Source organism: Mycobacterium sp. 3519A (assembly GCF_900240945.1).
In the GTDB taxonomy this organism is placed as follows: Bacteria; Actinomycetota; Actinomycetes; order Mycobacteriales; family Mycobacteriaceae; genus Mycobacterium.
The window spans coordinates 2453189-2914561 of sequence record NZ_OESG01000014.1 but is presented as its reverse complement, the minus strand read 5'-3'; the positions used below and the strand labels follow the sequence as shown (position 1 = coordinate 2914561).

At 66.8% G+C, this 461373-nt stretch carries 423 protein-coding genes, 1 tRNA gene and 5 pseudogenes (1 of these 429 running past the window's edge); 190 read left to right on the top strand and 239 right to left on the bottom strand.

Features of this window, described 5'->3' with window-relative positions; translation table 11 throughout:
- Positions 1-36 precede the first annotated feature (36 nt).
- From C1A30_RS35235 to rpmE, 5 genes are all read right to left on the bottom strand, one after another.
- On the bottom strand, positions 37-1248 hold the full coding sequence (locus tag C1A30_RS35235) for a glycosyltransferase family 4 protein (RefSeq protein WP_101952767.1): 1212 nt from the start codon (positions 1246-1248) through the stop codon (positions 37-39).
- Between the two features lie 7 nt (positions 1249-1255).
- The gene (locus tag C1A30_RS35230) at positions 1256-1909 is read right to left on the bottom strand and encodes an L-threonylcarbamoyladenylate synthase (RefSeq protein ID WP_101952766.1); all 654 of its coding nucleotides are present in this window, start codon (positions 1907-1909) and stop codon (positions 1256-1258) included.
- Entirely contained in the window at positions 1906-2742 is an 837-nt protein-coding gene (prmC, locus tag C1A30_RS35225) for a peptide chain release factor N(5)-glutamine methyltransferase (RefSeq protein ID WP_101953124.1), read from the bottom strand. Before prmC ends, C1A30_RS35230 begins: the two co-directional genes overlap by 4 nt.
- A 32-nt stretch (positions 2743-2774) precedes the next feature.
- The gene (gene prfA, locus C1A30_RS35220) at positions 2775-3848 is read right to left on the bottom strand and encodes a peptide chain release factor 1 (RefSeq protein ID WP_101952765.1); all 1074 of its coding nucleotides are present in this window, start codon (positions 3846-3848) and stop codon (positions 2775-2777) included.
- A gap of 87 nt (positions 3849-3935) precedes the next feature.
- Entirely contained in the window at positions 3936-4175 is a 240-nt protein-coding gene (gene rpmE / locus C1A30_RS35215; protein WP_101952764.1) for a 50S ribosomal protein L31, read from the bottom strand.
- 159 nt (positions 4176-4334) lie between these two features.
- On the opposite strand from rpmE, the gene C1A30_RS35210 reads away from it, so the two are divergent.
- Complete coding sequence (locus tag C1A30_RS35210; protein ID WP_101952763.1) at positions 4335-4928, top strand: TetR/AcrR family transcriptional regulator; 594 nt, start codon at positions 4335-4337, stop codon at positions 4926-4928.
- Positions 4929-4935: 7 nt separating this feature from the next.
- Here C1A30_RS35210 and rho read toward each other — a convergent pair whose 3' ends face one another.
- From rho to argS, 6 genes are all read right to left on the bottom strand, one after another.
- Positions 4936-6843, bottom strand: coding sequence for a transcription termination factor Rho (rho, locus tag C1A30_RS35205; RefSeq protein WP_101952762.1), 1908 nt, complete (start codon positions 6841-6843; stop codon positions 4936-4938).
- Between the two features lie 290 nt (positions 6844-7133).
- Entirely contained in the window at positions 7134-8075 is a 942-nt protein-coding gene (gene thrB, locus C1A30_RS35200; RefSeq protein WP_101952761.1) for a homoserine kinase, read from the bottom strand.
- A gap of 3 nt (positions 8076-8078) precedes the next feature.
- Positions 8079-9161, bottom strand: coding sequence for a threonine synthase (gene thrC / locus C1A30_RS35195; RefSeq protein ID WP_101952760.1), 1083 nt, complete (start codon positions 9159-9161; stop codon positions 8079-8081).
- Entirely contained in the window at positions 9158-10477 is a 1320-nt protein-coding gene (locus C1A30_RS35190; RefSeq protein ID WP_101952759.1) for a homoserine dehydrogenase, read from the bottom strand. Before C1A30_RS35190 ends, thrC begins: the two co-directional genes overlap by 4 nt.
- Entirely contained in the window at positions 10474-11856 is a 1383-nt protein-coding gene (gene lysA / locus C1A30_RS35185) for a diaminopimelate decarboxylase (RefSeq protein ID WP_235010430.1), read from the bottom strand. The genes C1A30_RS35190 and lysA overlap by 4 nt, the downstream gene beginning before the upstream one ends.
- A 35-nt stretch (positions 11857-11891) precedes the next feature.
- Positions 11892-13544 carry an arginine--tRNA ligase gene (argS, locus tag C1A30_RS35180; RefSeq protein ID WP_101952757.1) on the bottom strand — a complete coding sequence of 551 codons (1653 nt, stop codon included), beginning with the start codon at positions 13542-13544 and terminating at the stop codon, positions 11892-11894.
- Between the two features lie 104 nt (positions 13545-13648).
- On the opposite strand from argS, the gene C1A30_RS35175 reads away from it, so the two are divergent.
- Positions 13649-13724 (top strand) — tRNA-Arg (locus C1A30_RS35175).
- Positions 13725-13853: 129 nt separating this feature from the next.
- Here C1A30_RS35175 and C1A30_RS35170 read toward each other — a convergent pair.
- On the bottom strand, positions 13854-14258 hold the full coding sequence (locus C1A30_RS35170) for a nitroreductase family deazaflavin-dependent oxidoreductase (protein ID WP_101952756.1): 405 nt from the start codon (positions 14256-14258) through the stop codon (positions 13854-13856).
- A gap of 278 nt (positions 14259-14536) precedes the next feature.
- On the opposite strand from C1A30_RS35170, the gene C1A30_RS35165 reads away from it, so the two are divergent.
- The 3 genes from C1A30_RS35165 to C1A30_RS35155 all read left to right on the top strand — a co-directional run bounded on the left by C1A30_RS35165 (position 14537) and on the right by C1A30_RS35155 (position 17317).
- Entirely contained in the window at positions 14537-15343 is an 807-nt protein-coding gene (locus C1A30_RS35165) for an alpha/beta hydrolase (protein ID WP_101952755.1), read from the top strand.
- A gap of 137 nt (positions 15344-15480) precedes the next feature.
- Positions 15481-16194 carry a cutinase family protein gene (locus C1A30_RS35160; protein WP_101952754.1) on the top strand — a complete coding sequence of 238 codons (714 nt, stop codon included), beginning with the start codon at positions 15481-15483 and terminating at the stop codon, positions 16192-16194.
- A 145-nt stretch (positions 16195-16339) separates the two neighbouring features.
- Positions 16340-17317: a helix-turn-helix domain-containing protein gene (locus C1A30_RS35155; RefSeq protein ID WP_101952753.1), complete on the top strand. Its 978-nt coding sequence runs from the start codon at positions 16340-16342 to the stop codon at positions 17315-17317.
- A 5-nt stretch (positions 17318-17322) separates the two neighbouring features.
- On the opposite strand, the gene C1A30_RS35150 is transcribed toward C1A30_RS35155, so the two are convergent.
- From C1A30_RS35150 to C1A30_RS35140, 3 genes are all read right to left on the bottom strand, one after another.
- On the bottom strand, positions 17323-18183 hold the full coding sequence (locus tag C1A30_RS35150) for a hypothetical protein (RefSeq protein ID WP_101952752.1): 861 nt from the start codon (positions 18181-18183) through the stop codon (positions 17323-17325).
- A gap of 151 nt (positions 18184-18334) precedes the next feature.
- Positions 18335-22612, bottom strand: a complete 4278-nt coding sequence (locus tag C1A30_RS35145) for an Ig-like domain-containing protein (protein ID WP_142392711.1) — start codon at positions 22610-22612, stop codon at positions 18335-18337.
- Between the two features lie 182 nt (positions 22613-22794).
- Complete coding sequence (locus tag C1A30_RS35140) at positions 22795-23166, bottom strand: hypothetical protein (RefSeq protein WP_101952750.1); 372 nt, start codon at positions 23164-23166, stop codon at positions 22795-22797.
- 32 nt (positions 23167-23198) lie between these two features.
- Here C1A30_RS35140 and C1A30_RS35135 point away from each other — a divergent pair, with 32 nt between their 5' ends.
- Positions 23199-23537 (top strand): AMP-binding protein, encoded by a 339-nt coding sequence (locus tag C1A30_RS35135; RefSeq protein ID WP_101952749.1) that lies wholly within the window; start codon positions 23199-23201, stop codon positions 23535-23537.
- Between the two features lie 38 nt (positions 23538-23575).
- Here the strand turns inward: C1A30_RS35135 and C1A30_RS35130 are convergent, their stop codons facing one another.
- Positions 23576-23806 carry a hypothetical protein gene (locus C1A30_RS35130; RefSeq protein WP_101952748.1) on the bottom strand — a complete coding sequence of 77 codons (231 nt, stop codon included), beginning with the start codon at positions 23804-23806 and terminating at the stop codon, positions 23576-23578.
- A gap of 440 nt (positions 23807-24246) precedes the next feature.
- Between C1A30_RS35130 and C1A30_RS35125 the strand changes: the two genes are divergently transcribed.
- A complete protein-coding gene (locus C1A30_RS35125; protein ID WP_101952747.1) occupies positions 24247-24618 on the top strand; it encodes a hypothetical protein in 372 nt (123 codons plus the stop codon).
- 32 nt (positions 24619-24650) lie between these two features.
- On the opposite strand, the gene C1A30_RS35120 is transcribed toward C1A30_RS35125, so the two are convergent.
- Positions 24651-25094: a hypothetical protein gene (locus tag C1A30_RS35120; protein WP_101952746.1), complete on the bottom strand. Its 444-nt coding sequence runs from the start codon at positions 25092-25094 to the stop codon at positions 24651-24653.
- Positions 25095-25505: 411 nt separating this feature from the next.
- On the opposite strand from C1A30_RS35120, the gene car reads away from it, so the two are divergent.
- Positions 25506-29021 (top strand): carboxylic acid reductase, encoded by a 3516-nt coding sequence (gene car, locus C1A30_RS35115; protein WP_101952745.1) that lies wholly within the window; start codon positions 25506-25508, stop codon positions 29019-29021.
- Between the two features lie 58 nt (positions 29022-29079).
- Here the strand turns inward: car and C1A30_RS35110 are convergent, their stop codons facing one another.
- Positions 29080-30162 (bottom strand): aldo/keto reductase, encoded by a 1083-nt coding sequence (locus C1A30_RS35110; protein ID WP_101952744.1) that lies wholly within the window; start codon positions 30160-30162, stop codon positions 29080-29082.
- Positions 30163-30274: 112 nt separating this feature from the next.
- Between C1A30_RS35110 and C1A30_RS35105 the strand changes: the two genes are divergently transcribed.
- Positions 30275-31216 carry an AraC family transcriptional regulator gene (locus C1A30_RS35105; RefSeq protein ID WP_235010344.1) on the top strand — a complete coding sequence of 314 codons (942 nt, stop codon included), beginning with the start codon at positions 30275-30277 and terminating at the stop codon, positions 31214-31216.
- Between the two features lie 139 nt (positions 31217-31355).
- Here C1A30_RS35105 and C1A30_RS35100 read toward each other — a convergent pair whose 3' ends face one another.
- Positions 31356-32024 carry a DUF899 domain-containing protein gene (locus C1A30_RS35100; RefSeq protein WP_101952742.1) on the bottom strand — a complete coding sequence of 223 codons (669 nt, stop codon included), beginning with the start codon at positions 32022-32024 and terminating at the stop codon, positions 31356-31358.
- Positions 32025-32071: 47 nt separating this feature from the next.
- On the opposite strand from C1A30_RS35100, the gene C1A30_RS35095 reads away from it, so the two are divergent.
- Positions 32072-32509, top strand: coding sequence for a hypothetical protein (locus C1A30_RS35095; RefSeq protein ID WP_200828513.1), 438 nt, complete (start codon positions 32072-32074; stop codon positions 32507-32509).
- Position 32510: 1 nt separating this feature from the next.
- Here C1A30_RS35095 and C1A30_RS35905 read toward each other — a convergent pair whose 3' ends face one another.
- The 3 genes from C1A30_RS35905 to C1A30_RS35080 form a co-directional block, all read right to left on the bottom strand.
- Positions 32511-33158 carry a hypothetical protein gene (locus C1A30_RS35905; protein ID WP_200828512.1) on the bottom strand — a complete coding sequence of 216 codons (648 nt, stop codon included), beginning with the start codon at positions 33156-33158 and terminating at the stop codon, positions 32511-32513.
- A 24-nt stretch (positions 33159-33182) separates the two neighbouring features.
- On the bottom strand, positions 33183-37430 hold the full coding sequence (locus C1A30_RS35085) for a VCBS domain-containing protein (protein WP_101952741.1): 4248 nt from the start codon (positions 37428-37430) through the stop codon (positions 33183-33185).
- Positions 37431-37605: 175 nt separating this feature from the next.
- Entirely contained in the window at positions 37606-41748 is a 4143-nt protein-coding gene (locus C1A30_RS35080; RefSeq protein WP_160112823.1) for an Ig-like domain-containing protein, read from the bottom strand.
- A gap of 902 nt (positions 41749-42650) precedes the next feature.
- Between C1A30_RS35080 and C1A30_RS35075 the strand changes: the two genes are divergently transcribed.
- Positions 42651-44156, top strand: coding sequence for a hypothetical protein (locus C1A30_RS35075; RefSeq protein ID WP_142392710.1), 1506 nt, complete (start codon positions 42651-42653; stop codon positions 44154-44156).
- 60 nt (positions 44157-44216) lie between these two features.
- On the opposite strand, the gene C1A30_RS35070 is transcribed toward C1A30_RS35075, so the two are convergent.
- The 3 genes from C1A30_RS35070 to C1A30_RS35060 form a co-directional block, all read right to left on the bottom strand.
- On the bottom strand, positions 44217-45101 hold the full coding sequence (locus C1A30_RS35070) for an LLM class flavin-dependent oxidoreductase (protein WP_101952738.1): 885 nt from the start codon (positions 45099-45101) through the stop codon (positions 44217-44219).
- 62 nt (positions 45102-45163) lie between these two features.
- Positions 45164-46009, bottom strand: coding sequence for an SAM-dependent methyltransferase (locus C1A30_RS35065; RefSeq protein WP_101952737.1), 846 nt, complete (start codon positions 46007-46009; stop codon positions 45164-45166).
- Between the two features lie 17 nt (positions 46010-46026).
- A complete protein-coding gene (locus tag C1A30_RS35060; RefSeq protein ID WP_101953122.1) occupies positions 46027-47145 on the bottom strand; it encodes a TDT family transporter in 1119 nt (372 codons plus the stop codon).
- Positions 47146-47237: 92 nt separating this feature from the next.
- Between C1A30_RS35060 and C1A30_RS35055 the strand changes: the two genes are divergently transcribed.
- From C1A30_RS35055 to C1A30_RS35040, 4 genes are all read left to right on the top strand, one after another.
- Entirely contained in the window at positions 47238-48539 is a 1302-nt protein-coding gene (locus C1A30_RS35055; RefSeq protein ID WP_200828511.1) for a sensor histidine kinase, read from the top strand.
- Positions 48527-49171: a response regulator transcription factor gene (locus C1A30_RS35050; RefSeq protein ID WP_101952736.1), complete on the top strand. Its 645-nt coding sequence runs from the start codon at positions 48527-48529 to the stop codon at positions 49169-49171. Before C1A30_RS35055 ends, C1A30_RS35050 begins: the two co-directional genes overlap by 13 nt.
- A gap of 22 nt (positions 49172-49193) precedes the next feature.
- Positions 49194-50075 (top strand): DUF4097 family beta strand repeat-containing protein, encoded by an 882-nt coding sequence (locus C1A30_RS35045; protein WP_101952735.1) that lies wholly within the window; start codon positions 49194-49196, stop codon positions 50073-50075.
- A gap of 112 nt (positions 50076-50187) precedes the next feature.
- Positions 50188-51240 (top strand): methyltransferase domain-containing protein, encoded by a 1053-nt coding sequence (locus tag C1A30_RS35040; RefSeq protein ID WP_101952734.1) that lies wholly within the window; start codon positions 50188-50190, stop codon positions 51238-51240.
- A 6-nt stretch (positions 51241-51246) separates the two neighbouring features.
- Here C1A30_RS35040 and C1A30_RS35035 read toward each other — a convergent pair whose 3' ends face one another.
- Both C1A30_RS35035 and C1A30_RS35030 read right to left on the bottom strand, forming a co-directional pair.
- Positions 51247-52260: a nitronate monooxygenase gene (locus tag C1A30_RS35035; RefSeq protein ID WP_101953120.1), complete on the bottom strand. Its 1014-nt coding sequence runs from the start codon at positions 52258-52260 to the stop codon at positions 51247-51249.
- A 29-nt stretch (positions 52261-52289) separates the two neighbouring features.
- Positions 52290-52820 (bottom strand): GNAT family N-acetyltransferase, encoded by a 531-nt coding sequence (locus tag C1A30_RS35030; protein ID WP_101952733.1) that lies wholly within the window; start codon positions 52818-52820, stop codon positions 52290-52292.
- 19 nt (positions 52821-52839) lie between these two features.
- On the opposite strand from C1A30_RS35030, the gene C1A30_RS35025 reads away from it, so the two are divergent.
- Positions 52840-53232: a VOC family protein gene (locus tag C1A30_RS35025; RefSeq protein WP_101952732.1), complete on the top strand. Its 393-nt coding sequence runs from the start codon at positions 52840-52842 to the stop codon at positions 53230-53232.
- Here the strand turns inward: C1A30_RS35025 and C1A30_RS35020 are convergent.
- A complete protein-coding gene (locus C1A30_RS35020) occupies positions 53201-53860 on the bottom strand; it encodes a maleylpyruvate isomerase family mycothiol-dependent enzyme (protein WP_101952731.1) in 660 nt (219 codons plus the stop codon). The genes C1A30_RS35025 and C1A30_RS35020 overlap by 32 nt on opposite strands.
- Complete coding sequence (locus tag C1A30_RS35015; protein WP_235010341.1) at positions 53847-54764, bottom strand: alpha/beta fold hydrolase; 918 nt, start codon at positions 54762-54764, stop codon at positions 53847-53849. Before C1A30_RS35015 ends, C1A30_RS35020 begins: the two co-directional genes overlap by 14 nt.
- A 63-nt stretch (positions 54765-54827) precedes the next feature.
- Here C1A30_RS35015 and C1A30_RS35010 point away from each other — a divergent pair, with 63 nt between their 5' ends.
- Positions 54828-55466, top strand: coding sequence for a TetR/AcrR family transcriptional regulator (locus C1A30_RS35010; protein WP_101952730.1), 639 nt, complete (start codon positions 54828-54830; stop codon positions 55464-55466).
- On the opposite strand, the gene C1A30_RS35005 is transcribed toward C1A30_RS35010, so the two are convergent.
- From C1A30_RS35005 to C1A30_RS34990, 4 genes are read right to left on the bottom strand one after another with little or no spacing between them, the layout of a single operon-like run.
- Positions 55463-55939, bottom strand: a complete 477-nt coding sequence (locus C1A30_RS35005; protein WP_101952729.1) for an RrF2 family transcriptional regulator — start codon at positions 55937-55939, stop codon at positions 55463-55465. The two genes, C1A30_RS35010 and C1A30_RS35005, sit on opposite strands and share 4 nt — an antisense overlap.
- 10 nt (positions 55940-55949) lie before the next feature.
- Positions 55950-56612 (bottom strand): pyridoxamine 5'-phosphate oxidase family protein, encoded by a 663-nt coding sequence (locus C1A30_RS35000; RefSeq protein ID WP_101952728.1) that lies wholly within the window; start codon positions 56610-56612, stop codon positions 55950-55952.
- A gap of 9 nt (positions 56613-56621) precedes the next feature.
- Positions 56622-57218, bottom strand: a complete 597-nt coding sequence (locus C1A30_RS34995; RefSeq protein WP_101952727.1) for a cysteine hydrolase family protein — start codon at positions 57216-57218, stop codon at positions 56622-56624.
- 18 nt (positions 57219-57236) lie between these two features.
- Positions 57237-58022: a class I SAM-dependent methyltransferase gene (locus C1A30_RS34990; protein ID WP_101952726.1), complete on the bottom strand. Its 786-nt coding sequence runs from the start codon at positions 58020-58022 to the stop codon at positions 57237-57239.
- 85 nt (positions 58023-58107) lie between these two features.
- On the opposite strand from C1A30_RS34990, the gene C1A30_RS34985 reads away from it, so the two are divergent.
- Positions 58108-58776: a helix-turn-helix domain-containing protein gene (locus C1A30_RS34985; protein ID WP_101952725.1), complete on the top strand. Its 669-nt coding sequence runs from the start codon at positions 58108-58110 to the stop codon at positions 58774-58776.
- Here the strand turns inward: C1A30_RS34985 and C1A30_RS34980 are convergent.
- The 3 genes from C1A30_RS34980 to cysD are packed head-to-tail and all read right to left on the bottom strand — an operon-like array spanning position 58763 to position 62288.
- Positions 58763-59524: a 3'(2'),5'-bisphosphate nucleotidase CysQ gene (locus C1A30_RS34980; RefSeq protein ID WP_101952724.1), complete on the bottom strand. Its 762-nt coding sequence runs from the start codon at positions 59522-59524 to the stop codon at positions 58763-58765. The two genes, C1A30_RS34985 and C1A30_RS34980, sit on opposite strands and share 14 nt — an antisense overlap.
- Entirely contained in the window at positions 59521-61365 is a 1845-nt protein-coding gene (cysN, locus tag C1A30_RS34975) for a sulfate adenylyltransferase subunit CysN (protein WP_101952723.1), read from the bottom strand. Before cysN ends, C1A30_RS34980 begins: the two co-directional genes overlap by 4 nt.
- Positions 61365-62288: a sulfate adenylyltransferase subunit CysD gene (cysD, locus tag C1A30_RS34970; protein ID WP_101952722.1), complete on the bottom strand. Its 924-nt coding sequence runs from the start codon at positions 62286-62288 to the stop codon at positions 61365-61367. Before cysD ends, cysN begins: the two co-directional genes overlap by 1 nt.
- A gap of 140 nt (positions 62289-62428) precedes the next feature.
- Between cysD and C1A30_RS34965 the strand changes: the two genes are divergently transcribed.
- Positions 62429-64003: an NAD(P)/FAD-dependent oxidoreductase gene (locus tag C1A30_RS34965; protein ID WP_101952721.1), complete on the top strand. Its 1575-nt coding sequence runs from the start codon at positions 62429-62431 to the stop codon at positions 64001-64003.
- Here C1A30_RS34965 and C1A30_RS34960 read toward each other — a convergent pair.
- From C1A30_RS34960 to C1A30_RS34920, 9 genes are all read right to left on the bottom strand, one after another.
- Positions 63998-65140: an LLM class flavin-dependent oxidoreductase gene (locus C1A30_RS34960; RefSeq protein ID WP_101952720.1), complete on the bottom strand. Its 1143-nt coding sequence runs from the start codon at positions 65138-65140 to the stop codon at positions 63998-64000. The genes C1A30_RS34965 and C1A30_RS34960 overlap by 6 nt on opposite strands.
- A 2-nt stretch (positions 65141-65142) precedes the next feature.
- Positions 65143-66522 carry an NAD(P)/FAD-dependent oxidoreductase gene (locus C1A30_RS34955; protein WP_101952719.1) on the bottom strand — a complete coding sequence of 460 codons (1380 nt, stop codon included), beginning with the start codon at positions 66520-66522 and terminating at the stop codon, positions 65143-65145.
- Positions 66523-66636: 114 nt separating this feature from the next.
- On the bottom strand, positions 66637-68202 hold the full coding sequence (locus C1A30_RS34950; protein WP_235010340.1) for a UbiD family decarboxylase: 1566 nt from the start codon (positions 68200-68202) through the stop codon (positions 66637-66639).
- On the bottom strand, positions 68199-68774 hold the full coding sequence (locus tag C1A30_RS34945) for a UbiX family flavin prenyltransferase (protein ID WP_101952717.1): 576 nt from the start codon (positions 68772-68774) through the stop codon (positions 68199-68201). Before C1A30_RS34945 ends, C1A30_RS34950 begins: the two co-directional genes overlap by 4 nt.
- Positions 68753-69214: a hydrogenase gene (locus tag C1A30_RS34940; protein ID WP_101952716.1), complete on the bottom strand. Its 462-nt coding sequence runs from the start codon at positions 69212-69214 to the stop codon at positions 68753-68755. Before C1A30_RS34940 ends, C1A30_RS34945 begins: the two co-directional genes overlap by 22 nt.
- Before the next feature lie 12 nt (positions 69215-69226).
- Entirely contained in the window at positions 69227-69676 is a 450-nt protein-coding gene (locus C1A30_RS34935; protein WP_101952715.1) for a DNA starvation/stationary phase protection protein, read from the bottom strand.
- Positions 69673-70482, bottom strand: a complete 810-nt coding sequence (locus tag C1A30_RS34930) for an SDR family NAD(P)-dependent oxidoreductase (protein WP_101952714.1) — start codon at positions 70480-70482, stop codon at positions 69673-69675. The genes C1A30_RS34935 and C1A30_RS34930 overlap by 4 nt, the downstream gene beginning before the upstream one ends.
- Positions 70483-70585: 103 nt before the next feature.
- Entirely contained in the window at positions 70586-73354 is a 2769-nt protein-coding gene (locus C1A30_RS34925; protein WP_101952713.1) for an AAA family ATPase, read from the bottom strand.
- Between the two features lie 78 nt (positions 73355-73432).
- On the bottom strand, positions 73433-74248 hold the full coding sequence (locus tag C1A30_RS34920; RefSeq protein ID WP_235010339.1) for a transporter substrate-binding domain-containing protein: 816 nt from the start codon (positions 74246-74248) through the stop codon (positions 73433-73435).
- A 60-nt stretch (positions 74249-74308) separates the two neighbouring features.
- On the opposite strand from C1A30_RS34920, the gene C1A30_RS34915 reads away from it, so the two are divergent.
- Positions 74309-74734 carry a PaaI family thioesterase gene (locus C1A30_RS34915; RefSeq protein ID WP_101952712.1) on the top strand — a complete coding sequence of 142 codons (426 nt, stop codon included), beginning with the start codon at positions 74309-74311 and terminating at the stop codon, positions 74732-74734.
- Here C1A30_RS34915 and C1A30_RS34910 read toward each other — a convergent pair.
- The 7 genes from C1A30_RS34910 to C1A30_RS34880 all read right to left on the bottom strand — a co-directional run bounded on the left by C1A30_RS34910 (position 74731) and on the right by C1A30_RS34880 (position 83075).
- Positions 74731-75222 (bottom strand): carbonic anhydrase, encoded by a 492-nt coding sequence (locus tag C1A30_RS34910; RefSeq protein WP_101952711.1) that lies wholly within the window; start codon positions 75220-75222, stop codon positions 74731-74733. The two genes, C1A30_RS34915 and C1A30_RS34910, sit on opposite strands and share 4 nt — an antisense overlap.
- 133 nt (positions 75223-75355) lie before the next feature.
- Positions 75356-75646 carry a hypothetical protein gene (locus C1A30_RS34905; protein ID WP_101953117.1) on the bottom strand — a complete coding sequence of 97 codons (291 nt, stop codon included), beginning with the start codon at positions 75644-75646 and terminating at the stop codon, positions 75356-75358.
- A gap of 29 nt (positions 75647-75675) precedes the next feature.
- On the bottom strand, positions 75676-77559 hold the full coding sequence (locus C1A30_RS34900) for a glycosyltransferase family 39 protein (RefSeq protein WP_101952710.1): 1884 nt from the start codon (positions 77557-77559) through the stop codon (positions 75676-75678).
- A gap of 28 nt (positions 77560-77587) precedes the next feature.
- Positions 77588-78862, bottom strand: a complete 1275-nt coding sequence (locus C1A30_RS34895) for a bifunctional glycosyltransferase family 2/GtrA family protein (protein ID WP_200828510.1) — start codon at positions 78860-78862, stop codon at positions 77588-77590.
- Between the two features lie 47 nt (positions 78863-78909).
- Positions 78910-80790, bottom strand: coding sequence for a glycosyltransferase family 39 protein (locus tag C1A30_RS34890; RefSeq protein ID WP_369974203.1), 1881 nt, complete (start codon positions 80788-80790; stop codon positions 78910-78912).
- A 22-nt stretch (positions 80791-80812) separates the two neighbouring features.
- A complete protein-coding gene (locus tag C1A30_RS34885) occupies positions 80813-82393 on the bottom strand; it encodes a cell wall metabolism sensor histidine kinase WalK (RefSeq protein ID WP_101952709.1) in 1581 nt (526 codons plus the stop codon).
- Entirely contained in the window at positions 82371-83075 is a 705-nt protein-coding gene (locus tag C1A30_RS34880; protein WP_101953114.1) for a response regulator transcription factor, read from the bottom strand. Before C1A30_RS34880 ends, C1A30_RS34885 begins: the two co-directional genes overlap by 23 nt.
- Before the next feature lie 186 nt (positions 83076-83261).
- On the opposite strand from C1A30_RS34880, the gene C1A30_RS34875 reads away from it, so the two are divergent.
- Positions 83262-83798 (top strand): hypothetical protein, encoded by a 537-nt coding sequence (locus C1A30_RS34875; RefSeq protein WP_235010338.1) that lies wholly within the window; start codon positions 83262-83264, stop codon positions 83796-83798.
- Positions 83799-83804: 6 nt separating this feature from the next.
- Here C1A30_RS34875 and C1A30_RS34870 read toward each other — a convergent pair whose 3' ends face one another.
- Both C1A30_RS34870 and C1A30_RS34865 read right to left on the bottom strand, forming a co-directional pair.
- Entirely contained in the window at positions 83805-84047 is a 243-nt protein-coding gene (locus tag C1A30_RS34870; protein WP_101952708.1) for a hypothetical protein, read from the bottom strand.
- A gap of 20 nt (positions 84048-84067) precedes the next feature.
- Positions 84068-84334 carry a hypothetical protein gene (locus C1A30_RS34865; RefSeq protein ID WP_142392709.1) on the bottom strand — a complete coding sequence of 89 codons (267 nt, stop codon included), beginning with the start codon at positions 84332-84334 and terminating at the stop codon, positions 84068-84070.
- Between the two features lie 223 nt (positions 84335-84557).
- Here C1A30_RS34865 and C1A30_RS34860 point away from each other — a divergent pair, with 223 nt between their 5' ends.
- From C1A30_RS34860 to C1A30_RS34845, 4 genes are read left to right on the top strand one after another with little or no spacing between them, the layout of a single operon-like run.
- Entirely contained in the window at positions 84558-85535 is a 978-nt protein-coding gene (locus C1A30_RS34860; RefSeq protein ID WP_101952706.1) for an ABC transporter permease, read from the top strand.
- The gene (locus tag C1A30_RS34855) at positions 85532-86437 is read left to right on the top strand and encodes an ABC transporter permease (RefSeq protein ID WP_101952705.1); all 906 of its coding nucleotides are present in this window, start codon (positions 85532-85534) and stop codon (positions 86435-86437) included. Before C1A30_RS34860 ends, C1A30_RS34855 begins: the two co-directional genes overlap by 4 nt.
- Entirely contained in the window at positions 86434-88269 is a 1836-nt protein-coding gene (locus C1A30_RS34850; RefSeq protein ID WP_101952704.1) for an ABC transporter ATP-binding protein, read from the top strand. The genes C1A30_RS34855 and C1A30_RS34850 overlap by 4 nt, the downstream gene beginning before the upstream one ends.
- 11 nt (positions 88270-88280) lie before the next feature.
- The gene (locus C1A30_RS34845) at positions 88281-89954 is read left to right on the top strand and encodes an ABC transporter family substrate-binding protein (RefSeq protein ID WP_101952703.1); all 1674 of its coding nucleotides are present in this window, start codon (positions 88281-88283) and stop codon (positions 89952-89954) included.
- On the opposite strand, the gene C1A30_RS34840 is transcribed toward C1A30_RS34845, so the two are convergent.
- Complete coding sequence (locus C1A30_RS34840; protein ID WP_101952702.1) at positions 89941-91197, bottom strand: alpha/beta fold hydrolase; 1257 nt, start codon at positions 91195-91197, stop codon at positions 89941-89943. The genes C1A30_RS34845 and C1A30_RS34840 overlap by 14 nt on opposite strands.
- 91 nt (positions 91198-91288) lie before the next feature.
- Between C1A30_RS34840 and C1A30_RS34835 the strand changes: the two genes are divergently transcribed.
- Positions 91289-92503, top strand: coding sequence for an acyl-CoA dehydrogenase family protein (locus tag C1A30_RS34835; protein ID WP_101952701.1), 1215 nt, complete (start codon positions 91289-91291; stop codon positions 92501-92503).
- Between the two features lie 105 nt (positions 92504-92608).
- Entirely contained in the window at positions 92609-93973 is a 1365-nt protein-coding gene (locus C1A30_RS34830) for a wax ester/triacylglycerol synthase domain-containing protein (protein ID WP_101952700.1), read from the top strand.
- On the opposite strand, the gene C1A30_RS34825 is transcribed toward C1A30_RS34830, so the two are convergent.
- Positions 93970-95481, bottom strand: a complete 1512-nt coding sequence (locus tag C1A30_RS34825; protein ID WP_101952699.1) for a GMC family oxidoreductase — start codon at positions 95479-95481, stop codon at positions 93970-93972. The genes C1A30_RS34830 and C1A30_RS34825 overlap by 4 nt on opposite strands.
- A gap of 132 nt (positions 95482-95613) precedes the next feature.
- On the opposite strand from C1A30_RS34825, the gene C1A30_RS34820 reads away from it, so the two are divergent.
- Complete coding sequence (locus C1A30_RS34820) at positions 95614-95979, top strand: hypothetical protein (protein WP_101952698.1); 366 nt, start codon at positions 95614-95616, stop codon at positions 95977-95979.
- Here the strand turns inward: C1A30_RS34820 and C1A30_RS34815 are convergent.
- Positions 95923-97479, bottom strand: a complete 1557-nt coding sequence (locus C1A30_RS34815) for an MFS transporter (protein WP_101952697.1) — start codon at positions 97477-97479, stop codon at positions 95923-95925. The two genes, C1A30_RS34820 and C1A30_RS34815, sit on opposite strands and share 57 nt — an antisense overlap.
- A 78-nt stretch (positions 97480-97557) precedes the next feature.
- On the opposite strand from C1A30_RS34815, the gene C1A30_RS34810 reads away from it, so the two are divergent.
- The gene (locus tag C1A30_RS34810) at positions 97558-98211 is read left to right on the top strand and encodes a helix-turn-helix domain-containing protein (protein ID WP_101952696.1); all 654 of its coding nucleotides are present in this window, start codon (positions 97558-97560) and stop codon (positions 98209-98211) included.
- A gap of 61 nt (positions 98212-98272) precedes the next feature.
- Here C1A30_RS34810 and C1A30_RS34805 read toward each other — a convergent pair whose 3' ends face one another.
- From C1A30_RS34805 to C1A30_RS34795, 3 genes are all read right to left on the bottom strand, one after another.
- A complete protein-coding gene (locus tag C1A30_RS34805; protein WP_235010427.1) occupies positions 98273-99088 on the bottom strand; it encodes an endonuclease domain-containing protein in 816 nt (271 codons plus the stop codon).
- A 205-nt stretch (positions 99089-99293) separates the two neighbouring features.
- Positions 99294-101918, bottom strand: coding sequence for an AAA family ATPase (locus tag C1A30_RS34800; RefSeq protein WP_101952694.1), 2625 nt, complete (start codon positions 101916-101918; stop codon positions 99294-99296).
- On the bottom strand, positions 101915-103063 hold the full coding sequence (locus C1A30_RS34795; RefSeq protein WP_101952693.1) for an exonuclease SbcCD subunit D: 1149 nt from the start codon (positions 103061-103063) through the stop codon (positions 101915-101917). The genes C1A30_RS34800 and C1A30_RS34795 overlap by 4 nt, the downstream gene beginning before the upstream one ends.
- 199 nt (positions 103064-103262) lie before the next feature.
- Between C1A30_RS34795 and C1A30_RS34790 the strand changes: the two genes are divergently transcribed.
- Positions 103263-103769 (top strand): histidine phosphatase family protein, encoded by a 507-nt coding sequence (locus tag C1A30_RS34790; RefSeq protein ID WP_101952692.1) that lies wholly within the window; start codon positions 103263-103265, stop codon positions 103767-103769.
- Between the two features lie 84 nt (positions 103770-103853).
- Here C1A30_RS34790 and C1A30_RS34785 read toward each other — a convergent pair whose 3' ends face one another.
- Both C1A30_RS34785 and C1A30_RS34780 read right to left on the bottom strand, forming a co-directional pair.
- The gene (locus C1A30_RS34785; RefSeq protein ID WP_101952691.1) at positions 103854-104414 is read right to left on the bottom strand and encodes a DUF3558 domain-containing protein; all 561 of its coding nucleotides are present in this window, start codon (positions 104412-104414) and stop codon (positions 103854-103856) included.
- Complete coding sequence (locus C1A30_RS34780; protein WP_200828594.1) at positions 104411-104944, bottom strand: DUF3558 domain-containing protein; 534 nt, start codon at positions 104942-104944, stop codon at positions 104411-104413. Before C1A30_RS34780 ends, C1A30_RS34785 begins: the two co-directional genes overlap by 4 nt.
- A 172-nt stretch (positions 104945-105116) precedes the next feature.
- Here C1A30_RS34780 and C1A30_RS34775 point away from each other — a divergent pair, with 172 nt between their 5' ends.
- From C1A30_RS34775 to C1A30_RS34765, 3 genes are read left to right on the top strand one after another with little or no spacing between them, the layout of a single operon-like run.
- Positions 105117-106853 (top strand): ABC transporter ATP-binding protein, encoded by a 1737-nt coding sequence (locus tag C1A30_RS34775; RefSeq protein WP_101952690.1) that lies wholly within the window; start codon positions 105117-105119, stop codon positions 106851-106853.
- A complete protein-coding gene (locus C1A30_RS34770) occupies positions 106850-108751 on the top strand; it encodes an ABC transporter ATP-binding protein (RefSeq protein ID WP_200828509.1) in 1902 nt (633 codons plus the stop codon). The genes C1A30_RS34775 and C1A30_RS34770 overlap by 4 nt, the downstream gene beginning before the upstream one ends.
- A gap of 19 nt (positions 108752-108770) precedes the next feature.
- Complete coding sequence (locus C1A30_RS34765) at positions 108771-110936, top strand: molybdopterin-dependent oxidoreductase (protein WP_101952689.1); 2166 nt, start codon at positions 108771-108773, stop codon at positions 110934-110936.
- On the opposite strand, the gene C1A30_RS34760 is transcribed toward C1A30_RS34765, so the two are convergent.
- From C1A30_RS34760 to C1A30_RS34750, 3 genes are read right to left on the bottom strand one after another with little or no spacing between them, the layout of a single operon-like run.
- Positions 110933-111490 (bottom strand): hypothetical protein, encoded by a 558-nt coding sequence (locus C1A30_RS34760; protein ID WP_101952688.1) that lies wholly within the window; start codon positions 111488-111490, stop codon positions 110933-110935. The genes C1A30_RS34765 and C1A30_RS34760 overlap by 4 nt on opposite strands.
- Positions 111491-111531: 41 nt before the next feature.
- Positions 111532-112116, bottom strand: coding sequence for a class I SAM-dependent methyltransferase (locus tag C1A30_RS34755; RefSeq protein WP_101952687.1), 585 nt, complete (start codon positions 112114-112116; stop codon positions 111532-111534).
- Between the two features lie 51 nt (positions 112117-112167).
- Positions 112168-112368 carry a hypothetical protein gene (locus tag C1A30_RS34750; protein WP_101952686.1) on the bottom strand — a complete coding sequence of 67 codons (201 nt, stop codon included), beginning with the start codon at positions 112366-112368 and terminating at the stop codon, positions 112168-112170.
- Between the two features lie 40 nt (positions 112369-112408).
- Between C1A30_RS34750 and C1A30_RS34745 the strand changes: the two genes are divergently transcribed.
- A complete protein-coding gene (locus C1A30_RS34745; RefSeq protein WP_101952685.1) occupies positions 112409-113272 on the top strand; it encodes an AIM24 family protein in 864 nt (287 codons plus the stop codon).
- Here C1A30_RS34745 and dtd read toward each other — a convergent pair.
- Positions 113269-113700 (bottom strand): D-aminoacyl-tRNA deacylase, encoded by a 432-nt coding sequence (dtd, locus tag C1A30_RS34740; protein WP_101952684.1) that lies wholly within the window; start codon positions 113698-113700, stop codon positions 113269-113271. The two genes, C1A30_RS34745 and dtd, sit on opposite strands and share 4 nt — an antisense overlap.
- Before the next feature lie 36 nt (positions 113701-113736).
- Here dtd and C1A30_RS34735 point away from each other — a divergent pair, with 36 nt between their 5' ends.
- The gene (locus tag C1A30_RS34735) at positions 113737-115284 is read left to right on the top strand and encodes a class I adenylate-forming enzyme family protein (protein WP_235010337.1); all 1548 of its coding nucleotides are present in this window, start codon (positions 113737-113739) and stop codon (positions 115282-115284) included.
- A gap of 28 nt (positions 115285-115312) precedes the next feature.
- On the opposite strand, the gene C1A30_RS34730 is transcribed toward C1A30_RS34735, so the two are convergent.
- Positions 115313-115912 carry a DUF305 domain-containing protein gene (locus tag C1A30_RS34730; protein ID WP_101952682.1) on the bottom strand — a complete coding sequence of 200 codons (600 nt, stop codon included), beginning with the start codon at positions 115910-115912 and terminating at the stop codon, positions 115313-115315.
- 51 nt (positions 115913-115963) lie between these two features.
- On the opposite strand from C1A30_RS34730, the gene C1A30_RS34725 reads away from it, so the two are divergent.
- The 4 genes from C1A30_RS34725 (at position 115964) to C1A30_RS34710 (ending at position 120984) form a co-directional block, all read left to right on the top strand.
- Entirely contained in the window at positions 115964-116170 is a 207-nt protein-coding gene (locus tag C1A30_RS34725; RefSeq protein WP_101952681.1) for a heavy-metal-associated domain-containing protein, read from the top strand.
- On the top strand, positions 116170-116991 hold the full coding sequence (locus C1A30_RS34720; protein ID WP_101952680.1) for a hypothetical protein: 822 nt from the start codon (positions 116170-116172) through the stop codon (positions 116989-116991). Before C1A30_RS34725 ends, C1A30_RS34720 begins: the two co-directional genes overlap by 1 nt.
- Complete coding sequence (locus C1A30_RS34715; protein WP_101952679.1) at positions 116988-119177, top strand: cation-translocating P-type ATPase; 2190 nt, start codon at positions 116988-116990, stop codon at positions 119175-119177. Before C1A30_RS34720 ends, C1A30_RS34715 begins: the two co-directional genes overlap by 4 nt.
- A 517-nt stretch (positions 119178-119694) precedes the next feature.
- The gene (locus tag C1A30_RS34710) at positions 119695-120984 is read left to right on the top strand and encodes an alpha/beta hydrolase fold domain-containing protein (protein WP_101952678.1); all 1290 of its coding nucleotides are present in this window, start codon (positions 119695-119697) and stop codon (positions 120982-120984) included.
- Here C1A30_RS34710 and C1A30_RS34705 read toward each other — a convergent pair.
- Positions 120963-122201, bottom strand: a complete 1239-nt coding sequence (locus C1A30_RS34705) for a glycosyltransferase (RefSeq protein ID WP_101953110.1) — start codon at positions 122199-122201, stop codon at positions 120963-120965. The genes C1A30_RS34710 and C1A30_RS34705 overlap by 22 nt on opposite strands.
- Positions 122202-122311: 110 nt before the next feature.
- Positions 122312-123430, bottom strand: coding sequence for an adenylate/guanylate cyclase domain-containing protein (locus C1A30_RS34700; protein ID WP_101953109.1), 1119 nt, complete (start codon positions 123428-123430; stop codon positions 122312-122314).
- Positions 123431-123469: 39 nt separating this feature from the next.
- Between C1A30_RS34700 and C1A30_RS34695 the strand changes: the two genes are divergently transcribed.
- Positions 123470-123961 carry a DNA-deoxyinosine glycosylase gene (locus C1A30_RS34695; protein WP_101952677.1) on the top strand — a complete coding sequence of 164 codons (492 nt, stop codon included), beginning with the start codon at positions 123470-123472 and terminating at the stop codon, positions 123959-123961.
- Here the strand turns inward: C1A30_RS34695 and C1A30_RS34690 are convergent.
- Genes C1A30_RS34690 through C1A30_RS34680 form a run of 3 tightly spaced genes read right to left on the bottom strand, consistent with a single transcriptional unit; the run spans position 123958 to position 126454 of the window.
- Positions 123958-125337 carry an amidase gene (locus C1A30_RS34690; protein ID WP_101952676.1) on the bottom strand — a complete coding sequence of 460 codons (1380 nt, stop codon included), beginning with the start codon at positions 125335-125337 and terminating at the stop codon, positions 123958-123960. The two genes, C1A30_RS34695 and C1A30_RS34690, sit on opposite strands and share 4 nt — an antisense overlap.
- Before the next feature lie 8 nt (positions 125338-125345).
- Entirely contained in the window at positions 125346-126158 is an 813-nt protein-coding gene (locus tag C1A30_RS34685; protein ID WP_101952675.1) for a helix-turn-helix domain-containing protein, read from the bottom strand.
- 17 nt (positions 126159-126175) lie between these two features.
- A complete protein-coding gene (locus C1A30_RS34680) occupies positions 126176-126454 on the bottom strand; it encodes a hypothetical protein (protein WP_235010336.1) in 279 nt (92 codons plus the stop codon).
- 66 nt (positions 126455-126520) lie between these two features.
- Here C1A30_RS34680 and C1A30_RS34675 point away from each other — a divergent pair, with 66 nt between their 5' ends.
- The 4 genes from C1A30_RS34675 to C1A30_RS34660 all read left to right on the top strand — a co-directional run bounded on the left by C1A30_RS34675 (position 126521) and on the right by C1A30_RS34660 (position 129083).
- Positions 126521-126994, top strand: coding sequence for a glyoxalase/bleomycin resistance/extradiol dioxygenase family protein (locus C1A30_RS34675; RefSeq protein ID WP_101953107.1), 474 nt, complete (start codon positions 126521-126523; stop codon positions 126992-126994).
- Positions 126995-127003: 9 nt separating this feature from the next.
- On the top strand, positions 127004-127441 hold the full coding sequence (locus C1A30_RS34670; protein WP_101952674.1) for an HIT family protein: 438 nt from the start codon (positions 127004-127006) through the stop codon (positions 127439-127441).
- A gap of 5 nt (positions 127442-127446) precedes the next feature.
- Entirely contained in the window at positions 127447-127896 is a 450-nt protein-coding gene (locus tag C1A30_RS34665) for a nitroreductase family deazaflavin-dependent oxidoreductase (protein ID WP_369974202.1), read from the top strand.
- A gap of 104 nt (positions 127897-128000) precedes the next feature.
- The gene (locus tag C1A30_RS34660; protein WP_200828214.1) at positions 128001-129083 is read left to right on the top strand and encodes an IS110 family transposase; all 1083 of its coding nucleotides are present in this window, start codon (positions 128001-128003) and stop codon (positions 129081-129083) included.
- A gap of 303 nt (positions 129084-129386) precedes the next feature.
- On the opposite strand, the gene C1A30_RS34655 is transcribed toward C1A30_RS34660, so the two are convergent.
- Both C1A30_RS34655 and C1A30_RS34650 read right to left on the bottom strand, forming a co-directional pair.
- Positions 129387-130436, bottom strand: a complete 1050-nt coding sequence (locus C1A30_RS34655) for an LLM class flavin-dependent oxidoreductase (RefSeq protein WP_101953106.1) — start codon at positions 130434-130436, stop codon at positions 129387-129389.
- 7 nt (positions 130437-130443) lie between these two features.
- Positions 130444-131262, bottom strand: coding sequence for a uracil-DNA glycosylase (locus tag C1A30_RS34650; protein ID WP_304442206.1), 819 nt, complete (start codon positions 131260-131262; stop codon positions 130444-130446).
- Between the two features lie 73 nt (positions 131263-131335).
- Here C1A30_RS34650 and C1A30_RS34645 point away from each other — a divergent pair, with 73 nt between their 5' ends.
- Together C1A30_RS34645 and C1A30_RS34640 are read left to right on the top strand one after the other, a co-directional pair.
- Positions 131336-132562: an MFS transporter gene (locus tag C1A30_RS34645; RefSeq protein WP_101952671.1), complete on the top strand. Its 1227-nt coding sequence runs from the start codon at positions 131336-131338 to the stop codon at positions 132560-132562.
- Between the two features lie 54 nt (positions 132563-132616).
- On the top strand, positions 132617-135223 hold the full coding sequence (locus C1A30_RS34640) for a LuxR C-terminal-related transcriptional regulator (protein ID WP_369974201.1): 2607 nt from the start codon (positions 132617-132619) through the stop codon (positions 135221-135223).
- Here C1A30_RS34640 and C1A30_RS34635 read toward each other — a convergent pair whose 3' ends face one another.
- Positions 135224-138379: an adenylate/guanylate cyclase domain-containing protein gene (locus tag C1A30_RS34635; protein ID WP_101952670.1), complete on the bottom strand. Its 3156-nt coding sequence runs from the start codon at positions 138377-138379 to the stop codon at positions 135224-135226.
- Positions 138380-138451: 72 nt separating this feature from the next.
- Here C1A30_RS34635 and C1A30_RS34630 point away from each other — a divergent pair, with 72 nt between their 5' ends.
- From C1A30_RS34630 to C1A30_RS34620, 3 genes are read left to right on the top strand one after another with little or no spacing between them, the layout of a single operon-like run.
- Positions 138452-139816: an FAD-binding oxidoreductase gene (locus C1A30_RS34630; protein WP_200828508.1), complete on the top strand. Its 1365-nt coding sequence runs from the start codon at positions 138452-138454 to the stop codon at positions 139814-139816.
- A 54-nt stretch (positions 139817-139870) separates the two neighbouring features.
- The gene (locus tag C1A30_RS34625; protein ID WP_101952669.1) at positions 139871-141112 is read left to right on the top strand and encodes a cytochrome P450; all 1242 of its coding nucleotides are present in this window, start codon (positions 139871-139873) and stop codon (positions 141110-141112) included.
- Positions 141112-141693, top strand: coding sequence for a TetR/AcrR family transcriptional regulator (locus C1A30_RS34620; RefSeq protein ID WP_101952668.1), 582 nt, complete (start codon positions 141112-141114; stop codon positions 141691-141693). Before C1A30_RS34625 ends, C1A30_RS34620 begins: the two co-directional genes overlap by 1 nt.
- On the opposite strand, the gene C1A30_RS34615 is transcribed toward C1A30_RS34620, so the two are convergent.
- From C1A30_RS34615 to C1A30_RS34605, 3 genes are read right to left on the bottom strand one after another with little or no spacing between them, the layout of a single operon-like run.
- The gene (locus tag C1A30_RS34615; RefSeq protein WP_101952667.1) at positions 141678-142391 is read right to left on the bottom strand and encodes a siderophore-interacting protein; all 714 of its coding nucleotides are present in this window, start codon (positions 142389-142391) and stop codon (positions 141678-141680) included. The two genes, C1A30_RS34620 and C1A30_RS34615, sit on opposite strands and share 16 nt — an antisense overlap.
- Positions 142392-142441: 50 nt before the next feature.
- Positions 142442-143593: an acyltransferase gene (locus C1A30_RS34610; protein ID WP_101952666.1), complete on the bottom strand. Its 1152-nt coding sequence runs from the start codon at positions 143591-143593 to the stop codon at positions 142442-142444.
- On the bottom strand, positions 143590-145281 hold the full coding sequence (locus C1A30_RS34605; RefSeq protein WP_101952665.1) for a DEAD/DEAH box helicase: 1692 nt from the start codon (positions 145279-145281) through the stop codon (positions 143590-143592). The genes C1A30_RS34610 and C1A30_RS34605 overlap by 4 nt, the downstream gene beginning before the upstream one ends.
- 85 nt (positions 145282-145366) lie before the next feature.
- Between C1A30_RS34605 and C1A30_RS34600 the strand changes: the two genes are divergently transcribed.
- Entirely contained in the window at positions 145367-145930 is a 564-nt protein-coding gene (locus C1A30_RS34600) for an LppP/LprE family lipoprotein (RefSeq protein ID WP_101952664.1), read from the top strand.
- Between the two features lie 58 nt (positions 145931-145988).
- Here the strand turns inward: C1A30_RS34600 and C1A30_RS34595 are convergent, their stop codons facing one another.
- Positions 145989-146912, bottom strand: coding sequence for an endonuclease domain-containing protein (locus C1A30_RS34595; RefSeq protein ID WP_369974200.1), 924 nt, complete (start codon positions 146910-146912; stop codon positions 145989-145991).
- Positions 146913-147114: 202 nt separating this feature from the next.
- Here C1A30_RS34595 and C1A30_RS34590 point away from each other — a divergent pair, with 202 nt between their 5' ends.
- Both C1A30_RS34590 and C1A30_RS34585 read left to right on the top strand, forming a co-directional pair.
- Positions 147115-150534 carry a TM0106 family RecB-like putative nuclease gene (locus C1A30_RS34590; protein ID WP_101952662.1) on the top strand — a complete coding sequence of 1140 codons (3420 nt, stop codon included), beginning with the start codon at positions 147115-147117 and terminating at the stop codon, positions 150532-150534.
- An 87-nt stretch (positions 150535-150621) separates the two neighbouring features.
- Entirely contained in the window at positions 150622-151986 is a 1365-nt protein-coding gene (locus tag C1A30_RS34585; RefSeq protein ID WP_200828593.1) for an FAD-binding oxidoreductase, read from the top strand.
- On the opposite strand, the gene C1A30_RS34580 is transcribed toward C1A30_RS34585, so the two are convergent.
- Both C1A30_RS34580 and C1A30_RS34575 read right to left on the bottom strand, forming a co-directional pair.
- Positions 151983-153890, bottom strand: coding sequence for an MFS transporter (locus C1A30_RS34580; RefSeq protein WP_235010425.1), 1908 nt, complete (start codon positions 153888-153890; stop codon positions 151983-151985). The two genes, C1A30_RS34585 and C1A30_RS34580, sit on opposite strands and share 4 nt — an antisense overlap.
- 196 nt (positions 153891-154086) lie before the next feature.
- Positions 154087-155289, bottom strand: coding sequence for a multidrug effflux MFS transporter (locus C1A30_RS34575; RefSeq protein WP_101953103.1), 1203 nt, complete (start codon positions 155287-155289; stop codon positions 154087-154089).
- Positions 155290-155572: 283 nt separating this feature from the next.
- Here C1A30_RS34575 and C1A30_RS34570 point away from each other — a divergent pair, with 283 nt between their 5' ends.
- The 3 genes from C1A30_RS34570 to C1A30_RS34560 all read left to right on the top strand — a co-directional run bounded on the left by C1A30_RS34570 (position 155573) and on the right by C1A30_RS34560 (position 160638).
- Positions 155573-155860, top strand: coding sequence for a WGxxGxxG family protein (locus C1A30_RS34570; protein WP_101952659.1), 288 nt, complete (start codon positions 155573-155575; stop codon positions 155858-155860).
- Positions 155861-156010: 150 nt separating this feature from the next.
- Positions 156011-156757 (top strand): hypothetical protein, encoded by a 747-nt coding sequence (locus C1A30_RS34565; RefSeq protein ID WP_101952658.1) that lies wholly within the window; start codon positions 156011-156013, stop codon positions 156755-156757.
- A 158-nt stretch (positions 156758-156915) separates the two neighbouring features.
- On the top strand, positions 156916-160638 hold the full coding sequence (locus C1A30_RS34560; RefSeq protein ID WP_101952657.1) for a multifunctional oxoglutarate decarboxylase/oxoglutarate dehydrogenase thiamine pyrophosphate-binding subunit/dihydrolipoyllysine-residue succinyltransferase subunit: 3723 nt from the start codon (positions 156916-156918) through the stop codon (positions 160636-160638).
- Positions 160639-160655: 17 nt separating this feature from the next.
- Here the strand turns inward: C1A30_RS34560 and C1A30_RS34555 are convergent, their stop codons facing one another.
- Positions 160656-162287, bottom strand: a complete 1632-nt coding sequence (locus C1A30_RS34555; protein WP_235010421.1) for a metallophosphoesterase — start codon at positions 162285-162287, stop codon at positions 160656-160658.
- A gap of 236 nt (positions 162288-162523) precedes the next feature.
- Between C1A30_RS34555 and C1A30_RS34550 the strand changes: the two genes are divergently transcribed.
- The 5 genes from C1A30_RS34550 to C1A30_RS34530 are packed head-to-tail and all read left to right on the top strand — an operon-like array spanning position 162524 to position 170680.
- Positions 162524-163957: a gamma-aminobutyraldehyde dehydrogenase gene (locus C1A30_RS34550; RefSeq protein WP_101952655.1), complete on the top strand. Its 1434-nt coding sequence runs from the start codon at positions 162524-162526 to the stop codon at positions 163955-163957.
- A 51-nt stretch (positions 163958-164008) separates the two neighbouring features.
- Complete coding sequence (locus C1A30_RS34545) at positions 164009-164353, top strand: hypothetical protein (protein ID WP_101952654.1); 345 nt, start codon at positions 164009-164011, stop codon at positions 164351-164353.
- Positions 164350-166095 (top strand): NAD(P)/FAD-dependent oxidoreductase, encoded by a 1746-nt coding sequence (locus tag C1A30_RS34540; protein WP_101952653.1) that lies wholly within the window; start codon positions 164350-164352, stop codon positions 166093-166095. The genes C1A30_RS34545 and C1A30_RS34540 overlap by 4 nt, the downstream gene beginning before the upstream one ends.
- A gap of 53 nt (positions 166096-166148) precedes the next feature.
- Entirely contained in the window at positions 166149-167636 is a 1488-nt protein-coding gene (locus tag C1A30_RS34535; protein WP_101952652.1) for an APC family permease, read from the top strand.
- Between the two features lie 44 nt (positions 167637-167680).
- Positions 167681-170680: an aminotransferase class III-fold pyridoxal phosphate-dependent enzyme gene (locus C1A30_RS34530; RefSeq protein ID WP_101952651.1), complete on the top strand. Its 3000-nt coding sequence runs from the start codon at positions 167681-167683 to the stop codon at positions 170678-170680.
- A 20-nt stretch (positions 170681-170700) separates the two neighbouring features.
- On the opposite strand, the gene C1A30_RS34525 is transcribed toward C1A30_RS34530, so the two are convergent.
- Complete coding sequence (locus C1A30_RS34525; RefSeq protein WP_101952650.1) at positions 170701-171375, bottom strand: GntR family transcriptional regulator; 675 nt, start codon at positions 171373-171375, stop codon at positions 170701-170703.
- A 56-nt stretch (positions 171376-171431) separates the two neighbouring features.
- On the opposite strand from C1A30_RS34525, the gene C1A30_RS34520 reads away from it, so the two are divergent.
- The 3 genes from C1A30_RS34520 (at position 171432) to C1A30_RS34510 (ending at position 176767) form a co-directional block, all read left to right on the top strand.
- The gene (locus C1A30_RS34520) at positions 171432-174311 is read left to right on the top strand and encodes an FAD-binding and (Fe-S)-binding domain-containing protein (RefSeq protein WP_101952649.1); all 2880 of its coding nucleotides are present in this window, start codon (positions 171432-171434) and stop codon (positions 174309-174311) included.
- Positions 174308-175801: an NAD-dependent succinate-semialdehyde dehydrogenase gene (locus C1A30_RS34515; RefSeq protein ID WP_101952648.1), complete on the top strand. Its 1494-nt coding sequence runs from the start codon at positions 174308-174310 to the stop codon at positions 175799-175801. Before C1A30_RS34520 ends, C1A30_RS34515 begins: the two co-directional genes overlap by 4 nt.
- A 135-nt stretch (positions 175802-175936) precedes the next feature.
- A complete protein-coding gene (locus C1A30_RS34510; protein WP_101952647.1) occupies positions 175937-176767 on the top strand; it encodes an SDR family oxidoreductase in 831 nt (276 codons plus the stop codon).
- A gap of 9 nt (positions 176768-176776) precedes the next feature.
- On the opposite strand, the gene C1A30_RS34505 is transcribed toward C1A30_RS34510, so the two are convergent.
- From C1A30_RS34505 to C1A30_RS34485, 5 genes are all read right to left on the bottom strand, one after another.
- Complete coding sequence (locus C1A30_RS34505) at positions 176777-178072, bottom strand: nitrate/sulfonate/bicarbonate ABC transporter ATP-binding protein (protein ID WP_101952646.1); 1296 nt, start codon at positions 178070-178072, stop codon at positions 176777-176779.
- 13 nt (positions 178073-178085) lie between these two features.
- Positions 178086-179834 carry an ABC transporter permease subunit gene (locus tag C1A30_RS34500; protein ID WP_235010335.1) on the bottom strand — a complete coding sequence of 583 codons (1749 nt, stop codon included), beginning with the start codon at positions 179832-179834 and terminating at the stop codon, positions 178086-178088.
- Between the two features lie 267 nt (positions 179835-180101).
- Positions 180102-180932, bottom strand: coding sequence for a glycine betaine ABC transporter substrate-binding protein (locus C1A30_RS34495; RefSeq protein ID WP_101952644.1), 831 nt, complete (start codon positions 180930-180932; stop codon positions 180102-180104).
- An 8-nt stretch (positions 180933-180940) separates the two neighbouring features.
- The gene (locus tag C1A30_RS34490) at positions 180941-182125 is read right to left on the bottom strand and encodes an NADP-dependent malic enzyme (protein ID WP_101952643.1); all 1185 of its coding nucleotides are present in this window, start codon (positions 182123-182125) and stop codon (positions 180941-180943) included.
- Between the two features lie 6 nt (positions 182126-182131).
- Complete coding sequence (locus C1A30_RS34485) at positions 182132-183121, bottom strand: malate dehydrogenase (protein ID WP_101953102.1); 990 nt, start codon at positions 183119-183121, stop codon at positions 182132-182134.
- A 147-nt stretch (positions 183122-183268) separates the two neighbouring features.
- Here C1A30_RS34485 and corA point away from each other — a divergent pair, with 147 nt between their 5' ends.
- Complete coding sequence (gene corA, locus C1A30_RS34480; RefSeq protein WP_200828507.1) at positions 183269-184372, top strand: magnesium/cobalt transporter CorA; 1104 nt, start codon at positions 183269-183271, stop codon at positions 184370-184372.
- 74 nt (positions 184373-184446) lie between these two features.
- Here corA and C1A30_RS34475 read toward each other — a convergent pair whose 3' ends face one another.
- The 6 genes from C1A30_RS34475 to C1A30_RS34450 form a co-directional block, all read right to left on the bottom strand.
- Positions 184447-185037: a suppressor of fused domain protein gene (locus C1A30_RS34475; RefSeq protein WP_101952641.1), complete on the bottom strand. Its 591-nt coding sequence runs from the start codon at positions 185035-185037 to the stop codon at positions 184447-184449.
- A complete protein-coding gene (locus C1A30_RS34470) occupies positions 185034-186233 on the bottom strand; it encodes an ABC transporter ATP-binding protein (protein ID WP_101952640.1) in 1200 nt (399 codons plus the stop codon). The genes C1A30_RS34475 and C1A30_RS34470 overlap by 4 nt, the downstream gene beginning before the upstream one ends.
- A gap of 4 nt (positions 186234-186237) precedes the next feature.
- Positions 186238-187080: a carbohydrate ABC transporter permease gene (locus C1A30_RS34465; protein ID WP_101952639.1), complete on the bottom strand. Its 843-nt coding sequence runs from the start codon at positions 187078-187080 to the stop codon at positions 186238-186240.
- Positions 187080-188006 (bottom strand): carbohydrate ABC transporter permease, encoded by a 927-nt coding sequence (locus C1A30_RS34460; protein WP_101952638.1) that lies wholly within the window; start codon positions 188004-188006, stop codon positions 187080-187082. Before C1A30_RS34460 ends, C1A30_RS34465 begins: the two co-directional genes overlap by 1 nt.
- The gene (locus C1A30_RS34455; protein ID WP_200828591.1) at positions 188003-189400 is read right to left on the bottom strand and encodes an ABC transporter substrate-binding protein; all 1398 of its coding nucleotides are present in this window, start codon (positions 189398-189400) and stop codon (positions 188003-188005) included. The genes C1A30_RS34460 and C1A30_RS34455 overlap by 4 nt, the downstream gene beginning before the upstream one ends.
- 201 nt (positions 189401-189601) lie before the next feature.
- Positions 189602-190129: a general stress protein gene (locus C1A30_RS34450; protein WP_101952637.1), complete on the bottom strand. Its 528-nt coding sequence runs from the start codon at positions 190127-190129 to the stop codon at positions 189602-189604.
- Positions 190130-190236: 107 nt separating this feature from the next.
- On the opposite strand from C1A30_RS34450, the gene C1A30_RS34445 reads away from it, so the two are divergent.
- Positions 190237-190935, top strand: coding sequence for a DUF4190 domain-containing protein (locus tag C1A30_RS34445; RefSeq protein WP_101952636.1), 699 nt, complete (start codon positions 190237-190239; stop codon positions 190933-190935).
- 2 nt (positions 190936-190937) lie between these two features.
- On the top strand, positions 190938-191315 hold the full coding sequence (locus C1A30_RS34440; RefSeq protein ID WP_101952635.1) for a DUF4190 domain-containing protein: 378 nt from the start codon (positions 190938-190940) through the stop codon (positions 191313-191315).
- A gap of 4 nt (positions 191316-191319) precedes the next feature.
- Here the strand turns inward: C1A30_RS34440 and C1A30_RS34435 are convergent, their stop codons facing one another.
- On the bottom strand, positions 191320-192276 hold the full coding sequence (locus tag C1A30_RS34435) for a CoA ester lyase (protein ID WP_101952634.1): 957 nt from the start codon (positions 192274-192276) through the stop codon (positions 191320-191322).
- A 26-nt stretch (positions 192277-192302) separates the two neighbouring features.
- Between C1A30_RS34435 and C1A30_RS34430 the strand changes: the two genes are divergently transcribed.
- The 4 genes and pseudogenes from C1A30_RS34430 (at position 192303) to C1A30_RS34415 (ending at position 196770) form a co-directional block, all read left to right on the top strand.
- Positions 192303-193625: a magnesium transporter MgtE N-terminal domain-containing protein gene (locus C1A30_RS34430; RefSeq protein WP_101952633.1), complete on the top strand. Its 1323-nt coding sequence runs from the start codon at positions 192303-192305 to the stop codon at positions 193623-193625.
- Entirely contained in the window at positions 193622-194173 is a 552-nt protein-coding gene (locus tag C1A30_RS34425) for a DUF1003 domain-containing protein (protein WP_101952632.1), read from the top strand. The genes C1A30_RS34430 and C1A30_RS34425 overlap by 4 nt, the downstream gene beginning before the upstream one ends.
- A 144-nt stretch (positions 194174-194317) precedes the next feature.
- Positions 194318-195594 (top strand): annotated as a pseudogene (locus tag C1A30_RS34420) (lytic transglycosylase domain-containing protein).
- 33 nt (positions 195595-195627) lie between these two features.
- Positions 195628-196770 carry an Mrp/NBP35 family ATP-binding protein gene (locus C1A30_RS34415; RefSeq protein WP_200828506.1) on the top strand — a complete coding sequence of 381 codons (1143 nt, stop codon included), beginning with the start codon at positions 195628-195630 and terminating at the stop codon, positions 196768-196770.
- A 10-nt stretch (positions 196771-196780) separates the two neighbouring features.
- On the opposite strand, the gene tatB is transcribed toward C1A30_RS34415, so the two are convergent.
- The 4 genes from tatB to sigE form a co-directional block, all read right to left on the bottom strand.
- Positions 196781-197179 carry a Sec-independent protein translocase protein TatB gene (gene tatB / locus C1A30_RS34410; RefSeq protein ID WP_101952629.1) on the bottom strand — a complete coding sequence of 133 codons (399 nt, stop codon included), beginning with the start codon at positions 197177-197179 and terminating at the stop codon, positions 196781-196783.
- A complete protein-coding gene (locus C1A30_RS34405) occupies positions 197179-198672 on the bottom strand; it encodes a S1C family serine protease (RefSeq protein WP_101952628.1) in 1494 nt (497 codons plus the stop codon). The genes tatB and C1A30_RS34405 overlap by 1 nt, the downstream gene beginning before the upstream one ends.
- 71 nt (positions 198673-198743) lie before the next feature.
- The gene (gene rseA, locus C1A30_RS34400; protein ID WP_101952627.1) at positions 198744-199139 is read right to left on the bottom strand and encodes an anti-sigma E factor RseA; all 396 of its coding nucleotides are present in this window, start codon (positions 199137-199139) and stop codon (positions 198744-198746) included.
- Positions 199140-199227: 88 nt separating this feature from the next.
- A complete protein-coding gene (gene sigE, locus C1A30_RS34395) occupies positions 199228-199989 on the bottom strand; it encodes an RNA polymerase sigma factor SigE (protein ID WP_101952626.1) in 762 nt (253 codons plus the stop codon).
- 179 nt (positions 199990-200168) lie between these two features.
- Between sigE and C1A30_RS34390 the strand changes: the two genes are divergently transcribed.
- A complete protein-coding gene (locus C1A30_RS34390; protein ID WP_101952625.1) occupies positions 200169-200834 on the top strand; it encodes an O-methyltransferase in 666 nt (221 codons plus the stop codon).
- 3 nt (positions 200835-200837) lie between these two features.
- Here the strand turns inward: C1A30_RS34390 and C1A30_RS34385 are convergent, their stop codons facing one another.
- Positions 200838-201518: a GAP family protein gene (locus C1A30_RS34385; protein ID WP_160112822.1), complete on the bottom strand. Its 681-nt coding sequence runs from the start codon at positions 201516-201518 to the stop codon at positions 200838-200840.
- A 145-nt stretch (positions 201519-201663) separates the two neighbouring features.
- On the opposite strand from C1A30_RS34385, the gene C1A30_RS34380 reads away from it, so the two are divergent.
- From C1A30_RS34380 to C1A30_RS34345, 8 genes are all read left to right on the top strand, one after another.
- Positions 201664-202350: a TetR/AcrR family transcriptional regulator gene (locus C1A30_RS34380; protein WP_101952623.1), complete on the top strand. Its 687-nt coding sequence runs from the start codon at positions 201664-201666 to the stop codon at positions 202348-202350.
- Positions 202322-203254 (top strand): ABC transporter ATP-binding protein, encoded by a 933-nt coding sequence (locus tag C1A30_RS34375; RefSeq protein WP_200828505.1) that lies wholly within the window; start codon positions 202322-202324, stop codon positions 203252-203254. Before C1A30_RS34380 ends, C1A30_RS34375 begins: the two co-directional genes overlap by 29 nt.
- Positions 203251-204864: an ABC transporter permease gene (locus C1A30_RS34370; RefSeq protein ID WP_101952622.1), complete on the top strand. Its 1614-nt coding sequence runs from the start codon at positions 203251-203253 to the stop codon at positions 204862-204864. The genes C1A30_RS34375 and C1A30_RS34370 overlap by 4 nt, the downstream gene beginning before the upstream one ends.
- A complete protein-coding gene (locus C1A30_RS34365; RefSeq protein WP_101952621.1) occupies positions 204861-205535 on the top strand; it encodes an isoprenylcysteine carboxylmethyltransferase family protein in 675 nt (224 codons plus the stop codon). The genes C1A30_RS34370 and C1A30_RS34365 overlap by 4 nt, the downstream gene beginning before the upstream one ends.
- A gap of 9 nt (positions 205536-205544) precedes the next feature.
- Positions 205545-206219: an isoprenylcysteine carboxylmethyltransferase family protein gene (locus C1A30_RS34360; protein ID WP_101952620.1), complete on the top strand. Its 675-nt coding sequence runs from the start codon at positions 205545-205547 to the stop codon at positions 206217-206219.
- Between the two features lie 9 nt (positions 206220-206228).
- Complete coding sequence (locus tag C1A30_RS34355; RefSeq protein ID WP_101952619.1) at positions 206229-207077, top strand: sigma-70 family RNA polymerase sigma factor; 849 nt, start codon at positions 206229-206231, stop codon at positions 207075-207077.
- A gap of 88 nt (positions 207078-207165) precedes the next feature.
- Entirely contained in the window at positions 207166-208449 is a 1284-nt protein-coding gene (locus C1A30_RS34350) for a DUF222 domain-containing protein (RefSeq protein WP_101952618.1), read from the top strand.
- Between the two features lie 28 nt (positions 208450-208477).
- Complete coding sequence (locus tag C1A30_RS34345) at positions 208478-209065, top strand: DUF4126 domain-containing protein (protein ID WP_101952617.1); 588 nt, start codon at positions 208478-208480, stop codon at positions 209063-209065.
- Here C1A30_RS34345 and glgC read toward each other — a convergent pair.
- A complete protein-coding gene (glgC, locus tag C1A30_RS34340) occupies positions 209062-210276 on the bottom strand; it encodes a glucose-1-phosphate adenylyltransferase (RefSeq protein ID WP_101952616.1) in 1215 nt (404 codons plus the stop codon). The genes C1A30_RS34345 and glgC overlap by 4 nt on opposite strands.
- A gap of 126 nt (positions 210277-210402) precedes the next feature.
- Here glgC and glgA point away from each other — a divergent pair, with 126 nt between their 5' ends.
- Positions 210403-211566 (top strand): glycogen synthase, encoded by a 1164-nt coding sequence (glgA, locus tag C1A30_RS34335; protein ID WP_101952615.1) that lies wholly within the window; start codon positions 210403-210405, stop codon positions 211564-211566.
- A gap of 13 nt (positions 211567-211579) precedes the next feature.
- Here glgA and C1A30_RS34330 read toward each other — a convergent pair whose 3' ends face one another.
- The 7 genes from C1A30_RS34330 to C1A30_RS34300 all read right to left on the bottom strand — a co-directional run bounded on the left by C1A30_RS34330 (position 211580) and on the right by C1A30_RS34300 (position 217150).
- Complete coding sequence (locus C1A30_RS34330) at positions 211580-211747, bottom strand: DUF3117 domain-containing protein (RefSeq protein WP_003931055.1); 168 nt, start codon at positions 211745-211747, stop codon at positions 211580-211582.
- Between the two features lie 106 nt (positions 211748-211853).
- Entirely contained in the window at positions 211854-212444 is a 591-nt protein-coding gene (locus tag C1A30_RS34325; RefSeq protein ID WP_101952614.1) for a DNA-3-methyladenine glycosylase I, read from the bottom strand.
- The gene (locus C1A30_RS34320) at positions 212441-212824 is read right to left on the bottom strand and encodes a DivIVA domain-containing protein (RefSeq protein ID WP_101952613.1); all 384 of its coding nucleotides are present in this window, start codon (positions 212822-212824) and stop codon (positions 212441-212443) included. Before C1A30_RS34320 ends, C1A30_RS34325 begins: the two co-directional genes overlap by 4 nt.
- A gap of 33 nt (positions 212825-212857) precedes the next feature.
- Positions 212858-213802, bottom strand: a complete 945-nt coding sequence (locus C1A30_RS34315) for a glucosyl-3-phosphoglycerate synthase (protein ID WP_101952612.1) — start codon at positions 213800-213802, stop codon at positions 212858-212860.
- A complete protein-coding gene (gene folP / locus C1A30_RS34310) occupies positions 213799-214623 on the bottom strand; it encodes a dihydropteroate synthase (protein ID WP_235010420.1) in 825 nt (274 codons plus the stop codon). The genes C1A30_RS34315 and folP overlap by 4 nt, the downstream gene beginning before the upstream one ends.
- A gap of 125 nt (positions 214624-214748) precedes the next feature.
- Positions 214749-216530: a long-chain-acyl-CoA synthetase FadD6 gene (gene fadD6, locus C1A30_RS34305; protein ID WP_101952610.1), complete on the bottom strand. Its 1782-nt coding sequence runs from the start codon at positions 216528-216530 to the stop codon at positions 214749-214751.
- 53 nt (positions 216531-216583) lie between these two features.
- Entirely contained in the window at positions 216584-217150 is a 567-nt protein-coding gene (locus C1A30_RS34300; protein WP_101952609.1) for a TIGR00730 family Rossman fold protein, read from the bottom strand.
- Positions 217151-217178: 28 nt separating this feature from the next.
- Here C1A30_RS34300 and C1A30_RS34295 point away from each other — a divergent pair, with 28 nt between their 5' ends.
- Positions 217179-219251 carry an ATP-binding protein gene (locus tag C1A30_RS34295; RefSeq protein WP_101952608.1) on the top strand — a complete coding sequence of 691 codons (2073 nt, stop codon included), beginning with the start codon at positions 217179-217181 and terminating at the stop codon, positions 219249-219251.
- 30 nt (positions 219252-219281) lie between these two features.
- Positions 219282-219959, top strand: a complete 678-nt coding sequence (locus tag C1A30_RS34290; protein ID WP_101952607.1) for an ESX-1 secretion-associated protein — start codon at positions 219282-219284, stop codon at positions 219957-219959.
- Positions 219960-220641: 682 nt separating this feature from the next.
- Here C1A30_RS34290 and C1A30_RS34280 read toward each other — a convergent pair.
- The 3 genes and pseudogenes from C1A30_RS34280 to dapE form a co-directional block, all read right to left on the bottom strand.
- Positions 220642-221778: pseudogene (locus tag C1A30_RS34280) on the bottom strand (hypothetical protein); the annotation flags it as partial.
- Positions 221779-221817: 39 nt separating this feature from the next.
- Positions 221818-223428, bottom strand: a complete 1611-nt coding sequence (locus tag C1A30_RS34275) for an ABC-F family ATP-binding cassette domain-containing protein (protein WP_101952606.1) — start codon at positions 223426-223428, stop codon at positions 221818-221820.
- A gap of 80 nt (positions 223429-223508) precedes the next feature.
- The gene (gene dapE, locus C1A30_RS34270) at positions 223509-224576 is read right to left on the bottom strand and encodes a succinyl-diaminopimelate desuccinylase (protein WP_101952605.1); all 1068 of its coding nucleotides are present in this window, start codon (positions 224574-224576) and stop codon (positions 223509-223511) included.
- A gap of 34 nt (positions 224577-224610) precedes the next feature.
- Between dapE and dapD the strand changes: the two genes are divergently transcribed.
- Entirely contained in the window at positions 224611-225555 is a 945-nt protein-coding gene (gene dapD / locus C1A30_RS34265) for a 2,3,4,5-tetrahydropyridine-2,6-dicarboxylate N-succinyltransferase (protein WP_101952604.1), read from the top strand.
- A gap of 82 nt (positions 225556-225637) precedes the next feature.
- Here the strand turns inward: dapD and C1A30_RS34260 are convergent, their stop codons facing one another.
- A complete protein-coding gene (locus tag C1A30_RS34260; RefSeq protein WP_101952603.1) occupies positions 225638-226825 on the bottom strand; it encodes an ROK family transcriptional regulator in 1188 nt (395 codons plus the stop codon).
- A 52-nt stretch (positions 226826-226877) separates the two neighbouring features.
- Between C1A30_RS34260 and C1A30_RS34255 the strand changes: the two genes are divergently transcribed.
- Positions 226878-228056: an MFS transporter gene (locus C1A30_RS34255; RefSeq protein WP_101952602.1), complete on the top strand. Its 1179-nt coding sequence runs from the start codon at positions 226878-226880 to the stop codon at positions 228054-228056.
- Here the strand turns inward: C1A30_RS34255 and C1A30_RS34250 are convergent.
- From C1A30_RS34250 to C1A30_RS34240, 3 genes are read right to left on the bottom strand one after another with little or no spacing between them, the layout of a single operon-like run.
- On the bottom strand, positions 228053-228625 hold the full coding sequence (locus C1A30_RS34250; protein WP_101952601.1) for a M15 family metallopeptidase: 573 nt from the start codon (positions 228623-228625) through the stop codon (positions 228053-228055). The two genes, C1A30_RS34255 and C1A30_RS34250, sit on opposite strands and share 4 nt — an antisense overlap.
- Positions 228625-228975 carry a VOC family protein gene (locus C1A30_RS34245; protein WP_101952600.1) on the bottom strand — a complete coding sequence of 117 codons (351 nt, stop codon included), beginning with the start codon at positions 228973-228975 and terminating at the stop codon, positions 228625-228627. The genes C1A30_RS34250 and C1A30_RS34245 overlap by 1 nt, the downstream gene beginning before the upstream one ends.
- Positions 228972-230369: an acyl-CoA synthetase gene (locus tag C1A30_RS34240; protein ID WP_101952599.1), complete on the bottom strand. Its 1398-nt coding sequence runs from the start codon at positions 230367-230369 to the stop codon at positions 228972-228974. The genes C1A30_RS34245 and C1A30_RS34240 overlap by 4 nt, the downstream gene beginning before the upstream one ends.
- A gap of 17 nt (positions 230370-230386) precedes the next feature.
- Between C1A30_RS34240 and C1A30_RS34235 the strand changes: the two genes are divergently transcribed.
- Complete coding sequence (locus C1A30_RS34235) at positions 230387-230947, top strand: NUDIX domain-containing protein (protein WP_369974199.1); 561 nt, start codon at positions 230387-230389, stop codon at positions 230945-230947.
- Between the two features lie 119 nt (positions 230948-231066).
- Here C1A30_RS34235 and C1A30_RS34230 read toward each other — a convergent pair whose 3' ends face one another.
- Complete coding sequence (locus tag C1A30_RS34230) at positions 231067-232383, bottom strand: MFS transporter (RefSeq protein WP_101952597.1); 1317 nt, start codon at positions 232381-232383, stop codon at positions 231067-231069.
- A 228-nt stretch (positions 232384-232611) separates the two neighbouring features.
- Between C1A30_RS34230 and C1A30_RS34225 the strand changes: the two genes are divergently transcribed.
- The gene (locus C1A30_RS34225) at positions 232612-233007 is read left to right on the top strand and encodes a nuclear transport factor 2 family protein (protein WP_101952596.1); all 396 of its coding nucleotides are present in this window, start codon (positions 232612-232614) and stop codon (positions 233005-233007) included.
- Here the strand turns inward: C1A30_RS34225 and C1A30_RS34220 are convergent.
- A complete protein-coding gene (locus C1A30_RS34220) occupies positions 233004-233969 on the bottom strand; it encodes a proline dehydrogenase family protein (RefSeq protein WP_101953098.1) in 966 nt (321 codons plus the stop codon). The two genes, C1A30_RS34225 and C1A30_RS34220, sit on opposite strands and share 4 nt — an antisense overlap.
- Complete coding sequence (pruA, locus tag C1A30_RS34215; protein ID WP_101952595.1) at positions 233969-235600, bottom strand: L-glutamate gamma-semialdehyde dehydrogenase; 1632 nt, start codon at positions 235598-235600, stop codon at positions 233969-233971. The genes C1A30_RS34220 and pruA overlap by 1 nt, the downstream gene beginning before the upstream one ends.
- A 94-nt stretch (positions 235601-235694) precedes the next feature.
- Here pruA and C1A30_RS34210 point away from each other — a divergent pair, with 94 nt between their 5' ends.
- Positions 235695-237272, top strand: a complete 1578-nt coding sequence (locus tag C1A30_RS34210; RefSeq protein ID WP_101952594.1) for a CdaR family transcriptional regulator — start codon at positions 235695-235697, stop codon at positions 237270-237272.
- Positions 237273-237791: 519 nt separating this feature from the next.
- Here C1A30_RS34210 and dapC read toward each other — a convergent pair.
- A complete protein-coding gene (gene dapC / locus C1A30_RS34205) occupies positions 237792-238868 on the bottom strand; it encodes a succinyldiaminopimelate transaminase (RefSeq protein ID WP_101952593.1) in 1077 nt (358 codons plus the stop codon).
- 38 nt (positions 238869-238906) lie between these two features.
- Complete coding sequence (gene fdxA, locus C1A30_RS34200; RefSeq protein ID WP_101952592.1) at positions 238907-239233, bottom strand: ferredoxin; 327 nt, start codon at positions 239231-239233, stop codon at positions 238907-238909.
- A gap of 367 nt (positions 239234-239600) precedes the next feature.
- On the opposite strand from fdxA, the gene C1A30_RS34195 reads away from it, so the two are divergent.
- The 3 genes from C1A30_RS34195 (at position 239601) to C1A30_RS34185 (ending at position 242568) form a co-directional block, all read left to right on the top strand.
- Complete coding sequence (locus tag C1A30_RS34195; protein WP_101952591.1) at positions 239601-239813, top strand: hypothetical protein; 213 nt, start codon at positions 239601-239603, stop codon at positions 239811-239813.
- 190 nt (positions 239814-240003) lie between these two features.
- On the top strand, positions 240004-240555 hold the full coding sequence (locus C1A30_RS34190; protein ID WP_101952590.1) for a PadR family transcriptional regulator: 552 nt from the start codon (positions 240004-240006) through the stop codon (positions 240553-240555).
- Positions 240556-240558: 3 nt separating this feature from the next.
- Positions 240559-242568 carry an NADPH-dependent 2,4-dienoyl-CoA reductase gene (locus tag C1A30_RS34185; protein ID WP_101952589.1) on the top strand — a complete coding sequence of 670 codons (2010 nt, stop codon included), beginning with the start codon at positions 240559-240561 and terminating at the stop codon, positions 242566-242568.
- Here the strand turns inward: C1A30_RS34185 and C1A30_RS34180 are convergent.
- Complete coding sequence (locus C1A30_RS34180) at positions 242565-242885, bottom strand: hypothetical protein (protein ID WP_142392708.1); 321 nt, start codon at positions 242883-242885, stop codon at positions 242565-242567. The two genes, C1A30_RS34185 and C1A30_RS34180, sit on opposite strands and share 4 nt — an antisense overlap.
- 166 nt (positions 242886-243051) lie before the next feature.
- Here C1A30_RS34180 and C1A30_RS34175 point away from each other — a divergent pair, with 166 nt between their 5' ends.
- On the top strand, positions 243052-243612 hold the full coding sequence (locus C1A30_RS34175; protein WP_101953097.1) for a YceI family protein: 561 nt from the start codon (positions 243052-243054) through the stop codon (positions 243610-243612).
- Positions 243613-243634: 22 nt separating this feature from the next.
- On the opposite strand, the gene C1A30_RS34170 is transcribed toward C1A30_RS34175, so the two are convergent.
- On the bottom strand, positions 243635-244096 hold the full coding sequence (locus tag C1A30_RS34170; RefSeq protein ID WP_101952587.1) for a DUF2231 domain-containing protein: 462 nt from the start codon (positions 244094-244096) through the stop codon (positions 243635-243637).
- A gap of 71 nt (positions 244097-244167) precedes the next feature.
- Positions 244168-246747, bottom strand: a complete 2580-nt coding sequence (locus C1A30_RS34165; protein WP_101952586.1) for a bifunctional FO biosynthesis protein CofGH — start codon at positions 246745-246747, stop codon at positions 244168-244170.
- A 253-nt stretch (positions 246748-247000) separates the two neighbouring features.
- Here C1A30_RS34165 and C1A30_RS34160 point away from each other — a divergent pair, with 253 nt between their 5' ends.
- Positions 247001-247969, top strand: a complete 969-nt coding sequence (locus C1A30_RS34160; RefSeq protein ID WP_142392707.1) for a hypothetical protein — start codon at positions 247001-247003, stop codon at positions 247967-247969.
- Positions 247970-247972: 3 nt separating this feature from the next.
- Here the strand turns inward: C1A30_RS34160 and C1A30_RS34155 are convergent, their stop codons facing one another.
- Together C1A30_RS34155 and mshB are read right to left on the bottom strand one after the other, a co-directional pair.
- Positions 247973-248386 (bottom strand): hypothetical protein, encoded by a 414-nt coding sequence (locus tag C1A30_RS34155; RefSeq protein ID WP_200828504.1) that lies wholly within the window; start codon positions 248384-248386, stop codon positions 247973-247975.
- 115 nt (positions 248387-248501) lie between these two features.
- Positions 248502-249386 (bottom strand): N-acetyl-1-D-myo-inositol-2-amino-2-deoxy-alpha-D-glucopyranoside deacetylase, encoded by an 885-nt coding sequence (mshB, locus tag C1A30_RS34150; protein WP_101952584.1) that lies wholly within the window; start codon positions 249384-249386, stop codon positions 248502-248504.
- Positions 249387-250119: 733 nt separating this feature from the next.
- On the opposite strand from mshB, the gene C1A30_RS34145 reads away from it, so the two are divergent.
- The 4 genes from C1A30_RS34145 (at position 250120) to C1A30_RS34130 (ending at position 256628) form a co-directional block, all read left to right on the top strand.
- A complete protein-coding gene (locus C1A30_RS34145) occupies positions 250120-251907 on the top strand; it encodes a hypothetical protein (RefSeq protein ID WP_101952583.1) in 1788 nt (595 codons plus the stop codon).
- A gap of 89 nt (positions 251908-251996) precedes the next feature.
- Entirely contained in the window at positions 251997-253232 is a 1236-nt protein-coding gene (locus C1A30_RS34140; RefSeq protein WP_101952582.1) for a chloride channel protein, read from the top strand.
- A 409-nt stretch (positions 253233-253641) separates the two neighbouring features.
- Complete coding sequence (locus C1A30_RS34135) at positions 253642-254943, top strand: hypothetical protein (RefSeq protein ID WP_101952581.1); 1302 nt, start codon at positions 253642-253644, stop codon at positions 254941-254943.
- Positions 254944-255047: 104 nt separating this feature from the next.
- Positions 255048-256628: an LCP family protein gene (locus C1A30_RS34130; RefSeq protein ID WP_101952580.1), complete on the top strand. Its 1581-nt coding sequence runs from the start codon at positions 255048-255050 to the stop codon at positions 256626-256628.
- On the opposite strand, the gene C1A30_RS34125 is transcribed toward C1A30_RS34130, so the two are convergent.
- A complete protein-coding gene (locus C1A30_RS34125) occupies positions 256629-258497 on the bottom strand; it encodes an ABC transporter family substrate-binding protein (protein ID WP_101952579.1) in 1869 nt (622 codons plus the stop codon).
- A 545-nt stretch (positions 258498-259042) separates the two neighbouring features.
- Between C1A30_RS34125 and gjpA the strand changes: the two genes are divergently transcribed.
- Positions 259043-260707 (top strand): outer membrane porin GjpA, encoded by a 1665-nt coding sequence (gene gjpA / locus C1A30_RS34120; protein ID WP_255413280.1) that lies wholly within the window; start codon positions 259043-259045, stop codon positions 260705-260707.
- An 87-nt stretch (positions 260708-260794) separates the two neighbouring features.
- Positions 260795-262624, top strand: a complete 1830-nt coding sequence (locus C1A30_RS34115; protein WP_369974198.1) for a fatty acyl-AMP ligase — start codon at positions 260795-260797, stop codon at positions 262622-262624.
- On the opposite strand, the gene typA is transcribed toward C1A30_RS34115, so the two are convergent.
- Complete coding sequence (gene typA / locus C1A30_RS34110) at positions 262621-264516, bottom strand: translational GTPase TypA (RefSeq protein ID WP_200828590.1); 1896 nt, start codon at positions 264514-264516, stop codon at positions 262621-262623. The two genes, C1A30_RS34115 and typA, sit on opposite strands and share 4 nt — an antisense overlap.
- Before the next feature lie 232 nt (positions 264517-264748).
- Between typA and C1A30_RS34105 the strand changes: the two genes are divergently transcribed.
- Positions 264749-265009 (top strand): hypothetical protein, encoded by a 261-nt coding sequence (locus tag C1A30_RS34105; protein ID WP_101952576.1) that lies wholly within the window; start codon positions 264749-264751, stop codon positions 265007-265009.
- Between the two features lie 5 nt (positions 265010-265014).
- Here the strand turns inward: C1A30_RS34105 and C1A30_RS34100 are convergent, their stop codons facing one another.
- The gene (locus C1A30_RS34100; RefSeq protein WP_101952575.1) at positions 265015-265716 is read right to left on the bottom strand and encodes a GntR family transcriptional regulator; all 702 of its coding nucleotides are present in this window, start codon (positions 265714-265716) and stop codon (positions 265015-265017) included.
- A 148-nt stretch (positions 265717-265864) separates the two neighbouring features.
- On the opposite strand from C1A30_RS34100, the gene C1A30_RS34095 reads away from it, so the two are divergent.
- The 3 genes from C1A30_RS34095 to C1A30_RS34085 are packed head-to-tail and all read left to right on the top strand — an operon-like array spanning position 265865 to position 269583.
- Entirely contained in the window at positions 265865-267403 is a 1539-nt protein-coding gene (locus tag C1A30_RS34095; RefSeq protein WP_101952574.1) for an aldehyde dehydrogenase, read from the top strand.
- 1 nt (position 267404) lies between these two features.
- Positions 267405-268112: an enoyl-CoA hydratase/isomerase family protein gene (locus tag C1A30_RS34090; protein ID WP_235010333.1), complete on the top strand. Its 708-nt coding sequence runs from the start codon at positions 267405-267407 to the stop codon at positions 268110-268112.
- Between the two features lie 43 nt (positions 268113-268155).
- Complete coding sequence (locus tag C1A30_RS34085) at positions 268156-269583, top strand: MFS transporter (protein WP_101952573.1); 1428 nt, start codon at positions 268156-268158, stop codon at positions 269581-269583.
- Here the strand turns inward: C1A30_RS34085 and C1A30_RS36310 are convergent.
- From C1A30_RS36310 to C1A30_RS34070, 4 genes are read right to left on the bottom strand one after another with little or no spacing between them, the layout of a single operon-like run.
- Positions 269508-269681 (bottom strand): hypothetical protein, encoded by a 174-nt coding sequence (locus tag C1A30_RS36310; protein WP_235010332.1) that lies wholly within the window; start codon positions 269679-269681, stop codon positions 269508-269510. The genes C1A30_RS34085 and C1A30_RS36310 overlap by 76 nt on opposite strands.
- A complete protein-coding gene (locus tag C1A30_RS34080) occupies positions 269657-270493 on the bottom strand; it encodes a hypothetical protein (RefSeq protein WP_235010331.1) in 837 nt (278 codons plus the stop codon). The genes C1A30_RS36310 and C1A30_RS34080 overlap by 25 nt, the downstream gene beginning before the upstream one ends.
- A gap of 46 nt (positions 270494-270539) precedes the next feature.
- Entirely contained in the window at positions 270540-270929 is a 390-nt protein-coding gene (locus tag C1A30_RS34075) for a (deoxy)nucleoside triphosphate pyrophosphohydrolase (RefSeq protein WP_101952572.1), read from the bottom strand.
- 22 nt (positions 270930-270951) lie between these two features.
- Entirely contained in the window at positions 270952-271287 is a 336-nt protein-coding gene (locus C1A30_RS34070; protein WP_142392705.1) for a hypothetical protein, read from the bottom strand.
- A gap of 69 nt (positions 271288-271356) precedes the next feature.
- On the opposite strand from C1A30_RS34070, the gene C1A30_RS34065 reads away from it, so the two are divergent.
- Positions 271357-271644, top strand: a complete 288-nt coding sequence (locus C1A30_RS34065) for a 4a-hydroxytetrahydrobiopterin dehydratase (protein WP_101952570.1) — start codon at positions 271357-271359, stop codon at positions 271642-271644.
- Here the strand turns inward: C1A30_RS34065 and C1A30_RS34060 are convergent.
- Positions 271586-272857 carry a mannosyltransferase gene (locus C1A30_RS34060; protein ID WP_101952569.1) on the bottom strand — a complete coding sequence of 424 codons (1272 nt, stop codon included), beginning with the start codon at positions 272855-272857 and terminating at the stop codon, positions 271586-271588. The two genes, C1A30_RS34065 and C1A30_RS34060, sit on opposite strands and share 59 nt — an antisense overlap.
- A gap of 98 nt (positions 272858-272955) precedes the next feature.
- Between C1A30_RS34060 and C1A30_RS34055 the strand changes: the two genes are divergently transcribed.
- Positions 272956-273507 (top strand): hypothetical protein, encoded by a 552-nt coding sequence (locus C1A30_RS34055; RefSeq protein ID WP_101952568.1) that lies wholly within the window; start codon positions 272956-272958, stop codon positions 273505-273507.
- A gap of 44 nt (positions 273508-273551) precedes the next feature.
- The gene (locus C1A30_RS34050) at positions 273552-274523 is read left to right on the top strand and encodes a hypothetical protein (protein ID WP_101952567.1); all 972 of its coding nucleotides are present in this window, start codon (positions 273552-273554) and stop codon (positions 274521-274523) included.
- A gap of 115 nt (positions 274524-274638) precedes the next feature.
- On the opposite strand, the gene C1A30_RS34045 is transcribed toward C1A30_RS34050, so the two are convergent.
- Positions 274639-274785, bottom strand: coding sequence for a DUF1059 domain-containing protein (locus C1A30_RS34045; RefSeq protein ID WP_067802734.1), 147 nt, complete (start codon positions 274783-274785; stop codon positions 274639-274641).
- Positions 274786-274818: 33 nt separating this feature from the next.
- Between C1A30_RS34045 and C1A30_RS34040 the strand changes: the two genes are divergently transcribed.
- Both C1A30_RS34040 and C1A30_RS34035 read left to right on the top strand, forming a co-directional pair.
- Complete coding sequence (locus C1A30_RS34040; protein WP_101953093.1) at positions 274819-275487, top strand: nitroreductase family protein; 669 nt, start codon at positions 274819-274821, stop codon at positions 275485-275487.
- A 75-nt stretch (positions 275488-275562) separates the two neighbouring features.
- Entirely contained in the window at positions 275563-275949 is a 387-nt protein-coding gene (locus C1A30_RS34035; protein WP_101952566.1) for a recombinase family protein, read from the top strand.
- Here the strand turns inward: C1A30_RS34035 and C1A30_RS34030 are convergent.
- Entirely contained in the window at positions 275946-276524 is a 579-nt protein-coding gene (locus C1A30_RS34030; RefSeq protein WP_101952565.1) for an HhH-GPD-type base excision DNA repair protein, read from the bottom strand. The two genes, C1A30_RS34035 and C1A30_RS34030, sit on opposite strands and share 4 nt — an antisense overlap.
- A gap of 115 nt (positions 276525-276639) precedes the next feature.
- Between C1A30_RS34030 and C1A30_RS34025 the strand changes: the two genes are divergently transcribed.
- The 3 genes from C1A30_RS34025 (at position 276640) to C1A30_RS34015 (ending at position 279857) form a co-directional block, all read left to right on the top strand.
- A complete protein-coding gene (locus C1A30_RS34025) occupies positions 276640-276990 on the top strand; it encodes a DUF485 domain-containing protein (protein WP_101953092.1) in 351 nt (116 codons plus the stop codon).
- On the top strand, positions 276987-278618 hold the full coding sequence (locus tag C1A30_RS34020) for a cation acetate symporter (protein WP_101952564.1): 1632 nt from the start codon (positions 276987-276989) through the stop codon (positions 278616-278618). The genes C1A30_RS34025 and C1A30_RS34020 overlap by 4 nt, the downstream gene beginning before the upstream one ends.
- 96 nt (positions 278619-278714) lie before the next feature.
- The gene (locus C1A30_RS34015) at positions 278715-279857 is read left to right on the top strand and encodes an MFS transporter (protein ID WP_101953090.1); all 1143 of its coding nucleotides are present in this window, start codon (positions 278715-278717) and stop codon (positions 279855-279857) included.
- On the opposite strand, the gene C1A30_RS34010 is transcribed toward C1A30_RS34015, so the two are convergent.
- A complete protein-coding gene (locus tag C1A30_RS34010) occupies positions 279838-281001 on the bottom strand; it encodes a sulfotransferase (protein WP_101953091.1) in 1164 nt (387 codons plus the stop codon). The two genes, C1A30_RS34015 and C1A30_RS34010, sit on opposite strands and share 20 nt — an antisense overlap.
- 112 nt (positions 281002-281113) lie before the next feature.
- On the opposite strand from C1A30_RS34010, the gene C1A30_RS34005 reads away from it, so the two are divergent.
- The gene (locus C1A30_RS34005) at positions 281114-281689 is read left to right on the top strand and encodes a TetR/AcrR family transcriptional regulator (RefSeq protein WP_101952563.1); all 576 of its coding nucleotides are present in this window, start codon (positions 281114-281116) and stop codon (positions 281687-281689) included.
- Positions 281686-282789, top strand: a complete 1104-nt coding sequence (locus C1A30_RS34000) for a DUF1214 domain-containing protein (RefSeq protein ID WP_101952562.1) — start codon at positions 281686-281688, stop codon at positions 282787-282789. The genes C1A30_RS34005 and C1A30_RS34000 overlap by 4 nt, the downstream gene beginning before the upstream one ends.
- On the opposite strand, the pseudogene C1A30_RS33995 reads toward C1A30_RS34000, so the two are convergent.
- Positions 282755-283229, bottom strand: a pseudogene (locus C1A30_RS33995) (nitrilase-related carbon-nitrogen hydrolase). The gene C1A30_RS34000 and the pseudogene C1A30_RS33995 overlap by 35 nt on opposite strands.
- 317 nt (positions 283230-283546) lie before the next feature.
- Between C1A30_RS33995 and C1A30_RS33990 the strand changes: the two are divergent.
- Positions 283547-284767, top strand: coding sequence for an MFS transporter (locus C1A30_RS33990; RefSeq protein ID WP_235010330.1), 1221 nt, complete (start codon positions 283547-283549; stop codon positions 284765-284767).
- Between the two features lie 15 nt (positions 284768-284782).
- Here the strand turns inward: C1A30_RS33990 and C1A30_RS33985 are convergent, their stop codons facing one another.
- The gene (locus tag C1A30_RS33985) at positions 284783-286195 is read right to left on the bottom strand and encodes a PLP-dependent aminotransferase family protein (RefSeq protein WP_101952560.1); all 1413 of its coding nucleotides are present in this window, start codon (positions 286193-286195) and stop codon (positions 284783-284785) included.
- Positions 286196-286352: 157 nt separating this feature from the next.
- Between C1A30_RS33985 and C1A30_RS33980 the strand changes: the two genes are divergently transcribed.
- Positions 286353-286859: a carboxymuconolactone decarboxylase family protein gene (locus C1A30_RS33980; RefSeq protein WP_101952559.1), complete on the top strand. Its 507-nt coding sequence runs from the start codon at positions 286353-286355 to the stop codon at positions 286857-286859.
- Positions 286860-286990: 131 nt separating this feature from the next.
- On the top strand, positions 286991-288313 hold the full coding sequence (locus C1A30_RS33975; protein WP_101952558.1) for an acyltransferase: 1323 nt from the start codon (positions 286991-286993) through the stop codon (positions 288311-288313).
- Here the strand turns inward: C1A30_RS33975 and C1A30_RS33970 are convergent.
- The 3 genes from C1A30_RS33970 to C1A30_RS33960 are packed head-to-tail and all read right to left on the bottom strand — an operon-like array spanning position 288271 to position 289580.
- Positions 288271-288882, bottom strand: coding sequence for a LysE family translocator (locus C1A30_RS33970; RefSeq protein ID WP_101952557.1), 612 nt, complete (start codon positions 288880-288882; stop codon positions 288271-288273). The two genes, C1A30_RS33975 and C1A30_RS33970, sit on opposite strands and share 43 nt — an antisense overlap.
- A gap of 8 nt (positions 288883-288890) precedes the next feature.
- Complete coding sequence (locus tag C1A30_RS33965) at positions 288891-289094, bottom strand: DUF5302 domain-containing protein (protein ID WP_101952556.1); 204 nt, start codon at positions 289092-289094, stop codon at positions 288891-288893.
- 42 nt (positions 289095-289136) lie between these two features.
- On the bottom strand, positions 289137-289580 hold the full coding sequence (locus C1A30_RS33960) for a PPOX class F420-dependent oxidoreductase (RefSeq protein WP_101952555.1): 444 nt from the start codon (positions 289578-289580) through the stop codon (positions 289137-289139).
- 111 nt (positions 289581-289691) lie between these two features.
- Between C1A30_RS33960 and C1A30_RS33955 the strand changes: the two genes are divergently transcribed.
- Positions 289692-290213: a DUF1697 domain-containing protein gene (locus C1A30_RS33955; RefSeq protein ID WP_101952554.1), complete on the top strand. Its 522-nt coding sequence runs from the start codon at positions 289692-289694 to the stop codon at positions 290211-290213.
- Complete coding sequence (locus C1A30_RS33950) at positions 290210-291049, top strand: class I SAM-dependent methyltransferase (protein ID WP_101952553.1); 840 nt, start codon at positions 290210-290212, stop codon at positions 291047-291049. Before C1A30_RS33955 ends, C1A30_RS33950 begins: the two co-directional genes overlap by 4 nt.
- On the opposite strand, the gene C1A30_RS33945 is transcribed toward C1A30_RS33950, so the two are convergent.
- On the bottom strand, positions 291050-291415 hold the full coding sequence (locus C1A30_RS33945; protein ID WP_101953089.1) for a GntR family transcriptional regulator: 366 nt from the start codon (positions 291413-291415) through the stop codon (positions 291050-291052). It lies immediately after the preceding gene.
- A gap of 37 nt (positions 291416-291452) precedes the next feature.
- Between C1A30_RS33945 and C1A30_RS33940 the strand changes: the two genes are divergently transcribed.
- Both C1A30_RS33940 and C1A30_RS33935 read left to right on the top strand, forming a co-directional pair.
- On the top strand, positions 291453-292166 hold the full coding sequence (locus C1A30_RS33940; RefSeq protein WP_200828503.1) for an NAD-dependent deacylase: 714 nt from the start codon (positions 291453-291455) through the stop codon (positions 292164-292166).
- 109 nt (positions 292167-292275) lie between these two features.
- Positions 292276-293130 carry a type IV toxin-antitoxin system AbiEi family antitoxin domain-containing protein gene (locus C1A30_RS33935; RefSeq protein WP_101952551.1) on the top strand — a complete coding sequence of 285 codons (855 nt, stop codon included), beginning with the start codon at positions 292276-292278 and terminating at the stop codon, positions 293128-293130.
- A gap of 45 nt (positions 293131-293175) precedes the next feature.
- Here C1A30_RS33935 and C1A30_RS33930 read toward each other — a convergent pair whose 3' ends face one another.
- The 3 genes from C1A30_RS33930 to C1A30_RS33920 are packed head-to-tail and all read right to left on the bottom strand — an operon-like array spanning position 293176 to position 296780.
- Complete coding sequence (locus C1A30_RS33930) at positions 293176-293820, bottom strand: class I SAM-dependent methyltransferase (protein ID WP_101952550.1); 645 nt, start codon at positions 293818-293820, stop codon at positions 293176-293178.
- On the bottom strand, positions 293798-294499 hold the full coding sequence (locus C1A30_RS33925) for a TetR/AcrR family transcriptional regulator (RefSeq protein ID WP_200828502.1): 702 nt from the start codon (positions 294497-294499) through the stop codon (positions 293798-293800). The genes C1A30_RS33930 and C1A30_RS33925 overlap by 23 nt, the downstream gene beginning before the upstream one ends.
- A gap of 1 nt (position 294500) precedes the next feature.
- Positions 294501-296780 (bottom strand): MMPL family transporter, encoded by a 2280-nt coding sequence (locus C1A30_RS33920; protein WP_101952549.1) that lies wholly within the window; start codon positions 296778-296780, stop codon positions 294501-294503.
- A gap of 154 nt (positions 296781-296934) precedes the next feature.
- On the opposite strand from C1A30_RS33920, the gene C1A30_RS33915 reads away from it, so the two are divergent.
- Positions 296935-297474, top strand: a complete 540-nt coding sequence (locus tag C1A30_RS33915) for a DoxX family protein (RefSeq protein ID WP_101953087.1) — start codon at positions 296935-296937, stop codon at positions 297472-297474.
- 82 nt (positions 297475-297556) lie between these two features.
- Positions 297557-297688: a hypothetical protein gene (locus C1A30_RS36395; protein ID WP_101953086.1), complete on the top strand. Its 132-nt coding sequence runs from the start codon at positions 297557-297559 to the stop codon at positions 297686-297688.
- Between the two features lie 76 nt (positions 297689-297764).
- Here C1A30_RS36395 and C1A30_RS33905 read toward each other — a convergent pair whose 3' ends face one another.
- The 3 genes from C1A30_RS33905 to C1A30_RS33895 are packed head-to-tail and all read right to left on the bottom strand — an operon-like array spanning position 297765 to position 300656.
- Positions 297765-298763: a nitronate monooxygenase family protein gene (locus tag C1A30_RS33905; RefSeq protein WP_101953085.1), complete on the bottom strand. Its 999-nt coding sequence runs from the start codon at positions 298761-298763 to the stop codon at positions 297765-297767.
- A gap of 28 nt (positions 298764-298791) precedes the next feature.
- Positions 298792-299544, bottom strand: a complete 753-nt coding sequence (locus C1A30_RS33900) for a 3-hydroxyacyl-CoA dehydrogenase (RefSeq protein WP_101952548.1) — start codon at positions 299542-299544, stop codon at positions 298792-298794.
- A gap of 17 nt (positions 299545-299561) precedes the next feature.
- Positions 299562-300656: a CaiB/BaiF CoA-transferase family protein gene (locus tag C1A30_RS33895; RefSeq protein ID WP_101953084.1), complete on the bottom strand. Its 1095-nt coding sequence runs from the start codon at positions 300654-300656 to the stop codon at positions 299562-299564.
- A gap of 88 nt (positions 300657-300744) precedes the next feature.
- Between C1A30_RS33895 and C1A30_RS33890 the strand changes: the two genes are divergently transcribed.
- Together C1A30_RS33890 and tet(V) are read left to right on the top strand one after the other, a co-directional pair.
- A complete protein-coding gene (locus C1A30_RS33890; RefSeq protein WP_101952547.1) occupies positions 300745-301566 on the top strand; it encodes an enoyl-CoA hydratase in 822 nt (273 codons plus the stop codon).
- A gap of 117 nt (positions 301567-301683) precedes the next feature.
- Positions 301684-302952 (top strand): tetracycline efflux MFS transporter Tet(V), encoded by a 1269-nt coding sequence (tet(V), locus tag C1A30_RS33885; RefSeq protein ID WP_200828588.1) that lies wholly within the window; start codon positions 301684-301686, stop codon positions 302950-302952.
- Here tet(V) and C1A30_RS33880 read toward each other — a convergent pair.
- The 4 genes from C1A30_RS33880 to C1A30_RS33865 all read right to left on the bottom strand — a co-directional run bounded on the left by C1A30_RS33880 (position 302949) and on the right by C1A30_RS33865 (position 306393).
- On the bottom strand, positions 302949-303653 hold the full coding sequence (locus C1A30_RS33880; protein WP_101952546.1) for a CPBP family intramembrane glutamic endopeptidase: 705 nt from the start codon (positions 303651-303653) through the stop codon (positions 302949-302951). The genes tet(V) and C1A30_RS33880 overlap by 4 nt on opposite strands.
- Positions 303654-303655: 2 nt before the next feature.
- Positions 303656-304798: an NAD(P)H-binding protein gene (locus tag C1A30_RS33875; RefSeq protein WP_101952545.1), complete on the bottom strand. Its 1143-nt coding sequence runs from the start codon at positions 304796-304798 to the stop codon at positions 303656-303658.
- An 89-nt stretch (positions 304799-304887) separates the two neighbouring features.
- Positions 304888-305421 (bottom strand): gamma carbonic anhydrase family protein, encoded by a 534-nt coding sequence (locus tag C1A30_RS33870; protein ID WP_101952544.1) that lies wholly within the window; start codon positions 305419-305421, stop codon positions 304888-304890.
- Positions 305422-305436: 15 nt separating this feature from the next.
- Positions 305437-306393, bottom strand: coding sequence for a GlxA family transcriptional regulator (locus C1A30_RS33865; protein WP_101952543.1), 957 nt, complete (start codon positions 306391-306393; stop codon positions 305437-305439).
- Positions 306394-306432: 39 nt separating this feature from the next.
- Here C1A30_RS33865 and C1A30_RS33860 point away from each other — a divergent pair, with 39 nt between their 5' ends.
- Both C1A30_RS33860 and C1A30_RS33855 read left to right on the top strand, forming a co-directional pair.
- Entirely contained in the window at positions 306433-307755 is a 1323-nt protein-coding gene (locus C1A30_RS33860; protein WP_235010329.1) for an MFS transporter, read from the top strand.
- 77 nt (positions 307756-307832) lie between these two features.
- Positions 307833-308549, top strand: a complete 717-nt coding sequence (locus C1A30_RS33855; protein WP_101953081.1) for a fasciclin domain-containing protein — start codon at positions 307833-307835, stop codon at positions 308547-308549.
- 75 nt (positions 308550-308624) lie between these two features.
- Here the strand turns inward: C1A30_RS33855 and C1A30_RS33850 are convergent, their stop codons facing one another.
- Genes C1A30_RS33850 through C1A30_RS33840 form a run of 3 tightly spaced genes read right to left on the bottom strand, consistent with a single transcriptional unit; the run spans position 308625 to position 311707 of the window.
- Positions 308625-309767 (bottom strand): acyl-CoA dehydrogenase family protein, encoded by a 1143-nt coding sequence (locus C1A30_RS33850; RefSeq protein WP_101952542.1) that lies wholly within the window; start codon positions 309765-309767, stop codon positions 308625-308627.
- Positions 309768-310565: a crotonase/enoyl-CoA hydratase family protein gene (locus C1A30_RS33845; protein ID WP_101952541.1), complete on the bottom strand. Its 798-nt coding sequence runs from the start codon at positions 310563-310565 to the stop codon at positions 309768-309770. It lies immediately after the preceding gene.
- A complete protein-coding gene (locus C1A30_RS33840; RefSeq protein WP_101952540.1) occupies positions 310562-311707 on the bottom strand; it encodes a thiolase family protein in 1146 nt (381 codons plus the stop codon). The genes C1A30_RS33845 and C1A30_RS33840 overlap by 4 nt, the downstream gene beginning before the upstream one ends.
- A 168-nt stretch (positions 311708-311875) precedes the next feature.
- Between C1A30_RS33840 and C1A30_RS33835 the strand changes: the two genes are divergently transcribed.
- Positions 311876-312667 carry a FadR/GntR family transcriptional regulator gene (locus C1A30_RS33835; RefSeq protein ID WP_101952539.1) on the top strand — a complete coding sequence of 264 codons (792 nt, stop codon included), beginning with the start codon at positions 311876-311878 and terminating at the stop codon, positions 312665-312667.
- A gap of 89 nt (positions 312668-312756) precedes the next feature.
- Here C1A30_RS33835 and C1A30_RS33830 read toward each other — a convergent pair whose 3' ends face one another.
- Both C1A30_RS33830 and C1A30_RS33825 read right to left on the bottom strand, forming a co-directional pair.
- Entirely contained in the window at positions 312757-313143 is a 387-nt protein-coding gene (locus C1A30_RS33830) for a hypothetical protein (RefSeq protein ID WP_101952538.1), read from the bottom strand.
- On the bottom strand, positions 313127-314902 hold the full coding sequence (locus C1A30_RS33825) for a DUF3556 domain-containing protein (RefSeq protein ID WP_101952537.1): 1776 nt from the start codon (positions 314900-314902) through the stop codon (positions 313127-313129). The genes C1A30_RS33830 and C1A30_RS33825 overlap by 17 nt, the downstream gene beginning before the upstream one ends.
- Positions 314903-315222: 320 nt before the next feature.
- On the opposite strand from C1A30_RS33825, the gene C1A30_RS33820 reads away from it, so the two are divergent.
- The gene (locus C1A30_RS33820) at positions 315223-315570 is read left to right on the top strand and encodes a hypothetical protein (RefSeq protein ID WP_101952536.1); all 348 of its coding nucleotides are present in this window, start codon (positions 315223-315225) and stop codon (positions 315568-315570) included.
- 61 nt (positions 315571-315631) lie between these two features.
- Here C1A30_RS33820 and C1A30_RS33815 read toward each other — a convergent pair whose 3' ends face one another.
- Entirely contained in the window at positions 315632-316162 is a 531-nt protein-coding gene (locus C1A30_RS33815; protein WP_101952535.1) for a DoxX family protein, read from the bottom strand.
- A gap of 22 nt (positions 316163-316184) precedes the next feature.
- On the bottom strand, positions 316185-316949 hold the full coding sequence (locus C1A30_RS33810) for an SDR family NAD(P)-dependent oxidoreductase (protein WP_101952534.1): 765 nt from the start codon (positions 316947-316949) through the stop codon (positions 316185-316187).
- A 24-nt stretch (positions 316950-316973) separates the two neighbouring features.
- Here C1A30_RS33810 and C1A30_RS33805 point away from each other — a divergent pair, with 24 nt between their 5' ends.
- Positions 316974-317603: a TetR/AcrR family transcriptional regulator gene (locus C1A30_RS33805; RefSeq protein ID WP_101952533.1), complete on the top strand. Its 630-nt coding sequence runs from the start codon at positions 316974-316976 to the stop codon at positions 317601-317603.
- Here the strand turns inward: C1A30_RS33805 and C1A30_RS33800 are convergent.
- Positions 317573-318826, bottom strand: coding sequence for a wax ester/triacylglycerol synthase domain-containing protein (locus C1A30_RS33800; protein ID WP_101952532.1), 1254 nt, complete (start codon positions 318824-318826; stop codon positions 317573-317575). The genes C1A30_RS33805 and C1A30_RS33800 overlap by 31 nt on opposite strands.
- Positions 318827-318848: 22 nt before the next feature.
- Between C1A30_RS33800 and C1A30_RS33795 the strand changes: the two genes are divergently transcribed.
- Entirely contained in the window at positions 318849-319649 is an 801-nt protein-coding gene (locus C1A30_RS33795) for an SDR family oxidoreductase (protein WP_101953080.1), read from the top strand.
- On the opposite strand, the gene C1A30_RS33790 is transcribed toward C1A30_RS33795, so the two are convergent.
- From C1A30_RS33790 to C1A30_RS33740, 11 genes are read right to left on the bottom strand one after another with little or no spacing between them, the layout of a single operon-like run.
- A complete protein-coding gene (locus tag C1A30_RS33790; RefSeq protein WP_101952531.1) occupies positions 319646-320545 on the bottom strand; it encodes an alpha/beta fold hydrolase in 900 nt (299 codons plus the stop codon). The two genes, C1A30_RS33795 and C1A30_RS33790, sit on opposite strands and share 4 nt — an antisense overlap.
- 1 nt (position 320546) lies before the next feature.
- On the bottom strand, positions 320547-321188 hold the full coding sequence (locus C1A30_RS33785; protein WP_101952530.1) for a hypothetical protein: 642 nt from the start codon (positions 321186-321188) through the stop codon (positions 320547-320549).
- Entirely contained in the window at positions 321185-321850 is a 666-nt protein-coding gene (locus tag C1A30_RS33780) for an Mce protein (protein WP_101952529.1), read from the bottom strand. The genes C1A30_RS33785 and C1A30_RS33780 overlap by 4 nt, the downstream gene beginning before the upstream one ends.
- Positions 321814-323316, bottom strand: coding sequence for an MCE family protein (locus C1A30_RS33775; protein ID WP_101952528.1), 1503 nt, complete (start codon positions 323314-323316; stop codon positions 321814-321816). The genes C1A30_RS33780 and C1A30_RS33775 overlap by 37 nt, the downstream gene beginning before the upstream one ends.
- A gap of 2 nt (positions 323317-323318) precedes the next feature.
- Positions 323319-324473 carry a virulence factor Mce family protein gene (locus tag C1A30_RS33770; protein ID WP_101952527.1) on the bottom strand — a complete coding sequence of 385 codons (1155 nt, stop codon included), beginning with the start codon at positions 324471-324473 and terminating at the stop codon, positions 323319-323321.
- A complete protein-coding gene (locus tag C1A30_RS33765; RefSeq protein ID WP_101952526.1) occupies positions 324470-325792 on the bottom strand; it encodes an MCE family protein in 1323 nt (440 codons plus the stop codon). Before C1A30_RS33765 ends, C1A30_RS33770 begins: the two co-directional genes overlap by 4 nt.
- Entirely contained in the window at positions 325789-327123 is a 1335-nt protein-coding gene (locus tag C1A30_RS33760) for an MCE family protein (RefSeq protein WP_101953079.1), read from the bottom strand. The genes C1A30_RS33765 and C1A30_RS33760 overlap by 4 nt, the downstream gene beginning before the upstream one ends.
- A complete protein-coding gene (locus tag C1A30_RS33755; protein ID WP_101952525.1) occupies positions 327120-328151 on the bottom strand; it encodes a virulence factor Mce family protein in 1032 nt (343 codons plus the stop codon). The genes C1A30_RS33760 and C1A30_RS33755 overlap by 4 nt, the downstream gene beginning before the upstream one ends.
- Before the next feature lie 35 nt (positions 328152-328186).
- On the bottom strand, positions 328187-329638 hold the full coding sequence (locus C1A30_RS33750; protein ID WP_101952524.1) for an MCE family protein: 1452 nt from the start codon (positions 329636-329638) through the stop codon (positions 328187-328189).
- Positions 329639-329640: 2 nt separating this feature from the next.
- Positions 329641-330495 carry an ABC transporter permease gene (locus tag C1A30_RS33745; protein WP_101952523.1) on the bottom strand — a complete coding sequence of 285 codons (855 nt, stop codon included), beginning with the start codon at positions 330493-330495 and terminating at the stop codon, positions 329641-329643.
- On the bottom strand, positions 330492-331259 hold the full coding sequence (locus C1A30_RS33740; protein ID WP_101952522.1) for an ABC transporter permease: 768 nt from the start codon (positions 331257-331259) through the stop codon (positions 330492-330494). The genes C1A30_RS33745 and C1A30_RS33740 overlap by 4 nt, the downstream gene beginning before the upstream one ends.
- 268 nt (positions 331260-331527) lie before the next feature.
- Between C1A30_RS33740 and C1A30_RS33735 the strand changes: the two genes are divergently transcribed.
- On the top strand, positions 331528-332130 hold the full coding sequence (locus tag C1A30_RS33735; RefSeq protein WP_101952521.1) for a TetR/AcrR family transcriptional regulator: 603 nt from the start codon (positions 331528-331530) through the stop codon (positions 332128-332130).
- On the opposite strand, the gene C1A30_RS33730 is transcribed toward C1A30_RS33735, so the two are convergent.
- Together C1A30_RS33730 and C1A30_RS33725 are read right to left on the bottom strand one after the other, a co-directional pair.
- Entirely contained in the window at positions 332096-332566 is a 471-nt protein-coding gene (locus C1A30_RS33730; protein ID WP_101952520.1) for a VOC family protein, read from the bottom strand. The two genes, C1A30_RS33735 and C1A30_RS33730, sit on opposite strands and share 35 nt — an antisense overlap.
- Before the next feature lie 58 nt (positions 332567-332624).
- On the bottom strand, positions 332625-333239 hold the full coding sequence (locus C1A30_RS33725; RefSeq protein WP_200828501.1) for a TetR/AcrR family transcriptional regulator: 615 nt from the start codon (positions 333237-333239) through the stop codon (positions 332625-332627).
- A gap of 77 nt (positions 333240-333316) precedes the next feature.
- On the opposite strand from C1A30_RS33725, the gene C1A30_RS33720 reads away from it, so the two are divergent.
- The 3 genes from C1A30_RS33720 to C1A30_RS33710 all read left to right on the top strand — a co-directional run bounded on the left by C1A30_RS33720 (position 333317) and on the right by C1A30_RS33710 (position 337611).
- The gene (locus C1A30_RS33720; RefSeq protein ID WP_101952519.1) at positions 333317-334171 is read left to right on the top strand and encodes an alpha/beta fold hydrolase; all 855 of its coding nucleotides are present in this window, start codon (positions 333317-333319) and stop codon (positions 334169-334171) included.
- A complete protein-coding gene (locus C1A30_RS33715) occupies positions 334168-337047 on the top strand; it encodes an aminotransferase (protein ID WP_101952518.1) in 2880 nt (959 codons plus the stop codon). The genes C1A30_RS33720 and C1A30_RS33715 overlap by 4 nt, the downstream gene beginning before the upstream one ends.
- A gap of 153 nt (positions 337048-337200) precedes the next feature.
- On the top strand, positions 337201-337611 hold the full coding sequence (locus C1A30_RS33710) for a hypothetical protein (protein WP_101952517.1): 411 nt from the start codon (positions 337201-337203) through the stop codon (positions 337609-337611).
- A gap of 8 nt (positions 337612-337619) precedes the next feature.
- Here the strand turns inward: C1A30_RS33710 and C1A30_RS33705 are convergent, their stop codons facing one another.
- Entirely contained in the window at positions 337620-338573 is a 954-nt protein-coding gene (locus C1A30_RS33705) for a hypothetical protein (protein WP_200828500.1), read from the bottom strand.
- Positions 338574-338598: 25 nt separating this feature from the next.
- On the opposite strand from C1A30_RS33705, the gene C1A30_RS33700 reads away from it, so the two are divergent.
- Entirely contained in the window at positions 338599-339381 is a 783-nt protein-coding gene (locus C1A30_RS33700; protein WP_200828499.1) for an adenylate/guanylate cyclase domain-containing protein, read from the top strand.
- Here the strand turns inward: C1A30_RS33700 and C1A30_RS33695 are convergent.
- Positions 339378-339539 (bottom strand): hypothetical protein, encoded by a 162-nt coding sequence (locus tag C1A30_RS33695; protein ID WP_101952515.1) that lies wholly within the window; start codon positions 339537-339539, stop codon positions 339378-339380. The two genes, C1A30_RS33700 and C1A30_RS33695, sit on opposite strands and share 4 nt — an antisense overlap.
- A gap of 41 nt (positions 339540-339580) precedes the next feature.
- Between C1A30_RS33695 and C1A30_RS33690 the strand changes: the two genes are divergently transcribed.
- Complete coding sequence (locus C1A30_RS33690) at positions 339581-340258, top strand: guanylate cyclase (RefSeq protein ID WP_101953077.1); 678 nt, start codon at positions 339581-339583, stop codon at positions 340256-340258.
- A gap of 7 nt (positions 340259-340265) precedes the next feature.
- On the opposite strand, the gene C1A30_RS33685 is transcribed toward C1A30_RS33690, so the two are convergent.
- Entirely contained in the window at positions 340266-341027 is a 762-nt protein-coding gene (locus C1A30_RS33685; protein ID WP_101952514.1) for a DUF2993 domain-containing protein, read from the bottom strand.
- 563 nt (positions 341028-341590) lie between these two features.
- Here C1A30_RS33685 and C1A30_RS33680 point away from each other — a divergent pair.
- Positions 341591-341839, top strand: coding sequence for a hypothetical protein (locus tag C1A30_RS33680; protein WP_101952513.1), 249 nt, complete (start codon positions 341591-341593; stop codon positions 341837-341839).
- A gap of 95 nt (positions 341840-341934) precedes the next feature.
- On the opposite strand, the gene C1A30_RS33675 is transcribed toward C1A30_RS33680, so the two are convergent.
- The 7 genes from C1A30_RS33675 to ychF all read right to left on the bottom strand — a co-directional run bounded on the left by C1A30_RS33675 (position 341935) and on the right by ychF (position 347060).
- Positions 341935-343146, bottom strand: a complete 1212-nt coding sequence (locus tag C1A30_RS33675) for a serine hydrolase domain-containing protein (RefSeq protein ID WP_369974197.1) — start codon at positions 343144-343146, stop codon at positions 341935-341937.
- A 52-nt stretch (positions 343147-343198) separates the two neighbouring features.
- On the bottom strand, positions 343199-343555 hold the full coding sequence (locus C1A30_RS33670) for a hypothetical protein (RefSeq protein ID WP_101952511.1): 357 nt from the start codon (positions 343553-343555) through the stop codon (positions 343199-343201).
- Positions 343556-343558: 3 nt separating this feature from the next.
- Positions 343559-344317 carry a class I SAM-dependent methyltransferase gene (locus tag C1A30_RS33665; RefSeq protein WP_101952510.1) on the bottom strand — a complete coding sequence of 253 codons (759 nt, stop codon included), beginning with the start codon at positions 344315-344317 and terminating at the stop codon, positions 343559-343561.
- Positions 344318-344326: 9 nt separating this feature from the next.
- Positions 344327-344629: an ester cyclase gene (locus tag C1A30_RS33660; RefSeq protein ID WP_235010328.1), complete on the bottom strand. Its 303-nt coding sequence runs from the start codon at positions 344627-344629 to the stop codon at positions 344327-344329.
- Positions 344630-344719: 90 nt separating this feature from the next.
- Positions 344720-345118, bottom strand: a complete 399-nt coding sequence (locus C1A30_RS33655; protein WP_101952509.1) for a VOC family protein — start codon at positions 345116-345118, stop codon at positions 344720-344722.
- Positions 345119-345149: 31 nt separating this feature from the next.
- Entirely contained in the window at positions 345150-345896 is a 747-nt protein-coding gene (locus C1A30_RS33650; protein WP_101952508.1) for an alpha/beta fold hydrolase, read from the bottom strand.
- A gap of 90 nt (positions 345897-345986) precedes the next feature.
- On the bottom strand, positions 345987-347060 hold the full coding sequence (gene ychF / locus C1A30_RS33645) for a redox-regulated ATPase YchF (RefSeq protein WP_101952507.1): 1074 nt from the start codon (positions 347058-347060) through the stop codon (positions 345987-345989).
- An 84-nt stretch (positions 347061-347144) separates the two neighbouring features.
- On the opposite strand from ychF, the gene C1A30_RS33640 reads away from it, so the two are divergent.
- The gene (locus C1A30_RS33640; protein ID WP_101952506.1) at positions 347145-348224 is read left to right on the top strand and encodes a DUF6542 domain-containing protein; all 1080 of its coding nucleotides are present in this window, start codon (positions 347145-347147) and stop codon (positions 348222-348224) included.
- Here C1A30_RS33640 and C1A30_RS33635 read toward each other — a convergent pair.
- From C1A30_RS33635 to C1A30_RS33595, 9 genes are all read right to left on the bottom strand, one after another.
- The gene (locus C1A30_RS33635) at positions 348221-348832 is read right to left on the bottom strand and encodes an FHA domain-containing protein (RefSeq protein ID WP_101952505.1); all 612 of its coding nucleotides are present in this window, start codon (positions 348830-348832) and stop codon (positions 348221-348223) included. The genes C1A30_RS33640 and C1A30_RS33635 overlap by 4 nt on opposite strands.
- The gene (locus C1A30_RS33630) at positions 348832-350112 is read right to left on the bottom strand and encodes a VWA domain-containing protein (protein ID WP_101952504.1); all 1281 of its coding nucleotides are present in this window, start codon (positions 350110-350112) and stop codon (positions 348832-348834) included. The genes C1A30_RS33635 and C1A30_RS33630 overlap by 1 nt, the downstream gene beginning before the upstream one ends.
- Positions 350099-351115, bottom strand: a complete 1017-nt coding sequence (locus C1A30_RS33625; protein ID WP_101952503.1) for a PP2C family serine/threonine-protein phosphatase — start codon at positions 351113-351115, stop codon at positions 350099-350101. The genes C1A30_RS33630 and C1A30_RS33625 overlap by 14 nt, the downstream gene beginning before the upstream one ends.
- Entirely contained in the window at positions 351112-353325 is a 2214-nt protein-coding gene (locus tag C1A30_RS33620; RefSeq protein ID WP_101952502.1) for a serine/threonine-protein kinase, read from the bottom strand. The genes C1A30_RS33625 and C1A30_RS33620 overlap by 4 nt, the downstream gene beginning before the upstream one ends.
- Positions 353322-354467 (bottom strand): hypothetical protein, encoded by a 1146-nt coding sequence (locus tag C1A30_RS33615; RefSeq protein ID WP_101952501.1) that lies wholly within the window; start codon positions 354465-354467, stop codon positions 353322-353324. Before C1A30_RS33615 ends, C1A30_RS33620 begins: the two co-directional genes overlap by 4 nt.
- A 2-nt stretch (positions 354468-354469) precedes the next feature.
- Positions 354470-355435 (bottom strand): glutamate ABC transporter substrate-binding protein, encoded by a 966-nt coding sequence (locus C1A30_RS33610; RefSeq protein WP_235010326.1) that lies wholly within the window; start codon positions 355433-355435, stop codon positions 354470-354472.
- The gene (locus C1A30_RS33605) at positions 355432-356652 is read right to left on the bottom strand and encodes a hypothetical protein (RefSeq protein WP_235010324.1); all 1221 of its coding nucleotides are present in this window, start codon (positions 356650-356652) and stop codon (positions 355432-355434) included. Before C1A30_RS33605 ends, C1A30_RS33610 begins: the two co-directional genes overlap by 4 nt.
- Before the next feature lie 122 nt (positions 356653-356774).
- Positions 356775-358538: a penicillin-binding transpeptidase domain-containing protein gene (locus C1A30_RS33600; protein ID WP_101952499.1), complete on the bottom strand. Its 1764-nt coding sequence runs from the start codon at positions 358536-358538 to the stop codon at positions 356775-356777.
- The gene (locus tag C1A30_RS33595) at positions 358538-359539 is read right to left on the bottom strand and encodes a 4-hydroxy-3-methylbut-2-enyl diphosphate reductase (RefSeq protein WP_101952498.1); all 1002 of its coding nucleotides are present in this window, start codon (positions 359537-359539) and stop codon (positions 358538-358540) included. Before C1A30_RS33595 ends, C1A30_RS33600 begins: the two co-directional genes overlap by 1 nt.
- Before the next feature lie 66 nt (positions 359540-359605).
- On the opposite strand from C1A30_RS33595, the gene C1A30_RS33590 reads away from it, so the two are divergent.
- From C1A30_RS33590 to C1A30_RS33575, 4 genes are read left to right on the top strand one after another with little or no spacing between them, the layout of a single operon-like run.
- A complete protein-coding gene (locus C1A30_RS33590) occupies positions 359606-360169 on the top strand; it encodes a lipid droplet-associated protein (RefSeq protein WP_101952497.1) in 564 nt (187 codons plus the stop codon).
- Positions 360166-361389: an exodeoxyribonuclease VII large subunit gene (xseA, locus tag C1A30_RS33585; protein WP_101952496.1), complete on the top strand. Its 1224-nt coding sequence runs from the start codon at positions 360166-360168 to the stop codon at positions 361387-361389. Before C1A30_RS33590 ends, xseA begins: the two co-directional genes overlap by 4 nt.
- Positions 361390-361602, top strand: a complete 213-nt coding sequence (locus C1A30_RS33580) for an exodeoxyribonuclease VII small subunit (RefSeq protein ID WP_101952495.1) — start codon at positions 361390-361392, stop codon at positions 361600-361602.
- Positions 361603-361653: 51 nt separating this feature from the next.
- Positions 361654-362748 (top strand): NAD-dependent epimerase/dehydratase family protein, encoded by a 1095-nt coding sequence (locus tag C1A30_RS33575; protein ID WP_200828498.1) that lies wholly within the window; start codon positions 361654-361656, stop codon positions 362746-362748.
- A gap of 6 nt (positions 362749-362754) precedes the next feature.
- On the opposite strand, the gene C1A30_RS33570 is transcribed toward C1A30_RS33575, so the two are convergent.
- The 4 genes from C1A30_RS33570 to C1A30_RS33555 all read right to left on the bottom strand — a co-directional run bounded on the left by C1A30_RS33570 (position 362755) and on the right by C1A30_RS33555 (position 368081).
- Positions 362755-363990 (bottom strand): glycosyltransferase, encoded by a 1236-nt coding sequence (locus C1A30_RS33570; RefSeq protein ID WP_101952494.1) that lies wholly within the window; start codon positions 363988-363990, stop codon positions 362755-362757.
- Between the two features lie 2 nt (positions 363991-363992).
- Positions 363993-367115: an adenylate/guanylate cyclase domain-containing protein gene (locus tag C1A30_RS33565; protein ID WP_235010322.1), complete on the bottom strand. Its 3123-nt coding sequence runs from the start codon at positions 367113-367115 to the stop codon at positions 363993-363995.
- 165 nt (positions 367116-367280) lie between these two features.
- Positions 367281-367802, bottom strand: coding sequence for a 2'-5' RNA ligase family protein (locus C1A30_RS33560; RefSeq protein WP_101952492.1), 522 nt, complete (start codon positions 367800-367802; stop codon positions 367281-367283).
- A 3-nt stretch (positions 367803-367805) separates the two neighbouring features.
- The gene (locus C1A30_RS33555; protein ID WP_101953073.1) at positions 367806-368081 is read right to left on the bottom strand and encodes a DUF1876 domain-containing protein; all 276 of its coding nucleotides are present in this window, start codon (positions 368079-368081) and stop codon (positions 367806-367808) included.
- Positions 368082-368176: 95 nt separating this feature from the next.
- Between C1A30_RS33555 and C1A30_RS33550 the strand changes: the two genes are divergently transcribed.
- The 4 genes from C1A30_RS33550 to C1A30_RS33535 all read left to right on the top strand — a co-directional run bounded on the left by C1A30_RS33550 (position 368177) and on the right by C1A30_RS33535 (position 372275).
- Positions 368177-368884, top strand: a complete 708-nt coding sequence (locus C1A30_RS33550) for an alpha/beta fold hydrolase (RefSeq protein WP_101952491.1) — start codon at positions 368177-368179, stop codon at positions 368882-368884.
- 81 nt (positions 368885-368965) lie between these two features.
- The gene (locus tag C1A30_RS33545) at positions 368966-370504 is read left to right on the top strand and encodes an arylsulfatase (RefSeq protein WP_101952490.1); all 1539 of its coding nucleotides are present in this window, start codon (positions 368966-368968) and stop codon (positions 370502-370504) included.
- Complete coding sequence (locus C1A30_RS33540; RefSeq protein WP_101952489.1) at positions 370505-371401, top strand: HAD family phosphatase; 897 nt, start codon at positions 370505-370507, stop codon at positions 371399-371401. It abuts the gene before it with no gap.
- On the top strand, positions 371394-372275 hold the full coding sequence (locus C1A30_RS33535; RefSeq protein WP_101952488.1) for a formylglycine-generating enzyme family protein: 882 nt from the start codon (positions 371394-371396) through the stop codon (positions 372273-372275). The genes C1A30_RS33540 and C1A30_RS33535 overlap by 8 nt, the downstream gene beginning before the upstream one ends.
- A gap of 69 nt (positions 372276-372344) precedes the next feature.
- On the opposite strand, the gene C1A30_RS33530 is transcribed toward C1A30_RS33535, so the two are convergent.
- Both C1A30_RS33530 and C1A30_RS33525 read right to left on the bottom strand, forming a co-directional pair.
- Entirely contained in the window at positions 372345-372791 is a 447-nt protein-coding gene (locus C1A30_RS33530; protein WP_200828586.1) for an SRPBCC family protein, read from the bottom strand.
- Positions 372792-373069: 278 nt separating this feature from the next.
- Entirely contained in the window at positions 373070-374221 is a 1152-nt protein-coding gene (locus C1A30_RS33525; protein ID WP_160112821.1) for an erythromycin esterase family protein, read from the bottom strand.
- Between the two features lie 206 nt (positions 374222-374427).
- Between C1A30_RS33525 and C1A30_RS33520 the strand changes: the two genes are divergently transcribed.
- The 7 genes from C1A30_RS33520 to C1A30_RS33485 all read left to right on the top strand — a co-directional run bounded on the left by C1A30_RS33520 (position 374428) and on the right by C1A30_RS33485 (position 382087).
- Complete coding sequence (locus C1A30_RS33520; protein WP_101952485.1) at positions 374428-374661, top strand: hypothetical protein; 234 nt, start codon at positions 374428-374430, stop codon at positions 374659-374661.
- Positions 374662-374724: 63 nt separating this feature from the next.
- The gene (locus C1A30_RS33515; RefSeq protein WP_142392704.1) at positions 374725-375888 is read left to right on the top strand and encodes a lanthionine synthetase LanC family protein; all 1164 of its coding nucleotides are present in this window, start codon (positions 374725-374727) and stop codon (positions 375886-375888) included.
- A gap of 6 nt (positions 375889-375894) precedes the next feature.
- A complete protein-coding gene (locus C1A30_RS33510) occupies positions 375895-376860 on the top strand; it encodes a thiopeptide-type bacteriocin biosynthesis protein (RefSeq protein ID WP_101952483.1) in 966 nt (321 codons plus the stop codon).
- Positions 376853-379243, top strand: coding sequence for a lantibiotic dehydratase (locus C1A30_RS33500; protein ID WP_142392703.1), 2391 nt, complete (start codon positions 376853-376855; stop codon positions 379241-379243). Before C1A30_RS33510 ends, C1A30_RS33500 begins: the two co-directional genes overlap by 8 nt.
- 73 nt (positions 379244-379316) lie before the next feature.
- Positions 379317-380084, top strand: coding sequence for an SDR family NAD(P)-dependent oxidoreductase (locus C1A30_RS33495; RefSeq protein WP_101952480.1), 768 nt, complete (start codon positions 379317-379319; stop codon positions 380082-380084).
- A complete protein-coding gene (locus C1A30_RS33490; RefSeq protein WP_101952479.1) occupies positions 380081-380911 on the top strand; it encodes an SDR family oxidoreductase in 831 nt (276 codons plus the stop codon). The genes C1A30_RS33495 and C1A30_RS33490 overlap by 4 nt, the downstream gene beginning before the upstream one ends.
- 9 nt (positions 380912-380920) lie before the next feature.
- A complete protein-coding gene (locus C1A30_RS33485; RefSeq protein ID WP_101952478.1) occupies positions 380921-382087 on the top strand; it encodes an AI-2E family transporter in 1167 nt (388 codons plus the stop codon).
- Here C1A30_RS33485 and C1A30_RS33480 read toward each other — a convergent pair.
- A complete protein-coding gene (locus C1A30_RS33480) occupies positions 382068-382895 on the bottom strand; it encodes a dienelactone hydrolase family protein (protein ID WP_101952477.1) in 828 nt (275 codons plus the stop codon). The two genes, C1A30_RS33485 and C1A30_RS33480, sit on opposite strands and share 20 nt — an antisense overlap.
- 8 nt (positions 382896-382903) lie before the next feature.
- The gene (locus C1A30_RS33475) at positions 382904-383581 is read right to left on the bottom strand and encodes a DUF4245 domain-containing protein (RefSeq protein ID WP_101952476.1); all 678 of its coding nucleotides are present in this window, start codon (positions 383579-383581) and stop codon (positions 382904-382906) included.
- 56 nt (positions 383582-383637) lie between these two features.
- Between C1A30_RS33475 and glpX the strand changes: the two genes are divergently transcribed.
- From glpX to C1A30_RS33445, 6 genes are all read left to right on the top strand, one after another.
- Entirely contained in the window at positions 383638-384666 is a 1029-nt protein-coding gene (gene glpX / locus C1A30_RS33470) for a class II fructose-bisphosphatase (RefSeq protein ID WP_101952475.1), read from the top strand.
- Positions 384667-384689: 23 nt separating this feature from the next.
- Entirely contained in the window at positions 384690-386114 is a 1425-nt protein-coding gene (locus tag C1A30_RS33465; protein ID WP_101952474.1) for a class II fumarate hydratase, read from the top strand.
- Between the two features lie 52 nt (positions 386115-386166).
- Complete coding sequence (locus C1A30_RS33460; RefSeq protein ID WP_235010320.1) at positions 386167-388911, top strand: AAA family ATPase; 2745 nt, start codon at positions 386167-386169, stop codon at positions 388909-388911.
- 136 nt (positions 388912-389047) lie between these two features.
- Positions 389048-391759, top strand: coding sequence for a LuxR family transcriptional regulator (locus tag C1A30_RS33455; RefSeq protein WP_101952472.1), 2712 nt, complete (start codon positions 389048-389050; stop codon positions 391757-391759).
- 107 nt (positions 391760-391866) lie between these two features.
- Complete coding sequence (locus C1A30_RS33450; protein ID WP_235010319.1) at positions 391867-392079, top strand: hypothetical protein; 213 nt, start codon at positions 391867-391869, stop codon at positions 392077-392079.
- Between the two features lie 60 nt (positions 392080-392139).
- Positions 392140-393834, top strand: a complete 1695-nt coding sequence (locus tag C1A30_RS33445; RefSeq protein WP_101952471.1) for a metallophosphoesterase — start codon at positions 392140-392142, stop codon at positions 393832-393834.
- Here C1A30_RS33445 and C1A30_RS33440 read toward each other — a convergent pair.
- The 7 genes from C1A30_RS33440 to C1A30_RS33410 all read right to left on the bottom strand — a co-directional run bounded on the left by C1A30_RS33440 (position 393809) and on the right by C1A30_RS33410 (position 402504).
- Complete coding sequence (locus C1A30_RS33440; RefSeq protein WP_101952470.1) at positions 393809-395017, bottom strand: cation:proton antiporter; 1209 nt, start codon at positions 395015-395017, stop codon at positions 393809-393811. The genes C1A30_RS33445 and C1A30_RS33440 overlap by 26 nt on opposite strands.
- 12 nt (positions 395018-395029) lie before the next feature.
- Positions 395030-395911, bottom strand: a complete 882-nt coding sequence (locus C1A30_RS33435) for a polysaccharide deacetylase family protein (protein ID WP_101952469.1) — start codon at positions 395909-395911, stop codon at positions 395030-395032.
- 74 nt (positions 395912-395985) lie between these two features.
- Positions 395986-397299 carry a PhoH family protein gene (locus C1A30_RS33430; RefSeq protein ID WP_101952468.1) on the bottom strand — a complete coding sequence of 438 codons (1314 nt, stop codon included), beginning with the start codon at positions 397297-397299 and terminating at the stop codon, positions 395986-395988.
- Positions 397300-397530: 231 nt separating this feature from the next.
- A complete protein-coding gene (locus C1A30_RS33425; protein WP_101952467.1) occupies positions 397531-398352 on the bottom strand; it encodes an acyl-ACP desaturase in 822 nt (273 codons plus the stop codon).
- Positions 398353-398404: 52 nt separating this feature from the next.
- The gene (gene glyA / locus C1A30_RS33420; RefSeq protein WP_101952466.1) at positions 398405-399679 is read right to left on the bottom strand and encodes a serine hydroxymethyltransferase; all 1275 of its coding nucleotides are present in this window, start codon (positions 399677-399679) and stop codon (positions 398405-398407) included.
- Positions 399680-399758: 79 nt separating this feature from the next.
- Positions 399759-401216 carry a glycine hydroxymethyltransferase gene (locus tag C1A30_RS33415; RefSeq protein ID WP_101952465.1) on the bottom strand — a complete coding sequence of 486 codons (1458 nt, stop codon included), beginning with the start codon at positions 401214-401216 and terminating at the stop codon, positions 399759-399761.
- A 97-nt stretch (positions 401217-401313) separates the two neighbouring features.
- Positions 401314-402504, bottom strand: coding sequence for a DUF885 domain-containing protein (locus C1A30_RS33410; protein WP_101952464.1), 1191 nt, complete (start codon positions 402502-402504; stop codon positions 401314-401316).
- Between the two features lie 30 nt (positions 402505-402534).
- Here C1A30_RS33410 and coaA point away from each other — a divergent pair, with 30 nt between their 5' ends.
- Positions 402535-403473, top strand: coding sequence for a type I pantothenate kinase (coaA, locus tag C1A30_RS33405; protein ID WP_067800337.1), 939 nt, complete (start codon positions 402535-402537; stop codon positions 403471-403473).
- A 41-nt stretch (positions 403474-403514) separates the two neighbouring features.
- On the opposite strand, the pseudogene C1A30_RS33400 reads toward coaA, so the two are convergent.
- From C1A30_RS33400 to C1A30_RS33375, 6 genes and pseudogenes are all read right to left on the bottom strand, one after another.
- A pseudogene (locus C1A30_RS33400) lies at positions 403515-403826 on the bottom strand (IS30 family transposase); the annotation flags it as partial.
- Positions 403827-403842: 16 nt separating this feature from the next.
- Positions 403843-405096 (bottom strand): IS30 family transposase, encoded by a 1254-nt coding sequence (locus C1A30_RS33395; RefSeq protein WP_235009817.1) that lies wholly within the window; start codon positions 405094-405096, stop codon positions 403843-403845.
- An 83-nt stretch (positions 405097-405179) separates the two neighbouring features.
- On the bottom strand, positions 405180-405587 hold the full coding sequence (locus tag C1A30_RS33390) for a hypothetical protein (RefSeq protein WP_101952463.1): 408 nt from the start codon (positions 405585-405587) through the stop codon (positions 405180-405182).
- 92 nt (positions 405588-405679) lie between these two features.
- Positions 405680-406111, bottom strand: a complete 432-nt coding sequence (locus tag C1A30_RS33385; RefSeq protein WP_101952462.1) for a hypothetical protein — start codon at positions 406109-406111, stop codon at positions 405680-405682.
- A gap of 125 nt (positions 406112-406236) precedes the next feature.
- Complete coding sequence (locus tag C1A30_RS33380; protein WP_101952461.1) at positions 406237-407589, bottom strand: hypothetical protein; 1353 nt, start codon at positions 407587-407589, stop codon at positions 406237-406239.
- A 14-nt stretch (positions 407590-407603) separates the two neighbouring features.
- Complete coding sequence (locus tag C1A30_RS33375; protein WP_101952460.1) at positions 407604-408395, bottom strand: (2Z,6E)-farnesyl diphosphate synthase; 792 nt, start codon at positions 408393-408395, stop codon at positions 407604-407606.
- Positions 408396-408450: 55 nt separating this feature from the next.
- Between C1A30_RS33375 and C1A30_RS33370 the strand changes: the two genes are divergently transcribed.
- Positions 408451-409188 carry a hemolysin III family protein gene (locus tag C1A30_RS33370; RefSeq protein ID WP_101952459.1) on the top strand — a complete coding sequence of 246 codons (738 nt, stop codon included), beginning with the start codon at positions 408451-408453 and terminating at the stop codon, positions 409186-409188.
- Here the strand turns inward: C1A30_RS33370 and C1A30_RS33365 are convergent.
- A complete protein-coding gene (locus C1A30_RS33365) occupies positions 409185-409544 on the bottom strand; it encodes a nuclear transport factor 2 family protein (RefSeq protein ID WP_101952458.1) in 360 nt (119 codons plus the stop codon). The two genes, C1A30_RS33370 and C1A30_RS33365, sit on opposite strands and share 4 nt — an antisense overlap.
- 10 nt (positions 409545-409554) lie before the next feature.
- Positions 409555-411525, bottom strand: a complete 1971-nt coding sequence (locus C1A30_RS33360) for a thioredoxin domain-containing protein (RefSeq protein WP_101952457.1) — start codon at positions 411523-411525, stop codon at positions 409555-409557.
- Here C1A30_RS33360 and C1A30_RS33355 point away from each other — a divergent pair.
- Positions 411460-411879: pseudogene (locus tag C1A30_RS33355) on the top strand (AAA family ATPase); the annotation flags it as partial. The gene C1A30_RS33360 and the pseudogene C1A30_RS33355 overlap by 66 nt on opposite strands.
- Positions 411880-411925: 46 nt before the next feature.
- Positions 411926-412075 (top strand): hypothetical protein, encoded by a 150-nt coding sequence (locus C1A30_RS35900; protein WP_200828596.1) that lies wholly within the window; start codon positions 411926-411928, stop codon positions 412073-412075.
- An 18-nt stretch (positions 412076-412093) separates the two neighbouring features.
- Here C1A30_RS35900 and C1A30_RS33350 read toward each other — a convergent pair whose 3' ends face one another.
- Both C1A30_RS33350 and mca read right to left on the bottom strand, forming a co-directional pair.
- Positions 412094-412318: a hypothetical protein gene (locus C1A30_RS33350; RefSeq protein ID WP_101952456.1), complete on the bottom strand. Its 225-nt coding sequence runs from the start codon at positions 412316-412318 to the stop codon at positions 412094-412096.
- Positions 412315-413181 carry a mycothiol conjugate amidase Mca gene (mca, locus tag C1A30_RS33345; protein ID WP_101953071.1) on the bottom strand — a complete coding sequence of 289 codons (867 nt, stop codon included), beginning with the start codon at positions 413179-413181 and terminating at the stop codon, positions 412315-412317. Before mca ends, C1A30_RS33350 begins: the two co-directional genes overlap by 4 nt.
- Positions 413182-413291: 110 nt before the next feature.
- Here mca and C1A30_RS33340 point away from each other — a divergent pair, with 110 nt between their 5' ends.
- The 3 genes from C1A30_RS33340 (at position 413292) to C1A30_RS33330 (ending at position 415175) form a co-directional block, all read left to right on the top strand.
- Entirely contained in the window at positions 413292-413714 is a 423-nt protein-coding gene (locus tag C1A30_RS33340) for a DUF4307 domain-containing protein (RefSeq protein ID WP_101953070.1), read from the top strand.
- A 239-nt stretch (positions 413715-413953) separates the two neighbouring features.
- A complete protein-coding gene (gene greA, locus C1A30_RS33335; RefSeq protein WP_101952455.1) occupies positions 413954-414448 on the top strand; it encodes a transcription elongation factor GreA in 495 nt (164 codons plus the stop codon).
- Between the two features lie 64 nt (positions 414449-414512).
- Positions 414513-415175, top strand: a complete 663-nt coding sequence (locus C1A30_RS33330) for a GPP34 family phosphoprotein (RefSeq protein ID WP_101952454.1) — start codon at positions 414513-414515, stop codon at positions 415173-415175.
- Here C1A30_RS33330 and C1A30_RS33325 read toward each other — a convergent pair.
- Together C1A30_RS33325 and C1A30_RS33320 are read right to left on the bottom strand one after the other, a co-directional pair.
- Positions 415172-416476: an APC family permease gene (locus C1A30_RS33325; protein WP_101952453.1), complete on the bottom strand. Its 1305-nt coding sequence runs from the start codon at positions 416474-416476 to the stop codon at positions 415172-415174. The two genes, C1A30_RS33330 and C1A30_RS33325, sit on opposite strands and share 4 nt — an antisense overlap.
- 41 nt (positions 416477-416517) lie before the next feature.
- On the bottom strand, positions 416518-417663 hold the full coding sequence (locus C1A30_RS33320) for a cystathionine gamma-synthase (protein ID WP_101952452.1): 1146 nt from the start codon (positions 417661-417663) through the stop codon (positions 416518-416520).
- Between the two features lie 45 nt (positions 417664-417708).
- Here C1A30_RS33320 and C1A30_RS33315 point away from each other — a divergent pair, with 45 nt between their 5' ends.
- Positions 417709-418554 (top strand): alpha/beta fold hydrolase, encoded by an 846-nt coding sequence (locus C1A30_RS33315; protein ID WP_101952451.1) that lies wholly within the window; start codon positions 417709-417711, stop codon positions 418552-418554.
- Here the strand turns inward: C1A30_RS33315 and C1A30_RS33310 are convergent.
- Positions 418547-420001, bottom strand: a complete 1455-nt coding sequence (locus C1A30_RS33310; protein WP_101952450.1) for an FAD-dependent oxidoreductase — start codon at positions 419999-420001, stop codon at positions 418547-418549. The two genes, C1A30_RS33315 and C1A30_RS33310, sit on opposite strands and share 8 nt — an antisense overlap.
- 120 nt (positions 420002-420121) lie before the next feature.
- Between C1A30_RS33310 and C1A30_RS33305 the strand changes: the two genes are divergently transcribed.
- The gene (locus C1A30_RS33305) at positions 420122-421288 is read left to right on the top strand and encodes an acyl-CoA dehydrogenase family protein (RefSeq protein WP_101952449.1); all 1167 of its coding nucleotides are present in this window, start codon (positions 420122-420124) and stop codon (positions 421286-421288) included.
- On the opposite strand, the gene C1A30_RS33300 is transcribed toward C1A30_RS33305, so the two are convergent.
- From C1A30_RS33300 to C1A30_RS33280, 5 genes are all read right to left on the bottom strand, one after another.
- A complete protein-coding gene (locus C1A30_RS33300; RefSeq protein ID WP_101953069.1) occupies positions 421272-421805 on the bottom strand; it encodes an RDD family protein in 534 nt (177 codons plus the stop codon). The two genes, C1A30_RS33305 and C1A30_RS33300, sit on opposite strands and share 17 nt — an antisense overlap.
- 66 nt (positions 421806-421871) lie before the next feature.
- Positions 421872-422924: a hypothetical protein gene (locus tag C1A30_RS33295; RefSeq protein ID WP_101952448.1), complete on the bottom strand. Its 1053-nt coding sequence runs from the start codon at positions 422922-422924 to the stop codon at positions 421872-421874.
- A gap of 160 nt (positions 422925-423084) precedes the next feature.
- Complete coding sequence (locus tag C1A30_RS33290; RefSeq protein ID WP_101952447.1) at positions 423085-423759, bottom strand: RDD family protein; 675 nt, start codon at positions 423757-423759, stop codon at positions 423085-423087.
- A 101-nt stretch (positions 423760-423860) separates the two neighbouring features.
- Positions 423861-425255 carry a cystathionine beta-synthase gene (locus C1A30_RS33285; RefSeq protein ID WP_101952446.1) on the bottom strand — a complete coding sequence of 465 codons (1395 nt, stop codon included), beginning with the start codon at positions 425253-425255 and terminating at the stop codon, positions 423861-423863.
- A gap of 29 nt (positions 425256-425284) precedes the next feature.
- A complete protein-coding gene (locus C1A30_RS33280; RefSeq protein WP_101953068.1) occupies positions 425285-426346 on the bottom strand; it encodes an alpha/beta hydrolase in 1062 nt (353 codons plus the stop codon).
- A 198-nt stretch (positions 426347-426544) separates the two neighbouring features.
- Here C1A30_RS33280 and C1A30_RS33275 point away from each other — a divergent pair, with 198 nt between their 5' ends.
- Together C1A30_RS33275 and C1A30_RS33270 are read left to right on the top strand one after the other, a co-directional pair.
- Positions 426545-427498, top strand: coding sequence for an SGNH/GDSL hydrolase family protein (locus C1A30_RS33275; protein ID WP_101952445.1), 954 nt, complete (start codon positions 426545-426547; stop codon positions 427496-427498).
- A gap of 35 nt (positions 427499-427533) precedes the next feature.
- Positions 427534-428751, top strand: a complete 1218-nt coding sequence (locus C1A30_RS33270) for an acetyl-CoA C-acetyltransferase (RefSeq protein ID WP_101952444.1) — start codon at positions 427534-427536, stop codon at positions 428749-428751.
- 55 nt (positions 428752-428806) lie between these two features.
- Here the strand turns inward: C1A30_RS33270 and C1A30_RS33265 are convergent, their stop codons facing one another.
- On the bottom strand, positions 428807-429661 hold the full coding sequence (locus C1A30_RS33265) for a hypothetical protein (RefSeq protein WP_101952443.1): 855 nt from the start codon (positions 429659-429661) through the stop codon (positions 428807-428809).
- A 142-nt stretch (positions 429662-429803) separates the two neighbouring features.
- Complete coding sequence (locus C1A30_RS33260) at positions 429804-430652, bottom strand: Bax inhibitor-1/YccA family protein (protein WP_101952442.1); 849 nt, start codon at positions 430650-430652, stop codon at positions 429804-429806.
- 158 nt (positions 430653-430810) lie between these two features.
- On the opposite strand from C1A30_RS33260, the gene C1A30_RS33255 reads away from it, so the two are divergent.
- From C1A30_RS33255 to C1A30_RS33245, 3 genes are read left to right on the top strand one after another with little or no spacing between them, the layout of a single operon-like run.
- A complete protein-coding gene (locus C1A30_RS33255; protein WP_101952441.1) occupies positions 430811-431842 on the top strand; it encodes an enoyl-CoA hydratase/isomerase family protein in 1032 nt (343 codons plus the stop codon).
- Positions 431839-432618 (top strand): enoyl-CoA hydratase, encoded by a 780-nt coding sequence (locus C1A30_RS33250; RefSeq protein ID WP_101952440.1) that lies wholly within the window; start codon positions 431839-431841, stop codon positions 432616-432618. Before C1A30_RS33255 ends, C1A30_RS33250 begins: the two co-directional genes overlap by 4 nt.
- Positions 432619-432628: 10 nt before the next feature.
- Complete coding sequence (locus tag C1A30_RS33245) at positions 432629-434323, top strand: alpha/beta-hydrolase family protein (RefSeq protein WP_101952439.1); 1695 nt, start codon at positions 432629-432631, stop codon at positions 434321-434323.
- Here C1A30_RS33245 and C1A30_RS33240 read toward each other — a convergent pair.
- Together C1A30_RS33240 and C1A30_RS33235 are read right to left on the bottom strand one after the other, a co-directional pair.
- Positions 434320-434691, bottom strand: coding sequence for a rhodanese-like domain-containing protein (locus C1A30_RS33240; RefSeq protein ID WP_200828496.1), 372 nt, complete (start codon positions 434689-434691; stop codon positions 434320-434322). The two genes, C1A30_RS33245 and C1A30_RS33240, sit on opposite strands and share 4 nt — an antisense overlap.
- Positions 434691-435242: a cysteine dioxygenase family protein gene (locus C1A30_RS33235; protein WP_101953067.1), complete on the bottom strand. Its 552-nt coding sequence runs from the start codon at positions 435240-435242 to the stop codon at positions 434691-434693. The genes C1A30_RS33240 and C1A30_RS33235 overlap by 1 nt, the downstream gene beginning before the upstream one ends.
- A gap of 908 nt (positions 435243-436150) precedes the next feature.
- Here C1A30_RS33235 and C1A30_RS33230 point away from each other — a divergent pair.
- From C1A30_RS33230 to C1A30_RS33220, 3 genes are read left to right on the top strand one after another with little or no spacing between them, the layout of a single operon-like run.
- Positions 436151-438019 (top strand): hypothetical protein, encoded by a 1869-nt coding sequence (locus tag C1A30_RS33230; protein ID WP_101952437.1) that lies wholly within the window; start codon positions 436151-436153, stop codon positions 438017-438019.
- Positions 438020-438070: 51 nt separating this feature from the next.
- Positions 438071-438511, top strand: a complete 441-nt coding sequence (locus C1A30_RS33225; protein ID WP_101952436.1) for a lipoprotein LpqV — start codon at positions 438071-438073, stop codon at positions 438509-438511.
- 23 nt (positions 438512-438534) lie between these two features.
- Entirely contained in the window at positions 438535-439476 is a 942-nt protein-coding gene (locus C1A30_RS33220) for a patatin-like phospholipase family protein (RefSeq protein WP_200828495.1), read from the top strand.
- Here C1A30_RS33220 and C1A30_RS33215 read toward each other — a convergent pair.
- Entirely contained in the window at positions 439473-440327 is an 855-nt protein-coding gene (locus tag C1A30_RS33215; protein ID WP_101952434.1) for a patatin-like phospholipase family protein, read from the bottom strand. The two genes, C1A30_RS33220 and C1A30_RS33215, sit on opposite strands and share 4 nt — an antisense overlap.
- A 37-nt stretch (positions 440328-440364) precedes the next feature.
- On the opposite strand from C1A30_RS33215, the gene C1A30_RS33210 reads away from it, so the two are divergent.
- On the top strand, positions 440365-441084 hold the full coding sequence (locus C1A30_RS33210; RefSeq protein ID WP_101952433.1) for an HAD family acid phosphatase: 720 nt from the start codon (positions 440365-440367) through the stop codon (positions 441082-441084).
- A 20-nt stretch (positions 441085-441104) separates the two neighbouring features.
- On the opposite strand, the gene C1A30_RS33205 is transcribed toward C1A30_RS33210, so the two are convergent.
- Positions 441105-441956, bottom strand: coding sequence for a class II glutamine amidotransferase (locus tag C1A30_RS33205; RefSeq protein WP_101953066.1), 852 nt, complete (start codon positions 441954-441956; stop codon positions 441105-441107).
- A 22-nt stretch (positions 441957-441978) separates the two neighbouring features.
- On the opposite strand from C1A30_RS33205, the gene C1A30_RS33200 reads away from it, so the two are divergent.
- The 3 genes from C1A30_RS33200 to C1A30_RS33190 all read left to right on the top strand — a co-directional run bounded on the left by C1A30_RS33200 (position 441979) and on the right by C1A30_RS33190 (position 444912).
- Positions 441979-443022 (top strand): zinc-binding dehydrogenase, encoded by a 1044-nt coding sequence (locus tag C1A30_RS33200; protein ID WP_101952432.1) that lies wholly within the window; start codon positions 441979-441981, stop codon positions 443020-443022.
- Positions 443019-443759 carry an SDR family NAD(P)-dependent oxidoreductase gene (locus tag C1A30_RS33195; protein WP_101952431.1) on the top strand — a complete coding sequence of 247 codons (741 nt, stop codon included), beginning with the start codon at positions 443019-443021 and terminating at the stop codon, positions 443757-443759. The genes C1A30_RS33200 and C1A30_RS33195 overlap by 4 nt, the downstream gene beginning before the upstream one ends.
- A 106-nt stretch (positions 443760-443865) precedes the next feature.
- Positions 443866-444912: a cupin domain-containing protein gene (locus C1A30_RS33190; protein WP_101952430.1), complete on the top strand. Its 1047-nt coding sequence runs from the start codon at positions 443866-443868 to the stop codon at positions 444910-444912.
- Here C1A30_RS33190 and C1A30_RS33185 read toward each other — a convergent pair.
- Positions 444909-445958 (bottom strand): dihydrodipicolinate reductase, encoded by a 1050-nt coding sequence (locus tag C1A30_RS33185; protein WP_101952429.1) that lies wholly within the window; start codon positions 445956-445958, stop codon positions 444909-444911. The two genes, C1A30_RS33190 and C1A30_RS33185, sit on opposite strands and share 4 nt — an antisense overlap.
- 44 nt (positions 445959-446002) lie before the next feature.
- Entirely contained in the window at positions 446003-446866 is an 864-nt protein-coding gene (locus tag C1A30_RS33180; RefSeq protein WP_101952428.1) for a LysR family transcriptional regulator, read from the bottom strand.
- A 108-nt stretch (positions 446867-446974) separates the two neighbouring features.
- On the opposite strand from C1A30_RS33180, the gene C1A30_RS33175 reads away from it, so the two are divergent.
- The 6 genes from C1A30_RS33175 to C1A30_RS33150 all read left to right on the top strand — a co-directional run bounded on the left by C1A30_RS33175 (position 446975) and on the right by C1A30_RS33150 (position 451912).
- A complete protein-coding gene (locus C1A30_RS33175; RefSeq protein WP_101952427.1) occupies positions 446975-447685 on the top strand; it encodes an SDR family oxidoreductase in 711 nt (236 codons plus the stop codon).
- Positions 447682-448551 carry an MBL fold metallo-hydrolase gene (locus tag C1A30_RS33170; protein ID WP_101952426.1) on the top strand — a complete coding sequence of 290 codons (870 nt, stop codon included), beginning with the start codon at positions 447682-447684 and terminating at the stop codon, positions 448549-448551. The genes C1A30_RS33175 and C1A30_RS33170 overlap by 4 nt, the downstream gene beginning before the upstream one ends.
- Before the next feature lie 51 nt (positions 448552-448602).
- Complete coding sequence (locus C1A30_RS33165; protein ID WP_101952425.1) at positions 448603-449730, top strand: BTAD domain-containing putative transcriptional regulator; 1128 nt, start codon at positions 448603-448605, stop codon at positions 449728-449730.
- 105 nt (positions 449731-449835) lie between these two features.
- Positions 449836-450159: a DUF732 domain-containing protein gene (locus C1A30_RS33160; RefSeq protein ID WP_101952424.1), complete on the top strand. Its 324-nt coding sequence runs from the start codon at positions 449836-449838 to the stop codon at positions 450157-450159.
- A 164-nt stretch (positions 450160-450323) separates the two neighbouring features.
- Positions 450324-451514 carry a lipid-transfer protein gene (locus C1A30_RS33155; protein WP_101952423.1) on the top strand — a complete coding sequence of 397 codons (1191 nt, stop codon included), beginning with the start codon at positions 450324-450326 and terminating at the stop codon, positions 451512-451514.
- 92 nt (positions 451515-451606) lie between these two features.
- On the top strand, positions 451607-451912 hold the full coding sequence (locus tag C1A30_RS33150) for a hypothetical protein (RefSeq protein WP_101952422.1): 306 nt from the start codon (positions 451607-451609) through the stop codon (positions 451910-451912).
- Here the strand turns inward: C1A30_RS33150 and C1A30_RS33145 are convergent.
- Positions 451869-452792, bottom strand: coding sequence for an SDR family oxidoreductase (locus C1A30_RS33145; RefSeq protein WP_101952421.1), 924 nt, complete (start codon positions 452790-452792; stop codon positions 451869-451871). The two genes, C1A30_RS33150 and C1A30_RS33145, sit on opposite strands and share 44 nt — an antisense overlap.
- 2 nt (positions 452793-452794) lie before the next feature.
- The gene (locus C1A30_RS33140) at positions 452795-453523 is read right to left on the bottom strand and encodes an SDR family oxidoreductase (protein ID WP_101953065.1); all 729 of its coding nucleotides are present in this window, start codon (positions 453521-453523) and stop codon (positions 452795-452797) included.
- 143 nt (positions 453524-453666) lie between these two features.
- Between C1A30_RS33140 and C1A30_RS33135 the strand changes: the two genes are divergently transcribed.
- Complete coding sequence (locus C1A30_RS33135) at positions 453667-454200, top strand: TetR/AcrR family transcriptional regulator (protein ID WP_101953064.1); 534 nt, start codon at positions 453667-453669, stop codon at positions 454198-454200.
- A gap of 50 nt (positions 454201-454250) precedes the next feature.
- Here C1A30_RS33135 and C1A30_RS33130 read toward each other — a convergent pair whose 3' ends face one another.
- From C1A30_RS33130 to C1A30_RS33120, 3 genes are all read right to left on the bottom strand, one after another.
- Positions 454251-454562, bottom strand: a complete 312-nt coding sequence (locus tag C1A30_RS33130) for a hypothetical protein (RefSeq protein WP_101952420.1) — start codon at positions 454560-454562, stop codon at positions 454251-454253.
- A gap of 182 nt (positions 454563-454744) precedes the next feature.
- Positions 454745-456112: a cation:dicarboxylate symporter family transporter gene (locus C1A30_RS33125; protein ID WP_101952419.1), complete on the bottom strand. Its 1368-nt coding sequence runs from the start codon at positions 456110-456112 to the stop codon at positions 454745-454747.
- Positions 456113-456370: 258 nt separating this feature from the next.
- The gene (locus C1A30_RS33120; protein ID WP_101952418.1) at positions 456371-457339 is read right to left on the bottom strand and encodes a restriction endonuclease; all 969 of its coding nucleotides are present in this window, start codon (positions 457337-457339) and stop codon (positions 456371-456373) included.
- A 623-nt stretch (positions 457340-457962) separates the two neighbouring features.
- Between C1A30_RS33120 and C1A30_RS36305 the strand changes: the two genes are divergently transcribed.
- Both C1A30_RS36305 and C1A30_RS33115 read left to right on the top strand, forming a co-directional pair.
- Positions 457963-458247, top strand: coding sequence for an alpha/beta fold hydrolase (locus tag C1A30_RS36305; RefSeq protein ID WP_235010317.1), 285 nt, complete (start codon positions 457963-457965; stop codon positions 458245-458247).
- Positions 458244-458843 (top strand): alpha/beta fold hydrolase, encoded by a 600-nt coding sequence (locus C1A30_RS33115; protein ID WP_235010316.1) that lies wholly within the window; start codon positions 458244-458246, stop codon positions 458841-458843. The genes C1A30_RS36305 and C1A30_RS33115 overlap by 4 nt, the downstream gene beginning before the upstream one ends.
- Here the strand turns inward: C1A30_RS33115 and C1A30_RS33110 are convergent.
- Positions 458840-459439 (bottom strand): DUF4352 domain-containing protein, encoded by a 600-nt coding sequence (locus C1A30_RS33110; protein ID WP_101953063.1) that lies wholly within the window; start codon positions 459437-459439, stop codon positions 458840-458842. The two genes, C1A30_RS33115 and C1A30_RS33110, sit on opposite strands and share 4 nt — an antisense overlap.
- 67 nt (positions 459440-459506) lie before the next feature.
- Here C1A30_RS33110 and C1A30_RS33105 point away from each other — a divergent pair, with 67 nt between their 5' ends.
- Both C1A30_RS33105 and C1A30_RS33100 read left to right on the top strand, forming a co-directional pair.
- Complete coding sequence (locus C1A30_RS33105) at positions 459507-461057, top strand: sensor histidine kinase (RefSeq protein WP_101952417.1); 1551 nt, start codon at positions 459507-459509, stop codon at positions 461055-461057.
- On the top strand, positions 461054-461373 hold the 5' end (the start) of the coding sequence (locus tag C1A30_RS33100) for a response regulator (protein ID WP_200828494.1). The gene runs 370 nt beyond the window's last position; 320 of the gene's 690 nt are visible here — the first part of the coding sequence; the start codon lies at positions 461054-461056; its stop codon lies off the right edge, out of view. The genes C1A30_RS33105 and C1A30_RS33100 overlap by 4 nt, the downstream gene beginning before the upstream one ends.

Genomic DNA, 461373 nt, shown 5'->3' with positions numbered 1-461373 from the left:
CCCTAACACATGGTTAAGGGCAGATAAGAGGGCCTACTACTTTTCGTCGTACATTTCCCCGACGGGGGCGTCGCGGCGACGAAGAAGCGGAATCAGAGTCACCACGATCGCGACCAGAATCGCGGCCAGCATGACGGCTCCGGTGTAGCGCGGGTCGAAGAAGATCGTGCTCGCCGCGCCCAGCGCGATGATGCCGACCCAGAGGTAGACGAGCAGCACCACCCGTCGATGCGAATGACCGATCTGCAGCAACCGGTGGTGTAGGTGCATCTTGTCGGGCGTGGAGAAGTGAACCCCGGCCCGCGTCCGGCGGATCACGGCGAGCAGCATGTCCAGCGCGGGCACGAACATCACCGCAACCACCAACAGGAACGGCGACAGCAGAGCGAACACGTCGCGGGCGCCGTATGCGGTCTGCGAGATCGGGCCTGCGGCGGTCGTGGAGGCGGCCGCGAGCATCAGCCCGATCAGCATCGACCCCGAGTCGCCCATGAAGATCTTGGCGGGATGGAAGTTGTGCGGCAGGAAGCCCAGGCATGCGCCGGCCAGCACCACCGAGATCACCGCGGGCGGGTAGAACAGGACGTCGCCGCCGTGGTCGCGCAGCAGGCCGACAGAGAAGATGCAGATGGCCGATGCGGTGATCAACCCGAGCCCGGCCGCCAGCCCGTCAAGGCCGTCGACGAAGTTCATCGCGTTCACGATCGCGACCGTCAGCGCCAGTGTGAGCAGGATTGACGACACCTGGTCGAGCACGATGGTGCCGATCCCGCCGATCGGGATGTACAGCACGCTCCATGCCACGCCCATCGTGACCAGCACGCTGGCAGCGGTGATCTGGCCGGCGAACTTGGTCAGCGCGTCGAGTCCCCAGCGGTCATCGATCAGGCCGATCGCCATGATCAAACCGCCTGCGACGACGACGGCCGGCATACCCGACGAGTAGACGAACCCGCGAGTCAGCGCAGGCAGCTGCGATGCCAGCAGTACCGCCGATCCGACGCCGATGTACATCGCGAGCCCGCCCATGCGCGGGATGGGTTGCAGGTGGACGTCGCGTTCACGCGGGTACGCCACCGCGCCGAGTTTCCTGGCCAGCACCCGCACCCAGCCGGTGGCCAGATACGTGATGATCGCCGCGGTCAGCCCGACGAGCGCGAGCTCACGCAACGGCACACCCGCACCCCGGTCGTTGAGCGCTAGCAAGCTGTCAGTCGCGTAGACCACCGTCGCACCGTACTGCTGCACGCTGAGATCAGTCCGTGAGCGACTCGGGTTGCACGCCGAGCACTTTGGCGATGGCGTCCAGCGTGACAGGGCCTTCCCTGAGCACGCGAGGCTCAGCGCCGGTGAGGTCGACGATCGTCGACGCGGCTTGTTGTTCGGCGGGCCCGCCGTCGAGATACACCTCGACGAGGTCGCCGAGTTGGTTGCGTGCTTCGTCGACAGAGACAGCCGAGGGCCTGCCGGAGACGTTGGCGCTGGAGACCGCCATCGGCCCGACCTCGCGCAGCAACTCGATGGCGACCGGGTGCAGCGGCATGCGCAGCATCACCGTGCCGTATGCGTCGCCGAGGTCCCATTGCAGCGACGGCGCCTGGCGCACAACCAGACTCAGCGCGCCGGGCCAGAACGCCTGGATCAACTCGCGCGCGCTATCCGGCACCGAGAACACCAAGCCGTCGATGGTGTGCCAGGAGCCCACCAATACGCCGACGGGCATATCGCGGCCGCGGCCCTTCGCGGCCAGTAGTGCCGCGACGGCGTCGTTGTCGAAGGCGTCCGCACCGATGCCGTACACGGTGTCGGTGGGCATCACGACGAGCCTGCCTCCCTTGACGGCACTGATTGCTGCCGCGATCCCCGCCTCGCGTTGCACCGGATCGCTGCAATCGAATTGTTCCGTCATGCTGTCAGCCTCTCACGCGTCGCGGAGACGAATCGGGGCCGCCCGGTCAGGTCGTATCGCGGTGTCACGTCCACGAATCGGCCTGTGCGGGTGAATGCTTCGACGGTGAGCGCCGATGTGGTGTCGTCGTGCTCGATGGCGCACCGGCCACCGGCACGCAACAGGCGGGCGGCGTGCTCGACGATGCGGTCGATGACCGCCATCCCGTCCGGCCCGCCGAACAGCGCGTGCGTCGGGTCGTGTTCGGCCACTTCGGGTTCCAGCGCGGCGCCGTCGGGGATGTAGGGCGGGTTGCCGACCAGCAGGTCCACCCGGCCGTCGAGTTCTGTCAGCAGTCCTGGGGCGGTGACGTCGGCCCTGATCAGTTCGACGGCGGTTCGGGCGGTATTGCGTCGGGCGTAGCGCAGCGCGTCTTCGGAGTCGTCGACGGCGATGACGCGGGCGTCGGGCCAGCGCTGCGCCAGCGCCAGCGCCAGCGCACCGGAGCCCGTGCACAGGTCGACGATGATCGGCTGGGCCGGAAACGGTTGCGCCGCAGCCCATTCCAGCAGCGACTCGGTCTCCGGCCGCGGGATGAACACGCCGGGCCCGACGTGCACGGTGACGGTACCGAACGCCGCCGTACCGGTGAGGTGTTGCAGTGGGATCCGTCTGGCGCGCTGGGCGACGAGGCTTTCGAAGCGCTGCTGAAAGTCGGGCCCGGCGTCGGTGAACGCCAGCCGACCGCGGTCGGTGCCTGCGACGTGGGCGGCCAGCAGTTCGGCGTCCGCGCGCGGCGACCCGATTCCCGCCTCGGTCAGCGTCGCCTCGGCGGCGTCGATCACCTGGCGCATGTCGGCGCATGCTGGCACCCGGCCGAGCCGGGTCATGTTATTTGCAGCCTGGATTGCTTGTCGGCCGCGGCCAGCGCGTCGAACAACGCGTCGAGGTCGCCGTCGAGCACCTGATCGAGGTTGTGTGCCTTGAAATTGATCCGGTGATCGGCGATCCGGTTCTCCGGGAAGTTGTAGGTGCGGATGCGCTCGCTGCGGTCGACGGTGCGGATCTGGCTGGCCCGGTCGGCCGACGCGTCGGCCTGCGCCTGTTCTTCGGCGAGGGCCTGCAGACGCGCCGCGAGCACCTGCAGGGCGCGGGCCTTGTTCTGCAGCTGGGAACGTTCGTTCTGGCAGGTGACGACGATGCCGGTCGGCAGGTGGGTGATGCGCACCGCGGAGTCGGTGGTGTTGACGCCTTGACCGCCCTTGCCCGACGACCGGTAGACGTCGATGCGCAGATCGGACTCGTCGATCTGGACTTCCTCGACCTCTTCGGGTTCGGGATAGACGAGCACGCCTGCCGCCGAGGTGTGCACGCGGCCCTGCGACTCGGTGACCGGGACGCGCTGTACGCGGTGCACGCCGCCTTCGAATTTCAGCCGGGACCAGACGCCGTCGGCGGAATCGCCCTTGCTCCGGATCGACAGCGTGGCGTCCTTGTAGCCGCCGAGATCCGACGTGGTCTCGTCGAGCACGGTGACGGTCCAGCCGTGCCGTTCGGCGTAGCGGATGTACATGCGGGCAAGGTCGGCGGCGAACAGCGCCGACTCCTCGCCGCCCTCCCCCGACTTCACCTCGAGCACGATGTCGTCGGCGTCGTGCGGGTCACGCGGCGCCAGCAGATCGGTCAGGTGCGTGTCGAGTTCTTCGACAGCGGCTTCCAATTCGGGGATCTCAGCGGCGAACGAATCGTCGTCGGCCGCGAGTTCTCTCGCCGCTTCCAGGTCACCGCGCGCGGCCTCCAGCTTGCGGTACGTCGCGACGATCGGCGACACCTGCGCGAAGCGGCGGCCCACTTTGCGGGCCGCGGCCGGGTCGGCATGCAGGTCGGGCTCGGAGAGTTGCTTCTCCAGGGCGGCATGCTCGGCCAGCAGCGCCTGGATCCGCGGTGCCGTGTCCGTCATGACTGCCTCCTTCCCGTTAACCCTCCGCCAAACGCAAACCGACGCCCGGCCTGCGCATACGCGTCAGATCGGGCGTCGGTCAGGCAGCTATTTGTCGGTCGAAGCAGCCTTGTCGCCAGCCTTGCGCTTGCCGTAGCGCTTCTCGAAGCGGGCCACGCGGCCGCCGCTGTCGAGGATCTTCTGCTTGCCGGTGTAGAAGGGATGGCACTGCGAGCAGACCTCGACGTGAATCTGGCCGCTCTTCTTCGTGCTGCGGGTGGTGAAGGTGTTGCCGCAGCCACAGTGCACCGTGGTCTCGACGTAATCAGGGTGAATACCCGTTTTCATGGTTTCCTCTTCAATCGTGGGCCCGGGTCGCCCCTCCGGAAGTGGAGGTATTCGGCGTGAACCGGAACCGAGGGGTCGACGGTCCATTATGCCAGTTCGACCGCCAGCAGCCTAAACGCGTGCCAGGGAGCCGATATTCCGACATGGCACAATGCGGAGGTGACGAGCCCTACCGCCACCAAAAGCGTCCGCGATCGGCTGATCGACGCCGCGGAAGTGTGTCTGCGCGCCAAGGGCATTCGGTTGACAACGGTGTCTGAAGTGGCCGAAGTCGCCGGGGTGTCGCGGGGCTGGCTGTACCGCCATTTCCCCGACAAGGTGACGCTGCTTGGTGCGGCGCTGGTTCGCCTCAACGACGCCTACTGGTCCGAAGCGCACGCGGTGCTCGAGCAGGTCGAGGGCTTGGACCGGCAGATGGGCGTCGGCATCGCCCGCGCCCGCGGCGCCTACGACGATCCTGGCGCCTTGCTGATGAAGCTGCGGATGGACGAACCCGAGGAGTTCGCGGCGTGCGCGGGCGCCGGCGTGCAGGGTCTGGTCCCCGATCTGGCCGACTTCTGGTCACGGTATCTGGTCGCAGCGCGCGAGCGCGGCGAAACCCACCCCGATATCGACATCGCCGAAGCATCGGAATGGGTTGCGCGCGTGATTCTTTCGCTGTCGACCGTGCCCGGGAACACGCTGGACCCCGGTGACGCCGACGCGGTGGCGGCGTATGTGCGCCGCTACGTCATGCCCGGCCTACAAGCGTGATCGCCAGTTAGTCGGCGTCCATCGAGCCAGGCGCGGTCTTGGAGACCTGCACCAGGAACTCGTAGTTGTTCTTCGTCTTGCGCAACTGGCTCATCAGCAGGTCGATGGCCTGATGCGGGTCGAGACCGCTCAGCACGCGACGCAGCTTGTGCACGATCGCGAACTCGTCCGGGGACAGCAGCAACTCGTCCTTACGGGTGCCGGACGGGTTGACGTCGACGGCCGGGAACACCCGGCGCTCGGAGATCTTGCGGTCGAGCTTGAGCTCGGCGTTGCCGGTGCCCTTGAACTCCTCGAAGATCACCGTGTCACCGGTCGAACCGGTCTCCACCATCGCGGTGGCGATGATCGTCAGCGAGCCGCCCTCTTCGATGTTGCGGGCCGCGCCGAGGAACCGCTTCGGCGGGTACAGCGCGGTCGAGTCGACACCACCGGACAGGATCCGGCCCGACGCCGGCGACGCGTTGTTGTACGCGCGGCCGAGACGGGTGATCGAGTCGAGCAGCACGACGACGTCCTTGCCCTGCTCCACCAGCCGCTTGGCCCGCTCGATCGCGAGTTCAGCGGCCTGGGTGTGGTCTGACGGCGGACGGTCGAAGGTCGAGGCGATGACCTCACCCTTGACCGAGCGCTGCATGTCGGTGACCTCTTCCGGACGCTCATCGACGAGCACCACCATCAGGTGGCATTCCGGGTTGTTCTTCGTGATCGCGTTGGCGATGTCCTGAAGGATGGTCGTCTTACCGGCCTTCGGCGGCGACACGATCAGCGCACGCTGCCCCTTGCCGACCGGCATGATCAGGTCGATCACGCGGGTGGTCAGCTTCTCGGTGGTGGTCTCCAGCCGCAGCCGCTCGTTGGGGTACAGCGGGGTGAGCTTGGTGAAGTCGGGCCGCTTCTTGGCTTCCTCGACAGGCTTGCCGTTGACGGTGTCCAGCCGGACCAGCGGGTTGAACTTCTGCCGCGGGTTCTGACCGCCGCCTTCACCTTCTTTGGGCACCCGCACCGCGCCTGTCACCGCGTCGCCGCGTCGCAGACCGTTCTTACGCACCATGTTCATGGACACGTAGACGTCGTTGGGGCCGGCCAGGTAGCCGGAGGTGCGGACGAACGCGTAGTTGTCGAGCACGTCGAGGATGCCCGCGACTGGCTGAACTACGTCGTCCTCGCGCAGTTCGGTATCGCGGTCACCACCACCGCCGCCGTCGCCGCCGCGCTCCCGGCGCCTGCGGTCGCGGAACCGGCGGCCGCGCCGGCCGCCACGGCCCTCGCCGTCGTCGTCGCTATTCGAGCCGCGGTTCTGGCCGCCCTGATCGCCTTGCTGCTCGCCGTCGGACTTCTCCGACTTGTCGGCCTTGTCGGCCTTGTCGGACTTGTCGGGCTTGGTGTCTTGCTTCTGGGCCCGTTCACCTTCGGCGTCGGGCTTGTTCTCGTCCTTCTTGTCGTCCGCGGCGGGCGCACCGGCACCGCGGGAGGCACCGCGCCGCTCACGACGCGGCGGGGCCTGCTCCTCGGCGGCCTGCTCGGTGGCGGGCTGTTCGGGCGCGGCCTCGGCCGGGGCCTTGACCTCGGCTGGAGCCTTGGCTTCGGCTTCCGCCGACCGGCCGTTCGAGTCGGCGCGGCGTGCGCGGATGGCGGCAACAAGCTCGCTCTTGCGCATGCCGGAGGCGCCTTCGACGCCGATCTGCCTGGCCAGTGCGCGCAGTTCCGGCAGCACCATGCTCGACAGCGCGGCGCCACGATCGCCCGATGCGGCCTGTGCCGTCGGCGCGGTCTCAGCCGTCGATGTGCCGTTCGTCTTGTCCGACCCCGAATCCTCCGGGGTGGATGAAATGTCTGAAGTCACGGTTTGGGTTTCCGGCAGCCCAGGGTTTTCGGCGCTGCCACCAGCCGTGATGAGGTCCGTTTCAGTCACGGATTTCCTTTCTGATCCCCCGCTCGTCAGCGGACGCGGGGGTCCGGGCATTCAGCTGAGGCGCTGAATGCGGAGGTCCCACCATTGCCTCTGCAACGGTGATCGCCGGGATTCGCCGGTATAGGGCGAACCGTCAGTCCACAAGATTGAACACCTAAAGGGGAAGTGGTCGTCCTAGTGTCGGCGCGAGCAGAGACGCTGCGATTGCTGGACAGCAGCGAGAATAACCCGCATCGGAGCTGGAAGCAAGAAACACGCTGATTCGGGTGTGACTCGTGTGAACCGCGACGTTAGCTCCGGACGGCCACGCCGGAGGTCCATCGGACCCCCTCGCCCACGGCCATCTTGCTGACGGTGAACCCGTTGGCGGCGCCGTATTCCAAGGCCTCTGCAGGCAACTCTGGGTGGGGACTCAGTGCGATAACCGCAGGACCAGCCCCGGATAGCACCGCTGCTACACCACAACGCCGAAGAATCCGCAGGTATTCCGCGGAGGCGGGCATCGCGGTCGCTCGTTGCGGCTGATGCAGCACGTCCTCGGTCGCCTCCATCAGCAGATCTGGTCGCTCGGTCAGCGCCAGTACGAGCAGGGCAGCCCGACTGAGGTTGAAGCGCGCGTCGGTGTGGCTGACGTGATCGGGCAGCAGCACCCGGGTCTCCGCGGTCGACGAGCGCACCTGCGGAATCGCCGGAAACAGGTGGATGTCGGGATGCAGGCGCAGCGGCGCCGCCGAATACCTGGGCAGCACGCCCTCATGCTCGGTCCACGACACCACCGCGCCGCCGAGGACGGCGGCGGATGCGTTGTCGGGGTGGCCCTCGAACTCCGACGACAGTTGGATCAGCTCCGACTCGGAAAGCGGCGACGAACCGATCTGTGCCACAAGACCGTTGACGACAGCCAAACCGCCGACGACGGCGGCGGCCGACGAGCCCAGTCCACGGGAGTGCGGAATTTCGTTGCGGCAGTACACTTTCAGCCCGTCGACCGCCACGCCTGCCGCCTGAAGGCCGTGTTCGATGGCCCGCACCACCAGGTGCGTCGAATTTAACGGGACCTGCCCGGCGCCTTCGCCGTCCACCTCGATCGTCAGGCCGGATTCGGTTGTCTCGACGACGATTTCGTCATACAGGCTCAGCGCCAAGCCGAGGCTGTCGAAGCCGGGGCCGAGATTGGCGCTCGAGGCCGCGACGACGGCGGTGGCCGTCAACCCGGCCGGCAACCTATTCACGCGTCAGACCAAACCCAGCTTCTCGACGACGGCGGTCGGGTCAACCGGCACCGGCGTGACGCTCGGCATGCCCTTGAGCGCGGTGTCCGGGTCCTTCAAGCCGTTGCCGGTCACGGTGCACACCACTGTCGACCCCTTGGCGACGAAGCCGTCCTCGATCGACTTGAGCAGTCCGGCGATGCTGGCCGCCGATGCAGGCTCGACGAAGACCCCCTCGGTGCGAGCCACCAGGTGGTAGGCCGCGAGGATCTCCTCGTCGGTGGCGGCGAGGAAACGGCCGTTGGACTGCTGCTGCGCCTCGACGGCGGTGGCCCACGAGGCAGGCGATCCGATCCGGATCGCGGTGGCGATGGTCTCGGGATTGCTCACCGGTTTCCCCAACACCAGCGGTGCGGCGCCCGCGGCCTGCGTGCCCAGCATGCGCGGCAGCCGATCCGATACGCCGTCGCGGTGATACTCCTGGTAGCCCTTCCAGTACGCGGTGATGTTGCCCGCGTTGCCGACGGGCAGGGAGTGCACGTCCGGTGCGGTGCCCAGGGCGTCGACGATTTCGAACGCGGCGGTCTTCTGCCCCTCGATGCGGAATGGGTTGACGGAGTTGACCAGTGACACCGTCGGGTAGTCGGCGGTCAGCTTGCGCGCGAGTTCGAGGCAGTCGTCGAAGTTGCCGTCGATCTGGATGATCTTGGCGCCGTGCATGACCGCCTGGGCGAGCTTGCCCATCGCGATCTTGCCTTGCGGGATCAGCACCGCGCAGGTGATGCCCGCCCGCGCCGCGTATGCCGCGGCCGATGCCGAGGTGTTACCGGTCGACGCGCACAGCACCGCCTTCTGCCCGCGGGCCACCGCCTCGGTGACGGCCATGGTCATGCCGCGGTCCTTGAACGAGCCGGTCGGGTTGAGCCCCTCGACCTTCAGATGCACTGTGCAGCCGGTGTATTCGGACAACCGCGGCGCAGGCACCAGCGGGGTGCCGCCTTCGAGCAGCGTGATGGCGGTCCAGTGGTCCTCGACCGGCAGTCGGTCGCGGTAGGCGGCGATCAGCCCCGGCCAGGGCTGGTGCACCGCAGTACCCGGGGCGGTCATTCGGTGGTTCCTTCCATGCGAAGCACGCTGTTGACGCTCTGCACCACGTCGAGATCGGCCAGCGCCGCAACGGTTTCCGATAGTGCGGCGTCGGTGGCCTGATGGGTGACGACGACGATGCGGGCGCCGCACCGCTGACCGCCCTCGTCGACCATGCCCTCCTGGCGCACCTCGGCGATGCTGACCTCGCGCTTGCCGAATTCGGCTGCCACAGCGGACAACACGCCGGGCCGGTCGGCGACGTTCATGTTCACGTAGTAGCGGGTCGGGATGAAACCGATGGGCGAGATCGGCAGCTTCGCGTACTTGGACTCACGCGGCCCTCGACCCCCCTGCACGCGGTTGCGGGCGGCCATCACCACGTCACCCATCACCGCCGAGGCGGTCGGCGCGCCGCCCGCGCCCTGGCCGTAGAACATCAGCCTGCCCGCGGCTTCGGCCTCCACCACGACCGCGTTGAATGCGCCGTTGACCGCGGCCAGCGGGTGGTCGAGCGGCACCAGCGCCGGGTAGACGCGGGCCGACACCCGTTCCTGCCCTTCGTCATTGGTGAGCCGCTCGCAGATGGCCAGCAGCTTGATGGTGCAGCCAAGGGCTCGTGCCGACGCGAAATCGGCGGCAGTCACCTTGGTGATGCCCTCGCGATAGACGTCGTCGGCGGTCACCCGGGTGTGAAAGGCGATCGAGGCGAGGATCGCGGCCTTGGCGGCGGCGTCGTATCCCTCGACGTCGGCGGTCGGGTCCGCCTCGGCATAGCCAAGGGCGCTGGCGTCGGCCAGCGCGCTGTCGTAATCCGCTCCGGTGCTGTCCATTTCGGACAGGATGTAGTTGGTGGTGCCGTTGACGATGCCCGCGACGCGCAACACCGTGTCGCCGGCCAGCGACTGTGTGAGCGGGCGGATGACGGGGATCGCACCGGCGACCGCGGCCTCGAAGTAGAGGTCGACGTGCGCGTGCTCGGCGGCCTGCGCCAATTCGCCTGTGGAGACCGCCATCAGCGCCTTGTTGGCGGTGACGACGGACTTCTTCTGCTCGAGGGCGCTGAGGATGGCCTTGCGGGCGGGTTCGACGGGGCCCATCAGTTCGACGACGACGTCGACGTCGTCGCGGGACACCAGCTCCTCGATGTTGTCGGTGAGCAGGTCCACCGGCACACCGCGGTCGTCGGCCACCCGGCGCACCCCGATGCCGCGCAACTCCAGCGGCGCCCCGATGCGGGCCGCCAGGTCGCTGGCGCTTTCGTTGATGATGCGCACCACTTCGCTGCCGACGTTGCCGAGTCCCAATACGGCTACCCCGATGGGCTTTTCACTCATTTCGTTACCTCCAGACTGAGCAGATCGTCGACCGTCTCACGGCGCAGAATCAGGCGGGCTCGCCCATCGCGCACGGCCACCACGGCGGGGCGGCCGATCAGGTTGTAGCGGCTCGACATGGAATAGCAGTAGGCGCCGGTAGCGGCGACACCCAACAGGTCGCCCGGCGCGACGTCATCGGGCAGCCACGTGTCCTTCACGACGATGTCGCCGCTCTCGCAATGCTTGCCGACGACCCGAGACAGCACGGCGGGCATCTCGGTGGTGCGGGACAGCAGGCGGACGTCGTACTCGGCGCCGTACAGCGACGTGCGGATGTTGTCGCTCATGCCGCCGTCGACGCTGACATAGCGGCGATGTGCGACGGGGCTGACCGCGACGTCCTTGACCGTGCCGACCTGGTACAGCGTGATGGTGCCGGGACCCGCGATGGCGCGGCCGGGTTCGACCACGAGTCGGGGCGCGGGCAGGCCGACGGCGGCGGATTCGTTGCGGACGATCGCGTCGAGTTTGGCCGCGAGGTCCTGCACCGGTGGCGGATCGTCTTGCGGCAGATAGGAAATGCCGAGTCCGCCGCCGAGGTCGACCGTCTCGAGTTGGGCGGTCTTGTCGACGCCGAACTCGGCGACGACGTCGCGCAGCAGGCCGATCACCCGGTGGGCGGCCAACTCGAAGCCGTCGACGTCGAAGATCTGCGAGCCGATGTGGCTGTGCAGGCCGACCAGGCGCAGGTTGTCGGTCGCGAACACACGCCGCACGGCTTCCATGGCCGCACCGCTGGCCAGCGACAGGCCGAATTTCTGGTCCTCGTGCGCGGTGGAGATGAACTCGTGGGTGTGGGCTTCGACGCCGACCGTGACCCGCACGAGCACGTCCTGCACGACGCCTGCGGCGCCGGCGATCTCGTCGAGGCGGTCGATCTCGATCATCGAGTCGACAACGACGTGGCCGATGCCTGCCTTCACGGCGGTGGTCAGCTCGTCGATGGATTTGTTGTTGCCGTGCAACGCGATTCGCTCGGGCGGGAAGTCAGCGTGCAGGGCGACCGCCAATTCGCCGCCGCTGGCCACGTCGAGGGACAGCCCCTCCTCGTCGACCCAGCGCGCCACCTCGGTGCACAGGAAGGCCTTGGCGGCATAGCGGACGTTGTCCCCGCCTCCGAACGCCGCGGCGATGTCGCGGCACCGCGACCGGAAGTCGTTCTCGTCGATCACGAAGACGGGCGTGCCGAACTCGGCGGCGATGTCGGTGACGGGCACCCCGCCGATCGACACGACACCGTCATCGGCGCGAAAAGCGCTCTGCGGCCAGACATTCGGAGCGAGTTTGAGTACACCGGCGGCCGACTGCGGCCGGGGCGGAGCGCCGGCGTGGTGGATCTCCTCGGCGTGACGGGGACCAGCGGGATGAGCGATCACATGCGCTCCGGTGCAGAGACGCCCAGGATACCGAGGCCGTTGGCGATGACCTGGCGGGTGGCCTCGCACAGGGCAAGTCGGGCGGCATGCAGATCATTGGGCGCCTCGTCGCCTTGCGGCAGCACCCGGCAGGAGTCGTAGAACCGGTGGTAGTCCCCGGCCAGGTCCTCGAGGTAGCGCGAGACGCGGTGCGGTTCCCGAAGGGCCGCAGCGGTTTTCAGCACGCGCGGGAACTCGCCGAGGTTGCGGATCAGCGTGCCCTCCTTGTCGTGCGTGAGGAGGTCGAGGTGCGCGACGCTGGGGCTCAGCCCCAGTTCGGCGGCGTTGCGGGCCAGCGCGGACAACCGGGCGTGCGCGTATTGCACGTAGTAGACCGGGTTCTCGTTGGAGGCCGACGACCACAGCGCAAGATCGATGTCGATGGGGCTGTCCACCGAGGACCGGATCAGTGAGTACCGCGCGGCGTCGACACCGATGGCGTCGACGAGATCATCCAGGGTGATCACGGTGCCTGCGCGTTTGCTCATCCGGACCGGTTGGCCGTCGCGAACCAGGTTGACCATCTGGCCGATCAGCACCTCGACGGTCGCCGGGTTTTCACCGAGCGAGGCGGCGACGGCCTTGAGGCGGGCAATGTAGCCGTGGTGGTCGGCGCCGAGCATGTAGATGCACAGGTCGAATCCACGTTCGCGCTTGTCGAGGTAGTAGGCGATGTCGGCGGCCACGTAGGCGGGGTTGCCGTCGCTCTTGATCACCACGCGGTCTTTGTCGTCGCCGAAGTCGGTGGTGCGCAGCCAGACTGCGCCGTCCTTCTCGTAGATGCTGCCGGCTTCGCGGAGCTTGGCGATGGCCTGCTCGACGCGACCGGAGGTGTGCATCGAATCTTCGTGGGTGTATTCGTCGAAGTCGGTGCCGAAGTCGTGCAGCGACTGTTTGATGTGGGTGAACATCAGGTCGACACCGATGGCGCGGAACGTCTCGCGCATCTCGGCGTCGGGCAGGTTCAGCGCGTCGGGTTCCTTGGCGAGCACCTGGGCGGCGATCTCCTTGATGTAGTCGCCCGCGTAGCCGTCGTCGGGAGTGGGCTCCCCCTTGGCGGCGGCGACCAGCGAGTTGGTGAACCGGTCGATCTGCGCGCCGTGGTCATTGAAGTAGTACTCGCGGGTGACGGCGGCGCCCTGCGTGGACAGCAGGCGGCCGAGCGCGTCGCCGACCGCGGCCCAGCGGGTGCCGCCGATGTGGATGGGCCCGGTCGGGTTGGCGGAAACGAACTCGAGGTTGATGTGCTCGCCGGCGAGGGCGTCGGAGTGGCCATAGGTGGCGCCGGCGTCGATGACGTTCGCCACGATCACGTTCTGGGCGGAGGCGTCCAGGCGCAGGTTGACGAAGCCGGGACCGGCCACGTCGGCGGCGGCGATACCGTCTTGCGCGGCCAACGCCGTCGCCAGCCATTCGGCCAGCTCACGGGGGTTCGCGCCGACCTTCTTGCCCAGCTGAAGGGCAACATTGGTGGCGTAGTCGCCGTGCTCGGGGTTGCGCGGACGCTCGACCGTGACGGTTGCCGGCAGTGCGGAGGTGTCAAGGCCGTGCTCGGCCAGCACCGCGGCGGCGGTGGCCTTGAGCAGTTCGGCAAGGTCGGCAGGTGTCACGAGGGTCCATCCTATGGTCTTGGGTGGTCAGTGCCCGAATCCGTTTCAGCCGTCCGGATGCGTTACGCTGTCGGAGCCCAATTGGCGCAGTTCCATCTCCATGCGCCCCCGTAGCTCAGGGGATAGAGCGTCTGCCTCCGGAGCAGAAGGCCGCAGGTTCGAATCCTGCCGGGGGCACCAGATGACCAGGCGTTTTGTCTAGCACATGCCTTCGTCACGCATCAGACGTCGTACTTCGCGGAAACCAATAACGCCAGGGGTCCGGCGTGATCCGGGTCCCCTGGCGCTGGTAATCGGCCGTCGAGCGAATTACTCGACGACGAAGACGGGAATCTGTCGCGCAGTCTTGGCCTGGTACTCGGCATACGGCGGGTAGGCGGCCACGGCCAGTTTCCACCAGTGGTCGCGCTCGGCGCCTTCGATCTCGCGCGCGGTCCCCTTCGTGATCTTGTCGCCATCCTGCACTGTCACCACGGGGTTCGCTCGTACGTTGAAGTACCAGCTCGGGTGCTTGGGGTCGCCGCCCTTGGACGCCACCATCGCATACTTGCCGTCCTCTTCCACCCGCATGAGCGGTACGTATCGCTCCTTGCCGGACTGCGCGCCGGTGGTCGTGAAGAGGACAACCGCGCGATCGAGGATCTCGACGCCGTCCGTGGTGCCTTGCGCCAAGATGCGCTCTGTCTGTTCGCGTACCCAGTCCGTCGGGCTCATTTCCGGTTGCGTAGTCACGCGAACCCCAACTCACAGGCGGCCTGAGCTATTCCGTGCGGGCTGCTTTCGTCGCGGAGATCTTCCTCACGCGCCCGTTCGGCAGTTCTCGGACGTTTCCGGAAATCCGCCATTCTTTCGGGTTTCGGACCAGTTACGCCGTGCGCCCGTCGCTTTCTGCTTCCTAAGCCACACAATCGCATCGACGCCGGCAGGACCTTGCCGCGTGCGCCGTGCAAGTCGCTGCCTGGCCACTTCTAACGACACCGCAGGAGACAGTTATGACCACGCCTACGAAGGCCAATCCCGTCATCTTCATCCACGGACTGTGGATCCACTCGGCCTCGTGGCAGCCGTGGATCGAGCTTTTCGGCCAGCACGGCTACCACGCGACGGCGCCGGGCTGGCCCGGTGACGCCCCCACCGTTGCGGAGACCCGGGCGAACCCCGACGCGTTGGACGACGTCGACATCGAGATGCTGGTGGATCACTACACGCGCATCATCGGCACTCCCTCGGTCAAGCCCATCGTGATCGGACACTCTTTCGGCGGCCTCATCGCCCAGGAGCTGCTCGCGAACGATGTGGCAACGGCCGCCGTCGGCATCGACCCGGCCCAGATCAAGGGCGTCAAGGCGCTCCCCTTCGCACAAATCCGGTCCGCCTTCCCGGTTCTCGGCAACCCCGCCAACCGGCACCGCACCGTCTCGCTGACCCCGGAGCAGTTCCGCTACGCGTTCGGCAACATGCTGACCGAAGAGGAATCCGACGCTCTTCACGAGAAGTGGACCATTCCCGGCCCCGGCAAGCCGCTCTTCCAGGGTGCTGCGGCGAACTTCTCCCGCCACTCACCCGCGAAGGTCGACACCCAGAAGGCAGACCGTGGCCCACTGCTCCTGACGTCGGGCAGCGACGACCACACCGTCCCGCTCAAGGTGACCGAAGAAGTCTTCGGCCTGTACGAAAAGGGTTCCGGGGACACCGAACTGCACGTCTTTGAAGGACGCGGACACTCACTGACCATCGACCACGGTTGGAGCGACGTGGCCCACGTCGTCCTGAAATGGCTGAACCAGAAGGGCTTCTGAACAGCCGAGACTGGCGAGTTTTATTGCGCCAGTAGTCTTTTCAATTCCAATAGTGGTCCCACGGTGGCCGGCGAACAGCGTTAGTCCGCACACGGGCGTGACCGCCCCGATCCGTCGGCCACCGAAAGGGAACCACCATGTATGACAAGAGCCGACATAGGACACTGCGCGCGGTTGCCGCCGTCATCATTTGCCTCGCAACCGGTATGGGATCACCCGCCATCGCAACGGCGACCGCGGAATCGGATCCATCCTGTCCCTACGCCGAGGTGGTGTTCGCCCGCGGCACCTTCGAAGCGCCAGGTATCGGCGACACCGGACAGGCATTCGTCGACGCGCTCACCTCGCGCCTGGGCGGCAAGCCTGTCGACGTCTACGGAGTGGACTACCCCGCATCGCTGAACTTCAACGACGCCGCCCTTGGCGTCATCGACGCCAGTAACAAGGTCGAATCGATCGCCGCCAGCTGCCCACACACGAAAATCGTGCTCGGCGGCTACTCGCAAGGCGCCGCCGTCGCCGGCTACACCACCACCGACTCTGTACCCCCTGGATACATGCTGCCCGCCGGCATCACCGGGCCCATGCCTGCGGACATCGCCCCACATGTCGCCGCCGTGGCGTTGTTCGGGAAGCCGTCGAACGGCTTTTTGGACCTCGTCGACCACAGCGCGCCACCCATCACCATCGGAGCGCTCTACACGGCTAAGACCATCGAACTGTGTGCACCGGGCGATCCCGTCTGCGGCGATGGGCTCAGCCGGGCGGCACACAGCGCGTACAAGAGCAACGGAATGGCCGATCAGGCTGCCGAGTTCACCGCCCGTGCCCTTTCCTCGTCCCCGATGTAAGACCGCGGTCGACGCGCCTCCCAGGCGATTGCCCGCCTGCTTTCAGGTTCACCGACGCGCCCTGGCTCACAATGGGGGTAGGCGCCAATCAACAGAGGAGGACGTGTAGTCGTCACCGCCGGCGCAAAGCTGCAGGAGGCGAACGGTGACCGACCCAGTGCGCACCAGTACCTTCAGCACCGTCGGACTCCCGCCCGAACGACGAGTGGCCTCTTGGCAGCAATACCTTTCGGATGCGCTGGCCAATCTGAAGTGCCGATCCGTGAAGCCGACGGACTTCCAGGCCGCGACAATCGGCCTACAACTGGCGCATACCCAAATAGCGCGCGTCAAGACTGCCAAGCCGGTGGTGATCGAGCGGCCCCCCAAGATGATTCGGCAAAGCCCAGGAAATGCAATCGTTCTGCAATTCGTGTTGGCCGGAGAAGCGTTCATCTTCCTCGACGATGGAATCCGGACGCTGCGGCCAGGCCAGTTGGTGGTATGCGATGCCGATCGGCCGTACCTCGGCGGGTATTCGGCGGGATACGACGAGTTGCTGCTGAGTGTGTCCAGGCACGCATTCCAGGAGAACAGCGGGCGGACCGATGTCGAAGCGCCGCTGTTCCAGTCCTTTTCGTCCAGACGCGGTGCGGTCGCCGCATCTGTGGCAGAACAGATGAGGCAGGCCCTTCGTCCGGCCGACAAAAAAGCGGTCGAAGAAGGCGAGTTGTTGCGTCTGGTCGGCGCGATGTGCAACCCCGACGCCGAACCGCCTTCGTCGTCGTATTTGGCAGCCGCACGGTCGTTCATTGACAGCAAGCTGAGCGATCCGGCGTTGTGCGCTACCAAGATCGCGCAGGCAGTAGGGATCAGCCCGCGTCATCTGTCACGGATCATGGCCGGCGCGGGGTCGACTGTTCCGCAATATGTGCTCGGCCGCCGTTTGGACGCGGCGCGAAACATGTTGCAGCAGCCGTCATTCGCAGCGATTACCATCGCCGACATCTCGGCCCGGTGCGGATTTCGGTCCAGCGCATACTTTTCCAGCGCATTCACCGCACGCTTCGGACAACGGCCATCCGATATCCGTCGTGCGGCACCCAACTACCGCGCCTCCGGCCAGTTGCATCGAAGCGCATAACACCGTTACGAATCGTCAGCCGCGGCACGGTGGGCTTTCTTCTTCTTCGGGTGCGCCGGTGACGGTGTATTCGACTCGGACCCGGCCGCCGCCGCCGTCTCCTCCCCCCGGGCAGCGGCGGCGGCACGGGTGGTCCGCTTGTCGGCAGTGTCGTGATGGGCACCGCGTATCGGGCCCTGCTCAGGCTTCGAAGACTCGACGACGGCCGGGGACTCGGAGTCGTCAACCGACTTCGGCTCCTTCGCCGCTTTGGTCTCGGCTTTCTTGGCGGTGCCCCGGTGGGTTGGCTTGACGGTCGACGTCACCGGCGCCGGGTCAGCAGGCTCTTCTGTCGTGGTGGCGGCGGCGAGGGTCGGGGTTTCAACGACCGGGGCCTCGGTGGCGGCAGACAACGCGCCCACCGGGCTGACGCCCGGGATTATGTACGAGAGCTCGTTGATTATCGCGCAGATCGGACACAGCAGAATCACTCCGACGATCAGGGGTGCGAAAAGGATGAAAAGGGCGACAAAGCCGAGGAATTGGCTGATCGGACTCGGCAGGTCTGTCACAGCGAGGGTGCTGGCGGCGGCTGTCGGTGTCGGGGTACCGGTGACTCGCAGCTGTGTCGCCGGGTCAGTGCCCTCGTCCGGAGCCACGTTCCCCATCACCCCAGGGCTAGGCGCGCCTCGGTCCGCCATCAGGGTCCGCTGGGTGACGAAACGTGCCAGCGTCGGTATATCTACGGCGGCGGGTAAGGCCGTGGCAGTGAGCCGCACCGGGCGAGTTTCGGTGCGCGTGCTGTCAGCCTGGGGCGGCACCGTCACGACGCTCAACGCCAGCATGGCAGCGCACGCGATGGCGCCGATACTCCTGTAGCACGCCATCGACGTTCCTTCCGCGCAAGGACCTTGCGAAACGACGGTCACCGCTCGGCGCCATGCTCCGCCATCGAATACTCGCGCGCCGCCGCAGGCACGACCTAAGTGGCGGACTACTGCAATACGGGTCGAGTTCGATCCGCGACTACTTAGGCGCCTACAGCACGTTGCTGTCGGCGGCCGCCTCGATCGCGTTGTTCTCCGCGATCACCTGCTTCACGGTGGCGAGCACCGGCTTGGGCGACCAGTCCTGGTGGAACAACCCCATCGAGCCCTGGATCGGATCACTCGACGGATAGTCCGCCAGCGTGTGGATGAACGCGGGCCCGGCGAAGTCGAGATTGCGCCACGTGCGCAGGAAGTCCCCGACGAACGCCGCCTGATTGGCCTCCGACACCTCCGACGACGGCTGACCGTATTCGGTGACCCAGATCTTCTTGTTCCCATCGCCGTTGGCGACCATCACCGCATACATCTGCTCCGCCTGCGTGATCGGCACGCCCGCATGGCCCTCTCCCGCCGAGAACGGTATCGAGTACAGGTACGGATGGAACGACACCGCGTCGAAGTAGCCCGCGGCCCCCGCCGCATACATCTGCGACAGGTAGGTCACCGGGTTGACCGTCGGGCCGCCGGGGGTTTCCGCCGCCGCAGCCACCGACGCCGCAATCACCGTAGCGTTCGGATCCGCCGCCTTGATCGCGGTGTACGCGACCTTCAGCAACTCGGTGTACTGCTTGGCGTCCGGGGTCGGCGACCAGAAAACGTTGTAGTTCGGCTCGTTCCAGATCTCGTAGTCGGCCACCTTGCCCTGATACCGAGTCGCGACCTTGGTGACGAACTCACTGAACTCGTTCAGGTCCGCAGGATGCCCGCTCAGCGGCGGTTGGTCGGGCACCGCCGCCCAGTCCGGCGTCGAATTCAGCACGGCAAGCACCTTGATGCCCTTGGCGTTTGCGCTGTTGACCATTCGGTCCACCGCCGCCCAGTTGTAGGTGTCGTCCGTGGGTTCCACGCCGGCCCAAGGGATCAGGATCCGGATCGTGTCGATGCCGGCATCCTTGAGCAGCCCCATCGCCTTGTCGGTGTCCGTCTGCGAGTAGAAGTACATCTGCTGAGCGGTGACGGCCACCGTCGTCGGACGCTGATCGATCGCCGACGCCGACGGCGGCGCAATCTCGACATTCACTGTGGCCGTGGTGGTTCCGCCGAAGGCGTCGCTGATGTTGACCACGAAGCTGTCGGTGTCGACACCATCCGTCACCAACGCGCGGTACCTGGCGTCGACGTCGGGCGTGTAGGTGAACTTGCCGTCCGCGGTCACCTTCACGGTCCCGAACGCCGGTCCGGACCCCAGGCTGTACGTCAGCTTGTCCCCGTCGGGGTCGTCCGCAGTGACCGTACCGGTCACCGTGCCGATAGCGGTCGACGTCGTGGTGCCCGGCGCCTCATGGCCGTTGGTCGGCGCACCGTTGGTCGTCGGGTTCGGTGCGATCGACACCTTCAGCGAAGTCGTTGTGGTGCCGCCGAATCCGTCGCTCACCGTGATCGTGATGGTCTCGGTCTTCGTGGCGGTCGTCGCACCGGCCTTCGAAGCCGCCAGACGTGCGGCAGCAGTCGGCGTGTAGGTGAACGTGCCGCTGGGACCGAAGACGATCGTGCCCTTGGTCGTCGCACTCGCCTTGAAGCTCAACGGATCTCCGTTTGCGTCGGTGGCGGTGACGGTACCGGTGACGACACCGCTGCGCGGATTGGTGTTCGTCACCGTCGCCACCGCACCCGTCGGTTTGGCGTTGGGTGCACCGATCCTGACGTTCACCGTCACGGGAACGACGCCGCCGTGGCCGTCGTCGACCGTGACGACGAACGTGTCCTTCCTGTCGTCGTAGCCGGCCCCCGGCGCCGTTGCGGCGGCACGCGCCTCCGCAGTCGGCGTATAGGTGAACGAGCCCGTCGAGGTGATCGTCACCGTGCCCTTCGTCGGCCCCGACGTCACCGTGTAGGTCCGCTTGTCGCTATTGCCGTCGGTGGCTGTGACGCTGCCCTTGACCACACCGGTCGTCGTGCTTGGCGTGCCAATGGTCGTCGTGACGGCCGGAACCTTGTTGGCGGGGTCGATCGCGACGATGATCTTGGTGGTCACCGTCCCGTTGCGGCCGTCGGAAACCGTGATGGTGAACGAATCCGTCGTCACGGAATCCGGTGCGCCCGGCACGGCCGCGGCGTGGCGGGTGGTGGAAGTCGGTGTGTACGTGTAGGTCCCGTCGGCTTTGAGCACCAAAGTGCCCTTTGTGGGTTTGGTGTTCACCACGTACGTGAGCGGGTCACCGTCGAAGTCGACGACTCCCACTTTTCCGGTCAGCGCACCGGTCGACGGGTTGGACACGCTGTAGGACGGGTCGCTGGAGAACGGCGACGTGTTCGGGGGCACGAGCGAGACGACGTGGACGCTGTCGGTGTCGTAGTCGGTGACGAACATCTTGGTGCCGTCGGGGCTGAGCACGACGCCGGGTTGCACCGACATCGGGGTGGCCGTACCGCGAACCGTCGTCACGCCCAATGTCGAACCGTCAGTGCTGCTCACTGCCGCCAGCAGACCGGTGTTGCTGACAACCATCACCGTGCTGCTGTCGTTGGTGATGACAATGCCGGACAACGCAACGCCGAGGTTTCGCGTCACTGCGGTGCGTGCCGTCGTGTCGATGACGGTGACCCCGCCCGCAGTGTCGGTGGCGAACAGCCGCGGATAGCTGGCGCTGAGCGCGAGACCCGTTGGCGCACCGGCGGTATCGGTGATCGACGTGACCGTCGTCGCGCTGGATGAGAACACCGAGATGTTGCCGCCGCCGGTCGGCTTGGCGCTCGCAACATAGATCTTGGTGCCGTCGGCACTCACCGCGAGCTCGGTGGGCTGGTAGCCGGTGGGGAGCTTGACCTTGCTACTGGAAACCGTGTTGTAGGTCGTGCTGATCTTGCTGATCGTCGCGCCCGTGCCGCTGGCGACGTACACCGTGCTGCCGCTCGGATTGATCGCGATGGCAGTGGGATTGGCGATCGTGATCGTCTTCTTGGTGGCGCCGGTCGCGGTGTCGATGACTGTGACGGTGTTGTTGGTCGAACTCGACACGTACAGCCGGGTGCCGTCCTTCTTGACCGCGATACCGTCGGGCGCCGCGCCGACCTGATACGTGCCAACGACCGTGTTCTTGACCGTGTCGTACACGGTGACGGTGCCGGTGCTGCGGTTGGTGATGTACGCCCGGGTGTTCGTGACGGCCACCGCGCTGGCGTCGGTGACGTTGGTGAAGTCATTGGCTTTGTAGAACGGCGACGGGCTCACCGGGATGTTGATCGGCACGTCGACCCTGTTGACCCCGTCGTACACGCTGACCGTCATCCCGATGGTGTCCTCGGGATTGGCTGTCGTCGCGGCGACGAAGCGCTGCGCTGTGGTGGGCGTGTAGGTGATCACCTTGGTCGTCGAGTTGTAGGCGAAGGTGCCCGCGCTCGGACCGGACTTCAACGTGACCGTGACCGCCTTGCCTTCGGGGTCGCTCGTGCTCAATTGCCCCAGCACCTTGCCGGTCGTCGCATCGGGTCGACCCCACGTCACCGTCGCGGTCGGCGGTTGGTTGGCCGCCGCCGCGGCGACGGTCTGAGTGGCCGCCAACTGCGCGTCGGCGACCTCGGCGGTGACATCCTCGGTCTGCCCCACCTGGCGTCGGGCCGCCCCCAACAACACCCACGACAGCGGCGATTCCGTGGCCCCGCCGGGGAGCACGCCGAGGAACGCCGACAGCACCGGACGCACCACCACATCGATCAGGGTGCCGATCGCCGCCTGGACCGGGTTGACAACGGCCGGTTTGACCGGCGCCGTCAGGGTTGTCGACAGCTCGGCGGCAGGTTGACGCAGCGCGGCGACCGTCACGGCGGGTGGCGCTTCGGTCTCTGGTTCGTCTTTCGGCGCGCTGTTACTCGTGACTGTGTTCTGGGTGCGCGCCTGGTGAGCCGGCTCGTTTGTGGCCGTGGTGGATTCGGCAACGCGGGTGGACGGTTTGGCGGTCGCCCTTTTCTTCTTCGGCTTCTGCGCGCCACGGTCGTCGCCGGAATGTGCGCCGCCGGAGTTCGAGACGGTGACGCCGGGCGCCACCTCTTCGGAGGTGGCCGATCCGGGTTTCGGGTCGACGGGTTCGGGGGTGGTCTTCGGCTCGTGCGGCGTGACCGGAGTTCCGGTGGCGCCGCCAGCCGTCTGGGGCGCGGTGGGTGCGCCGGTGGGCTCGCTGCCGGTCTCCGCGCCCGTGGGCGAGGAGGTGGTCGCATCGTCTTCAGTCGCCCACGCGATCCCTGCCGGCGCGGCGATTGCCGATCCGATGCCCAGAGCGACGGCAAGCGCGCCCACCCGTCCGACATACCTGCCGTATCGCGAATGCATATCTCCCCTAATTGCCCAGTAAACGTCTGATGCTGAGCGGCAGCGGGTAGCTTAGCTCGGCGAAACGACAGCAAACCGCTGGTTAGTCTAGCGGTTTGATTCGCATTACCGAGATCGACTCTGCGAATTTGCTGAATTTGGCTATCCGCACGAATTTGCCAGGTCGGCGGCGCTGCGGGGCGTTATTCGCCGAGCACCGCGCGGCGGTAGCGGCGCCGGCCCTCCGAGTACTCGGGCCGGTCTCGGTAGACGATGCTCAGCGGGCCCGCCGACTCTCCGTATGGCTGCGTATAGATCCCGAACATGTCTTCGGGCAGCAGTCCGACGATGCCTATGTAGGTCTTCACGAACGCGTTGAGGTCTTTCTTGTAGAGCTTGGCGGGTACGACCTCGATGTAGGGCACGACCGCGGCCGCGGCGAACTGGTCGTCGAACTTCGCGGCCGCTGCCTCGTGCTTTTCGGCGTCGAGCACGATCTGCAGCTCGCGTATCGGTATGTCAGGATTCGCTTCTTTGAGCTCTCGAAGCCGTCGTGCGTCGTCGAGGAATCCCACGCGCGCACCGTAACACCGGGCGTGCAGCCGCCGTGACCCCCGCCGAGGCGGCGCAGTACCGGGCCGCCGGCTGGTGGACGGATACCACCCTCTCTGAGCGGGTGACGCACAATGCCGGGGCGACACCTGACAAGTGGGCCTATGTCGATTGCATCCCCGACGGGCCGGACCGCGTGCTGACGTGGCTCGACTTCGACCGCGCTGCCACCAATCTCGCTCATCGGTTGCGCGCGCTGGGGGTCGCACCCGGTTCCGCGGTGGCGGTCTGGCTTAAGGACACCGCCGAAATCCACACAACGATGAATGTGGTGGTACTCGTCGATGTGACCTCTATCCTGCTGCCCGCTTGTGCTGACCGGTTTCCACCATGAGGCACCGGCCTTGGCAAATCCTAAAGTCGACGAGCGTTCTAGACGTCGGTGATGGTGGACTGCGCTTCCTCGGCGGCGATGATCGCCCTGTTCTCCTCGATGACCTCGAGAGCGGGCTGCGGTGTCCAGTCCGTGTGGTAGACAACGAGAGTCGACTCGTCGTCGTCGGCGTCACCGGTATCGCGGAGGGTGTCGATGAAGGCGGGCCCGACGTAGGGCAGGCTGCGCCAGGTGCGCAGGAAACCAGTCGCAGCGATGCTGTTCAGCAACCCACGCCGGGCTCAGCTACTGGGTGCACTCAACGCTGACGGTGCGCTCGTCTCCGAGGTGGACACCGTCGGGATACTCAACGTGGCGGCGGGGTTGTAGATCGAGGTGTCGACGGGTCCACCGAAATGCTCGGGAACCACGGCGGCCGATTGCACCCGGGGGCCGCCGGAAAACGCGGAAATCACTACCATCCCAGCGAGGGCCGTCGCTCCGACGGCGGCCGCTGCGACTCGAAACATGTGCATACTCACGTCGTTCCAACATGCCACTCGAATCTGCCGTTGAGCTGTTCTGGCAGTGGACTCCCATCGACATCAGAGCGTCACACTATTTGGGAAACGACGTCACAGCACACCTCAAGCGTGCACCGGAGAAACTCTCAAGCACCCGGCATAGCGTCGAATTTCGTTGCAATGCTTGAAATGAGAGGAGTCTTACCATGCTGCGAAGACCATCTTTGCGGACGTTCGCGGTAGCTGCGGCCGGAGCTTCAATCGCTGTCGCACTTGCCGTTCCCCCACTCGCGTCGGCCGCGGAACCGGTTCTGCCCGCCGGATTCGCCACCGACTGGGGCCCTTACGGACACGAGCGGCCCCACCCCGGCGACTGGCATCATCCGGAATGGGGTCCGGGCTGGAACGACGGCTTCCCTGCGCCGGGTTGGGTGCCGCCCGTCGGCTGGGCCCCGCCGCCGGACTGGACACCGCCTGTCGGCTGGTATCCCCCGTCCGGCTGGGCGCCGCCGCCGGGATGGGTCGGCCCCTGTGCCGGACCGTTGTTCGATCTGCTTCACCCGCTGCGCTGCGCGTGATCCACGCTCTGAGCCTGTCCGTGCGGGCAGGCTCAGAGCCGGTCGAAGATCGAGTTGACCAGATCGTCGCCGATTCCGATGCCTGCGCCGGTCACGATCGCCTGGCCGAACCGCCCGCCGAGGAAGCGCTGCAGCGCGCCGCCGCCCTGGACCGGCTGATACTGCGGTTGGCTGTACTGCGCGGGTTGGCTGTACTGCGAAGGTGGTGGGGCGTACGCAGGCGGCGCAGGCGGGACGGCGGCTACGTGGTTGTCGACCAGCGCGTGAATCGCTTGCAGGAGTTCGGTTGTCGAGCTCTGCTCATCACGGATCGCCAGTGCGATCTCCTTGAGATCCAGCGCCCACTCCCTGGCGTTGGGCTCGCCCGCCGCGGCGGCCGTCGAGAGCTTTCCGGCAAGTGCCGCGATCAGTGCGGCGGTCTGCTGCGCCTGTTGTTGCAGCGCGCTGAACTGGCGGTCCACGGTATCGGTGTCCACTGTTGTGGTCCTTTCGCTAGGTCGTCTCGATCGACGTCTACCGCCCTCGGCTCACAGATTCGTGTGAGTCGGCTGTACGAATCCCGATCAAACGCAGCCGTACCGGCTAGCAGGTAACCCGTTCTCCGGCCAGTGGCAATGACACCGCCGTCGCGCCAGGCGCAGATTTGAAGAGGGACTCCACCGTCGATAGAGGAGCTTCTCTTCCGTGACGAACCTCACCGTCCACTCCAGGTGTGACGCCAAACAGGGCATCCGCCAGGCATTTTCGGACTCAGTCGGCGACTCCAGCGCGCGTTTCGCCGGAGGTCACAGCAAGTTGACAGGAATACCTCGCGACCCCACGGCGGATGTACCCAATAAGGGACCGATCGTTCCAAAAGTTGGTTTTTGTCTTTGAAGGAGCCTGCTATGTCAGATTCAGTAAACGAGCGTGAAGCACGCTTGCGGAGTCGTTTCGAGAAGTTGACGTCGACCGATCCGCAGTTGGTCGCGGCGCGTCCGGACCCAGCTGTCGCCGCCGCCCTCGCCGTACCCGACTTGCCGCTGGCCGACGTCATCCGCACCGTGCTCGACGGCTACGCGGACCGGCCCGCGCTCGGTCAGCGCGCCGTGGAGTTCGTCACCGACGGGACCGGCAGGACGGTCGCCGAACTGCAGCCTCGGTTCGACACCCTGACCTATGGCGAGACATGGTCGCGGGTGCGCGCTCTGGCGACGGCGTTGGCGAACAATCCCGTCCGCCCCGGCGACCGGGTGGCGACACTCGGCTTCTCCAGTGCCGACTACGCCGTGGTGGACATGGCGTTGTCGCTGACGGGCGCCATCGCTGTACCTCTGCAGACGAATGCCCCTGTGGCGCAACTGCATCCGATCCTCGTCGAGACCGAACCCGTCGCGATCTTGTCCAGCGTCGACCAACTCGGCGACGCGGTGGAACTGGCGCTCACGGCGTATGCACCCAAGCGGATGGTGGTGTTCGACTATCACCCGCAGATCGACGACCACCGCGAGGCGCTCGCCGACGCCGCCACTCGCCTTGCCCCGCACCAGGTCACCGTTGAGGCGCTCGACGACGTGATCGCAGCGGCCCCTGCGCACGCCGAGGCACCCAACGTCCGTGGTGAGAGCGAGGCGCTGCGCCTGCTGATCTACACCTCCGGCTCGACGGGCACCCCGAAGGGGGCGATGTACACCGACCGCCTGATGGCCGACTGCTTCCGCGGGTGGTACCGCCCCGACTGGGATCCGGACGGCAAGCTGCCCGCGATCAGCCTGACGTTCATGCCGATCAGCCACATCATGGGGCGGGTCATCCTGTATTCCACGCTCGGTGCGGGTGGAACGGCATACTTCGCTGCCCGCAGCGACCTGTCCACTCTGCTGGAAGACATTGCCCTCGTCCGCCCGACGCGCCTCGACTTCGTCCCCCGCATCTGGGAGATGCTGTTCCAGGAGTTGCAGAGCGAGATCGACCGCCGCTGGACCGACGGCGACCGCGAATCCGTCGAGCGTCAGGTGATGGCCGAGCAGCGCGAGAAGCTGATTGGCGGACGGCAATTCACGGCATTGACCGGGTCGGCGCCCATTTCGGCGGAACTGTACGCGTGGGTCGAAGACTTCCTCGACATTCCGCTGACCGAGGTGTACGGCTCGACCGAAGACGGCATCATCCTGCAGGACCGCAAGATCAAGCGCCCGCCGGTGACCGAGTACAAGCTCGTCGACGTCCCCGACCTCGGCTACTTCGGCACCGACCAACCACATCCCCGTGGTGAACTGTGGGTCAAGACACCGAATCTGATCCCCGGCTACTACAAGCGGCCCGAAGTCACCGCCGAACTCTTCGACGCCGACGGTTGGTACCACACCGGCGACGTGATGGCCGAGGTCGGGCCCGACGAGTTGGTCTACGTGGACCGCCGCAACAACGTCCTGAAGCTCTCGCAGGGAGAGTTCGTCACCGTCTCCAAGCTGGAGGCGGCTTACGGCGGCCACCCGTCGGTGCGTCAGATCTTCGTGTACGGCAACAGCGCCCGCTCGTATCTGCTCGCCGTGATCGTCCCGACCGACGACGCGCTGGCGAGCGTCGGCGGAGACGTCACCGCCGTGAAGCCGCTGTTGGCCGAGGCGCTGCAGAGCATCGCGAAGGAGGTCGGTCTGCAGTCGTATGAGATCCCGCGCGATTTCATCGTCGAGACAACGCCTTTCACGCTGGAGAATGGTCTGTTGACCGGGATCCGCAAGCTGGCCCGTCCCAAGCTCAAGGAGCACTACGGCCCCGCGCTGGAGCAGCTCTACAGCGACCTGGCCGACGGCCAGGCCGAGGTGCTGCGCGCACTGCGCAGGGACGGAGCGAATCACCCGACGGTGGAGACGGTCAGCCGTGCCGCAGGCGCCCTGCTCGGTGCGGCCTCTGCCGACGTGTCGCCGGATGCGGCGTTCACCGAGTTGGGCGGGGATTCGCTGTCGGCGTTGACATTCGGGAATCTATTGCGCGAGATCTTCGCGGTGGATGTGCCGGTTGGCGTGATCGTGAGCCCGGCCAGCGACCTCGCGTCGATCGCCGCGTACATCGACTCCCAGCGGGCCGGCACCGCCAAGCGACCCACCTACGACTCCGTGCACGGGCGCGACGCGACCGAGGTGCATGCTCGTGACCTGACGCTGGACAAGTTCCTCAACGATGCCACCCTGGCGGCGGCACCGTCGCTGGCTCCTGCCAGCAGCGAGGTTCGCACCGTACTACTCACCGGCGCAACGGGTTTCCTCGGCCGTTATCTGGCGCTGCAGTGGCTGGAGCGGATGGATCTGGTGGATGGCAAGGTCATCTGCCTGGTCCGCGCCAAGGACGACGAGGCGGCGCGGCAGCGTCTGGACGCGACGTTCGACAGCGGCGACGCGCTGCTGCTGGAGCACTACCGCAACCTTGCGGCCGACCATCTCGAGGTGATCGCCGGCGACAAGGGTGAGGCGAACATCGGGCTCGACGACGCCACCTGGCAGCGGTTGGCGGACACCGTCGACCTCATTGTCGACCCGGCCGCACTGGTCAACCATGTGTTGCCGTACAGCGAGTTGTTCGGACCGAACGTGGTAGGCACCGCCGAATTGATCCGCATCGCGCTGACGACACGGATCAAGCCCTACGTGTACGTCTCGACGATCGGCGTCGGCGACGGCATCGAACCGGGCAAGTTCGTCGAGCAGGTCGACGTCCGGGAGATGAGTGCCACCCGCGAGATCAGCGACCGCTACGCCAACGGCTACGGCAACAGCAAGTGGGGCGGCGAGGTGCTGCTGCGCGAGGCACACGACCTGGCCGGCCTGCCTGTCTCGGTGTTCCGCTGCGACATGATCATGGCCGACACGACGTATGCGGGTCAGCTCAACGTGCCGGACATGTTCACCCGGCTGATGTTGTCTCTGGTCGCCACCGGTATCGCGCCGTATTCGTTCTACGAACTGGACGCCGACGGCGGCAGGCCGCGCGCGCATTTCGACGGTCTGCCAGTGGAGTTCATCGCCGAGGCCATCTCGACACTCGGCGCCAACGTGGTCTCCGGTTTCGAGAGCTACCACGTGATGAACCCCTACGACGACGGCATCAGCAAGGACACGTTCGTCGACTGGCTGATCGATGCGGGCTACCAGATCACCAGTGTTCCGGACTACGCCGAATGGCTGGTGCGGTTCGAGACGGCATTGCGGGCGCTGCCCGACAAGCAACGCCAAGCGTCGCTCCTGCCGCTGTTGCACAGTTACCAGAAGCCCGAGCCGCCGATCAACGGCTCCCTGGCGCCTGCCGACCACTTCCAGAAGGCGGTGCAGGACAACAAGATCGGGCCTGATAAGGACATCCCGCATCTGTCCGCTCCGGTGATCGTCAAGTACATCACCGATCTGAAGCTGCTCGGTCTGCTCTGACCGGGCCAACCGGAGGCCTCCGCGCGGTAGCCCATCCCGCCGCACGGAGGCCTCCCCGTCAGTAACGCACGTCGCTGGCGAGCAGCGGCGGATACACGGTGGAGGACTCGCCGTCGACGGTCGTCCCCGCGAATTGCAGCATCCTGCGCAGCTGGCCGTTCAGCGGCGCCGGATAGCCGAGCCCCGGTGCCGACACCTCGTCGAGCACCCGCAGGTGGTCCGCGCTCAGTTGCACGTCGAGTCCGGCCAGGTTCGCGTCCAGGTGGTCCAACCGGCGAGCCCCGACGATGGGTACGACCGTCTGCGGCCGATTCAACAGCCACGCCAAAGAGACTGCGGCGGGCGTTGTTTCGAGCTCGGCCGCGATACGGGCGACCGTTTCGATGACGTCGAACTCGGCGTCGCTGGGACCGCCGACGTACGCGGCCCGCTCCGAGTCGACGACCTCACCGCCGCGCCGGTACTTCCCGGAAAGGAACCCGCCTTTCAGCGGGCTGTACGGGGTGAGCGCCATGCCCTGTTGCTGGGCCAGCGGCGCGATTTCGCCTTCGACTGTCCGGGCCAGCAGCGAGTATTCGACCTGCAGTGCGATCAACGGGGTCCATCCGCGAAACAGCGCGGCGGCCTGGGCTTGCGCGGTCACCCATGCCGGCACGTTGGAGAAGCCGATGTAGCGGATCTTGCCGGCCCGCACCAGGTCGTCGAGCGTGCGCATGGTTTCCTCGATCGGAGTGTTGCGGTCCCAATTGTGCAGCCAGTACAGGTCGAGGTAGTCGGTCTGCAGCCGACGCAGGGTGTCGTGCAGTTGCGCGGTGATCGCCCCTCGTCCCGCGCCCCCGCCGTTCGGGTCGCCAGGGAACATGTTGCAGAAGAACTTCGATGCGACGACGACGTGCTCGCGCCGTCCTGGGTGGGCGATGAACCAGTCGCCGAGAATCCGCTCCGAGTGCCCGTTGGTGTACAGGTTGGCGGTGTCGACGAAGTTGCCGCCGAGATCGAAATAGGTCTCGAGGATCTTCTCGGCCTCCTCGACGCTGCTACCCGCGGCACCGGGGTCCTCGCCGAAGGTCATCGCACCGAGCGCGAACGGGCTGACCCGCAGCCCGGACCGGCCGAGGGTGAGATAGTGATCGAGTGGCATGAATCTGCTCCTAGTCGTCAGGTTGATGAACCCATCAAATCCCGAACCACCAGCAAGTTGGTAGATCGATCGAGGCCATCTCTTGCACAATCCTGCTAATATTGCGTCAATCGTGTCGGATTCGTGGTTGTCTGATGGCGTGCGCCGGACATCCGAACTTCTCGACGAGATCCGCAACTGCATCGCGGCTCACGCGCGGCCGGATTTGTCGACATCCATCGATGGCCTGCTGCTGTCGAACGTTTCCACCACGCCCGCCACCCCGGAGTACTCGGTGACCCATCCGCTCCTGGTGATCATGGCCGAGGGCGGCAAGCGACTTCTGCTTGGCGATCAGGTGGTCGAATACGGGCGCGGTGACTGCCTGGTCATCACGGCGAATCTGCCAGTCACCGGCCACTGGCTCGACACCGACGGAACCGGACGGGTGCTCGGCATGGGCCTGGTGCTCAGGCCCGCTGCGATAGCGGAACTGCTGTTGAAGGCCCCGGCAAGCCGGTGGCCGCGGGGCGCGCCGGGTGGTCCGGCGATGGCGACCGGGGCGGCCCCACCCGAACTCCTCGACGCCGCCGTCCGGATGCTGCGACTCGTCGACGAACCTGCGGACGCCCCCGTCCTGGCGCCGCTCATCACCCAGGAGATCCTGTGGCGGCTACTCGCGGGCCCGCTCGGCGACACCGTGCGCCAGATCGGCCTTGCCGACAGTGAGCTCACACATGTGAGCCGGGCGATCGCCTGGATCCGTGACAACTACGCCGAGCCGATGCGCGTCGACGATCTGGCGCGGCTGTGCGGGTTGAGCACATCGGCGTTCCATCGGCATTTCCGCGCGGTTACGGCGATGAGCCCCTTGCAATTTCAGAAGCGGATTCGGCTGCAGCAGGCCCGGTCGATTCTGGTCACACGCCCCGGAGACATCGCGGGCGCCGGGCATCTGGTCGGCTACGACAGCCCTTCGCAGTTCACCCGCGAATACCGGCGGCTATTCGGCGCACCCCCCGGTCGGGACGCCGAACGCCTGCGTGCCGACACCCCGATGGTTGCGTCGCTGTGAAGTGCACGGTGATTGTGAAACCAGGCCCGCCTCCCCCAAGCGGGGCCCGGTCCCACGCCTCTAGCTTGGCTCATAGCGCACGCAAAGGAATCGGGTATTTCCCTACGTTCGGACGACAATGGGGTGGGGCACGACTGCGTCAGTAGGAGTCGGCCAGCCGCATCCATTCGTACGGCGGCTGCTGCGGCCAGCCGTCCGGCGAGTCTTCCCACGTCTCCTGCCGCCCGTACGGGGTGAGATCCAGCAGGTCGAAGACCACCATGAAGGGCTCCTCGCCCCGGTTGAACGTCTGCCAGGTGTGGAACACGCGTTCGCCGTCGCGCAGGAACACGCTGACCGAGTGAATCTCCTCGCCGTCGACGGTGACACCGAAGTCGTCGTTGAAGCTCGAGGCGGCCGACGACGCCCAGGGCAGCTTCCAGCCCATGCGCTCGCGGAAGGCAAGCAGCTTGGCTAGCTCGGCACGCGAAACCAGGTAGAACGAGGTGTCTTTCGCATGCAGGTGGGACAGCGGACCGATGTGGTCGGCCATCATCGAACAGCCGTCGCAGCCCTGCTCCCAATCCGGGCCGAACATGAAATGCTGCACGATCAACTGCCTGCGCCCGTCGAACAGATCGAGCAGCGTCGCCGATCCCTGCTCGGTGTCAAACGTGTAATGCTCGCTGATCTCGACCATCGGCAGACGTCGGCGCGCGGCGCTGACCGCGTCCTTCATCCTGCTCAGCTCCTTCTCGCGGACGAGCAACTCCGCGCGCGCCCGCTGCCATTCGGAACGCGTCACGATCGGCGGCATCGGTGTCGGCATGACCGCAGCTTGCCACGCCGTGACGACGCCGCTGCTACGTTCGGCGGGTGCGCACCAAGTTCGAATTCGACTTCGTGACGACGGCGACGCCCGATCAGGTCGTCGAACTGATGACCGACTTCTCCCCCAACCGTGTGCACCGCTGGCCGGCATCGTCGGCGAAGGCGTTCGAGGTGTACCACCTCGGCGAGACCGACGCGGATATCCGTGAGGGCCAAGATTTCCCGAAGGTCTGGGCGACGTGGCACTACGACTGGTCGACACCGGGGACGGTGACGTTGACCGTCACCGAAAGCGCCTCGCTCAAGCCGGGCGGTTACATGAGGTTGACCGCGACGCCGCGCGACGAGGGCGGCAGCGCGGTGCACGGCGAGTGGGAACAGTCGCCTGCCAGCCTGACCGCGGCGGTCGGGGTGATGATGATGCGGTTGGTCGGTCCGCGGTTTCTCGCGTCGTACTACAAGAAGGTCTACGACGCGCTGTGAGCTAGCCGCTTCGCAGCCCGTCGATCACCGTCGTCATCCCGCAACCCGTCGCGACCAGCGCAAGCTTGGTCAACCAGTCCCTGGCGGTATGTGCGACCCGGGCCAGTCGCAGCATGACAAGACCCTGCTTCGTCAACCGAACACCGCCGGCGCGTTCGAACAGCGGCGTACCACCTGCCGTTCGATTGCGGCCACCTGCGCGGCGAAAGTCATCTGCTCTGGGCGGAACGAAACCGTGCTCGCGGATCTGGAGGCCCGGTTTGGCGACCGGATCACGACGGTCAAGCTCACCGGCGACGTCGAATCCGACCGGCGCGCGATGCAGGCGGCATCGTGCGATCCGATCGATGTCGTGCTCGACGTGCTTCCACCCGACGCACCAACGGCAGTCGTGCGCGCGGCGGCGATGACCGTCCGTGAGTACGGACGCATCGTGCTGATGGGCGGTGTGTGCATGCTCGGCGGTGACGATCTGGCGTTGCCCTATCCCTGGCTGATGCGCAACTCTGTGACAGTCCGCGGGCAATGGATGTACCCGAGAATCGCTGTTCCCCAGACGATCCGACTCATCCGGTCCGGGGTGCTCGACATCGGGAATGAGCGTGTCACGACGTTCCCCCTCGAGCAGGCGAACGCTGCGGTCGCGCACCGTACTGCTGCCGCAGAGCCCTACCTAGAGTTCGATCCCGCCGCCGCCGGCCAGGAAGGCTTGGTTCTCGTCGATCACGGCCTCGATCACGGTCACCGCGAGTTTCGGCGTCCAATCCTGCTTGTAAACGCCCATCGTCCCTTGGGCGAGATCGAAGGTGGCGAAGTCGCGCAGGGTGTGGATGTACGCCGGTCCGGCGTAGTCGAGGTCACGCCAGGTGGTCAGGAAGTCGTCGATGTAACTGGCCTGTCCGGCCTCGGTGACCAGATAGGACGGCATGCCGTACTCGGTGGCCCAGATCTTCTTGTTCCCGTCACCGTAGGCGACCATCACGTCGTGGATCTGGTTGGCCATCAGCAGGGGTGATCCGGCGACCGATCCGCCTTCGGAGAACAGCGCCATGGAATACGGATGGAAGGACAACGCGTCGAAATAGCCTGCGGCGCCTGCCTCGTACATCTCGGTCACGAACCGCACCGAATCGATCGCCTGCGTGCCTGCGTCGGGCGCGGCCGCGATGACACCGCCCACCACAACGGCATTCGGGTCCGCGGCCTTGATCGCGGCGTATCCGACTTTCAGCAGCGCCGTGTACGCGGCCGGGTCGGGCGTCGGCTCCCAGAACCGGTAATAGTTCGGCTCGTTCCACACCTCATACGCCGACACCTTCCCGGCATAACGGGCCGCGACCATGCCGACGAACTCCGCGTACTCCGCCGGATCGGCGGGCGGTCCACCGAGCGACGGTGAACCGGGCACCATGGCCCAGTCGGGCGGAGAGTTCAAGATGCCGATCACCGTCATGTTGCGGGCCTTGGCGGAGTTGACCATGCGGTCGACAGCCGACCAGTTCCAGGAGTCGTTCGACGGTTCCACACCGACCCAGGGGATCAGAATCCGGATCGTGTCGACCCCGTCGGCCTTGAGTAGATCGAGCGCCCGATCGGTCTGGGATTGCGTAAAGCCGTACATTTCTTGGACATTCATCCCGACCGTGGTGCCGCGCTGGTCGATGGCCGAAGCCGAGGTCGAGGGCGGCGCAATTGTGACGCTGACGTCGAACGTCGTCGTACCGCCGTAGCCGTCGCTGGCGAGGACGGTGAACCGGTCCATGTCGATTTCGGCGGTGGTCTTTGCGCCCCACCTGGCTTCGACGTTCGGCACGTACGTGAAAGTGCCGTTCGGATCGATGTTCACCACACCCTTGCTGGGGCCGGTTGCCAACGAATACGTCAAGACGTCGCGTTCCTCGTCGTCGGCGACAAGGGTCCCCGTCACCTGTCCGATGGCGGCATTCGGGTCTCCGACCGACGCTCGACCGTTGGTGGGCGCCGAATTGACATGGCCGTACGGCGTGACCGGAAGGTTGACCTTGACGGTTGCGGTGCCGCCGTAGCCGTCCGCCACCGTGATGGTGACCACGTCGGTCTTGGTAGCGGTGGTGGCATTGGGCGCCGACGCGGCTTGACGGGCGGCCTCGGTCGGCGTGTAGGTGAACGCTCCGTTCGGCCCGAACACCAACGCTCCCTTGGCCGGAGTGGTCGAACTGAACGACAGCGGATCGTTGTTCACGTCGACGGCGGTGACCGTGCCCGTGACCCGCCCGCTGTTGAGATCGGTGAACAGGCCACCCACGGTGGCCCCCGTCGGCGCGTAGTTCGTCGGACTCACGGTGACAGTCACCGACACCGGCACGACGGCGCCGTGGCCGTCGTTGATCGTCACGGTGAACGTGTCGACCTTGTCGGCAGCCGTTGCGCCCACCTTCGCGGCGGCGTGCCGCGCCTCCGCCGTGGGGGTGTAGGTGAACGTGGTGGCCGAAGTCGTCGACTTCAGCACGACGGTGCCCTTCGCCGGATCGCTCACGCTGAAGGTCCGCACGTCGAAGTCTCCGTCGGACGCGGTGACCTTGCCGGTGACGACTCCCGATATGGCGCTTGGTGTTCCGACCGTCAACGTGTACGTCGGCACCTTGTTGGCAGGCAGGATGTTGACGGTGGTGGTCGGCGTGACCACACCGCCTCGGCCGTCGGACACCGACACCGTGAAAGAGTCGGTGAGCGCTCCGGGCGGCGGGCTGTCCAGTGCGGCGGTGTGCCGGGCCGTTGCGGTCGGGGTGTAGGTGAACGTGCCGTCCGCCTTGAGCGTGAGCGTGCCCTTGGTCGGCTTCGTGACCACGGTGTACGTCAGCGTGTCGCCGTCGGGATCGTTCACCACCACCTTCCCGGTGAGGGTGCCGGTCGTGGCGCTGGGGGCGTTGAGGATCGGGGTACCGACCGTCGGCGCGGTGTTGGGGGTGACCATGCCGACGACGTAGACCTTGTCGGCGTCGTAGTCGGTGACGAACAGCTTTGTGCCGTCCGGACTCACCGCTGTTCGGGGCACGACGGACATGGCCGTCGTCGAGGTTCTGGTGGCGACGGTGGTCAGCGGCGCTCCGGTGGCAGCGTCGAGGGCGACCACGCGGCCGACCGTGTCGGTGACGAACAGCGTGGTGCCGTCGTTGCTGACGCTCACCGACGAAGGCACACCAGCGACGGTACGGGTGGCGACGACGGCACGCGTCGCGGTGTCGTAGACGGTGACCTTGCCGTCTGCGGAGCTGACATACAGCCGCTTGTTGTCCGGGCTCACCGCCAAACCCGTTGGAGCACTCGGTAAATTGGCGATGGTGGTGACGGTGCTCGAGGTGTAGCCGAACACCGCAACCGTGCCGCCGCCGGTGGCTTTGTTGCTGATCACGTAGAGCTTGGTCTTGTCGGGGCTGACAGTGATGCCGGTGGGCAGTGAGCCCGCGGGCAGTGTGACGGTCCCGCTGACGGCGTTGGTGGCGGTGGTTATCTTGGTCACCGTGCCAGCGTCGCGGCTGGTGACATACAGCACGCTGCCGCTCGAATTGATCGCCATCGCACTGGGTTTGGCGATCGCGATGGTCTTGACCACCGCGGCGGTCTTGGTGTCGACGACCGTGACGGTGTTGTTGTCGAGGCTGGAGACGTACAGTTTCGTGCCGTCGGGTTTGATCGCCAACCCGTCGGGCGTCGGCCCGACGGCGATGGTGCCGATCACGGTGTTCTTGGTGGTGTCGATCACCGTCACGGTGCCGGCGGTCCGGTTGGTGACGTAGGCGCGGGTGGCGGTCGCGACCACCGCGTTGGCGTCGTTGACCCCGCCGACCTCGGCCTGTTTCGCGATCGGCAATGGGGTGACCGGAATGTTCACCACGGCAGGCACGCTGTTCGTGCCGTCCGACACCGTGACCGTGATGGGCGCGGTCACGGTGGCCGAGGTGGCGCCAGCGTTGATCCGCTGTGACGTCGTCGGCGTGTACGTGAATTTGGCGGTGGCGGTGTCGAATACCAGCGTGCCCGCGGTAGGCGGGGTGGTCAGCGCGTAGGTGACCGGCTGCCCCTCGGGATCGGTCCCGACGACTTGGCCGGAGATCGCGCCCGAGGTCGAGACCGGTGTGCCGAAGACGACATCGACTGTCGGGGACTGGTTCTCGACAAGCGCGGTGGTAGTCGCGAACGTGGCCAACCGCGTGGTCTCCGGTTGCGTCTCCCCGATCTGACGACGCGCCGCGGCGGCGAACACCCACGCCAGCGGCGATTCGGAGGGGGTGCGCGGTAGCGCACCGAGTATGGACGACAGGATCGGTGACACCACCCTGCTCAGCACCGCGGTAACGGGAGAGGCCGTCGCCTTCGCGGAAACCGGTCGTGGTGCTGACAGTGTCATCGGCACTGTGGACTCGGCGGCAGCGGAAACCGTGACCGCTTCGGCTGGCTCATCGGGCGGTTGCACCTTGGCGTGCGTGGCCTGTGATGCGTTCGTCTGAGCTGCCACCCGCGCGGCAGCGGTGGTGGTCTTTTTCTTGTCGGGCGTCTTGGTGGCACTCTTCGGTTTGGCCGTCCGCTTACCCGCGCCTTCACCGGAGGTGTGCGCGCCGCCGGAGCTGGACACCGTCACACCCGATGTCACCTCGACGGTGGACGACGACGGCGACGTCTGCTTGCCGCCCGACGTCGCCTGCTCCTTCGGTTCCGACGGTTCGACACCGTTGGCATCCGGTGCCTCGGTCTTGGGTTCGCCCGCCGGTGCCGGTTCGCCGGCTGGGTTGTTCTCCGCGTCCTTGTCCACCGCCTGGCCGGCAGTGGTGGCGGGTTCGTCAGGCGCCGCGGAGGCGATGGCGCCCGGTGCCCCGATCGCGATTCCAACTCCGAGCGCGACGGCCAAGGCGCCGATGCGCCCGACATACCTGCTGTAGCCCATTTCCCCCCACCTTCTTCGCTGAGCTATCACGAAGAAATCCGGGCGCTCGAGCAAACACCCGGACTAGCTGCGCCCCCAGTCGCTCGGAGCCGAGTTCAGCCTATGACTTTGCAGATGGGAGCAATTGACTTTGGTGAAATATCCCATTGGTATTTGCGTCTGCAAGCAAAGTCCGCTAAGCGATGCCGTTTGCTTCCAGATACCCCTTGTTCTCCTCGATCACGGTCTCGAGCACACCAACAGCGGGCTTGGCCGTCCAGTCCTGCCGATAGACCCCGGAGGTGGCCGAGTTGGCCTCCGAGGACGTGTAGTCCCGGAACGTGTGGATGAAGGCCGGGCCCGCATAGTCGATGTCGCGCCAAGCCCTGAGGAAGTCGGCGATGTAGGTGGCCTGATTCGCCTCCGAGACGATCCCCGCCGGCTGCCCGTACTCGGTGGCCCAGATCTTCTTGTTCCCATCGCCATTCGCGACCATCAGGTCATGGATGGCCGCGACCTGGTTGAGGGGCAGCGTCGGGATCGTCCCGCCCTGGGTGAACGGGCGGTAGTAGAAGTACGGGTGATAGGACAGCGCATCGAAATAGCCTGCGGCGCCCGCCTCGTACATCTCCCTGACGAAGCGCACCGACTCGACCGTCCAGCCGTCGTAATCGGTCACCGCGCCGACCGAGCCGGCAACCACCACCGCGTCCGGATCGGCCGCCTTGATCGCCGTATACGCCGCTTTGAGCAGTTCGGTGTATTGCGCCGCAACGGGTTCGGGGTCCCAGAACACCTTCCCGTTCGGCTCGTTCCACACTTCGTACGCCGACACCCTGCCCTGGTAACGGGTCGCGACCATGCCGACGAACTCCGCGTACTCGGCGGAGTCGGCGGGGTGTCCGCTCAGCGCCGGGGTGCCCGGCGTCGCCGCCCACCCTGGCGTCGAGTTCAACACCCCGAGCACCTTCATGTCGTGCGCGTTGGCGCTGTTCACCATGCGGTCGACGGCCGCCCATGACCACGTGTCGTCATAGGGTTCGATCCCGGCCCATGGCATCAGAATGCGTACGGTGTCAACGCCATCGGACTTCAGCAGGTCGAAGGCGCGGTCGGTATCGGCCTGCGAATAGAAGTACATCTGCTGCACGTTCATCGCGACCGTGGTGGCGCGTTGGTCGATCGCCGACGACGACGTTGACGGCGGAGCGATCGTCACGGTGACGTCGACTGTGGTGGAGCCGCCGTAGCCGTCGTTGATCGATACCGTGAAGTGGTCGGTGTCGACGGCGGGCGTGGTCTTCGCACCCCATCTGGCCTCGACGTTCGGCACGTAGGTGAACGTCCCGCTTGCATCGAGTTTGACCTCACCCTTGCCGGGTCCTGACACGACGGCGTAGCTGAAGGCGTCGCGTTCGGCGTCGTCGGCGGTGACGGTGCCCGTGACCGCTCCGATGGCCGAGTTCGGATCTCCCACGGTGGCAACACCGTTCGTCGGGGCGGCGTTGACGTGACCGTTCGGCGCGATCGAGAACTTCAGCGCATACGTCGTGCTGCCGCCGTATCCGTCGGTCACCGTGACCGTGACGCTGTCGGTCTTGGTGGCGGTGGTGGCGCCTGCCGCCGATGCAGCCTGCCGCGCTGTCGCCGTCGGCGTGTACGTGTACGTGCCGTTCGGGTTGAGGACGAGGGTGCCCTTGGCGGGCGCAGTCGCCTTGTACGTCAACGTATCGTTGTCAGCGTCAGCCGCGACAACGGTCCCGGTGACCCGACCGTTGTTCAGATTGGTGAACACGCCGGTCGCCGTGGCCGCGGCGGGTTTGGCGTTGGTGGGGCTGATCGTGACGGTGAGAGCGACGGGGACGACGCCGCCGTGTCCGTCGTCGACAGTGATCGTGAAGGTGTCGGTCTTGTCCGCGGTTGACGCCCCCACCCGTGCCGCGGCGTGCCGCGCCTGCGCCGTCGGCGTATACGTGAACGACCCCGTGGACGTGAGCACCACGGCGCCCTTCGTGGGGGTGCTCGCGGTGTAAGTCAGCGGATCCTTGTCTGCATCACTGCCTTTGACGTAGCCGGTGACGACGCCGGTGCTGCTGCTGGGCGTGCCGACCGACTTCGTGATCGTCGGTACCTTGTTGGTCGGCACGATGTTGACGGTGATGGTCGGCGAGACGACGCCGCCGCGACCGTCGGTGACGGACACAGTGAACGAGTCGGTGGTCAACGCGGTCCCGGCGTTCGCCGTGGCCGCGGCGTGCCTGGCCGCCGCCGTCGGCGTGTAAGTGAACGCGCCGTTGGCGGTCAGCACCAGGCTGCCCTTCGAGGGCGCGCTCGCCACCGTGTATTTCAGAGCGTCCTGATCGACGTCGGTCACCGCGACGGCGCCGGTGATCGCACCCGTTGTCGCGTTGGGCGCGTTGACCGTCGGCGTGCCTGCGGTCGGTGCGTTGTTGGGCGGCACAGTCGAGACGACGTAGACCTTGGCGGAATCGAAGTCGGTGATGTACACCTTCGTCCCGTCGGCGCTTGTTCCCATTCCCGGCGCGACGGACATGGAGGTCGTCGCGGTACGGGTGGCGATCGCGCGCAGGAGCGTGCCCGTGCTCGCGTCGACAGCGGCGACCCGGCCCGCGGTGTCGGTCACCAGCAGCGTGCTGCCGTCCCTACTGACGGCGACGCCGGCGAGGGGGGCCGCCACGATGTGGGTGGCGAGCACGGCGCGCGTGGCGGTGTTGACCACGGTGACACGGCCGTCGGCGGAGGTGACGTACAGCTTCGCGTTGTCCGGGCTGACCGTCAAACCCGTTGGCGTAGCCGGTAAGTCGGTGATCGTGGTGACAGTGCTCGAGGTGTATCCGAACACGGCGACAGTGCCGCCACCGGTGGCTTTTCCGCTGATGATGTAGATCTTGGTCTTGTCGGGGCTGACCGCGATACCCGTGGGCCGCGACCCGGTCGGCAGTTTCACGGTGGACACGGCGTAGGTCGAGGTGCTGATCTTCGACACCGTGCCTGCGTCGAGGTTGGTGACATATACGGTTCCGCCGCTGGCGTTGATCGCGATCGCGCTGGGTTTGGCGACGGCGATGGTCTTGACGATCGCCTTGGTGGTGGTGTCGACGACGGTGACCGTGTTGCTGTCCAGGCTCGTCACGTACAGCTTGGAGCCGTCGGGTTTGATCGCCAACCCATCGGGCTTCGGTCCGACGGCGATGGTGTCGATCACGGTGTTGGTGAGGGTGTCGATGACGGTCACGGTGCCCGCCGTCCGGTTCGTCACGTATGCGCGGGTGGCGGTGGTTGTCACCGCATGCGCCTCGTTCACCGCGCCGATGTCGGCAAGCTTGGCGACCGGCGCGGGGCTGACTTCGATGTTGACGACGGTGGGCACGCTGTTGGTTCCGTCGGACACCGTGACGGTCATGGCGACGGTGTCGCTGACGGGTGTGACACCTGCGCTGATCCGTTGCGAGGTGGTCGGTGTGTAGGTGAATTTAGCTGTCGCACTGTCGAAAACGAGCGTCCCGACGGTCGGCCGCGAGGCCAGCGCATAGGTCACCGCCTTCCCCTCGGGGTCAGTGCCGACGACCTGTCCGCTGACCGCACCGGTGACAGCGACAGGCGCGCCGAAAACCGCGGTGGCTGCCGGGGGCTGATCGGCGACCAGCGCGGCGGTGGTGAAGGCGGGGGCGGCCTCCGCCGTGGTCCGTGACTGCGCCTGGCCGACCTGGCGTCGCGAGGCGGCGAGGAGAACCCAGGAAAGCGGTGACTCCGCCGGAAGGTTTGGGATGACGCCGAGTAATGACGACAGCAGCGGTTGCGCAACGCTTTTGAGCGCGAACTCGACCGCCGACGCCACGCTCTTCTCCGTGACGGGCGCGGTCGCGACCGTCACAGGGACGGTGTCCGCGACGGCGTCTGTGACGGTGTCCGCGGTCGCGCGTCGAACTGTCGGAGCGGTGTCGTTGTCCTGCGTTGCGGTCGTGTTCGTCTGGGCGCTCACCTTGGCTGCGGGAGCATCGGCCTTCTTGGCGGTGCGCTTTCGCGGCTTGGTCGTCTTTTTCGGAATGTCGTCATCGGTCTCAGGTGCCCGCGCACCGCCAGAACTCGAAACCTTGACGTCGGGCGCCGCGTCGACCGACGCGGGTTTCGACGGCTCGTCTGGCTCGTCATTCGACGGCGTCTTGGGCGGGTCGCCGGCCGTCGTATCGTTGGACGGCGCCGAGGCGGAGCCCGAATCAGACGGCGTCCCCCAGGCGACCGGCGAGGCGATGACGGCCCCGACGCCAAGCGCAACGGCAAGGGCACCGATGCGCCCGACGTAGGTGCTGGAGCTCATCCCTGGACCCGCTTTCACTTGCGCAGCAATCATCAAGCGACCAGGTCGAGTGGGGCTAACCAGCGGTTGCTCCGCGAGAACCTCTATGTGTCGCGATCACTTTAACCCATAGCTACAACAGCCACGCTCCTTCCGTATGAGCTTGTGAAATCGTTGTCGAGCCCATAACAGGAGTTTGCTCTGCGGTGATTTTCCGGACAGCGTTGTACGCCAGTTACTCGCGGCACCTGAAGCTCGGATACCTCGGATCGATACCGATTAATCAGATTTGCTGAACTAAGTAACTTTGCAGTTTGTTTCGCTTTGCGGATAGTCGGGTCGCCTTCTTCAAGTCGCAGCGTTTGACGAACCCGTACTGCGTTGCTGACGGGCGAGTGTTCGGCACTGTCCCAAGGGCGGTCCTGTTACCCGGGCGGAAAAGTTTCGGCTGCCTGAATGTGAGGCAAGCGCCACGGCGCCCAGGCCCCAGCGTGTCTCGCAGCGCAGGCCGCCGCGGGACACGACCGGCGCTCGGCAACGAACGAACCGGCCCACGATACCGCGGGAACGCCAGGTCAGCCCACGTGAACCAGCTGGTCACGAGCTACTACGGAGAAGACGGGCTCCGCAGAGTGGGCAAAGATATCTGCTGACACACACATCAGTTCTTACTGCGCTTTGGGAATCATCAGGAAGTATCAGCAAAATGCTAAAAACAGCTAGCGACTGACGCTCGCAATTCATGATCGAAGAGAGAAATTCCGGCCGAGGGAAGGCATTTGTACAAGATCGGACGACACCAGCTAATTGGTCGATAACGACCGGCGGAATACCAAGCCGGTGAATTGGCGAAATTTGCCGGCATTCGTCCAACTTCGGCGTAAATTGTTTGCTATCCAACCACCCAGGCAAAGGGGGCTCACATGGAACTGACAGTTCGCCAACACGTCGCCGCCGGGATAGCCGTAGTCGGAGCCAGTGCACTTGTGGCAAGCCCGATCGCGCCGCCCGCGCCCGACCTCCAAGTGCCGTCGCCACCGTCGATCACCGCCGATACGCAACTTCTGGGGCTGGCCTCCGACGCGGCTGAGGCGCTGGCGTTCCTCGTCACGCAGACCTCGGAGTTGGTCAACTTCGGCCTGATCCAGGTGGCCGACGGCGGGACCTTCGGCGCGGACCAGTTCGCCGATCTGATCGCGTTCGGCGCCGACGGAGTCAGCGCATTGACCACCGCCGCCGCGCAGGCGGGGGTCTTCTTCAACGACTCGCTGGCCGAGCTCATCGTGTTCGGGGTGAGCCAGACCGAGACGGCGGTCAACTTCTTACTCGCGCAGACAGCGGCCGCCATCACCTTCGGGGCAGAGGGCGTCGCCGGCCTCGCCGCCTTTGGTGCACAAGCGTTCTCAGGGCTGGTGACGGCCGCGGCAGACGCCGGGGTCTTCGCGAACACCTCGATAGGTGAACTGGTCACCTTCGCAATCGATTCGGTTCTGCCCGCACCGATCGCCGGTGCGCTGACACCACTCGTCGCGGGGCTGACCGGACTAGTCAACTTCGGCATCACCCAGACCGCGGGCGGACTCAACTTCGGTGCAGACGCGTTCGCCGATCTGGTCGCCGCCGGTGCCGCCACCACCGCCGACTTGGCGACGGGAGCTGCCACCGTGGCATCCTTCGCCACGTCGCAACTGGCCGATCTGGCGTCGTTCGCGGTGACCCAAACCCGCGACCTGGTCGACTTCGGCATCACCCAGGCGACGGGCGCCATTTCCTTTGCGGCACAGGGGCTCGCCGGCCTCACCGCTGCGGGAGCGCAGACGTTCTCGGACCTGATCACCGCGGCGGCCGGCGCCGGGGCGTTCGTCAGCACCGCCGTAGCCGATTTCCTGGTGAACGTCATCACCGGAGTCGGTAATGCGGTGCCGTTCGCGACAGCCACGGCTACGGCCACGGCGACCGCGAAAGTCCCGGGCCCGGAGGCGGTGCCGTCGGCCGAATCTCGGCTGCTTTCGGTGAAGGTCGACAACACTACAGTCGATGCCAAGCAGCCGAAGACGCCGGTTCAGGATTCGAAGGCGAAGAAGGGCGACGACGTCTCGCTGGCTGCTGGATCGGACAGCGGCACAACGGTTGCGGCTAAACAGGATTCAGGTACCACGGTCGACAAGACCGGCGCCGAACCAGTCAAGTCACAACCGGAGGCCGACAAGTCCGGTACCGAGAAGTCGGGCGCCGATACCGACAACGCTTCCGCCGGTGGCGAGACCGCATCGAAGGACGACCAGAAAGTCACCGAGAGCACCAAGAGTGTCACCCACACCAAGGTGTCGAAGAAGAAGACGACCAAGAAGACGTCTACCGCGAAGTCGGATGGCGCCGCCAAGGCGAAGGCAGGCGCCGAGTCCGGAGGTGATTCGGAGCAGAGCTGACCGCAGAGCGGTTCTGGCCCCTCTTCGGCGACCGGGGAGGGGCCCGAATCTTTCAGCGGCTCAGCGGAAGTCGGTGACCACGTCGCCGACCCGGCGCAACTGGTCGATGTCGGAACTCGTCGGGATCAGGTGCACCTCGTCGGTGCCGATGTCGGCGAACTTGCGCAGCACCGCGGCCAGATCGTCGTCGTCGCCCGCCCATCCGGTGGTGGGCGCCATCGCGTCGACGACACTCGACGGGATCCAGTTCATGTACCGCAGCAGATGTCGGTGCACCTGCGCCCTGGCTTCGGTGGCGTCGTCGCCGATCGCGAACCAGAACGACGTCGCAAGATGCGGTTTCGGCTTCCCGGCGTCGGCCCACGACTGCCTGGCCACGTCGAAAAGCTCGTTCTGTTTCTCGGTGTCCAGGTCCAGGGTGGTTCCGGCCAGTCCGTCGGCCCAGGATGCCGCACTGCGCACGGTTTTCGGGCCCATGGTGCCGACCAGCAGGTCGGGTCCGCCTGCCCGGACCGGCGCGGGACCGACCGGGACGACGGACTCGGTGACTCTTTCGCCGGCCCAGATGCGCTTCATCACGGCCACGCTGTCGGCAAGTCCGCGCATCGTCTGCGTCGCCGGGTCGGCGCCCACCGCGCGGTAATCCTCCTGCCTGCCGCCGATGCCGATACCCACGGTCAGTCGGCCGCTGCTGAGCATGTCGCCGGTGGCCAGTTGTTTGGCCAGCATCACCGGGTCGTGCAGTTGCGGCACCACGACCGTCGTCACCAACCGAACCCTGTCAGTCCACGCCGCGAGCGCGCCGAGCAGCGTCAACGCTTCGGGGTTGTCGAACGCGATGCGCTCACCCCAGCACAGCGACGCGAACGGGCCGCCGTCGGTGACTGTCGCCCACGCTTTCAACGTCGCCGCGTCCAGGTTGGGCTCCATCACCGGCATGGTCATCCCGATTCGCACGCGGCGATTCTGGCACGGGCCCGTCGGCGGCCCACCGCAACCCGGAAGAGTCAGGCCTGCGCGAAGCGGACCACACCGCTGTAGGTGTTGTTGCCCGGCTTTCGCGGATCGGGTTGCGGCAGCCACGCCAGCGGGCGCATCCACCGCGGCAGTCGGTTGACGCGGCGCGCCACCGTGAACACCGATTCGATTTCGATGGCCCGCCAGCCGAGGTCCTCGAAGAACGCGACGCCGTTCTCGGGGGCAAATCTGAACGGCGCGCTGTCCAGCAAGCCCCCGCTTCGCTTGTTCAACCGCTTCTGCAGGCCGGGGCCGGAAAAATCGAGCATCCACCAGGCCACCTCGGGCCGCTTCAGCGCCGTCGCCAACGACACCACGTCGCGTTGGTCGAGATACATCAGCAGCCCTTCGGTCAAGACCAGGGCTCGGCTGACGCCTGCCAACTCCTCGGCCAGGAAGGCGTCCCTGGCGGCGGGATCGGCCAGATCGACTGCGTGCCTGGCCAACCGGCAGCGCGGGGTCTGGTCGGCCAACGCCTGCTGCTTCTCGGCGAGCAGGTCGGGCAGGTCCGCCTCCACCCACGGGAAATCGGGTGGCAGCTCCAGCCGGTACGGCCGGGTGTCGAGTCCCGCGGCCAGGTTGAGCACCTTGTCACAACCGTCGCCGATGGCCTCGAGGATGACGTCGTCGATGACCTTGGTGCGGGCCACCAACCACCAGCCGTTGCGAAGTGCGCGTGGCCCTTCGGCCACGATGGCACGACCGCGCTCACCGGCGAGCCTGCCGGCCAGCGGGTCGTCGAAAAGCGCGTCAGGACGGTCCGATTCGATCGCCCGGTAGGTGGCAACCCAGCGCGCCGTATCCGAGACGTGAGAGATCAAGGGTTCGGTCGCCATGCGGCGAGTCTGCCACGCTAGGCAGGCGGGTCCTTCCTGGCCCTGACCGGATCCGGCGAAGGCGGCGCGAAGATGTTGCCCTGCAAGCCTCCTCGCAATGTCCGCACCGCGACCAGACACCACGTGCTCAGCAGCCCCACGTAACCGATGGCGGCGGCGACGCGAAACGACGGCAGTCCGGTGTGCACCGCCAACTGCGTTGTGCCGGTGACGAAGGTACCCACCGGGAAGGTCAGGCTCCACCACGTCAGTGCGAACGGCATACCGCGGCGCAACGTGCGGATCGTCAGTGCCGTCGCCAACGCGATCCACAGCACCGCGAAACCCCACACCGGAACCCCGTAGACGATCGCGAAGACGGCCATGCCGTCGGCCAGGTCCGGATCGACCGCGAGTGCGGCGTTCGTGCCGAGAAGCCCTGCCGCCGTGATGGATTGACCGAGCGGGCCCAGCACTATCCACAATGTCGGCACCCGCGCCGTACCGGAGGTGCCGTAGTGCGCTAGCCGACTCCACACCATCGTGATGATGATCAGCGACGCGACGAGCGACAGCCCGAACATCGCGTAACACCCGTAGAGCATGGTTTGCCTGCCGGTGCCGGGTGCCATGTGCGGGATCAGCAGAGCGCCCGTCGCGGCCGACACCATGGGCGGCACCACCGGCATCAGCCAGCCACCGAAGGCGGCATCGGGTTCCACCCGGTACTGGGTGAACATCAGGTACGGGATGCTGATCGCGGTGAACAGCCCGCCGACCGTCCCCGCCGTCCAAAGCACCCAGTCCAGGTCGACGGCCGCCTGCTCGCCGATCAGATCCCTTCCGACGAGCGTCGCGCCGGCGCCGACGGTCAGCAACGCCATTGGCGCCGCGCCGTAGAAGTGGCCCATCTGCGGGTTGTGGGCGTGGCTGCGCGCCACGGTCGGATGCCGTACCCAGTGCGCGACCACTGCGACGACCAACATCACCAGCCACACCGTCGTCGCCACCCACACCGCCTCGGCGAACGCCCGCAGGCCAGGAATGTGAACCGGCAGGGTCGCACCCGCGGTAGCCACGATGCCGGTGCCCATCACCGAGGCGAACCAGTTGGGGCCCAGGAAGCCGAGGCGTTGCTGCCGGTCCGTCGTCGTCATGGCGTCATCATCGCGCCTGCGGGGGTTTTCCCCCGGCAGGATCTCGGGAAAACGCTGTGTCGCTTCGCGCCTGCGGTCCATAGGTTGAAGGCATGGTCGCACTCACCGACACGAGTCCCGACACCGCGCAGGCACCCGCTGCCGGCGCCACGGTGCGTCACCGCAACATCGGCGTGGTCCCCACCGCGTCGTTGCTCACCGGGGCAGCGGTCGCGACGGTCTGGTTCTGGATCCCGCTGGCGATCCTGATCATCGGCGTCTCCTCGATACCCAGCGGCATCGGTTTCGCCCTTTCGGCGGTGGTGTTCATCTACCTGATGCGCGGCGTCGAACACGTCGAACGGCTGCGCAGCGAGGCGGCGTTCGGTCTCGGCATCGCCGTTCCCCCGCGACGGCTGTCACCGTATGCGGGATTCCAGCGGTGGCTGCACCAACTGTGGCTGGACGTCAGCAGCGGCCGGTTCTGGAAAGCCACCGCCCACCACTACCTGCGGATGGCCTACGACATGCTGGCAGCGGGCGTGGCACTTGCGCTGCTGGCGTTCGCGTTCCTCGGCCCGGCCGCGGCCATCGCCATCAGACACAGCGACGACGACGCCGGACTGTCGTTCCTGTCGCCGCCGCTGGCGTTCCTGCTGGCGGTCCTCGCGGTCGTCGGCGCGGTGGCCATCCTGGTCTTCGCACCGGCCGTCGACGCCGTGATCGACCGCTGGCTGTTGTCCCCTTCGCCGACCGCCGCCCTGCAGCACCAGGTCAGTGCGCTGGCCGATGCACGGCAGGGCGCGGTGTCGTCTGCGCAGACGGAGCGCCACCGAATCGAACGCGATCTGCACGACAGCGTGCAGCCCCGACTGGTGTCGCTGGCCATGACCATCGGGCTGGCCCAGACCAAGCTGGACACCGACCTGCCCGCGGCCAAACAGCTGATCGCAGAGGCCCACGACGATGCCAAGAGTGCGCTCGTCGAGTTGCGCAACGTGGTCCGCGGCATCGCGCCGACGATCCTGTCCGACCGCGGCCTGGACGCCGCGCTGTCGGCAGTGGTGCAACGGTCGGCGGTCCCGACGACGCTGAACGTGTACCTGCCGCGCAGATTGCCGGACGAAGTCGAATCGGTCGCGTATTTCGTCGTCGCGGAGGCGGTGACGAACGTCGCCAAACACGCCAACGCCTCGCAGGCGGTGGTGACCGTGCGACTCGACGAGACCGCCAACCAGCTCTACATATCGGTGTTCGACGACGGCCGCGGAGGCGCCGCGATCACCACCGACGAGAACGCCACCGGCCTGCGCGGCCTGGAGGAACGGGTGCGAGCCGCGCACGGCACCTTCCACGTGTCCAGCCCCAGCACCGGGCCGACCATCGTCACCGCGGTACTGCCATGCGCGTCGTGATCGCCGAGGATTCGGCGCTGCTGCGCGCAGGCATCGAACGGATCCTCATCGACGCCGGCCACGAGGTGGTCGCGGGTGTGCCCGATGCGACGAACCTGCTCCGTCTGGTCAACGAGAAGCGACCCGACCTCGCGATCGTCGACGTGCGAATGCCTCCCACGTTCACCGACGAAGGCATCCGCGCCGCGGCGCTGCTGCGCAGCCAGAACCCGGAGTCCCCGGTGCTGGTGTTGTCGCACTATGTCGAGGAGCGCTATGCCGCTGACCTGATCGCCTCGGACACAAGGGGATTCGGCTATTTGCTCAAGGACCGCGTCGCCGACGTGCCCGCGTTCCTCGACGCCGTCGACGTGGTGGGTGGTGGCGGCACCGTGCTGGATCCGGAGGTGGTATCGCAGATCCTGGTGCGTTCGCACCGCCGCAGCGCGCTCGACGAGTTGACGCCGCGAGAACGCGACGTGCTGCAACTGATGGCAGAAGGCAAGACGAACTCCGCGATCGCCTCGGCACTGCACATCTCGGTCGGGTCCGCCGAGAAACACATCGCGTCGATCTTCACGAAGCTGGATCTGGCACCCGACGAGAGCGAGAACCGCCGCGTGCTCGCGGTGCTGCGCTACCTCGAATCGTGAACCGCTGAAAGGGTTTTGACTGATGACAACCTTCGCTCCCCCACCACCAGCACCGACCAGTGCGCCGCCTCCGCTGTCCCCCGGCGGGCGGACCGCGTTCCGGTTCGTGCTCATCGCCGGCGCGGTGGTGCTGGTGGTGGGGGCCCTTGCCTCGCTCGGCACGGTGGCGTGGGGTATCGCCAGCTTCCGGGTCATCACTGACAGCAAGCCGCTGCCCGCCGGGATGCGGTCAGTGGTGGTCGACACCGCCGACACGCCGGTCGCAATCCGCATCACCGCCGACCGTGACGCCCGTGAGCCGCGGGCCGATCTGCGGATGGTGAATTCGACCAGGGCCGGGGCACATCCGCTGGCGGTCAACGCCGACGGCGACGACACACGGATCACGATCAGTGGCGAATCAACCCCGTTCTTGGATTGGGGCCGGGCGGGCGAGATCACGCTGGTGCTGCCGCCGGAGCTGGCCCGACGATTGTCGGTCACCACCCGGCAGGACAACGGAATAGTGTTCGCACAGGCCGGCATCGATCAACTGATCGCGCATACCGACAACGGTCGGGTCGTGCTCGGCAGCTCCGCCCGGCGCATCGAGGTCTACACCGACAACGGCGATGTGGTCAGCCGTGATCCGATCTCGGTGTCCGACTCATTCACTGCCACAGCCGATAACGGCGATGTCAAGGTGGACTTCGCCGAAGCGGCACCACGCACCATCGACATCACCAGTGACAACGGCGACGTGGTCATCGCGCTGCCTGCGCGCGGCCCCTATGCGGTGAATGCGAGCACCGACAACGGCGACACGGTGGTGCGGGTTCCGCAGGCAACCGCTCGGGAGAAGGCCGCGGCGGTCGTCACCGCGCGCTCGGAGAACGGCGACGTGATCATCGACGACCTGCGCTAGCCTCGTGCCCTCGTGCGCTCACGTGCGCGAACGTTCCTTACCGCTCGAAATTTTTGCGATTTTTCGAGCGGTAACGAACGTTCGGCGTAGGAAGTGGGTGGGGGTGAGTGCAATGGCCATTGACGAGGCAAAGCTCAACGAATTCCTGGGCAAGGCGGTCGCTGATCTCGGTGCGGCTGTCAGCGCGACACTCGTGCTGGTGGGCGATCGCCTCGGGTTGTACAAGGCGCTGGCCGCCGAATCGCTGACGTCGGCCGAGTTGGCGGAGAAGACGGGCACTCATGAGCGATACGTCCGGGAGTGGCTCGGCAATCAGGGCGCCGCCGGCTACGTCGAATACGACCCCGACACGGGCAAGTGGTCGATGTCTGCAGAGCAGGCGGCATGCCTGGCCGATCCCGACGGGCCGGTCGACATGCCCGGTGCTTACAACATCGTCGAGGCGCTGTTCTACGCGCTCGGTCGCACCGTCGATCACTTCAAGACCGGCGAGGGCATGGAATGGGGTGAACACCACCCGTGCCTGTTCGTCGGCACCGAACGCTTCTTCCGGGCCGGTTACAACGCGAACCTGCTCGGGTCGTGGCTGCCGGCACTCGACGGCGCGGTCGAGCGGCTGCAGGCCGGCGCCACAGTCGCCGATGTCGGCTGCGGCCACGGCGCGAGCACCGTGCTGATGGCCAAGGCCTACCCGAATTCGACGTTCATCGGGTACGACTACCACCCAGACTCCATACAGGTGGCGACCACCCGCGCCGCGGCCGCCGGTGTCGAGAATGCGACGTTCGAGGTGGCCGACGCCGTCAGCTACCAGGGCAAGGATCTCGACCTGATCGCGTTCTTCGACTGCCTGCACGATATGGGTGATCCCGTTGGCGCGGCGCGGCACGCGCGTGACGCACTCGCCAGCGACGGCATCGCAATGATCGTGGAGCCCTTCGCAAATGACCGCGTCCAAGACAACCTCAACCCGGTCGGCCGGGTGATGTACGGGGCGTCGTCGCAGGTCTGCGTGCCGGTGTCGTTGGCGCGCAACGGTCCCGCACTCGGTGCGCAGGCGGGCGAACAACGCCTGCGCGAGGTCGTCGTCGACGGCGGCGGCTTCACGCGGTTCCGGCGGGCCACCGAGACACCGTTCAACATCGTCTACGAGGCGCGTCCGTAGCCCGCGCTACGTCAACGACGCGATTATCTCCGCGACGGATCCCGTCCTGGCCTGCCGGTAGCCGGTGCCCGCCCACACGTTGACGGCTTCCGGGTCACCGGCGCGCACCGACGCGGCGCGCAGCGGGCTGGTCAGCCAATGGATCTCCGGGTAACCGTACGTCGCCTCCGCCTCGTGCTCGTCGACGAACCGGTTGCGCAGCCCGCGCGCGTAGCGGCCCGAGAATGCCCGCGTGACAACGGTTTCGGTGAAGCGCGGATCCTGCAGCGCGGCGCGGTGCACCGGGCTGCTACCCGCTTCGTCGGACAGCAGGAACGCGGTGCCCAGTTGGGCCGCGGCCGCGCCGGCCGCCATGACTCTCGCGACGTCCTCGGCCGTCATCAATCCGCCCGCGACGACGACCGGCACGTCGACGGCGGCTTTGAGCTCGGCGAGCAACTCGTCGAGGGGTTGAGTGGCCGGCGGCACGCCCGGGTCGAAGGTGCCGCGATGCCCGCCTGCCGCCGGTCCCTGCGCCGCGACCGCGTCGACACCGTTGGCGACGGCCGTGCGCGCCTCGGCCACCGTCGTCACGGTGCCGACCACAGCGATGCCCGCCTCCCGCAACCGGTGGCACTCGTCGGCGCTCGGCGCGCCGAAGGTGAACGACGCGACCTCCGGTCGCACGTCGAGCAGCACCTCGATCTTGGCCGCCCAGTGGTCGTCGTCGAACCGGGGCTCGCCGAGTTGCGCGCCGTACCGCTCGGCTTCCCCCGCGAGCGCCTTCGCGTACCGGGCGATGTCCTCGCGGGTGCCCGCACTCGGTTGTGGGGCAAACAGATTCGCGCCGATAGGGCCGGACGTGAGGTTGCGGGCCGCGGACAGCCGCTCGGCGAACACCTCCGGTGTCAGATAGCCCGCCGCGACGAAACCGAGGCCGCCTGCGTTGGTGCCCGCCGCGGCGAGTTGTGGCGTCGTCGGCCCACCGGCCATCGGGGCGACGAGGATGGGCACCGAAAGATCAGATAAGTCGAACGCCATCGATCCTTCGTACCACCCGGGCCGCGTCGTCACCGCAGAGCCTTGCCGAACAGCAGGCAGTCCTGCGGCTCGCCGCTGATGTTCGGCAGCACGGCATAGCGGGCCAGCCGGCCTTCGAGCGTCAGGCCGCTGCGTTGCAGCAGCGCGGCGGACCCGGCGTTGTCGACATGGCAGTGCGCGGTGACCCGATACACGGTCGGGTCGCGCTGGGCCTTGTCCAGAAGCAGTTGCACGACTTCGGACATCAGCCCCTGGCGCCACCAGCGCCTGCCCAGGAAATAGCCGAAGTCGATGATGTGCGGTTGCGGCCTGCGCCAGCCGCAGACCCCGACCGGACCGTCGCCGTCGTGGAGTTCGATGATCCACGTGGTCTCGCCGCCGACGTTGAAGATCTCGGTGATCACCCGCCGCGTCTCGGATACATCGGCATGTGTGCGCCACGACATGTATCGGGAAACCTCCGGGTCAGACACCACGCGGTCGAAGAGTGGCTGCGCGTCGTCGATCGTGGGTGCGCGCAATGTCACCCGTGGCCCGGTGAGCGTCTCGACTTCCGACATAGGCCTATCGTGGATGGATATGGCAATAACGTTCAACCACACCATCGTCGCGGCGAAAGACCGCGAGGAGTCAGCCCGGTTTTTCACCGAGTTGTTCGGTCTGCCACGCGCCAGGGAATTCGGCCCGTTTTTGGCCGTCGAACTGAATCACGGCGTCAGCCTCGACTACGCGCAGGTGGGACCGGAGGAGGACATCCGCCCGCAGCACTATGCCTTCCTGGTTTCCGAGGACGAGTTCGACGCGATCTACGGCCGCATCCGCGACCGCGGCATACAGCACTGGGCGGATCCGCACGGCAGCAGACCCGGCGAGATCAACCACAACGACGGCGGCCGCGGCGTGTACTTCCAGGACCCGGGCGGACACTATCTGGAAATCCTCACCCGGCCCTACGGCTCGGGTGCCGGCTGACCCGCGACGCCAGCACATCCACTCCATCCCCGTCGAGGCGGCTCAGCATCGCGGGCCGGTTGCCGAGCACGCTCACCAGTTCGGCGGCGGGGCCGCAGACGAGCGGACCTCGATCGCCGTGGGTCCAGCCGACGTCGGTGGCAACCAGGCGTAACCCGCGGCTGTTGGCGTACGCGGGGACAAACGGATTCGGCACGCGCACTTGGGTTTCCAACACGGCGACGAGCGCATCGGCGGGGATGGCAGGCTCGCGGCCGAGCGCGAACAGCATGTCCAGTTCGTGCGTGATGTGGTCGCCGAGCAGCAGTCGCGGCGGGAAGTAGCGGCCGAGCCCGCGCGGGCGTTGGGTCAGTCGATGGAAGTCATCGAGGAGTTCGGCAGGGGTGCGCGCGGCAGCTAGCGCACACGCCATGGCCGCGTTGGCCCGGTCGAATGACCCTCTGTGGCGCAGCATTTCGGCGGTCACCGCCGCAGCCGACGCGCTGCTGCCGACGACGAGATGGGCGAGCACGTCGTGGTTGGACCAGTGCTCGCACAGGCTGAGCTGCGCCCACTCCGCGGGACTGAAGTCGGCGGCCAGCGCGTGGAGGCGCGCGTCGTTGGCGCGCAGTCGATCACGCGCGGACATCGAGATGCTCCCGCAGAAAAGCTGTTTGGTCGTCCATCACCTGAGCAACCAGCGGTGGGTGGTAGATCGCGAAGTGGTCGGAGTCGTAATGCTTGGCGACGCCACGAGGCGCGCGCCGCGCCACCAACGCCGCGTACCCGGTATCCATCAGGTTCTCCCGGTCACACACGCACACGAGCAATGGCGCCTCGATCCGGCTTGCGTGCCGGGTGGCCGACGTCAGTACCATCGCGACGGCGCCGGCGGCCGCGATCCGGTTGTCGAACCGCCCGCCGGGCGGGACGGTCGATCGCCAACCCGATTCGGCGCCGTCGACCGTCACCATGGCGAAACCCCCTGGCGGTCCGACGATCGGCACGTACCGTCGTTCCCTGCGAAACACTGCACGCAGCACGTCCTGCGCGATGGCGGGCGTCAGCCGCAACGCAGCGAGCAGACCCAACTTCCTGGCCGCCCCGGGCCCGTGCACGATCGGGCATTGCACCACCGCGGCCGCCACGTCAGCGCGCTCGGCGGCGACTCGGACCACGTTCATGCCGCCGAGGCTGGTGCCCCACAGGCCGACTCGCCGGCCGTCGACCTCCGGCCTCGACTTGAGGTGTTCCAGCGCCGCCGCCACGTCGTGACGCTGGTTATGCGTCGAGATGTGTTGGCGCGGTTGGCCGTCCGAGTCACCGGTGTTGCGGTAGTCGAACGCCAGCGTCGCGATTCCCGCGGCGGCGAAGTGCTGTTCGTACTGCGCCAACATCATGTCGTGCGTCGCGCCGAGTCCGTGCACCAGCACGACGGCCGGATGCGGACCAGATCCGACGGGCAGCGTCAGCCATGCCGCGCAGCGCACGCCTCGGCATGAGAAGTCGACCCGTTGGGTCGGAATGGTCGCGGGCATGGGCACCTCCAGCATAAGTACGTTGTACGTGTTGGCTACACTGCTTCACGTACGACGTACTTGTCAAGGGGTCATCAGATGCGCGCACGGTTCACGACCGACGAAATCGCTGCGACGGCGCTCGAGATCGTCGACGCCGAAGGGCTTTCCGCGCTGAGTATGCGATCGCTGGCTGCCGCGTTGGGCACAGGACCGATGACGCTCTACAACTACGTGGCCGACAAGGAAGGGCTCGAGGAGTTGGTCGTCGCCGCGGTGGTCGCGGATGTCCGACTGGCCGCGCCGACAGACGACTGGCAGCACGATGCGTACGCGATCGCCGACGCGATGTGGCGTGGCATCCGCGCACACCCCGCCGCGATTCCACTTGTGCTGACCCGTCGTACGTTGTCGGCGACGGGTTATGCCGCCGCCGACGCGCTGATCGCCGCGCTCGAGCGGGGCGGCCTGCCCGACCACGACCGACTGGCCGCGTTCCACGCCGTGCTCGGCTTCGTCATCGGCGCCGTGCAGACCGAATTGGCAGGCCCGCTGACCCGCGGCCGTGACGCGGCCGATGCCGCCGCGCGGATCGGCACGGTGGCAGGTGACACATTTCCGCACATCGGGTCACTGTCGAAGGTTGCGATGCAAATGTCGCCCGAGGAGGACTTCGACCGTGGGCTGTGCATGCTGCTCGACGGCATCGCCACCCGCAGGCTGCGCAAGCGTCGCTAGCCCACCGAGTGGCCGCGCTGCTGCTCCTGGCCGAGGTAGTCGCCCGCCATCTTCGCGACGTGGTCGGGCAGCGTGCCTGAAGCGACGTCGGCGAGGCTGGTCTCTTCGAGCACCGATCGCATGCTGGCCCGCAGCGCACGCCACACGTCGGTCAGGGCGGCGGTCGGCCCCGAGTACGGCAGATCGCCGAGCCCGATATCCCGCACGCTGGCCAGCGGCCCGTCGATGCAGCGCAGCACGTCGGCGATGCTGATGTCGGCGGCCGCCCTGGCCAGCTCATAGCCGCCGTCGCGGCCGCGGTGGCTGCGGACCAGCCGGTCGGTGCGCAGTTCGGACAGGATGTCGACGAGGAACTGCGGCGGGATGCCCTGCGCCTTGGCCAGGTCGTCGGTCTTGACCAGCACGCCGGCCTCGACGGTGGCGAGCTGGATCATGGCCCGGACGGCATACTCCGCCTTGGCCGACATCCGCATGTTGGCCAGGTTAGTCGGGATTGTCGAAGTTACCGCTCAACGCGCGTACAGATGCGGGCGTCGGCGTGCCGGGCAGGTTGTCGGGGGCGGGCTGCGGCGCGCCGTAGGTGACCGTCATCGGCACCACGCCCGCCCACGCTCCCGACGCGACGTCCTCGGGCGGGTCCTCCGGCCAGCCGTCGCTGACTTTCAGCGACCAGTTCGTCTCGGCGATGGCCAGCCGCAAGGCCTGCGTCGCTGCGATCTCTTTGCGGTTGCTTGCGCGCAATTCGGCGACACGCCCCGGAATGAAGGCCTCCACCAGCGCGTCGAGATAGCGCTCTTTGTCGTCACCGTCGATCACCTCGAACCTCCCGAAGATCGCGGCGCTGCGGTAGCGGAACGAGGACTCAAACCCGCTGCGCGCCACCATCACTCCGTCCAGCGCGGTGACCGACACCGCGGCAGGCGCACCCGCCGCCAGCGCGCGCAGCCACGGCGAACCTGTCGACCCGTGGATGACGAGTTCGTCGTCGAGGCGTGCGAAGCCCGTCGGGAACACGACGGGATGCCCGTCACGCACCAGTGCAACCGTCGCAAGGGGTGTGCTGTCGAGGAGTTCGTCGAGCCGTTGCCGCGACGTGTCCTGCTTCTCGCGGAGCCGGGTGACCTGGGTGGAGGGGGTGGCCGACATGCGCTAAGGCTAATCGGGGATGTCGTAGGCGCCGGGCACGACGACGGCGAACAGGTCGGCCATCGCGGCCAGGCTGGCGGCCTGCATCGCCTCGGCGGAGACCGTCGAGTCACACACTCCTGGCAGCGCCCTCGTCGCGGTGGCGCTGGCGACCACCGTCGGCGCATAGCCCAGGTTGAACGCGCCGCGGGCGGTGGAGTTCACGCACATGTGCGTCATGAAGCCGGCCAGCACCAGATTCGTCGCGTTGGAGGTCTTCAGCACCTGGTCGAGGTCGGTCTGCACGAACGAATTCGGATAGTTCTTCACCACCACCGGTTCACCGTTGCGCGGGGCGACGCGGGGCACGATCGCGCCGCTCTCCCCCTCGATGTCGTAGAGCGAACCGGGACCGTCGTCGTGCTGGATGTGGATGACCGGGATACCCGCCGAGCGCGCCCGGTCGAGCAGCGCAGCGGCCTCGTCGAGCGCCTCTTGGACGCCTTCGAGTTCCATCACGCCGCGCGTGTAGGTGTTCTGGCAGTCGATCAGGATCAGTGTCGATTCCGAAAGGCTGACCGGCTGTTGCGGCAGATCGGCCAGGACGCGCAGGGTCGGGTTGCTCACCCGCCGAGCGTACTGGCATCACGCCACAGCGGTCGCGATGAGTGCGGGCGCCGCGAACCGCACCGACCCGTCACCGGTGACGAAACGCGCGAGCCGCGTCCCGGCCGCCCGCCGCAGCCGCTCGTACTGCTCGTCATCAATGTGCTCGGCGAGCGTCCACCCCCGTATCTCCGTGTACAGCCAGTCGTCGAGCGACGCGAAACGGGCCTCACCTTCCCGGTGGTGCACGGTCACTTCGGCGAACGACCCGCTCAGCACGTCGCGTAGTTGCCCCCGGTCGCCGACGCAGAACGGTGCCCGCAGCGCGTCGGCGGCCCAGTCGCCGATCTCGTCCGCGAGCAGTTCCACCATCGCCGCATACCCCGGTGCCTGCTCGACGGATGCCCATGTGGCCACCGCCACGCATCCTCCCGCGCGGAGCGCACGCCGCATCTCGGCGACCGCACGCTGCCGGTTCTCGAAGAACATCACTGCGAATTGGCATGTCACACAGTCGAACTCCGCATCGGCGACCGGCAGCTGCTCAGCCGATCCACGACGAATGTCCACACCGGGTGCGATGCGTTTGGCGACGGCGAGCATGCCCTCGTTCGGGTCGACGGCGACCACCGACCCGCGCGCACCCACCCGATTCAGTGCTGCCCGCGCCAGCACGCCGGTGCCCGCGCCGACGTCGAGCAGGCGATCGCCGTCGCTCGCGTCCACCGCGTCGAGCATCGGTGCCACGAACTGCCCGAACAGAGCGGGCACAAAGAACTGCTCGTACACCTCCGCTGCCGTCGTGGAGACCTGGCCCGTACTCATGTCCCGATACTGCGCGCCCAACGGCCGTGCGGGAAGTTCCGTTTCAGAACTTCACCGAGGGCCAGCGCGGTGAGACGATCGAGACATGGGCACGTACCGGCAGTACTGCCCGGTCGCTCGGGCGTCGGAGATTCTTGCCGAACGGTGGAATCCGCTGATCGTCCGCAACCTCATGTTCGGGGCAGATACTTTCTCGGCGATCGCCAGGGGCGTGCCGACGATGTCGCGTTCGATGCTGCTCAAACGACTCGACGAACTCGAGCACGCGGGAGTCATCCGGTCCGAGGCCAAAACCGACGGCCACGGCCACACCTATCACCTCACTGACGCGGGTGCCGATCTGGCGGGCATCATCGGCGGCATGGCCGAGTGGGGTGAGCGCTGGCTCGAAATGACGACGGAGCACAGCGATCCCGCTTTCGCGTTGTGGGCATGGGTCCAGGTTCAACTCGATCGATCGGCGCTGCCGACCGACCGCCGGATCGTCGCCATGATCTTCCCCGACGAGCGGCCGACCAATCGGCGGTACTGGCTGCTGATCGATGGCGGCGACGCCGAACTCTGTTACCGCGATCCCGGCGGTCAGCCCGACCTGGTGGTCGAGGCCAGATCGCGGGCCTTCGTGGACTGGCACCGTGGGGCGCGCAGTTGGGCCGACGCAATCCGCTCCGGGGACATCAAGCTCACCGGACCGGCGTGGTTGCGCAGGTCATTCCCGACGTGGAACGCGCACCGGCCGATCAGCGCGAGGTGACCGCCAGTACCGCGTCGGCGAACTCGGGACGGCAGACCACGAGGTCGGGCAGCAACGGGTCGGCCTGGTTGTAGACCAGCGGCGTGCCGTCGATGCGTGACGTGTGCAGGCCAGCCGCGCGGGCGACCGCGACCGGCGCCGCGGAGTCCCATTCGTACTGGCCGCCGGCATGGACGTAGACATCGGAGATGCCCTGGACCACCGACGCGACCTTGGCGCCGGCCGAACCCATTTCGACCAGCGTGCCATCCAGCGCGTCCCGCACCGCAAGCGCGACCGCGGGTGGCCTGGTGCGCGACACCACGATCCGCGGCTTGTCCGCAGCCGGAGCCGCTTGGCCGGCGACATTGAGCCTCGCCGGCGGCGGGCTGACCGTCGGCGTGGCCAGCGTGATGCCTTGTGCGGGAAGGGCCACCGCGCCCGCGACCAGCTCTCCCGCCTGCCACAGCGCGACGTGTACCGCCCAGTCGTCGCGGCCCAGTTCGGAGAACTCGCGGGTGCCGTCCAGCGGATCGACGATCCACACCCGCTCGGCGGACAGCCGCACCGGGTTGTCGGCCCCCTCCTCGGACAGCACCGCGTCACCAGGCCGTTGCGACGCCAGCGCGTCCATCAGGAAGTCGTGAGACCGCTTGTCGCCCGCGGCTTTCCGCTCCGACTCGGTGGCGTCGGCGAGCTCGGCACGCACGTCGAGCAGCAGTTTGCCCGCTGCTGTGGCCAGTTGTGCCGCGACCTCGTGGTCGGTCACCGCTTGCTTTCCAGTAGCTCGATCACCAGGTCTGCCAACTCCTCGGTGCTGCGGTCCGGCGTCAGCCGCAGATCCGGGTTCTTCGGCCGCTGATACGGGCTGTCGATGCCGGTGAAGTGGGTGATTTCGCCGGCCCTGGCCTTGGCGTACAACCCCTTCGGGTCACGACGTTCGCAGTCCTCGATCGGGGTGTCGCAGAACACCTCGAAAAATTCGAGGCCGGCTTCGGTGGTCAACTTGCGCGCCAGCGCGCGATGCTCCTCCAGCGGGCTGATCGCCGGAACGAGCACGACCTGACCCGAGTCGGCCAGGATCGCCGCGATGTGAGCGAGCCTGCGCTGGTTCTCGGCGCGGTCGGCCATCGAGAAACCCAGGTCCGCGTTAAGGCCGTGGCGCAGGTTGTCGCCGTCGAGAACATAAGCCGGAGTGCCTCTTTCGAGCAGCTTCTGTTCGACGAGCATGGCCACCGACGACTTCCCGGAACCGGACAGCCCGGTGAACCAGACCGTGCGGCCCTTCGACAGCCGGTCCTCGGAGGTGCACAGCGATTCATGGCGCACGGTATTCGGGCTGGCGGTGCGCGCCGTCACGTACGGCAGGATCATGCCCGCCGCGACGGTGCCGTTGGTGTTGGGGTCGATCAGGATGAACGACCCGGTCGCCGAGTTGCGGCTGTACTCGTCGAGCAGCAGCGGCACCTGGGTGCGCAGCGAGATGCGGCCCAACTCATTGAGTTTCAGTGCGGTCGCGGATTTGTCGCGGTGCAGGGTGTTGACGTCGAGGCGGTAGTCGAGCGCCGTCACCTTGACCCGCGTCGTGCGCGTCGTGTGCTTGATGATGTAGTCGCGGCCGGGCTCCAGCGACGACCCGTCGGCCATCCAGCACACCGTGGCGTCGAACTCCTGCGCCACCCGCGGCTGGTTGTTCGGCCGCGCGATCAGGTCGCCCCGCGAGATGTCGATGTCGTCGGCGAGGCTGACCGACACGGCCATCGGCGGAAACGCTTCCTGCACAGGCCCGCTCGGGCCTTCGATCGCGGTGATGCGGCTGGACTTCCCGCTGGGCAGCACCACGACCTCGTCGCCGGGACGCATCACGCCGCTGGCGACGGTGCCTGCGTAGCTGCGGTGGTCGAGGTGGTCGTGGGTCTGCGGCCGGATCACGTACTGCACCGGGAACCGCACGTCGACGAGGTTGCGATCGCCTGCGATGTAGACCTCTTCGAGGTGTGACAGCAGCGAGGGCCCGTCGTACCACGGGGTGTTGCTGGACTTGGTCACCACGTTGTCGCCCTGCAGCGCCGACAACGGGATGGTGGTCACATCGTGGATATCGAGGCGAGCCGCGAACTCATGAAAATCATCCCGAGTCGTCTCGAATGTCTTTTGGTCCCAGTCGATCAGGTCCATCTTGTTGACCGCGAGGACGATGTGCCGGATGCCGAGCAGCGACGCCAGGAACGCGTGCCGACGCGACTGCTCCAACAGCCCGTGCCGTGCGTCGACCAACACGATCGCCAATTGCGCGGTGGACGTGCCGGTGACCATGTTGCGGGTGTACTGGATGTGGCCGGGGGTGTCGGCGATGATGAATTTCCGCTTGGCCGTGGCGAAGTAGCGGTAGGCGACGTCGATCGTGATGCCCTGTTCACGCTCGGCGCGCAGGCCGTCGGTGACCAGCGCCAGGTCGGTGTAGTCGTGCCCGCGTTCCTTGGAGGTCCGCTCGACGGCGGCGAGTTGGTCCTCCATGACGGCCTTGGAGTCGAACAGCAGCCGGCCGATCAGCGTGGACTTGCCGTCGTCGACCGAACCCGCGGTCGCGATGCGCAGCAGTGTGGCCATCAGAAATACCCCTCGCGCTTGCGGTCTTCCATGCCGGCTTCGGAGATCCGGTCGTCGGCGCGGGTGGCGCCACGCTCGGTCAACCGTGACACCGCGGTCTCGGCGATCACCTCGGAAACGGTGCCCGCCAACGACTCGACGCAGCCGGTGCAGGTGACGTCGCCGACGGTGCGGAAGCGGACGGTCTTCGTGACGACTTCCTCGTCCTTACGGGGCTGCATGTACTTGTGCACCGCGAGCAGCATGCCGTCGCGCTCGAACACCTTGCGCTCGTGGGCGTAGTAGATCGACGGCAGTTTGATCTTCTCGGCGCCGATGTAGGACCAGATGTCGAATTCGGTCCAGTTCGACAGCGGGAACACCCGGATGTGCTCGCCCTTGCGGTGCCGCCCGTTGTAGATGTTCCACAGTTCGGGTCGTTGGTTCTTCGGATCCCACTGGCCGAACTCGTCGCGGAAGGAGAACACCCGCTCCTTGGCGCGGGCCTTCTCCTCGTCGCGGCGGGCGCCGCCGAACGCCGCGTCGAACTTGTTCTCCCGGATGGCGCGCAGCAGCGTGAAGGTCTGCATCGGGTTGCGCGACGGGATGGTCTCGACCACACGTCCGGCGTCGATATCGTCCTGCACCTTGGCGACGACGAGGCGGACCCCGGACTCGGCGACCAGCTCATCGCGAGCGGCCAGCACCTCGTCGAAGTTGTGGCCGGTGTCGACGTGCATCACCGGGAACGGCAGTCGGCCGGGCCGGAACGCCTTGATCGCCAGGTGCAGCATCACGATGGAGTCCTTGCCGCCGGAGAACAGCAGAACCGGCCGCTCGAACTCCGCGGCGACCTCGCGAATGATGTGGACGGCCTCGGCCTCGAGCGAGCGCAGATGGCTCAGCTCGTAGCGGCCAGGGTTGAGTTCCTGTGCGGCGGTCATCACAACCTCGTTAAGTTGGTAGAAATGACCAGAATAATCTGCATAACCGGATATGAAACCAGCCCCGGCCTGCGCTGTCAACGCGAGCTCCGCGGCGAGCAGAGCGTATTGAATCGGCGGTCAGCGGCGTTTGACGTGATATGTCTGCCGTCGACGCGGTGATCATCGGCTCCGGAATCAACGGAATGGTGGCTGCGGCCGAGCTTGCGCTTGCCGGCTGGACCGTGGCTCTGCTCGAGCGAAATCCCGAGATCGGCGGCTTCGTCGCGAGTGAAGAGTCCGCCGTTCCCGGATGTGTACTGGACACCTATTCGGCCTGGCATCCGCTGTTTGTGTCCGGGCCTGCCTATGGCGTCCTGGGTCAGCATCTGGGGCGACACGGTCTGAGCTACCGCAATACCGATCACATCGTCACCGCCAGTGTGGCCGACGACGGCGCAGTGACTGTGGCGTATCGGGATCCCGCATTGACTGTTGCCGGATTCGACGATCCGGCCGACCGGACGGCATATCTGCAGGCGCTGACCGGATTCGAGCGTAATGCGCTTCTGTTCGGTGAGGCGATGGGCGGGGCGTTGCGGGGTCAGCGCCTATTGAAGCTGGCGTTGAAAGCACTGCGCGTCAACGGCCGTCGCGGTGCCGAGGCGTTGGTGCGCGACGCAGCGACGTCGGGACGCGCATACTGCGCGAGGAACTTCGCAGGCGTCGAAGTCGACCATTTGTGGGTTCCGTGGCTGCTGCACGCAGGCTTGTCCCCCGAACATGCGTACGGCGGGATGATGCTGCCGGTTTTCGCGGCTTTGTTGCATGGCGTCGGGGTTCCCGTGCCCGAGGGCGGGTCCGGGCGCCTGATTGCCGCCTTTCGGGGGCTGTTCGACGAACTCGGTGTGCAGGTGCACACCGACACCTGCGCCGAGCGGATCATCGTCGATTCGGGTCACGCGGTCGGCGTCGAGGCGGGGCCGCATCGATTTTGGGCGCGGCGCGCGATCCTGGCGTCGGTGACACCGTCTGCGCTCTATGGTTCGCTGCTGCCCCCTGAGGAGATCAGCCCCGTGCTGCGCGCGCAGGCTGCGGCGTATCGGTACGGCCGCGGGGCCATGCAGATCCACGTGACATTGTCGGCTCCGCCGCGGTGGCACGACCCCCGCCTTCGTGAGGCGCCTGTCTTCCACGTCAGCGACGGGTCCGCGAGCACCGCGATCGCCTGCGCCGAAGCCGAGGCGGGATTGTTGCCCCGACGACCGACGATCGTTGTGGGACAACAGTTCACATTGGATCCCACGCGGGTACCGCCCGGCGGTGCGGCGTTGTGGCTGCAACTTCAGGAAGTGCCGTTCGATCCGCGCGGTGACGCGTCGGGCCGGCTCGACACCTCCCGCGGCTGGGAAGACGAACTCAAGAACGGTTACGCCGAGCGAGTACTGAACCGGTTGGCCGCACACGCAGCAGGACTGCGGCCGCAGATTCTTGATGTCAAGGTCATTTCTCCGCGGGACCTGTTGGCGTACAACGTGAATGCCGTAAGCGGTGATCCGTACGGTGGTGCTGCAGAACTGGATCAGAGCCTCCGCTGGCGACCGCTGCCGGCATCGGCTCAGCACCGGACGCACATCAAGAGACTTTGGCACATTGGAGCCTCCACCCACCCCGGCGCCGGCCTCGGGGCGGGGTCAGGCCACCACGTCGCGTCCACACTGACCACCCGTTCATAGTTTGCGCAGTGCGCGAACGATTTTGGCGAACGGTGTGCTTGCCGCCAAGCCACGGCTCAGACTGGGCTGCAGTGCGCTGATGTTGCTGAGCACCGGGTACTGCAAACCGTGGTCGCGCCAGTCGGCGATCTGCTCGACGACGTCGTCGGGCGTTCCGGTGAGAAGGAAGTCTTTGAGCAGGGTGAGCGGCACGTCGGCCGTCATGGAGAGGACGGTCTGCTCGTCGAGTACCTGTGCGGTGATGTCCTGCGCGCCGGTGAAGTCGGTTCCGAGCGGATGAGTGCGACCATGCTGAGCCCACCGCTGTGCGGATGCGTTGAGCGTGAATGCCTTCAGCGCCGCTGACTCCAACGCGTCTTCGACCTCGTGTCGACTTCGACCGGTCACGACGAAGAGCAGGCCTGCGGGGGTGATGGTCGCGGGGTCGCGCCCGGCGTCCGACGCAGCGGCGCGGACCGCGTCGAGCCCGAGGGCATAGTCCTTGGGACCGAACATCATCGCCGCGGGAAACCACCCGTCGGCGTAGCGGCCGGCGGCCCGCAACATCCGCGGACCCCTTGCACCGATCCAGATCTCCGGCCACTTGCCGCGGTACGGCGGCAGCTCGAAGGCAGCCTTGTGCAGCGGGAAGAATGGTGAGTCCCTGGTGACCAGTTCACCGCCGGAGTTCCACAACGCGCGAATGGTGGCGATGGCCTCCTCGAACCGTGCCACGGGTTTCGCCCAGTCGACGCCGTAGGGCTCGTTGCTTGTGCGCGCTCCGGTTCCGAATCCCAGGATGGCCCGGCCGCGCGTCAGGAGGTGCACCGTCGCGGCAGCCTGCGCGGTGACCGCGGGGTTGCGACGTCCCGGGTCGGTCACACCGATCCCGAGTCGGCGACGCCTCCAACGGTGTCGGGCGGCCAGGTATCCGAGCATGGTCCACGGGTCGTAATGGGCGTCGGCATTCGGTGCCAGCCGCGCGGTGCCGACGTGTTTCGACGTCATCACAGCCGGCGGAAACAACGAGTTGATGTGGTCGGGTAGCCAGAACGAGTCCACCCCGGTGCTGATGGCGGTGAGGTAACTGGCGCTGACCAACGCTGTCGGCGAGAAGCGGGTGTGTAACGGCTGTTCGATCAGACCGACTTTGAGCATCGCTACGCGCCTCCGGCCGTCGCGGTGTCGGCGGCACGCCGTCTAGAACCCTTGGCCACCCGGAGAATCGTCGAGGGTCGCAGCAGCTGGGATGGCGGATCAATCATGTTGAGTGACCGGATGAACTTTTGAACGACGGCGGGGTCGGTTTCCGCAGCAGTAAGGACCCGTTCCAGGTAAGCGTTCGTCACCCGGATGGACGCCGGTCGCTTGCCTGCGATTTGCGGCAGCGCCAGGTCCGAACTGATCGCCGCCCGCCAGGCCACCCGAATCTCCTTGGCGGCACGGCGGAAGTATCGGCGCGGCAGGTCGTCGTCTCCTTGCCGGAGGCAATCGCGCAGGATCGTCGCTTCGATCGCAGCTATCGACATGCCCTGCCCGTAAAGAGGATTGAAGTTGCACAGTGCGTCACCGATGACCACCAGGCGTCCGGGAGTGTGTGCCAATTTGTCGTACCGTCGCCATCGATTCGATGGAAACCGGTACTGCGTCGTGTCTGCAAGTGGCTCGGCACGGCGTGCGGCGGCCAGCACGTGCGGGGGCGCCATCTCGGCAAGCAACTCGAGCAGAGACGCGCGATCCGCAGGTGCTTTGGCGCCTGCAACCGTTTGAACCGCCAACATGTACGTGTCCTGTTGTCCGGCGAACATCGCGTAGCCATACGGTCGATTGGGTTCCGGGGCGGCGAAGGCCAGATATTCGCGGTAGGTTTCGTCCGGAAGGTACACAGGAAGACCCACATAGGTGACGTGCACTGTCAGCGTGTCTTCGGGTGGGCGGCGGTAACCGAGTTCGTCGAACAACACCGGTGTGCGGGAACCCCGACCCGTGGCGTCGACGACTAGATCGGCCGCGAGGGACGTCTCCTCGCCGGAGGCGCGCTCCGCCAACACCACACCTGTTACCCGGTCATGCGGGTGCGTCGACACCAATCGCACTGCGTCGCGGCCACCCAGGATCTCGATATTCGGTATGGCCTGCACCCTGCGACGCAGACTCCACTCGAGGAAGGGCCGGTGTGCGAAATGCATGGCCATGGAGTCCGGGTCGGGGATCCTGCCGCTGCGAACGAATCGGTGTCCGTTGAACGACAAGTGCAGCCGCGACAGGTCGCCGTCGTTCCACACTCGCGCGCCCCCGGCGACGAGGTCGTCAAGGAGGCCGGGAACGAGTTCGTTCATCAGCTGCACACCGCGCGCCGCAGGGATGTGCGGCATCCCGGCTTGCGGCACCCCGCGGCGAGTCACGGGTCGCTCCGGCAGGATGTCCCGTTCGACGACGATCACGTTCGCGTAGAAGTCGGTCAGCGCTCGAGCGGCGAGCAATCCTGAAATGCTCGCGCCGAGTACCACCGCGGTTTCGCCAAGTTCGGAGCCCGTCATCAATCGCCTTTCAGTCAAGCGCGTAATCTGTTGTGCTGCTTGACTTAACGCCGCTCACCGCCGAATACGTCCAATGGCTGGCGAGATATCTCGTTGCTTGAAAGCAGATTTCGGTTACACGTCCGGCAGGCGCTTGCTCAGTTGCTCCATCGTCATCAGCTCTCGCTGCGCATCGTCAAGGTATGCGATGCCGATCCCGTACTCGTCCCAGCGGGCAGCAACGCGCGCCTCCAACTCTGGCGCGATCTTGTTGACGGGCGGATAGTGACGGCCGCCCCATTCAGGGCGCGGCGCGACGTCCCAGCTCCGTGTGGCGTCGATGAGCATCCGATGCCATTCGCCGGAACCGTATTTGGCCATGTTCGACTTGTCGTGCGGTGTCGACGGATCCAGCGGCGAGCCGAGAGTCGGTCCGTAGATCGTGATGTCGCCGAGACCAGCGTTCACGCGGTAGGCCATCGCCCAGTCCAGCGCTTCCGGATCGTGGATGTCGATATCTTCCTCGACCACCATGACGTTCTTGTAGAACCAGATGGATCCGCTGGTCCCCCACAGCGCCGCGGCGACCTGCTGGGCATGCCCGCGGTAGGACTTGCGGATCTGGACCACGATGTTCGTGCCATTGGATACCTGCGTCATCCACACATCGGTGACACCTCTTACGCCGAGGCTTTCCAACACATTCCAGGCGATCGCCGAGCGCGCGTAGTTGATCATCGAGTCTTCGACCAGAAATCCGGGACGCATGCCCTCCAGAGAGCCACGCAGGACCGGATCGTCGCGGTGGGTGATCCTGGTGACCCGCAGCACCGGCGTCGGCGCGGAGTGGCCGTCGATGTATCCCGGGTACTCCGCGAACGGACCCTCCTCCATGAACGTTTCAACGTCGGGGTCCAGATAGCCCTCGATGACGATCTCCGCGCTGGCGGGAACGTGCAGCGGCACTGTATCGCAGGGCACGAGGTCGATCGGGTGGCCGAGCAAGGCACCCATCATGTCCCATTCGCAGACGTCCTTGGGGAATGGGCTTCCAGCGCAGAATGGCAGTACGTCGTGCCACCCGTACACGACGGCAACGGGCATCGGTTCCGGCCGGTATCCCTCGAGGTGACCGCCCCAACCCTGGATGGGCGCAAGGAGTTTGACAATTTTGTCGCGGTCGCCGATCATGCCGCGATACACCCCGATGTTGTCGCGTCCGGTCACCTTGTCCTCGGTGACGACTCCGCAGAATGTATCCAGGTAACGGCCGCCGTCGGTGCCGTGCCATCGCGGCGCGGGAAACTGCCATAGGTCGATGCCGTCGCCATCGACGATGTTCGCCTTGACCGGGCCGGTGTCCACCACCCGCGGTGGAACAGGTTTGGTGAAGGCTTGTTTGAGGTGATGCACGATGGCCGCGTCGTTTGCAGTCTCCGGCAGGCCCAACATCAGCTGGACCTTGCGGCGGTTGCCGATCCCCGAGGTGAACAACTTGGTGCACAGCGTGTCCCGGTGGTCGACGATGTTTTCGAACAGCAGCGCAGGCCCGCTCAACGCCTGGTTGGCGCGGGTGATCGCGCCGATCTCCTGATCCCAATCCACCAACGCGGTGATGCGTCGCATCTCACCCGCGCGATCGAGAGTGGCCATCCAACTGCGCAAGTCGGGTCCCGACGCTGACTCGCTTGTCGCAGTCAACTTGTGCTCCTCAACCGACCGTCTTTCCACCGGGTGATCAGCTCGTGCTCGATGCCCAGTTGGTCGATGATGCGGCCGGCCATGTAGGTGGTCACATCATCGACCGAGGCCGGCCGCGCGTAGTAGGCCACGGTCGGCGGGAAGATCACCGCGCCGAGACGCGCGAGGTAAACCATGTTCTCCAAGTGGATTTCGGATAGCGGCGCCTCCCTGGCGACCAGCACCAACCTGCGGCGTTCTTTGAGCGTCACATCCGCGGCACGGGTGATCAGGTTGTCGCTGTACCCGATCCGGATGGCGCTGAGCGTCTTCACACTGCATGGACACACCACCATGCCGTCGGTGTGAAATGATCCGCTGGAGATGGCGGCGGCCAGGTCTTGGCTGCCGTGCGCGTGGGTCGCCAGGGCGCGCACGTCCGCGACGCTGAGCGCTGTTTCGAGGTTGATGGTGGCGCGTGCCCAGTCACTGAGAATCAAGTGTGTCTCGACGCCGAGGTCGGCGAGCATCTCCAGCAGCCGGACTCCCAACGCGGCGCCGGTCGCTCCGGTCATCGCCACGACGATGCGCATCGTGGGTCTCCCTTCGCCTCCCGTGGCTCCCGGGTGAGCCCACACAGGATCAAAACAACCGCGGCCAGGATGGAATACGCGATGCTGCGGAACCCGGCCCCGGCAAGCTTCTCCTGCCAGGGTCTGCCCTGATGTCCCTGCGACAGAATCGGATTCGCGGCGGCGGTGCCCATCGCAGCACCCAACGCTGTGAAAAACCAGTTGCCGTAGGTCCCGAACAGGGCGGTCCATCGGGCCGCGCGTTCGACACGCGGCGGCAGCTCGACATGCCCCCATACGGCGCCGAGTGCAATGAGGAACGTGCCGTTCATCACGCCTTCCAGATGCGCTGACAACGCCATGCGCATGTTCTTGAAGCGACGCTCCTGAAGACCTGTGATCAGGCCAATCAAGAAGAGGAATACGCCGTGCCACATCAACTTTCGGTCAACAGGTTTCATTACCGTCACCCTTCACGCGTGCTGCTGGGACTTGAATGTCGAGGCGTGCTCGTCGAACGCACGAATGATGGCGCGTAACAGGTCGCCTGTAGCGGGATCAGCAGCGCCGACGCGGCCGCGGACGTTGTCGATGATTGCCACCACGGTGGCGATGCGCACGGCGATCCTGTCGAACAACTCCGCGGTGCTGCGTTGTCCAGACGGTGTACACGAAGCCGTCAGCGCCGGGCCATGCGACACAGCGTCGAGAATGCGCAGACGTTCGGCAATCGTGCCGGTGGCCTCGCGCACCGTCTCAACGAGACTGTCGAGCAGTGACTGCATTGTCGGCGGAACGTCTGCCGCGCCGAGATGGCCGTAAGCCGTGCTACCGAGGAGATGCAAGTCGCACAAGTGGGCCAGGATCATCCGCAGGTTCTGCCGCGAGCCCTCAGCGTCGAAGGTGGCCAACGAGATGTTCACGAACGGACTCCCGACCCGACGTCGGCACCGTCGATGTGAACATGGAACGGCCGCTTGCCAAATGGGGCGTCGACGACGCCGACAAGAGCCTCGACGACCTTCGGCGCTTGCACAGCCGCCGAGGTTGCGAAGACGCCTCGCACCTGTGCCGCCACCCCGGCGCACAGTCCTTCCTCGTAATCGAGGACCACCGCTCGATCGGTCGGTGTACCCGCCTGTGCGATGTGGTCACCCGTGACAGTCGCTGCGATGATGGAGGTTTCGATGCCCCACCGCGTCAGTTCGCGCGCGTACCCGACGGCCAACGAATCCATCGCCGCCTTGGCCGCGAAATACGGTGCAAGATAAGGCGGAGTGCCCCCGGCCGGGGTGGTGCAGGATACCCACACCAACAGCCCGCATCGCCGTCGCCGCATATGCGGAAGCACCGCCCTGTTCATCCGCTGAGTGCTCACCACGTTGACGTCGTAGTCTTCCGACAACTGGTCGGCTGTAAACGCTTCGGCAGGCCCGAATGACGTGCGGGCGGTGTTTTGCACCACGACATCGATGCGGCCGTTGGCGTTGAAGATCCTGTCGACAGCCGCGTTCACCGAAGCGGTCGACTGCACGTCCATTTCCACAGTTCGTAGCTCGACGCCGTTGTCTTTGGCGAATTGGGCAGCTGTTTCGACGCGCGCTGCGTTGCGGCCAGTGACGTCGCGCAGTGACGCATAAACCGTGTTTCCGGCCAGAGCCAATGCTGCGGCGCTCGCCCATCCGAGGCCGCTCGACGCATCGGCGACCACAATCACTTTGCCGCTCAACGAGGATCTCCCGTCCTTACCCCACTACAGAGTCGAGGTTCGCGTGAACGGGGCCACGCTCGCATCCGCCAACTGGCTAGGCGTGCAGGCTAGCGCGCGTGAATCAGGGGGCTACGTCGTCGGAAAGGACTTGATGTAGCTGGCCGCGTGAGTTGATGTCGAGCTTCGCGAACACCTTGCGAAGGTGATATTGCGCAGTCCGCGCGCTGATGAACATCCGCGCACCGATTTCGGGGTTCGACAGCCCATCCCGCGCCAGCCGAGCGACCTGAGCTTCCTGTGGCGTGAGTTCGTCGTTGCCGGCCGCGACGGTGCGTTTTCGTGCGGTCGCGCCGGTGGCTGCGAGCTCGCGCCTGGCCCGCTCGGCGAACGCCTGCATGCCCATCGCGGTCAGCATGTCGTAGGCGGCACGCAGATGTGCCCGCGCGTCGGTGCGTCTGCGCTCGCGCCGCAGCCATTCACCGTAGAGCAGATGCGTGCGGGCCAGTTCGGCGTGGACACGGCTGGACGCGAGTTGCCCGATGGACTCCTGGTAGAGCCGCTCGGCGGCCTCGCCCTCAGCCAGCAGCGCGTTCGATCGAGCCTCGACGCCGCGCGCCCAACGAGTTCCGCTCGCGCGCGTCATCTCTGCAATCCAGCCAGCGGTTTCGGCGGCCTTCTGCGTCTCACCCGCCCGGGTGGCAGCCTCGACGAGTTCGGCGGCCGCCCAGTTCGCCACGCCGGGATAGCGGACCTCCGGATATTGCTGGTGGTAAAGGGCCTGTTCGGCGGCGGCCATCGCCTCGCGGTACTGGCCGAGCCCGTTGTGAAGCACAGCCCTCGTCCACTCCGCAACCGCGATCGAGATGCCTTCGCCGCGGGCGGGGCCCTCCGCCGACGTGTTCTCGATGAGAGTGTGCGTCTCCGACTGTTGGCCGCGCATCGCGGCCAACAGCATGGCGGCGTAGGGCGCCAGACCGATCCCGGTGGCCTCCGTCACGGTGTGTTGCTCGTCGATCAACGACCTCGCGGTCAGCAGGTCACCGGTGAACATCAGCAGGATGGCGCGCGTGCTGAGGGCGAGCGGCAGCTCGTTCAACGCGCCGACCTCACGCACCAGTTCGAGGTAGCGCCGGGACAGTGAGTCCCATTGCTCGTCATCCCAAAGGTGAAGGGCTGCTTCGTTGATCAGCCACATCCAACGCAGCTCGTCGTCTGCCGACATATCGACTCCGAAGACGTCCAGCGCGGCGCGGAGATCGGGCACGGCCGCTGGGTAGCCCTCGACGAAGTTGGCGGCAAGCCCGTCCAGCAGCAGATCCGGCGATCGGGCTGCGCCTACGGGTCGAGGCGCGGCCGCCGCTGCCGCGGCGACGTGCCGAACATCGCCGCCGGGGCTTGCCAGACGGCCCGCGAACGTGGCGGCGGAGATCGCGTCCAGGTACGACTTCCTGGCCAAGCCCGGCTGAATGGGTTCGAAACGTCGAGCGGCAGCGAGCAGCAACCGCGGCGCGTCTCCCCCGCGGTTCGTCGCGAATGCCAGTTGAGCCCGGATGAGGTCTGCGCGGGCATGTTGAAGTTCGTCGAGCGGGCCACGCTCCGCGATGGCGAGCAGATCCAGCGCAGAGTCGAAAGCCCCGGCTTCGACATTGGCGGATGCGGCCACGAGAGCGCGTTCGGTACGCAGTGCCGGATCGAGGGTCAATGTCGTCGCGCGCTGGTGAAACGCGGCGGCGGCGGCCAGCCCGCCACGCGCCCGGGCCCGCCCGGCCGAGCGCTCCAACTCCTCGGCGACTTCGTCGTCGGGGCCTGGCGCCGCATGCGCGCGGTGCCACGCACGCCGATCCGGATCCAGCCGGGGATCGGTCACCGCCGCGAGCGCCGCATGCGCCCGTTGTCTACTGGCGAGCGGGGCAGAGCGGTATGCGGCCGCCCTGGCCAGCGGATGCCTGAACCGCACTCGCGAGCCGAATTCTGCTAACCCGGCCTCGATCGCGGCGGTGGCCGCGTCGCCATCGATGCCAAGCAGCGCGGCCGCTCGCCACAACAGCGCCGGATCACCCAGCGGCTCCGCTGCAGCAAGAAGCAACAGCCGGCGGGTCTGTTCAGGGACAGCCTCGAGCCCGCGGCGAAACGTGTCTTCCATTGCCGCCGAAAGCGCAACGGCGGCAGGCAGTCCGAACCCTCCGGCGATCTCGCGCGCAGTCAGACCACGCGGCAACTCGAGTAGGGCCAGCGGGTTACCGCGCGTCTCGGCGATGAACCGATCGCGGATTTGCTCATCGAGCGGCGCCGTCAGCACCGTGTCGAGCAACGCGTGCGCGTCAGCGTCCTTGAGACCCTTGACCTCGAGCGTCGGCAACATCCTCATATCGGGGCTCGGGACTCGGGTGGCCACCACCAGGCCCACCGATTCGGCAACAAGCCGACGGGCCACGAACGCGAGGATGTGCGCCGACGCCTGATCGAGCCACTGCAGATCGTCGACCAGGCACACCAGCGGCTTTTCCTCTGCGGCGTCAGAGAACATGCCCAGCACGGCCAGCCCGATCAAAAGCCGGTCCGGCGCAGGCCCCTCGGCCAGACCCAAGGCGGTGCTCAGCGCGGTGCGCTGGGGAGGAGGCAAACCGTCGAGTCGATCGAGCATCGGTGCGCACAGTTGCTGCAGCGCGGCATAGGCGAGTTCCATCTCCGACTCGACGCCGCCGACGCGAATGAGCTGGCAACCGGTGGCTTGTCCGCCGACATAGTCGAGCAACGCGGATTTGCCGACACCTGCCTCACCGTGCACGACAACAACACGGCTCTCGCCGGTGCGGACGCTGTGGAGAAGCTGGTTCAGCGCCTCGCGCTCCGAGCGACGACCGATCAACCCCCCGCTGTCGTGGGGCATTCGCACAGTATCGGCGAAAACGGTCGTCGGCACGCTTGAACTAACGCACGAGCACCCGGTTTCCAGCCACGCCGGCCGTCACGGCCCGAGCACGTCGCCCAGATACTTCTGGCTCAGCCGGGCGTAGGTTCCGTCGTTCTGCGCGATGTTGAGCCATTGGTTCATCCACTGCTGCAGATCCGTTCCGGTTTGCGGCACCAGATAGCCCTTCTGCTCGAACGTGAACGGGTGGTCCAGGCTGACGCCGCACAGTTGCGGATTCTGGTTTGTCTGCCAACGGACTTCGCTGGAGTCGGTGATCATCGCGTCCGCGGCGTTACTGGTGAGTTGGTCGAAGATGGTGTTGTTGTCCGGATAGGTGATGATCTGCGCCTGGTGCAGATGTTCCTGGTCGAAGTCGGCGTTGGTGCCGCCGGGATTGACCACCACGCGCACATCCGGGTGGTCGATATCCGCCAACGTCTGGTACGTCGACGCGTCGGCACACTTCACGATCGCTGCCTTCCCGTCACGCAGGTAGGGGGCGGTGTAGAGCGCCTGCTTGGCGCGGTTCAGCGTGATGCTGATCCCGCCCATCGCGGCGTCGCATTTGCCGTTCAGGTCGTTGACCAGATTCGCCCACGTGGTCGGTTCCACATCCAGTCGAACACCCAGTCGATCGGCCATGTCGTGGGCCATCTCGATGTCCAGTCCACTCCAATTGCCCTGCGGATCGCGATAAGTGAACGGCCGATAGTCGCCGGTACTGCAGACGCGCACTGACCCCCGCTGCATGATCTGCGGTAGGCCGCCAGCCGTCTGCATCGCCGTCGGCGGTGCCGCAGGCATCGGCGTCGAGCTGCAACCGGCCACCGTCACGGCCGCGACAGCGACCAATACAGCCACGCGCATCATCGAGACTCTCCTCGGTTCGCTTACGTCTGGGGTAATTGATCAGATGCAGATACTGATTTCATGTCTACTCCCACTCAACGCCAGACCGGCGCGGACGTCATCGCGCAGTTCCTTCCGTCGTCGCCGTTCGTGACCAAGCTGGGCATCGTCGCCGACGTTCTCGACGCCGACGAAGTGCGCCTGCGGTTGCCGTGGGATCCGACCAACGTCACCATCGCCGACATGGTGCACGGCGGCGCGATCGCAGCGCTGGCGGATGTCGCGGTGATGGCCGCCGCGTGGGCGGGTGCGGAGGTGCCGGACTCGCTGCGCGGCGTGACCACGTCGATGTCGGTGCAGTACTTGGCGCCTGCCCGGGCAACCGACTTGATCGCGATCGGCCGCGTACTGCGGCGCGGCAGGACGTTGGTCAACTGCGACGTCGACGTCGTCACATCCGAGGGTGAGGCGGTCGCAAAGGCGATCGCCACCTACAAGATCGGTTAGAGCGTGACTTCGTCGAGGCGGCCGGTCGCGACGTCGAAGATGAAGCCGCGCAACGATTCGTGCTTGGTGACGAACGGGCTGGCCTCGATACGGCGCAGCGACTGACGAACGTCTTCTGCGATGTCGATGAAGCTCTCGGCGGCCCATTCCGGTTTGATGCCGATTTCGTCCTGGATCTGCTGTTTGAACCCGTCGTCGGTGAACGTCAGCATGCCGCAATCGGTGTGGTGAATCAGGATGATCTCTTTTGTGCCGAGCAGCCGCTGACTGATCGCCAGCGAGCGGATCTCGTCGTCGGTGACGACGCCGCCGGCGTTGCGGATGACGTGCGCCTCGCCGTCGCCGAGGCCGAGGATCCGGTAGACGTCGAGGCGGGCATCCATGCATGCCACCACGGCGACGTGCTTGCTGGGCGGCAGCGGCAGCGGACCGGAAAAGGTGCTCGCGTACGCCTCGTTGTTCTTGAGGTACTCGTCGGTCACAGACATTGGGTCTCCTTGTTCGCCTCGAGGCGACCCTAGCAACGGCGCCACCCGATGCAACGGTGAAAATCACCGCGAATCGATACGACGGCCGCCCTGCCGGGGGCAACAGGGCGGCCGTCTGATCGGGGGGCGGGGGTCAGAGCAACGGAATCCAGACCGGCCCGAGCCAGAAGCCCCATGCCCGGTAGCCGGGGTCGAACACCGGGTTCACCCACTGGCCGCCGTACAGGAAGGGCCGGTGGTCGATGACGGCGCGGTCGTAGGCGGCCCGGTCTTCCCACCGGATGTCCGGCCGGCCCGGGCGCACCCAGCCTGGGCCCGGGCCGTGCCACGGTTCTGCGTTCGCCAAACCGGCGCCCAGCCCGAGCGCCCCTGCTGCGAGGCTGCCCGCGATGACGGTCCCTGCGATCAGTCGCTTGATCAACATGTGCATTCCTTTCCGTGTCTAGTGACGTCTCAATGGGGTTGTTGGTTCAGGTCGTAGACGGTGGTGCCGCCCACATTCATTGCGGTGAAGTGCTGGCTGACCCACTCGCTGATCTGCTGTGCGGGACCGGATTTCCCGTGCATCGGGCCACGGTGGTCGCTGGCGATGAAATAGCGCACCTGATGGTCGGCGACATACGACTGGAACTGGGCCAGTGTCGGTGAGTTGTCCCCACCGCTGAACCCGCCAATCGCCATCAGCGACGCGCCCGACTCCAGCTCGAGGCCGCTCACGCTCATCGAGCCGATACCCGCTGCCGCCCAACGGTTGTCGACGCCCTTCAGTAACTTCACCAGTGCGGTGTTGTCAGCGGCGGGCCTGCCGGGTCCGCCCGGTCCGCCTGGTCCGCCGAAGCCGTGGCCGCCGAACGCCGAGACGCGGCTGGGGCCGGACATCATGCCGGGTCCACCGCTGGTGTGTGTGACGTTGTAGAGCGCGAACGCCGTTGGCGCGGCCAGACCGAAAAGCGCTGCGGCGGTGCCTAACACGATCACTGCGCGGCCCAACCGGTGTGCACCCACGGCCACGACGGCCGCGACGAGCACCGAGCCGACCAGCACGGCCCAGCGCAACGCGGGGAACCAATCCGGTGTGCGGTCCAGCAGGATGAACGCCCAGATGCCGGTGGCTGCGGCCATGGCCGCCAACACAATACGCGGCCACAGGAACTGCTTTCCCCGCCAGAGTTCAACCGTCGAGATACCCACCAGCGCGGCCACCGCGGGCGCCAACGCCACCGTGTAATACGGGTGCACGATCCCGTCCATGAAGCTGAACACGGCACCGGTCACCAGCAGCCAGCCACCCCACAACAGCAGGCCGGCGCGCACGCTTGCGGTGCGTGCGGTGCGCCGGGTGAACCAGATGCCTGCGGCCAGTCCGATCAGCGCAGCGGGCAACAGCCACGACGCCTCGGCGCCCATCGACGGTCCGAACAGTCGGCCGATACCGGCTTCACCGCCGAAGAACAGGTTCGCGCCCCGCGGTCCGCCAAAACCCCCTGGTCCGCCTTCGCCGCCGGCGATACGCTGAATCCCGTTGTAGCCCAATGCCAGTTGCAGCAGGCTGTTGTCGGTGGAGCCGCCGATGTACGGGCGCGAGTCGGCGGGCCAGAGGCTGACCAGCGCGACGTACCAGCCACCGGACACCACCATCGCTGCGGCGCCGACCAGCAACTTGCCGATCCGCTTCCAAAAGCCGACCGGTGCAGCGACCACGAAGGCCAACGCAAGCCCGGGCACGATCAGAAACGCCTGCAGCATCTTCGTCAGGAATGCGAACCCGATGACGACGCCCACCGCAACCATCCAGCGTGTGCTCGCCGTCTCGATGGCCCGCAGCATGCAGTACGCGGCGGCCACCAGCAGCAGCACCAGCAGCGCGTCCGGGTTGTTGAACCGGAACATCAGCGCCGCAACCGGTGTCACGGCCAGCGCTGCACCCGCGATCAGACCGGCGGCGGGTCCGCTGGTGCGACGCACGGCGCCGTACAGCAGTGCGACGGCACCGACGCCCATCAGCGCTTCGGGCAGCAGCATCGTGAACGCGCTGAACCCGAACAGCCTGCCGAACAACCCCATCACCCACAGCGCGGCGGGCGGCTTGTCGACGGTGATCGCGTTGCCCGCGTCCAGCGAGCCGAACAGCCAGGCCTTCAGGTCCTGGGTGGCGGCCTGCGCCGCTGCGGCGTAGTAGTCGTTGGCCCAGCCCGAGGATCCGAGTCCCCACAGGTACAGCGCGGCGGTCCCCACCAGCAGCGCCAGCAGTGCGGGACGGATCCACCGCGGATCGCGTCGTGCCGGCACGTCGGGCGCCGCCGCTGTCTGCGTCGGCGCGTCGGCAGTGATCGTCATCAGAGGTTCCTTTTGTCGTTGGTGGAAATCAGCGGGTCCGGCGGGGGTGAAACACCCAGCCCCGCAACAACACGAAGCGCACAGCGGTGGCCGCCAGGTTGGCGACTACCAGCACGGCGAGTTCGACGAGGTGGTGTGGTTGTGCGACGACGGCGTGCAGCACGGCAAGCGCACCACTGGTGATGGCCAGCGCGATGCCGAACACGACGAGCCCCTCGATGTGGTGGCGTGTCACGTTGGTGCGGCCACCGACCCCGAACGTGAACCGCCGGTTGGCGGCCGTGTTGCCGATCGCGGTGAGCAGCAACGCGATCAGGTTCGCCGCCTGCGCGCCGACCCAGCCTTGGGTCAGCATGAACAACACCACGTACGCCGCGGTGGACGCGACGCCGACGGCTCCGAATCGGACCACCTGGCGCAGCAGAGATCCGGGCGCGGCGGCCTTTCGTGACGAACCGAGTTGCGCGGCAATGGTGTTCACCGGGATCGAACCGTCGGCAAAGCCACGCAGCATCCGGCCGATGCCTTTGAGGTCCGCAGTCGCGGTCGCGACAATGTCGACACGGCTGTCGGGGTCATCCACCCAGTCGACGGGGACCTCGTGGATCCGCAGACCGCTGCGCTCGGCGAGCACCAGCAGCTCGGTGTCGAAGAACCAGCCGGTGTCTGCGACGTGCGGCAGCAGGCGCTCGGCGACATCTGCGCGGATCGCCTTGAAACCGCACTGTGCATCCGAGAACCCCGCGGCCAGCGTCGACTTCAGGATCAGGTTGTAGCAGCGGGAGATGATCTCGCGCTTCGGTCCGCGCACCACGCGGGCGCCGCGGCCCAGCCTGGTCCCGATGGCCAAGTCCGAGTGGCCGGAGATCAGCGGCGCGACGAGCGGGGCGAGTGCGGCGAGGTCGGTGGACAGGTCGACGTCCATGTAGGCCAGCACCGGCGCGTCCGACGTCGACCACACCGCGCGCAGTGCGCGTCCCCGACCCTTCTGCTCGAGCCGAACCACGCGCACGTCGGTCAGCTCGGCCGCGAGTTCGGCGGCGATGCGCGCGGTGGCGTCAATGCTGGCGTTGTCGGCGATCGTGATGCGCACCTCGAACGGGAAGTTTTCCCGCAGGTAGCGGTGCAGCCGGTGGATCGAGTCGGCGAGCGCGGCTTGTTCGTTGTACACCGGCACCACGACGTCGAGCACCGGCACGCCCGCGGCGCGAGCCGCGATGGCGGCGTTCGGCCGCGGTGCGAAGTGGATGCGGTGGGCCAGGCCGGTGTCGGGGTCAAGGGCGATGTCTGTCATGACGTCCATGTTTGGCCAGCAGCGTGTGTGCTCCGTTGGCCGAAGCTATGTGCAAGCTATGAATCGCGCGGCGGCTGGGTGAGGTCGTAGATCAGCACGTCGTCGACGGTCTGCGGCGAATAGTGGGTTTCCACCCACTCGGCGATGTCGGAGGACGCATTGCGACCCGTCGAGAGGCCCCAGTGCCCGATCGTCATCTTGCCGCGGACGAAGTAGTGGATCCGGCCCGCCGCGACGTAGCGTTGGAACTCTTCCAGAGTCGGCGACGGATCGGTGCCGTTGAACCCGCCGATCGCCATCACCGGTGCGCCGCTTGCCAATTGGTATCCCGCCGCGTTGTTGGAGCCGACGGTGGCCGCCGCCCACGTGTACTTGCCTGCGTCCGCGGACAGTGTGGCTGCCAACGCGGGCCCCGGCGTCGGCGAGTCCAATAGACCCCCGGGTCCGGTCCAGCCGCCGAAGCCGTGCCGCGCAGGGCCGACCGACGGGATCGCACCGCTGTGCGGCGCGGCCGCCGTGGCGACGGAATACGCCGCGGGTGCGGCCAGACACGCCGCGATGGCCAGCGCGGCCACCGCCGTTGCGGCGGGCCTGACCAGGCGACCGGCGACCAGCAGCAGCACCGCCGCGCCCACTCCCCCGGCCGCGACCACGGCCCGCAGCCACGGCATCCAATCGGCGTTCCTGGACAACAACACAGCCGCGAGAATGGTGGTCACCAGCACCGTGCCGGACAGTGCCGTCGCGGCGCGGATGTCAGTGCGGTTGCGCCACAACAAGTTTGCGCCGATACCGATCAGTGCTGCGACAGCAGGCGCGAGCGCCACCGTGTAATAGGGATGCAGGATACCGTTGGCGAAGCTGAACGTCACCGCGGTGACCACCAGCCAACCGCCCCACAGGATCAGCGCCGCGCGTGTCGGGTCGGTCCGGGGTGCGCGCCGTGTGATCAGCACGCCGGCGGCGAGGCAGATCACCGCGGCGGGCAGCAGCCATGCGATCGTCGGCCCCATCTGGTTGCCGAACAGCCTGCCCCAGCCGACGTCGAAGTTCATGTTGCCGAGGCCGCCGGGTTCGTCGCCGGTCAACCGGCCGAAACCGTTGTAGCCCAATGCCAATTCGACGATGCTGTCGTGTTGGGAGCCGCCGATGTAGGGCCGCGACGACGCGGGCCACAGTTCGACGAGCAACAAATACCAGCCGCCGGACACGACGACGGCCGCGGCGGCGGCCAGTAGATCGGCGATTCGCCGTCGCATCGGCGGGGCACCCGCCACCAGGTAGGCGGCCGCGAAGCCCGGCAGCACCAGGAAGGCCTGCAGCATCTTGGCGAGGAACCCGAACCCGACGAGTGCGCCCGCCGCGATCAACCACCAGCGGCTGCCGTCTTTCTCACACGCCCTCAGCACGCAGTAGGCGGCGCCGACCAGCAGCAGCACCAGCAGCGCGTCGGGGTTGTTGAAGCGAAAGATCAACGCGGCGACCGGTGTCAGCGCGAACACCGCGCCCGCCAACAGCGCCGCGGCTTCGCCGTTGATGCGCCGCACCGCGGCGTACAACACCGCCACCGCGGCAACACCTTCGAGCGCCTGAGGCACCAGGATGCTCCACGGGTTGAGTCCGAACACCCGCACTGAAATGTCCATGATCCACAGCGCCGCGGGGGTTTTGTCGACGGTGATCGCGTTGGCGGCGTCGCTTGAGCCGAACAGCATGGCTGTCCAGTCGCTGGCGCCGGCCTGCGCGGCCGCCGAGTAGAACGCGTTGGCCCATCCGCTCGCCGAGAGGTTCCACAGGTAGAGCACGCCCGTCGCCGCGAGCAGCACGGCCAGTCGCACGCGCGACCAGACGCAAAGTGTCCGAAAACTGCGGCGTGTCGGGGCACTTTCTGTCTGCTCGCCGGGGCCCAGCTCGCCGGGGAGAACCAGGGTCGTCACCCCAAGAGTTTCCGTGAGTCCGCTAGGCGCCGGTTTTGGCTAGGCTGTGACTGAACTGTGAATTGCCAGGAAACGTCACCACGAACTCGGTCTTGCCCGGCACGCTGTGCACCCCGATGGTGCCGCCGTGGGCACGGACGACGGCGGCGACGATGGCAAGACCCAATCCGGTGCTGCCGCCGCGCCGCGAACGCGACGAGTCGCCGCGGGCGAACCGCTCGAACACCTCGGGCTGCAACCATGCCGGTATCCCTGGGCCGTCGTCGCTGACGGTCAGCACGGCGGCACCGGTGTCGTCGACGGCCAGCGACGTGGTCACCGACGTGCCGGGCGGAGTATGGGTTCTGGCGTTGGCCAGCAGGTTCGCCAGCACCTGGTGTAGCCGCGCCTCGTCACCGCTGACGACGACGGGTTCGTCGGGCAGATCCAGCGACCACTGATGGTCGGGTCCGGCGATGTGGGCGTCGCTGACCGCGTCGACGACCAGACGCGACAAGTCGACCTGTTCCCGCTCCAACGGCCGCCCGGTGTCCAGTCGAGCCAACAGCAGCATGTCCTCGACGAGTTGCGTCATCCGCTCGGTTTCCGATTCGACGCGGCTCATCGCGTGCGCGACGTCGTCGGGTAGCTGGTCTCGTTTGCGTTGCGCCAGTTCGGTATAGCCGCGGATGGCCGCGAGCGGTGTGCGCAGCTCGTGGCTGGCGTCGGCGACGAACTGCCGGACCCGGGTCTCGCTGGCATGCCGGGCTGACAGCGCCCCGGCGATGCGGTCGAGCATCCGGTTCAGCGCTGAGCCGAGTTGGCCGATCTCGGTGTCGGCGCGGGCCGGGTCGACCTTGACGATCGGCGTCGGCAACCGCACCTCGCCGCGGTCCAGTTCCAGGTCGGCCACCTGGCGGGCGGCTTCGGAAGCCCTTGACAGCGGGGCGAGTTGGCGCCGGATGATGACGATGCCTGCAGTGGTGGCGCCGATCAATGCGACCGCCGCCACGATGGCGAAGATGACGAGCACCGAGAGCAGCGTGTCGTCGACGTCGGACGTGGGCAGGCCGGTCACGATCGTCACGCCGGGGCCCCGTGCATGCATCGCGATGACGCGGTAGCGACCCAGCCCGTCGAGGTCCACCGTGATCGGCTTCTCGTTCGGGGTGACGCCTGCGAGTTGTTGTGCTGCCGTCGCGCTGATTGCGTTCTGAGAACCGTCGGCGGTGATGATGCCCGCGTCGACCGGCGCACCGCGGTGAACGACGGCTCCCACCGTTCGCGCGGCTTGTCCTGGCGCGTTGAGGAACGCGGGGCCAGGGCCGAAGTCGTTGCGGATGATGACGCGCCGCCGGAAGTCGGGCATCGGCCCCATGTCGGGTCGCGTTGGCGGAGGGCCGAATTCGAACAGTCCGACGGAGCGGTGACCGGTTTCGCCAAGCCGGTCGTCGAGCTGATTGATCAGAAAGCGTTGCAGCGCAAGCTCGGTGCCCACGCCGACCGCGGCGCACACCAGGGCGAGCAGAACGATCTGGGTAGCCAGCAGCCGGGCCCGCAGCGACCAACTCCGCGGCGCGCGGAAGCGGCCGCGAAGCGCGTCAGCGCGGGGGCTTGAGGACATATCCCGCGCCGCGCAAGGTGTGGATCATCGGCTCGCGCCCGCTGTCGATCTTCTTGCGCAAGTAGGACACGTACAGCTCGACGATGTTGGACCGCCCGCCGAAGTCATAGCTCCACACCCGGTCCAGGATCTGCGCCTTGCTCAGCACGCGTTTGGAGTTGCGCATCATGAACCGAAGCAGTTCGAATTCCGTCGCGGTCAGGGAGATGACGTCACCGCCGCGGGTGACCTCATGGCTGTCCTCGTCGAGCACCAGATCGCCGACGATGATCTTGGCGCCGCCCGTTTCACTGGTCACCCCGGTGCGTCGCAACAACGCACGCAGTCGCAGCACCACTTCTTCGAGGCTGAAGGGTTTGGTCACGTAGTCGTCGCCGCCGGCGGTCAGACCCGCGATGCGGTCCTCCACGGAGTCCTTGGCGGTCAGCAGCAGCAGCGGCAGGCCAGGGATCTGTTCGCGCAGCTTGTGCAGGACGTCCAGGCCGCTCATATCCGGCAGCATCACATCGAGCACCACCACGTCGGGCGGGGTTTCTTTGGCGGCGGCGATGGCCGATGCGCCGTCACCCGCAGTGGCGATCTCCCAGCCCTCGTAACGCAACGCCATCGAGACCAGTTCGGCCAGCACGGGCTCGTCGTCGACAACCAACACGTGGATGGGCTTACCGTCCGCACGTCGCATCACAATGCGTCCGGGATCGTTGTCGTTGACCGTGAAAGCGCTCGAACTGGACACGCGCCCATTATTGGTGCCGGCCATATGTCACGACTGTGCCCTATCTATGTGTCAGCTGTGAAGACGCACAGACATATCCGACGCTGAGACAACACACAGCGAATTCACACCAAACGGCTGCACCGTGGTCGCATGAGCATCGACCAGATCGCCCCGGACACGCCCGTTTGGGGTGCTCCGCAAACCACCCGCGGTTGGGGTTGGCGCGAGAGCGCGGCAGCAGTCGCTGTCGCGGCGGTGATCGCAGCCCTCGGCGGTGCCGCGATCTACGCCGCCACGGCGGGCAGTCCGCACTCCTTCGGCCCCCCTCACCAGGCATTCGGGCCGGGCGGCCCACCCGGCCAGCACAGCTCGATCGGGGGTCCGCACGAGATGGAACCGCAGTCGTTGCACGGCGAGTTCGTCGAACCCGCCGGTCCGGGGTCCTACGTCACGGTCGTCACGCAGACCGGCACGGTGACTGCGATCTCGCCGACCTCAATCTCGGTCCGAAGCGAGGACGGCTACAGCCAGACCTATGTCATTCCCAGCACCGCCGGCAATGCGGGCGCGCCATTCGCCGTCAACGACCAGGTCGTGATCCGGGCGACCCGCGACGGCGGCACCCTGACGGTGACCAACATCGGCAATCCGCAGGGAGTCGTCGGCGGGCCGACGCACCACAGTTAGTAGCTATCAGCCGCCGGGCTCGAAGCCGTCGGGCCGCTCAGCCGTGACAGGCGGTGTGACAAACGTGGTCTCCGGTTCGCTCGGCGCGGTTGTCGACGTCGTCGTCTCGCCAAGCGTGATTTCGGGGCCATCGCTCAGAATGCCCGCGCCGCCCGCACCGCCGGCGAACGTGAGTCCCAGTCCGGCCATCGCGATGGCGGCACCGGCACCGATGCCTGCCGCAGCGGCCTTCACTTGCTTCGAATTCATGGCCCATATCTCCTGGTTGGCTAGTGCTGCTCGGCCGTCGGCGGGTTCTCCGACGGCGTCGTGGTGATCGGCGGCACGCCCGCGGGTGTCTCCGGCGCCTCGGGCGCCACGGTCTCGGTGATGGTCTCCCCTGTGGTGGCCTCCGACGTGGTCACCGGACCGGGCGGTGCCGGCTCCGGCGGCTCTGCGACGCTGACGTCGCTCATCGTGACCGTCAACGCGCCCATCGCCACCACACCAGCGACTCCGGCGGTGGCCGACACGACCTTCAACTGTCTCGAATTCACCTCTGACCACTCCCTTTGGTCTCGGCTCGCACAGTCCTGCACTGTTCGGGTAACCGAAGGCGGCGGAGGCGAAACGTTCGCGCCTGGCGGCAACTCCTTGAAACTGAAAGGACCCCTCAACAGCAGTGCGAATCGGCTAGGCGCGTCCAAACTGCAACAACGGGCTGCCGGGAGGTCCATCTCTTACCCTGTGCGTCATGCACGTAGCGAGGGGACGCAGCCGATGACGCGTTTCCTCGCCCGGCGATTGCTGAACTACGTCGTGCTGTTGGCGGTGGCCTCGTTTCTGACCTTCTCGTTGGCCTCGCTGACGTTTCGTCCGCTGGACAACCTGCTGCAGCGCAATCCGCGACCGCCGCAAGCCGTGATCGACGCCAAGGCCGCCGAGCTCGGCCTCGACAAACCGATTCCGCTCCGCTACGGCCATTGGGTGTCCGGCGTGATGCACGGCGACTTCGGCACCACCATCGGTGGACAGCCCGTGTCAGACGAACTCTGGCGCCGCATCGGCGTCAGCCTCCGGCTGTTGGTAATCGGTTCGGTGGCGGGCACGATCATCGGTGTCGTGGTGGGCGCGTGGGGGGCGATCCGGCAGTACCGGCTGTCCGATCGTGTCATCACGGTGTTGTCGCTGTTGGTGATCAGCACGCCGGTGTTCGTGGTCGCCAACCTGTTGATCCTGGCCGCGTTGCGCGTGAACTCGGTGCTCGGTGTGCAGTTGTTCGAGTACACCGGCGAGACGTCACCGGATGCGGTCGGCGGCGCCTGGAACCAATTCGTCGATCGGGTGCAACACCTTGTGCTGCCGACGTTCACGTTGGCGCTCGGCGCGATCGCGGGTTACAGCCGCTATCAACGCAATGCGATGCTCGACGTGCTGGGCCAAGACTTCATCCGCACCGCGCGCGCCAAGGGACTGACCCGACGACGTGCGTTGTTCAAACACGGACTGCGCACCGCGTTGATTCCGATGGCCACCTTGTTCGCCTACAGCGTCGCGGGCCTGTTCACCGGAGCGGTGTTCACCGAGAAGATCTTCGGCTGGCACGGCATGGGCGAGTGGTTCGTGCAGGGCATCGCGACCCAGGACACCAACATCGTCGTTGCGATCACGCTCTTTTCGGGCGTGACGATCCTGTTGGCGGGGTTGTTGTCCGACGTCATCTACGCGGCTCTCGATCCACGGGTGCGGGTGCGATGAGCGAACCGATCACCGCCAAGTCGGGTGTCGACGTCAAACAGTTCGCCTCGCGAAGCGCGTTGGTACGGCGCCGGTTCCTGCGCAACAAGCCGGGCGTCGTCTCGCTGGCACTGCTGGTGGTGCTGTTCGTCGCGTGCTACGCGTTGCCGCCGCTGTTGCCGTACAGCTACACCGATCTCGATTTCTACGCCCTGCAGCAGCCACCGAGCACCGAGCACTGGTTCGGCACCAACGCGCTGGGCCAGGACCTACTCGCCCAAACCCTGCGCGGCATGCAGAAGTCGATGCTCATAGGTGTCTTCGTGGCATTCATCTCGACCATCATCGCGGCGACGGTGGGAACCGTCGCAGGCTATTTCGGCAAATGGCGGGACCGCACGCTGATGTGGATCGTCGACCTCATGCTGGTGGTGCCGAGCTTCCTGCTGATCACCATCGTCGTGCAACGAACCAAGGGCGACGTGGTGTGGCTGATCATCCTGCTGTCCGCGTTCAGTTGGATGATCAGCTCACGAATAGTGCGGGGCATGACACTGAGCATGCGTGAACGTGAATTCGTCTCCGCCGCACGGTATATGGGCGTGCCCAACTGGCGGATCATCGTGCGCCACATCCTGCCGAACGTCGCATCGATCATCATCATCGACACGGCGCTGAACGTCGGGGTGGCGGTGCTCGCCGAAACTGGGCTGAGCTTCCTGGGTTTCGGTATCCAGCCGCCCGACGTCTCGCTGGGAACGCTGATCGCCGACGGCACCAAATCGGTGACGACCTTCCCATGGGTGTTCCTGTTCCCCGCGGGCGTTCTGGTGCTGATCATCTTGTGCGCCAACCTTGTCGGTGATGCGTTACGCGACGCGCTGGACCCGAGCGCGCGTACGTTGCGGAGGCGCCGCTCGTGAGCCTGCTGACGGTATCCGATCTGCATGTCACCTTCCCGACCGACGCCGAGCGGGTGAATGCGGTGCGCGGCATGAACTTCGACGTGGCCGAGGGTGAGGTCGTGGCGCTCGTCGGCGAATCCGGGTCCGGCAAGTCCGCAACGGCCATGTCGATCATCGGGCTGCTGCCCGAGTACGCCGAGGTGTCCGGCTCGATTCGGCTGCATGGTGATGAGCTGCTCGGCCTGTCCGATACCCAGATGTCGAAGATCCGCGGCAGGCGCATCGGCACGGTCTTCCAGGACCCGATGTCGGCGCTGACGCCTGTCTACACCGTCGGCGACCAGATCGCCGAGGCGCTGCGCGTACACCGTCCGGATATCGGCAAGCGGGAAGCCACAACCCGGGCCGTCGAACTGCTCGAACTCGTTGGCATCGGCCAGCCCGAACGGCGGGCCGCGGCTTTTCCACACGAGCTGTCCGGCGGCGAACGGCAGCGGGTGGTGATCGCGATTGCGATCGCCAACGACCCCGATCTGTTGATCTGCGACGAGCCGACCACGGCCCTCGACGTCACGGTGCAGGCGCAGATCCTCGACGTGCTGCGCACCGCGCGCGACGTCACCGGCGCCGCCGTGCTGATCATCACCCACGATCTGGGGGTGGTCGCGGAGTTCGCCGACCGCGCGCTGGTGATGTACGCCGGGCGGGCCGTCGAGACAGCGCCCGTCGACGTCCTGTACCGCGACCGCCGGATGCCTTACACCGCTGGGCTTCTCGGGTCGGTGCCGCGGCTGGACGCGCCGCAGGGGGCGCGGCTGGTGCCCATACCCGGTGCGCCGCCGTCGATGGCGGCGCTGCCACCGGGTTGTCCGTTCGCGCCGCGCTGCCCGTTGGCCATCGAACAGTGCCGCGCCGCCGAACCGGCGTTGCTCCAGATCGCGGCCGGGCATCGGGCCGCGTGTATCCGCACCGAACACGTGGCGGGACGGACCGCCGCGGACATCTACGGCGTGTCGACCGAGCCGCGCGACACGGTGGTCGACGCCGCTGCGCCGGTGGTGTTGCGTGTCGACGACCTGGTGAAGACCTACAAGCTGACGAAGGGCGTGGTGCTGCGCAGGCAGGTCGGCGAGGTGCGCGCGGTGGACGGCGTCAGCTTCGAACTACAGCAGGGCCGCACGTTGGGCATCGTCGGGGAATCCGGGTCGGGCAAGTCGACGACGCTGCACCAGATCCTGGAGCTGTCCACACCGCAGGGCGGGTCCATCGAGGTACTCGGCCGCGACGTCGCGGCGCTCGACCGGCACGCCAGGCGGGCGCTGCGCGGCGACCTGCAGGTGGTGTTCCAGGATCCGGTCGCATCGTTGGACCCACGGCTTCCGGTGTTCGACGTGCTGGCAGAACCGTTGCAGGCCAACGGTTTCAACAAGAGCCGCACCGATGAGCGGGTGACCGAACTGCTCGACATCGTGGGGTTGCGCCGCGAGGACGCCAGCAGGTACCCCGCTGAATTCTCCGGCGGGCAGAAGCAGCGCATCGGCATCGCGCGGGCGCTGGCGTTGCAACCGAAAATCCTCGCGCTCGACGAACCCGTATCCGCGCTGGACGTTTCGATCCAGGCGGGCATCATCAACCTGCTGCTCGACCTGCAGGACCGGTTCGGCCTTTCGTATCTGTTCGTGTCGCACGACCTGTCGGTGGTCAAGCACCTGGCCCACCGGGTGGCGGTGATGTACAAGGGAAAGGTGGTCGAACAGGGCGACGGTGATGCGGTGTTTGCCAATCCGCAGCAGGAGTACACCCGCCGCCTCCTTGCCGCAGTTCCTCAACCAGACCCGAATCGCAGGTAACCTTCCTCGCCATGAAGATCCGACACTTCGCCGCGCTCGCCGTCAGTGTTTGTCTGGTGCTCGCCGGATGCTCGAGCGGCAAGCAGGAGACGCCGCCGCCGGCGGGCGGGTCCGCGGAGGTCGGCAGCACCAACGACATCAACCCGCAGGACGTTTCCAAGCTGCAGCAGGGCGGCAATTTGCGGTTGGCGCTCACCGCGTTTCCGGAGAACTTCAACTCGCTGCACATCGACGGCAATTCCGCCGACTCCGCGGGCATGCTGAAGGCCAGCATGCCGCGGGCATTTCGGGTCGCCGCCGACGGATCGATGACGCTGAACACCGACTACTTCACCGGCGCCGAACTGACCAGCACCAACCCGCAGGTCGTCACGTGGACCATCAACCCGAAGGCGGTGTGGAGCGACGGCACCCCGATCACCTGGGAGGACATCGCCTCGCAGTTCCACGCCACCAGCGGCAAGGACAAGGCGTTCGCGAGCGCGAGCCCCAACGGCGCCGATCGCGTCGAGTCGGTGACGCGCGGCGTCGACGACCGCCAGGCAGTAGTGAAATTTTCCAAGCCATACGCCGAATGGCGCGGCATGTTGTCCGGCAACACGATGCTGTTACCCAAGAGCATGACGGCGACGCCCGAGGCGTTCAACAAGGGCCAGTTGAACGCGCCGGGGCCGTCGGCGGGGCCGTTCATCATCTCCACCGTCGACCGCACCGCACAGCGAATCGTGCTGACCCGCAACCCGAAATGGTGGGGCACCCCGGCGCTGCTCGACAGCATCACCTACATCGTGCTCGACGATGCCGCGCGAATCCCCGCGCTGCAGAACAACACCATCGACGCGACCGGCACCGCCACGCTCGACGAGTTGACGATCGCACGGGGCACCAAAGGCATCTCGATTCGGCGGGCGCCGGGAAACAGTTGGTATCACTTCACGTTCAACGGTGCGCCGGGCTCCATCCTTGCCGACAAGGCGTTGCGGTTGGCGATCGCCAAGGCCATTGACCGCCAGACGATCGCGAACGTCACCCAGCGCGGGCTGGCCGACAATCCCGTTCCGCTGAACAACCATGTGTACGTCGCCGGCCAGGAGGGCTATCAGGACAACAGCGGGGTCGTCGCGTACGACCCGGAGAAGGCGAAGCAGGAGTTGGACGCGCTGGGCTGGAAACTCAACGGCCAGTTCCGGGAAAAGGACGGGAAGCAACTGGTCATCCGTGACGTGCTCTACGACTCACTGTCCACCCGCCAGTTCGGCCAGATCGCGCAGAACAACCTGGCCCAGGTCGGGGTCAAGCTGGACCTCGACGCCAAGGGCGGCGCCGGGTTCTTCTCCAACCACATCAACGTCGGTGACTTCGACATCGCCCAATTCAGTTGGGTGGGTGACGCTTTCCCGTTGTCGGGGTTGCCGCAGATCTATGCGTCAGACGGCGACAGCAACTTCGGCAAGATCGGCAGCCCGGAGATCGACGCCAAGATCGAACAGACGCTCGAGGAGTTGGACCCGGCCAAGGCACGCGTCCTCGCCAACGAGGTCGACAAGCTGATCTGGGCCGAGGGTTTCAGCCTGCCGCTGACGCAATCGCCTGGAAACGTCGCGGTGCGAAGCAATTTGGCGAATTTCGGTGCGTTCGGTCTTGCCGACGCCGACTACACCAAGATCGGCTTCATGAAGCCGTAACGCGCTGCACGGTGCGCGGGACCGCGGCAGGCACGGCCTTCTCCACGGCGGCGGCCGCGACGATACCCCAGATCAACAGTCGCACCCCGAGACCGCCAGGCGTCGAATCCAGTTCCTTCGCCCTGGCGGGCAGGGAGGAACTGGTGCCGTCATAAACAGCCTTGATGACGTCCAGCGCCGCCCGCTCACGCAGATCGATCGCCGAGTGTCCCGCCGTCGCGAGATCGACGAGGACGGCGTCGGGGACCAGCGAGGCGATCCTGCGCGCCACCACGGGCGGCGTGATCAGGTCGCGACCGCCCGAGATGACCACGGTCGGCCACGTGTACTTCGGCATCTCGGCGACCAGGTCGAACGGTTCCTTCTCGAACTCTGTTGTGCCGATGCCCATCTCGCGGTACACGATCGCCGGGTCCAGCGGTTTTCCGTCGGGGGCGGCGGCATAGTTCAGCTCGCGGTAGCCAATTCGGCCGACCAGGTCCGGCTCATGGCGATACGGCGCTTTGCGTTCGAAAAGAAAATGGGCGCCGCGGTCGAGCACGGACCACAACGCGCGGCGGCCGGCCAGTAGCAGGTCGAGCTGGCGGCGCAGCACCTGTGGGCCCGCGAAACCGTATACGGCTGCCGCGAGCTGGGTGGACGCCGGGCTCAACTTGTCCTGCTGCACCAGTTCGCGCACCTTGGCCGCCAGGTCAGCGGTCTCCGCGCCGTCGCCGTCCCACAGCACCCTGCGGGTTTCCACCCTGACCGCGTCGATGTCGTCGGCCGACAACACCGGCGAGTCGAGGATCATCGCGTGCACCCGCTGCGGGTGACGCACCCCGACCCCGGCGGCCACATACGTGCCGTACGAGGTGCCGTAGATGACCGCCGTGTCCACCTGGGCGTCATCGAGGACGGCGGCCACGTCGTCGACCACCTGGCTGATGGTCAGCGCCTCCTCGGGCAGGTCCGTGCCGCTGTCGTCGTGGCGGGACATCCCGATGCCGCGGTGCTCGACCATGATCACGTCCAGCCCCTCGGCCGCGGCACGCCTGCGAAACCCCCGATAGAGCGCGATCGAGGCGGCGCCGGGACCGCCTGGAATGACGACCAGCGGATGCGCCGATTTGCGGCCGGTGCGCACGTAGAACAGGTCGAAGTGCTCGCCGCCGTCCCCCCGGATCGGCCGCCGCACCGCCCGCACACCCGGCAACGCTGCGAGCTTCTCGTGCGCCCGGCGACGCTTGGCGTTCATCGTCATCACCCGCCATTCTGCCCCTCGTCGAGGGTCCTTAGGTTCCGGATGATCGAAAGCCGTGCACGCCGGGGCGGCGTGTCGGTACAACCGTCCCATGACCTCCGTGGACCGCGTTACCCGCCTGCTGCCCGGCACCTCAGCATGGACCGACCTGCTGGCCCAGATCGCCGCAGGCGCAAAGGATCGAGATCTCAACGACGAGAACCCCTTCGACCAAGTGGCCGCGCTGAAGCGGGCCGGCTTCGGCACACTGCGACTTCCCGAGCACCTCGGCGGCTCGGGATTCACTGTGCCCCAACTATTCTCCGCAGTGATCGAGGTGGCGCAGGCCGATCCCATTGTGGCCCACATCTTTCGGACTCATTTCTGGTTCGTCGAGGAACGGCTGCGCACCGCCGACGATCCCAGTTCGGCGCGCTGGCTGCACAAGGTGGAGGCGGGAAAGGTCTTCGGCAACGCGTTCAGCGAGAAGGGCTCGCTGGCCGTCGGCAGCCTGGTGTTCAACACCCGCCTGCTGCCCGCCGACGGCGGCGGTTACCGGCTGACCGGCGAGAAGTACTACAGCACCGGCACGTTGTTCTCGGACTATCTCACCGTCGCCACCACCACCGACCACGACTCCGTCGCCACGGTCGTGGTGCCCGCCGACCGGGAAGGGGTGCAGCTGATCGACGACTGGGACGGCTTCGGGCAGCGCCGCACCGGGACCGGTACCACGGTGTTCACCGACGTAGCGGTGTCCGAGGACGAGGTGCTGAGCGACACGCCGTACGACGCGGCCCCGGTGCCCACGGTGCAGTACGCGTCGTTGCAGCTGTACATCCACGCGGTGGTGGCAGGCATTCTGGCGAGCGTCGTCGACGACGGTGTTGCACTGCTGCGGTCGCGGGACCGCAGCTTCAGCCATGCGCTGTCCGAACGCCCGACCGATGACCCGCTGTATCAGAAGCAACTAGGTGAACTGGCCGCGACGGCCTACATCGCCAAAGCCGCCGTACTCGACGCGGCCGAGGCGATCGCGGCGGCCACCGCGTCGGAGACCGACGGCGTGCCCGACGCAGACCTCGCCGAGGAAGCCCAGTTGAAGGCGGCCAAGGTCAAGGTGCACCTGGACAACGTCGCACCCGAGGCGGCCACCCGGCTGCTGGAACTCGGCGGGGCCAGCGCAGCCAGCAGGCAGCGCAACCTCGACCGGCACTGGCGCAATATCCGCACCATCACGCTGCACAACCCGGTCGCGTACAAGGCGCGGGTGATCGGGCAGAACCTGTTGCACGGCACACCCGTTCCGGCCAATGCCTACTTCTAGCGATCCGTGACCTCGGTACTGACTTGCGGGGTACAAAGTCCTCAGAACGTCCTACGGGGGTGACGGCTTGCTGTGGTCGTCATAGCGTGTGCGCAGGAGCACACGATGAACGACTTCATGCGCAACACAGACGCTTTCACCTGGGCGATGGAAACCGATCCACGGCTGAGATCGACTGTGGTGACTGTCATCCTGCTCGACAGCACGCCGGACTGGGATGAGGTCCGAGACCGGTTCGCTCTGATCAGCCGCAAACTGCCGATGCTTCGGCAACGGGTGGCCCAATCGACGCCGCCGGCGCCACCACGCTGGGAAGACTGCCAAGATTTCGATCTCGACTTCCACATGCGGCGTGTCACCGCCGCGCATCCCGCCACTTTCGACACCGTGCTGGAAATGGCGCGGCTGGCGCAGATGGAAGACTTCGACCGCGCCAGGCCGATGTGGAAAGCCACCCTGGTCGACGGTTTGGCGGATGGGGGCGCCGCGGTCTTGTGCGCCTTCCACCACGCGTTGACCGACGGGGTCGGCGGAATCCAGATAGGTATGTCGTTGTTCGACCTCGACGCGTCGCCTCGACGCCTCCAAGTAGCGTCCGCGGATCCGGAAGCAACGAAGCGGTCCTGGCTGAGCAGCTACGAAGACACGCTCCGCTACGACGCGGAACTCGCGGCCAAGGCCGTGTCGACTGCGGTGAAGACCGTTCCCAGCCTGCTGTACAACGGCGTGCGTCGTCCGGTGGCGACCATCGGAGCTGCAGCTGCGACGGCGACCTCCGTCTACCGCACCGTTCGCCCCGTGAATCGCACCGGTTCGCCGCTGATGAAGCGGCGCAGTCTCATTCGTCGCCTCGGTGTGCACGAGGTGCCGATGCCGGCGTTACGCGAGGCGGCGCATCGCGGCGGCGGTGCGCTCAACGACGCATTTGTTTCGGCGGTTACCGGCGGCATGCGCCGCTACCACGACAAGCACGGTGTCGCGCTCGGCGATCTGCATCTGACCATGCCGATCAACCTGCGTACCGAGGCCGACGGGATGGGTGGCAACCGCATCACGTTGATGCGCTTCGACGTGCCTGCCGGCTTGGTCGATCCAGCCGACCGGATCGCCGAAATCCACCGCCGCGCAAGCAACGTCCGTCACGAACGGTCGCTGCCCTATACGCAACTGATCGCCGGTGCGCTGAATCTGATGCCGCGCTGGTATATCGGCTCGATCCTGCGTCACGTCGACTTCGTCGCCAGCGACGTGCCCGGCATTCCGGTGCCGGTCTTCCTCGCCGGCGCGCGTGTCCGCGCCCAATACGCCTTCGGGCCTACGATCGGTGCCGCCGTCAATGTGACGCTGCTGACCTACGTCGACGTCTGCCACTTCGGCATCAACGTCGACACGGGAGCGATCCCTGACTACGACGCCTTCCATGCTTGTCTCGTCGAAGGATTCGACGAGGTGCTGGCCTTGGCCGACTAGCAAGCCCCGCGAACTAGATCGGCGGCCTTCTCGCCGATCAGCACGCTAGGTGCGTGGGTGTGGCCGCGGATGATGGTCGGCATCACAGACGCGTCGGCCACCCGCAGCCCGTCCACACCGCGCACCCTGAGCTCGGGGTCGACGACGCTCGCGTCGTCGCTGCCCATCCGGCAGGTGCCGACCGGGTGATAGAGCGTGTGCGACAACGAATTCAGCGCACGCTCGAGAGTCTCGTCGTCGAGTTCCGTGGCGCCAAGCGGTCGCGCCACCTTTCCGATGATGCCTTTCAGCGCCGCGGCCTTGGCGATGTCGGCGCATATCCTGAGCCCGGACATCAACGCAGCACGGTCGGCACCGGCATCGTCGGTCAGATACTTCGGGTCGATGACCGGCTTGTGTCTCGGATCCGCCGACCGCAGCGTGATGGTGCCGCGGCTGTGCGGTTTGAGCAGGATCGGGCCCATCACCACGGCGTGCCGGTCGTACGGGTCGCCTAGACCTTCCTCGAAGAACGGGGCCGGCGCGAAGATCAGTTCCAGGTCCGGCTGGTCCAGGTCGTCGCGGCTCTTGACGAACCCGTACGCCTCGCCGACGTTCGAGGTGAGCATGCCGCGCCTGCGGAGCAGGTAGTTGACCAGTTCCAGCGGCTTCTCGGCGGCGAACAACGTGTCGTCGGGGACGTCGAAGCCCAGTGGAACAACAAGGTGGTCAAGCAGATTGGCGCCGACGTCGGGTGCGTCGGCCACCACGTCGATACCGTGTTCCGCGAGATGGTCGCGCGGGCCGACTCCCGACACCATCAACAGGTGCGGGCTGTTGATCGCACCAGCGCACAACACCACCTCACGTGCGGCCCGCACCACCCGCCGCTGGCCCAGCTGCTCGAATTCCACTCCTGTCGCCCGTGTCCCGTCGAACAGGATGCGGGTGACGACCGCTTCGGTGTGCAGCGTCAGGTTCTTCCGCTGCAGCGCGGGCTTGAGATACGCGTCGGCCGTGCTCCAGCGAGCTCCCCTGCGCTGGGTGACTCGGGTCTCGACGAATCCGTGGTGGCCGCATTCGCGCGCGGCGGCCAGCCACGCGGCGGTCGACTTGCGCGGACTGCGCTGCGCCGACAGGACCAGCGGACCGTTTTCGATGCGCCGGAAGTACTTCTCGACGTTCGCGTAGTTCCATTGTTCGCCGGCGTGTTGCGCCCACTCGTCGTAGTCGGCGGGAAAGCCGCGGACCCACATCATCGCGTTCATCGACGACGACCCGCCGAGCATTTTCCCTCGAGGCCAATAGATTTCGCGTCCGTCGAGTTCCTTTTGCGGTTCGGTCAGGTAGTCCCAGTCCACAGCGCTGCGAAACAACTTCGCGAAGCCGGCGGGGATGTGGATGAACTTGTCCTTGTCCCGCGGGCCCGCCTCGAGCACCACGACGGAAGCGGTCGGATCGGCACTGAGTCTGTCGGCCACGACGGATCCGGCCGAGCCGGTCCCCACCACGATGTAGTCGGCGTCCACCTGCCGCAGTTTAAGAGGCAACGGACAAACCCGACGGGGTTTACCAAGACGACAATATCAGCAACTTTATGTTCGGTGCGAATATTGCCGAACACCTCGTAAAACAACGTGACAAGGCTATGGTTGGCAACCATGCCTTCGAGGAAGAACGCCGCCGTCAAGATCCTCGCGGTTGGGATCGGTGCGCCGCTCGTGGTTCTCATGGTCGGTTCTCCCACCGCATTGGCCAAGCCGTGCAGCGCGTCGTGCAGCGTCGGTGGGGCGGAGGGTGGCAACGGCGCCATCAAGTCGAACAACAAGGCCAAGGGCGGCCAGTTGGTGGGTCCGCGGGGCGGCATCAACGCCGGCACCGCGGCCACCATCTCACCGCCCGTCAGCGCCGGACGCGTCGTCACGGCGCCCGGTTCGCAATTCGGCGCGGGCACGATGAGCGGCAACTTCTCAAAGACGCCGGTGAAGGGCCGTTGCACGGGCGGGTTGGCGTCTTTCTGCAACTGACTGCTGCGCCCGCGCGGGCAGCAGCCAGGCGACGACGATCGCAGCACCGAATGCGATGGCCGCACTGACCAGCGAGCCGGCCTGCATGCCGTCGAGGAACGCGTTGTCCACCGCGGCGTGCACGTCGGGTGCGATACCACTCGGCAGCTGACCGATCACCTGTTGGGCGGCGGCCATTGACCGCTCCATGGTTTCGCGAGCCGGTGCAGGCAACCCGGTGACGACCGAGTTGTCACTTAGCCGGGCGGTGTAGATCGACGCGAACACGCTGCCGACAATCGCGACGCCAAGGGTGCCGCCCAACTCGCGGGTGGTGTCGTTGACCGCCGAGCCGACACCGGCCTTGTCCGCGGACAGCGATCCCATGATGGATTCGGTGGCCGGTGCCGTGGTCAGGCCAAGGCCACCGCCGAGAAGCACCATCTGCAAGGCGATTTCGAGGTAGGGCGTGGTGGCGTCGGCAGTCGACGCCCAGGCGAGCCCGGCGGCGAAGGCCACCAGTCCGCCGGCAACCACCGCGGTGGTGCCGATCCGTTGCACGATGCGGGGTCCGGCGATGCTGGCGACGGCAATCGAGATGGCGACCGGCAGCAAGCGCACTCCGGCCTCAAATGCGGTGTAGCCCTTGATGAATTGAAAGTACTGGGTGATGACGAAGATGAAGCCGAACAACGTCAGGAACCCTGCGGTGACCGCCAGGCTTCCGCCTGAGAACCGCCGGTTGGAGAAGACGGATACGTCGAGCATCGGATGTGGAGTGCGCCGCTCCCACAGGGCGAACAGGGCGAGCACAACGATTGACACCGCGAATCCTGCTGCGGTGTGCGCGCTGCGCCATCCCCAGTTCGGCGCCTCGATGACCGTGTAGACCAGTGCGGTGATGCCGATCGACGACAGGAGCAGGCCGGGCACGTCGACCGGCGGTGCCGCGGGGTCGCGTGACGTCGGGATGAACAGTCGGCCTCCGATGACGGCGAGTACGGCCACCGGCACGTTGACCATGAAAACCGAGCCCCACCAGAAGTGTTCGAGCAGCCAGCCGCCGGTGATCGGGCCCGCGGCCACGCCGACACCGACCATCGCGGCCCACAGTCCGATCGCCTTGGCCCGCTTCACGGGATTGGGGAAAATGTTGGTGATCAACGACAGGGTGGTCGGAAAGATCACCGCGGCCCCGACACCCATCGCCGCCCGGGCGGCAATCAGACCTTCGGCCGAACTCACCTGTGCCGCAACGGCGGATGTGATCGCGAAGAGTGCGAGGCCTGCGTTGAGCCAGCCGCGGCGGCCGAACCGGTCGGACAGGCTGCCCGCCGACAGCATCAGTCCCGCCATCACCAGGGTGTAGGCGTCGACGATCCATTGCAGTTGCGCGGTGTCGGCGTCGAGTTCGCGAGACAGCGTCGGCAGGGCGACGTTGACGACGGTCGCGTCGACGCTGATGACGAAGACGCTGAGGCAGATGAAGGCGAGGGCGGCGATCGGGTGACGACTGGACATGGGCAGAACCGTAAACCTTTCAGACACGTTTTTCAAGCGATATGACTATCTACTTGTCTAACGGGTAGAGTTATTCCCGTGCCGAGGAGCTATCAGCAGAACTGTCCGATCGCCAAGGGCCTCGACGTGCTGGGTGAGCGGTGGACGCTGCTGATCCTGCGCGAGCTGATCGGCGGCGCCCGCCGCTACGGTGACCTGCGCGCGCAACTGCCGGGCATCGCGACGAACCTGCTGGCCGACCGCCTCCGCGAGTTGGAGGACGCAGGTCTGGTGACAAGGGAGGAACTGCCGCCGCCGGTCGCGCGCACGGTGTACACGCTGAGCGAGACGGGCTGGCGCAAGGTGCTGCCCGTGGTGAAGGCGATCGCAACGTTCGGCCTGGACATGGTGGAGGACGACGACAGCGCGCTGACGCCGCTGAACGGTTTCCTCGCGGGCATATTGTTGGCCTTCGAGCCCGGCCGCGGCGATCTGGATGCGTCGTACCGCATCGACATCGACGGCCGCCGATTCGAATTCGCCGTCGATGCCCACGGCCTGAACGCCGCACAGGGCCCGCCGGCAGTCAGCGTCACCGCGACGGCGGCCGACCTGATCGGCGCACGACTCGGCGCGACGGCCGCCGAGCGCAAGGCCGCGTTGCGGCGGGTGGCGTTCGACGGCGATGCCGATGCGGTGGCGGCGATGCGGCGGGCGTTCGCGCTCACCGGCGACCCCGGCCTGCTCACGTGACTAGCGCGAGCAGACGCAAAGTGTCCCGACACGCCGAGAAAATGGCGCACTTTGCGTCTGCTCAGCTGGCTAATTCCGCACGTTCCAAGTGGTAGAAGATCCGCGCCACCAGGTCGGACGGTCGGTGGCGGACGTCGTCGACGACAATCGGCACCACGGTGTACCCACACTCCTGCAGCCGTGCGGTCTTTCGACGGTCGTGCTTCAGCGACTCCGGGTTGGCATGCCATTCCATACTCTCGTACTCGGCGACGACCATCTCGTCGGGCCACGCGTAGTCGACGCGCCACCGGTCACCACAGCGGTCGACGATCTCGTACTGCAGCACCGGCTTTGGTAGGCCACCGTCGATGAACACCAGCCGGCCTTCGCTTTCCATCGGCGACTCGGCGCGGCCGTCGGCGTGCGCCAAGAGCTCGCGCACCTTCACGATGCCACGACGACCTTTCTGTTCACCGATTGCTGCTGCCAACTCACCAGCGGTGCAGGCGCCACTGCGCAGAGCCGCGTCGAGGGTCGCGAGCGCTCGCGGTCGACGAAGTGTCCGTGCGACTTCCACAGCCGTCCACGCCGGCGCGGTCACGAACCTGCCCTCGATTCGCCTCAGCGGAGCGCCAATTCGTTGGTGCACCATCAACGCTGGGTTCGGTCGCATGCGAACTCCCGGATCGAGAATGTGGATACGGGCGTCCAGTTCGGTGTCGAATCCGTACATCCGCGCGGCTGTACCCATACAGGCGACGATCCGCGTGGCGGTCATCAGGTCCAGCCCGGCGAGTCGACTTGCCAGATCGGGTTCACTCAACGCATATATGCCGTGCCACACCCGGATGATCGCGCCTGCCTCGAGATGAGCCTCGAGCGCCTTGCGCGACATCACTGACAGCAGTTGCTCTCTGGTGGCCAGTCCCGTCGCATCGAAGATTTCGTCAATCAGCACACATCGACGATGCGGGCGGCCTCACGGCGCGGGAAGGTAGCGACGCCGATCTGTGGATAACGACGCGCCTGTGCATGGACGAGCAGACGCAAAGTGTCCCGACACGCCGACATAATGGCGCACTTTGCGTCTGCTCGCCCAACTAGGCCGTCAGCTCGATGTGGTGGGCTTCCGTCACGCTGGCGTAGCGCTCCGGGCTGCACGTCAACACGATCACCTGGCCGTCGCCGCCGACGGCGTCGAACACCGCGCCCATCTTGGTCAGCCGATCCGCGTCGGTGAACCCCAGCGCGTCGTCGATGACGACCGGGACACTGTCCTCCTTGGCGACAAGCACCGCGCCGGCCAACCGCGCGACGATGCCCATCTGCTCCTGGGCCCCACCCGACAGCGACTCGTAGGGCACCGTGCGGCCGGCCAGAGTCCGGCTGCAGATCCGCAACGCGCTGTCGATCTCCACCTCGAAGCTGTCGCCGAAGACGATGCGGCCCAACCGTTCCACCTGATTGCGGAACGGGTCGACGTAGCGCTGCCGAGTGGCGTCCCGATGCCGCGCCATCACCGAGCGCAACAACTGCGCGGCCCGAGCGCGGCGATGCATGCGTAGATACTCCGCCTCGGCGTGCTCCCGTTCCGTCTGCGCGGCATCGAGTTGCCCCCTGCGGCCCTCGGTGCCGTAGACCTTGAGTTGCGCCGTCACCTCACGCAGCGCGTCGGAGGCCTCCTGGTGACGGTTGTTCAACGCGTCGGCCCGCCGCGCCGCATCGTTGAGCGCGGCGCTCACCGCATCCGGCGCTCGCTGCGCCAACTCGGCGCCCAGTTCGGCGACAAGGGCGGTGGCCCTGCGCGCCTGCTCGCCGTCGGCCTCCGCCTTCACCGCGAGATCGTCATCGCCGGCGACGGACCGCTGCTGGATCAATCGCTGTTGCGCGTTGGTCAGCTCCGCCTGCGCGGCGGCCAGCTTCTCGCGAGCCACATCGGCGGCTGACGTCCGCTCTCCCATTTTCTTCGCCGCGGCCTCGGCGACCTTGCGATGCGTCTCGCAGTCGGCCACCGCCTGCTTGTGCGCCGTCACCGCGGCGTCGAGGTCGGCGCGCGCCGCCGCCGGATCTCCGTCGTCCCACAGGCCGGGCTCCGTCGGCTCACCGTCGCGCAATTCGGCTAGCCTGCTTCGCAATTCGTCGACGGCGTCGTCGCCGAGTAGCGCCTCGTACGTCGCGCGCAACTGGTCGCGCGATGCGGCCAGCGCGCGACGATGCTCGTTGAGCTGTCGCGCCTGAGCGACATCCTCCGCGGGCGCCTTGACCAACGCTGCGGTGAGAACCTCTTGCGCCGCTTCGAATTTGGCTTGCGAGTCCGACGCAGGTGTGCCCGGCACCACCCGCGCACGCAGCACGCCGGGCAGCTCGAACTCGGTCGGCGAGCCGACACTGGCCGCCCACGCATCGCCGGCCCGGATAGCCACCGTTTCACCGTCGATACGTAGTTCGACATCGGTGACCGCGACGAGTTCGACGTGAGCGGAGGCCAGTTCGGCCAGACCCGCCGCTCGCTCGACGGCGATGGCCGCCGCTTCGATCGCCTGCATGGTGTCGTCGGTCAACGTGATGCCCGCCAGCTCGCGCTGCACCCGGTCGAGTTCCCGTTGCGCCGCATCGAGCTTGGCGAGCCGGGCTTCCAGCCGGTTGGCCTCTTCGCGGTCCGCCGTTCGCTCGACCACGCGGCGGGCGGCGTCGACCCGGCCCTGCGACGCCTCGACCGCGGCGCGCGCCTGCTCCGCCGCGATCCGCGCAGCCTCCTGCACCTCGGTCGCGGTGGCGAGCTCCTCACGGGCTTCGGCCCCCGCGGCCACCAGTTCAGCGATCGCGACGGAACGCTGCTCGATGTCGGCACGTAACCTGCGCCGCTCGGTCAGCGCGGCAACCGACGCGGCGTGGGTGGCATCCGCCGCAGCCGCGACCACCTCCGCCTGCTTCAGCTGTTGGGTCAACGCGGCGACAGCGTCGGCTGCGGCCCGGGCTTCGGTGAGCCGTTTCGCGGCATCGGCCCGTTCGTCCGCGAGCCGCGACAGGTCGTCAGTCAGCGCGGCGTGCCTGCGCACCGCGTCGTCGACCTCGGCCACGGCGGCCGCGCAGCGCGCCACCTCGCCCTCGGCGGCCTGCAACCGCTTCACAGCGGCGGCCCATTCGCCGGTGGGCCTGCCGGTCGGCGTGTAGTACCGCAGGTACTCGGCGTCGATGCGGTCCACCAGCAGCGGCTCGGCACCCGACAGCGTGGCCGCCTCACCCGCAGCCACATCCAACGCCCGCGACAGCGCGTCACACCCCGACAGATCCACAGCGTCGGTGGACGTCGACTGCAGCACCCGCTGCGCTTGCCACAGGTCCATGTCGACGGTCTCGTGCAGCATGGCGAGCACCCGCTCGTGGGCCTCGTCGCCGGTCAGCTGCTCACGGCGCGGCGCCAGCACCGTCAGCTCCGTCTCGGGGCGCTTGTGGAACCGCTTGCGGTAGGTGAATCGGTAAGGGCCGGTGGATATCTCGGCTGTGATCTCCGCGCCGACGTCGGCGTGCGTCGGCTTCACCTGCTTGACGTCCTTCGTCTTCGACCGGTCCTTGGAACGCACCAGCAGGTCGAGCGCCTCGATCATCGACGACTTGCCGATCTCGTTGGCACCGCTGACCACAACCACACCGCGGTCCGGGAACTCGATCTCGCGGTGGGTGATGCCGCGGTAGTTGGTCAGCACAAGGCGGTGCAGTTTCATGCGATGCCTCGATCCGCCAGTCGTAGCAGTAGCGCCAGCGCGGCGCGGGCGTCGTCGGCGTCCTCACCGTCGGCCCGCGCCGTGGTCACCAGTTCGTCGACGGCGGCGGCGGCGAACCCGCCGATACCGAGGTCGTCGAACTCTCCGTCGGCGGGGATCACCGCGACGTCGGTTTCCTTGTCCCACGGCACCAGCGCGGCGAACAGCCTGGCGTACTTGTCCAAGCACGCGTCGAGCGCGGCCTTGTCGGTGACGGTCAGCGAACCGCTCAGCCCGTGCCGCACGACGGTGCGCTCCTTGTCCGGCATCAGGTCGAGGTTGAGGTCGAGGTCGGTGACGTCGCGGCTGCTGTCCACCGTGCGACGCAGCGTGACGAAGCGCCAACGACCGACGCGGCGGGCGTCGACCCGCACTGGCCGCTGCGGATGGTCCTCGTCGATGTCGACAATCAGCACGTGCCCTGGATCGGGTTCGATGTCGTCGTAGTTGGTGACTTCCGGTGAACCGGAGTACCAGATGCGCCCGGTGGCGCCGACCTCCGTGCGGGAGTGCTTGTCCCCCAACGCGATGTAGTGCACAGCGCCGCGGTCGATCGCTGCTTCCAACGCGGCAAGCCGAATGAGCGACGGCTTGTCCTTGTCCGGTTCGAACATGTCGATACCGCCGTGCCCCACCACGATTCGCGTGACGCCGTCGGCTTCGAGGCCGTCGAGCACGTCGGCCACCAGGTCGTGGGTCGGCTTCTTCGAGCGCCACGGCGCCGCGACGATCTCCAGCCCAGGACGCACCTGGTGCACGCCCGCGCGATCCAAAACCGTGACGTTGTCCGGGCATTCGGCGACGAACAGCGCACTGGTGTACACCGACGCCGCGTCGAGCGGATCGTGGTTGCCCGGCAGCAGGAACACCGGAATGCCGATGGCGCGCATGGCTTCCAGCGACAGGCTGACGTCACGCGGCGCGAGCTGATTGTCTTCGAACACATCGCCTGCGACGACGACGAATTCGGCGCCTGCGTCAGCGGCGAGCGGCCCGATACCCGCGACGACGTCGCGGCGGGCGGCCGAATACCGCGGCTGCGCCTCACCGTTGAGGAAATACCGGGTCATGCCGAGCTGCCAGTCGGCGGTGTGCACGAATCGCATACCCGGCTCCCTTCTGATCGGTCCCGTATCTCCTCGGCATCGCGAGTGTAGGTCCGGGCGCCGACAAGTCCTGGGAGGCCGATCGGCATGCCCTGCGGTTGATGGATGGGCGCCGAGACTACGGATTGTGATGAGAACAGGCCCGAAACGCATCAGAAACCGTAGTGTCGGCGCGGGTGCCGGGGCCTACCGTTGATGGATGACCGACCGGTATCGCACGCTGCTGCTGCTCCGACACGCCAAGTCGGACTATCCGTCCGGCGTCGCTGATCACGAGCGGCCGCTGGCACCGCGCGGCGAGCGCGAGGCCGCGCTGGCGGGCGACTGGTTACGCGCCCAAGCGCCCGCGGTGGACGCGGTGCTCTGCTCGACAGCCACCCGCACCCGGCAGACGCTGGCCCGCACCCGCATCAACGCACCCGTGCAGTACGTCGACCGGCTTTACGATGCGACGCCCGGCGCGGTCATCGACGAGATCAACCGGGTCGATCCGGCGGTCGACACGCTGCTGGTGATCGGCCACGAGCCGACGATGTCGTCGCTGTCGCTCGGGTTGGCCACCGCCGACGGCAGCAATAGCGCCGCGGCCGAGCGCATTTCGACGAAGTTCCCGACGTCGGCGATCGCCGTGCTGCGCACCGCCGAACCATGGGACCGGCTGACGCTGAACAGCGCCACCCTGGTCGGCTTCCACGTGGCCCGGTGACGGTTCCGTCGCCGAAATGCACGTTCTGGCGCAGAACTGCGAGTGCCGCCCGACAAAACGTGCATTTCGAGGAGAGCCGGCGCGCTAGCTGCTGGTGGCCAGCGTCAACTCCATCAGCTTGATCGCCATTCCGCACGCGTCGATGCCGGGCGTCTGCGGGTTGATCCACCACCCCACGACACCGCCCGCGTCGCTGGCCACGCCGCACGAGCCGTTGGGATCGTTGGGCTTCATCACGATGGACGGGACGCCCGCGATCGACCGGTTCTCGATCTGGTAGTTCAGGCTCTGGGCGACCTTCTTCTCGTTGTCGAGGCTGCCCTGCTCGTACCAGAACCGGGTGATGTCGATCAGGCCCGCCGGGTTGGCGGCCTGCCACCGGCACACCGCGCCGACGAACGTGCTCTGGATGTCGAGCGGGTCGGCGCCGACCGTCTTGGCGAGGATGTCCTCGGTCAGCACCTCGCATTCCTTCAACAGGTTCGGGTACTGCTTGGCCGAGTCGTCGTTGCGGGGCACGTCGCCGGCACCGGACTTGGCCGCGGTGCCCTCGACGGTCTTGGTGCACCCGGTCAGCAACGTCAGCACGGACACCACGGCGGCCAGCCCGGCCAGCGCCCGACGGCGGTGCGGAGTCCGGCTCATTTCGCGTTCACAATCGATTGGCGGGTCAGTTCCTTGGCCACGTCGCAGGGGTCCGGGAACGGCTGCTGGGAGAAGCTGATCGACCACTCGATGAAGTCGTCCTGAAATTGGATACCGACTTCACACAGGTTGTTGCCGAGCGTGGGGTCCTCGCCGACGGCGATGAACCCGCTGTGGCCCTCGATGTTGATGTCCTCCACGCTGGCCCGCGAGAGTTCCTCGGTCTTGCGCTCGCGCCCGATCGGGCTGCCGCGATACCAGGTGAACGAGAAGTGCGGGCCCAGGATGCCGCCGCCCTGCAGCCACTGGCAGCCCACGGAGTTCTTCGCGGTGTTGACCAGCCCGGTGACGCGGGTCTGCTCGGCGAGCGTCTGATCGGAGATGCCGCCGCATTCCGGGAACATCGGCCCGTGCGACGCGTTCTGGGACGGCCCTGGCGACTCCGGCACGCTGGGCGACGTGGACCCGCCGGATTCGTTCGAGCACGCGGCGAACACGGGCATCATGGCCGCGGCCGCCACGGCCAGCATCTTCGCGGACCGGGTCCTGCCGGCCGCGCACTTGCTGGGGGTCACGCCATGCACTGTAGCGGCAGCCCAAACCCACAACCACCGACATGCCGATTGACCAGCTGATTTAGCGAATTCTCAGGTGGCCCTGCCGAACACAACTTCGGCGGGGGCGGTGTGCGACAGTAACGGGATGCTCTGGGCGTTGCTGCGGCGGTACACGCGTCCGTACCGGTCGCTGCTCGCCACGGTCGCCGGGCTCCAGCTGATCAGCACGCTGGCCTCGCTGTACCTGCCGACCGTCAACGCGGCGATCATCGACGACGGGGTCGCCCAAGGCAACCTGCGCCGCATCGTCGAACTCGGCGGTGTCATGCTCGGCGTCACCGGACTGCAGGTGGTGTGCGCCGTCGGCGCGGTCTACTTCGGTTCCCGCGCGGGCATGGGTGTCGGACGCGATCTGCGCTCGACGATGTTCGGCCACGTGACCAGCTTCTCGGCGGAAGAGACCGCGCGCTTCGGCGCCCCGTCGCTGCTGACCCGCACCACCAACGACGTCCAGCAGATCCAGCAGTTCGTCCAGCTGAGCTGCACCATGCTGATCACGGCGCCGATCATGTCGATCGGCGGCATCTTCATGGCGGTGCATCAGGACGCGGGGCTGTCCTGGCTGCTGCTGATCAGCGTGCCGGTGCTGGCCCTGGCCAACTACCTGATCGTGTCTCGGCTGCTGCCGATCTTCCGTCGCGTGCAGCGTCAAATCGACGGCATCAACCGGGTGATGCGCGAGCAGCTGTCCGGTATCCGGGTGATCCGCGCGTTCGCGCGGGAACCGTTCGAGCGGAACCGATTCGGCGTCGCGAATCAGGCCCTCTCGGATTCCGCTCTGGAAGCAGGCAAGTTGCAGGCCCTGATGCTGCCGGTGACCACGCTGGTGATCAACATCTCCAGTGTCGCGCTGATCTGGTTCGGCGGGTTGCGGATCGACGCCGGCCAGATGCAGGTGGGTTCCCTGATCGCGTTCCTGTCCTACTTCATGCAGATCCTGATGGCGGTGCTGCTGGCCACCTTCCTCCTGGTGCTGTTGCCGCGGGCGTCGGTGTGCGCGGAACGCATCACCGAGGTGCTGTCGACCGCACCCGCCATCGTCAGTCCGCAACAGCCGGTGCGTCCGGACACCATCCGCGGCGAGATCCGGCTTGACCGTGCGACATTCAGCTACGCCGGCGCCGACCGACCGGTGCTGCGAGGTGTCTCCCTGACGGCCGGGGCAGGCGTCACCACCGCTGTCGTCGGGTCCACCGGTTCGGGGAAATCCACGCTGATATCGATGATCTGCCGCCTCTACGACGTGACAGAGGGCGCGGTGTACGTCGACGGCATCGACGTGCGCGACTACGACACCGAGCAGTTGTGGGCGGCCATCGGCCTGGTGCCGCAGCGGGGTTATCTGTTCTCCGGCACCGTCGCCGACAACCTGCGCTACGGCAAGGCCGATGCGACCGACGGACAGATGTGGGAGGCGCTGCGGGTCGCGTCCGCCGACGATTTCGTCCGGGCCCACCCCGAGGGGCTGGCGATGCCCGTCGCGCAGGGTGGGATCAACTTCTCCGGCGGGCAGCGGCAACGTTTGGCCATCGCGCGGGCGGTGATCCGCAGGCCGGCCATCTACCTGTTCGACGACGCGTTCTCCGCCCTCGACGTGCACACCGATGCACGGGTTCGCGCCGCGCTGCGCGAGGTGTCGGCCGATGCGACGGTAGTGATTGTGTCGCAGCGGATTTCGACGGTGGCCGAGGCAGACCAGATCGTCGTGATCGACGACGGTCAGGTGGTGGGCATCGGCACGCACCAGACGCTGCTGGCGGACTGCCCGACCTACGCCGAATTCGCCGATTCGCAGTCGCTCGGCGCCGGAGCACGCGAATGACCGCGGGGCCGATGACACGTCCGATCCGGGGCGTCGTGCAAGCGCCGATGCAGCGGTCACGCGACTTCAAGGGCTCGGCGATCCGATTGGTCAAGCAACTGACCCCGCAACGCGGGTTGACCGCGATGGTGATGCTGCTCGGGATCGGCGGCATCGCGATCGGCGTGATCGGCCCGCGCATCCTCGGTCACGCCACCGACCTGTTGTTCAACGGCGTGATCGGCCGCCAACTGCCCGCCGGACTGACGAAGGAGCAGGCGATCGCGGCGGCACGGGCGCGCGGCGACACCACGTTCGCCGATCTGCTGTCGGGCATGAACGTGGTGCCTGGCCGCGGTGTGGACTTCGGCGCGGTCGGCCGCACGCTGCTGTTGGCGTTGGGCCTGTATCTGATTGCGGCTCTGATGGTTTGGCTGCAGGCACGGCTTCTCAACGTCGCGGTGCAGCGCACCATGGTGTCGTTGCGCGCGGATGTCGAGAACAAGGTGCACCGGATGCCGCTGAGTTATTTCGATTCGCGGCGGCGCGGCGAGGTGCTGAGTCGGGTCACCAACGACGTCGACAACATCCAGCAGTCGTTGTCGATGACGATCTCTCAACTGCTGACGTCGGTGCTGACCGTGGTGGCGGTGCTGGTGATGATGTTGACCATCTCACCGCTGCTGACGCTGCTCACGGTCATCACCGTGCCGCTGTCGCTTCTGGTGACGCGCGCGATCGCCCGCCGGTCACAGAAGCTGTTCGTCGCACAGTGGACGAACACCGGCAAGCTCAATGCCCACATCGAGGAGACCTACAGCGGTTTCACGGTGGTCAAGACGTTCGGCCACCGGGCCAGGGCGCTGGAACAGTTCTCCGAAGCCAACGACGACGTCTACCACGCCAGCTTCGGCGCACAGTTCTTCTCCGGGCTGGTCGGACCTGCCACCACGTTCGTCGGCAACCTCAGCTACGTCGCGGTCGCGGTGGTCGGCGGCGTCCAGGTGGCGACCGGCCAGATCACGCTTGGCAGCATCCAGGCCTTCATCCAGTACGTCCGGCAGTTCAACCAGCCGCTGACCCAGGTGGCCGCGATGTACAACACGCTGCAGTCCGGGATCGCAAGCGCCGAACGGGTTTTCGATCTGCTCGACGCCGAGGAGGAGTCGCAGGACCCCGACGTCACCCTGCCGGCCGTCAACGGCGGTCGAGTCGAGTTCCAGCATGTCGACTTCAGCTACCGGCCAGGCACACCGGTTATCGAGGACCTGTCGCTGGTGGCCGAACCGGGCAGCACCGTGGCGATCGTCGGCCCGACCGGCGCGGGCAAGACGACGCTGGTGAATCTGCTGATGCGGTTCTACGAGGTCGACTCGGGCCGGATTCTGATTGACGGGGTGGACATCTCGACCGTCGACAGGCGGTCGGTGCGCTCGCAGATCGGGATGGTGCTGCAGGACACGTGGCTGCTTGGCGGGTCCATCTACGACAACATCGCCTACGGCAAGCCCGACGCGAGTCAGGACGAGGTGGTCGCCGCGGCCAAGGCCGCCTACGTCGACCGGTTCGTGCACACGCTGCCCGACGGCTACCAGACCGTGGTCAGCGATGACGGCGGCAACATCAGCGCGGGCGAGAAGCAGCTGATCACCATCGCACGGGCCTTCCTGGCCCGTCCTCAGCTGCTGGTGCTCGATGAGGCCACCAGCTCGGTGGACACCCGAACCGAGCTGCTGATCCAGCACGCGATGCGCGAACTGCGCCGCGGCCGCACCAGTTTCATCATCGCCCACCGGCTTTCGACCATCCGCGACGCCGACGTCATCCTGGTGATGGAAGCAGGCAGGATCGTCGAACGCGGCAGCCACGAGGAACTGCTGGCTAAGCATGGCGCTTATTGGGATATGACGCAGGTCTGACCGGGCTAGGGTGCGGTCCATGACTGCCACTACCATGCACACCTTCTGCCGGTACTGCCTGGCGTCGTGCGGTGTGGAAGTGACGGTTGAGGACAACCGCGTCACCAAGATCTCGGCCGACAAACAGAACCCGCACACCTGGCAGGACTTCTGTGCCAAGGGCCGCACCGCCAACCAACTCGTCGAACATCCGCGACGGATCCTGAACCCGATGCGTCGCGTCGGCGACGGTTACGTCGAGTCGACGTGGGACGAGGCGATCACGGACATCGCCACGCGGATGACCGCGCTCATCGACGCCGACGGCCCCGACGCGATCGGGGTCTACTACGGCAACCCGTCGGGTTTCTCGTCGTCGAACATCATCTTCATGAACGCCTGGCTGGACGCGGTCGGCACCCGTAACCGGTACTTCGTCGGGTCGGTCGACCAGAACGCCATGCACGTCGTCGCGGCGGCGATGTACGGGTCAATGCTGATGGCCCCGGTGTCCGACATCGACAACTGCGATTACTTCGTGCTCGTCGGCACCAATCCCGCTGTGAGCGCATGGAATTGGCTGGAAACCGTGCCAGGCGGGTGGCGGCGCGCGCTGAACCGGCAGAAGCAGGGCGCGACCATCGTCGTGGTCGACCCGCTGCGCACCGAGACCGCCGAGAAGGCCGACGTGCATCTGGCCGTGCGCCCCGGACAGGACTGGGCGCTCCTGCTCGCCATGGTGAAGGTGATCCTCGACGAAGGACTCGAACACCGGCAGGACTGCACCGAACTGGCCACCGGAGTCGACGACCTGCGCGGGCTCGTCGCCGACGCCGATCTGGACGACCTTGCGGCGCGCTGCGATATCCCCCGCGTCCAGATCGAAGGAGTGGCACGGGATTTCGCCGCCGCACGCGGTGCGATGGTGGTGACGCGGACCGGGGTGTCGCTGCACGTTGCCGGCACTGTGGCGGAATGGCTCGGCCATGTGCTCAACGTGATCACCGGCCGGATGGACCGGCCGGGCGGGCGCAGGTTCGAGCCCGGTTACGTCGACGCGATCCGGTTGTCGGGCATGGTCAAAGCGGCCGACCACACCAGCAGGGTGGCGGGTCGGCCCATGGTGGCTGGCGCGCATGCGCTCAGCGAATTGCCCGACGAGATAACGACTCCCGGGCCGGGCCAGATCAGGGCGATGTTGATCAACTGCGGCAATCCGGTGGTGTCCGGGCCTGACGGCGCCAAGCTGGACAAGGCGCTGGCGCAACTGGACCTGCTGGTGGCCATCGACTTCGTGCAGCGCGAGAGCCACCGGCACGCGCATTGGTTGCTGCCCGCCGTGCACTGGTTGGAGCGCGACGACCTGCTCGCGTTCACGAGCAACATGCACGACGAACCGTATCTGCAGTACGGGCCGCGGGCCGTCGAACCGCCGCCTGGCGCACGACAGGAATGGCGGATCTTCGTCGACCTCGCGATCGCCATGCGCAAGCCGCTGTTCGGCGCCAAGGGGCTCAACGGATTCATCACGGCGACGCGCACGCTGTCCCGGGTGGCGCGCAAGCCGTCGCTCGAGTTCGGTCCACACTGGATCGACCGTCTGGTGATCGCCACCAGCCGAAAGGTCAACGGCCGCAAGATCAAATGGCGTGACGTGCTGTCACATCCGCACGGTTGGGTGTTGGGCCCGCGGGAGTTCGGCCATTTCCGGAGTGCGCTACGCACCGACGACAAGAAGGTGCACGCGGCGCCGCCGGAATTCGTTGCGCGGGCGCGCGAATTGCTCGCCGAGCCATGCCCCGCGCCGCCCGCCGACTATCCGTTTCAGCTGGCGAACCGGCGTAACCGGCATTCGATGAACTCGTGGCTCAACGAACTGCCGGGCCTGCACCCGTCCGGGAAACGCAACGAGGTGCTGATCCATCCCGACGACGCGGCCGCGATCGGCATCAGCGACGGCGATAAGGTCAGGCTGTTCTCGCAAGTCGGTGCGATCGAACTGGCGGCGACGGTCGACGAGCGGCCAAGGCGCGGCGTGGTTGTCGTCGACCATGGCTGGGGGTCAAGGGTTTTCGATCCGCGCGGCGGGGCGCAGCCGGAATCCTACGGCGCCAACCGCAACCTGCTGGTCGACGGCGGGCCCGTCGATCCGCTGTCGCAGACCGCCGCGCTCAGTTCGTCGTACGTCGGAATCGAACGGGTTTAGAGGCCAGGGCCTTCGGCACGCAGATCGTCGACGTTCTTCATCGCGTCGCGCAGCTTGCCGAGCCATTCATCGGCATGCTCCCCGACCAGGCGGACCGACCAGGCCAGCGCATCCGAGCGCGACCGCGCGACGCCGGCGTCGACCAGCGTGTCGAGCACCTGCCGTTCGGATTGCCGCAGCCGAGTCATCACCGGTACCGCGATGTTGGTGAAGACGATTCGTTCGCCTCCCACCTCGACGCCCCACGCGACCTTGCGGTTGTAACGGGCTTCGGCCTCGTCGGCGATCCGCATCCGTTCACCGCGGGTCTCCTCGCGGAACCGGGCGGCTCTGCCTGAGGCTCTGGCCTCGCTTTCTTCGCCGTCCACCTCGGGGAGGCGGCCGATGACGGTGATCTCGTCGCGGTCGACGACGACCGTCGGGTCGCCGGCGAACCAGCCGTCGGGCAGCCGGCCGGCGAACCAGTCGGCGGCGTCGCTTGCGTCGGGTTGTTCGGCCTGCTGCCAGCCGCCGGGGCGGCCGGGCCGTCGGCCATGAGGATGATGATGTCGCATGATTACATGATTACACCGTTACATCGCAGCTGGTAGGTCTTTCACCGCGAGCGAACGGCCGTGAACACCTCGAGGCTCTTGGTCTGGCCGTGAGTCACCTGCCCGAAGCGCTCGCGCAGCACCTGCTCGATGCGGTCCAGCTTCTCGGGGGGCAGGTGCAACGGTTTGGCGATCCGGTTCGGCGCCGAACCGCCGTGCCAGGCGATCACGACCACGCCGCCGGGGCGGACCACGCGATGCAATTCGGCCACCCCGGCTTCGAGGTCAGGCCATATCGCGACGTTGCGTACCGAGACCACGCGGTCGACGCTGGCGTCGGGCAGACCGCTGCGTTCGGCGGTGCCGAGGTCGAGTCGAACGCGACCGTCGCGCACCGCCTCTCGATTGAGTCGGCGGGCTTGGTCGCGCATCTCAGGCGACGGATCGACCCCTCGAATGCTCGCGGCGTCGGTGCGCTCGGCGAGCAGTTTGATCAGCCCGCCCGGCCCGTAGCCGACCTCGAGTACGTCGTCGTTCGGTTGCACGCCGAGGGCGTCGATCAGATCGTCGTGCTTGTTGGTCCACAGCATGAACCGGCCCGCCAGCCTGCCGAGCCAGCCACTGGGGTTCGCAAACGGGTTGTTCATATCTCGACGCTCGCACGTCAAGCGCTGCGGTACTACGCGTACCGCGGATACCTAGCGCTTTCTGAGCAGCACCGCGGCGCCGCCGACCACCGCCCCGATCAACAGCAGCACGGCCAACGTCGGACTAAGCAGCCACCACACCAAGCCGACGCCGATGAGAACCGGCGAGACGGCGAACAGCACCATGCCCGGATGCTGTTTGATGACCGCGACGGCGCTTTGCGCCCTGACCCGGTCGATTTCCTTTGCCATGTCCTCAGAATGCCACCGCAGGCCGACTAATTTGGACGCCATGACAGGAACTGGACCTGGAAGTTGGCAACCCGACCCCGAGGGTCGCTACGAATACCGATGGTTTGACGGGCAACGCTGGACCGATCAGGTGTCGCACCGCGGACAGGTCAGCCGGGCGCCGATGGGTGGGCCGCGGCAAGGCGGTTCGCCGCAGGCCATGCCACAGCAGGCTGCCCCCGTCGGCGACGGATTCGCCGGTATCACCGGCGATCTGGTCGACGGACGCTTCAGCGAGAAGGAAGCCAAACCGATCGGCAACCAGAACTCGAAGCTGTTGCGGGTGCGCCTGGGCGAACCGTTCATGGCGCGTCAGGGCTCGATGGTCGCCTATCAAGGCAACGTGGACTTCGCGTTCGAGGGCGGCGGCGCCTCGAAGTTCATCAAGAAGGCGCTGACCGGTGAGGGTTTGCCGTTGATGCGGTGCCAGGGCCAGGGCGACGTGTTCCTCGCCGAACGCGCCTACGACGTGCACCTGCTGAACCTCAACAACTCCGGGCTGTCGATCAGCGGCAAGAACGTGCTGGCGTTCTCGTCGAGTCTCGACTGGAACATCGAGCGGGTGCGGGGCGGCAGCATGGTGGCAGGCGGGCTGTTCAACACCACGTTGCGCGGCACCGGTTGGGTGGCGCTGACCACCGACGGGCCGCCGGTCGTGCTGAACGCCGCGGAGGCACCGACGTTCGCCGACACCAACGCGGTGGTGGCATGGTCGGCGAATCTGCAGACGCAGTTGAAGACGAGCTTCAAGGCCGGTGCGCTGATCGGTCGCGGTTCGGGTGAGGCGGTGCAGGTGTCGTTCTACGGCCAGGGCTTCGTCATCGTGCAGCCATCCGAGGGCGCGCCACCGGTCGCGACGGCCTAAGCCTCCAGAAGCACGGTCACCGGGCCGTCGTTGACCAGCGCGACCTGCATGTCCGCGCCGAACACCCCGGTCTCGACATGCGCGCCAAGGCCACGCAGCGCGTCGGCGAAGGCTGTGACAAGCGGCTCGGCGACGGCGCCGGGTGCGGCAGCGTTCCAGGTCGGGCGCCGACCCTTCGCGGTGTTGGCGTAGAGGGTGAACTGGCTGACCACGAGAATCGGCGCACCGACGTCGGATGCCGACTTCTCGCCGTCGAGAATCCTTAGCTGCCAGAGCTTTTCGGCCAACCGCTGTGCCTTCGCCGGATCGTCGTCGTGTGTGACGCCGACCAGGGCCAACAGCCCCTGGCTGTCCGGGTCGATGGCGCCGACGATCTCACCGTCGACCGTCACCGACGCCGATGTCACCCGCTGGACGAGGATGCGCATGACCGCAGATGCTGCCAGACGACTAGCGTGTCGAGCGTGCCAGTGTGGGGTAGCAACGTCGTCGACGGTCACTACGCCGGGCATCCAGGCCTGCTTTACCAACCGCGTCCGACCACATTCGCCGAACTGCTCGACGGCGCACAGCGCTGGAGCGAACGCACCTTCCTGGTCCAGGGGCGACGACGCATCACCTACGCCGCGTTCATTGAAGCGATACGCGCGGCGCGGCGATACCTGCGCGAGTTGGGGATAGCGCGCGGCGACCGGGTGCTCCTGTTCGCCTACAACAGCCCGGAGTGGGCGCTCGCGGTGTGGGCGCTGTGGACCGTCGGCGCCGTCCCGGTGCTCGGCAACCGGTGGTGGAGCGGCAGGGAGATCGAGCACGCCGTCACGCTCCTGACGCCTGCACATGCCATCGGCGACACTGAGCTTGCGCCGATGGCCACCACCGACATCGGCGCGCTGCGGGCTTGCTTCGACGCGGCAGGCCAGGGCGCCGTCGACGAGCTGGACGAGGATTCCGTGGCGGTCATCCTGTTCACCTCCGGCAGTTCGGGGATGCCGAAAGCCGTTGAGCTGTCCCGCCGGGCCGTGATCTGCAACCAGCACAGCATCCTGCTGCGCAGCGGTCGGTTACCGGACCGACTGGACGTGTCCTCGCCTCAGGTGGTGAGTCTCGCGAGTACGCCGATGTTTCACGTCGGCGGGCTCTCGAACCTGATCACACAGTTCCTCACGGGTGGCCGGATCGTGTTGACAGAAGGCCGCTTTGACCCGAAGCAGATTCTCGAGCTGATCCAGACCGAGCAGGTGCAATCGTGGGGCGCGGTCCCGACGATGGCGATCCGGGTGATCGAGCACCCCGACTTCGACGCATACGATTTGTCCAGTCTGCGGTCGTGGCCGCTGGGCGGCGCGCAGGTCACCGCCGCGCTGCTGGACCGGATCCGCGCGAAGATGCCGGGGTTGCGCCGCCGCGGTCTAGCCAACACGTGGGGAATGACCGAAGCGGGCGGCTTTTTGACGATGGCCGTCGGCAGCGACCTGGAGCGCTACCCGGGTACGGTCGGGCGGCCCTATCCCGTGGTGGAACTCAAGATCGACCGACCCGATGCCGACGGTGTCGGCGAAGTGCTGGCCCGCTCCCCCTCGGTCATGCGCGGCTATGCCGGAATCGACGACGGCACAGTCGATTCCGATGGGTGGCTGCACACCGGCGATCTCGGCCACCTCAACGAGGACGGCTATCTGTTCATCGACGGCCGCAGCAAAGACGTCGTGATCCGCGGCGGAGAGAACATCGCGTGCCCACACGTCGAGGCGGCGATAGCCACTCATCCGTCGGTCGTCGAGGTCGCTGCCATCGGACTTCCCCATCCGGACCTCGGCGAGGAGTTGGCCGCCGTCGTCGTGCACAGGCCGGATGCCCGCCCGCCGACCGAGGAGGAACTGCGTCGTCACCTCGACGGAGTGGTGGCCTACTTCGCGATACCGACACGCTGGGAGATCCGCGGCGAACCGTTGCCGACGCTGGCGGGCGAGAAGGTCGACAAGCGGACGCTGGCTGCGCAGTTCCGGACTTAGCTCAATGTTGCACTCAGCGTCGCAGAAACTAGAGGGTGGCCAGCAGGCCTCGCATCGTGTCGATCTCCTTCTGCTGAGTCGTCTCGATGGTCTTCGCCAGGTCTATCGCGGCGGGGTACTGCCCGTCCTTGATCTCGCTCTGCGCCATGGTGATCGCGCCTTCGTGATGCGAGATCATCTGCATCAGAAACAGTTTCGACGCCTCGGCACCTTGCGCGTTCGTCAACGCCGTCATGTCCGCGTCCGACATCATGCCTTGCATGCCCGGCATGTCGTGTCCGGACATCGGCGGCATCGCGGGGCTATCCCATTGTGTCAGCCAGCCCTGCATCTGCTGGATCTCGGGACCCTGGGCGGCCTTGATCTGGTTGGCCAGGTCGATGACGCGCGGATCGATGCCCTGTTTGGCGAGCAGCATGTCGCTCATCTCGATGGCCTGCTGATGGTGCGGGATCATGTGTTGGGCGAACATCACGTCCGCGTCGTTGTGGGCCTCGGCCGCCGCGGTGGCCGACGAAGTGTGCGTGGCCGGATGCTCGGTTTCATTGGAGCCGCCACAGCCGGTCAGAACGGCCAACGCCACCAGGGCGCCGGTTCCGATCAGGGTCGTTCGCTTCCAGATAGCCATGGGTCCTTTCTACACGTTGAATACCCTAGGGGGGTATGGTACACATGACTTATGAGCACAACCACGGTGACCGTCACGGGCATGAATTGCGGCGGCTGCGCGGCCTCGGTGCGTGAGGAGCTCGGCGAGATTCCCGGCGTGCACGCCGTCGACGTCGATCTTGGCACCGGCACAGTGATCATCCAGAGCGAGGGTCCGGTCGCCGACGCCGCGATCAGGAACGCCGTCGAGGAAGCCGGCTACCAGTTGGCGGCCTGATGAACGCCCCGCAGAAGTTGGCGACGTTCGTCGTCGGCCTGGCGGTGGTGTTCGTCGCGGCCGTGTTCGTCGGCAGGGCCATCGGCCCCGAGGTGCGCCAGGCGCCCAGCCACGAGGCGACCCAGGACGCGCACGACGCGACCTACCGTCTCGAGTTGGACAACAACCTGTTTCAGGCCGCGGCCAACGTGGGAATGCAGTTCCGGATTCTCGACGCCGCAGGCACACCGGTCACCCACTACGTGGAAAACCACGAGAAGCTATTGCATTTCATCGTCGTCCGCAGCGACCTGACCAGGTTCGCCCATGTGCATCCAACGCTTGGCGCTGATGGAACATGGCGGGTACCAGTCGATTTCAGCGCTGCGGGCGACTACCGGGTGTTCGCCGACTTCACTCCCGCAGGCGGTGACGGACAGACGCTGGCGGCCAACGTGCACGTCGGCGGCAACTACCAGCCGCTGCCGCTACCGCCGGTCGCGGCGACGTCGGTAGTCGACGGATACACGGTGACGCTGCGCGGGACAACCAGTGCCGACGAGCCGTCGATGCTGACCATGACGGTGACTCGCGACGGCAAACCGGTCACCGATCTGCAGCCATATCTGGGTGCCTACGGTCATCTGGTGGCGTTGCGTGCGGCCGATCTGGAGTATCTGCATGTCCATCCGATGGGCGACGCGTCGGCAGGACCCGACATCGGCTTCCACACCACCTTCCCCAGTGGGGGCAAATACCGACTGTTTCTCGACTTCCAGCATGCGGGCGTGGTCCGCACCGCGGCGTTCACGGTGTCCGTCGACGAGGGTGATCCGTCATGACGTCGGTCGAGTTGTCGATTGACGGCATGACGTGTGCGTCATGTGCCCATCGAATCGAGAAGAAGCTCAACAAAATCGACGGGGTGACCGCGACGGTCAACTTCGCCACCGAGAAGGCGCACGTCGAATACGGCGGCGAGGTGACACCCGCAGAATTGGTGGCGACCGTGGAAGACGCGGGCTATCAAGCGCATCTGCCCGAGGAGCCCGCCGAAGCGATCGCGGATCCGACGGCGTCGGTTCGGCAACGACTGCTGATCTCGGCGGCGTTGACGGTTCCCGTGGTCGCGATGGCGATGGTGCCCGCACTACAGTTCACGTACTGGCAATGGCTGTCGTTGGCGCTCGCGGCGCCGGTGGTGGTGTGGGGGGCGTGGCCGTTCCACAAGGCGGCGTGGACGAACCTGCGGCACGGCACCGCGACCATGGACACGCTGATCTCGATGGGCACGTTGGCCGCGCTGGGTTGGTCGGTGTACGCGCTGTTCTGGGGAACCGCAGGCATGCCGGGGATGAAGCATGCGTTCGAGTTGACGATCGCGCGTACCGACGGCACCGGCAACATCTACCTCGAAGCCGCGGCCGGGGTGACCACGTTCATCCTCGCGGGACGCTATTTCGAAGCGCGGGCCAAACGACGTGCGGGCGCAGCGTTGGAGGCGCTGCTCGAACTCGGCGCCAAGGACGTCGCGGTGCTCAGAGATGGTGTCGAACAACGCATTCCGGTCGAGCAGCTGGCGGTGGGCGACGAGTTCGTGGTGCGCCCGGGCGAGAAGATCGCGACCGACGGTGTGGTGGTCGACGGCGCATCGGCCGTCGACGCCTCGATGCTCACCGGTGAATCGGTGCCAGTCGATGTGCAGCCAGGCGACCGTGTGGTCGGCGCAACCGTCAACGTCGACGGACGGCTTGTGGTGCGGGCCAGCAGGATCGGCTCCGACACGCAGCTGGCCCAGATGGCACGTCTGGTGGAGGAGGCGCAGAACGGTAAGGCCGCGGCGCAGCGGTTGGCCGACAAGATCTCCGGGGTGTTCGTGCCGATCGTCATCGCGCTGTCGGTGGCGACGCTCGGTTTCTGGATCGGCGCGGGCGGCCCGGTCGCGGCGGCCTTCACCGCTGCGGTGGCGGTGCTGATCATCGCGTGCCCGTGCGCGCTGGGGCTGGCCACGCCCACCGCGCTGATGGTCGGCACCGGGCGCGGCGCACAGCTGGGGATTCTGATCAAGGGTCCCGAGGTGCTCGAGTCCACCCGCCGCATCGACACCGTCGTGCTGGACAAGACGGGCACCGTGACCACCGGGACGATGACGCTGCTGGACGTGATCACGCCCGACGGTGAACAACCCGATGAAGTCCTGCGATTGGCTGGGGCGCTGGAGGATTCGTCGGAGCACCCGATTGCCAAGGCGATCGCGTCCGGAGCGCGCGACAAGGTGGGCGACCTGCCGAGCGTGGCCGAGTTCAGGAACCTGGAAGGGCTGGGTGTGCAGGGCCGCGTGGCCGGGCACGACGTGGTGGTCGGGCGACGGCGGCTGTTCGACCTGCCTGAGCCACTCGCGCAGGCGGTACGGGAAGCCGAATCCGAAGGCAAGACCGCGGTGACCGTCGGCTGGGATGGCCGGGCGCGCGGGGTGCTCGTCGTTGCCGATGCGGTGAAGCCGACGTCGGTCGAGGCGATCGCCGAGCTTCGGCAGATGGGCCTCACGCCGATCATGCTGACCGGCGACAACGACGCGGCGGCCCGGGTGATCGCCAGGCAGGTGGGCGTCGACGAGGTCATCGCCGAGGTGCTGCCTCAGGAGAAGGTTGCTGCGGTCAAACGTCTGCAGGGCGAGGGCAGAGTCGTGGCGATGGTCGGCGACGGCGTCGACGATGCCGCGGCGCTGGCGCAGGCGGATCTCGGCCTGGCGATGGGCAGCGGCACCGACGTCGCGATCGAGGCCAGCGACCTCACCTTGGTGCGCGACGATCTGCGCGCGGTCCCCGACGCAATCCGGTTGTCGCGCAGGACATTGACGACGATCAAGGGCAACCTGTTCTGGGCGTTCGCGTACAACGTCGCTGCTCTGCCCCTTGCCGCGGCGGGGCTGCTCAACCCGATGATCGCCGGCGCGGCGATGGCGTTCAGCTCCGTCTTCGTGGTCAGCAACAGCCTGCGGCTGCGCCGGTTCCGCCCGTCACGCTGACCACGGGTCATCTTCTGTCGAGTACCGCTAATTTGCTGGTTTCGCCATCAGATCGCTGGTGATCGCCCTAACCTTTGCCTAACCTTTGCCAAGGAGGCGGTGGGGTATGAGTAGATTCGCCGGCTTACTGATCACAGTTGGCGTCGGAGCGGCGGTACTTTCCAGCCAGGCGGCCGCCGAAGCCAAGCCGGCAGACTCGTCATCCGACCCGTCGTCGGCGGGTCTTAGCGCCGACGCCTCCGGGGCGGGTCCTGCTACCGGCGATTCACCCGGTCGCACCAAGACCCCGACCGCGACGCCAGCGGAGCCTTCGATCCCTGACCTGAGCACTTCGACACCGCCTCGGCACAAACCCAACGGCAGATCGCGTGCCGATAAAAGGGCCACAACTCCTCCGGCGAGAAAAACAACACACATATCCCGCACCACGTCGGAAGACTCGGCACCGTCGAAAGGTGACGACGCGGATCTGAAATCTGAGGCGGCGCCGATCGCAGACGACGCGCCCGTCGCGAGCGTGTCAGCGGCGAAACCTCGCACGCATCAACAGATCTCACCGCGGGCGGATTCCGATCCGGTCGATCCCGCCAAACCCGCCGCCGTGTCCCCCGATGTGGTGGGGCTCGTCACCGGCGCGCTCAGTCCGTCAGCCGCCGACGATGGGCCGGAAGCACCGGCCGGTGCGCCGGCGGCGTGGTCGCTGTTGGCGTTCGCGCGACGCGAATTCGGGACCGCTCTGGCGCCGCGGTCGGTGACCGACGCAAAGGTCAGCCTTCCGACGACGAGCCAGGCGCGCGTCGTTGACCCCTCCGCCACGGAACCGGCCACGGATCTGCAGGCGCAGACCGTGCAGAACTCGTTGACCTATACCGGCCCGCCAAACCTGATCGACAAGCTGATCGTCTCCGGCCTGCGGGTGGCGCGCGATGTCTTCCATTTCTTCGGCCTGGATTTCGGCGGGATCGTCGGCACGTTGCTGTCCAGCCAGGACCCGCCGTTCTTCCTGGCCTTCGGGCTGGACGCGCGGAAGACGCAGTACGAGATTTCGCCAGGAAACGTCTGGAAGGTTTGGACATTCACGCCGCCTGATCCGACGGACAAGGCCGTCATCGCCATCCATGGCGGGGCCTCCATCCTCGAACCGAACATCGAGCACTGGATCGACTACACCCAGATGGCCCGCAACACCGGCGCGACCGTCGTCGTGCCGATATACCCGCTGGCGACCGGCCCCGAGGGTGCCATCCTCAAGGTGCAACCTGTGATGGCGGACTTCATCTCCCAGCAGATCGACAAGTACGGCGCCGAGAACGTCAGCATCTACGCCGACTCGGGTGGAGTGACCCTCGCGTTCGGGGCGGTGCGCGACCTGATCCTGCGCGGCGATCCGGTGCCGGCCAGCATGGTGCTCCTGTCGGGCCAGGCAAATTATTCAGCGAACTACAACCCCGACATCTACCTCATCGACGACCCATTCTTCGATATCAACCACCTGGAATTCTATGTGGACAACAGTCACGCATGGGACGGCATCACCGACGGGGAGGACCCGCGGATCAGTCCGTTGTTCATGGAAACCGAAGTGCTGCAAGCGCTTCCGCCGACGACGATGTATGTCGGAGGGGTCGAGTTCCTATTGCCCGACAATCTGCTGCTGCACCAGCGCGCGGTCGACATCGGCGCACCGATCTCGATGGTGGTGGGCGCCGGATTGCCCCACGACTGGCCGCTCGGCGGCCTGCCTATCTATTCGAAGACCGCGGTGGTGCGTCGCGACATCTACCGTCAGCTCGGCTTGCTGACCTGAGACCCACCGGCTCGGGCGAGCGCAATCAGCCGCTCCGCGGCGACCGTCGCCCCGTCGGTGCGGACCAGACCGGCCACCTCGATTGCCCGCGCGCGGGTCCCGGGCGCCAGCGCCGTCGCGAGCGCCGACGACAGCGAGTCGACCGTCGGCGTCGGGCCGTCGTGGGCGGCACCGATGCCCAGTTCTGCGACCCGGCCTGCCCAGTACGGCTGGTCCGCGAACTGCGGGACGACGACCTGCGGCACACCGGCGCCGGCCGCCGTGGTCGTGGTTCCCGCGCCGCCGTGGTGTACGACGGCGGCCACCCGCCGGAACAGCGCTTGGTGGTTCACCTCGCCGACGGCCAGGCAGTCGTCGCCGTCGTCGGTGAGGTTCCGGTCGGCCCATCCGCGGCCGATCACCACGCGGCGGCCGTGCCTGCGAATCGCCTCGATGGCCACCGAGGCGAGGTCTGCCGGGGCGCGGACGCTACCCAGGCTGACGTATACCGGCGGCTCTCCGGCGTCCAGGAAGCCGGCCAGATCGGCAGGCAGCGGACGATCGTCGGGCAGCATCCACGCGCCGGTCTGCACGACGTCCAGACACGGCGAACCGGGCCACGGCGCCAACACCGGATCGGTCGCCAGCCACGGCTGATCGGTGAAGACATGCTCGCGGACATCGTCGACCGGCGGCAGACCGAGTGCCACGCGATGGGTGTTGAGCGGTTCGCGGTACAACGCATTGACGCGCTCGGCGTCGATCTGCCAGAGCACCCGGTTGTCCGTCTCGCCGGGCGGAAACGGTTTACCGGGCCTCGGTAGCGGCGCGCGATCTGGCGACGGAAACGAACCCGTATGGAAGGCCGCGAGCACATACGGAATTCCCCGCTTCTCGGCGACCGACCGCACGCCAGCAGGCATCAACCCCGTCGCCAGCACCGCGTCACACCCCTCGGCGGCTGGACCCACCGTTTCGAACTGCGCGGCTACCAACGCCGCCGCGACGCGCGGGGCGTCGGCGGGTGTCGACGGTTTCGCCCCGTCCTTTCCGTGCACGAGCGCCCGCACCGACAGGCCCGCAGGCACCATTCCGACACCGACGCGGGCCGCCATCTCCGCGAAGTCCGGAGGTGCGCACAGCAGCGCTTCCGCGCCCAGTTCCTGCAGTCGCACCGCGAGACCCAAGAGTGGTTCGACGTCCCCGCGCGATCCCCACGTCGACAACAACACACGCAATTTCACTGCCCTCATTCCCGAATTTTGGCTTCGGGCAGGCATTTTCAATCACAACCGGGGTCTTGCCGCAAGCCCCCCTATGCGCTATAGATTGAGAGTGGGAGGGGAAATCAATCGCCCGCCCGTCGTGCGCGGAACAGCTTGACCTCCGACTTGATCCCTTTCAGACGCCGCGCTCCGGCAAATGACCACGTGAACCGGTCGTCCTCGCCGATCGCCTCGCGCGCCGATTCCGACGTCAGTACGGATCCGGGCCGCGCTGCCCCGGTGACGCGGCTGGCGAGGTTCACCGAACTACCGAACCAGTCCCCGGCCCTGCTCACCGCCATGCCGGTGGCCATCCCCGCGCGCAGACGGGGCAGATCCTCGTCACCTTCGGTGGCATCGACGAGGCTCAGCACCGCGTCCAGGAGGGCGGCGGGCTCCGGACTCACGAACATCACCTCGTCGCCGATGGTCTTGATGAAGCGCACCGGCGGGACCGCCACCTCGTGCGCCAGATCGGCCAGCCGATGAGCCAGTTGCTCCAGATCCTCCGGCGGCACCGCTTCGCCGAGCCGGGTGAAGCCGACGAGATCCGCGAACGCGATCGTCACGAGGCGGGCGCCGGGAAGACGTTGCCCCTCGGCCCGCTCGCGCGCGGTGACGGCCTCGGTCTCCATCTGGTGACGCAGTTGAAACCGCAGCATCTCCTCGATCATCGGGCCGAGCATGGGGGCGATTTCCCGCAGCAACGCCTCGGAGTTCTTGGCTATCTGGAGTTCCGTCGCCGTGGGGTCCACCAGCGACGCCAGCACGGCGTATCGCATCACCTCGGTGGTGCGCGACAATCCTTCCGCGAGCACCCTGGTGATCTGAACCAGATGGTCAGGACCGATGCCCAGATCGATGGCCTTTTGCGCGAACGAGGCGGCCTGGGCGTCGGCGCGCAGCAGCACGGGCGCATCGGGATCGTCGACGGTCGGCAGTCCCATGGCGCGCTGGATGCGCTCGAGGACGTCGAGGTCGATACCGGTCTTCTCGCTGGCCTCTCTGGCGGAGACATAGACGCCGTCGTCGCCGAGGATGCGACGGGACACCAGCAGTGCCGGCGTGTAGCTGTTCCGGATCTGCTCGACGGTGACGCCCTGCTCGAGCAGCCAGGGGATCAACTCGGCGCGCTCGTCGCGGGCTTTGCCCTCCAGACCGTCGAGCAGCCCGGACGCTTCGATGTCGAAGTCTTCGGCCACGGCCACAACGTATACCGCCGAGGTGGAATATTCGGGACCATGTCCACCGATCTGTACGGCTTCGCGCCGATCGTCGGCGACCGCACCCGAATACTGATCCTCGGCAACATGCCGAGCGTGATGTCGTTGGGCGCGCAGCAGTATTACGCCAATCCGCGCAACGCGTTCTGGCGGATCACCGGCGAGATCTTCGGGTTCGATGCGGGCGCGCCGTATGACGATCGAACGGCGGGCCTGACGGTGCACGGCGTCGCGGTGTGGGATGTGCTGAAGTCCTGTCGACGCGTTGGCAGCCTCGATTCGGCTGTCGAGCCGGACAGCATGGTGGCCAACGACTTTCACGAGTTCTTCGCCGAGCATGCGGACATCGAGGCGGTGTTGTTCAACGGCGCCGCCGCCGAGAGGAACTTCAACCGGCTGGTGCGCGTCGCACCCGACTATCAATACCGGCGGCTGCCGTCGACCAGCCCCGCCCAGACCATGCGCTACGTCGACAAGCTGGCGGCATGGCGGGACGCCATCACGGGCTAAGACACCGGCGGGCGGCGCTGCGCCCACGGCCGGGCCTGCTCGATCTGCGCCCCCAGCGACAGCAACGTCGCCTCGTCAGATGGCCTGCCCACCAGCTGGATTGAGGTCGGCACACCGTCGCCGTCCAGATCCCATGGCACCACCGCGGCGGGTTGGCCTGTCACGTTGAACATGGCCTGGAACGGGACGCGCTGTGCCACGAGCGCCAATGTCGCGATCGCGCCTCGCCGCTGGTACGCCCCGACGCGCGACGGACCTGCCGCCGTACCGGGTGTGACGACCACGTCGACGTCGTCGAAGATCGACAGCACACGTTCGGCCACTTGGCTTTCCGCGCCGCGGATGGCGTTCATCCGCCGATCCGAGATCAACGCGCCGATCCTCGCAAAGGCGCGAGTGCGGCGTTCGAGCCGACCCGGGTGTGGCAGCGTCGCCACGTCGTCGGCCACCCCACGGAAGTACCGCGGCAAACCCTGCCCGTACACCCCCGACGGCGGATAATCGGGATCCCGCGTCACCACCTCGTGACCCAGTTCCCGCAGCAACACGCCCGCCTCCTCGACCGCGGCCCGCTGCGCCTTACCGACGCGCGCGGTCAGCGGCGGAGGAACCTTGGTGCTCAACGCAATCCGCAACCGGCCGGGCGGACGGTTGGCTGCCGCCACGAAGTCGTTGCCCGGCGCCGTCGCGTCGAGAAACAGCGCGGCGTCCTCCACCGTCCGCGCCATCGGCCCGTTGACGCTCAACCCGTTCCACGCGTCGTCGTGCGGCGCCAGCGGCACCCGGTCGCGCTGCGGCTTGATCCCGAACAGCCCGCACCACGTCGACGGAATCCGGATCGACCCCATGCCGTCGGACCCCAGCGCCATCGACGCCAACCCGGCCGCCACCGCCGCGCCGCTGCCACCGCTACTGCCGCCCGCCGTGTAGTCGGTATTCCATGGATTGCGGGTGGCACCATACGTGACGGTCTCGGTGAACGAGTAGATCATCATCTCGGGCACTGCGGTCTTGCCGATGATGACCGCGCCTGCGTCCCGCAGTCGTCGCACCGCCTCGGCATCCTGCCCCACGGCGGGCCCGTGTGCGGCGGTGCCGTAGGTCGTCACTTCACCGGCGACGTCCACGTCGTCCTTGATGGCGATCGGCACGCCGAGCAGCGGCAACCGCTCCCCCGCAACCAACCGGGCCTGCGCGGCGGCGGCCTCCTCTCGAGCACTGTCGGTCAGCACCACGCGGTATGACCTCAGCTCGCGGTCGATCCGGCGGATCCGGTCGAGGTAGACGTCCAGCAGGGCAGGCGCCGTGATGACACCGTCGGCGAGCAGCCGGGCCTGCTGAGCGGCACCGGCGAACGCGAGCTCATTGCTGTCCACGCAGTCTCCTAACTTCCATGGGCCGCAGCGTATTCACCCGGTGTGGTGCCCAGCATGGCGCGGAAGTCGTTGATGAAGTGCGCCTGGTCGTACCAGCCGAGCCGAACCGCCAGGTCGGCATGGTCGATGCCCGGAGTGCTCTCGATCTCGAGTGCGGCCTGCTGCAGCCGGTACCGGCACAGCACCCATTTGACCGGCACACCGACGTAGCGGCGGAACACCCGCTGCGTGGTCCGCGCGCTCCACGGCGAGAACTGCATCACCTGCTCCACCCGGTGCAGCCGGTCGTCGTCGCGGATCCGTTCCACCAACGGGCGCAGCAGCGCGTACGTGTCGTCAAGCGGCGCTTCGGATCCGATCGCGGATTCCATTGCCGCCACACAACTCTCGACGTCCTGCGGGGCATCGGTCAGCAGTTCCTCGGCGCGCTCCACCCGGCCGGTCAACGATGCGGCGTCGCGGCCGTAGCGGGCCGTGAACCCACCGGGGTGGAAGCGGGCCCCGACGACGGTGCCGGTACCGCGGATCGTCGTGCGGAAGACTCGCTCCACCACCCCGTGCAGCAGCACGGCGGGCAGGGCGTGGCCATGCCGCGTCCCGTCATCGCCCCACTCGTTCGTCAGGTGCACCGCGGGGAACGTGATGACCGTGCTGTCGAACGGGTCGTCGAGGTCCCAGTGGACCGACCAGTAGTGCTCGACAAACCGGGCGGCATCGCCCGACGGCGCCCAGCGTTCGAGGTCGAACACCGAGGTGGACGCCGCACGACCGACCACACCGCGTTCGGGTGCGGCGTGTGCCACGACGTTGCGAGCACCCATACAGACCAGGCTACGAACTAGTCGATGCGGATCACGAAGGTTCCGTCTTCGTCGCGCTCGACCTGACGGTCGTTCGCGTTGACCCAGACGAGCGGATCACCCGGTGACCCGACGAATGCGTTGGTCATCCCTCCGCCAGGCGACAGATAGGCGCTCCACTGCTCGCCCGGCGAGAACACGGTCAGTAGTTCCTCGCCGTTTGCCCGGCGGATCGAGAGCGTATGGCCGTTGTCGTCCTCTTCGGTGTCTTCGGTGTCGTCGGTCAATTCGTCTTCGAAGTCGGCATCGTCAAGCACGCCGATCAGCCTAGCCAGTCGCGTTTTTCCAATACCGTCCGAGCGACGCCGCGCGACGATGCCGATATGAGTAGCAACGCAATTCCGGAGGGCTACACCAGCCTGACCCCGTTTCTCTGCGTCGATGGTGCGGCGGCCGCGATCGACTTCTACGTGTCGGTGTTCGGCGCCAAACTGGTCGACCGAATGGACGGCCCCGACGGCACGGTCGCGCACGCCGAACTCGACTTCGGCAACGGCCGCCTGCAACTCGGTGACCCGGCGGAGGCCTATCAGATCGCCGCACCAGACCCGGCGGCACCGGCCACCCACTCGGTGGCCCTCTACTGCGAAGACGTCGACGCAGTCGTCGCCAAGGCCGAGCAGGCGGGAGCGACCATCCGCGAGCCTGCGCAGACCTTCGTCACCGGCGACCGGTTCGCCTCGATCCTCGACCCGTTCGGTCAGCGCTGGACCGTGATGACCCGCGTCGAGGACGTCTCCGCTGACGAACGCGACCGCCGCTTGGCCGAGTGGGCCAAGGAAAACGTCGGTGGCTAACGTGGCGGAATGTCCTGTGTTTTCTGTGCGATCGTCGCCGGCGACGCTCCGGCCATCCGGATCTACGAGGACGACGACTACCTGGCAATCCTCGACATCCGCCCGTTCACCCGCGGTCACACGCTGGTCATCCCCAAACGCCACACCGACGACCTGACGGACACGCCGCCGGACACCGTCGCCGACCTGGTGCGCATCGGTCAGCGGATCGCCCGCGCCGCGCGCCGGTCGGGGCTGCACGCCGACGGCAACAACGTCGTCATCAACGACGGCAAGGCCGCATTCCAGTCGGTGTTTCATATCCACCTGCATGTGCTGCCCCGGCAGAACGGCGACAAGCTGTCGTTCGCCAAGGGCATGCTGCTGCGCAAGGATCCGGATCGCGAAGAGTCCGGGCGGTTGTTGCGCGAGGCCCTAGCGGAACTGGACTCGGCTACGCAAGACTGAGCCACATGAGTGGGATGCCCGCATGGGAGAAGTACATCGGCCTGCCGTTGCTGATGTTGCACGACAAGATCTACAAGGGCACGAACGGCCGGATCGGACACCGCATCCTGCCCGGCACCCCGCCGAACCTGCTGCTGCACACCGTCGGCGCGAAGACCGGGATCCAACGGACGAATTCGCTGACCTACGCCAAGGACGGCGACAACTACCTGGTGGTCGCGTCGAAGGGCGGCGACCCCAAGGCGCCGGGCTGGTATCACAACCTCAAAGCCAATCCCAACATCGAAATCAATGTCGGCCCAAAGCGATTCGCGGGGACCGCGAAGCCGGTACTACCGGAGGACCCGGACTACGCGCGACTGTGGCAGATCGTCAACAAGAACAACGCCAACCGGTATGAGGGGTACCAGAAGCGCACGTCGCGACCGATCCCGGTGGTCGTGCTGCAGCCTTAGCGCCCTAGATCGTATGGGGAGGCTGGGGCCTCACTGCATGTGAACGTGGGTTGCCGACAGGAATCGGGTCCTGGCCGGTAGAGCCACAGATGTAGGAGGCCCCAGTGATACGTGAGCGTACGAGTGTTGGTTTGGATGTGCACGCACGTTCAGTCGTTGCGTGCGGTTTGGATCGGGAAACCGGTGAAGTCGTTGAGCGGCGGCTGACACCGGACCATCGCGGCATCCTCTCGTGGATCGAGGGTTTACCGGGACCGGTGGCGGTGACCTATGAGGCCGGTCCGACCGGATTCTGTCTGGCACGGGCCCTGGAGGCGGCGGGGATCGAGTGTCAGGTCGCGGCGCCCTCGAAACTGATCCGCCCGGCCGGGGATCGAGTCAAGACCGATGCTCGCGATGCCGCGCATCTGGCTCGGCTGTTGCATCTCGGTCAGATCACCGCGGTCACGGTCCCCACCGCTGAGCAGGAAGCGGCCCGCGATCTGGTGCGGGCACGGGAAGACTGCCGCGGCGATCTGATGGCCGCGCGGCACCGGCTGTCGAAACTGCTTCTGCGGCAGGGAATCGTGTATTACGACGGGAAGACCTGGACCGGACGTCATGAGGTGTGGTTGCGCCAGCAACGTTTCGACAGGCCTGCATTGCAGTTGACCTATGACGCTGCGTTTGACGCCATGACGGCGTGTGTGGATCGACGGGAACGGTTGGAGGCAGCGATCGAGGCACTGGCCGCCGATAGCGAGTTCACCCCCGTGGTGCGACGGCTGGGATGTATCCGCGGGATCGCCACGCTGACGGCGTTCGGGTTGGCGACCGAGATCGGGGACTGGCACCGGTTGTCTGGCCGCACCATTGGTGCCTACCTGGGCCTGGTCCCGTCCGAATGCTCTTCCGGTAGCAGTCGAGTACAGGGCGAGGTGACCAAGACCGGCAACAAGCACGTACGACGGCTGCTGGTCGAAGCGGCGTGGCACCACCGCAGCCCGTACCGGCCGGGGCCGATGTTGCGTCGTCGTTGGGATCTGGCGTCCCCGGCGGCACGGGCTCGCGGACAAGCCGCCAACCGACGCCTGCATCAGCGGTGGACCAATTTCGATCAACGCCGGAAACGTTCCGTGGTCGCCAACATCGCGGTGGCCAGAGAACTGGCCGGCTGGTGCTGGTCGCTGGCGGTACTCGACCAGTAGCCAGCCCACGGCGTCCAGATGACGAACTCGGCCGGTGACGGCAAGCGTCTCGGAGTGATCCGCGTCTGTTCTATGAGCAATTGCGTTGCCCAGCAACATGATCACGCTCGACCCTAGATGGCGGCCAACTCCGACTCGAAGTCCCGATCCTGCGGTAACCAACCCGCGCATATCAGACTGACAACGCGTCGACACGACACGCTCGACACCACCGACACACTCATCTGGTCAACGAAGCGGCGGCCGCGGCGACGGTCGCGGCCGCCGCTTCACCCTGCCCATATTGACAATCACCACGCCATATCAGAACAACTCCTTGGCCAGCAGCTCGAGAGTGACGTCGCGCGCCGGCGCCGTCGCGGGATCCGTCCCGCGGTGCGCCGACGCGACCGGGTTGACCATCACCTCGTCGACGTCGAACTGCTCAGCCAGCGCGCGCACCTGCTCGGCCGCCTCCGTCGGAGTGCCAACGACCGCGCGCTGCAGCGCGCCCTCGACCACGCGCTGTGCCTGCGGCGTCATCACCTGACGCTGCGCGTCCTCCACCAGATCCAGCGCGCCGAGCGGTTGACCCGTCCGCAGCCTGCCCATCATCTGCAGATTCGGCAGCAGCAAAGCCATTGCCTCGTCCCGGGTTTCGGCCACCACCGCGTTGACGGTCAGGAATGTCAGCGGTTCGGGCGCCAGGTCGCTCGGCCGGAACTCCGACCGGTAGACCTCCAACGCCTCGGCGGTGCCCTGCCCCGAGAAGTGATGTGCGAACACATACGGCAGGCCCTTGGCCGCGGCCAGGTGCGCGGAGTACATCGACGAGCCAAGCAGCCACAGCTTCGGTTCTGAGGCCGCCGCCGGTGTCGCCTTGAGGATGTAGTTCTCGCGCATCAGGTCCCGCGGTAGCGGCACCCGCACGCCGCGGGTGCCCATCAGCGCGACCACGTCGTCGAGATACTGCGGGAACGCCTCGATGTCCCTGTCGTCGCGGCCCGCCGCGCCGCGCAGCGCCAGCGACGTGACCGGATCGGAGCCCGGCGCCCTGCCGATCCCGAGGTCGATGCGCCCGGGGTGGGCCGCCTCGAGCAGGGCGAACTGCTCCGCGACGGCCAGCGGCGCATGGTTGGGCAGCATCACCCCGCCCGACCCGAGTCGCAGCTGCGACGTCTGCGCGGCCAGGTGCGCGATCAGCACCGGTGGGCTGGTGGCGGCCACCGCAGGCATGTTGTGGTGTTCGGCGATCCAGTAGCGGGTGTAACCGAGGCGGTCGGCCGTCTGTGCGAGGTGCGTGGTCGCAGCCAGGGCATCGGACGTCGTCTGGTCTGTGCGCACCGGCACCAGGTCGAGAACGGAAAGTCGCATGGACATCTCAACGCCTCCGTTGCGCTGCTCGTTCCCGGGCCAGCGCGAAGATGTCGTCGAGCATCTGCGGGGTCAGCCTGCCGGTGAACGTGTTCTGCTGACTCGGGTGGTAGCAGCCGATCAGCGTCACCTCACCGAGCGTGGCCGTCGCGCCGTGCCCGAACTTCGGCGCCGGTGTCGGCGCGCCGCCCACCATCTGCAGCGCGGCCCGCCAACCGAAACCGCCGAGCGCGATGATCACCCGCACCTCGGAGCCGATCAACCGCCACTCGGCGTCCAGCCAGGGTGCGCACGTCACGCGTTCGGCAGGCGTCGGCGCATTGCCCGGCGGGGCGCATCGCACCGCAGCAGCCACCCGAGTGTCGTTGAGCATCAACCCATCTGCAGCATCGACGCTTTCGGCCTGATTCGCCAGACCTGCCCGATGCAGTGCCGCGAACAGGAAGTCACCCGACCTGTCACCGGTGAACACCCTGCCGGTGCGGTTGCCGCCGTGCGCGGCAGGCGCCAGGCCGGTGATCAATATGCGTGGCCGCGACGACCCCCAACCCGGAATCGGGCGACCCCAGTACGGCTGGTCGGCGAACGACTTGCGCTTGACGACGGCCACCTCTTCGCGCCACTCGACCAGGCGCGGGCAGGCGCGGCACACCGAGATCTCCGCGTCCAGCTCATCGACGGTCCTGACCGCGGCCGCCATCGACACGACCTGCGCCTGCGTGCGCGCCACTGCGGTGCGGGCGGTGGCGGGATCACCGGGCCAGCCAGCGCCGGGAGGGACAGGCGAATCGAACAGCGCGCCGGTACGCGGATGGGCCAGTTTCACCCCACCACTGTGCACGCAGACCGGAATCGACGCGGGGCGGGCTGGGTCGCTGTTAGATTCGCGGCGATAACCCATGATGACCGGCAAGCGCGGCCCCCTGTTCGTCATTCTGTTCGCCGCGCTGATGGCCGGCGCCGGAAACGGTATCTCGATCGTGGCGTTCCCCTGGCTTGTGTTGCAGCGCAACGGTTCCGCGCTGAGCGCATCGATCGTGGCGATGGCGGGCACGCTGCCGCTGCTGGCCGCGACGCTGATCGCCGGTGCCGCCGTCGACTATCTCGGCCGCAGGCGGGTGTCGATGATCTCCGATGCCCTCTCGGCGATGTCGGTCGCGGCGGTGCCGGTGCTGGCGCTGACGTTCGGGGCGAATGTGATCAACGTCGGGGTGCTGGCCACGCTGGCGGCGCTCGGCGCACTATTCGACCCGGCCGGGATGACGGCGCGCGAGACGATGCTGCCCGAGGCGTCCGCCCGCGCCGGGTGGACGTTGGACCACGCCAACAGCGTCTACGAAGCGATCTTCAACCTGGCCTACATCGTCGGGCCCGGTATCGGCGGCCTGCTGATCGCCACACTGGGCGGCGTCAACACCATGTGGGTCACCGCGGCGGCGTTCGTGCTGTCGATCGCGGCGATCGCCGGCCTGCGGTTGGAGGGCGCAGGCAAGCCGGACCGTGCGGCGCTGCCGGAAGGGGTGTGGGCAGGCATCGTCGAGGGTTTGAAGTTCGTGTGGCACAACAAGGTGCTGCGCACGCTGGCCATCGTCGACCTGACCGCCACCGGGCTGTACATGCCGATGGAGTCGGTTCTCTTCCCGAAGTACTTCACCGATCGCAACGAACCGGCGCAACTGGGGTGGGTGCTGATGGCGTTGAGCATCGGCGGTCTGGTCGGCGCGCTGGGCTATGCGGTGCTGTCGAAGTACTCGCGCAGGCGGACCGTGATGTTGACCGCGGTCCTGACGCTGGGCGTGGCGATGACGATCATCGCGTTCCTGCCGCCGCTGCCGGTGATCCTGGTGCTGTGTGCGGTGGTCGGGTTGGTGTACGGGCCGATCGCGCCGATCTACAACTACGTCATGCAGACCCGCGCACCCCAGCATCTGCGGGGCCGGGTGGTCGGCGTGATGGGCTCGCTGGCCTACGCCGCGGGGCCGTTGGGCCTGATCGTCGCAGGTCCGCTGGCCGACGCGGCAGGCCTGCATGCCACGTTCCTGGCGTTGTCGCTGCCGATGCTGGTGCTCGGGCTGGCCGCGATCGTCATGCCTGCGTTGCGGGAGCTGGACCGGCAACCGGAGTAGATCGGATCGTCGTGTTTGCGGTGCGGGGCTCGGTCGGCGTTTTAGGCTCTTGATGTGCGGTTGAAGTGGCCATTGATCGGCCGCTCCGAGGAGATGCAGACCATCGTGGCGGCCGTGACGGATCCAGGCCTGGCGGGCATTTTGGTCAGCGGGCCCGCAGGTGTGGGCAAAAGCCGCATCGTGCGCGAGGGGCTGGCGTCGATCGCGGCGCAGGGGTTTGAGCCACGCTGGGCGGTCGGCACGATGTCGGCGCGCAAACTGCCGCTCGGTGCGTTCGCGCCGTGGACCGGTTCGGCCTCCAACGACCGGCTCCAACTGGTGCGCAGCGTCATCGACTCGGTGACGGCCGCGCCGGCGGGCACCAAGGTCGTCCTGGGCGTCGACGACGTCCATTTGCTCGACGAACTGTCGACCTTCGTCCTGCAACAGATCGTGCAGCGCGACGCCGCCAAGGTGGTGCTCACGGTCCGGGAGGGTGAACGCGTCCCCACCGAGATCTACGAGATATGGCGGGGCGGCCAGTTCGACCGCCTGGACTTGCAGCCCCTTTCGGCTGACGACATCAACCAATTGCTGGCCGAAGCGCTCGGCGGACCGGTAGATCCCGACGCGGCGACCAGGCTGTGGAAGCTGACCCGCGGCAATGCGCTGTATTTGCGCAACATCGTCGAGCAGGAGATCGCCGACGGCCGGATCACGCAGCAGAGCGGCTTCTGGCAGTGGATCGGCGAGCCCTGTATGCCAAGGGGCCTCGTCGAGTTGATCGAGTCCCGCTTCAGCGGGCTGTCGCACACCGTCGGTGAGGTCGTCGACGCGCTGGCGGTCGGAGAACCGCTGGGGATGTCGACGCTGCGGCGGATCGCGGATCCCGATGCGATCGAGGAGGCACACGTTCGCGGCCTGATCACGGTCGACGAACTCGACGACGAGCTGGAGGTGCGGCTGGCTCACCCGCTCTACGGTGAGGTGCGACGGGCCCGCTCACCGGAGACCAGGTTGCGACGACTGCGCGGACGGGTCGCGGCGGAACTGGCGGCGACACCGGGCAGCGACGAGATGAGCATGGTCGTGCGCCGGGCCTCGCTGATTCTCGACTCCGATCTGACGCCCGACACCGAGCTGTTGCTGAAGGCGGCTGGCGGCGCGGTCTGGGTTGGGGATCTTCGGTTGGCCGACCGGTTGGCCAAGGCTGCGATCCGCGCCGGCGGCTCTCCGCGGGCGTATTTCCTTCGCGCGCATGCGTTGTCGTGGTTCCCGGCCGGCGCTGAGGCCGAGGCCGTGTTGGCGGAGTTGACTGGGTTGGAGCTGACTGACGACGACCGCGGTCGACTCGCCTACATGCGCGCCCTGAACATGCTGTGGGCGGTCGGCGATGCCACGCGCGCGAAACAGATCATCGACGACGCCGCGCACGGTGCGTGCCCTCGGCTGTGGATCGACGCCTTCCTCACCGTGTACTGGTTTGCTCTCGATCAACCACAGGAAGCGATCGCAGCGTCGAAAAACCTTCTGCTGGAGAACCTCCCGGCGGTCGCGGGCGCCGAGACGGCGTGGGCGCTCGCGGTGGTGCTTGCCGACACCGGAAAGGCTGCCGAAGCGGCGGCCGTCGCGGACACCGGCTACGCCTTGGCCGCACGCTTTTTCGACTCGCCGCAGATGCGGTTCAACATCGCCGACGCGCACGTGAGCGCTCTGCTGTTGACCGGCGAGTTCACGCAGGGACTTGCGGTGGCGCAACGGGTCCGCGAGCAGGGCGCCGAGCTGCCGGGTGCGGCGCAACTCGTGGGCACGGCGATCGCCGGTCGCGCCGCACTGTTCGCGGGCCAATTGGACGAGGCGTGCACCTTGTTGGGGACCGCGGCGCCTGCGCTGTCCGCATCCGGGAACGAGATGGGTTGGGGGTACCGCTACCACGTCCCCTATGCGACCGCACTGGCCATGCGTGGGGCCACCGATCAGGCGGCCGCTGTGCTGGATTCGCTCGCCAAGATTCGTCGCCCGTTCCGCAAGCTGGACTACGAGCAGAGCCTGGCGCGGGCATGGCTGGCGGCGGGCCAGGGCGCGCTGACCGAGGCGGTCACCACCGTGCTGTCGGCCGCGGAAAAGGCGAAGGCGAAGGACCAATTCGGTGCCGAAGTGATGTGCCTGCAGACCGCGGTGCAGTTCGGCGACGCGTCAGCCGCCAGCCGACTGGCCGAGCTGGCCTCGATGGTCGAAGGGCCGCGGGCCCCGCTGGCCGCCCGGTTCGCATCGGCGCTGGCAACGGCTGATGCCGCCGAATTATCGGTTATCTCAGAGGAATTCGAGAAAGCCGGCGACCTCGTCGCGGCGGTGGACGCCGCCGCGCACGCCTGCATCGCCTTCCGCCAAGGCGAACTGCGCGGATCGGCACTTGGCTGTTCGGCGCGGGCCGAGGCATTGGCACGGCGGTGCGGCGGCATCAGTACGCCGGCACTGCGTGAGGTCAGCGAGCCGCTGCCGCTGACGGGACGTGAACGGGAGATCGTGCGACTGCTCGGCTCCGGATATTCGACGAAGGAGGTGGCCGAGCGGTTGTGCGTCTCTGCGCGCACCGTGGAAGGCCACATCTACCGGGCGATGATGAAAACCGGCGCGGCGACCCGCGACGAGCTCGTCAAGATGGTGTTCCCCGACCGGTAGTCACGCCATTTGCGTGGCCATGGCGATGTGGCCCTCGAAGCCAAGCGATGTCGACATGGCGAGGTAACGGTCGCGGTGCTCGCGGTAGGTCGATTCGTCGCCTCGGGCACGAGCAACGAGGGCACGCAACCGCAACAACGAGATCTCGCGTCCTACCGGATCGATATGGCTGGGCAGCGCCGCCATCCGAGCGATCGCGGCCTCTGCCTCAACCAGGTCATCATTGGTGCCCCGCTCCAGTAGCGTCTCCACCAGCAAAGCTGTCGTGAGCACAAACGGCCAGAAGTACTCGGCGGTGTACACGTCATTTGTGACCGCCCGCAGTTGCGCCACCCCAGCGCCGACATCCCCCCGAAGTGCCATTTCGCGCCCGAGTAGCGCGTCGATACCCGGAATCAGATTGATTGCGTAGGAGTGGGATACACAGTCCCTGCGGAGTTCGATCAGCATGTCCACGCCGCGCTGGCGGTCGTCGGCTCCGTCGCGGTGCATCAATGCAACACACAGCGCGAAGCGCAGTAGCACGAATGTGACCTCGTCGCTGGCTCGCTCAGCGATCTGTAACGCCTCCTCGATTTCCTGCACCGCCTTGACGTCGGCCAGCAGCACACCGCGCGGAATCGCGAGGCCGTAGCTGAAGGCGAAAACGACCGCTTGGGCGCTCAGGTCCGTCGACCGGGCCATCCTCACCGCGCGTTCGAAGTCCTCCCGCCACCCCGGCTGGCCCAACGAAAAGCAAGCGGTGCCACGAAAGGCGAGTGCCGCGGAAAGTGGCGATGCGACGAAGAGATTGCCCATCTCCGGATCGCCCGCGGCGAGGTCGATCACTCGTTGCGACCACCGGAGCACATCACCCATTTCGCCCCGCTGGATCTTGGCGATGATGCCCGAGAAGGACAGTCCAACGGTGAGCACGGGATCATCCAGCGATTCGACGAGGCCCATGTACTCGGATGCCAGCTGCGAGGCCTCACGGATTCGGTTGCGTAACACGTAGACCGACACCAGGCCCGCCATGCCAACGGCCAGCGCCGACTTGTCACCCGCAGCGGTGCAGAGATCGCGCAACTCGTCGAAGCCAACGTCGGCGATGCCCGCGGCGGTGCGGTACGCGCTGCCGCACAACAGAGTGCGGGGGCCGATCCGCATCGCCATCCGGTTCGGGTGATCGGCGGGCAACCGGTCGGCCACCTGCCGTGCTCGCTGCCAGGCCGCCCTGGCCGCTGGATAGTCGCGATTGGCCAGCCACGTACCCGCTCGCATGTGGTACTGATACGCGTCGACCAGATCGCCCGCCGCCTCGAGGTGTTCGGCGATCAGCGCCGCGTTCTGGTCGTCCGAGCCGATCATGCCGGCCAGTCGCCGATGCAACTGGGCGCGATCGGATTTCAGCTGTGACTCGTAAGCCACGGCGCGGATCAGCGGATGCCGGAAGGCGTACTCCGGCCGCGTCGTGAACGTCACTTGATCGACCAGTTCCGCCGCGAGTAGCTCATCGAGCGACGGATCGACCTGCTGCAGGGCCGTGAGCAACTCGACGCCGAATCGAGACCCGATGACCGCCGCTGCGCTGAGTGTCCGCTTGGCCATCAGGCTGAGCCGATCGATGCGCGCGGCAATGGTCGCCTGCAGCGTTCCGGGCACGCTGACTTCAGTGGCGGGATCCTCACACACGTAGGCACCCCGGGCGCCCGTCAGCACGCCACGCTCGACCAAGTCACGCACGATCTCCTCGGCGAAGAACGGATTGCCAGCCGCGCGTTTGGAAATCGTTGCCGCAAGCGCGCCGACGGAGGGGTGGTCGCCAAGCAACTCTGAACTCAGCGCCGATATCTGCGAGTCGTCGAGCGGTTCAAGAGCCAAGGTCTGCGATCGTGTGGTGCGGGAGAGCGCCCCGTCGTATTCAGGTCGGTAGGTGATCACCACCAGCCAGTGACTTCTGGGAACCACTGCGAGAAATCCGGCGATCATCGACTCGCTGATCTCGTCGATCCAGTGCACGTCCTCGATCACCAGGACTGCCGGTGTGACACGGGCCAACGCCGCGGCGTTGACCATGGCCGTGAGGCGGCGACGGCGTGCGTCGGGATCTATCTGCGGCGCAGTGGCATCGGGATCGGCGATTCCCAACAGGTCATCGAGCAGGAGCAGATCGTCAGGGTCGGCGTCTGACAACCGCGCGCGCACCTGCCCCCGCGCCGCCGCGCTGTCTAGGTCGTTGAGCGCGATGACGGCACGCAGCACTTCCGTCGCCGCGTGGAACGGCACCTCGCTGGTATGCGATTCGCAGTAGGCGGTGAAGCTGTCCATCCCTCGACGGGTCGCCAGCGCTACCGCTTCGCCGACGATGCGACTTTTGCCGATGCCTGCGGGCCCGACGACGCCGACCACGCTTCCCTTCCCCTTGACCGCCTGGTCCAGAATTCCGCCGAGGGCATTCAGTTCCCATTCGCGGCCAACGAAGGTCGGTTCGACTCGACTCGTGTGTCGATGTGCTGCGACGCCGAGTAGGCAGCGAGCGACGACGGAACCATGGAATCCCTTGATGTCCATCGTTTCTGGTTCGCCCAGCGTGGCGACGTCTTCGACGAGCCGGGCGGTCGAGTCGCTCAGCATCACGCCACCCGCCGGCGCCACCGATTCCATCCGTTGCGCCATGCCGACCTGCTCGCCGATGACGGTGTATGTCGCTGTGCCCGAATCTATTTCACCGGCGATCACCTCGCCTGAATTCAGGCCGACCCGCAGTCGCAACTCGACGCCGTCGCGGTGCTCGACCTCGGCCGCCAAGACCCGCGCGTCGCGCTGAATGTCCAGCGCCGCCAAGCAGGCCCGGATGGCGTGATCCTCGAGCGCTCTCGGAGCACCGAACAACGCCATCACGCCGTCGCCGGTGAACTTGTCGACCGTGCCGCCGTAGCGTTGCACGACCGCGGTTGCCCGCCGAGCCAACTCGCCGACGATCTCCCGGAGCCGTTCTGGGCCCACGGCCGCCGCGAGGTCCATCGATTGAACGACGTCGGCGAACAGGACGGTCACCTGTTTGTACTCGGCACCCGCGTCAGGTGTCGTGATCGACGACCCGCACGCGTGGCAGAACCGGGCGTTTTTGAGCAGGTCGGTACCGCATGCGCTGCACGCCGTCGCTGCGGTCATCCCCCGACCTCCCCGTTCGCTCAGGATAAGCGCTTCTCGGTCTACACAGCTGCGACTCGTAGGATCGGATGCGTGGATTCTGCACTCGCCAGCCTGATCGCTGAATTGCCCGACGGCGTCGTCGTCACCGATCCCGACATCGTGGCGTCCTATCGGCAGGACCGCGCGCTCGACCCGAATGCGGGCACAGCGATGGCCGTCGTGCGACCGCATCGCACCGAAGAGGTGCAGACCGTGATGCGGTGGGCGACGGCCAACAAGGTCGCGGTGGTGCCGCGCGGCGCGGGCACCGGGCTGTCCGGCGGGGCGACCGCGGTGACTGGCGGCATCGTGTTGAGCACCGAGAAGATGCGCGATATCACCGTCGACCCGGTCACGCGCACTGCCGTCGCACAGCCGGGACTGTTGAACGCCGAGGTGAAGAAGACCGTCGCCGAATACGGGCTGTGGTATCCGCCGGACCCGTCGTCGTTCGAGATCTGCAGCATCGGCGGCAACATCGCCACCAACGCGGGCGGGTTGTGCTGCGTGAAGTACGGCGTCACCACCGATTACGTGCTCGGCCTGCAGGTGGTGCTGGCCGACGGCACCGCCGTGCGTCTCGGCGGCCCGCGCTTGAAGGACGTCGCCGGGCTGTCGCTGACCAAGCTGTTCGTCGGCAGCGAGGGCACCCTGGGCATCATCACCGAGGTGACGCTGCGACTGCTGCCGCCGCAACATGTCGCCTGCACGGTGGTCGCGACGTTCGACTCAGTAGAAGCCGCTGCCAACGCCGTCGTCACCATCACCGGGAAGATCCGGCCGTCGATGCTGGAGTTCATGGACGCGGCGGCCATCAATGCGGTCGAGGACAAACTGCGGATGGGGTTGGACCGCAACGCCGCCGCGATGATGGTGGCCGCCACCGACGACCGCGGACCGTCCGGTGTCGAGGACGCCGAGTTCATGTCGACGGTGTTCACCGAACACGGTGCGAAAGAAGTGTTTTCGACGTCGGATCCCGAGGAGGGTGAGGCGTTCGTGGCCGCGCGGCGGTTCGCCATACCCGCTGTCGAGATGAAGGGGTCGCTGCTGCTCGAGGACGTCGGCGTGCCGCTTCCCGCGCTGGCCGATCTGGTCGCCGGGGTCGGCAAGATCGCGGCCAACCACGACCTGATGATCTCGGTCATCGCGCATGCCGGCGACGGCAACACCCATCCGTTGATCGTGTTCGACCCCGCCGACGAGGCGATGGCCGAACGCGCGCAGAAGGCGTTCGGCGAAATCATGGATCTGGCGGTCGGATTGGGCGGCACGATCACCGGCGAACACGGTGTCGGCCGGTTGAAGCGGCCCTGGCTGGCCGGGCAGCTCGGCCCCGAGGCGATGGAGCTCAACCAGCGGATCAAGCGGGCGCTGGACCCCGACGGCATCCTCAACCCGGGCGCCGCCATCTAACTCGTCGCAAAGGGGCTATTGACACGTTCTAGTGGCGTGTCGTACCAATGAGACATGACAGCCACTCTGTCTCAGGGGTCGCCGGTCCAGTTCCGGCTCGCCGACGCCGATACCTGGCCGAACCCGTGGCCGATGTACAAGGCGCTGCGCGACCACGACCCTGTGCACCGCGTCGTGCCGGAGGCCAATCCCGATCACGACTATTACGTGCTGTCCCGGCACGCTGACGCATGGCGGGCCGCCCGCGACAACCAGACGTTCTCCTCAGCGCAGGGGCTGACCGTCAACTACGGCGAGCTGGAACTGATCGGCCTTCAGGACAACCCGCCGTTCGTGATGCAGGACCCGCCGGTGCACACCGAGTTCCGCAAGCTGGTGTCGCGCGGATTCACGCCGAGGCAGGTGGAGGCGGTCGAACCCAAGGTGCGCGAGTTCGTCGTCGAGCGCATCGAGGCGTTGCGCGCCAACGGCGGCGGTGACATCGTCGCCGAGTTGTTCAAACCGCTGCCGTCGATGGTCGTCGCGCATTATCTCGGCGTCCCCGATGCGGACCGCGATCAGTTCGACGGCTGGACCGAAGCGATCGTGGCGGCCAACACCACATCAGGCGGTGTGGCGGGCGCGCTTGGCGGCCTCGGCGACGCGCTCGGCGAGATGATGGCCTACTTCACCGCGCTCATCGAACGCCGCCGCTCCGATCCAGGCGACGACACCGTCTCGCATCTGGTGGCGGCGGGAGTGGGAGCTGACGGCGACATCGCGGGCGTGCTGTCGATCCTGGCGTTCACCTTCACGATGGTGACCGGCGGTAACGACACCACCACCGGAATGCTCGGCGGGACAGCGCAATTGCTCCATCAGCGACCTGATCAGCGACGGCTGCTCGTCGAGCACCCAGATCTGATCGGTGAGGCGATCGACGAGTTCCTGCGGCTGACCTCACCCGTACAGGGGCTGGCCCGCACCACCACTCGCGACGTCACCATCGGCGACACCACCATTCCTGCCGACCGCAAGGTGCTGCTGCTCTACGGCTCCGCCAACCGCGACGAGCGCGAATACGGCGACGACGCAGCTGAACTCGACGTGCAGCGACGGCCGCGAAACATCATGACGTTCAGCCACGGCGCGCATTTCTGCCTCGGCGCCGCCGCAGCCCGCATGCAATCGCGCGTCGCGTTGACCGAACTGCTGGCGCGCTGCCCGGACTTCGAGGTCGACGAAGACGGAATCGTTTGGGCCGGCGGCAGTTACGTCCGCAGGCCGCTATCGGTGCCGATCACGGTGACGTCCTGATGGCGGGGGACTGGCTGGCAGCGCGGCGCACCGAGGTGGCGGCCGACCGAATCCTCGACGCGGCAGGCGAACTGTTCGCCCAGCAGGAGGCGGCGACCGTCGGCATGCACGAAATCGCCTCGGCCGCTGGGTGTTCGCGCGCCACGCTGTACCGCTATTTCGAGAACCGCGACGCCTTGTATACCGCCTACGTGCACCGTGAGGCGTACCGGCTGTATCGCGAGATGACCGAGCAGATCAACTCGGTGACCGATCCCCGCGAACGGCTGATCGAGGGAATGATCGCCTCGATCCGCAATGTGCGTGAAAGCCCCGCGCTGGCTTCGTGGTTCGCGACGACGCAGCGGCCGATCGGCGCGGAGATGGCCGAGCAGTCGGAGGTGATCAGGGCGCTCACCGAGGCCTTCGTGATCTCGCTGGGACCTGACGAGCCCGACGTCGTCGCGCAGCGGGCCCGCTGGTTGGTGCGGGTGATGACGTCGCTGTTCCTGTTCCCCGGCCACGACGAGGCCGACGAGCGGGCGATGCTCGAGGAGTTCGTCGTGCCGATGGTGGTCCCGAAAAGTCAAGCCACCCAATAGGCTTGCGCCTTGATCGACTTGCGCGGGAGCTTGTAGTCGTCGCGGAAGATTTTGGCCACCGCGCGGGTGGTGCGGTTGTCGCAGGCGACCCAACCGAAGTGGTCGGCGGCGTCGAACGCGCCTGAGCGGACCGCCTCGACAAGCGCCTCGCCGCCGTTCTTGCGGTCCACCCACACCACCCCGGTACTGCGCGCCACCGGCAACTGCTTGTCGGCGTCGTGACCGGCCTCCAGGTACACCCGCGCCGGGCTGTCGCCGACGGCCGTCAGCAGGGAGTTGATCGCGGGCAGCGATGCCGTGTCGCCGACGATGACGTAGCCGTTGGGCGCCGGTTCGGGCAGTGTGAAATTGCTGCCCAGCACGGTCACGTCGATGGTGTCGCCCGGTTGCGCATGCTGGGCCCAGTGCGAGGCGATCCCGTCGTGCAACGCGAACTCGATGTCGACGGTGTCGGCGCCCGGATCCGGGTCGACCAGCGTGTAGCCGCGCTGATGCAGCTTGTCGCCGTCGGCGAACCACATCCGGATCCACATCGTCGGATGCAGCGGCCGGTCGGCCAGCATGCCACCCGCATCGAAGCTCAGCCGCAGGTAATGCGGGGTGATCTCGCGCCTGCCGGTGACCGTGAGCCGGTAGTCGCCCGCCCGCAGCAGCTTGAGCACGGCGCCCTGGAAGCCGCGCGATGGTGTATCGGACATGCGTCGCCCCTCGTGTCGCTTACTTAGGGCACCATAACCTAAGTTGTGAGCTAAGGGGTGCGCACGCGGGTGCACCGGTGCAGTACCCACGCCACCGGCACCGTCGCGACGAAGGTGACCAGAAACAGGATCGCCACGTTGCCGGTGTAGATGCGCCAGCGCAGGATCTCCACCATCACCAACTCCATCGTCACCAGGTGGATCAGGAAGATCTCGTAGGAGATCTCGCCGAGGAACACCATCGGCCTGCTGGCGAGGAACTTCGCGTACAGGCCGCGGTCGGCCAGCGCCAGCGGCGCGACCACCAGCGTGGCGATCACCGCGTAGAACGCCGCCTTGAGCAACGCCTCACGCAGTTCGTGCGGTGAGGTGGTGGGTTCGCCTGCAATTGGGGTCGAGGCGATGAAGTAGCAGATCACGGCCAGCGGGACGCACGCGAACGCGTAGGCGCGCACCCCCATCGGTTGCAGCACCGCCAACGTCATACCGCCGAGGAACCACAGCAGATACGTCGGCAGCCACAGTCGGGCGCCGTCGGGCAGAAAGTCGGTGGTGTGCACCAGGATCAGCCAGGCCGGAGTGATCAACGCCAACGCCGCGAGACCGGTCAACAGCAGCGCGGGCCGCCACCGCCCGCGACACAGCACGACCAGCAGCAGGTACGCCAGGAACGGCAACGCGACGTAGAACGCAACCTCGACCGCGAGGCTCCACATCTGGGTAAGGCCTTGGTGCAGATAGGAATACAGATAGTTGTCGGTGTAGATCTGGGTCAGTGTCAGGTTGCGGATCAACCCCACCACCGTGTGGCCGGGGTTGGGTCCCGCTGTGCGCCAGTGATAAACCAGGTACGCGATCAGCACGGTGACGACGTAGGCGGGCATGATGCGTCGCACCCGGTGCCAGGCGTAGCGGCGCACCGACGGCGAATCAGCGCCTGCCGCTGCGGCTTTCACCCACGGGCTGAACAGCAGGAAACCCGACAGCACAAAGAAGATCGGCACCCCGATCTCCATGCGCGAGTACACCAGCCCGACGTACCCATGGGTGTACTTGCCGGTGGTGTAGGCGGCGTGTGTCGCCATCACCAGAAGCGCGGCCACCGCGCGGATGCCCGTCAGCGACGCGACGCGCTCAGCCTTGCCGACCGATTCCAGGCCGCCCTGTGCGACCGGATCTTTCACGCCTTCCGGCGCGGTCATTCGTGTTTCCGCTTCGGCTTACCTGATGCCCGCTTCGGTGCCCGGTCGGGCTGCAAATTGATCAGATTCCCCTGAATGCGAGTCTTTTCAAGGGCTTTCAACGTCTGCTTGGGCAGCTTCGCAGGCAGTTCCACCAGCGAATGGTCCAACCGGATGGTGATGTGGCCGAAGTCGCTGCGATGCAATCCACCTTCGTTGGCGATGGCACCGACGATGGCGCCGGGCATCACCTTGTGCCGCTTGCCGACTGAGATGCGGTAGGTGGCGAGGTCGCTGCGCCGCTCGCGCGGCTTGCGGGGACCGTCCTCGCGCTTCGGCCGGTCTTGTCGTTCCCTGCGCTTCTCCGGAGGTGGTTCGGTCATCAGGAACTCTTCGCCGTCGCGGCTCTGCAGCGCGAGCGCGGCGGCGATATCGGCCATCGGGACGTCGTGGTCGCGTTCGTAACCCTCGATCAGCTTGCGGAACAGGTCGATTCCCGGTGCATTGAGCGCCTCGGTGATCGAATCGCGGAACTTCTCCACTCGCTGGGCGTTGACGTCGTCGACCGACGGCAGTTCGGATTCGACGAGCTTCTGCCGGGTGACCCGCTCGATCGAGTTCAGCAGATGACGTTCGCGCGGCGTCACGAACAACAGCGCGGTGCCTGACCGGCCTGCCCGCCCGGTGCGCCCGATGCGGTGCACGTAGGACTCGGGGTCGTGCGGGATGTCGTAGTTCAGCACGTGTGAGATGCGCTCGACATCCAGGCCGCGGGCCGCCACGTCGGTGGCGATCAGGATGTCGATCGAACCGTCCTTGAGCGCGTTGATCGTTCGCTCGCGCACCGCCTGCGGGATATCGCCGTTGATCGCGGCCGCGGCGAAGCCCCTGGCCTTGAGCCGTTCGGCGACCTCCTCGGTGGCCTGCTTGGTGCGGACGAACACGATCATCGCCTCGAACGGTTCCACCTCGAGCAGTCGCGTCAGCGCGTCCATCTTCCGCGGGCCTGCCACCTGGAGGTAGCGCTGCGAGATGTTCTCGGCGGTTTGCGTTTTCGCTTTGACCGTCACCTCGACGGGGTCGTGCAGGTACTTGCTGGTGATCTTGCGGATCGCGGGCGGCATGGTCGCCGAGAACAGCGCGACCTGCTTGTACTCGGGGGTGTCGGCCAGGATGCGCTCGACGTCCTCGGCGAAGCCCATCTGAAGCATCTCGTCGGCCTCGTCGAGCACCATGTAGTCGAGGTGGCTGACGTCGAGGGTGCCCTTCTCCAGATGGTCGATGACACGGCCCGGTGTGCCGACCACCACCTGGGCGCCGCGCTTGAGGCCTGCCAGTTGCGGGCCGTAGGACGAGCCGCCGTACACCGGCAGCACGTTGACGTTGAGGTGCGCGCCGTAGCGGCTGAACGCCTCCGCGACCTGCAGCGCCAGTTCGCGGGTGGGCGCCAGGACGAGGGCTTGGGTGGTTCTGCTCGACGGGTCGATCTTGGACAGGATCGGGATGGCGAACGCGGCCGTCTTGCCGGTGCCGGTCTGGGCGAGGCCGACGACGTCGGAGCCCTCCATCATCGCGGGTATGGTCGCCGCCTGGATGGCCGATGGCGTCTCGTATCCGACGTCGGCAACGGCCTGCAACACCGACGGGTGTATTTGCAGGTCAGCAAAGTTCAGAGCGGTGCCGGTCTGATCCGGCTCATGCGACGTCATCTCGCAGGAAGTCTAGTGGTTGCCGCGGCGGTTTCCGGCCGCGCCTGTCCGACGGGCGGACGGGTTCGCGGTAGGTTGCCCCTCTGTGAGAAGGGCCGTACTCATTGTGGCGGCGACGGTTGTGGTCGCCGGATGCGGTTCGAGCGACTCGACGGTGTCCAAGACGCCGGAGCCGACGGCCACCTCGCCCGCCCGCGAAACCGCGCGGCCTGCGCCGTCGGCGTTGCCGCCGCCCCCACCCGTCGTCGCGCCCGACGTCACCGCCGCCGACCCGTGCGCGGTCAACAACGCCGCACCCGAGATCGCGAAGGCCGTTTCGGAATTGCCCCGCGACCCCCGTAGCAATCAGGCCTGGAATCCGGAACCGCTGGCAGGCAATTACAACGAATGCGCGCAGTTGTCGGCGGTCATCGTGAAGGCCAACACCAACTCCGACAATCCGAACACCCGCGCGGTGCTGTTCCATCTCGGCAAGTTCATCCCGACCGGCGTGCCCGACACCTACGGGTTCAACGGCATCGACGAGTCGGCGACCACCGGCGACACCATCGCGTTGAAGTTCTCCGGCGGCATCGCCGGCCTCGACAGCGTGGTCAAGTTCCGGTGGAACGGCAACGGGGTCGAGTTGATCGGCAACACGCCCGGCTAGCTTCTGGCTTGGCGCCGAACGTGGGTTACCCGCACGCTTCTCCGCGTCTACACGTGTATCAAGCCCACACTCGGCGGCTCGGGCGCGAATCGAGCCATGAAATGCGTGCGTCCACTCGGACCTTCTCCCAATCGGGCCAACCCGCCGCGCGCGCCGCATCACGTACCCGCGCGAGGAAAACGTGCGGCCGGTAACGCAGGTGATCGCGACTCAACCGGACGATCAGCCAGCCCTCGGCGGCCAGTCGGGCAAGCCGGTCGATGTCACGGGCATGCTGGTCGGGGTCGTCCCAGTGTTGAGGACCGTCGTATTCGACGCCCAGCTTGTATTCCTTCCACCCCATGTCGACGCGTGCCACGAATTCGCCGAACTCGTCGACGACAACAATCTGCGTCTGCGGTTTGGGAAATCCGGCGGCGATCAGCAAGAGCCGGGTCCGGGTCTCTTGCGGCGACTCGGCGCCGCCGTCCATCAGATCCATGACTCGCCGCAGCTGGACGATGCCGCGTGCGCCGCGGTGATCTGCGGCGACGCGCTCGACATCCTCCGGTTTGAGACCTGTCGCGTTCGCTAGCGCATCCACCCGGATGATCGCTGTCTCGAGGCGATCTCGCCGACCGAGATCGAACGCTGTCCGCGCGGGTGTGGTGACCGGCATTCCTCTCACGAGGCAAGTCTCGTCGTCGCGGAGTCGCTCTCGATGGATGACGATCCCGTCGACCGCGCAGGCTTCGCAACGGGTCAGCTCGGCCGGCAGCTCGGGGTCAACCGACTTGGAACCGAGCAACGCCGCGGCGGACAGGCCGGCGATCGTGGCGTTTCGTCTCGACCACAGCCAGGCCGCCACAGCTCGTCTCTCCGGCGTGAGCGGCACACCTTTGCGCTGGTAGACATTTCGATAGATCATGTCGTGCTGGCTGACCAAACTCCGCCTCGTCACCAGGCCGGCCGCCAACGCTTCAGTGCCGACGAACGGCATCATTTCTGCATCCATGCGACCACCGTCGGCCCGGGGTTCCACACGATCCCGTCGTCGCACCCGCGATCGGCCCACCGTGTGGACGATCTCGCGTCTGTGGATGGACGAGTGTGGGCTTGCATCACGCCACGGCGCTGTTTTGTGTGCGGGTAACCCACGTTCGCGCCTAAGTGGAGGTGTCGGTTGGCTCACATAGGCTGGCGGCGTGTTCGTCACCGACGACCGCGTCGTCTACAGCGCATCCGATCTCGCCGCCGCCGCGCGCTGCGAGTACGCGCTGCTGCGTTCGTTCGACGCGCATCTCGGCTGGGGTCCCGCGGTCGCCGTCGAGGACGAACTGCTCGCGCGGACAGCCAAACTCGGCGACGAGCACGAGCAGCGCCACCTCGACCAACTGCGCGGCGACGACACCGTCGCGGTCATCGGCCGCCCGCCCTACACCGTCGACGGACTGACCGCCGCCGCGGACCAGACCATGCGCGCCGTCGAACGCCGCGCACCGCTGATCTATCAGGCCGCCATGTTCGACGGCCGGTTCGCCGGGTTCGCCGACTTCCTGGTGTTGGACGGCGAGCGGTACCGGCTGCGCGACACCAAGCTGGCCCGCTCGGTCAAGGTCGAGGCCCTGCTGCAGTTGGCGGCCTACGCCGACACGCTCGCCGCGGCCGGTGTGCCCGTCGCCGACGAGGTCGAACTGGTGCTCGGTGACGGCGTCACGGCGACCTACCGGGTCGACGAACTGCTGCCGGTGTACCTGCCCCGGCGCGCGGCCCTGCAGCGCCTGCTCGACGACCACGTGGCCGGCGGCAAGGCCGTCGACTGGGCCGACGACGGCGTCCGCGCCTGCTTCCGCTGCCCCGAGTGCGAGATCAAGGTCCGCGAAACCGACGATCTGCTGCTGGTCGCTGGCATGCGGGTGAGCCAGCGCGCCCGGCTCATCGACGCAGGCATCACCACCCTGCATCAGCTGGCCGAGCACACCGGCGCGGTCGAGGAGCTGCCGTCGCGCACCGTCAAGGCGCTGGCCGCGCAGGCCAGACTCCAGATCGCCGCCCGCGTCGACGGCAAGCCGCCCTACCAGGTGGTCGACGCCCAACCGTTGATGGTGCTGCCCGACGCGAACAAGGGCGACCTGTTCTTCGACTTCGAAGGCGATCCGCTGTGGACCGTCGACGGCCGCGAGTGGGGGCTCGAATACCTGTGGGGCGTGCTGACCGTAGCTGGACCGGCCGGCTCGCCGGCCGCCACCGACGAGTTTCACCCGTTCTGGGCGCACGACCGGGCCAGCGAGCGTCAGGCCCTCGTCGATTTCCTCGCGATGGTGCGCAAGCGGTTGCGCCGATACCCCGGCATGCACGTCTACCATTACGCGGCGTACGAGAAGAGCACGCTGCTGCGGCTGGCGGGCCGCTACGGCGTCGGCGAGAACGACGTCGACGATCTGTTGCGCAACGGCATCCTGGTCGACCTGTACCCGTTGGTGCGCAAGAGCATTCGCGTCGGCACCGAGAACTACAGCATCAAATCGCTCGAACCGCTGTACATGGGCAACGAGCTTCGCAGCGGTGAGGTGACGACCGCCGCCGACTCGATCACGCAGTACGCGCGCTACTGCGCGTTGCGCGACGAAGGCCGGCCTGACGAGGCGGCGGCGGTGTTGAAGGAGATCGAGGACTACAACGTCTACGACTGCCGATCGACCCGGCGCCTGCGCGACTGGATGATGGCCCGCGCCATCGAGGCAGGCGTGCCGCCGCGCGGCCCACAGCCCGTAACCGATGGCGGCGCAATCGAAGTCGCCGACGACATCGACCGCAGGCTGGGAAAGTTCGCAGGCGACGGCGTCGAGGAACGCACCGCCGAGCAGCAAGCGGTGGCAATGGTCGCCGCTGCGCGAGGCTTCCACAAGCGTGAGGACAAGCCGTACTGGTGGGCCCATTTCGACCGCGTCAACAACCCGGTCGACGAATGGGCCGACAACAGCGACGTGTTCATCGCGGACCACGGCGAGATCGTCAACGACTGGCACCAACCGCCGAAAGCGCGTAAGCCCCAACGCCATGTCCGCCTGATCGGCAGCATTGCCAACGGCGAACTGAGCAAAGAGATGTACGCGCTCTACGACCCGCCCGCCCCCGTCGGCCTCGCCGACGATCCCGACCGGCGCGGCTTCGGCACGGTGACGGTCGTCGAGTGCGACAACCCCGAGGCGCCCACCCAGGCCGTCGTCGTCGAGAAACAACCCAAGGACGGTGACGTCTTCGACCAGTTGCCGTTCGCGCTGACCCCGGGACCGCCGATCAGCACCAAACCGCTGCAGGAATCCATCGCCGAGACCGCAGCCCTGGTCGCCGCCGGACTTCCCAATCTGCCCGTCGACGCCGTGACAGACGTTCTGCTGCGGCGCAATCCGCGCACCCGCAGCGGCGGACCTCTCCCCCGCAGCGGCGTCATCGCCGACGACATCACCGCCGCGTTGCTCGACCTCGACTCGTCGTACCTTGCGGTGCACGGCCCGCCGGGTACCGGCAAGACGTTCACCTCCGCCGCGGTGATCGCGCGACTCGTCAACGACCATCAGTGGCGGGTTGGCGTCGTCGCCCAGTCGCATGCGGTGGTCGAGAACCTGTTCTGCGACGTGCTCAAGGCCGGTGTCGACGGTGAGCGGATCGGCAAGAAGCTCAACACGGTCAACTTGGGCTGGACCGACCTGACCAACCCCGAGTTCGCCGGTTTCATCGCCGCGCACGACGGTTGCGTCGTCGGCGGGACGGGCTGGGACTTCGCCAATGCCAACAAGATTCCGCGGCAAGCCCTCGACCTACTGGTCGTCGAGGAGGCGGGCCAGTACAGCCTGGCCAATACCATCGCGGTGGCGCCGTCGGCCAGAAACCTGATGCTGCTCGGCGATCCGCAGCAGTTGCCACAGGTCAGCCAGGGCACGCATCCCGAACCGGTGAACGAGTCGGCGCTCGGCTGGCTGGTGGAGGGCCACCACACGCTGCCCGCCGAGCGCGGCTACTTCCTCGACTACTCCTATCGGATGCATCCTGCGGTGTGCGAACCGGTTTCGCGGCTGTCCTACGACGGCCGGTTGCGCTCGCGCGAGGAGGTCAGCGCCGCGCGTCACCTCGATGGCGTGGCGCCCGGTGTGCGGGTGCTGACCGTCGAGCACAACGGCAACTCCACCGACAGCCCGGAGGAAGCCGACGCGATCGTCGCGGAGATCCGCGGCCTGGTGGGCAGACCGTGGACCGACGAACACGGCACCAAGCCACTCGCGGCCGAAGACGTGCTGGTGGTGACGCCGTACAACGCCCAGGTGGTCACCCTGCGACGCAGACTCGACGCCGCCGGGTTCGCCAAGGTCGAGGTGGGCACCGTCGACAAGTTCCAGGGCAGACAAGCGCCGGTGGTGTTCGTCTCGATGGCGGCGTCGTCGGCGGACGACGCCCCGCGAGGGGTTTCGTTCCTGTTCAACAGGAATCGGCTCAACGTCGCGGTCAGCAGGGCGAAGTACACCGCGATCATCGTGCGGTCAGCGCTGCTGACCGACTACCTGCCTGCCACGCCGGACCGCCTGGTTGAGCTGGGAGCGTTCCTGGCACTCGCCGACGGAGGCTGAGCCTGCCCGGCGCAGCCGGAGGATCCGGCGCAGTCGGGCGCCAGCGAAGCCGACAATCGAGGCCTGTGATAGACCCACTGGGTGAGCCTGACCGACACGCTGGCTGGGATCGTCGGCGCCGCGCACGTCATCACCGATCCCGACGTGCTCGACGGCCGCAGCGTCGACCACACCGGCCGCTACCGAGGAAGGGCCAGCGCGTTGGTGCGGCCGGGTTCGGCCGACGAGGTGGCGGCGGTGCTGCGTGCCTGTCGCGACGCGGGCGCATACGTCACCGTGCAGGGCGGCAGGACGTCATTGGTGGCGGGCACGGTGCCCGAGCACGACGACGTGCTGCTGTCGACGGAGCGACTGCGCGACATCGACCACGTCGACACCGTCGAACGTCGGGTGCATGTGGGTGCGGGCGTGACGCTGGCCGAGGTGCAGCGCGCGGCCTCGGCGGCGGGCCTGGTGTTCGGTGTCGACCTGGCCGCGCGGGATTCGGCGACCGTCGGTGGCATGGCGTCCACCAACGCGGGCGGGCTGCGCACGGTGCGCTACGGCAACATGGGCGAACAGGTGCTCGGCATGGACGTGGCGTTGCCCGACGGCTCAGTGGTGCACCGGCACAGTCGAGTTCGCAGCGACAACACCGGCTACGACCTGGCGTCGCTGTTCGTCGGCGCGGAGGGCACACTCGGCGTGATCGCCGCGCTCGATCTGCGGCTGCATCCGACGCCGTCGCAGCGCGTGACCGCGATCTGCGGGTTCGACGATCTCTACGCGCTGGTCGAGACCGGGCGGCGGTTCCGCGATATGGACGGCATCGCGGCCCTTGAGCTAATCGACGCCCGCGCCAGCGCGTTGACCGCCGAACACGTCGGTGTGGCCGCACCCGTCGACGGTGCGTGGCAACTGCTCATCGAATTGGCCGGTGACACAGACCAAACCGAGCGGCTGGCCGATGCGCTGGACGACGCCCGGATGTCGGATGAGCCCGCGGTCGGCGTCGACGTCGCCGCGCAGCAACGGCTGTGGCAGGTCCGCGAATCGGTTGCCGAGGTTCTCGGTGTGTACGGGCCACCGCTGAAATTCGATGTGTCCCTTCCATTGTCGGCGATCGCGGGCTTCGCCGCGGCGTCCGCCGAGCTGGTCGGCGCGCATGCACCCGATGCGATCCCGGTGCTGTTCGGCCACATCGGTGAGGGCAATCTGCACCTGAACGTGGTGCGTTGCGGTCCCGACGCCGAGCGTGGGCTCTACGCGCCGATGATGCAGTTGATCGCCGACCACGGCGGCAATGTCAGCTCCGAACACGGTGTCGGCACCCGCAAGCGCGACTACGTGTCGATGTCACGCACGCAGGCCGATATCGCGGCGATGCGCGCCGTCAAGGCCGCGTTCGACCCGACCGGCTACCTCAACCCCGCGGTGCTGTTCAACCAGACGGCGCGAACGGGAGAAAACTAGTCCCGGCCGGGCGCCGAGTGCCTGCCGTAGCGGGGTGCGTCGTCGGGGTCGTCGCGGGAATGCTTGCCGTTGGACTCGAACCAGAACGGCCGCTTCTGCGGCTGACTCTCCGAACGGTGATGCCGCGGCGGATCCGGCGCGGGCGGCGGCAGCGGCTGGAACCGCTGTTCGTCGTCGACGTGAAAGCCGTTGTGCGCGAACCCGATCGGCTCTGCTTTCGGCTTGACGGGCGGCAGGTCGGAGAGCCACTGGTCGACCATCTCGCGCCAGTCTTCGCGCGGCGGTTCCGCGACCGGCGGCGGTTCGGCGGCGGGCTCGGCATGCAACCGAAGAGGTTCGGTGGCGGGGTCCTCGACGTGCACGGCCGGTTCGGCATGCGTGGGCTCGGCGGCGTCGTCCCAGCGCACTTCGTACTCCAGGTATTCGTCGTCGTCGAGGAACGCCTCGTCGCCGCCGTACTCGACGGCGTAGCCGGCGTCGCGGTCGAGATCGTCGTCGTCGGCCAGCCGTTCCGGATCACCGAAGCCGAGCATGAACACCGCCGCGACCACGCCGACCAACGCGAAGAACGCGGGCAACAGCATCGATTGCGACATCGCCGCGGCGAACGGTTCGTTCAGCCATGTCGGCAGCGCGATCGCCGAACCGTCAGCCCGCATCGCCTGACCCGGCAGCGGCGGCATCTCGGCGTTGATCCGCGACGTCATGAACGCCGCCATGCCCGCGCTGCCCAACACCGAACCCACCTGGCGGGTGGCGTTGTAGACACCGGAACCGGCACCTGCCAACTTGGGCGGCAGATTGCGGGTGGCCGTCGCCGCCAGCGGCGCCCAGATGAACGCCGAACCGACGCCCATCGCGGTGATCGGCAGCACCAACCGCCAGATCGGCGTGCTCGGCGCCATCTCGACCGACAGCCACGTCATCGCGATCGCCAGCACGGAGAACCCGAAGCCGATCACCGGTCGGGGATGTGATCGGTCGACGATCCTGCCGACGAACGGCGCGAGCACACCCGTCGTGACCGCCATCGGCGCGGTGAGCAACGCCGACCGCGTCGGCGAGAGATCGCACACCGCCTGGGCGTAGAACATCAACGGCAGGAACGTGCCCGTCATGACGAAGCCGATGGTCGCGACCCCGACGTTGGACAGCGAGAAGTCCCTGTCGCGGAAGATGATCAGCGGGATCAGCGGTTCGCTGGTGTTGACGTACTGCCAGATCACGAACGCGGCCATGAAGCCGATGCCGCCGGCGATGGTGCCCCAGATCCATGGCGCCCAGTCGTGCGCCTGGCCCTCCTGTAGCGCGAAGACGATCAGGAACATGCCGATGCCGGAGAGCACGACGCCGAGCAGATCGAATTTGCGCGTCGAAGTAGGAAGCGCGGGGATCAGCCAGACAGCCAACGCCAACCCGATGACCCCGATCGGCACATTGACGAAGAAGATCCACTGCCAGCCGAGATAGTCGACCAGCACCCCGCCCGCCAGCGGGCCGACCAGCGTTGCCACCCCGGCGGTCGCCCCCCACACGCTCATCGCCACACCGCGGCGCTCGGCGGGGAAGATCCGGGTGATCGTCGACAACGTCTGCGGCGTCAACAACGCCGCCCCGATGCCCTGCAACACGCGGGCCGCGACCAACATGCCGAGGCTGCCCGCAAGTCCGCACCACAGCGACGCGGCGGTGAACACCGCGAGGCCGATCAGGTACAGGTTCTTCGGCCCGAACCGGTCGCCGAGGCGGCCGGCGACCAACAACGGCACCGCGTACGCGAGCAGGTAGGCGCTGGTGACCCAGATGACCGAGTCGTAGCTGGCGCCGAGCTTGTCCATGATGGACGGGTTGGCGACCGCGACGATGGTCGCGTCGACCAGGATCATGAAGAACCCGACCAGCATGGCCCACAACGCGTTCCACGGATTCTCCACCGCGGTTTCTCCGCCGTCGGCTGGTAACCGCACTCCCCCTCGAGCGCGGTCGTCTTGCCGGTTAGTCAGCGTTGGGTACATCTCGGGTCGACCAGATAAAGAACGATTCAGCCGACGGTACGTACCGGGTTATGCCCCGACAACCCCGGGGTGGACCAGTACGAGGTCAGGCTGCTTCGGCGACGGCGTCGCCGCTGACGTCGTCCTTGGCTTCGGTGGCCGGCACGCCGACCGCCACTAGGGCCAGCAATGCGATCACCATGCCGGCCGTCATCACCAAGGCTAACGCGATCTCGTTGTTGCCGAGCACGCCCACCAAGGGCGCCACCGCGGCGCCGACACCGAACTGGGCCGCACCAAGCAAGGCCGCCGCGGTGCCCGCCGCATCCGGGTGTCGCGACAACGCCACCGCGGGCGCGTTCGGGAGCACCAGGCCCATCGCGGCCAGCACCGCCCACACCGGCACCACGAAACCGACAAGGCCGCCGATGTGTCCGTAGGAGAGCCCGACGAGGACCACGCCGGCCACCACCGCCGCGGTCAGGGCCCACAACGCGATGGTCTGCGGCGCGAACCGCCGCAGCAGCACAACGTTGAACTGCGTCGCGCCGATCAGCGCGACCGCGCCCGCGCCGAACACCAACGCGAACGCCTGCTGGTCGAGGCCGTAATGGGTCTGCAGCACGAACGGTGCGCCCGCGATGTAGGCGAACAGTCCGGACATCCCGAGCGCGGCGACCAACACCAGGATGATGAACCGGGCGTCGCGCAGCAGTTCGACGTACGTCGCCGCGATGCCGCGGACCTTCAGCGGGCGCCGGTGCGAGACCGGCAGCGTTTCCGGCAGCGACAGCGCCGCCAGCAGCAGCAGGCCGCCCGCAAGCACGACCAGCACCGCGAAGACCCAGTGCCATGACGCCGTCAACAGCACCGCAGCGCCCAACGACGGCGCGATCACCGGGGCGACGCCGAGCACCAGCATCAGCCGCGACATCACCGTCGCCGCGACCGAATCGGCGTACAGGTCGCCGACCACCGCGATGGCCACCACCATGGCCGCGGCGGCACCGACACCCTGCAGTCCCCGCGCCACGCCGAGGAGGACGACGTCCGGCGCGAACAGACACAGCAACGACGCGAGCATGTGCAGCACGATGCCCGCCATCATCGGCTTGCGACGGCCGAGTGAGTCCGACAGCGGACCGACGATGAGCTGGCCGAGCGCCAAACCCGCGAGCGGCCCGGTCAACGTGAGCTGCGCGACCGACTCGGACACCGACAGGTCATCGGCAATCTTCGGCAGCGCGGGCAAATACATGTCGATGGTCAACGGACCAAGCGCGACCAACGCGCCGAGCACCGCGATCATCCGGATGCGGCTCGGAGGCGACTCTGTGCTGGTCACGTTCACGTCGCTCGATGTTGCCACGGAAGTGGTTAGCGCCGCTTCCCGATTATTTGTTCCCCGTGAGGGCCGACCGGTGCCGTCAGCGAAGCCGAGTCGTTAGCAGTTCAAAGAAGTTTACCTGGATCGTCGTCGGGTATTTCGGAGCCCGGCATGGGGGGACCCTTCTCTTTGCCGCAGATAGGCGAGCTACAGCCCGTTGGCTCGCGTCTTCGGGGCATTCGCGCCCCCAGATCAAGGAGATCGAATGCGAAACCTATTAGCAACGCTCATCGCTGTCGGCGCCGTGTCGCTGGCAGGTGCGCCAGTGGCGAACGCCACACCGACCCCGGCGCTGCAGACCGGCCCCGCGGTCACGTCGACCAGCACCCTTGCCGCCCAGGACGCCGACGACGACAGCGGCGACAACGGCCTGTGGGGCCTCGCGGGGCTGCTCGGCCTGCTTGGCCTACTCGGATTGAAGCGCCGCAACGACGTCGACCGTCGGGTCGGCACGGGCACCACGACCGCTCGCGGCACCAACCCGGGCGTCTAGTTCCCTCGGTGAGCCCCCGCCCCGCAGCCGCGGGGGCGGGGGTTCATCGCGTCACCGCAACGGTTCCTTGCCAGGGCACTCACCGTGGCTGCCATTCGTTGAGCAACCGTTAGCCTGAAAGCAGCCGCTTCGGAGCAAGGGGGAGCCGATATGAGCGCTCGGTCGAAAGCCAAAAGCCAGTTGCCGGCCGTTCCCGACGAGAATCCCGGCGCCGCGGCCAAGGTGCTCTCTCAGATCATCGAGCGCGGCTCTCGGGTGCAAGGGCCTGCCATCAAGGCCTACGTCGACCGACTGCGCCAGCACAACCCTGATGCGACGCCCGCCGAGGTGGCCACCAAACTCGAGAAGCACTACACGGCCGCGGTGATGGCCAGCGGCGCAGCGGTGGGTTCTGCGGCCGCGTTCCCCGGCATCGGCACACTCGCCGCGCTGTCCGCGGTGGCCGGTGAGACCGTGGTGTTCCTCGAGGCCACCGCCGTCTACGTGCTCGCCCTTGCGGAGGTGTACGGGATCCCGGCCGAGCATCGCGAACGCCGCCGCGCGTTGGTGCTTGCCGTGCTCGTCGGCGATGAGAGCAAACAGGCGGTCACCGACTTGCTCGGTCCCGGCCGCACCAGCGGCGCCTGGCTGTCCGACGGCGCGGCGACGTTGCCGCTACCGGCGGTGTCCCAACTCAATTCGCGACTGCTGCGGTACTTCGTCAAGCGCTACACCCTCAAGCGCGGCGCGATCGCCTTCGGCAAGTTGTTGCCGGTCGGCATCGGCGCGGTGGTCGGCGGAGTGGGAAACCGACTGATGGCGAAGAAGATCATCGCCAACGCCAGGAAGGCGTTCGGCAACGCGCCGTCGCGCTGGCCGTCGTCGCTGCATGTGTTGCCTGCCCCAAGCGAGCGATGAGGAGAACTGCCGTTCGGGTGGTTTGGCCTGCTGGGGATAATCGGGAAGCGTTAGCCTTTAGGCGGCGGTCACACGGGTAATCCCCGTCGACCGCGCGAATATCGGTGGCGAGCGTGAACCGCTTGCCTGAGGCGAAGGAATCGAGGCGAGTAGCTGCCGTGAGCTCACCATCACCATTCGGACAGAACGAGTGGTTGGTCGAGGAGATGTATCGCAAGTTTCGCGAGGATCCCTCGTCGGTAGACCCGAGTTGGCATGAATTTCTAGTCGACTACTCGCCCGAGCCAACTACCGAACCGAAACCGCCGACCGGGAACGGCCAACCGGCCCAGGTGTCCGCCGCCGCACCGGTCGCGCCGCCGGAGCCCGCCCCCGCGCCTCCGCCCAAAGCAGACACCAGCAATGGCGTGGCCGCCGCGCCCGCCAAGGCACCGGAGCCCGCGAAGCCCGCGGCGAAACCGAAGGCCCCCGCCCCTGCGCCCGCCGAAGGCGAGGAGACGCAGGTGCTGCGCGGCGCCGCCGCCGCGGTAGTGAAGAACATGTCGGCGTCGCTCGAGGTGCCGACCGCCACCAGCGTGCGGGCCATCCCGGCCAAGCTGATGATCGACAACCGGATCGTCATCAACAACCACCTCAAGCGCACCCGCGGCGGCAAGATCTCGTTCACCCACCTGATCGGTTACGCGCTGGTGCAGGCGGTCAAGAAGTTCCCGAACATGAACCGCCACTTCGCCGAGGTGGACGGCAAACCGAATGCGGTAACGCCCGAGCACGTCAACCTCGGCCTCGCGATCGACCTGCAGGGCAAGGACGGCAACCGGCAACTCGTCGTCGCTGCCATAAAGGGCTGCGAGACGATGCAATTCGGCCAGTTCATTGCCGGCTACGAGGACATTGTCCGGCGTGCCCGCGACGGCAAGCTGACCGCCGAGGACTTCTCCGGCGTGACGATCTCGCTGACCAACCCTGGCACCATCGGCACGGTGCACTCGGTGCCGCGGTTGATGCGCGGCCAGGGTGCCATCATCGGCGTCGGCGCGATGGAGTACCCCGCGGAATTCCAGGGCGCCAGCGAGGAACGCATCGCCGAACTCGCTGTCGGCAAGCTGGTCACGTTCACGTCGACCTACGACCACCGCATCATCCAGGGTGCGGAGTCGGGCGACTTCCTGCGCACCATCCACGAACTGCTGCTGTCCGACGACTTCTTCGACGAGATCTTCCGCGAGCTCGGCATCCCGTACGAGCCGGTGCGGTGGCGCACGGACAACCCGGACTCGATCGCCGACAAGAACGCGCGCGTCATCGAACTGATCGCGGCGTACCGCAACCGCGGCCACCTGATGGCCGACATCGACCCGCTGCGCCTGGACAAGAGCAGGTTCCGCAGCCACCCCGACCTCGACGTCGCCACCCACGGCCTGACGCTGTGGGACCTCGATCGCGAGTTCAAGGTCGACGGCTTCGCGGGCAAGGACTACAAGAAGCTGCGCGACGTGCTTGGCCTGTTGCGCGATGCGTACTGCCGCCACGTCGGCGTCGAGTACACGCACATCTTGGAGCCCGAGCAACAGAAGTGGCTGCAGGAGCGCATCGAGGTCAAACACGACAAGCCGACCGTCGCGCAGCAGAAGTACATCCTGAGCAAGCTGAATGCCGCCGAGGCCTTCGAGACCTTCCTGCAGACCAAATACGTTGGGCAAAAACGGTTCTCGCTGGAAGGCGCGGAAACCGTCATCCCGATGATGGATGCGGCCATCGACCAGGCCGCCGAGCATGCGCTCGACGAGGTCGTGATCGGCATGCCGCACCGGGGCCGGCTCAACGTGCTGGCCAACATCGTCGGCAAGCCCTACTCGCAGATCTTCAGCGAGTTCGAGGGCAACCTGAACCCGTCGCAGGCGCACGGTTCCGGCGACGTCAAGTACCACTTGGGCGCCACAGGCAACTACATCCAGATGTTCGGCGACAACGACATTCAGGTGTCGCTGGTGGCCAACCCGTCGCACCTGGAGGCCGTCGACCCCGTGCTGGAAGGCCTGGTTCGCGCCAAGCAGGACCTGCTGGACGTCGGCGAGGAGGCCGACGCTTCCGAGAAGTTCTCGGTCGTGCCGATGATGCTGCACGGCGACGCGGCGTTCGCCGGCCAGGGTGTGGTCGCCGAGACGCTGAACCTGGCGCTGCTGCGCGGGTACCGCACCGGCGGCACGATCCACATCATCGTCAACAACCAGATCGGGTTCACCACGTCGCCGAACGACTCGCGGTCGTCGGAGTACTGCACCGACGTCGCGAAAATGATTGGCGCGCCGATCTTCCACGTCAACGGCGACGACCCGGAGGCGTGCGTCTGGGTGGCCCGGCTGGCGGTGGACTTCCGGCAGAAGTTCAAGAAGGACGTCGTCATCGACATGTTGTGCTACCGCCGTCGCGGTCACAACGAGGGCGACGACCCGTCGATGACGCAGCCCTACATGTACGACGTGATCGACACGAAGCGCGGATCGCGTAAGACGTACACCGAAGCACTGATCGGCCGCGGCGACATCTCGATGAAGGAAGCCGAGGACGCGCTGCGCGACTACCAGGGCCAACTGGAGAGGGTCTTCAACGAGGTCCGCGACCTCGAGAAGCATCCGATCGCGCCGAGTTCTTCCGTCGAGTCCGACCAGATGGTGCCCGCGGGAATGAAGACCGCGGTGGACAAGTCGCTGCTGGCCCGCATCGGTGACGCTCATCTGGCGTACCCGGACGACTTCAACGTGCATCCGCGCGTCAAACCGGTGCTCGAGAAGCGTCGCGAGATGGCCTACGAGGGCAAGGTCGACTGGGCGTTCGCCGAGTTGCTGGCGCTGGGCTCATTCCTGGCCGAGGGCAAGACAATTCGGCTGTCGGGCCAGGACACCCGGCGCGGCACGTTCACCCAACGGCATTCGGTGATCATCGACCGTAAGACCGGGCGGGAGTTCACGCCGCTGCAGTTGCTGACCACCAACACCGACGGCACGCCCACTGGCGGCAAGTTCATGGTGTACGACTCCGCGCTCTCGGAGTACGCGGCGGTGGGCTTCGAATACGGGTACTCGGTGGGCAACCCCGACGCACTTGTGTTGTGGGAGGCGCAGTTCGGCGACTTCGTCAACGGGGCGCAGTCGATCATCGACGAGTTCATCAGCTCCGGTGAGGCCAAGTGGGGTCAGCTCTCCGATGTGGTGCTGCTGCTGCCGCACGGACATGAGGGCCAGGGTCCGGACCACACGTCGGCCCGCATCGAGCGGTTCCTGCTGCTGTGGGCCGAGGGCTCGATGACCATCGCGATGCCGTCGACACCGGCGAACTACTTCCACCTGTTGCGCAGGCACGGCTTGGACGGTATTCACCGGCCACTGATCGTGGCGACGCCAAAGTCCATGCTGCGCAACAAGGCTGCGGTCAGCGACCTCAAGGAGTTCACCGAGGGCAAGTTCCGCTCGGTGCTCGAGGAGCCGACGTACGAGGAGGGCACCGGCGACCGCGACGCGGTCAAGCGTCTGCTGCTGACCAGCGGCAAGCTCTACTACGAGTTGGTGGCCCGCAAGGCCAAGGACAACCGCGACGACGTGGCGATCGTCCGCATCGAGCAGTTGGCCCCGCTGCCGCGGCGGCGGCTGAAGGAGACGCTGGATCGGTATCCGAACGTCGAGCAGTACTTCTGGGTGCAGGAGGAGCCTGCGAACCAGGGTGCGTGGCCGACGTTCGGGCTGACGCTTCCCGAGGTGTGCTCGGACCGGTTGTCGGGCATCAAACGGATTTCGCGTCGGGCGATGTCGGCGCCGTCGTCAGGTTCGTCGAAGGTGCACGCGGTCGAGCAGCAGGAGATAATCGACGAGGCGTTCGCCTGATAGCTCGTGTTCGCGAGTCAGGTGCGGACTTGGCGGCGGAACGTGACTTTGTCGAATTCCCTGCCGTATTCGTCGACGGCGACAACGTCCATCTCACTCATCAGCGCGCCTGGGCGGACGTCGACGCGGATATAGGCGTAGTTGGCGAACCGCACCCTCGACCAGTCGACGGATTCGTGTTGCTTCTTGCCGTCGGGTGTCCAGACGTAGCTGTTGGGTACGGCGGTGTCGGGTAGTTCGTGCCCGCGGTAGCTGTCCTCCTCACCCGGCTGGAAGGGATACCGTGGCCGCCCGCCAGACCCGACGGTGTAGTACACCGTGCCGTCGGTTTCGGGGTAGACGGTCGCGTTGTCGCCTGCGACCGAGGTCGGCTTGCCCGCCCGGATGGGGTCCGACCGTTCGTAGACGTGGTTGTGACCCTGCAGGACCAAGTCGACCTGATAGCGATCGAACAGGTGACACCAGGCAGCGCGGACTCCCCCGTCGCTGGCGTGGGTCCCGGTGGTCGAGTATGCGCAATGGTGGAAGAAGCACACGATGAAGTCGATGTTCGGGTTGGCCCGGTGCTTGGCCAATGTCTGGTCCACCCAACGGTTTTGGGCCCCGCCCGAGTAGCCGGTGTTCGCGGTGATCTCGTAGCTGACGTCGTTGGCGTCCAGCGAGAGCACGGCGACGTTGCCATAGACGAAGGAGTACACCGACGGGCAGTGCGCGGGTCCGTTGCCGGGAAAGTCCAGGCGTGCGAGATGGCCGCCGTAGCCGTGCCCCGGGTAGGCGGCTTCCATGTCGTGGTTGCCGGTGGCGAACATCCAGGGCGTCGTCGCCGCGGTCGCCTCGATGGATCCGAAGTACACGTCCCAGACGAACGGGTTGAACTTGTCGAAGCCGTTGGGCGCCTTGCCACCCGACGCCACGAACGTCGGCTTCCTTCCCTCACCGGAGGGGTCCGCGTAGGCGATATCGCCTGCCAGCACGTGAAAGTCGGGCCGGTCCGCGACGATCTGGTTCAGCACATTCGTGGCGTGCGCAACGGTCGGATCGTTGTCCGGTTTGTAGTACATGTCGTCGTAGTCGCCGCGAGCAAGACCCTGCGGAAGCACGGGGGTGTCATCGGTGCCCTGATCACCCATCATCGTGAACCGGAACGGAGCCAACGCATTTCGGGCGTTGGGCATCGCGGTTGCGACGGAGAGAACGTCGCTGACGAACCCGTCGTCGGTACGCCACTGGTAGTACAGCGGCACCCGGCCGGCTAGGCCGTCGACCGGCGCGTGCACGTAGAACTGCTCGGCGGCCAGGACGCCCCCGCGGCTGTCGGGGATCTGCGTGACCAGGTTGCGCACCTCGGCCTGCACCGTCGCGCCGAGTCCCGGGGTCGGGCCGTGATCGAGAAACACCTTGGCGTTGCCGGGGTTTCGGGGCAATTGAGCCGACATCCGCAGTTGGCTGGCCGCGTCGGGGCCATAGCCCACCCGGCGGTTCGCCACGGTCAGCGGTGCGTCCTGCGCATACGCGCGACGACCGAACGGCGACCCGCCGAGTGCGGCGACCGCCGCGACGGCCGCCGATCCACGCAAGAAGTTCCGCCGGGACACCCGATGCCGGCGCAGGTAGGCCTGATGCCACTCGTACTGCTCGGCCATCGTCATGCGTGCGGCGATGGCCGCGGGAATGCCGGTGTCGGGCACGTCTCCTGGCACTGCGTTTCTGGGCACCCGTGGATGCTGCCGCACCGCCCTGGGAATCCCCGTCCGCGCAGTCAAACCGCTGGGAAACATTGGCTGACATCTTCCTGTTGCGGCCCGGACCGCTCTGTGTTTAGCTCTTCATGTCAACTGTTCAACAATTGAACACCTCGACTACCGAACCGACCAGGGAGTGCCGAATGGCCGATACGCAGTTGATGTACGTCGACGGGGAGCACATCGGTGCTGCCGACGGGGCGACGGAGCCTGTGATCGATCCGGCCACCGCGGCGCAAATCGCCACTGTGCCGCTCGGAGGCGCGGCCGACGTCCAGCGCGCCGTCGACGCTGCGGAGAAGGCGTTCGACAGCTGGTCGGAAACCACCCCTGCGCAGCGAGCCGAGCTGCTACTGAAGCTGGCCGACCGGCTCGCCGACCACGCCGAGGAATTCGCCCAGCTGGAATCGGCCAACGTCGGAAAGCCGATCACGGTGGCCCGCGAGGAGATTCCATTCGGCGTCGACAACATGCGTTTCTTCGCCGGTGCGGCGCGCGTGCTCGAGGGCCGTGCCGCCGGTGAGTACTCCCCCACCCACACGAGCATCATTCGTCGAGACCCTCTCGGCGTCATCGGCAGTGTCGCGCCGTGGAATTTCCCACTGCTGATGGCGATCTGGAAGATCTGTCCGGCGCTGATGACCGGCAACACCCTGGTGCTCAAACCCAGCGAGCAGACCCCGCTGACCACCCTGCGGCTCGCCGAACTCGCAGCCGACCTGTTCCCGCCGGGCGTGTTCAACGTGGTGACTGGGCACGGCGACACCGTCGGGCAGGCGCTGGTCTCCCACCCGCGGGTGCGGATGTCCTCCTTGACCGGTGACACCATCACCGGCAAGGTCGTCGCGCGCGCCGGCGCCGAGAACCTCAAGCGCCTGCACCTCGAGTTGGGCGGTAAGGCCCCGGTGCTGGTGTTCGACGACTGCGACGCCGAACTGGCGATCAGCAAGATCTGCGAGGGCGGTTACGGGAACTCGGGACAAGACTGCATGGCCGCATCCCGCGTGTACGTCGCCGACGGCATCTACGACGAGTTCGTCACGGAGCTCACCCGCGCGGTGTCCAAGGTCGCGATGGGCCAGCCGGCGAATGAATCAACGGAAATGGGCCCGGTCATATCGGAGAAGCACCTGCAGCGGGTCACCGGATTCGTCGAACGCGCCACCGCATCGGGACCGGCGTCGCTGACCGTCGGCGGACCAGCGTCCGGCCCCGGCTTCTGGTACAAGCCGTCGCTTGTGGTCGACGCGCCGCAAGATTCCGAGATCGTGCAGAAAGAGGTGTTCGGTCCCGTGGTGACCACGACCCGATTCAGCACCGAAGAGCAGGCCTTCGGTTGGGCCAACGATGTCGAATACGGCCTTGCCGCTTCGGTTTTCACCAAAGACGTGTCGCGAGCCATGAGAGCGGCCCGCAAGCTGCAGTTCGGCACGGTGTGGATCAACGATCATCTCCCGATCGTCGCCGAGATGCCGCACGGCGGCTTCAAGCAGTCCGGCCACGGCAACGACATGTCGATCTACTCACTCGAGGAATACACCGAGATCAAACACGTGATGATCAACCTGGTCGGCTGACACCGAAAAACTTTTCTTCGCAACAACTTCGGACACTCTGGAGACCAACACATGCCACCGCCGGACCGATCGGTGTTCGCGATCAACCTGTTCTCGATGCGACCCGGTGTCGACCCCGCCGAGTTCGAGCACTTCTCCAACACCGTCGATCGCCCGACCTGCCTGGGCCACAGCGACGTGGTCACCGGATTCGACGCCTACCGCGTGGCCGAGGCACCCGACGATGCACCGGCCGACATCCTCGAAGTCATGCACGTCACCGACTGGTCCGCCTGGGTAAAAATCCGCGACAACCACCCGTCAATGGAGCCGGTGATGGAGGGTTTCAACAAGCTCGTCGACCCGGCCTCGGTTCGCACCTATTTCGCCCGCCCGATCACTGGAGACCCGCAATGACCACCACCTTCGACGCCGTCATCATCGGAGCCGGCCACAACGGTTTGATCACCGCAGGCTATCTCGCCAGGGCAGGCAAGAAAGTGTTGGTCGTCGAAGCCCGCGACGTCGTCGGAGGCGCCTGCACCAGCGAGCAGTTGATCCCCGACTCCACGTGGTCGTCCTGTGCGTTCATCGCAAGCCTGCTGCGCCCGGAAATCATCGCCGAGCTCGAATTGGAACGGTACGGGCTGCAGATGTATCAGACCGAGGCCAACGAGGTCAGCATCTTCCCCGACGGCAGCCACCTGTTCATGTGGAAGGACATGGACCGCACCCTGAAGGAGATCGCGAAGTTCTCCAAAACCGACGCGGAGGCATTCCTCGAATTCGGGCTGCGGCTGAAGAAATTCGCGTCCATCCTGACGCCCTTCCTGCTGTCGCCCGCTCCCAGCCGTTCGGAAGTGGTGGCGGCATTCGAAGCCGCCGGGGCCGAGGACCTGTTCAACGAGCTGGTCCTGCTGTCCACCAAGGATCTTCTCGACCGCTACTTCGATTCCGAACACATCAAGGGTTTGTTCACCTTCTTCGGGATGATCTCGATTTGGGGTGGGCCGTCGACGCCCGGCACCGGTTACGTCTACGGCCATCACTCGGTGGGCGAATTCAAAGGCACACTTGGCCAGTGGGGATTCGTCAAGGGTGGGATGGGCGGTATCACTCAGGCGCTGGCCCGCAGCGCCGAGGCCCACGGCGCCGAGATCCGTCTCAACGCCCCGGTGCGAGAGGTAGTGATCCGCGGGGGGAAAGCCACCGGCGTGGTGCTGGAGAGCGGCGAGACGATCTCCGCGCGCACGGTGATCTCCAACGCTGACCCGCAACGCTCGATGCTGACGCTGCTGCCCGCAGGCACGCTCGACGAAAAGCTCACCACCAAACTGCAGAACTACGACGCGCGCGGTTCGATGGCCCGCATCCATCTGCTCATCGACGAACTCCCCGACTACATCGGCTTCCCGGCCGGTGTCGCCGGACCGCAACACCAGGCGCAGGCAATCCTCGGGGCATCGATCGAAAACTTCGAGAAGGCTTGGGAAGCCGAGCGGCGCGGTCAGATCCCCGACGACTTCGTCATCGAGGCCGTCATCCAATCCACTCACGACGAAACGCTCGCGCCACCAGGGAAGCACACCATGACACTTGGCGTGCAACAACTTCCATTCGAGCTGGCCGGAACGGACTGGGACACCATCCGCGATGAATGGGCCGATCGCGTGCTGGAGGTGCTCTTCCGCTACGCACCCAACCTGCGTGAGCACATCCTGGAACGCGTCATCATCACGCCCAAGGACCTCGAACGCGACTACGGCCTGACCGGAGGCAACATCTTCCACGGCGCGATGTTCTTCGACCAATTGTTCTCCAGTAGGCCAACTCCGGAACTCGCCGATTACCGCACCCCGGTCACAGGCTACTACCTCTGTGGTTCCGGCACGCATCCCGGCGGAGGGGTGATGGGCGCCAGTGGGCACAATGCCGCCAAGGTGGTGATCGCCGACCTCAACGGCACCGCCGCGCCGACGCCGCTACGCAGCGTGACAGGCTCCCCGCGGTCCGGGGTGATCGATCGGGTGTTGGACACCGTGATGGACACCAAGGCGGGCAAGAAACTCGGCTACACCGTCGCGACAAAGCCCGCCTTCCGAAAGATCGTCAAGTTCGCCGCGCGCAGCGAGAGCGCCAAGAACGGCCGCGCGCACTGACGCCGCGACAACCCACAACCACCCATCACTCCGGCGTTGCTGAAAGGACCACCATGCTCCACCAGGAAGATCCGCAGAAGTTGGCAGCTGCAAAAGTCTCTCCCGACGGCCATGAGTCATTGGCGCGCAACCAGGTTGGCGTCCTCGGCATCGTGTTCTTCGTGGTGGCTGCGGCCGCCCCGCTGACCGTCGTCGTCGCGCTGTATCCGGTGATCATCGGGTCAGGCAACGGTATCGGCATCGCCGGAACCTTCATTCTGGTCGCCTTGGTGCTCACCGTGTTCGCCGTCGGTTACGTCGCGATGAGCAAGCACATCACCAACACCGGCGCGTTCTACGCGTATGTCACCAAAGGGCTCGGCAGACCATTGGGCCTGGGCTCTGCATCGCTGGCAATCTTCGGCTACAACGCCATCCAGCTCGGCGTCATCGGCGGATTCGGGTTCTACTCGGCAGAGTTCGTGCACTCACACTTCGGTGCCGCCGTGCCCTGGTGGGTCTTCAGCGCGTTCGCGATGGCAGCGGCGTTGTTCCTCGGAGTCCGACAGATCCACGCCGGGGCGCAGGTGCTCGCCGTGCTGCTGACCCTGGAGACGTCGATCATCCTGATCCTCGACATCGGCATCTTGATCGCGGGGCCGACGCCGGTGAGCCACTATTCCTTTGAGCCCTTCGCTCCTTCCGCCGTCTTCGCCGGCGCGATCGGCGTGGCACTGATGTTCGCCCACGCCTCGTTCATCGGTTTCGAAGGGACAGCGATCTACGGCGAGGAAGCCAAGGACCCCAAACGCACCGTGCCGCGCGCCACCTACACAGCGGTCATCTTCATGGGTGTCTTCTACGCGATCACGGCCTGGCTGATCATCAACGCCGTCGGTGTCGACAACGCCGTCAACGTGGCCCAAACCGAATCCGGCGACCTGGTCTTCAAGGTCAGCGACGACGTGCTCGGCCGCGCAGGCACCGAAGCGTTCCAACTGCTGATCATCACCAGCCTGTTCGCCGCGATCCTGACCTTCCACAACAACGTGGCGCGCTATCTGTACTCCCTTGGCCGCCAAGGCCTGCTGTGGTCGCGGCTGGGTCACACCCATCCGACGCGCAAGTCGCCGGTGACCGCCTGCTACGTGCAGACCGCCATGGTTGCGATCGTTGTCGTGATCTTCGCCGTCTTGAACCTGGACCCCTATGCGACGCTGTTCACCTGGTGGACCGGCGTCGGGGCCGCGGCCATCATCATGCTGCAGACCATCGCGAGCATCGCGATCTTCGTGTTCTTCCGCCGGTCGAATGTCGACAAACGGCCGTGGAACACCTTCATCGCGCCCCTACTCGGAATCGCGGGCCTGCTGCCGTTCCTGTACTACGCGCTGACCGGGATGGATGTGTTACTCGGCGCGGGCGGCTGGTTGCAGGTCACGTTCACCGCCATGCTGTTCGCGTCGCTGGCCATCGGCATCGTCGGTGCCTACATCATCAAAGCTCGCTCGCCGCAACGCTATGCACAGCTGGGATCGACGTTGGGCGACCGCGTCGCCTGACGAACTGCGGCCCAAAGCATTGAACTCGAAGGGAAAACACATACATGTCAGCCGACGGCGTCGTCGACGTACGAGAGGCGCGACCACTCGACCACAATGAGGTGCTCCGCTTGGTGCACGCCGAATTCGGGCTCACGGTCACCGACCCGCTGTCACTGGGTGGTGAGTTCGACCAGAACCTGCGCGTGACCGACAACGCGGGCCGCCACTATCTGGTCAAGATCTCCGCACTGTTCGACACCGATGCCGCGACCGCCGCCTGGCACGAGCGAATCCTGCTACACCTCGGCGACACCGCCCCCGACGTTCCGCTGCCGCGGCTGATCCCGGCAACCGATGGCTGTCTGCACGTGATCACACCAACCAGCCAGGGCGAGAGAATGATTCGCGTGATGTCCTGGCTGGCCGGTGCGCCGCTGGCCGAGGCGGAACAACACTCCGACGAACTGCTGACCGAACTCGGCGAGGTCGCTGCCCGCATCTCCGCCGCGCTGGCCTCGATGCCCGCACCCGACGAACACATCACCCACGACTGGGACATGCGCCGGGCCCGCGAGATGATCGACGCCGGCATCGACGCGGTGGCCGACCCGCAACACCGCGCCGATGTCGACGTGGTCATGTCCTGGTTCGACACCATCTCAACACTGCTGGATCGGCTGCCGCGCGGCGTGGCCCACCAGGACCTCAACGATTCCAACGTGCTGGTTGATCGCGATCCGTCTGGCAGGCAGAGCATCAGCGGCGTATTGGACCTCGGCGATGCGCTTTACACGGTGCGCGTTGCCGAACTAGCGGTGGCCACCGGCTACGCCCTGATCCGCAAGGACGATCCGCTGCACGTCGCGAAACTCGTTGTGGCCGGCTTCAACTCGATAACGCCGTTGACCGACGACGAGCTGGCAGCGGTGTTCCCGTTGGCCGCTGCGCGGCTGGCGATGAACGCCGTGACGTGGACCCAGCGCGCCGCTGTCTCCCACAACTCGCACGGCGCCAAGCGGATGCGTCACACCTGGCCGGCGCTGGCCAAAGTGGCGCGCATCGATCCAGACTACGCCGAGGCGGCCCTGCGGTGCGCGTGCGGACGACCCGCCCACCCGGACAGCGCACGCCTCGAGCGGGTGTTGGAATCAATGACACCGGCGCGCTGGTCCACCCAGTCGCGGCAACTGCAGGTGATCGACACGTCGACCGCGAGCGACCTCTTCGACGTCATCGATTGGCATGACCCAGCCGCTGTCGGCAGCGCGGTGGCGTCGATCCTCGGTGACAGAAGCCAAACCGTCGGCGTGATCAGGCATCTGAGGCCGAATCTGCTGTGGTCGGCGCGGCGCGGTGTCGGCGCTGCCGAACCAGCCACCACGACCCTCGGGGTCCAGCTGCTGGTAGGCAAGGACGAGACCTTCGCCAACCCGCTGGACGGCAGGGTGGTGTCCACGCAACCCTGCCTCACCGTGCACCACGCCGTGACCGACTCGGACGGCCCGCTTGACTTCTTCGTGCACTGGCACGGCCTCTCGGGATACACCGACGCGGGATACATCGCCGCCGGCCATTCGCTCGGGAGTGCGGCCGGGGCAGCCGTCGACGGTATGGGAACCGCTGTCGCCGTCAACATCTCGTTGCCGCGGCGGCACCGCAACGGCACCGGCTGGCCGACGCGAATCAGGCCCAGTGAGGCCGATGTGTACGCCGAGTTGTCACCCGATCCCTCGACGCTGCTGGGCCTCCCCGGTGCGCAGCCACCGGCGTTGCGGGTCGCGGATGTACTGAGCATCCGCCGCAACCGACTTGCCAGCTCGCAGCGGGCCTACTACCGCGCACCCATGAATCTGCAACGCGGCCGCGGTGTCTGGTTGTACGACGAAGACGGATTCGCCTACCTCGACTCGCTCAACAACGTCACCCATGTCGGTCACGCCGATCCGCGGGTAGCCGAGGCGTCGCGTCGACAGATGAACAAACTCAACACCAACTCGCGGTTCATCTACGAGGGCATCGCGACCTACGCCGAGAAGCTGGTCGCCACCCTGCCACGGCCGCTGGAGGTCGTCTTCCTCGTCTGCACGGGCAGTGAGGCGAACGATCTGGCTCTGCGCATCGCCCGCCAAGTCACCGGGCGCGAGGACATCGCGATCATCGACGGCGCCTATCATGGCAACACCGGTGTGGTGACGGGGATTTCGCCCAACCGCTACAAGGGCCCCGGAGGCGCGGGGGCTCCGCCGACGACACATGAAACCCCGGTCCCCGACCGCTACCGCGGCCGCTACGGTTACGACGACCCGGACGCCGGCTGGAAATACGGCGCAGACGCGGCACGGGTGATCGAATCGATGGTGGCCGACGGCAGACCGCCTGCCGCGTTCATCGCCGAATCCCTCATGGGCACAGCGGGAAACATCGTTCTGCCCGATAACTACCTGTCCACCGTGTTCACCGCCGCGCGCGATGCCGGTGCCCTGACCATCTCCGACGAAGTGCAGGTCGGTGTCGGGCGGATGGGCGACACCTTCTGGGGATTCGAGCTGTCCGGCGTTGTTCCCGACATCGTGACCATGGGCAAGCCGTTGGGCAACGGCCACCCGTTGGCCGCGGTCGTCACGACGCGTGAGATCGCCGACGCGTTCGACACCGGAATGAAGTACTTCAACACCTTCGGCGGCAATCCGGTGTCATGCGCGATCGGCAGCACGGTGCTCGACATCATCATCGGCGATGGCCTGCAACAGCACGCGGCCGAAGTTGGCGCGTACTTCCGCGACAGCCTGACCCAGGTTCAGCAGCGTCACGAGGTGATCGGCGACGTGCGCGCCCAGGGGCTCTACCTCGGAATCGAACTCGTCCGCGACCGCTTCACCAAGGAGCCCGCCAAGGCCGAGGCCTTCCAAGTCACCGAGCTGATGAAGGACGAAGGCGTCATCGTGTTTCCCAACGGTGTCCACGACAACGTGCTGAAGATCAAGCCGCCCATGATCTTTGGCAAAGAGCACGTCGACATCTACTGCGACGCGCTGGATCGGGTACTGCACCGGCTGCGATGAACCCGACCCCGGCGACTCGTTCAGGAGGCCCGTTCGGCGAAGATGGCCGCCACCCGCCTGCCGCTTTCCGTCAGGATCTCCTCGAGCACCGCCTGCGCCCGTTCGGGATTGCCGGACTCCAGCGCTGCCATGATGGACGTGTGTTCGTCGATCACGCCCTCCTGCGATTCGAACTCGCGGTCCTCCAGCGAAAGCACCTGCAGAAAGAATCGCAGTTCGCGCGCCAGCTGAGCGTAGAAGTCGTCGATTCGCTTGCTGCCCAACATCGAGACGATCGCGGCGTGAAACGCCATGTCCTTCTCGGCGATCACGGCCGGATCGCGCGTCTCGTAGGCCGTCATCAGGTCTTGAAGCGCCGCGCGTACCGGAGCGAGTTCGTCGGCGGTGCGCGGTACCCCGGCGGCAGCCAGTTCGAGCGTCATCCGGGCGCGGTACAGCTCGGTCAGATCCTCCTGGGACGGATCCAGCACCGCCGCGCCGTGGTGCATCGTGTGCCGCACCAGCCCGCTGGCCTCGAGCATGCGCACCGCTTCACGCACCGTGTTGCGCGAGATCCCCAACGACGCGGCGATCGCACTCTCACGGATCGGGGCCCCCGGCGCCATCTCCCCGCGCATGATGGCATCAGCGAGGCCGTCTGCGACCTGCTGGGCGGTGCTCGTGCGACGCAGAGTGAGGTTCTCGACCGGGTTCATAGCCCAACTATAGGCGATTGCGCTCAATCGCAGTACTGCTCTACTGTTGAACAATCATGCCATTAGGAAACACCCTCCGTGAGGCGGTCGAACGCCTCGACGTCGCCGCCGACTTCGGGCAGGGGGCCCGCGCGCAATACGGCTATGACGCCTCGCACTACCGGGTCGCCCCGGTGGGCGTGGCCTATCCGCGCCGGACAGTCGACGTGATCGCGCTGTTGTCGGCATGCCGGGAACACGGCGTGCCGGTGGTCCCCCGCGGCGGCGGCACCAGCATGGCCGGCAACGCCGTCGGACGCGGTCTGGTGCTCGACTTCTCGCGCCACATGAACGCCGTGCTGCACATCGACGTCGACAACCGCACTGCGACGGTGCAACCGGGAGTGGTGCTCGACGACCTGCAGCGCGCGCTACGACCGCACGGGCTCCAATTCGGTCCCGATCCGTCCTCGCACAGCCGCGCGACGCTGGGCGGCATGATCGGCAACGACGCCTGTGGCAATCACTCAGTGCGCCACGGCCGCACGGTCGATCACGTCGTGGAATTGGAGTTGGTGCTCGCCGACGGCAGTCATGTGATCGCCGGCCGCGGCGGGGTGCGCCCCGCGCGGTCCGATGACCCGGCGGCGTTGGCGCGTGCGGCGGCGCTGAACGCCGATCTGCGCTCACTCGCGGCCGAAAACCTCGCACCGATCAGAACGGAACTCGGTCGCATCGCTCGGCAGGTGTCGGGTTATCAACTACAGCATTTGTTGCCGGAGAACGGTTTCGACGTCGCCCGCATGCTGGTCGGTACCGAGGGGACGTGCGCCGTCGTGGTCGGCGCCACCCTCGCCCTGGTTCCGACCGCCCCGGCCGCGCTACTCGTCACTGTCGGCTATCCGGACGTCGTGGCCGCCGCCGACGACGTGCCGACCGTCTTGGAGTTCTCGCCTGCCGCCGTGGAGGGTGTCGATGAGAGCATCGTCGCGACGATGCGGTCACGACGCGGTGAGGACTCCGTGACCGGCCTGCCCGACGGCAGCGCTTGGCTCTTCATCGATCTCGACGGCGCGGACGCGGGCGAGGTCGCCGCGCGGGCCGACGAATTGGTCCTGCGACTGCAACGCAACGGCAAGCTGTCCGACGCACGGATCGTCCCCGATGCCGCTGACCGTGCATCGCTGTGGCGGGTCCGCGAGGACGGCGCGGGACTCGCCGCCCGACGCGCCGACGGCACGCAGACGTGGACAGGTTGGGAGGACGCCGCGGTCGCGGCCACCGAACTGCCGGGCTATCTACGCGACTTTCGCAAGCTGCTCGCCGAACACGGCCTCACCGGGGTGTTGTACGGACATTTCGGTGCCGGCTGCATCCACGTACGTATCGACTTCGACCTCCGCACGCCCACCGGCATCGCGGCGATGGGCCGATTCGCTTGCGCTGCCGCGGAGTTGGTCACCCGCTATGGCGGCACCCTTTCCGGCGAGCACGGCGACGGGCGATCGCGCAGCGAACTGCTTGCGATCATGTACAGCACGCAGATGGTCGACCTGTTCGGGGCGGTGAAGAAAACCTTCGACCCGGCCGGTCTGCTCAACCCGGGCATCATCGTCGATCCGGAACCGGTCACCGGGAACTTGGCGCCGCTGCCGCTCGCCGAAACCACCGGGCCTTTGCGCGGATTCACCTATCCCCATGACCGTGGCGGCTTCGCCGATGCCGTCGAGCGATGCGTGGGAATCGCGCGCTGCCGCAGCGATGTCGGCGGCGTGATGTGCCCGAGTTACCGCGCCACTCACGACGAAAACCACTCCACCCGAGGCAGGGCCAGGGCGCTACAGGAGATGCTGCGCGGCGAGGTGATCACCGACGGCTGGCGGTCATCCGATGTACACGACGCGCTCGATCTGTGCCTGTCGTGCAAGGCGTGTTCCAGCGACTGCCCCGTCGGCGTCGACATGGCCACGTACAAATCCGAATTCCTGTACCAGCACTACCGGGGTCGGATTCGGCCCCGCAGCCACTACTCGCTGGGGTGGCTTCCGGTGTTGGCGCGTCTCGCCGGCCTGATGCCGTCGGTAATCAACCGCGGCGCGCGGATCAAACTGCTGCACAAAGCCGTTGCCGCGGCGGGCGGGGTCACCCCGCAACGATCAGTTCCCGAGTTCTCCCGCGCGCGAGCGGCGAAGCGCGCGGTGCGGCCATACCTGGCCGGGGGCGGGCACCACGACACGGTGTTGTTCTCCGACACGTTCACCTCCGCGTTCCGCCCCGAGCTGCTGGCCGATGCGGCTGCCGTGCTCTCCGACGCCGGCGCCGAGTTGACCAGCGTTCACGGGGCCTGCTGCGGGCTGACGTGGATCACCACCGGGCAGCTGTCGATCGCCAAACGAGTGTTGAAGCGCACCGTGCAGATCCTCGATGCGACAGGGCCGTCGCAGATCGTGGTGCTCGAACCCAGTTGCGCGGCAGCGCTTCACAAGGATCTGCCCGAACTGGTGCCCGGCGATGCCGCCCGTCGGGTCGCTGCCCGCGTCACGACATTTCCAGCGGCGGTCGAAGACCGTCTGGGTCAGGGTTGGCGGCCGCCCCGTCTTCCCGAACAGCTGGTCCTGCAACCGCATTGCCACGAGTACGCGGTGTTCGGCGCGACCGCCCAGCGCCGGTTGCTCGACCGCCTGGGAGTGCGTGCGGTGCAGGAAGCGACGGGCTGCTGCGGGTTGGCGGGCAACTTCGGGTTCGAGCGCGAACACTACGACGTGTCAATGCGCGTCGCCGATCTCGCACTGCGGCCGGCACTGGGACACGAGGCAGCCCGCGTCGCGATCGCGGCCGACGGTTTCAGTTGCCAGACGCAGATCTCACACATCAACCCGGACGGCAATCCGCCACCTCAGCACGTGGCACAACTGCTGGCGCGGGCGCTACGAAACCACAAAGGAGTTCGGCCATGACCGCCACCATCCCGACCGGGGGCTTCACGGAGTTCGCGGCGTCGTTTCCACGGAAGTTGTTCATCGACGGCAGTTGGGTCGACGCGACCGGCGGCGCGACGATGCTGGTGGACAATCCAGCGACGGGCGAGGTACTGACCACGGTCGCCGACGCGTCGCCACTCGACGGTCGACGCGCCCTGGACGCCGCCGTGCGTGCGCAACCCGGCTGGGGGAAGACGGCGCCGCGGCGACGCAGTGAAATCCTCCGTCGCGCTTTTGATTTGGTGTTGGCCCGCGAGGACGACCTCGCGCTGCTCATGACGCTCGAGATGGGAAAGCCGCTCGCCGAGGCACGCGGTGAAGTGCGGTATGCGGCCGAGTTCCTGCGATGGTTCTCGGAGGAGGCGGTGCGCATCGATGGTGGCTATGCGAGGACGCCGGACGGAGCAAAACGCGCGATGGTGGTCGCCAGTCCGGTCGGGCCGTGCTTGTTGATCACGCCATGGAACTTCCCGCTGGCCATGGGGGCCCGCAAGATCGGGCCTGCGATCGCGGCCGGCTGCACGATGGTCCTCAAACCCGCACCACAGACACCGCTGTCGTCGCTGGCGCTCTGCGCGATCTTGACAGAGGCCGGCCTGCCGCCAGGGGTGCTCAACGTGGTCACCACCTCAGCGGCAGGTGAACTGACCGAGCCGCTGCTGCGCAGCGGCGATGTCCGCAAGCTGTCGTTCACCGGTTCCACCGGTGTCGGCAAAATCCTGCTGGCGCAGTGCGGTTCGGCTGTCGTGCGGACGTCGATGGAACTCGGCGGAAACGCACCGTTCATCGTGTTCGACGACGCTGACCTCGACGTCGCGGTCGACGCGGCGATGCAGGCCAAGATGCGCAACATGGGCGAAGCCTGCACCGGCGCCAACCGGTTCTATGTTCACGAGAAGGTGGTCGACGAATTCTCGCAGCGACTCGCGCAACGCATGGGTGCGCTGCGTGTGGGCGAAGGGTGGACCGACGGGACAGAGGTGGGCCCGTTGATCGACGCCACCAGTCGCAACAAGGTCGACCGACTGGTGCAAGACGCGATCGGTCGCGGCGCGAACGTCGTCACCGGCGCCATGGTCCCGTCCGGTGGCGGCTACTTCTATCCACCGACCGTGCTGACGAGCGTCGATCCCGGCAGCGACATGTGCAGCACGGAGATCTTCGGGCCCGTCGCCGCGATCCAAACGTTCACCGACAGCGACGACGTCGTGGCGCGTGCGAACGACACGCCGTGGGGTCTGGTCGGTTACGTCTTCACGCAGGATCTGGACCGCGGCTTGAACGTCAGCGAGGATCTCGCCGTCGGAATGGTCGGCCTGAACGCAGGCATCGTGTCCGACCCCGCCACGCCGTTCGGCGGTGTGAAGGAATCCGGGCTGGGCCGCGAAGGTGGCCGGGTCGGCATCGACGAGTTCCTCGACTACAAACTGATCAGCATGCCGATTCGCCGCCCAGTGGCCACTTGATGGACGCCAATCGCGCCGAACCGTGTCACAACTGGCCACTCGCCGCGACGCCGGGCCACTGCCAGGCCCCCGTACACGGGACCGGCGGTACCGACTAGCCTCGACGCCGAGTCAACCGACACGAGGGAGTGCGTTATGCAGGGCTTCGCCGGGAAAGTCGCGGTGGTCACGGGCGCCGGGTCCGGCATCGGGCAGGCGCTGGCCGTCGAATTGGCCCGTTCGGGCGCCAGCGTGGCGATCAGCGACATCGACACCGAAGGTCTGGCGACTACCGAGGAGCGGCTCAAGGCGATCGGCGCGCCGGTCAAAGCCGATCGCCTCGACGTCACCGAGCGCGAGGCGTTTGCGGTATATGCCGACGCGGTCAACGAGCACTTCGGCAAGGTCAACCAGATCTACAACAACGCGGGCATCGCGTTCGCGGGCGACATCGAGGTCAGCCAGTTCAAGGACATCGAGAAGGTGATGGACGTCGACTTCTGGGGCGTCGTCAACGGCACCAAGGTGTTCCTCCCCCACCTGATCGCATCGGGCGACGGCCACGTCGTCAACGTGTCCAGCATCTTCGGCATCTTCTCGGTGCCGGGACAGGGCGCCTACAACGCGGCGAAGTTCGCGGTCCGCGGCTTCACCGAAGCGTTGCGTCAGGAGATGCAACTGGCCGGCCATCCGGTCAAGGTGACGACCGTGCATCCCGGCGGCATCAAGACCAACATCGTGCGCAACATGACCGCCGTCGACAGTGTCGACAAGACGCAACTGACCGAGACGTTCGACAAGAGGCTGGCCAACACCACACCGGAGAAGGCGGCGCGAATCATTCTCGACGGCGTCCGTAAGAACAAGGCCCGCGTGCTGGTCGGCCCGGACGCCACCGCGCTGGACCTCATCGTCCGGCTCACCGGGTCGGGCTATCAGCGCCTGTTCTCCACGGTGATGGCGCGGATGGTGCCCGAAGCCCGCTAAGCCAGCCCGCTAAGCCCCGGCGTCGACGGTGATCCGGTCGGTATCGGTGTCGTAGTCGAACAGTTCGCCGTAGCGGCCCCAGTCGATCGCGATGTCGAGCTGCCTACGGGCGTCGTCGGCGCCGAACCCGCGGCCGAGCAGGTCGAGGAAGAACTCCGCGCGCATGCTGCCGTCTGCGCTGGCGCCGAGGGCTTTGCAGACCGTGCGGACCAGCGGCGCGCGGCTGCGGGCCTGTCTGGCGAAGATCTGCTTGCTGGCCTGAATGTCGGCCGTGGTGAATTCCGTTCCGACAGACGTCAGCTCGAGATCATTGCTGCGAACGTGCAACAGGTCGAGCATCGCTGCGGCGTCGACAAGAGGGAACAGCACATCGATCTCGAAGTTGAGTTCGTTGGCGATCTCCGGAATGTCAGCGCATCCGCCTCTCGCGTAGACGATTTCGACCAAGCCCGCCAGGCCGCCGACCGTCGCCTTCGGCAGCGGTCGGGTCATCGGCGTCGCGTCCGCGGGGTGCGCGTCGGCGGCGGCGGGTTCCAATCCGGTGAGCAGTTCGTAGATCTTGTCGACGAGCCCGGAGAATGCCGTCGACCGGCGGTCGCGGGGCCGCTCGAGCCCTATGGGAACCTCTGCACGGATGTGGCCGGGATTGGCGCCCAACACGACCACCCGGTCAGCGAGCAGCACCGCCTCCTCGATGTTGTGCGTGACCAGGCAGATCGCCTGCGTCGGAAAGCTCTGCCCTGTCCACAGCGCCATCAGTTCGGTGCGCAGGTTCTCCGCGGTGAGGACGTCGAGCGCGGAGAACGGTTCGTCCATCAGCAGCACGTCGGGTTCGAGCACCAGCGCGCGCGCAAACCCGACCCGTTGCCGCATACCACCCGAAAGCTCCTTGGGATACGCGGATTCGAATCCGTCGAGGCCGATCAGGTCGATGGCCCGCACAGCGCGGCGTCGGCGCTCCGCCGGTGCTACCCCACGCGCCGCGAGACCCAACTCGACGTTGTCCTGCACCGTCAGCCACGGCATCAGCGCGAACGTCTGGAACACCATCGCGGTACCCGGGTTCGCGCCGTTCAACTCCGCGCCGCGATAACGCACGCTGCCACTGGTCGGTGTGATCAGGCCGGCGATGCTGCGCAGCAGCGTCGATTTTCCTGAGCCGGACCTGCCGAGCAGCGCCACCACCTCGCCGTCGCGCAAGTCGAGGCTGATGTCGTCGAGCACCTGCAGGGTGTCGCCCGCCGCGCCGGTGAAGCTCTTGCTGACGTGCTCGACTTTGACCAACACGTTGTCGACAAACGTCATGGTGAAACCTCCATCATGTCAAGGAGAAACGGCGTTCGGCCAATGCGTAGAGCCGACGCCAGAAGAACCGGTTCATCGCGACCACGTAGCAACTCATCACGATCACCCCGACGAGGATGCGGCCCGAATCACCGTCGGCGGTGGCGTTGCTGATGTAGGCGCCTAGGCCGGTCGAGGTTAACGTGGCGCCGTGATAGCTCACCACCTCCGCGACGATCGAGGCGTTCCACGCGCCACCGGCGGCGGTGATACCGCCGGTGACATAGCTCGGGAAGACTCCGGGCAGAATCAGACTGCGCCACAGCAACATTCGTGGTAACCGCAGATTCGCCGCCGCTTCGCGCAGGTCGTTGGGAATCGCGCTGGCCCCCGCGATCACGTTGAACAGGATGTACCACTGCGAGCCCAGCGCCATCAGCACGATTCCGCCAACGTTCAGGCTGACGCCCGTCGCCACCAGCAGTGCGGCGAACATCGGGAACAGAAAGTTCGCCGGAAACGACGCGAGCACCTGCACGACCGGTTGCGCGAGGCGAGAGATCCTGGGATTCATCCCGATCCACACCCCGACCGGGACCCAGATCAGCGTGGCGACGACGAGGACCACGACGACCCGGCCGAAGGTCGCCAGCCCGAGCAGCAGCGCGTGGCCCACCTCGCCGAAACCAACTGTGGAAGCGATGAATTCAGTCGTTCGGTACCCGCCGTAGCCGACGACGACGCCGACCAACGCAGCGAACGCCCAGTCGCCCGTGCGGCGTCGCAGCGCCGACGTGCGCAGTGGCTGTTCCGCCACGCCCAACGGGCGAAACGCGCGGTCGACGGGATACACCAGCTTGCCGAGCACACCGCCGACGGTGCGCGGAATCCGTGAGCGACGCAACAGGTCCAGCGTGAGACTGCGAGGCGCCTCGGCGCCCTCCGTGTCCTCGATGCGAAACCGTTCCGCCCACGCCGTGAGCGGCCGCCAGAACAGCACGTTGACCCCGACGACCATCACGACCATCACGGCGATCGCCAGCAGCACCTTGCCGAGTTGGCCCGCGTCGCTCGCGGCCGCGACATAGGCGCCGATGCCGGGCAGCGCGAACCGATGGTTGTTGACGCTCAACGCCTCCGAGGCCGTCAAGAAGAACCAGCCACCGCCGAAGCTCATCATGCCGTTCCAGACCAGCGGAATCATTCCGCTGGGCGCGTCGATCCGCCAGAACCGCTGCCACCTCGACAGCCGCAACAACCTCGACGCCTCGTCCAGTTCCCGCGGTTGCGATTTCAGCGAGTAGTAGAACGCGAACGTCATGTTCCAGGCCTGCGACGTGAAGATCGCGAAGATCGATGCGCACTCCAAACCCAGTGCAGAACCCGGGAACAGCGCGATGAACCCGGTGATCGTGATCGACAGAAAGCCCAGAATCGGGACCGACTGCAGGATGTCCAGCAGCGGAACCAGCACCTTCCCCGCCCGACGCAACCTGGCGGCCGCGGTCGCGTACACGAAGGTGAAGACCACCGACAGCGCCAACGCCGCGAACATGCGCAGCAACGACCGCGCGGCGTAATACGGCAGATCCGCCGGATCGGTGGACACCGTCGACGGCGCATGCTCGACCGTCCACGGCACGTCCGCACTGCCAAGCAGGCGCACGACCAGCCACAGCAGCACGGCCGCGCCGATGAACACGGCGACGTCGGCGAGCCAGTTCCTGGCGGGTCGGATCACCGCACCCTGAGCAGGAAACGCTCGCATGGCAATTGACGGCATGCCACACTCCCATCCCGGTTGGGATGACGCGTGCACAAACCAGACAGATCAAGCGGTCGCACTGACCGCCAGCGGGAATGGCGCTAGGCCTGGGAACCGATCCGCAAGGGAGAGGCCATTTTCCGCGCGATACTGTCGTCCGGCATGTGCCGCTCACCTCACTCTCAACATGATCAATGCGCCGGACGGCCCGACGCGTCGTCCAGTAAAGGCCGAGAATCTGTCGCCGTCAACCCGATTCGCTGTCAAGAAACTGTCAGGATTGTGCTAGCGACCCAAGGGGTGGGCGTCCAGCCACGCGTCGGCCACCTGACCCGGGTCCTTGCCCGCTGCGACCTGTCGACGCATATCGGTGAACGCCCCGGTGTCCAGCACACCCGCCACCTCGTTGAGCGCCAGCACCTGTCGTTCGTCGAGTTCGTTACGCCGATACAACGCAACGAGATTCTCGGCAGGAATCAGTGCTGTCTTGTCGGACAACACCACCAGTTCCGTCGGGATGTCCGGCGTCGCGTCCGACGTCCATGCGGCGTTGATCTGACCGGCCTGCAGCGCCGCGAACAGCGTTGTGTGGTCCGGGAATTGGCGGGGTTTGGGCAGTGTGCACTGCCCGAGCCGTGCGGGTGACGACGCGTTCTGGAGCACACCTGCGGCCACTTTCGCACAGTTGCGGGCGACGGCGGTGACGTCGCGCCCGCCCCACGCCGCAGCGGTCTGCTCCGTCACCGCGATCGCAGGCTTGTCCTCCGCGGAGGTCGTATAGTCGCTGGCCGCAACACCTTCCGGTAACACGGACAGCAGCGTCCGGTACACCTGTGCATCCGAGCGCGCGGTCGCATCGGGGTCGAACCTGTGCAGCAGTTGACCGGTGAACCCCGGTGCGACCCGAACACCACCCGAATCGAGTTCACCCACCGGATCGGGCACGGATTTCACGTGCGCGGGACTGCCGTAGAACCGCAGCGCCGCCGCGTAGATGTGCGCCACCAATTTCGACTCCGGGTCCGAGGTGGCGCCGACGGCGATCGACGGCGGCCCCGCCTGCGTCCCGCAGCCGACGACGATCAGCGCCAGCAGCGCCACCGCCAGTCGGCGCATCGGGCCGATCAGGATTCGGCGGCCGCCGCGGCCACCGCCGCCGCGACCTCCGGGCCGACGCGCGGATCCAGCGGGCTCGGCACGATCCGGTCCGGCGCGAGGTCCTCGCACGCCACCGCGAAGATCGCCTCGGCGGCAGCCACCTTCATCCGCTCGGTGATCCGCTTGGCGCCCGCATCCAACGCGCCGCGGAACACACCGGGGAATGCCAGCACGTTGTTGATCTGGTTGGGGAAGTCGCTGCGACCCGTCGCCACCACTGACGCGTACCTGGCGGCGACCTCGGGATGGATCTCCGGATCCGGATTGGACAACGCGAACACGATGCCACCGGGTGCCATCGTCGCGACGACCTCCTCATCCACCACACCGCCGGACACGCCGAGGAACACATCGGCGCCCTGCAGCGCGTCGGCGATGCCGCCGGTGAGTCCGTCGGGATTCGTCCGGCCCGCGAGTTCGGCCTTGACCGGGGTCAGCCCGTCGCGGCCGGAGTGCAGGATGCCGCGGGTGTCCACCACGGTGATGTCCGAAACACCGGCGGCCATAAGGATATTCGTGCACGCGACGCCCGCCGCGCCGACACCGGAGACCACCACGCGCAGCGAGGCGATGTCACGGTCGAGCGCCTTGACGGCGCCCATCAGTGCCGCCAACACGACGATCGCAGTGCCGTGCTGGTCGTCGTGCATCACGGGGCAGTCGAGCGCTTCGATGACGCGGCGCTCGATCTCGAAGCACCGCGGCGCGGAGATGTCCTCCAGGTTCACCGCCCCGAACGACGGTCGAAGCCGCACCAGGGTCTCGACGATCTCGTCGGGGTCCTTGGTGTCCAGCACGATCGGGATCGAGTCCAGCCCGCCGAACTCCTTGAACAGCGCGCACTTGCCTTCCATCACCGGCAGCGCGGCCGAAGGGCCGATGTCGCCGAGGCCCAGCACCGCCGTACCGTCGCTGACCACGGCCACCAACCTGTTGGCCCAGGTGTAGCGGGCCGCCAGGCTGCGGTCGGCGGCGATCGCGCGGCTGACCTGGGCTACCCCGGGGGTGTACGCGATGGACAGGGCGCGCTGGGTGTCCAGCGGCGTCTTCAGTTCCGCAGACAGCTTGCCGCCCACGTGAGCTTCGAAGATCTCCTCATCAGTGATGACGATCTGCCCGCTCTGCAGGTTCGACGGCAGCGTTTCGGTCACGGGGACTCAGATCAGTCCCAGCTCGGTAACGGCCTTGCGCTCGTCGGCGAGTTCGGCGGTGGACTTGTCGATCCGGCCGCGGGAGAACTCGTCGATCTCCAGCCCCTGCACGATGCTCCAGTTGCCGTCCTTGGTGGTCACCGGGAACGAGGAGATCAGGCCCTCGGGCACGCCGTAGCTGCCGTCGGAGATGACCGCCATCGACACCCAGTCGCCCTCGGCACTGCCGAGCAGCCAGTCCCGGGCCGCGTCGGTGGTCGCCGAGGCGGCGGAGGCAGCCGACGAGGCGCCCCGCGCGTCGATGATCGCCGCGCCGCGCTTGGCGACGGTGGGGATGAAGTCGTTCTCGATCCAGGCCTGGTCGTTGACCACCTCGGCGGCGTTCTTGCCGCCGACCTCGGCGTGGAAGATGTCCGGGTACTGGGTGGCCGAGTGGTTGCCCCAGATCGTCACCTTCTTGATGTCGGTGACCTTGGCGCCGGTCTTCTTGGCCAACTGGCTGATCGCGCGATTGTGGTCGAGGCGGGTCAGCGCCGAGAACCGCTCCTTGGGGATGTCCGGTGCGTTGCTCATCGCGATCAGGGCGTTGGTGTTGGCCGGGTTACCCGTCACGCCGATACGGATGTCGTCGGCAGCCACCTCGTTGAGCGCCTTGCCCTGGGCGGTGAAGATCGCGCCGTTGGCCTCGAGCAGATCGCTGCGCTCCATGCCAGGACCGCGCGGCCGGGCGCCGACCAGCAGGGCCAGGTTCGCGCCGTCGAAGATCTTGTTGGCATCCGAACCGATCTCGACGCCTGCCAGCAGCGGGAACGCGCAGTCGTCGAGTTCCATCACGACACCCTCGAGCGCCTTGAGCGCCGGCTCGATCTCCAGCAGCCGCAACTCGATCGGACGGTCGGGGCCCAGCAGCGACCCGCTCGCGAGGCGGAACAACAAGCTGTAGCCGATCTGGCCTGCGGCACCGGTGACGGCGACCTTGAGGGGAGTTGTGCTCACGTCGAATGCTCCTTGGGCGAAGTTCGATGCCCGCACCGCGGGCGAAGGTCTGTCCGGGACGAAACTAGCGCACTCGATTCTGCTGGCAATGTGTGGGTACATCGAGGCGCGTAGCATTAATCCGCTGATCAGACAGGGAGATGTGAGATGCCATCGTTTCGCGCATTGCCGTCATCCCTTCGGCCAGTGGCCAAGACCAAACACACCCACCCCGATCCGAAGTCGATTCATGTGCCGGTGGCCCGCGCGATGGTCGATTGCGGCATCTATGTCGACGGCCAGCGGGCGCCGGGCAAGCACACCCACGCGGCCGCGCTGACCAAGGTCCGCGAACTGGAGAGCGAAGGCAGCACCGCGTTCGTCTGGATCGGGCTGCATGAACCCGACGAACACCAGATGCAGGCGGTCGCCGACGTGTTCGGCCTGCACGAGTTGGCGGTCGAGGATGCGGTGCACGCGCATCAGCGGCCCAAGCTGGAGCGCTACGACAACACGTTGTTCCTGGTGCTGAAGACGGTCAAATACGTCGAGCACGCCTCGGTGTCGATCGCGCGGGAGATCGTCGAGACGGGCGAGATCATGATCTTCGTCGGCCCCGACTTCGTGGTGACCGTGCGCCACGGCGAGCACGGCGGGCTGGCCGGGCTGCGCAAGCAACTCGACGCATCACCGGCGACGTTGAAGCTCGGCCCCTACGCCGTCATGCACGCGATCGCCGACCACGTCGTCGACAACTATCTCGACATCACCGACCTCATCGAGACCGACATCGACGCGATGGAAGAAGACATCTTCTCGCCGCTGACGCAGACCAACATCGAGTGCATCTATCTGCTCAAGCGCGAGGTCGTCGAACTGCGCAGGGCGGTCGCGCCGCTGACGCTGGCGCTGCAGCGAATGGGCACCGACCACAACGACCTGATCTCGATCGAGGTGCGCCGCTATCTGCGCGACGTGCTGGACCACAACACGCAGGCCTCCGACCGGATCACCAGCTACGACGAGCTGTTGAGTTCGCTGGTGCAGGCCGCGCTCGGCAAGGTGGCGATGCAGCAGAACGTCGACATGCGCAAGATCTCCGCGTGGGTGGCGATCGCCGCCGTGCCGACGGCGATCGCGGGCATCTACGGCATGAACTTCGACCACATGCCCGAACTGCATTGGGTTTGGGGCTATCCCGCGGTGCTGCTCACGATGGTGATCGTCTGCTCGCTGTTGTACCGGACGTTCCGGCACAACCACTGGCTCTAAGTTTCGCCGAAACTGCATTGCGGCACGCTTCTTCTCGAACTTTCCGTGCTGGAATGCCGTTTCGGCGCTGAAAACTAGCTCGGCTGCGCGGCCCGCCTGGTGGGGTCCAGCACGTCGACGCCGTCCTGCGTCCACGCTTCGCGCATCGCGTCGGCACCTTTCAGCCGCACCCAGGCGGCTTCGGTGGCGGTGATCGGCGTGGCCGCCAGCAGCTTCACCGGCGGCAACGGGTCGGCCAGCGGCACATCGTCGATGTCGCTGGGGCTCAACAAGAATGCGGTGAACGGTGCCGCATCCCACAGCGGCGTCTCCAGGTCGATCAACGCGTCGGGCTCCAGGATCAACCCTTCGACGGCGGGCGCGGCGGCCACGATCGCGATCGAGCGGGCCAGTCCCGTGGGTGACGGGCCCCGCAACGCGACAACGATCTCGGCTCGCGGACCGTGCAGCGCGTCGGTCACCATCTCCGTCGGATCGAACATCGGGTTGCGCGAACAGCCAACCGACACATAGTGACTCACGTCGTCGTCGGGACCGAAGCGCAGCACGTCGATGCGCTCGGTGCCGAGGAAGGTCACGCTCGCCTCGTCGGGTTCCGCGGTGAAGCCGGCGCGGGCGAAGTGCTCGCCGAGGTGCGAGCGGACCTTCGCGATGACGTCGATCACTCGGCGGGTGCGGGTTGCTCCTGCCCGCCCTCGGGCTCGAGCATCAGGTTCGCGCCGGTGTCGGCGTCGAAGACCACGATCTTGGAGGTGTCGAACGCCAACTCCATCGGCTGGCCGGGTGTCACCTTCGATTCAGTGGAAACCCGTGCGACGAACTCGTTTTCAGCGACGCCGGAGTCGGCCGCCAACTCGGCCAGCTGAGCGGCCTGCGCGCCTTCGCCTTCGGTCTTGAAGTGGACGTACTTGTCGGCACCCAGCGACTCGACGAAGTCGACCTTCACGCCGAAGGTCAGCGCGCGGATCCGCGCGTAGGTGTCGATCAGTGCGGCGTCCTCGAGGTGTTCGGGCCGGATCCCGACGATCACGTTGTTGGGCTTCGGGTGTTTGGCGATCCGGTCGTGCACTTCCTGGGTGAGCGTGACCTCGCCGAATGGCAATCGCACACCGATGTCGGTGAGGCTGGCCGGGAAGAAGTTCATGGCCGGTGAGCCGATGAAGCCCGCGACGAACAGGTTGGCCGGGTGGTTGTACAGCTCCTCCGGCGTGCCGATCTGCTGTGCGACGCCCGCGAGCATGACGACCACCCGGTCCCCCAGTGTCATCGCCTCGGTCTGATCGTGGGTGACGTAGACGGTGGTGGTGCCCAACCTGTTCTGCAGCCGCGCGATCTCGGCGCGCATCTGCACCCGCAGCTTGGCGTCGAGGTTCGACAGCGGCTCGTCCATCAGGAAGGCCTTGGGATTGCGCACGATCGCGCGGCCCATCGCCACCCGCTGCCGCTGCCCGCCGGACAGCTGGGCGGGTTTGCGGTCCAGAAGCTCGGTCAGGTCAAGGATTTTCGCGGCCTCGTCGACCTTGCCGGCGATCTCATCCTTGCTCATCTTCGCCAGGGTCAGCGGGAAGGCGATGTTCTGCCGGACCGTCATGTGCGGATACAGCGCGTAGGACTGGAACACCATCGCGATGTCGCGGTCCTTCGGCGCCTTCTCGTTGACCCGCTCGCCGCCGATGCGCAATTCACCCGACGTGATGTCCTCGAGGCCGGCGATCATGTTCAGCGTCGTGGACTTTCCGCATCCGGACGGGCCCACCAGAATGATGAACTCCCCGTCGACGATGGTGATCGACAACTCTTTCACCGCCGTCGCGCCGTTGGGGTAACTCTTGGTCACCCGGTCCAACACAATTTCGGCCATGGAGCTATCCCTTCACCGCACCGGACGTCAGGCCGGCGACGATCCGTCGTTGGAAAATCAGGACAAAGATAACGATCGGGATGGTGATCACCATCGCCCCGGCGGCAATCGAACCGGTCGGCTCCTCGAATTGCGAACTGCCGGTGAAGTTGGCGATCGCCACCGGCGCGGTGATCGCCCGCTGCGTCGCCGTCAGCGACAACGCCAGCAGCAGGTCGTTCCACGCGAAGATGAACACCAGGATCGCGGCGGTGACGATGCCCGGCGCGGCAAGTGGCGCAATCACTTTCCGGAATGCCTGGGCCGGTGTGGCGCCGTCCATCTTCGCGGCCTTCTCCAGATCCCACGGGATCTCGCGGAAGAACGCCGACAGCGTGTAGATGGCCAGCGGCAGCGCGAAGGTGATGTACGGGATGATCAGGCCCGGCCACGTGTCGAACAGCCCGATGCTGCGCCACATGTTGAATATCGGCGTGACCAACGAGATCTGCGGGAACATCGCGATCAGCAGCGCCACCCCGACCAGTAGCCGCTTACCCGGAAACGACAGCCGCGCAACGGCATAGGCTGCCATGCCGCCCACCGTCACCGCGATCACCGTGGTGATCAACCCGATCCCGATGGAATTGATCAGCGCCGAGGTGAAGATGTCGCCTTGGAAGATGCCCTTGTAGTTGTCGAAGGTGATCTGGGTGGGAATCAGCTTGCCGTCTTTGACGGTTGACGTCGGCTTGAGCGACAGGCTGAGGATCCACAGCACCGGAAACAGCGCGTACACCACAACCAGGATGTTGACGACGGTCCAGCCCGTCGCCCGTCCCGCGCCGACCCGTTCAGACGTCGACATCAGCGCCTCTCTTCTTCCGACCCGGGCGCCGCGGCACCGAAGAGCTTGATGTAGATGAACGCGATGAGCGCCACCGACAGGAAGATCAGCACGCTGATCGCCGACCCGAGACCGAGGTTGAACGCCTTGAACAGGTTGTCGTAGCCCAGGATCGACACTGACCCCGTCTCGTTGGCGCCGCCGGTGAGCACATAGATGTTGTCGAAGATCCGGAACGCGTCAAGGGTGCGGAACAGCAGCGCCACCAGGATGGCCGGTTTGATCAGCGGCAGAATCACTTTGACCAACCGCCGCCAGGCACCCGCGCCGTCGACCTGCGCGGCGTTCAGCAGATCCTGCGGCACCAGCGCCAAGCCGGCGAGCAGCAGCAGGGCCATGAACGGCGTCGTCTTCCACACCTCGGCCAGCACCACGATCGCCAGCGACGGAATCTGTTGGGTCAGCGGCGCGCTGCCATCGGGCAGCAGGTTGGCCAGATAGCCGGTGCCCGGTGTCCACGCGTAATACCAGCTGTACGACGCGGCGACGGTGACGATGCCGTACGGGATCAGGATCGCGGTGCGCACCACACCTTTACCGAAGATGGTGCGGTGCATGACCAGTGCCAGCGCCATGCCGAGCACGAACTCGATCGCCACCGACACCACGGTGATCGCCAGCGTCACCACGAACGCCGTCCACCAATACCGGTCGGACAGCACGGTGATGTAGTTGCCCAGCCCGACGAACGCCGTGTCGTCCGGGGTGGCGAGGTTGTAGCGCTGCAGGCTCAGCCACACCGCGTACCCGATCGGATACGCGGTGACCAACAGCATCAGCAGCACCGCCGGAGCGATCAGCAGGTACGCCAGCCGCCGTTCCGACTTCTTGTCGTCGGTGCCGACGGTCGGCGCAGCGGGCGTGGGAGCCGGCGCAACAGCGGTCATGGGATCAGCCCCTTACCGTCGATTGCCTTCTGCACCTGGGTGGTCAGCTCGTCGGCGGTGCGTTCCGGATCGATGGCGGTGATCGGCGCCAGGGTGACCGAGATGCGCGTCGACACCGCCTGGTAGACCGGCGTCGCCGGGCGCACCGCGGCGTCGGTGAGCTGCTCCTTGATGATCGCGTACTGCGGGTACTTGGCCTGGAAGGTGGGGTCGTCGTACAGCGACGCCCGTACCGCGGGCAGGCCGCCTTCGACCGATGTGTACCGCTGATTGTCGACGTTGCGCAGACAGCGGATGGCTTCGAACGCCTCGGTGCGGTGCTGGGATGTCTTGGCGACCGCGAGATTCAGCCCGCCCAGCGTCACCTTGGCGGGCTGACCTGGCTGCACTCCCGGGTAGTTCGCGAATCCGAACACCTTCTTGCTGGCCTCGTACGCCGATTTGAACTGCTCATCGGTGGGCGAGAACGTCCCGACGTCGTTGATGCTGCCCTCCAGGTCGGACTGCTTGTCCAGCGGCAGGAAGCTCACACCACCCTTGACGGCGTTCTCCAGCATCGACGGCAGCACGAACGGCCAGTTCACTTCCAGCGCGGCTTTGCCCTGTTCGAGCGCGAGCCTGGCGGTCCCCTCGTCGGTCTGCGTGATCGACGGATCCGCCCCCGGCGCGGTAGCAACGGCCTTCATGATCTGCAGTGCCTTGACGGTGGCGGCGCGGTGTTCCGGTGTGTCGGTCAGTGTGACGGTTTTCCCGTCGTCGGAAAGCACTTGACCGCCAGCGCTTTCCAGCAAGGTGTTGAACCACACGACCAGACCTTCGTACTGCTTGGCCTGAACGGCGATCCAACTGGGTTTGCCCGCCGCGTGCAGTCGCGTCGCCTCGGCCACCATGTCGTCCCACGTCTTCGGCGGCTCGTCCATCAAATCGGCGCGGTACCAAAGCAATTGGGTATTCGTCGTGACCGGTGCGGCGTAGAGCTTGCCCTGCCAGGTGGCCGTCTGAAGCGGCCCTGGCAGCGTGTCGCTCTTGGCGTCGGTCTCGGCCTTGCCCGCCGGATCGTCGGAAAGCGGCAACGCCCAACCGGCTTCGGCGAACTCGGCGGTCCACACCACGTCGAGCGCCATCACGTCCAGCGTCTTGTCGTTGCCGGTGAGCCGCCGCGCCAACTGCAACCGCTGGTCGTCGGCGCCCTTCGGCAAGCTGATTTGCTGAATCGTGAAGCGGCCGCCGAGTTCGTCGTTGCAGCGCTTGGCCACCGCCGTGAACGTGGCCATCTCGTTAGCCGGGGTGTAGAAATTGATGACGGTTCCGCCGCCGTTGGATGCACACGCGGATACCACCGACGCAGTCGTCAACGCGGCCAATGCCGCAGCACCTAGCCGCCGTGGGCCCACCACTGAAACTCCCGTCTGACGGGACTGTCCCGCGGGCAAACCGTATTGCCAGTCAGGCGTGATACGCAACACTTTCGCTGCGCGCGTCGCACACCGTTACGCAATTGCTGTGGACCCACGCGCAAGCTGGGGACGACCGCAAACTGCCAGCTGCCACCGGCGTGTCGACGTGCAGACGCGGTCGCTCGCGGCTAAAGGTGGTCAGATCGTCAAGCGCGCCAGCAGATCCCGGCCACGCTCGGCGTTCTGCGGATCGCAGAGCACGTCGTAGCGACCGGCGACCAGCTGCATGGTCGAGCTGAAATCTCTTGTGCCGCGCGCCATCGCATAGGGGATGGCGGAGGTGATCAGGCCGAAGAACACGCCGGCGACGAGCCCGGTGGCCAGCGCGCCCCACGGGCTGGGGCTGAAGAAGCCGAGGATCAGGCCGATGAACAGGCCCAGCCACGCGCCGGTGAGCACACCGCCGCCGAGCACCTTCGGCCAGGTCAGCCTGCCGGTGACACGTTCCACCTGCATCAGGTCGACGCCGACGATGGTCACCTGCTGCACCGGGAACTGTTGGTCGGACAGGTAGTCGACCGCGCGCTGAGCCTCGGCGTAGGTCGGGTACGAACCGATGGGCCACCCCTTCGGCGGGGTGGGCAGAGGGGCCGGGCCACCGCGCCCCGCAGTTGCGCTGCCCGGTGTTGCGCCCGGGGCTTGTCCTGGCTGAAACGGGCTGGTCATCGCTGCTCCATCTCCTCTGTGCGCGCCTGTTTTGCGTATCGTTTCTCATCCGGATCAACGCTACGACGGCCGCATTGGTGCCCAGTACTTGCGCTAGGTTGATCAGCATGACAAATCCGGGCGAGGACGCAGGCCAAACGGCATCATCCGACTCCAGCGGCGAGGCGTCGGAGCCGGCGTCCGGCGGCTACGAGGCGCCCTCGATCGAGCAGTCCGGAGAGAACACCGCACAATCCGGCGAGCAGTCCAGCGAACAATCCGGCTACACCCCGCCGCCCGCGTACAGCCCGCCCCCGGTCTACGAGACGCCCAGCTATCCGCAGCAGCCCGGCTACCCGGGTTTCCCGCCGCCCGAACCGCCACAACCTCCGTCATACCCGGCGCCCGACGCCGCCCAACCCGGCTACCCGCCGCCGCCCTACCCCGGCCCCGCCCGCTATGGCGCACCGTCATACCCGCCGCCGCAGTACGGCGCACCGCAGTTCGGCGGCCAGGTGCCCGGCTATCCCCCACCGCCCCCTGGCTACGGGCCGCCGCCGATGGGCTATCCGGCACCCGAGTACTCGCCCTACGGCCCTCCGCAGCCGAAAACCAACTCGCTGGCGATCGCGTCGCTGGTGGCCTCGCTGGTCGGGTTCCTGTGCTGGCTCGGCTCCATCGCGGGCATCGCACTGGGCATCGTCGCGATGAACCAGATCAAGCGGACAGGCGAACAGGGCCACGGCTTCGCGGTCGCCGGTATCGCGATCGGAGCGCTGTCGCTGGTCGTCGGCCTCATCTTCTTCGTGGTGGCGTTCAGTAGCTGACGATGACGGCCAGCGACCCGGATCCCAATCCGCCCGTCGACTATCCGGCGGATTACGGGTTGCCGCCGCCGGTGTACCCGCCGCCGGGTTATCCGGGTTACTACGACCCGTATCGACCGATCAGGCCGCCGGGCATCAACAGCAAGGCGATCGGCTCGCTGGTGACGTCGCTGGCCGGGCTGTTCTGCTGCGGGCTGCCGTCGATCGTCGGCCTGGTGCTGGGCGTGGTGGCCATGCGCGAAACCAAACGCACCGGCCAGGACGGCTACGTGCTGGCGTTGGTGGGCACGATCATCGGCGGCTTAGCCGTCGCGGGCTGGCTGCTCTACGTGCTGTTGTCGATCAGCATCTACGCCAGCGGCTGGCAGTGGGCGCCGTGACGCGCTAGCTCGGCGGCCGGAATGGTTCGGTGGTGCGCTGCATACCCGCGGCGCGGCCCTTGCCCGCGATCACCAACGCCATCTTGCGGCTGGCCTCGTCGATCATCTCGTCGCCGAGCATCGCCGCTCCGCGGGCCCCGCCCGCACGTGACGTGTGCCATTCGTAGGCCTCGAGGATCAACTCGGCGTGGTCGTAGTCCTTCTGCCGCGGGCTGAAAACCTCGTTGCCCGCCGCGATCTGATCCGGGTGCAGCACCCACTTGCCGTCGTAGCCCAATGCCGCCGACCGCCCCGCGACCCGACGGAAACCGCCGACGTCGCGCAGCTTCAGATACGGGCCGTCGATCGCGAGCACACCATGGGTGCGGGCCGCGATCAGAATCCGCATCAGCACATGGTGATGTGCGTCGCCGACGTCGTAACCTTCCGGCTGCTCACCGACTTCCAGCGTGCGCATGTTGAGGCTGGCCGCCATGTCGGCGGGCCCGAGGATCAGCGCCTGCATGCGGGGACCCGCCGCGATGGGGTCAATGTTGGTCAGCCCCTGCGCGTTTTCGATCTGTGCCTCAATTCCAATGCGGCCCAACGGAAGTCCGTGAGTGGTCTCGAGTTGGGTCAGCAGGAGGTCGAGGGCGTGGATGTGTGAAACGTCGGTCACCTTGGGCAGCACGACGATGTCGAGTGACGCGCCCGCGGTCGAAACCACCTCGATGATGTCGGCGTAGGTCCACGGCGTGGTCCAGTCGTTGACCCGCACGCCGCGCAGTTGGCCCGCCCATCCCGGTTCGGCGAGGGCGACGGCCACCTGGGTGCGCGCCTGCGCCTTCGCGTCGGGTGCGACGGCGTCTTCCAGATCGAGGAACACCTCATCGGCGGGCAGGGTCTTTGCCTTGTCGATCATCTTGGGGTTGCTGCCCGGCACCGAAAGACAGGTTCGACGGGGTCGATACGCGTTTTCCACAAGGACACTCTCTACTCTCTACAGACATGGCGGCGGTCAACAGGGTGTACGCGGCACGGCTCGCGGGGATGGTGGTGCTCGGCCCGGACGGCGAGTCCATCGGCCGCGTGCGCGACCTGGTGATCAGCATCGGTGTCGCGGGTCATCAGCCGCGGGTGCTCGGTCTTGTCGTCGAATTGCTCACTCGCCGAAGGATTTTCGTTCCGATACTGCGCGTGACGGCCATCGAGCCCAGCGCCGTCACCCTCGCGACGGGCAATGTCTCGCTGCGCCGGTTCTCCAAACGCCCCAACGAGGTGCTCGTGCTCGGCGAGGTGATCGAGACCCGGGTCCGCGTCGACGACCCCGATCTACCCGAGCTGAGCGGAATCGACGTCGTGGTGGTCGATCTCGGCATCGAGCAGACCCGCACCAGGGACTGGGTGGTGACCAGAGTCGCGGTGCGCCCGCAACGCAGGCTCGGCCGCCGTAGCAACGTTTCCATCGTCGATTGGAACCGGGTGCACGGGCTGACGCCGTCCGGGCTCGCGATGCCCGACCAGGGCGTCGGACAGCTGCTCGAACAGTTCGAGGGCCAGCGCCCCATCGAGGTTGCCGAAGCGCTGCGCGAGCTGCCCGCCAAGCGCCGGTTGGAGGTGGTCAAGGCGCTCGACGACGAGCGGCTGGCCGACGTGCTGCAGGAGTTGCCCGAGGACGAGCAGGCCGACGTGCTGCGCAAGCTGGAGGCCGAGCGCGCCGCCGACGTGCTCGAGGCGATGGATCCCGACGACGCCGCCGACCTGCTCGGCACGATGACGCCTGCCGACGCCGAACAGTTCCTGCGCCGGATGGATCCCGAGGACTCCGAGGACGTGCGACGGCTGCTCAGCCACTCGCCCGACACCGCGGGCGGCCTGATGACGTCCGAGCCGGTGGTGCTCGCACCCGACACCACGGTGGCCGAGGCGCTGGCCCGGGTCCGCGATCCCGATCTGACCCCCGCGGTGGCGTCGCTGGTGTTCGTCACCCGCCCGCCGACGGCTACGCCGACCGGACACTATCTGGGCTGCGTGCACCTGCAGCGGTTATTGCGTGAGCCGCCTGCGGTGCTGGTCAGCGGCATCGTCGACACCGATCTGCCGAGCTTGAGCCCTGCAGACCCGCTCGCAGCGGTGACCCGGTATTTCGCTGCCTACAATCTGGTCTGCGGTCCGGTTGTCGACGAGGAGAACCACCTGCTGGGCGCGGTGTCCGTCGACGACGTCCTCGACCATCTGCTGCCCGACGACTGGCGGGAACGCGAAGAACCTGAACTATCCAGCGCCGGTTCCGATGTCGCCGGCCGAGCGGCTCCGGAAGGATCCTCATGAGCGAGCCCTCGGCGCGTCAGCGGCTGGACACGCCGCGCACGTCGCGTCGCAGCTTCTCGCTCAGCGTCGACGCCGAAGCCGTCGGCCAATTCAGCGAATCGATCGCCCGTTTCCTCGGCACCGGGCGCTTCCTGGCCTGGCAGACCATCATCGTGGTGATCTGGATCAGTCTGAACCTGTTCGCCGTCAGCCTGCGATGGGACCCGTATCCGTTCATCCTGCTCAACCTCGCGTTTTCCACGCAGGCGGCATACGCGGCGCCGTTGATCCTGCTGGCGCAGAACCGCCAGGAGAACCGCGACCGGGTGGCGTTGGAAGAAGACCGGCGGCGCGCCGAACAAACCAAGGCCGACACCGAATATCTGGCCCGCGAACTGGCCGCACTGCGCCTGGCCGTCGGCGAGGTGGCGACCCGCGACTACCTGCGCCGCGAACTCGAAGAATTGCGCGAATTGCTGGCCGATCTACACTCCCCGCACCCGCCTTCGGACGGGGCAGCGACGACCGAATCGGACGGCTCGGATCGGCGGGCCAAACGACCTGGCTGAGCCGGGTATCGCCATTGCTGCAACGGCCGAAACCAGAGTAGGTATGGTGACTTGGTTCACCATTCACCGCACACTTAGGACGGTTGAGTGCACATAGGGGGTCGAGCCGCCGTTGACGCAGCGCGGCGCCGAGCACGGCGACTCGTGGGCAAACCTGCCTTCGGTGTTGTCATCCTCGCCCCGCTGATCCTCGCCGGCGCCGTCGGCGCGTCCGCACCGACACCGATCCGCGACTCCGCGGTGACACCACTGGCCGCCGTCTCGTCTTCGGCGACCCACCACGATGGTGCGTCCGTCGTCGCGGTCAAGAAGAGTCCGACGGCGTTTCACATCGCGGCGACCACGATCTCCGCTCCCCCGCCGTCGGCGGTGGTGAATTCTCCTGGGGCACTTCGCATTCCGGCGGTCGCGCTGTCGGCGTACCGCAACGCGGAGCGGATGATGGCGGCCGCCGACCCCAGGTGTGGCGTGAGCTGGAACCTGTTGGCGGGCATCGGACGCATCGAGTCGCTGCACGCCAACGGCGGGGCCACCGATTCGCGCGGCACCGCCGTGCAGCCCATCTACGGACCCACGCTGGACGGCACGCTGCCCGGCAACGAAGTCATCGTGCAGAGCCGCACCGCCAACCGGGTCACCTACGCGCGGGCGATGGGCCCGATGCAGTTCCTGCCCGGCACGTGGTCGCGCTACGCCAGCGACGGCGACGGTGACGGCAAGGCCGACGTGCAGAACGTCTACGACGCCTCGCTGGCGGCGGCCCGTTACCTGTGCAGCGGCGGGCTGAATCTGCGCGACCCCAGCCAGGTGATGTCGGCGATCCTTCGCTACAACAACTCGATCGCCTATGCCCGCAACGTGCTGGGCTGGGCCGCGGCCTACGCGACCGGTGTGGTGCCGGTGGATCTGCCGCCGATCACCGGGCCGGTGCCGCCGCTCGGCGACGCCCACCTGGACAACTACGAGGGCCTCGGCCCCGGGCTGCCAGCCAACGCGCTGGGCCTGCCCGCCAACGACCCGCTGGCGCTGATCCCGATGATGGGCCGCGGCGACGTCGCTAGCCAACTGTTCCCGGGTCAGGTGCTTGGCCCGCTGCCGGGGCCTGCGCCGCTGGTGGCGCCGCACCAGCCGGAGCCGCAGCAGCCCGCCCCGCCGCCGTGGCTGCCGCCCTGGATGCAGCAGCCGGCTGCGCCGCAGGAACAGCAGCGGCCCGCCGAATGCGCGGTCTTCTGCATCACCCCGGCGGCACCGGCGCCCAGCGTCGCACCGGCACCGGGTGACGCTCAGATGCTGCTACCGCAGGCCCGCCCGCCCCCGGCCCCGCGCCCGGTCCTGCGCCGGGGCCGCCGCCTGCCGAGGCCCCGGTACTACCGCAGGCACCGGGGCCCGCGCCCGGACCCGTGCCGGGACCGGTTGGTTAGGGACGCCCTCCAGTCGGCCTAGACTCGACGGTGATGTCTGCATCTCCCCCAGAGCTTGAAGCGGCGATCCGCGCCGCACTGACCAAGGTGATCGACCCGGAACTGCGTCGGCCGATCACCGAACTCGGCATGGTCAAGAGCGTCACCGTCGAGCCCGACGGAGCGGTTCATGTCGAGGTCTACCTGACCACCGCGGCCTGCCCGAAGAAGACGGAGATCTCCGAGCGGGTCAGCCGGGCGGTCGCCGACGTGCCTGGCACCGGCGCCGTCAAGGTCAGCCTCGACGTGATGAACGACGAGCAGCGCACCGAACTGCGCAAGCAGTTGCGCGGCGACGCCCGCGAACCGGTGATCCCGTTCGCGCAACCGGGCTCACTGACCCGGGTGTACGCCGTGGCGTCGGGCAAGGGCGGTGTCGGCAAGTCCAGCGTCACGGTCAACCTGGCCGCCGCGATGGCCGCGCGCGGATTGTCCGTCGGCGTGCTGGACGCCGACATCTACGGGCATTCGGTGCCGCGGATGATGGGCACCACCGACCGGCCGACACAGGTCGAGTCGATGATCCTCCCGCCGGTCGCCCACGATGTGCGGGTCATCTCGATCGCGATGTTCACCCAGGGCAACACCCCGGTGGTGTGGCGCGGGCCGATGCTGCACCGCGCGCTGCAGCAGTTCCTGGCCGACGTGTACTGGGGCGACCTCGACGTGCTGCTGCTCGACTTGCCGCCCGGTACCGGTGACATCGCGATCTCGGTGGCGCAGCTGATCCCGGGCGCCGACATCCTGGTCGTGACGACCCCGCAGTTGGCGGCCGCCGAGGTGGCCGAACGGGCGGGCGCGATCGCGCTGCAGACCAAACAACGGATCGCCGGCGTGGTCGAGAACATGTCCGGACTGCTGATGCCCGACGGCACGACCATGCAGATCTTCGGCGAGGGCGGCGGCAAGCAGGTGGCCGAGAGTCTGTCCCGGTCGGTCGGCGCGGATGTGCCTCTGCTGGGCCAGGTTCCGCTCGACCCGGCGCTGGTTTCCGCCGGTGATGCCGGGGTGCCGCTGGTGTTGTCGGCGCCGGATTCGGCGGCGGGCAAGGAGCTTCGCAAGATCGCTGACGCGCTGTCCAGCCGCAAGCGTGGGCTGGCAGGCATGTCGCTGGGGCTGGACCCCGCAGGGCGGTAGCGCCTCGAACTTAAGTGGCGTCGGCGTCGAACGGTGTCGTGGCAGGCGGCTCGGGCTTCGCGACCGGCTGAGGCGCGGGCGCCGACAGCGGCTTCTCCGCCGGTGGCTCGGATGCGTCGAACTTACCCGTGAAGATCGAATCATCGCCGTCGAGAAGGTGTTTCGTCAGCGCGGCCCGCGGTGTCATGCCCCGCAGCTTGGAAAGCTCGCTGAGCGGTTCGCGCAGATCCTCGAACTCAGGGCCGAGGTCGTCGCGCAGTTGGCTGGTGGCACCGCTGATGTAGTCGCGGGCCTGCCGCAGCGCGCCCGTCGTCCAGCGGATGGCACCGGGTAGCCGCTCGGGTCCCAGGATCACCAGCCCGGCGATCACCAGGACCAGCATCTCGCCCCAGCCGATGTTCGCGAACATCAGAGCGCCGGGTTGTCGGCGCCGGGCGTCACCATCAGGGTGACATGACGACCGTCGCGCACCACCTCGATGGGCGCCTCCTGACCAATCGTCAACTGGCGCACCGCAACTACGAATTCGTCGGCGTCGGCGACGGTGCGGTTGCCGACCTTGACGACGACGTCGTTCTCCAGGATGCCGCCCTTCTCGGCGGGCCCGCCCGCTTTGACGTTGGCGACCTGCGCGCCCGAGGCGATGTCGTTGCTGACCGAGCGGGCGGTCAGGCCGAGCGTCGGGTGCGAGATCTTGCCGTCCTTGATCAACGCCTCAACGACCTGCTTGACCTCGTTGACCGGGATCGCGAAGCCGAGGCCACTGGCGCTGTCGGACAACGATTTACCCGCGGTGTTGATGCCGATGACTTCGGAATTCATGTTGATCAACGGACCGCCGGAGTTGCCGTGGTTGATCGACGCGTCGGTCTGCACACCGTCGATGACGGTGTCGGTGTCCGAGCCGTCGCCGGACAGCGGGACCGGCCGGTGCAGCGCACTGATGATGCCGTGCGTGACGGTGCTGCGCAGGCCAAGCGGGGCACCCGCGGCGATCACCTCGTCGCCGACGGTCAACTTCTCGGAGTCGCCGAGTTTGGCCACCGACAGGTTGTCGACGTTGTCGACCTTCAGCACCGCCAGGTCAGTCTTCGGATCGCGGCCGACGAGGTTCGCAGGCACTTCCTTACCGTCGTTGAACACCACGGTGGTCTTGTACTGGCTCGGGTTGGCCGCCGCCTCGGAGATGACGTGGTTGTTGGTCACGATGTAGCCGCGCGGGTCGATGACGACGCCGGAGCCCTGCGAACCCTCCGAATCGCTGACGGCTTCGATTGTCACCACCGAATCAGCAATGGCCGCAGCCACTTTCGCGAACTGGCCTTCGGGAGGCGGGCCGTTGTTGCTGGTTTCGAGGCTGACCTTGGACGTGGTGAACGCCTCGACCACTTCGGCGGTCTTGCGGCCGATCCAGCCGCCGCCGAAACCGATCACCAACGCGACGATGGCCAGCACGGCCAGCGCGACGTAGGACACCTTGCCGCCGAACAACACGTCGCGCACGCCGACCTTGCCCATCGCGGCCGTCGACGGCGCGGGCGCGGACTGCGGCAGCGCGGGCGTGCCGAGCGCGGCGGCGGCGCCGGGATTGCGCCACGGGTCGTCCGCCTCGTCGAAGTCCTGGACGTCGCGTTCGGCCTCCAGCGCGCCGGCGTCGGCGGGGTGCCGCTGCAGCGAGTCACCGCCGGGGTGCGGCCTGCCGAACGCCTCGGCGAGCACCGGGTCGGCCTGTTTGTTGGTCGGCGTGTACTCGGCCTGGTCGCGGTAGCGCTCCAGGCCCGCGAAGGAACCGTTGACGCCGTCGGGCCGGCCGAACGCGCGACGCGACGCCGGATCGACGGGTGGACGGGACACAGGGCGCGGTTCGAGGCGCTCGCGCCCCGACTGGTCCAGATTGGTCACCCGTTCATCACCCTCTACTGGAGCGCCCACCCGAAACGTGGAGTCCGGCGCACGTCATTTTGCAAATCACCCTACCGGCGTTTACGCCGATACCGCGGGGTGCCGTCAGCGAACTGAGGCTGGTCTGGCTCCTCCGGCGGCTCGACCGGAGCGTGGTGCGGGATCTGGGACAACATGCCGAGAAGAGAGCTCGGCACGACGATCGACCCCGAGTCACGCAACGCCGCGCGGGCCTGCCGCTGCGCCTCGACCTCGGCTGCGCACTGCTGACACAGCGACAGGTGGTGCGCCGCGCGCAGATGGGCGGTCATCCGAAGCTCGCCGTCGACGAACGCCGCGACGGCCTCGATCGACAGGTGTTCGGTCGACCCGAACTGGCGCGGCCCGACCGGCGCGTCGCTCTGCGACGCGAACTGGGAGGGCAGCCAGGAGAATGCTCTGCGGAACACGTGTCCCGGGTCGACCATCGCCCCAGCTCCTCTCATATGGTCATGCCGCATCAACGGACCTGATTTGAATGTAGCGCGGCAGCCTGTGGGCCACACGTGCCAACGGTCAGGCCGTCTTGGCCGTGTCGGCGGAGTGACTGGCCAGATAGTCGCGCAGCGCCTGACGACCGCGGTGGATCCGGCTGCGCACGGTACCGAGCTTGACGCCCAACGTGGCGCCGATTTCCTCGTAGGACAGACCTTCGATGTCGCACAACACCACCGCGGCGCGGAACTCCGGCGGCAGGGAATCGAGTGCGGCCTGCAGGTCGGGGCCCAGCCGCGAATCGTGGTAGATCTGCTCGGGGTTGGGCTCGTCGGCGGGCACCCGGTCGTAGTCCTCGGGCAGCGCCTCCATGCGGATGCGGCCGCGCCTGCGGACCATGTCCAGGAACAGGTTGGTCGTGATGCGGTGCAACCAGCCTTCGAACGTGCCCGGCTGATAGTTCTGCACCGACCGGAACACCCGGATGAAGGTCTCCTGGGTCAGGTCCTCGGCGTCGTGCTGATTGCCCGACAACCGGTAGGCCAGCCGGTATACCCGGTCGGCGTGCTGACGCACGAGCTCGTCCCAGGACGGCATCGTGGTCTTGTCGCCGGTGGCGTCGAAGACAGCGGTACCGGTCAACTCGTCGGACGGCTCTACCCAATCGCCGTCCGTGTACTGCTCGAGGTGCGCCATGGACACCGGAGCCGCGGGGGCGTTCGAAACGGTGGTCGTCAGATCCTCCTGTTCACAGCCGTCACCGGTCATCGACGGCTCGATGTGCACGGGAACGCGCTCATCGCTGTTCTTATTCCCATAACGCCAGCGTCCGCCGTCTTCCATGCGAGTTACCGTCTCCGACCGGGGTGTGGCTGGCATATGAGCAAACTGAACTTTTCCTGAGAACCTCAGCTACCCATTTTCCCACCAGCGCAAACGAGTTTTCGCAGGCTGTGATTCTGCCGGACGGGCCCGGGCGTGTCGCTGCTGCGGGCCACCTGGCTTCGCTCTACGCTGCGGGCATGGCCGGCATCGACGACGTCATCGGGGGCGGACCGCAAAGCCGGCCCGATTCCATCGTCAGCCACGCCGAGGGCTCGATCTCCGAGGACGCCATCGTCGCCGCGGCCCGGGAGCGGGCCGTCGACATCGGCGCCGGTGCGGTCACCCCCGCGGTCGGCGCGCTGATCTGCGTGCTGGCCAAGCTGACCGGCGCCAAGGCGGTGGTCGAGGTCGGCACCGGCGCCGGCGTCAGCGGCCTGTGGTTGCTCTCAGGTATGCGCGACGACGGCGTGCTCACCACCATCGACGTCGAACCCGAGCACCAACGATTGGCCAAGCAGGCGTTCAGCGAGGCGGGTGTCGGCCCCGGACGCACCCGGTTGATCGTCGGCCGTGCGCAGGAAGTGCTGACCCGGCTGGCCGACGAGTCCTACGACCTGGTGTTCGTCGACGCCGATCCGATCGATCAGCCGCAGTTCGTGGAAGAGGGCGTTCGGTTGCTGCGGCCTGGCGGTGCGATCGTCGTGCATCGGGCGGCCCTTGGTGGACGAGCGGGCGACGCGAACGCCAAGGACGCCGAAGTCGTCGCGGTGCGTGAGGCGGCGCGCCTGATCGCCGAGGACGAGCGGTTGACGCCCGTGCTCATCCCGCTTGGCGACGGTCTGCTGGCCGCCGCCCGCGACTGAGACTCACGCGCCGGCCAGGTCGCGGATTCCGCGGCCGATCAGCATCGCGCCGATGAGCAGGAACAACACCATCATCACGGCTTTCTCGTTGGTCTGCAGCCAGCCCTTGATGCCGACGAGGCGGTCGCGGACCGCCTGCCCGCCCACCAGGTAACCCGCCACCGGAACCGTGATCGTCAGGGTCGACAGGACGACGAACGCGCAGGCCACCAGGACAGCCGTGGAGACGGGCAACCGCGCGGCGGCGATGTCCACCCCGGACAGGAATCCCACCGAGACGCTCGCCGGGTCGATGACGCTCACCAGGAGTCCCAGCCCCACCGAGCCGCTCGGAGTCAGCGCGTCGACCCGGCGTGTCAACGGGCTCGGCTTGGCGGGCTCGTTGCGCTGTCGCCACATCCGGTAGGCGAGCACCATCAGCACCGCGCCGATCACGATCCGGGCCACCGACATCGCGGGACGCGGGTGCTGGTGGTTCGCCAGCGCCGGATCGTCGAGCAACGAGAAGATCACCAGGCCGACGGCCACGATCGCGGCCAGACCGACGATGCGGCCGACGACGAACCCGATGCCTTTGGCCTTCGCGTCGTCGGAAACCAGGATGAGCATGATCGCGATGACCGGCAGCGGTCCCGCCGCCAGTGCCACCGCCAACGGCAGGATTTCCCCGATCGCTCTACCCACTTGGTCGCCGCCCTCCCGTGTTGCCACCTGTGACGTGGAGAAAGTACCCAGCAAAACCGGCCGGAGGCGGCGCGACACGTCTTTACGGATCTTTTACGGCCCTGGTCCTTGACGAGGCACTGAACGCGCGTTTAGCGTACTGAACATGCGTTCAGCACCGGACGATCGCACGGCCGTCGCGAGGATTCGCGATGCGGCGATCGAGCAGTGGGGTGAGCACGGGTTCAACGTGGGGCTTCGCAGCATCGCCGAATCCGCGGGCGTATCCGCCGCGCTGGTGATCCATCACTTCGGCTCCAAGGACGGACTGCGCAAGGCGTGCGACGACTACATCGCCGAGGAGATCCGCACCGGGAAGTCGGCCTCCATGCAGGCCAGCGATCCCGCCGAGTGGTTCAGGCAGATGTCCGAGATCGAGTCGTACGCGCCGATGATGGCCTACCTGGTGCGCAGCATGCAGTCCGGCAGCGACCTGGCGAAGATGATGTGGCAGCGGATGATCGACAACGCTGAGGGGTACCTCGAGGAGGGTGTGCAGAACGGCCTGCTCAAGCCCAGCCGGGACCCGCAGGCCCGCGCCAAGTTCCTCGGCCTGACCAGTGGCGGCGGATTCTTCCTTTTCATCCAGATGCACCCCACCCCAACCGATCTGCGCGCCGTGCTGCGTGACTACGGCGAACAGATGATCCTGCCTGCCCTCGAGATCTACACCGAGGGCCTGATGACCGACTCCACCATGTACGACGCATTCCTCGCGGCACGTGAAAAAGGTATTCCGTTCACATCCAACGAAGGAGAGCAGAATGACGACGGCATCCCTGCAACGGGCTGACATCGCGCGGTCGCAGCCCGCTGTCGAAATCCGGGGACTGTCAAAGTCTTTCGGCCACACCAAGGCTCTCGACGGTCTCGACCTGACGGTGGCACCGGGTGACATCACCGGCTTCCTCGGCCCCAACGGCGCCGGCAAGTCCACCACGATCCGGGTCCTGCTCGGCCTGCTGCGCGCCGACACCGGAACGGTTCGGTTGCTCGGCGGCGACCCCTGGCGTGACGCGGTTGCATTGCACCGACGCATCGCTTACGTGCCAGGCGATGTGACGTTGTGGCCGAATCTGACCGGGCTGCAGGCCATCGATTTCCTTGCCGGTCTGCGCGGCAACGGCGTCGACACCCGGCGCCGCGACCAGCTGATCGAGCGGTTCGAACTCGACCCGCACAAGAAGGCTCGCACCTATTCGAAGGGCAACCGGCAGAAGGTGGCGATCGTCGCCGCGTTTTCCACCAACGCCGAGCTGTACATTCTCGACGAGCCGACGTCAGGCCTGGACCCGTTGATGGAAAAGGCTTTTCAGACCTGCGTCGAGGAGGTCGCCGGCCGCGGCGCTGCCGTGCTGCTCTCCAGCCACATCCTGGCCGAGGTGGAGAAGCTCTGCGACAACGTCACGATCATCCGGTCGGGCCGCGCGGTGAAGTCCGGCACGCTCGCGGAGTTGCGGCACCTGATGCGGACCACCATCACCGTGCGCACCCGCGGTGATGCCCGTGGGCTGCACCAGCTTCCGTACGTGCACGACTTCACCGTCCAGGACGCCGCCGTCCGCTTCTCGGTGGACCGCACCGACCTGGATTTCGTCATGGAGCACCTGACCGAACTCGGCATCGAGGAACTCACGGTGACGCCTGCGTCGCTCGAGGACCTCTTCCTGCGTGAGTATCAGGGAGTGACACGATGACGACCGCAACCGTCGCGGGCCGGCACGAGGCCTTCCGGCCCGGGTCACCGTTCACCGGAGTCGCAGGCCTGCTGCGACTGGCCCTGCGCCGCGACCGGATTCGGCTTTCGGTGTGGATCGCGGCGCTCACGCTGATGATGGTGTACGCCCCGAACACGATCAAACTGGCCTATCCGGAAGAGGCGCAACGACTGGCGCGGGTCAACCTGCTCAAGACGCCCGCGGGAATGATGTTGGGCGGGCCGATGTTCGGCGGCAACGAGACGGACCTCGGCGCGATGATGGCCAACGAACTGATGCTCACGCTGATCGTCGCGGCATCGATTCTGTCGATCACCACGGTCATTCGGCACACCCGTGCGGAGGAAGAGAACGGCATCGCGGAACTGGTGCTGTCGTCGGTGGTGGGCCGCTACGCCCGCACCTACGCCGCGCTGATCCTGGTCGGCGGCGTGAACGCCGTGCTCGCGGTCACCATGACGCTGGCGATGGCGTCGACGGGCTTCCGCGTCGTCGACACCGCAGCGATGTGTCTCGGAATCACCGGGGTGGCCATGGTGTTCGGCGCGGTGGCCGCCGTGACGGCGCAGCTGTGGCGCCAGGCCCGCACCGCAACCGGAGCGGCGATGGGCGCGTTGGCGGTTGCCGCTTTGGTGCGCGGCATCGGGGACGTCATCGACAATTCCGGTTCGGCGTTGAGCTGGTTCTCCCCGATCGCCTGGGCACAGCAGATGCGTCCGTTCGTGGACCTGCGCTGGTGGCCGTTCGCACTGCTGGTGGGGCTCGCGCTGGCGCTGATGGCGCTGGCGGCCTGGCTGGAGGGCGGCAGGCAGTACGACGACGGCGTGATCCCGTCCACCGGCGAGAAGCCCAACGCGCGCCCGGTCACAGGCGTACTGGCGTTGCATCTCACCCTGCAGCGCGGCCAGACGATCGGCTGGACGGTCGGATTGTTCTTGGCGGGTTTGGCTTTCGGCTCGATGACGAAGTCGTTGCTCGACGCCGCCGAGGACAACGAGCTGTTTGCCAGGGTGCTGGCCGCGCAGGGCAACGATGGTGTGTACACGACGATGACGCAGTTCCTGGCGGCCGCCGCGACCGCGTACGTCGTCACCGCCGTGCTCCGGGTGTACACCGACGAGCAGTCCGGGCTCGGGGAGGCGGTGTTGGCCGGTGCCGTATCGCGGTGGCGGTGGCTGCTGACCGCGGTGGCCGCCGCGCTGATCGGGTCGGTGGTGTTGATGTTTTTCGCCGGCCTCGGCAACGGGCTGGGTGCGGGGCTGACGCTCGGCGAACCCGCCACCATCGTGAAGTTGACGCTGGCCGGTCTGGCCTTTGTCCCCGCGATGGCGGTCATCGCAGGCGTCGCGGCTGTCGCCGTGGCCCTTCGGCAGGCCTGGATCGGTTGGCTGGCAGTCACATTCGTCGTCGTGTCGCTGTATCTTGGCGCGCTGCTGCGGCTGCCGCGCTGGCTGATCGACCTGTCGCCGGTGGGCCGCACCACCGCGCCGTCGCACTATCCCGTCGTGGCGCTGGCGGTCATGGTCGTCGTCGCCGCAGCGCTGACAATGAGTGCCTGCTGGATCTACCGCAACCGGGATGCATTATGAGAACTGCATCGCAGGTCACGACGACATCCGTGCTGAGCCTTGCGCTGTTCGCGCTGGCGTTGTTCTGGCCCGCGGGAACATTCGACTACTGGCAGGCGTGGTTGTTCCTCGGCGTCTTCACCGCGCTGTCGGTGGTCTACACGGTGTATGTCGCCCTGACGAACCCGGCGGTGTTGCGTCGCCGGATGAACGCCGGCCCGCGGCACGAATCCAGGCCGGTCCAGAAGGTCGTCAGCGCCGGCGTGGTGCTGGCGTACTTTGCCCTGCTGGTCGTTTCGGCGCTCGATCATCGATTCGGCTGGTCGAACGTGCCGACGCCGCTGGTCCTCATCGGCAACGTGCTGGTGGTGGTCGGACTTGGTATCACCATGCTGGTCGTCATCCAAAACAGCTATGCCGCAGCGAATATCACCGTCGAGGCCGATCAGGCGGTGGTGTCCACCGGGCTGTACGGCCTGGTCCGGCATCCGATGTACTTCGGCGCGCTGGTCATGCTCGTCGGTGTCGCCCTGGCGCTCGGCTCGTACTGGGCACTGCTCGTCGTCGCGCTCGATCTGCTCTTGTTCGTAGTCCGCATCCTCGACGAGGAGACGGCGTTGACGGCGGAACTGACCGGCTACCGCGAGTACACCCGAAACGTGCATTCCCGCTTGGTGCCCTACGTCTGGTGAGGAGAAGTCATGAAGATCGCAGTGCAAACAGTGGCATCGGCGTTGTTCGGCGTCGCCTTCTTCGCCGTGCTGCTGTTCTGGCCCGCCGGCACGCTTGATTATTGGCAGGCATGGGTTTTCATCGCCGTCTTCATCGTGTCGACGATCGTGCCGAGTGTCTATCTGGCGGTGAAGAACCCGGCCGCGTTGCAGCGGCGGATGAAGGCAGGCCCGCTGGCCGAGGGCAGGGCCGTGCAGAAGCTCATCATCACCGCAACGATCGTGGCGGTCGTCGCGACGCTCGTCGTCAGCGCCCTCGACCACCGGTTCGGCTGGTCGACTGTGCCGACCCCGGTCGTGATCCTCGGCGACGTTCTGGTCGCCGTCGGGCTGGTCATGGCGCAGCTGGTGGTGATCCAGAACAGCTACGCGGCGGCGACCATCGCGGTGGAGGCGGACCAGAAGGTCGTCGACACAGGCCTTTACGGCGTTGTCCGCCACCCGATGTACGTCGGGACGCTGATCATGATGATCGGCACTCCGCTGGCGTTGGACTCGTACTGGGGTCTGCTCGCGATCGCCCTGGCGCTGCCGGTGCTCGCGGCCCGCATCGAGGACGAGGAGAAAATGCTCCGGCAGGAACTCGCCGGCTACGACGAGTACACCCGAAAGGTGCACTACCGGCTGGTGCCCGGCGTCTGGTGACGACGGGACATGTCCGAGAAGCTGTTCGAGGAGCACCGTCCACATCTGCGCGCCGTCGCCTACCGGATGCTGGGTTCGCTGACCGAGGCCGACGACGCCGTCCAGGAGGCGTGGCTGCGCTTCGACCGCACCGACGTCAGTGACGTGCGCAATCTGCGTGGCTGGTTGACCACCGTCGTCGCGCACATCTGTCTGGACATGTTGAGGGCACGCAGCGCGCGGTCCGAGGAACCGCTCGACGAGGCGCCGCCCGTCGCAGACGAGTCCGTCGACCCGGAAACCGAAGCGGTGCTTGCCGACTCGATCGGAGTGGCGTTGCTTGTCATCCTGCAGACCCTGAATCCCGCCGAACGGCTGGCGTTCGTGCTGCACGACATGTTCGACCTGCCGTTCGCGGAGATCGCACCGATCGTCGGCCGGACCGAAAGCTCCGCCGCGCAGCTCGCGTCGCGGGCCCGTCGCCGCGTGCGCGGTAAATCTCACGGCGACGCAACGGATTTGGCGAGTCAACGGCGACTCGTCCACGCGTTCTACGCGGCCGCCCGCGACGGTGACTTCGACGCGCTGCTCGGCGTGCTCGACAGCGACGTGGTGCTGCGCGTCGACGCCGCCGCGGCGGGCACCCCGACGACGTTGCGCGGGGCCCGCACCGTCGCAGCGAATGCACAGGCGTTCTCGGCCAACGCGCGGTTCGCCCAACCGGCGTTGGTGGATGACGCCGTCGGCATCGTCGTCGCCCCGAAGGGCAAGTTGGCGTTGGTGCTGTGCTTCACCGTCGTCTGCGAGCGGATCACCGAGATCGACATCGCCGCGGACCCGCAGCGCCTTGGCCGGTTCCGTTTCGCTGTGCTCGACTGATCGCCGGGACGCGAACCCAGGCGATGTGTCACCGATGTCCTGAGACATAAGCCTTGACGGGCCAGCGGAATCAGCTATACTCGAACATGTGTTCGAACTATTTGCGAACGTCGACCCGGACGCCGATGAGGCGGCCCTGGTCGTGGGCATCGCTGAGCTCGAACACATCAAGGCTGTCGCTGCTGCCGGCCAGGCGCGGCTGACTGCAGCACTCGACCTGAAGCGTCGGGCCCGCGAAGAGGTCGAGGGCATACCCGCGGCCAACCGCGGCAAGGGTCTGGCCAGCGAGATCGCACTGGCTCGCCACGACTCCCCTAACCGCGGCAATCGCCATCTCGGCTTCGCCAAGGCTCTGGTTCACGAGATGCCCCACACCCTGGCAGCATTGGAGGCCGGCGCGCTCTCCGAATGGCGGGCCACCCTGATCGTGAAGGAGTCCGCGTGCCTGAGCATCGAGGATCGCGGAAAGCTCGACGTGCGGATGTGCGCAGATCAGTCTGAGCTCGAGGGCAAGGGCGACAAGACAATTGAGGCCGACGCCAAATCCATTGCCTACGAACTCGACCCGCAGGCTGTTGTCGACCGCGCTGTGCGCGCGGAGTCAGAGCGCAGTGTGACCGTGCGTCCGGCACCGAACAACATGTCCTCTGTGACAGTGCTGCTACCGATGGCGCAGGGGGTCGGGATCTATGCCTCGCTCAAGCGCGCCGCCGACACCACCTTCGACGACCGATCCCGTGGTCAGGTCATGGCCGACACGGCTTACGAGAGGATCACTGGTCGCCCCGCGGACGTCCCCGTCCCCGTCGCGATAGACCTGGTGATCTCTGATGAGACGCTGCTCGGCGGCGACACCTCTCCGGCTCGGGTCCAGGGGCACGGGCCGATCCCCGCTGCCATCGCCTGCCACCTGGCGAGCAGAGCTATCGCCGACGAACGCTCCAAGGCCACTCTGCGTCGGCTCTACCGCCATCCTGCCTCGGGTGCGCTGGTGGCTATGGAGTCGCGGGCTCGCTTGTTCCCCAAAGGACTCGCGCAGTTCATCGCATTCAGGGACGACACTTGCCGAACTCCCTACTGCGACGCGCCGATCCGCCACACCGACCATGCGAATTCGCACGCCACAGGTGGCGAGACAAACGACCTCAACGGACGGGGCGCCTGCGAGGCCTGTAACTACGCGAAAGAGGCTCCCGGTTGGCGGATCACCACGAAGCGCGATCGGGACGGCACACACATCTCCGAGGTCACCACGCCCACCGGAGCCCGCCACAAATCGAAGGCACCACCATTGCCGGGCAGGCTGCGATCCCCAGTGAGCAGCATCGAAATCGCGTTCGCCGACGAGATCGCCTGGCGCAACGCCGCCTGACTGACCTCTACACACCCATACTGACTAAATGGAACTGCTGACCGGCTTCGGGCTGGCCACCGCGGCGGGGCTGAACGCCTACATCCCGCTGCTGGCGCTCGGCCTGCTGTCGCGGTTCACCGACCTGGTCACCTTGCCGCACGGCTGGGCCTGGCTGGAGAACGGCTGGGTGATGACGATCGTCGCGGTGCTGCTCGCCGTCGAGGTCGTCGCGGACAAGATTCCCGCCCTCGACAGCGTCAACGATGCGATCCAGACGTTCGTCCGGCCGACAGCGGGCGGCATCGTGTTCGGTTCCGGCACCGCCGCACAAACGCCCGCGGTGACCGATCCCGGCGCGTTCGCGCAGTCGGGTCAATGGGTCCCGGTCGCGATCGGGGTGGTCACCGCGTTGGTGGTGTCGCTGACGAAATCGACGGTGCGGCCCGCCGCCAACGTCGCCACCGCGGGCGTGGCCGCGCCGGTGCTGTCCACGATCGAGGACGTCGCCAGCGTGGGTCTGGTCTTCCTGGCGATCCTGGTACCCGTGCTGGTGTTGATCGCCGTCGTCGCGCTGATATGGGCGGTGGTACGGATCGTGCGTCGTCGACGACGACGCAAAGCCGAAGCTACCTAGATCCAGACGCCCTTACCGACCGCGACCACGCCGCCCGCGCTGATCGCGAACCGCTCGCGGTCCTTCTCCAAGTCGACACCGACCATCTCGCCGGGCCCCACGACGACGTTCTTGTCGAGGATCGCGTGGCGCACCACCGCGCCGCGGCCTATCCGGGTGCCCGGCATGATCACGCTGCCCTCGACGATCGCCCCGTCGTCGACGACAACGTTGGACGACAGCACCGAATTGCGAACGGACGCAGCCGAAATGATGCTGCCCGCGCCGACGACCGACTCCTGCGCCGAACCGCCGTTGACGAACTTGGCGGGCGCGAGCATTTCCGACTCGCCGCGGATCGGCCACCGCTTGTTGTAGAGATTGAACACCGGATGCACCGACACCAGGTCCATGTGGGCGTCGTAGAACGCGTCCAACGTCCCGACGTCGCGCCAGTAGCCGTGGTCGCGTTCGGTGGCGCCGGGCACCTCGTTGTTGTGGAAGTCGTACACCGCGGCCATGCCGTCGGTGACCAGCCGCGGGATGATGTCACCACCCATGTCGTGGTCGGAGTGGTCGTCGTCGGCGTCGGCGCGGATCGCGTCGATCAGCACCTTGGTGGTGAAGATGTAGTTGCCCATCGACACGAACGTCGACTCCGGGTCGTCGGGGGTGCCCGGCGGGTCGGCAGGCTTCTCGACGAACTCGCGGATGCGTCCGGACTCGTCGGCGTCGATGCAGCCGAACGCGCTGGCCTCCGCCCGCGGCACCCGGATGCCCGCGACCGTGGCTCCCGCGCCGCTCTCGATGTGGAATTGGACCATCTGCTCGGGGTCCATCCGGTACACGTGATCGGCGCCGAACACGACGATGTAATCGGGATCCTCGTCGTAGATCAGATTCAGCGACTGATAGATCGCGTCGGCCGAACCGGTGTACCAGCGCGGGCCGAGCCGCTGCTGGGCGGGCACCGGGGTGATGTACTCACCGGCCAACCCGGACAGCCGCCAGTTCTGCGAGATGTGGCGGTCCAGCGAATGCGATTTGTATTGGGTCAGCACGCAGATACGCAGGTATCGCGCGTTCACCAGATTCGACAGCACAAAATCAATCAGCCGGTACGCGCCGCCGAAAGGAACCGCCGGCTTGGCGCGGTCGGCCGTCAGCGGGTACAGCCGCTTGCCTTCCCCGCCGGCCAGGACGATGCCAAGCACGTGTGGCAACTCCCTCATGAATCAAACCTATCCGCAGGTGCACGTGGCTGCCAGCCATTGCGTGCTATTGATCGGTTTTGTCAGTCAAGGTATTTGGCGTATTGGCGGTCGAATAAACCTCCGGCAGCTACTACGGTCGTCACTATGCGGGTGGCGATGATGACTCGGGAGTATCCACCCGAGGTCTACGGCGGGGCAGGCGTCCACGTCACCGAACTCGTCGCGCAACTGCGCCACCTGTGTCAGGTCGACGTGCACTGCATGGGGGCGCCCCGGCCGGGGGCGTTCGTGCACCAACCCGATCCGGCGCTCAAGGGCGCCAATCCGGCGTTGTCGACGCTGTCGGCGGACCTCGACATGGTCAACGGGGCGTCCAACGCCACCGTCGTGCATTCGCACACCTGGTACACCGGGCTGGCCGGCCACCTGGCCGCGCTGCTGTACGGCATCCCGCACGTGCTGACCGCGCATTCGCTCGAGCCGATGCGGCCGTGGAAGGCCGAACAGCTCGGCGGCGGCTACCGGGTGTCGTCGTGGGTGGAGAAGACCGCGGTGGAGGCCGCCGACGCCGTGATCGCGGTCAGCTCTGGCATGCGCGACGACGTGCTCAAGACATATCCGGCGCTCGATCCCAACCGGGTGCACGTGGTGCGCAACGGGATCGACACCGATGTCTGGTATCCGGCCGCCCCGGAGCCGGGCGACTCGGTGCTCGAGCAGCTCGGCGTCGACATGACCCGCCCGATCGTGGCGTTCGTCGGGCGGATCACCCGACAGAAGGGCGTCGCACACCTGATCGCGGCGACGCATCACTTCGCCCCCGAGATCCAGTTGGTGCTGTGTGCGGGCGCCCCTGACACCCCAGAGATCGCTGCCGAGGTGACGTCGGCGGTGCAGGAGTTGGCGCGCGCCCGCAGCGGCGTCTACTGGGTCCGCGAGATGCTTCCCATCGGCAAGATTCGCGAAATACTCTCGGCGGCCACCGTTTTCGTCTGCCCCTCGGTGTATGAACCGTTGGGCATCGTGAACCTGGAGGCGATGGCCTGCGCGACGGCGGTGGTCGCCTCCGATGTCGGCGGCATTCCCGAGGTGGTCGCGGACCGGCAGACGGGTCTGCTGGTGCACTACTCGCCGGACGACCCGGCGCTGTTCGAGCGGCAACTCGCCGAGGCGGTCAACTCGTTGGTGGCCGACCCGCAGCGGGCCCGCCAGTACGGCCAAGCCGGCCGCCAGCGCTGCATCCAGGAATTCTCCTGGGCGCACATCGCCGAACAGACTTTGGAGATCTACCGAAAAGTGTCTTCGTAGGCGGTAGGCGCGCCTAGCTGGTGACGCCCTTGAGTTCGTCGCCGAGGGCGGCCGCTTCTTCGGGGGTCAGTTCGACGACGAGTCGCCCACCGCCCTCCAGTGGTACCCGCATCACGATGCCGCGCCCCTCCTTGGTTGCTTCCAGTGGACCGTCGCCGGTCCGGGGCTTCATCGCCGCCATCGAGTGCTCCCTCCACATGAGCTGGCCCGCTCGGGCTGTTGATCTTCTCCTATTGTTCCCTATCCGCGGGGTTCGGTGTGCAAAGACCCGGCTATGACCGTCGATATCATGCGGCTTTGATGGCCGGGACCCAGCAGTCGGCGGTGTGGTCGTCGACCATTCCGGTGGCTTGCATCAACGCGTAGGCCGTCGTCGGGCCGACGAATTTGAAGCCTCGGCGCTTCAACTCCTTGGCCATCGCGGTCGATTCGGGCGTCACCGCGGGCACCTGGGACAGGTCGGCGGGCCGCGGCCGTGGCGGCGGCGCGAACGACCACAGCAACTCGCCGAGATCAACGTCCAGGTCGGCCAGCGCGCGCGCGTTGGCGATGGTGGCTTCCACCTTCATCCGGTTGCGCACGATCCCGGTGTCGGCCATCAGACGGTCGATGTCGCGTTTGGTGTAGCGGGCGACGCGCTCGGCGTCGAACCCGTGGAACGCGCGTCGGAAGTTCTCCCGCTTGCGCAGGATGATCAACCACGAGAGCCCGCTCTGGAACGCCTCGAGGCTGATCCGTTCGAACAGCGCGGCGGAATCGCGCAGCGGACGGCCCCACTCGGTGTCGTGGTAGTCCCGGTACAGCACGAAATCGTCTGGCGCCAAACGTGATTGGTCGATCCAGCCGCATCGGATGCGCCCGTCGTCGGCGACGGTCACGCGTCGTCCTCGCCGGAGGGCAGTGCGTGGGCGCCCTCGTGCTCGCCGACGTCTTCCATGTCGTCGATGTCGTCGATGTCGTCGTGGATGCCGTTGGCCGCGCGCACCGCGGCGAGTTGACCGCGAAGCAGGTCGAGTTCCTGACCGAGTCGGTCGAGCACCCAGTCCACCTCGCTGGTCTTGTAGCCGCGCACGGTCTGGGTGAACTTGACGGCGTCGACGTCGGCGCTGGTGACGCCCGAGGCGGGCAGCACCGTCGCGGTGGTGGCGCGCGGCAGCGGCGGCAACGACTCACCGCGGCCGAACAGCACGCTGCCGAGGCCGAACAGCACGACGGCCACCAGGATCAGCACGACCAGATAGAGCAGAACCAGGGTCACACGTCGATATTGCCGGATGTCTCCGACAGGTCGCTAACTGCGCAACGTGTTCATCGGCGGCCGGTCCGCCAGCGACACCGCCGAGGTGCGCGGGGTGTAGTCGTCGCCGTCGGCGAAGAACTGGGTCAGCGCCACTCCGGAGTCGGGTACGCCGCAGCGCGACAGCAGGGTCGCGATGACCTGGCGGCTCATCGACGCGAGTTCGGTCAGGGGCCGGTTGCGGTGCGTGCGCACCCCCAGGTTGACCTGGGCGATCGCGTCGAGGCCGAGCCGGTCGTAGGTGTCGATCAGCAGCCCGATCTCGACGCCGTAGCCGGGTGCGAACGGCACCGAGGTGAGCAGCTCACGGGTGCCGGCGTACTCGCCGCCCAGCGGCTGCAGCAGGCAGCTCAGCTCGGGTCGCAGCGACGCCAGCAGCGGACGCGCAACCAGTTCGGTGACGCGGCCGCCGCCGTTGGCGTCCTCGCTGCCGCTGACCTTCAGGGGCCGCCGGTAGAAGCCCTTGACCAGGTGCACCCCGTCGGTGGTCAGCAGCGGGCCGACCAGCTTGGGCACGAACATCGGGTCGGGGTCGATCAGGTCGGAGTCGACGAACACGATGATGTCGCCGGTGGTGGCGGCCAGCGAACGCCACAGCACCTCGCCCTTGCCGGGTTGCGGCTCCACCTCGGGCAGCGCGACCTCGCGGCTGACCACCCTGGCGCCGGCGGCGATCGCGCGGATCTCGGTCTCGTCGGTGGAGCCGGAGTCCAGCACGATCAGTTCGTCGACGAGCCCGCCGAGCAGCGGTGTGATGGTCTCGACGACGCTGCCGACGGTTTCTTCCTCGTTGAGGGCGGGCAGCACCACCGAGATGGTCCGGCCGGCCTTGGCGGCGACCAGTTCGTCGACCGTCCAGGACGGCCGGTTCCAGGTGTGGTCGGCCAACCATCTGCCGGTGACGACGTCCGTCCCCGGCAATTCAGGTGTCAGTGTCATGACAGTCCCCTCACTGTGCGCGCCGGCGGCCGCACGCCCTGAATCGACGCGACCATTTCCAGCACGCGCCGGGTGGGGCCGACTTCGTGCACGCGGAACATGGCAGCCCCTTCCGCCGCGGCCAGAGCGGTCGCGGCCAGGGTGCCCTCCAGGCGCTCGGTCAGTCCCACACCCAGAGTCTCCCCGACGAAATCCTTGTTGCTCAGCGCCATCAGGACGGGCCATCCAGTGTTTACAAGGTCTTTCACATGGCGCAACAAAGTAAGACCGTGGTAAGTGTTCTTGCCGAAATCGTGGGTGGGGTCGATCAACACCGCATCTCTGGCAACGCCGACGGCCACCGCACGCTCGGCTGCGGCGGTCACCTCCGCGATCACGTCGTCGACGACACCACGTTCGGAAATACCGTAGTTGACCCGAAACGGCCGGGTCCGTGGCGTGGCACCCCCGGTGTGCGAGCACACCAACCCGGCGCCGAATTCGGCCGCGACCTCGGCCAGCGCGGGGTCGGCGCCGCCCCAGGTGTCGTTGATCAGGTCGGCACCGGCCGCGCAGGCCTGCTTCGCCACCTCGGCGCGCCAGGTGTCGACGCTGATCACCTGGTCGGGAAACGTGTCGCGCAGCCACTCGATGAACGGAACGACGCGGGCGATCTCCTCGTCGATGCCGACGGTCTCGCCGGGGCCGGCTTTCACACCGCCCACGTCGACCACGTCGGCGCCCTCTTCGACCACCCGGTGCGCGGCCGTCTTGGCGGCCTCGTCGGTGAAGGTGGCGCCGCGGTCGTAGAACGAGTCCGGTGTGCGGTTGACGATCGCCATGATCAAGGCGCGATCGGCGGCCACCGGACGACCGCAGAAGGTGGACAACACGCCTTCCAGGCTACGGGCCTGCGATTTGGGTGTGTTCAGTCGCGGGCAGCGCGACCCAGCACACCGAAATCGCGCTAGTTCTTCGGCCGCTTACCGTCGACGACCTCTTTCGGGTACTCGTCGTAGAACGGCACGTAGCCCTCGTCGCGGCCGGCCAGCACGTAGATCGGATCCTCGACGTCGGAGTCGTAGCCCTCCTTGCGGAGGTCGACCTTCTGGCTCTTGAACGTCGAGGTGTGCGCCAACTCCCCGACGACGCGGACGAACAGCGGCACCGCATACCCGGGCAACCGCTCGTAGCCGGCCTTGGCCAGCGCCTTGCCGTCGAACTCCTCGCCCTCCTTGAGCTGGATCGCGGCCATGCCCGCGCGGCCGCCGGCGCCTTCCACCTCGACACCGAACACCGTGCATTCCTCGACCTGCGGATCGGTGGACAACGCGGCCTCGACCTCGGTGGTGGCCACGTTCTCACCCTTCCAGCGGAACGTGTCGCCGAGCCGGTCGGTGAACGCCGCATGCCCGAAGCCCTGCGAGCGCATCAGGTCGCCCGTGTTGAACCACACGTCGCCGTCGCGAAAAGCGTTGCGCACCAACTTCTTTTCGGACTCTTCCTTATCGGTGTAGCCGTCGAACGGCTGGAAGCTGCTCACCTTCGACAACAGCAGTCCGGGTTCGCCGGGCTTCACCTTGCGGACGCGGCCGTTCTCGTCGCGCACCGGTTCGCCGGTGTCACCGTCGTACTCCACGAAGGCCACCGGCGACGGGCAGATGCCGGTGGTCTTGTCGAGGTTCAACACGTTGACGAACGCGGTGTTGCCTTCCGAGGCGGCGTAGAACTCGCATACCCGCTCGATGCCGAACCGCTGGGTGAAGTCGTCCCAGATGGAGGGCCGCAACCCGTTGCCCGCGATCACCCGCACCTTGTTGTTGCGGTCGGTGTCCTTCGGCGGCTGGTTGAGCAGATACGCGCAGATCTCCCCGATGTAGACGAACGCCGTCGCGTCGTAGCGGACGACCTCGTCCCAGAACTTCGACGCCGAGAACGACTTGCCAAGCGCCAGCGTCGCACCCGAGTTCAGCACCGACGACAACGCGACCGTCAACGCGTTGTTGTGGTACAGCGGCAAGCAGCAGTACAGGGTGTCGTTGCTGGTCAACCGCATGCCAAGGCCGCCGAAGCCGGCCAGCGCGCGCAGCCACCGGTAGTGCGTCATCACGCTGGCCTTCGGCATGCCGGTGGTGCCGGAGGTGAAGATGTAGAACGCCTTGTCCTTGGCCAGCACCGCAGCGGTGGTCGGCGGGTTGTTGGTGGGCGCGGTCGCGGCAAGTCGCTGCAGTTCCTCGACGGTCATCAGGCCGGCGGTGTCGGCGCCGCTTTCGGTGATCGGCTCGATGAAGTCGGTTTCGGCGACGACGGCCTTGGCGCCGAGCAGACCGAAGCTGTGCTTGAGCACATCGCCACGCTGGTGGTAGTTGAGCATCCCGGCGATCGCACCGCATTTGACCGTGGCCAGCATCAGCAGCACCGACTGCGGCGAGTTGCGCAGCATGATGCCGACGACATCGCCGTGCCCGACGCCGCGGGCGGCCAACACGGCGGCGTAGCGGTTGACCGTCTCGTTGGCCTCCCGGTAGCTGAGCTGCTCGTCACCGAACTTGATGAAGATCTTGTCGCCGTAGCGGGCGGCACGGTCCTGGAACACCTTGCCGATCGACGTCTTGGCCGACGGTCGCGCGCCGAAACCGGTGATCACACCGTTCAAGATCGTCGGCAGATCCATCAGGAGCCCCGGCACTTGACTGGCGATGTCCAGCAGCCCGACGCTGCTGCGAGTCCCCGACTTCTCGTCGCTCATTGAAATGCGTTCCCCTCGACTGTTCTGTTGTGGCACACCCTAACCAGGGGTGGTCATGGTCCCGATGCCGGTGCGCAAACCGCCATCGCCGCGTCCACGTCACTGACCACGACCAACCGGTCCAGCGCACGTTCGGTGACATAACCGCTGTCGACCAACCCGTGCAGCCAGGCCAGTAGGCCGTCGTAGTGCCCGATCGGGTCGAGCATGACCACCGGCTTGTCGTGCATACCCAAATAGCCCGCTGTCCAGGCTTCGAAGAACTCCTCGAGGGTGCCGATGCCGCCGGGCAACGCGATGAACGCGTCGGCGCGGTCCTCCATGATCTGCTTGCGCTCACGCATCGTGTCGGTGACGACGAGTTCGTCGGCGTCGGTATCGGCCACCTCCCGGTGCACCAACGCCTTGGGGATGACGCCGACGGTTCGGCCGCCACGCGCCCTGGCCGCGGTGGCGAGCGCCCCCATCGCCGACACGTTGCCGCCGCCGGACACCAGCGTCCAACCGCGCGCGGCGATCGCTTCGCCGACGTCGACGGCCAGGGACAACAGCTCCGGATGTGTTGGGCCGGACGCGCAGTACACGCAGACCGCCCATTCCGCTTTGGGTTCTGGGGACACACGCACAAGGTAGCGATAGTCTCCGGCGGTGCCAGTTGAGTGGGTAACCGCGCCGCCCGAACCGGCACTGGAGTTGGTCGAAGCGGGGCTGCGCGAACAGGCGGGCACAGTGCTCATCGGGTCCGCGGGCGTGGGCAAGACGTGGTTGGCGCGCACGGCGGCCGACCGGTTGGCCGCACGGTTCGACCGTGTCGACTGGGTCTACGGGACGGCGGACGCGGTCCCGTTCTTTGCCTTCGATCACCTGGTCGAGGTGCCCGACACCGGTAAGACGGCCGAGGTGCTGAGCGCCGCGCGGGAGTCGCTGAGCGACGGCAGGCTGCTGATCGTCGACGACGCGCATCTGCTCGACAAACTGTCGGCCGCACTGGTTTATCAACTGGCGGTCAGCGGTGCGGTGCAGCTGGTGGTCACCGTCGACCCGAATACCGTTGTGCCGGATGAGATCTCAGCACTGTGGCGGGACGACCTGCTGGCCAGGGTGGACGTCGACCCGGCCGGCCACGACGACAGCAGGCAAGCCGCACTTGTCGGGGAGTTCGTCGCGGCGCTGCCCGAACCGGCTCGCCGGGTGTTGGAGTATCTGGCGGCCGCCGATCCGTTGTCGCGTGCCGACGTCTCCGCGCTGGTGGGCGACATCAGCGATGCCGAGGCCGCGGGCGCCGTCGTCGTCGACGGGGATCTCGTCCGCCCCGGGCACCCGATGTTCGTCGACGCGGTGCGCGACGCGCTGGGTGGGCCCGAATTGCGGCGGCTGCGGACGGAGTTGGTGACTCGGCTGGCCCCGCCGGTCGGGGTGGTGGCGCGACTGCGGTTCGCGGTGCTGGCGCTCGACAGCGACAGCCCGCAACCGGCGGCCGATCTGGCGGCAGCGGCCGAGGACGCGCTGCGGCTGGGTGATCTGGAGTTCGCCGAGCGGTTGGCCCGCGCCGCGGTCGAGCGGTCTGCGGAGCTCTCCACCCGGCTGACGCTGGCCTACGCACTGGCCTGGCAGGGCCGCGGCCGGGAGGCCGACGACGTGCTCGGCGCCGTGGATCCCGCGACGCTGTCGGAGACCGAGCTGATGGCGTGGGCGCTGCCCCGGGCGGCGAATCAGTTCTGGATGCTCTCCGAGCCGGAGCGCGCGACCGCGTTCCTGCGGACGACGCGGGGGCGGGTGTCGACGCCTGCCGCGCAGACCACGCTGAATGCGCTGTCGGCGACGTTCGCGATGAATGCGGGCAACCCCAACCGCGCCAAGCAGATCGCCGACGAGGTGTTGTCCTCGCCGGATGCCGACGACACCGCGGTCGGGTGGGCGGCGGCCGCGGCGGCGCTGAGTTCGGCGCGGATGGGCCGGTTCGCTGAGGTGGACGCGCTGGCCGAGCGCGCGATCGCGGCGGGACATCCCGGGCTGTTGCGGTTCACCAGCGGCTTCGGTCAGACGACGGCGCTGGTGATGGCGGGCGAATTGGACCGCGCGCAGACGCTGGCGCAGCGACTCACGGACTTCGCGCAGCTGCAGCAGCCCGGGCGCGCGATCGGCGAGGTGCTGGTGGCCGATGTGTTGATCGCCAAGGGTGAGCTCGAGACGGCGGTCTCACTGCTGCGCGGCGCCGCGGCGACCCTCGCGCCGACCGGATATTCGTGGGGTCCGTTGGCGTGGATGTTGTTGGCGCACGCGCTTGGCCAACTGGGTGAGACGGCCGAGGCGGGAAAAGTCTTGTCGCGGGCCGAGTCTCGGCACGGGCTGAAGTCGATGCTGTTCGCGCCGGAGCTTGCGTTGGCGCGCGCGTGGACCCAGTGGGCGCGGCACGACCAGCACGGCGCGGTCGCCGCAGCCCGCGACGCCGCGAAGGCCGCCGAGCGAGGTGGTCAGACCGCGGTGGCGCTGCGCGCGCTGCTCGACGCGACCCGGTTCGGCGACCTCCGTGCGGTCGACGGCATCGCGCGGCTCACCGGCGAAGTCGACTGTGTGCTGGGTCAGTTGGCTCTTGCCCACGCGCGGGCGCTGGTGACCAAGGACGCGGATGCACTCGACGCGGTGTCGACGCGGTACGACGCGATCGGGATGAAGCGCGCCGCCGCCGCAGCGGCCGCGCAGGCCGATTCGGCGCGATGAGGTGCCCTGCGCCGGCCATACAATAACGGCATGAGTGACCCGTTGTACGTACAGCCCGACGGGGTGCGGTCGTACTCGCAGATCCACGACGACGTGGCGACGGGGCTGTCGCAATTGATGGGGGCGGCGGCACCCGAAGCCGCCGGTGTGCAGAACAGCCACGGCGTTATCGCGTCGTCGGTCAGCAGCGCGCTGAACCAGGTGCTCGGCGGCCGCCAGGGCACGTTGCAGGCGACATCGTCCTCGGCGCAGACCATTTCGGAACTGCTGGCCAAGGCCGCGCAGATGTACGAGCACGGCGACCAGAAGGGCGCGGCGACGCTGCGGGCCGCGGCCGAGGCCATGCAACGGGCGCAAGGCGCTTCGAGCGCAAGCGGGTCCCCCGCATCGTCGGCAGGCGCATCGGGCGGTGGCGCCGAGATGATGGGCCAGATGGTCAGTCAAGTCGGTCAGCAGGTCGGCCAGATCGCTCAGTCGGTCGCCCAGCCGCTGCAAGGTATCGGCCAAGGGCTGCAACAGGTTCCGCAACAAGTCATGCAGGGCGCGCAGCAGATCGCCCAGCAGGTGTCACAGGCGGCGTCGGCGGCCGGTGAGAAAGCGGCCGAAGATCAGGCTGCCGCGGGCGACACCGCGCGGGCAGGCAGGGCGCCCACCGAGACTCCTGCCGAACGCGCGGAAGCCGAACAGAGCCAACCCAATTCGGGCTGAGCGCTCAGAGCCTGCGGCGCAGATCCTCGTCGCCGTGCTCCGGCGGCTTCACTGGGGCGTGGCCCTGCTTGCTGTCTTCCGCCGGTCCCGCAGTTGCGCGGTCGTTGGTCTCCAGGCGGTGCAACGGTTCCCGCTGGGGTTCATGCGTTTGCGGCGCCGGTGCGGCGGGGTGGTCGCGCACAGGTGGCGGCGCGGCGGCTGTTGCGCCCGCCGGACTCGGCGCCGCGGCAGGCGGCGGCGCGGCTGCGGGCCCACCGGCGGTCTGGCCTCCCCCGCCGCCCTGCGCGGCCTGCATCGCCTGCTGCATCAGCGAGCCGAACATGCCCGTCTGCCCGCCGATCGCCTGCGCGGGCGCACCGGCCATCTGTCCCATCTGGCCGGCCTGCTGCCCCAACTGTCCGAGCATGCCGACCACCTGGCCGACCGACTGCGAACCGGCGTCATCCGAGTTCTGGTAGGCCGCCTGCGCGACGCCCAGCTTGCCTGCGAACATGCCCTCCTTGGCCTGCAGCGTCGCAACGTTCGCCGCCAGTGGCGCGGCCAGCGTCGGCAGCACAGCTGAGATGGTGGCGCTCAACGCGTCCTGTCCGGCGGGCAGCATCGGGATCTCCGGCAGCTCGACGGAAGCCGGATTCCAGCTCAGGCCCTCGGGTTTGCGCAGCGGGTCGGTCATGAAACGTCCCCAATCGTCATCGACGTCCTCCTCGGCAAGGTCGTACTCGAGCGGCGCGGGCACCGCCAGGCTCGCTCCGGTGCCGCCGCTTTCACCGCGGTGGCCCATCATCGGCGCCATACCGCCCATGCCGCCCATGCCGCCGCCCGCGGCGACCGGCGCGACCCCACCCGACGCACTGCTTCCTGCCGCGGCCCCCTCGGCAGGTGCGGTGCTCACCGATTTGGTGCCGACCAGGTTGGCCATCTGCGGCGTCTGCAGCGGACTGCCGCCCGCGCCCGGCAGCGACGCCGACCGCACCATCCCGGAGCCCCCACCCGCACCCGAGCCGCCCGCCAGCGGGTGGTTGGAGAACGAGGAGAACGGCAGGCCACCGGCGCCGAGGGAATCCGCCGTGCCGCCCTTGCCGAACATCGAGGTCAGCTGTTGCAGCGGTTGCGACAACTGCTGCAACTGTTGACCCATCTGCTGCGGCACGGCCATCACCGCCTGGCCGAGCTGCATGGGTAGCTGTGCGGCCATCGACCCCATCTGGCTCATCATCTGCATCGCCTGCTGAGGGGCCTGGGCGGCCTGCTTCCCCGCCTCCTCGCTGGTGTCCTTCGCCTCCTTGCCGCCGGGCACCGACGGCGCGACCCCGGGAAACGGGATGCTGGGCGGCACTCCGAGGGTGTTGGCGAGTTCGGTCGTGTGGGCCGTCACGTTGGCGATGTTCTGCGACAGCCCCATCTTGATGCGGCTCTGCACCAATTCCTGGGCATTGCTGAACGGCATCGCCGACAGCGCCTCACACTCGTGCTGCACCTCCTGGGCGATCGTGTTCGCCAGCATCTTCGCCTTGACGACGGTGGCCTCCATGGCGCGCAGCTTGCCGGCGATCGCCGCGGCGTGCGCCGCATTGGCCTCGTGGCCACCGATGATGGTGGTGGCCTCGCCGGTGGCGGCCAGCGCTCCGGCGCCCTCCCACACGTCGGCCAGCTTCATCAGCTGACCCTGTTGCTGTGGCACGACCTGCCCGGTGATCTTGGTGGCCAGAGCCTCGTAGGTGGCCGCCGTGGCCGCCAGCATCTCCTCGTCGACGTTCGGCCAGCCGGGACCCGTCACCGTCTGCGACCCGTAGGGGCTGCTGTCGGGCTCGATTGCCATGACGTCGAATTTACCGTGCTGGGGGTAGCTGCCGGTCCGCTAAATCGACTCCAACCGACCGTCCCGCAGCTGTAGCCAACGCTGGATGCCGATCTGCGCGAGGAACCGCTCGTCATGACTGACGACGACGAACGCACCCCGATAGGCGTTGAGCGCCGACTCGAGCTGCGTAACGCTGACCAAGTCCAGGTTGTTGGTGGGCTCGTCGAGCAACAGCAATTGCGGAGCGGGCTCGGCGTAGAGCAGGCAGACCAGTGTGGCGCGCAGCCGCTCACCGCCTGACAGCGCCGCCACCGGAAGGTGAATCCGGTTGCCGCTGAACAGGAATTGGGCCAGCAGATGCATCCTGCGGGTGTGGGTCAGGCTCGGCGCGTACGCAGCGAGACTTTCGGCCACGGTCCACTGTTCGTCGAGCAGATCCAGCCGCTGCGACAGGTAGGCGACGCGGCCGTCGACCCGTTGCACCACACCGGCATCCGGGTGCACATCTGCGCCGACGACGCGCAGCAGCGTCGACTTGCCCGCGCCGTTGCGCCCCGTCAGCGCGATGCGTTCAGGGCCACGGATGTCCAGGTCGACGCCGTTGCCGGCGAACAACTTTCGTCCGCCACGGCTGACCTGTATGCCTTCGCCGTGAAAGACGGTGCGCCCCACGGGGACGTCGGTGTCGGGCAGGTCGAGCACGAGCACGTCGTCGTCGCGAAGCGCCTGCTCGGCCTCGTCCACCTGAGCACGCGCCTGGCTCACCCGCTTGGCGTGCACATCGTCGGACTTACCGGCCGACTCCTGGGCGTCGCGTTTCAACTTGCCTGCGACGATCTTCGGCAGGCCGGCATTCTTCAGGTTGCGCACCGCTGTGCTGGACCGCCGCGCGGCCCGCTCGCGTGCCTCCTGGCGCTGCCGCTTCTCGCGCTTCAACTGCTGCTCGGCGTTGCGCAGGTTGGCTTCTGCGGTCTGCTGCCTGTCCTGCACGGCCTGTTGGTACATGCTGAAATTGCCGCCGTAGAACAGCATTTCGCCGTGATAGAGCTCGGCGATGCGGTCCATCCTATCCAGCAGCACGCGGTCGTGGCTGACAAGCAGCAGACATCCCGGATAGTCATCGAGCGCGGCGTAGAGCCGCCGCCGCGCGGCGAGGTCCAGGTTGTTGGTCGGCTCGTCGAGCAGCAGCACGTCGGGTCGCTTGGTTAACTGTGCCGCCAATCCCAACGACACAACTTCGCCGCCCGACAGCGACCCCAGCCGTCGGTCGAAATCGATGTGCCCCAACCCCAGCCGGTCCAACTGCGCGCGGGTGCGCTCCTCGACGTCCCAGTCGTCGCCGATCGCGGCGAAGACCTCCTCGCTCGCGTCGCCCGCGGCCAACGCCGAGAGCGCCGCGAGAACCGGTGCCACACCGAGCAGGTCGGCGACGCTGCGGTCGGCCACGAACGGCAGTGTCTGCGGTAGATACCCGACTGTGCCGTCGACGACGACAGTGCCTGCGGTGGGCCGGTATTCGCCCGCGATCAACTTGAGCAGGGTGCTCTTCCCTGCGCCGTTGGGCGCCACCAAACCGGTGTGGCCGTCGTCGACGGTGAACGACAGGTCGGTGAACAGCGGCGTGTCGTCAGGCCAGGAAAAGGACAGGTTCGAACAGGTGATGGACATGTGAGGATCTCTCGCGACGATGCACGGACGGACGGCCGATGGCAGTCGCTAACTCACATGACCCAAGCGTACGAACCCGGTCAAGCGGATAAATATCGGCGCAGCATGTCCGCGGAAGCGGTGATCGCGGCGACGTCGACGCGCTCGTCGGTGCGGTGCGCGAGGTTCGGGTCGCCGGGACCGTAGTTGACGGCCGGAATGCCCAGCGCCGCAAAGCGCGCGACGTCGGTCCACCCGTACTTCGCGCGCACCTGCCCGCCTGCCGCGTCGACGAGGGCGGCGGCCGCAGGCTTGGTCAGGCCCGGCAGCGCACCTGGCGCGGCGTCGGTGACTTCGATCTGCACATCCAAGCCGTCGAGTACCTCGCGGACGTGCTGCAACGCCTGCTCGACGCTGCGATCGGGCGCGAACCGGAAGTTCACGGTGACCGACGCCGCGTCGGGGATGACGTTGCCCGCGATCCCGCCGTCGATGCGCACCGCCGACAGTCCCTCGCGGTAGACGCATCCGTCGATGTCGACGCTGCGGGCCTGATAGTCCTTCAACCTGGCCAGCACGTCGCCGAGCTTGTGAACGGCGTTGTCGCCCAACCAGGATCGCGCCGAGTGCGCGCGGGTGCCGGTAGCGCTGACGACGACGCGCAGCGTGCCCTGGCAGCCCGCCTCGATGTAGCCGCCCGACGGCTCGCCGAGAATCGCGACGTCGGCGTGCAGCCAGTCGGGCAGTTCGCGCTCGATGCGGCCCAACCCGTTGGCGGCCGCCTCGATCTCCTCGCAGTCGTACATCACCAGCGTCAGGTCGTGCGCCGGGTCGGTGACCGTCGCGGCGAGGTGCAGGAACACCGCGTCGCCGGCCTTCATGTCGGAGGTGCCGCAGCCGTAGAGTTCGCCGTTCTCGAGTCGGCTGGGCAGGTTGTCGGCGATCGGCACGGTATCGGTGTGGCCTGCGAGCAACACCCGCGACGGCAGGCCCCGGTTCGTGCGGGCCAGTACCGCGTTGCCGTTGCGCAGCACTTCGAAGTCGGTGGTCTGCTCGCGCAGCGCGGCCTCGATCTCGTCGGCGATGCGTTGCTCATCCCGCGACTCGCTGGGAATGTCCACCAGCGCCGCGGTCAGTGCGACGGGGTCGCCGCGTAAATCCAGGCCCACACCGCTCGAGGTTAGTCGAGTAGCCTTTGGCGACGTGACTTCTGCTTCTGGCGTCGGCGTGGCGACCATCGCCGCCGACGGATCCGTCCTCGACACCTGGTTCCCGGCGCCCGAACTGGGCGCAGATGGTCCGACCGGCACCACGCGACTGTCCGTCGCCGAGGTGCCCGCCGACTTGGCCGAGCTGACCGGCCGAGACGAGGACCGCGACGTCGAAACGGTGGCGGTGCGCACCACGATCGCGTCGCTGGACGACAAGGCCACCGACGCCTACGACGCCTACCTGCGGCTTCACCTGCTGTCGCATCGGCTGGTGGCTCCGCACGGGCTCAACGCCGACGGCTTCTTCGGCGTGCTGACCAACGTGGTGTGGACCAACTACGGGCCCTGCGCGGTGGAGGGCTTCGAGCGGGTGCGGGGCCGGCTTCGCCGCCGCGGACCGGTGACCGTCTACGGCATCGACAAGTTCCCGCGGATGGTCGACTACGTGGTGCCGTCCGGAGTGCGGGTGGCCGACGCCGACCGGGTGCGGTTGGGTGCACACCTGGCCTCCGGCACCACCGTCATGCACGAGGGCTTCGTGAACTACAACGCGGGCACGCTGGGCACTTCGATGGTCGAGGGCCGCATCTCGGCGGGTGTCGTCGTCGACGACGGCTCCGACGTGGGCGGTGGTGCCTCGATCATGGGCACGCTGTCCGGTGGCGGCACGCACGTGATCTCCGTCGGCAAGCGCTGTCTGCTCGGCGCCAACGCCGGACTTGGCATCTCGCTCGGCGACGACTGCGTCGTCGAGGCGGGTCTGTACGTGACCGCGGGGACCAAGGTGCAGACCGCCGACGGCCAGACCGTCAAGGCGCGCGAGTTGTCGGGCGCCAACAATCTGTTGTTCCGCCGCAATTCGCTCACCGGCGCGGTCGAGGTGGTCAAACGCGACGGCACGGGCATCACGCTGAACGAGGCGCTGCACGCCAATTAGTTCCCCGCGAGCGACCGCGTCTGCACAGCGACACGCCGATGATGGCGTGCATTTTGGGGTCGCTCGCGCCAGACAACGGCGGTCAAACCCGCAGCCGGCCAACCCAATCGGCCAGTCCCGCAGCACTGGTGACGTGGTCGAGGGCCAGCACAACGGCACCGTGCAGCGGCCCCTCTTCGCCGTGTTGGGCGTCGCACACCGGCGGCGGCGAACCTTTTCGGAAGGCCATCAGGCCATCGCGGTACGCGGCGTCGAAAACGTGCGGTGCGGCCGACCTGATCACGGCGGCGACCCCGCCCAACGTCACCACCTCGGGATCGTGCAGGTTCACCAGACCGCCGACACCGCGCCCCAGCGACGCGGCGACGGCATCGAAGGCCTGCCGGGTCGCGGCGTCGCGGCGTCCGATCAACTCGTGCACATAGCCGACCGGGTCGTCGGGCGGTCGATCGCCACGATGCCTGGCCAGTGCGCGGCCATCCACGGTGAGGTCCCAGCATCCGCGCGCACCACACGGGCAAACCAGCGCAGGGTCGCCGAACGGAACGTGGCCGTACTCCCCCGCCGCGCCGTGCGCCCCGGTGAGCGTCTCACCGTTGACCACCAACGTACCGCCGATCCCTTGCGCCACAATCAAATACAGCGCGGTCGTGGCGTCCCTGGCGGCGCCGGTACGCGCCTCGGCCAACCCGGCCAGCGTCGCATCGTTGCCAAGCAGCAGAGGAATGTCCGCACGCTTCGGGATCTTCGACGTCAACACCGAAAGGTCGACGTCGCTCCAGCCCCTCGAGGTGAACTGCACGAGCCGCGAGTCGCTGACGGTGCCCGCCACTGATACCGCAATCGCCCTGAGCCGCTTGGACTTTCGTCGGTAGACGGCACCGATGGCGTCGGCAAGCTGAGCAAGGACCGGCCCCAATTCGGCGCCGCGATACCCGGCCTGCGTCACCGGTTGCGGTAAGCCGTCGATGCCGGCCAGCGCAAGACGCCAGTCGGTGACCCGCAGATCGGCCGCCAACACCAGCGGGCCCTGCGGGTGCGGACCGAGCACGGTGGTCGGGCGTCCACGCCCCTGTGCCGGCGCGGGCGTTTCGTCGAGCAGACGCGCCTGCCGCACGCGGGCGACCAGTTCGGTGGCTCCGCCGCTGCCGATGCCCAACCGCTGGGCGGCGGCGGCGCGGGTGATGCCGGGCTCGGACCGCACTGCGTCGATCAGTTGGGCGGCGCCCAACCAGCGCACATGCGCGGCCTGTCGTGGGTCCTGTGCCATCGCGGGTAGTATCTCATTTGAATATGCTCGATTGCCGAGTATATTCGTGGCAATGTCGGTCACCGTCCAACGCACCCCCGGTGAAGGGCTGCGGGACAGCGTGCCGGGACTGCTGTCGCTGGCGCTTGCCGCGTTTCTCGCTGTCACGACCGAGGTTTCGTTGGTGGGACTGCTGCCCGCGGTCGGCGCGACCTTCGGTGTGTCCAATTCGGTCACCGGCCTGTTGGTCGGCCTGTACGCGGTGATGGTCGCCACCCTTTCCGTGCCGCTGACCATCGCGACTGCCCGGTTCGGACGCAAGCCGCTGCTGCTGGCGACCGTGCTCGGGTACGCGGTGAGCAACCTGCTGGTCGCCGTCGCGCCGGTATTCGCGGTCGTCGCCGCGGGGCGGGCCATCGGCGGGGTGACGCACGCGCTGTTCTTCTCGTTGATGATCGGTTACGCACCGCGTTTGGTGTCGCGGGCCCATGTGGGGCGGGCGCTGGCCCTCGCCGGCGGTGGTTCTTCCGCGGGTATGGTGCTCGGCGTTCCGGTGACGACGTCGTTGGGCACCGCGGTGGGATGGCGAGCGTCGTACGCGCTGCTGGCCGTGCTGTCGGTCGCGACGCTGGTGCTCGTCGCCCGGGTGCTGCCGCGGGTGAATTCCGAACCGGTGTCGGATCGTTCGATGACCGCGGGCCGCAAAGCGCTCACCGCCGTCTCGGCGTCCAACCTGTTTTCCTTTCTCGGGCAGTTCACGGTGTACACGTACGTCAGCGTGCTGCTGCTCAACAGCGGCGTCAGCCCGACGTTCGTCGGCCCGATCCTGTTGGTATGTGGCGCATGCGGTTTGCTCTCGCTGTGGTGGGTCGGCAGGCACCTCGACCGAAGCCCGCGTACCGCCGCGGTGGCTGTACTCGGCACGGTGGTCGTCGCCGTGCTCGCGCTCGGTGGCACGTGGCCTGCGATGGTGGCCGTCGTCGCCGCGACGGCCGTCTGGAACGGGGCCTTCGGCGGCCTGCCGTCGATCTATCAGGCGTGCGCCGTGCGCACCCATGCGGTGTCACCTGAACTGGCGGGCGCGTGGGTGAACGCGACCGCCAACGCGGGCATCGCAGGCGGCGCGGCGATCGGCGCCGGTCTGCTTCAGACCGCGGGCCTGTCGTCGCTGCCGTGGGTGGGCGGTTCGCTCATCGGCATCGGCCTGCTCGTGGTCGTGCTGTCGCCCAAGGCGTTTCCCGCGACGGCCTAGCCCGCCGCGTTGGGCCGCAGTGGCGGGCAGTTGCCCTGCGCATCGAGCGCCAACTCGAAATGCCAGATCTCGTTGGCATAGATCTGGCACAACCCGAACTGCGCGCCGTTGCGGATCAGCCACTTGTCCGCCTCGACCGGCGCGATGTCGACAGCCTGTCCGACAACATGTTTCGACACATCCGGCGACGCCACGAATTGCCGCGCCACGTCGACGCTGCCGTAGGTGTGGACGGCGTCGTCGAACAGCTTCTGCTGGAACCCTTTTGACCGCCAACCGGAGTTGATCCTGAGGTCGACGCCCTGCGCTTTGGCAGCGTCGGCGGCCTTCTGGACGGCGGCGAGCAACGTCGGATCCAGGTTGGTCACCGCGGGGTTCGACGTGTCGTAGGGGCTCAGCGTCTGACCGTCGGGAATCCATCCGCCGTAGGTGTCGGTGGCGGCCGGGCCGATGGTCAGCGGCGCCGGAGGCAACGGCGGTTCGGTGGTGGACACCGGTTGAATCGGGGTCGTCGTCGCGCACCCACCGATCAGCGAAGCGGCCAGGAGGGCCAGGGACACGGTGCGCATCAATCGTGCGCCGCGAGGATGCAGAACTCGTTGCCCTCCGGGTCGGCCAGCACCACCCAGGACTGCTCGCCCTGACCGATGTCGACATGCCGTGCGCCCAAGCCGATTACACGGTCGACCTCGGCCTGCTGGTCGTCGGGCCGGAAGTCGAGGTGAATCCGGTTCTTCACCACTTTGTCGTCAGGCACGTCGATGAACAACCAGTTCGGTCCCGTGCCCGGCGGAGCCTCGAGCACCACGTCGCCGTCGTCGTCGCGGTAGTGCCGCCACCCGAGGACCTGCGACCACCAGGCGCCGAGCGCAGCTGCGTCGTGGGCGTCGATGCAGATCTCGTCGAACCTCAGGGTCATCCGGTCAACTCCTTCTTCAGCACCTTGCCCATCGCGTTACGCGGCAGACTGTCCACCAACCGCACCTCGCGCGGCCGCTTGTGCACCGAAAGCTGTTGTGCGACATAATCGATCAACGCCTGTGGGTCCGCGTCGCCCACGACGAATGCGACGATCCGCTGACCGAGATCGTCGTCGGGCACACCGACCACCGCCACCTCGGCGACGCCGGGATGACCCAGCAATACGGTCTCGATCTCCCCTGCCCCGACCCGGAAGCCGCCGGTCTTGATCAAGTCGACGGACTCGCGCCCGACAATGCGATGCATGCCCGCCTCGTCGATCACCGCGACGTCACCGGTGCGGTACCAGTCGGCGTCGTACGCCTCGGCGGTGGCCTCCGGCTTGTTGAGGTAGCCGTCGAACATCGTGGGGCTCTGAATCTGCAGGCGCCCGATGGTTTTTCCGTCGTGCGGGACCGCCTCGCCGTGCTCGTCGACGAGTCGCGTCTGCACACCGGTCAACGGCAGCCCCACCGAACCGGGTCTGCGCTCACCGTCGATGCGGGTGGACAGCGTGATCAGTGACTCGGTGGCCCCATAGCGTTCGACTGGCCGGTGTCCGGTCAATTCGGCCAACTTGTCGAAGACGGGCACCGGCAGTGGCGCGCTGCCCGACACCAGCAGTCGCGCGGAGGACAACGCACGCGCCGCTGACTCGTCGGCGACGATGCGCGTCCACACCGTCGGCACCCCGAAGTACATCGAGCCACCGGCCTGCGCGTAGGCCTCCGGCGTCGGTCTTCCGGTGTGCAGGAAGCGGTTTCCGATCCGCAGCGAGCCGATCAGTCCCAGCACCAGGCCGTGTACGTGATACATCGGCAGCCCGTGCACCAGGGTGTCGTCGGCGGTCCACTGCCAGGCCTCGGCGAGCATGTCGATGTCGGCGGCGACCGCGCGCCTGCTCAGCACCACACCCTTGGGCGGGCCCGTGGTGCCCGACGTGTAGATGATCAGCGCCGTCGTATCCGGGTGCGGTTCGGGATAGCGATGCCACGACCGGGCGTGCAGTCGCACCGGGATATGGGCCAGCCCGTCGGCCTCGGCGGGTTTCTCCCCCAGCCACACCTGCGCGCCGGAGTCGGCCAGCATGTGGCTGCGCTCGGCGGCGCCGACGTCCGCCGGTACGGGCACGACGGGCACGCCTGCGATCAGGCATCCCGCGACCGCCAGCACTGTGGTGGCGCTGGGTGTGGCCAGCACGGCCACGCGGTCGGCGTCGGCGACCCGCTCGGCCACCGACGTGGCAGCGCCTACCAGATCGCTGCGGCTCAGTGTGGCGCCGTCGACGCGAACCGCGTCGGCGATGTCGGCGCCGCCTGCGACGGCGGCTGGGTTCAGCGAGGCCAAGAGCACGAGGTGAGGTTACCCATATGGGGCTCGGCGATACTGGGCGCGTGAACCAGATCCAGCGGGTGGGCTCGCGTGAGGTGTATCGGAACAATTGGCTGACTTTGCGAGAAGACGACATCCGGCGTCCGGACGGCAGCCCCGGCATTTACTCGGTGGTCGACAAGCCGACGTGTGCGCTGGTGATTCCGCGTGACGGCGACCGGTTTCACCTGGTCGAGCAGTTCCGTTATCCGCTGGGCAGGCGGCGCTGGGAATTTCCGCAGGGCGCCGCGCCGGGCCAGGTGGAACTCGAACCCAGCGAGCTTGCGAACCGTGAGCTGAGCGAGGAGACCGGGTTGCGAGCGGCGTCGATGGAACTGCTGGGCACACTCGACGTGGCGCCGGGGATGAGCAGCCAGCGGTGCGCGGTATTTCTCGCGACGGGCATCACCGAAGGTGAGCATGACCGCGAGCACGAGGAGCAGGACATGCGCAACGAATGGTTCACCCGCGGTCAGCTCGAACGGATGATGCGCGACGGCGAAATCACCGATTCACAGTCCGTCGCGGCGTGGGCTTTGCTGCTGCTGGCCGGTCGTTGACTCTGCGGCTGTGGCGCAATAATCCGGGAGCAGGGCGCCGCGAGCGCAGAGTCAACGCAGTGCGCGTCGGCGAGATTCGCGATCAGGCGGCAGTCTCGGCGCTCGGTGACGACGCTCCGTCACGACGCCGGCCGAGGTTTGGCTCCCAGCCAGACCACCACCGTCGCCGCGGCCAGCGACAGAACGCCGACCACCCACATCGCCAGCTTGGCGTCGCCGGTCAAATCGGTCAGCCATCCGGTCACGTACGGTCCGCTGAATCCGCTGAGGTTGCCGAGCGAGTTGATCAAAGCGATGCCACCGGCCGCGGCCACTCCAGTGAGGAAAGTCGAAGGGAGCGCCCAGAACACCGGTAGGGCGCACATGACCGAGCAGGTGGACAGCGTGATGGCGACCATCGCCAGGTAGGGATCGGTCATGTAGAGGGCGGCCGGTATGGCCACGCCCCCGACGATGGCGGGGATCGCGACGTGCCACACCCGTTCACCGGTCCGGTCGGCGTGGCGCGCCCACGGCACCATCACGATGGCGGCGGCGACGTAGGGAATCGATGTCACGAGGCCGCGCTGGATGACGTCGAGGTGGGTGCCGTACTCCTGCTGGAAGCCGGCGACGATCGTCGGGAGGAAGAACCCGACCGCGTAGAGGCCGTAGGTGATCCCGAAGTAGACGAACCCCAGCGCAAGGATCCTCGGATGGCTGAGGGCCTTCTTGAGCGGCCAGTGCTGGCCGCTCGCCGCGATCGACCGCTCGACATCCAAAGTCATTTCCAGCCACTGTTTTTCATCGCCGGCGAGCCAGCCGGCCTGACCCGGTCGATCGGTGAGGTAGAACCAGCAGACAACCGCGAGCAGGATCGCGGGCAACCCCTCGACGAGGAACATGAAGCGCCAACCCGCGAGGCCGAAAACTCCGTGACCCCATTCGATCACCAAGGACGACAAGGTCGATCCGATGGCGGTGGACACCGGAACGGCCACCATGAACAACGAGACCGCCCTGGAGCGCCGCTTCTCGGGGAACCAGAACGTGAGGTACAGGATGATGCCCGGGAAGAAACCGGCTTCTGCCACACCGAGCAGGAATCGCAGCACGATAAGGGTTTCCGCGTTGGGCACGAACGCGATCGCCGTGCTGATGATGCCCCAGGTCAACATGATGCGTGCCAGCCACCGGCGACCGCCGAACTTGTTGAGTGCGATGTTGCTCGGGACCTCCAGCAGCACATAGCCGACGAAGAAGATGCCCGACGCGAAGCCGAACATCGTGGCGCTCATGCCGAGTTCCTCGTTCATGCCATTCGGGCCCGCGAAGCCGATGTTGACCCGGTCGAGGTAGTTGATGAAGTAGAGAAGCACCAGGAAGGGGATGAGACGACGCGTGACCTTCGTCATCGTCTTCTTGCCGACGGCTGAATCGGGCAGGTATGTCGTCATCGCTTGTCATTGTGATGAGTTCTGCCGGCGCGCGAGGTCTATCCGGACATCAACCCGATTTTTGAACCGCACAACGGTCTACACCGTTGAACAAACAAGAGGTCCGAGGAGGTGACACGATGACCGCAATGTTCGGGATGATGGCAATGATGCCAGTCCTGTTCGCCAGTGCCGGCTACGTCCTCGTGTCATCCCGCAGCACCTCCGAATACAAAGGATGCAAGCCCGATGAATGATGCGGACACCATCCGCCAACTCATCCTCCGCTGGGCGGACGCCGTGCACACCGGTGATATCGAAGCCGTTCTGGCCGATCGTGATCCGGACATCGTCATGTTCGACGTGCCGCCTCCGTACGACGGCCTTCGCGGCATCGCCGCCTACCGAGACTCCTGGCCGGACTTCTTCGAGTGGCAACGCCAGGGCGCCGTCTTCGAAATCACCGAGCTGGAGGTGACGGCAGGCGATGACGTGGCGTTCGCGTACGCGTTAGCCCGCTGCGGTAAGCCGGAGGACTTCGAGCAGAACCCCGACAATCGTCTGCGGATGACGTTCGGTCTGCGCAAGCGCGACGGCCGCTGGGTCGTCACGCACGAGCACGGATCGTTCCCGCTGACCGGCTAGTGTCTGCGCTCCGCGAGCGCGCGCAAGAAGAACGTCAGATTCGCCGGACGCTCGGCCAGCCGTCGGACGAAGTAGCCGTACCACTGCGTGCCGAACGGGACGTAGACGCGGACGTGGTTACCCGCGTCGGCCAACCGCCGTTGCTCAGCATCGCGGATGCCGTAGAGCATCTGGTATTCGAAATCGTCGACGCTGCGGCCGTTCTCCCGGGCCAGCGCGGGCACCGCCTCGATGATCTGCGGGTCGTGCGAGGCCACCATCGGGTAGCCTGACCCGGCCATCAACACCGCCAGGCACCGCAGGTAGGAGTCTGTGACGTCGTCGCCGGAGCGGTACGCCACCGACGCCGGTTCGTCATAGGCGCCCTTGCACAACCGGATCCGCGCGCCTGAACCCGCGAACTCGCGGCAGTCGGCTTCGGTCCGCTTCAGGTAGGCCTGCAACACCGTTCCCAGCCAACTGAATTCGGTGCGCAGATCGCGCACGATCGACAGCGTCGAATCGGTGGTGGTGTGGTCTTCGGCGTCGACCGTCACCCACGCCCCGACCCGCTGGGCCCGCTCGCAGATCGTGTGCGCATTCTCCAGCGCGATCTTCTCGCCGTCGCGCGGCAGCGACTGACCCAGCGCGGACAGCTTCAGCGACACCTCGAGCGGTCGTACCTGGTCGCGCGGTTCCTCTCGGCCGCCGAGCGCGTCGAGCAACTCGAGGTAGGCGGCGACGGTCGTGTTCGCGGTGTCGACGTCGGTGACGTCCTCGCCGAGGTAGTCGATGCTGACCAGACGGTGCGAATCACGAAGCTCGGCAACGGAGTTCATCGCATCGGCGACCGTCTCGCCGGGAACGAAGCGGTGCACCACGTCCCTGGTGACCGGCAGCCGCTCGGCGGTCCTGCGCAGCCCCTCCCGCCTGCTGGCGGCCAGGATCGCCGGACGCGCAACCCGGTGGAACAACTCGGTCATCATTCCGACTCCATGTGCGGGTAATTGTGATCGGTGGGCGGCACAAAGGTTTCCTTGATCGACCGAGCCGACGTCCAGCGCAGCAGGTTCAGCGCCGAACCCGCCTTGTCGTTGGTGCCCGACGCCCGCGACCCGCCGAACGGCTGCTGCCCGACGACGGCTCCCGTCGGCTTGTCGTTGACGTAGAAGTTGCCCGCCGCATGCCGTAGCCGTTTCTCGGCGGCCAGCACCGCGGATCGGTCGTCGGCGATCACCGCACCGGTCAACGCGTACTTCGCACCGGTGTCGACGACGCCGAGTATCCGGTCGTACTCGTCGTCGGCGTACACGTGCACCGACAGGATGGGGCCGAAGTATTCGGTGCAGAACGACTCGTCGGTCGGGTCGTCGGACAACAGCACTGTCGGGCGCACGAAATAGCCTTCGCTGTCGTCGTATTCACCACCGACGGCGATGGTCACGTTAGCCGCACTCTTTGCCCGTTCGATGGCCTTGACGTTCTTCGCGAACGCCCGCTCGTCGATGACCGCCCCGCCGTAATTGGTCAGGTCGGTGACGTCGCCATAGCGCAATGCCTCGGTGGCCGACAGGAAGTCGTCGCCCATCTGCTGCCACACCGAGCGCGGAATGAACGCGCGCGACGCCGCCGAGCACTTCTGGCCCTGGTAGTCGAACGCACCGCGAATCAGCGCGGTGCGCAACACATCCGGGCGCGCCGACGCATGTGCGACCACGAAATCCTTGCCGCCGGTCTCGCCGACGAGCCGTGGATAGGTGTGGTAGCGGTCGATGTTCGCGCCGACGGTCCGCCACAGGTGCTGGAACGTCGCCGTCGAGCCGGTGAAATGGATGCCCGCCAGTCGCGGATCGGCAAGGGCCACATCGGAAACCGCGATCCCGTCACCCGCGAGCAGGTTGATCACCCCCGGCGGCAGACCCGCGGCCTCCAGCAGTTGCATGGTCAGGTAGGCGGCGAACATCTGCGTCGGCGAGGGTTTCCATACCACGGTGTTGCCCATCAGCGCGGGCGCGGTCGGCAGGTTGCCCGCGATCGCGGTGAAGTTGAACGGCGTGATCGCGTAGACGAAGCCTTCCAGCGGCCGGTAGTCGGTGCGGTTCCACACCCCGCGGCTGCTGATCGGCTGCTGCGCCAGGATCTGCCGCGCGAACGCGACGTTGAATCGCCAGAAGTCGACGAGCTCACACGGCGAGTCGATCTCGGCTTGGTAGGCAGTCTTGGACTGCCCGAGCATGGTGGCGGCAGCGATCTTCTCCCGCCACGGTCCAGCCATCAGGTCGGCGGCGCGCAGGAACACCGCGGCGCGCTCGTCGAACGGGGTGGCCTCCCAGTCGGCCTTGGCGGCCATCGCCGCCTCGATCGCCGCCGACGCGTCGGCGTGCTGGGCGTTGGTGAAGGTGCCCAACCGCGCGCTGTGCCGGTGCGGCTGGACGACGTCGACACGGTCGCCCGCACCCATCCGGTGTGCGCCGCCGATGACGTGCGGCAGGTCGATCGGGTCGGCGGCAAGGGTGCGGAGCTGTTCGGTGAGCCGGGTGCGTTCACCCGAACCTGGTGCGTAATCGTGGACCGGCTCGTTGGCCGGCAGGGGCACGTCGGTGATGGCGTCCATGAGAGCAAGGATCCCCGGAATGCGACGCGCAACACATGGCCGAATCGACAACAGGATATGCCGTTTATAGTCGAATCGGACAAAGGAGTGCGCCATGGTCGAGCAGGCCGCCGGGCTGGGCCTCGGGCAGCTGCTGCTCGCGCTGGACCGCACGATGGTCTCGCTGGTCGAGGCGCCCCGCGGCCTGGACATGCCGGTGAACTCGGTGGCTCTGGTGGACGCCGACGACGTGCGACTCGGCCTGGCGGTCGGAGCAGGCTCAGCGGATCTGTTCTTCCTCCTCGGCGTCTCGGACGCCGAGGCGGTGCGGTGGATCGGCCAGCAGCCGGGAGTGCCCGCCGCCATCTTCGTCAAGGAACCGTCGGCGGCCGCGATCAAGCGGGCCGTCGCGCTCGGCATCGCGGTCGTGGCCGTCGAACCGCGGGCCCGGTGGGAGCTGCTCTACAAACTGGTCAACCACGCCTTCGAGCACCACGGCGACCGCGGCGATCCGCTCTACGACTCCGGCACCGATCTGTTCGGCCTTGCCCAGTCGATCGCCGATCGGACCCGCGGGATGATCAGCATCGAGGACGCCGACTCCCACATGCTGGCCTATTCGGCGTCCAGCGACGAAGCCGACGAACTGCGCCGGCTGACGATCCTCGGCCGCGCGGGCCCGCCCGAACATCTGGAATGGATTGGGCAGTGGGGCATTTTCGACGCGCTGCGCGCCAGCGGCGATGTGGTCCGGGTCGCCGAGCGGCCGGAGTTGGGGCTGCGACCGCGCCTCGCGGTCGGCATTCATCTGCCGCCGACGGATTCGCGGCGACGGCCGGATTACGCCGGAACCATTTGGCTGCAACAGGGTTCGGCACCGTTGGCCGACGACGTCGAGGACATTCTGCGCGGTGGCGCGGTGCTGGCCGCGCGCATCATGTCACGGCTGGCGGCGACGCCGTCGACACATACGTTGCGGGTGCAGGAGTTACTCGGGCTGGTCGGCGAGGATCCTGACATCGGGGCGATCGCCCGCGAACTCGGCATCACGGCCGACGGTCGCGCGGCCCTGATCGGCTTCGTCGGCGTGGAGAATTCCGTTCCGGCGGACGTGATCGCGTTGAGTGCCAGCGCTTTTCGCGCCGACGCCCAGATCGCGTCGACCGGCGAGCGAGTGTATGTGCTGCTGCCCAAGACCGGCGGCGCGTCGTCGGTGGCGTCGTGGGTGCGCGGCGTCGTCGCGGCATTGCGGCGCGAACTCGGGCTGACGCTGCGCGCGGTGATCGCCGCACCGCTCGCCGGACTGGCTGCGGCGGCTTCGGCCCGCGCCGAGGTGGATCGGGTGTTCGACAGCGCCGCGCGGCATCCCGGCGCCATCGGTCAGGTCAGTTCGCTCGACGAGGCGCGTACCACGGTGCTGCTCGACGAGATCGTCTCGCAGGTGGCGGGCCAGCCGCGGCTGGTGGATCCGCGGGTGCGTCGACTGCGCGACGACGAACCGATGCTGGCCGAGACGCTGCAGGCGTACCTCGACGGGTTCGGCGACATCGCCGCGGTCGCCCAGCGGTTGCATGTGCATCCGAATACCGTGCGTTATCGCGTGCGTCGGATCGAGAAGCTGCTGTCGACCTCGTTGGACGACCCCGACGACCGCTTGGTGCTGGCGCTGAGCTTGCGTGCGACGGAGGCCTAGTCGCCGAACCTTCCAGCGGTCGCGGCCCCGACAACGAGGTGCAAAGCTGACGGCATGCCGGAGGAGTTGAGAAGCAAGCCGTTGGTGCCCGATGACTTCGTCGTTCCCACCGAGCTTCGCGCCACCCGCTTCAGGCTCGAGCCGCTTGGCCCTGAGCACAACACCCGAGACCACGCGGCGTGGATGTCGAGCATCGCGCACGTGCAGACCACACCGGGCTTCGAGAACCGCGGCTGGCCGCCCGACGAAGGATTCTCAGCGGAGCAGAACCTCGGTGATCTGGTGCAGCATGCCGACGAGTTCGAGCGGCGCGTTGCCTTCGCCTACTCGGTGCTCGCGCCCGACTCGGATGACGTCATCGGCTGTGTCTACATCGACCCGGGCGACCGGGATGGCACCGCCGCAGTTCGATCCTGGGTTCGTGCCGATGTGGCCGAGCTCGACGCTGATTCGCCGAACGTGAGCTTATGCACGAAATTTTCGCAAGTTGTCGAGCACAAGCTCACGTTCGCGCCGGGGCTAAGACGTCAACCGCACTACCGCCGCGTCGATCCGCTCGTCGGACGCCGTCAACGCGACCCGGACATGCTGCGCTCCCCGCGGACCGTAGAACTCGCCGGGCGCCACCAGGATCCCGCGCTGCGCCAGCCACGCGAGGGTGTCGCGGCAGGGTTCGCCGCGGGTGCCCCAGATGTACAGCCCAGCCTCGGAGTTGTCGACGGTCAGGCCGGCCGCCTGCAACGCGGGCAGCAGCACGGCGCGGCGCCGCTCGTAGCGCCGACGCTGCTCGACTTCGTGCGGATCGTCGTCGAGTGCGGCCACCATGGCCGCCTGGATCGGCGTCGGCACCATCATGCCCGCGTGTTTGCGCACCGCCAGCAGTTCGCCGACCACGGCGGGGTCGCCGGCGACGAAACCCGCGCGGTAGCCCGCCAACGACGAGGTCTTCGACAAGGAGTGCACGGCCAGCAACCCGGTGTGGTCGCCGTCGCAGACGTCGGGATGCAGCACCGAATACGGCTGCGCGTCCCACCCGAGCCCCAGATAGCACTCGTCGGAGGCCACCAACGCGCCACGCTCGCGGGCCCACCCCACGACCTTGCGGAGGTGGTCGACGCCAAGCACCTTGCCGGTCGGGTTGCTCGGCGAGTTGAGATAGACCAGCGCGGGCCTCTGCGGACCGAGTTGCGTCAGCGAATCAGCCCGCAGCACCTGGGCGCCGGCCAGCAGCGCGCCGACTTCGTATGTGGGATAAGCCAATTCAGGTACGACGACGACGTCGTCGGAGCCGAGGCCGAGCAGCGTCGGCAGCCATGCGATCAGTTCCTTGGTCCCGATGACCGGAAGCACGGCATCGTCAGCCAACCCGGTGATGCCATACCTGCGCCGCAGGGCCGCCACCGCAGACGCCCGCAACGCGGGGGTGCCCGCGGTCGTCGGGTAACCCGGAGCAGAACTGGCCGCGGCGAGGGCGTCGCGGATCAGCGGTGCCACCGGATCGACCGGTGTGCCCACCGACAGGTCGACGATGCCGTCGGGGTGCGACTTCGCGAGCGCGGTGACGTCCGCCAGGGTGTCCCAGGGGAATTCCGGCAGAAACGCCGAGACGCGCTTACGAAGCTCCGCGCGAGCCGTTAGGAGTCCTCACCTTGTGGCGGCAGGCTTTTCACCGGCTCGGGATCGTTCTCGGTCAGCCCCACCTTCGAGGCCCCGCCCGGCGATCCGAGTTCGCTGAAGAAGTCGGCGTTGATCTGGGTGTATCCACTCCACTGATCGGGCACGTCATCTTCGTAGTAGATGGCCTCGACCGGGCAGACCGGCTCGCATGCGCCGCAGTCGACGCACTCGTCCGGGTGGATGTACAGCATGCGTGCGCCCTCGTAGATGCAATCGACAGGGCACTCCTCGATACATGCCTTGTCTTTGATGTCGACGCAGGGTTCGGCAATCGTGTACGTCACTGAGGTCTCCTCGATCTCCTGTCAGTGGGGCTGCCGTGCTTTGGTCGGGCCCGCCGAAAAGTCGTTGCCAAGTATCCGTTGCCGAAACTTGGACGCGCGTGTCAGTGTGCCCTAACTTCCGCGTCGCCCGGGTTAAGGGTTCCGCGTGGTTACTGATACTAGACGTTGCACATACAGCACGCCTAGGGACACACCTCGGTTCCCGTGCACCGGAGGCCACGTGACGGCGCGGCACGTGCCCTGATCGCAGTGATCTTGGCCGCATTCAGCGAAAACGGACATTTTCAGGAAGAAGCGGCAATTGTCCAGACGTTTAACCAGATGTTAATCACTTAGGTCTGCCTAAGTCGTATACAAGGAGTCAGGAATGAGGAAATTCGCCCTCGGCCTGGCCAGCGCTGGCGCCTTCGCGGCGATCACCATCGGTTTGGCCGGCCCTGCAATGGCGTCGCCGGACTACGTCGTCCCCGGTCGAGACGACGCGTACACCAGGCAACCACTGTCGACCACGGACCGGCCGGTCGACAGCGCGGTGCAGATCAACTACCCCGCCGTAGGTGACGATTTCAGCTGGCGCTGACGATCACCTGCGGGCACATCACGGGTTCCACTACTTAGCTCAACTAAGTCCGTCGACTGCTCGGTGCGCGTCAACTCGGGCGGCACCGACGTCCACGTGAACTGGTGCTGAGGTGACGATCCGCGGCCTATGCGCTTGATTGCACTGCAACAAGTTGCATAGCGCCGCGGATTCGTCTTAAGCTCCCCTCGTGGCCCTGCCCCACGCGATTCTGGTTTCGCTGTGCGAACAGGCTGGCTCCGGTTACGAGCTGGCCCGCCGATTCGACCGGTCCATCGGCTACTTCTGGGCGGCGACCCATCAGCAGATCTATCGCACCTTGAGGGCGATGGAGGACGACGGGTGGGTGAGCGTCACTCCGGTCGCGCAACAGGGCAGGCCGGACAAGAAGGTCTACACCGTCTCCGACGCGGGACGTGCCGAACTGGCGCGCTGGATCGCCGAACCGCTGTCGGGGCGCGGTAGTTCGGTGGCCGACAACCGCACCCGCGACATCGCAGTCAAGGTGCGTGGCTGCGAATACGGTGACGTCGACGCGGTGCGCGCTCAGGTGGCTGCGCTGCGCGCTGAGCGCGCCGAACTCCTCGACACGTACCGCGGTTTCGAGAAGCGGCAGTTTCCCGACCCGAAAGGGCTGTCAGGGGCCGCCCTGCATCAATACCTCGTGCTGCGCGGCGGTATCCGCGCAGAGGAAAGCGCCATCGACTGGCTCGACGAAGTCGCCACGGCATTGAAGGGTTGATCGATGGCTTATCCGAAGTTGTTGTCGCCGTTGGACCTTGGCTTCACCACCCTGCGCAACCGGGTGGTGATGGGGTCGATGCACACCGGCCTCGAGGACCGCGCCCGCGACACCGACCGGCTCGCCGAGTACTTCGCCGAACGCGCCCTCGGCGGCGTCGGCCTGATCATCACCGGCGGCTACGCACCCAACCGCACCGGCTGGCTGCTGCCGTTCGCCGCGCAGATGATCGCGACCTCCGATGCGCGCCGCCACCGCCGGATCACCCGACCGGTGCATGACGCGGGCGGCAAGATACTGCTACAGGTGCTGCACGCGGGGCGCTATGCCTACCATCCGTTTTCGGTGAGCGCCTCGTCGATCAAGGCTCCGATCAACCCGTTCCGGCCGCGGGCGTTGAGAGACGTCGACGGCACCATCGACAACTTCGTCCGGTGCGCAGTGCTCGCCCGCGAGGCCGGGTACGACGGCGTCGAAATCATGGGCAGCGAGGGCTATCTGGTCAACCAGTTCCTCGCGCCGCGCACCAACAAGCGCACCGACGCATGGGGCGGCAGCGCGCAGAAGCGCCGCCGCTTTCCCGTCGAGATCGTCCGCCGCACTCGCGCCGCCGTCGGCGAGGACTTCATCATCTGCTACCGGATGTCGATGGCCGACTACGTCGAGGACGGTCAGAGCTGGGACGAAATCAGTGCACTGGCAACCGAAGTCGAGGCGGCGGGCGCCACGCTGATCAACACCGGCATCGGCTGGCATGAGGCGCGGGTGCCGACCATCGTCACCTCGGTGCCCAACAGCGCCTTCGTCGACATCAGCAACGCCGTGGCCGAACACGTGACGATCCCGGTGATCGCGTCCAACCGGATCAACATGCCGGAAGCCGCCGAGCAGATCCTCACCGACGGCAACGTGCAACTGATCTCGATGGCGCGTCCGCTGCTGTCCGATCCCGACTGGGTGCGCAAGGCGGAGGCCGACGCGGCCGACGAGATCAACACCTGCATCGCGTGCAACCAGGCCTGCCTCGATCACGCCTTCGTGCACAAGACCGTGTCGTGCCTTCTCAATCCGCGGGCCGGCCACGAGACCACCCTGGTGCTCGGACCGACGCGACGCGCCAAGCAGGTCGCCGTCGTCGGCGCCGGCCCCGCCGGACTGGCGGCCGCCGTCACCGCCGCCCAGCGCGGCCATCGGGTGACACTGTTCGAGGCTGGCGACGTGATCGGCGGCCAATTCGATTTGGCACGAAGGATTCCCGGCAAGGAAGAGTTCGCCGAAACGATCCGCTACTACACCCGAATGCTCGACAAGCACGGCGTCGACGTTCGACTTCGCACCCGCGCCACGGTGGACGACCTGGCGGATTTCGACGAGGTGGTGCTCGCCACCGGTGTGTCACCGCGGATGCCCGATATCCCCGGCATCGACCACCCGATGGTGCTGTCGTACGCGGAGGCCATCACGGGCAAGCCGGTCGGCAAGAGCGTGGCGGTCGTGGGCGCCGGCGGCGTTGGTTTCGACGTGAGCGAGTTCTTGGTCACTGACGACTCACCAACGCTCAACCTCAAGGAGTGGAAAGCCGAGTGGGGCGTGGCCGATCCGCAGGAGGCACGCGGCGCGCTGACCACCCCGCTCCCGGCGCCACCCGCGCGTGAGGTGTATCTGCTGCAGCGGACCAAGGGGCTGCAGGGTAAGCGGCTGGGAAAGACGTCGGGCTGGGTGCACAGGGCCGCGCTGAAGGCCAAAGGGGTGCAGCAACTTTCGGGCGTGAACTACGAACGCATCGACGACGACGGGTTGCACATCAGCTTCGGGCCCGATCGCTCCGACGTGCGGCTGCTTGCGGTCGACAACGTGGTGATCTGCGCGGGTCAGGATTCGGTCCGCGACCTCGAAGAGGGCCTGCGCCGCCGCGGTATCGAGCCGCACGTCATCGGTGGGGCGGCGCTGGCGGCCGAACTCGACGCCAAGCGCGCCATCCGGCAAGGCACCGAGCTGGCCGCCCGGCTCTAAGGGGACGGACTCGAGCTCGCCGGGTTCTCCGGACACGACAACTGGACGTGCACCGTCTGAAACTCGCCGGCGTTCAGGGGCTCAGCGACGGTGGGATAGATGCCCAGCACATGGCAGTGCCTCTTGAGGTTCTCGTCCATATAGGCGATGTCCCGGTCGAGGCCGTTGAGCATCACGTTGTAGCCCCAGTCCTGCAGCTGCTCGATGACGTCACCGGCGTACGTGCCGAGATTCATGATGTTGTCGGCCTGTGCCGCTGCCGGGGCCAGCAGTCCCGCGGCGGCGACCGACATCGCGACAAGCGCCTTTCCAATCATCGAAGTTCTCCTTTGAACCCGAGCTGAACTGACGGTGAATGCAAGGTTAACGCCAGCGTTAATTCTGACGCGCCCAAACGCGCCGGGGAATGGATTCGGACTACAGTCCGTTTAGTTTCGTCGAAGGTGTCGGGAAGGCCGACGCCACTAGGTGAAAGAGACGCACATGACCTCGACTTCTGAAGCCACCGCGACCAGCCAGCTCGGCGCGGGGACCTGGGCCATCGATCCGGTGCACTCCTCGATCAACTTTTCGGTACGCCACCTGATGGTGAGCAAGGTTCGAGGCCGCTTCGAGAAGTTCAGCGGCGCCATCGTGGTGGCGCAGGACGGCACCCCGTCGGTGACGGCCGAGATCGCGGTCGACTCGATCAACACGAACAACGAGCAACGTGACGGGCACATCAAATCGGCGGACTTCTTCGAGGTCGAGAAGCACCCCACCGCCACGTTCCGGTCCACCAACGTGCGGGCCAACGGCGACAACTACGCAGTCGACGGCGAGTTCACGCTCAAGGGCGTCACCAAGCCGGTCACCCTTGACCTCGAGTTCAACGGCGTCCACCCGGGTATGGGCCACGGTGAGGTCGCTGGTTTCGACGCGTCAGTGGTGTTGAACCGCAAGGACTTCGGCATCGACATCGAGATGCCGCTGGAGACCGGCGGCACGGTCGTCGGTGACAAGGTCACGATCACGCTGGAGATCGAGGCGGTCAAGCAGGCCTGACGATGCGCGGGCCGGTGGGGCGTCAGCCCTGCCGGCCCCACACCGCCTCCGCGCCGGCGTCGCCGATGCGCACCACACCGACGATCGACGACACGCCGACGGCAATCGCCAAGACGGCGACGATCGCCGACAGGGCGGTCCTCGGCTTGTCCGATCTGCTTGTCAGCCAATGCAACACGGCGAGCGCGACGGCCACGACCAGCAGGCCGATGGAGAAGTAGATCATCCAATCAGCGCGCTCGGCGTGCTCCTGCAGGATCGGGCTCGGCTGGGCCTGTTGGTCGTAGAGCCACTCCCCCGCCTCGGTGGTCAGCGGCGTCAGCACCAGCGTCACCGCGGCGAACGCCAGCACCAACCACACCAGCCGTCGGCGCGCCGCAGGCCACACCGCGCACAGCATCTCGAGCAGCGCGGTCAGTGGCGCAAGCACGACGATCGCGTGCACAAGCAGCGCGTGCGCGGGAATACCCGTGATGGTGGTCATTACTCTCCTCGGCGTCGGTTCCCCATTTATACGTAAGGAACCGGCCGGCTAGTTCACGATTGCGCCGAGAATCACGCCGCCAAGGGCGCGTATGTCGTCGAACGCTGGCGCGCGGGCCTGCCGATGCCCGCGGCGATGTCGACGAGTTCCTGCACGCTCTTCGCCGAACCGAACTCCGATCCGGCCATCCGGGAGATGGTCTCCTCCATCAACGTGCCGCCCAAATCGTTGGCGCCACCATTGAGCATCACCTGCGTGCGCTCGACACCCAGCTTCACCCAGCTGGTCTGGATGTTGGAAATCCTGCCGTGCAGCATGATTCGGGCCAGCGCATGAACCGCGCGGTTGTCGCGGTGTGTGGGCCCCGGCCGCGCCCCGCCCGCCAGATACAGCGGACTGCTCTGATGCACGAACGGCAACGGCACGAACTCGGTGAAGCCGCCGGTCTGGTCCTGGATCTTGCGGAGCACGTTGAGGTGCCCGACCCAGTGGTGCGGTTGGTCCACGTGGCCGTACATCATCGTCGACGACGAGCGCAGTCCCACTTCGTGTGCGGTGGTGATGACCTCGATCCACATCGACGTCGGCAGCTTGCCCTTGGTGAGCACCCAGCGCACCTCGTCGTCGAGGATCTCGGCGGCCGTCCCGGGGATGCTTCCCAGCCCCGCTTCGTGCAAGCTGGTCAGCCACTCCCGAATCGAAAGTCCGCTCTTGGTAACGCCGTTGGCGATCTCCATCGGCGAGAACGCGTGCACGTGCATCGACGGGACACGGTCCTTGACCGCGCGCACCAGATCGGCGTAACCGGTGACCGGTAGTTCCGGGTCGATACCGCCCTGCATGCAGACCTCGGTGGCGCCCGCGACGTGTGCTTCCCACGCCCGGTCGGCCACTTCGGCCGTCGACAGCGAGTACGCGTCAGCGTCGCCCTTGCGTTGGGCGAACGCACAGAATCGGCAGCCGGTGTAGCAGATGTTGGTGAAGTTGATGTTGCGGTTGACGACGAACGTTACGTCGTCACCGACGGTGTCCTTGCGCAGTGAATCGGCAAGCGCCGCAACGGCGTCCAGTGCCGGCCCGTCGGCGGTGGCCAACGCGAGGTACTCGTCGTCGCTGCAGCCTGCCGGGTTGCGCTCCGCCGAACGCAGCGCCGCCAACACATCGGTGTCGATGCGTTCGGGCGCGCGCGCCGCCAGTTCGTGCACCTTCTCGCGGATGGACTCCCAGTCGCCGAACGCGCTGCCGAGGTCGCTGCGGGTGGCGGTGAGACGGCCCTCGGAATCGATCGCCGAATGCAAATCGGTGCGGCCCAACGACTCTGCGGCCTCGTCGGGTTCCTGCCATGGCCGCCCCACCGGATTGACGTCGAGGGCCAGGCCGGTCTCCGGATCAGCGAGCGCGTCGACGTGTTCGCGCACCCGCGGGTCGATCCACGCCGCGCCCGCCTGGACGTACTGCGGTTGCGCGGTCAGCCGCTGCACCAGGTCGTAGCCCGCCTCGGCGGTGACGGCCGAAAGTTCGTCCAGCGCCGGCCAGGGCCGCTCCGGGTTGACGTGATCCGGCGTCAACGGCGACACTCCGCCCCAGTCGTCGACACCGGCGCCGATCAGCGCCAGGCACTCGGCCCGCGACACGAGATTCGGCGGCGCCTGGATGCGCATCTTGGGGCCCATCACCAAGCGGGTGACCGCGACCGTGGCGACGAAGTCGTCGAAGCCGGCGTCAGGCACGCCGGCCATCGCGGTGTGGTCCTTGGCCCGGAAGTTCTGCACGATCACTTCCTGGACGTGACCGAACTCCTTGTGGGACTGGCGAATTGCGTGGATGGTCTCGGCGCGCTCGACGAGTGTCTCGCCGATTCCGACGAGCAGTCCGGTGGTGAATGGGATCGACAACCGGCCTGCGTCGGCCAGTGTGCGCAACCGCACCTCGGGGTCCTTGTCCGGACTGCCGTAATGCGCCAGGCCCTTGGTTTCGAACAGCCGCCGCGATGTGGTCTCCAGCATCATGCCCATCGACGGCGCGACCGGCTTGAGCCGTGACAACTCCGACCACGACATGACGCCGGGATTCAAATGCGGCAGTAGCCCGGTTTCTTCGAGAACCCGGATCGCCATGGCGCGCACGTAGTCCAGCGTCGAGTCGTAACCGCGTTCGTCGAGCCATTGCCGCGCCTCGTCCCACCGCGCCTCGGGGCGGTCACCGAGGGTGAACAAGGCTTCTTTGCAACCCAATTCGGCGCCGCGGCGGGCCACGTCGAGGATCTCGTCGGGCTCCATGTACATCCCCATGCCCTGTGCGCGCAGCTTGCCGGGCACCGTGACGAAGGTGCAGTAGTGGCAGGTGTCCCGGCACAGGTGGGTGACCGGGATGAAGACCTTGCGGGAATAGCTGACCGGCAGCCGACCGGTGTCACCGCGCCTGCCCGCAGCCTCCAGACCCGCGTCGCGGACGCGCGCGGCGCTGGCACACAGATCGGCGAGATCCTCGCCGCGGGCGGTCATCGCGATCGCGGCCTCGTCGACGTTGAGTGCGACACCGTCGCGAGCCCGTCGCAACACACGTCTCAAGGCGGCAGGAGTGGGCGCGCTCGATTTCGGGGGGACCACCGGGCTGGGCAGATCGGCGCCGCGCTGGGGGTTCAGAGCCACTCCCGTGTAACCCCACGGTCGTCGAAAATCATCCGCAAGTCTCACATTCTGAAACCACTGCGCCGAACATATCGGCCACAGTAGTCCCAGTCGGGCGCTGCGTTGCGGCCCCGCCCCCGACACGTTGCTCAATATCCCCCGATCTTGTTGACACGCGCGTAAGTTGCCGTTTGGTCCAGTAGCTGCAGTAGCTGGAGGGGGAGTTCAAATGGGGATTTCGTTTCGCTCAGTTCTGACGATTGGGGTCGCGACCGTGACCGCCACCGCTGTCGCGTTCGGTCCAGCCGTGCAGGAGCCGACGCCGGCCGCGCCACCCGCACCCGTCATTGCGGTCAGGTCCGCGCCGGTCGACCTCGCGGCGCAGGTGCAGCCCCTCGCGGTGACGGACCTGCCGAACCTTCTGGTGGGCTGGGTGCAGCGATTCATCGTGCCGCCGAGCGCAAGCAATCCGTTCCCAGCGCCGCCGTCAGGTCCCGGGCCCGCACCGCAATCAGTCACGGGCACGCTGGAATGGGCCTATCACGCAATCGAGCCCTGGGTGCGGTACGGGTTCCAGCTGGCGACCTACGCCGTGGGCTGGGTCCCGTACGTCGGCTGGTTGTCCGGCCAGATCATGATCTTCTACAACTTCGGTGAACGCATCGTCCACGCGATCACGCACAACACGCTGGACTGGCTCAGCGGCAACGGCAACTTCCTGTTCAACCTGGGCGAGGGCATCGCATGGACCGTTGATGCTTTCATCCAGTTGGGCATCGACGAGTGGAACTTCTTCCTGCCGCCGCTGCCACCTCTGCCACCCTTCCCGTTCGCAGCGACGGCGGCGACGACCGAAGACGTGACGACGCTGGCGGCGGACAACACCACGCAGCTCAAGCAGAAGCGCGACGCGGTCAAGGGTGAGGATGGCGTTGACGTGACTGAACAGGTTGGCGATGCCGTCGAGGAGGCCGGCGTCGAGGTGGTCAAGGCACCAAAGGCGCCCAAGGAGCCGAAGCCACTCAAGGCGCCGAAGCAGACGACCGAGGCGACGACGACCCAGACCGAGGACAGCGAATCCAACGAGGGCTCCACGGGCCCCAAGAAGGCCACGCCCCACGAGAAGAAGCCGAACGAGAAGAAGGCCGACAAAGGCGCGAAGGCGGGAGCGGAGTCGTCGACCTCCGACAAGGACACCACCGGCAAGAGCGAGACGAATAAGAAAAAGAAGGGCGACGAATAACCCTCAGGCGTCCTGGCGCACCCGCCGCCACAGCAGCAGGGCGGGCGGCAGCGCGCCCAGCACGATCAGCAGCAGCGGTGCGAATTCCATGACACCGACGCCGCCGAACACGATGTCGTCACCGGGGCCGCCGAAGGTCAACCCGGCGACGGTCAACAGCCAGCACCACAACGGCAGTGCGGCCAGCCGCGGTGACTCGGTCCATTGCATCGCCGCCCAGACGAGAGCGGCGTTGACGAACCCACTGATCAGCGCGCTCACCGGAAACGGCACGACACCAAGCCGAAACTGAAGGAGGAACGCGGCCGCGACGGCCGACAGGACGCCGTCGATTGCGAGCAGCGTCAGGACGAGGGGACGCAGCGGCGTCAGGTGGGAATGCTGTCGAGCAGTGAGACGAGCGACCCGACCACCCACTGGAAGCTATCGGCGCGGTCCTGCCAGTGCTGCAGGTTGGGATCCATGTCCGGGTCCATTGCCCTCCCTTTCACACGTGAGCAGTTGACGGGCAGCTTACCGCGAGCCCGTCGCGCTATTCCAGATTCAACCCGGCCAGCAGGTCGGTTTCCCAGCCGCGGTCGTCGCGCTCCCCTGGGGTGCCGGCGGCGAGGATGTAGTGCTCGACGGCGCCGATCGGCAGCGCGATGTTGTTCGACAGCGCGCACGACCGTCCGTCGGGCGCGACGGTGACCTGGGTGGCATGCGCACGCAGGGCCGCGACCTTCGCGGGATGGTGGTCAGGCACGTCGATGACGGCGTCGATGGCGTCGTCGGGGTAGCCGAACGGCAGGTCGTCAACGGACACCCGATGCCACTCCGATGGTGCGTCGCCGAGGGCGTTGAGCCCGTCGGCCATCGCGGACGTGGCGATCACGGTCCAGTACATCTTGGGCACGGTCCAGGGGGTCCCGGCGAACTCGTCGCCCCCCGAAGCGGCGACCGCAGCGACGGTGATTTCATGCGCACGAATGTGGTCAGGATGCCCGTAGCCGCCGTTGGCGTCATACGTAACGACGACGTGGGGTCTAAGTTGCCGAATCAGCGCGACGAGTTCGCCAACAACCTCATTCTTGTCGGCGTCGACGAACCGCTGCCAACGCCGCGGCGGGGTGCCCTCCATCCCCGAATCGCGCCAGCGTCCCGCACCGCCGAGGAAGATCGGTTGCGCGATGCCCAGCGCGCGCAGGGCGCTCGTCAACTCACCGATGCGGTAGCCGCCCAACTGATCGGCGGCGTCGACGGCCAGGTACGCATAGCGGTCGCCGATGACTTCACCCTCTTCGCCGAGGGTGCATGTGACGACGTGAACCTCGGCGCCACGTGCAGCGTAATGCGCAATCGTGGCACCGGTTGTCAGCGTTTCGTCGTCTGGATGGGCGTGCACGAACAACAGGCGCGGGGTCTCCTGAGATGGCATCGATAGTCACGCTACCGGCGGCCGGGCGGGCCGCGACGGGAGGTGTCGATCTGAGCGCGACCCGAGGTGACGTCAGGCCAGACTTGAGATGGCAGTTGGCCCATGACACCGCTGCGACGGGGTGACTGCTGCGGGCGATTTGGACTCGCTGCGACGTTTGTTGACACCGCGCGTTGTCGAGTCGGTGGCGCCCGTTGTGGTTGCTGCGTTGCTTCGCGGACGTTGCCAGGGTTGCGAATTACGGTACAAAGTCAAAGAACCAAACTGCGGTCGGACAATCCAAATTGACATAGACGTCAGTTAACTTTCCGTGCGGCCCCTGACAGGCTCCAGCGACGTTGCCGAACCGTTACATGTGAGGCCAGGGGACCCGATGACTCTAGAAACAGTCGGCAATCCTTCACGTCTGGGCGATAGACGCGGCCCGTCCGACAGCAAAGTAACTGCGGCCCGAACCAGCATGTTATTGACGTCTCCAGCAATTTAGTTTCAGCTAACTCATTGACGGGCTTACTAAGCGGCTTCGGTCGAACGGACTACTTTGCATAGGTTCGCTAGTTTTAATTTGCTAAACTACAGGTATGGCAAGTCTGACCAGCTAATTTTCGGCATTCAGCCAGCTAATTTTGTTTGCAAGGAGGACGGCAAACCGCGGTACGAACCTGAGAATCAGATGAATTTTGTGGCATAGGTTCCTGTGTGCGGCTCACTACTGCTCAGCTTTGGAGGAATCATGCAGCTCGCACTCAAGCCCTACGTCACGACCGGCGTAGCAATCGTCGGCGCCAGCGTCATCGCTGTCGCACCGATCGTGCCGACGCCGACCGAGATCCAAGTCCCGAACCCGATAGCGGTGGTTGACCGGGGGGTCCAACTCACTGCCAACGAGATCGAGAATGCGGTCAACCAGCTCATCTTCGCTGGTACCAGTCTCGGTGTGCGCCTTGCGACGTTGCCTGCGCCACTGGTTGCACAACTGCTGGGCGTATCCACGGAGGAAGCTCAGGCAATATTGGCGCTTGGCGCGGTGGGCCTCGGCGGACCGCTGATCAGCGGCCCGGGAGCGATCGGCCATGCTGTTCAGGACGTCGTCAACAGCCTCGGCTCATTCAACCTCGAGGAACTCATCAACACCCTGATCGGTGTTCCAGGCACTATCCTCGACGGCTTCGTCAACGGCGGGTTCGGGCCCGACCTGTCTCCCTTGCTGGCCGAGGCCGTAGCGGGACTGCTCAGCCAGATGTTGGGACAAATGATCCCACCCGAAGCGATTGGAACCGTCTTGTCCGGAGGACTCATTAATCCTCCGCGCCTCCTCAACCTAATTCCGATTCCCCCGCTGGACGTCGTCCTGCCCGGTGTCATTCCTACGATTCAGGGCTTGGTAGACCGGCTCTTGGGCTCGTTCGGTGGCGCCGACATGCTAGCTGCTTCGCCTCTGGCGGCACTAACGCCAGTCGAGACGGAAGGACAGATCGAAGGCGCGGTCAACTTCCTGCTGTTCAACCTGGTCGCGAGCCCGATCTTCAACGTCACCAAATTCGTGGGATCCCTGCTGGCGCCTCTGATTGGCGAGGAAGCAGCCCTGGTGTTGCCCATTGCCGCACTGGGACTTACTGGACCGTTGATCAGCGGCCCCGGGTCGATCGGCACCGCTCTCCAGGACGTCGTTGATTCGCTGGGCTCCGGCAACTTCGCAGGTGTTATCAACCAACTCATCGGTGCTCCGGCCACCGTCATCGACGGCTTCGTCAACGGCGGCTATGGACCGGACCTTTTCCCGCTCGTCAGCGAGCTCTTGCCCGCTGCGCAGGCAACGACAGTGGCGGACGCCGCACTGGTGCTCCCGAAGGTCTTCGCCGGGGGAATCATCCAGAACCCCGCCTTCTTCTATATCCCGGAGCTGGGGGGAGTCGGGTTGAACCTCCTCAACGGGAACGTGATACTCCCGGCCGTCATCCCGACGATCCAGGGACTCGTCAGCCGGGTCTTCGGTCTGCTTCCAGGCCTTCCAGGCGTCCAAGCCCCGGAGGAAGCGACGGCACCAGAGACGTTCCGCGCCTCCACCTTCGACGCAACCGACACGTCGAATAAGAACCTCGTCACGCTGGACGTGGCGCCAGGTTCCGGCGACGAGGGCAAGGGCAAAGGCAACTCGGGCAACACGCCGGGCGGCCCGGTCGCGAAGCTGACTGCGGGCACACCCGCAGAGGGCAAGGTGCCGCCCAAAGTCGAGGACATCAAGCAAGCCCTTGAGGAGACTTCCCCCGGACCCCAGCTCGGCAAGGAAGTCTCAGAAGCAGCCAAGCCTGACAAGGCGACAGGCAAGCCCACCGTCACCACCGACGCCACCGCAGTCGATACGACCGACGGGAACAAGGTCGTGCCGGAAACGACGGGCTCGGACAACGCAGGGAACGGCAAGAAGAAGGGCGGAGGCGGTTCCAATCCGGTCGGTTCTGCCATCAGCTCAGTCGCCAAGAATCTCGCCGGCGCGGTGAGGGGCGCGCTCGGCGGGTGACCGAGACGACTAGGCAGATATAGCGCCGCTCACGAATCGGCCCCCTCTTCCGCCCGGAGAGGGGGCCGATCCACATATACATTCAGCTCGTGTCCCGGCGCACCCTTGAGTTCGGCTGCGGGATCGTCATCGTCGGCCTGCTGGCCGGTGTCGCCGGCGCGGCCACGACGCTGTTATTGCACGCCATCGAACACCTCACCTACCACTATTCGTTCGGCAGCCTGCTGACCGGCGTCGGCGGCAGCAGCCCGGTCCGGCGCGCCGTCGGACCGATGATCGGTGGCGCACTGGCCGGTTGCGGGTGGTGGCTACTTCGGCGACGCCGCGAGGTGCCCGGCCTGACCGAGACCATCAAGGGTCACCGCGCCGTGCCACGCGTGCCGCTGTCGATCGACGCCGGCCTGCAGGTGCTGTTGGTCGGATCAGGCGCGTCGCTCGGCCGCGAAGGCGCACCCCGCCAATTTGCCGCAGCGCTAAGCGATTTCGGCACCACACGATTGACTCTCACCCCGCGCGACCGCGAAATCCTGCTCGCCTGCGCGGCCGGGGCAGGCCTCGGCGCGGTCTACAGCGTGCCCCTCGGCGGCGCCCTGTTCACGGCCCGCATCCTGCTCGGCACCTGGCATCCGCGAGCGCTCGGCGCCGCACTGATCACCTCCAGCCTCGCGGTCGCGGTGGCCTCCCCCGTCACCCATCTCGAGCACGCGCTGACGTGGCCGGACGCCACCCTCTCCTATCTATTCGCCTTCCTGGCCCTCGTGATCGCGCCTCTGGCGGCCGCGGTGGGCTTGGCCTTCAACTGCGTGATGGCGATTGCGCGGCCCAACGTGCAGTTCAAGTCGTGGGTGCTCATCCCGTCGGTCGCTGCCGCCGGGCTGTTGACCGGCATCTGCTCGATTTGGTGGCCGGAACTCCCCGGCAACGGACGAAGCATCCTGACCGTCAGCGTCAACAGCGGTCTGACTTTGGGTGCGGCCGCGATCATCTTGCTGCTGAAGCCGCTCTTGAGCGCGCTGTTCTTGCGCGCGGGCGCCGTCGGCGGCCTACTCACGCCCGCAATGGCGACTGGCGCCGCCGCGGGATCACTTGCCGCCCTTGCGTTAAATCAGTGGGCGGGCACCGAAATCCACGTCGCCGCTTTGTCATTGACATGCGCCGCGGGCGTCCTGGCGATCACGCAGCGGGCGCCCTTGTTCGCGGCCCTCTTCGTCTGGGAACTCGCCCGCCCGCCCTACTGGCTGCTCGCGGTGTTCGCCATCGCCGCATACGCCTCGCATGGACTACGTCTGCTCCGCGAGCGACACACCGCAAATCCGCCCGCTTGATTCGTCTCCGGCCCGGCAAACGAGCCGGCGTGGATTTGTTGCGTTGTCAAGGATTGCTGTGGCTGTCGACCGTTCGGATGACACATCGATTCCGCGCCCACCCGCGGGCAAGCTGCCGGCAACGTCACCCGATTCTGGCGGACACATGTATGCCGAGGTTTGTCGGATTTTCGGAAAGACTAGCTAATAAACAACGTTAATGGCATGTCTCGACAGATCACAGAAAAGCACTTACCCAGCCTTCGAATTACTTTGTTAGCCCCACCCGCGCGGACCCCATTAGTCCAGCTACTGACCACTATCTACCAGGAAGCTGTGAGTCACAAATAATATTTCGAAATGCGGTATTTGGCGCATTACTTCTGAGTAAGTTTCGAATGCTATACCTACTGCATTTTGAGGAGATGCTATGCAAGGTGCCACTGTTCGTCGTCCTTATCTCAATGCGGGGATCGCCCTCGTCGGAGCAAGCGTCATCGCGGTCGCTCCCCTCGCGCCAGCGCCGCCGCACATCTCGCTCCCAGACGTTCGCTCGGCCGAGGTCGCACTGTCCGCGGCAACGAGCCCTTACGGACAGCTGCTGGAAAACACGGTCACCAACATCAACGAGCTGTACCAGAGAGCTTTCGCGCACGGAGTCGCGCCGATTCTGGCGCAAGTCCTGGCCAACCAGTCGACCCTGATCACTGAACTCGGCCGGGCGCTGGAGGGGTCTCTACAAATAAGCAATCCGGGCAGCATTCCAGCGACGCTGCAGAATGTGCTGACTCAATTGCGCGAGGGCCACATCCAGGACGCGGCCGAGGCCCTTTCCACCGGCATTGTCCTGGGCGCGCTCCCGTTCGCGGGGCCGCTTTTGCAGCCGCTGACGAACTTCACGAAGGTCGTCGATCAACTGCCAAATGTCGTGCTGGCCGCCAGTCTCGGAGTGTTGCAGCCGCCGCTGGCGTTGCTGAACGCTACGGGACAGGCCCTCCAGGGCGTCGCCGATGCCGCGGCAGCCGGCAATCCCGCAGCCGTCGTCAGCGCCATCGTCAACGCGCCTGCCGTCATGCTGGACGGCTTCATCAACGGCTACGCGCCGACCCAAATCGGCGGTTTGTTGTCGCCGATGTCCGGCCCCCTCGGCCTGGTGATCACCATCAGGGACATGATCCTCGACGCGATCACGCCGCCGGCACCACCGGCCGCGGCGACGACGACCGCCGCGACTGACGAAGTGACCTCGACGAAGACGGCGGCCGCCAAGACCGTCACCCTCGACGTCGCGCCGGCAACCACCGCCAAGTCGACGGACACCTCGACCAAGGCCAAGGCGACCGACACCAAGGACGAAACGGCCGCCGATGACTCGACAACCGCGACGTCCAAGGACGAAACGACCGGCAAGTCCGCCACGTCGACGTCGTCCACCGAAGCGAGCTCGTCGACCGAGGCAACCGACAGCGCACCCGCCGATGACACGACGTCCAAGGGCGACACGGCGACCAAGGGTGACACCGCCACCTCCAAGGGTGACACCACCACGTCCAAGGGCGACACCACTTCCAAGGGCGACACCGCGTCCAAGGGCGACACCACGTCCAACGCCAAGGGGTCCGACACCGATGCCACCTCAACGGCCAAGGGCGACAACACCTCGAAGAAGTCCGGCGCCAAGAAGGCCTCGAGCGCGAAGTCGGCTACCGCGAAGGCCAGCAAGAAGAAGTAGCCATTGAAGATCGAGTCGGCCCCCTCCGCAAATGGAGGGGGCCGATTACGTCGTCGCCGTCCTCAGTCTCCGCTCAGGAGCCGCCGGGATAATCCCGATCTGTTATGAGTCGACCAGCCGTTTCGGGGTGGGAAACCGAGCCGATCCCGCCAGTGGCAGGGCCACGGCACCGGCTTCCGAGTGCGCGCAGCAGGCGCCGAGCGCTCGTCACCGGCCGAGTGCTGGGCGCATTGGCCGCTGTGGCCGCTTTGGCGGTGACGGCTGCGGGGTGGAGCGGTTACCGCAATCTGTCCGGCGGCATCACCACATCGCAGGCCCTGGTCGGCGCTCCCGCGTCTGTCGGGGGCGACGAGAACATCCTGATCATGGGATTGGACAGTCGCCTCGACCAACACGGCCAGCCACTGCCCCAGGACATCTACGATGCCTTGCACGCCGGTGACGAAACGGTCGGCGGCTACAACGCCAACGTGTTGATCCTGCTGCACTTGTCGGGCGGCGGCGCGAACGTCAGCGCGGTATCGGTGCCTCGCGACGACTACGTCGATCTGCCCGGCTGTCCCAGCGGGGTGTGCAAGGGCAAGGTCAAGCAGGCCTACGGGTTGGCCTATCAGCAGAAGATGGACTCGCTGAGCGACAGCATCGCCCAGTCCAGCCGCGAGCAGACCGCCCGCGAGGCGGGCCGCAAAGCCGAGATCAACACCGTGCGCAAGCTGTTGGGTGTGTCGATCGACCACTTCATCGAAGTGACCCTCGGTGCGTTCTTTCAGATAGCACAGGTGGTGCAACCCATCACCGTGTGCCTCAACGACGACACGTCAGACAGCTACTCCGGGGCGGACTTTCACCGCGGCGTCCAACAGATCAACGCCGCGCAGGCCATGGCGTTCGTGCGGCAACGCCGCGACGCGAACGACGAATTGTTCACCGACATGGATCGCACCCGCAGGCAGCAGGCGTTCATCGTCTCACTGGTGACCGCGTTGCGGCACGGCGGCGCACTGTCCAATCCCGCCGACCTGAGAAACCTGCTGCAGGTCGCCGAGCAGAACATCGCCGTGGACGACGGCTTCGACCTCGCCCGCTTCGTCGACCGGGCATCGTCTTTGACCGACAGCCGCCTGACCCTGTACACGCTGCCGATCAGTGAGTTCGGTCAGAACTCCCAAGGCGAAGACGTCAACATCGTTGACGTGCAAGGCATCCGGCAGATCGTGCACAGCCTGTTCACCGATGGTACGACTCCACCCACCCCGACCCCGAGCCAAAGTCCTTCTGCCCCAGCAACTCTCGACGTCGTGAACGCCACGGACCACGACGGTCTCGGATCGGCGATAGAGCGCACGTTCGGCACCGACGGGCTGATCGCCGGGACGGTGTCGACGGCAGATCAGTTGGCGGACACCAGCACCATCGCCTACGGCGCGGGCGCCGACGATGCGGCCCGCACGCTGGCCGACCGGTTGCAGGTCGCCGCGACCGCCTCGGACACCGTTGCGCCCGGCACCGTGCAACTGACCATCGGCGCCGACTTCCCCGCCGATCAGTACATGACCGATTCCAGCCCGACGGCCACCACCGCGACACCTGTCACCACCGTCGACGCGACAGCCACCGGCACCAAGGCACCCGCACCCACCGACCTCACCGAGATGGTCGGGACGAACACTCCCTGCGTGAAGTGATCACTGCGGCGCCTTGACCCACTTTCCGGCGTCGCCGACGATGCCCACCGGCACCGCTCCGGTCAGGCTGACGTTCTGCACGCTGGGCCCTGCCGCGACGATCGTGGTGTCCTGCAGGATCGGCAGCACGGTCGACATGTTCCACAGCCGTGGTTCGACGGCGTCGATCACTTCCCCGATGTCTTCGGTGCCGTCGAGCGCGGCGTCGATCTTCGGCTGAATGCTGCGGTCGCAGATGCCGGTGATGTTGCTGGGGGCTTGGACGAGCGCACCAGATTCGGGGGCCGGGGCGGGACTGGTCTGGGTGGCCGTGGTACCCGGCTTCTGCGGCGTCGATGACGTACTGGTCGGCGACGGTGACAACGGCGTTGTGCCAGGCGTCGCGGTGGAGACCGCCGTCGCTTCCAGCGCCGGACAGCCGTAGCGCGACGCCAGCGAGGTCGCCAGGTCGCCGCCTGCCTGATGCCAGCCAACCACCGCGTCGACCCGGTTGTTGATCAACGCATCGCCGTACAGCACCACCGGATCCAACGCCGACACCGACGCGGCGATGCCGACGTTGCGAAGTTGGTCCGCCGCGGTGTTGGCGACCGCGACCGCGGTCGGATCGTTGGCCGCCACCCCGAGCACGAGCGTCAGCGGGACACCGTCCTTGGTGATGCGGCCGCGGTTCTCGGGTGTTGGCGTGCCCGGCGTCGTCGGCGCGGTCGTGTCGATCGGCTCGACCTGATAGCCCGCCTCGGCCAACAGTGCCAGCGCGGCCTCCTTGGTCATTGCGGGCGGCGCGGTCGGCACATAACCCGGGTCGGACGGCGAGCGCACCTGCGCCTGCGCGAGCGTGACGGTGTTGTCGTCGCCCGCACCCACCGACGCGAGCAAGTCGACGTCGAGCAGGCCCAGAATCGCTTTGCGCACTTGGGAATCCGAGAGGGCGGGCTGCTGGGCTCGCAACGTCAACTGCATGACGCGCGGGGTGACGATGCGTGCCGTTCGCACGTCGGGGATGGCCGACAGTTGCGCGAACGCCGCCGCCCCGCCGTGCACCTGGGCCACCTGAGTATCGCCGTTGCGGATCGAATCGGCCAACGCGGCGGGAGCGCCGCCGCGACGGAACAGCACCTGGTCGGGTTTGGCGGGTGCGCTCCAGTACCGGTCGTTGCGGGCCAGCAGGATTTCGTCGCGCTGGGGGTCGATGCTCTCCACGCGGAACTGGCCGCCGGTCACCGGCAGCGCCCGTGCCAGGCCCGCCGCGAATCCGCCGGGCACGTCCTTGACGATGTGGGCGGGCAGGATGTTGTTGAACAGTTCACGCCAGGCCGGATAGGGCTGCGAGAACGTCACCACCGCCGTCTTGCCGCCGTCGATCGACTGCACACCGGTGATCAAGTCATAGCCTGCCGGGTCGACGACGCCGGGTTGGCTGACCATCTGGCGCCACAGGTACCAGAAGTCGTCGGCGGCGATCGGGGCGTTGTCCGTCCACGACGCCTCCGGCCGGATCTTGTAGGTGACGGTGAACGGGTTCTGGTTGCTCACCTCGGCCGACTCCAACAGCGTCGTGTCGAGTTCCCAGCGAGACCCGGTGGGTGAGTTGGGATCCGGTACCGGCCGGAACGAGCTGGGCAGCACCAGCGAGCTGATCGAGGCATTCACCGGCGACTGGTCGGACAGCAGATGCGGATTGAAGCCGGGACCGATCGAATCGATGGCCATGATGATCTGCGTCGCCTTGGCCGGAGGAGGCGGCGTCGACTGACTGGTGTCGGTGCTCTGCGGCGCCGGCGGCGGGCTGACGGTACATCCGCCCACCAGGGTCACCAGCGCGGATAGCGCAGCTATGACGCGTAGGGGCCCCGGCACGGTGTTCAGGGTATCGGGAGGGCCGAAGGCCGCAGTTTCTGCGACGCTGGGAACGCTGCTGGGTCACCCCATCAGAGAGCCCCGCAGAAGTGGCAGCAGGTGCCATCCGATTGCGCTACTCGAGGGACGGCGAACCATCAGAGTCGATTCGGGCGCGCAGCTGTTAATCCTCTTAGTTTGGCTGAGCCCGGGCGCAAACCCTCTCGGCCCTGTTCGAGAGACAGGGGTCCGGCGGCGAACATCAAGATCAGCCACTGGCGGCTAGATCGCCGAGCTGAGCTAATAAACGACACCGCCTGCCATTTGTTGTCGAGCTGGGCTATGGGCGTAGCTACGCAATGGGCGTCGGCGTTTGCGACGATTTGTCAAGCTAATTGCTTTTCTTGGGTACCAGCTACGAACAGCGAGTTTTCCGTGAGGGGCACCGTCATTGCCAGAGTTCAGGCCCATCTATAGCGCACCTATTAGTTTGCGGAAATCGCAGATTTGTGAACTTACGCCTGGGTAAATTTCGCACCGTCCAACAACACCGCACAACGTCAGTAGGGGTTGTCATGCAAGCAGCAGTTCGTCCGTATGCCTCCGGATGCGTAGCCCTGGTCGGGGCCAGCGTCATAGCTGTGTCTCCTGTCGCGCCGCCACTTCCCGACATTCACGTCCCGAATCCGCACCAGTTGGAGGCGATGGCGGTGCGGCTCACGGCTGGGTGGAATCCCTTCGAAGCGTGGCAGAACGCCTTCAACACCACATCCGCCAACGCGTCGACGCTCACCAACAACTTCTTCCTGGCGCCCGGCGTGGGGCTGCAGCAAGCGATCGTCAATCAGGTCGGCTATCTCAACCAGGTCCTCAACGACCCGTCGAGCCTCGGCTCCGTGTTGACGCAGATCGCCAACAATGTCCAGACCGTCGCGACGGGCATCACGGGGGTGAACCCGAGCGAGGCCACCGCCACGGCGGTCCAGGCCCACACCCTCGATGCCCTACACGGCGCCTTGGTCAGCCTGCTTCCCGAGTTCCTACCGCCGGATATCGATGCCGGAATCGTCACCAAGGTCCTGCAGGTCCTGTCGTCGCCGCTGAGTGGCCTGCTCATCGGCGCGGTCGGCCCCGTCATCGCTCCCGGGGTGGCACTGCTCAACAGCGCCCTTGCCGTCGGGGCCGCGCTGCAGGCCAGTGACCCGGCCGCGGCGTTGACCCACCTGTTGGACACGCCGGCGAACATGGTGAATGCCTTCTTCAACGGCGCCAACCTCGACCTCACCGCGCTGACGCCGCTGATCAATCAGTCGGGCGTGTTGCCGGCGGGCACCACGCTGGATGCGCTCGACTTCGCCTTCGGCGGGCTGTTCTCCGTCGGCAGCGTCTCGCAAGGCAGCTACACGCAGGGCGGCACTCTCGATCCCGGGATAACCACTCCCGGCGGTTCAATCCTGAACAGCCTGGGCCTCACCATCACAACCGACGCGCTCGGAGTACCCATCACCCTCCCCATTCCGAGCAACCCGGTCGGCCCGATCGGCGCCTTGCAGGCCATCTCACAAACGGTCGGGGTGCTACTCGGTGATCACTGGGACGGCAAGGACGCAGTGCAGGTTCCGCCGTTGTCCACCTTGCATTTCCCAACGCTGAGCACCATGGTCGCGGACGTCGAGGACGTCGAGGACACTGCCGCGGTCACCGCGGAAGCCCGCACCACGGCGCCTGAAGAAGCGACGGCCAAATTGGCAAGCCTGTCGACTTCCGGCACCACGGAGAGCACGCCCAAGACGGAGACCATTGGCGAGTCCTCCCCCGATGCCACGTCCACGGCGACGCCCCCGTCGACGGCTGACAGCACCGACGCCACGAAGACGGCGGCCGCGCCGGAATCCACCGGTCCGACGACCGGAACCTCAGGTGTTACAAGCGATTCGGCAACGAAGACCGACTCGACCACAGCGTCGAATGACACGAAGTCGTCGGATGCCGGCACTGACACGACCCCAGGCAACAAGGCGAAGCCGCGCAAGCGTGCCGGGTCAGACGCCCCCAAGTCGGGTGACACCGCCAGCGCGAAGGGCGGCACCGACGCGACGGCGGGCAAAGCGGACTCGTCCAACAGCGCAGCATCCGGTGGCGACAAAGCCGGTGGCGAGAAGGCCGGTGGCGCCGAAAAGGCAAGTGCCGGAAAGGCCAAAGGCGCTGACGCCGCATCGCACGGACGCCACGCCAAGTAGGAACATCTCAACCGGACCGCAGGTGGGCCTCCTCGGCCAGCACAACCGAGGAGGCCCATCTTCGGGTCCTCACTGGATCAGGGATAGGTGACGAAATTGCCACAGCACACGACGGCCCCCGCCGCCACGCTGCTGGACCTTCTGCGGCAGCGAGCCGAGGTTTACCGAGACAAGGTCGCGTTCAGCTTCTCGTACAACGGCGATGACGAAAACCGTACCCAGCTGACGTATCAAGAGCTGGACTTCAAGGCCCGAGCAATCGCGTCGCGCCTGCAACATCAGGGCGCAGCCGGGGAGCGCGTCCTGGTGCTGTGCCGCCCTGGTCTGGACCATGTCGCCGGATTCTTCGGCTGCATCTACGCGGGCGCTGTCGCGGTGCCCGTGCACGAGCGGCTGGCTCCGCGCTTGTCGTCGGTCGTTCCCGACGCGCAGGCCCGCTTCGCGCTCGCCACGGCCGAAACGCACGCGAACGTCAGAGCCGCGGTAGACGATTTGGACGAAGGGCGCCACCTGCAGTGGGGGCTGACCGACGACGTCGGCGACGCCGACAGCTGGGTGGCGCCGGACCTCGATCCGGACGCAATTGCCATGGTGCAGTACACATCTGGCTCGACTACGGCGCCCAAGGGTGTCGTGCTGACACACCGCAATCTTCTCCACAACATGGAGACCGTCCGTCAGGTCTGGGGCGGCGACGACACCGCCGTCAGTGTGTTCTGGCTACCGTCTCATCACGACATGGGTCTGATCGGCGCCATCCTCTCGATGCTCTACGTCGGGTGCACAACCCATCTCATGTCGCCGACGGCCTTCGTCAAGCGACCAATGAGATGGCTGGAAGCCATCTCCCGGCATCGCGCCACCTTCACCGTCGCGCCGAACTTCGCCTACGAGCTCTGCATCGAACAGAGCACCGCGGAAGAGCGTGCGGCACTTGATTTGTCGAGCCTTGCCATGGCCATGAACGGCGCGGAGCCGGTGCGTCCCGCGACTCTGCAGCGGTTCGCCGATGCCTTCGCTTCCTCCGGTTTCCGCCCGCAGGCGCAATTCCCGGTCTACGGATTAGCCGAAGCCACCCTGCTGGTATCGGGCGGATCGGACTCCGCGCTTCCCGTGGTGCACCACATCGATCGCGCTGCGCTGACCGAGGACCGCGTTGTCGACGTCGAACCCGAAAGTCAATCCGCCGTGGCGCTGATCGGTTGCGGTCGACCCGCAGGCGGCCAACGGGTGGTCATCGTCGATCCGGTGACGCGCCGCCCGTGCCGGGCGGATGAGGTCGGCGAGATCTGGATCGCGGGCCCCAGCGTCGCCCGGGGTTACTGGCAACGGCCGGAAGAAACCGAGCAGACGTTCTCGGCGTTTCTGTCGGGAACATCGGACGGGCCGTTCCTGCGCACCGGTGATCTGGGTTTCCTGCGCTCGGGGCAGCTGTTCATCACGGGACGTTGCAAGGACCTCATCACCATCCGCGGCGGCAACTACTACCCCAACGACATCGAGCTGACGGTGCAGGACTGCGATCCGGTGCTCGTATCGGGCCGCGGTGCGGCCTTTGCGATCACGCCGGGGCTGGGTGCGGTCGAACAGCTCGTCGTGGTGCAGGAGGTGCACCGCCATCGCGAGGTCGAACTCTACGACATCATCGACAAGATTTGGGTTGCGATCGCCGACCGGTACGGAATCCGAACGCACTCAGTGGTTTTGGTGGAGCATCTGTCGATCCCGACGACGTCGAGCGGCAAGATTCAGCGGGGCCAGTGCAAACGGCTGTTCCTCAACGGCGACCTCACCGCGGTCGCGCACTGGGGAGCACCGTCGGCGGGCGATGACCTGACCAAAGCCAAGACACTGGAGGTGGCGGTCACCGCGGCCGAGCTGTTGAAGGTGGCGTTGGCAACCCAGCAGCAGGTCTAACCGCGGGCTTTGGCGCGGGCCTTCGCCCTGGCCCGCTGGGTGGCGTCGAGTTCGACCTTGCGCACCCTGACCACCTCCGGCGTCACCTCGACGCATTCGTCGGCGGCGCAGAACTCCATCGCCTGCTCGAGGTCCAACTCCAGCGGGCGGGCCAGCGTCTCGATGACGTCGGCGGTGGAGCTGCGCATGTTGGTCAGCTTCTTCTCCCGGGTGACGTTGACGTCGAGGTCCTCGGCGCGCGGATTGATGCCGACCACCTGACCCTCGTAGGTGTCCTGGCCGGGTTCGACGAAGAACTGGCCGCGGTCGGCCAATTGGATCATCGCGAACGGGGTGATGGTGCCCGAGCGGTCCGACACCAGCGACCCGGTGTGCCGCGCCCGGATGTCCCCCGCCCACGGCCGGTAGCCGTCGAACACCGCGTTGGCGATACCGGTGCCGCGCGTCAGTGTCAGGAAGTCGGTGCGGAACCCGATCAACCCACGGCTGGGCACGATGAAGTCCATTCGCACCCAGCCCGCGGCGTGGTTGGTCATCTCCTCCATCCGGCCTTTCCGGCCGGCCATCAGCTGGGTGATGGCACCGACGAACTCCTCGGGGCAGTCGATGGTCATCGCCTCGAACGGTTCGTGCAGCTTGCCGTCGATCATCTGGGTGACCACCTGCGGCTTGCCGACCGTCAGTTCGAAGCCCTCGCGCCGCATCTGCTCGACGAGCACGGCCAGCGCCAGCTCACCGCGGCCCTGCACTTCCCACGCGTCGGGCCGGTCGATGTCGACGACCTTGATCGACACGTTGCCGACGAGTTCGGCGTCCAGCCGCGACTTCACCATCCGCGCGGTCAGCTTGTGGCCGGACACCTTGCCCGCCAATGGCGAGGTGTTGGTGCCGATGGTGACCGAGATGGCCGGCTCGTCGACGGTGATGCGCGGCAGCGCGTGCGCGTGATCCGGGTCCGCCAGCGTGTCGCCGATCATGATCTCGGGCAGGCCCGCGACGGCGACGATATCGCCCGCGAATGCGGAGTCCGTGCTGGTTCTTTCAACGCCTTCGGTCACCAGCAGTTCGGTGATCTTGGCGTTCGTGATCACCGGGTGGCCGTCGACCTCGCGCATCCAGGCGACCTGCTGGCCCTTGCGGATCTTGCCGTTGTAGATGCGGATCAGCGCGAGGCGGCCGAGGAACGTCGACGCGTCGAGGTTGGTCACCAGTGCCTGCAGCGGCGCCTCCGGATCGCCCTTCGGCGGCGGAATGTGCTCCAGCAGCACGTCGAACAGCGGGTCGAGGTTGTCCCCTTCTGGGTTTTCGCCGTTGGCCGGTTCGACGGTGCTGGCGATGCCCGCGCGACCTGACGCGTAGAGCGTCGGCAACCCGAGCGCGTTCTCCGCGGCCTTCTGGGCCTCCTCGTCGAGGTCGGAGGCGACGTCGAGCAACAGGTCGTGGCTTTCGTTGACCACCTCTGCGATGCGCGCGTCGGGCCGGTCGGTCTTGTTGACGACGAGGATCACCGGCAGGTGCGCGGCCAGCGCCTTGCGCAGCACGAAACGGGTCTGCGGCAGCGGGCCCTCGGAGGCGTCGACCAGGAGCAGGACTCCGTCGACCATCGACAGTCCGCGCTCGACCTCACCGCCGAAGTCGGCGTGGCCGGGGGTGTCGATGACATTGATCACCGTGGTCGAACCGTCCGGGTGCTTGCGGTGCACCGCGGTGTTCTTGGCCAGGATGGTGATGCCCTTTTCCTTCTCCAGGTCACCGGAGTCCATCAGGCGTTCGATGGCGTCGTCGCCGCGATGGTGCAGGGCGCCCGACTGGCGCAGCATCGCGTCGACGAGGGTCGTCTTCCCATGGTCGACATGGGCCACGATGGCGACGTTTCTGAAATCAGGGCGCAAATCCACCTTCAGATCATCCCAGTGTGGTCGGCCAATCACGAAAACGAGAGACGCCGGTCACTCGGCGGCCATCGGGGCGACGAACGTTCCGTACCGCTCGAAAATTCGCAAATTTTTCGAGCGGTACGGAACGTTCGGCAGCGGCTCGGGCTCTGTCAGGCTTACACATATGACTCACAGCTCGCGCGCGTAGCGTTTGAAGTGTTCGTCAAGACAGGTTGGAGGTTGACCTATGACGCTCGAAGAGGTCTTCACCATCACGGTCATCGCCGTTTTGGCGACCGCCGCGACCGCGGCGATCTACCTCGGACTGCTCAATTGGATGGGCGCGTTCTACGTCGTCCGGTGCGAAGCGTGCCATCACCTGACGTTCTCGTCGGCCAACCACGCGCAGGAATCATGCGCGCACTGCAGGCACCCGGCGTTGATGCACCCGATCTACTCGCTGCGCCACTCCGGTGTGCCCGTGGTCAACGACCGGCTGCATTACTAACCGCGTCAAGCCGTTCCGCCGACACCCAGGATCCCGAAAGTCATTGACGCGCTGGGCTCTTCGGCCGTCGCGGCGTCGCTGTCCAGCAGGAACCGCAGGATGAAATCGTGTGACGTCGAGAGGTGTTTACGCGTCAACTCGGCAGCGGCGATGGCGTCGCCGCGGCTCACCGCTTCGTAGATCTGCCGGTGCTCCTCATGCAGATGCCCCATGTCGCCGAACACGCCGACATGCAGGTAGAGATAGCGGTCGGTCAGTCGCCGCAGTTGTTCGGTCAGGTGGATCATCGTGGGCCGGTTCGCCTGCGTGTAGATCAGCGCGTGGAACTGCGTGTTGAGCTCCAGCCACTCGTGTGGTGACGGCCCGGCCTCCATCGTCTCCAGCATCGAGGCCATCCGGGTCAGTTCGGCCCGCCCGACGTTCGGCACGGCGATTCTGGTCAGCACCGGCTCGACCGCCTCGCGCAATTCGTAAAGCTCCTGTAGCTCGGCGACCGAGAGCCTGCGCACCACGGCGGTGGCGGCACTGATGTCGACCAACCCCTCACTCGCCAGCGCCTGAAGCGCGTCGCGGGCGGGCATCCGGCTGACGCCGTACTCGCTGGCGATCTGCTGCTGTGACAGCCGCGTCCCCGGGCGGAGTTCTCCGCTCAGCAACCGCTGCCGAAGCGCGTGGGCGACTCGGCCTGCCGCGGACTCACTCGCCATGTCGCCTCTCTCGAACCCTCACCGTCGGACATGCGTGGCAAACCGAGTCTATCGGACCCGAAATGTATCCCCTTGCAGCCTGTGACACACATCGACTAGCTTGCGGTATACGAGTTCATGTTTTGGTATACGACTTGGAGCCTGCGCGATGACCTTGATCGACTCCCCCTCTGACACCACCGCAGATCAGCGACGGCCCTATCCGACCGGGCTGCTGATCGGCGGTCGCGAGGTCGAGGGGCGGGCAAAGCCCATCCGCGTCATCAATCCCGCGACCGGCGAGCTGATCGCCGAGGTGGCAGGCGCCAGCGCCGAGGATGTCGACGACGCCGTTCGCACCGCCAACGACGCCTTCCGGCATGGCGTCTGGCGGACCATGCCGATCCACGACCGGGCCCGGCTGATCCACCGGTTCGCCGACGGCATCGAAGCGCACATGTCCGAGCTGTACGAGCTCGAGACGCTGAACAACGGACGACCGATCACCGAGACCAAGGCACAGATCACCCGGTTGGCGGAGTGGTACCGGTACAACGCCGCACTGCTGCTCGCCGACCGCACCTCGGTGGTTCCGCTGCGCGGTGACTACCACTCCTACACCAGCCGGTTCCCGATCGGCGTGGTCGGCATCCTGGCATCGTTCAACCACCCGATGATGATCGCGTCCAAGAGTCTGGCGCCTGCCTTGGCAACGGGAAACACGGTGGTGCTCAAGCCTTCTGAGCAGACGCCGCTGACCGCGCTGCTGCTCGGCAAGATCGCGATCGAGGCCGGCATCCCCGACGGTGTACTCAACGTGGTCCCCGGCCTCGGCCCGACGGCCGGAGCAGCGCTCACCGAACACCCGTTGGTCAAGAAGGCGGTGTTCACCGGCGGCACTGAACCCGGCAGGGCGATCGCGGTGGCGACGGCGAAACGCTTCGCCAAGGCGACACTCGAATTGGGCGGTAAGTCACCGGTTCTCATCTTCGACGACACCCCGGTCGACGTGGCCGCGCGCGGTGCCGCCTTCGGCGGATTCATCGGCGCCGGCCAGACCTGTATCGCGGGCAGCAGGCTGCTGATCCAACGCACGGTGTACGACGACGTGGTCGCCGCACTTGCCGAGGTCGCGGCGTCGGTGCGCATCGGCGATCCGGCACTCGCGACAACCCAACTGGGACCGGTCATTTCGAAACGCGCTCAGCAGCGCATCCTCAACTACGTCGACATCGCGGTCGCCGAAGGGGCGCGGGTGGTCACCGGAGGGCGGGCCGCCGACGTGCCCGGTCTGCCCGGCGGCTTCTTCGTCGAACCGACGGTGTTGGCCGACGTGACCAACGACATGCGGGTCGCACGGGAGGAGATCTTCGGACCGGTGGTCGTCGCCATTCCGTTCGACGACGAGGCGGATGCCATTGCGATGGCCAACGATTCCGACTTCGGACTGGGTTCGTCGATCTGGACGCGGGATGTGGCTCGCGCGCACCGGGTGGCCGGCCAACTGGAGACGGGCATGGTGTGGATCAACGACCACCACCGCTTGGACCCATCGTCGCCGTGGGGCGGCGTGCGCGACAGCGGGGTGGGCAGAGAGGGCGGTTGGGAGTCGTTCCACGACTTCACCCATGTCCGTGCGGTCACCGTCAGAACCGCGCCCGACGACGTCGACTGGTACGGCGGCGTGGCGACGGATCGGCTGAACTGAGGTGGCGGGCCTGCGCGTCGAATCCACGTCGGACGGCGTCCTCGAAGTGGTCGTCGACCGGCCACCGCACAACCTGTTGACCGTCGAATTGTGCGCCGAACTCACCGAACTGCTGCGCCACCCGCCTGCGGGCGCCCACGTCGTGGTGTTGCGCGCCAACGGGACGGTGTTCTGCCTGGGCCGGGAACGTGCGGGCGCGACGCCTGGCGATCTCGTCTCCGAAACCCGGATCCTGGTTGGGCTGCATCAGGCGCTGCGCGACTCGCCATTGGTGACTATCGCCGAAGTACACGGTGACGCAGCGGGTTTCGGGGTCGGTTTGATCGCGGCATGTGACGTCGCGATCGCCGTTTCCGACGCCCAGTTCTCGTTCCCCGAGGTGGGTATCAACCTGGCGCCTGCCCTGGTGCTGGCGTGGCTGCCGCGCGTGGTCGGCGAGCGAGAAGCGTTCTGGCTCACGGCGACCGGTGAATCGATCAGTGCGAACCGCGCCCGGGACATGGGTCTGGTGAACGAGGTCGTCAGCGGAGCCGACGCCTTGACCAAGGAAGTGGCCGAGCGGGTGGCCGCACTGCGGGCTCGACACCCGCGCATTCATTCCGAGATCAAAGACCTCCTGCGGGCGTTTCGTTCGCTCGACGAGGACCAGGCGCTCGAGTTCAGCGTGAATCGGTTGGTGGTCGGGGCGCTCCGCCGCGACGACGTTTGACAAGTCAGCAAGAATCTCGTTCCAAGTGGCAAAGGAGCCAGCTATGACCGCAGGGACCGCGGGCGCGCGCACGCCGTGGCACCGGGAGATCACCCGATACCAATGGTCGGTGCTGTTGGCGACCACCCTGGGCTGGGCCCTCGACGGGTTTGACTACAGCCTGTTCACCCAAGTCGCCGGGCCTGCGACCACCGATCTGCTCGGGCATCCGTCCACCTTTCACGCCGGCCTCGCCGTCACCGTGTTCCTGACGGGCTGGGCGATCGGCGCGATCATGTTCGGCGTGATCGCGGACTATGTGGGCCGGGTCCGCGTGCTGATGACCGGCGTGCTGCTCTACTCGGTGTTCACCGCGCTCGCCGTCGCGGTGGTGAATTACGAGCAGTTCGTCGCGTTCCGGTTCATTGCCGGTATCGGGTCGGGGGTGGAGCTTCCGATCGGCGCGGCGTTGGTGGCCGAGGCATGGTCGAGCAGCAGGCACCGCGCCAAGGCCAGCGGGGTGATGATGTCGGGGCTGGCTCTCGGCGCGCTGTTGTCCGCCGTGGTCTACAACTTTGTCGGTCATCTCGGGTGGCGGTGGACGATGGCGTTCGGCCTGCTTCCCGCGCTCCTGGTGTTCTACATCCGCCGCACCGTGCACGAGCCCGAGTCGATGGTCGAGGTGAAAGCGGCACGCAGGCAACGCAAAGCGGAACGCTCAGCGGGAGCCGCCAAGGCCGCCACCGACCGCTTCGTACTCGTCCGGCTGTTCACCAAACCGCTGCTGTCGACCACTGTCGCCTGCACGCTCATCTGCATCGGCGCGCTGTTCGCGTTCTGGGGCGTCACCACATGGACACCGGCCAACATCCGGGTCGTCATGGCCGACCAGGGCGTCACCGGCGCCGAGGTGGTCACCGCCGTCGCGTGGGGCACGGCGATGCTGAACATCGGCGGCGCAATCGGTTATGCCAGTTGGGGTTTCATCGCCGACAAGATCGGCAGGAAGAACACCTTCGTGATGAGCGTGCTGATCGGGCTCGGCGCGATCTGCGCCCTCTATCCGTTCGCGCACAGCTACGCGATGTATCTGGCGTTGCTTCCCGTCGTCGGCTTCGGTGTGTTCGGAACGATCGGCGGGTCGGCTGTGTACTTCCCTGAACTGTTCGGACCTTCGGTGCGGGCGTCGGCGATGGCGGTGACCAACAGCATCGGTCGCTTCTTCACCGCCGCCGGGCCGCTCTTCGCGGGCGTGATCGCGACTAGCTGGTTCGGCGGAAGCATCGCGATGGCGACGACGGTGGTGTCTGCACTGATCGTCATCGTGTTCATCGGGCTGTTCCGCCTGCCGGAAACCCACGGCCGCTTCATCCACGGCGAAGAGCTTGCGACGGTTGAGAATACAGCCGACCAGGCCTATGGATACGACATGAGCACCATCACCCGGCCGTCGGATGACGGGTCGGGGAAGTCACTCTCGTCGAAGCCGTAGTACTGCAGTTGGGTGTCGGTGATGGCGTCGATCACCTTGCCCTGTGTCTTGATCTCACCGTCCGCCACGTCCTTCATCGCGCCGACGAAGTCGGGCACCGACAACGATTCGGCCAGCAGCAGCGCTTCACCGCCTGAGGCAAGTTGCACCAGCACACCGGCGCCCGAGTAGTTGTTGCCACCGCGACCCGTGCCGCGCGGCGCCCAGTAAACCGCTTCAGAGGCCAACGAGCCTTCGACCCTGCGGTACTGGTCGACGGCGTCGACGCTGTCGGCAACGGTGACGACCGGCAGCTTGGCGATCTCCCACGCCAGCTTCCGTTGCGAGGACCCAGCGTCGGCGGCCTGGGCGTCGAGTTGCGTGCGGCCGAACCGGAAGACGTACCAGGCCAATACGCGCCCAGGGCCATCAACGCCAGGATGACCAGGCCGACGGTGCCCGCCACTCGCCAGTAGAAGGCGCTGTCGCCCTGATTGGCCGTCGTCGCCACCATCACCGCAGGGATGGGTGCGGTGAGAAGCAGCAGCAGCGCATACGACGGGTGGCTGGTGAGGTACTTGTAATGCGCGGTCCACTGCGGATTGCCAACGGCCACCACGTAATCCCCGACGTCGGCCTTGATCATCGGCGTCCAGCTGCCGTCCACCACCCGCGGCCGGATCAGGTTCTTGACGAAGAAGAATCCGCACACCAGCGACACCACCAGCGCGCCCCAGAAGACGCCCGGCAGCGAGCCGCCGGTGCCGGGCACACCGAACGCGCCGCGAATGTCGATGAGCTTGGCGATGAAGAAGGCCAGCGGTAAGGCGACGAACAGCTCGACGAGCCAAATCTGCATCAGTTGCGGAATCCGCGACCCGATCCGGTCGAAGGCGAGCACACCCCGCCAGATGAACCGCAGCACGCGCATGGATGGGAAGAATAATGTGTGCCGCGTTTGCGGGCGCAAACATGAATCACGCGGTGAGCGCGTTCTTGAGGTGACCGACCCACGCACGGTCCGCAGGCACCCACGGCAGGCCGTCGAGTTCCTCGGCACCCACCCAGCGCAGCGCGCTGTGATCGTTGGGACACAGGGCGCCGCCGGTCTGCGTCACGCGGTAGGCACGCAGCGTCATCGTCGGGCTCAACATGACGTCGTCGCCGATGCGCGAACCCACGCTGACGTCGACGCCCAGCTCTTCACGCAGCTCGCGCACCAGGGCCTCGGCGTCGGTCTCGCCCGCCGCCACTTTCCCGCCGGGCAGTTCCCACAGCCCGGCCAACTCCGGCGGTCGTGCCCGCTGGGCGACCAGCAGCAGGGGACCCGAGATCAGCGCACCGGCAACGACGATCTGGTTCGACACTGCCGCGACGGTATACGGCGCGTCAGCCGCTTGGGAACAGATGCGGAAACAGCTGGTGCAACAGCGAGCGCCCCGGATCGGGTGGCGGAGGCGTCATCATCTCCGCCGTCAGCTGCGCGGCCTGCGACGCGTCGAACGGGACCGGCTCCTGGGTGACGGTGGGCGACGGTATCGGGGCGACAGCGCTCGTCGCGCTGGGCGTGGACACCGCCGCCGTCGTCGTCGGCGGCAACGAAACCGGTTGCCTTGGTGGGTGTTCGGCGCTGTCGGACACCCCGAAGACCGACACGACCAGCCCGACCAACAGGACGACCAGCAACCCGCCCGCGGCGACAACAGAGACAGAACGCCGATGCACACCTCAATCCTGCGAAATGTGTCTGTCAGGGACCTGTCAGGCGAACCACGCTCGCGCTACGTTGGCTAGATGGCTGTGTTGACGGACGACCAAGTAGATGCCGCGCTGCCGGACCTACCCGGCTGGGCACGCGCTGGTGGCGCACTGCGCCGCTCGGTCAAGTTTCCCGCCTTCCTCGACGGTATCGACGCCGTGCGCCGCGTCGGCGAGAAGGCGGAGCAGAAAGACCATCACCCCGACATCGACATCCGCTGGCGGACAGTGACTTTTGCGTTGGTGACGCATTCGGAGGGCGGAATCACCGAGAGGGATCTGGCGATGGCGCGGGAGATAAATCAGATCGTCGGGAACCCGTAGCGGCGATCCACCCAAGCGTCGCCAGCGTGGCGACGATGTAGATCAGGCCGGCCCAGGCCAGGTACCACGGCCGGGAGATCACCCAGATCGTCGGCTGCGCGAAGCTCAGCAGCCACGGCACGCCGATCAGGGTGAGGACGAGCCAGCCCCAGCCCAGCACTCTTGCGCCGAGGCGGTGCCGCAGCGGGCCGTGCAGCAGCCAGATCATCAGCGGGATCAGCCACACCCAGTGATGGGTCCACGAGATCGGCGACAGCAGCAGCCCGAACAGTTGCACGATGACGATGGCGCCGAGCCGGTCGGCAGCACCGCCGATGGCGCGCCACGCAAGCACCGCGAGCACCGCAGTGACCACGATGCCTGTTATCACGATCGGCCCGTAGCCGGCGTCGTGTCCGAGGATCCGCGAAATCCCGCCGCGCCATGACTGGTTGAACGACGTCCCGATCGGGCCCACGCGGTCGGCGTTGCCGAGCAATTCCGTGAAGTAGTAACGGGTTTGGTCGCCGACGACGAGCGCAGAGACCGCGATGGTCGCGAAGAACACCACCGCAGAGAACACCACGGCGCCCCATCGCCTCGCGCCGACGAAGTACAAACCGGACACCGCAGGCGTGAGTTTCACACCTGCCGCGAGTCCGACCAGCAGCCCGGACAGCCACCAGCGCGTGCTGTAGACGGCGTACAACACGGCCAGCGTGAGGAGCACGTTGATCTGGCCGTAGTCGAAGGTGCTGCGCAGCGGTTCGATCCAGATGCCCACCGCGGTCCACACCATCGCGATGCGTCGATCGCTCTGCGGACCGGTCACCAGTCGCTGGCTGATCCGCGCCACACCGTAGAGCGCGGCGATGATGCCGAGTTGCCAAGCGAACGCGAGGATTCCGAACGGAATCAGATGCAGTGGATAGAACACGACGGCCGCGAACGGCGGATAGGTGAAGGGCAGCGGAAAGTCGGGCGTCTGGTCGGCGTAGACGTAGTCGTACAGCGTGCCGCGGTGGTCGAGTGCCGCCGCGCCGCCGACATACACGCGAAGGTCGACGAAGTTGGCGCCGTTGGGCACCAGGTAGGTCCACGCGAAGCGCGCGGCGATGCTGAGCGCCAAAAGCACGGGCGCCGCGGCGGCCAAGCGGGCGGCCATGCGCGGTGCGGCGTCAGTCGAGGTGTCTATCCGCCCGACTCTAGCGACGGTCACCGATTCCCTTCGCATCCGTAACGGTTGAATAACCGCCACACGTGTCACTTGAGTAACACCAGTAACTGGACGACTGTCGGGCCCAGGCGTGCCACCAACGAATTGGGAGAACCATGAAATTCACCAGAAAAATGCTTGTCACCAGCATGATCGCCGCGGCGAGTGCGGTACCGGTCGCATTGGGACTCAGCGCCACCGCGGCAGCTGAGCCGGCAGCCGCGCCGGCGCCCACTCCTGGCGTGCCCGGCCTGCCGTTCCTGCAGCAGTTGGCGACCAACCCGGCCGCCGCGACCACCCTGATGCAGGGCCTGACGTCAGTGCTCAGCGGTACGCAGGCCGCGGCTCCTGCGGCGGCGCCAGCGGCCACCCCCGCGCCGCCCGCGACGGCGTCGCTCACGCTTCCGCAGGCTCCGGCGGCCCCCGCGGCCGCACCGGCTGCTGCCGCCGCACCGGCGCCGCAGAACCTGTTGTCCGGATTGCCGACCGGCCTCGCCTCGCTGCTGCCGCAGGGCATGCCGTTGGCAGGCCTGTTGCCCGCGGCGACTCCGGCGGCCGCACCCGCGGCTCCGGTTGCCGCTCCCGCCGCCCCGGCTGCTCCTGCTGCTGCCCCTGCACCGGCCGCGAGCGTCGCACCGCTGTTGATGCCGTTGTCGGCCCTGCCGTGACGACACCTGCGCAGCGATAACCACTACCAGGAATCGGGGACATCATGGGATCGATCAGGACGAAGTTCGGCGGCGCCGCGGCCGTCGTCGGGTCGTCGGTAGCGCTGCTGTTGGGTGGAATGGTGCCGGCGGCCAATGCCGACCCGGCGCCCGCGCCGCTGCCGATCGATGCGTTGCAGGCGCCGGGCTTGTCGGCGGTGCAGGGCATCGGCCCGGCGATACAACAGGCCGCGGCGGATCCGACCAACGCCGCCTCGATGTTGATGGCCGCCGCGGCCGCTTTCGCGGGAAACTCGGCGCTGCCGTCGGATTCGCGGAACGTGGCGACGGCTGTGAACCAGTTCGTCGCTCACGTCCCCGCGCCCGGCGCGGTGCCGGGCGCGGAGGCGCATCTGCCGCTGGGGGTTGATCCGGCGCACGCCGTCGGTCCGGTGCCCGATGCGGCACCGGTGCTCCCGCCCGCTCCGGCACCCGCGGCGGCTCCAGCGGCGGCACCCGCGGCGATTCCGGTTGCAGCGGCGGCACCCGCCCCCGAGGCGGCTCCGGCACCCGCGCCCGCACCCGATCCCGCGGCTGCCCCGGCCACGGCGCCCGGCTTCGGTCCTGACTCACCGACGACGCAGGACTTCCTGTATCCGTCGATCAGCAACGGGTGCCTGGCCGACGGCGGCAATGTGTTGGCGACCGCGATCTCGGTCGCGGGTCCGGCGAAGATCCCGTCGCCCGGACCGACCGCGGGCCAGACGGCCTATGTGTTCACCGCGATCGGCACCCCCGCGCCCGCGGCGGAGCAGAAGCTGCCGTTGAACGTCACGTGGGTGAATCTGACGACGGGCAAGTCGGGCAGCGCGACGCTGAAGCCGCGGCCTGATATCAACCCGAACGGGCCGACGACGCTGTCGGCCATCGTCGACACCGGCTCGGGCAGCATCATCTCGACGATCTTCGGACAGGTCACCACGGTCGACAAGCAGTGCCAATTCATGCCGACGATCGGCTCGACGGTCGTTCCCTAGTTCGGCGTGGACCCGCAACACACCGTCAAGAAGTAGCGTTGCCGCCCGAGTGATTTCGCCACCTCCGCGGCCGGTGGGCGGGGAAACAACCGACAACCAGACCGTGCCGTGACGGTCAGTAGGCCATAAAGAGGATCATGTCCCGGTCGTACTCGCGGCCGGGATGTGCCTCGGCCAGATGAGCCTGGGCCTTCTCGACGAGGTCGTCCTCGTCCTTGCCGGTGATGGCCTCACCACAGGGACAGTTCAGATGAGTCTTCATATGTTCACAATCGCATATCGGAAGATGGCGGTCATGGACTTGTATGACGTGATGCGCACCACCGGCGCGGCCCGCCGATTCACCGACGACCCCGTGCCGGACGAAGTCATCGAGCGCATCCTCGACAACGCCCGCTTCGCACCCAGCGGCGGCAACCGCCAGGGAGCGCGGGTGATCGTCGTACGGGAGGAGGCCACCCGCGAGGCGATCGTCGAACTCAGCGTCACCGGCGCGCAGCGCTACATCGCGCAGTCCAGAAACGGCGAGGGCCCGTGGAACCCGGTGCGGCCCATGAAGGTTTCGCCCGAACAGGTCGCCGCCACCGAGGTGCCGGCCCAGCTCGGCGCGCCCGTGCTCAGCGCCGCCGCGGTCCTCGTCGTCACAGTGGATCTCAACGTCTGCGCGGCGTTCGACCAGAATCTCGACCGCATCGGCGTCATCGCGGGCGCCTCGATCTATCCGCTCGTCTGGAACATCCTGCTCGCTGCGCGCAACGAAGGCTACGGCGGCGTGCTGACCACCATGGCAGTGGCCGAGGAGCCACGTGTCAAAGAACTGCTCGGCATCCCCGACGACTACGCGATCGCCGCCATCCTTCCGATCGGTAAACCGGTCAAGCAGTTCTCCAAACTGACCCGCAAGCCGGTCACCGAACTGGCGACCCGCGAACGCTTCGACGGCGAGCCGTTTGTCGTCGGGTAACGGTTCGGCAGTTAGCTGAAATCGATGCGGTGTCATCGCTTCCCTTCGCGACGGCAGCCGTGAGACCTTGGATCGGTGACCTGCACGCTGGGCTACGCCACAGCCAGCGCCGCCGAGCAGAACCTTGAAGGACAGCTCGCGGAACTCAATGCTGCAGGCGTCGACCCGCGACGGGTGTTCACCGACAAGTTGTCCGATACCGCCGAGCGCGCCCGCGCCGGCCTGCACGCGATGTTGAGCTACGCGCGTTCGGGCGACACCGTCGTGGTGGTCGCGGTCGACCGCCTGGGCCGCTCGGCCGCCGAGGTGACGCGCACCATCGCCGACCTCACCGACCGCGGAATCAGGCTGCGCACGTTGAAGGAAGGCCTCGACACCGGGACGTCGACGGGCCGCGTCGTCGCCCACATCCTGACGTCACTGGCCCAACTCGACCTGCAGCACGACCACCGCGCGAGCTAGGCCTTCGCAGCCTTGGCTGCCGCCTTCGCCTGCTTCTTGTACGACCGCACCTTTTCCAGCGACCCCGCGTCTGTCACGTCGGCCACCGACATGAACGACCCGGCCTTGCCGTAGTCCCCCGCCGCTTGCCGCCACCCCTTCGGCGTCACCCCGTACTGCTTGCCCAGCAGCGCGAGGAAGATCTTGGCCTTCTGCTCGCCGAACCCCGGCAGCGCCTTGATTCGACGCAACACCTCGGGCCCGTCCGGATCGCCCCCTGTCCACAGCGCCGACGCGTCACCGTCGTACTGGTCGACGATGATCTGCGCCAGATCCTGGATCCGCTTTGCCATGGATCCCGGAAAGCGGTGAATTGCAGGAGTTTTCGAGCACAGCGCCGCGAATTTGTCGGGGTCGTAATCGGCGATCTCGCGGGCGTCCACCCCGCCCATCCGGTCGGCGATCTTCTTCGGCCCCGCGAACGCCGCCTCCATCGGGTACTGCTGGTCGAGAAGCATGCCCACCAGCAGCGCAAACGGATTGGACTCCAGCAGCGCGTCGGCCGCCGGGTCTTGAACTAGCTGCAGTTTCGCCACTTCGTCAGTCTAGATCCCGCGTTTGAGCTTGGAGTTGCCTGGGAACTAGCTTATTGTGACGCAGGTCTCACCGCGCGGCCGCGCGCACAACTACACATCGAGGTCAGGAGTCACCGTGCCCGGGACCCAACATCCACCGCAGGAAACCATTGTCAGCGGCGAAGAGTATCTGGCCGTGCAGTCCAGTCCGGAGTTTCACGAGTTGCGAAACAGGCTGCGCCGCTTCGTCTTTCCGATGAGCGCGGTATTCCTGGTCTGGTACTTCGCCTACGTGCTGCTCGGCGCGTTCGCACATGACTTCATGGCCATCAAGGTGTGGGGCAACATCAACGTCGGATTGCTCATCGGCCTCGGCCAATTCGTGTCGACATTCGTCATCACAGGAATCTACGTCCGGTTCGCCAACCGTGAACTCGACCCGCGCGCTGCAGCCATTCGCGCCAAGCTAGAAGGCGGTGCGGCGTGACCGTCGACATCCTTGCCGCCGAGGCCGTCGGCAACCCTGTCGCCAACATCGGCATCTTCGCGCTGTTCGTCGCGATCACCCTGTTCATCGTGATCCGGGCCAGCAAGAAGAACACCACCGCCGCCGAATTCTTCACTGCGGGACGCGCCTTCACCGGCCCGCAGAACGGCATCGCGATATCGGGCGACTATCTGTCTGCGGCCAGCTTCCTCGGCATCGCAGGCGCCATCGCGGTTTACGGTTACGACGGCTTCCTGTATTCCATCGGGTTCCTGGTCGCGTGGCTGGTCGCCCTGCTGCTGGTGGCCGAATTGCTCAGGAACTCAGGCAAATTCACCATGGCCGATGTGCTGAGCTTCCGGCTCAGGCAACGGCCGGTACGCATCGCCGCGGCCACCACCACCCTGGCCGTGTGCCTGTTCTACCTGCTCGCCCAGATGGCGGGCGCGGGCGGCCTGGTCGCGCTGCTGCTCAACGTCACCGGCGATCTGGGCCAGGCGCTGGTGATCGCCGTCGTCGGCTTGTTGATGATCGTCTACGTCCTGATCGGCGGGATGAAGGGCACCACCTGGGTGCAGATCATCAAGGCCGTGCTGCTGATCGGCGGCGCCGCGCTGATGACCGTCATCGTGCTCGGCAAGTTCGGGTTGAACTTCTCCGACATCCTCGGCGCCGCACAGAACGCGGTGTCCAGTTCGGCCAACGAGGCAGTCGCCAAGCGCGACGTGCTGGCGCCCGGTGCCCAGTACGGCACGTCGCTGACGTCGCAGATCAACTTCATCTCGCTGGCGCTGGCCCTGGTGCTCGGCACCGCGGGCCTGCCGCACGTGCTGATGCGCTTCTACACGGTGCCGACGGCCAAAGAGGCCCGCCGCTCGGTGGTCTGGGCGATCGTGTTGATCGGCGCGTTCTATCTGTTCACGCTGGCACTGGGTTACGGCGCCGCCGCGCTGGTCGGCCCTGACGAGATCCTGGCGGCGCCTGGCGCGCAGAACTCGGCCGCGCCGTTGCTCGCCTTCGAACTCGGTGGCGTGATCCTGCTCGGCGTGATCTCCGCGGTCGCGTTCGCGACCATCCTCGCGGTGGTAGCCGGCCTGACCATCACGGCCGCAACCTCATTCGCACACGACATCTACGCCAGCGTGATGAAGAGCCATCAGGTGACCGAGGACGAACAGGTGCGGGTCTCCCGCATCACGGTCGTCGTGCTCGGCATTCTCGCGATCGGCCTCGGCATCCTGGCCGCCGAACAGAACATCGCCTTCCTGGTCGCACTGGCGTTCGCGGTCGCGGCGGCGGCCAACCTGCCGACGATCCTGTACTCGCTGTACTGGCCGCGGTTCAACACCCGCGGCGCACTGTGGAGCATGTACGGCGGCCTGATCTCCACGATCGTGCTGATCGTCTTCTCCCCCGCGGTCTCCGGCGCCAAGACCGCGATGCTGCCGAACGTCGACTTCGCCTGGTTCCCGCTGGCCAATCCGGGCATCGTGTCGATTCCGCTGGCGTTTTTGCTCGGCATCGTCGGCACCCTGAGCTCACCCGAGCGCGGCGATCCGGCGGTCAACGCCGAATTCGAGGTGCGCTCGCTAACCGGGATCGGCGCGGAGAAGGCCGTCAGCCACTAAACCGCGGGATTACCGAGGCGTCCAGGTGGGTTATCTTCACGCGTGACCGCTCGACGTTTCACCTTCGGCCTGTTGGCCTACGCGTTCGCGGCCATCATGGTCGGCACCACGTTGCCGACGCCGATGTATGCGCTGTACGGCGAGCACATGCACTTTGCGGTGTTGACCACCACGGTGATCTACGCGTCGTACGCGGGCGGCGTGCTGTTCGCCCTGCTGGTGTTCGGACGCTGGTCCGATGCGATCGGCAGACGGCCCGTGCTGCTGGCGGGTGTGGTGGCGGCGCTGGCGAGCGCCGCGGTCTTCCTCGCCGCCGACTCGGTGTCGCTGCTGCTCGTCGGGCGTGTGTTGTCCGGCCTGTCGGCCGGCATCTTCACCGGTACCGCCACCGCGGCCGTCATCGAGGCCGCACCCGAGTCGTGGCGCACCAAGGCCGCGGCGGTGGCGACGGTCGCCAACATGGGCGGCCTCGGCGTGGGGCCGTTGTTGGCGGGCCTGCTGGTGGAGTACGCGCCTGCGCCGCTGAAGCTCAGCTTCGTCGTGCACATTGTGCTGGCGGTGTTGGCGGGCGTAGCGGTGTTCGTCGTCCCGGAAACATCTGCGCGCACGGGCAGCATCGGTGTGCAGCGGTTGTCGGTGCCTCCCGAGGTGCGCGCGGTTTTCGTGGTCGCCTCGCTTGCCGCATTCGCCGGCTTCGCGGTGACCGGGCTGTTCGCCGCGGTGGCTCCGTCGTTCCTCTCCGGGGTCGTCGGCATCGACAACCACGCGGTGGCCGGGCTGATCGCCAGCACCATCTTCTTCGCGTCCGCGGTGGCCCAGCTCGCCGCGCGCAACCTCGATCCGAACCGCGCCGTCGCGATCGGTTGCGCGATCCTGGTGGCGGGCATGGTGGTTCTCGCCGTGGCGCTGGAGGTTTCGTCACTGGCCGGACTGATCGCGGCCGCGGTGGTGACGGGTATCGGGCAGGGCATCAGCTTCAGCCGCGGCCTGGCGGCGGTCGCCGAACTCACACCCGCCGACCGTCGGGCCGAGGTCAGTTCGACGTACTTCGTCGTCGCGTACGTCGCGATCTCACTGCCGGTGGTCGGTGAAGGCGTCGCGGCGCGGCACTGGGGCTTGCAGACTGCCGGTGTGACTTTCGCGATCGCCGTCGCGATCCTGTCGGCCATCTGCCTGGTGGGCATCCTGATACTCGAGGCGCGGCAGTCGCGTGAGGTCGTCAGTTCAGGAATCGGCTGACGTAGGGAGCGAAACGCTCACGCATCTGGTTCTGGTCCAGCCCGAACATCTCACACGACGTCGCCACCGTGCCGAGCCTGCCGCGCTGGTGGCCCGCCAGGTAATTCGCGATCGCCGCGCGAGTCTCGCCGGTCATCGGTTCCCCGACGAGTCCGAAAACACGTTCGGCGACACCGAGTTCGTCGGCCATGAAATCGTCGAAGGTCACGTCGATCGAGCGTTCCGGGGCGACGACGTCGCGATCGCGGACGAGCGCGTCGAGCATCGCGGCAAGCCGGTCGATCCAGGCCGCGGCGATCTGCTCGACCGGGACCGGTGACCGGTGCATCCGCGCGGAGTAGACGAGCATCGCGACCATCGAGATGGCCACCGGGATCGGATCGCGGTGTGTGCACACCACCGCGACACCCGGGAACACCTTGTCCAGCACCGGAAGCTGTTCGAGGTGCTGGGGCGACTTGAGCAGCCAGCGCCTGCCCCCACGCAGGAATTGCAGCGCCCGCAGTTGAGTCGCCAGATACTCGTACGTCGACGTCTGGTCATGGCTGAGGTAGTAGGACTCCCACCGCGGGACGTACGCCAGGGTCTCCATGAACATCGTGGAGAAGTCGTTGGCCAGCAACTGGATTTCCTCGTGCACGTGTTCGGTGGTCATCTCGTGCATGAGCGCGAAATGCGGCATCAGCGTGTTCATCACGCTCACCGCCACGTCCATCCGCGCAACCCGCGGATCCGGTTCGACGCCGGCCTCCGCGGGCAGCGGGAACGGTTCGAAACTCTCCCAGTAGGGCAACGTCCGAAATGTGGACGCCGTTGCGAGCAGGTTGTGCAGATGCGTGGTGCCGGTGCGCGGCAGGCCTGCAATCACCACCGGCGGCAGCAGGTCGATGTCGTGAATCTCGGGATGCCGCTTCAACAAATCGGTCAGCAGTAGCCGGTTCTTCAGCCATTGCGACAGCTGGCCGAAGAAGTTGACGATGCCCGGCGCGTGCATGTCGTCGATGTCATGCAGCGCCGCCAGGTAGACGTCGAGGCGTTCGCGGTAGTCGTCGGATCCGAAATCGTCGAGACCCGTGTCGGCGATCGCCCTGGCGTGCAACGCGTCCGCCTCGAGCGGACAGTCTGCCGCCAACATGGTCATCATCTCGCGGATCTGTTGTGCCTCAACGCTGAAGTGCGGCTCGGCGAGGTCATCGAGATGCACCAATCCCGGTGTGGCGTGGGTCACGCCGACTTATGTTACTCTGAGTTTCGTAATGACGGTAGAGATCGGCAGACCCCGCGACGCACGTATCGACGGTGCGGTGCTGCGCGCGACGGTCGACCTGCTCGGTGAGACCGGGTACGCCGCGCTCTCGGTCGACGCGATCGCGCGCCGGGCGCACACCAGCAAGCCCGCGATCTACCGGCGCTGGCCGAGCAAGGCGCACCTGGTGCACGAGGCGGTCTTTCCGATCGACAGCGGGACGGACCTGCCCGACACCGGTTCGCTGGTCGGCGACGTTCGTGAAATGGTGCGCCGCACGGCGGCGGTGCTGACCACGCCGGCGGCACGCGCGGCGTTGCCTGGCCTTGTCGGCGAGATGGCCGCCGAGGAGACCCTGCACGCGGCCCTGCTGGCGCGGTTCAGCGGGATCCTGTCGCAGGGACTGACCGAACGCCTGGAAAAAGCGCTGGCGCGCAACGAGATTCGTCCCGACGTCACGGCGGCGGATCTGACCGAGGCCCTGGCGGGCATCACGTTCCTTGCGCTGCTCACTCGCGGCGCAGCACTCGACGATGACTGGGTCGAGCGCACCGCCACCTTGATACTGAGAGGAATTAGTGCGTGACCCACGAATCGACCGCCGCGTGGCATGAGCTGCTGGAAACGCTTGGCAGTCTTGACCGTTCATTCCTCGAAGGTGACCGCGCGGTCAGCGACGACCGGCACATCGCCGACGGCTACCGGATGCTCGCCACCACGCTGGGCGTGGCCTTCGACACCTACCTGTTCGCAGAGCCAAGTCGGCCGATGTTCGTCGAACTCAATACGCCGTTCCGGCGCGACCGCCGGTGGGGCGGGGACAACACGGACGCCTATTACTACATGTGCCCCGTCGACCCGAAGCGCCGCTACCGCATCAGCGGTAACCGTGGCGACAGCGTGTACTTCTCGGTGACGGCGTACAACGAACCCGCGCCCGGCACCTGGTCCGACCGGATCGTTGCGCTCGTGCGCGACGACGACCTCGATTTCGACGGCGACGGCAACTTCTCGTTCGAGTTGGCGCCGACACCCGACGCCGCGGTGCTGTTGACCCGCGACTACCAGGCCGATCCGATGACGGGACGCCCTGTCCGTTGGCGCATCGAGGCACTCGACGAGCCCGAACCGATTCGGCACGGCGACGCCGAGACGGCCGCCGCACTGCGGGCCAGCGCCGCGTGGCTGCGGACGATGTTCGCGATCGTGCCGCTCGCCGTCGGGGTGCGCGTCGACGACACGCACGCACTCGGGCACGAGATATCGCAAGTGGCAAACCAATTCGCCGATCCGTACCAGGTGCCCGATGCCAACTTCGGCTGGTCCGCGCGCGACGCGTGTTACGCGTACGGCAGTTTCGTGCTCGACGACGACGAAGCGCTCGTCATCACCCATCGGCCGCCGCAGTGCCGGTTCTGGAATCTGGTGGTGTGGAACCAGTTCATGGCCACCCACAACGTCAACGATGCGCGCAGCTCGGTCAACGGCCACAGCGTCGTGCCCAATTCGGACGGTTCGGTGACGATCGTGGTCTCTCACGGGCTGACGGCGCACCCGAATTCGCTGACCACACTGGACTATCCGCGCGGCAACCTCGCGTTCCGCTGGTTCCTGGCCGACGAGGTGCCCGCCAGGCCCGAGGTGCAGTTGGTCAAGGCGTCCGAAGCGCCGACCACGACGAGCTAGCTACCAGGCCTCGCCCGTCGCCCTGTCCCCAGCGGATGCGTTCGTGATACGTCGGCGTGACCTTGTGCCTGCGCTGGACGAGTGTGCCGTCGGCGTCAAAGAGCAGCTGAGTATTGAACAAAATGCCACCGTTCTCTTTCGGTGACACCGATGGCGACCACGACGCCCGCTTGCCGAGCAGCTTCACTGAGCGCGTCGATCGCGGGGGACGGAATGGTGACGGCCCGCTCCATCAGCCTGAGATGCTCAGCGGCGAGTTTGAACGGGGGCTGGACGAAGCTGAAGTAGGGGTAGTACGGGACGACGGCTTCGGGGAACGTCGCGAACTGCACCTTTCGACTGCCCAACTCGGCGATCTTACCGACGATCTTCTCAACGGTCTTCTCGCGGCTGTAGAGCACTGGACTCAATTGAACCGCCGCGGTTCGTATCACAGTCATGAGAATTCCTTACCTCGATGTATATTCCGTTGGTGGCCAGAATGATTGAGAGCATTTCGTCACGGCCGTAACAGTGGCAGCGCCTGTGAGACTGTAGATGTTCCTCGACGGGTCGTGGCCTACGCTTCAAACAGTCGACTTCTCTGCCTGTACGCCACGTAGGCACTGACACCGAACGTGATGATCAACTCTGTGCCACAACAAGACTCGTCGCTTTCCATTGGTTTCGGCGCTATACGAGGAGCTCTAAGTGGCCCACCAGAATACTGCTCGAATGGCCCATATCCACGGACCACTGTGCGCCTAGCGTTCGAACCGTGCGTACCCTGCCGACGAGCTGCCATGTCCCTGCCATCCCCGCCGGATTGGCTCTGACGGGCGCAGCCTTCAGTTTTACCGGTGTGTATCTCGCATCGGGCGTCCTGATGCCGCTGTTGGTTCTCTACCAAGAGCGATGGCGCCTCTCCGCAGCACAGCTCACCCTGGCGTTCGCGGTATTCGCCATCGGCTTTCTCGCGGCCGTCGTCACCGTGGGGTCTTTGTCGGATCACGTAGGTAGGCGCCCAGTCCTGGTCGGTGCGTTGATCATTCAACTGACGTCGAATGTGCTGTTCTTCGGCGCATCCGATGTGCAATGGGTGATCGTGGCCCGCATCGTCCAGGGAATCGCTACCGGCACGGCGACCGCAGCGTTCACTGCATCGCTCGTAGAGCACGCCCCACCGAACCGGAAGAGGCTCGGCTCCATACTCGCTAGCGTCAGCCTCACGGGTGGTCTCGCGGCCGGCTCTCTGCTTGCAGGCACCGCTATTCAACTGACGACCGCCCCGAACGCCATCGTCTTCATCACCCTGATTGTCATCACGGCGCTCAGCGTCGTCGTCGTCGCCCTGTCACCGGAGACTGCCACCCGCGCACCCGGTGCGCTTCGTTCGCTGATCCCTCGCGTAGCCGTACCGCCCCCTGCACTAACGGAATTCGCGGCAGCTGTGCCGGTGATCACGGCGATCTGGATGCTGTCGGGTCTCGCGGGCGGCCTCGCACCCAGCATGGTTCGCAGTGTCTTTGATCTCGACAGCGGACTTCTCAACGGCCTGTGCGGATTCCTCGCGCCTGCCGCCTCAGCCCTGGCCACACTGCTCTTCGCCCGACTCGAAGACCGTCGACTGATGATGGTGGGCATCTATGCATCGATCGCAGGAGCAACCGGCATCGCCTGCGGCGCGATGCTAGGAATTTTGGTCGTGATGTTCGTCGGACAGGGGGTCGCAGGTGCGGGCTTCGGCGCATCCTTCGCGGCGTCTCTGCGGCTTGTGTTGCCGCTTGCGGCCACACATCAGCGCGCGGCGGTCGCCGCCGCGATCTATCTCGTCTCCTACATTGCGTTCGGGGTCCCAGTCGTTGTCGCGGGCAGAATGACCGCCTGCATCGGCGTCGTACCCACCGTCATCTGCTACAGCGCGGCCAGTGCCCTTTTGGCACTGGCCAGCCTGCGGGCACAGTCCCGGCTGGCTCGCAGGGCAACCGCCTTGAACTGACCGTCGGAAGTGAACTCAAGGCAATACCGAGCACAGCGCCCCCAATGCGCTCGGCCAAGCGCTGTCCGATGGACCCCCGAATCCGACCACCAACGCGTCACGGTCGGGAAAATCCCACCCGGGGCCTGCCTTCTCGCATCGAAACTGTGACAACCCGCTGATTCCCAAACCCCGGATTTCCGCCGCTGCGACAACTTGTTTCTCAGTTCCCGCAGGGAGATCCACAATTGCCTGAAGTCCTGCGGCCATCCCCGTGACGCGAACTCTGCGTGACCGGTTGGTCACCGCGGCGACCAACTGGTCGCGGCGGCGGCGATAGTGCAAACGCATCAGACGCACATGCCGGTCATACGCGCCTGAGGCGATGAAGTCGGCGAGTGTCAACTGCTCCAGTGCACTCGACCAGTCAGCATTGCCCTTGGCCACAACAACTTCAGCGACCAGTTCTTCGGGCACCACCATCCAAGCGAGCCGCAGACCCGGCGCCAATGACTTGCTCGCAGAGCCAAAGTACACGACGCGTTCAGGGTCGAGCCCCTGCAGGGCGCCGACCGGCTGACGGTCATACCTGAACTCGCCGTCGTAATCATCCTCGAGGAGCAGACCACCCACAGTGCGCGCCCAGTCGACGGCTGCGGCACGCCTGTCGGGATCCAGTGCCACTCCGGTCGGGTACTGATGCGCCGGTGTCAGCAGGACCGCGCCGACGTCCTTCAAGTCAGTCAGAGCGTCAATGCGCGCCCCGCGCTCGTCGACATAGAGCGCCGGCGTGTGGAGTCCGGCACTCTGCAGTAGACGGCGATACGTATCGAGACCATAGGACTCGACGGCAACACTCCTTGCCCTGCGCGCCTTGAGCGCCTGCGCGATGAGCACGAGGCCTTGGTGAAAGCCAGCGCAGATCACGATCCGCTCCGGCTCCGCGTACACCCCGCGCGACCGGGCAAGATACTCACTGAGGATGGCCCGCAGCGCCGGTTGGCCGCGTGGATCGCCGTAGGACAGAGCATCATTCGGCGCGGCCATCAATGCGCGTCGAGCCGCGGCCAGCCATTGCGTACGCGGAAACTCAGCAAGGTCGGGCGCTCCGGGCATCAGCCCGGTCGCCGGCCGAAACGGTGGCAACGATATCCGGGCAGGTGCGCGCGCGCTGCTGAGCGGGCGCGCACGTCGGGCGACTCGGGTGCCCGAGCCCTGCTGCGCCACGAGCCAACCCTCGGCGATCAACTCCGCGTAGCACTCTGCGACGGTGTTCCGCGCGATGCCGAGATCAACCGCCAGTGCCCGCGACGACGGGAGCTTCGTGCCAGGCCCCAGACGCTCGGTACGGATGGCGTCACGGAGGGCATTCATCAGGCCTGCACGCAACCCTGCGCCGCCGAGGTCGAGATGAAGGTCGGTGCTCGTCGCCGACGACGCCTTCACCATTGGCGACCTCCCTCATAATCGCACTCTCCCAAGCCATTTGAGGATTCTCGAGTACCTCCGCAACGGCTGGCGAAATCTACCCTCGTCATAAATGGCCCACTCATTTAGTCACATAGTGGCCCGTTACAGTGGGCCATATTAGTCCTAGTGTGGCGTTATGACCACCAACGATGCGCAGTACGCCGCTCCCCGTCTTGCCGAACACACCCAACGTCTGGATTGGATGAAACTCGCCCCCGATGTATTCAAAGCCATGGCCCGCCTCGACACCGCGACCGGGCATGGTGTGGAGGCTCGGGAGCTCAATCTGGTGAAGATCCGCTCGTCACAGATCAACCACTGCGCCTATTGCATCGATATGCACACCAAAGACGCGCTGGCGGCCGGCGAGTCGGTAGAGCGGATCGTCCAACTCGACGGCTGGCGGGAGTCGAGGCACTTCTATACGGCGCGAGAGATCGCGGCTGTCGAGCTGACGGAGGCAATCACCCTACTCAGCCGTGCCGGCGTTCCCGACGAGCTGTATGCCAGGGCCGCAAACGAATTCAGCGAGACAGAGTTGGTCTACCTGATCGGGGCGATCACGATGATCAACGCATGGAATCGATTCGCCGTCTCTACCAGGATGGTTCCGGGGCACTACGCGTCCGCTAGGGCGAGCTAGTCGCGCGGACGTTCTTCGACGAGTCTGCGCGTTTGGGCAGACTTCGCCGTCGTCAGCATTGTCAACGGCAATGGCCGCAGAGCCGAAAGTTGAGTACATCTACCTAGCACGTTCGGGCCTACCGTTGCGGCATGACGCTGTTCGGAAGCCCGGCCGAGGTCGAGGCGAGCACCCCCGCGACGCGTGACCGGGCCATCGACGTCATCCGCATCGCCTCGCTTCTCGGCGTCGTGGTCGGCCACACCATCATGGCCACCAGCACGCTGCGCGACGGGGTGTTCATCTGGAGCAACCTGCTGACCGCGTCGCCGATGTTCCAGGCGCTGACGTGGATCTTCCAGATCATGCCGCTGTTCTTCTTCGCAGGCGTCGCGGCGTCTGTCGACTCGTGGAAACCGGAAACCAGTTGGGGCAACTGGCTGATGCGGCGCTGCACTCGCCTCTACCGGCCGGTGTTCTACTACCTGGCGTTCTGGGGCGTCGCGCTTTTACTGCTCAGGACGGTGCTGCCCGAGCACGTGTACGAACCGGTCGCCGGGATCTCGATCCAGTTGCTGTGGTTTCTCGGCGCCTACGTTCTGGTGCTCGCGACGGTCCCGCTGCTGGCCCGCGTCACCAGCACCGGTCGGTTGGTCGCGGCGGTGGCGGGCACCTACGCGGTCATCGCGGTCGTCGACGCGGTTCGGATCAACGTCGACAGGCTGACCGCTCTCGGCTATCTGAACATGGTGGTCTGGTTGATACCCGGCATGTTCGGCATCGCCTACCGTCGCCGCCTGCTCAGCGGACCCACCGCGTTGGCGTTGGGTGCGGTGATGCTCGCGGTCAACGTGGCGCTGCTGGTGCTCGGCCCCTACGAGCTGAGCCTGGTCGGCATCGATAGCCAGCACCTGAAGAACATGACACCGCCGTCGCTGCTGCTGGCCGGGCACGCAATCATGATGTGCGCGTTCGTGATTGGCGCCGCACCCGCGATCGGCCGGTGGGCGCGGCGGCCGCGGGTGTGGTGGCTGACAGCGATCGCCAACTCCGGCGCGATGACGCTGTATCTCTGGCACATCCCGCCACTGCTGGCCATGCACGTGGTGTTCGACTACCTCGGCCATCCGCGGTTCGACCCGTCGGCGCCCGGCTTCGTCGCGCTGTCGGTGCTGCAACTGGTGTTGATGGCCGCGCTGGTGGCCCTGTTGTTCGTGGCGTTGCGGCCGTTGGAGAACCGGCCGCTGCCGCTGTGGGACGGCGGACATGTCGCGCGGCCGGGTCGGCGCAGCGCGGCGGTCGGCGCATCGCTGTGCCTCGCCGGGGCGGCGACGCTGGCCTCGGTCGGCTGGGGCCTCAAGGATCAGGGCCTCTACTGCGTGGCCGTGATGCTGGTCGCGCTGGTCGCCGCGCGGGCGCTGGCAGGTGAAGGTCAGCGGGTCGACGCCGCCAGCCTGCCCGCCAGGATGACGTAGGTGGCCGCGAAGCTGCGCCGCATCCAGGCGACCACCCGCGGCCGCGAGATCACCTCGCGCCGGACGGCCGCGGCGAATACGCCGTAGACGCTGAACACCACCAGCGTCACCGCCATGAAGATCGCGCTGAGGTACACCATCAGCGCCACTGCCCCCGGCCGGTCGGGCGCGACGAACTGCGGCAGGAACGCGAAGAAGAAGATGGTCAACTTCGGGTTCAGCGTGTTGACCAGAACACCGGACACGATCACCCGCCACGGCGACACCGTCGCGGGGCCGTCCTGGACCTGGAACACCGACTTATCGCGAAATGTCTTCCACGCCAAGTAAAGAAGGTAGGCGACGCCCAGCAACTTGATGATCGAGAATGCCATCGCACTGGCGTGCATGATGGCCGCCAACCCAGTCACCGCGGCGATCATGTGCGGCACGATGCCAAGGGTGCATGCGAACGCCGCCACCAGACTGGCTCGCCAACCACGGGACAGCCCGGCCGCGACGGTGTACAGCACGCCTGCCCCCGGCGTCGCGACCACGATCAGCGTGGTCAGCAGGAACTCCGGCGTCATCGGAGCCCCTAACCGCTCTTGCGGCGGAACTCCCGACGGCTTTCCAACGGTCCGTGTGCCCGAGGCTGCTTGGCGCCACCGTTTTTGTGGTCGGCACCGCCCGCTGCCTTGGCCTTCTTCCGCTCCAGCGCTTCCCGGAACTTGCGCTTGGTGTCGTCTTCCGGTTCCGCTGCCGATTCCCGGGTCGCTTCGCTCCCGCCCTCTGATGCCATGACGGAAAGCCTATCCCCCTGCGGTCGCCGTCGTCGTGTGCTTTATCGCCTGCCCGGCGGCATCCCGTAGACGTGGGCGATCGGCAGCGTCATCACCACCCGACGTTCGTCGACCATGGCGCGCCGGTAGTCGTCCCAGTCGGGATGCTCGCCTGCGATATTGCGATACAACGCAATCAGCGCCTCGACGGTGTCGTCGTCCGGCGCTGCGGCGGGCGGGGTCAGCACCGCCTCGCCCTCGGCGACGGCGTACGCCCAACCGTCGTCGGAACTGACGTGGATCGACGCCCTCGGGTCGCGGCGCAGGTTGCGGGTCTTGGCGCGGTCCTCCGTGATCGACGCCTGGATGGTCAGGTTGGGCTTGTCGAACCAGTACGACACGTTCGACAACTGCGGCCTGCCGTCGCGTTTGATGGTGGCCAGCACGCCCAGCGAGTTCCCGCACAGCACGGCCAACAGCTTGTCGTCGAACACCTGGCGCCCCATGAGTCGAGCCTACGTCGCTATGCGTCGAGACTGCTCACAGATCGCGATCCGTCTGGATTCTGCGATCTCACGGCCGTCTGGCGGAATGATTCGGCAACTAGGATCGCAGTCATGGCCCGGTACGCCGCTTTCCTGCGTGGCGTAAACGTCGGCGGCGTCAATCTCAAGATGGCCGACGTGGCCAAGGCGTTCGAAGAAGCTGGGTTCACAAGCGTCCGAACGATTTTGGCGAGCGGAAACGTGCTGTTCGAGAGCCGCGCCGGGGTGGACGCGGTGCGCAAGAAGGCCGAAAAAGCGCTGCGTGCGGCCTTCGGTTACGACGCCTGGGTACTCGCCTACGACGTGCGCACCGTCGCCAAGATCTCCGAGAACTATCCGTTCGACCGCGAAGTCGAAGGCCACCACTCCTACGTCACCTTCGTCACCGACGAGCAGGTGCTCGACGAGCTCGCTGCGCTCGCCGCGGACGCGGGGCCCGACGAGAAGATCGCCCGCGGTGACGGCGTCATCTATTGGCAGGTGCCCAAGACCGGCACGCTGGACACCACGATCGGGAAGACCATGGGCAAGAAGCGCTACAAATCGTCGACCACCACCCGCAATCTGCGCACCGTGGAGAAGGTGCTGCGGTGACGGCGGCCCCGACGGCGAAGGCGGACGGCACGGTGTTGACGGGCGTCTCCGAGACCGCCCTGCTGACGCTGAGGGTGCGGGCCAACGAGGCACGCAGGCCGGATTCGATCATCGACGACCCGATGGCGATCGAGTTGGCCGACGCCATCGACTACGACTACGCGAAGTTCGGCTTCTCCCGCCGCCAGGACATGGCGCTGCGGGCCCTGGCCTACGACAGGGCCACCCGCCGCTACCTCGGCGACCACCCGAAGGCGACGGTGGTCGCGCTCGCCGAGGGGTTGCAGACCAGCTTCTTCCGCCTGGACGCTGCCGGGGTCGGCGACGAATTCCGTTGGCTCACCGTGGATCTCCCGCCGATGATCGCGTTGCGTCGTAAGTTGCTGCCCGCCTCCGACCGGATCAGGATGCTGGCCCAGTCGGCGCTCGACTTCAGCTGGATGGACCAGGTCGACGCCGAACACGGCGTGTTTGTCACCGCCGAGGGGCTGCTGATGTACCTGCAACCCGACGAGGCGATGGCGTTGATCACCGAATGCGCCAAACGCTTCCCCGGCGGCCAGATGATGTTCGACCTGCCGCCGAGCGGCCTGAAGGCGTTACAGCGCCGCGGCGTGCGGGCGTCGCTGCGCTACCGGGTGCCACCCATGCCGTTCACGTTGTCGCCGTCGGAGATCGCAAACCTGGTCAACATGGTGCCCGGCATCCGGGCCGTCCATGATGTGCCGTTTCCCGCTGCTCGCGGCAAAGTGATGAACACGCTGCTGTGGACCGCGCAGCGCATTCCGCTGCTCGATCCGATCAGGCCGGTGTTCGCCCTGCTCGAATTCGGCTAGTCAGCCGAACGCGGCCTCGACGTAGCGCAACGCGTCGTCCTTCTCGATCCCCAGCGCGCGCGCCGCGGTGACGAACGTGTGCGCGGCGGTCGCCATCGCGGTGTCCGCCGGATCGACCCGCGCCACGAAAGTCCCGAAACGCCCCCGGGTTTCGAGAATCCCCGCCGTTTCCAGTTCCCGATATGCGCGTGCCACTGTGTTGACCGCCAGCCCCATTTGCCCCGCTAGTTCGCGGACCGTCGGCAGCCGGGTCCCAGGCGGCAGCTTGCCGTCTCTGACCCCGTCGATGATCTGCGTCCTGAGCTGGTCGAAAAGCGGCTTGGCGACGTTCTGGTCAACGCGTACCCAATCCCCCAACTCGGCCACGTGCATCAGTATCCCGCAAACCCGCTACTTTGGTGATGTGCAACTGACCGTGCTCAGCGGGGCAGGCATTTCCGCAGAGAGCGGAGTGCCGACGTTCCGCGACGCCGAGACGGGGCTGTGGGCGAAGGTCGACCCCTACGAGATCTCCAGCACCGAGGGTTGGCGGGAGCACCCGGACAAGGTGTGGGCCTGGTACCTGTGGCGGCACCACATGATGGGCGCGGTGCAGCCCAACAACGGCCACCTGGCCGTAGCGGCCTGGCAGGACTACGCCGACGTGCACGTCGTCACCCAGAACGTCGACAATCTGCACGAGCGCGCCGGCAGCCAGAAGGTCTACCACCTGCACGGCAGCTTGTTCGAATTCCGTTGCGACCATTGCCAGGGCGAGTATCGCGAGGCGATTCCCGACATGCCCGAACCGGTGGCGTCTGTTGATCCGCCGCAGTGTTCGTGCGGCGGGTTGATCCGCCCGAACGTGGTGTGGTTCGGCGAGGCGCTGCCCGAGGACGCGTGGCAGCGGTCGGTCGACGCGGTGACAAACGCCGATCTGGTGATCGTGGTGGGCACCTCCTCGATCGTCTACCCGGCGGCCGGACTGCCCGAGTTCGCGGTGGCCAAGGGCATCCCGGTCATCGAGGTCAACCCCGAGCCCACACCGCTGTCCGACTCGGCGACGGCGGTGGTGCGCGAATCGGCCGCGACCGCGCTGCCGGGCCTGCTGCAGCGGATACCGACCCTGCTCACTTAGCCTTCGCCCCCCGGCGATTTGTGCACGTTCTCGAGCGCTCACCGCTCTTCTGCGCACACAAATCGCGGGAGGGGGAACCGCGCAAGCTGCGCGCGCGTCCACCTCTCATGTGCTCAATGAATTTCTACGGCGGCAAGACGGCGTCATCACCTTGGCGCAAGCACATCAAGCGGGGCTGAGCAGGCACGCCGTCGACCGGCGGGTCCGGTCGAAGCACTGGCGTCGCGTAACGCCAGGCGTGTTTTTCGTCGACGACCGTCCATTCACCGATGCAGCACGCGTGCGAGCCTCCGTCTGGGGCTACGGTGCGAACGCCGCCGCCAGTGGGCTCGCGGCCGCGTGGTGGCACGATCTGACGAAGTTCGCGCCGGACATCGTCGAAGTGACCGTACCGAGAGCGAGTCACCATCCGCACCGCGACGGTGTGCGCATGCGACGACGCGACTTGGCGCCGGCGGACGTCGTCGAGCGAAAAACCTTGCGGGTAACTGAGTTAGCGCTCACCGTCGTCGAGGCTGCCGTCCGGACTCGAGGTGGTGCCGCCTTGATGGATTCGGCGTTGCAGCGCCACGTCGATCTGCGCGACCTCTGGCGTGCACATCTGCGCAATAAGGGCCGCCACGGATCGCCCGCGGCCAGACGGCTACTGCAAGCAGCCTCCGACGGCGCCCGTTCGGAAGCCGAACGACTTCTCGTGAGCCTGCTCCGCCAGGCGGGCATCACCGGCTGGCAAGCGAACTATCCAGTCGGCGGCTACAAAGTCGACGTCGGATTTCCCAAGCAGAAGGTGGCCCTGGAAGCGGATGGATGGGCGTTCCACAGCGACCCGGATGTGTTTGTCGGCGACCGCAACAGGCAGAACAAGATCGCTTTGCTTGGGTGGACGGTCCTGCGGTTCACCTGGCTGGACCTCACGATGTACCCGGATCGAGTGATTGCCGAGATAAGGCAAGCGATCCGTTGACTTGTGCGCGTTTCGGAGCGCTCACAGCTCGTCAACGCACACAAATCACGCCGGAGGCGAAGGCTTGACGGCCCGGCCGAGTGCGACCTCCGACGTCGGCACCGGCAGCCACCGCGGAACCACCCACTCGCGGCGCGCACGGGTCACCGTGAAGCCCGCGTCGGCGATGGTCTGCTCGGTGTGCCGATGCGTGTGGCAGTTGCCTGCCAACCGCGGCCACAGCGTGGCGTCGGCAATGCGCTGCAACCGGGCCCGCGCGCCGGTGCTGGCGATGTGCTCGAAGTAGCGCAGCTCACCGCCCGGCTTCAGCACCGAAAACAGTTGCCGCACAACGCTTGACGGTTCGTCGACCGAACACAGCACCAACGAGCACACGGCCGCGTCGAAGGGCTCGCTGTCCGAGAACTGCTCCACCGTCTGGCTGCTGACGGTGACCGGCACCGGCGCCGCGGCCGCCGCCTGCTGCGCCTGCACCGCCAGCCTGCGCTCGGGCTCGACCGCGACCACCTCGGTCACGGTGTCCGGATACAGCGCGAAGTTCGTCCCGGTGCCCGCGCCGACCTCGAGCACACGGCCCGAAAGGCCCGCGAGGTTCTCCCGCCTCAGCCGCTTGAGCGGTTCGGGCTCGTGGCTGGCCATCCAGGTCCACACCCTGGCGAAGAACGGATTATCGACGGTCGTGCTGCTCATCGAGCATCCCCTTCAGCATTCCGATGGTCTGTGTGGGCGACAGGTCGAGGTCGAGCGGCCCGGTCACGATCTGACCGACGCACATCGCCCTCAACACCCGGTCGACGAACACCTCGGTGTCCCCCCACGGTAGATACGGCCGCGAGATCAGCAGCGCCGCCAAGCCGTGCGCCACCGTCCACAGTTCCAGCGCGAAGGTGGTCGCGTCGCCCGCAGGATATGTGCCGTCGGCGATCAACGCCTCCACAGCGTTGCGCATGTGCACGAACGCCGAAGTGTTCAGCGCCATGTCGACGTCACTGCCCGGCCTGCTCTCGCTCATCATCGCGATGCGGTACAGCTCAGGTGTTTTCACCGCGAACTTGACGTAGGCCAACCCCTGGGCGCGCAGCACGTCGATGTTCGACGGCTGATCCGCCGCGACGCGTTGCATCTCCTCGTCGAGTTTCTCGAAGTACCTCGCGCATACGGCGTCCAGTAACGCGTCCTTGTCGGCGAAGTGCAGATAGATCGACGGCGGCGTGACCCCGACCCGCTGCGCGACCGACCGGATGGACACCGCCTTCGCGTGTCCGGTCTCGAGCAGCAGTTCAGTCCCCGCGTCCAGAATGTCCTCGCGCAACTGGTCACCGGAACCGCGCGGTGCCCGCCGCCGACGACGCAACCGTTCAACCGTCACGCTAACCAGTGTCCGCCACCGCGGCGGCGACGCGTCGTCGATCGTCGACCCGTGGCTCGTCGTCGTCGGCCGTCTCACTGATGCCGATGCGCTCGTGCAACTTGGCCAATGGCTTGGGCGCCCACCAGTTCCACCGGCCCAGCACATGCATGAAGGCGGGCACCAACAGCATGCGGACCAGGGTGGCGTCGGCGAGCACCGCGAGCGTCAGGCCGACCCCGAACATCCGCATGAACGCCACCTGAGCGGCGATCAGCGCGGCGAACGAGATCGCCATCAACAAGGCGGCGGCGGTCACGACGCGACCGGTGCGGGCCAGGCCGAGGGCGACGCTTTCGTCGTTATCTGCGCGCGTCTTGCCGGACTGCAGCCAGTACTCGCGGATCCGCGACACCAGGAACACCTCGTAGTCCATCGACAGCCCGAACGCGATACAGAACAACAACACCGGCAGATTGGCGACGATCGTGCCCGTCGGTGTGGTGCCGAGCGCGCCGAGATGACCCTCCTGGAAGATCCACACCAGCGCGCCGAACGCGGCGGTCAGCGACAACACGTTGAGCACCAACGCCTTCAGCGGCAGCACCACGCTGCCGGTCAGCAGGAACAACAGCACGAACGTGATCGCGGCGATAACGCCGAGGACCATCGGCAACCGTGAGGTGATCGCATCGGAACTGTCGCGATTGATCTGGGCGACACCGGTCAACTGCACGTGCTCACCCGCGGGCGCAGGCACCGCGCGCAGTCGGTCGAGTTGGGCCTCCGACGCATCGCTGAACAGCGGCGCGGTGCTGCCGACGGTCAGGAACGCGCTACCGTCCTTGAATCCCGTTGCGGCAGAGGGTGGTCCGGCCTTCCTGCCGTCGACGTACGTGCCGCCGGGCGCCGACACCGACGACACGTCGGGCACCTGCGACAGCTCCGACGCGTACCGGTCTAGGTCGGGCGGTGCGACGCCGGTGGTGTCCGGCATGACGACGGTGACGTTGCGCGCGGAGTCGACGGCGAAGTTGTCGCGCATGTCGTCGCCCACTTGTCGCGCGGACAGCGACTGCGGCAGGACACGATCGTCGGGGAAGCCCCATCTGATGCCGAGGAACGGCGCGCCCAACACCAGCAGCAGGGTGACGATCGCCAATCCGACCGGAATCGCGCGCCGCATAACGCCTTTGGTGGTGCGATACCAGAAGGTCTGCTCGATCGGCTTGCGCACCGGGTCGGGCCTGCGAAACACCCAGCGGGCCAGTCGACGCACGTCGAGGGAGTCCAACCGGTCGCCGAGCAGCGCGATCGCCGCGGGCGCCACCACGATCGCGGCCACCGCCGCGAACGCCACCACCGCGATGCCCGCATAGGCGAACGACTTCAGGAAGTACATCGGGAAGAGCACCATCGCGATCATCGACAGCGCGACCGTCATCGCCGAGAACAACACGGTGCGGCCCGCGGTGGTCATCGTGCGCACCAGCGCGCGGTCGCGGTCGGCGCCGTCTGCGAGTTCGTCGCGGTACCTGCTGATGATCAGCAGCGTGTAGTCGATGGCCAGTGCCAACCCCATCGCGACCGTCAGGTTCATCGCGAAGATCGACACGTCGGTGATCAACGTGACGGCCCGCAGCACCGCCATCGAGCCCAGGATCGCGAAGCCGCCGACGGCCAACGGCAGCGCGGCGGAGATCACACCGCCGAACACCCAGACCAGCACGAGGAAGCTCAACGGAATCGCGATGGATTCCATTGTCAGCAGGTCCTTTTCGCTCTGGCTGTTGATCTGCACGTAGATCATCGCCTCACCGCCCGCGCGCACAGTGACGCCGTCGCGGTCGTGCACCAGCTTTTCGGTCAGCTCCTTCGCATGCTGCTGGGCACCGCTCTCGCCGCCGGTGACGCCCGCGACGATCAGCCCCGTCTTGCCGTCCTTACTGACCAGCGCGGGAGCGGCGGACGCAGGCGCGGTCCACGCGGAGGTCACCTCCCCCACATACGGCGATGCCTTCAGCTGGTCGGTGATCTCGGTGCCGACGGCGCGCGCGGCCGGTGCCTGCGCGCCGCGGTCGGACGTGACGCTGATCAACAGCTCCATGTCACCCTGACCGAACTTGTCGACGAGCAACTTGGTCGCCTGCGCCGACTCCGACGTCGGGTCCTGGAATCCGCCTGCCGACAAGTGCTTGGCCACCGGGATGCCGAAGATTCCGGAGGCCACCATCACCAGGAGGGCCACCGCGATGATCCGGCGGGGTGCGGCAATGGCGAGCAGTGCGATGCGTTGCAGCACGTAGCCTCCTTCACGATGACCTATCGTCGATAACTTATCAACGATAACTTAAGGCGGTCAACCACCCGCTTACCGGTTAGTACGAAACGTGACCACCGGTTCGTTCACCAAGGAAGCATTCACAGCGTTCTCCCAGCCGAATAGGCTGCGGCTCATGGCGACCACACAAGTGAGTACCCGCAGCGACGCCTCCATAGCGGACGTCGGCCTGCTCATCTTGCGGATCGGCGTCGGCGCCGCAGTGGTTCAGGCCGGGCTGATCAAAGCGTTCGACTTCCGCACCACGGTCGACTTCATGGAAGCCGGCGGTTGGCGCCTGCCCGGATTCGCCGCGTTCATGGTCACCGCCGCCGAAACCGCAGGTGGCGTCGGCCTGCTGCTCGGTGCAATGACACCGTTGGCCGCCTGCGCGGTGATCGCCGCGATGCTCGACGCGTGGGCGGTCAACGTCGCGGCCGCCGCGTTCTGGTCGGAACCGTTCAACGTCCCGTTCCTGCTCGCGGTCGGTGCCGCGACGGTGCTGTTCACCGGCGCAGGCTGCTACTCAGTGGATGCCAAGGTCTTCGGCCGCACCCGGTTCGGCGTCCGCGTCGCAGTGAGTTTGCTGGTCGTGGCCGTCGCCGCGGCGCTGCTGACCTGGATCCTGCTGAACGGCACGAACCCGATCCACTTCACGGCGCCCCCACCTGCCTGAACCTACCCGGCGGTAAGAATTGCCACCATTTTCCGAATCGAGACTCAAAGATTCCTTAATGGTGATGGTTACTGTTCAGTACATGTGGATCGACGACACCAGTGCGGATGTCATCAAGGTTGACTTCGAGGCTCTCTACCACGGCGATGTCCTGGTCGAGGGTGATACCTCGGAGCAGCTCGACGACGAGCACACCCTTCCCACCGCAGTCTGAGTAAGCGCGCGCCTCGCGGCGCGCGTTCACCCATGACAGTTTGCCCAGGACGGGCAGTGCGTCGATATTCCCTTTTCTAAGCCACGTTCTCTTCAGCGTCTAGCTCGACCATGTCGGCCAGCCTGCCGGTGATCAGCTCCTCCGCTTCCGCGACAATGCGCGACACCAGCTCGACACAGGTCGGGATGTCGTTGATCAGGCCCATCGCGGTGCCGACCGACCAGATGCCGGCATCCAGGTCACCGACCTCGTAGACCTTGACGCCGCGCTTGCCCGCGACCAGGTCCTTGACGTCGGAGAACTGTCCGCCGCGGTTGAGGATCTCGACCACCTCACGCGACACCGCATTGCTCGCCACCCGCGCGGTGTTGCGCAGCGGTCGGAAGATCAGTTCGGTGTCGAGTTCGCTGCCCGCGACGATCGCTTCCTTGACGTTCTGGTGGATCGCCGACTCGACGGTGCACATGAACCGCGAGCCCATGTTGATGCCGTCGGCACCCAGTGCCAGCGCCGCGACCAGACCACGCGCGTCGGCGAAACCGCCCGACGCGATCATCGGGATGTCGATCTTGGCGGCGGCAGCGGGAATCAGCACCAGGCCCGGGATGTCGTCCTCGCCGGGATGACCCGCGCATTCGAAACCGTCGATGCTGATGCCGTCGACGCCCAGGCTTTGTGCCTTGACCGCATGCCGCACCGAGGTGCACTTGTGCAGCACCTTGATCCCGTTGTCGTGGAACATCGGCAGATGCGGCGCCGGGTTCGACCCGGCGGTCTCGACGATCTTGATGCCGGAGTCGACGATCACCTGGCGGTACTCGTCGTAGGGCGGCGGGTTGATCGTCGGCAGGATGGTCAGGTTGACCCCGAACGGCTTGTCCGTCAGGTCGCGGCACTTGGCGATCTCGTTGGCCAGATCCTTCGGCGTCGGCTGGGTCAGCGCGGTGATGAAGCCGAGCGCACCCGAGTTCGCCACGGCGGCAACGAGTTCTGCGCGGCCGACCCACTGCATGCCACCCTGCACGATCGGGTGTTCGATCCCGAACGTCTCGGTGAACTTCGTGTTGATCGTCATCGGTGCAGTCTCCTCTTCGCGCAAGCGCTCATCGGGGCGCCATCCTGATCGCCCCATCCAACCGGATCACCTCACCGTTGAGCATCGGGTTCTCGACGATGTGCACCGCCAGCGCGCCGTACTCGTCGGGATCGCCGAGACGCGCGGGATGCGGCACCTGCTTGCCCAGCGAGGCCTGCGCCTCCTCCGGTAGCGAGCCCAGCAACGGGGTCTTGAACAGACCGGGGGCGATCGTCACGACGCGGATCAAGTCGCGGGACAGGTCGCGCGCGATCGGCAGGGTCATGCCGACGACGCCGCCCTTCGATGCCGAGTACGCGGCCTGACCGATCTGGCCTTCGAACGCGGCGACGGACGCGGTGTTGATGATGACGCCGCGCTCACCGTTGACGGGTTCGGTCTTGGCGATCCGCTCGGCGGCCAGCCGCAGCACGTTGAAGGTGCCGATCAGGTTGACCTCGATGACCTTCTTGAACCCGTCGAGCGGGAACGGGCCGTCCTTGCTCAGCGTCTTGATCGCGTTGCCGATGCCTGCGCAGTTGACGTTGATGCGCAGCGGGCCCATCTTCTCGGCCGCGTCCAGCGCAGCGCTCACCGCGTCGGGGTCGGTCACGTTGGTCTCGACGAACTGGGCGCGATCGCCGAGTTCTTTGACCGCGTCCCCACCCTTGAGGTCGATGACGACCACGGACGCGCCACGGTCGAGCAGGCGCTTCGTCGTCGCCAGCCCCAGCCCCGAGGCGCCACCCGTGACAACGGCTACTGCGTCTTTGATCTCCACTGATTGTGTTCCTTTCTCTAAACCCAGTCGCGTAGGACAGCGTCGGTGTCGGCGCCCGGCACACCGGGCGGTTTCGGCTTGCCGGCGGCGGTGCGCGAAAACCGCGGCGCCGGTGAGGGATACAGGTAGTCGTTCTCGCGGTAGAACGTGTCGCGCTCGGTGTTGTGGGGCTCGGCCTCGACTTCGGCGAACGACAGCACCGGCGCCACGCAGGCGTCGCTGTCCGCGAACACCTTGGCCCAGTGGTCGCGGTCCTGCGAGGCGAACACCTCGGTGAGCTTGGCCCGCAGTTCCGGCCAGCGACTCATGTCGTTCTGGTCGGGCAGGTCGTTGGGGTCGAGTCCGAGCTTGTCCAGCAGTTCGGCGAAGAACTGCGGTTCGATCGACCCGACCGAGACGTAACGGCCGTCGGCGCAGGTGTAGGTGTCGTAATACGGTGCGCCGGTGTCGAGCATGTTCACGCCGCGCTCGTCGCTCCACATCCCCATCCCGCGGAACGCCCACATCATGGTCGACAGCACGCTGGACCCGTCGACCATCGCCGCGTCGATGACCTGACCCTTGCCGGAGCGCTCACGCTCCCACAGCGCCGACAGGATGCCGACGACCAAAAACATTGAGCCACCGCCGAAGTCGCCGACCAGGTTCAGCGGCGGGACGGGGCGTTCGCCCGCCCGGCCGATCGCGTGCAGCACCCCGTTGAGCGAGATGTAGTTGATGTCGTGGCCGGCCTGCTGGCTGCGCGGGCCGGTCTGCCCCCAGCCGGTCATCCGGCCGTAGATCAGCTTGTCGTTGACCTTCGCACAGTCCTCCGGACCGAGACCGAGTCGCTCCGTGACGCCGGGCCGGAACCCTTCGATCAGCACATCGGCCTTCGCGACCAACTGCAGGACGAACTGGCGGCCCTCGTCGCTCTTGAGGTCGGCGGTGACCGAGCGCCGGTTGCGCAACAGGTAGTCGCGACCGGGTTGGGTGGCCGGGCCGAGCCCCTTACCGGGCCGCTCGACACGGACCACGTCGGCGCCGAGATCACCCAGCAGCATCGCGGCGTGCGGCCCTGGGCCGATGCCGGCCAATTCGACGACTCGCAGTCCCTCCAGTGGTCCAGCCATGTCCAAACCCGCCCTCTCTGCCAGGTACCCAGTGACCGCCGACATATCTTACTTGTATAACCATGTGGGCCGACTTAGGGTGCCTTCTATGACGACGACTGACGCCCGCACCGACGCCTACACGAGCATCGACGATCTCCGTGTCGAGCTCACCGACGGGGTGCTGACCGTGACGCTGAACCGCCCGGACAGCCTGAACTCGTTGACCGCGCCGATGCTCAAGGGCATCGGCGATGCGCTGGAGCAGGCGGCGGGCGATCGCCGGGTGAAGGTGGTGCGTCTCGGCGGCGCGGGTCGCGGGTTCTCGTCGGGCGCCGGGATCAGCGAGGAGGACCACGCGAATCCGGGCGCGGCGGGAACGCCCGCCGATGTGCTCGACGCGGCCAACCGCGCGGTCTCCTCGATCGTGAACCTGCCGCAGCCGGTGGTGGCGGTGGTGCAGGGGCCCGCGGCAGGTGTCGGCGCGTCGCTGGCGTTGGCCTCTGATGTCGTATTGGCTTCGGAGAAGGCGTTTTTCATGCTGGCGTTCACCAAGATCGGCCTGATGCCGGACGGCGGAGCGTCGGCGTTGATCGCGGCGGCGGTGGGCCGTATCCGGGCGATGCGGATGGCGTTGCTCGCAGAGCGGATCCCGGCGGCGGAGGCGTTCGACTGGGGACTGGTCACGGCGGTGTATCCGGCCGACGAGTTCGAGGCACAGGTCGACAAGGTGATCGAGACGCTGGTGTCCGGGCCCGCAGTGGCGTTGCGCAAGACCAAGAATGCGATCAACGCCGCGACATTGGTCGAGTTGGAGGCCGCGCTGGAGCGTGAGAAGGAAGGCCAACTGGTCCTGCTCGAGTCGGACGACTTCCGCGAGGGCACCAAGGCGTTCCAGCAGCGCAGGCCGGCCCGCTTCACCGACTCATAGCGATTTGTGTGCGTTCAGGAGCGCTGAGCGCGCGAAAACGTGCACAAATCAACGGAAATTCGGTGGACTCGGCCACCGTCGCTCCGCCACCATCTAGTGGTGAGTACGCAATTCGACATTGAACAGCCGGTGGCCACCGCCGGTGGCTGGCGTGTGCTCGCACCCTTCAAGTTTCGCGAGTACCGCCTGCTGATCGCGGCGGTGTCGTTGTCGATCTTCGCCGAAGGCATGTGGGCCGTCGTGATGGCGCTGCAGGTCATCGAACTGTCCGACGACCCGGCGTCGCTGTCGCTGGTCGCCACCTGCCTCGGCGCAGGCCTGGTCGCGTTCGTCTTGGTCGGCGGGCTTGCCGCCGACCGGATCAGCCAGCGCGCCATCATCATCGCCGTCGAGACCGTCAACGTGATCGCCGTTTCCACCATCGCAGTCCTGGGACTCGTTGGCGCCCTGCGGATTTGGCACATGGCGGTGGCCGCAGCGGCACTCGGCATCGCCGCGGCGTTCTTCTTCCCCGCCTACAGTGCGATCCTGCCGCGGATTCTGCCGCCTGAGCAGTTACTCGCCGCCAACGGTGTCGAAGGCGTCGTGCGTCCGGTGTTCCAGCGGGCCGTCGGCCCCGCCATTGCGGGCCTGGTGGTCGGCGCGACGTTCCCATCGGTCGGCGCGGCGTTGGTGGCCGCGCTGTTCGCCATCGGACTGACTCTGCTGGTCGCCACCAGGCCCGTGATGAAACCCGCTGCGCCCCAACCGGATCAGGAGCGGCCGCACCTGCTGCGCGATCTGCGGGAAGGCTTCGTCTTCATGGTCGGCACCCCGTGGCTGCTGTGGACGCTGCTGTTCGCCAGCATGTCCGTGCTGCTGGTGCTCGGCCCGATCGAGGTGCTGCTGCCGTTCATCGCCAAACAACGCTTCGAGGACGGCGCCAGGACCTACGGCTTCATCCTGGCGTTCTTCGGTGTCGGCAGTGCGCTTGGCGCGCTGGCGGTGTCGTCGGGGCGACTGCCGCGTCGCTACCTCACGGTGATGATGACGATGTGGAGCGTCGGTTCGGTGCCGCTGGTGATCGTCGGCATCACGTCGTCGTTCCCGTTGATGGCCGTCGCGACGTTCGTCATCGGCTGCACCGACGGCGCGGGCATGGTCATCTGGGGCACGCTGCTGCAACGACGCGTTCCGACCGCGATGCTGGGACGGGTGTCGAGCCTGGACTTCTTCGTGTCGCTGGCCTTCATGCCGGTGTCGTTCGCGATCGTCGGCCCGCTGTCGAAAGTCGTTTCAATGCAGACGATCTTCCTGGTGGCGGGTATCGCGCCGGTGCTGCTGGCGGCGGTTGCGATGTACGCCGCCAAGATGCGCCGCGACGAACTGGCCCACCCGCTGCGCTAGACGCCGAACAGCGGCGGCAGTGCGAGCACCATGACCAGCCCCCAGAAGAAGTGGGTCAGCATCGGTGCGAGCACACCGCCGGTGGCGCGTCGTTCGAAGGCGCATACCACGCCGAGTATCAGGGCGGCGAAGCCCAGCATCGGGTTGCCGGTGGTCACCCCGGTGGCGACGACGTAGACGATCGTCGACACCAGCACCGGATGCCACTTGCCCAAAGCGGTGTAGAGCGCGCCGCGGAAAAACAACTCCTCGGCGAGACCGTTGATCACCGTGATGAACGTGACCAGCGCCAGCGGCCCGTAGTCGGCGAATTCCAGTACCCGGGTGATGTATTCGCGAACGCCTGGTATTTCGCGCGCGATCAAACCGCCGAGCAGAAAGACGGCGCCCAGCGCAACTCCGATCGCGGTTCCGGTGATCACCGGCCGTTGGTTGCGACCGCGGAAGCGGATACAGCCGAGGTGCAACGGCCCGGACAAGAACGCGCCAAGCGCCCAGACCCCGGCCAGCGCGAGGGTGAGCCAGTAGAACGACTCGTCGCCTGGCGGCCGCGTCAGCGAATATCCAAGCAGCGCACCGCCGATCACCAGCACGGCGACCACCACTATGCGGCGGCGCCGCACGGTCGACGGCCCTTCGTGGTGGGGCACCGCGACGGTCGAGGCGATACCCCTGACGTCGCCGAGGAATCCCGTCGTCATGCCTAATTCACCTTCGGCGCCAAGCTGATCAGGGTGTCGAGCCCCGTGCGCAGCGCGCCCGCGACGGGACCCGGCACCAGCCCGAGCAGACCGAGCACCGGCCGCGCGATCGGCGGCATGACGGCGCGCGCCAACTGCCGGATGCGCGCCGTGTCGCCGCCCGCCCACACCGGATCGGTGTCGGCCAGGTGGTGCGGATCGGTGAGGTCGTTGACCGGCCGCGGCCGATCACTCGACAGCGCACGGGATATCGCGTCGTCGATCCCGAGCAGACCGCCCGGTGGATCGGGCACCACATCGCGCAACCGGGCATCCGACGCCATCATCGGATAGTCGAGCGACTCCACCAGATCGGAGGCCAGCCCACCCGGGACCGGCAGCACCGCGGCCGTCATCCTCGACACCACGCTGGTGTCCACCATCGGCACAGGCAATTCCGCGCGCCACTTGCCCGAGATCCGCGCATAGGACCGCAGCAGATCGCTGTAGGACGTCGTCTCCGGGCCGAAGATGTCGTAGGCACCCGCGGGCACCCGCTGCCCGTCGGCGGCGGCCACGAGGTAGTAGAGCACGTCGCGGATCGAGATCGGGTCCATCGGATTCGCCGACCAGGCCGGCATCGGGATCAGCACGAACCGGTCGCCGACGTAGCGCAGCATCTCGAACGACGTCGACCCGGCGCCGATGATCATCGCCGCGCCGAGCCACACCACGTCCGCGCCGCCGTCGACGCTCAACGCGTGCGCCACCTCGGCGCGACTGGTCAGGTGTTCGGACAGTTCCTCGTCGTCGGGCACGAAGCCGCCGAGATAGACGATCCGTCGCACCCCGGCGTCCTTCGCCGCGTTGGCGACGTTGGCCGCGGCGCGGTTGTCCGCATCGCGAAAGTCGGGCTGCCCGATGGTGTGCACCAGGTAGTAGACGACGTCGATCGGACCCGCATCCGCGAATGCCTGCTTGGCCGACGCCTCGTCGTGCGCGTCGAGCGCGACGGCGGTGATCTGGTCGTACCAACCGAAGTCGGCCAGCCGGTCGGGGTTTCGTGATGCGGCCATCACGTCGTGCCCCTCGTCGAGCAGAGCACTGACAAGCCGTGAGCCGACATAACCGGTGGCGCCGGTAACCAAAATTCGCACGGGAGTCACCGTACGGAGGTACCCGCGGCCATCAAATCGAAATCACATTCTGGTAGCGACTTCACAGTGTCGGTCGAACACCTTGTGCGCGTGCGGGATTAATTGACGGCGTCGCGATGCAACTCGACGAGGGCCTGGTACACCTGGGCGTTGTTGCGGTTGTGCGCCACCTCGGCATCGGACAGCTCGCGACGCACCTTACCCGGCACGCCCGCCACCAGCGAGCGCGGCGGCACCACCAGACCCTGCGGCACCAGTGCGCTCGCGGCGATCAGCGACCCGGCACCGATCTTGGCGCCGTTGAGGATGACCGCGCCCATCCCGACCAGGCAGCCGTCCTCGATCTCACACCCGTGCAGAACGGCGTTGTGCCCGACGCTGACGTTCGCGCCGATGCGGATGGGAAACCCCGGGTCGACGTGGATCGTGGCGCCGTCCTGGATGTTGGTGCCGAACCCGATCTCGATGAGTTCGGCCTCCGCGCGCAACGTCGCGCCGTACCACACACTGGACCCGGCGGCCAGCGTGACCTGACCGATCACACTGGCGTTGGGCGCCACCCAAGACTCATCGTGTAGCTGCGGTGCGCGCCCGCGAATGGGCAGGATCAGGGGTCCAGACATGACGGCCATCGTAGGCACCCGCAGTTAGACGCCTTGATACACCTTGCGATAACTCGACGGCGACATCCCCACACCCCGGCGCAAATGGTGACGCAGATTACCGCCGGATCCCAGCCCGGCCAGCCGGGCCACCTCGTCGACCGGCAGATCGCGCGACTCCAGCAACTCGCGGGCGCGGTCGATGCGACGGCTGCGTACCCACGCGCCTGGCGCCTGCCCGGTCTCTTCGCGGAACCGACGGTTGAACGTGCGGGCGCTCATCTTCGCGTGCCGCGCCAACCGTTGCACGGTCAGCTCCTCGTCGAGGTGCCGCAGCGCCCACTCGCGGGTGGCGGCCGTCGAAAAGTGGTCGGGCTCAGGCACTTGCCGGTCGATGAACTGCGCCTGGCCGCCCTCCCGCCACGGCGGCACCACGCAGTACCTGGCGACCGCGTTGGCCACCTTGGTGCCGTGATCGCAGCGAATGATGTGCAGGCACAAATCGATTCCCGCGGCCAGACCCGCCGAGGTGAGCACGTCACCGTCGTCGACGAACAACACGTTCTCGTCGACCAGCACCTGGGGGTGCAGCCGCCGCAACTGGTCGGCGAACTTCCAGTGCGTGGTCGCGCGGCGCCCGTCCAGCAGGCCCGCCGCCGCCAGCACGAAGGCGCCGGTGCAGATCGACACCAGCCTGGTGCCCGGCCGGATCCGCGCGAACGCGTCGGCGGCCTCCCGGCCGAGCACACCGTCCACGCGGGCAGGCGGGTAACGCGTACCGGGGACGACGACGGTGTCGGCGGTCTCCAGTGCGTCCAGCCCCGCCGACGGCAGCAGGTCGAAACCCGTCGTGGCCGCGATCGGGCCGGGCGTCAACCCGCATGTGACGACGTCGTACAGCGCGTTGCCGTCGTCGTCCGATACCGATGAGAAGAACGTCGGCGCGATGGCGGCGTCGAACCCCACGACCGGCGGCAGGAGCAGGACCGCGACACGATGCATGCCGCCATTTTGGCACGTTTTTGACGACTGGTGTCATTCATGCCACTGGCTGGCACTCGGCGGATCGGCGACAGTGATCCGGTGACAGTCACTGCCGCGCAGACCCGCACGCCCCTCGGCCGGTTCCACTGGGCCTGGGTGGTGGCCGCCGTCAGCTTCATCGCGATCCTCGGCGCGGCGGGATTCCGCTCGGTGCCCGGCGTGATGATGAACCCGCTGCACCACGAGTTCGGCTGGTCGCACGGCGTGGTCGGGCTGGCGATGTCGGTCAACATGACGCTGTTCGGGCTGACCGCGCCGTTCGCCGCGGCCCTGATGGACCGCTTCGGTGTGCGACCTGTGTTGTCGGCGGCCCTGGTGTTGATCGCGACCGGATCGGCGCTGTCCGTGACGATGACCGCAAGCTGGCAGTTGGTGCTGCTGTGGGGCGTGCTCGTCGGCGTCGGCACCGGGTCCATCTCGATGGGCTTCGTCGCGACCGTGGCGACGCGCTGGTTCGAGGCACGCCGAGGCCTCGTGACCGGCGTGCTGACCGCGGCGAGCGCCACCGGACAGCTGATCTTCCTGCCCATCGTCGCCGAGGTGACCACCACGCACGGGTGGCGGTGGGCGTCGCTGATTGTGGCCGCGGCGGCGCTGTCCGTGGTCCCGCTCGTGCTGGTGTTCATGCGAAACTACCCGCAGGACAAGGGTTTAACGGCCTATGGCGCCACCACCGCCGTCGAACCCGCCGTCGTGCCCGCGTCGAGCTTCCGGGCCGCGTTCGACGGGTTGTGGATCGGTGCGCGGGTGCCTGCGTTCTGGTTGTTGGCCGGCAGCTTCGCGATCTGCGGGATGACGACGAACGGGTTGATCGGCACGCACTTCATCCCGGCGGCCAACGACCACGGCATGCCGACCACGGTGGCGGCCGGGCTGCTGGCGACGATCGGCGTGTTGGACGTCGCGGGCACCATCTTCTCGGGATGGTTGACCGACAGGGTCGATCCGCGACTGCTGCTCGTCGTCTACTACACCGGGCGGGGGGTGTCGCTGCTGTTGCTGCCCTCGTTGCTTTCGCCGCATGCCGCGCCGAGCACCTGGGTGTTCGTCATCTTCTACGGCCTGGACTGGGTCGCGACCGTGCCGCCGACCATCGTGCTGTGCCGGCAGTACTTCGGCGCCCGCACGCCGGTGGTGTTCGGCTGGGTGTTCGCGTCGCATCAGTTGGGCGCCGCGGTCGCCGCCGCGGGCGCGGGCTGGCTGCGGGATCTGCAGGGCAACTACGACATGGCGTTCCACCTGGCGGCCTGCCTGTGTTTCGTCGCGGCCGTACTCTGTTTCAGTGTCCGAAGAGCCCAGGTCAGCGCCGCTGTAACGTAATCGGGTCGTCGTAGCGACTTTGGAATTGGGTGTTCGCTGCCCTTAACATGCGATGCGACCTGACGAAGGAGCCGACATTGAAGACTCGCGCCAGCAAGGGATTGGGAGCCGCGGTTGGGATAGCCGCGATCGTGGCAGCGGTGCCGTTCGCACTGAACGCGCCGGTGGCAGGTAACGCCTACGCCGACCCGCCACCGAGCGACGTCTCGACGCCTGTCGCGCCGATCCCCGACCCTCAAGGTCCCGGCTGCGATGCGTTCAAGACGGCGCTGCCCAACTGGAAGGACCTTTCCAGCCAGCCGGTCAGCAAGGTGCTCGCGAGCATCCCTGACATCTCGACTTTCAATTCGTTGATTTCCGGGCAGGCCAATCCCTCCGTCAACATCCAGTCGGTCATCGACAACGGTCCGTACGTGGTGTTTGCGCCGTCCAACGCGGCGTTCGCGGATTACCCGCAACTCGCGTCGATCACAGCCGACCCCGCGGCGCTGTACAAGCTCGACTACTACCACGTGTTCCTCGGCCTGCTCGGTCCCGACGATGTGCACGGCCAGCGGCCCAGCCAACAGGGCGCCGAGGTGAAGGTGACCGGCAAGGGCGGCGACATCAAGGTCAACGACACCGCGAAGCTCGTCTGCGGCGGGATTCAGGCCGAGAACGCGCGGATTTACATCATCGACCAGGTGCTCGACCCCGATACGGCGCCTGAGCCGATCACGCCGACCGGCACCAGCGCGACGACCACCACGACGACGACCACGACCACGACGTCGGCCCCGCCGGCTGCGGGCTGATTTCTTCTCGCGAGCAGACGCAAAGTGTCCCGACACGCCGCGAAAATGGAACACTTTGCGTCTGCTCGCGCTTGATCAGAGGCCGAGGTCGCGGCCGATGATCTCCTTCATGATCTCGGTCGTGCCACCGAAGATGGTCTGGATCCGCACGTCGACGTAGTCCCGGGCGACCTTGTACTCGTTCATGTAGCCGTACCCGCCGTGCAACTGCACGCAGTTGTCGACGACACGCTTGCCGAGTTCGGTGCACCACCACTTGGCCTTCGACGCCTGCACCGCGGTGAGCTCCTTGTCGACGGCGGCGCGCAGGCACCGGTCGATGTACTGCTCGGCGATCTCGAGTTCGGTGTCCATCTCGGCCATCAGGAACCGGTTGTGCTGGAAGCTGCCGATCGGCTGCCCGAACGCCTTGCGGTCCTTGACGTATTGCAGTGTCTCGCGCCAGGTTTCGCGTGCACCCGCGATCGCGGCGATCGCGATGGACAACCGCTCGGACGGCAGGTTGCGCATCAGGTGGTAGAAGCCCTTGCCCTCCTCGCCGAGCAGGTTGTTAGCGGGCACGCGGACGTTCTCGAAGTGCAACTCGGCGGTGTCGGCGGCGTGCAGGCCCATCTTGTCGAGCTTGCGGCCGCGCTCGAAGCCGGCCATCCCACGCTCGACGACCAAAAGCGAGAAGCCCTTGTGGCCTGCTTCGGGATTGGTGCGAGCGACGACGATCACCAGGTCGCTGTTGATGCCCGCTGAGATGAATGTCTTGGAGCCGTTGAGAATCCAGTCGTCGCCGTCGCGAACCGCGGTGGTCTTGATGCCGGCCAGGTCGCTGCCCGCGCCGGGTTCGGTCATCGCGATCGCACCGATCAGCTCACCGGTGATGTAACCCGGCAGCCACCGCTCCTTCTGCTCGTCGGTGGCCAGCGAGGCGAAATACGGGCCGACGATATCGTTCTGCAGGCTCAGGCCGGGCGTCGCGGGACCGAACTTCGCGAATTCCTCGACGATCACCGCGTTGAACCGGAAGTCGTCGACGCCACCGCCGCCGTACTGCTCGGGCATGTTGAACCCGATGAGGCCGTACTTGCCTGCAGCCACATAGGATTCGCGGTCGACCAGCCGTTCGCTCTCCCACTTCTCGGCGTGCGGCGCGCATTCCTTCTCCAGGAACTGGCGCGCGGTCTCCCGCAACTGCTCATGTTCGGCTTCGAATACCAGACGCTTCATCTACTTTGCCTTCCATACAGGTTCGCGCTTCTCCGCAAACGCCAGCGGCCCTTCTTTGGCGTCCTCGGAACGCATCAAGGTCCCGATCTCGCGCATGGTCCTTGTCCACCCGGGTTCGTCGCCGACGATCACGCCGTCGTCGACGCCCATGGCCACCCGCTTACTGGCCCAGACCGCAAGCGGCGCATTGCATGTGATGCGTTCGGCGAGCGCGAGAGCCGCCTCGACGGCGGTGCCGTCGGGTACGACCTGGTTGATCAGCCCCCACTTCAGCGCGTCGGCCGACGACATCGGCTCACCGGTGAAGATCAGTTCCATCGCAACCTTGCGCGGCAGGTGGTCGACGATCCGGAACACGCCGCCCGCGGCCGCGATCAGCCCGCGTTTGACTTCGGGCAGCCCGAATTTCGCGCGCTCCTCGGCCACCACCAGGTCGCTCGCGAGCGCCAATTCTGAGCCGCCGCCGAGCGCGGTGCCGTTGACGGCCGCGATGGTGGGCTTGTCGATGTAGTGGTGCACGTAACCGGCGAACCCCCACTCCGCGTGGTCCGGGTGGAACAAGTTCTCCCGACGCGATATCGCCTTGAGATCTGCTCCAGCGCAGAAGGATTCACCGGCTCCGGTGATGACGACCGCACGCACGTCAGGGTCGTCCTGCGCGGCCTGCAGCGCGTCACCGACGGCGGTGCTCACCGCGCCGTTGACGGCGTTGCGCGCCTCGGGCCGGTTGATGGTGATGATGAGGACGTTGCCCCGCCGCTCGGTGAGAGCGGCGGGTGCCTGTACGTCAGGTGTCACAGCAGTTCGAGGATGGTGGCGTTGGCCTGGCCGCCGCCCTCGCACATGGTCTGCAGGCCGTATTGAATGCCCTTGTCCCGCATGTGGTACAGCATCGTCGTCATGATGCGGGCACCGGAGCCGCCGAGCGGGTGGCCCAGTGCGATCGCGCCGCCGTTGGGGTTCAGCTTCTTCTCGTCGGCGCCGATGTCCTTGAGCCACGCCAGCGGCACCGGGGCGAACGCCTCGTTGACCTCGAACACGCCGATCTCGTCGAGGCTCAGGCCCGACTTGTGCAGCGCCTTCTGGGTCGCCGGGATCGGCGCGGTCAGCATGATCACCGGATCGGCGCCTGCCAGCACCGCGGTGTGCACCTTGGCGATCGGCTTGAGGCCCAACGACTTCGCCTTCTCGGCCGACATGAACAGCAGCGCCGCTGAACCGTCAGAGATCTGGCTGGAGTTGCCGGCGTGGATCACGCCGTCCTCCTTGAACGCGGGCTTGATCTTGCCGATCGACTCGATGGTGCCGCCGCGCCGGATGCCCTCGTCCTTGAGCACCGGGTTACCGTCCTGGTCCTTGATCGCGACGATCTGATCGTCGAACGCACCGGAATCCTGTGCGGCCGCGGCCTTCTCGTGCGAGCCGAGCGAGAACTGATCGAGGTCGGTACGGCTGAAGCCCCACTGGTCGGCGATCATCTCGGCACCGATGCCCTGATTCGGGGTCTGGCTGTAGCGGTTACGGAACGCCTCCGGGTACGGATGCCCGCCGTTGGCAAGCGAGGAGCCCATCGGAGTGCGCGACATCGACTCCACGCCGCCGGCGACGACGACGTCGTAGTGGCCTGCGACCACGCCCGCCGCGGCGAAGTGCACCGACTGCTGGCTCGACCCGCACTGGCGGTCCACGGTCACGCCGGGCACGCTCTCGGGCCAGCCCGCGGCGAGCACCGCGGTGCGGGCAATGTCGAGCGCCTGCTCGCCTGCCTGCATGACGCAACCCCAGATGACGTCGTCGACGATCGAGGGCTCGATGCCAGCACGCTCGACGAGGCCGTTGAGCACCTGCGCGGACAGGTCGCCGGCGTGCACACCCGACAGCCCGCCGTTGCGCTTGCCGACCGGCGACCGTACGGCCTCGACGATGACGGCTTCAGCCATGACACTTTCTCCTTTGAATGCGGTGTTTCCCCGAAGGTAGATCAACAAGGTTTACTAGGTCAACCTGCTGGTTGGTAGGCTGGCAGCGGCATCGTGGCCGGTTTTGCCCTGTTCGACATGGTTTACTGAGTTGCATAGCTCGGGGGACACTGCGTGGGAGAAGTTGATGTGACGCGAAGCACACCGCTGGCGCCGATGATCGGCCCGAACGGCGTCGGCTCCGGCGCGGCGGTCCGCTCGCCGAAGACGGCCGAGCTGGTCGCGGGCACGCTGCGCCGCATGGTCGTCGACGGTCAGCTCAAGGACGGCGACTTCCTGCCGAACGAGGCAGAGCTGATGGCCCACTTCGGCGTCAGCAGGCCGACGCTGCGTGAAGCCGTCCGGGTGCTGGAGTCCGAGCGGCTGGTCGAGGTGCGGCGCGGGTCGCGCACCGGCGCCCGTGTCCGGGTGCCCGGGGCGGAGATCGTCGCGCGTCCGGCGGGTCTGCTGCTCGAACTGACCGGCGCGACCATCGCCGACGTGATGGTGGCCCAGGCGGGCATCGAGCCGATGGCGGCCCGCCTGCTGGCGGAGTCGGGCAGCACGGAGGCGTTCGACGAACTCGACAAGCTGCTGGCCGAACACATCCCCACCGGGTGGCAGTCGGGCCGGCTGGCCGAGACGACGGGCGACTTCCACCGCCGCATGGTGGAGCTGTCGGGAAACGCCTCACTGGCGATCATCGCGGGCATGCTGCACGAGATCACCGTGCGGCACACCGCGTTTCTGTTCAAGGAACGCCGGCCGGTGTCGAAGTCGGACTACGACAAGCTGATGCGGTCCTACGGGCGGCTGATGAAGTTGTTGCGGTCGGGCGACGGCGAAGCGGCCGAGGCGCATTGGCGCAAACACCTCGACGTCGCGCGCAGCCTGCTGCTGGAAGGGCTGGAGACCGTCAAGGTACGCGACGTGATGGGCTGACCAGTCGAACCCTCCGCGAGAGGAGTAGTTGTCGTGGAAAAGTTCGAGTGAGCCGCACGGTAACTACAGTTTCGCGAAACCACCGGGGCCTAGTCCGGCCACACCGCCAGACGCGTGGACGTCTCCACCAGCCCGTCGGACGTCTTCCACCGCATCGGCAGCAGCCGGTAACGCCAGCTGCCCGGGCGGCCATCCGCACCGACATGGTCGACCGCGATCGAAATCAACCCGTCGTCAAGGTGTTTGGCGTGTGTCTCGAAGTACAGGCCGCGTTCGTCGTCGAGTTCCGACATCAGCTCGCTGCCGTAGAGCAGCCGCGGGCCCGGCGCCCGGTACAGCAGCACGCACTGGTGCCGGTCCGGGCAGTGCCCACCGATCACCCGCACCGCGCAGTTCCTGTCGACCGGCCCGAGGTCGCTCTGCAGTCGCCCGGTCTCGTCGAACCACACGGACACCGGCTCAGGTGGCGTCGCCATTGAATGTCGCCGCCCCTGCGGCTCCGACCCGGTCACTTCTGTACACATGCACCGGCACGGTGTCGTCCCATGGCTGGCGGGTCACCATGTCGGCGACTTTGACGTAGCCGCTTTCGAATTCGCCGGTGGCCGCGTCGACGAGCCGGTACTCCTGGCGCTGTTTGTGGATCGGCTGCGCGTCGATCAACACGATGCGGACCTCCCCCGGTTCGAAGTGGCACCGCTGGTGCAGGGCCTCGATCAACTGCTCGTTGTGCATGTGGCCGTCGCCGAAGTTCCAGCCGATCGCCGTCGAACAGATGCGTTCGCCGTCGGTCAGCACGTAGTCGTCCTCGTTGTGCCCGGCCATCGCGCGGTGCGCGAGTGTGAACATCGCGCGACCGTGGGTGTTGAAGGCGCGGAACGCATATCCCATGTACAGGTACATCTGCGCGGTCTCCGGGCTGCCGTAGTACCGCTCCATCTGCGCCTGCGGCATGCTCGCGATCGAGACGATGTTCTTCTCGATCTTCTCGGCGGCCGACGGTTTGACGCACCACAGCCCGGTGTCCCAGTTGCCCGCGTAGTACCGCATGCCCGGTAGGAAGGACACCTTGCGCGGGGACAGGTTTCCCACCACGACGGTGCCGGCGACGACGACGAACAACAGCACCGGCAGCGGCGTCGACATATCGCCCAAGCCGACGTCGGCGTGGCCGACGAACAGCGCCAGCACCGAGAACATCATGAAGACGTTCCACTCCAGCGGCACGCCCATCGGGATCGACGACAGGATGCCGAAGTGGAAGCACAGCATCACGAACGCGGCCACATAAGTCGGCCAACCGCCGTGGGAGAAGAACAACACCAACGGCACCAGTCCCTCGATCGCGGTGCTGAAGTGCGCGAGCCACCGCGACAGCCGGCCCGGCCGCAGGTCGTCCGGGAAGTGCTCGAAGAACTTGCGCTTGATGAACCGCGGCCGGAACACCGGATTGTTGCTCATCATCGTCGAGATGACGAACGGGAAGTGCTTGTTCAGCTTCGATGTCGCCGCACCCAGCCAGATGGTCAAGCACACCAGTTTGGCGGCGATGATCATGTCCACCCCGTATCCGGCGAACAGGAACGCCACGGTGAACGACGCGTACACCTCGCCGCGCGCCGCCAGGAAGATGACCTTGTCGCGCAGGCCGAGCACGGCCAGCAGGCCGAGGATCGTCCAGATCTGCCACATCGGCAGCACACCGACGGCCGTGCCGAGCGCGGGCATCGGCCCTGTGCCGTCGGAGCACAGCGCGATCACGAGCACGACGAGCAGCGCCGCGTAGAGCAGGGCGTCGAGCGGCGTGCGCGTGGTGCCCTTCGTCAGCGGCACCCGAGTGGGCCATGGTGGCAGCCGAATCGTGTTGGGCCGCAACCAGTACAGGATCGAGCCCATCGGCGGGAAAAACCGGTTGTTCAGCGGACCGAAGCCACAACCGAGCCCGACGACCTCGAACAACATGGTGTACAGCCCGACCTTCTCGAAGACGATCGGCTCGGCATACCACTGCCCGACATTGGTGAAGCCGTCGATGCCGTCGGTCGCGAGCGCGAACAACCAGCCAACGAGGATGTAGAGAAGGATCTTGACGACGTAGAACAGGTGCAGCACCACCGGGGTACCGAAGCCCACCTCAGCCCAGTGCCGGGCCATCGGCACGATCTTCTCGGCGCGCGTGCCCTTGCTCCACTCCTCGTAATCGACGACGGGCGCGTCCTGCTTCAGAAACCCCATGTCGGATCAGACTAGAACGTGTTCTAGCCGAGCGGGACGACTTTGGTCGCAAGCGCGGTGAGGCGTCCGCCCGATCCATTAACTGGCTACCTTCGGCCGACTCGACACGGCCCGCGTCGCACCGCCGACGCTTCCGGCGATCGGTTGACGGCAACAAAGCGCGGCATTGCCCGTGAACCGTGCGAACCCTGCTAAGGGCAAACCAAGAAAGTTTTTGAAAAGTCACGGTTTCAACTTCGCCCGAGATGGTTAACCCGACTACGCGCCCGACAAAACCGTTTGCTGGGCGGTACGGGTTCACAGCGAGAGGGGAATTGACCATGCATCGTAAGGGGCTGCTGTCGCGGGTCGCGTTGGTTTCAGGGACGGCAATCGTGTCGGGCGGCATCGCGCTTGCGGGTGCCGGGATGGCTTCGGCCCAACCGAGCGAACGGATCGACCATCAGATCGGCCACGCAGGCACGTACTACAACCACCAACTCGGGCACCTGGGCACGTTCCTGAATCATCAGGTCGGCCACGCAGGCACCTACTACAGCGTGCAGACCGGCCGCGCCGCCTCCTACGCGGTGACGCAGACCGGTCGGGCGGGTTCGTACGCGCTGACGCAGACGGGGCGGGCCGTGTCGGGCCTGCTGAACAGCCTGCTCGGCAAGAACAACCGCTAGCCAGCGGCGGTGGATGCGGGTGGCCGGTGACCGGTCACCCGCATTCGCATGACTTCTGTTGTCAGGCTTCGGCTTTCGCCGGGGGTCGCCAGAAGATCACCAACTGGCCGATGCCACCGACGAGCCCGAGCACCGCCGAGATCAACAGCCCCCACCAACCGTGCAGATAGTCGTAGAGCCCCGATGACCCGAACAGCGCGTAGTCCAGGCTGAACCGGCCCGCCCCGATGGTGGCCACCGCCACCGCCGAGGACGCCAGGATCAAGTTGTATTCCCAGCCCTCCTTGACGATGAAAAACCCGTTGGGCCGATGCACCGTCCAAGCGGCCACGAACATCAGCGCGACGAAACCCGCGGCGGGAATCGGCGTCAACAACCCCACCGCCAGCCCGATACCCGCCGCCATCTCTGTCGTCGCGGCCACCCGCGCGTGGAACATGCCCGGCCTCATGCCCATGCTGTCGAACCAGCCCGCAGTCCCGGACAAGCCACCCTTGCCGAAGAACTTGTTGTAGCCGTGGGCGGCCATGGTCAGACCCAGCACCACCCGCAATATCAGCAGCCCGGTGTCGATCGCTGTGTGGTCAGTCATGCAACAAAATCTAGGCCATGTGTTAAGCCGCCGACCACCCCCCGTCCACTCCGAGGATCGTCCCGTGGATGTTTGCGGCATCGTCGCCGGCCAGGAAAACCACCGCAGCCGCGACCTCCTCGGGCGTGCTCATCCGTCGCGACGGTATGCGTGCGAGCATCGGGGCGACGTGGTCGGCGAACTGCTCTTGGCGTTCAGTGGCGATCGGACCGGGCGCGACCGCGTTGACCCGAACGCCGGACGGTCCGTACTCGTCGGCCCACGACTGAGTGAAAGAGTGGATCACCGCCTTGTTCGAGGAGTAGATCGCCGAGCCCGCGCTGCCGCGCAGTCCAGCGATGGATCCGATATTGATGATGGCGCCGTCGCCGCGCTCAACCATCGCCGGCGCCAGTTGCCCGGTGAGCAGGAACGGCGCAAACACATTCACCGCGAAGGCATCCCGCAACAGTTCTTCGGGTATCTCGGCGGTCGGCGCCGGCATCAGCAGCATCGCGGCGTTGTTGACCAGGATGTCGATCCGACCGCCCGCGGCGACGGTGGCCTCTGCTGCCAACCGGCGCACCTCGTGCTCGCCCGCGCCGAGGTCGGCGACGACGAATTCCGCGGAACCGCCTGCGGTTCGGATCTCTGCGACCACGGCATCGCCGCGGACCTTGTCCCGGCCGCTGACGACGACGAAGGCACCCTCTGCAGCCAACGCCGAGGCGATGGCCACGCCGAGGCCGCCCGTGGAACCGGTGACCAATGCTGTGCGGCCAGCCAGCCGCGTGACGTTTGAACTCATGGATTCACTGGTACGCTCGGAAAAATGGACCTGCAAGTCCAGAAGTTGACGGTCAAGGGCCGCGCCACCAGACAGCGCATCATCGAGGGTGCGGCAGCGGAGATCCGCGAGAACGGCGTCGCCACCGCCACCCTCGACGACATCCGAGCACGCACCCGAACCTCCAAAAGCCAGCTGTTCCACTACTTCCCCGACGGCAAGGAGCAATTGCTGCTCGCGGTGGCCGAGCACGAGGCTCAGATGGTTTTACAGGATCAGCAGCCGTACCTCGGTGCGTTGACGTCGTGGGCAGCGTGGCAACGGTGGCGCGACGCAGTCGTCGACCGGTACCGCAAACAGGGCCAGCACTGCCCGCTCGCGGTGCTGATGTCAGAGATCGGCCGCACGACGCCAGGCGCGCAGGCCGTGACGGCCGCGCTGATGCGCAAGTGGCACGGCGAGATCGCCGCAGGCGTGCGCTATATGCAACTGCAGGACAAGGTCGATGCGCGGCTCGACGCGGACCGCATCGCCGCGGCGCTACTGGCCGGAATCCAGGGCGGAGTCGGCGTACTGCTGGGCACCGGTGACCTCAGTTACCTCGAGGCCGCGCTCGACGTCGGCATCGAGTCGCTGCGAGCGGCTCAGAGCGCGGCGTCGAGTCGCTCGACATAGGCGTCGATGTCCCCGATCGCCGATTCGGCGGCGTGCACGCTGACCGCGATCGTGTCGCCGATGCCGTGCACCCCGTGCGTCAGGCCCATCATCGGTGACAGTCCCGGATAGCCGGCCGTCGCCACCACGGGCAGCCCGCCGAAGCGCAGGTCGGCCGGTCCGCGGTTGACGCTGGACACGACGGTGTTGCCGGTGACGGTCGGCGAGCGCAGCATCGGGTCGAATTGTGCGACGCCCCAGCGCAATAGCGGCGCGGGCACCGACGCCGCTGCCCGGCTCGCGGCGAGCATAGCCGGATGCGCCGCCCGTCGGCGCCGGTCGGCCATGTCCTCGACGATCCTGGCGATGCGTGCGTCGATCGGCAGATCCGGGTACAACCCGACGCCGACGTTGCCGAAGTGGTTGTGCGCGCGGCGGACACCGGCCTTCGCCATCGGCACTTCCGCGCCGAGCGTCGACGGGTCGTCGCCGAGTTCGCGCAGGTGGGCCGCCACGGCGGTGGACACCGCCGCCAACACACCGACGGTGACGGTCGGCCCCGACAATGTGGCACGGTTGCGGACCACGGTGCGGATGCTGCGCGTTCCGTCGGGGCGCGCATTGCTGCGTAACGCGGGACGCGAATCCGCCTGTGCGGGAACCAGACCCGCAGCCACATCGCGGACCAACTGCCGATGTGCCCTCGCCGCGGTGAACGCGCGCCACGGCAGTGCGGCGCCCCGCATCGGCGGTGGCGCTGGCACGGCCGGAACCTCCGCCGGGCGACCGAACAGCCACGCCGCGAGCGCCGACGACCGGACGCCGTCGCCGAGCACATGGGCGGACTGCAGCACGGCAATAGTCCCGACGCCCGCCCCGGGCACATCGTCGACGGACGGGAACACGTGCACACGCCACGCGTTGCGCCGGGGGTCGAGTTGGTGTTCGGCCAGCGCGGCGACGGCGGTCAGGCAGTCGGCCCAGCCGCCGACCGGTTCGTGCACCGCGACCTGGTCGGCGTCGATGTCGGACCGCACCCACGCGGGGTAGCTGAACGGATTGCGGTCCTCGATCCGCAGCCTCAACTCCTGGGCGGCCTGCGCCCGGCGCCGGACCACATCGACCGCCTGCTCGAGATCGGCGGGCACCCCCGCGAAGGCGTAGAGCAGGAACTGATCGTTGGGGATCTTGGCCGACATCCAATATGTTTGCGCATCGACCGCCGCAAGCCGACGGACCATCATGGTCTCAGGCTATTGTCTGCCCATGCTTCCGCCCAAGCGCGACGACGGCGTCGTGATCGTCACCGGCGCGTCGTCGGGTATCGGCGAGCAGATCGCCCGCGAATTCGCCCGCCGCGGATACCGATTGGTCCTCGTCGCACGGCGGGCCGACCGACTGCGGCAACTGGCCGAAGACGTGGGCGGCCTCGCTCACGTGCTGCCGGTCGACCTGTCCGATCGCGAGGACCGCGCGACCCTGCCCGATCAGGTGGCCGCGCTCGGCGTCATGGCGGACGTGCTGATCAACAACGCGGGGATGGCAACGCTTGGCGCCGTCGCAGATTCCGATCCGCGGGCTGAACTCGACCTGGTGGAGGTCGACGTCGCCGCGGTGGTCGACCTGTGCAGCCGGTTCGTTCCGGACATGGTCAAGCGGGGCCGCGGCGCGGTGCTCAACGTCGCGTCGGTGGGGGCGTTCGGCCCGGTGCCCGGCCAGGCGTCCTACGGTGCGGCCAAGGCGTTCGTGCTGTCGTACACCCATGCGTTGCGAGAAGAGTTGCGCGGCACTGGTGTCAGCGCCGCGACGCTCTGCCCGGGTCCCGTGAAGACCGGGTTCGGCGAGGCGGCGGGCATTCCCGACGAGGTGGCCGAGAAGTCGCTGCCCAGGTTCCTGTGGGTGAAGCCGGACGCGGTGGCCAAGGCCGCGGTCGACGGGTTGGCGGCGGGCAAGGGCGTGATCATCCCGGGAGCGCCGAACCGGATCGCGGCGGCGGCCAATCACCTGCTGCCCCGCCCGCTGGTCACCCGACTGGTGGCGCGCAGTCATCCCGGGCTGAAGCGCTAGGTGCGACCGATGAAGTCGACGATGCGGCTGCCGACCGCGTCGGGCTGATCCAACTGCAGGAAATGTCCGCCGTTTTCGATCAGCGCGATCTCGCTGTCGTCGGGCAGTACCCGCGCGATCCACGGCGTGTAGTCCTGGGAGCAGCCGTCGTCGGTGCCGTGCAGATACAGCGTCGGCAGCCGCGGCGCGTCCAGCCAATGCTTGTCGAGTTCGGCGTAGCGGGCCGGTGGCCTGCTGCCCCGGATGGTGGCGCGGTAGAACCCGAGCGCGGCCCGCCACCGCTCGGGCACCCCGATCGCGTCGCCGACGTAACGCAGATCCTCGGCGGCGTGATAGCCGGGCGACCATCTGCGCCACAGCTTCGGAACCAACCAGGACGCGGAACGGTCTGGCAGCCAAGGCAATTGGAAGTACATGATGTACCAGCTGAGCAGTAACTGGCGTGGCAGTTTGGCGGCCAGTCGTCCCGGCTGGGGCACTCGACCGAGCGGGCGGAACGCCGCACCGAACGGCACCGACATGATCACCGCTTTGCGGAAGGGGGCGTCAGGCATCGCGGCGAGTCCGGCCCCCGCGATCGCGCCCCAGTCGTGACCGATGAACACGTCACGTCCCGTCGGGCCCGCGGCCTCGAGCACCCGCAGCGCGTCGTCCATGTACGCGCCGACGTGGTAGCTGCCGTCGGACGGTAGCGACGAGGGCGCGTAGCCACGCATGAACGGTGCCACCACCCGCCAGCCCGCGTCGACCAACGCGGGCGCCACCTTTCGCCACCCGTAGGCGGTATCGGGAAAACCGTGCAGGCACAACGCTATTGGCGCGTCAGCGGGCCCCCACGTCAGCGCCCGCAGCTGCACAGCCGGCGCCGAGACGTCCAGCCATCCAGGGTCGGCCACGCTAGACCGGATCGAATTTGGAGATCAGCCAGCGGCCGTCCACCTTGTCCAGTGTGACCCGCACACTGGACGCGGTGTCGGTCGGTGCGTCCTGTCCGACGACGACGGTCTGGTTGACGAACACCAGCACCACGGCTTCACGCGGATTGGCCGACACCGACGCCGCCACGGGAACCGTTGCCACGGCGGAGATGTTCTTCTGCTTGGCCCCCGGAATCACCACATCGTTGGTCAACGAGGTGTACGAGTCGCGGAAGTCGCCGGTCAACAGATCGCGGGCGGCCCCGAGTTCCTGCTCGACGGTTTCGGCCTTGTAGGACAGCAGCTTGACGGTGCTGTCCTTGGCGGCCTGCACCGATTCGTCGCGCGCGCGGTCGTTGTCGCGCACGGTGTTGTCCATCCACTTCAGGTATCCGGCGCCCAGCGCCAGCAGCAGCGCCACCGCGGGCAGCACACCGAAGACGAACACCCGCGACCATTGGATACGTCGCCTCGGCTTGGCCGGTTCAGCGGTGGCGTCGGTCGTCTCGTCCGTCTCGGCTGTCTCGGTCGTCTCGTCGGTGTCGGTGTCGGTGTCGGTGTCGGTGTCGGCAGGCACAGTGGTTTCTTCCTCCGAGGTCTGGTCCTGTCTGTGTTTGGTCACGGCACGAACTCCACGTTGGCGACCTTGGCCTCGTCACCGACCTTCTCCACCGAGATGCGCATCCGCCAGGCGCGTGGGGCCTGATCCGGCGCACCGGCATTGGAGGTCTTGACCGTCACGGCGACCAACACGTCCGCGCCCTTGTCGGTGATCGAGTCCGGCACCAGTCCGGCCGCGGCGACGGTGCCCTCCGATTTGGACTGCGCCTGCTTGACCACCTCGGTGAACGGTTGCGCGCGCTTCTGGAAGTCGTCGTAGAAGGTGCCGGTCGCGGAGTCCAGGATGCGCTTCACGTCATCGTCCGCGTGCTGCCAGTCGATCGTGGTCAGGTTCACCGCACCCTGCCTGCCGACCTGGAGGAACAGCTTCTCCCGCTCGTCGATCTGGTGCGACTGGTAGGTGCGGAAACCCAGCCAGCCCGTCAGCCCGGCCAGCCCCACGACCAGGACGGTGCCAATGATGGCGCCGAGCTTGACGTGCGACATCGGCGTCTTGGCCTTGGCGGGCGCTGCGACCACCTCGTCCGAAGGCTCGGTGTCCTCCACCGCGTCGGTCACCTCATCGGTGACGACCGCATCCGAGTGCTCGACACCGCTGGGTTCCGGCTCGGTGGCCGTCGAATCGCTCACTTCCCCTTCGGGGGCAACAGCATCGTCTGCCATGTTTGCTCCTCTGTGGCACTGCGGGCCAGATTGGACTGTGTGTACACACGTCCGTCCGGTCCAACGTACGTGCCAGTCGCTGGGTCGTACTCGGCGGCCGCTATCGGCGGCGGCGCCGGACCCGGCGGCGGAGCGGCTTGCGCAGGTGGCACCGCCGGCGGCACATGCGGGACAGCCTGCCCGGACAATGTCGCGTTGGGATCGCCCTTCCAGTTGTAGCCGTCGTTGAGCGGCACGTAATTCTCGTTGCTCTCGCACTGCTGCCATGTCGGCGCGCGTTTGCCGGGCACCGTGATGCAGGGCAGGTTACGCGCGCCGCGCACGTTGAACGGCGCGTCCTGGGGCACCCGGCAGTACAGGTTGCCAGGCGGCCGGTCGGGATAGTCCTCGAAGGTCGGCACGCGTTGCTGCTGGGCGGGCAGGAAGCCGGTGGTGCACGGCGGCGGCAGCTGCTGCGGCGGCAGCGGGATCGGCGCCGGGAACGCCGGAATCATCAGGTTCAGGTTGAAGGTCAGCGCGTCGCCCTCATAGTCCTGTTTGGTGTTGCGCTTGTGCACGCCGACGGCCTGAGTGACCGCCGTGCCCTGCGGCAGCAGCACCAGCAGCTGTTCCAGGCTCGGCCGGTAGGTGACGGCCACCTCGCCGACGCTGACGAGGTTGGCCAGCACGATGGGCAGCGTCGGCTGCAGCCGGTCGAACAAGGCGCGTGCCTCGTCCGCGGCGCCGGGGCCGTTCTGCAGGATTCCGGCGACGGCCGGGTCCTGGCTCTGCAGTTGGCTGGTGACGTTCGCCAGGTTCGACGCCCACGCCCGGATCGAGGGCGCGGTGTCGGTCTGCGAGTCCAGCACCGGCTTGGACTGGTCGATCAGCGTGGTCAGCGAATCGAGATTCTTGCGGGCGTCGATCGCGAGATTGGCGCTGCCGTTGACCAACCGGCGCAACTCGGGGCCAAGGCCGCCGACAGCGACGTAAGCCTCGTCGACGACGGTCTTCAGGTTCTCCTGCGGAATCGCTTCCAGGCCGCGGGTGGTGTCGGCCAGCACCTTGTTGATGTCCGTCGGCACCGTCGTGCGGTCGGCGGGAATCACGTCGCCGTTCTTCAACGACGGACCACTCGCGCTGCGCGGTATCAACTGGACGAACTGCTCACCGACGGAAGACACGCTGTGCACTTCGGCGGTCAGGTCCGCGGGAATCGGGACGTTCTTGTCGAGTGAAAGCACCGCCTGCACACCGGTATCGGTCAGTTTGACGCTGTCTACGATGCCGACCTGTGCGCCGCGGTAGGTGACGTTGCTGCGCGGGTAAAGGCCGCCGGTTTCCGGCAATTCGAGCTTGACGGTGTACTGCCCGATACCCGCCATGTCCTGCACTCGCATGTAGCCGAACAGCATGACGGCGAGCGCGGTCGTCGCGATGACGGCGAAGATCGCCATCTGGATCAGGATTCTGCGCGTCAGGATCATGGCTAGGGCCCCTGATCGAATCGGTAGGGAGCGATCAACGGGTTACCCGCGGTGCCGGGGCCGCCCGACATGCAGGGGCTGGGGAACTGGCCGATGGTGCGGCCCCACTGAAGCTCGAGCCACGTCAGATCGCATTCCCACCGCGACCCGGTGAAGATGCCCTGGTCGATCCGGCTCAGCGTCAGGTCGAGGATCAACGTCAGGTTGGCGTAGTCGCCGCGCATCCAGTTGGTGAGCGTCTCCTTCGGGAACGGGAACGTGGGCAGGAAGCTCAGCGCGCGGGTCAGCGCCGGCCCGGAGTCGGCGAGCGATTGCAGCACCGGCCCAAGGTCTTTGAGCTCCTGGACGAGCGCGTCCTTGGTCTGGTTGACCGAGTCGGCGGCCAGCGCGCTGAACTTGCCGAGCTGCGCGAGTGCTTCGGAGAGGTTGTTGCGTTGGTCCTTCAGCACCACCAGCGCGTCGGGGATCGTCTTCAAAGCCTTGTCCACGACGGGTTTCTGCGCCGCGAACTGGCCGACGAGGTTGTTGAGGCTTTCGGTGGCCGCGATGATGTCGTCTTTTTGGTCGTCGAGGTAGCCGATGGCCTTGTCGAGTTGCTCGATCAGGCTGCGCAGGTCGTTCTCCCGCCCGGCGAACGCCGCGCTGAGCGCCTCGGTGATGTCCTGGATGTTGCCGATGCCACCGCCGTTGAGCAGCAACGCGATCGCGGACAATGTCTGCTCGGTGCTCGGGTACTTACCCGAGGATGCCAGCGGGATCAGCGAGCCCTCGTGCAACCTGCCCTGCGGCGGAACGTCTTTCGGCGGGGCCAGCTCGATGTGCAGTGACCCCAGCAGGCTGGTCTGGCCGAGCGTGGCGGTCGCGTTGGCGGGCAGTTCGACGTCGCGGTTGAGCCGCATCGTCACCAGCGCGTGCCAGCCCTGGCGCTCGATCTTGGTGACGGTGCCGACGTTGACGTCGCCGACGCGGACGCGGGAGTTCTGCTCGATGTTGTCGACGTCGGGCATCTGCGCCTGAATGGTGAACGAGCCGGGGCCGACGCCCTGCACGCCGGGCAGCGGCACCGAGTTCAGTCCCCGCCAATCGCTGCAGCCCGCCAACCCGAGGCACAGCACCAGCATGCCGAGCGCAATGCGAATCCCGTTGCCGCGCATCATGGTCCCACTCCAGGCGGCACCATCATGCCGCTCAGCCCGTCGGCCGGATTCGTCGCAATCGGCGCCTCTGCCGCCAGCGGGGGTCCTGGCGGGGGTGGCGGTGCGGCGTCCGGCGGCACCGACGGTGCGGCGGCCGGCGGTGGTTGCGGCGGAATGTAATCCGGGCGCATCCAGTCCTCGCTGTAGGTCAATTCGTTCGGCCGTGTCGAGGCGCCGACGAACACGTTCTGTGCCAGCGGCAGGAAGTTGTACTGCCGGTTCTTGATGATCGGCGCCAGGTATTGCACGCACAGCTTCGCCGACTCCTCGGCGCCGAGCCGGGACGCGGCCTGAATGGCGCCGCACAGGAACGAGATCGGATTGGCGAAGTTGTTGATCATCGGCACGCTGCTCACCGCGCCCTGGGCGGGCTGCCAGATGTTCACGTAGTTCTGCAACGTGTTGGGTGCCACGTGCAGGAACTGCTTGACGTCGACGAGGCTGTCGTTCAACGCCTGGGTTACCCCGGCCAGCTTGTCCGACGTGGTGCCGAGCGCTTCCCGGTTGTCGGCGACGAACTGCTGCACCTCCGGTATCACGGCGTTCAGATCGCGCACTGCGTCGGCGACTTCGTTGGGGTTGTCGGCGAGCAGTCCCGTCACCGAGGCCAGGTTCTGGTTGAGCTGACGCATCAGGTTGGTGCTGTCCTGCAGCGCCGACACCAGGATCGCCAGGTTCTTGACGGTGGAGAAGATGTCGGTGCTGTGGTCGCCGAGTGCCGAAAACGCTTGCGACAGCTTGATGATGGTGTCGCGGATGTTGGCGCCCTGCCCCCGCAGGTTGTCGGCGGTGGTGTTGATCACCGAGCCCAGCGGCGCCACCCCGCCCGGTTCGGTCGGCTGCAGGGTGTCGGCCAGTTTCTCCAATTGCGTACGGACCTGGTCCCATTCGACGGGCACCGCGGTGCGGTCCCTTCCGATCACCGCGTTGTCCTTGAGGACCGGACCGGTGGTGTAGACCGGGGTGAGCTGGATGGCGCGTGCGGTCACCAGGGTCGGCGACAGGATCGCCGCCTTCGCGTCGGCGGGCACCTTGTACTTGCTGTCGTAGTAGAACGAGATCTTCACCCGTTCGGGCTGCGGCTGGATCTCGGTGATCTTGCCGACGTTCACGCCAAGGATGCGGACGTCGTCTCCGACGTAGATGCCGTTGCTGTTCTCGAAGTACGCAACGACATTCGTGCGGTTGATGGTGTCCGTGGTCCGCAACACCGCCACCACACCGGCCACCAGCAGCACCACGAGCGCGACGGCAACCCAGCTTCTGCGGATGTGGCTCATGGACCCACCTCTCCGGGGCCGGGAACCGCGACGGGGCTCGGCGTCGGCTGCGGTGTCGAATCCAGCCCCGGCGGGGCCGGCGCGGGCGGACCGGGCGGCGGACCACCCGGCGGCGGTGCGGGCAGCGGCTCGCGGTACGGGTAACAGCCGGTCGGGCCTGGCAGCGGCAGGCCGGGCGGACCGCAGCCCTGATCGCCGGGATTGCCGGTGATCGCGTCGGGCAACGTCAGATGCGGTTCGCCGCCCTGGCCGGTCCTTGGGAACGGCACCGGCAGCGCCGGGGTGCCTGGCTGGCCGACCTGCGGGTCGCTCAATTCGGACGGCAGCTTCACGTTCGGGTCGAGACCGAGATCGGAGAACGCGGCGTCGATGAAGGGCTGCAGGAACTGACCGGGCAGCAGGTTGGCGACGTAGGTCTTGAAGAACGGGCCGGAGGCCACCGATTCGCCGAGCGACATCGAGTATTCGGTGAGCAGGTGCAGGGACTTCTGCAGCCGCTCTTTGCGGTTGTCCAGCATCGTCAACACACCGTTGAGCTTCTCGAGCGCGGGCCGCATCGTGGCCTTGTTCTCACCGATGAAACCGTGCAGCTGTTGGGACAGCGCCGAGATGTTGCCGGAGATCTGATCGACTGCGGCGCTTTGACTTTGCAGCTCGGCGAGCAGCGCGTTGGTGTTGCCGATCAGGCTGACGACCTGGTTGCTGCGCTCAGCCAGCACCGTGGTGGCTTTGTCGGCGTTGGTCAGCAGGCCGCGCAACTGGGCGTCACGCTCGTTGAGGGTCTGGGAGAACCGCGCCACCCCCTCGACGGCGATCTTCAATTCGGGTGGTGTGTCCGCGAAGGTCTCGGAGAGCACCCGCAACGAATCCGACAGCTGGTTGGTGTTCAATCCGCTGATCGTGGTGGCCAATTCGCCGAGCGCATCCGGTAATTGGTACGGCGAGGTGGTGCGGTCGAGCGGGATTACGCCGTCCTGTCGCCCGTCACCGCGCGACGTGACCTCGAGGATCTTCGTGCCGAGCAGCCCCTTGGTCTTGATCGCGGCCTCGGTGCGGTCGCCGAGGCGGATGTCCTTGTTCACGGTGAACTTGACCAGCACCCGCGTCCCGTCGAGTTCGATGGATTCGACCTTGCCGACCTGGAAACCCGAAACCTGAACGGCGGCATCGTCCATCAGCCCGCCGGCCTCCGCGAAGTAGGCCGAGTACTCCTTGCCCTGGTTGATGAACGGCAGCTTGTCGTAGTTGATCGCGCCCAGGATGATCGCGATGGTGATGGCGATGCCGATGGCGCCGATGACGAAGAGGTTGCGTTCAGCGAAGGGTTTCATCGCGGCGCGCACCTCCCTGTGCTCTGGCCCGCGACCTTGACGTACACCGGCTGGCCCCCCTTGCCGTTCAGCTTCAGCACGATATCGCACAGGTAGAAGCTGAAGAAGTCACCGTAAATGCCTTGTCGCGCAAGGGCTTGGTAGGCGTCCGGCAGGGTGTTGAGCAGGTTGTCGAAGTAGTCGTGGTCGGCCACCACGATCGCCGACGCGCGATCTGTCTCGCGGATGGTCTTCGCGAACGGCGGCCGCGCTTGGGCCAACAGGTCGGTGATGCTTCCTGCCGCGGCGTTGGCGTACGCCACGCCGTTGGTGATGTCCTGCCTGCGGTCGGCCAACGTCTGCGTCAACTCCGCGAGAGCGTCGACCGCCTTACCGAATTGGTCGCTCTGGTCGCCGAGCGAGCCAAGCACGGTGTTGAGGCTGACGATGGTCTCGCCGATCAACTGGTCGCGGTCGGCGAGCGTGCTGGTCAGCGCGGCGGTCTGCGACAAGAACGAATTGATCGTCCCGCCTTGACCTTGCAGAGCCGCAATCAACTGGCCGGACAACGCATTCACCTGCTCGGGATCCAGCGCACGGAACAGCGGCCGGAACCCGCCGATCAGCGCGTCGAGGTCGAGCGCAGGCGACGTGCGGGCCAGCGGAATGGTGTCGCCAGGGTTGAGCTTCTTGACGCCTCCGGCGCCCTCCTCAAGGGCGAGGTAGCGGCCGCCGATGAGGTCGTCGTACCGGATGACGGCCCTGGTGCCCTCGGTCAGCACCACCGAGTCGTCGGCGGTGAACTCGACCATCGCGGTGGTATCCGGCTGGATCGCAACGTCTTTCACCTGACCGACCTCGACGCCCGCGATACGGACGAAGTCGTTCTTCTCGAGCCCGGTGACATTGGTGAACGCGGCCCGGTAGGTGTGCGCCTTCTCCCCGAACCGCATCTGCCCGAACACGGCGTACAAGCCGAACACCCCGAGCAGGCACACAACCAGAAAGACAGCGAGGCGCACCACCGTGGCTCGCAGGTTCTCTCTCATGGCTGGTTACCTTTCGCGGTTGCGGGGGGGGTCGGTCAGGGCGACGGGGCGGCAAGCTCCGGAAGCGGTACGGGCGGCAGCGGTGTCGGCTGCATCTGTGCGGGCGAGTGCACGATGAACGGCTCCGAACCCGGCGTCGGCCCCGGTTCGCGCGGCGCCATCGGGGGCGGCGCGGGCGGAAGTCCTGGCCACAGCGGGGTGCCGTCCGGTGCGTACAGGTCGGCGCCGTACGCCGGCGCACCGGGATACGGGATCGGTCCTGGCGCGGGCCCGCCGAACAGGTTGCGGATGCTCGGCGGTTCGGGCACTGCGCGGGTGACCGGCAGGTAGTTGGCCCAGGCCGGGAAGCCGATGCCGGGGTTCGGTCGCCAGTCGATGCCGGTGCCGAATCCGGTGTTGGTGACGAGGTTGCGCACCGGCCAGTTCTTCGCGACATCGGGCAGCGACCCGCATCCTGGCTTGCCGCCGGGTCCGCCCTTGGCGCCGATGACGGGCAGGTTGTCCGGATAGTGGTACGGGTCGTCGCCGAGCGCGAGGGATGTGTCGAGGATCAGCGTGCGGCCGTTGCCGCCCGCCGATTCGTAACCGCCGGTGTCCAGGATGGTCTTCGCACCCATCAGCAGGCAGGTGTACTCGGGGTTGTACTTGTAGAGCAGATTCGTCGTCGGCTCGAGCACGTTGACGGCCTTGATCAGGTTCGCCTGATTCGGCGCCAACAGGTTGATGCCGCTGTTGGAGAATCCAATGGTGGCCAGCAGCAACGCATCCAGCTGCTTGGTGTGACTGGTGACGGTCTGGCTTGTGGTGCTCGCCGCGTTCAACACTGTCAGAATGTCCTGCGCCGCACCGCTGTACGCGTCGTTGAAGCCCTTGAGCGCCTGCCAATCCGCGCGGATGGTCTCGCTACGCGGATTGAGTTGCAGCAGCACCTGGTTGGCGTCGGTGGTGGCCTGGCCGATCTTCTCGCCCTGTCCGCGAACACCTTCGGCGAGCGCGGCGAGCGTGCTGTTGAGTTTCGCGGTGTCGACCTGGTTGAGCACCGCCACCACGTTCTGGAAGACCGTGTTGACCTCGGTGCTGACGTTGCGCGACTGCAGCACCTGACCGGCGGCCAGCCGCTGCGGGCTGGGGTTCTCCGGATAGACCAGGTCGACGAACTTCGCACCGAAGACCGTGGTCGCACGGATCTGCGCCTCGACGTTGGCGGGGATGAACTGAATCTGGTCGTGGTCGATCTCCAGCTTCAGCGACACCGGCTCTCGTCCGCCGTGGATGGCGGCCACGCGGCCGACCTGCACGCCGCGCATCTTGACCTTGGCGTTGGTCTCCATCACCAAACCCGCGCGGTCCGACGTCAGCGTGACCGGCACCTCGCTGCGGAAGGTGCCCGCGAACAAAGCCAGGCACAGCCAGATCAACAGGGCCGAACCCACCACCAGGATCAGCGTGTACCACGCTGGGTGCAGGCCGGTGTCGTCGCTGTCCATCTTTACCCGGCCAGGTTGAAGTTTCCGGACTGGCCGTACACGGCCAGCGACATCATCACGAGAACGAACGCGGCGACGATCAGCGACGTGCGAACGGCGCGACCCACCGCTTCACCGACACCCGCCGGTCCGCCACGCGCGGTGTAGCCGTAGAACGTGTGCACCAGCATGATCACGACGGCCAGCACGATGCACTGCAGGAAGGACCACATCAGGTCGGTGGGATTGAGGAAGGTGCGGAAGTAGTGGTCGTAGACGCCGGTCGACTGGCCGTAGATGACGGTGGTGCCGAACTTCGCCGCCCAGAACGAGGCAACCCCCCCAACGCAATACAGCGGGATGACGACGAGCAGACCCGCCAGCACGCGGGTGGACGCCAAATAGGCGACCGACCGGATGCCCATCACTTCGAGCGCGTCGATCTCTTCGTTGATCCGCATCGCGCCGAGTTGCGCGGTGGCACCGGCACCGATCGTGGCAGACAGTGCGACCGCCGTGGTGGCGGGCGCGATCAGCCGGACGTTGAAGAACGCCGACGCGAATCCGGTCAGGGCTTCGACGCCGATCTCGGAGAAGTCGGTGTACCCCTGCACGGCCACCAGCGCGCCCGTCGTCACGGTCAGAAAGCCGACGATGGCGACCGTTCCGCCGATGACGATCAGCGCACCCGCGCCAAGACCCATTGCGGCGATCTGCCGGATCAACTCGACCCGGTACGAGGTGACGGCGATGTGGATCGAACGCAGCGTCGTGCCGTAGAACTTCGTCTGCCTGCCGATCCGGTTCCAGGGCTCGGCCACCGACCGATACCGGGCCTTCAGCCACGGGAACTGCGAATGGGGGCGGGAGACGGTCACATCGTCACCTTCACGGCGACAGCGGTCGCGACCACGTTGATGGCGAACAGCGCCATGAACGTGAACACGACGGTTTCGTTGACCGCGATCCCGACGCCTGCCGGGCCGCCGCCCACCGAGACGCCCTTGTAGCAGGCGATCATCCCGGCGGACAACCCGAACAACGCGGCCTTCAGCAGCGCGATCGTGACGTCCGCGGCGCCGATGATCAACGTCAGGCCCGCCGCGAACGCGCCTGGCGACACGTGCTGGATGTAGACGCAGAACAGGTAGGCGCCGGCCAGGCCGACCAGGATCACCGTCGCGGCCAGGGCCAGCGACACCAGCGTGGCGGCCAGCACCCGCGGAACAACAAGAGCCTGAATAGGATTGACGCCCATCACTCGGAGGGCGTCAAGTTCTTCGCGGATCGTGCGTGCGCCGAGGTCGGCGCACATCGCGGTGGCCCCCGCGCCGGCCACCACCAACACCGTCACGATCGGGCCGATCTGTCGTACCGTGCCGAGCGCGGCGCCGGTACCGGAGAAATCCGCTGCGCCGAATTCGGTCAGCAGGATGTTGAACGTGAACGTCAGCAGCACCGTGTAAGGGATGGTGAGCATCAACGTCGGAACGATAGAGACCCGCGCGACAAACCAAGACTGCGAGATGAATTCGCGCCATGCGAACGGCGGCTTGAACATGGCCACGAAGGTGTCGAGCGCCATCGCATAAAAGCCGCCGAAGCCGCGAACCGGTTTGGCTAAGAGATTGGAAGCGACCATTACCGGGCCCTCCCTCGCGTTTCCCTCATCGCCATAGGCTGTCGATCCCTCCCGCGAACAACCTGGTGCGCAAGTTGTGAGTGTTGCACGGGATGACGCCGCAGAACCGTACATCACAGATTTCTGGCCGCACAACACATAGCCCGGGCCGGTGAGAATCACCACTTCTCGCGGTGCGCGGGCCCTGACAGCAAAATGGGAGACCGGCGCAGGCTGGGTTTCTGGAATTGCGTTCCAGCTGGGACAAAAAGTGCTCTACCTTGATGTCATGACCACCGCGACCAGGCGTTGGGCGAAGACCGATGCGACGCAGCAGCGCATTCTCGACGCTGCCACCGAGGTTTTCGCCGCACGCGGATACACCGCGGCGACAATGGCCGATATCGTCGACCACTCCCGGGCCAGCATCGGCAGCATCTACCACCACTTCGGCGGTAAGCGCGAGTTGTTTCTGGCTATCTTCGAGCGGCTCACCTCCGATATCGACCGCTACATCGACGAAGCCGCCGACGCCTATCGCGGCGCCAGCCGCCAGCGGGCCTTCGAGGCGAACGCGCGGGCGTATCTGAACGCGATCTGGGCATATCGCCGCGCGGCGGTGGTGCTGGCGTCCGGTGACACCCCGGCGGGTTTCGACGCGATCCGGCGCGGCGACATCCAGCGCGGGTTCCACCGCTGGATGTCGGTGCTCGAACTCGACACCTCGCCGCGCGGTCAGCTGCTGATGCGCCTCCTCATCGACGTGATGACCGAAGCGTCGGCGATGGTGATGATGTGCGAGAACGCCGACGACGTCGGGCCCATCACCGATGCGACCATCGAGTGCCTGCGCCGCCTCACCCGTCGACCGCGTCCTCCATTTCGGCGATGACGATCTTGCGCATCGAGTGCAGCGCTTTCGTCGCCGCGGCGGCACGAGCCGGGTCGGGGTCGGACGTCAATTCGAGCGCCCGCGTCGGGGTGACCTGCCAGCTCACCCCGAAACGGTCCTTGAGCCAGCCACATTCGGACTCTTGTCCGCCGTCGACCAAACGGTCCCAGTAGTAGTCGACCTCGGCCTGGTCCTTGCACTCGATCATGAACGACACCGCCTCGGTGTGCGGGAACGCCGGGCCGCCGTTGATGCCGAGGAACCGGGTGCCGTCCAGCACGAACGCACCCCAGACGACCTCGCCGGGCGTGCCGGGGCCGAAATCGGTGTAGCGCTCGAACCTTTCGATCGTCGAGTTCGGGAAGACCGAGGTGTAGAACTGCGCGGCTTCCTCGAGATTGTTGTCGAACCACAGGCACGGGGTGATCGCTGGCATCGCAGACTCCTGTCGTATGAACGGCTCTCGATGTACCGACCGCCCGCGTGTCAAAAACTCATCGCCGGCCTGCGGTCGTCGTCTGAGCTCCCAGCGCGCGCAGCGCGAATTCCAGCACCCACGCCATCGACCGTCGCAACCCCTCTTCGTCAACCGAGGACTGACTGGCCATCTCGCGGCTGATGACAGCACTGATGGCGACCGCGTCGTGTTCGGGGTCGGCCAGCGGAAACGACCCGTCGGCCCGTCCGCGTCGGATGATCTCGATCAGTGAGCGTTCCCTGTCGTGGTGCGCGCGCTCACGGGCCTCCCGATACCCCTTGGCGGCGCGCACCTCGTCGGAGTCGATCACGGTCAGATGCATACGCAGTTCCTCGTCGTGCGCCCAGCCGAACATCCCGCGGATCCACGCCCGCAGGTGGTCGACGGGATCGCCGGGCTCGTCGAGGATGCGGTCGAGTCGGTCGGCCAGCCCGTCGCTCTCCTGCCGCAGCAGCGCCAGGAACAACTCATCCTTGGATTCGAAGTGACGGTAGAAGGCCCGCGTCGACACCCCGGCGCGCTGCAGGATCGCGGCGACCGGGATCGGACCCGCGTGCGGCTCGGACAGACAGCTGTAGGCCGCCTCGATGATGCAACCTCGGTCGTCCTCGCTGACTGGATCTGGCTGCACGATCGCAAAGTCTAGGGACGCTATGCACCTGCTGGGCCGAAGATCGACGCAAATTATCGTCTGGGTAACGTGAGGCCGTGAGCACCGCCCGCAGCGAACCGCAGACCGTGAAGTTCCGCGGCATCGACGACCTCGTCCTGGTTGCCGACGAGTGGAATCCCGGGTCGAGCAGTCGGCCTTCCGTGTTGCTCCTGCACGGGGGCGGGCAGAACCGCTTCTCGTGGAAAAGCACCGGCCAGATCCTGGCCGACCACGGATTCCACGTCGTCGCGTTGGACAGCCGTGGCCACGGGGACAGCGACCGCTCCCCCGACGCGACCTACACTGTCGATGCGTTGGCCGCCGACACGCTCGCCGTGCTCGAGCAGATCGGGCGCCCGGTGATGCTGATCGGCGCCAGCATGGGTGGCATGACCGGCATCCTGGTCGCCCACGCGGCGGGCCCGGCAAGGGTCACCAAGCTGGTGCTCGTGGACGTGGTGCCGCGATACGAGAAGAGCGGCAGCGCCCGGATCCGCGAGTTCATGTTCAGCCACGTGCACGGGTTCGCGACGCTGGACGAGGCGGCCGACGCGGTCGCGGAGTATCTGCCGCATCGGCCCAAGCCGCGCAGCCCGGAGGGTCTGAAGAAGAACCTGCGACGACGCGACGGCCGCTGGTATTGGCATTGGGACCCCAAGTTCCTGACCGCCCCGGCCGACGACGCGTTCGTGCGGGAGGAAAAGCTCGAGCAGGCGGCGATGGATCTGACCGTCCCGGTCCTGCTGGTTCGCGGCAAGTTGTCCGATGTGGTCAGCCCGGAAGGGGTGAAGGACTTCCTGGAGAAGGTGCCGCACGCGGAGTTCGTCGAACTCTCCGACGCCGGGCATACCGCCGCGGGAGACGACAACGACGCCTTCACCCAAGCCGTCGTCCAATTCGTCAGCCGGTGACGGTCGGGTTCAATTTCCTTGAGGCGCCTGAGCTTCCGGCGCCTCAAGTGAGCGAGACGCAAGCCGAGGAGATCCTGGCCCGGCACTACGGACGGCAGGCCCGCGCGACATCGCTTGGCAGCCAACAGGACAAGAACTTCGTCATGACCGATGCCGACGGCACCGTCGTCGGTGTGCTGAAGATCGCCAATCCGGCGTTCAACGCCACCGAGATCGAGGCGCAGGATTTGGCGGCGCTGCGCATCGCCGAGGCCGAACCCGCGTTGCGGATCGCCGTGCCGATACCCAACTCCGCCGGCGAAGTGTGCACGGCCATCGACGGTTTGGTGGACGGTACCGCCTATGTGCGGCTGTTGCGCTATCTGCCAGGCGGGACGCTGTTCGAGGCGGGCTACCTGTCGCCGGACAAGGTCGCCGGTTTGGGCGAGGTGGCCGGGCGGGTGAGCCGAGCGCTCGAGGGGTTCAGCCATCCCGGTCTCGACCGGATCCTGCAGTGGGATCTGCGGTACGCCAAGGCCGTCGTGTCCGAGCTGATCTCGTATGTCGCCGACCCGTTGCACCGGGCCCGGCTTGACGCGGCGACGCAGGAGGCATGGGAGCGTGTCGCACCTCTCGTCGACGACCTGCCACGCCAAGCGGTGCACCTGGACATGACCGACGCGAACGTGGTGCTCGGTGCTGGCGGGCCGGATGGCGTGATCGACTTCGGTGACCTGTCCGACACCTGGGCGGTGGCCGATCTGGCGATCACCGCGTCGTCGGTGCTGGGCCACGTCGGCAGCGAACCGGTCTCGATCCTGCCCGCGGTCAGGGCGTTTCACGCGATCAGGCCGCTGACGGGGGCGGAGGTACAGGCGTTGTGGCCGCTGCTGGTGCTGCGGGCCGCGGTGCTGATCGTCAGCGGAGCGCAGCAGACCAGCCTTGACCCCGACAACCCGTATCTCGCCGACCAGGCGGGCAGCGAGTGGCGAATGTTCGAACAGGCGACCTCGATCCCGATCGACGTGATGACGGAGGTGATCAAGGCCGACCTCGGGTTCGCCGCGTCACCGCCGCCGCTGCGGGGGTCGCTTCTCGACGTCGATCCTTCCGCGGTGACGACGCTGGACCTGGGCACCACCTCGGACGTCTACGACTTCGCGTTCACCGACGACGGATCGCTGCGGCCCGACGTGGAGGACGAATTGGCAAGGGCGGGCGCCGGGGTCGTCGTCACGCGGTACGGCGAGGCACAACTCAGCAGGACGGTCAGGCTCAGCCAGCAGAGCCCCGAGGTGGTGGCGACCGGCGTCAGGCTGTGGGCGGCGTCCGGGCTGGCGCTCGTCGCACCGTGGGACGGTGAGATCGACGGTTCGACGTTGCGGGGCGCAGAGTACGAACTGGCATTGACCGGAGCCGACGTCGCGTCCGGCGCTGTGCGCGCCGGTGAGCCGCTGGCCGACGTTCCCGCGGGCCGCTGGGTCGAGGTGGCGGTGCGACCGGTCGGTGCGCCTGCGGCGCCGGCGTTGGTGCGGCCGGAGGTGGCGCCCGGCTGGCTGGCGCTGACGCGTGACCCGCGGCCGCTACTCGGGCTGCCCGCGGTGACCGCACCCGAGGCGGGCGATCTGCTGTCGCGCCGCGATGCGAGTTTCGCTCCGGTACAGGAGTTCTACTACCGCAGGCCACCACAGATCGAGCGCGGCCGAAGGCACTATCTGATGTCGACGGCGGGCCGCACGTACCTCGACATGGTCAACAACGTGACGGTACTGGGCCACGCGCATCCGCGGATCGCGGACACCGCGGCCAGACAACTGCGCAAGTTGAACACGAACTCACGGTTCAACTACGAGGCGGTCGTCGAGTTCAGCGAGCGGCTGGCCGGGCTGCTGCCGGATCCGCTGGACACCGTGTTCCTGGTCAATTCCGGTTCTGAGGCAAGCGATCTGGCGATCCGGCTGGCGACGGCGGCGACGGGCCGACGGGACGTGGTCGCCGTCCGCGAGGCGTACCACGGCTGGACGTACGGCACGGACGCGGTTTCGACGTCCACAGCCGACAATCCCAATGCGCTTGCCACCCGGCCGGATTGGGTGCACACCGTCGAGTCGCCGAACAGCTTCCGCGGCAAGTACCGCGGCGCCGAGGCGGTGCGGTACGCCCGCGATGCGGTGGCAGTGATCGAACAGTTGGCGGCCGACGGCCGGCCGCCCGCGGGGTTCATCTGCGAGAGCGTGTACGGCAACGCGGGCGGCATGGCGCTGCCGGACGGCTATCTGCAACAGGTGTATGCCGCGGTGCGGGCCAAGGGCGGACTGGCGATCTCCGACGAGGTCCAGGTCGGCTATGGCCGTCTCGGCGAATGGTTTTGGGGTTTCCAGCAGCAGGACGCGGTACCCGACATCGTCTCGGTCGCGAAATCGGTTGGCAACGGCTATCCGTTGGGCGCGGTGATCACCAGTCGCGCGGTGGCCGAAGGTTTCCGGTCGCAGGGATACTTCTTCTCCTCGACCGGTGGCAGTCCGCTGTCGTGTGCGATCGGGATGACGGTCCTCGACGTGCTGCGCGACGAGCGGCTACAGGAAAACGCCGCGACGGTCGGGGCGCACCTGAAGGCGAGACTGCAAGCGCTGCAGGACAAGCACGCGATCATCGGCACGGTGCACGGGATCGGGCTGTATCTCGGTGTCGAGATGGTGCGCGACCGGTCGACGCTGGAGCCTGCCGTTCAGGAGACGTCGGCGATCTGCGACCGCATGCTCGAACTCGGGGTGATCATCCAGCCCACCGGCGACCATCAGAACATCCTGAAAACCAAGCCGCCGTTGTGCATTGACGTCGAGGGCGCGGACTTCTACGTCGACACGCTGGATCGGGTCCTCACCGAAGGCTGGTAACCCCACCCGACGAGAAGACGCAAAAGTACCCGACACGCCGAGAAAATCGGCCACTTTGCGTCTGCTCGCGCGGGATGGGGTGGCCAGATCCGCGCGGATCTTGGCCAGAATCTGTACGTCTGGTCCGCAGGCAGTCGCCTAGCCTCTACAACGATGTCCGCAATCCTGCTCAGCGCCCACGTCGTCGTCGCGATCCTGGCTGTTGGGCCAATTGCCGTCGCGGCGAGCATGTTTGGCCGATATGCCCACAACGGTGGACCTGTCGCCGGTGTGTTGCACCGCATCTGCCGGACGTACGCCGTGGTGGCCGTCGCGGTTCCCCTGCTGGGCATCGCGACGGCGGTGTCGATGGGTGTGCTGACCCAGGCCTGGGTGCTGGTGTCGATCGGGTTGACGGCCGCCGCGGCGGTGGTCTTGATCGCGGCCATCCTGCCCGATCAGCGTGCCGCGTTGGCGGGCGGCGCCGTCACCCGATTGGCCATGACCACAGGAGTTTTCAACCTGCTGTGGGTGGCCGTGACCGTGCTGATGATCGTGCGGCCCGGGTCGACGACCGGGGTCTGAGCAGTAGGTCAGGCCAGCAGCGGCACCTCGGCGAGTCGCTTGTCGGTGAGGATCTCGAACATCGCCCGCCGGGGGGCCACCAGCTCCGCACGCTCGAAGGCCTTGCCCGCCACCTGAACCCGACATGTCGCGATCGCCGAGTTGTAGCAGTACTTCTGCGCGCCGTCGGTGTCGGTGTAGGTCAGCCCGATGACATCCGATGGTTCCGCCACGATCTCGCCTTCGATCATCCGATCCCCGACCCGGCCGCCGAACGCCCACGAGAACGGCTGATAGCGCCCGTGGGTCTGCAGGCTGCCCACGATGGAGCGGACCGCGAACTCTCCCTCGGCGTGCCGGAACACGAACAGCGTCGCCGCGGGCGTCAACACCGGCCCGATCGCGGCCCGCGCAGTGACAATCTCCAGCGTCGTGTCCGGCGCGTCGTCGAATCCGCACACCTGCCCGAACGCATAGGCGGGGGTGTGCCGCGTGCCCCAGTTGTGGTTGACACTGCCGGTCCAGCCGTCGAGCACCAGGCGGGCGTCGTCGAGTTCGACCCGCCCGTCGAACTGCGCCAACGGATGGCGCACCGTGGTTTTCGCGGTCGGGATGCGCGCCCTGTACGCGCGGTCGGTGAGCAGTTTCACCGCGTCCTCGCCGCCAGGGGTGATGCGCAGGTCCCATCGCGCCGACCGGCTCCCGCCCGTCACGACGCCGTGTGCGGACTTGTCGTCGATGGACGTCGCGCCGATGCGGGCGGTCCACTCGTCGTATTCATAGTCGGCGGCGTCGATCGGGTACGGCTCCTTGAGCGCGCGGTTGCCCTGTCCGTCGGGGTCGAACACCATCACCCACACGTCGGCCACCGGATCGCCCGCCGTGGGCAGCAGCAGGGTCTCGCGCAGCCACAGCGCCTGCGGCAGCTCGGGGTGGTTCGCGCGGATGTAACGGCTCTCGTAGTAGGGCGCCTGAGGCTTCACGCGATCAGCATCCAATACTTGACCGGTGATCGGAGCGCAGATTGCGGCTTACGTACTCGCCGGTGTCGCGGCGGTGGAGGCGGCGGCGCTCGTCGTCCTCGGCGTGCGCTACCGGCGCCAGCAGGGAGAACTCGACGACTTGCGCCGGCGCGTCGACACCAGGAACATGCTGTTCACCGGCGGCCGGGAGGCTGTCAAGCAGGTCTGGCAGACCGCCAACATCCTGCGCAAGGACGGCCTCGGCGCGGCGGTGCGCTCGTCGATCGAGGACCTGGCCGATTGGGCCGAGGTGGAACGACCGGACCTCGCCCGGTTGGCGCCCAGCGGCAAGGTCGCCATCGTGTTCTCCGACATCGAGGATTCGACGGCGCTCAACGAGCGCATCGGTGACCGCGCGTGGGTCAGGCTGATCGGTAGTCACGACAAGATGGTTCGCAGGCTCGTCGACAAACATTCCGGCCACGTGGTGAAGAGCCAGGGTGACGGTTTCATGATCGCGTTCGCGCAGGCCGACGAGGCGGTGCGGTGCAGTATGGCTGTGCAGCGCTCACTCCGCAAACGGCCCAACGGGATTCGGGTTCGGATCGGCGTGCACATGGGCAAGTCGGTACGTCGCGGTGACGATCTGTTCGGCCGCAACGTCGCGATGGCGGCCCGGGTGGCCGCGCAGGCCGACGGCGGCGAGATTTTGGTCAGCGAGGTGGTGCGGGACGCCCTCACCGACGCGGACATCGCGTTCGACGAGGGGCGCGAAGTCCAGTTGAAGGGGTTCTCCGGCTCGCACCGGCTCTACGCCGTCGCGTCCTAAGTGGCCTTGTCGGCGTCTGCGACGCGTTGGTGCAGTCGGGCGCGGATGTCTTCGGGGGTGTAGGCGTTGCGCTTGCGTTGGTCGCGTGCGACCAGCACGCCGCCCGCCACCACGCCGGCGACACCGGCGAGTCCAACCCACTTCCATAAGCTGCGCATCGCGACAGTTTGCCTAAGCTGCCCGTGTGAAGGAAAGCACCGTGTCGCTGAGTCGGGCGTTGGACGAGACCAGGACGGGCGATATCTGGCTGTTCCGGGGCACGTCCGGACCGGACCGGGCGATCCAGACGATGAGCAACGCGCCGGTCAACCACGTCGGGATGACCATCGCGATCGAGGATCTGCCACCGCTGATCTGGCATGCCGAGTTGGGCGACAAGCTGACCGACATGTGGACCGGCGGTCACCACCGCGGGGTGCAACTGCACGACGCACGGCAGGCCGTCGAGCGGTGGATGGACAGCTATCACCAGCGCTGCTGGCTGCGTCAGCTCACGCCGTTCGCCACCCGCGAGCAGGAAGACCTCGCGTTGAAGGTCGTCGCGAGGATGGACGGCACGCCGTTTCCCACCACGGCCCGGCTGACGGGCCGGTGGTTTCGCGGCAGGCTCGCGGTCGCCGACCTCACCCGCGGACTTCCGTTCGTGCACAACAGAGTTCGGGAAGCCGCCCAGCGCAGGAAGAAGGAGAAGCTGCAGGTCGGACTGGAGACGGCGTACTGCGCGGAGACCGTCGCCATCACCTATGAGGAGATGGGTCTGCTGTCGACGGAGAAGCATTACAACTGGTTCGACCCCGGCGTGTTCTGGAGCGGCGACGAGCTCCCGCTGGCACCCGGTTACCAGTTGGGCGACGAAATCGCGGTGGTCGCAGACTGATTCGCGCTCACAGCCGCGCGAAGCACGGGTTGGCGTCCGCTTTCGGAATCGTCGCGTTCTGGCTGGAGAACGTCCCGACGACGCCCGTGCTCGTCACCTTCACGCTGTCGGCGTGAATGCCGAGCGGATAGTTGTCGTTCAGCTTCTTGGTCAGCGTGTTCAACCCTGCCTGCACGGCGTCTTCCGGCAGCACGCCGGTGACGTCGACGACCTGGAGGTTCAGATCACCGTCGGTGACAACGGGTTTCGCGGTGACGCTGCTGCCGGGTGCGTTCAGGATGATGGTGCCCGCGGAGGCGTCCGTGCTGACGCCGGTGACCAGATTGCCGACCCCGGGAAGGTTGGCCGCCACGGTGTCCTTGATGCCGGAGGATTTCCAACTCAGGGTCGCGGTCAGCGATCCGATGGTGCCCTTGCCGTTCGCGGAGTCCTGCAATCGCACGTCTTTGAGCGTCACGTCGGCGGTCATCCCGTCGGCGCTCTGCACCCTGTGCCCGTCGGTTTCCACCGTGATGTTGGTGTAGTGACCGGTGATGTGCTGCCACAGGAACGGCGGATTGACGCCGAATGAGATCGAGGCGCCGTCCTTGACGACGCATTCGGCGACCTCGGTCAGGATGCTGTCGGCCCGGTACCGGGCATAGAGTTCGCCGCCGGCCAGTCCGCCGACGAGCAGCGCCACCACGATCACGACGATGAGCACGATCGACATCCGGGACAGGCGGCGCCGCTTCTGCTCGGGCGACGGGGGCGGCGGCGGTGCCGGCATCGGAGGGCGCGGCGGGGGCGGGGGCGTGCGCCCAATCTGTTCGGTGGGGGACGCATCGGCCGGTGACGGTGGCCGCGGGATCCGCTGCGTCGGGCCGGCATCGGCGGGGGGGGTTCGCCCCCGCCCGCGCCCCGGCGGCGGGCCCCGCCGTGCCGGCATCGGAGGGCGCGGCGGGGGCGGTGGCGTGCGCCAAATCTGTTCGGTGGGTGACGCATCGGCCGGTGACGGTGGCCGCGGAATCCGCTGCGTCGGGCCGACATCGGCGGGGCGGTTCGGCCCGCGCAGACGCTCGGTCGGCGGCTCCGGCCGTCGCGGTGGCCGCGGAGGCCCCGGCGGGGGCACGCCCCTGCCGCGCCAATCGGGCTGCCGGGGGCGTTGCGGCGGAGTCACCTGCGCGATTCTGCCTCATCTTGGGTCCGGCCCGCGCCCTTCCGGTTGGCTACCGCACCCGCGTTGCAGGTAGCCGCAGGCAACGACGGGTGTCAGCGGTGACGACTTCGGCGTGCCGAGGCGGCAATCTTCTAACCAGCCCAACAGGGTGCCCGACAAGCCAGGAGGACGACATGCAGAACAGGATCAAGTACCTCGCCCCGGTGATGGCCGTCGCTGCCATCGGTGTCGCGCTCGCCCCCGTCGCCAGTGCGGCGACAGTGGCGATACCGCATACCGCACAGTCGACCGTGAGCACCGCAGGCACCGATCCGATCGTGCCGTTCGGCACCGACCCGCACAGCCCGTACGTGCTGGGGTACCACACCTCAGACCACGACGAGTCCAACACCACCAACGGTCAAATAGACGTTCCGTTCTGAGCAGGCGGCCGTGCCCTTCTGATCGTCGAGGCTGTAGTTGCCGTGGTGTCTACTCGCACTTTTCCGCGGCAACTACAGCCTCGCGGCGGCCAGGCTCATTCGGTGGGCAGCGACAGATGCGCGTAGATCTCGTTCAGCATCGTCGGCAGCATGGCCTGGGCCGTCGTTCTGCCGTCGGGCGAGAGCGTCAGGTTCGTCCAAATGACCAGTGCCACATCGTTGTCCGGGTCGTAACCCATGAACGAGTTGAAGCCGGGCAGTTCGCCCCCGTGATAGAACATCGCGGCGTCCGGGCCGAACCGCTGATACGAGATGCCGTAGCCGTACTTCTGGCCGTCGGGCCGGTCGGGGTCCTCGGCTTGCGGGCTGGCCAACCACTCGCGGTGCGAGTCGGCGTTGAACACCTCGCCCGAGACCAGCGCTTTCATCCAGGTGGCCAGGTCGTCGGCGGTGGAGATCGCTCCCCCGGCCGCAGTGGCATACGAGGGGTTCTGGTGTGTGTAGTCGACCGGCCGCAGTGTGCCGGCTTCGGCGCCGGCCTGGACGTCAGCGGGATAGGCGACGTCGGCGAGCGCGTAGATGCTTCCGCCGTACATGTAGCCGTGCGAGTAGGGCGCAGGCATGGAGGTGTCGTCGGCGGCGGGCAGCGACGTCTGCGTCAGGCCGACGGGGCCGAACAGTCGCTCCTGCAACTGCTGGGCCAGCGGGCGTCCGCCGACCTTCTCCGCGACGACACCGAGCAGCGCGTAGTTGGTGTTGCTGTAGTCGTACGAGGCGTCGGGCGCGAACAGCGGCGGGTGCCGGAACGCGATCGCCAGCGCCTCCTTCGGCGTCCACGCCTTCTCGGGGGTGGCGTCCATCGCGGCGGCGAGCGCGGGGTCGAACGTATAGCCGTACAGACCGCTGCGCATCTTCAGAAGCTGTGCAACGGTGATGTTTTCGCCATTCGGCACGTCGGGAACGTAGAGCGACACCGGGTCGCTGAGTTTCAGCTTGCCGTCTTGGGCGAGCAGCACGATCAGCGCGGCGGTCATGGTCTTGGTGTTGGACGCGATGCGGAAGTGGGTGTCGACGGTCGGCGGTGTTCGGGCGCCGAGTTCGGTGGTGCCGACGCCGGCGGTGACGTCGCCCTTCGGTGTGCGCACCAGCACCATCGCGCCGGGCACCTTCAGTTTCGTGGCGGCGCGCTGCACGACATCTTGAAAAGCCTGTGGGTCAATGGTTTTCAGCGCCGAGGGGGTCGACTCGTCGGTCGGCGAGCACGACACGAGCAGTGCGACGATCAGGAGCGCTCGGCAAAACCGCATCATCCCTCCCCCGCTCGATTACTACACAAGGTAGTACAGCAGGGTCGAAGATTTACTCGTTTTGGAGACGTTCGGCTTCGGCCATCTCCCTGGCGACGTCGGCCTGCTCCCGCCGCGCGGCCGCGGATTCGCGCTCCGACTGGTCGTCTCCCCGTTGCAGCCTCTCGCGTTCCCTGGCGGCAGCGGTGCCCTCCCGTTCGTCCGCGAGCCGCTCGCGTTCGTCTGCGGCCTCCTCGCGAAGGTCGGCGATGCGGTCCCGCTCGTCGGCGATTTCGTCGCGTTGGGCTGCGAAATGCTCGCGTCGGGTCAGTTCAGCCTCATGCCGCTCGAGGGCCGCCTCGCGCTCATCGAGCTCAGCTGCGCGACGATCGAGTTCACTTCCGGACTCGGAAGGGTCGTCAATGACCACAACTCACGATAACCCTGACACCGTGCCGCGGGCAGCCCACGCGGTCGCGGTCACCGTGAACGGACCGCTTCCCAGGCGGTTTCGGGCCACTGATTCGAGGCGGGCGCGGCCGGCGTCGTCGAGTCGGCGGACGTATTCGCCGGCGGGTCCGATACCGAAGGTGTACGGCTGCCACCACTCGCCGAAAGTCGGGTGCACCACGTCGACCGAGATGGCGGCTTCGTCCACCTCGTGCAGACCGGCAGCCTCGAAGATCTCGGTCAGGTGCCCGGCGTGCGCGCCCGACAGCAGTGCTTCGTCGACGGCATCTGGGTCGATCACATGTACCGAATCCCAGAACGGGGCCAGCGCGCCGGTCGGCCCGTCCCAGACGCATGCGGCGACGACGCCACCTGGCCTGGTCACGCGTGCCATCTGGGCGATGCCGCCCACCGCGTCGGTCATGAAGTGCACCACCAACTGCGCGAAGGCAGCGTCGAAAGCATCGGTGTCGTAAGGCAATTGCTCTGCGGTGCCCCGACGCACGTCGACGTCCGGGAACCGCGCGTGAAGTCCGTCGACGAACGACGGCGAGGGATCGATCGCGGCGACTTGGGCGCCGAGGGACAGCAGGTGCGCGGTCAACGCGCCGGGCCCGCAGCCGACGTCGAGCACCCTGTCGCCCGCCTGCACGCCGCCGAATGCCGCGAAGACCTTCGCGAGCGGATCGGCGTATCGCCCCATGAACCGTGCGTAAGCGTCCGGCGGGACGTCGAAACTCATCAGCGAATGCTATGACCGCAAAGGAGGGAGCTGGGCACGAATCGCATCCTTGTCGATCAACGACCAGACCTCGGCGATCCGGCCGTCAGCAAACCGGTAAAACACGTGCTCGGCGAACGAGATTCGGCGTCCTGCCGGCTCGAGACCCAGGAACTCGTGCTGTGGCGTGCACTGGAAGTAGAGCCTGCATGCGACGAAGTCGCCGTCGGCGATCAGGATCTCGGGGACGTACTGAAGGTCTGGTGTGACGTCGGTGTCGGCACAGCATCGCCTGATAGCCGCTGAGGCCGAGGGTTTTTCCGTTGTGGACAACCTCCTCGGCCACGAACCGTCCGAGTTCGTCCCACCGCCGGGCGTTCAGACACGCCAGGTAGTCGCGATAGACGGTGAGCAGATCGCGGATCACACGCCGAATTTAGCGCGGGCCTGATCGGTGACCGGGGCGAACAGGTTGACCAGGTTGCCGTCCGGGTCGCGGAACAGCAGCGCGCGGTTGCCCCACGGCATGGTGGTCGGCTCGGTGACCACCTCGGTCAATTCGCCGCGTAACCGCTCGAATTCGGCGTCGACGTCCTCGACGATGAACTCGGTGATGGCGCTTCGATTCGCCGCCGGTTCCGCGGATCCCGCGCCGAACAGTGCGACCGTCTTGTCGCTGCCGATCGCCAGCGTGCCCGCCGCGGTGGCAATCTCGGCGAACAGTTCATTGGCCCACACCGCCTGGGCGCCGGTGATCACCTCGTAGAACGAGACGAGGCGCTGCACGTCGGCGGTGATGATGCGAATCGAAACCAGTTTCATGCCGCGCACGCTAGCCGCGGCCACCGACAAGCTAGTCGAGGTCGTCCCAGAACGCCGTGAGGACTGCGGCGCTTCGGGCCGGATCCTCGACCATCCACCAGTGCCCCAGTCCGTCGAGGATTTCGGTGCGGGCGCCGGCCCGGTCAGCGGCGCGACGCCGCATCTGCGCGGATCCGACGTAGGTGTCCTCGGTGGCCAGTACCGAAAGCCCCGGGCAGACCGCCGCCTTCTCCAGATCCCGTCCCGCGTGTTGCATCGCGGGCTGGGCTGCCGAGCGGTACAGCAGCAGGATCGCGCGGCCCATCTCCGGACCCTGGCCCGCGGCGATCTCGGTGCCGACCTCCAATGGCATACCTGCGGTGGCGTACATGGCGGCCCGTTCCTGCGGCGTGCCACCGAGGAACGACTCGATCAGTTGCTCGCCTTCGCCGGGCGTCTGCCACACCTGGGCCAGCTCGTGCCACTCGTAGTCGGGATCGAATGTTCCGACGACGTCGCTGACCCAACTGCGGACGAGCTCCTGGCGATGCATCACCACGTTCATCGCGTGGATGCCGCCGAAGTCGTGTCCGACCAGATCGACCGGGCCGTCAATGCCCTCGAGTTGATCCTCGAGCCAGTCGCGGTAATCGAGGTACGTTGCCGAAAACCCCTCGGGCAGCGGCGCTCCGAAGCCCGGCGGCGACAGCCGCACCACGTCGTCGCGGCCGAGCGCGTCGACCAGCGGTGTCCAAAGCGCATCCGTCTCCGGATTGCCGTGTACCAATACGAGCACCATGGCGCACATCCTGGCATGCGGGCGCCGCCAAGCAGTTGACTCTGCGTCCAGGGCGCAAAAATGCGACAAACGACCGCCCTGGCCGCAGTGTCAAACGTTGAAGCGGAACTCGACCACGTCGCCGTCGGCCATCACGTAGTCCTTGCCTTCCATCCGCACCTTGCCCGCGGCCTTGGCGGCGGCCATCGACCCGGCCTCGACCAGGTCGTCGTAGGACACGATCTCGGCCTTGATGAAGCCCTTCTCGAAGTCGGTGTGAATGACGCCAGCAGCCTTCGGCGCGGTATCGCCCTGATGAATGGTCCATGCGCGGGCCTCTTTCGGCCCCGCGGTCAAGAACGTCTGCAGCCGCAGCGTGTGAAAACCCGCCCGCGCCAACGCATCCAGTCCGCGTTCGGTCTGCCCGATCGACTCCAGCAGTTCGGCGGCCGACTCGTCGTCGAGTTCCTGCAGTTCGGCCTCGATCTTCGCGTCCAGGAACACCGCGTCCGCGGGCGCCACCAGTTCGCGCAGCGACGCCACGCGTGCTTCGTCGGTCAGCACCGCCTCGTCGGCGTTGAACACGTAGAGGAACGGTTTGGTGGTCAGCAGGTTCAGCTCCCGCAACAGCGACGCATCCACGCCCGTGGCGAACAACGTCGTGCCCGAGTTGAGCGTCTCCTGCGCCGCCACCGCCGCCTCATACGCAGGCCGCCGGTCCTTGTGCGTGCGTGCCTCCTTCTCCAGTCGCGGCACCGCACGCTCCAGCGTCTGCAGGTCGGCCAGGATCAACTCGGTTTCGATGACCTCGATATCCGACTTCGGGTCGATCCTGCCGTCGACGTGCGCGACATCGTCGTCGGTGAACACGCGCACCACTTGGCAGATCGCGTCGCTCTCGCGGATGTTGGCCAGGAACTTGTTACCGAGCCCAGCCCCCTCGGACGCACCTTTGACGATCCCGGCGATATCGACGAACGTCACCGGCGCAGGCACGATTTTCGCCGAGTCGAACATCTCGGCGAGTTTGGCCAACCGCGGGTCAGGCAGCGGCACCACACCCTCGTTCGGTTCGATCGTCGCGAACGGGTAATTGGCGGCTAGCACGTTGTTGCGCGTCAGCGCATTGAACAAGGTCGACTTACCGACATTCGGCAAGCCGACGATTCCGAGGTTCAGGCCCACAGGCACCAGAGTCTAGGAGACTGTGACGGGCACGCCAGAAGCGCGCTGACAGCTACATTTGGTCACAGCCGGTACGGTCTACCTGTGTCAGCTCAGCGCGCGCGGTCGGCGGTGCCGGCCGATCACCGCTCTGCACACCCCAACGTCCCGGGCGTTCCGTGGTGGGGTGCGGTGCTGTTCGCCGTCACCATGACCGCCGTCGGCTTCGCATACGACGCGGGCTCCGGTAACAAAGAGCTGGACCTCGTGTTCGCGGCGCTGTATGTGCTGGGCTGCGTTTTCGCCGTGCTCGCCGTGCGCCAGTCCGGGATCTTCACCGCCGTCATCCAGCCGCCGCTCATCCTGTTCGTCGCGGTGCCGACGGCGTACTTCCTGTTCCACGGCGGACAACTGGGCGGCCTCAAAGACCTGGCGATCAACTGCGGTTATCCGCTGATCGAGCGGTTCCCGCTGATGTTCTTCACCTCCGCGGCCGTGCTGCTCATCGGGCTGGGCCGCTGGTATTACGCGATGTCGTCGCGACGCGGTGCTGGGCAGTCCACCGCCAAGGACGCCAAGGACACCACGCCCGCCAAGGCGAAATCCGGTCGTGTGTCGTCGGTCACATCGAAGATGTCGTCGCTGCTGACGGGTGACGTGGACGAGGACGGCGCCGCTGAGGAGCCGCGCCGCAAGCACACCATCGACCGGCCCACCCGAGCGACCAAAACCGCCAGGTCAGCTCAGGGCACCGCCCGCACCCCGCGGACCACCAAGCGGACCGCACCGTCGCGTTCCCGGCACACCCGCCCGCCGGAGACCGAGCTCATCGAACCCGTCGTCGACCGTCCGCGTAGGCCCCGCCCGCCCCGGCAGACCGATCAGCCGCCGCCGGCCGATCCGCCCCGCAGGCGGTCCCGCTCGTCGTCGACGCGCGAACCCCGCAAGGCGGTGCCACCGGAGCGGCGCACCCCCTACGAACGCCCGGAGCGGCGCCGCCGCTACGACGACTATCCGCCGCGCGAGCCCCATTCCAGCAACGGCAACGGCAGCGGCACGCACCATCCGGTGTCGCGGGTCCGCTACCGCGGCGCCGACGAGAGCGACACCCGGGCCGAGAACCGGTCGCGGCCCCGCTCATCACGCAACGGCTGGGAAGCCGAAAGCTGGGAGTACGACATCTAGCCCCGGACGATCCGGATCGTGGTCCACGCGCCGATGTGGATGCGGTCGCCATCGGCCAGCGGTGTCTCCTCGCCTTCTGCCAGACGGTTGTCGCCGTTGAGGTAGGTCCCGTTGGTCGATCCCAGGTCGGTGATGGTCAGCACGGACTGGTGTATCCGCAGCACCGCGTGCTGCGACGAGACGCCCCGGTCGACCGGATGGATGCCCAGGTCGATCTCGGGGTTCACCCCCTGTTTCCGGTTGCCCCTGCCGATCAGCGTGCTCTCGCCCTGCAGCGCGATCCGGCGTTCGGGAAAGTACAGGGGAAACTCGACGGTCTCGGGGCCGCCCTGGGTCAGCACGCGTTCGTACAGGGCGCGGTCGGCGGTGACGACGGCCGTCCAGATCGGTGCTGCCGACGTCGACGGGGCCGACGGTTCCGGCAACGCCGAATCGTGCCCGCACGCCTCACAGAACCGGCCTGTCACCGGCATCCCGCACGACGGGCAGGCCTTGGCCTCGGCCGCCGGGGCCGAATCCGGTTGCGCCGCAGCGCTTCCAATCGGGGCTCCGCAGACATCGCAGTAGTCGGCGGCTTTCGACGTGTGCCCCTCGACGCAGGTCGGCATCACGCCTCCTTCCGGACTCGGGCCGTCCTGGTGGACCGGGCGTCGAGAGCCATCTCATCGGCGGCGGCGACGTCACGCCGCAGCGCAACGGTGCCGGTGCGTTCGTCGACCTCGACCACTCCCCTGAGCAGCTTGGCCGTCCCGTCGTTCCCGGATTCGACGGCCAGTTCCATCGCGCGCTGCAACTTGGCGGTGGCGGTGCGGACATCTCCGGACTTGCGCGCGCTCAACCCCTCCTGCACGGCCTGCGCCAACTCCTCCTGGCCCGTGTAGTGCGCGACACGTCGACTGATCTGCGCCGACAACGCGGTGTCGGCCGTCCACACCGCCTTGACCAGACCCTCACCCAGAACATCTTGCCCCGCAACGACACTCACTCTTGCGGCGAGCTTCTCCCTGCCGACCGCGGCCGGTTCCACCTCGACCTGGATGTGATAGTCGCGGTCCTCGGATCCCCACGAGCCCAACGGGTACTCCCCGCACTGGTTTCCTGCGTCGATGCGGCGGTGCGTCAGATCTTCGACGGTCGGCGCCACCTGTTTGACGAATTCGACCCTCGCCCCTGCGGGCGTCCACAGCCGCAGCGTCAGCGTCGGAATCGCCTTGGCCATGGACCCTCTCATCATCGACGCGAAGTCGTCCGCGAGATCCTCGGGATCGGCGACGATGTCGACGGTGCCGAGCAGTGCGGTCGAGATCGCGCGTAGCTCGTCGACCTCCCAGTCGGTACCCACTCCGCGGCAGTCGCAGGTGAATTCGCCTTCGCTGAGCCCGATCTCCTCGCCCAGCTCCTCCGGCGTCTCGTGCTCGTCCTTGCCGTCGGTGAGCAGGATGGCATGGGTGATCGCGCCTTTACGCTGACCGACGATGCCGCGCACATGCGCGAGCCATGTTCCCATCGCGGTGCCGCCGTGCGGCCGGAGTGCGTCGACGGCACGCATTGCCGCAGCCTTGGTCTCGGTGCTCGCCCGCGCCAACCCCTCTTTGGGGTAGACACTGGTGGCCTTCTCGGTGCCGTCGACGATGGTGAAATACGTTCCGTCGACGAGTTCCATGATGGCGGCGGCGGTGGCCCGTTTGGCGGCTTCGAACTTCTCGATCGGTGCCTGCATCGACGTCGAGCAGTCAATGATGATGGCCTCGACCCGATCGGGCGCGGCGGCCGTCGCCGTCACGTCGGCGGTGATGCTGACGATCGCGTCCACCGTTCCGCTGCCATCAGCGAGGTATGGGTTGTGGTCGACATCGACGGAAATACCATGCTGCTCAGCCGAACTCATTCGGCCCTCCGATCGGGATCACTGCGACGGTGATGTTGTCCTGACCTCCGCCGTCCAACGCGAACTGGGTCAGCGCCCTGGCGGCGTCGCCCGGGTCGGCGGCGTTGCAGAAGCGGGCGATGTCGGCCGGGTCGGGCAGGTAGTTCCACAGGCCGTCACTGCACAGCAGCAGTGTGCCTGGCCCGTCCGCGTTGATCGTCTGCACGCTGGAGTCCGACCAGGGCTGCGGTTCACTGTCGGCGCCGAGCCACCGGGTCAGCGTGTGCGCACCGCGTTGCACGGCATAGGAATCCGGCGCAGCGCCAGCGGTGATCAGTTCCTGCGCCAACGAATCGTCGACCGTCAGTTGCCTCGGTTCGCCAGGCGGCTCCGGCAGCCAGTACGCCCTGCTGTCCCCGACGTTGCCGAGGGTGATTTGCGCTGTGCCCTCAGTCGTGGGGACGACGACGGCGGCGGTGTAGGTGCACGACGGCGCCGACGCGGCGTCGCCACCGGCGGCGCTGGCGGCAGCGGCGGCCGCATCCAGCCCGGCCAGCATGGCGGCCCGCCCCGGTTTTCCCGCGGCCAGTGTGGTGATCATGGCGCTCACGCCGGCTTGCGATGCGGCGGCCGCGGCGATCTGCGCCTGGTCCGACGACGAGACGCCGTCGCACACCGCCACCACGATCGCCTCCGGTCGTTGCCCGTCACCGCCGAGGAGGATTGCCGCCGCGGCGGCGTCCTCGTTGCGGGCGTGTTCGATACCGCGGTCGGTGACCAGTACGACAGGACCGACGGTGGCCTCGTCGCGGTCCGGTTCCTCGCGGCGATGCCCGCAGACCGAGCAGTACTCGTCGAAGTCAGCCGCGTTGCCGCAGTCGGCGCACGGCGCATCTTTCGCGGTTTCGTGCCGCGGGATGGCCACCCGACGCACCTCCGACAGCGAGGCACCGCAGCCTTCGCAGAACCGGTCGGCGCGTCGCACCATGGTGTCGCAGTGCGGACAGGTGGCTGCCTGAGTCATACGCGCGTCCTCGGTCGGATCTGGTTGGCTCTCTCCACCAATGCAATACGTTCCCACATGTCGGTGGCCTCGTGTGCCAGCTCGCGATAACCGCGTTCCATGCCGATGCGGATGCTGGGTTCGTCGAAAGCCGCACCCAACAGTCGCCCGCCGAGGCTGGGCTGGTGACCTGCCTGCAGCCAGTCCAGCGCGGCGCCCAACACCCCGAGCCGGATCGACGCGCGTTTGGCGGCCGATTCCAGGTTCAATTCGGACGCCCGCCTGCCCGCGTCCAGCAGCGTCTGCTCATCGAGCTTCGCCGATTCGGAGCCGTCGAGCAGGACTTCGACGGCGCTGGCCGCAGCAGGAGTGAAATGGGCTGAGTCCGTGGGTACTTCGTCGAGCGCCGCGATGGCGCCTGCGCGGTCCCCGGCATGTATCCGCTGCCGCGCGAGCCCGAATGCCGCGCTGGCGTAACTGCGGTCGGTCCGCCACACCGTCTCGTAGTAGCGCGCCGCGACGTCGCGTGCACCGTTCAGTTCCGCGGTGGCGGCGATGGCCATCTTGGGGGCGAGCTCACCCGGCAACCCCGCCAGCACGGCCTCGAAATCGGCGGCCGCGTCGTCGTAGGCGCCCTCCAGCAGTGCGCACTGTCCGCGATACCAGCGCAGTCGCCAGTCGCCGGGAATCGTGGACTCCAACTCGGCGAGCCGTTTCCTCGCGCCCTCCGGCGCGCCGATCTCCAGCGACGCCCGCACCAGCCGCAGCGGCACCTCCACCGAGGTCCTGTTGGCTTGGTGCGCACCGGTTCTGGCGATCTGCAGCGCGTGCTCCAGCTGGGCGGGCGGGGTCCCGCTCGTCGTGGCCAGGATCGCCGCACCAGGATCGTTGGGATCGACGACCGGAACGGGAAGCGCGGCGATCACCGCGTCGACGGCGACCGGTTGGTCCATGCCCGCGCCGTAGATCCCACGTTGCGGGCTGAAATGACTCGACATCCGCGGCTGCGGATCGCCCGTCTCGGCCGCGGCGATCTCGTGCAGCACACCGGTCAATTGATCGGCGAGCACTTCCATCGATTCGAAGCGGCAGTCGGGGTCGGGGTGGGTGGCCCGAACGATCGCCCGGTGCAGCGATTCGTATCTCGCGAGCACAGGCACGGTGTCGGGGCCCGGTAAGTGCTCGACGAAGCGCCCTTTCTCCTGCGGCACATCCATCACCAACACCGCGAGCGTGCGGCCCACCGTGTACACATCGGTGGCGACGGTCGGACCGGTTTCGGCGATCTCGGGCGCCTGATAGCCAAGCGTTCCGTAGATCGCACTCTCTTCGTCGTCCATCGCGATCACCGCACCGAGGTCGATCAGCTTGAGTTGGTCCTCGGTCTGCATCACGTTGTCGGGTTTGAAGTCGCAGTAGGCCAATCCCTGCGAGTGCAGGTAGCCCAGCGCAGGCACGATCTCGATCATGTAGGCGAGCGCCTGGTCCGGTGGGATCGGGGCGCCGCGGGCCTTCCGGATCTGCTTCAGCGAGGTGCCGCCGACGAACTCCATCACGATGTAGCCCACCGGCACCCCTGCCGAATCGGGATGCTGGACGAAGTTGTAGATCCGGACGATGTTCGGGTGTTCCACGCCTGCGAGGGCGAGCACCTCGGCTTTGGCCACCGCCATCGCTTCGGGGTCACCGGAATTCAGCAGGCCTTTGAGCACCACCCAGCGGTTCTCGACATTGCGGTCGGTCGCCAGGTAGATCCAACCCAGTCCACCGTGTGCGATGCAGCCCTGGACTTCGTACTGGCCGGCGACCAGGTCACCGCGAGACAGTTTCGGGACGAAGGAATATCGCGTGCCGCATTCGGGGCAGAAGCCCTCCGTGCGCCCCGGTTTACCGTCCCGTTGCCGTCCCACTGGCTTGTTGCATTCGTGGTTGCCGCAGTATCGGCTGGCCTCGGGGACCTGCGGGTCGGTCAGGATGGCGGCGGACGGATCACCCCTTGGGATGCGCGGCATTTCGACCAGCCCGGCACCGAGGCGACCGCGGCCGCTGCCCATCGGCGACGACGCGCTCCTTGCGGTGCGCACCGAAGCTGTGCGCACCGACGGGGCCGAGTGCCTTGGCGCTGTTGCCACCGAAACCGCCTGCGGGGCAGCGGGTTGCGGCGCCGTACCGCAGACGTCACAGTAGCCGTCGACGACGGTGCCGTCGCAGTCCGGCTCGGCGCATTTCATACCGTCTTCTCCCGCTTGTCGGCGATCATCTGCTGATAGTCCGAGATAGCGCGCGTCACGGCGCGAAGATCAGACGGCCGCCGCGACAGCAGACCTTCCGCTATCCGCAGACAGGCCAGCAGGTCTCGGTCCTCCCCCAGTCCGAGCCTGGCGGCCTTCGCCTGGTAGGCCGTCAACCGGCCCTTGAGCTCAGTGCGCCGGTCGAGCAGTCCCTGCGCGAGTTGCTCCTCGTCGCGGGCGGCTTGCAGCGCCGCCTCGACGCGGCGCCGCAGTGACCGCAGCGCCTTCGGGTCCGGTGCCGTGAGGGACGTCAGTTCGGCGTGTAGCGCCGGGTGTTCGTCGCGGCGTTGCGGAAACGTACCGGAGAGCACCTTCTGCACGGCGTACCCGCGCACCTGCGCTGTACGCGTGCTCGCGTCGCGCAACTCGTCGAGTCGGTTGGCCACCGCCGCGACCGCGCCCGCCCAATTCGACTGTATTTCAGCAAGTTCCGCGAGTTCGGTCGACCGGCGTTCGACACTGTCGGCGATGGCTGTGACGCGCTGTTCGATGTCGCGGGTGGCCAGGGACAGTGGGTCGGTCGCGGAGATCTCGAGCAACTCGGCCATCTGCTCGGGCTCGGGTGCGCCCGCCGCGTCGAGGAGTTTCCGCGTCGGGGCCAGCTTCTCGGCGACCAGCGAGTTGACCCGGTCGACAGCGTCGAGGAAGTCGACCACGCCCGGATACGTCGCGTGCATGCGCTCGGCCGTGTCGGCCAGCCCGACGTATTCGACCGTTTCTGCGTGCCCGCTGATGGTGCGCTGCGCCAACGGAATCGGCTGGCGCGACACTTCCAGCGTCGGCTCCCTCAGCAACCGCGTCAGTTCGATGCGGTCGCTGTCGTCGAGCTTCGACCGGCGCGCGCGCACCGTGCGGGCCGATTCCAGGATCGACGTCATCCGGTTCAGGTCGTCCCACAACTGGGCGAGTGCCTTCTCGACTGAGTCCCACCGCTGTGCCGTGAGCCCCTTGGGCGGATACACCCGCACGTGCTCGAGGCCGGGGTGACTGTCCAACTCGACCAGCGTCGCCGACATCGCCGCGACTTCCGCTGTCCGCGAATCGAGTTCGCGGTCGATTTCATCGGTGGTCAGTGCGCCCATGGTCAGTCCTGATAGCGCGGTTCTGGCGGGCCCGCCGATGGCCCGAGTTCCGGGAGTAGCCAACGGTCGTAGAGCCGCTGCCAGGTGCCATCGGCCTTGATCTTCTCGAGCACACCGTTGACGAATCGCACCAAGTCTGGGCGCTGCTTGTTGACGCCGACGCCGTACGGCTCCTTGGCGATGCTCTCCCCCAACACGTCCACGGTCGGGTCTTGTTTCGCCAATCCCTCCAGCACCGCATCGTCGGTGCTGATCGCGTCGACCTGGCCCTGTTGCAGCATCAACAAACAGTCCGTCCAGGTGGCCACTGAGAAGATCGCCGGTCTCGGGTCGAGTTCGTAGAGCCTCGACAGCGACGTCGTGCCCGACACCGCGCACACCCGCTTATCGGCGAGCGCCGCAGCAGAGTCGATGCCAGAACCTTTCGCGGCCAATATCTTCTGGTTGGCTTCGTAGTACACGTTGGAGAAGTCGACCTTCTCTCTGCGGGCACAGGTGATCGAATACGTGCGGACCACCAGATCCACCTCGCCGGACTGCAGCACGGATTCGCGTTCCTTCGCGTTCACCACTCGCAGTTGGATCCGGTCCGGATCCCCGAAGATGGCCCGTGCCATCTCGCGGGCGATGTCGATGTCGAAGCCCTGCAGTTGTCCGGTGGCCGGGTCCCGGAAACCGAACAGGTCGGTGTTCTGATCGACACCCACGATCAGCCGTCCGCGCTGGGCGATTTCCGCCATCGTCGAGCCCGCGGGCATCGCACCCGGCGCGGGTAGCGCCCCCGGCCGCAGGCTGGCTTCCCTGTCGCAGTCCGCGCTTCCGCCTGCGGGCGCTGCCGTGACCTGCGCCGCGCCCGACGGCAACGGATCGACCGGCGTGACGGACACCGAACTCGGCGCCTCTACGGACCCGCAGCCCGCGGTGGCCAGCGCGATAGCGCACGCCGCCAATGCTTTTCGCGTCTTCACAGGTACTCCTTGAGGCGGGGCCACAAGCCGACCGCGGATGCTGACGCGGCGACCACCATCAGCACGAGAGTCCCGGTGGGACTCCACGCCAACCATGCTCCCGCCGCAGCCACCCGGTCCCGCATCGTCGCGCGGGTGCGTTCGATGCCGTCGCGCAAGCTCGATTCGACCGCGGTGAACTGCGCGGCAGACGCCACGGGGTCCGGGCCGATCGCCTGCCCCACAGCGGCCAGGTAGTCGCCGCTGTTGTAGAACTCGACCTGTCGTCGGTGGCTGGCGACCCATTTGTCGACGGCGTCCTTGGTTTCCGCAGGAGCCACGTCGAGCAGCTTGGTCAGCTCGTCCATGTGGCCGTAGAACGACTTCTCTGCCGCGGAGATGTCTCCCCGGGAGATCAGCTCCAACGTCTCGTCGGTGCGGGCCTGTTGGGTGAGGATTCGGGCCTGCGCGAGTTTCTCGAAGCGCTGGGTGCCTTCGGTGCGGCTGTGCTCGATCTCGTTCGCCGCCAACTGAGTCGCCACCACCACCCAGCCGATCACCACCAACACAATGGCGGCGGCAATCACCAGTCCGACGTTGAACTGCCGGTTGGTGCGGCGGTACATGACGACGGAGGCGACGACGATCGCCGCCAAGGCCAATGCCAGCAGCACGAGGCTGATGATCGGCAGCGAACCGATGGCCTGTTGATCGCGCTCGACCGTCTCGAGGTCGGCGGTGTAGATCTTCTCGGCACCGGGCAGCAGCGACGTCTGCATCAACGCCGATGCCTCGCGCAGGTACGCGGACCCGATCACATGGCCCTGCCGGTTGTTCGCCCGCGCCGCCTCGACGAGTCCCGTATAGGCGGTCAGCTGATCCGAGATCTCCGCCACCGCAGTGCGGGCGGCGAGATCGGTGCTGCCTGCGGTCGCATCCGCGAGCGCCGACGCGGCGCGGGCCAAGGCCTGTTTGTACTGCGCCCGCATCGGGCCGGTCTCGATTCCGCCCGACAGAAATGCCGACGCCGCCGCGGCATCGGCCGCCGACAGCGCGGCGTAGAGGTTCTGCGCGGCGTAGGCGAACGGTTCGGACCTGGTGAGGACCGAGTTGCGTTCGTTGATCCTGCTGTCGAGTTGGCCGCCGCACACCAGCCCTGCGATCACACAGATCGCCCCGACAGCGAGCGCGATGATGCCGATGACTCCGGGTGTCGTGCGGGCGAGCCGGCGGGCCAAGGCGGCGGAGGGTCGTACATCGACTGTGCCCGGGGCCCCCAATGTCGGCCTCCCCCCTGAACCTCAAGGGGATATTAACCGCAAAGACGAGGCTGGTAGCCAGGTTTGAATTGAAAGGAAACTCAACCGTGCAGCGTGCGCAGGAATCGCCCTGCCGCGTCGACGGCCGGGCTGGAACTGCCGGCGTCGCTGATGAAGACCGCCAGCGCGAGGTCGCCGTCGATGCCGACGAACCACCCGTGCGCGTGCGTGTTGTCGATGTACTCGGCGGTGCCGGTCTTGCCGAGCATGCCGGGAATGTCCTGCAGCTGCGTGGCGGTGCCGTCCGTAATCGTTTCGCGCATCATCGATTTCACTTGATCGGCGACACTGGCGGTCAGCGGATCGGGTGTGCGATCGGGCTTACCGGGCTGTCCGGTCACGATCGTCGGCGCGGGCACCGAACCATGCGCAAGCGCGGCGGCCAATAACGCCATCCCGAACGGCGACGCGGTGACCTGGCCTTGACCGATGCCCTCTTCGACGCGCAGCGCAGACGTGTCGGCGACCGGAACCTTGCCGGTGACGGTGGTCATCCCCGGTGCGGTGTAGTCGATGCCGAGGCCGAGTTGGGCGGCGGCCTTGGTGAGGCCGTCGGGCGGCAGATTGACCGCCAGCCTGCCCATTGTGGTGTTGCAGGACCGGGCGAACGCGGTGTGCAGCGGCACCTGCCCGAGGTCGAAGTTGTCGTCGTTGGGGATCTGGCGGCCTTCGATGTTCTCCGTGCCCGGGCATCCGACGATGCTGTCCGGGGTCACCTGGCCCGCCTGCAGCGCGGCGGAGACCGTCACCGTCTTGAACGTCGAACCCGGCGGGTACAGGCCGGTCAGCGCGATCGGGCCCTCGGCGTCGGCGGCCGGGTTCTGGCCGATTGCCAGCACGTCACCTGTCGACGGTTGCATCACCACCATCGCGGCGGGCGTCGGGATCGGGGCAAGCGCGTCCTCGGCCGCACGCGACATCGGAATGTCCAGCGTGCTGCGAATGTCGGCGACAGGCTTGGGCTGCTGCCCGCCTACTTGCTGACTGCCGGTGGCGGTCTGCGCGCTGACCGCGAAGCCGGATGCGTCGTCGGTCGCGTGCTGCCACTCCTCGGACAGCCCCGACAGCGTCGGCGACGTCAACGCCTTGTCCGCGGTGAGCAGTCGCGTCTGCGGCGCCAGCGTCACATTCGGCAACGCCGACAACGCATCCTGGATCGGGGCCACATCCTCGGCACGCAACGTGACGGCGGTGACCGGCTGACCGTTGGCGCCGTCGAGCTGTGCCTGCAGCGACTGGCCGGTGATGCTCGAGTCGATCGGATTCAGCAGCGCCGCAACGGCATTCACGTCCGCACCGGGCGACACGTTCACCAACGTGACGACCTGCTGGGTGAGCAGTTCCGCGCCGGTGCGGTCCAGCACCCTGGCGGCCGGGTCGGGGCTCAGCGTGCTGTACGACAGCGGGCCGGTGCCGAGGCCGGGCGCGACGGTGGCCGGGTTCCACTGGATCTTCCATTGATCGCCGCTCTGGTTCGCGCTGCCAGTGGTGGTGTAGGTCCACTGGTTGCGGCCGTCTTTGCCGAATTTCCATGTGGCGGCGAGGCTGAACGTCGCGTCGTTGTCCTTGCGGTCGACAGTCGACACGTCGAAGTGAACGTTGCGGCCGAGGCTGTCGAACAGCTTGCCGAGCGTGTCGGAGGCCTGGCCCGAATCGCCGGTCACCGCGGCAGCCGCCGCGGCATCACCCTTGCTCAGCGCGTCGGCGAAGGTGTGCACGGTGGCATTCAACCGGTCCGCCGCGTCGTCGCCGCAGCCGGCAAGCAGCAGCACGACAATCGTGAAAAGCGCTGCCAGCGAGCGCATTACGTGCGCGCCGGGCGAATCTCCCGCGGCAACGCGAACACCAACGTCTCGTTGGCGGTGGTCACCGGTTGCACGATGTCGTAGCCGTATTCGGCCAGCCGCTCGAGCACCCCGCGCACCAGCACCTCGGGCACCGATGCGCCGGACGTGACGCCGACGGTCGTGACTCCCTCGAGCCAGGCCGGGTCGATGTCGTCGGCGTAGTCGACCAGATGCGCGGCGTCTGAACCGGCGCCAAGCGCCACCTCGACCAGCCGCACCGAGTTCGACGAGTTGCGCGATCCGACGACGATCACCAGCTGGCACTCCGGGGCCATCGCCTTGACGGCGACCTGACGGTTCTGCGTGGCGTAGCAGATGTCGTCGCTCGGGGGGTCCTGCAGCTTCGGGAACCGCTGCCGCAACCGCTGCACGGTTTCCATCGTCTCGTCCACCGACAGCGTGGTCTGGGACAGCCAGATCACCTTGTTCTCGTCGCGCACCGTGACGTCGTCGACGGCGTCAGGGCCGTCCACGAGTTGCACGTGGTCGGGCGCCTCGCCCGCGGTGCCGATGACCTCCTCGTGGCCCTCATGGCCGATCAGCAGGATGTCGTAGTCGTCGCGGGCGAACCGCTTGGCCTCGTTGTGCACCTTGGTGACCAGCGGGCAGGTCGCGTCGATCACCTTCAGTTCACGCGCGGCCGCCGTCTCGTGCACGGTCGGCGCGACGCCGTGAGCGGAAAACACCACGATGGCGCCCTCGGGCACCTCGTCGGTTTCGTCGACGAACACCGCACCGGCCTTGGCCAGGGTGTCCACCACGTGACGGTTGTGCACGATCTCGTGACGTACGTAGACCGGGGCGCCGTGCTTCTCCAGCGCGCGCTCCACCGTCTCGACCGCCCGGTCCACCCCCGCGCAGTACCCGCGCGGCTCGGCCAGCAGCACCCGTTTACCGGTGAGGGCGCCGGTCGCCGAGCTGGAGGCACCCGGAATCCCCATGTTTATTGTCGGCGGCATGTTTTCCAGGGTACTGATCCCGCACCTCGCGGGGCCAGCCAGACGATCGCCCGTAGTCTGGACGCCATGGCAACTGCACCGTATGGGGTCCGTCTGCTGGTAGGGGCGGCGGTCACCGCCATCGAGGAAACCCGCAAGCTTCCGCAGACCATCCTGATGTACCCGATGACCGTCGCGAGCCAGGTTGCCCACTTCGTGATGAAGATGCAGCAGGACGTGGCCGACCTGGTCAACAAGGGCGACGAGGCGCTGGACTCGTTGTTCCCGCCCAAGGACGAGCAGCCCGAGTGGGCGACCTTCGACGAGGACCTCGAAGACGACCAGCCTGCCAAGCCGGGCACCGACGGCGAACGGCTGACCGAAGGCCGCTTCGCCCTGTTCACCAGCGGCGAGCCGGAGAACGGTGAGCCCAAGCCCGCCTCCTCGGCGACCTCCGCAGACGCCGATCCACCCGAGATCGTGACCGAACTGGACTACGAGTCGCTGACGCTGGCCCAGCTGCGGGCGCGGTTGTCGTCGCTGCGCGTCGCCGATCTGGAGGCCCTGCTGGACTACGAGAACGCCACCAAGTCCCGGGCGCCGTTTTTGACCCTGCTGGCCAACAGGATCACCCGCGCGACCGCGAAGTGACGGAACCCGAGCCGGGCAAGTCCCCCGATAACCCCTGGCCGGTGCGCGCGGTCGCCACCCGGATCGCGAAGTACATCGACCGGCTCGGCGTGGTGTGGATCGAAGGCCAGCTGACCGAACTGAAGCTGCGCCAGACGACGGCGTGGATGGTGCTGCGCGACCCTGCCGCCGACATGTCGCTGACGGTCAGCTGCGCGCGCGATCTGGTGGCCAACGCGCCTGTGCCGCTGGCGGAGGGCACCCAGGTGATCATGTGCGGCAAGCCGCAGTTCTACACCCGCAACGGCTCCTTCAGCCTGCGCATCAGCGAGATCAGGGCGGTCGGCCTCGGTGAGTTGCTGGCCCGGATCGAGCGACTGCGTCGGCTGCTGGACGCCGAGGGGCTTTTCGATCCGCGGCTGAAGCGACCGCTGCCGTTTCTGCCGCGCACCGTCGGCCTGATCACCGGACGGGCCAGCCACGCCGAGCGCGACGTGGTCACCTGCGCGACCGACCGGTGGCCGGGTGTGCGATTCGCCGTCCGCAACACCGTGGTGCAGGGCCCCAACACGGTGCCACAGGTGGTCGAGGCGCTGCGCGACCTGGACAACGATCCCGACGTCGACGTCATCGTCATCGCGCGCGGCGGCGGCAGCGTCGAGGACCTGCTGCCGTTCTCCGACGAGACGTTGTGCCGGGAGATCGCGCAATGCACGACGCCGGTGGTCAGCGCGATCGGCCACGAACCCGACAATCCGCTCTGCGATCTGGTCGCCGACGTGCGCGCGGCCACCCCGACCGACGCGGCGAAGCGAATCGTGCCCGACGCCGCCGCCGAGCGGGCGCTGGTCGGCGATCTGCGCAGGCGCAGCGCGCGGGCCCTGCGCAACTGGGTGCACCGTGAGGAGCACGCGGTGTCGCAACTGCGCAGCAGACCGGTGCTGGCCCAACCGCTCGCCGCGCTCACCGCGCGGTCCGACGAGATCCAGCGGGCCCGCGCCTGCGTCCGTCGTGACATCACCCGGTTGGTGGCCGCGGAATCCGACCGGGTGGGCCACTTGTCGGCCAGGCTGACCACACTGGGTCCGGCGGCCACCCTGGACCGCGGCTATGCCGTCGTGCAGACAGCGGCGGGCACGATCCTGCGCACGACGGCCGACGCGCCTGCGGGCACCCGGTTGCGGGTGCGGGTCACCGACGGCGCCGTGATCGCCATCAGCGAGGGCAGCGAGGGGCAGTGAATGAAGCCTATTAGTCAACTGGGGTACGAAGAGGCCCGCGACGAGTTGGTGGCCGTCGTCCAGCAGCTCGAGCAGGGCGGGCTCGACCTGGAGTCATCGCTGAAGCTCTGGGAACGTGGCGAGGAGCTGGCTAAACGCTGCGAAGAGCACTTAGCTGGTGCGCGTAAGCGCGTCGAGGACGCACTGGCCGCAAAAGAAGACGAGGACGCTTGATTCTGTAACGAGTTTCCGGCTAGGGGCTCGAAACTGTAACACGTTTCATTTATGCTCTCGGGCATGGGTGACGCAACGCTGACCGACTTGGGTCGTGTGCTGGTCACCGGGGGCTCCGGCTTTGTCGGCGCCAACCTGGTGACCGCACTGCTCGACCGCGGGCATCACGTCCGCTCCTTCGACCGGGCCGCATCCGCGCTGCCTGCGCATCCGCGGCTGGAGGTGATCGAGGGGGACATCTGCGATCCGCAGACCGTGTCGGCCGCCGTCGACGGCGTCGACACGATCTTCCACACCGCGGCGATCATCGACCTGATGGGCGGCGCGTCGGTCACCGACGAGTACCGCAAGCGCAGCTTCGCGATCAACGTCGACGGCACCAAGAACCTGGTGCACGCCGCGCAGGCCGCCGGGGTGCAGCGGTTCGTCTACACCGCATCCAACAGTGTGGTGATGGGTGGTCAGCGGATCGCGGGCGGCGACGAAACCCTGTCCTACACGCAACGTTTCAACGACCTGTACACCGAGACCAAGGTCGTCGCCGAGCAGTTCGTGTTGGCGCAGAACGGGATTGGCGGTTTGCTGACCTGTTCCATCCGGCCCAGCGGCATTTGGGGGCGCGGTGATCAGACCATGTTCCGCAAGGTGTTCGAGAACGTGCTCGCCGGCCACGTCAAGGTGCTGGTCGGCAACAAGAAGGTCAAGCTCGACAATTCCTATGTGCACAACCTCATTCACGGATTCATCCTGGCTGCCCAGCATCTGGTGCCTGGCGGAACGGCACCCGGGCAGGCGTACTTCATCAACGACGGTGAACCGATCAACATGTTCGAGTTCTCCCAACCGGTGGTCGAGGCATGCGGTCAGCCGTGGCCGAAGATCTGGGTGCCCGGGCGGCTGGTCAAGGCCGTGATGCTGGTGTGGCAGTGGTTCCACTTCCGGTTGGGCCTGCCCAAGCCCTTGCTGGAACCCCTTGGGGTGGAGCGGCTTTACCTCGACAACTACTTCTCGATCGCCAAGGCGCAACGCGATCTCGGCTACCGGCCACTGTTCACGACGGACCAGGCGATGGCCGAGTGCCTGCCGTACTACGTCGACCTGTTCCACCAGATGAAGGGCGCCACGCCGGAACCGGTGCCCGCGTAGGGACCCTCAGCTCGAACTGAGTTCGAGGGTGCGCTGTTCGAACAGGTCCGCACCGTGTGCCACTCCCCCGGTGGCCTCGAACCCGGCCGCGACGCGTTCGGCGCCCGCGGTCATGGTCATCGCTTCTCGCACCTTCGCCAGCAGTCGCTTCGGCGAAAGCCTCTTCGCGGGAAGCCGGGTGCCACACCGGGCCACCTCGGCGCGGCGGGCGACTTCGAACTGGTCGCGTCCGTACGGCACGACGCACACCGGAACGCCTCGCGCCAACGCCTTTTGGGTGGCGCCCATGCCGCCGTGCGTGATCGCACACACCGCACGATCCAGCACCAGACCGTGCGGGACGAATCGGCACACCGTGGCGTTCGGCGCCTCCGTCCCGACCTGGTGCCCGGCGGGCGCGGTGGCGACGACATGCACCGGTTCGCCGGCCAACGCGGTGATCGCGCAGGTGATGAGGTCGGCGTCGGCTTGCTCCTCTGATGACGTCGTGACCAGAACGATCGGCCGGTCGATCGCGGTCAACCAATCCGGGCTCGTATCGGGCTCGGGTTCGAGCACGCAGGGCCCGATCATGTGCACCGAGTCCCCCCACTGCGTTTGCGGGTATTGAAACGGCTTGCCGCTCGCGATGAACATCTGCGGCGCTCGCCGCAGGAACTCGTCGACCGACCCCACCGTCGGCACACCGACGTCGGCGCGAATCCGGTTAATCGGAGCCAACATGACGTTCTCGACGGCGCGCAGCAGCGTCGTCCGCACAGCGGCGTCCCTGAGCACACCGATCACACCCGGCAGGGGTTTCAGACCGAGGCCGAATGGTGGCACGCCCGGTGAGCGCAGCGGTGGCGTGTACGGGGACAGGCACGCCCACGGCAGACGGCCAGCGTCCGCCGCCGACAGTGCACCCCAGCAGTTCACGTCAACGAGCAGGGCGTCGGGTTGTGTTCGGGCGACGGCGTCGGTGAGATCGTCGACCTCGTACGCGGCCCGTTTCGCGAACACCGCGACAGAAAGCTTCAGCGCTGCAAGGGGATTGCTCGCCTTGAAGTCGTCGTGTCCAATGGCCTCGATCCGCTGGTCGATCGGCGTCGCGGTGAAGCCGAGACGTTCCGCCAGCTCCACGCCGGTGGACAGGGTCCGCACGTGAACTAGGTGCCCACGATCAGCCAGTTCCGAGAGCAGCGCACTGATCGGCAACAGGTGCCCGAGTGCGGGTGAGGTGTACGCCAATATCGTTGCCATGGTCATCCCGTTTCCCGGGCCGCAGGCGTCATCTCGTCCACCATGCGGCGCGCCTCTGCGAATCGTCCTCGGGCGTCCACCATTCGACAGAGTTCGAGGTATTGCGTCGCCAGTTCCGCGTAGCGCTCGACGTCTCCGCGGGCTCTGGCCAAGATGGCGCGCGACTTCAACCACCACAGGTCCAGCGCGGGCGGACCGGGTCGACGGGTTTGCCATTGATCGACGATGCGATTGGCCTCCGCCAGGTCGTCGACGGTCCCGCGGTCGACGAGCAGTTCGACCAGCGCCTCGCCCGCACAACCCGCGAAAACCGGGGAACCACCGGTCATCTGAACCGCGACGGACTCGCGCAGTTCCGCGATGGCCTCGTCACGTTTGCCCCTGCGAGCGGCATCGAGCGCGAGGTCAGGTACGACCGTGGTGAGCGCGAGTCGCCACACCTTGTGCTTTGCGATACTCGCCCGAACGCGCTCGAGTAGTTCGATCGCCTCGTCGCGGCACTGGCCTCCGGAGCGGAGCAGCGCACTGGCGTATGCCCACTGTGCCGCGATGATCCCGAAGACATCGCCGAACGACTCGGCGCGTCGCAGGACGTTGCGCATCTCGTCGACCAAGTCTTCGGTCGCGTAGGTGCCGACCGCCGCCAACAGGGCGACCCAATATGACAGCGCCGCAGCATAATTGACCGGCGGCAGGACACGCGCCTCGTCGGTCCCCTTCGTGAGGCTTCGTTTGCCCTGCTCGTGGTGGCCCATGCAGATCTCGATCACGCCCTTCAGCGAATCGGATATCGAGTTCTCCACGATCAACTGGTCGTGCGGCAACGCCTGTATCGTCTCGATGACCCGCAGCGCCCCGTCGAAGTCACATGTCGCGAACCGGGCATACGCCACCGCGATCAGGATGATGCTTTTGGTCTGCGCGTCGCACTGAATGCTGTCGATGATCCCGTCGATCTCCGACGCGAGAGCGGCGGCTTCCGGCACACGATAGTCGTTGACGGAATAGGACCAGATGCGACCGGCGGTGGCGATGGCCAACGATGTCATGTTACCGCTTCGGGTTGTCAGGTCGCGGAGTTCACGGTAGCGCTCGTCGCTGTCGGCGGCTTCGCCGACGAAGAAGGTCGTCGACACCAGCATGGTGCGCGGTGCGATCCGCATGGCGATGACGCCGTCGTGGTCCTCGGGTAATTGATCGGCGATGTGTCGGGCGCGCGCCCACTGGGTGCGTGCGGCGACAAGGTCACGTGGCCGAAGCCAGGCCGCGGCACGCATGTGCCACTGGTACGCCGCGGCCAGTTTCCCCGCCGCCTCGAGATGGCTGGCGATCAGCGCAGCGTTCTCCTCGACGGCGCTCGGATCGCGGGCCTCGATCGCGGCGGCCAGTCTGCCGTGGGCGTCCACCCTGGTCGAAGCCAACTGCGACTCGTAGGCCACCGCGCGAACCAACGGATGCCTGAAGCAAAAGCGTTGGCGGGGCGTGAATTCGGTTTGGTCAATCAGTTCCGCCGACACCAGTTCGGCCAGCTGATCGGACTTTATCTCCTGCCGCAGCACACGCAGCGACTCGAGGTCGAACTGGCTGCCGATCACCGCCGCCGCGTTGAGCATGGCTTTCGCGTCGCCGGGCAGTCGGTCGATGCGGGCGGCAAGGACTGCCTGCACGGTGCCGGGTACTGAGATCTCGTCGACGTCGTCCAACAGGCGGTACCGGCCGCGACTGCCCGACAACACACCGCGACCCGCGAGGTCGCGGACGATCTCCTCGATGAAGAACGGATTTCCTGCCGCGGCAAGAGCAATACGTTCGGCAAGCCCCACAACTGACGGATGGTCGCCGAGCAGTTGGCCGATCATGCGCACCGAAGCCGACTCCGAAAGCGGCTGCAGCGAAACGATCTGATCCGCGTTCGCGCTCAGCGCCCCGTGGAACTCCGACCGGTAGGTCGCGATCAGGATCGAGTCCGTCGCGGCGATATTGGTGGCGAATTCGACAAGGACGCCGTCTGTCGGCTCGTCGATCCAGTGGGCGTCCTCGAGGATGAGCACGGTGCGGCGGGGGCGTTCACGGACGGCCTGCGTCATCATCTCCGCGAGGCGGCGCCGATGCCCGTCGACACTGACTTGCAGCGGTGGCGCCTTGGCATCACCGATTCGCATGGCGTCGAACAGAATTCGGGCGTCGGCGGAGTCTGGTGTCAACATGCCCGCGTACTGGGCGACGGTCTGCGCGCGTGCCTCGGCCTCGGGAAGCCGGTCCACGTCGAACATCGCGCGCAACAGGCGCGACAACGCGCTGAACGCCACTGTGGCGGTGTGGGCTTCGCACCTGGCGACGACGACGTCGGCGCCCCGACCGGCCGCAGTCGAGGTGAACTCGTTGATCAGTCGGCTCTTACCCACCCCGGGGCCGCCGACCACCGCGACGAAGCAGCCTGCTCCGGCATCCAGTGTGTGCTCGAGGCGGGACAACTCGGCATCGCGACCGAGCAGCTGACCTTCGTTGCGGCCCAACACCATCCGGTCGGATTCGATCGCAAGTAATGCTCGCGCGGGCACGGGCTCGTCCGCGCCTTTCACCGCAACCCGCAGCACCGGTCCCAGCTGGGCGGCGCCCGCCACGAGTTCTGCCGTCGACAGCGCGCAAAGCACGCCGCCGACGGGGGCGGCGGCCTCCATGCGTTGCGCCATTCCGACGGGATGCCCGACAGCGGTGTACCTACCTGGCCCAGAACCGATTTCGCCGACAACCACGTCGCCGGAGTTCAATCCGATCCGAATGTCGAGTGCGACGCCGTCGCGACGAAAGACCTCGGCCGCCAGTTGTTTCGTGACCGATTGGATCTCCAGCGCGGCGATGCCTGCCCGTACCGCATGGTCCTCCAGCGCCACCGGAGCGCCGAACAGAGCCATCAACCCGTCGCCGGTGAACTTGTCGACGGTGCCCTGGTAGCGCTGCACCACCGCGGCCGCGCGGTTGAACAGTTCGTTCATCACCTCTTGGAGTCGCTCGGCGTTCAGCGTCGCGGCAAGCTTCATCGATCCGACGACGTCGGCGAACAACACCGTCACCTGCTTGTGCTCGCCCGTCGCGGTCGGCGGCGTGACCGGGCATCCGCACACGTCACAAAAGCGCGCTATCGGGCGCAGGTCGTTACCACAGGACCCGCACCGAGCGGCGTCCCGGCTGGCAGAACTGAACTTCCCCCGGTTTTCTCCCACGTCAATTGCATGATTGCCTACCGACCGGCAGATCCGCCTCCTAACGGCCAAATTTTGCCCAGGCAATCACGGCAGGTTCGGCAACCGGCTGAGCTCCCCCGTTGCGCTGTTCACCAGCGCGGCGCGGTCCAACCGAGCCTGCAGCGGCAACACGTCCATCACCGCCGCCACGACCGCCGGCAACTGAGCGAGCGTTGCCCGCGGCGCCAACGAGCAGTGCGGCAGCCACACGCCCGGCCGGTAGTGCTTGTGCAATTCCGCTCCGGTGCCGACGACCGCCTCGACAACCCGCTGCTGGCGGGCCACGAAGTCCGCGCTCACCCCGGCCAGCAACCAGGTGCGCCCGCGGCGGAACAGTCCGACGCCGTCGAAGCTGAGGTCGACGGCCTCGCCGCGCAGCCCAGCCAGCGCGGCCGTCACAGCGGACAGGTCCCAGTCACGCAGCACGGCATACGACACGTGCGGCACATGCCTGCCGTGGGTGTGCGAGCGCAGACTGCCGACGCCCTGCTCCTCGACCCGGTCCCACAACCCCCGGACGGCCCGTTCGGAACGCCGGTCGAACAGTAGACAGACGGCCAGCGCCACCTGTCAGCGGTACAGGTGCACGGGCTGGTGGGTGGCCTGCTCGATCCGCAACGACGCCCGCTGGAGCAATTCGGTGCCCAATGCGATCAGCCCGCGCGCCGCGGCGATCTCCTCGCCGATCATGGGTTGGCTGCTGTCCTTCGGGTTGCGGAACGCGTCCCCCAGCGCGGTCACCGCCTCGTCACCGCACCGGGCGCGCACCGTCGCATGCGTGTGAGTCTCGTCCTCGTCGAAGTCGATCTCGACGCGCCACTTGTTGCTCAAATCCTTGTCATACATGGCCATCACCTTCCGATACCAGGGTGCGCCGATCCCGGGCACTTCGCATCGAAACCGCACACGGGCCGGGATCGAGCGGGCATCGTTGTCCGGCGATGGCCCACTCCCGCTTCGCCGCCAACGGCGCCACCCGCATTCACTACCTGGACTCCGGCGGCCCCGACCACGGCGCGCCGATCGTCTTCGTGCCCGGCATGACCGACGTCGCCGACGACTACGTCGAGGTGCTCCACCTGCTGGGCCGCCGCACGGTGGTGGTGGAGCTTCGCGGCCACGGCTACAGCGATGCGCCGGAAACGGGTTACGACCTTGCGGCGCTTCGTGACGACGTGGGCGCGGTGGTCGACGCGGTCACCGACGGGCCGGTGCATGTGATGACGTTCTCCCGCGGCACCACGTATGCGGTCGCGTGGGCGCTGGCGAACCCGGATCGGGTGCTCTCTCTGGCGATCGGCGACTACGTGCCTGCCGAGATCGTGTTGCCCGACGCGCACATCCACCGACTGCTCGACGGCCGGTGGCGCGGCACCCCGGTCTCCGACCGGCTCGACTACGACGCCGCCGTCAAGACGTTCCGCGCGGCGCAGAACCGGTCGTTCTGGGAGCCGCTGTCGGCGTTGCAGATCCCGATGCTCGTGGTGCGCAGCCCGGATTTCCCGTTGGTCGACGATGCGGCGTGGGACCGGTACCGGCAGTTGTTCCCGTGGGCGGACCTGCACGAGTTCACCGACTCGCCGCATGACATCTTCCGGCCCGACCGCGGCCGGTACCCCGGGCTCGTCCGCGATTTGACGAATCGTTGAGTCCGTTGCGCAAACCCCCGGTTTTGACGCGTGCCGCTCCCTAGGCTTCAACACAGACGTCAATTGGTGAAGGAGCCCGCCATGCCGAACGGAAAGCCGAACATTCTGGTCATCTGGGGCGACGACATCGGCATCACCAATTTGAGTTGTTACAGCGACGGCCTGATGGGCTACCGGACCCCGAACATCGACCGGATTGCCGACGAGGGCATGCGTTTCACCGATTCCTACGGCGAGCAGAGTTGCACCGCAGGTCGGTCGGCGTTCATCACCGGGCAGAGCGTGTACCGGACTGGGCTGTCGAAGGTCGGCATGCCCGGCGCCGACGCCGGACTGCAACCCGAGGACGCCACCATCGCCGACTGTCTCAAACCGTTGGGCTACGCCACCGGGCAGTTCGGCAAGAATCACCTTGGCGACCTGAACAAGTACTTGCCGACCGTGCACGGCTTCGACGAGTTCTTCGGCAACCTCTATCACCTCAACGCGGAGGAGGAGCCCGAGCAGCCCGACTATCCCACCGCCGAAGAGGCGCCCATGATGCGCAACGCCTTCCTTCCGCGTGGCGTCATCCATTCGTGGGCCACCGATGTCGACGACGACGAAACCCATGAGCGCTGGGGACGCGTCGGCAAACAACGCATCGAAGACACCGGTCCGCTGACCAGGAAGCGAATGGAAACCATCGACGACGAAACCACCGCCGCCTGCGTCGATTTCATCAGGCGCCAGGCCGCGACGGATACGCCGTTCTTCGTGTGGATGAACACCACGCACATGCACTTCCGGACACACACGAAACCGGAGTCGGTGGGGCAGGCCGGCCGCTGGCAGTCGCCGTACCACGACACGATGATCGATCACGACAAGCATGTCGGCCTGCTACTGGACACCCTCGACGAACTCGGCATCGCCGAGGACACGATCGTCATCTACAGCACCGACAACGGACCGCACGCCAACAGCTGGCCGGACGGCGCCACCACACCGTTCCGCAGCGAGAAGAACACCAACTGGGAAGGCGCGTTCCGAATTCCGGAGATGATCCGCTGGCCGGGCAAGATCCCCGCAGGCGTGGTGTCGAACGAAATCATCCAGCACCACGACTGGTTCCCGACGTTCCTTGCCGCGGCGGGAGAACCCGACATCATCGAGAAGCTGAAGAAGGGCCACAAGTGCGGCGACAAGACCTTCAAGGTCCACCTCGACGCCTACAACATCCTGCCGTACCTGACCGGCGAGGTCGACGAGAGCCCACGTAAGGGCTTCATCTACTTCTCCGACGACGGCGACGTGCTCGGTCTGCGGTTCGACAATTGGAAGGTCGTGTTCATGGAGCAGCGGTGTGAGGGCACGCTGCAGATCTGGCAGGACCCGTTCACACCGCTGCGCGCACCGAAGATCTTCAATCTGCGCACCGACCCGTTCGAGCGCGCCGACATCACTTCGAATACGTACTACGACTGGATGATCGATCGCATTTATATGGCGTTCTACGCCGGCGCGATCGTCACGCAGTTCCTGGACACGTTCAAGGAGTTTCCGCCGAGGCAGGAGCCGGCGTCGTTCACCATCAATCACGCAGTGCAGAAACTGCACGAATTCCTCGCGAAGGACTAGATGCTCGAGTCGTGGAACGAGGGAGCGACGAAGTCGGCGATCGTCGACTTCGTCGGCCGGATCACCACGCATGGCGGGCCGGATTACGTTGAGCCACATCAACGCATCGCGGTGTTCGACAACGACGGCACGCTGTGGTGTGAGAAACCGATGTACATCCAACTCGACTTCCTGATCCGCCGGTTCGTCGAGCAGGCCAAGGCCGACCCGGCACTGCGCGGCAGGCAACCGTACAAGGCGGCATTCGAAGGCAACCTGAGGTGGTTCGGCGATGCGGTGACGAAGCACTATCAGGGCGACGACTCGGACGTCAAACCCCTTGTCGCAGCGATCCTCACCGCCCATCACGAGATCACGGTCGAACAACACGCGGGCCGGGTCAGCGCCTTCTTCGAACAGGCCACGCACCCCACGCTGAAGCGGCCCTACACGTCGTGCGGATACCGTCCGATGGTCGAGTTGCTCCGCTATCTGGAGGCCAACGCGTTCACCAACTACATCGTGTCCGGTGGCGGCCGCGACTTCATGCGACCGGTTACCGTTGCGCTGTACGGAATTCCGCCGGAGCGGGTGGTGGGAAGTTCGGTCGGGCTGGACTACCGCGACGGCGATCTGTACACCACCGCGCAGCCCGAATTCCTCGACGACGGGCCGATGAAGCCGGTGCGACTGTGGAGCAGGATCGGACGCAGGCCGATCCTGGCTGCCGGCAACTCGAACGGCGACATCGAGATGCTGGAGTTCACCCGCGGCCTGCGACTGCTGGTGCTGCACGACGACGCCGATCGTGAGTTCGACTACGCCGCAGGCGCTGAGAGGGCGCTGACCCAGGCAGCGATGGACGACTGGACCGTGGTCAGCATGCGCGACGATTGGACGACGGTCTTCAGTGACTGACGATCTGGTGCGGATACCGGCGCAGACCGTCGCACTGGGTTCCGACGCGCACTATTCGGAGGAGGCGCCGGTCCGCGAGGTGCACATCGACGAATTCCGGATCCAACGCCACCAGGTCACCAACGCCGAGTTCGCCGAATTCGTTACGGCCACTGGATATGTCACCGTCGCCGAACGTCCGCTGAACCCCGCCGACTATCCCGGCGCGCCCGCCGCGAATCTGCAGCCGGGCTCGATGGTGTTCACCCGCACCCGCGGTCCCGTCGACCTGCGGCACCTGAACCTGTGGTGGACGTGGACACCGGGCGCATCGTGGCGGCATCCGGTCGGCCCGCATTCGTCGATCGACAAGCGCGCCGACCATCCCGTCGTACATGTCGCCTTCGAGGATGCGCAGGCGTACGCCGCGTGGGCCGGGCTTGCACTGCCGACCGAGGCCGAGTGGGAGACCGCGGCCCGCGGCGGTCTCGCCGGCGCCACGTACACCTGGGGCGACGAGCCGGAGCAGCCCGGCCGACCGCTGGCGAACTACTGGCACGGCGACTTCCCGTGGCGGCCTGAGCGCGGCTACGGCCGCACCACACCCGTCGGCAGCTTCCCGCCCAACGGTTACGGGTTGGCCGATATGGCGGGCAACGTCTGGGAGTGGACCACCGACTGGTACACCGACACCAGGTCAACCGATTCCTGTTGTGAGGCAGACAGTTACGATCCCCGCCAACCGCAGTTCCAGATCCCGCGCAGGGTCGTCAAGGGCGGCTCGTTCCTGTGCGCCGACAACTATTGCCTGCGCTACCGCCCCGCCGCGCGTAGGCCGCAACCAGTCGACACCGGCATGAGCCACGTCGGCTTCCGCTGCGTCCGGCGCTCTTGATCGCGGCGAAACGGCATTCCAGCACGGAAAGTTCGAGAAGAGGCGTGCCGGAATGCCGTTTCGGCGAACTCAGGCCTCGGCGGCCTTCTTGATCGCGGCCAGCGTGGCGGGGATACCGGTCCTGGCCGCTTCTCGCCGGCTCGCGAGCTCCGCGTCGGCGTCGGCCCCGAAACGCTTGTGGAAGCCGGCGATACCGGCAGGCAGGAACTCCCACGACTCGGTCAGCTTCGTACCGTCACCCTCGGGCTCGAACGTGTAACCCCAACGTGTCCAACCGTTGTTGACCTCCCACGCGAACTCCCGACCGGGCTCGGCGGCCACCACCTGGCAGCGCGTCTCCCAGGTCCGCTCGGGCAGTTCGTTGCGTCCGGTGAACCACGCCCCGACACGCGGGCCGTCGCCCTCGTCCCACCAGCAGGCGCGGCAGATCGGGCTCCACTCGCCCATCCTGGTCACATCCGACACCAGCGCGTACAACTCGTCGGGCGTCACCGCCACGGAAATCGACTCGGACATCTGCAGATCGCTCACTCCACAAGTCTGCCCTACCGCTGGGCTGCTGCTTGTGCAGGCCCGTGCATATTCAGTAAATGCGCCGCCAGCCGTTTATCCCGAAACCGAGCCGTTGCCGGTTATTGTCGTCGACAATTTAAAAGTGTGATCAATAGCTCGACAAGCAAGATTAGGAAAGTAGCTGAAATCAAGCCTGGGTGACGTCACGAATGGACCCAGGTATGCGGCGTTACATATCACACGAAGGTGTTTCCGAATCAGGGAACGCTCAGTTTTCCGGTCTACCACGTCGCGCCGCGATCCCGGATGATTTCGGCGGGCGTTACTTCTCGGATCCACACCAGGACATCGAATATTTCTGTGATGGGCTTCGGTGTCGTGAATTGTGAAGTATCAGCAGCAAGGCCGACCTCGCGTATCGCCAACGGTTGACGCAGAGGATTCTCGCCGTTGCGCATCGCTCGTAAGTCGATGAAGCAGTCCCCGACGCCAGCCCGTTGAAGCAGCGCCTCGATACTGTTGGGCGGCGGCAGCTGCGCCGTCGCTGGCCGCAGCCGGCGAGTGTGGATGGCGCGATCCCCCGGCTCCCATGCATGGAAGCTCCCTGCGCCGAACGCCACACCGATCGCGCCATAGTTGTGGGCTCGAGCCAGATGGCCGCCCGCCCTGGCCGACCACTTCGACACATGACCGTTATGGGCCCAGAACGCCACGCGACTGGGCTTCGTGATGGCCTGCTGCGCCGAGAGGTTCTCAGCCAGGCACCGATCCCGGTACTCCCAGGGCGTGGGATCTGTCGCCGAGATGGCCTTCAGGCGTTCGTACTGGCCCCACTGCTGGAAGGTCCGAAACAACAGCTGGTCGGCCTGGCTGATCGCCTGCTCCCGAAGCATGACTGAGGACACCGTCTTCGCCATCGCGCTCCAGCGAGCAGCGCTCACACGGTGATCCTTGCTTTCTGCGGCGAGCTCTTGAACCGTCGCCAACGCATTTGACAGGGGCATACCCGCGCGCCGTCGCAACTCGCCGAGGACGCGTTCTGGAGGTGGACCGTCCATGTCGACGCCTCGGAGCATCACATCGCGTTCAGATGCGACCGCACCGAGCCAACCGAAAAGATCCTGTACCTCCTCATAGACCCACGGGTACACGAGGCGTACCTCCTCGCGAGGCAGGCCCCCACGCTCACCGAGGAATCGGTTCACCAGCTCGATGTGGCCGACCCCCCGCTCCCACGCCACGAGCATTCGGCCCGGCATGGCGGACATCTCCCGCACGATGGCACGTTTCAGGCGCAAAGACTGGCTGTCCCCATGCGTCGGCTCTCCCAGCCCGACCACGTCGACATCGCCGATCATCGCCATCAGAGGACCCACCAGCGGCTCGCCGCCGTGCCACCGCAGTGGAGCTGTGTACTGCCTGATGTCGTCCATCGTTTGCAGAATAGAAGAGCGCGCGGAATGACCCAAGATATACGACAGTGATGAAATATATGACTGCTGCGAAACCAATTTCGACATTCCCCGTAATCGAAGGCAAAATTTCACTCGCCAAAAGCATCTCGCCGGCTTAATCTGTATGTCACACAGGAAACGTTTCCTGTGTACTCAACAGCCATTCTGATCGGGAGGGGAATATCATGGCTGACATCGATCTGGAACGTCGCCTTGCAGCGCTGGAAGTGAGGATTCTCGGGGTGGGCAGCCTCGGCGCGTTGCGCGCCGCGGACGACACCAACGGCTGCACGAACTGTGACACGAATGGGTGCACCAACTGTCGCGCCACAGACATGATGAACGTGCTGTTGCCCGGCGTGGACCGAGCACTCACCAGCCGTGAGATCGCCACCATCGTCGCCAAGGCCGAGGGCTAGTCGCGCTGTCTGTCCCAGGAGCCAAGACTCGGCAACGGGTCTTGGCTCTCGGTGGTGGGAATCATGACCGAGCGTGAAGACCGGACGCTGGCTCTGGCAGTCGACCTGCTGACCGAGTACGTCAACGACATCAAGACGAGAAGTGGTAGCGGACAAGACGCCGGGCCGGCCATACTTGCCGCCACCTTGTTCAGCGTCGCCCCCGACGCCGAAGATTTATGCCTGCGGGCGCTGAAGCGGTGGCTCAACGACATGCCCGCCGTTTTCAGGGGCGTCGGCGCGTTCGGGGGGCTTGGCGGTCTCCTATCCGGCCTGCGGGCGGTGTCGGCGTTGACGGATGCGGTCGCCCCGGCCTACTCGGCGCTCTGTTCCCAGACACCCGAATGGCTCGCCCACGAACGTTGGCGGACCAACGATGTCTCCTGGCCGGACTACGACCTTTTCTTCGGCCCGGCCGGCGTCATACGCGCCGGGCTCTACCCCGGCGGTCCTACGGACATGGTCGCTCCCGCCTTAAAACACCTCATCAGCATGGCCCTGACCGAGGGATTGGAAGCCTTCCGGGGTGGACCCGAGATCGATCACAGGAGCGCGTTCAATATCGGCCGCGTCAACACGGGTCTTGGCCATGGGATGGCCGGAGTGGCAAGCGCACTCGCGCATGCCCTTCGCGGATCCGGTTACGAGAGCGCACGTCCCGCCCTCCGCCGGATATGCGACTGGCTGGTCGCACAGACCTACACCGACGACCTCGGCCTGATCACGTGGCCGCCGGTGGGTGGACTCGATCAGGAATCGTTCGGAACTCGTCGACGACAAGCTTGGTGCTACGGCACTCCGGGGGTTTCGTGGACGCTATGGGAGGCCGCCGACTCGCTCGCCGACGACGCCATACGCGAACTGGCGGAGGACGCGATGACCAGCTTCATCGCCGTGTTCGACGAGAGCCTCCACCTTGACCGCGACGCCGGCGAGAACCTGGCGGTATGCCACGGCGCGGCAGGGATACTCGCAGTCGCCGACGCGTATGCGCGGTTCACCCTCGTGTCGTCGGCTCGGGCACTTCGCGACCATCTGCTCGACTATTTGATCGACCACGCCGCAGCGCTTCGCGAGCACGGTCGGCATGACATGTCGTTACTTACCGGCGCCGGTGGCGTGGCCGCCGTCGCCTTGACAGCCACGGGCGCCGAACGGCAGTGGCTGCACCACATCGCCGTTCGCTGACCACGCATGGGCACATCACAGGACATCGCCGTCGCGGACTTTATTCGCTGTGTCGCACAACGACTCGAGACTAGGGATGCGGCATGCCTGCCGCCCGGCCGTACCGTCGAAGAACTATCCGATCTCTTCGTTCAAGGGGGCGTCGAAGCGCTCGATGCGGCCGCCTATGCGCATCGCTGGGTGCAGCGCTCGATCCAGGTGAATCAGTCGGCAATGCAACCGTTGATGTCCGCCGTTTCCGAGCTAGCAAATGCGCTGCTGCAAGACGGGGTCGCCGAGAACTTTTTCTTCATGCGCAAGCCGCCCGGTCTGCGGCTGCGATTTCAGGCCGCCAGAGAACGAGCGGCCCTTGAACAACGCCTCGCGCAAGAGGTCTCGGCTTGGCAATCGCGCGGGCTGGTGTGCGCCCACAAGCCAGCGGTATACGAGCCCGAGTACCAACTCTTCGGTGGCGTTCAATCCATGGACCATGTCCATGCCTTGTTCACGATCGACAGCTTGTTCTGGAGCACGTTCCTGGGACGGTCGGACGGTGAAACGGCGGACACAGATGCATGGTCGCGATCTCTACGGCTGCTCCGCTCCGTATTCGAGGGCTTGGCGATTCTCGGTTGGGAGGATTTGGGCGTATGGGACGCGGTACTCGAAGACACCGGCCGTCGCTTGGCTCTCGATCTGGAGTACACCGAAGGGTACCGCGATCTAGCCGCGCTCGTCCGTGAGGTGTGGGCGGAATCAGCGCAAAGCCTTGGCACTGTCGACGCGCTCCAGCGAGCGTGCGCTGATCTCGCCCGGCAGCAGGCGGCCCGTTGGAGAACAGGCTATTTTGAATGTGCCGGTGCGCGTATCGGTCCTCGGCAGGGCGCCGCGTACTTCACAATCTTCCATTGGAACCGTGCCGGATTCTCCTCCATACAGCAAGGACTGGTGGCGGAGGCGCTGGCTACGCGGCGCGAGCGGGCCGATGGTTGACGGCGAAGATTGGCTGATCGCCCGCGTCAACGGGGTTCCGGCGACCTGGTGGATCGACGGAGGTAGCCCCGAGATCTTCGCCCTCGCAAGACATCTCGAGGTAGTCGAATCGTCGTTACGACAGATCGGACCGGTAGTGGCGGAGACGATCGGTGAACGGCTAGTGCCCAACGACGACGTCAGCGGCGAAGAGCGAAGACAGGTGCTGGCCATCCGCCGCCGGCTCCATGGTGGCAGAAGCGTCGAGGCCAGCATGCTGAACGGCGCGGCGTCCCTCGCGCGCCGCCAGGGCGAGCCAGACTTGGCGGCACAGCTGGAAAGGTGTGCCGAGTTGACCGCCGAGGCAACTCGCATGAACCACGAACTCGATCGTGACATCGAGTCCGAGCGCAATCGGCTCCTCACCATCCCGGCCCGGATTGCGTCTGAGTCGCTCTGTGGTTTCGCACTTTTCGGTTGCGTCGAGCTTCCCCGTGAGTGCACTCTGAATAAAAGGAGTTGGCGACGATTCGTTCGTTGTTGGGACCTTGTCGGTCGAGCGGCGGTTGTCTCAACGCCTCGGGGCTGGTTCAGCCACATTGCGGTACTCCGTCCACGCGACAGCTCAGATCCGCCCCGAGTTGGAACCGGCGCAGGAGTGTGCTGGACCGAAAGTGTCCGCGAGGTTCGACGAATGCTCACGCACGCGTCGACCGTCGACGAGTTCTCGCGTCTCGCCGTCGGGACGAATCCTTTGTCGTGGACGGAGGAAGAACATCGCTACGCCCTTGTTCTCGATCAGTTCGATGAGCCGTCATGCGTAGTCCTCCGCGAGACGGAATTCCTCTCCACGTTGTTGCGGGCCGCCACACGGCCGGTGACGCTGACCGAGCTCTTCGCGCGCCTGGACATCACGGACGAAGCAGAGCGGCGGTCATTCGGCGAATACGTCGGTCAGCTGCTTCGCACCGGCATCCTGCAGGGGTGCGCACCACCGCTGAGGTCGATTCGTCGGGCCGACATGGGCAGGAAGGTGACCCCGACCGAAGACCCGGTCACCCAGCCGAAGGGGTGGGTTGACGTGTATCGCGATGGCTCACCGGGCGTTTCGAAGCAGATGGTGGTGGGCCTGCGCGAACGAACACAAGCGGCACTGCGGTTTTTGGCCGCGGTGTCGACGCCGTGGCGCGACGGGTTCCGGGGCACGGCAGATCGTTGGACGGTCGTCGACGTGTTGAAAGCGATGCTGGCCAGATCTGTCAACCAGCAGGACCCGGCCACCGAAGATGACCTGTCCCCTTCCCCACCCGCCACTCCGCAAGCAGCCGAACTCACCAATTTCCTTGCGTCTCAACCGACCAACGCCGATGTCATCAACGTTCCGAGTGAGCTGATCGGTGCATTTGCACCCGACACGGACAACGGAACTTGGCCTGTTGATTGCCTGCTTCGGGTGCCCGACACCTCGGTGGCCGGCCATGGCCCCGTTCTCGTCGAGATATGGCCGGCCGGAACAATCGACTCGCGGTTCGCAGATGGCTCGCGCGAGTTGGGCGGCGCGTTGCCCGGTGAAGCCGCGTATCGAGATTTTCTGCGCCGAATCGAGGATCTGACAGATGTGCAATTCGTTGAGGTCACGGTCCCCCCGCTCTCCGACGCAGCCGACAACGCGGTCCGCCGTCCTGGCTACACGTCAGCGTGGACGGGCGATCCAGCAGCGGCAACCTACTTCCCGTCCGACGCGGCGCCTCTTGAGTACATCCCATTGCGCGACATCGAGCTCTTGCGGCGGCCTGATGGCTACCGATGTTGCTTCAATGGTCGTCAACTCTGGCCGTGCTACCACGCCACCAGAACGTTTTCGCCGCCATGGGACAACGTCGCGCATGCACTTCTGATGGCTTCACCACTGGCCTTCCCAAAACGGTTCCGCCGCCCGGACATACTTTTGAGGGAGCATTGGGGCCGAAACACAATGCCGCGTGTCGTGCTTGACGGAGACCTTGTCTTGAGCCCGGCACGCTGGGACCTTTGCGGCTCCACTTTCTGGGAGCCTGGCGCACCACTACGGGAGCGCCTCCGGGCACTCGGCCGCACTCGTCAGCATGTCGGCCTGCCGCGATGGGTCTTCGTCAGCGACCCTGGCGAACGAACTCGCATCGGGGTGGATCTGGAAAGTCTCAGTGCGCTCGAGCAGATCGATGCTCTGCTCAAGCACCAGAGGTCACTGATTGTGACGGAGATGCTGCCGGCGCCAACTGAGCTCTTGATGGGTGACGACACTTATCCATCGAATCCGGTCGCCTCCGAACTTGTCGTTCGGTTCCCGCCTGATGAGGAGTTGGGTCCCCTCGCCGGCCAGATCGCCGACAGGCTCGCACCGTGGCTGCATACGGCTGAGTAGCCCCTATTGCACTTTCGACTCGCGAATGTGAAATTAGAACGCGTTCTACTTCACTGTCGAAGGGCAACCTCCGATGACCAACGGCAACCAGCGGAACGCGGTCGTGGTCGGTGGCGCCTCCGGGATCGGCTGGGCGACGGCGCAGGCACTGGCCACCCACGGCGACCGGGTGACCATCGCCGATCGCAATGCCGACGGGGCGCATGCCCGCGCCGCCGAACTGGGCCAGCGGGCGGCAACAGTCGACGTCACCGACGAGGATTCGGTGCGACGACTGTTCGAACAGACCGGCCAGGTGGACGTCGTCATCAACTGCGCGGGCTACTCGAACATCGGCCTGATCACCGACATGCCCGTCGACCAGTTCCGCGATGTCGTCGACGTCTGCCTCACCGGTGCGTTCATCGTCGCCAAGCACGCAGGCCGCACGCTGCGACCCGGCGGCGCGCTTGTCTCGATCAGCTCACTCAACGCCCGTCAGCCCGCGGCGGGCATGAGCGCCTACTGCGCGGCCAAGGCCGGGTTGTCGATGCTGACCCAGGTGGCCGCGCTGGAACTGGGCCCGAAGGGAATCCGCGTCAACGCCGTCGCACCGGGTTTCGTCCACACGCCGCTGACCGAACCCGCCGCCGCGGTGCCCGGCGTCGTCGAGGAATATCTGGAGAACACCGCGCTCGGCCGCGCAGGCACACCCGAGGACATCGCCGATGCCGTGCTGTACCTGTGCTCGCCTGCCGCGTCGTGGTTGACCGGCGAGGTACTCGACCTCAACGGCGGCGCGCACCTGAAACGCTATCCGGACATCCTCGGCCACGTCATGAAACTGGCTGATAGCCAATGAATTTCGCGGGTAGGCAGGCGATCGTCACCGGAGCGGGTTCGGGTATCGGGGCTGCGCTGTGCCGCGCCCTCGTCGGTGCGGGTGCCACCGTCGTCTGCACCGACATCGACGCCGACGCCGCCGACCGGACCGCAGCTGCGCTTGGCGCCAACGCGACCGCAGCCCGACTCGACGTCACCGACGCGGCGGCGGTGCAACGAACCGTCGACGAGGTCGTCGACCGCGCGGGCCGACTCGACCTGATGTTCAACAACGCGGGCATCGTGTGGGGCGGCGACACCGAACTGCTGACGCTGGATCAGTGGAACGCGATCATCGACGTCAACCTGCGCGGCGTCGTACACGGGGTGGCCGCGGCCTACCCGCTGATGGTGAAACAGGGCCACGGCCACATCGTCAACACCGCCTCCATGGCGGGCCTGACCGCGGCGGGCCAGATCACCAGTTACGTCGCCACCAAACACGCCGTCGTCGGACTGTCGTTGGCGCTGCGCTCGGAAGCGGCCTCCCGCGGGGTGGGCGTCCTGGTGGTGTGCCCGTCCGCCGTCGAGACCCCGATTCTGGACAAGGGCGCGGTCGGCGGGTTCGTCGGTCGCGACTATTTCCTTGCGGGCCAGGGCACCAAGACCGCCTACGCCCCCGACCGGTTGGCGAACGACACCCTGCGCGCCATCGAGAAGAACAAAGCGATTCTGGTGAAACCTCGACTGGCACATGCCCAATGGCTGTTCGCCCGCCTCGCACCGACTCTGATGAACCGGGTGTCGATCGGCTTCATCGAAAAGCAGCGCGCGAGCCAGACCACAGGACGTTCCCAGCTAAGCTAGCGTCACAGCATGGAAACCGAGTTCACGCTGACACAAAAGCGTGCACTGGCCGTCGCGACCGTGATCGCCCTTGCCTTCGGCGCCTACTTCCTGCGCGGCTATTTCATTCTCATCGTCGTGGCGGCGGTCGCGGCGTATCTGTTCACGCCGCTGTACGACCGGTTGAACAAGCGGTTCGGGTCGGGGCTTTCGGCGACGTTGACCCTGCTGGCCGCCATTGCCGCGGTCGTCGTGCCGTTGGGCCTGTTCGTGATGCTGGCCGTCGTCCAAATCACCAACATGGTCGAGAAGGTGGCGGACTGGGTCGGCAGAACCGATCTGTCGGCACTCGGCGACCAGGCTCTGCGTTTCGTCAACGACGTGCTACACCGGGTGCCGTTCATCAACGTGACGGTCACCCCGGAGTCACTGCGCGGTTCGATGGCCACCGCCGCGCAGAAGATCGGCGAATGGCTACTGGATCTGCTGCAAGGCGCGGCGGGCAGCGTGTTCGGCGCCGTGACGGCGGCCATCCTGTTTCTCTACGTGTTCCTGTCGTTGTTGACCAACCGCGACAAGGTGCTGCTGCTGATTCGGCGCTTGAACCCGCTCGGCGAGGACATCACCGACCTCTACATGTCGAAGATGGGTGCAATGGTGAAGGGCACGGTGATGGGCCAGTTCGTCATCGCCGTCTGCCAAGGTGTCGCAGGTGCGGCATCCATCTACATCGCCGGTTTTCACCAAGGCTTCTTCTTGTTCGCGGTGTTGTTGTCGGCGTTGTCGGTGATTCCGCTCGGCAGCGGCATCGTCACCATCCCGTTCGGAATCGGAATGATCCTGTTCGGCAACGTATTCGGCGGCATCTTCGTGATCGTGTTCCACCTCATCGTGGTGACCAACATCGACAACTTCCTGCGCCCGATCCTGGTGCCGCGCGCGGCCCGGTTGGACTCTGCACTGATGTTGCTCGCGGTGTTCTCCGGCATCGCGATGTTCGGTGCGTGGGGCATCGTGATCGGTCCGGTGCTGATGATCGTGATCGTCACCACCATCAGCGTCTACCTTGCGGTGTACAAAGGCGTGCCGATGGCAACACCCGAGGACGACGACGAAAAGCCAAGGAAGCGTAAGCTTCCCGGCTGGTTCACCCGCCTCAAAGGCAAGCCCGCGAAGGCTAGACCAGCCTCTCGGTGAGGAACTGCACCACCCGCTTGCGCGCCTCATACGCCGGGTGCCCGTCGCGCTCGCGCACCTCCAGCGTCAGCACCGAGTGGGCCATCTTGCCGAACCCGTGTGGGTTGCCCTTCTTGGAATCGATCTCGATGACCTCGAACGCATCACCGAGTCGAGCCTTCAGCGTCTTGAACCGCTCACCCGGCGACAGCGGGTCTTCACTGAACCGCAGACCCAACGCGCACAGGCCCTCGTCGGCGGCACGCCGTTCGATGACCTTCAGCTCTTGCTCGGACAGTCCAGGATCACGTCTCATCTTGGGCGTCAAGAAAATCGGCGTCGACGGCTGGCTCATCACCGGCGCCAACACACTGTCGTCCACCGCGGCAGCCAGTGCGAAGCCGCCCGTGAAGCACTGCCCGATGACGCCGACGCCCTTGCCCGGCGTCTTCTCGTTGAGGTCGCGGGCCAGCGCGCGCAGGTAGTGCGCCACCGGACGGTCGGCGTTGAGCGCGAAACCCGCGAATTCCCTTGAGATACAGGCACGCACCGTGACCGGAATGCCGCCCGGCCTGACCGCCGCCGCACCTGGCGTGCCGAACAGCGACGGGCACGCCACAGTGAAACCGTTGTCCACCAGGTGATTACCCAGGCCGATGACTTCGGGCGTCATCCCCGGCAATTCGGGGATGAGCACCACACCGGGGCCCTCACCCTTGCGGTAGACGTCGTGTGTGTACCCGGCGGCGGAAAACGGCGCGACGGTCCAGCCGGTCAGATCACCTCGCGGAGCCGACTGGCCGGCGACCTTTGCATCCCGTGCGGTCATCGAGTCCCCTATTTGGCGGCAAGTGGTGACGCGGTCTGCGTCGCCGCCGCCAGCGTACGGTACTCATCCGTACCCGCGGCGCCTGTTATGGCGATCTGCGCCGGGCCGCCCGGACCGGCGAGCCGGGTGGTCCACACCGGCTCGGCAGGCTTTCCGTCCGCGGCCGTGCCCTCGTACACCACCCAGGTGACCCCGTCGACGTCCTGGCTGCCGGTCGGATACACGTCGACGCCCAGCGAAGAGATCAACTTGTCCTCGTCGGCGTTGCTCTGCGTCAAGCTGACGTACATCCCGCTGGGTGCGAGGTAGCCGACGGTGGAACTGACGGCGCGCGTCTGCTGACGCGAGACCGGGTCCATGCGACCACCCTCGATGCCCTTGCGGCTGCCGGAGTTGGCGTGCCAGCCGTCGGGCAGTTGCGGCAGCCGGATCGGGATCTTCAGCGCGTCGGCGTCGGCCTGCAACGCGGCCGGGGCGTCGTAGTCCGGGGCAGGCCCCTTGCCGGGCCCGTTGGGGGCGAACGAGCACATGCCGAGCACCCCCGCCAGCACGATGCAGGCGACCACCAGCGGCGCGATCGACCAGAACATGTCCCTGCCGTCCTGGAGGACCCGCGGCTTCTCGGGTTTGGGAGCCGGAGTCACCTGGCCGGCGACGTCGGGCGGGGGTACTGCTTGTCCACTCATCACAGCCAGTATCCCAGCTGCCGATCCTCGACCGGTTAATGGGAGAATCTGCACCCATGAGCCCCTCCCGCGGAGAAGCCCCCGATCGCAACCTCGCCCTCGAACTGGTCCGCGTCACCGAAGCGGGCGCCATGGCGGCAGGCCGTTGGGTAGGCCGCGGCGACAAGGAAGGCGGCGACGGCGCGGCCGTCGACGCCATGCGTGAGCTGGTGAATTCCGTGTCGATGCGCGGCGTCGTGGTGATCGGCGAGGGCGAGAAGGACAACGCGCCCATGCTCTACAACGGCGAGGAGGTCGGCAACGGCGACGGCCCCGAGTGCGACTTCGCCGTCGACCCGATCGACGGCACCACCCTGATGAGCAAAGGCCTGTCCAACGCGATCTCGGTGCTCGCGGTCTCCGAACGCGGCACCATGTTCGACCCGTCGGCGGTGTTCTACATGAACAAGATCGCCGTCGGCCCCGACGCCGTCGACGCCATCGACATCACCGCCCCGATCGGCGAGAACATCCGCAAGGTCGCCAAGGCCAAGAACGTGTCGGTGTCCGACCTGACCGTGTGCATTCTGGACCGGCCGCGCCACGAGCAGTTGATCGCCGATGTCCGCGCCGCCGGCGCCAGGTGCCGGCTGATCTCCGACGGCGACGTCGCCGGCGCCATCTCGGCGTGCAGGCCCAACACCAGCACCGACCTGCTGGTCGGCATCGGCGGTACGCCCGAGGGGATCATCGCCGCCGCCGCCATCCGCTGCATGGGCGGCGCGATCCAGGGTCAGCTGGCCCCCAAGGACGACGAGGAGCGACAGAAGGCCCTCGACCGTGGCTACGACCTGGACAAGGTGCTGTTCACCGAGGACCTGGTGTCCGGAGACAACGTGTTCTTCTGCGCCACCGGCGTCACCGACGGCGACCTGCTCAAGGGCGTGCACTTCTACGGCGGCGGCTGCACCACCCAGTCGATCGTGATGCGCTCCAAGTCGGGCACCGTGCGGATGATCGAGGCCTACCACCGGTTGTCGAAACTCAACGAATACTCTGCCATCGACTTCACCGGCGACTCGAACGCCGTCTACCCGCTGCCCTGACCCCGCCGAAGAAAAGGAACCGAATGAGCGTCGACAACGACAGCCAGACCGGGACTGAGTACCGCATCGAGCACGACACCATGGGCGAGGTCCGGGTGCCGGTCGCCGCACTGTGGCGCGCGCAGACCCAGCGGGCTGTCGAGAACTTTCCGATCTCGGGGCGGGGCCTCGAGCGCACCCAGATCCGCGCGCTCGGTCTACTCAAAGGCGCTTGCGCGCAAGTGAACAAGGACTTGGGGCTGCTGGCGCCGGAGAAGGCCGACGCGATCATCGCCGCGGCCGCTGAGATCGCCGACGGCCTGCACGACGATCAGTTCCCCATCGATGTGTTCCAGACCGGTTCGGGCACCAGCTCGAACATGAACACCAACGAGGTGATCGCGAGCATCGCCGCCCGCAACGGCGTGACGGTGCACCCCAACGACGACGTCAACATGTCGCAGTCGTCGAACGACACCTTCCCCACCGCCACTCACATCGCGGCGACGGAAGCCGCTGTGCGGCATTTGATTCCGGCTCTCGAGGTGCTGCACGAGTCGCTGGCGAGCAAGGCGCGGCAGTGGCGGACAGTGGTGAAGTCCGGCCGCACCCACCTGATGGACGCCGTGCCGGTGACGCTCGGCCAGGAGTTCTCCGGCTACGCCCGCCAGGTCGAAGCGGGCATCGAAAGAGTGCGCGCGACGCTGCCCCGACTCGGCGAGCTCGCCATCGGCGGCACGGCCGTCGGCACCGGCCTGAACGCGCCCGATGACTTCGACGTGCGGGTGGTCGCGGTGCTCACCGAGCAGACCGGCGTTGCCGAATTGCGGGTGGCCAAAAACCATTTCGAGGCGCAGGCGGCCCGTGACGCGCTGGTCGAGGCGTCGGGCGCGCTGCGCACCATCGCCGTTTCGCTGACCAAGATCGCCAACGACATCCGGTGGATGGGCTCGGGCCCGCTGACCGGCCTCGGCGAGATCCAGCTCCCCGATCTGCAGCCCGGTAGCTCGATCATGCCCGGCAAGGTGAATCCGGTGCTCCCCGAGGCGGTTACGCAGGTCGCCGCCCAGGTGGTGGGTAACGACGCGGCGATCGCGTTCGGTGGCGCGTCCGGCGCCTTCGAACTCAACGTGTACATCCCGATGATGGCCCGCAACCTGCTCGAGTCGTTCAAGATCCTGACCAACGCATCCCGGTTGTTCGCCGAGCGCTGCATCGACGGTTTGGTGGCCAACGAGGAGCGGTTGCGCGAACTCGCCGAATCCTCACCGTCGATTGTCACCCCGCTGAACTCGGCCATCGGTTACGAGGAGGCGGCCGCGGTCGCCAAGCAGGCGCTCAAGGAAAAGAAGACCATCCGCCAGACGGTGATCGACCGGGGCCTGATCGGCGACAAGCTGTCGCTGGAGGAACTGGATCGGCGACTCGACGTGCTGCAGATGGCCAAGGTCAAGCCGGGCGACGACTAACAGCGCCCAATCGCTCGCGGGCAGCTAACATTCGTCGAGGATGACCGCGGGCATGGCGAACCGTCCCGCCGAGCAGCGTGCGCTCGGCGAATTTCTTGCTGCCGCCGCCAGCACACCGTCGGCGCTGCTGGTCGACGGCGAAGCCGGGATAGGCAAAACCACCGTGCTGCGGGCCGCGATGGCCAGTGCGCGGGACCGCGGCTTCCGGGTGTTGTCGGCGCGGGCGGTGCAAGCCGAGTCCGTGCAGGCGTACGCGACCCTCGCCGACCTGCTCGCCGACGTCGACGCCGACATCTGGGCCGATCTGCCCGCCCCTCAGCGGGTCGCGATCGACCGGGTGCTGGCACGGGACCTCACCACCGACGGCGACGTGGTCGTCACCGACCAGCGGGCGGTGGCCGCCGCGTTCCTTTCGGTGGTGGAACTGCTCGCCCACGACGGCCCGTTGTTGCTCGCGATCGACGATCTGCAATGGCTGGACCCGTCGACCGTGCACGTGATCGGGTACGCGGCCCGCCGACTGTCGGGGCCGGTGGGCCTGTTGGCCACCGTCCGAACCGAACCGGGCACCGGCGCGGCCGCGTCGTGGCTGCAGCTGCCGCGGCCCGACGCGGTGGTGCGAATCACCGTGCATCCGCTGTCCGGTCGGGCGCTGGAGACCGTGGTGCGCGACGAGCTTGGCCGCCCGGTGCCGCGCGCGGTGATGACGCGCATCAGCCAGGTGTCTGCCGGAAATCCCTTCTACGCGGTCGAATTGGCGCGCGTTTTCGTCGACAACACAGGCGAGGTGCTGCCAAGCACACTGGCCGATCTGGTGCACACCAGGATCAGCGGCCTGGATCCGGCGGCACATGAGGTGCTGCTGGCGGCCGCGTGTATGGCCGCCCCCACCGTCGAGGTGGTGGGCGCCGCGACGGCCGTCGACCCGGACCGGTTGATCGAACTGCTCGAGACCTCCGAACAGCACGGCGTCGTCGCGATCGAGGGCAACCGGATCCGGTTCGCGCACCCGTTGCTGGCCAGCGGCGTGTACGCGGCGGCTGCACCTCAGAAGCGACGGGACATGCACCGGCGCCTAGCGGGCGTCGTCGACGAATTGGAGCTGCGCGCACGGCATCTCGCGTTGGGATCGACGACGGGCGACCCCGAGACGCTGGACACACTGGACAACGCCGCAGACGCCGCTCATGCCCGCGGCGCACCGGCCGCCGCGGCCGAACTGCTCGAGCTTGCGATCGGGCTCGGGGGCGACACCCCGCAGCGCCGAGTTCGGTTGGCGGGACACTGTTTCGACGCAGGCGATCCAGCGCGGGCCCGAATCCTGCTGGAGCAGGCGATCAGCGGCATGGAGCCAGGCCCGGTCCGTGCGCAGGCGCTCTACGCGCTGGCGGTCGTGCGGTTCATCGACGACGGCTACCTCGAGGCGTCCGAATTGCTGCGCCAGGCGCTCGACGAGGACGGCCCCGGCGGCCCCGCACAGGTCCGGATGGCGACCACGCTGGCGTACGCGCTGTTCATGACCGGCGAACCCGAGGCCGCGTGGGGTCGCGCGAAGGAAGCGGTGGCTCTGGCCGAAAATGCCGGCGTCCCTGGGCTTCTCAGCGAAGCGCTAGGCGCCCGCGCGACGATTCAGTTCTTCGTCGGCGGCGGCATCGACGAACCAAGTCTGCGCCGGGCACTCGAGTTGGAAGACCACGACGCGTTCGCCCCCATCATGCTTCAGCCCAGCGTCGAGCACGCGCTGATCCTGGCGTGTACCGGCGACCTCGATGCCTCCTACGAGCTGATGCGAACGATCGAACGGCGGTGCACCGACAAGGGCGAGGAAGGCGAACTCATCTTCGTCGACTTCTACGTGGTGGTGAACAGGATCTGGCGCGGAGATTTCGCCGCGGCCACCCGGCTGGCTTCGGACGTGACGGAACTGGCGCGGCAACTCGGCGCGGAGTTCCCGACCATGTTGAGTCTCGTGTTGCGCGCATGGTTGGCGGTCTACGCAGGCGCCGAGGACGACGCCCGACTGGCGGTCGCCGAGGCGATCGACGCGTGCAAGCGCAGCGGCACCGCGTGGCACGAGGACTGGACGCTGACCGCCCTCGGCCTTCTGGAGGTGTCGCTCGGCAACTACGCTGCCGCGGTCGACGCCTTGGCGCCGCTGCTGTCGCGGCACGTGCCCGTCTCCACCGAGATAAACGCCGCGTCGTTTCTGCCCGACATGGTGCAGGCGCTGACCGCATTGGGCCGCGTCGACGAGGCCGAACCGCTCGTCGACGCGCTCGAACGCAACGGCCGCAGGCTCGACCGGCCGTGGATGCTTGCCGTCGGTGCGCGTACCAGGGCCATGGTGCTGGCCGCTCGCGGTGATCTGGACGCGGCGGTGGACAGCGCACGCGCCGCGATGTCCGAACATGACCGGCTGCCCATGCCGTTCGAGCGCGCCAGGACCCAATTGCTGCTCGGCCAACTGCTGCGGCGCCAGCGCTCGGAAGCGACGGACGTGCTGCGAGAGGCACTGGCGGCGTTCGAGAAACTGGGCACCACGCTGTGGGCGGACCGCGCCCGCGCCGAACTCGCAGGCGCCAAGCCACGAACCCGTACCAGCGAAGGGCTGTCACCAACCGAGCAGCGGGTCGCCGAACTCGCCGCGTCCGGGATGACGAACCGTGACGTCGCGACCGAGCTTTTCATCAGCGCGAAGACGGTCGAGGCCACCCTTGCCCGGGTATATCGCAAGCTGGGCATCCGCTCGCGGGCCGAACTCGGCAGGCACATGCAATCGATTCGCGACACCGGGTGAACACACCTTTGCGGATGTTGCCAGGTCGACCCTTTCAACCTAGTTGACTGAAAAAGTGGACCGATGAGCGGTTAGCTGGAATCCTTCTACTGTGCCAGGGGGAGTTGGCGTGCAGAGCCGTCCGACAGAAAGCCGGATGATCAGCCGGTTCTTGTCGTCGGCAAGGTCCGAGCCGTCTGCCCTGCTGATCGAGGGGGAAGCCGGCATCGGCAAGACCACACTGTGGCTGGAGGCACTCGAACTGGCCCGCGAGAGCGGGTTCCGGGTGCTGTCGGCGCGGGCCGCGGCCGCCGAGTCGGTGCTGGCCTACACGGCGTTGGCAGACCTGCTCGACGGCGTGCCCGCGGCAGCGTGGGCCGATCTCCCTGAGCCTCAGCGCTTCGCCGTCGACCAGGTGTTGATGCGGGCCGACGACAGCACGGCCACCGATCAGCGCGCCGTCGCCGCGGCGTTCCTGTCCGTCGTCGGATGCCTGAGCGACGAGGGTCCGCTGGTGTTGGCCATCGACGATCTGCAGTGGATCGATCCTTCGAGCATGCATGTGGTGGCGTTCGCCGCGCGGCGGCTCAGCGGGCCGGTCGGCATTCTCGGCAGCGTGCGCACCGACGCGGGCGACGGTGCGAGCACGGCCTGGCTGCAGCTGCCACGTCCCGACGCCGTCAGCCGAGTCCGGCTGCACCCATTGGGGATTCACGATCTGCATGCCGCGGTGTCGAAGCGGCTGCGGAGGTCTTTCTCGCGTCCGACCATGGGCCGCATCCACGCGGAGTCCGGTGGGAACCCGTTCTACGCAATCGAATTGGCCCGCGCCATCGCGGAACGCACACCCGGCGTCGACACCCTGCCGAGCACGCTCGCCGACGTGGTGCAGACCCGGCTGAGCGGGCTCGACTCCGATGTTCACGACGCGTTGCTCGCCGCTTCGTGCCTGGCCTCGCCGACGGTCGAGCTGGTGTCCAGTGCGACCATCAAGGACGACAACCGCCTGATCGACCTTCTCGAGAGCGCCGAGAGCAAGGGCATCATCACGATCGACGGCAACCGGATCCAGTTCACCCATCCGCTGTTGGCCAGGGGCGTCTATACGGAGGCCGCGCCCGCCAGACGCCGAACGATGCATCGACGCCTCGCGGAGATCGTCGACGAGCCGGAACTGCGGGCGCGCCATTTGGCGTTGGCCGCCACCAGAGGTGACCACGTAACACTTGACGCACTCGATACGGCGGCCGAATCCGCGCGGGTGCGCGGGGCACCCGCCGCCGCGGCCGAACTGATGGATCTGGCGATCGGCCTCGGCGGAGACACCGCGGAGCGTCGACTCCGTTCTGCGCTACATCATTTCGACGCAGGTGACCAAGAACGCGCGCGGCTCGTGCTCGAGGAGACCATCGACGTGCTTGCGCCGGGCGAACTGCGCGCCGAGGCGTTGAGCCGACTGGCCGTGGTGAGGCTGTACAGCGACGGCTTCTTCGAGGCCGCGGCGCTACTGCGGCGGGCACTGGCCGAAGTGGACCCCGACAGCCCGTTGCGTGTGCAGATCCTGATCACGTTGGCGTATTCGCTGCTGCAAGCCGGTGAGATGCACGACAGCGTCGAAACGGCAGAGGAGGCCGTCGCTCAGGCCGAACGACTCAAGCAGCAGCACCTGCTTGGGCTGGCGATGGGTATGCGGGTGACCCTTCAGTTCCTCAGCGGCGCAGGCTTCGACGAAGACCAGCTGCGATTCGCGCTCGAGCTCGAAGACCCGGACATCTTTACGCCGTTGGTGTTTCGGCCATCGGTGCAGCAGGCCCTGCTGCTGGAGTGGACGGGCCGCTTCGACGAGGCGCACCGCACGTTGGAAGCCGTCAGGCGGCACTGCGTCGAGAAAGGCGAAGAAGGCGAGCTGATCTTCATCGCCCAGCATGTGGTGCTCAGCGACATCTGGCGGGGCGACTTCGTCGCGGCGGGCCTCGTCGCCGACGACGCCATGGAGCGCGCCCGCCAACTCGGCAGCGACACCCCGCTGTTCCTTGCGTACAGCCTGAAGGCCAAGCTGGCCGCATACGCCGGACGTGAGGCGGACGCCAGACAAGCCGCCGCCGAGGCACTGGAGATCGGCGGTCGCACCGGAGCAATTCGGTTGACCGACAGGGTCATTGGCGTGCTCGGCTTTCTGGAGGTGTCGTTGGGCCGCTACGAGGAGGCGGTCGCGACGCTGCGGTCCCTGCTCGCCAAGTTCGATCCGGCGACCACCTCAACCGAACTGCCGTCCGCGACGTTCCTGCCCGAGGCGATCGAAGCACTGATCCAGCTGAACCGCGGTGAGGAGGCTGAGCCGCTGATCGAGGCCCTCGAACGCAACGGCGAGCGGCACGACCGTGCGTGGGTGCGCGCCGTCGGCGGCCGCGGCAGAGCCATGCTGCTGGCTGCACGCGGCGACCTCGACGCGGCGAGCGCCGCCGCCGAACGCGCGATGCTGCAACACGATCGGCTGTCGATGCCGATAGAACGGGCCCGAACACTGTTGCTGCTCGGCCAGTTACAGCGCAGGCAACGACGAAAGGAAGCGGCGTCGGCCAGCCTGCAACAAGCGCTGGACATCTTCGAGCGGCTGCACGTGCCGCTGTGGGCCGACCGTGCCCGCGCTGAACTCGCGCGCGCCAACGTCGGTCCGCGGCAGAGCGGGCAACTCACCCCGTCGGAGCAACGCGTCGCCGAGTTGGCCGCGTCCGGGATGAAGAACCGCGACGTGGCCACCGCGCTGTTCATCAGCCCGAAGACCGTCGAGGCGAATCTGGCCCGGATCTACCGCAAGCTCGGCATCAAGTCACGTGCCGAACTCGGACGTCACATGGGCAAGACATAGCCACCCCCCAGCCACCGCCGACAGGAGTAGGGAAACACCCTATTTCGCAAGGCGCTTGGGCGAATTAGCGTCACCGCCGTGCAGGTCAGGTAACCGAAGGAGGATCGTTGCTCGTCGACCCGATAACCGCGGCAAACCAGGACCACGCCGCCCTGGTGACGACGGCGACCAGCCAGCCGGCGTTGCGTACCGGCTTCGCGATGCTCGGCCTGGTGGCGTTACTCGACCTGCCGAGAGCGGACCGCGCCGACCGGATGGTCGCGTTGGGTGGGGCCGCCGCCGCGGGGTGGTTCTTGGTCCGGGACCGCAAACAGCGGTAGTGCTGCGCTGTCACTGCCGTAAACGATATGTTCTGACCTGGTGAGCACCAGGATTCGACAGTGACATCGATACCCCAACCGCGGCCGCGACCCACCGGCGACGAGACGCTCGGGTTCCGCAGGCGCCCGGCGGTGCGGTGGTTCAGTCCGCCGACATTGGCCCGCGCCGCGGCAAAGGTCGTGCTGGCCGCCGCGTTCGGAGACTACCTCGACAAGCGGGAGATGGAGAACAGTCTTGCCGCCGGCGTCGTGACGGCGGGTGCAGGGGCCGACGACGTGTGGATCGACTTCGTCGCCGACACCGCCGACGGATTCGATCAGACGTACTCGGTGGCATGGTGCGTCTCGCAACCGGACATCACGCCAATCGGCCTGGAAGGACCGCTGGAAAGCCTGCCGCGCGCACATCTGATCGTGTTCGGCGGCGACGAGGTGTACCCGTACGCCACGCCGAAGGAGTACGAAGACAGGTTCAGCGGACCGTATCTAGCCGCGCTGCCGTGGACCGAGGAACCGCATCCGCGCATCCTGGCGATCCCGGGCAACCACGACTGGTACGACGGCCTCACCGGCTTCATGCGGGTGTTCGCGCAACCCAGCTGGATCGGCGGCCGCAAGATGGCACAGACCCGCAGCTACTTCGCCGTGGACCTACCGGGCCCATTCTGGTTGTGGGGCATCGATATTCAGAGCGACAACTATGTGGACGCGCCGCAGATCGCCTATTTCAAGGCGGCCGCAGAGAAGATGGCTCCCGGCGATGCGCTGATCCTGTGCACAGCCAAGCCGAGTTGGACCGCAGTCCGCGACTCCAAGGACGCGTACCGCAACCTCGCATTCGTCGAACGCACTGCGGTGCCCGACGGGGTCACGACGGTCCTCATGTTGTCAGGTGACAAACACCACTACGCGCGGTACGAAGCGGAAAACGACGACGATGCGCGGATGAAGATCACCGCGGGTGGCGGTGGCGCGTTCCTGTCCACCACCGAGAAACTCGACGAGCGAGTGGAAGTGCCGAAGCCGCGGGGCGACGACAACCCCGCCACCGACGAGAAGGAACCCTTCCGGTTGGCGTGCCGCTACCCCAGTTACGAGCAGTCCCGCCGCCTCAACTGGCGTATCTTCACGCTCGGGTTGCGCAATCCGTGGTTCATGGTCATTCCCGCGATGTTGTACCTGCTGCTGTTCATCGCAAGCGTCGACACCGCCATCCTGAGCGTAGCGACGCTCGTCATCGTATTGGCAGTCGCCGCAACGACATCCGCGTTCTACATCGTGCCGAAGCGCGTCAGTGTATGGAAGTCACGGCTCTTCAGAGGGCTTGCCGGAATCGCCCAGACCGTGTGCCACGTCGCTGCGCAAGCCGCGATCGCGATGGGATGTGTTGCGCTTCTTGGCCCCCTGACGGGCTGGCGTCTGCTGCTCGGCATGCTGCTCGTGGCGGTGGCAGGTGGCGTCGTCGGCTCGTTGATCTTCGCGGCGTTTCTGTTCCTGTTGTTCACCCTGTTCGGCTGGAACAGTACCGAGGCCTTCTCGTCGTTCCGGTATTCGGGATACAAGAACTTCTTGCGTATCCACGTGACCGCGCAGGCGGTGACGGTTTATCCGATCGGCATCGACAACATCTGCACCAGTTGGGTTTACGACCCGGAGAACACCGAGCCCGAGGCGTCCTGGCTCAAGCCCCGCACCGGCCCCATCGAGACACGGCTCATCGAGCGGCAGTTCACGGTTCACGCGCCGCCGCGCTAGCCGGCCACATCCGGATGCCGAGCGGTGCGGTCAAACTGTGCACCACGAGGCTGACGGTGACGGTGACGACGACCGCCTGCGTGATGGTCGCCAGTTGCTCGATCTCGCCCCGCTCGACCATCAGCAGCCCGAGCACCAAGGTGCCGATGCCGCGCGGTCCGAACCAGCCGACGAACAGCCTGTCGCGAGCCGGCATGTCGGTGCCGATCAGCACGGTGGACACCGCGACCAGTCGCACCGCGAGCAGCGCGAGCACCGCGAACACCACCACCCGCCAGTCCGCGTCGCGCCACCCGACGAACACCGCGTAGCTGCCGAACATCGCGAACACCATCAACTCGAGTAGCTGACCGGTGGCTTCGGTAACCTGCGTCGGGATCTGCGAATCGGCCCGCCGCACCACCATCGAGTACGCCAGGCCGCCCGCGAAGGCCGCGACGAATCCGCTGCCGTGCAACCGTTCTCCGACCTCGAAGCAGATCAACGCCAATGCGACGGTCGCCAGTTGAGCCCAGGTGTCGCTCATCCAGCCGCGCTGCAGTGACCTGGCGATCACCAGGCCGCCGAGCACGCCGATGCCAAGACCCACGATCAGCGAGACGCCCTCGGTGCGCACCGCGAACCATCCCCATCGACCGGGGTCGGGATCGTTCTGCTCAGAGGCCAGGGCGACGGCTGCCAGCATCGCCGCCAACGCGATCCCGTCCGAGCACCCGCTCTCCACCGACAGTGCGTGGCGGACGCGCTCCGGGATGCGACGGTCGTCGAGCAGCGCGTCGATCAATGCGACTTCCGTCGGCACCACGATGGCCGCAAGACATACGGCCTCCCACAACGGCATCACCGGCATCACCTGCAGCGCGATCACTGTGCCGAGGACGATGGACAGCGGTGTGCCGAACACCAACAGCCGGAATGTGACGTGGCCGCGGCGCACGATGGACGGCAGGTCGAGCATGGCGGCCTGCTGAAACAGGATCACGGTCAACGCCAGTTGGGCCACCACGGTGAAACCGGTGGCGTGCGTCCCGACGTCGATCACGCCGAAGCCGAACGGGCCCAACGCCATTCCGAACCCGACGAAGATCAGCGCCGGGGCGATGTACCACCGCCGGACCAAGCCCGAGACGACCGCGTAACACAACACCAGGAGGGTGAGCACGAACGCCGTGTCGGTGCGCACTTCGTCCCCTACTCAGGCGCCGTTGTTCACGCCGCCGGAATTGGCGCCCTCGATGTCGCGGATCGGGAAATTCGGCATCGGCGCGGGCGACGGCGTCGGCGGCAGCGTCGGAATCTCGGCGGGCGGGATGTCCATCAGATCGTTGACCGGCGGGCCGTTTTCGCGGCTGCCGTAGCTGGTGCCCGGCTCCCGCGGTCCGACCATCTGGCTCACAGTCACCATGTGGTAACCGTTGCGCCGCAACACAGGAATGAACTGGTAGACCAGATCGACTGTGCTGGAGTAGGTGTCGTGGAACAACACCACCGAGTGCGGTTTGATCTGCGTCATCAGCATGTAGCGCGTCGCACCGGTGTTGGAGTCATTCGCCCAGTCGAACGGGATCACGTCCCAGTTGATGTCGGCCATGCCCTGGGCTTTGGCGGCCGCCAACACCTTGTCGTTGATCAGCCCGCCCGCGGTACGCATCAGTTTGGGCCGCTGGCCCGTCGCGGCCTGGATGGCGTCGTTGGCCTTGGAGATCTGACTCGGGATGTCCTCCGGCGGGATGGTCGTCATGTTGGGGTGCTCCCAGGTGTGGTTGCCCACCTCCATGCCGGCCTCGGCGATGCGCTTGGCACCCGCGGGGTTGGCCGCGACCTTGTTGCCGATCAGGAAGAACGTCGCCTTCGCGCCGTTGTCCTTGAGAATCTGCAGTAGCCGGTCGGTGTAGGGGCTCGGCCCGTCGTCGAACGTCAGCGCCACACACTTCACCTTCGAGCAGTCGACGTCCTCCGCGCCCGCCTTGCGGATATGCCCGGTGAGGCTGCCGATGATCAGCACCGCGGCGGCCGCGGACACGCCCAGAACGGTTCTGGCATACCGCCAGCCCTGGCTGTCGGGTCGCTTCGGCACGCAAGCAGCCTACCGATTGGTGATATGAGGAGCCTGAACCGCGCCGACCGCGGCTGCGGCTCCACTAATCGCGATCAGGGCAGGGCGCCCGGACTGATCTCCTCGAGCATCTCGGTGACCAGCGCCGCGATCGGCGAGCGCTCACTGCGCAGCAGCGTGATGTGGGCGAACAGCGGATGGCCCTTGAGCTTCTCGATCACCGCGGCGACGCCGTCGTGCCTGCCGACCCGCAAATTGTCGCGCTGGGCGACGTCGTGGGTGAGCACCACCCGCGATCCGGCGCCCAACCGGGACAGCACGGTCAGCAGCACATTGCGTTCCAGCGACTGGGCCTCGTCGACGATCACGAACGAGTCGTGCAGCGACCGGCCGCGAATGTGGGTCAGCGGCAGCACCTCGAGCATGCCGCGGGAGAGCACCTCTTCGAGCACCGCCGGACTGGCCAACCCTTCGAGGGTGTCGAAGACGGCCTGCGCCCACGGGCCCATCTTCTCGCTCTCGCTGCCGGGTAGGTAGCCGAGGTCCTGCCCGCCGACCGCGTAAAGCGGCCGGAACACGACGACCTTGCGGTGCGTTCGGCGTTCCAGCACCGCCTCCAGACCGGCGCACAGCGCCAGCGCGGACTTACCGGTACCCGCCTTGCCGCCGAGCGACACGATGCCGATGGACTCGTCGAGCAGCAGATCCAGCGCCACCCGCTGCTCCGCGGAACGGCCGCGCAACCCGAACACCTCACGGTCCCCGCGCACCAGCTGAATCCGCTTCTCGGCGTTGACCCGGCCCAATGCATGCGAGCTGCCGCCCAACAGCCGAACTCCGGTGTGGCACGGGAGATTACGTGCCGTTTCCGAGTCGATTTCGCCGTCGGCGTACAGCTTGTCGATGTCGCCAGGCGTCAGTTCGATCTCGTCCATGCCGGTCCAGCCCGACGTGATGACGTCCTGAGCGTGGTACTCGTCGGCGGTGAGGCCGACGGCGCCTGCCTTCACGCGCAGCGGAATGTCCTTGCTGACCAACGTGACTCGCTTGCCCTCGGCGGCGAGGTTGGCCGCGACCGTCAGGATCCGCGCATCGTTGCTCTCATTGCGGAAGCCGGCGGGCAGCACCGTCGGATCACTGTGGTTCAGCTCGACATGCAGCGTACCGCCTTGCGTCCCAACAGGAATCGGCTGATCCAGCCGTCCGTGCTCGAGCCGCAGATCGTCGAACATCCGCAGTGCCTGCCTGGCGAACCAGCCGAGCTCGTGGTGATGCCGCTTGGCTTCCAGTTCGCTGATCACCACCAACGGGACCACCACTTCGTGTTCGGCGAACCTGGTTGCGGCCCAGGGGTCGGACAGCAGCACGGAGGTGTCGAGCACATAGGTCCGGACGGTAGTTTTGGTCACGTAGCGCTCCTCGAGGCGAGGGAATTCATGCGGCCCCGCACGAACACTTCGGCGGACGCTGCGGTACCAGGACCGGGGCCGGTCCTCTCGTGATCGAAACGATCGGTACCGCCCGGATAGCAGAGCATGTCGCTAGCCATCGAGAAACGACGCTACTCTCGCTTCGCGGTTCGCGCCGTGCAGGCGCGCCGTAGCTAATGTCGCCGCCGGTGCCGCTATGAAGCTAACGCGTCAGACGAACTGCTTCAGCGACGGTTCGTCCGCAAGGCCCCACGCAATGATGCGGTCGGCGATCACCTGGCGCAGTTGCTCCTTGGTGAAGATGCCGGCCTCGGCGACCGTGGCCACCTTGTCCTTGTACGCGTCGATGTCGCCGCCCACCACGTCGAGTTCCGCCGCGCGGCGCGCGATCGCCTCGACGGTCTCCTCGCGGCTGTAGCCAAGGCAGTGGGTCACCAGGTTGGCGAAGAACTCTTCGTGGCGCTCCTCGTCGCGGGCGATGCGACCGATCAGGCCTTTCAACACCGGCTCGGTGATCTGGGCTTCGAGATTGCGGCAGAACACGGCGTGCTCACGCTCGAAGAACGTCATGAACACCAGGCGCTCGATCTGGGTGTACGTGTCGGCGCGGTAGCCCTTCATCACGTGCTCGACGCGCACGTCCTCATTGGCGGCCGGATCGATCTCGCGGGTGACGACGAGATAGTTGCGCAGCGCGATGGCGTGCAGGTGCTCCTCGGCGGTCCAGCGGCCGAGCCAGCGGCCCCACTTGTTCTCCAGGATGAAGCTGAACACGAACTCGCGGTGGTAGCCGGCGAGGTTGTCCTTGGTGATCAGCAGGATCTCGAGGGCGTCGGTGATCGTCTTGGGCAACGTGACCTGCGACGGATCCCAGTCGCGGCCGCCGAGGAAGGCGAAGTTCTCGCCCTGTTCGAACGGCACATAGTCGTGGGCGTACCACAGGTCCTCGGAATCGATGTGGCGCCGCAGCTCGCGCGCGACGACCGGCTCGAGCTCGAGTATCAACGCATTAGCTACAGGTTTCTGTGCCATGAAAGTAACTGTAACCCGAGTTCACACATTTCCTGAAATCGGGCCTGGCGTGTCACCGTCCGTGCAGTTCCCAGTCCTCCAGACCCTCGTAGAGGGGAAACTCGGCGGCCAGCCGGCGAACCCGCGCGGCCAGTGCCGAAACGTCGGCGGTCTGCGTCAGCGCCGCAGCAATCACGTCGGCCACCTCGGCGAACTCGGCATCGCTGAATCCGCGGGTCGCCAACGCTGACGTGCCGATCCGCAGGCCCGACGTGACCATCGGTGGCCGCGGGTCGTTGGGCACGGCGTTGCGGTTGACCGTGATGCCGACGTCGTGGAGCAGGTCTTCGGCGGTCTTGCCGTCCAGCGGCGAGTCGCGCAGGTCGACCAGCACCAGGTGTACGTCGGTGCCGCCGGTGACGATCCGCACGCCTGCGCGGGCGACGTCGGCGCCCAGCAGTCGGTCGGCGACGACACGGGCACCCGAGAGGGTGCGCCGCTGGCGTTCGGCGAACTCCGCCGTCCCCGCGATCTTGAACGTGACGGCCTTGGCGGCGACCACCTGCATGGCGGGCCCGCCCTGCGTGCCGGGAAACACCGCCGAGTTGACGGCCTTGGCTAACCGCTGCTTGCCCAGGATCAACCCCGACCGGGCACCACCCAGCGTCTTGTGCACGGTCGTCGACACCAGATCGGCGTGCGGCACCGGTGACGGGTGCAGGCCCGCGGCGACCAGTCCCGCGAAATGCGCCATGTCCACCCACAGGTGCGCACCGACCTCGTCGGCGACCGATCGGAACGCCGCGAAGTCCAGCGTGCGCGGATACGCCGACCACCCGGCGATCAGGACCCGGGGCCGAAACTCCTTGGCGTGTGCCCGCACTGCGTCCATGTCGATCAGACCTGACGCGGGATCGACTCCGTAGCAACCACTTTCATACACCTTGCCGGAGAAGTTCAGCTTCATACCGTGCGTCAGGTGTCCACCGTTGGCGAGGTCGAGGCCGAGCAACCGCTCACCGGGCGCCATCAGCGCGGCCAGCACAGCGGCATTGGCCTGCGCACCGGAATGCGGTTGCACATTGGCGAATTCGGCACCGAACAACGCCTTGGCGCGGTCACGCGCGACGTTCTCGATCGCGTCGACGTGCTCGCAGCCCCCGTAGTACCGGCGGCCCGGCAGCCCTTCTGCGTACTTGTTGGTCAGCACGCTGCCCTGCAACTGCAACACCGCGCGCGGCGCGAAGTTTTCCGACGCGATCATCTCCAGCGTGTCGCGTTGACGGCCCAGTTCCCTGCCCAACAACTGCGCGATCTCAGGATCGACATCGCCCAGCGGCGCGGCCATGACGGACGTAAAAAGCTCAGCTGTCGCGGTCACGGCGGCGAGTGTGACACGCACACGCGCCGATTTGGGGGCTACGTCTTTACAGCGTCAGTCCGGGATACAGCGGGTTGGCGGTCAGCAACTCGGCCGCACCGGCGTGCACCCGTTCGGCGGTGCCGTCGGCCAACTTGTACTTGGCCTTCGACGTGCCCTCCGGTTGCGTGTTGGACAGCACCTCGACCATCAGTTCGGCGACTCGGTCGAAGTCGTCGGGTCCGAAGCCGCGCGTGGTCAGCGCCGGCGTGCCCAACCGGATGCCGCTGGTGTACCAGGCGCCATTGGGGTCGGCCGGGATCGAGTTGCGGTTGGTGACGACGCCGGAGTCCAGCAGCGCCGACTCGGCCTGGCGGCCGGTCAGCCCGAACGACGACACGTCGAGCAGCACGATGTGGTTGTCGGTGCCGCCGGTGACCAGGCGGGCACCGCGTTTGAGGAAGCCGTCGGCGAGCGCCTTGGCGTTGTCGGCGACGCGCTGCGCGTAGGCCTGGAACGCGGGTTGACGCGCCTCCGCCAATGCGACGGCCTTGGCCGCCATCACGTGAGACAGCGGTCCGCCCAACACCATTGGGCAGCCCTTGTCGACCGCGTCGGAGTACTCGGCGGTGGCGAGCACCAGCCCGCCACGCGGACCCCGCAGCGACTTGTGCGTGGTGGTCGTGGTGACGTGGGCGTGCGGCACGGGATCCTCGTCGCCGGTGAACACCTTGCCCGCGACCAGGCCCGCGAAATGCGCCATGTCGACCATCAGGGTGGCGCCCACCTCGTCGGCGATCTCGCGCAGCTTGGCGAAGTTGATCCGGCGCGGATAGGCGGAGTACCCGCCGACCAGGATCAGCGGCTTGAACTCGCGGGCGGCCGCGGCCAGCGCGTCGTAGTCGAGCAACTCGGTGTTCGGGTCGGTGCCGTAGCTGCGCTGGTGGAACATCTTGCCGGAGATGTTGGGCCGGAATCCGTGGGTGAGGTGGCCACCGGCGTCCAGCGACATGCCGAGCAGCCGCTGATTACCCAGCTTGCCGCGCAGCTCCTCCCAGTCCGCCTCGGACAGGTCGTTGACGTTCCTGACGCCCTTGTCGGCCAGGCCGGGCGCCTCGACGCGGGTGGCCAGGATGGCCCAGTAGGCAACGAGGTTGGCGTCGATGCCCGAATGCGGCTGCACGTAGGCGTACGGCGAGCCGAACAGCTCGCGGGCGTGTTCCGCGGCCACCGTCTCGACGGTGTCCACGTTCTGGCAGCCGGCGTAGAACCGGTGCCCGATGGTGCCCTCGGCGTACTTGTCCGACAGCCAGCTGCCCATGGTCAGCAACGCCGCAGGCGAGGCATAGTTCTCGCTGGCGATCAGCTTGAGCGAATCACGTTGATCGGCAAGCTCTTTCCGCGTCGCGGCCGCGATGCGTGGCTCGACGGACTCGATGATCTGCAGCATCGAACGGTAGGCGGCGCTTGCGGTATCGGCGTACTCGGCACCCGGAGCTGAGCTGGTGACGGGGTCTGCAGTCATGGCCTCAGCCTACTTTCCGGTGCTATCGGCGCCGAATGTGGGATTAACGCACGCCACATCGCTGTTTCGCGTGACGGTAACCCACGTTCGGCGACAATTATCGCAGCGACGACGGAATCAGCGGCTCGTCGAGCAAGCGCCCGAACCGTTCGGTGAGGCTGACGCCGTCGGGCCTGGCCTCCAGCCAGCCGCGCAGCAACCGGTACCCCTCGACGTAGGTGCTGGTGTAGGCGCGCCACAGCGGCGACGACAGGAACCGCAGCATCTGGCGGGCGCGCTCGTCGTTGACCAGCAGCCAGCGCTTGAGGAACGCGACCACGTCGTCGACGTCGCGGTGCTCGTCGTGCAGCATCAGCGCCGCGTCCTGGCGCACATCAGCTAGGAGGTGCCCAGCGTCCGCTAACGCCTGGGCGCGCTCACCGTCGAACCGCAGGCCGAGGTCGGCGTAGATCTCGCGGGCCCAGCCGCCCCACTCCGGCCCGATCGCGGCGTACAGCGCCAGATCGGCCAGCCCCTCGGCCATCAGGCACTGCGGCGTGTTCACCAGGAAGATGGTCTGCTCGGCCTGGCCCTTACCTTCGACGAGGCCGGCCTCCTTGCGGCAGTGCTCGGTGTGGTGGCCGGGATAGGACTCGTGCGCGACCAGGCGGGGCAGATTGGACATCTGCTGCTTGAGGTCGGCGTTGACGGCGACGGTCGAGCGGTAGTCGCCGAGGTAGTAGTTGAACCCCGACCACGGTTTGTCGGTGACGACCTCGTAGGTGATGGTCTCGCGGTCGGGCAGCGGGAATTCGGCGCGCACCCGGTCGCGCAGGGCGCTGGAGAACGCGTGGATGGCCTCCTCGAGCCGGGCGGGCGGGATCTCCTCGGCGGCCCGGTAGGCCTGCATCCGCTCGGCAAGCGGTCCGCTGCCGCCGAGGGCGTCGTCGAGCTTGCGATGGGCCTGTTCGTAGCGCTCCGGGTCGCCCTTGGCGATGTGCACGTCGAAATACGCCTGCACCTCGTCGACGAACCCGACGTCCTGGCCCGCGAATTTGCGGCCCGCACACGCCAGCGCGCGCAGATGGGCCGCGACGTAGGCGGCGCGGGCCGGTTCCAGGTCGTCGGGGATGTCGGCGGCCAGCCGCTCGGCTTGGATCGCCAGGTCGGCGGGGTCGGGGGCGGGCTCGTTGGCCACCTGCTGGCGCAGCTCGGGGTCGCCGGTGAAGGAGTCGACGTAGCCTTCCTCGATCCGGTCGAAGCGCAGGCCGAGCAGCAGATATTCCCGCATCAAGGTGGTCGCGTCCATGGCCTCAACGTTAAATGCAAGACTGACCCCATGCCGCGGCTGAGCGAGCCGAGCCCCTACGTGGAGTTCGACCGGAGTCAATGGCGCGCCCTGCGCATGTCGACGCCGATGAAGCTGACCGAAGACGAAGTGCTGCAACTGCGGGGTCTTGGCGAGAAGCTCGACCTACTGGAGGTCGAAGAGGTCTATCTGCCGCTGGCCCGGTTGATCCACCTGCAGGTGGCGGCGCGCCAGCGGTTGTTCGCCGCGACCGCCGAATTCCTCGGCGAGCCCCAGCAGAATCCGGACCGGCCGGTGCCGTTCATCATCGGCGTCGCGGGCAGCGTCGCGGTCGGCAAATCCACGACCGCCCGTGTGCTGCAGGCGCTTCTGGCCCGCTTCGAACACCACCCACGGGTGGACCTCGTCACCACCGACGGCTTCCTGTATCCGAACGCCGAACTCGGTCGCCGAAACCTGATGCATCGCAAGGGTTTCCCCGAGAGTTACGACCGGCGCGCGCTGATGCGGTTCGTCACGGCGGTGAAGTCGGGCGCCGACAAGGTGTGCGCGCCGGTCTACTCGCATCTGCTCTACGACATCGTGCCCGGCGAGAAGCAGCTCGTGATGCATCCGGACATCCTGATCCTCGAGGGCCTCAACGTGTTACAGACCGGCCCGGCGTTGATGGTGTCGGACCTGTTCGACTTCTCGGTATACGTCGACGCGCGCATCGAGGACATCGAACAGTGGTACATCAACCGGTTTCTCGGCTTGCGGACCACCGCGTTCGCCGACCCGGCGTCACACTTCCACCACTACGCCACGCTGACCGACGACGCCGCGGTGTTCGCCGCGCGCGACATCTGGCATTCGATCAACCGCCCCAACCTGATCGAGAACATCCTGCCGACGCGCCCGCGCGCGACGCTGGTGTTGCGTAAAGACGCCGACCACGCGATCAACAGGCTGCGGCTGCGCAAGCTGTAGGCGCCGAATGGCCACTTATGACACGTGTTTCGCGGGCGGTTTCACGCTGTGATTGCAACAGCGGGTGGTTTTGACGGGTTTGAGAGTAGTTCGTCGAGGGTTTCGGCTGGGGTCTTCCAGCTCAGGGTTTGCCGGGGCCGGTTGTTGAGCTTGGCGGCGACGTAGTCCAGATAGTCTGCCGGGAAGATCGACAAGTCGGTGCCTTTAGCAAAGTATTGGCGCAGCAGTCCGTTGGTGTTCTCGTTGGTCCCGCGCTGCCATGGTGAGTGCGGATCACAGAAGTAGATATCTAATTCCGTCGCTGCGGCGATAGCGGCGTGATTGGCCATCTCTTTGCCTTGATCCCAGGTCAGTGNATCGCGGGCGGTTTCACGCTGTGATTGCAACAGCGGGTGGTTTTGACGGGTTTGAGAGTAGTTCGTCGAGGGTTTCGGCTGGGGTCTTCCAGCTCAGGGTTTGCCGGGGCCGGTTGTTGAGCTTGGCGGCGACGTAGTCCAGATAGTCTGCCGGGAAGATCGACAAGTCGGTGCCTTTAGCAAAGTATTGGCGCAGCAGTCCGTTGGTGTTCTCGTTGGTCCCGCGCTGCCATGGTGAGTGCGGATCACAGAAGTAGATATCTAATTCCGTCGCTGCGGCGATAGCGGCGTGATTGGCCATCTCTTTGCCTTGATCCCAGGTCAGTGTCTTACGCAGAATCGCCGGCAGCTGAGCCATTTTCGCGACGATGGCCTCTTGCACTGCCAGGGCACCGTGGTCGTCAGGCAGATGCAGCAGCAGCACGAACCGAGTCATGCGTTCGACCACGGTGCCGATCGCCGAACCCGATGCGGTGCTACCCATGATCAGGTCACCTTCCCAGTGGCCGGGTACGGCACGGTCTTCGACCTCCGGTGGACGCTCGCTGATGTTGACCATGTCGCGGATTTGCCCTCGGCGCTGGTTACCGCGTCGTTGAGGCTTGCGCAACGCCCGCCCAGTGCGTAGACATTTGTGCAGCTCACGGCGCAGATTTCCTTTACCCTGCACGTAGATCGACTGATAGATGGTCTCGTGGGACACCCGCATCTCCGCATCGTCGGGAAATTCGATCGGCAGCCGGTTGGCGATCTGTTGAGGACTGTGGTCGTCTAGCAGCCGATTCTGCACCTCAAGGTGCAACCGTTCATTGGTGGCCAGCTTGCGCGGTTTCGGGCGTCGAGCCCGCGCGTGAGCACGCGCCTGTGCGACGCCGGCCCGATACCTCGGCGTGGCATCCCAGCCGCCGTGCCGTTGCGCCCCGAACCGGTACCGCGAACGATATCGTCCACGGCAGAACGCGTTTCGGTCGATCTCACGCATGACCGTCGAGGCCGGGCGGCCCAGCCGCCTGCCGATCTGCCGAATGCTTTCCCCTCTGGCAATGCCGTCTTGAATTTCGTTACGTTCGTCTTCGCCCAGCCGCGACCACTTCCGCACACCGGTCTCATCAGGAAATTTGGGTCTCACCCCGCCAGCATCGGCAAACCAGCGCCAGCCGGTGCGCACCGACACACCGACTGCCTGCGCCGCCTCCACCACCGACGTGCCATCGCCGACATGACCCCAGAACTGACGACCAACACAGGCATAACGCGACGGACGCATCAACAACTCCTCAGCTAGGAGCCGTTGCAATCACCCCTTGAACCTGAGGCGAGAAACCGTGCCATAAGTGGCCATTGGACGGCTTACGCCTTGGCGCGGCGCCAGCCGGTGTACTGCAACTCCGCCATCACCAGCGTGTAGACACCTGCCGCGAGCGTCAGCACGATGCCCGTCGCGGTCAGCGGGAAGACGTCGGCGAGCACGAAGACGACGGTGCCGACCGTGTACAGCAGGTTGCCCGTGGCGATCACGATGCCGGCTCGTTTCACCGAAGGCATTGCGGCGACGGCGAATACACCGATGGCGAACGCGATGAAGAAGGCGCTCATCGAGTACTCGAACGCCTTGGTGGTGCCGGACACTTCGGCGAGCCAGCCTGCGAGCGGGATACCGGCGATGCCCATCAGCCCGCTGCAGGTGGCGTCGGCGCGCAGGGCGAAGCGCAGAAACGAGTCGGTCGTGCCGGTGCGGTTCACGGAGATGGCGGTCATGCAACTTCCTTTCGTGGGTGGGTGGGGCGACCGTTCCGGAGCCGACGAAGCAACCTCTTACAACGGCGGCTCCGGACCAGTCCGTGACGGAGTTACGCGCGCACTCCGAGGTACTGGGCGTAGGCGAAGCCGAGGGTGACGACGGTGAACGCCGCCGTCGCCACCACGCCGAATTCGGTCAGCGGCAGCCATCCCGCGACCAGGACGACGGTGACGACGATCGCGAACGCGACGTTGCCTGCGAGCACGCCGACGCCGACGCGTCGGACGTGGGGCAGGCCTGCGGCCAGATACAGCGCCGCGCCGTACACCACCAACGCCGCGCCGCCGATGAATTCCGACGTGGATGACAGACCGGACAGCCGCGACAGCGGATCGGCCGCCATCGCGACGAGCAAGCCCAGGCCGGCGCACAGGGTCGCGTCGGCGCGGAGGGCGAAGCGCAGCAGAGAATCGCCTGGAGCCGCAGCGGCGGCGACATTCGGCCGAGTTTCCCGGACCGGGCGGGTGTTGATTGCGGTCATGGCTTCGAGACTGCTCAGAACCCACTGCCAGATCGACGCCGGACGCTGCCAGCTACTGCCAACCGCAGGTCACGACAATGCGGGCGAGGAACGAGCCCGAGGAGGAGTGACCTAACCAGCCGGAGTCAGCGGTTTTCCGCGGCCACCAGGTTGCCGCGTAGATCGGCGGCGATCAGCCGGGCCGCGGCGTTCTGCCAGTTGTGCAGCGACCGCTGCGGCACCTCGGTGACGAACCACTGCCACGCCTGCCGCGCGACCGGGTCCAGCCCGGCGGCGGTGGCGTTCTGCGCATAGGCGCGCACGCCGACGACGTACGGGAAGTACAGCGAGTTGTAGTGCCGCCACTGTTCGGTGGTGCCGAAGTCGCCGCCGTCGCGCGGCTTGAGGCGGGCGATGCGGTCGGCCAGCAGGGCCTTGAGCTCGTTGGCCCGCTCGAGCGGCGCGTCGGGTGCGCCGCGGGCGGCCAGTCGCTCGTCGATGATCGGCAGCGCGGTCAGCGGGCTGGCGACGAGCTTGGACAGGTCGCCGTAGTGACCCAGCGCGCGGCGGGTCAGCCGGACGAAGGTCTCGTCGTCGACGTCGTCGAGTGGGCTGGCCGAACGTCGCGGCAACGCAGCTTCCGCATCCCGCAGCGCGGCACGGTCGGCCCGCAGCCCGGGCGAGCGGGAGAATGTCACCCGGTCCAGCAGCCCCGCCAGCGGATCGGCAAGCACGTTGATCGCGATCGCGATGCCGAGGCTGGTGAATAGCAGCACCGTCAACGCCGTGTGCTGATCCGATACCGCCAGCCCGATCAAGAGTTGCCCGCCGAACAGCAGCGCCACCACGGCCGTCGCCACGAATGACCTCAGCATGTCCGCGCGTAGCGCCTGCCCCTCGTCGAATGCGTCCCACATCGCGACGGCCAACCCGAGCACTCCGACGTCGAACCCCGTGGACGCCAACGCGATCCAGCTCGGCACCAGACCCAGCGGGATCACGACGATCGCATTGGCGAGCGCGAAGAACAGCGTGCCGATCACGACGAAGCCCATGATCCGACCCGGCGCGCGCTGCAACACCGCCACGATCATGGCGCCCAGCGTCGACACCGAGATCGCGGCGAACATCACCCAGTGGCCGAACCGCACCGGGCCGTCGACATTGCCCGCCATCACGGCACCAAACAACGTGACGGCGCCGACACCGGCCACGAGCGTGATCTCGCCGGCCCGGCTGCGCCACCTATCTGACGGGCGGCACAGTTCGAGCAGCACGGCGAACCACGCGATCCCTGGCACCGCGACAAGGTAGATCTCGACGCTGCTCAGCGCGGTCACGCCGCTGGTCACCCGGACCGCGTCGAGCGCGACCACGCACGCGAAACTGGTCAGCCCGACCGCGGCCAGTACGAGGACGGGTTTGCGTGGGTCACGGGCCAGCAGGTACAGGCCCAACCACCAGCTGAGCGAGAAGACCACCGCTGACAGCGCAGCCATGGCTCAAGTGTCCCCTACATGCCGTAACGACGGTGACGCGCGCTGTAATCGCGCAGTGCGCGAAGGAAATCGACCCGGCGGAACTCCGGCCAGTACGCCTCCGTGAACCACATCTCCGAGTAGGCGCTCTGCCACAGCAGGAACCCCGACAGCCGCTGCTCCCCCGAGGTGCGGATCACCAGATCCGGGTCGGGTTGGCCGGAGGTGTACAGGTTCTCCGAGATAGCGTCGATGGTGACGGCCTCGATCAGCTGCTCACCGGTGGCGCCGTTGGCCAGCTCCTTGTTGAGCAGCTGGCGGACGGCGTCGACGATCTCCTGGCGGCCGCCGTAGCCGACGGCGAGGTTGACGTGGAACCCGCTTCCGTTGCCGTTGGTCGACTCGACGGCCTCGCGCAGCCTGCGCGCGGGCTCCTCGCCGATGAGCTCCAGGTCGCCGACCGTGCGCACGCTCCACCGGTTCGCCGGCGCGCAGATCTCCTCGGTGACGTCGGTGATGATCTCGATCAGCGCTGCCAGCTCGTCCTTGTCACGCTGCAGGTTCTCGGTGGACAGCAGATAGACGGTGGCCATCTCGATGCCCGTCTCCTGGCACCACCGCAGCATCTCGGCGATCTTGCGGGCGCCCATCCGATAGCCGTAGCTGACGTCATCGTGACCGGCATCACGTGCCCAGCGTCGGTTACCGTCGCAGAGCACCGCGATGTGGCGGGGCAGTTCAGCTTTGGAGGACACCAGTCCCTGACGCAGCCGCATCTCGTAGAGGCGGTACATCGGTTCCTTGAGACGAGGAGGAATGATGTCCACGAGGATCCAGACTACTGTTTCGGTCGTAGACCCCCACGGCATTGCTGGAGGTGACATGGCCCAGATCGACACCGCCGACGAGGCGCAGCAACAGCCACCGCGCGTATACGCCGAAGACCTGCCCGAGGCAGTCGTCGACCGCGTCGAGAAGGTTCTCGGAAAGCCGCGCGCCCGCGGCTGGATTCACGTCTATTCGGCCGTCGTCGCGTTCATCGCGGGCGCCGCGTTGGTATCGGTGTCATGGTCGGTGGAGTCGACGCGCGCCGGGCTGGCGACCCTGCTCTACACGCTCACGATCGTGGCGATGTTCACGGTCAGCGGCACCTACCACCGGGTGAACTGGAAGTCCGAGACCGCGCGCAAGTGGATGAAACGCGCCGACCACTCGATGATCTTCATCTTCATCGCGGGCAGCTACACGCCCTTCGCGCTGCTGGCTCTTCCGGAGCGCAGCGGCTGGGTGCTGTTCTGGATCGTGTGGGGCGGCGCGATCGCGGGCGTGCTGTTGAAGATGTTCTGGCCGTCGGCGCCGCGCTGGCTCGGTGTGCCGCTGTACATCCTGTTGGGCTGGGTGGCGGCGTGGTTCGTCGGGCCGATCATGGAAGGCGCGGGCGTCGCGGCGCTGGTGTTGTTGATCGTCGGCGGCGCGCTGTACAGCATCGGCGGCGTGCTCTACGCGCTGAAGTGGCCCAACCCGTGGCCGTCGACATTCGGCCACCACGAGTTCTTCCACGCCTGCACCGCGGTCGCGGCGATCTGCCACTACATCGCGATGTGGTTCGCCGTCTTCTAGTTCTGGGTGATGTTCTCCGGGCCCCAGTAGGCCTTCATCGAGGCGATCTTGCCCTCGTCGTCGAACGTCATCGTGCTGATGATCTCGATGGTCATGCCGTGGATGTTCAGCTTCCAGAAAAACGCCGCCTCGTTGCCCAGCGCGCGCAGCGTGACGACCTCGGTGGTGCCGTTGGCGCCCTCGACGGCCTTGTAAAACCCGCGGATCGCCTCGTGGCCGATGTGCACCTCGCCGCCGACGGGGTCCTCGACGGTGGCGTCCTCGGCGTAGAGGGCGGCGATGTCGTCGGGGCGACCCTGCGACAGGGTTTCCAGATAGCGGTGGACGGTCTTCGCGTTGTCCTCAGGGCTCGACATGGCCGAGACGCTACCGCAGCGCCGCCGTCAATTCGGCAATTGTGGTGACCGGCAGATCGCACACCCGGCCGCGGCAGACGTAGGCGGCATCCACGCCGTTCACCCTGTCGCGGTCGATCAGCAACTCCGAGGAGTTCACCGGCCCGCCGACGACGATAGCCCCGCCTGGTGCCAGTTCCCTTGCCGCGGACAGCAATTCGGACTGGCCAGGGTCGCATGCCACCGCGATCTGGATCGGTCCGCGCACCGCGGCTTCGGCGACGGCCAACCAGTGCCCGCCTGAGCGCGGCATCCGGGCCAGGATCGGCGTCGCGCTCGACAGCGTTTCGTCGGCCGCCACGGCGTAGCGATCCGGTTGCGGTACCAGGTGGGCGGCCAACAGCAGCGCCTCGGCGATCAGCGAAGCCCCCGACGGGGTGGCGCCGTCTAGCGGGTCGGCGGGCCGGACCATCAACTGTTCGGCGTCGTCAGCGGTGTCGAACCAGCGGCCCTCACCGCCCGCGAAGTGGTCGAGGGCGAGGTCGAGCAGGCCGGTGGCCGCCGTCAGCCACGACGCGTCGCCGGTCAGTTGGTACAGCGACAGCAGACCGGTCGCGAGCGCCGCATGGTCCTCGAGGATCGCCGCGCTGTCGCCCACCTGGCCGCCGAGGCTGGCGCGGCGCAGCCTGCCGTCGACGACATGCAGTTCGAGCAGCGACCGTGCGCATTGCGTTGCCGCGTCGAGGAATTCGCGACGATCCAACGCCACACTCGCCTCGGCGAGGGCGGTGATCGCCAACCCGTTCCACGCGGTGACGACCTTGTCGTCGCGACCGGGCTGCGGTCGGGTCAACCGTGCGGTCAGCAGTTCACTCCGGATCCGCTCGAACCGCGCCGCGTCGTCCGGACCCGTGAGCAGTTGCAGCACCGAGCTGCGGTGTTCGAACGTGCCTTCCGCGGTGACGCTGAAAACATCTGCGGCCCAACGGCCGTCGTCGTCACCCAGCACCTCGCGCAGTTGCGCGGGCGTCCACACGTAGGTCAGGCCTTCGCGGCCGTCGGCGTCCGCGTCCAGCGACGAGGTGAACATGCCACCGGCGCCGAGTTCGTCGATGATGAACCGCGCCGTCTGCTCGGCGACCCTGCGCGCCAACGGGTTTTTACTGCGACGCGCCCAATGCGCATAGACCCGTAGCAGCAGCGCATTGTCGTAGAGCATCTTCTCGAAGTGCGGCACCACCCAGGACGCGTCGACGCTGTAGCGGGCGAAGCCGCCCGCCAGTTGGTCGTAGATGCCGCCGCGCGCCATCGCGGTGCAGGTCTGCTCGACAGCCTCCAGCGGCAGGATGTCGCCGGTGCGTTCGTGGTTGCGCAGCAGCGCTTCCAGCAGCGCCGACGGCGGGAATTTCGGCGATCCCCCGACCCCGCCGCGTTCGACGTCGGCGTCACGCAGGGCCGCGGCGACGGCGTGGTCGCACAGCGCGGCCTGCAGGGGCGGCCCCCCGCCGGGCAGCGCCGCGGCCATCGACCGCAGTTCGCCGGTGATCCGGTCGGAGGCCTCCTCCGCCTCGGCCCGCCGGCCCCGCCAGGTCTCCGTGACCGCGGCGAGCAACTGTAGGAAGTTCGGCTTCGGGTAGTACGTACCGCAGAAGAACGGCCTGCCGTCGGGGGTCAGAAAGCACGTCATCGGCCAGCCACCCTGGCCGGTCAGCGCGACGGTGGCGTTCATGTACAGCGCGTCGAGGTCGGGCCGCTCCTCGCGGTCGACCTTGATGTTGACGAAGCCGTCGTTCATCACCGCGGCCACCTGGTCGTCTTCGAACGACTCGTGCGCCATCACGTGACACCAGTGGCATGCCGCGTACCCGATCGACAGCAGGATCGGGACGTCCCGCGCCGCGGCCTCGGCCAGCGCCTCGGGCGTCCACTGCTGCCAGTGCACCGGGTTGTCGGCGTGCTGGCGCAGATAGGGACTGGTCGCGTCGGCGAGTCGATTGGTCACCGTTCCGACCGTAGCCGCTTGTCGGTGCCCCGCACGGTCGACGGGGGGCTCGACGAGTTGCTCGAACTCGCGCCTACCATCGCGATCGACGGCCCGAAGGGCGTCGGCAAGACCGCGACTGCACAGCGGCGCGCGACCGCGGCGTGGTTGTTGGACGATCCGAATCAGCGCGCACTGGTCGAGGCCGACCCGGCTTTCGTCACGGCGCCGCCGGGCACCCTTCTCATCGACGAGTGGCAACGCCTCCAGGAGATCTGGGATACCGTGCGCCGCAAGGTCGATGCCGGCGCACCGCCGGGGCGATTCCTCCTCACTGGAAGTGCAACGCCCGCCGCCGGTTTCGACACCCATAGCGGGGCGGGCCGGATCCTGTCGCTGCGGGGTCAAACTCGCCGCGGGCGTGACGGACGCGGACGTCCGGCACCTGCACTGGTTGCGCAATCAGCTCTCCGACGACACGGTCGATCTGCTGGTGATCACCACGGGCAGCAACGCATATCGCCGCCGTGACGGCATCGCCGTCATCCCACTGGCACTGCTCGGCGCGTGATCGCGGCAGCCGCTGGGCTCACTCTTTGTTGTCCTCGGTCGGCTGGTCCGGCTCCGACTGATCGAACGACTTGGGCAGCTTGCGCAGGTGCCGGTTCATCGACCACACCAACGCGAACGTGCCGATCAACAGCAGCACCACCACGATCAACCCGAACGGGCTGGCCTTACCGAAGTCGGGGCCGGTGTTTCGGGGAGCGTCGTCGGCCAGGAGGGTGACCGCCAGCATCAGGGTGTCGGTCACGGTTCGATCCCCGCGAACAGGTCGTTCTCCGGCAGCGTCACCGGCACCCGCGACCGGGCCAACTCGTATTCCTCAGTGGGCCAGAGCCTTTGCTGCCATTCGATGGGCGCACGGAAGAAATCGCCGTTGGGGTCGATCTGGGTGGCATGGGCGCGCAGCGCGTCGTCACGCTGGGCGAAGTACTTGGCGCATTCGATCCGGGTGGTGACCCGCTTGGCGAACACGTCGTCGTCGGGATCCCAATGCTTGAGCCACTTTTCGAACGGGCCCTCCTCGCCGTGCTTGGCGAACTCCTCCTGCAGCAACTGCATGCGCTTCCGCAGGAAACCGTGGTTGTAGTACAGCTTGAGCACATCCCACGGCTCACCGGCGTCGGGAAACAGCCGGTAGTCACCGGCCGCCTCGTAGGCGGCCACCGACACCTGGTGGGTGCGGATGTGGTCGGGATGCGGATAGCCGCCGTTCTCGTCGTAGGTGGTCATCACGTGCGGGCGGAACTTGCGGACCACCCGCACCAGTTCCTCGACGGGTTCCTCGAGGGGCACGACGCCGAGGCAACCGTCGGGCAGCGGTGGCGGCGGATCGCCCTCGGGCAATCCGGAGTCGACGAAGCCCAGCCAGTGATGCTCGACGCCGAGGATCTCGGCGGCCTTGGCCATCTCGTCGCGGCGGATCTCGGCCATTCGGCCGTGCACGTCGGGCAGGTCCATCGCTGGGTTGAGGATGTCGCCGCGCTCGCCGCCGGTGAGCGTGACTACCAGCACGCGCACGCCCTCGTCGGCGTAGCGGGCCATGGTGGCGGCGCCCTTGCTGGACTCGTCGTCCGGGTGGGCGTGCACCGCCATCAATCGCAGTTCGCTCAACTGGGTCCTCATCCTGGTCACTGACATTGCCGAGACGTTTCAACCATCACCGGTGCCCCTATAGTTCCAGTCCTAGTAGATCTATCCGAGCGACGGGCATGCAAAACGACATGATCGAACGTCCCACGGCCCGTTACGGCCGGCAGCGGGTGTCCGGTGGCAAACGCCGCTGGATCGCCATCGGGCTGGGCATCGTCGTGCTCGCGGTGGGGGTTGGGATCGCCGTGATTGCATCGCAGCGGCTCGGTACCGGCGAGGTCAAGGGCGAATTGGGCGGCTATCAGCTCATCGACGACCAGACCGTGCAGGTGACCATCACGGTCACCCGGGACGACCCATCCCGGCCGGTCGCGTGCATCGTTCGGGCCAGGTCGATCGACGGCAGCGAAACCGGCAGGCGGGAAGTGCTGGTCGCGCCGGCGGCGCAGAAAACCGTCCAGGTGACCACGATCGTCAAGACCAGCAAGCCACCCGTCGTCGGCGATGTGTACGGATGCGGCACCGATGTGCCGTCGTACCTGGTGGCCTCCTAGATCAACCGACACCGGCCGGCGCAACAAACAGCGAACAGCAAGAACGTGAAAATCGGTTGTCCCGGCGGTGCTAGAATAGTCCGATACACGGTTCCTGCTGGGACCGTGTATTGCTGCTTTTGGTGCTCGGATTAGGCGTTGAGGTGAGCGGCAATACACGCAGACAGCTCCCGGCGCCGTAGACACGAGACTTCTTACGCGAATACGCGCGAGAGCAACGACGAGGGGAGCGCGACGATATGACCGACACCCAGGTCACCTGGCTGACGCAGGAGGCGTACGACCGGCTGAAGGCAGAGCTCGATCAGCTGATCGCCAACCGTCCGATCATCGCAGCCGAGATCAACGACCGCCGTGAAGAGGGCGATCTGCGCGAGAACGGCGGCTATCACGCCGCCCGCGAGGAGCAGGGCCAGCAGGAGGCCCGGATCCGCCAGCTGCAGGAGCTGCTGAACAACGCCAAGGTGGGCGAGGCCCCGAAGCAGTCCGGCGTGGCACTGCCCGGCTCCGTGGTCAAGGTCTACTACGACGACGACAAGAACGACACCGAGACGTTCCTGATCGCCACCCGCCAGGAGGGCGTGTCCGACGGCAAGCTCGAGGTGTACTCGCCGAACTCGCCGCTCGGCGGCGCGCTGATCGACGCGAAGGTCGGCGAGACGCGCAGCTACCAGGTGCCCAACGGCAACACCGTCAAGGTCACCCTGGTCAGCGCGGAGCCCTACCACTCCTGATTCGCGGCTCAGCCGCGGCGGCCTGATTCGCGGCTCGGCCGCGGTCCGGTTTACAGTCCGGACTATGGCGCAGATCGCCGAAGACCTGTTCTTGCTGTTGCTGGACAACGCGTCCGCGCAGCCGGGTCTCGAGCGCCCGCGACGTGAGCGGGTGCTCGCAGGCGCGGTGCTGCTGGACCTGGCGCATGCGTGCCGGGTCCGGCCCGCGATGGCCGAAGAACCCATCGAAACAGGCAAGCTGGTGGCGCTCGGGGCGCCCGGCCCGATGGACCCCGTCGTCGCACCGGCATTCGAACTGCTGCAGCGACGGCCGCTGCGCCCCGCCACGGCCGTCAAACGGCTGGCCAAGCACACCGAGGAAAACCTGGCCAGCTATCTGGAGTACACCGGCCAGATCCGCCGGGTTCGGTTGAACTCCAAGCGGTTCAGCCATCCGTACGCCTGGCCGCTGACCAACAGGGAAAGGGTCGCCCGGGCGCGCTCGGCGCTGCTGGCCGCGTTGTTCGACCGACGGCCGCCAGCACCACCGACGGCGGCGATCATCTCGCTGTTGCACGCCATCGACGGCCTCGGCGCGCTGCTGAGCCTCAACGACCGCGGCTGGCGGTGGGTGCACGCGCGGGCCGGTGAAATCGCCATGGGCAGTTGGGTCGACGAATACCCGACCGCGATGCCCGAAGTGAATCTGGCGATCACCGCGTCGGCCGTGCGCGGGGCGCTCAGCTAACGATTGCCCGCCCACCTCGCGACGCCGTGCAGGACGGCGCCGACCGCGAGCAGAATCGCCGCGAACAGCCACACCATGGCGCGCTGCTGGGTGAGCAGCAGGATGCACGACGCCACACCCAACACCGGGACGACGCGCCACACGCGGAAGTGCTCGTGCTCGACGGTGTCGCGACGCAACACCAGCACGGCGATGTTCGTGGACAGGAAGACGAAAAGCAGTAGCAGCACCACGGTTTCGGCCAGGGTGGACAGGTCGCCGACGGCGGTCAGCACCATCGCCACCGCGGTCGTCGCCAGAATCGCCGCCCACGGTGTTCGCCGGTTGGGCAGCACCCTGCCCAGCGCGGCGGGCAGCAGGCCCTGTTCGGCCATGCCATAGGTGAGCCTGCTCGACATGATCATGGTCAGCAGGGCACCGTTGGCGACGGCGATCAGCGCGATGAAACTGAAGAGCCAATCCGGAATGCCGACCTTCGACGCTTGCACGACGGCGAGCAACGGCCCCGACGACTCGGCCAGTTCGTCAGGGGGCAGCGCGATCGCACTGGCCAGTCCGACGAGCACGTAGACCGCGCCGGCGGTGCCGAGCGCGCCGAACAACGCCTTCGGGTACACGCGGCTGGGATCGCGGATCTCCTCGACGACGTTCGCCGACGTCTCGAAGCCCACAAAGGAGTAGTAGGCGACGATGGCACCGCTGAGCACGGCCAGCGGCGGGGCCACATCCGGGGGAAACTGCCCGATCCGCGACAGGTCCCCGTCGCCGCGGCCGACCATCACCGCGACGACACCGACCACGATGAGAAGACCGCTGAACTCGATCACGGTCATGACCACGTTGCTCTTCACCGACTCTTTGATGCCCCGGGCGTTCAGGCACGCCACCAGCGCGAGGAACGCCACGGCGGCCGCGGTCACCGGAACGTCGACGAACGTCGCGAGGTACTCACCCGAGAACGCCAGCGACAGACCGGCGGCGCTCGTCACCCCGGCCGCCAGCATGCTGAAGCCAACGAGGAAGGACACCAGCGGGGAGCCGAACGCCCGCTCGGCGAAGACAGCGGAGCCGCCTGCCTTCGGGTACTTGGTGACCAGCTCGGCGTACGAGCCCGCGGTCAACAGGGCCAGCAGCAGCGCGAGCAGCAGCGGTAACCACAATGCCCCGCCCGCCTTTTGGGCCAGCACCCCGATCAGCGCGTAGATGCCCGCGCCGAGCACGTCGCCGAGGATGAACAGGAACAGCAGCGGACCGGTGATGTCGCGCTTGAGCTTGGCGGGGGCCTTCGTTTCGACCGTCACTCGGCATCAGATAGCCGGGCGATCGCCGGTGCAAACCTCTTTCAGGCCAGCGCCTGCTCCAGATCGGCAAGCAGGTCGGCGGGGTCCTCGATACCGACCGAGAGCCGCACCAGATCGTCGGGCACCTCCAGCTGCGAGCCGGCCGTCGACGCGTGCGTCATCGCGCCGGGATACTCGATCAGCGACTCGACGCCGCCCAGCGATTCGGCGAGGATGAAAACCTCTGTCTTCGAACAGAAGTCGTGCGCCGCCTGCGGTCCACCCGCCATCCGCACCGACACCATGCCGCCGAATGCGCTCATCTGACGCTTGGCGACATCGTGGCCGGGGTGGCTGGGCAGTCCGGGGTACAGGACGGTGTCGATTGCGGGGTGGTTGGCCAGGAATTCGGCGACGGCCGTGGCGTTTTCGCTGTGCTGACGCATCCGCAACACCAAGGTCTTGAGCCCACGCATGGTCAGGTACGCATCAAACGGGCCTGGCACCCCGCCCGCGCCGTTCTGCAGGAACGCGAACGCGGTGTCGAGTTCCTCGTCGTTGGTCAGCAGCGCACCGCCCACTACGTCGGAGTGTCCGCCGATGTACTTCGTGGTCGAGTGCAGCACGATGTCGGCCCCGAGGGTCAGCGGCTGCTGCAGTGCGGGCGAAGCGAAAGTGTTGTCCACCAACACCTTGACGTCCGACGAGGCGGCCAGTTGGGCGATGCCGGCGATGTCGCCGATCGACAGCAGCGGGTTGGTGGGCGTCTCCACCCAGATCAGCCGGGTTTGCGGGGTGATGGCCGCGCGGACCGCGTCGAGATCCGACAGCGCCACCGCGGTGTAGCCGATCCCCCACTGCGTGAACACCTTGTCGATCAGCCGGAACGTGCCACCGTAGGCGTCGTCGGGAATGACCACGTGGTCACCTGGCCGCAGCACCGCGCGCAGCGCGCAGTCGGTGGCGGCCATCCCCGAGGAGAACGCGCGGCCGAACGTCGCTTCCTCGACCGCTGCCAGCGACGCCTCGAGCGCGGCGCGTGTCGGGTTGCCGGTGCGGGCGTACTCGAACCCGCCGCGGAGCCCGCCGACGCCGTCCTGTGCGAACGTCGAGCTTGCGTAGATCGGTGCGTTGACGGCGCCGGTGCCCGGATCGGGTCGGAAACCGGCGTGGATCGCTTTGGTGGCCAAGCCCTTGTATTTGTGCATCGTCGATCAGCCTAACGATGCGTTTTCCGGCGATACCGTTGGCCGATGGAACAGTTCCGCCGTGGCGATCTGGTGTTCGACGTGATTGACGACGGCCCTGCGGACGGGCCGGTGGTGATCCTGCTGCACGGCTTCCCGAACCAGCACATCATGTGGCGGCGCATCACCCCTGAGCTGACCGCCGCGGGGTACCGGTGTCTGGCCCCTCGACAACGCGGCTACTCACCGGGTGCACGGCCGACCCGCCGGCGGGATTACCGCGCCGACGAGCTCGCCGGCGACATCAAGACCCTCATCGACGCCAGCGGCGCCCACCGGGTGCACGTCGTGGGTCACGATTGGGGCGGTGCCATCGCGTGGCGGGTCGCGCAGCGCTATCCCGATCGCCTCCTCACCGTGACGTCGCTGTCGGTGCCCCACCCGGGCGCGTTCTACAAGGCGATCGTGACGAGCCGGCAGGCACTTGCCTCGTGGTACATGCTGTTCTTCCAACTGCCGCGAATACCTGAGTGGTACTTGTCGCAGACGCAACGGACATTCGGGCTCAGCGGCATGGTGAAGGATCGCGCAGAGCACGCTCGCGAGCTGGCGGAAGCCGAGGCGACGGCCATGAGGGAGCCCGGGGCGCTCACGGCCGCACTCAACTGGTATCGCGCGATCCCGCTGAGCACGCCACGCGACGCCAGTCGGCCGGTCACGGTGCCGTCGATGCTGATCTGGAGTGACGGCGACATCGCCCTACTGGAGAAGGGTGCGCGTCTCACACGCGACTATGTGCGGGCCGACTGTCGATTCGAAGTCCTCGAGGGCGTTTCGCACTGGATCCTCGACGAAGCCGCCGACAAGACGGCCGACCTCCTGCTGGAGTGGTTCGCCGCGCATCCTAAGTAATAGGCAGCGGCCCGCATCGGACACCGAACCGTTCCCGCACGGTGTCGAGGGTGCGCTGTTGCCGCTCGCGCTCACGACGGCCCGCGAGCATGAACTGCGCCACGTCGATCAACCGTCGCGGCAGCGGATACCAATGGCTCGGATCGACCCCGCAGTCGGTCAGCGCCTTCCTCGGGATTCCTCCGGCGATGAGGCCCATGTTGTACATCGCAAGCGTGAAAAGCGTGAAGCCGAATGCCGCATTCGATTTGCGCCGCAGATCCATCGCATCGAGTTCGTACAGCGGAATGTCGGTGATCTTGTCCAGCATCAGCAGGTGCGTCATGAAATAGCCCATCAGCGAGGTCAACTGGAGCGTCACGGACCGCGGCTGAATGGACAGCACCGCGCCGCTCGACGAGACATACGGCTCGTAGACCTTCGTGTCGTCGTAGTTGAGGTAACCCGTACAGTTCACGATCCAGCTGCCCGGTTGGATGGTCTTGGTCGCGCCGCTCCGCAGGACCAGATCGGTGTCGCCGTTGCGGTCGACCGCGTCGACGAGGTGGTCCATGATTACGTCGTTGAGGCCCGCCGCGATGGTCCGGTTCTCCGACTCAGACAGCAGACCCGCGAGGAAGTTGCCCGTCTCGGGGGTCAACCACGTGCCGTAGGTGTCGCGGAACCATTGCTTGACGGCCATCTCGTTGGTTCCGTCGAAGTGGCGGGCCATCTCCAGCCCGAGCTTGCCGAAGGAGGTGCCCGCCCAATACCGCCTGACGCCGGTCGGAAGCAGCCGGTCCCGGCTCATGAAGTACGTGCCGGAACCTGCCACCAAATTCACCTCGCGGCCCGGATATTCGGTGATCAACGCGTGCGCGGTGTCCATCGCCGTCTTACCGCCGCCGATGATCCACACCGGGGCGTCACTGGCGCGCATCTCGTCGCATCGCATGTCGCAGTAGTCGGGCGAGACCGAGATCACGCGCTCGCTGGACAACTCGAGCGGCTTGTTCGGCGATATGTCGAACCCGTGGGCCTTGATCAACCGCTTGGCTTCGATCACCGCAGGGCGGCCGTCGGCCGCCTTGCACGCGACACGCACCACTCCGTCGGCCTCGTCGTGGGACTCGACTGTCCAGCCGAAGAACTCGTCGACGCGCGCCCGCTGCTTGATCACGTCGACGCAGCGGGCGAAGTGGTCGAGCACCTCGGCTTTGGTCGCCAGGTGCGCGGGTTTGGCCCCGAGAGTCCATCCGATGTTTCCCGCGGTGAACATCGGATGCGGCTGATGCAGCCTCACGTACGGGTACGTGTCGACCCACATTCCGCCCACGCGCGCCCGACGGTCCACCAGGATCACTCTCTGATCGCTGGACAGGTATTGACTGGCGACGAACAACGCGTTCAGCCCGGCGATGCCGGCGCCAACGACGCAGACGTCGCAACGTTCAACTGGCACGGTCACAACTACCTCCCCTCCCCGGCAAACATTGTCTGCCAGTGCAAGGGGACGGCATAGCGTATTCGGATACCCGAGTTTTCGGTCGTGCCAAAGGCAACAAGGCACGCGGTGTAAACATGGACCATGGCTACCCGCGTTGAAGACCTGCTCGACCTCGACTCGCTGCTGACACCCGAGGACATCGAGTTGCGGCAGACCGTGCGCAGGTTCGGCGAGCAGCGGTTACGTCCGCATGTCGCGGACTGGTTCGAGGCGGGTTCCGTCCCCGTTCGCGAGCTGGCCTCCGACCTCGGCAAGCTGGGCGTGCTGGGAATGCACCTGACCGGATACGGCTGCGGCGGGTCGACGGCGACGGCCTACGGGCTGGTGTGCCAGGAACTGGAGGCGGTCGATTCGGGGCTGCGCAGCCTGGTGTCGGTGCAGGGCTCGCTGGCGATGTTCGCCATCCACCGCTGGGGCAGTGAGGAACAGCGCACCCAGTGGCTGCCCGCGATGGCCACCGGCGACGTCATCGGCTGTTTCGGGTTGACCGAACCGGATTTCGGCTCCAACCCCGCGGGCATGCGCACCACCGCCCGTCGCGACGGATCGGACTGGATCCTCAACGGCTCGAAGATGTGGATCACCAACGGATCGATGGCCGACGTCGCGGTCGTGTGGGCCAGGTCGAAAGAGGGCATCATCGGATTCCTCGTGCCCGCAGACACGCCCGGCTTCTCGACGCGGGAGATGACACACAAGCTGTCCCTGCGCGCCTCGATCACCTCAGAACTGCATTTCGACGACGTCCGACTGCCCGCCGACGCCCAGTTGCCGGAGGCGTCGGGTCTGAAAGGTCCGCTGAGCTGTCTGTCGGAGGCTCGGTTCGGCATCGTGTTCGGCAGCGTTGGCGCTGCGCGTGACTGCCTGCAGACGACGCTGGACTACGTCGGCACCCGCGAGGTGTTCGACAAGCCCCTCGCGGGATACCAACTGACGCAAGCCAAGATCGCCGACATGGCGGTGGAACTCGGCAAGGCGCAGTTGCTGGCGCTGCATCTCGGCAGGCTCAAAGACGACGGCAGGATCCGCCCCGAACAGGTCAGCTTCGGCAAGCTCAACAATGTCCGTGAGGCGATCAAGATCGCGCGAGAGTGTCGAACCCTATTGGGCGCCAACGGAATCACGCTGGAATACCCGGTCATCCGGCACGCCAACAACCTGGAGTCCGTGCTGACCTATGAGGGCACGTCGGAGGTGCATCAGTTGGTCATCGGCGAGGCGCTGACCGGTGTCAGCGCGTTCCGGTGAGCGCCGGGACCACCGGAACGCAGACGGTGCCCATGATCTTGTCGGCGATGGTCTGCCGCTTCTTGTCCACCAGCGGCAGCAGGTAGCCGAGGTAGCAGACCGCTACGTCGATGTTGTGGGCGAGCTGCCGTAACACTGATCGCCAGAAACCGATTGGCTGCCAATCCTTTTCGCTGACAACCTGGAATCTCATCAGCGACTTGCCGACGCTCTGACCCGTCGTGCCCTGCCGGTAGCCGTTGTTCCACAGCGGATAGGCGACGACGAGCAGCAGTGCGAAACCGAGAAAGCCGGTCCAGAACTGGTGCGCGCCTGACGAACAGTTTGGGTCCCCGGCACCGAAGTAGACACTGCTGATGCACTGCGTGTCGCCGGCGGCGAGCATCACCAGGAAGGGCACCGACCAGACCAGACCGATCGGCGCCCAGTCGATGACGAAGGCCACCACCCGGGTGAACCAGGGCGTGAAGGCTGCTGCCTGCAAGGGCAGCGACGCGAGCGGCGGGTCTTCGGTCATGGCGGTCAAGGCGCGCATTCGCCATTCGCCGGAAGGCGCTGCCTTTGCAGGCCTTCCGGCGAACCGCTACTGCGCGGGAGGGCCGAACTGCTGCTGCGGTCCTGGTGGCAGTGGCTGCGGGTTGAGCGCCGCGATCTGTCCGCCGGTGAGCCGACGCCACGCGTACACCTGCAACAGCGCCGCCACCGGAATGGCGACGAACAAGCCGACGAAGCACACCAGCGCGCCGACGACTCCGATGGCTGCACACGACAACAACACGAGCAGCGTCGGCACGAGGTTGGCCTTCACCACTTCGTAGCTCGTCTTGATCGCGTCGACCGCAGACAGGTTGCGATCGAGCAGTGCGATCACCGCGAAGAAGGTCAACAGTGCCACCGCGAGACCCGGGATGACGCACAGCGCGTAGCCGATCGAAGCGGCGATGCCGATGATCAGCGTCGCCACAATGACGTTGCCGACGTTGCGGGGCTTGAGGAATGACCCGATCGTCACGGGTTGGCCGTTGGCGATGTCGAGTATTCCGCCGAGGTACGCCGATTCGAGGGCGGCGATGAGCACCAACAACAGCAGCGAGCCGACGATGAGGACGAGAATGCTCGCGAGGCCGAACGACGCACTCGTCGAGTATTCGAACCCGTTTCCGGATGTGTCGTATGTGCTCACGCTGGACGGAGCGAGCGCGAACGCCAGGCCGTAGACGATTCCGTAGACCACGCTGACGATCACGCCGAAAATCAGCGCCGAGACGATGAGCGGAACCGCGTTCTGGGTGAACTTGTTCCACGCCCACGAGAAGCCCTCACCGATGTTCAACTCCGGCTGGGTGCCGTAGCCAGGCGTCTGGTAGCCGCCGCCGGGAGTGGGCGCAGCAGCGTAGCCGCCGGGCGGAGGTGGCGGCGGATAACCGCCGGGTGGGGGCCCCGGTGGCGGCGGATAACCGCCGGGCCCAGGCGGCGGCGGATAGCCACCCGGTGGAGGCGGCGGCGGATAGCCGCCTCCAGGTGGCGGCGGATAGCCGCCCGGTGGAGGCGGCGGCGGATAGCCGCCGGGTGGTGGGTAACCCCCTGGCGGGGGCGGCGGTGGGTAGCCGCCCGGCGGGGGGGGCTGGGCCGTCATGAGGGCCCTCTGGCCTTCGCGCTCGAGCGGGAGTGCAAAGGGACAACCAGACGACCAGAGGGCGGGAAAGATGGAGGGGAGCGTGAAGTGTAAAAAAGAGAGGGGGCTCCCCGTCGGGGGGAGGTGGCTGATCAGTCATGAGTACCTTCTGGCATTCGCTCTAGATCGGCAGTGCAACGTGGTTGAGGATCTTGTCAACCAGCGTCTGCCGCTTGACATCCCAGAGCGGGAACAGAACCGCCACTAGCCACAGGATGCCAAAGCACAGCCCGGCGGCCAACCAGTAGAGCACCTCGCGCACGAAGGACATGCCGAAACCGACTGGCTGTCCGGTCTTTTCGTTGACGATCTTGAACTTCATGATCGACTTGCCGATGCTCGAGCCAGTGGTGCCCTGCCGGTAACCCAGATTCCAGACCCAGTAGGCCAGCGCGATGATCCCCGTGATGATGATCGAGATCTGGCCGAGCGTCGAGGCGCCCGTCGCGCAGAACTCACCGAGGTCGTATTCGGAAGTGTCGGTGATGCATGCGGTTTCCTGGGTGCCCAGCAGCAGCCCCCATCCGATGCCCTCGAGAATCGCCAGCGGAATGAAGTCGATCAACCACGCCACGACGCGAGTGCCCCACGGCGTGTAGGCCTCCTTGGGCAGTGCCGGTCCTGCGGCGGCGGGTGGCGGATAGGCCGTCGCGGCTTGCGGCGGAGGGCCTTGGTAGCCACCGCTTGGCGGCGGAGGCGGATAGCCACCACCCTGAGGCGGAGGCGGCGGCGGATACCCACCGGGCGGCGGCGGTGGCGGATAGTTACCAGGGGGCGGTGGCGGTTGATCGGTCATGGACGCCTTCCAGTGGGAATTAGCTGGCACCGAGCGTGCCTACAGTAACCTGAGAATTTCCCGATAACAGGGCTTTCTCCCCGGAAGTTGATCTTGGACCGCTACCGACGGGTGTTGCCGTCGGACAGAAACCCGAGTAAATCGTGGCGGGTGAGCACCCCGACAGGTTTGCCCTCTTCCACCACCATCACCGCATCGCATTCACGCAACGTCTTGGCCGCCGTGCTAACGAGTTCGCCTGCGCCGATCAACGGCAGCGGCGGACTCATGTGTTGCGAGACGGCGTCGGCGAGTTTCGCGCGGCCCTCGAACACCGCGGAGAGCAGTTCGCGCTCCGACACGCTGCCCGCGACCTCCCCAGCCATCACCGGCGGTTCGGCGCCGACAACCGGCATCTGCGAAACGCCGTACTCGCGCAGGATGCTCACCGCGTCGCGAACCGTCTCCTGTGGATGGGTGTGCACCAGATCCGGCAGCGCTCCCGACTTGCCCCGCAGCACGTCGCCGACGGTCGACTCCTCGACCGAACCGTCCAGACGAGTGCGCAGAAAACCGTAGGACGACATCCATGCGTCGTTGAAAACCTTTGACAGGTAACCTCTTCCGCCGTCGGGCAGCAGCACCACCACCAGGGCGTCGGGGCCGGCCGCTTCAGCCACCTTGATCGCGGCGACGACAGCCATGCCGCACGAGCCGCCGACCAGAAGCGCCTCCTCGCGCGCGAGCCTGCGGGTCATCTCGAACGAGTCCGCGTCGGACACCGCGATGATTTCGTCGGGCACCGTCGGGTCGTATGCCGACGGCCAGAAGTCCTCGCCGACGCCCTCCACCAGATATGGCCTGCCGGTGCCGCCGGAATACACCGACCCCTCCGGGTCGACGCCGACGACGCGCACCTTCCCACCGGACACCTCCTTGAGGTAGCGGCCGGCGCCGGTGATGGTGCCGCCGGTCCCGACGCCGGCGACGAAGTGGGTGACCTTGCCGTCGGTGTCGGCCCAGATTTCCGGTCCGGTCGTCTCGTAGTGGCTGGCCGGCCCCATCGGGTTGGAGTACTGGTCGGGTTTCCACGCGCCGTCGATCTCCTCGACGAGCCGGTTGGACACGCTGTAGTAGCTGTCGGGGTGGTCGGGCGGCACCGCCGTCGGGCACACCACGACGTCGGCGCCGTAGGCGCGCAACACGTTCCGCTTGTCCTCGCTGACCTTGTCAGGGCAGACGAAGATGCATTTGTAGCCGCGCTGTTGGGCGACGAGCGCCAGCCCGACACCGGTGTTACCGGAGGTCGGTTCGACGATCGTGCCGCCCGGCTTGAGTTCGCCACTGGCTTCGGCGGCGTCGATCATCTTCACCGCGATGCGGTCCTTGGCGCTGCCGCCGGGGTTGAGGTACTCGATCTTGGCTGCGACGGTGCCGGCGCCGCCGGGCACAACGGAGTTCAGCTGTACCAGAGGGGTATTGCCGATGAGCTCACTGACGTGCCGGGCTATGCGCATAAGACCATGGTCTCAGGCCCGTCGATCGGCTACCAGGTGGCCTCTCGGATGTAGTCGCCGATCTGCTTCAGCGACCGGCTGGCCTCGGAAACCATCGGCGCGGCCAACTGGAAGACGTGCATCTGTCCCGGCCACACCCGCACCTCCACGGGCACACCCGCTGCTGCCAGCATGTGGGCGGCCTTGCGGGCGTCGCTGACCAGAACCTCGGAGCCCGACACATGAATCAGCGTGCGCGGAAGCCCGGGCTCGATGTGGTCGAGGGGTTCGTAGACCTCTTCGGGCTTGCCGTCGACGACGTGCCGTTCGGCCGCTTCCTCGATGAGCTCGACGAGCGCGTGAAAGGCCTTGGGCGGGAACATCGCATCGGTGCGGATGTTCGGATGATTGGCCCGCGTCTCGTTGTCGATCTCGAACAACGGCGACATGGTCACGATGGCCGCGGGCGTTTCGCTGGCCAGCCCCTCCTGCTGTAGCCGCTCGGCCAGCGCCAGCGCCAGATAACCGCCGGCGGAGTCGCCGGCCAGCACGATCTGATCGGGCTCGTAGCCTCGCAGCCGCAGCCACTTGTAGGCCTCGTAGCAGTCGTCGAGCGCCATCCCGACGGAGTGCTTCGGGATCATCCGGTAGTTGACGACGAGCACCGGGCTGTCGGCGTATTTCGACAACGCGGTCACCAGCCGGCCGTGCGAGTTCACGCCACAGGTCAGAAATGCACCGCCGTGCATGTACAGGATCACGCTTCGCTTGCCGTCGGCGGGAAGTACGCCTGCGGCGCGGACCAGCTGCGCGGTGCAGTCGGGCAAAGAAATCGTGGCGCGGACGGTGCCGGGAGCAGGCCGCATCACGCGGGCCGCGAAATCGACCAACCCCCATGGCCACGGAAGCCGTGGCGCATAGCTGCCGATTGCTAGCGTCGGCCGAATAGTTAGCAGAGCTGCTAGTGCTGTGAGCCGTCCCGCCAGACTTGGACCGTCTTCGACGATCTCTACGGGCGCCCCGTCGCTGACTGGGAACTTGCGCGGTTTGCGGACTTTACCTGGGCTGATGCCAGTATGCGTCGTCCGCGCTACCTTACTCGGTGCCGTCATCGCCACCACTCCTACGCCTTCGTAGTGCCGGGGTGTGCCAGCATTAACTGAGCTAACCCAACACCGTTAGCTTGACACCCTATAACCATTCAAACAATCAACTTGTCAAAATCGATACCGCAGTTGATACCGCAATGTGATCGCTGATCCCGTCCGCCACGCGGGATAGCCCGGCAATTCGCACCTAAACTTGTTCCCGTGCGCATTCGTGTGGGGCGTCGATCGACCATCGCCCTGGCGGCGGCGGCCGGACTCGCATCGACGGGCTCCGCTTACATCGGGGCCCGTAACCTGCTGACCGGGCAGGCCGACCAGGCGCGACGCGTCATACCCAAGTCGTGGGACATCCCGCCGCGCGCCGACGGCGTGTACGAACGCGGCGGCGGAGAAGTCGAGCGCTGGCACCGCGGCGTCCCGTTCGACATGCATCTGATGGTCTTCGGCGACTCCACCGCCGCCGGCTACGGTTGCCAGCACCCCGACGAGCTGCCTGGTGTGCTGCTTGCGCGCGGGCTGGCGGAGCAATCCGGCAAGCGTGTGAGGCTGAGCACAAAAGCGATCGTCGGCGCGACGTCGAAGGGTCTGCAGGGGCAGATCGACGCGATGTTCGTGGCGGGCCCGCCGCCGGATGCGGCCGTCATCATGATCGGAGCGAACGACATCACCAAGCCGAACGGCATCGGACCGTCCGCCCGGCGGGTGGGCCGGGCCGTGCGGCGACTGCGTGCCAGCGGCGCCGTCGTGGTGGTCGGCACCTGCCCGGACTTCGGCGTGATCACCGCGATTCCACAACCGCTGCGCTGGGTGGCTCGTAGTCGCGGATTGCGGCTGGCCCGTGCGCAGGCCGCGGAAGTCCGGTCGGCAGGCGGTGTGCCGGTTCCGTTCTCGGATCTGCTCGCGCCCGAATTCCGCAAGAAGCCCGAAGTTTTGTTCTCCCACGACATGTTTCACCCGTCGGCCGCGGGATACGCGTTGGCGGCCAAGCAGTTGCTGCCTGCGCTCGGAAACGCGTTGGGGCACCCGGTGGCCGACGACGCGCTGCCAGCGCGCTCCGCGGGGCACGGTTCGCTGCTGGCCAGGGTGGGCAGCATCGGCAGGCTGTGGCGTCGCTCGACCGGGGTCCCCGCACCCATCGTGGTCTCGGCCAGCTAGGTTTCTGGTTATCCACTCGATAACGAGGAGCCGCCATGACTGAAGCCGTCATCGTTTCGACCGCGCGTTCGCCGATCGGCCGCGCCGGTAAAGGTTCACTGGTCGAGATGCGGCCCGACGATCTGGCTGCGCAGATGGTGCGCGCCGCGCTGGACAAGGTGCCTGCGCTCGATCCCCGGGACATCGACGACCTGATGATGGGCTGCGGCCAACCCGGCGGCGAGGCCGGCTTCAACATCGGTCGCGCGGTGGCCGTCGAACTGGGCTATGACTTCCTGCCGGGCACCACGGTGAACCGGTATTGCTCGTCGTCGCTGCAGACCACCCGGATGGCCTTCCACGCGATCAAGGCCGGCGAGGGCAGCGCGTTCGTTTCGGCTGGCGTCGAGACGGTTTCGCGTTTTCCGAAGGGCACCTCGGACGGCTGGCCGGATTCGCACAACCCGTTGTTCGCCGACGCCGAGCAGCGTTCGGCGCAGGCGTCGGCGGGCGCAGAGGAGTGGCATGATCCGCGTGCCGACGGTCTGCTACCCGACGTCTACATCGCGATGGGCCAGACCGCGGAGAACGTCGCGCTGTACACCGGCATCAGCCGCGAAGAGCAGGACCACTGGGGTGTGCGCAGTCAGAATCGCGCCGAGGAGGCCATCAAGAGCGGCTTCTTCGAGCGCGAGATCGTGCCGGTGACGCTGCCCGACGGGTCGACGGTGAGCAAGGACGACGGGCCGCGCGGGGGCACCACGTACGAGGCGGTGTCGCAATTGAAGCCGGTGTTCCGGCCGAACGGGACGATCACCGCGGGCAATGCGTGTCCGCTGAACGACGGCGCCGCCGCGGTGGTGGTGATGTCGGATACCAAGGCCCGCGAGTTGGGGTTGACGCCGTTGGCCCGCATCGTGTCGACCGGGGTGTCGGGGTTGTCGCCGGAGATCATGGGGCTCGGTCCGATCGAGGCGACGCGCAAGGCGTTGGCCAACGCTGGAATGACCATCGACGACCTCGACCTCTACGAAATCAATGAGGCGTTCGCCGTGCAGGTGCTCGGCTCGGCCCGCGAGTTGGGCATGGATCTCGACAAGCTGAACGTGTCGGGCGGCGCGATCGCGCTGGGTCACCCGTTCGGCATGACCGGTGCGCGGATCACCGCCACGCTGCTGAACAATCTGCAGACGCACGACAAGCAGTTCGGTCTGGAGACCATGTGCGTCGGCGGCGGCCAGGGCATGGCGATGATCATCGAGCGGCTCAGCTAGCGTTCCACACGTTGACTCTGCGCTGAGGGTGCAGAAAACGCCGCGCGAGACGCCCTCAACGCAGAGTCAACGAGTGCCACGTCCGTTCTAGCCGGCGCAACACATTCGCGCTCTGGTGTCGCGCAGCCGCTTTGACCACGGTCCAACCCAATGCGTGCAGGTCCTCGGCACGTTCGATTTCATATGCGTATCGACTGCGCGTAGTCCGATGGTGGTCGCCGTCGTACTCCAGCGCCAGCATGATGTTTTCCCACCCCATGTCGAGGCGATACCATCGATGGCCGTCGGGGCTCAGCACCGGAATCTGTGTCCGTGGTCGCGGATACCCAGCGCGAATTACCAATAGCCGCAACCAGGTTTCCTGCAATGACTCCGCGCCAGCGTCCATGAGGTCCAGCGCGACCTCGAGTTGACGCAGACCGCGGGTGTGGCGATGCCGGGCAGCCACCTGTTCGATATCGGGAACTTTGACGTCGGTCGCCTGAGCCAGCGCGTCCAAGCGGGCGACCGCGTCATCGAGACGTCCGGTGCGGCCAAGGTCGAAAGCGGTGCGCGCGGGCGTCGTCACCTGCAACCCATTGAGGTGTTGGAGTTCCTCGGTGAAGACCAGCGCATCGCGCGTGATGACGCCGCGAGGTGAGCGCGCGTTATCCCAGATCAACTCGACGGGTGAATCGTCGTCGATCCACTTCGCACCGTGGATCGACGATGCGGCGAGCCCCGAGACCACCGCCTGGCGCCGCGACCACAGATATGCCGCGACTGTGCGCTGCCGAAACGTCGGCGTTATTCGCTTGTCGAAATAGACATTCGGCATATGAGCGCGGTAATACCGGCGCAACTGGTCGCGCGTCAGGACGCCAGACGCCAACGCTTCGCTTCCTATGAATGGCTGCTGCAACTCCCCCATGGCGGCAGAGTGTCAGTTCGAGGCGACAGCGATCGTTCACTCTGCGTCCACGGCGCGAAACTGTGGACAAGTCGCGCCCTGAGCACAGAGTCAATGAAAAAGGGCGCCCACATTCGTGGACGCCCCTTCTCTCGTTGGGTAGCTAGTTGCTGCTGTTGAAGTAGGACAACAGCCGCAGAACCTCCAGGTACAGCCAGACCAGCGTGACGGTCAGGCCGAGCGCGATGCCCCATGCCGCTTTCTCCGGCGCACCCGCACGGATCGCCTGGTCGGCCTGGTCGAAGTCCGAAAGGAAGAAGAACGCCGCGAGGCCGATCATCAAGAGCGAGAACAGGATCGCCATCGGGCCACCGTCGCGCAGCGGGCCCGCGCTGTGGGTGAACAGCCCGATCACCAGGTTCACCAGCATCAGCACGACGGCGCCGAAGCCGGCGGCCACCAGGAAGCGGGTGAACTTCGGCGTCACGCGGATGGCGCCGGTCTTGTAGACGACGAGCATGCCGAAGAACACGCCGAAGGTGCCCACGATGGCCTGGCTGATCAGCGCGCCCGCGCTGATGCCCGACACCATCAAGTTGGCGACCACGAACGAGAAGGCGCCGACGACCAAGCCCTCACAGACGGCGTAGCTCAACACGATGCCCGGGTTGTCCTGCTTGCGACCGAAGATCGCGATGAGCAGCAGCACCATGCCGCCGATCAACCCCACCATCATGAGAGGCATCGCGAGCGCGAGGTTCTGCGCCGCCAAGAAGTACGACGCGACCGCGGCAACCGCCAGCACGCCGAGCGTGATGCCGGTCTTGGTGACGACGTCATCGATGGTCAGCGGCCGAGCAACGCCTGCCTGCCGCTGCTCCGGGTACGCGCCCGCGTACGGATCGGCGTGTACCGCCTGTGCACCGTAGCCGGCGGCTCCGGTACCGAACTGCGCATAACCGCCCTGCGTCTTAGGCAGGGAACGAAATACCGGGTTGCTGGTCTCCCGCACCGTCGGTTCCTCTCCTGTGCTGTGGTTCGACTAATTGGCGAACACACTCTCAACGTTCAACCACCTGGTGCTGGTTCCCGGAAGAACCTCCCAGCTAGTTCACAGGAAACCCTACCCGGCGCGGGCGCAGGACGGGTGACGATCTAGATTGCGTAATCGTGGCGGAAAACGAGGACCTCCTAGTAACTGTCGAGAACGGCGTCGGCCTGATCACCCTCAACCGCCCCAGGGTGATCAACTCGCTGACCCATGCGATGGCCCTCACCATGTCGAAAGTGCTCACCGAGTGGGAACACGACGACGCCGTTCGCGCGGTCGTGGTGTCCGGCGCCGGTGAACGCGGCCTCTGCGCGGGCGGCGACATCGTGGCGATCTACCACAGCGTGCGCGCCGACGGCGCAGAGGCGCGGCAGTTCTGGTACGACGAGTACCTGCTCAACGCGCACATCGGCCGCTACCGCAAGCCGTACGTCGCGCTGATGGACGGCATCGTGATGGGCGGCGGCGTCGGAATCAGCGCGCACGGCAGCGTCCGCGTCGTCACCGACACCACCAAGATGGCCATGCCCGAAGTGGGCATCGGCCTCATCCCCGACGTGGGCGGCACGTTCATCCTCTCGCGCGCGCCCGGTGAACTCGGCCTGCACGCCGCACTGACGGGCACGAACTTCGACGGCGCCGACGCGATCGCGCTCGGCTTCGCCGACCATTTCGTGCCGCACGACAAACTGCTCGACTTCAAGGGCGCGATCATCGCAGACGGCGTCGACGCCGCGCTCACCGCCTATGCCCAGGACCCGCCGCCGAGTCAGCTACTGGCACAGCAGGACTGGATCGACCAGTGCTATGCGGGCGACACCCCCGAGGACATCATCGCGGCGCTGCGCGGCCATGACGCAGGCGCCGAGGCCGCCGACCTGATCGCCAGCCGGTCCCCCATCTCGGTGTCCGTGACGTTGCAGGCCATCCGCCGCGCCGCCAAGCTCGACACGCTCGAAGACGTGTTGCGCCAGGAGTATCGGACGTCGTGCGGAGCGGCGCGCTCACATGATCTAGTAGAGGGCATCCGGGCACAGGTCATCGACAAGGACCGCAACCCGAAGTGGTCGCCTGCCTCGTTGGCGGCCGTCACCACCGCCGACGTCGAGGCTTATTTCGCGCCGGCCGACCGCGAACTGGAGTTCACATGACGAACTACGAGACGATCTTGGTCAGCCGCGACGACCGCGTCGGCACCATCACGTTGAACCGGCCGAAGGCGCTCAACGCGCTGAACAGTCAGGTGATGCGCGAAGTCGTCGCCGCCGCAGCGGAATTCGACAGCGACCAAGGCATCGGCGCGATCATCGTCACCGGGTCCGGCGACAGGGCGTTCGCTGCCGGCGCGGACATCAAAGAGATGGCCGGGTTGACTTTCGCCGACGTGTTCTCGTCCGACTTCTTCGCGGCATGGAACAAATTCGCCGCGACCCGCACCCCGACCATCGCCGCGGTGGCGGGTTACGCGCTCGGCGGCGGTTGCGAACTGGCGATGATGTGCGACCTGTTGATCGCAGCGGACACCGCGAAATTCGGCCAGCCCGAGATCAAACTCGGCGTGCTGCCCGGCATGGGCGGTTCACAGCGGCTAACCCGCGCGATCGGCAAAGCCAAGGCGATGGACCTGATTCTGACCGGACGCAACATGGACGCCGAGGAGGCCGAACGCGCCGGCCTGGTGTCGCGCGTGGTGCCCGCCGACAAACTGCTCGAGGAAGCGAACGCGGTCGCGAAGACCATTGCGGGCATGTCACTCTCGGCGTCACGCATGGCCAAGGAGGCCGTCAACCGAGCCTTCGAGACCAGCCTCGCGGAGGGATTGCTCTTCGAGCGCAGGGTGTTCCACTCGGCGTTTGCCACCGACGACCAGACCGAAGGTATGAACGCGTTCACCGAGAAACGCCCCCCGAACTTCACGCACCGGTAAATTTCGGTCCGTGACCGACACGGCGGAGAAGACCGAACAAGCTCCTCCCGAGGAGAAGCGGGTCCGCAAGCCGTGGTGGGTGCGGCACTACACCTACACCGGCACCACCGTTGGGCTGGCGTTCATCTGGCTGTCGTTGACGCCGTCGCTGCTGCCTCGCGGGCCGCTGTTCCAAGGCATCGTCAGCGGCGCCGCCGGTGCGATCGGCTACGGCCTTGGCGTATTCGGCGTGTGGCTGGTTCGGTACATGCGCTCGAAGGACACCAGCCCGCCCGCACCGCGGTGGGCATGGATCGGGCTGGTGATCGCCGGTGTCATCGGCCAGCTCCTGATGATCATCTGGTTTCACGGATGGCAGGACGACGTGCGTGACCTCAACGGCGTACCGCGTCTCGGCTTCTGGGATTATCCGCTGACCGCCGTCTTGTCGATCGTCGTGCTGTTCCTGCTGGTCGAAATCGGCCAGCTGATAGGCAGATCGGTGCGCTTCCTGGTCCTCAAGATGGATCGCTTTATGCCGCCGCGGGTTTCGGCTGTCGTCGTGGTCGGGTTGTTGCTGGCGTTGACCATCGCACTACTCAACGGCGTGGTCGCGCGCGTCGCGATGAGCACCATCAACAAGACGTTCTCGGCCGTCAACGACGAAACCGATCCGGATTTCCCTGCGCCGACGTCGCGGCTGCGGTCCGGCGGTCCGGGGTCGTTGGCCAGTTGGGAATCGCTCGGCCATCAGGGCCGGGTGTTCGTGTCCGCAGGCCCGACGGTCGACGAGCTGACCAAATTCAACGGCGCGCCGGCGATTGAACCGATCCGCGCCTACGCCGGACTGCATTCCGCCGACGGTATCGAGGCGACCGCCAAGCTCGCCGCCGAGGAACTGCGGCGCGAAGGCGGTCTGGACCGCGCGGTCGTGGCCGTCGCCACCACCACCGGCACCGGCTGGATCAACGAGGCGGAGGCCGCGGCGCTGGAGTACATGTACAACGGCAACACCGCGATCGTGTCGATGCAGTACTCGTTCCTACCGAGTTGGCTGTCGTTCCTGGTCGACAAGGAGAACGCGCGGCAGGCAGGCCAGGCGCTGTTCGAAGCCGTCGATGCGTTGGTCAAGGAACGGCCGGAGGGCAAGCGCCCGAAACTCGTCGTGTTCGGCGAGAGCCTCGGCTCGTTCGGCGGCGAGGCGCCGTTCCTGGCACTCAACAACCTCATCGCCCGCACCGACGGTGCGCTGTTCTCCGGGCCGACGTTCAACAACACGATCTGGGAAGACCTCACCCGCAACCGCGATCCCGGGTCACCGATGTGGCTGCCCATCTACGACAAAGGTGAGAACGTGCGCTTCGCCGCGCGCGCCGACAATCTGGGCAGACCCGCCGATCCGTGGGGCCACCCGCGGGTGGTGTACCTGCAGCACGCCTCTGATCCGATCGCCTGGTGGAACGTCGATCTGATGTTCGCCAAACCGGATTGGTTGAAAGAACCGCGCGGCTACGACCTGTCGCCTCGGATGGAGTGGGTGCCGATCGTGACGTTCCTTCAGGTGTCCGCCGATATGGCGGTGGCCGTCGATGTGCCCGACGGCCACGGCCACGTCTACGTCAAGGACGTCGCCAATGCGTGGGCCATGATTCTGCAGCCGCCTGGGTGGACACCGGAGAAGACGGAAAAGCTCCGCCCGCTGCTGACCAACGACGAGAATGCTTAAGAGACAAGGCCTTCCGCCTTCAACGCGTGGTACCCGCCGATGACGTCGGTGGATCGGCGCAGCCCCAGGTCGTGCAGTGCGGCGGCGGCCAGGCTCGAGGTGTAGCCCTCCGAGCACAGCACCACCCATTCGACGTCGTCGCCGACGGCCTCGGGGATCCGCGCGTCGCTGGTCGGATCGCATCGCCACTCGAGCACGTTGCGCTCGATCACCAGCGCGCCGGGCACGTCGCCCTCGCGCTGCCGCTGCGCCTCGGGACGGATATCGACGAGCACAGCGCCCCGCTCGAGCGCGGCGGGCACCTCGTCCGCGGGCAGTCGATGTAGCCGTGCGCGGGCGTCTTCGAGAATCCTGTCGATACGGCTCATCATCCCTCCGGCGCGTCCGTCAGTTCAGTTCGCTTGCGGCGCAGCATATTTCGCTCGCTCACTTCGTAGTAGGACATCGCCGTCAGCGGCGGTGAATACGCGTGCACACTGAGTGTCGGCGTGACCGGCACCGACAGATCCCGCTCCGGCACCCACACCACGTCATGCACCCAACCCAGCGGGAAGGCGGCCTGGTCACCCGCCCGAAGCCGCCTGCGACGCAACTGGTCGCCATCCCACCGCGTTTCCCGCAACGCGCCCGAGAGGACCGTCAGCGCGCCGAGCGAGCCGCCATGGTCGTGCAGTTCGGTCGAGCGGTCCGGCACCCAGCTGATCAGCCAGACGTCGAGTTCGTCGTCGCCGTGCAACCGCGTGTACCAGCGGTCGTCGACGGGCGGCCCACCCGCAGGCAGCAGGTGGTCGTAGCGGCCGGAGAGCACATCGTCGGCGTATCGGTCGGTCGTTTGCAGCAGATCGGGCAGCCGCAGGCGAGTCGGCGAGGAGACGGCGGGGACGGCAGTCGGCAACACAGCAGGCTGTGCGGAAACCATGTAGAGCTCCAGGAATGACGGAATCGGATTCGGATGGTCGGCGGTCAGCGCCGACAACACTCCTCAAACCGGTTCGTCATGCCCCCGAGTGTGACACGCCGCCAAACCTGGCCGACCGACGCCGCTGCGGCCGGATCCGGACACATCAGAAAACTCCTGGTCAGCGAAGTCTGAAAGGCGAGCCGCATTCGGCTCGGCGTGAGCGGAACTGGACGCGGCCACGGCAAACCGCGCGGTCAAGATCGGTAAACCCACTTCAGAGCGCCGCTGCAGCCGTGGCAGTTGACGTTGCTGTATCAACCATCAGCTATTTGCCGGTGCCGTCAATTTTGCCTTCTAATAACCGCGGATCTGAAACCCGACGGCAATATGAGAAAGCGTCACGACAGAGATTTACATCACAACCAGTCCAATTTGCGAAGCGGCGAATCGGCTAGCCTGCGGCGATGCAATGCCGATCTCCAGCCGGGTGACCAGGCGGCGCCACCGGAACACCAGTTGCACATGCCTGTGTACGGCAGGTTTCGACGCGAGGGTAAACCGATCCCGAAAAGCGCGAGCGAGCCTGCGGCACAGGGCTTCCCCGGACTCCGACGACAGTCCAGAAGATGGCGGTGCCGCCCGTCGGACACCACCGCCACGATCGCCCGTCGAACAGCACACCGCACGAGCACAGCAACTGGCCCTTCTCGCGACTGCAGCTGTGTTTGCTGCTTGTCTCGGGGCGGGGCCCTGGACTCGTCCACAGCGAAACGGTCTCCCGGTTTTGGGAAATCCATCAAAAACGACTGAATAACCATCCCAAACAGCGGTTCTTTGTGCTAACTATATTGTTGCTCGGCGCTAGAGGCCGGTTAGCCAGTAAAGGTCTCGGCGCCGCCGGGGATGACGCGGAAGGGGCATTGGGGATGGTTCAGCGAGCCAAGCGCTCAAGGCATGCGAAGCCAGGCAAGAAGACGCTGGTCACGGCCGCCGCCGTGACGGGTGGCGTGCTCGCGGCAGCCGGCGGCAGCGCGTTCAACCTGCTGCAACAGTCCACCGATTCGTCGGATCACTCGGCCCCGACGCTCGGTTTGGCGGCAGCCGTCGAGCCCAACCCCACCCCGAATCCGTTGTTCGCGGTGGCCCAGCCGATCGAGGCACCGGACTCGGGCGCTCTCGGTGTCGGCGGTGGTGCGGCCCCCGCGCCCGTGGCGCCACCTCCTGCCGCTCCGGCCGCCAACACGGACCCCACTGTTTCGGACCCGCTGCCGTGTGGGACAGGCCCGGTCATCACGCCGGACTGCGTGACGCCGACGCTGTCGCCCGGCACCGCGTTCGCGACACAGGTCTTCGCGTTCGCACCGCAGAATCTCGGGTTGGATCCGCAGAACTTCGGCTTCGACCCGCAGAACTTCTCGTTGCCGACGTTCGGGTTGCCCGACTTCGCGAAGTCGTTCGTCGGTGACAACGCACCGCGGGTGAACTCGGTGGTCGGACCGTCGGCGTCGCCGTCCGACGGGCCGAAGGTGCAGCCCGCGGCCGTGCCTTCGGCCACGCCCAAGAAGGGCTGGGTGCCTGGCCAGTCGCCGTTCGAGAAGTGGGTGAAGGCGACCGTCAAGGTCTACATCAGCAATGGCGAGGAACCCGGCGAGAACGGCGGCCTGCTGATCGGGCGCGGCGCCGACGGAGCACCGGGTCAAGACGGCGGCCGCGGCGGCCTGCTGCTCGGCCAGGGCGGTAACGGCGGCGCCGGCGTCGAGGGCGTCAACAACGGACGCGGCGGAAACGGCGGCGGCGTAGGCCTTTTCGGCACCGGCGGATCAGGCGGCGCCGGCGCCAGCATGACAAGCGAAACCGGTGACGTCGTGGCGGGCGACGGCGGCAAGGGCGCCAACTCGGGCCTGGTGTTCGGCAACGCCGGTCACGGTGGGGCAGGCGGCACGGCCACCAGCACCACGGGGACCGCGCAGGGCGGCCAGGGCGGCGCAGGCGGAAGCAGCGTGTGGACCGGAACAGGTGGCACTGGCGGCGCCGGCGGTGAAGCCACCAGCGAGGCAGGGCAGGCCACCGGCGGCACGGGCGGTGACGGCGGAAACACCGGCGCCCTGTTCGGCTGGGCGGGTGGTGGCGGCGCGGGCGGCGCGGCGACGAGCACCACCGGCGACGCCACGGGCGGAAACGGCGGTAACGGCGGCGGTCTCGGCATCGAAGGCGACAGCGGTGACGGTGGTCTCGGCGGATCGGCGACCACGGAAACCGGCAACGCCACCGGCGGTAACGGCGGTAACGGCGGAAGCAACATCTTCAACGGCACCTCAGGCAACGGCGGTGGTGGCGGCAGTGCGGAGGCCACGAACGGCACTGCGACCGGCGGCGCGGGCGGCAACGCAGGCATCGGCGGCATCGACGGCCAGGGCGCCAACGGCGGCTCAGGCGGTAACGCGGCCGTCGGCACCGGCACCGCGACCGGCGGCAGCGGCGGCTCGGGCGGCCCGAGTGGGCTGATGCAGAACGGCGGCAACGGCGGACACGGCGGGCACGGCACCGCAGAGAACGGCACGGGGACCGGCGGCGACGGCGGCAAGGGCGGAAACACCAGCTGGGCCAACGGTTATCACGCGGGCACCGGTGGCACCGGCGGCAACGGCACGGCGACCACCGGAACCGGTACCGGCGGCGCAGGCGGCACCGGCGGCCACGACGGTCTTGGCGCGGCCGACGGCAAGGGCGGCAAGGGCGGCACCGGCAGCGGATCCGAGGGCAGCAACAACGGCGACGACGGATCGCACGGTTAACCGGACGTAGCCCCCGCGACGGGGCCGGGGGCATTGCTTAGATTGGGCTGCATGCGCAGGTATGCCCAACGCGTGGCGGTACTCACTGCCCTGACGGCCCTCGCGGTCGGCTGTTCGTCCAACGAGCAGCCACCGGCGACGTCGCCGACACAGACGTCGTCGACGCCGACCACTGAGCCGCCGCCGCTGCCCGCGGAGCCTGCCGAACCGGGCGCTATCGGCGTCTCCCCCGGTGGCGTCACCACCAGGGTCGACGTCCCGGCCGACGCCACGGAGTCGCAGTACGGCCAGGCCTGTCACGCGGCCAAGCTGTGGATGGACGGTCAGCAGGTGGACCCGAAGACGCTCGTGGAGCCGTACCTGAAGATGCTGCAACAGCCCGACTTCAGCGGACCGGGCAACTTCAACACCCCGTGGACCAAGCTGACTCCCGCACAGCAGGCCGGCGTCATCATGGCGGTCACCGGCGCCGCCAACGGCGAGTGCGAGTAATTGCCGCGGCGCAGAATGGCGGTATGGCTGCAAAGCGTGTGGCGCTTGTCCTCGGCAGCGGCAGCGCCCGCGGGTACGCCCACATCGGGGTGATCGACGAACTGCGTGACCGCGGCTACCAGATCGTGGGGATCGCCGGATCGTCGATGGGAGCGCTCGTCGGCGGACTGCAAGCGGCAGGCAAGCTCGACGAATTCGCCGACTGGGCCAGATCTTTGACGCAGCGCGCCGTCCTGCGGCTGCTTGATCCGTCGATCACCGCGGCCGGGGTGCTGCGGGCGGAGAAGATCCTCGACGCCGTCCGCGACATCCTCGGCGAAGTGACGATCGAGGAGCTGCCCATTCCCTACACCGCCGTGTCGACCGATCTGCTGTCGGGGAAATCCGTTTGGCTGCAACGCGGTCCGGTCGACGCGGCGATCCGGGCGTCGATCGCGATCCCCGGCGTCATCACACCGCATGTGTTCGACGGACGCCTGCTCGCCGACGGCGGCATCCTCGACCCGCTGCCGATGGCGCCAATCGCCGCCGTCAACGCCGACCTCACCATCGCGGTCAGCCTCGCGGGCAACGAGGCAGGCGGACGCTACGAACCGACCGACGCCGAACCCAGGGCCACCCCCGAATGGTTGAGCCGGATGTGGCGCAGCACCACCGCCCTGTTCGACCGCGCCGGCACCGCACCCGAGGAGACGGCCAGCGTCGAAGAACTGATAGACACAACCAAAGAGGAAGCCGTGCCGAAGCTCGGCAGCTTCGAGGTGATGAACCGCACCATCGACATCGCACAGGCCGCGCTGGCGCGGCACACCCTTGCGGCCTACCCGCCCGACGTGTTGATCGAGGTGCCGCGCACAGTGTGCCGCAGCCTCGAATTCCATCGCGCCGCCGAAGTCATCGACATCGGCAGGGAACTGGCCGCCACCATGCTCGACGAACTCGAAAAGTCCACGCAGGAAAGCTAACTGAGAAAGTTGGCCACCGCGGCGGCGATCCGGCGGCCCTGCTCGCGACCTGCCATCGCGGAGGGCACCCGGCAGGCGGGGTCCAGCGGGTTGGGGCCGAACGCGGCGATCGACTGGTCGTCGGCGAACACCCCGAAGGTGGTGCCGCCGAACGCGTCGACCTCCTCGCCTGCGCCTGCGCTGAACGGCGACGGGGTGTCACGGCCCGACGGCACCAACACCACCGCGGCGTCGCAGTCGTCGGCCAACGCCATGTTGACGATGCTGCCGACGCCGCCGTCCATGTAGCGGCGGCCACCTATCGTCACCGGCGGCCAGACCCCGGGCACCGCGCAACTGGCGGCCACCGCGTCGACAAGGCCGACGCCGGAATCCTTGTCGAACGTGACGACCTCACCCGTCCCCGTGTCGACCGCGGAAATGCGCAGCACCCGATTCGGCCATTGATGCGACGGTAACCGCTGGGCGATCACCTCGCGACGCACCGCCTCTGGCACCGTCTTGGTCGACAGCGCGACCGCGCCGATCTTCTGCAGCTTCTCCGCCTTGCTGGTGTCCGATGCCGTCATCGCGGCCAGGAACAGCTCGGTGATCTCCTCGATCCCGACGTCCGGGTTGAGTTCGGCCGACGACTCGGCCGTCTGGCGCTCGAACAGCGCGTCGAGCCCGAGCCCGCTGCCCAGTTGCGCCGCGACCGCGGAGCCTGCCGAGGTGCCCACCAGGACGTCGGCGGCCAGCAGAGCGTCCGCCGTTGCCTGCGACTCGTCGGCGATGCCGCGCAGGATGCCTGTCTCCCATGCGATGCCTGCCAGTCCCCCGCCTGCCAGCACCAGCGCCCGTTTCGTTGCCACGGCAGCGAGTGTGCCAAACCGTCGCTAGGGTCCAGACATGCGCATCGTTGTTGCCCTGGTCGCAGGCGCGCTGATCGCGTTCGCGCCAGGCGCGCTCGCCGAGCCGCCTGCACCGCCCGCGCCGATCATCCCGCCGCCCGTACAGCCGGCGAACATCGGCGATCTGAAGTTCGCGGCGGTCGACTACTACAACAGCGGCGCCTATCTGACCGATCTGCAGATCGCGACCGCCCCCGCCGTCGAGTGGATCAACTCCGAAGCGCCGCGGGTGAACCGGCCCGCGGTCGTGTTCGACATCGACGAGACCGCGTTGTCGAATTGGGAAGCTTTGAAAGCCAACGACTTCGGGCGGATATTGGACGGGTCGTGTGACCGGTTACCGCAAGGCCCGTGTGGTCTGGTCGCCTGGGATCAGCGGGCGCAGGCGACGATCGTCCAGCCGACAATGGACGTCTACCGGGCCGCCAAGGACCGCGGCGCCGCCGTCTTCTTCATCACCGGCCGTGACGAGACTCAGCGCACGGCGACCGAGCGCAACCTGCACGCCGTCGGATATACCGACTACGCCGAGTTGATCATGGAACCGGCTGGCGCACACTATGTTTCGGCTGCCGACTTCAAGGCCCCGCAGCGCCAGCAGATCGAGCAGCGCGGCTTCACGATCGTCGCCAACATCGGCGACCAGCCATCGGACCTCGACGGCGGATTCTCCGAGCGGACCTTCCTGCTGCCGAACCCGTTCTACCGGATCCCCTGACCCGATCTCGGCGCGCGGGTTCACGCCGCCGGATGCTGGGACGCCGCGGCCTGCCCGGTCAGATCGTCGCGGCGCAACAGGTGTTCGGGCGGAGCGGGCAACGCGATGCGACGGTCGATCCGCAGATCCGCGTCGACGTGCACCAACTCGCCCGCCGCCAGCGGTTGCCAGTCGTCGTCGTCCATCGGCTCGCTGGCGAACAGCACCGAGGCGCTCAGCTCGTCGCAATGGGCGGTGATGCGGTCACTGCGCATCCGCAGCTTCCTGTCGTCGACGTCGCGGCGGTCGAGCAGGTACAACTCGTGGGTCTCCGGATAACGCAGCGCCCACATGTCGGTCGCGGTGCCAAGCAGGATGTTGACGGCGTAGATCGGCACGTTTGCCGCCAGCCAGCCGACCGCCTCGACCAGCCCGGCGCCCACGTCGCCTCGTCGACGGGCACACCCGGTGATCAAGGCGAAGATCCGCTCCGAATCGGTCTCCCCGCCCACCAGGTCGCTGACACCCAACTGGGCGAGCCGTGTCTCGATCACGTCCAGACCCTCGACCACCCCGTTGTGCGCGAAGATCCGACCGTCCTGCAGAAACGGATGTGTGTTGCGCACTTCCAATGCGGCGCTGGATGAGTAGCGCACATGCGCGATGAAGGTCGTCCCGGTCAATGCGTGTGCCTCGGTGGCGAACGCCGGATCCTGCCAGGCGGCGATCGGCTGCTTGTCGACCACCGGTTGGCCGTCGGGGCCGAAGACGCCAAGCCCGGTGCCGTCGGGGTTGCGCCTACTCTGCTCGACCAGATTGTCGGGCGCATCGAGCAGCCAGAACGTCGCGGTGGTGATTCTCTTGTCGGCATGAAGGCCGAACAGCCGGCACATCTTCCGATGGTAGCGTGACGGAATGGTCGACACGATGCGGGCCGAGCGATTCTATGCTGACTCGAAAACTGTTGTGGTAGAGGATGTTCCGATACCGGAGCCGGGTCCCGGCGAAGTGCTCGTCAAAGTCGCGTATTGCGGCATCTGCCATTCGGACCTCAGCCTGATCAACGGCACGTTCCCGGCCCAGCGATCCGTCGTGACGCAGGGCCACGAGGCGGCGGGCACCGTTGCCAAGCTGGGCGCGGGGGTGACCGGCTGGTCCGAGGGCGACCGGGTCGTCGTCGCCGCGGGCAGACCGTGCACGACGTGTCCGAACTGCCGACGCGGCGATATCGCCAACTGTCAGCGAATTCAGTTGATGGCGTTCGCATATGACGGCGCGTGGGCCGAGTACACCGTCGCACAGGCCGTCGGCCTGACCCGGGTTCCCGACAACGTTCCGCTCGAGCAGGCGGCCATCCTGGCCGACGCGGTGTCGACCCCGTTCGGCGCGGTGGTGCGCACCGGACAGGTGCGCATCGGCGAGTCTGTCGGCGTGTGGGGCGTCGGCGGTGTCGGCACGCACATCGTGCAACTGGCGCGGTTGGTCGGCGCGGCGCCGGTGATCGCCGTCGACATCAAGTCCGCGGTGTTGGACAGGGCGCTGGAACTGGGCGCCGACCACGCGCTGAGCGCCACCGATCCGAACCTGCGCGACAGGATCGCCGAGATCACCGGCGGCCGCCTGCTGAACGTGGCGTTCGACGCGGTCGGTCTCAAGTCGACGTTCGAGCAGGCGCTCGACTGCATCACCGTCGGCGGACGTCTGGTCGGCGTCGGGATGAGCGCCGAGGCGCCCAGCGTCGGCCCCACCAGCTTGTTCGGTCTCACCCAGAAGCAGGTGCTCGGCCACCTCGGCTATCAGAACGTCGACATCGAGACCTTGGCGACACTCGTCTCGCTGGGCCGACTCGACCTGTCGCGCTCGATCAGCGAGATCGTCTCACTCGAAGACGTGAGGGGCGGCATCGAGATGCTGGAGCGCCAGGACGGCAACCCGATCCGCATCCTGGTCAAACCGTGACGGAGTTGACGGGCCGCGTCGCGCTGCTGACCGGCGCCTCCGGCGGCATCGGCAGGGCCATCGCCCGCGGACTCGCCGACCACGGTGTGGATCTGGTGCTGGCCTACGGGCGCCACGGCGACGACGCCGAGGCGGCCGCCGACTATGCCCGCTGGTGTGGCAGGCGCGCCGTCGTCGCATCGGCCGATCTCGCCGATCCCACCGCGCCGACCCGGCTCGTCGAGCAGGCCAAAGCCGAATTCGGCTGCGTCGACATCCTGATCGCCAACGCCGGCACCGCCGACGTAAAGGGTTGGCACAACATCGATCTCGAGTCCTGGAACCGTACGCTCGCCGTCAACCTGACCGCACCGTTCCTGCTCGCCCAGCAGGTGTTGCCCGCGATGGTCGCCAACCGGTTCGGGCGGGTGCTGTTCATCTCGTCGGTGGCGGGTCTCAACGGCGGCGTGGTCGGCGCACACTACGCGGCGAGCAAGGCCGGGTTGCACGGCCTGATGCATCATCTGGCGCCGCGGGTGGCGGCCGACGGCGTCACCGTCAACGCGCTGGCGCCCGCCTTGATCGGCGACACCGGCATGTTCCCCGGCGACCCGCAGACGGCCGACGCCCCGATACCCATTCCCGTCGGCCGGGCGGGTCGGCCCTCGGAGGTGGCGGAAATGGCTATCGCGATGTTGCGCAACGGATACCTTACGAACAAGGTGGTCACGCTTGACGGCGGCATCCTGCCGCGCTGACCGCGGACTACCGGCTAGCCGGTAGCGCATTTTGGTTGCCAGCGGCGATGTTGCGCTGCGCGCTTGTGGGCGAAGGTTCTAGCCACACGAGCAAAGGAGCAACTTCATGACGCTATCCGTTGAGCGCAGCACTCATTCCGCGTCGCTGCTGAACGGCGAGATCGTCGAAGAGTCGGATCTCGGCGTGATTCAGCGCCTGACCGCCGACAACTTCCCGATACTCAACGGTTTGTCGATCAAGCGCGTGGTGATCAACCCCGGCGCCATGCGCACCCCGCACTGGCACGCCAATGCCAACGAACTCACCTACTGCGTCAGGGGCGACACGCTGGTCACCGTGCTCGACAGCGGAAGCCAGTTCGCCAGCTTCACCATCAGCGCGGGCGAGATGTTCCACGTCGACTCGGGTTCACTGCACCACATCGAGAACATCGGCACCGAACCCGCCGAGTTCATCATCACCTTCCGGCACGAACGCCCCCAGGATTTCGGTCTCGCAGGCGCATTCGGCGCGATGACAGATGCGGTGCTGGGCAACACGTATGACCTCGACGCGTCGGACTTCGCGGCGATCCGCCGTAACCTCGTCGACCGCGCGATCGCGGGCAGGACCGGCGACCCGGTGGTGCCGTCGACCGCCCATTTCAACGATCCGCACAAGTTCTCGGTGGAAGCCATGACGCCGCCGGTGCAGGCCGCGGTCGGCTCCGCGCGCACCGCACGCGTGCAGTTCTGGCCCGCCCTCAAAGACCTGTCGATGTACTCGCTGCGCATCCGCGAAGACGGTATGCGCGAGCCGCATTGGCACCCCGTCACCGCTGAAATGGGTTACGTGGAAAGCGGTTCGGCGCGGATGACGGTGATGGACCCGGACGGCACGCTGGACACCTGGCACCTCAACAAGGGCGACGTCTACTTCATCCCCCGCGCCTACCCACATCACATCGAGGTGTTCGACGCACCGGAGTGGCACTTCCTGATCTTCTTCGATCAGCCCTTCCCCGCCGACATCGGCTACCGCACGTCGATCAGCGCGTACTCGCGTGAGGTGCTGGCCGCCACGTTCAACACCCACATCGAGGACCTGCCGGACTTCCCGTTCACCAAGTCCGACCCGCTGATCGTCAACCGGCACAACCCGCTTGACCGCTAACGAAGCGTCGGGGCCGCCTTACCGCTGATCAGTGGCAAATCGAGGTAGGTGGCGATGCCCGGTGCGGCCGCGCACACCGCGGGAATCGAGTTCACGCAGTGCGCGGCCGTCCCGACCACGCCGTACTCGGGGCCTTCACCGCCGATCTCGGACTGAAAACCCTTGACGCTGACCGAGATATCCGGATTACCACGGACCTCGACTTCGTAGCGTTGGCCCTCGGGGCCGAAAGTCCATGCCGGATCCAGGTTTTCCTCACCCATCAGCCAGTTGACGGTGACGCGGACGACGGGCTCACCGTCGACGAGGGCCTCCCAGTGGAACTTGCGGCCCGCCACCTGACCCGGTTCGATGATGCCGATCGGCGAGTCGATCGGTTTGGTGGCCACCGCGATCTCCTGCGAGGAGCGGATCTTCGGGTCGGCGTTGAAGCCCACCTTGTCGACGCACATCCGCACCGATTGGATGAAGCCGCCGTCCAGCAGCTTCTGCATCGGCCCCGACAACGCCTTGTCCGGCACTTCACCGAAGCCCATCACATGGCGCACCACGTCCGGCGCTTCGTAGCTGCGCAGGTCGGAAAACTCTTCGGCGCGAACGAAAGTCACGCCCGTCGACATGATGGAGAACATCAGCGGAAACTTCTCGCTGATGCCGCCGGGCGCGATGCCGGTGCCGTGCAACGTGGCATTGCCTGCCAGCGCCGCCTCTCGCAGCGGTGCGCGCTGCCGGTCGCTGGGGTAAACCCAGCCGACCGGGGTCACCACGTTCTTGCCCGACCGCAGCAGCGCGGCCACCTCGTCGGGGTTCGGCAGCAGCGGGGCGTACACCACGGCGTCGGCGTCGAGGGCCACGATCTCGTCGACGCTGTTGGTGGCGGTGACGCCCAGCGGTTCGGTGCCGATGATGTCGCCGACGTCCTTGCCCGCCTTGCGTTCCGAGTGCACCCAGCAGCCGACGAGTTCGAGGTCCGGATGCTCGAGCACCCCCTTGATGGCGGCGACGCCGACGCCTCCTGTTGCCCACTGCACGACGCGCAGACCCATCTCTTCTCCCTTCGAAGCGGCAGAACTAGAACACGTTCTACCACTCAGCGGAGATCCAGCGCGGCGATCTGCTCGAGGAAGGCGCGCGCGGGCGGGGACGCGCTGGCGGATACCGCGACCCCCAACCGCCGCACGGTCGTCGGTGTCAGCGGACGCGCGACCACGCCGTCCGGCAGCTTGGGCATGCCGGCGCTGGGCAGGATGCTGACCCCGAGCCCCGCATTGACGATCTCCAGCACCGCCGACATCTCGCGGGCTTCGAACGCCACGTCGAACTCGACGCCCATCCGCCGGGCCACCGGCGTGAACACCTCGGTGCATCCACCGGTCGACTTGATGAACGGCTCCTTGGCCAACTCCGCATAGCTGACCTCGGCCCAGTCGGCCAGTCGGTTGCCCGCAGGCACCACCGCGACCATGTCCTGGTCGCCGAGGACCGCGGCGGCCAGGCCCTTGATCGGTAGCGACACCACACCGGCCTCCGCGGCACCCTGGTCCAGCCAGTCACGCACCTCCTGCTCGCTCCCTTCGAGCAGACGGACGGTGACCGCCGGATGCCGTTGAGTGAATGTCTGCAATTGCGGCGCGACGAGCGTCCCGGTGACACTCGGCAGGCTCGCCAGGCTCAGCGTCCCGGTGATCTGACCCGACAGCGCAACGACTTCCGTGCGCATCGCCGTCAGGTGCCGCACCGCCGCACGCGCGTGTGCCAACGCGAGGGAGCCGGCCTCGGTCAGCGCGATCCCGTCGCGGCGTCGGATAAGGAGCGCGACGCCCAACTCCTTCTCGAGCGTCGAGACGGCCCGGCTGACCGCGGGTTGGGACAGCCCCAACTGGTGACTGGCAGCGGTGAAGCCGCCTTCGTCGACGACCGCCACAAAAGCTTTCAACTGCAACAGAGTCGACATAGGTCCTCCTGGCATGCGCCCAACGCCATACCTCTATATCAACTCCGATATGCAAATTAGTCCCGGCAGGGCGTTGTTGTAATGAGCAACCACGCAACAGGAGGACGCATGTCATCACGACGAGTACTGATCACCGGCGCATCGAAGGGCATCGGGCGGGCCGTCGCCGACCGGTTGGCAGCGGCAGGACACACCCCGATCGGGCTCGCCCGCCCCGCGCCCGCCGAGTTTCCCGGCGAGTTCTACGAGGCCGACCTGACCGACCGGGCGGCGACCGCCGAGGTGCTTGATCGCATCGTGGCAGGCGGCAGGGTCGACGGGGTGGTCAACAACGCAGGCGCCGTCCGGTTCGGCAGGATCGGCTCGATCGACCTCGACGACCTGTTCACCACCTACGACCTGAACGTGCGCGCCGCCGTTCAGGTGGTGCAGGCGGTGCTGCCGGGGATGCTGGCCAACGGGTGGGGCCGCATCGTCAACGTCAGCAGCCTGACCACGCTCGGCACGCAGGAACGCACCCCGTACGCCGCGTCGAAGGCGGCACTGGAAGCGGCAACCCGGATCTGGGCGCACGAACTCGCGCACACCGGTGTCACGGTCAACGCCGTCGCGCCGGGACCCGTCGAGACCGAGTTGTTCCGCGAGCGCACCCCCGCCGGATCAGAGAAAGAGGCCCAGTTCCTGGCAGCGATCCCGGTCGGCAGGGTCGGCACACCACGCGAGATCGCCCACGCTATCTGCGCGCTGCTCGACGAGGACGCGGGCTACATCACTGGACAGATCGTTCGGGCCGACGGCGGCGGAAGCATCGCCGCATGACCTCAGTCGGTCGGCTTGACGATCCAGCGGCGGTGCGGTCGTTGACGTTTGACGACGTGGTCGCCACCTACGTCGTGGACGGCGTGATCAGGATGCCGCCCGCCAAGTTCTTTCCCGACATCCCGAGCGAGCACTTCTCGACGCAGGAGCTGGTGATGTCCGCAGGCGGCCTGCTGGTCGAACGCGGTGACACCAAACTGTTGATCGACACCGGAGTGGGCAGCAGCACAACCGATTTCGCGTTCGGCACCATCGACTGCGGTTCACTGCTCGACGTGCTCGACACGCTCGGCCGTCGGCCCGAGGACATCGACGTGGTGGCGTTCACCCATCTGCATTTCGACCATGCGGGCTGGGCTTACGCGGGTGGCCACAAGACCTTTCCGAACGCCCGCTACGTGCTGGCCGCCCAGGAGTGGGCACCGTACGACGGTGGCACGCCCCACGAGGGTGCTGCGGCGCCGCAGCGCCTCATCACGCAGTTGCGCGCCGACCGCGAGGGAATCGAGCGGATCAACGACGGCGACGAGGTGGTCGCGGGAGTGCGCGCCATCGTCACCCCGGGGCACACTCCTGGTCATACGTCGTACGTGGTCACGTCGAGTGTGGGCCGACGGCTGGTCGTGTTCGGCGACGTCTTCCACCTGACCGCCCAGTTCGTGCACCCCGAATGGATGTCGGCCGCTGAATGGAATGCGACCGAGGTCGTCACCGCGCGGCGCCGACTGCTCGCCGAACTGACCGCACCCGACACGCTGGGCTTCGGCTTCCATTTCGGCGATCAGCCATTCGGCCGGGTGGCTGCGGACGGCAGTTGGGCGCCGGTGCCCACGGCGGTGCTCGCCCCGCCGCCGCGCCGAATGTGAATTGCCGCAAATTCGGCCCTGGTCATCCGCAGTTCGCGATAAGAACTGCGGATGACCGACAACAAGATCGGGTTCGGTGTGCTGGGCCCACTGCAGGTCACCGTCGACGGCGTGCCCGTGGCGCTGGGCACTCCGAAACAGCGCGCGGTGCTGGCGATGCTGGTGATGAACCGCAACCGGCCGGTCGCGATCGACTCGCTGATCACCGCGGCGTGGGAACAGTGGCCGCCGTCGGAGGCGCGGGCCAGTCTGCACTCCTACATCTCGAACCTGCGCAGGGTGCTCGGCGACGCACGGTCGATGTTGGAGAACGCGCCGCCGGGATACCGGTTGACGGCGGCCGACAGCGCCTGTGACATCGGCCGGTTCGTCATCGAGAAGACCGCGGGCGTGCAGGCCGCCGCCGCGGGACGGTTCGAGGAGGCCAGCCGGCATCTGACGGCCGCGCTGGCGGAGTGGCGCGGCGCGGTGCTGGAGGATCTGCGCGACTTCCAGTTCGTCGACGCGTTCGCCACCGCGCTGACCGAGGACAAGGTGGTCGCCCACACCGCCCGCGCGGAAGCCGAAATCGCTTGCGGCCGTGGCTATGCCGTCATCGGTGAACTGGAATCGCTGACCGCCGAGCATCCGTACCGCGAGCCGCTGTGGGCGCAACTGATCACCGCCTACTATCTGGCCGAGCGGCAGTCGGAGGCGCTCGACGCGTATCAGCGGTTGAAGACCACACTCGCCGATGATCTGGGCATCGACCCAGGGCCGACGGTGCGCGCCCTGCACGAACGCATCCTGCGTCAGGAACCGCTCGACGCGAAGAAGGCCGCCAAGACCACCGCCGCGCACACCGTCCACGACATCAAACTGCGCACCGAGGTCAACGCGTCGCGCGCGCAGGCCAGTTTGCGGGCGGCAGACGGGCGGGTCTATCCGCTGCTGGCCGCCGCCACCCGCATCGGCCGACTCCCCGACAACGACATCGTGCTCGCCGACGCCAACGTCAGCCGCCACCACGCCGTCATCATCGACACCGGCACGAGTTTCGTGATCACCGACTTGCGTTCGGCGAACGGGGTGGACGTCGGCGACGAGCGCATCCGCGGCACCGCCACGCTCGCCGACGGCGACCGGGTGCGCATCTGCGCCCACGAGTTCACCTTCGAGATCGCGCCGCCCGAAGCGTAGGACCACAGGCCGCAAGAATCCACCAAGAATCCGCCAAGGGCGCTGTCCGACGCTGATGTCAGCCCGGAGACAACCGGACCGAAACGACATCACGGAGGAGCCCCCATGTTCGCCACTTGGTTCGCAGGCCCCGCCGTCGCGGCCGCGTTCGGACTCGCCGTGGCCACCGCGGGCACCGCAGGCGCGGTCAGTTCGACGGACAACACCTTCCTGACCGAGATCAGTGCCGAGGGCATCTCCTATGACAGCCCGAAGGCCGCCATCGGAAACGCCCACTCTGTGTGCGAGGCGCTCGACGACGGTGCCGATCCCTTTTACATCGGCCGCGACATCCTGGCCAACACCGACCTGAGCACCCACCAGGCGGCGGTGTTCGTGGTCACCGCGGTGGACACCTACTGCCCCGAGTACACGGGTTACTTCGAATAGCCCCCTCCCCTGCGGGGGCCCCGCTGCGGCGGCGGGGCCCCGCACCCTTGTCGGCGCCGAAACGGCATTCCGGCATGCCATTACTCGCACTTTCCGTGCACCGTTGCAGCCTCGGCGGATAGCGCATCTAGACAGTTCGCCCGCGGTGTGTTTCTGTCGATGGCATGCCAAACAAAGTTTTCGTCGTCGGTGTGGGGATGACGAAGTTCGAAAAGCCGGGCCGCCGCGAGGGTTGGGACTACCCCGACATGGCGCGGGAATCCGGCACCAACGCATTGGACGACGCGGGCATCGACTTCTCCGAAGTCGAACAGGGCTTCGTCGGATACGTCGCCGGTGACTCGACCTCCGGTAACCGCGCGCTGTACGAACTCGGCATGACCGGCATCCCGATCGCCAACGTCAACAACAACTGCTCGACGGGCTCGACCGCGTTGTTCCTTGCGGCGCAGACGATCCGTGGCGGGCTGGCCGACTGCGCGATCGCACTGGGCTTCGAGAAGATGCAACCAGGCCCACTGCAGGGCGGCGCCGAGGACCGCGAGTCGCCGATGGGTAGGCACGTCAAGGCGATGGCCGAGATCGACGAGTTCGCGTTCCCCGTCGCGCCGTGGATGTTCGGCGCGGCCGGCCGCGAGCACATGCGTCAATACGGCACCACCGCAGAGCATTTCGCGAAGATCGGGTTTAAGAACCACAAGCATTCGGTGAACAACCCGTACGCGCAGTTCCAGGAGGAGTATTCGCTCGACGACATCCTGGCGGCGAAGATGATTTCCGACCCGCTGACCAAGCTGCAGTGCTCACCGACGTCGGACGGCTCAGGCGCGGCGATCGTCGCCAGCGAGGCGTTCGTCGACAAGCACGGCCTGGCAAGCCAGGCGGTGGAGATCGTCGGGCAGGCGATGACGACCGATTTCCAGTCCACCTTCGACGGTAGCGCCAAGAACCTGATCGGCTACGACATGAATGTGCAAGCCGCGCAAAAGGTTTACGAGCAGTCCGGCCTCGGGCCGAGCGACTTCCAGGTGATCGAGCTGCACGACTGCTTCTCGGCCAACGAATTGCTGCTGTACGAGGCGCTCGGGCTGTGCGGCGAAGGCGAGGCTCCGAAGCTGATCGACAACAACGACACCACCTACGGCGGCCGCTGGGTGGTCAATCCCTCCGGTGGGCTCATCTCGAAGGGCCACCCGCTCGGGGCGACCGGCCTTGCGCAGTGCGCCGAGTTGACGTGGCAGTTGCGCGGCACCGCCGACAAACGTCAGGTGGACAACGTCACCGCCGCGCTGCAGCACAACATCGGCCTCGGCGGGGCCGCGGTGGTGACGGCCTACCAGCGCGCGCAGCGCTGACATTCCCCCGCGCGAGCAGACGCAAAATCGCACTGTTCGACGCGAATTTGTGCGACTTTGCGTCTGCTCGGCAGAGGGAGGACCATAGGACCATGCGGACCAGGTTGATGCTCGCGGTCGTGGGTGTGTGTGGGGCGATCGTTGCGCCGGCGGGTGTCGCGTCCGCCGAAGAGACCGCGCAAGAAGTGATCAACAGGCTGCAGAGCGAGGGCTACACGGTCAACATCGACAAGATCGGCACCGGGTCGATGGACCAGTGTGTGGTGACCAACGTCAGGAATCCGCAGCAGGTCAAGCAGTGGCTGCCCTACTCCGGGCCGGGTCGGGACGGCGATCGCGTGCTCGTCCAGGTGGTCACCAGCCAGTCGATCTCGGTGACGCTGAACTGCTCACAGTGAGCAGATCCGGCATCCCGATCCGCTGAAAAAACACCTCACGCACCCGGTCGCCGACCCGGAACACCTCCTCGGCGCCGTCGTCCGCCGGGTCGACGTACACCCGGAACGGCCGCGAACCCTTCGGTGTATCAACGACTTTCACGATCTGCCTGGCCACCTCGACCGGGTCGGCATCGTCGGGTGCCAGCTCGGCCAGCCTCTTGCCGACCTCATCCATCAGCCCGGCGTACTCGGCTTCGTAGGCGGACGCGATGTACCGGTCGGCGGGGGATCCCGCGTTGGCGAAGTGATTGGTGCCCGACGTGAACGCCCCGGGCACAACGATCGTCGTCTCGACCCCGAACCGGGTCAGCTCCGCGGCGTAACTGACCGCCAGCGCGTCCTCGGCCGCCTTGGCCGCGAAGTACGGTCCGAGGTACGGCGGCGTGCCACCGCGCGAGCTCGACGAGCCGACCCACACCACAAGGCCGTCGCGCCGGGCTCGCATGGCAGGCAACACCGCCCGGTTGACGCGTTGGGTGGACAACACGTTGATGTCGTAGACGTCGGCGACCTGCTCAGGTGTGAACGCCTCCGTCGGGCCGAACACCATATGCCCGGCGTTGTGCACGACGACGTCGACGCGGCACACCTCGGCGAGCACCGCCGCCACCGCGCCGTCGACCGACGATTGGTCAGCCACGTCCATCTCGATCGGCCGCAGCGTCACGCCGTGCTCGTCGGCGTAACGCCTGGCCGCCGCCGCGGCCTGTGCGTTCCGGCCTGCGATGTCCCGCATCCCCGCGTAGACGAGGTGTTTCGCGTCGGCAAGGGCGCGGACCGTCATCGCACCGAATCCGCTCGAGGCGCCGGTGACGAGAACGACTTTCGGTGTGCTCATGGTCATATCACTCCTCCGTTCACATAGATGATTTGTCCGTTCACCCAGCGGGCCGGGCCGGCCAGGAAGGCGACGGCCTCGGCGATATCGGCGGGCTCACCGAGGCGCTCGAGCGGGGAGGCCGCCGCGGCGCGCTCGATCACCTCTTGCGACTTGCCCTCGAAATACAGCGGGGTGGCGGTGGGTCCGGGTGCGACGGCGTTGACGGTCACGTCGCGGCCCCGCATCTCCTTGGCGAGGATCAGCGTCATCGCGTCGACGGCGCCCTTGGTGGCGGCGTAGCCGGTGTAGCCCGGCACGGCGAGCTTGGTGACCGAAGTGGAGAAGTTGATGATGGCGCCGCCCTCGCGGACCCGCCGCGCGGCCTGTTGGCTCACCACAAATGTGCCGCGCACGTTGGTGCGGTGCATGCGGTCGAAGTCGTCGAGATCCAGTTCGGCCAACGGCGAGAGCAGCATGATGCCCGCGGTGTTGACCACCACGTCGACGCCGCCGAACTCGGCCTCGACCCGGTCGAACAGCGCGGCGACCTCCGCTTCCTCGGCGACGTCCGCGCCGACGACGATGGCGTGGCCTCCTGCCGCGGTGATCTCGTCGGCGACGGCCTGGGCCCGGTCGCGGTTGCCTGCGTAGTGCACTGCCACGGCCATCCCCGCCGCGGCCAGTCCGACCGCGACAGCATGACCGATGCCGCCTGAGGCGCCGGTGACGATGGCAACACGGTCGATCATTTCGGTCTCCTTGGTTGTGTACGTTGCGTCCATATCGGACAGCAAGTGTACGATTCGTCCATATATTCCCGGAGGAGTTGCCCTTGACCGGACCACAGCGTCGCGGGCGCGGTCGTCGGCCCGCGGCAGAAGTGCGCGCGCAGATCCTGGACGCCGCGGCTGTGCTGCTGTTCGACGAGGGAATGGCGGGCTTGACCATCGAGAAGGTCGCCAAGCTCTCCGGTGCCAGCAAGATGACCATCTACAAGTGGTGGCCGTCCAAGGGAGCCCTGGCGCTCGACGGCTACTTTCACCGGGTCGACCCGCAACTCGAATTCCCGGACACCGGCGACGTCGAGGCCGACCTGCGGGCGCAACTGCACACTTTTCTCGGCGTCATCCGCGACAGCCCCGCGGGCCGGGTGATCGGCGAGTTGATCGGCCAGGCGCAATCGGATCCGGAGCTGAAAGCGGCTTATCTACAACGCTATTCGGGGCCGCGGCGGGAAAAAGCCGTGGCGGCCATGGAAACAGCCAAGAGCCGCGGCCAGCTGCGCGCCACCCTGGATCCGGAGACGGTCGTGGATCAACTGTGGGGCGCCTGCTATCACCGACTGCTGCTTCCCGATCAACCGCTGACCGACGAATTCGTTGATGCATTGGTGGACAACCTCTTTCACGGTATCGCCGGACGGTAGGCGGCCGAAGAAAACCCGGCCGGAGCCTTCCAAGCCGGGTCTTCATCGGGTCAGCGCGCCGAGCAGTCCAGTGAAACCGTGACGGTGCGGTCGACGATCACGGGGACGACGCCGTCGCGATCGCGATCACCCAGCACTGGCACGAATTCCGTTCGGTTCCTTGGGTTCCGCACGTTGGTGACCACACATTGCGACAGCGGCGCGCTGCCGATGCGGTCGACCTTCACGTCGAACCCCTGGGCCTCGAGTTGGCCGATAGTGACCACTGCGGATTCCGCCGCTTTCGCGAAACCTGCAGGCGCAAGGATCAATCCGCAGGCCGCTGTGGCCATGGCGATGAGTGTGAGCAAGATGGCACGCATTGCGAGCCTCCGTTCTGTCCGTTGGGGTCGGTGTCAGCCGGTTCAACGGGGGGAGGTCGCAGGGGGTTCAAAGGAATTTCAGAAAGTTTCCTGACACCGCCGAAACTGCGGGCAGATGGCGTTTTCGAGACAGCAGAAGGGCCCGGCCGGAGGGGCGCGGCCGGGCCCTTCTTTCGCACGCCCTACACCGGCACAGGGATTCGCTCCTGCGTCGGCTCTTCGGCGTGCGGCGCGCGATCGTCGTCAACCATGGTGAGTTCGTCGAACGGGTCGGATCCACCCAGCACGGCGTTCACCTTGTCGCGGTCGATCGTCTTGGTCCAGGCACCCACCAGCACCGTCGCAACCGCGTTACCCGAGAAGTTCGTCACCGCGCGCGCTTCCGACATGAACCGGTCGATGCCGACGATCAGGCCGACGCCGTCGAGCAGGTCCGGGCGGTGGCTCTGCAGGCCGCCTGCCAGCGTGGCCAGCCCCGCTCCGGTGACACCGGCGGCGCCCTTGGACGCGACGATCATGAAGACCAGCAGGCCGATCTGCTGTCCGACGGACAGCGGTGCGCCCAGCGCGTCGGCGATGAACAGCGACGCCATGGTCAGGTAGATGGCGGTGCCGTCCAGGTTGAACGAGTAGCCGGTCGGCACCACGACACCGACGGTGCTGCGGTCGACGCCGAGGTGCTCCATCTTCGCGATCAGCCGCGGCAGCGCCGACTCCGACGACGAGGTCGAGAAGATCAGCAGGTACTCACGGGCCAGGTAGCGCACCAGCTTGAAGATCGAGACGCCGGACACCACCCGCAGCAGCACACCGAGCACGCCGAAGACGAACAGCACGCAGGTGACGTAGAAGCCGAGCATCAGCGTCAGCAACTGGGTCACCGCGGTCCACCCGGTCTGGCCGACGACGTTGGCGATCGCGCCGAACGCGCCGATCGGGGCCAGCCACAGGATCATCACCAGCACCTTGAAGACCAGCTTCTGCAGATACTCGATGCCGCGCAGGATCGGCTCACCGGTGCGGCCCATCGCCTGCAGCGCGAAACCGACGAGCAGCGCGACGAACAGCGCCTGCAGCACGCTGCCTGCGGTCAGCGACGAGAACAGGGTCTCCGGGATGATGCCCTGCACGAAGTCCATCAGGCCGCCGGCCTCGTGTGCCTTCTCGGCGAGTTCGGCGCCCTTGCCCGCGGCGCTGTCGGTCAGGTGCATACCGCTGCCGGGGTGGATCAGGTTGCCGACCACCAGGCCGATCGCCAGCGCGAACGTCGACATCACCAGGAAGTAGACGAACGCCAGCCCGCCGACCTTGCCGACGGTGGCGGCTTTGCGTACCGAACCGATGCCGAGCACGATCGTGCAGAAGATGACCGGCGCGATCATCATCTTGATCAGGTTGACGAACATGGTGCCGAGCACGCCGACGCTCTTGCCGACCTCGGGGGCCACCAAACCCACGACGATGCCTGCCAGTACCGCGACGATGACGGCGATGTAGAGCCAGTGGGTGCGGTCGCGGCGGCGCGGCGGACTGTCCAAACTCGTGGTCACGTTCGATCCTCCAAGCAGTTCCGAAAAGTGGTCTGCAAGGACTCTCGGCCAGAGGGTGAGCCAGGTCACGTTTTAGTTCATTAAGTTCGACCGCTTTGCGGCCGGAGCCCGTGAATGTCGTAAAGCCCACTGTGTTCGGCTGACACAAGTCGGTCGACTACCTCGGTGTGCAGATTGTCTGTAATCATTTCGGGCGAACGGTAACCGTCTCCGACGGCACGGCGATGACAACCCTCAACGGGAGTCGTGGCGGCGGCGTCACCGGGTGTCCTCACCGCGGAAGGTGCGGGCATCCGGCCGTAACGTGGCGCGCGGGCCGTCCAGGCGGACACGGAACTCGAGTCTGCCGTCGGGAGTCTTTGTGTAGACCAATTGCACGGTGGCGTCGTGGCCCAAGCTGGCTGAGCCTGCGGAGAAATCGGTGCCGTCATACTCACCGTGCGTGAGAGGCACATCCGCCACGGTTCGTTTGGCCTCGAAAGTCACGACAACATTGGCGACCTCGAACAGTTCCTCTTCGCCCGTCGCGTGCGAGACCCCTTTCAAATACACCTTCTGGCCTTCCAATCTCGGCTCGGGCCCATCACCAGTTCCGATGTATTTCACCTTGCCGCCGTGCAGCTCGCCTTCGCGGAAGCCCTCCTGCCACTTGTCGTGATTCCCTAAGTGCTTCTGCACAATGTGATTTACGAGATCTACGAGCAGGGCGGCTTCTGAGCCGTCCGCATACAACAGTGGAACGTTGCCAGGCAACTCTTGCTGCTGCGTCACACCGTCACGCGTGATTACTACTTCTGCCTTCTGTACAAGGGTGACCCAATGCCAATATTCCGTGCTCGTAGCATTGTTGACAACTTTCCTAACAAACTCGGGCGTGGCCTCTCCGGGTGTGATCGTCTTGATCCCATAACTCGCCGCAACCTGCTCGGCTGGTGTAGTGAACCCGTGAGCTGATACGAGGACGCCGACATTTACACCTAGCCGCTCAAACTTGGTTCGCGCCTCCTCAACCCAACGGACGTCAGATACGTCCTTTCTGTCACGACACTCGATGCCGACCACAACGCGGTGGCCGGCGACCTCTTGAATCGCTACTACGTCAACCTCGCGCGGCACCCCACTCACAGGGTCGGGTGTCATCCACGATTCGGTCACCTCTGCCCCTTCACCCATGGCCCACGTAAGCAAGGCGATAAGCCGTTGGAACTCGTTCGTCTGCGCTGACACCGCTTCACCCCCGCACCACAGCAGCTAACTAAGCCACAGTTTACTCGGGTTGTGCGACAGGATATAGCTGCTTGCATAGCAAACCGTACAAATGTGAGCCTGGACTGCGCGGCCCGACATGATTGCGTGCTTAAGGTGTCGCTCGTTCAGATAATTCCCTCGACCGCTACTGACGCGATCAGCGCACTCCTAACGGTCGCAGCTGAACGAGCCGAAGTAATTTGATGCCGTAGCCAGAATTGATGCGGAAGTACCGCTCCTCTCGCCCCAAGACACGGAGCACCCGCTGGGTCGCCTTCTCCAGCGGGCGGCCCTCTCATCCGTTCTAGCCGCGCAACGTGGACGACTTCGACCACCCGACCGCCCGACCACCGGCGAGGGTGACATGCCACTTCACCCGAATTGCAACCCCTTTGAGCTAAGCCCGGCTCGGCAGCCGAGATCCCGCTAGGAGCGGCCACCTCCGCTCCTACCCCACCGTTGGATCTCTTTTTGGTTCGCGCAGTTCTGAATTCGACGTTATGTACACACGGCGACACTGGCTCGCGCGCGCATAACCCGCCTAGCAGGCGATTTTCAACTTCTGTGCGTTGTGATCGCAGCGGAGTAATAGCCTGTGCAACGTGGAGGACGCTCGCGAAATAAACCTCGACGACGGCCGTCGACTGTCGTGGCTGGAAGTCGGCGATCCAGACGGACCGCTCGTCTTGCACAACCATGGCGGTCCAAGCAGCCGCCTCGAGGCGAAACTACTCGCGGATGCCGCAACGAAAAACCACCTGCGACTGGTCTGCGTCGACCGGCCCGGCATGGGGCAGTCGAGTCCGCAAAAGCAGCGCAGCTACGCCGGCTGGGCCGACGACCTGATCGCCGTCGCGGATCGGTTGGCTACCGCGAATTCGGCGTGACAGGTTGGTCCGAGGGCGGCCCGTGGGCGTTGGCGGCGGCCGCCTACATCGACCCCGCCCGCCTGCGCCATGTCAGCAGCATCGCCCCGGGTAGCTACGGAGCGTTCGGGGACAACTCTGCGGCGCAATACCTTTCGAACATCGACGCCTTGGGTGGAACACTGGCGCTGCGATGCACACCCGGCTTCCGGCTGATGTACGCCATGCTCGGCGTATCCGCCAAACGCTTCCCCGCCAGCTTCGTCAAGCAGGTCCGCGACAACGTCAACGACTACGACCGCAACCTCCTGCTGCGCGCAGACATCGCCGCCTGTTTCGCCGACGCGTGCGCCGAATGTTTCGCGCACGGTAGTGACGGGCTGGTCCGCGACGCCGAACTGCTCTACCGCCGTTGGTCTTTCGACGTCACCGCAATCGACCGGCCGGTGCACATGTGGCAGGGGCTCGACGACCGCATGGTGCCCGATCCGATCAACAAGGCGGTCGCCGACGCCATGCCCGGTGCGGTGTGGCATCCCGTCGACGGCGCAGGCCATTTCGTGGCCGTCGGCGCCGGCGAGCAGATCCTCGCCCTGGCGGCCGAGGAACTCAGCTAGGGGACGACGGTGACGCCCGCAGACACCGCCGCGTCGTGCAGTTCGATGTGGTCGACGGCGGAGTTCGGCGACGGCACCTGGAACGCCAGCGTGACGGTGGCCGTTTTGCCGGGATCCAGTTTCACACTCGTCGTGCCCGCTTTGGCCGCGGCGGCCTTGTCGGGCACGAACCATTGGCCGCCGATCCACAACCGCTGATTGTCGGTCCAGAACACCGCGTGGCGGTTGCCCGCATTCTTCACGGTGAGGTGCACGTTGACGGTCCGCTGCGCGGTGTCGACGGAGGTGACGACGAACGCCAGGTTGCCGTCCCGGCCTTCCTGATTGAGTCGCACCTCGGCCGGTTTCTGCGGCGCAGGCGTTGACTGACTCGACTGGTTCGACGTCGATTTCTGAATCGCCTTTTGGCCGACCGCCGACATGTAGAGAAGGCCAACGCCCGCGACGACGACGCCGAAGATGATCGCCGCGACCGTCCACCGCGAACCCGAGCGCCGCTGCGGCGGGAACTGCCATTGACTGCCATCCCAGTAGGCCTGGCCGGGAACCCCTCGAGGGTCGGGGTACCAGCCTGGCGGCTGCGGAGGTGGCCACATAGCCGCCGATGCTATCCAGGCGCGCCGATTCTCCGCGATCGGCCCGACGGGCGGCGAAGATGAACCGGTGAACCGACGGCGGCCGTGGTCTCTGGCGACGCAGGCGATCGCCCTGCAGATCCTGGTGATCGCCGTGGTGGTGCTGGTCGGCAGTGCGCTGGCGCTGGTAGACGCCCGCAACGACGGCGACGCCGCGGCGCGTCAGCAGGTGCTCGGCATCGCCACCGCGCTGGCCGACTCGCCGTCGACGGCCGCGGCGATCGAATCGGGAAGAGCGACCCAGACTTTGCAACCGGTGACCGAGGCCGTCAGGACCAATACCAACATCGCGTTCATCACGATCATGGCACCCGACCGCACCCGCTTCACGCACACCGACCCGACCCAGATCGGCCTGAAATACATCGGCACCATCGAACCCGCGCTGCGCGGCGAGACGTTCACCGAGGTGTACACGGGCACATTGGGCCCGTCGATCCGCGCGGTGGCGCCCGTGCGCGACGGCACCGGCCGCATCGTCGGCCTGGTGTCGGCGGGCATCCTGCAGCAGAGCCTGGCCGACCGCTGGCGCTCACAGATCCCGATCATCGTCGCGGCCAGCCTCGCCGCTCTTGCCATCGCGCTGGCGGGGGTGTGGGCCATCCGGCGCCGGTTGTTGCGGCAGACGCACGGCCTGCGTCCCGACGAGCTGCGGGTGATGTATGAGCACCACGACGCGATCCTGCATTCGGTGTCAGAGGGACTGATCGTGTTGGACCGCGACGGTGTGGCGCTGGTCAACGACGAAGCCCGCAGGCTGCTCGCGCTGCCGCCGGGCCCCGTCGCGCAATCGGACCTGCCGCAGTTCCTGCGCAGCTACAACCCCGGGGCGCGCGACGAGGTGCACGTGACTGACGAGCGGGTGCTCGTGGTCAACCGATCCCCTGTCGCGGACGGACCGAACGAGTCCGAAGTCGTCACCGTCCGCGATCGCACCGAATTGCAGGGCGCCCTAGGCGAACTCAACTCGCTGAAGGTGCTGACCGACTCGCTGCGATCACAGGCGCACGAGGCGGCCAACAAATTGCACACGATCGTCACGATGGTCGAGATGGGGCGGGCCGACGAAGCGGTCAAGTTCGCGACCGACGAGTTGGCGCTGTCACAACAACTCGTGGACAGGTTGTCCGAGGCCGTCGGTGAGCCCGCCCTGGTCGCGCTGCTGCTCGGCAAGACCGCGCAGGCCGACGAACGCGGCATCGAGTTGACCGTCACCGAAGAGACGCATCTGCCGTCGAACTCCGACGAACTCGCCCTGACGGCGCAGGAGATGGTCACCGTGCTCGGCAACCTGATCGACAACGCGATGGACGCCTGCGACCGCGACGACCCCTGGGTCGAGGTGACCGTCGCCCAGCACAATGGCACACTGCTGATGCGGGTGGCCGACAGCGGGCCGGGCATGGACGAGAAAACGTTCGAAAAGGCTATGCAGCGAGGCTATTCGACGAAGGGCTCGGATCCCGAACAGCACGGCCTCGGGCTGGCCCTGGTGGCACAGGTGGTGAAGCGCCACCACGGGACGTTGAGCGCCGACGTGACATACGGCTCGGTGGTGACAGTGACGGTGACGTCGTGATCAGCGTCCTGATCGTCGAGGACGAGCCGCTGATCGCCGAGGCGCATCGGACGTATCTTGCTCGGCTGCACGGCTTTTCGGTGGCCGCGGTCGCGTACACCGCACGCGATGCGATGCGCGCCGCATCGGAGGCGGTGGCCTCCGAGACGCCGATCGATCTGGTGCTGCTCGACATCGGGCTGCCCGACGCGAACGGCATCGCACTGGCGTCGGGGCTGTCCGGGCTGCGTCCCGCGCCCGACATCATCGCGATCACCTCCGAACGCGACCTGGAGATGGTGCGCGCCGCGGTCGGCCACGGCGCGCTGGCGTATCT

Excerpts from the sequence above, each read along its gene's own strand:
- C1A30_RS35050 (WP_101952736.1), top strand. The coding sequence starts at position 48,527 with ATGCGCGTCGTGATCGCCGAGGATTCGGCGCTGCTGCGCGCAGGCATC.
- C1A30_RS33175 (WP_101952427.1), top strand. The coding sequence starts at position 446,975 with ATGTCATCACGACGAGTACTGATCACCGGCGCATCGAAGGGCATCGGG.
- C1A30_RS35060 (WP_101953122.1), bottom strand. The coding sequence starts at position 47,145 with ATGACGACGACGGACCGGCAGCAACGCCTCGGCTTCCTGGGCCCCAAC.
- C1A30_RS34130 (WP_101952580.1), top strand. The coding sequence starts at position 255,048 with ATGAGTCGACCAGCCGTTTCGGGGTGGGAAACCGAGCCGATCCCGCCA.
- C1A30_RS33860 (WP_235010329.1), top strand. The coding sequence starts at position 306,433 with ATGCCACTGGCTGGCACTCGGCGGATCGGCGACAGTGATCCGGTGACA.
- C1A30_RS33555 (WP_101953073.1), bottom strand. The coding sequence starts at position 368,081 with ATGTATGACAAGGATTTGAGCAACAAGTGGCGCGTCGAGATCGACTTC.
- C1A30_RS34290 (WP_101952607.1), top strand. The coding sequence starts at position 219,282 with ATGAGTGACCCGTTGTACGTACAGCCCGACGGGGTGCGGTCGTACTCG.
- C1A30_RS34880 (WP_101953114.1), bottom strand. The coding sequence starts at position 83,075 with ATGCGACGTGCGGACGGTAAGCCCATCCACGTGTTGGTTGTCGACGAC.
- C1A30_RS33395 (WP_235009817.1), bottom strand. The coding sequence starts at position 405,096 with ATGCGTCCGTCGCGTTATGCCTGTGTTGGTCGTCAGTTCTGGGGTCAT.
- C1A30_RS34665 (WP_369974202.1), top strand. The coding sequence starts at position 127,447 with ATGAGTGGGATGCCCGCATGGGAGAAGTACATCGGCCTGCCGTTGCTG.
- C1A30_RS33630 (WP_101952504.1), bottom strand. The coding sequence starts at position 350,112 with ATGAGTTCGGCTGAGCAGCATGGTATTTCCGTCGATGTCGACCACAAC.
- C1A30_RS35005 (WP_101952729.1), bottom strand. The coding sequence starts at position 55,939 with ATGCGGATGTCGGCCAAGGCGGAGTATGCCGTCCGGGCCATGATCCAG.
- C1A30_RS33390 (WP_101952463.1), bottom strand. The coding sequence starts at position 405,587 with ATGACCGCCATCTCCGTGAACCGCACCGGCACGACCGACTCGTTTCTG.
- C1A30_RS34260 (WP_101952603.1), bottom strand. The coding sequence starts at position 226,825 with ATGGCACAGGACCCACGACAGGCCGCGCATGTGCGCTGGTTGGGCGCC.
- C1A30_RS33455 (WP_101952472.1), top strand. The coding sequence starts at position 389,048 with ATGATCAGCCGGTTCTTGTCGTCGGCAAGGTCCGAGCCGTCTGCCCTG.
- C1A30_RS35055 (WP_200828511.1), top strand. The coding sequence starts at position 47,238 with ATGGTCGCACTCACCGACACGAGTCCCGACACCGCGCAGGCACCCGCT.
- C1A30_RS34015 (WP_101953090.1), top strand. The coding sequence starts at position 278,715 with ATGGTCGGCACCACGTTGCCGACGCCGATGTATGCGCTGTACGGCGAG.
- cysD (WP_101952722.1), bottom strand. The coding sequence starts at position 62,288 with ATGACCGCCGCACAGGAACTCAACCCTGGCCGCTACGAGCTGAGCCAT.
- C1A30_RS34210 (WP_101952594.1), top strand. The coding sequence starts at position 235,695 with ATGGTCGAGCAGGCCGCCGGGCTGGGCCTCGGGCAGCTGCTGCTCGCG.
- C1A30_RS34790 (WP_101952692.1), top strand. The coding sequence starts at position 103,263 with ATGACCGACCGGTATCGCACGCTGCTGCTGCTCCGACACGCCAAGTCG.
- C1A30_RS34795 (WP_101952693.1), bottom strand. The coding sequence starts at position 103,063 with ATGCGATTCGTGCACACCGCCGACTGGCAGCTCGGCATGACCCGGTAT.
- C1A30_RS34440 (WP_101952635.1), top strand. The coding sequence starts at position 190,938 with ATGACGGCCAGCGACCCGGATCCCAATCCGCCCGTCGACTATCCGGCG.
- C1A30_RS34465 (WP_101952639.1), bottom strand. The coding sequence starts at position 187,080 with ATGTCGACGTCTGAACGGGTCGGCGCGGGACGGGCGACGGGCTGGACC.
- C1A30_RS34515 (WP_101952648.1), top strand. The coding sequence starts at position 174,308 with ATGACCGCCACCATCCCGACCGGGGGCTTCACGGAGTTCGCGGCGTCG.
- C1A30_RS33490 (WP_101952479.1), top strand. The coding sequence starts at position 380,081 with ATGAATTTCGCGGGTAGGCAGGCGATCGTCACCGGAGCGGGTTCGGGT.
- C1A30_RS33270 (WP_101952444.1), top strand. The coding sequence starts at position 427,534 with ATGACTGAAGCCGTCATCGTTTCGACCGCGCGTTCGCCGATCGGCCGC.
- C1A30_RS35230 (WP_101952766.1), bottom strand. The coding sequence starts at position 1,909 with ATGACGGAACAATTCGATTGCAGCGATCCGGTGCAACGCGAGGCGGGG.
- C1A30_RS34095 (WP_101952574.1), top strand. The coding sequence starts at position 265,865 with ATGACCTTGATCGACTCCCCCTCTGACACCACCGCAGATCAGCGACGG.
- C1A30_RS33515 (WP_142392704.1), top strand. The coding sequence starts at position 374,725 with ATGACCGAGCGTGAAGACCGGACGCTGGCTCTGGCAGTCGACCTGCTG.
- C1A30_RS34830 (WP_101952700.1), top strand. The coding sequence starts at position 92,609 with ATGAACGACTTCATGCGCAACACAGACGCTTTCACCTGGGCGATGGAA.
- C1A30_RS33540 (WP_101952489.1), top strand. The coding sequence starts at position 370,505 with ATGCTCGAGTCGTGGAACGAGGGAGCGACGAAGTCGGCGATCGTCGAC.
- C1A30_RS34565 (WP_101952658.1), top strand. The coding sequence starts at position 156,011 with ATGAGCGCTCGGTCGAAAGCCAAAAGCCAGTTGCCGGCCGTTCCCGAC.
- C1A30_RS34920 (WP_235010339.1), bottom strand. The coding sequence starts at position 74,248 with ATGATGCGCGTGGCTGTATTGGTCGCTGTCGCGGCCGTGACGGTGGCC.
- C1A30_RS33805 (WP_101952533.1), top strand. The coding sequence starts at position 316,974 with ATGGACCTGCAAGTCCAGAAGTTGACGGTCAAGGGCCGCGCCACCAGA.
- C1A30_RS33155 (WP_101952423.1), top strand. The coding sequence starts at position 450,324 with ATGCCAAACAAAGTTTTCGTCGTCGGTGTGGGGATGACGAAGTTCGAA.
- C1A30_RS33675 (WP_369974197.1), bottom strand. The coding sequence starts at position 343,146 with ATGCGGTTTTGCCGAGCGCTCCTGATCGTCGCACTGCTCGTGTCGTGC.
- C1A30_RS33815 (WP_101952535.1), bottom strand. The coding sequence starts at position 316,162 with ATGACTGACCACACAGCGATCGACACCGGGCTGCTGATATTGCGGGTG.
- C1A30_RS35025 (WP_101952732.1), top strand. The coding sequence starts at position 52,840 with ATGGCAATAACGTTCAACCACACCATCGTCGCGGCGAAAGACCGCGAG.
- C1A30_RS33550 (WP_101952491.1), top strand. The coding sequence starts at position 368,177 with ATGGCCCACTCCCGCTTCGCCGCCAACGGCGCCACCCGCATTCACTAC.
- C1A30_RS34805 (WP_235010427.1), bottom strand. The coding sequence starts at position 99,088 with ATGTCGCGCAAGGCGCTCGAGGCTCATCTCGAGGCAGGCGCGATCATC.
- C1A30_RS33495 (WP_101952480.1), top strand. The coding sequence starts at position 379,317 with ATGACCAACGGCAACCAGCGGAACGCGGTCGTGGTCGGTGGCGCCTCC.
- C1A30_RS34815 (WP_101952697.1), bottom strand. The coding sequence starts at position 97,479 with ATGTCCAGTCGTCACCCGATCGCCGCCCTCGCCTTCATCTGCCTCAGC.
- C1A30_RS33840 (WP_101952540.1), bottom strand. The coding sequence starts at position 311,707 with ATGGCTGAAGCCGTCATCGTCGAGGCCGTACGGTCGCCGGTCGGCAAG.
- C1A30_RS33460 (WP_235010320.1), top strand. The coding sequence starts at position 386,167 with ATGGCGAACCGTCCCGCCGAGCAGCGTGCGCTCGGCGAATTTCTTGCT.
- C1A30_RS33685 (WP_101952514.1), bottom strand. The coding sequence starts at position 341,027 with ATGCCGGCACCGCCGCCGCCCCCGTCGCCCGAGCAGAAGCGGCGCCGC.
- C1A30_RS34230 (WP_101952597.1), bottom strand. The coding sequence starts at position 232,383 with ATGACGACATACCTGCCCGATTCAGCCGTCGGCAAGAAGACGATGACG.
- C1A30_RS35170 (WP_101952756.1), bottom strand. The coding sequence starts at position 14,258 with ATGAGCCCGACGGACTGGGTACGCGAACAGACAGAGCGCATCTTGGCG.
- C1A30_RS34960 (WP_101952720.1), bottom strand. The coding sequence starts at position 65,140 with ATGCTCAAAGTCGGTCTGATCGAACAGCCGTTACACACCCGCTTCTCG.
- glgC (WP_101952616.1), bottom strand. The coding sequence starts at position 210,276 with ATGAGGGAGTTGCCACACGTGCTTGGCATCGTCCTGGCCGGCGGGGAA.
- C1A30_RS34170 (WP_101952587.1), bottom strand. The coding sequence starts at position 244,096 with ATGACCACCATCACGGGTATTCCCGCGCACGCGCTGCTTGTGCACGCG.
- greA (WP_101952455.1), top strand. The coding sequence starts at position 413,954 with ATGACCGACACCCAGGTCACCTGGCTGACGCAGGAGGCGTACGACCGG.
- C1A30_RS33510 (WP_101952483.1), top strand. The coding sequence starts at position 375,895 with ATGGGCACATCACAGGACATCGCCGTCGCGGACTTTATTCGCTGTGTC.
- C1A30_RS33665 (WP_101952510.1), bottom strand. The coding sequence starts at position 344,317 with ATGAGTTTCGACGTCCCGCCGGACGCTTACGCACGGTTCATGGGGCGA.
- dtd (WP_101952684.1), bottom strand. The coding sequence starts at position 113,700 with ATGCGCATCCTCGTCCAGCGGGTGACATCGGCGTCGGTGACGGTCGAC.
- C1A30_RS33865 (WP_101952543.1), bottom strand. The coding sequence starts at position 306,393 with ATGCATCGTGTCGCGGTCCTGCTCCTGCCGCCGGTCGTGGGGTTCGAC.
- C1A30_RS33755 (WP_101952525.1), bottom strand. The coding sequence starts at position 328,151 with ATGAGAGAGAACCTGCGAGCCACGGTGGTGCGCCTCGCTGTCTTTCTG.
- C1A30_RS33650 (WP_101952508.1), bottom strand. The coding sequence starts at position 345,896 with ATGGTGCTCGTATTGGTACACGGCAATCCGGAGACGGATGCGCTTTGG.
- C1A30_RS34895 (WP_200828510.1), bottom strand. The coding sequence starts at position 78,862 with ATGGACGTCATGACAGACATCGCCCTTGACCCCGACACCGGCCTGGCC.
- C1A30_RS34050 (WP_101952567.1), top strand. The coding sequence starts at position 273,552 with ATGGGATCGATCAGGACGAAGTTCGGCGGCGCCGCGGCCGTCGTCGGG.
- C1A30_RS34235 (WP_369974199.1), top strand. The coding sequence starts at position 230,387 with ATGGGGCTCGGCGATACTGGGCGCGTGAACCAGATCCAGCGGGTGGGC.
- C1A30_RS33410 (WP_101952464.1), bottom strand. The coding sequence starts at position 402,504 with ATGGACGCGACCACCTTGATGCGGGAATATCTGCTGCTCGGCCTGCGC.
- C1A30_RS34375 (WP_200828505.1), top strand. The coding sequence starts at position 202,322 with ATGACGACGGCATCCCTGCAACGGGCTGACATCGCGCGGTCGCAGCCC.
- C1A30_RS34525 (WP_101952650.1), bottom strand. The coding sequence starts at position 171,375 with ATGAACCCGGTCGAGAACCTCACTCTGCGTCGCACGAGCACCGCCCAG.
- C1A30_RS34595 (WP_369974200.1), bottom strand. The coding sequence starts at position 146,912 with ATGATGCCGTTCGTCGGCACTGAAGCGTTGGCGGCCGGCCTGGTGACG.
- C1A30_RS34570 (WP_101952659.1), top strand. The coding sequence starts at position 155,573 with ATGCGAAACCTATTAGCAACGCTCATCGCTGTCGGCGCCGTGTCGCTG.
- C1A30_RS34360 (WP_101952620.1), top strand. The coding sequence starts at position 205,545 with ATGAAGATCGCAGTGCAAACAGTGGCATCGGCGTTGTTCGGCGTCGCC.
- C1A30_RS34785 (WP_101952691.1), bottom strand. The coding sequence starts at position 104,414 with ATGAGCCGGACTCCGCACCGCCGTCGGGCGCTGGCCGGGCTGGCCGCC.
- C1A30_RS33140 (WP_101953065.1), bottom strand. The coding sequence starts at position 453,523 with ATGATCGACCGTGTTGCCATCGTCACCGGCGCCTCAGGCGGCATCGGT.
- C1A30_RS33965 (WP_101952556.1), bottom strand. The coding sequence starts at position 289,094 with ATGGCATCAGAGGGCGGGAGCGAAGCGACCCGGGAATCGGCAGCGGAA.
- C1A30_RS34760 (WP_101952688.1), bottom strand. The coding sequence starts at position 111,490 with ATGCGACATCATCATCCTCATGGCCGACGGCCCGGCCGCCCCGGCGGC.
- C1A30_RS33775 (WP_101952528.1), bottom strand. The coding sequence starts at position 323,316 with ATGATCCTGACGCGCAGAATCCTGATCCAGATGGCGATCTTCGCCGTC.
- mshB (WP_101952584.1), bottom strand. The coding sequence starts at position 249,386 with ATGCCATCTCAGGAGACCCCGCGCCTGTTGTTCGTGCACGCCCATCCA.
- C1A30_RS34530 (WP_101952651.1), top strand. The coding sequence starts at position 167,681 with ATGTCAGCCGACGGCGTCGTCGACGTACGAGAGGCGCGACCACTCGAC.
- C1A30_RS33110 (WP_101953063.1), bottom strand. The coding sequence starts at position 459,439 with ATGTGGCCACCTCCGCAGCCGCCAGGCTGGTACCCCGACCCTCGAGGG.
- C1A30_RS33985 (WP_101952560.1), bottom strand. The coding sequence starts at position 286,195 with ATGGTGAAGGCGTCGTCGGCGACGAGCACCGACCTTCATCTCGACCTC.
- C1A30_RS34470 (WP_101952640.1), bottom strand. The coding sequence starts at position 186,233 with ATGGCCGAAATTGTGTTGGACCGGGTGACCAAGAGTTACCCCAACGGC.
- C1A30_RS35150 (WP_101952752.1), bottom strand. The coding sequence starts at position 18,183 with ATGGCGTGCTACAGGAGTATCGGCGCCATCGCGTGCGCTGCCATGCTG.
- C1A30_RS34635 (WP_101952670.1), bottom strand. The coding sequence starts at position 138,379 with ATGACCGCAGCGACGGCGTGCAGCGCATGCGGTACCGACCTGCTCAAA.
- C1A30_RS33820 (WP_101952536.1), top strand. The coding sequence starts at position 315,223 with ATGCATCGTAAGGGGCTGCTGTCGCGGGTCGCGTTGGTTTCAGGGACG.
- C1A30_RS34040 (WP_101953093.1), top strand. The coding sequence starts at position 274,819 with ATGGACTTGTATGACGTGATGCGCACCACCGGCGCGGCCCGCCGATTC.
- C1A30_RS35010 (WP_101952730.1), top strand. The coding sequence starts at position 54,828 with ATGCGCGCACGGTTCACGACCGACGAAATCGCTGCGACGGCGCTCGAG.
- C1A30_RS34345 (WP_101952617.1), top strand. The coding sequence starts at position 208,478 with ATGGAACTGCTGACCGGCTTCGGGCTGGCCACCGCGGCGGGGCTGAAC.
- C1A30_RS33980 (WP_101952559.1), top strand. The coding sequence starts at position 286,353 with ATGACCACCAACGATGCGCAGTACGCCGCTCCCCGTCTTGCCGAACAC.
- C1A30_RS34220 (WP_101953098.1), bottom strand. The coding sequence starts at position 233,969 with ATGACCGAGTTGTTCCACCGGGTTGCGCGTCCGGCGATCCTGGCCGCC.
- C1A30_RS34605 (WP_101952665.1), bottom strand. The coding sequence starts at position 145,281 with ATGACGTCGCATGAGCCGGATCAGACCGGCACCGCTCTGAACTTTGCT.
- folP (WP_235010420.1), bottom strand. The coding sequence starts at position 214,623 with ATGGCGATCGTCAACCGCACACCGGACTCGTTCTACGACCGCGGCGCC.
- C1A30_RS35015 (WP_235010341.1), bottom strand. The coding sequence starts at position 54,764 with ATGCTGGAGGTGCCCATGCCCGCGACCATTCCGACCCAACGGGTCGAC.
- C1A30_RS34845 (WP_101952703.1), top strand. The coding sequence starts at position 88,281 with ATGAAGATCCGACACTTCGCCGCGCTCGCCGTCAGTGTTTGTCTGGTG.
- C1A30_RS33265 (WP_101952443.1), bottom strand. The coding sequence starts at position 429,661 with ATGGGGGAGTTGCAGCAGCCATTCATAGGAAGCGAAGCGTTGGCGTCT.
- C1A30_RS33525 (WP_160112821.1), bottom strand. The coding sequence starts at position 374,221 with ATGGACGACATCAGGCAGTACACAGCTCCACTGCGGTGGCACGGCGGC.
- C1A30_RS34010 (WP_101953091.1), bottom strand. The coding sequence starts at position 281,001 with ATGATGACCATGTTGGCGGCAGACTGTCCGCTCGAGGCGGACGCGTTG.
- corA (WP_200828507.1), top strand. The coding sequence starts at position 183,269 with ATGCCATCGTTTCGCGCATTGCCGTCATCCCTTCGGCCAGTGGCCAAG.
- C1A30_RS33795 (WP_101953080.1), top strand. The coding sequence starts at position 318,849 with ATGCTTCCGCCCAAGCGCGACGACGGCGTCGTGATCGTCACCGGCGCG.
- C1A30_RS33320 (WP_101952452.1), bottom strand. The coding sequence starts at position 417,663 with ATGCACAAATACAAGGGCTTGGCCACCAAAGCGATCCACGCCGGTTTC.
- C1A30_RS33850 (WP_101952542.1), bottom strand. The coding sequence starts at position 309,767 with ATGAAGCGTCTGGTATTCGAAGCCGAACATGAGCAGTTGCGGGAGACC.
- C1A30_RS33220 (WP_200828495.1), top strand. The coding sequence starts at position 438,535 with ATGGCTGCAAAGCGTGTGGCGCTTGTCCTCGGCAGCGGCAGCGCCCGC.
- C1A30_RS35065 (WP_101952737.1), bottom strand. The coding sequence starts at position 46,009 with ATGGCGACCGAACCCTTGATCTCTCACGTCTCGGATACGGCGCGCTGG.
- C1A30_RS34875 (WP_235010338.1), top strand. The coding sequence starts at position 83,262 with ATGAGCATCGACCAGATCGCCCCGGACACGCCCGTTTGGGGTGCTCCG.
- C1A30_RS33870 (WP_101952544.1), bottom strand. The coding sequence starts at position 305,421 with ATGGCCGTCATGTCTGGACCCCTGATCCTGCCCATTCGCGGGCGCGCA.
- C1A30_RS33730 (WP_101952520.1), bottom strand. The coding sequence starts at position 332,566 with ATGCCAGCGATCACCCCGTGCCTGTGGTTCGACAACAATCTCGAGGAA.
- C1A30_RS33695 (WP_101952515.1), bottom strand. The coding sequence starts at position 339,539 with ATGCGCAGCTTATGGAAGTGGGTTGGACTCGCCGGTGTCGCCGGCGTG.
- C1A30_RS33280 (WP_101953068.1), bottom strand. The coding sequence starts at position 426,346 with ATGACGGCACCGAGTAAGGTAGCGCGGACGACGCATACTGGCATCAGC.
- C1A30_RS34620 (WP_101952668.1), top strand. The coding sequence starts at position 141,112 with ATGGCGGGGGACTGGCTGGCAGCGCGGCGCACCGAGGTGGCGGCCGAC.
- C1A30_RS33915 (WP_101953087.1), top strand. The coding sequence starts at position 296,935 with ATGGCGACCACACAAGTGAGTACCCGCAGCGACGCCTCCATAGCGGAC.
- C1A30_RS34965 (WP_101952721.1), top strand. The coding sequence starts at position 62,429 with ATGTCTGCCGTCGACGCGGTGATCATCGGCTCCGGAATCAACGGAATG.
- C1A30_RS34505 (WP_101952646.1), bottom strand. The coding sequence starts at position 178,072 with ATGACGTTTGTCGACAACGTGTTGGTCAAAGTCGAGCACGTCAGCAAG.
- C1A30_RS33970 (WP_101952557.1), bottom strand. The coding sequence starts at position 288,882 with ATGACGCCGGAGTTCCTGCTGACCACGCTGATCGTGGTCGCGACGCCG.
- C1A30_RS34510 (WP_101952647.1), top strand. The coding sequence starts at position 175,937 with ATGCAGGGCTTCGCCGGGAAAGTCGCGGTGGTCACGGGCGCCGGGTCC.
- C1A30_RS34545 (WP_101952654.1), top strand. The coding sequence starts at position 164,009 with ATGCCACCGCCGGACCGATCGGTGTTCGCGATCAACCTGTTCTCGATG.
- C1A30_RS35125 (WP_101952747.1), top strand. The coding sequence starts at position 24,247 with ATGCTGCGAAGACCATCTTTGCGGACGTTCGCGGTAGCTGCGGCCGGA.
- C1A30_RS34695 (WP_101952677.1), top strand. The coding sequence starts at position 123,470 with ATGTCCACCGATCTGTACGGCTTCGCGCCGATCGTCGGCGACCGCACC.
- C1A30_RS34460 (WP_101952638.1), bottom strand. The coding sequence starts at position 188,006 with ATGACCGCTGTTGCGCCGGCTCCCACGCCCGCTGCGCCGACCGTCGGC.
- C1A30_RS33530 (WP_200828586.1), bottom strand. The coding sequence starts at position 372,791 with ATGTCCGAGTCGATTTCCGTGGCGGTGACGCCCGACGAGTTGTACGCG.
- prfA (WP_101952765.1), bottom strand. The coding sequence starts at position 3,848 with ATGACGGACACGGCACCGCGGATCCAGGCGCTGCTGGCCGAGCATGCC.
- C1A30_RS33225 (WP_101952436.1), top strand. The coding sequence starts at position 438,071 with ATGCGCAGGTATGCCCAACGCGTGGCGGTACTCACTGCCCTGACGGCC.
- C1A30_RS33465 (WP_101952474.1), top strand. The coding sequence starts at position 384,690 with ATGAGCGTCGACAACGACAGCCAGACCGGGACTGAGTACCGCATCGAG.
- C1A30_RS34775 (WP_101952690.1), top strand. The coding sequence starts at position 105,117 with ATGCTCTGGGCGTTGCTGCGGCGGTACACGCGTCCGTACCGGTCGCTG.
- C1A30_RS34445 (WP_101952636.1), top strand. The coding sequence starts at position 190,237 with ATGACAAATCCGGGCGAGGACGCAGGCCAAACGGCATCATCCGACTCC.
- C1A30_RS33200 (WP_101952432.1), top strand. The coding sequence starts at position 441,979 with ATGGTCGACACGATGCGGGCCGAGCGATTCTATGCTGACTCGAAAACT.
- glgA (WP_101952615.1), top strand. The coding sequence starts at position 210,403 with ATGCGGGTGGCGATGATGACTCGGGAGTATCCACCCGAGGTCTACGGC.
- C1A30_RS34840 (WP_101952702.1), bottom strand. The coding sequence starts at position 91,197 with ATGACGATGAACGCCAAGCGTCGCCGGGCGCACGAGAAGCTCGCAGCG.
- C1A30_RS34615 (WP_101952667.1), bottom strand. The coding sequence starts at position 142,391 with ATGTCCGATACACCATCGCGCGGCTTCCAGGGCGCCGTGCTCAAGCTG.
- C1A30_RS33655 (WP_101952509.1), bottom strand. The coding sequence starts at position 345,118 with ATGAAACTGGTTTCGATTCGCATCATCACCGCCGACGTGCAGCGCCTC.
- C1A30_RS34955 (WP_101952719.1), bottom strand. The coding sequence starts at position 66,522 with ATGACGGGCTCCGAACTTGGCGAAACCGCGGTGGTACTCGGCGCGAGC.
- C1A30_RS34780 (WP_200828594.1), bottom strand. The coding sequence starts at position 104,944 with ATGCTGGCCGTGGCGGCCGCGGCCATGATGCCCGTGTTCGCCGCGTGC.
- C1A30_RS34835 (WP_101952701.1), top strand. The coding sequence starts at position 91,289 with ATGACCTCCGTGGACCGCGTTACCCGCCTGCTGCCCGGCACCTCAGCA.
- C1A30_RS35020 (WP_101952731.1), bottom strand. The coding sequence starts at position 53,860 with ATGTCCGCGCGTGATCGACTGCGCGCCAACGACGCGCGCCTCCACGCG.
- C1A30_RS33620 (WP_101952502.1), bottom strand. The coding sequence starts at position 353,325 with ATGAAATGCGCCGAGCCGGACTGCGACGGCACCGTCGTCGACGGCTAC.
- C1A30_RS35160 (WP_101952754.1), top strand. The coding sequence starts at position 15,481 with ATGTATGACAAGAGCCGACATAGGACACTGCGCGCGGTTGCCGCCGTC.
- C1A30_RS33500 (WP_142392703.1), top strand. The coding sequence starts at position 376,853 with ATGGTTGACGGCGAAGATTGGCTGATCGCCCGCGTCAACGGGGTTCCG.
- C1A30_RS34800 (WP_101952694.1), bottom strand. The coding sequence starts at position 101,918 with ATGAAACTGCACCGCCTTGTGCTGACCAACTACCGCGGCATCACCCAC.
- C1A30_RS33415 (WP_101952465.1), bottom strand. The coding sequence starts at position 401,216 with ATGACTGCAGACCCCGTCACCAGCTCAGCTCCGGGTGCCGAGTACGCC.
- C1A30_RS34245 (WP_101952600.1), bottom strand. The coding sequence starts at position 228,975 with ATGACCCTGAGGTTCGACGAGATCTGCATCGACGCCCACGACGCAGCT.
- C1A30_RS33890 (WP_101952547.1), top strand. The coding sequence starts at position 300,745 with ATGACGACGACTGACGCCCGCACCGACGCCTACACGAGCATCGACGAT.
- C1A30_RS33210 (WP_101952433.1), top strand. The coding sequence starts at position 440,365 with ATGCGCATCGTTGTTGCCCTGGTCGCAGGCGCGCTGATCGCGTTCGCG.
- C1A30_RS34645 (WP_101952671.1), top strand. The coding sequence starts at position 131,336 with ATGATGACCGGCAAGCGCGGCCCCCTGTTCGTCATTCTGTTCGCCGCG.
- C1A30_RS33475 (WP_101952476.1), bottom strand. The coding sequence starts at position 383,581 with ATGAGTGGACAAGCAGTACCCCCGCCCGACGTCGCCGGCCAGGTGACT.
- C1A30_RS33300 (WP_101953069.1), bottom strand. The coding sequence starts at position 421,805 with ATGACCGAAGACCCGCCGCTCGCGTCGCTGCCCTTGCAGGCAGCAGCC.
- C1A30_RS35035 (WP_101953120.1), bottom strand. The coding sequence starts at position 52,260 with ATGGCGTTCGACTTATCTGATCTTTCGGTGCCCATCCTCGTCGCCCCG.
- C1A30_RS34860 (WP_101952706.1), top strand. The coding sequence starts at position 84,558 with ATGACGCGTTTCCTCGCCCGGCGATTGCTGAACTACGTCGTGCTGTTG.
- C1A30_RS34580 (WP_235010425.1), bottom strand. The coding sequence starts at position 153,890 with ATGCTGGTCGGGTTCTTCATGATCCTGGTCGACGCGACCATCGTCGCG.
- C1A30_RS34365 (WP_101952621.1), top strand. The coding sequence starts at position 204,861 with ATGAGAACTGCATCGCAGGTCACGACGACATCCGTGCTGAGCCTTGCG.
- C1A30_RS34145 (WP_101952583.1), top strand. The coding sequence starts at position 250,120 with ATGCAGCTCGCACTCAAGCCCTACGTCACGACCGGCGTAGCAATCGTC.
- C1A30_RS33575 (WP_200828498.1), top strand. The coding sequence starts at position 361,654 with ATGCTCTCGGGCATGGGTGACGCAACGCTGACCGACTTGGGTCGTGTG.
- C1A30_RS34985 (WP_101952725.1), top strand. The coding sequence starts at position 58,108 with ATGGGCACGTACCGGCAGTACTGCCCGGTCGCTCGGGCGTCGGAGATT.
- C1A30_RS33590 (WP_101952497.1), top strand. The coding sequence starts at position 359,606 with ATGGCAACTGCACCGTATGGGGTCCGTCTGCTGGTAGGGGCGGCGGTC.
- C1A30_RS34715 (WP_101952679.1), top strand. The coding sequence starts at position 116,988 with ATGACGTCGGTCGAGTTGTCGATTGACGGCATGACGTGTGCGTCATGT.
- C1A30_RS34415 (WP_200828506.1), top strand. The coding sequence starts at position 195,628 with ATGTCTGCATCTCCCCCAGAGCTTGAAGCGGCGATCCGCGCCGCACTG.
- C1A30_RS33930 (WP_101952550.1), bottom strand. The coding sequence starts at position 293,820 with ATGAGCAGCACGACCGTCGATAATCCGTTCTTCGCCAGGGTGTGGACC.
- C1A30_RS35000 (WP_101952728.1), bottom strand. The coding sequence starts at position 56,612 with ATGTCGGCCACCCCCTCCACCCAGGTCACCCGGCTCCGCGAGAAGCAG.
- C1A30_RS34085 (WP_101952573.1), top strand. The coding sequence starts at position 268,156 with ATGACCGCAGGGACCGCGGGCGCGCGCACGCCGTGGCACCGGGAGATC.
- C1A30_RS33760 (WP_101953079.1), bottom strand. The coding sequence starts at position 327,123 with ATGAAACCCTTCGCTGAACGCAACCTCTTCGTCATCGGCGCCATCGGC.
- C1A30_RS33235 (WP_101953067.1), bottom strand. The coding sequence starts at position 435,242 with ATGGTTTCCGCACAGCCTGCTGTGTTGCCGACTGCCGTCCCCGCCGTC.
- C1A30_RS35080 (WP_160112823.1), bottom strand. The coding sequence starts at position 41,748 with ATGAGCTCCAGCACCTACGTCGGGCGCATCGGTGCCCTTGCCGTTGCG.
- C1A30_RS33185 (WP_101952429.1), bottom strand. The coding sequence starts at position 445,958 with ATGGGTCTGCGCGTCGTGCAGTGGGCAACAGGAGGCGTCGGCGTCGCC.
- C1A30_RS34915 (WP_101952712.1), top strand. The coding sequence starts at position 74,309 with ATGTCTACTCCCACTCAACGCCAGACCGGCGCGGACGTCATCGCGCAG.
- C1A30_RS34625 (WP_101952669.1), top strand. The coding sequence starts at position 139,871 with ATGACAGCCACTCTGTCTCAGGGGTCGCCGGTCCAGTTCCGGCTCGCC.
- tatB (WP_101952629.1), bottom strand. The coding sequence starts at position 197,179 with ATGTTCGCGAACATCGGCTGGGGCGAGATGCTGGTCCTGGTGATCGCC.
- C1A30_RS34195 (WP_101952591.1), top strand. The coding sequence starts at position 239,601 with ATGAGGAAATTCGCCCTCGGCCTGGCCAGCGCTGGCGCCTTCGCGGCG.
- C1A30_RS35085 (WP_101952741.1), bottom strand. The coding sequence starts at position 37,430 with ATGGGCTACAGCAGGTATGTCGGGCGCATCGGCGCCTTGGCCGTCGCG.
- C1A30_RS33595 (WP_101952498.1), bottom strand. The coding sequence starts at position 359,539 with ATGCCGCCGACAATAAACATGGGGATTCCGGGTGCCTCCAGCTCGGCG.
- C1A30_RS34060 (WP_101952569.1), bottom strand. The coding sequence starts at position 272,857 with ATGCGAAGGGAATCGGTGACCGTCGCTAGAGTCGGGCGGATAGACACC.
- C1A30_RS33160 (WP_101952424.1), top strand. The coding sequence starts at position 449,836 with ATGTTCGCCACTTGGTTCGCAGGCCCCGCCGTCGCGGCCGCGTTCGGA.
- C1A30_RS33800 (WP_101952532.1), bottom strand. The coding sequence starts at position 318,826 with ATGATGGTCCGTCGGCTTGCGGCGGTCGATGCGCAAACATATTGGATG.
- C1A30_RS33315 (WP_101952451.1), top strand. The coding sequence starts at position 417,709 with ATGGAACAGTTCCGCCGTGGCGATCTGGTGTTCGACGTGATTGACGAC.
- C1A30_RS34250 (WP_101952601.1), bottom strand. The coding sequence starts at position 228,625 with ATGCGCACCGTGTCCCTGGCCCTCCTGGCCGCTTCGCTGATCGGTGGG.
- C1A30_RS33170 (WP_101952426.1), top strand. The coding sequence starts at position 447,682 with ATGACCTCAGTCGGTCGGCTTGACGATCCAGCGGCGGTGCGGTCGTTG.
- C1A30_RS35190 (WP_101952759.1), bottom strand. The coding sequence starts at position 10,477 with ATGAGTGAAAAGCCCATCGGGGTAGCCGTATTGGGACTCGGCAACGTC.
- C1A30_RS34905 (WP_101953117.1), bottom strand. The coding sequence starts at position 75,646 with ATGTTGATCAAGCGACTGATCGCAGGGACCGTCATCGCGGGCAGCCTC.
- C1A30_RS35110 (WP_101952744.1), bottom strand. The coding sequence starts at position 30,162 with ATGCCACTCGATCACTATCTCACCCTCGGCCGGTCCGGGCTGCGGGTC.
- C1A30_RS33520 (WP_101952485.1), top strand. The coding sequence starts at position 374,428 with ATGGCTGACATCGATCTGGAACGTCGCCTTGCAGCGCTGGAAGTGAGG.
- C1A30_RS34675 (WP_101953107.1), top strand. The coding sequence starts at position 126,521 with ATGAGTAGCAACGCAATTCCGGAGGGCTACACCAGCCTGACCCCGTTT.
- C1A30_RS33250 (WP_101952440.1), top strand. The coding sequence starts at position 431,839 with ATGACGAACTACGAGACGATCTTGGTCAGCCGCGACGACCGCGTCGGC.
- C1A30_RS34180 (WP_142392708.1), bottom strand. The coding sequence starts at position 242,885 with ATGATTGGAAAGGCGCTTGTCGCGATGTCGGTCGCCGCCGCGGGACTG.
- C1A30_RS34925 (WP_101952713.1), bottom strand. The coding sequence starts at position 73,354 with ATGCCCCACGACAGCGGGGGGTTGATCGGTCGTCGCTCGGAGCGCGAG.
- C1A30_RS33205 (WP_101953066.1), bottom strand. The coding sequence starts at position 441,956 with ATGTGCCGGCTGTTCGGCCTTCATGCCGACAAGAGAATCACCACCGCG.
- C1A30_RS35040 (WP_101952734.1), top strand. The coding sequence starts at position 50,188 with ATGGCCATTGACGAGGCAAAGCTCAACGAATTCCTGGGCAAGGCGGTC.
- C1A30_RS33635 (WP_101952505.1), bottom strand. The coding sequence starts at position 348,832 with ATGCCGACCTGCGTCGAGGGGCACACGTCGAAAGCCGCCGACTACTGC.
- C1A30_RS34610 (WP_101952666.1), bottom strand. The coding sequence starts at position 143,593 with ATGACCGCGCCGGAAGGCGTGAAAGATCCGGTCGCACAGGGCGGCCTG.
- thrC (WP_101952760.1), bottom strand. The coding sequence starts at position 9,161 with ATGACCGCCCCGGGTACTGCGGTGCACCAGCCCTGGCCGGGGCTGATC.
- C1A30_RS34575 (WP_101953103.1), bottom strand. The coding sequence starts at position 155,289 with ATGATCGCGGTGCTCGGCGCGTTGGTCGCGCTTGGTCCGTTGACCATC.
- C1A30_RS33330 (WP_101952454.1), top strand. The coding sequence starts at position 414,513 with ATGGCGCAGATCGCCGAAGACCTGTTCTTGCTGTTGCTGGACAACGCG.
- C1A30_RS33485 (WP_101952478.1), top strand. The coding sequence starts at position 380,921 with ATGGAAACCGAGTTCACGCTGACACAAAAGCGTGCACTGGCCGTCGCG.
- C1A30_RS33365 (WP_101952458.1), bottom strand. The coding sequence starts at position 409,544 with ATGTCGAGCCCTGAGGACAACGCGAAGACCGTCCACCGCTATCTGGAA.
- C1A30_RS33780 (WP_101952529.1), bottom strand. The coding sequence starts at position 321,850 with ATGGCAGACGATGCTGTTGCCCCCGAAGGGGAAGTGAGCGATTCGACG.
- C1A30_RS34900 (WP_101952710.1), bottom strand. The coding sequence starts at position 77,559 with ATGACGATCACTGCCGACGCGCCGACGCAGACAGCGGCGGCGCCCGAC.
- C1A30_RS34065 (WP_101952570.1), top strand. The coding sequence starts at position 271,357 with ATGGCTGTGTTGACGGACGACCAAGTAGATGCCGCGCTGCCGGACCTA.
- C1A30_RS33975 (WP_101952558.1), top strand. The coding sequence starts at position 286,991 with ATGACGCTGTTCGGAAGCCCGGCCGAGGTCGAGGCGAGCACCCCCGCG.
- cysN (WP_101952723.1), bottom strand. The coding sequence starts at position 61,365 with ATGGCCACACTGCTGCGCATCGCGACCGCGGGTTCGGTCGACGACGGC.
- C1A30_RS34770 (WP_200828509.1), top strand. The coding sequence starts at position 106,850 with ATGACCGCGGGGCCGATGACACGTCCGATCCGGGGCGTCGTGCAAGCG.
- C1A30_RS34855 (WP_101952705.1), top strand. The coding sequence starts at position 85,532 with ATGAGCGAACCGATCACCGCCAAGTCGGGTGTCGACGTCAAACAGTTC.
- C1A30_RS33830 (WP_101952538.1), bottom strand. The coding sequence starts at position 313,143 with ATGGCGACGCCACCTGAGCCGGTGTCCGTGTGGTTCGACGAGACCGGG.
- C1A30_RS33425 (WP_101952467.1), bottom strand. The coding sequence starts at position 398,352 with ATGGCACAGAAACCTGTAGCTAATGCGTTGATACTCGAGCTCGAGCCG.
- C1A30_RS34725 (WP_101952681.1), top strand. The coding sequence starts at position 115,964 with ATGAGCACAACCACGGTGACCGTCACGGGCATGAATTGCGGCGGCTGC.
- C1A30_RS34535 (WP_101952652.1), top strand. The coding sequence starts at position 166,149 with ATGCTCCACCAGGAAGATCCGCAGAAGTTGGCAGCTGCAAAAGTCTCT.
- C1A30_RS34330 (WP_003931055.1), bottom strand. The coding sequence starts at position 211,747 with ATGGCGGCGATGAAGCCCCGGACCGGCGACGGTCCACTGGAAGCAACC.
- C1A30_RS33770 (WP_101952527.1), bottom strand. The coding sequence starts at position 324,473 with ATGATGCGCGGCAACGGGATTCGCATTGCGCTCGGCATGCTGGTGCTG.
- C1A30_RS34720 (WP_101952680.1), top strand. The coding sequence starts at position 116,170 with ATGAACGCCCCGCAGAAGTTGGCGACGTTCGTCGTCGGCCTGGCGGTG.
- C1A30_RS34045 (WP_067802734.1), bottom strand. The coding sequence starts at position 274,785 with ATGAAGACTCATCTGAACTGTCCCTGTGGTGAGGCCATCACCGGCAAG.
- C1A30_RS34080 (WP_235010331.1), bottom strand. The coding sequence starts at position 270,493 with ATGCGCGTGCTGCGGTTCATCTGGCGGGGTGTGCTCGCCTTCGACCGG.
- fadD6 (WP_101952610.1), bottom strand. The coding sequence starts at position 216,530 with ATGAGCGACGAGAAGTCGGGGACTCGCAGCAGCGTCGGGCTGCTGGAC.
- sigE (WP_101952626.1), bottom strand. The coding sequence starts at position 199,989 with ATGGAAGACGGCGGACGCTGGCGTTATGGGAATAAGAACAGCGATGAG.
- C1A30_RS34430 (WP_101952633.1), top strand. The coding sequence starts at position 192,303 with ATGGCGGCGGTCAACAGGGTGTACGCGGCACGGCTCGCGGGGATGGTG.
- C1A30_RS34655 (WP_101953106.1), bottom strand. The coding sequence starts at position 130,436 with ATGCGACTTTCCGTTCTCGACCTGGTGCCGGTGCGCACAGACCAGACG.
- C1A30_RS33295 (WP_101952448.1), bottom strand. The coding sequence starts at position 422,924 with ATGACGGCCCAGCCCCCCCCGCCGGGCGGCTACCCACCGCCGCCCCCG.
- C1A30_RS34685 (WP_101952675.1), bottom strand. The coding sequence starts at position 126,158 with ATGGGTGCTCGCAACGTCGTGGCACACGCCGCACCCGAACGCGGTGTG.
- C1A30_RS34820 (WP_101952698.1), top strand. The coding sequence starts at position 95,614 with ATGCCTTCGAGGAAGAACGCCGCCGTCAAGATCCTCGCGGTTGGGATC.
- C1A30_RS33340 (WP_101953070.1), top strand. The coding sequence starts at position 413,292 with ATGATCGAACGTCCCACGGCCCGTTACGGCCGGCAGCGGGTGTCCGGT.
- C1A30_RS34355 (WP_101952619.1), top strand. The coding sequence starts at position 206,229 with ATGTCCGAGAAGCTGTTCGAGGAGCACCGTCCACATCTGCGCGCCGTC.
- C1A30_RS34255 (WP_101952602.1), top strand. The coding sequence starts at position 226,878 with ATGTCGGTCACCGTCCAACGCACCCCCGGTGAAGGGCTGCGGGACAGC.
- C1A30_RS33480 (WP_101952477.1), bottom strand. The coding sequence starts at position 382,895 with ATGACCGCACGGGATGCAAAGGTCGCCGGCCAGTCGGCTCCGCGAGGT.
- C1A30_RS34390 (WP_101952625.1), top strand. The coding sequence starts at position 200,169 with ATGGCCGGCATCGACGACGTCATCGGGGGCGGACCGCAAAGCCGGCCC.
- C1A30_RS33735 (WP_101952521.1), top strand. The coding sequence starts at position 331,528 with ATGACCACCGCGACCAGGCGTTGGGCGAAGACCGATGCGACGCAGCAG.
- C1A30_RS33290 (WP_101952447.1), bottom strand. The coding sequence starts at position 423,759 with ATGACCGATCAACCGCCACCGCCCCCTGGTAACTATCCGCCACCGCCG.
- C1A30_RS35165 (WP_101952755.1), top strand. The coding sequence starts at position 14,537 with ATGACCACGCCTACGAAGGCCAATCCCGTCATCTTCATCCACGGACTG.
- C1A30_RS33765 (WP_101952526.1), bottom strand. The coding sequence starts at position 325,792 with ATGAGCCACATCCGCAGAAGCTGGGTTGCCGTCGCGCTCGTGGTGCTG.
- C1A30_RS34750 (WP_101952686.1), bottom strand. The coding sequence starts at position 112,368 with ATGGCAAAGGAAATCGACCGGGTCAGGGCGCAAAGCGCCGTCGCGGTC.
- C1A30_RS33580 (WP_101952495.1), top strand. The coding sequence starts at position 361,390 with ATGAAGCCTATTAGTCAACTGGGGTACGAAGAGGCCCGCGACGAGTTG.
- C1A30_RS34755 (WP_101952687.1), bottom strand. The coding sequence starts at position 112,116 with ATGAACAACCCGTTTGCGAACCCCAGTGGCTGGCTCGGCAGGCTGGCG.
- C1A30_RS33285 (WP_101952446.1), bottom strand. The coding sequence starts at position 425,255 with ATGCGCATAGCCCGGCACGTCAGTGAGCTCATCGGCAATACCCCTCTG.
- car (WP_101952745.1), top strand. The coding sequence starts at position 25,506 with ATGTCAGATTCAGTAAACGAGCGTGAAGCACGCTTGCGGAGTCGTTTC.
- C1A30_RS34500 (WP_235010335.1), bottom strand. The coding sequence starts at position 179,834 with ATGCCGTCAATTGCCATGCGAGCGTTTCCTGCTCAGGGTGCGGTGATC.
- C1A30_RS33955 (WP_101952554.1), top strand. The coding sequence starts at position 289,692 with ATGGCCCGGTACGCCGCTTTCCTGCGTGGCGTAAACGTCGGCGGCGTC.
- C1A30_RS34520 (WP_101952649.1), top strand. The coding sequence starts at position 171,432 with ATGCCATTAGGAAACACCCTCCGTGAGGCGGTCGAACGCCTCGACGTC.
- C1A30_RS34765 (WP_101952689.1), top strand. The coding sequence starts at position 108,771 with ATGACTGCCACTACCATGCACACCTTCTGCCGGTACTGCCTGGCGTCG.
- C1A30_RS33825 (WP_101952537.1), bottom strand. The coding sequence starts at position 314,902 with ATGGGGTTTCTGAAGCAGGACGCGCCCGTCGTCGATTACGAGGAGTGG.
- C1A30_RS34055 (WP_101952568.1), top strand. The coding sequence starts at position 272,956 with ATGAAATTCACCAGAAAAATGCTTGTCACCAGCATGATCGCCGCGGCG.
- C1A30_RS34730 (WP_101952682.1), bottom strand. The coding sequence starts at position 115,912 with ATGGCTATCTGGAAGCGAACGACCCTGATCGGAACCGGCGCCCTGGTG.
- C1A30_RS33230 (WP_101952437.1), top strand. The coding sequence starts at position 436,151 with ATGGTTCAGCGAGCCAAGCGCTCAAGGCATGCGAAGCCAGGCAAGAAG.
- C1A30_RS33240 (WP_200828496.1), bottom strand. The coding sequence starts at position 434,691 with ATGAGCCGTATCGACAGGATTCTCGAAGACGCCCGCGCACGGCTACAT.
- C1A30_RS34555 (WP_235010421.1), bottom strand. The coding sequence starts at position 162,287 with ATGACGATGGCCGAGCAGTACGAGTGGCATCAGGCCTACCTGCGCCGG.
- C1A30_RS34425 (WP_101952632.1), top strand. The coding sequence starts at position 193,622 with ATGAGCGAGCCCTCGGCGCGTCAGCGGCTGGACACGCCGCGCACGTCG.
- prmC (WP_101953124.1), bottom strand. The coding sequence starts at position 2,742 with ATGCGCCAGGTGATCGACGCCGCCGAGGCGACGCTGACCGAGGCGGGA.
- C1A30_RS33615 (WP_101952501.1), bottom strand. The coding sequence starts at position 354,467 with ATGGGCGCACTGACCACCGATGAAATCGACCGCGAACTCGATTCGCGG.
- C1A30_RS33740 (WP_101952522.1), bottom strand. The coding sequence starts at position 331,259 with ATGGTCGCTTCCAATCTCTTAGCCAAACCGGTTCGCGGCTTCGGCGGC.
- C1A30_RS33180 (WP_101952428.1), bottom strand. The coding sequence starts at position 446,866 with ATGTCGACTCTGTTGCAGTTGAAAGCTTTTGTGGCGGTCGTCGACGAA.
- C1A30_RS34105 (WP_101952576.1), top strand. The coding sequence starts at position 264,749 with ATGACGCTCGAAGAGGTCTTCACCATCACGGTCATCGCCGTTTTGGCG.
- C1A30_RS34540 (WP_101952653.1), top strand. The coding sequence starts at position 164,350 with ATGACCACCACCTTCGACGCCGTCATCATCGGAGCCGGCCACAACGGT.
- coaA (WP_067800337.1), top strand. The coding sequence starts at position 402,535 with ATGCCGCGGCTGAGCGAGCCGAGCCCCTACGTGGAGTTCGACCGGAGT.
- C1A30_RS34185 (WP_101952589.1), top strand. The coding sequence starts at position 240,559 with ATGGCTTATCCGAAGTTGTTGTCGCCGTTGGACCTTGGCTTCACCACC.
- C1A30_RS33145 (WP_101952421.1), bottom strand. The coding sequence starts at position 452,792 with ATGAGCACACCGAAAGTCGTTCTCGTCACCGGCGCCTCGAGCGGATTC.
- C1A30_RS33680 (WP_101952513.1), top strand. The coding sequence starts at position 341,591 with ATGCAGAACAGGATCAAGTACCTCGCCCCGGTGATGGCCGTCGCTGCC.
- C1A30_RS34005 (WP_101952563.1), top strand. The coding sequence starts at position 281,114 with ATGACGGTAGAGATCGGCAGACCCCGCGACGCACGTATCGACGGTGCG.
- C1A30_RS33190 (WP_101952430.1), top strand. The coding sequence starts at position 443,866 with ATGACGCTATCCGTTGAGCGCAGCACTCATTCCGCGTCGCTGCTGAAC.
- C1A30_RS34940 (WP_101952716.1), bottom strand. The coding sequence starts at position 69,214 with ATGAAACCTGTTGACCGAAAGTTGATGTGGCACGGCGTATTCCTCTTC.
- C1A30_RS34550 (WP_101952655.1), top strand. The coding sequence starts at position 162,524 with ATGGCCGATACGCAGTTGATGTACGTCGACGGGGAGCACATCGGTGCT.
- C1A30_RS34870 (WP_101952708.1), bottom strand. The coding sequence starts at position 84,047 with ATGAATTCGAAGCAAGTGAAGGCCGCTGCGGCAGGCATCGGTGCCGGT.
- C1A30_RS34380 (WP_101952623.1), top strand. The coding sequence starts at position 201,664 with ATGCGTTCAGCACCGGACGATCGCACGGCCGTCGCGAGGATTCGCGAT.
- C1A30_RS34225 (WP_101952596.1), top strand. The coding sequence starts at position 232,612 with ATGAATGATGCGGACACCATCCGCCAACTCATCCTCCGCTGGGCGGAC.
- C1A30_RS34370 (WP_101952622.1), top strand. The coding sequence starts at position 203,251 with ATGACGACCGCAACCGTCGCGGGCCGGCACGAGGCCTTCCGGCCCGGG.
- C1A30_RS35045 (WP_101952735.1), top strand. The coding sequence starts at position 49,194 with ATGACAACCTTCGCTCCCCCACCACCAGCACCGACCAGTGCGCCGCCT.
- C1A30_RS35145 (WP_142392711.1), bottom strand. The coding sequence starts at position 22,612 with ATGCATTCGCGATACGGCAGGTATGTCGGACGGGTGGGCGCGCTTGCC.
- C1A30_RS34885 (WP_101952709.1), bottom strand. The coding sequence starts at position 82,393 with ATGTCCTCAAGCCCCCGCGCTGACGCGCTTCGCGGCCGCTTCCGCGCG.
- C1A30_RS34100 (WP_101952575.1), bottom strand. The coding sequence starts at position 265,716 with ATGGCGAGTGAGTCCGCGGCAGGCCGAGTCGCCCACGCGCTTCGGCAG.
- C1A30_RS33385 (WP_101952462.1), bottom strand. The coding sequence starts at position 406,111 with ATGACCGCAATCAACACCCGCCCGGTCCGGGAAACTCGGCCGAATGTC.
- C1A30_RS33895 (WP_101953084.1), bottom strand. The coding sequence starts at position 300,656 with ATGGCTGGACCACTGGAGGGACTGCGAGTCGTCGAATTGGCCGGCATC.
- C1A30_RS35100 (WP_101952742.1), bottom strand. The coding sequence starts at position 32,024 with ATGCCGACACCGATGCCGCCGATCGTGACGCGTTCCGAATGGCAGCGG.
- rseA (WP_101952627.1), bottom strand. The coding sequence starts at position 199,139 with ATGGTCGACCCGGGACACGTGTTCCGCAGAGCATTCTCCTGGCTGCCC.
- C1A30_RS33600 (WP_101952499.1), bottom strand. The coding sequence starts at position 358,538 with ATGCGCTCGCTGGCAGCGCTTTTCACGATTGTCGTGCTGCTGCTTGCC.
- C1A30_RS33370 (WP_101952459.1), top strand. The coding sequence starts at position 408,451 with ATGGCCCAGATCGACACCGCCGACGAGGCGCAGCAACAGCCACCGCGC.
- C1A30_RS34135 (WP_101952581.1), top strand. The coding sequence starts at position 253,642 with ATGCAAGGTGCCACTGTTCGTCGTCCTTATCTCAATGCGGGGATCGCC.
- C1A30_RS34910 (WP_101952711.1), bottom strand. The coding sequence starts at position 75,222 with ATGTCTGTGACCGACGAGTACCTCAAGAACAACGAGGCGTACGCGAGC.
- C1A30_RS34670 (WP_101952674.1), top strand. The coding sequence starts at position 127,004 with ATGTCCTGTGTTTTCTGTGCGATCGTCGCCGGCGACGCTCCGGCCATC.
- C1A30_RS35030 (WP_101952733.1), bottom strand. The coding sequence starts at position 52,820 with ATGTCGGAAGTCGAGACGCTCACCGGGCCACGGGTGACATTGCGCGCA.
- C1A30_RS33960 (WP_101952555.1), bottom strand. The coding sequence starts at position 289,580 with ATGGGGCGCCAGGTGTTCGACGACAAGCTGTTGGCCGTGCTGTGCGGG.
- C1A30_RS33305 (WP_101952449.1), top strand. The coding sequence starts at position 420,122 with ATGGCTACCCGCGTTGAAGACCTGCTCGACCTCGACTCGCTGCTGACA.
- C1A30_RS34315 (WP_101952612.1), bottom strand. The coding sequence starts at position 213,802 with ATGACACTGACACCTGAATTGCCGGGGACGGACGTCGTCACCGGCAGA.
- C1A30_RS33710 (WP_101952517.1), top strand. The coding sequence starts at position 337,201 with ATGTCCGCAATCCTGCTCAGCGCCCACGTCGTCGTCGCGATCCTGGCT.
- C1A30_RS34990 (WP_101952726.1), bottom strand. The coding sequence starts at position 58,022 with ATGAGTACGGGCCAGGTCTCCACGACGGCAGCGGAGGTGTACGAGCAG.
- C1A30_RS35070 (WP_101952738.1), bottom strand. The coding sequence starts at position 45,101 with ATGACCATGCCGGTGATGGAGCCCAACCTGGACGCGGCGACGTTGAAA.
- C1A30_RS34450 (WP_101952637.1), bottom strand. The coding sequence starts at position 190,129 with ATGACCAGCCCGTTTCAGCCAGGACAAGCCCCGGGCGCAACACCGGGC.
- glyA (WP_101952466.1), bottom strand. The coding sequence starts at position 399,679 with ATGGCCGCGCCGCTGGGCGATGTCGATCCTGAGATCGCGCAGTTGTTG.
- C1A30_RS33380 (WP_101952461.1), bottom strand. The coding sequence starts at position 407,589 with ATGGCTGCGCTGTCAGCGGTGGTCTTCTCGCTCAGCTGGTGGTTGGGC.
- gjpA (WP_255413280.1), top strand. The coding sequence starts at position 259,043 with ATGCAAGCAGCAGTTCGTCCGTATGCCTCCGGATGCGTAGCCCTGGTC.
- C1A30_RS36395 (WP_101953086.1), top strand. The coding sequence starts at position 297,557 with ATGTGGATCGACGACACCAGTGCGGATGTCATCAAGGTTGACTTCGAG.
- C1A30_RS33905 (WP_101953085.1), bottom strand. The coding sequence starts at position 298,763 with ATGACGATCAACACGAAGTTCACCGAGACGTTCGGGATCGAACACCCG.
- C1A30_RS33810 (WP_101952534.1), bottom strand. The coding sequence starts at position 316,949 with ATGAGTTCAAACGTCACGCGGCTGGCTGGCCGCACAGCATTGGTCACC.
- glpX (WP_101952475.1), top strand. The coding sequence starts at position 383,638 with ATGAGCCCCTCCCGCGGAGAAGCCCCCGATCGCAACCTCGCCCTCGAA.
- C1A30_RS34945 (WP_101952717.1), bottom strand. The coding sequence starts at position 68,774 with ATGCGCATCGTCGTGGCGATGACCGGAGCGACCGGCGCCGCGTTGGGA.
- C1A30_RS34495 (WP_101952644.1), bottom strand. The coding sequence starts at position 180,932 with ATGCGCCGACTGGCGGTGGCGCTGCTGGCGCTGATCGTCGTCGGCTGC.
- C1A30_RS34745 (WP_101952685.1), top strand. The coding sequence starts at position 112,409 with ATGACAGGAACTGGACCTGGAAGTTGGCAACCCGACCCCGAGGGTCGC.
- C1A30_RS33570 (WP_101952494.1), bottom strand. The coding sequence starts at position 363,990 with ATGGCAACGATATTGGCGTACACCTCACCCGCACTCGGGCACCTGTTG.
- C1A30_RS33150 (WP_101952422.1), top strand. The coding sequence starts at position 451,607 with ATGCGGACCAGGTTGATGCTCGCGGTCGTGGGTGTGTGTGGGGCGATC.
- C1A30_RS33750 (WP_101952524.1), bottom strand. The coding sequence starts at position 329,638 with ATGGACAGCGACGACACCGGCCTGCACCCAGCGTGGTACACGCTGATC.
- C1A30_RS33625 (WP_101952503.1), bottom strand. The coding sequence starts at position 351,115 with ATGACTCAGGCAGCCACCTGTCCGCACTGCGACACCATGGTGCGACGC.
- C1A30_RS34175 (WP_101953097.1), top strand. The coding sequence starts at position 243,052 with ATGACCTCGACTTCTGAAGCCACCGCGACCAGCCAGCTCGGCGCGGGG.
- C1A30_RS34275 (WP_101952606.1), bottom strand. The coding sequence starts at position 223,428 with ATGTCCATCACCTGTTCGAACCTGTCCTTTTCCTGGCCTGACGACACG.
- C1A30_RS35075 (WP_142392710.1), top strand. The coding sequence starts at position 42,651 with ATGGAACTGACAGTTCGCCAACACGTCGCCGCCGGGATAGCCGTAGTC.
- rpmE (WP_101952764.1), bottom strand. The coding sequence starts at position 4,175 with ATGAAAACGGGTATTCACCCTGATTACGTCGAGACCACGGTGCACTGT.
- pruA (WP_101952595.1), bottom strand. The coding sequence starts at position 235,600 with ATGGACGCCATCACCGACGTGCCCCTGCCGGCCAACGAGCCGGTCCAC.
- C1A30_RS33130 (WP_101952420.1), bottom strand. The coding sequence starts at position 454,562 with ATGCGTGCCATCTTGCTCACACTCATCGCCATGGCCACAGCGGCCTGC.
- C1A30_RS33880 (WP_101952546.1), bottom strand. The coding sequence starts at position 303,653 with ATGACGACGGGATTCCTCGGCGACGTCAGGGGTATCGCCTCGACCGTC.
- C1A30_RS33545 (WP_101952490.1), top strand. The coding sequence starts at position 368,966 with ATGCCGAACGGAAAGCCGAACATTCTGGTCATCTGGGGCGACGACATC.
- C1A30_RS33165 (WP_101952425.1), top strand. The coding sequence starts at position 448,603 with ATGACCGACAACAAGATCGGGTTCGGTGTGCTGGGCCCACTGCAGGTC.